We start from the raw sequence: 326,185 nt of genomic DNA, 5'->3' as shown, positions 1-326,185 counted from the left end.
TCTTTCACCGCCTCAACAGCCTTTTCCGCAGCAGGCGCCACTTCTTTCACCGCCTCAACAGCCTTCTCCGCAGCAGGCGCCACTTCTTTCACCGCCTCAGAAGCCTTGTCAGATGGAGAGTATTGAGAAGCCTTTCGCGCTGCACTTTGAACAGAGGAAGTAAAACAGGCTATAAGAACCGCCATACAAAAGAGAGTTTTCCAATTTTTCTTATAACACAACCCCATATTTTTCTCCCCTCAAGAGTCAATCCAATGGTTTTGAAAAACCATCTATTCTAATTATCATTCATGTTATTTAAGAGTTGTAACAGCACGCCGATTTTGGTTCCAACAAGAAATATCATCACATACTGCAACAGGTCTTTCTTTTCCATAAGAAATCGTTTGAATTCGTTGCGCAGATACGCCAAGAGAAACCAAATAATTACGCACAGCAACAGCACGACGCTGTCCAAGTGCCAAATTATATTCACGCGTCCCCCGCTCATCAGCATGGCCTTCAATCATAATAGAATGATAAGGATAACGAAGCAACCATTCTGCTTGGCGCATTAAAATACGTTCAGCATCAGGCTCGATTGAAGAAGAATCAAGACTAAAGAAAACGCGATCTCCAACGTTAACAGTAAATTCCTGCCCCGAACCTGAAGCGGATTGATGAAAACCATCCTTCAAATAAGAACTGTTCATACCGTTTGGCCCCCCCACATGGCTTTTGCCACAACCAACCAAGGACAATGAGGAAAAAAAGATAACAGCTAAGGGATGAAAGAGTACATTTTTAATAGAGCGCATATATTGGATTCTCCTTAATTACTAAATATTGACAGGATAACTTCTTTCAAGAGCGCTTTAAGAATAGTTATTAATTCCTAATGAAACAGAAATTTTCTCTCATTCTTTACCATTCATCATTTTTAAATTTCGTTGTTTTTCTTCATCTCAGCCTTTCAGCACCAACGACAATCGCGCTTATACTGTCTCTGTATCACCCTGTTATATGTCATCCTGCTGATTTTTTTGCAAAGCATTCAGTTTTGCAAAAACCTTATCAGCATCAAAAGTCTTGTGAGGATCATCTTCACGCTGTTCTTCATCGAAAACAGGATTTTCTGTCACTGATGCTGGAAGCAAAGACGGATCTCCCTCTGGAGAAACAGGGCGATTTTTTGCAGCACGGTGAAGTTCGAGATCCAAATCAATTTGTGAACAAAGTCCCAACCCTACAGGATCCAGCGGAACCAAATTAGCGCTATTCCAATGGGTTCTATGACGAATTTGTTCAATAGTTGCTTTTGTTGTTCCAATCAACCGTGCAATCTGTGCATCTTTCAACTCGGGATGGTTTGTTACCAACCACAAGATACCATTCGGACGATCTTGACGTCGAGAAAGAGGAATATACCGTGCACCTTTCCGTTTTTTTTCCGGAATGTGAACTCTGGATTCGGAAATTTTTAAGCGTGCATTTTTATCAGCCTCCACGCGTGCAATTTCACTGCGCGTCAATTGGCCAGAATTAATGGGATTGAGACCTTTAATACCATGCGCTGCTTCGCCATCGGCAATAGCTTTTACTTCCAACACGTGCAATTTACAAAATTCTGCAATCTGATCAAAAGAAAGAGCAGTGTTATCAACCAGCCAAACAGCTGTCGCTTTGGGCATCAAAAGTTGCGTTGCCATCTTTATAATATCCTCTCACTTTGCCTCTTTATAGCATTCTTGAGGCAGGTTATTGCTCCCTGTAGAGCATTAGAACTTTTTCTTACACGTCAGGCTTTTTCACCCACTCTTCAATTAAAGCGAGACATGGAGTAAACCATTTTTGCCATGAAATTATATTCTTTATAGCCTGATTTTTAATGAACGACAAGACATCTGTCTTGTAATGATCCTCAACAGAGTGTCTTTACCTTTAAGGTGAATTTTCTTATAAAGGGTTTATTTGATCATTTTACCCTCTGTTGCGGCACATTTATTCTGAGAAAATGGGTTTTTAATTGCCTTAAATCAGGAGAAACCCAACGGGAAGACAAGCCTTTAAACTGGAAAGAAAACTATGGCAGGCCATTCACAATTTAAAAACATTATGCACCGTAAGGGGCGTCAAGACGCGATGCGCTCGAAAATTTTTTCTAAGCTTGCACGCGAAATTACAGTTGCAGCCAAACAAGGGGCACCTGATCCAGCCATGAATCCACGCTTAAGGCTCGCCGTCCAGAATGCCAAAGCACAATCGATGCCGAAAGACAATATTGAGCGCGCTATTAAAAAAGCTTCCGGCAACGATGTCGAACATTATGATGAAGTGCGCTACGAAGGATATGGTCCAGGTGGTGTTGCAGTCATTGTCGAAGCTTTAACTGATAACCGCAATCGCACTGCTTCAAATGTGCGGGCGGCCTTCACGAAATCAGGCGGAGCTTTGGGCGAAACAGGTTCCGTGAGCTTCATGTTTCAGCGCATTGGTGAAATTATCTATAAGCCCGAAGCAGGAACAGCAGACAGCATCATGGATGCCGCGATAGAAGCTGGTGCAGAAGATGTGCAAACAGAAGAAACGGGACACCATATTACTTGTGCCTTTGAAGATATTGGTGAAGTTTCTAAAATGCTTGAAGCAAAACTTGGTGAAGCAGAATCGATCAAAACCGTTTGGAAAGCCTCCACCCTTGCACCAATAGATGAAGAAAAAGCTTTATCCGTTTTGCGGCTTATTTCGACATTAGAAGAAGATGATGACGTACAAAATGTTTATGCCAATTTTGATGTCAGCGAAGAGATTTTAGCAAAACTCTCTGGTTAATCTCTATATAACCCTATGCAATTATCCCACATGCAACAATGATGGCGTGTGTTTTCTTGAGCAGAAAACCTTCTGCGCTGCTTACAAAACTGTTACTGTCTTTCATTGTTGCTGCACAAAAAATAAATCCCCGCTCTTGAAGCGGGGCATCTCATACAGGTTCAAAAAATACAAAAACTTCTGTCAATTTTTTCAACAGCCCCTTTTCTGAAAGGATTTTCCCCAAGAAATTCCAATACCACCAAACCACAGCAGATGGTGTGTAGAGCTTACAATACATTCAGATCAACCACTTATAAATTGCAACAAATCAGCCTTCTTTATCTGTAAAGATGATTATACTTGCATAGATTTTCGCATTGTTTTTTTCTTCAACGGTTCCTTTTATTGCATATTAAGCAATGGTGACCATGCTGGATCAGAAGCATCATTGGGCGTATCTACTTGGCGTTCATTGCGTCCAGTAATATCAATGGTATAAAGTTTGGGACCCATGCCCGGATTTTTGCGAAAAAACATCAACACGCGCCCATTAGGAGCCCAAGTTGGACCTTCATTGTGAAACCCTGTCGTTAAAATCCGTTCTCCTTGTCCATCAGGACGCATAACACCAATGGAAAATTGTCCCTCTGATTGTTTTGTAAAGGCGATATAATCACCCCGCGGGGACCAAATGGGTGTAGAATAGCTCCCTTCATTTGAGGAAATACGCTGAAGGTTGCTCCCATCCGCATTCATTGTATAGATTTGCGGCTTTCCGCTACGATCAGATGAAAAGACGATTTGTGTCCCATCGGGTGAATAAGAAGCTGATGTATCAATGGCCGAAGTTGTTGTAAGCCGCGTCATCGTACGAGTACGTAAATCCATAGTGTAAAGATTTGCACTCCCATCATTTTGTAACAAACTCATAATTACTTTTTGTCCATCAGAAGAAAAACGGGGAGCAATTGTCATATTGTCAAAGGTTCCTATCAACTCTCTTTGCCCCCTTTCAATTTGTTGAAGATAAACGTGAGGCACTTGATTATGCGGATAAGCCATATAGGTAATTTCTTGTCGTTTTGGTGAAAACCGCGGTGTTAAAACCAACTCACGACCATCAGAAATATAAACAAAATTTGCTCCATCTTGATCCATAATTGCTAAGCGTTTAATACGCGCATTTTGGGGCCCTGTTTCATCTATAAAAACAATTCGCGTATCAAAATAACCACTTTCCCCCGTCATCTCACTATAGATCTCATCGGCGATCATATGTGCAACACGCCGCCAATGTTCTGTAGCAGTATAAAAACGCCGTCCTTTGAGCTGTCGCTGTCCAAAAACATCCCATAAACGAAACTCGACTCTTAACCGGCCATCAACTTCCCTTATAACTTGTCCGGTGACCAACCCTTGCGCTTTTATTTTTTTCCAATGCGTAAAACGCGGTTGCTTGTTGGGATTGATAATTTTTTCAAAAAAAGACGCCTTATCAAGCGGTAAAAAAAGTCCTGACCGTTCAAGATCATCTTTAACTACAGCTGCTATTTTCAACCCTATTGAATCATTAGAAATAAGATCCGTAATAGCAATAGGAATAGGATTAAAGTCAGCACTAGAAATAGTCCCTTTCAGCTGTGCCTGAACCGATGAAAAACTCGAAAGCCACAAACAACCAGTGACAATAAACCAAGAAAAAAAATGATGTCTCGTTATAGTCATCATGGAATGTATCCTTTCATTAAGAACAAAACATATCTGTATTTCATCGCGCTATTTCTTGAAGGGGATCAACATTGAAATCGAAACCCTGCCCCCACAAATCATATTGATCACGTGGAAGATCAGCATAAGGTTGGCATGAAAAAACAGCCGCATACACCTGTCTTACCATAATGGCTTGCTGGCTCTCTGCACCGCTTAAAGGATCAATAATGGGATCTCCCATCACCATTCCCTGACGATCTAGGTAAAACCGCAAACGCACAACCGGACGGTTTTTTAAATCACCACCAAGCGCTACAAGTTTAAGCTTCTGTTGAATACACCCCCCAGCAATACTGACCAATGTTTGTGCCATTTTTGTGGTATCACCAATATTTTTTCTTGCCCCCAAAGCTTCTGGTGATCTAGAGCGTTTTGCCCCCCCTCCTTGTGTGCGTGCACGATTCAGCAGATTATTTTCCTCACTTACCAAAATATCTTCAATTGTTTGGTCTTTTATTTGCTGGTTTTGTTTTTTTACTGCTTGCGCATTTTGGGGTGTGGATTGTTTAGGTGATTTTGGTTTGGATTGTGGAAGAGGAAACTTATCTGGCAGCGTTATTTTGGGAGTTTGTTGGGGTGCTGGTGTTTGTTCTACAGATGTTTGGGAAAGCGTTGAAGCCGGCTCTTGCAGCAATGTTTCCTCTTTATTTTGAAGCGTCTCCAAAGGCACCTCTGGCATCACCTTTGGGACATCCTCTTGGGGCGTCTCCAAAGGCACCTCTGGCATAACCTTTGAGTCATTCTCTTGGGGCGTCTCCAAAGGCACCTCTGGCATCACCTTTGGGGCATCCTCTTGGGGCGTCTCCAAAGGCACCTCTGGCGTTACCTTTGGGGCATCCTCTTGGGGCATCTCCAAAGGCACCTCTGGCATAATCTTTGGAGCATCCTCTGGAGAGGTTTCTATTTTTGGAGGCATTTGTGTATTTTCTTGTGATGCTTCTTTCTCTGTAAATTCTAGTGAAGGCTTTTCCGACGGGTTCTCTTCTCCTGATGGCGTAGGTGTTGCTTCAATGAGTCGTGGTTTTTCATTTTGTCTAAAGGGTGAGACACTATCGAGCAGCCCTTCTCCAAAATGACGCGCGACTTCTTTTTCTTGTGGTTTTGTGGTTGGTTTCACTGCTGGAATTTCACGCACAGGGGCATTCACTGCTCCTTGTTGAGAAGACAGCTCTTGCGTTAAAGGAGCAAGAGTGATTGGAATTGCTTCCAATTGTTGTGGAAGGGAAACAGGACTGATGAAATGAATCCCCGCCCAACCAAGCAAAACCACATGTCCTGCAAGAGATAAAGTCAAGCCTCGTTTCATACTATGATAAGAGCCTTTGTTCATCTCCATACCTTACGTATTTTTAAAACTGCCTGTTTTTTTGCAGACAAAGTGTATTTTACATACAACATGTGACAGTTCACCATCATCATCTTATTGTACCAAACTGGCTAAAGCCACTTGCGAAAAACCTGCTTTTTGAATATCGGCGAGCAATTTTAACACTTGTTGATATTCAACAGTTTTAGCGGCCCGCACAAAAAGACGCCTGTTCTTTTGTTCAGGCTCAGACTCCAATTTGGCTTTGAGTTGGGCAATGAGAGCTTCAGCTGTCTCGTAATAGTCTTGATTAATAGCGAAGCGCCCTTGTGCATCAAGTGAAACCGTGAGAGGGGTGTCTTTCGTTTGCACGGGTCCAGCTTGACTATGCGGCAAATCAAGAGGAACTCCGTTAACCAAAAGGGGAGCAGAAACCATAAAAATAATCAACAACACCAGCATGACATCAACAAATGGTGTCACATTGATCTCACTCATCAATTGGCGATGTGAATAATGCCGCCTGCGTGTGTTTTTTGAAGAAGAAGCAACAGAAATTCCCATGGAGTATTCCTCTTATAATGGTGAATGCGCTGTGAGGGTTTCATCAATACGCCGTGAGACAATGGTTGAAAATTCATCAGCAAAATTTTCTATTTGTGCAATAATCCGCGCACTTTCATGAACTAATTTGTTATAAGCGATAACCGCTGGAATTGCTGCAAATAAGCCAATGGCAGTGGCTAAAAGTGCTTCAGCAATACCTGGAGCAACAATTGCCAATGACGTATTTTGAGAGGCTGAAATAGAAAGAAAGGAGCTCATAATCCCAATGACCGTTCCAAAAAGACCGATAAAAGGCCCCGCCGATCCCAATGTTGCTAAAAAACCTAATTTTGATTCTATTTTTGCACTTTCACGCCCCAGCGTGAGATTCATAGCCTTATCAATCCTACTCTGTAGACTTATCGATGTATGAATTCCTTTTTCAAGGGATTTTTTCCATTCCACCATTGCTGCCATAAAAACTGCAGAGATGCTATTGGTGCGCTGACTTTTACATTCAGCGTAAAGATCTTCTAGTGCCTTACCTGACCAAAATAGACGTTCAAATTGTTTTATTTCACGCCGTATTCTCCGATAGGTGAAGACTTTATCAAAAATAATTGCCCAGCTCCATACAGAAGCGAGCAGCAACGCAATCATAACAGCTTTAACGATCCAACTTGCTTGCATAAACAAATGCAGCATTCCCATCATTTCTGGATTCGCTAGTTCTATATGTGGCATCGTTTTTGTCCCCTTAAAGGTTCATTTGTTAAAGTTTAATAAAGCAGATTGTTTTATAGTTTCTAAATTTCGAAAAAAAAATTCAATGCCTCTTCAGACGAGAGCCCATACAATCTCACTTTTTGAACAGCGACTATTTTTAAACAGGAATTGTTGAAAAAAGCCCTTTAGGTAAACGCCGTGGTTTTCCTATCTCATTAATGAGAGCAATTTCAACCTTTGCTGTTACCAATATCATATCCCCCCGCACAATACATTGCTCCATAAAAAAACGTGCTCCCTGAATGCGATTAACCCGTGTTTTAATGGTTAAAAGATGATCGATTTGTGCTGGTCGTAAAAAATTAATTTCCATATGACGGACTACAAAAAACAGTTTTTCGCCCTCGATACCTGAAGCTAGCATCTTGTTATTAAGACCTGTATCCCGTAAAAATTCTGACCGTCCCCGTTCAAAAAATTCTAGATAGCGTGCATGGTAAACCACACCAGAAAAATCTGTATCAGCAACATAAACACGCACTTGAAAATCATGAAACGCGTTTTCATGATCTTTAAAAGAAGATGTTTCCATCATTTGCTCCATCCCATAAAGCCATTTAGAGGGGTAAATTGTCTTATATATCGGACAATTGACCGCATTTTTGTGTTAAAATCGTGGAAGTGAAAGCATAAAATCTTCAATGCCCCTGCGCTTGTTTTATAAGCATTCGCCCCCACACAGTGTATTTTTATCTGTTGAAAAACATTTGTCGCTTAAAAAGATGTTTCAGTCACCTTCTCCATCCCATAAAGTTTTTTGGAGGGATGAATTGTCTTGTATATCAGAGAGAGTACGTTTTTGTGTTGAAGTTGTGGAAGCTGGAGCACAAAGTCCCAAATGGCTCCACGCTTGTTCTGTGAGAATTCGCCCACGAGCAGTGCGCTGAATAAAACCCTGCTGAAGAAGATAGGGTTCAATAATATCTTCAATGGCATCGCGCGGTTCTGAAAGAGCAGCAGCAATCGTTTCAATCCCCACCGGCCCTCCTAAAAAAGTTTCTGCAATGAGGAACAAATAGCGACGATCAAGAGGATCAAGCCCCAGATGGTCAACTTCAAGACGAGAAAGGGCTTCATCGGCAACTTTACGATCAATTTTTTCCGCCCTTTTGACCAGAGCAAAATCACAAACCCGTCGTAATAGCCTCCCGGCAATGCGTGGTGTACCACGTGCACGGCGCGCAATTTCATGAGCGCCATCATCACTAATCTGGACCGAAAAAAGCCGCGCATTGCGTTGAACGATATATTCCAATTCCTCTATGGTGTAAAAATTGAGACGAATTGGAATGCCAAAGCGGTCTCGTAATGGGGTGGTTAACAATCCCAAACGCGTGGTTGCAGCCACCAAGGTAAATTTAGCAAGGTCAATTTTCACCGAACGGGCCGCGGGACCTTCACCAATAATAAGATCCAGCTGATAATCTTCCATAGCTGGATAAAGAATTTCTTCAATTGCCGGACTTAAACGGTGAATTTCATCAATAAAAAGGACATCCCGTTCTTCTAGATTCGTCAAAAGAGCAGCCAAATCCCCTGCTTTAGCGATGACAGGTCCTGAAGTAGAGCGAAAATTCACCCCTAATTCTTTTGCCATAATCTGTGAAAGTGTTGTTTTTCCCAATCCTGGGGGACCGACAAACAAAACATGGTCGAGTGCTTCTTGGCGTGCCTTTGCTGCTTCGATAAATATTTTCAGATTTGCCCGTGCCGCTTCTTGACCAATAAAGTCATCGAGCACTTGTGGTCTTAAAGAACGATCTGGATCGTTGGGGAGAGGAATGGCACCTAAAAGGCGTTGATCTTCATCTTTATGCATTGTTACCTTTTACTCAAGTGGAAGGAGAAAGCAGTTTGAGACTATGGCGAATAAGCAGAGCAGAGGAAACATTTTCCCCTTCAAGATCCTTCATCGCTAAAGCAAGAACACGAGCAGCTTTATCACGTTCAAAACCGAGATTGATCAAAGCAGAGAGTGCCTCGTTGGTTGATTGTTGCGCTCCATCCAAATGAGGAATGGGAGCAGAATGGAAAGCGCTGTCATTGAAGGGAAGTGCTTTGCTTTTGAGTTCCCCAACAATTCTTTCACTGACTTTTTTACCAACGCCTGGAGCACGACTAATCATGGCAATATCGTTTAATGCAATGGCTTGTGCAAGTTCATCTGGTGATAAAGTCCCCAAAATTGCCAAAGCAACCTTAGCCCCCACACCAGGCACATTTTGCAGCAAGCAAAACCACTCTTGTTCTGCTCTTGTAGCAAAACCAAAAAGGCGAATAGCGTCTTCACGAACATGTGTTTCAATAAAGAGGCTTATACTCTCACCAAGAGCTGGTAAAGAGGGACGCAGCCGATTTGACACAAAAACCACATAACCCACGCCCTGAACATTCACAAGGATATGATCATCAAAGATATGTTCAAGAATACCTTTTAATTTACCGATCATGCCATAATTCCACTCATACCATAATCTTTGAAAGATAAGAAATGCTGCTGCGATGCACACGACGGCAAAGAGCAATTGCCTCAGCCGCATCATTGCACTCAAATTCAGCACGAGGAAGCAAAACTTTTACCATCATAAGAAAAGCATCAAAGATATGTTCAAAAGCACCTTTTAATTTACCGATCATGCCATAATTCCACTCATACCATAATCCTTGAACGATGAGAAATGCTGCTGCGGTGCATGCTATGACAAAGAGCAAGAGCAAGTGCATCAGCCGCATCATTGCTGTCAAATTCAGCACGAGGGAGCAAAACTTTTACCATCATATGAATTTGTTCTTTAGCACCATGACCAACACCAATAACCGATTTTTTTACTTTATTTGGAGCATATTCAAAAACGGGAAGATTTGCTTGCGCAGGAACAAGCAGAGCAACAGCGCGCGCTTGTCCAAGTTTTAAAGTAGCCGTAGCATCTTTATTAACAAACACGTGTTCCACAGCCGCTTCATGAGGCATAAATTGATGCACAATCTCTGAAAGTCCCCTATAGAGCTGGCAAAGTCTGGAAGCAAGGTCACACTTCACATGAGAAGAAACTGTCCCTGCTGCAATGAATTGAAGACGATTTCCTAAAAGATCGATAACACCCCATCCTGTATGCCGTAGTCCGGGATCAATGCCTATAATACGAATCGTCTCTGCCATAAATTCGAACTCTATACATTTTTGCAGTGTTTGAACAGATGCGCTTACAAACAAAGAGAAAATACACCTTCTTTAGCAATGCGCATAAACCCCATAGACATGTCTCAATGGAGAAAGGAACCAGACTTCAAGAGGATCAGACCTCAAGAGGAATTGTCTGTCATAAGCTCAAAGTCTTTATACCTTCTCCACACGTGGACAGCATTCAGGAAGCAAAGTAAACAAAGGAACATACCAATAACACAGAGGGAAAAGAAGAAATGGATTGAAATACGTTCGAGAGAGCCGGCAGAGAGCTGAAGACAGAGCCTTTCATGAAAAACTACAAATTACAGAAACTTTTTGCATTTTTATTGTAAATCCCCTGAAATTCCTTTATGACTAAAAAGGTGGTTTTGGTCGTATACGCAACGATCAATAGAGTGTTGGAAGCTCTAAGACTCAAACATAAAAATTGATCCCGCTTTGCGGGTGTCCCGGGATTCCGGGAGCTTTTGTTATGTCCAAGTGTGATAAGCACTAAAAGCAAAAGGCTGATTTGAGTTCAGTGCTTCCAACCTCCCGGAATACCAACGCGAGGGCGCTCGCAACCGGTGGGGGGCATAAAATGCAAGCCAAAAATCTTTTTCACGACATTTTGATAGGCAAAAAAATTCGCTTTAAGCGAAAAATGCTGAAAATGTCTCAGAAAGAATTAGGGAACCACTTGAGAGTAAGCGCGCAACAAATTCAAAAATATGAAACAGGATTAAATCGCGTAAGCGCTGGGCGTTTGAAGGAAATTGCCAATATTCTCAACGTACCACTTTCCTTTTTTTACACTGATATCCTCACAAAACAACAACCTCCATACTCTCATGATGAAATCATCTCGAGCAGAGAAGAATATCTGCTTTTAAAAAGCTTTAGAGTTCTGAATTCTGTAAAACAAAAAGCAATTTTACAGTTAATCTCCAATCAGAAGTAAAACCTAAGCAAGATCGATGCACAAAAGTGCCCCCGCTTTTCTCATAAGTTTTAATGTGATGCGGATACAAAAAACGCGCTACAGAATTCTCTAGGAACGCCGAAATGCTGTTTTCAGGAATTCGATTTGTTTTCCTACTGGATTTTCCTCTTCTAGGATATGAGGAGATCCGTCTTCTTTATCGGTGCGCATATAGTGCATACGCGCTTCGAGACGAAGGGAACGTGCAACAAAATTGCGGAAGACTTCTGGTAATTCTTGCCAATGTGCACTTTCTAATTCCAGTGTTGGTGTATGAAGTGATACTTTTGCTATTTCTTTTTGTATTTGTTCTGGTGTCATTTCTCCTTCACGCTCGGCACGAAGGAGGAGGAGTTGAGAAGCAATTTGCATCAGCCTTGTACTGAGAAACATAGCTTCTTTTGCATAAAGTGCAGAAATTTCTGCTGAAAGAGTCCGTGCAGCCAATTTTCCTTCGGTGTCGATATAGGTTGCAGTTTCTTCAATCAATGTCATCGTCTCTTCATAGAGGCGATTAAAGGCATTTTCAAACGCACTATGTTCAATCATGATGATGGGCTCATCATCGGAATGTTTAGGTGCACTCACGCTTTATACTCCAAATATCCTCACAAAGACTACGATACTCAACGAAGTGAGAACTAAAAAGTTTCTTTATTTTCTTGTAGTGAATAATTTTTTTAATTGAGTACCTCTTTTAAAACGCTTGCGCAATGCGCTTCTTAAGCTAAGGTTAACGCGTCTAAGAACAGCATTACAAACTAACAGTTTTTTTTGCAGAAAACCACCGCAAAGACTGACGTTTTTCATAATAATAGGCAACAGCAAATTGCGCTATAATACCACTTATAATAAGGAGAGTATCGGAAAAAAACGTTCCTGTCATCACTGTTTTTAAAACTTGTCCAAACATGGCAAACACCGTTCCTGTTACAAAGACAGGTAAACTGTGTTTTCCTAAGATAGCTAAGGGATGTTGTGGTGAGACATAAAACCACTGGCTCAAGCGTGGCAAGCAAAGGATCAATGTTGATAACGCAATAACATGGAATAGACGAGGCAAGCTTAAAAAAGTTTTATTAAAATTCATCAAAGGGGAAGAAGACCATCCAAGCCACTCTACAACACCCCACCAATTCAAGCGAACCCACAACAACGAAAGCAAAAGATAGCTAGCAGCAAGAATAATCCAAAAAGGCTGAAAGGCGATTGTTTTTCCTTGTTTAAGAGACAAAGTGCTTATTAATCCTATGACAAACAAGAATTGCCAAGATAAAGGATTAAAAAACCATTTTCCCTCTAAAGGGTAAGAAGGTGGAGCAATCTCATAAAATCCGCAAATGAGGTAGAGTATGAATGAACCCAAAAGCAGCAGTCCTTTGTGCTTACAACTGCAATAAAGGAAAAAAGGTGCAAAAAACATCAGAGTCATATAAAGGGGAAGAATGTTGTTATATCCCAATTGATGCCCCAAGCTTAAGATGCTAAAAAATGCGACAAAAGGTTGGGTATAAAAGAGACCCACATTATTCATCGTTAAAAGTTGCTCTGTACGCCATAATAAGAAGGCTCCTAAAAAAAGGCTGAGCGTTACAAAAGTTGTAAAAAGATAGGCTCCATAAAGTTGCAAAGCCCTCTGCCAAAGTTTGCGAACAATAAAAACAAAAGACTCTCGAGATAAATACGCATGAAAACTTAATCCAAGCGAAACACCTGAAAGCAAAACAAAGATTTCTGCTGAATCGGAAAAACCAAAGTTTTTATGTGTGATATGTTCGTATAAGGTTCCAGGAATATGGTTGATGAAAATCGTCAATAAGGCTAAAGAACGAAAAACATCAATGCGTGTATCACGATAAGAAGGATGTGTTTTATACTTAACACCGGTTTGGGTACTCATAAACGGACCTCCATACGCAACAAAAGAGATCATTCGCTTTTAGCAAAGCGCGCTTATATGATGAAATTTTATTTTTAAAAGTCAAGTTTATTTTTAAAATCAAGGACTTTGCATGACAAAACAGAAAAATAAACCGCCCGAATCGCATCTTGAATCGCATTCTCAAACGGAATCCTATCCTCAATTGGTTTTGACATTAGATGTTCGACGGTCTTTAGAGCCTGAGCTTTTGCGCCAACTCTTGCACACCCCAACTTCGCAAACCCAAAGTACAAAAACCCAAAGTTTGCAAACAAAATCTTTTGCATGCGTCATTCTCTATGATTCCCAAGATGATGAAGCTTTTTTACAAAAACGCGCGCAAATCTATGGAGAAGATATTCAAGGAAATGATATCGCCCTTCTCATCGCGGGTGACAGCCGCATTGCAGGACGAGTAAAGGCTGATGGCTTGCATGTAGAGAGTGATCTTAACACTCTTGCAAACCTTGAAAATCAGAAAAGGGAGCAAAAAATCATAGGTTTTGGAAATTTGCGCAATCGCCATAGCGCCATGCTTGCTGGAGAAGCCGGCGTGGACTATCTGCTGTTTGGAAAACTTGGTGCTGATAAAAAACCACATGCGCACCCGCGCAATGTGCAGTTAGGACAATGGTGGGCAGAAGTGATGGAAATCCCTGCCATTGTTCAAGCGGGGAGCGATTTTGCAAGTTTTGATGAAGTACTCAAAACCACTTGTGAATTTATCGCTGTTGAAGAGATCATTTTTGCCCACGACAATCCCTTGATGATACTTGAAATGATGCAAGAAAAATGTAAAAAATCCCCCCTGTGATACGCAGAGACTATCATGGGCGATTGATGATACTGAGGGGGACAGAAATGGATGAGGATCACCCAAGACACGATGGAACGTTTGAAGAGCTTCAAGAGATAGTTCGCAAAATTGGATATAAAATTATAGACATTACATGCGAACCAACTTTCGTTGGGTCCCCACGAATGCGCACTGGGAGCGCGTATAATATTGAAATTTCTAAGGGAAAATACATTACTTTTTTTACAAACACAAAAATAGTCTACTGTCACGGTGCAAAAACCGTTAAAAAAAAGTTAGAAAAAGAGCTGGCTAAGTATAGAGTAGCTAAGTATACAGGAAAATCACGCCCCTCTTCTCTACCGAATACTTCCAATGTCTCTCCCTCTGTTTCTCCAAAAGTTTTTATCGTTCACGGTCATGATCATACTGCTCTAGAGCAACTTGAACTTATTCTTCGCAGACTTAATCTTGAACCTTACATCTTACAAAATACGAGTGGCAATGGTTCAACCATCATTGAAGCTTTAGAAAAAGAAATTAATACGCAAAAAAGTTCAATAAAATTTGGTATTGTTCTGCTTACTCCCGATGACATGGGCTATGCCAAATCTGACGGTGAAACAGCAGCAAAACCTCGTGCGCGACAAAATGTTATTCTCGAAATGGGTATGTTAATGTCCGCACTTTCTCGCAAAAATGTTGCTATTCTAAAAAAACAAGATATTGAAGTCCCTTCAGATATTAGTGGAATTAAATACATTGGTTTCAATAAGCACGTAAAAGAGGCAATTCCAGAGCTTTGTCAACATTTACAAGCCTCTGGTTTTAATATTGATCCAAAAGCAATTGCTTATGCATTCAGTTAAATTTAAACAACGCCCTATAGGACAACTGAAGGTTCTAAAGTTCGAACGCAAAAAGAGCCCTTTATAAAAGAGCCTATTCTATGCGTGTATTTGGGATTCCGGGAGATTTTGCTCTGTCCAGGTGCGATAAGCACTAAAAGCAAAAAGGCTGATTCAGACTTCAGTTCTTTCAACTCCCGGAATACCAATGCGAGGGCGCTCGCAACCGGTGGGGGGCATAAAATGCAAACTAAAAATCTTCTTAACCGACATTTATAGGCAAAAAAAATCACTTCAGAAATAAAACTTAAACAGCAAGATCAACCAAAAAAGTGCCACCACTTTTCTCACCAGTTTTGATTTGATGCGCAACACAGAGCCTCTCATTTAAAAACGCAGTGCTACTTGTAAAAACTATAAATTACAGAAACTTTTTTCATTTTCATTGTAAATTCCCTGAAATTCCTTTATGACTAAAAAGGTGTTTTGGTCGTCTACGCAACGATCAATAGGGGCCTTGAAAACCCTGAAATCCGAGCGTAAAAATGAACCCACTCTGTGGGTATCCCGGGATTCCGGGAGTTTTTGCTATGTCCAGGTGCTTATCAAGCACTAAAAGCAAAAAGGCTGACTCGGATTCAGTATTTTCAAGCTCCCGGAATACCAATGCGAGGGCGCTCGCAACCGGCGGGGGGAGTAAAATGCAAACCAAAAATCTTTTTCACGACATTTTGATAGGCAAAAAAATTCGCTTTAAGCGAAGAATGTTGAAAATGTCTCAGAAAGAATTAGGACACCACTTGAAAGTAAGCGCACAACAAATTCAAAAATATGAAACAGGATTAAATCGTATAAGCGCTGGGCGCTTAAAAGAAATTGCCGATATTCTCAACGTGCCACTTTCCTTTTTTTACGCGGAGATCCTCACAAAACAACAACTTCCATACCAACATGATGAAATCATCTCTAGCAGAGAAGAATATCTGCTTTTAAAAAGCTTTAGAGTTCTGAATTCTGTAAAACAAAAAGCAATTTTACAGTTAATCTCTGATCAGAAGTAAAAGTTTGAACAAGCATGGAAAAGCACTCCCCTCTTCATACATGACAATGGAAAAAATCATTTTTGCCCATCCTTTGATCAAGCTTGAAATGATGAAGAAAAAGTGTCAAAATCCCCACTTGTGATGGGGAGAAAGCATCCATGATAAACAAAGCCATAATAAAAAGAAGCTTTTTCATCCTGATAGGGATTTGGCTTGCAACCACTGTTGAAAGCTCTGCTAACCTCACCGAAGAAGCCTCAAATCTTGAAAATTCCCTCAACACTATTCAAGAATCTTCAGAGACAAAAGAACCATTCCAACCCTTACAAGCAGGACAATATGATCAAGCCTATGACTATTACATCCAAGGCTATTATTTAAATGCTTTTCGTGAAGCACTAAGACGTGCAGAGCAAAATGATCCTTTTGCACAAACACTTCTTGCACGCATTTACATGGAAGGATGCGCCGTTCCTGTTGATGGTGCGCGCGCCGCTTTGTGGTATGGACGTGCCGCAAAACAAGGTGAACCACAAGCACAATTGCGCTATGGACTTATGTTGTTTGATGGTCATTTTATTACACAAAATCAAGAACTTGGTGAACAGTTTATTCAAAAAGCCGTAGAGGCTGGTGTAAAAGAAGCCTATTTTTATTATGGACAAATGGTTCTCTACAAAGCCTCACGTGAAAAGCAGGCTCTTCCTGGTGTTTCCTTACAAAATCGTGAAAGTGAAGCAAAAGAACAAGCATTAAAATGGTTCTTAAAAGGTGCTGCCCTTGGTGATGCTAACGCTGCTTTTGCCGCCGCCAGAATACTTGCCACCGGCACATTAACACGGCCAAAGGATGATCGTAATGCACGAAAACTCATGGAAGCTGCTGCGCAAAATAAACATTTTGAAGCCCAAATTCTTTTGGCACAATGGCTTGTACAAGGGCGTGGAGGAGAAACCGATTTTCAACGTGCTTTTCATTTGCTTCTCGGTCATGCACACGACATGATCCCCCCAGCACAGATTTCTCTTGCAAGGCTTTATCGGGATGGAATAGGCACAAAAGGTGATATCATAACGGCTGCAGCATGGTATATACTTGCCAAACAAGCGAAAATGGAAGCGCCTGACCTTGAAATGATGCTCCAAGGGATGAACAATACACAATTGGAAAAAGCAAAAAAAGAGGCAATAAAACTCCTACCTATTTTTTAAGAATGCTTCAAGAGCAATGCTGTTTTTACCTTCAAAGAGATAAAATCCCCAAAATCCCTAAAAAAAACAGAGAAAAGCTTTGTGCAATTTTTTAAAAAGCTTGCGTCTTCGCATTTTTTATGGTCTTGCAAAGAGTTGAAAAGTAAGAACACAAAGAGGTTCTTTTTTGGAGCACTTGGTCAAAGCTTTTTTCTCTGTAAAGAGCATGAGAACGCCCAGCGCAGGGATAATGAAAAGCGCTCCATAAAAACCGTGAGAGAGCCTACCGCAAGGATAACAAAGGGGCTTACCACAAAAACAGCAAAAGAGCTCGCCGCAAGACAACGAGGGGGATTGCCGTAAGGATAGAGAGTTCGTTTTGCAAGAATGGAATTGGATAGAAACGATGAAAATTAATGGCAATGAAATTCGTCCTGGTAATGTAATTGAGCACCAAGGAAGCTTATGGGTTGCTGTGAAATGCAATGCTGTAAAACCAGGAAAAGGTGGTGCCTTTAATCAAGTTGAAATGAAGAATTTGATTGATGGTACAAAACTCAACGAACGCTTTCGTGCTGCTGAAACGGTTGAACGCGTGCGCCTTGAACAAAAGGATTTTACTTTTCTTTATGAACAAGGGGATGCTTTGGTTTTTATGGATTCGCAATCTTATGAACAACTTGAATTGCAGAAAGACTTTGTTGGTGAGCGCGCTGCTTTTCTCCAAGATGGGATGACTGTTACCGTTGAACTTTATCAAGAAAAACCTATTGGCATATCGCTTCCAGATCAAGTCACTGTAACGATTGCAGAAGCGGATCCTGCTATCAAAGGGCAAACGGTCACATCTTCTTATAAGCCTGCCATTCTTGAAAATGGTATGCGGATTCTTGTACCACCTTTTATTAATGCCGGTGAACGTATCATTGTCGACACCAACGAATTGATTTATTTGCGTCGTGCGAATGAAAAAGGATAAATAAAGGAAGAACAGATGGCCCATTCTGCAATCATGAATGTCATGGTGCAAGCCGCAATGAAAGCTGGACGCTCTCTGGTGCGTGATTACGGTGAAGTACAAAATTTGCAAGTGTCTTTGAAAGGACCAGCAGATTATGTAAGCCAAGCAGATCGCAAAGCTGAAAAAATTATCTTCAATGAATTAAGCAAAGCACGGCCTAAATTTGGTTTTCTGATGGAAGAATCTGAAGAAATTATTGGAGAGGATTCACAACATCGTTTTATTGTTGACCCATTAGATGGCACAACAAATTTTCTCCATGGTATTCCTTTTTTTGCTGTTTCCATTGCCTTGGAAAGTCAGGGGAAAATTGTTGCTGCTGTCATTTATAATCCCGTAAGTGATGAGTTATTTACTGCTGAACGCGGTGGTGGTGCTTTTTTTAATGACCGGCGCTGTCGCGTTTCCGCACGACGCCGATTAGAAGATTGTGTTATTGCAACGGGCATGCCCCATTTTGGACGCCCAAATCATGGAGCATATCTTATCGAATTGCGCAATGTAATGGCGGAAGTTTCTGGGCTTCGCCGTTTTGGCGCTGCTGCTCTTGATTTGGCGTATGTTGCAGCTGGCCGAACCGATGGATTTTGGGAAGACAATTTGCAAATTTGGGATATGGCTGCTGGAATTTTGATGGTTCGCGAAGCCGGTGGTTTTGTTACCGATAAAGACGGAGGCGACGCTATCTTTCGCAAAAAAAATATCATCGCGGGCAATGAACGCATTCGCCTCAAATTGGAAGAAGCCCTCAAAAAAGGCATTTAAACCTCAAAAGAAGAGTCTCCCTAAAGACCAAGATTTGAGAGCATCACTCTCCACTTTCTAAACCAACATGTTGTTGGTTCGCAAAGCTGGTAATTTTCACACGGATAAAGAAGGAAAAAACGCTATCTTTCGCAAAAAGAAATATCATCGCAAATAATAAACATATTCCCATGAAACGGGAAAAACACCTCAACAAGGCATTTATCTCTCAGATATTCGAGCCCCCTATCCTATACTGTCCATAATGCTATTTTCCCCATTTTAATCCAAACAGTCTGGCACACCAGATCTAAAAGAACTCATATAAAAAAGAATTTTAAAACCGAAATTACCTAATCAATATTAGCTTAAGCCTATTCTATTCTTAAAGGAAAATAAAAGAGCTTTCATAAAAAATATCAAATAAAACAATCCTCTCCTAAACTGAACATTCCATCTGATAAATATCAAACAAATCTCAAAAATTTTACGAAAAATGACTTGTGTCGTTTTTCATTTTTTGTATATTTTAAAATAATAAAGTGTAAAAAATTAAAGGGGGGAAACAGTGAGCAAAATACAAATAAGCAAAAAAGCATTGGTCCTTTTTCTTTTATGGCTTCGTGGTCCATTCAGGGTAATACTCAGTATTGTAATGATTATAGGATTTCTAGCGCTCATAGCAATTCCTATTTCATTGTCTATATTTGAAATGGATTGGACAAAATCCTTAGTACATCTTATGATCTTTTCGTTTTTTTTCAGTTTTTGTTCCTTCCTTCTAATGATATTTTATGACAAACTCTTACGGTATCTGTCTTGAATTTTTCTTGCACTCTACCACTAACAACACTAATTAAAAACTGTCTTCTACAGATGAGGGACATGCATTTTGAAACACACTACTCAACAATAAATAAATGTGAATATATAACTTACTAATTAAAGAAGCTACTATTTATTGAACCGTCGCTTCTTTAGTTTTTGTTTATTCCAAATGATGATCCAGAAATCGTATTCGCAATAATATTATTTGTCTCAACTTCATTAGATTGAGGATTATGATCATTAGAAAACTGAATATCATTATTTTTTGGTGGTACAGGTGGAGTGTTTAAGCTAAGAGTTTCTGCTCCTTCCATTCTGGGGATACAAATAGAAGCCATAGTTCCCATAGCTTTTACTCCTATATTGGCAATATCTCTCATTTTTGGAGCAATAGATTGAGAATTTGATTGATTAGTTCCAACTGAACGACTTTTCCCTCCAACTACACATAGATTTTCACTCAATTGAGAGCTACCACTACTGTCTCTAAAAGAATTCTCTGTCATTTAAGAAGCATAAATGCTTCTGTTCGCTCCTACCATACCCCTCATATTACTACCAACGCCACGACTTGCATTCATTATAAATCCCCCACCACTCATTCCGACACCCATGCTGCCACTTATTCCTTCTATAGCACTGACTGTACGTATCTTTATCATCGACATATGTGTTTTTACCAACAACAGCCCCCCATAAAAAGCCGAAAGGGGACGTGCAATTGATAGTAAAACAATAAAAATACTAATCTTTATTGAGAGAGCTTATTCATGTGCAAATTGTAGTTTGGCTAGGTGCGCATAAACCCCATTTTGGGCCACAAGTTGTGTATGTGTTCCTTCTTCAACAAGAGCTCCTTTATCCATAACAAGAATGCGATCTGCTTTCAAAATCGTTGCTAAGCGGTGTGCAATCACCAATGTTGTGCGGTTTTGCATCAACCCTTCTAAAGCTTCTTGCACCAATTTTTCACTATGTGCATCTAAGGCTGATGTTGCTTCATCAAGCAGCAACAAGGGCGCATTTTTCAAAATCGCCCGTGCAATTCCAATGCGTTGTTTTTGCCCACCAGAAAGCATAGTACCACGCTCCCCCACTTGCGTATCAAAGCCGTTTGGTAAAGCTTCAATAAACTCGAGCGCATTGGCAGTTTGAGCGGCAGCAATAATTTGCTCTTCATGAACATTTTCGCTCCCAAAAGCAATATTATCACGCAATGTGCCATCAAAAATAGCAACCTCCTGCGGAACATAAGAAATTGAGCCACGTAAATCTTGAAGAGAAAGGCGGTTAACTTCCACGCCATCAAATCGGATTTTACCGCTTATTGGATCATAAAAACGGAGAATCAAAGAAAAAAGTGTGCTTTTTCCAGCCCCCGAAGCACCAACAAAAGCAACTGTTTCTCCTGCTTTGACAGAAAAGGAAACAGAGCGCAAAATCTTTTCCTCTGGTCTAGAAGGATAACTAAAATCAACTTGATCAAAAACAATGGCTCCTTGCACAGGTTGTGCCAATGGTGCAGGAGCTTTGGGTGCTACAATTGTAGGCTGTTCTTGCAACAATTCGGCAAGCCGTTCAGCGGCCCCTGCCGCTTGCATGAGTTCTGCACCAACTTCAGACAATTGCGCAAAGGTTGTAGCTCCAAAAATGGCATAAAGGACAAATTGCCCCAATGTCCCCCCCGTCATAGTGCCATCCAAAACATCGCGCGATCCAATCCATAAAACAGCAACCACACTGCTAAAAACCAAAAAAATCGCAAAACCGGTAAAAAAGGAACGCAAAATGACCGAAGCACGCGCTGTTTGAAAAGCACGTTCAATCAACTGTGAAAAACGCGCAGAAATAAGTTTTTCAGCGGTAAAAGCTTGGACAGTGCGAATAGCCCCAACCTGTTCGCTTGCCAAAGCGTTGGCATCTGCGAGCCGATCTTGCGCAGCGCGTGTGCGTGTGCGAACTTTTCGCCCAAAAACAACCAATGGAATAGCAACAAAAGGGATAGCGAGCAAAACCAATGAGGAGAGTTTGGCATTGGTGATCACCATCATGAACACCGCTCCAATCACCACGATTATATGACGCAAAGCGATAGAAGCAGTTGAACCAACAGCCAATTTTATTTGCGTTGTATCTGTCAACAACCGCGAAACAAGTTCACCAGAATGGGAACGGTCAAAAAAATCAGGAGAAAGTTGCGTAATATGGATAAAAACATCGCGTCGTAAATCAGCAACAATGCGTTCTCCCAAGGTGATAACACAATAATAACGGCAAGCGGAAGCAAGTGCGAGAAGCAAAGCTAAGACAAACAAAATAAAAAAATAAAAATTGATATGTCCATGGCTTGAAGTAGAAAAACCATGATCAAACATTTGGCGAATAGCAACAGGCAAAGCCAGCGTAACGGCAGCGGCAACAGTCAAAGCAAGAAAAGCAAAAATAAACAACCAACGATAGCGCACAAAATAAGGAACAAAAGTTGAAAGAGAAGACAATGAAGGCTTCGTATTGGAGGGTTTTACAGTTTTTTCTGAATGATTGAAAAAATTCATAGGATTTTGCTCACTTATGAGGTTGTCTATAACCGTTGATGCAATGATGCATCTTGAACACTTGTTTTTTGATGCGTGCTCAGTTATAGGAATGGTACTTTAACCAATTTATCAAAAAGACAACAGAAACGCACTTAAAAAAGTGAAAAAGTGCTATTTCATTTTAGAGATGCAAAAGGTTTGCCACATGAAAACGAATATTCACCCCGACTATCACAGGATTACCGTTGTTATGACGGATGGCACCCAATATACAACGCGCTCCACTTGGGGAAAAGAAGGAGACATTCTGAATCTAGATATTGATCCAACAACCCATCCAGCTTGGACAGGTGGCTCCCAAACATTGGTAGATCGTGGTGGTCGTGTTTCTAAATTCAAAAATCGTTTTGGGAATCTGGGACTATAAAAACCTCCTCTGATTGTGAACGACTCAAAAACTCTTGTAGAGTGAGGAGTCGTTCGAGAGGTGAGTTTACTATAACCCTCGAAAAAAATGTACTTTGTAGAGTTAAAGCTTTTATAGAAAGCTCTCTCAAATATAATTCAGTACCCTGCTTTAAACGGGCGTTTTGTGTGCCACTACAAGATATAATGAAATTTTATTCATTGTAGAAAATCAGATATTTTTCTCTTTAGCTTAGTATAAAATGCTATTTAGGCACCATGAGAAGCGATACTCTTATATTATAATTTCGAAACCGTGTAAGAAAGATAAAACAAACCGTTTTTCTTCTTAGGTCAAGAACGCCGTTAGGCGCGCTGTAAGAATTTCCTTAATCGTCAAGAAAGCAAAGCTAGCCACTTCGTTTAACGTGGATTTGATGTCACGATTTTGGTCTGATGACAAGCAATGGTGTCATGAAAAAAAATATCATAATATCAAACTCTTCAATATGGCAATAACTTTATAATTTTCACTGAAAAAGCAAATGCCCGCCTCCGCCTCATGAACAACAACACCCCATGGTGCTACTCATTTACAAATTTCCTTTAAAGCAACATCTCCCCTTCCCAAACACACCGCTCAATGGCACCCATAAAGATTTTAAAAATGCCCAAACAAAAAAAGTCTCTGAGTAAACTTTCAAAACCAAAACGCCCCCACCATTTTTATCATGATGAGGGCATCAAAAATCAAGCAGAAACAGACAAAATTTATCCGCGTTCAAGCACAGAGCTTATCCTTCAAGCACAAGTTTTTTCGTGATCTTTTGTCCATTGTCCCAAAGCAGCAAGATGATTCATCCGTGCACGATGATAAAAAGCTTTTTGTGCAGCAGCGATATTTTCTGCTTTTCCACCCCATACCTTTAAAGCAGCTGCTTGCAATGCCCGTCCATAAGAAAAGGTCAATTTCCAAGGATTTTTTCCCAAAGCATTCATAGCAGACAAGTGTGCCGTTGCTTCCTGATCAGACTGTCCCCCAGAGAGAAAAGCAATTCCTGGAACAGCCGCAGGAACAGTTTGTTTAAGAACCTGAAGTGTTTTTTCAGCCACTTCTTCAACAGAAGCGTTTCGGGCATCTTTTCCATCAATCACCATATTGGGCTTTAAAATCATGCCTTCAAAAACAACACGTGCCTCAAACAATTCTTTAAACACGGTGTTTAAGACAGCTTGTGTCACCTCAAAGCAGCGCGCAATGGAATGCTGACGCGAAACCCCATCCATAAGCACTTCTGGTTCAACAATCGGCACAAGTCCAGCTTCTTGACACAAAGCAGCATAACGCGCGAGAGCTTGTGCATTTTGCCTTAGTGCCCCTCTTGTTGGTAAAGTATGTCCATCAATTGCAATCACCGCACGCCACTTGGCAAAACGGGCTCCTAAGGCATAATAGTCTTTTAAACGCTCACGAAGACCATCCAATCCTTCTGTAATCATTTCCTGAGAGAAAGCTGCCAAGGGTTTAGCACCGCTATCGACTTTAATACCAGGCAAAGCACCTGCATCACAAATCAGATCTGTCAACATTTTCCCAGATGATGCTTTTTGACGAATGGTTTCATCAAATAAGATGACACCAGAGATGGCACTTTCCATGGCTTCTTTTGCACTAAAAAGCATTTCACGATAAGCGCGACGATTATCCTCGTTGCATTCAACACCAATGCTTTCAAAACGCTTTCCAATCGTTGCAGTACTTTCATCTGCTGCTAAAATACCTTTACCTGCACAAACCAGCGCAAGTGCTATATCTTCAAGACGTGCATTCATAAAAAATTCCTCTTTAATTCTGTCTTAACTTCCAAAAGTGAGCAGCATGACCAGCACACTCACCAAATGAATATAAATTTTCCCTCCACATAAGCCTTTAAGCTGGCATAAGAGCGAGAATACCAGGCAGTACTTTGCCTTCCATCCATTCTAAAAAAGCACCTCCCGCTGTCGAAAGATACGTAAAATCATTGGCAACACCAGCATGGTTGAGTGCAAAAACCGTATCTCCTCCTCCAGCAATGGAAACCAATCGCCCTGTCAAACTGCGTGCTGCTGCATAGCGTGCAACAGCAATTGTTCCTTGATCAAAGGGAGACATCTCAAAAACACCAAGGGGACCATTCCAAATAAGAGTAGCAGCCTTATCAATCACGGCATTGATATGGGCAATAGAACGTGTTCCAATATCCAAAATCATACCCTCTTCGGGAATATCTCCAATATCATAGAGACGATGCGGGGTATTTTTTTCAAAGCGAAATCCAACGATTGCATCTACAGGGAGCAGAATTGTACATTGGCACTCTTGCGCTTTTTTAATCACTTTTTTTACCGTTTCCATGAGCGCATCTTCACAAAGAGACTTTCCAATATGAACACCTTGCGCTGCTAAAAAACTATTAGCCATGCCCCCACCAATGACCAAATGATCAACTTTTTCAACCAAATGGTTGAGCACAAAAAGCTTACTAGAAACCTTTGCCCCACCAACAATTGCGACCACTGGATGCGTTGGATTGCCAAGCCCCTTTTCTAATGCCTGCAATTCACATTGCAGAGAACGCCCCGCATAAGAGGGCAACAAATGTGTTATTCCCTCCACAGAAGCATGCGCACGATGAGAAACTGAAAAAGCATCATTAACATAGAGATCACCATGATGGGCTAAAGCTTCAGCAAAAGAATAATCATTCTTTTCTTCCCCTGAATGAAAACGCACATTTTCAAGTAGCAAAACACCACCATTTTGCAATGCCTCAACCGCTTTCTGCGCTTCTACACCAATACAATCTGAAGCAAAAGCCACGGGTTGATTGATTATTTTTTCCAGCACTGTCACAACGGGGCGCAGTGAGAATTCTGGCACAACCTGTCCCTTTGGACGCCCACAATGAGAAAGAAGAATAAGTTTAGCACCGCGCTTTTGCAATTCAAGCAATGTTTCTTTATGCCGTTCAAGTCGCGTCTCATCACAAACCTTACCCTGCGCCATTGGAACATTAAAATCGACCCGCACAAGAACACGTTTTCCCGTAACATCAACATCATCAAGTGTCCGAAAACCCATCATTGCTCCCTCTTCACTTTCCGTTGTTTAAAACAAAATTGCACTACCTCAACTTTTGCTCCATTCACCTCTTTGGCATAAAAGCAAAGAAACCCACATCTTCTATTTTGCACCAAGCTTTGTCTCATTCAGGTGTTACTCTTGCAAATTTTTTTCGCTCACGCATTGAGAAAAAACCATCCATACCAAAACAGAATACACCCTCATCCCTTGAGACAATCTCTTTTTCTAGCGCACAAAGAACAATCTTCAACGAGGAACAATCTCTCCTAGTTTTTTTCAAAAAGAATATGCCCTAACACTCTTACAAAATTTGTCTTTTTATCAAAAAAGAGGACCCAAAGGCCCTCTTATATTGTCTTGGCAAAAGCGACAGCTGTATCACTCATACGGTTTGAAAAACCCCACTCATTATCATACCAAACCAAAACACGACAGAGCTGACCATCAATCACTTTAGTTTGATCATTGTGAAAAATAGCGGAATGTGGATTATGATTAAAATCACAACTGACAAGCTTTTCCTCTGTCACGTCTAAAATCCCTTTAAGCGGTCCCCGAGCAGCGGTGCAGAGAGCTGTATTAATTTCTTCAACTGTTGTCGAACGCTTAGCCGTAAATGTCAGATCAACAACGGAAACATTAGGGGTTGGAACGCGAATCGACACACCGTCGAGCAAGCCCTTTAATTCTGGCAAAACCAGTCCCACAGCTTTCGCTGCTCCTGTTGATGTAGGGATCATAGAAAGAGCCGCCGCCCGTGCACGATAAAGATCCCGATGCATTGTATCCAACACAGGTTGATCACCCGTATAAGAATGAATTGTGGTCATAAAACCCTTTTCAATGCCAACGGTGTTGTGCAAAACTTGCGCAACAGGCGCCAAGCAATTGGTTGTACAAGAAGCATTTGAAACAACCCGATGTTCTTTGTTCAAAGACTGATGATTAACCCCATAAACCACGGTAAGATCAGCGCCTTCAGAAGGTGCAGAAACAAGCACACGCTTTGCCCCAGCCTCCAAGTGAACACTTGCTTTGTCACACGCAGTAAAAATGCCCGTACATTCCAAAGCAATATCGATATCCAAAGCTTTCCAAGGCAATTGTGCTGGATCGCGCTCTGCCAACACCTTTATCAAACCACACCCAACATCAAGTGCATCCCCCACAACCTTAACGGCCCCAGGAAAACGCCCATGAACTGAATCGTAGCGCAACAAATGGGCATTTGTTTCCACTGATCCCAAATCATTAAGAGCGACAACTTCAATATCTTTTCGCCCACTTTCTACAATGGCACGCAAGATATTGCGCCCAATACGACCAAACCCATTAATTGCAACGCGAACAGCCATTTTATATTTTCCTTATCGATCTTTGAGAGCGCAACAAATGGACTTTTGTTTTCACCAATCCCAAATCATGAACTCCGACAACCTTCACTATCTTGATCAATGACTTTCCACAATGGTGCGCAAATAGTATACCCAATACAATAAAACCTGTTCATTGCAATGCGAAAATTCATTTCACATTTTCCTTATTGATCTTTTCAAGCTCTTTTTCAACAGTCGCAACGACATTCTCACAAGTGATGTTAAAATGCGCATAAAGCGCATCCATTGTCCCGCTTGCCCCAAATCCCTCCATGCCAATAAACAGTCCATCACAACCAATAAAGCGATCCCATCCTTGCCGAATGGCAGCCTCAATAGCAATTTTAATGGGCGCATCCCCAATAAGAGCACGCTGATAGGAGAGAGATTGCTGTGCAAAGAGTTCAAAACAAGGAACAGAAACCACACGCGTTGGAATAGACTTTTCTTCTAAGAGAGCATGTGCTTTTACGGCAATTTGTAATTCTGAACCAGAAGCAAACAGCGTCACTTTCGCATCATCACTTGCGGTCAATAACTCATAAGCACCCAGCATACAAAGATTTTCCTCTTCATGCTCCTGACGCAAAAGAGGTAAATTTTGTCGGCTCAAAGCCAAAGTGGAAGGTGTATTGCGTGCTTTTAAAGCCAATTGCCAGCACTCGACAGTTTCAACAGCATCCGCGGGGCGGAAAACAAAATGATTGGGCATTGCACGCAAAGAAGCCAAATGCTCTACGGGCTGATGGGTTGGACCATCCTCACCAAGACCAATGGAATCATGCGTCATAACATAGATGACACGCAATCCCATGAGAGAAGACAAACGCATTGCAGGACGCATATAGTCAGAAAAGCATAAAAAGGTTCCGCCATAAGGAATAAAGCCTCCATAAAGGGCAAGACCATTCATCACAGCACCCATGGCATGTTCGCGAATTCCATAATGCAGATAGCGCCCTGAAAAATCTTCAGCAGAAATACTTTTCATCTGACTGCTTTTTGTATTATTAGATCCCGTTAAATCAGCCGAACCACCAATAGTCTCAAGAACAACCTCATTGATAACTTCAAGAGCCATTTCTGAAGCTTTACGCGTAGCAACGCAAGGGCGCTCTTCAATAAGCTGCTGTTTATAAGTATCAATAGCGCCATCAAATCCACCCAACAGATCACCCCGCATCAACCTTTCAAACTCCAGCCGTTCTGACACAGGCAGATTTTCCAATTTTGTTTCCCATTTTTGTCGTTTTTTAGCGGCATTCAAACCAGCCAAACGCCAATTATCGAGAATATCAGCTGGAATAACAAAAGGCTCCGCTTCCCACCCCAAAGCGATACGGGTTTCAGCAATTTCTCGTGCCCCCAAAGGTGCTCCATGAACTTTATTGGTTCCGGCTTTATTTGGCGCTCCAAAGCCAATGGTTGTTTTACACGCAATTAAAGTTGGTTTATCGGAATTTTGTGCTGCTTCAATGGCATGTGCAATTGCGGCTTGATCATGTCCATCGACTTTGTGTGTATTCCAACCAGAAGCTTTAAAACGCGCTATCTGATCTGTACTGTCAGCAAGAGAAATCTTTCCATCGATAGAAATATTATTATCATCCCACAGCACGATAAGCTTTTTAAGTTTTAAATGACCAGCAAGAGAAAGCGCTTCTTGGGAAATTCCTTCCATAAGGCACCCATCCCCCACCAGCGCGTAAGTGTAATGATTAATGAGATCGCCAAAACGAGCATTTTGTAAGCGCTCCCCAAGTGCCATTCCCACAGCATTTGCCAACCCCTGTCCGAGAGGCCCCGTGGTTGTTTCAATTCCGGCAGCGTGCCCATATTCTGGATGCCCAGCAAGCTTTGAGCCTAGTTGTCGGAAATTTTTGAGATCCTCAAGGGAAATATCTTCATAACCAGAGAGATACAATAAAGCATAAAGCAACATAGAGCCATGCCCAGCCGACAACACGAAACGATCACGATTGGGCCAACGAGGATTTTTAGGATCATGGGCAAGAAACTTTGTATAGAGAACGGTGGCAATATCAGCCGCCCCCATTGGCAAGCCAGGATGACCAGAATTTGCTTTTTCAATTGCATCAACAGCAAGAAAACGGATAGCATTGGCCATCTGATTTTGTTGTTCAGTATTTGTCATGAATGATAAACCATTTCGTTAAACACGTTCGTTGGTTGCTTTTTCTGTATTCTCTTCATTTTTTGAGAAATACTTTTCAATTTTTAAACCATCAGCGTGAAATTTCTTGTTATTGTGTAAACAACATTCCCCTCACACTTTCTTTATATCATAATCATTTATGCCAATACTCTTAAAAAATCTAGCCTTTAATTCACATACCTCCCCTGCTTTGCTTGCTAAAATGTCCTACATATTGAAAAATAAAATTCGCGCAAGAAAAGAAAATAAGTGATTCGTTTTTGCATAAAAAACTGATAAGGGATACAACGAGCCAAAGGATAAAGCATCATGAACCAAGAAAATACGGTTCTACCACAGGCTTTAGAGCGGTTGGAAAAAGCACTAAGAACTCTAGAGGTTACTATTATAAACCGCAATGCCGTTATTGATAAAAACAACGAATGGGAAGAAGAAATTCAAAGAATGAACGCTGATCGTAGTCATCTTGCCCAAGCACTTGACAAAGCCGAAGCCCAAGTTGAGCGGCTAGAGGCGGTAAACAAAGAAGTTTCTAAACGTTTAATTAAAGCAATGGAAACAATTCGTGTCGTAATTGATAGATAAAGGTTTGAATGTATGGAAACTGTTTCCGTCACCATCGATGGTAAAGTTTATCGCATGGCTTGCGATAAAGGACAAGAAGACCATCTTATTGCGCTTGCCGCTCAATTAGACCAATATATCACACACCTCAAAAACAATTTTGGTGAAATGGGTGATCACCGTTTATCGGTTATGGCCGGTATTATGATTCTTGATGAAATGGAAGAAATAAAAAGAGAAAATAAAAAACTACAAGAAGATTATGAAGCTCTTTTACGAATCCACAATGAAAGGGAGCGCGCCATGGGAAAGATACTGCGAGACACAACAGAACGCATTGAAAAACTTACCAATCAATTGCTTAAAGATGACCAAAACAGCCTTGGTGTTTCGGAACAGGAAAATTCATAAAGGCACATCAGTTCTTAAACCAAATAGCGACATCCCAGCGTCATCATTTTAAAAGAATTGTGTAAAGTACAACAACAATAAGCAAAAAGTATCTTTCAAGAAAAAGCCCTGCTCCTATTCCTCACAAACTGCTGTTACTCTATCGCATTTTCCCCATGAATGGATAAAAGTCCATTGGATATAGCCATCTCTTTATGCATGCAGAAACAGCACTGTCATTCTCTTATTCTGGGACACAATCTTACAACCGCTTTTGCATTGAGGCAATTATGAGAGACAAGCTAACATATTTCTCAAACTGTTTTCCTTCATACCTCAAGCCTTCTTGTGACAAAAAACTTTTAACTCTGATCAGAGATTAACTGTAAAATTGCTTTTTGTTTTACAGAATTCAGAACTCTAAAGCTTTTTAAAAGCAGATATTCTTCTCTGCTAGAGATGATTTCATCATGTTGGTATGGAGGTTGTTGTTTTGTAAAAATCTCCGCGTAAAAAAAGGAAAGTGGTACATTAAGAATATCGGCAATTTCCTTAAAACGCCCAGCGCTTACGCGATTTAATCCTGTTTCATATTTTTGAATTTGTTGTGCGCTTACTCTCAAATGGTTTCCTAATTCTTTCTGAGACATTTTCAGCATTTTTCGCTTAAAGCGATTTTTTTTACCTATAAAAATGTCGTGAAAAAGGTTTTTGGTTTGCATTTCATGCCCCCGCCGGTTGCGAGCGCCCTCGCACTGGGATTCCGAGAGCTTGAAAACACTGAACCTAACTCAGCATTTTGCTTTTAGTGCTTATCGCACTTGGACAGTGCAAAATCTCCCAGACCCCTATGATACCCGCAAAGCGGGTTCATTTAATGTTTAAGTTTTTAATGTTTAAGTTTTCGGGTTTTCAAGGTCCCTATTGATCGTTGCGTATACAACCAAAACATTTTTTAAATAATAAAGGAATTTCAGGGGTTTGCAATAAAATTAAAAAAGTTTCTGTAATTTACAGTTTTTCTGAAAAACACAGCGTTTTTTAAAAGACACAGCTTCTTCAGGATAAAGACCAGATGCGGATACAGATTTAGCAGAGAATATTACAGCATTGCTCTCTCACCACATATTGCTCTCAGTCTAAACTGTTAAAGAACACTCAACACTTTGCCCAAAAACACTCTTGCCAGAGAAGAACAGAAGAAGAGCGCTTTGTGCACAAACATTAAACCGCCTGTGTTCCATCTTGAGAGACAGTAGCAATTCGCAACAAGTTCGTAGCACCAGGCGTACCAAGAGGAACACCTGCTGTCACAAGGAAACTGTCCCCTCCTTGGCAAAAGCCTTCTTGAAAAGCAATTGCCGCCGCACGATCAACCATATCCTCTAAATCTCGTGCATCTTGCGCGACCACACAATGCAGCCCCCAAACCAAAGCCAAGCGCCGTGCTGTTTCCACAATAGGAGATAAAGCAATAATGGGTCTATTTGGACGCTCCCGTGATGCACGCACACCCGTTGTGCCTGAAGCCGTGTAAGCAACAATCACTGCTAATTGAAGTGTTTCAGCAATTTGCCGTGCAGCAAGAGAAATCGCATCTGTCCCCGTTGATTGTGGTGCCGGATGCTGTACCTCAACCATAGCAGCGTAAGTGCGATCTTGTTCGATCTGCCGCGCAATTCGGTCCATCATAAGCACTGATTCTTCAGGATAACGACCAGAAGCCGATTCAGCAGACAACATCACAGCATCGCTTCCCGCATAAACCGCTGTAGCAACATCAGACACTTCTGCGCGCGTTGGAACAGGCGATGTGATCATTGATTCGAGCATTTGTGTTGCCACTACAACAGGTTTTCCCGCTAAACGACAAGCTTTAATCAACTCCATTTGAAGAGCAGGAACTCTTTCTAAGGGCATTTCCACACCGAGATCTCCCCGTGCAATCATAATACCATCAGCAATATCAATAATTTTTTCTATGTGCTCCAAAGCTTGAGGTTTTTCGATTTTAGCCATCAAAGACACTTTGCTTTTTGTCAACCGGCGCACCGCCATAATATCTTCTGGACGTTGAATAAATGAAAGAGCAACCCAATCAACAGGTTGTTCCAAAAGAGCCTGCAGATCAGCCTTATCCTTTGGTGTCATTGAACCAAAGGGCAAAATTGTATCGGGAAAACTAACCCCCTTTCGGTCAGAAATATGGGTTCCAGAAACCACACGACACTGAATAAAATGCGTATCACACACTTCAGCAAGCAGTTCCAGCTTTCCATCATCAATCAATAACCGATCCCCTGGTTTAACAGCCGCAAACACTTCCTCATGCGGAAAAAAAACACGTTGTGCATCACCAAGGACATCACGATTATCTAATGTAAAGCTTTGCCCCACACGCAAATCCTCTTGCCCATTAGCAAAACAGCCAATACGCAATTTAGGTCCTTGGAGATCTACTAAAATACCAATGGGGCGACGAACAATTTGTTCAACTTCTCGTATACGCTTCACCAAATCAGCCATTGTTTCACGGTCAGTATGGCTCATATTAAGACGAAAAACATCTGCTCCCGCCATAAAAAGCTTTTCAATCATCGAAGATGAAAAAGAAGCAGGTCCAAGAGTAGCAATAATTTTTACTTTACGGGCACGCTTCACGGTGAAGGATCTCCTGAAAGAAGAGGAGAATTGGCAGCCGAATCATTGAACAAAGACTCTTCGGTCAACTGCACCATCCAACTGGTTTGATTGCCTGTATCAATTTCCTTAAACGCAGCCTTTTGATAGCCTCGGGGAAAGCAATCATGAACGCCTTGAATAGTAAATTGACTATCTTGTACACACATAGTGATAGAGCCCGCCCAATTGCCTTTTTTCTGCGCTCCTTCCGCATAAAAATAATAGAAGCGTGAAGCAAGAGGTCCCTCGATTAAGGTTTTACACTCTGTTACCGGAACCGTCCACCATCCTTCGCTCACCCAGCCTGAAAGCGTACGATAACCAAGCGCAACACCAACAGATTGTTGAGTCGTATTACAAACCCTAAAGTCAGCTTTTGCAAAAACAACCAATGAAAACAAGAGCAGAATGCTCAAAAGAAAAACCCTCAGTCCTTTGCAAAACATCCCTTGCTGTTTTTGAGAAACCACAAAACCATCCATATAACGTAAGCCCTTAAAACAAAACATACATTCCTTTTTTTCTCTTTTTCAAGAACCTTTCAAGTGTGTAGAGATATATTTTTATTTTTTCTGCTTCTTATAGCTTTTTTATTAATGACCCTATTTTAAACTTTTACAAAATATTTAAAGTCAATTTGTAAAAAAAGTATACAGCTTGAGTCACTTTTTGTTTTTCAAGCTTTCCCAACCAAATTTATCGTCGAAAAACAGTTTAAATAAAGTATGGAGAAAAATGCAATGAATAATACAGTGACTGATCAAACACACGCTATATCCGTCAACCAATTACGTGCTTTTATCGAACGTATTGAACGGCTAGAAGAAGAGAAAAAAACCATTTCTGATGATATTAAAGATGTCTATACCGAACTTAAAGGCTCTGGTTTTGATAGTAAAGCTGTTCGGAGCATTATAAGACTACGTAAAAAAGAAGAACATGAACGAATGGAAGAAGAAGCAGTCATCCAGCTTTATAAAAATGCGCTTGGTATGAGTTAATAGCTTTGACATTGAATATTTTCTCAAAATGTAGAGAGAATAGAAAATGCAAAAAATAAAGAATCCCCATGCATTTCTGCCAAAAATGTTAGCGGTTCATGCAACTTGTCTTGTGATGAAAATATCTGCAAGACATGAGCCAATTTGAAAACATTGCACAATTTGGGAATGCCCCCTTGAGAGAGCATAATATCTCTTACACCCAGAAGTGTTCTGATATTTCAACCAATTGTTGAGAGAAGCAATTGTCGAGAGATGAGAAGAGAACAACAGATGGGTGTAAATACATTTACCATGCGATATTTGCATAAATTCAAATGCTGATCAAGGCACCAATATATTGAACATTCTCAATTTACGTGCATAGGCAACAGTGAAATCATACCCTTAACATTGTGGTTAACGACAAAACGAGCATAAAGAAAGCCTACAGTAAAAAGAAGATCTTGACACACATAGAATGAACCTCTTCATTAAAAAATCAACAAGATATGTAGAAGGAACTACGGGAATCAAAACAAAACGAACAATTTCCACCTTGATCAGTGTCGAAGATGCTGAAGAACTGTCTTCCTATTCGCTACGCAATGCAGACTTTCTTCGTCCTTTAGAACCAGTAAAATCTGACGATTATAACACCCTAACAGCTTGGAAAACCCGCGCAAATGTATTTGCTCATGAGAACAGACAAGATCAAGCATACCGATATGCCGTACGACTGACAAATGAGAGCACAATCATCGCCATCGTTCATTTTACAAATGTCGTGCGTGGTGTTTTTCAAGCCTGTCATCTTGGTTTTTCTCTGGATGAAAAGCAACAAGGCAAAGGCTTAATGTTCGAGATTTTATCTGCTCTGATACCCCATATCTTTCATGTGACTCACCTGCATAGAGTGATGGCAAACTATATGCCCGAAAATATCAAAAGTGGCGTTTTATTGGAGCGCCTTGGTTTTGAAAAAGAAGGATATGCCAAAGATTATCTGATGATTGCCGGCAAATGGAGGGACCATATTCTCACCTCTAAAATTCACCATTCATATGAATCCGCCCAACAACCAGAATAAAGCGTCCTAAGGCATTTTTTACCGGATATTAAAATGTAATACCCTCATTTTATGGAAACTCAAAAAATTCACTGTCTTTGCACATTCAGTGTCGTTCACTGCCCTCGCGCAAAAATTCAAACTCCAAATATTCTTCTTCTTCCAATATTCTTCTTGGCCTTTACGCATAAATCTTTTTCTTCCACTATATACGCACACATCTCATAAAGAATGCTGCAAAAAACAAATATGAAAGTGAAAGAAAAACACTCACCAAAAACTATAAAAATCTTCTTGAGAGGAATTAACGCTATAGCATTTTATGACTTCACGCATTCTATATCTTCGCGTAAAATTTCAAGTTCCAACCATTCTTCTTCTTTTTGCGCGCAAGCATTTTTCTTTTCGTCCAGCGCTGTTGACAAACGCTCGAAACGCTCTTTATCGCTGCTATAGAGTTCTGGATCAGAGAGCTCTTGTTCAATTTTTTTTATTTCATTTTGCAAAACAGCGATTTGTTCCGGCAATTTTTCCAGTGCATAAACCTGCTTATAAGACAATTTACGCGGTGTTGTTTTCCCCCGCTCTCCAAAGCCATGATTTGTGGTTGAAACCTGTTTTCCCTGCCCCCGCGCACGAGGATTTGATAACGCTTTGTGCTGTAATTCTTTATCTTTTCGTTGCACCAATGCAGCTTGCTTGTTTTGTGCGATCATATCACTATAACCACCAGCATATAAAACCCAATGACCATCCCCTTGAGGCGCCAACATATGGGTTACAGTTCGATCTAAGAAATCCCTATCATGGCTCACCAACAACACCGTTCCAGCAAAATCAGCGATAAATTCTTGTAACAAATCCAATGTTTCCATATCCAAATCATTGGTCGGTTCATCAAGAATCAAAAAATTTGCTGGCCGTGAAAGAAGTCGAGCAAGCATGAGGCGGGCTCTTTCTCCACCTGAAAATTCTTTGAGAGGTGTGCGCGCTTGTTCAGGTAAAAACAAAAAGTCCTTCATATAAGAAACAACATGGCGTTCTTGCCCATTGATCAAAAGAGTATCGCCCCTTCCACCGGTGAGATACTGCGCTAATGTTTCTTCTTCATTTAAAATACGCTGTTGATCAAGCAGCGCCATGGAAAGGTTATATCCATGCTTCACCGTTCCACTATCGACCGCTTCCTTACCAATCAGAGTAGAAAGCAATGTTGTCTTTCCAATCCCATTGGGACCAACCAAACCGATTCTATCTCCACGCTGAACACGCAAAGAGAAATCTTTCACAATAACGCGATCACCATAAGATTTTGAAATACGCTTTGCGTCAATCACCAATTGACCAGAATGATGGCTTTTAGCAGCTGTGAAAAGTGCACTTCCCGGTTGCCCTCTATAGGTTTGGTGAATCTGTCTCAGTTCTTTTAACTCTCCCAAACGGCGCATATTCCGCTTACGCCGTGCACTCACCCCATAACGCAACCATTGTTCCTCACGCACAATCTGGCGTCCCAATTTATGTTGTTCTTGCGCTTCTTCTTCAAGGGCCTTATCACGCCAATTCTCAAACTGCGAAAACCGCATTTCCAATCTTTTTGTTACACCGCGATCAAGCCAGAGCGTTGAACGTGTGACATTTTCTAAAAAGCGTCTATCATGAGAAATCACCACAATAGCTGAGCGCAAAGCACCTAAAGCGCCTTCAAGCCATTCAATAGTTGGTAAATCAAGATGATTGGTTGGTTCATCTAAGAGAAGAATATCTGGTTTGGCCGCAAGAGCGCGTAACAAAGAAACGCGTCGCTTTTCCCCACCAGAAAGTGTTGCTAACTTTTCTGTTCCTGAAAAACCAAGATTTGTGCGAAGGGTATTTACCCACTGTACATCAGGTATATTGTCCAGACCAGCTTCCACAAAGGAGTGAACATTTTCAAAACCTGAACAATCAGGATTTTGCGAAACATAACGCACAGTAACCCGAGGGTGGCGAAAAATTTCGCCAACATTCGGTTCTCTTATTCCCGCGGCAATTTTTAACAGCGTTGACTTCCCACAACCATTCCGGCCCACCAGCGCGATACGCGCCCCTTGCTCAACCGATAAGCAAGCTTGGTTGAGCAAAGGAGTTGTTCCAAAGGTTAGGAAAATGCGGTCAAGCCGCAGCAGCGGCACCACCATTAACGCCCATAACGATGACGACAAGGCGCCTTATACATCACACCTCTTCCATCACGATAGGCACACAAACGCGGTGCATGTGTTTTATGTGGCGTGCGGACTCTTTGAGGACAAGGTGCTTGGTAAACTTGACCTCTATAATCACGATATGCGCACAGTGTTGACTGCTGAATAGCCATCTGTTTTTGCTGTTTTCTCTGATTTACAGCAGCACCTGTTACTGTTCCTGCAAGTGCACCAAATGCTGCACCGGTCAAAGCTGCTTCCGGTGAGCTTCCAGCAATTGCTGTTCCTGCCAAAGCGCCTATTGCTGCTCCCCCAACACCATACTGCGCAACTCTTTCATCAGTTGTAGTACATGCCACCGTACTTAAACCAATGGCAGAAACAACTGCTATTTTCAAAATTGATTTCAACATATGAAAACCTTTCCTTCTCAAGATCAATACATAAATATATTTTATGCCGGCACTTCCTCACTATGCCCCCCTCTGCCTTATTCAAATATACCGGAAGAGCTTCATGGAATAGGTACAGACGCCAACAATATAGCTTTTCCAGAACCTAAATGGCAAGAAAAGGTTCCACAAATACGATTAGAAAGTGTTAAAGATGACCCAAAAGACACATTCTCATCACAAAGTGGCCATTTCACCCCTGTGAGCGTTAATTCTTGTAAATCAGAAAAACCGATAATACTAAACAAGCATCCTTCAGGAAAATCACATGAAAAAGGCTTTGGCAAAAGCGGCCATCCTTCTTCAAGACCACTGGTTAATAACACTGAGATACCTTTTTCTGCCATCATCACAGCTTGTGTCATATGTGAAAGGCTATGATCACTTCTTTCCCCTCCCAAAGCTCCACACAAAATAAGCTTTTGAGCACCATTTTGCAGTGCTCTCTCACATGCCAAAGCACAATCGGTCATATCTTTATCAGAGGGAAAAACCTCACGGGGAACATGACAATATTTGTCTCTCAAAGCTTGGTCAGAGGAATCAAAATCCCCCAACCACAACTCAGGCATCACATTCAGCGCTACGGCATGACGCATTCCACCATCAGCAGCAATCACGCGACTGTTGCGAATTTGATTGCGCAAACGATCAGTGACACAAAGATCTCCATTTAACAATATTGTAAATGTTGTCATGCCATACTCTGCCTTTCGTACTGTTTCCCTTTATTATAAAAATAGCCGTTTTTTATAGACAATAACCGTGATATAGGCAAAAGAATCCTTTTCAAAAGCTTCTTTATTGTAAAATAACACATACAAAGACACCAATGAACGTCGCCAAAATACACGCAGAAAATAAGGGGAAAAATAGTCAAAGACACCAGATCTTTCGGTACTCCATTCTTCAACGCGATTTTTCTTTTCACAGCAAAATGTATAAAGCAACTCTCATAAGCTTTATGCTCCTCCTTTCTGCTTGTCATACGAATCTTTCCAAAAACGATACGCTTTCTTCTTTAGATTCTTCTGAAACGATCAAACGTACCAACAAAAACGATATTTATGTCACATTAAGCACGATACAACACCCGCGTATTTTGCAACTCTATGGCGGCGCATATTATGATGCAAAACTTGATCGCTTATTAGCAAAAATTGTGCGGAAACTTACTGCTGTGTCACACAATTCTCAGCAAGACTATTCTGTAACAATTTTAAACTCCGAAAGTGTCAATGCCTTTGCGCTCCCAGGAGGTTTTATTTATATCACGCGTGGTATGCTGGCATTAGCCAATGATTCTTCAGAAGTTGCAGCCATTTTAGCCCATGAAATAGCCCATATTATCGCAAAACACGGTATTTTACGTTTGCAAAAAGAAGCCGAATTGAAAAGAGCAAATCATACGTCACCGCGGCTTTTCTCTCACGCAGAAACAAAATCCCCCATTAAAAACAAGCAACAAATTGCGCAATTTTCACGCAATCAAGAATTACAAGCCGATTCACTTGCACTCGATATGCTTAAACAAGCAGGATATGATCCCTTTGCTTCCCCGCGTTTTCTCCAAACAATGGAAGCATATAGAGTTTTTCGTAATACCGCAGGCACTTCAAACGCCTCCTTAGACTTTCTAGCAACCCATCCAAGCACCCCGCAACGGATTCGCCTCGCAACAAAAAAAGCACGTAAAATCAGTACAACTCCCATGGAAACCACTGATCGTGATTCTTTTCTGAAAAGCATTGATGGTATGATTTTTGGGGGCAGTTTTCATACGGGCTTTGTGCAAGGAAATCGATTTATTCACCCGCAACTGCGCATAACTTTTTCCGTTCCAAACAATTTTACAATAGAAAATTCAGCGCACACAGCTTGGGCAAGTGGACCAGATAAAATTGCCATTCGTTTTGATGCCCTCCCGCGCCCCAATGAAATGTCTGCGCATGATTATTTGAAAAGTGGATGGATTGCAGGACTAGATGAATCGTCTGTTCAGCCAATCACCATTCAAGGACTCTCTGGAGCTCATGCCCGCGCAGCCAATGAGCAATGGCAATTTGATGTAACTGTTATTCTGCTTAACAATCACGTGTTTCGTTTTTTGACAGCTGCTCCGCATGATTCTCAAAACTTTAAAGAGGTTGCTGAAAAAACCGTACAAAGTTTTCATTTTCTTTCCTCATCACAGTTAAAAAAACTGAAACCCTTAAAGATCCGTATTGTACGCGTTAAACAGGGAGAAACTGTTGCAAACCTTGCAAATCAAATGCAAAATACACCCGATAAAGAAAAATTCTTTCGCATTCTCAATGCTCTTTCCCCCACCCAAACTTTACGGGTAGGGGCAAACGTTAAAATTGTCACAGAATAGCTTTAGCCTTCTTCATGATTTTCTGCATTCTTGTTTCCCTCCTCCCCCCCCTTATCCCTTGGCTCGGTGAGACATCTTCTACAGAAATTTGCTTAACCTTTAAAACCAGCTTTACTCGTGCACTTCTCTTCCCCTAATGTTCCATACCCAATCCAGATTTTCTTGAGAAACTCTCAAATGTTTACACATCATAAGCATCTGCTGGATTGACTGTAAGCAAGGCGGAGCGTAACTTTTGCAAAGCCCGTGCTTCAATTTGGCGCACCCGCTCTTTTGAGATTCCTAACTTTTCACCCAAAACTTCTAAGGTAGCTCCCTCTTCATTCAGGCGACGGAAACGAATAATTTCAAGTTCGCGTTCATTGAGAATTTGCAATGCATCATAAAGCCATTGTGTGCGCCGTTGACCATCAATCACTTGCTCAATTAACGCATCAGGAAGAGGACTATCATCCACAAGAGCATCCATTTTAGCAACAGGATTATCGCTGTTCTCAGAAACGGAAACACTTAAAGAATTATCAGCACTAGAAAAACGAAAATCCATAGTTTCAACATCACGCACGGAAACACCGAGTTTTTCAGCGATTGTGCGAAAGATATCTTGTTTTGAAAGAGCACTATCATCCTGCACCAATTTCGCCCGCAAACGCCGAAGATTAAAGAAAAGTGCTTTTTGTGAAGAACTGGTTCCTCCTCGAACAATAGACCAATTTCGTAAAATATAATCTTGAATAGAAGCGCGTATCCACCATGTTGCATAAGTCGAAAAACGCACCTCCCGATCAGGCTCGAAACGCGCAGCAGCTTCTAAAAGGCCCACATACCCTTCTTGCACCAGATCCCCCAATGGCATTTTGAAACGTTTAAAACGGTTAGCAATCGCAATGACCAAACGCATATGCGCTGCTGCAATTTGATGCATAGCTTCATCATCACGTTTGTCTTTCCATCGCAGAGCCAAATCATGTTCTTTTTCTCGTTCAAGATAAGGCGCTTGCATAGCGGAACGCATCATATTACGTCCCAAGCTTTTGTCTGCGTCGCTATAATTTTTGCTGCTTTTATAAACAGCATTTGAAAGATTACCCATAATAACCCCTTGCGATTAAAAATATCAAAATTGATTTGGCAACGACATCATTATTCTTTCTTAAAAAGAACGCAAAAGTTGTTTGCTTGCATTACCACTACTTTAGCGTGTAATTTTATAATCGCAATTGTTTTTTTATGGCAATTGTAAAACTTCTTGTTAAAAGACACAGATTCATTAACAAAAGACGCTTTGCTATATGCCTCCTCACCGGCAAAAAACTGGCAAAAACCGGTAAGAAATGCGCAAATATAAGAGAAATGTCGTTCCTTACATTTTGATGACAGAACAGCACAAAATAAAAGGATCCGCCAAACCAAATACTGTTTTGTTTAAATTTCGACTCATCTTGCCTTTTTCATGAAGAAGTCATTTTACGCTTCCAGCAACGCAATACAACCAATAAGTGTAGTGCGTATAAAGCATACCGAATGAATAAAACATGAATAAAAAAGGAAATAGCTCAAATTAAAGTATCAAAAAACAACAAGAATGATTGAAGCAAACGTAACAAACGTGTTAAAGGAGCAACACAATGATAGGATTGTAGAGGATAAGCTTTTTACCAGTGTGTTGCACTGAGAAAGAAATTGATCATGGATAGCAAGATTGTTCCACAGAATGATATTCTTCAAGATGATATTCTTATTGAAAAACATGGAAATGGTAAGTTTGAAGGTTTTCGTTTTTATGCCAATAAAAACAAGATAGATCAAACTACGGAGAGACAAAACTTAGCTGATAATGAAGATTTGGTTCTTGCTTTTTCCAAACGTGCAGCGCGTTTTTGTGCTTGTGCTAATGGAGATTTTACACTCAGTTCTGATGGAATTGTGCGCTGGATTGGCCAACCTGTAGGACAACTTGTTGCAACGGAAGATTTTTTAAAACCCAAACTTATTGTTTTAGCAGATACGCAATTAATGGGAGAAGCTCGAGATAATGTGATAAAACGGTTAGAGCGTTTTGTTACTTTTCATTTTGAAACAGCTTTAAAGCCACTATTTGATTTGCGCAATAGTGATAGCTTGACGGATTCAACAAGCAATCTTTCCTTAAAACTTGTCAACGCTTTAGGAATATTACCGCGTCGAGAAGTTGCCACCATTGTTAAAAATCTTGACCAAGAATCGCGTGCAGTTCTGCGGCAACTTGGTGTTCGTTTTGGCGCTTTTCACATCTATGTTGCAGCAATGCTTAAACCAGCACCGGTCCAAGCAATTACACTGTTGTGGAGCCTTCAAAATGAGGGGCATGATCAAACGGGTATGGGTGAAGTTTTTTCCGCGTTGGCTGCTGGACGAACCTCCTTGGCTGTTGTTCCTACCTATAATCGCCAATTTTATCAACTAGCCGGTTATCGAATCTTAGGGCAACGTGCTGTACGCATTGATATTTTAGAACGCCTTTCCAACCTGATCCGCCCCACGCTTCATTGGAAACAAGGGAGTGAGCCAAAGCCTGATGGCGCCTATGATGGCAAAAGTTTTTTTGTTACATCCGCAATGATGTCCATTCTTGGAGCCAATGGAACCGATATGGAAGAAATTCTTAAAGGGCTTGGCTATCAATCTCAACCCATAAGCAGTACTGTTCTTGAACAACATCTTCTTGCAGAGCAAAGCTCTTCTCATACAAATATGAGTGAACAAGATATTCCAGCGGCAGAATGTGTTGGCGATCAATGGCAAACAATGAAAGCCTCCAAAACAGCAGAAGAGGAAAAAACTTTATCTCCTTGTGTTAAAACACAGCAAGGGAACACAAATTGCTTACCGGCGGCTGAACCTGTTGGTGATTTTGCCAAACAAAAACGCACTACAGCAGAAGAGAAAGTTGTTTTACTGTGGCGTTATCAACCTCAGTTTCATCACCATGCATACAAAAATCGTGATAAATCTGGGTACAAAGGACAAAACAAACAGAAAAAGGCTTTCAAAAAAGGGGTAAACACGAATGAAAACACCCCCCAAACAACCGTATCAAACGCAAAACCTTCTTATAAGTCTCACCGATCTCATACCAAACGTACCAATAATAAATCCTTTCAAAAAGAGAAACGCCCTAATCCTGATTCCCCTTTTGCAAAATTAGCTGCGCTACGCGATCAACTCACAAAGGATAAAGACACCCATACACTTTCTTCCAAAGAGCACTAAAAAAGATGGAGTTTGATTTTGGCTTATGTAGTAACGGATAACTGCATTCATTGCAAATATACGGATTGCGTTGAAGTTTGCCCCGTTGATTGTTTTTATGAAGGTGAAAATATGCTTGTCATTCATCCCGATGAATGTATCGATTGTGGTGTCTGCGAGCCAGAATGCCCAGCGGAAGCTATTAAACCTGATACAGAACCAGGCCTAGAAAAATGGTTAGAGCTTAATCTTCATTATGCGAACAAATGGCCTAACTTAACCACCCGAAAAGATCCGCTTCCTCAAGCAAAAGAAATGGATGGCGTTGCAAACAAATTAGAACAGTATTTTTCAGAAAATCCAGGAAGTGGCGAATAACCCTATAAACCCTTTCATGTTCCTTCAAAAAGTTGAAAACATTCTTTTTTAAAAAGAAAAATTCTTAAGCGAAATGATTGATTCTTTTAAAGTTTGATGTTAATGTTATTTTAACGTGATCATCTTTCTAAGTATTGTTTTTTGCTTTATTGTTATAAAGCAATGTATTTTTGTTGGATTTAAAAGTACTCAGCTTTTATGCTCATTCAATTAGTATAATATACTTGGTTAAAGAGCGCTTAACCCTCAGGTTTATAGCCTGTTTTCCGGTACATTTATTGGTCATAAAGGGAGTAAACTAAGATATGGCATCCCAGCACGGAACGTCCTCCAATGCTAAAGGATTTGCAACCTCTGAATACATCGTCTACCCTAGCCATGGAGTAGGGCAAATTATCGCGATTGAAGATCAAGAAGTTGCAGGACATAAATTAAAACTCTTTGTCATTCATTTTGCAAAAGATAAAATGGATGTCAAAGTACCAATTGCTAAAGCCATTTCCGTTGGAATGCGTAAATTGTCCGCTGGTGATTCCGTCGAACGTGCCTTAAAAATCTTACACGGAAAAGCACGCGTTAAACGAACCATGTGGTCACGCCGTGCACAAGAATATGATGCTAAAATCAATTCGGGAGATCTTATTTGTATCGCTGAAGTGGTGCGTGATCTTTTTCGCTCGGACGTGCAGCCTGAACAATCTTATTCTGAGCGTCAACTTTATACCGCTGCACTTGAACGGATGGCGCGTGAAATTGCTGTTATTAATAATCTTTCTGAAACAGAAGCCATCAATCTTATAGAGATGCATCTCTCGAACAAGCCAAAACGTGAATTTAAAGCTGAGAGAGATGAAACAAATGCAAACGGTAATGTTTACGCTGCATAATAAAAAAGCCAAGATATTTTGAATACAAAGTAAAACCAGCACTATGCTGGTTTTATTTTGTGCTGTATACATGTGCAGTAACAAAAAAAATTTATACCGCCCCCCCTATTTTCCCATCCAACAATATATTGGTGAAATAAGTGGTATCATAATTTTCTCGTGATAAATCGGTATTGCGACTATCTTTTTGGAACTCTCAATGTATATGCGTGATTGAAAAAAATACCCGCTAAGATTATCCCCTCGAGAGAGAGGCTTCACCACTCTCTCCCAGTACATGCCATAGTGCACAAGAATCCTTCGAGTCATTTATCAGATGATAAAAACGGGCTCTCTTAACAAACTCGAAGAGAAAGCTCCCAGTATTCCCCAGCATACGGTCTAAAGAAAAACGCGTGCACAACAATTCAAATTATCACTTAAGAAAACAAAAAAGCCATAAGAAAGATCACTGTGTGACCAAACAACGCCACTCTTTAAATCCTCATCGAAGATGAATTATCAAACAGCATGCTTTATTTATGCATATAACTTATTTGTGGAATCAAACAAACCTTACCACTGCCAGAGAGAAGAATTTCAATCTTTAGCAGGTAAAACTGGGCGCCCACGATACATCCCAGTCTTCAAATCGATATGATGGGGACGACGCAATTCACCAGAATTTTTATCCTCGATATAAGTCGGCGCCTTAAGGGCATCAGCCGAACGGCGCATACCTCGCTTTGATGGAGAGGTTTTTCGTTTAGGTACAGCCATAAAGAGACACTCCAAATCCACTAAAAAAGAACAGGCAGTATCAAAAATGATACAGCCTTTATCCGTAACATCAGAAAATCTAGCCGTCTTATACACTGATAAGAAAGAAGAGGCAATGTCAAAATGACCGTACCTTCATGAAAAAAGATGCAAAAATGATAAAGTTACGAACAAAATTGACTATTTTATACATTGATGAAAAATTTTTAATAAAACTTTCACTTCATTTTTTATTTGGCTTTAACCCAACTCGGACATACAGTATGCCTTAAAGATAAAAAAGACATTGATCTTTTTAATAAAAAACCTAGGCAGATTGTTTAAAATAAGAAAAAACGACACTTTTCTTTTTTGTCTCATTTTGCAAAAATAAAGGAAGCAAGAATGCACGAATTTACCACCCTTCTTGCAACACATGGGCGCAGCGTTGAAAAGCGCCTTGATGGATTATTAAACAACAAAATAGAAAATGGTGAAATTGCCCGTCCTGAAATTCTCCTCAAAGCCATGCGCTATGGTGTCTTGAATGGTGGAAAACGCTTGCGTCCTTTTTTGGTCATTCAAAGTGGAGCACTTTTTGATATCCCTCCTGAACACTCTCTTGATGTTGCATGTGCATTAGAATGTGTACACTGTTACTCGCTCATTCATGATGATCTCCCAGCCATGGATAATGACACACTTCGACGTGGACAACCCACCGTCCACAAAGCATTTGATGAAGCAACAGCAATTCTAGCGGGCAATGCTCTTTTGACATTTGCCTTTGAAATCATTGCTCATAAAGCTTTTGCTCTCTCTTTTGAAACGAGAATAAAACTGATTACAGCTCTTGCACAATCCGCAGGACTTGGTGGTATGATAGGCGGTCAAATGCTTGACATTGAAGCAGAAAAAACACCGCAAGAGAGCACCAACATTATGACTCTCCAACGCATGAAAACAGCCGCCCTTATAAGCTTTGCATGCCAAGCAGGAGCAATCATCAGCAATGCCTCTCAAGAATTAACAGAAAAACTTGCTGCTTTTGGAACCTATCTTGGTTTAGCCTTTCAACTGACGGATGATCTTCTGGATGTGACTGCCAGCAGTGAAGACTTAGGCAAAACTGCAGGTAAAGATGAAACGGCCCAAAAAGCCACATTTGTTCGTCTTTATGGCATTAAAGAAACGCAAAAAAAACGGGACGAACTGATTGCTAAAGCAGAATCACTTCTACACTCTTTTGGTGAAAAAGCAAAACCACTCCAACAAGCAGCCCATTTTAGTGTAACACGCAAAAATTAAAAGTGCCCTGCTCCACCAATAGCAAAACACCAGCAGAAGGATTTGCAAAACAAGAGCCTTTTTCTGTGTCAATTCACATACTTTTTAAAAAACATTTCTTATTTTTAAGAGACCTTTCTTAAGGCCCCAAAGCCCATCTCACCATAGAATCTATGAAGAGTATAACCGTCATTGAGCACCACCATCTTTCCCTTTGTGAAGAAACAAACTGGTCTCCATTATTTTATTTGCTAGCTCTCAATGTTACAGCATCCCTTTCATGAGCCTTCATGAGAAACATTTTACTTCTTTTTCAGTATTTTACCCCCATGAACCCCGCTTATAACATGCAAGGAAATGATTTTCAGTGATTCCAGATAAGAGGCTTTAAGATTAAGAGAATCTTCGTCTCTTCGGCGTTATTATTGAAGTTAAAAAACGAGGAATGACCATGATAGATCAATTTGTTGCCAATGATAAGCAGCGGTTTATTTCACTCTTGCCCAAAGCGTTTATGAATATAATCACTTAAAAGAGATTCAAATTCCTCAGCAATATGATTACCACGCAAAGTCTTTACCTTTTGGCCTTCAATAAAAACAGGCGCCGCTGGACTTTCCCCCATTCCAGGCAGTGAAATTCCAATATCGGCATGTTTTGATTCTCCCGGTCCATTGACGATACATCCCATCACTGCAACCTTTAAATTTTCAACCCCAGGATATTTTTCACGCCAGAGGGGCATGTTTTTGTATAAATCCGCTTCAATCTTTTGTGCTAATTGCTGAAACACTGTAGAGGTTGTACGACCGCATCCAGGACAAGCTGCCACAACAGGCAAAAATTGTCGAAACCCCATCACTTGTAAAAGTTCTTGCCCCACCCTCACTTCTCGTGTCCGATCTCCACCGGGTTCAGGTGTTAATGAAATACGAATTGTATCCCCAATTCCTTGCTGTAACAAAATCCCCAAAGCCACAGAAGAAGCAACCACCCCCTTTGTTCCCATCCCTGCTTCTGTCAATCCTAAATGGAGCGCATAATCACAACGCTCTGCTAAAGAGCAGTAAACAGCAATGAGATCTTGAACATCACTCACTTTAGCAGAAAGAATAATGTGATCACGTCCCAAACCCAACTCCTCAGCGAAAGCAGCCGAAAGCAAAGCCGACTGAACAACTGTTTCCCGCATAACCTCAACAACAGATAAGGGATTTTCCTGCCGTGCATTTTCATCCATAAGGCGTGTCAACAGGGCATTATCAAGAGATCCCCAATTTACACCAATGCGAATAGGTTTTTGATACCGACAGGCAATTTCGATAATTTCCGCAAATTGCCGATCCTTTTTCGCACCAAAACCAACATTTCCAGGATTAATACGATATTTTGCAAGCGCCTCAGCGCAAGAAGGATGATCTGATAAGAGCTTATGACCAATATAATGAAAGTCCCCCACCAATGGTACAAAAAAGCCCAACCGCTCCAATCGTTCTCGTATTTTTGGCACAGCAGCAGCAGCTTCATCACGATCAACGGTAATCCGAACCAATTGTGAACCTGCTTGCCAAAGAGCAGCAACTTGAGCAACCGTTGCATCAACATCAGCAGTATCCGTATTGGTCATCGACTGCACAACGATTGGGCTCGAACCACCAACAACCACATCGCCAACCGCAACCGCAACAGACCGGCGACGCTCAAGAGGTTTAGAGAAAGAATAGGTTGTGCTCATCAAATCCTCAAATTTTCAAAAACAGCGCTCTTGATCATCATTATTACGGCAACGCCCGCCATAGTACAATTTTAAAAAGGAATAAAAGAAAATTGCTACATCGTGCCAAAAATTTTGCCTGCTCTCACATGCTAACAAGCAATGCAATCAATGCAACCTTTCCATCATCAAGCCGTTATACAAAAACCCCAAACATAATTTCAACTGTCGTACAACACTATAAAATATGAAGGAGTCAACAGATGTGTCTATTTTCGACCCATGCCAAAAATGCTAAAATTAAAAAACGTATTGCACAATTAAAAAATGAACTCAGCTCCACGAGCCCATGGCATTCCAACAACAACGGCTTTGAGAACATTTCTGATATGCTTGATACATGGAAACAAAAAGGCCAGCATGCACTTTACCACCTTAATGAACATGCTACACAATTGAAGAAAAAAGCCAAAGAAAATCCTAAAAAAACCATTGCATTAACCGCAGGGATAATTTTAGCAAGTTTCTTGCTAATACGCAAAAATTAACAATACACCCAACAACCAGTTCTTTAATGCCGCTAAGCCTTTTAATGCCCGCTTTGAGTCGGGCATTTTTATAGCTTTAACACAACGTGACAAAACACCATCCTCATTTTGTCTGAAATAAATCTCCTTCCCGTTCTATAAAGACGAGAATATTTTAACACCAATCTTATGACAAATTGGTTTTTCCTTGTAGATTCCACACACCACTAAGTAAATTCACTTCACAGATTTATAAGGCAAACCCAGCCCTGACATCTTCTCTACAACTGTACAGTTCTGCACAGAGTTAATATAAAACTGACATGAAATAAAAAAGGCACTGTCTCTAATATGCATGAATGTGCCTAAAGGCCCTAAAGGACAATATTTTACAGCACAGCAGATAAGAATTTAAAGAGATGAATCATGACATACCAAACAAAATCTTCTAAAGTAAATGCCCATTTACTATAATTAAAAGGGATAAAAATCAAAGTCAAAAAGCCCAAAATCTTAACCTCCAGAAGCGCGTTGTGAAGTATCCACATAGGTAACGACGGACATTCCAGGAATGAGTTTTTCAACCCCCTCTTGTCCAGGATCTAAAGCAATACGCACCGAAATACGTTGCGCAATTTTAATGAAATTTCCAATTGTTGTATCTGTTTTTAAGAGCGAAAATTCTGAACCTGTTGCGGGTGCGAAACGAACCACACGCCCTGTTAATTTCTTATTGTCCAATGCATCAACAGAGAAAATAACCGGTTGTCCCACACGCATCTGAGAAAGCTGTGTTTCCTTATAATTGGCAATCACCCAAACATCATTAGAAATAACCGACACCAATTGCGTACCAGGCAAAACATATTGTCCTACCCGTGCACCAACCAATCCAACAGTTCCTGTTCTAGGAGATAAAATCTTCGTATGCTCCAAACTGAGCTTAGCCAATTCAACACCAACCTTTGCTTCTGCAACCTCCGACTCCAAGTTTTTCCGTTCAAGATCCAATTGTTTTTGCAATTGACGTTTTGTTTCAAGTGCTGCCAATAATTGGGAAAGAGGACGAGAAACGGCATTGCCAGCATCACCAAAACCTAACTTCTTATTTTCAGAAAGAACATTGGAGAATGCACGTGAGCGTGCCAATTCTGCTTCTGCTGTATTAATTTCTCCCTGCAAAAGCTTATCCTGAAAGACAATGCTTTCAAGTTTTGCATTTTTTGCATCCAGAACAGCCTGTGCTCTTGCAAGCTGTTGACGAAAGAGAGAATCATCGAGTTCAAAGAGAAGCATTCCCTTTTCAACGCGTTGATAATCTTGCACATAAATGCGTGAAATCACTCCGGAAGTCCGAGAACTCACCAAGATCACATTACCCTTAATGGAAGCATTATCGGTCATTTGAATGGTACTGACAAAAGGAGGAAGTTTCCAAGCCCATAAAATCAACAAAACACCAGTAACCCCAGAGAAGAATGCAATAAGCGTCGCTTTTGACCGTAGTAATTTTATCATTTTTTGCAACCCTCTTTTTTATGGTATTACCCAACTATGGCATTACCCTATTTTTTGCATCTAGGCAAAGAGCATGACTTGACAAATATTTTGACAAGGAAAACAGCAAATACACCCATTGCAATATAAAAATAAAGTCGAAAAACATCACCATAAGCGAAAATATTTGCTGTTAACTTAAACTTTTCAATGAGTTTATTTGCTCCTTGCCCATCCGCTAAAATATTGGGAAGGGAAACACCATAAGAGGGCGAAAATAAGGTATTAACCTCCCTTGAAATAAGCGGATCCGTAATAACAATATTTTGTGTTAAAGACTCAAAGTTCTTATGAGCGAAAAAAAACTGCAGACTGCCAAAAAAAGCTGACCCCATCAACCCGCCTGTCACTTGTGTCAGCAGAAAAACAGTAATAAAACTCAAAACGTAACGCGGTCCTCGCGCACCAGCTATCACAAACCCCTTCGACAGAGCAGGAGGTAAAAAGAGCGCATAACTAAAACTCACCAACCCTTGACTAAACATCATATCTTGCGGACGCGTTAAATGATTGACAAAACTATCTAAATAAGCGCCGAGCGCCAGACACCCCAAAGATAACAGATAAAAATAATCCTCACGTCCCTCGCGTAAAAAAAAGACACAAACAGCTCCCCCTAACAGGACGCCACCTATAACCGCAAGATACATGGGTGCCATCTCACGATTTAACAAACCAAAAAGGCTAAAAAAACTTGCTGGTAAATTTGATCGCTCTAATAAGAACACGTGAAAAACAAATAAAATGAGTACAGATTGTAGCATTTCTTTACTGAATAGCCAACGTAAATCAATCAACGGTTTTTCTCTATTCAGTTCAATAATAATCGCAATCACCAAAGAGGAAATAGCAAGCGCAAATCCCCAACCAATCCATGGTGCTTCATACCACCAATATAATATACCAACAGACATAATCACTGCATTAAGCCCCAAGCCAAATGCAATCAAGCTGTAGCTTAGCCAATCTAATTTCTGAATGACCTTATTACGAACAACAGGGGTAAGTGGAAGAGAAAAAATACAGCCCAAACTGATAAGAACCAATCCCATTTCGAGTGCCGAAAGACTAGAAAACCCACCATTTTCCAGTAAATCAGGTGAAATCAAACGCGAGAGAGGAACAGCTAAAGCCGCATTCATATAATTCAAACTCAGAGCAACAGTAAACTTTTTTGCTGGTGCAAAAGCTTCCATCATATAAAGAAGTGCAAGCGAAGCCAAAGGGGCGGCAGCAATACCAGCAAAAAAGCGAATAATCAGCGCAGAACGCAAATCCGTCACAAAGAGCTGTAAAACACAAACCAAAACGAAGCCAAGGATTGATAATTCGGCAAAAGCACGAAGGCCAAATTGGTAGCGGATTTTGATCAACATGATCGCAACACTCACATTTGGTGCCATATAGGCAGCAACCAACCATGTGGTCTCAGTCAGAGTTGCGTGAAAATCGCCAGTAAGATGGACAATGTTAGACTGAACAACATTAGCCCCTAAACCATAAGCCCATTGCAGAATAAGAGAAGCAAAAATATAAACAAAACATTTTGGTAAAGGCCCCGCAAAAACACGACCTGGATGAGGGAAAGGCTTCCCTCCTTTTTTAGCAGACACAACCGTACTTTTTTTTCCGCTCATGTCGCCTTTTCCTGTATAATCCTTTACGCCTCTGTCACTCCAGCGCCAGCTGCTAGTTGATGGAAAAACTCTTCTACCTTACGATTTGCCTCATCACTTGAAATGCCTTCTAATATTGCTCGAACCTGCAAAATCTGCTGTTCCAAAGTATCAAAAGAAAGATGCTCAACCGCCACCACTTTCTCTACTAAAAGCGAGCAGCCCGAAAAGGTAATATTTGCAACGCCCCCACAAACAGCAAACAGCTTTTCCCCTGAAGAAGTGAGAACACGAACACTCCCCAAAACAATGCTTGTCACCAAGGGCGCATGATGCGCCATAACTGTTAGAGCCCCTGATGCAGAAGGAAGAACAACAGATACCACTTGTTCTGAAAACACAAGTTTTTCAGGCGCCACAAGCTCAAATAAAAAACACTCTACTCTATTGTTTTCCACAGTAACCTCCACGAAGCTCGATACAAAGACCTCTTGTCCTTTCTACAACAAGCATTCGTTACAGATTTCTTCTTAAGAAGAAGCTTCTGCAATGAGACGCTTTCCTTTTTCAATGGCTTCATCAATCCCACCAACCATATAAAAAGCAGCTTCTGGCAAATCATCATAATCACCAGCACAAAGCCCCTTAAAGCCTTTGATTGTCTCTTCTAAAGAGACGAGTTTTCCAGGTGAACCAGTAAAGGCTTCCGCCACATGGAAAGGTTGCGAAAGGAAACGTTCAATTTTACGCGCCCGCCCTACCAGCAGCTTATCATCTTCAGAAAGTTCATCCATTCCAAGAATAGCAATAATATCTTGGAGCGCTCTATAACGTTGTAAAATGGTTTGCACTTGGCAAGCAACGGTATAATGCTCTTCACCGACAATCAATGGATCTAACATACGCGAGAAAGAATCGAGTGGATCAACTGCTGGATAAATTCCCTTTTCAGCAATAGAACGTGAAAGAACTGTTGTCGCATCCAAATGGGCAAAAGAAGTTGCGGGTGCTGGATCCGTCAAGTCATCTGCTGGAACATAAATAGCCTGAACAGAGGTAATAGATCCTGTTTTAGTACTGGTAATACGCTCTTGCAAAGCGCCCATATCCGTAGCCAAAGTTGGTTGATATCCCACAGCAGAAGGAATACGTCCTAAAAGGGCTGACACTTCAGCACCAGCTTGCGTAAAACGGAAAATATTATCCACGAAGAAAAGAACATCCTGTCCCTCATCACGGAAGCTTTCTGCAATAGTCAATCCGGAAAGAGCAACACGTGCACGCGCTCCTGGTGGTTCATTCATTTGCCCATAAACCAGTGCACATTTCGATCCTTCTGTTGAACCATTATTCTCTTTGGGATTCACATTCACACGGCTTTCGATCATTTCATAATAAAGATCATTTCCTTCACGGGTACGTTCTCCCACACCAGCAAAGACAGAATAACCTCCATGCGCTTTTGCAATATTGTTGATCAGCTCCATAATGAGAACGGTTTTACCAACCCCAGCGCCTCCAAACAAACCAATCTTTCCGCCCTTAGAATAAGGTGCTAACAAATCAACCACCTTAATACCCGTGACAAGAATTTCCGACACGGTTGATTGCTCCACATATTCAGGAGCATCTTGGTGAATAGAGCGCATTTTCGTTGCTGCAATTGGTCCAACATTATCAACGGGCTCTCCAATAACATTCATAATACGACCAAGCGTTGCTTCCCCAACAGGCACACTGATCTGTGTTCCTGTATCAAAGACCTTTTGCCCACGCGTCAAGCCATCTGTGGTATCCATAGCAATTGTGCGCACCGTATTTTCACCCAAATGCTGCGCAACTTCTAAAACCAACCGATTGCCTAAATTCTCTGTTTCTAATGCATTGAGAATATTTGGCAATGCACCTTCAAACTGCACGTCAACAACAGCACCAATCACCTGTTTAATCTCACCAACGGCGCCTTTTCCACGCACCTCTTTAGAACTTGCACGCGTAGTTTTTTGAGAAGAAGCAGGTACAGAACCAGAAGCATCCTTCATGCTCGTTTGAGATTTTGAGGCGGCTTTTTTTACGCCTGAACGAGCAGCTGATTTTTTTTCTGTAACTTTTTCTGCTCCCTTGCTTGACGTCACTGCTTTTACCATCAATTCTTACCTTTTCCGTTTAAAGCGCTTCTGCGCCCGCAATAATTTCGATCAACTCTGTTGTGATTTGTGCCTGACGCTGACGATTATAAGCCACCGTCAATTTATTAATCATTTCACCCGCATTACGAGATGCATTATCCATAGCTGTCATCTTTGCACCCATCTCACCCGCGACATTTTCAAGCAAAGCCCGAAAGATTTGTACTGAAAGATTGCGCGGTACGAGTGTCTCTAAAAGAGAAGCTGCATCGGGCTCATATTCATAAACAATCGATTGTAAATCTGCGTTTTTATCATTTTTCTCAACAGTCTCTTTTGTTTCAAGAGACTCTTTGGAAGAAATCATAGGGATCAAACCAAAAGCAGTTGGACGTTGATTGATCACCGAAACAAATTCAGAATAAAAGAGCGTACAAACATCGAATGCACCCTCATTGAACAAATCAATAACCCGCTGGCTAATCATCGCTGCTTCTGTAAAACCAATGCGCTTTACAGAATGCAAATCAATGTGATCAATCATCAACGTTTTGTAATCGCGTGATAAAATATCTGCTCCCTTTTTACCCACGGTCAAAATTTTGACGATTTTACCGGCAGCAAGGAGTGCCTTAATTTTTTCGCGAGCACAACGGGCAATTTGCACATTAAAAGCACCACACAATCCGCGCTCAGCCGTACAGACCACCAAAAGATGCACATCATCACGACCAGTCCCACACATGAGAGGGGGAGCATCGATTCCATCAACATCAGCAGCAACATTGGCTAAAATAGCAGCCATCCGCGTAGCATAAGGGCGTGCAGATTCGGCTGCTTCTTGCGCACGGTGCAACCTCGCTGCTGCAACCATTTGCATAGCTTTTGTAATCTTCTGGGTTGCCTTAACCGAGGCGATACGGTCTCTCAGATCCTTCAACGACGCCATTCAAGCATTCCATCAATTCATTACGAAAAATTCTTCGCATAACTCTTAAGGACAGTGTTTAACTTCTCCTTAAGCTCATCGGTTATCTGCTTTTGATCTGCTATTGCTTTCAAAAGATCTTGGTGATCACTCCGGAAGAGAGTCAACAGCCCCTGCTCAAATCGAGAAACATCAGAAACTGCCAAGGAATCAAGATAACCATTCACACCGGCAAAAATAACAACAACCTGTTCCTCCGTTTTGAGCGGAGAAAATTGCGGCTGCTTCAACAACTCTGTCAAACGCGCCCCACGATTTAAAAGACGCTGCGTTGAGGCATCCAAATCGGAACCAAATTGCGCAAAAGCTGCCATTTCGCGATATTGTGCCAATTCCCCTTTGATTGAACCAGCAACCTGCTTCATCGCCTTAATCTGTGCAGCAGAACCAACACGCGAGACAGAAAGACCAACATTTACAGCAGGACGAATTCCCTGATAGAATAAATTGGTTTCCAGAAAAATTTGCCCATCGGTGATTGAAATCACATTGGTAGGAATATAAGCAGAAACGTCATTTGCTTGTGTTTCAATAACGGGTAACGCTGTCAAAGACCCGGAACCATTTTCAGCATTGAGCTTTGCAGCCCGTTCCAAAAGGCGCGAATGGAGATAAAAGACATCACCAGGATAAGCTTCACGACCAGGCGGACGACGGAGCAAAAGAGACATTTGGCGATAAGCAACTGCCTGTTTTGAAAGATCATCATATCCAATCAAAGCATGTTGACCATTATCACGGAAATACTCACCCATTGCACAACCAGCAAGAGGAGCGATAAACTGTAGTGGAGCAGGATCAGAAGCGGTAGCTGCTACAATAATGGAATATTCAAGAGCTCCACGTTCCTCCAAAACCTTAACGAACTGTGCCACTGTTGAACGTTTTTGCCCAATGGCAACATAGATACAATAGACTTTATCTTGGTCTTTTCCAGCACCTTTTTCGTGGAATGGCTTTTGATTTAAAAATGTATCGAGCAAAATCGCTGTTTTTCCCGTTTGTCGATCTCCGATCACCAATTCACGCTGTCCCCGTCCAATAGGAATAAGTGCATCAATAGCTTTCAATCCGGTAGACATTGGCTCATGCACTGACTGACGTGGAATAATTCCTGGTGCTTTAACATCCACACGACGACGCTCTGTTGCTTTAATGGGGCCCTTACCATCTATAGGATTTCCCAATGCATCAACAACACGGCCAAGGAGTGCAGGACCAACAGGAACATCAACAATAGTACCTAACCGTTTAACGGTATCCCCTTCACGAATATCACGATCTGATCCGAAAATAACCACACCGACATTATCGATTTCCAAATTCAGCGCCATCCCGCGCACACCATTTGAAAAGGAAACCATTTCTCCTGCTTGGACATTATCCAAACCGTAAACGCGGGCGATACCATCTCCCACAGACAAAACCCAACCAATTTCTGAAACTTCAGCCTTTTGGTCAAAGTTTCTGATTTGCTCTTTGAGAATTTTTGAAATTTCAGATGGTCTAATATCCATCAACTGACCTCTTTTTTCAATGCAAGCTTAAGTGAAGATAATTTTGTTGCAAGAGACGTATCAATCTGAGACGACCCCACACGAATGATCAATCCACCGAGAATTGTTGGATCCACAAGGGTGTGTAGCAAAACTTTTCCCCCAACGACACCTTCCAAAGCCACGCGCAATTCTTGTTCTTGTTGAGAACTCAATGGACGAGCAGAAACAATCTGCGCTGAATTCTCTTTACGAGAGAGAGCAACATGACGTTGAAAAGCATGTAAAATACCAGACAAAGCACCAAGCCGACGGTTTACTACGACAACGCGCAAAAAATCACCAAAAATCTGACCAGCACCCTTATCATCAAATTTCATGCACTCAAAAACAGAACGCATCACTTCAACCTGCTCTTTTACCGAAAAGAATGGACTTTGCACAAAGCGCTTTAAGTCTTCATTTTGATCCAAGACAAGTAAAAAAGATGCCACTGCCTTTTCAACCTTTTCAACGATTCCCGCTTCTTGAACGAAATCAAAAAGTGCTTGCGCATAGCGTTGATCTACCAATGGCAGCGGTATAAGAGAAAATGAATCCGACACGAAATACCGCCTCTTTCCCTTGAGCGACTCTCTGATAATTATCAGATGAAATAAATCAGACACTCCGAACTTTAAGAATCTTCTCCTTAAAACGCGGAACAAAAAACTTTTTGGTTTCTAGCATAGACACAATCGACTCGCAACACTCCAAATCGATGCTTTCTGAAAATTTCTTATAAAATATTCAAAATATTTTTAAAAACAGTTTCTTAGATATGCAGGTCAAAACCACAGTTTCTCTTGTATTTTCTTTTGACATTTCCTGATAGATTTTTCAAGTCTCTTTATCTTTATTTCCCAAACGGACTGATAATAAAAGCAAAACGCTCGTCACCAAAAGAGCTGTCGCCACAAAAAAATGTATTAATTCAAACATATAAGCGAGTAATAATTAACCTCTGTTCCCCTTAAAAAAGCAGGAAATTGACTTTTTCATTCTCTCTCCTTCAAGCATCTTGCAAATAAACCTCCCCATTATTTTATTGTCTTATTACATTTGCAGTGTTTTCAGAGAAAACTTTGCGGATCAATATCAATCTGAACTCGAACGGAAGAAGGCATTTTAGGGGCACTTGTAAGCATTGTACGAATATATCCTTGTACATCAAAAGAACGCTGTCCCTGTAACAAAAGCCGAAAACGATAACGTCCTCGAATCAGAGCTAACGGTGCTTCTGCTGGTCCCATGACCGAGATATTTTTCTCCCGTGGAGCCACTTGGCGCAACGCACGTGCATAATGTTCCGCGGCTTGGCGTTTTTCCGAAGACACAATCAAAGAAGCAAGCCGCCCATAAGGTGGCAAATGATAATGTTGCCGCATAGCAATTTCATGCGTGTAAAAATCCTCACATTGTTGAGAAAGCAAAGCTTGTATCACTGGATGATCAGGTTGATAGGTTTGCAATAATCCTACACTTTCTAATCCCATACGCCCTGCTCTTCCTGTAACCTGAGACAAGAGTTGAAAGGTGCGCTCCGCGGCCCGTAAATCACCATTGGCAAGACCAAGATCAGCATCAATCACTCCCACCAGAGATAACCCAGGAAAATGGTGTCCCTTAGCGACAAGCTGCGTACCAATAATAATGTCCACCTCACCATTGGCAATCGATTGCAATTCACGCCGCAACTGACCAATTCCACCTTTGAGATCGGTTGAAAGAATCAACAACCGCGCCTGTGGAAAAAGTTTTTGTGTTTCCTCAGCAATTCTTTCCACCCCTGGTCCACAAGCCACGAGATGATCTAAAGTCCCACATTCAGGACACGCCTCTGGAATTGGCTGATGATACCCACAATGATGACACTTAAGCTGCCCTTGTAAACGATGTTCAACCAACCAACTAGAACAATCTGTACACTGAAAACGATGTCCACAAATCCGACACAAAGTTAAAGGTGCATAACCACGTCGATTGAGAAAAAGCAGCGCCTGTTCACCCTTCTCGAGCGTTTTTGTCAGAGCTCCTTCAAGAGCAGAGGAAATAAAACGTCCCTTTTGCACTCCTCCTTTACGCATATCAACCACCCGCAACTGCGGAAGTGCCGCCGCGTTAAAACGCGACGGTAAATGGACCCGTTGATAACGTCCCCACAAAACATTTGCTTGGCTTTCAATCGATGGTGTTGCTGAAGATAAAATAACAGGAAAATTCTCGAAAGAGCCCCGTGCAACCGCCATATCACGTGCATGATAAAAAACGCGCTCTTCTTGTTTATAAGCACTATCATGTTCTTCATCCACAACAATTAAGCCAAGCTCTGGAAAGGGGAGGAAAAGCGCCGAACGCGCTCCAGCCACAACCCGCACCCGTCCTTCTGCAACTTGCCGCCACACACGTTCCCGACGCCGTGGTGCCAAATCTGAATGCCACTCTGCTGCGGATGCCCCAAAACGTGCATGAAACCGATCTAAAAATTGTTGTGTTAAAGCAATTTCTGGCAACAAAATCAAAACCTGCTTGCCACTTGTGAGTGCCTGAGCAACCGCCTCAAAATAAACTTCTGTCTTTCCTGACCCAGTAACACCCTCAAGCAAAAAAACTTGAAACTGAGAAGACAAAACCCCCTCCCGCAAAAGTCGTGCTGCTTCACTCTGCTCTCCTTCCAACTGAGGGGGACAAAAATCAGGATTGGGCAACGCCACAAGAGCAGGAGCCGGCACCATAACATCTTCAAACACTCCAAGCGCTTTCAACCCCTCAACAACAGAAACAGAAGTTCCTGCCGCATGCGCCAAACCAGAACGGGTCCAAATTCCACCATCGCGCACCAACTCCAAAATCCGTGACCGCGCTGGTGTGAGACGCTCCACATCTCCTCCACAATACCGCAAGCCCAGCATTTGTGCTTCGGGTTCTAAAGCAGCCGGCACACATAAAACCAATCGGGCAACAAGACCAAAAGGCGTCATCGTATAGCGGCTTACAAAACGCAAAAATGTCATCATCTCTGCCTTTAAGGGCGGACAATCAAAAACATGAAGAACAGAGCGTAGTTTTTTACACGCCACAGCTGTAGCTTTTCCCCCATCTTGTGTGATCTGCTCTTCAACATCCACCACAAAACCACAAACTTGGCGCCCCATCACTGGAACACGAACAAAACTGCCAATTTCACACTCCAATGAAGAGGGAACTTTATAACTATAAGCCTGAGAAACGGGGAGAGGTACCAAAACGGAAACAATCTTTTTCTCTGTCACGTCCTCTGTCACCTTTGATCCCATCTTTATCTTTTCTACCAACTAGTTTTGTATCAACGATAGCCCCTATATCCAAACCACGCCTCTACAATTTATTTTAACAGCGTTATGAAAAAGCCTTTGCATGCCTTATCATTGCATGCCCTTCAACAACAGCTAGCAAATAAGAAGTCCTTCATCATACCCCTCAAACACAAAAAAGAGTGCCTTCTCCTCCATAACAAATGGAACTCTATCATTATAAGCTTCATACATTATAAGCATTTCATAAGAACACCATAAGTACTAACATTGAAACAAAATGCTTCACACATTGTGTGCTTTCCTGATCCCCCATTTTTGCCCTCTTTATAATCCAACTTATCATAGGATAACATACATCCTCCCTCTTGCTTTTGCGATAAACAAAAGCGCATAACAGACGCAGGAAAAACATCAGAGGCTTTGAAGTACAAAGCTTAAAAACAAGGAGGCTGAATATGAAATTTTTTGTGGATAGTGCTGATATTGAAGAGATTCGAGAATTACAAAATTTAAGCCTTGTTGATGGTGTTACCACCAATCCCTCTCTTATACTCAAATCGGGACGCAATATTCTTGAAGTTACAAAAGAAATTTGTACTCTCGTTGATGGGCCCGTTTCGGCCGAAGTTGCAGCAACTCAATTTGAAAGCATGATGGAAGAAGCAGCTGTTTTAGCAAAAATTGCTGATAATATTTGCATCAAACTTCCCTTAACGCTCGATGGATTAAAAGCCTGTAAAGCCCTTACAGCACAGGGATTAAAAACAAATCTCACACTTTGTTTTTCCGCCAATCAAGCTCTCTTAGCCGCAAAAGCAGGCGCAACATTTGTCTCACCTTTTATCGGCAGAATCGACGATTGCGGAATGGATGGCATTAAACTGCTTCATGAAATTCGTACAATTTATAATAACTACGGTTTTGCAACACAAATTTTAGCAGCCTCAATCCGCACCGTGAATCATGTCAAAGAAGCAGCCTTGAGTGGTGCGGATGTTGCAACCGTCCCACCCAAAATCTTAAAAGCACTAGTCAAACACCCCTTAACCGACAAAGGTTTGCAAATCTTTCTAGAAGATTGGCAAAAAACCGGACAAAATATCGCTTAATGATGTGAAAGATCTTTTGAAAGCAGCAGGAGAATCTCTTCAGCTAATTCTTCAGCCACACGTTTTTGCGCATCTTCCTCTGCTTGCAAGGTTGCATATTCTTGGCGAAGCCGTTCAAAAGATGCACTCATGCTTACCGTACTTTCGGCAATCACAACATTTTTCATATCTTGCAAGATATAGGAAACTTTTCCCATCACGGTTCCAACAGAAGGGCGTCCCTCTCTTTTCCTAGCGCGATCCATCTCTATTTGTACAGAATTTCGTGTAAATGTGGATGTTTGCAACGCTAATTGATAAGCCGGAGCAGAAGGTTTCCGCCCATTTCCATAAAGAAGGAACAACAAATGATTGCGCACCATTTGACCAAAACGATCTGACGGTTCTGCAACAACAATGGAAGCAAGTTTTTGGGAAAGACTCAAAGCTTTTGGTTTTACATACGAATCCTCAAAAACGGAATCCACAGAACGTATTGTCGTCGAAATCTGTGTTTCCTCATGATAAAGCGGCTCCACTATGCACCCGCACAAAAGCGTAAGCAAACCAGCTAAACCCACAAAAACAAATTTTCTAAACAACGACATTTACAATCCTTTTGGGAACAATAATCATTTTTTTGACTGATTTTTCCACCAAATGCGCTTGGACAAAATCAAGAGCTAACACAGCTTCTTTAATCATCTCTTCACTTGCTGTTGCTGCTACAGTCACCTCACCACGTTTTTTACCATTAATCTGTACCGGCAAACTATAGCATTCTTCAACAGTTAATGCGGGGTCATAAACAGGCCACGGAAGCTCAGAAATCAAAGCTTTCCCTCCTAAAACAGCATGACACTCCTCTGCTAAATGAGGCATGATAGGTGCAATCAATGCAAGAAAAAAATCCATCGCTTGACGCAAAGCTGCCTTCATCTCATCTTCAACACTTTCCACTTTATTTAATAACGGAGCCATAATATTCAAGAATTCATAAAGGCGTGCAATGGCGCGATTAAAGGCAAATTTTTCCAAATCATCCTCCACAGCACAAAGGGTGCGATGTGCAATTTTTGAGAGCTCCAAAGCTGCTCCCTGATGCCCTGCACATGGTGCAATTTCTCTTAACACTGGAGCACTTAAAGCCACACAGCGCCAAACACGTTGCACAAAGCGATGCGCCCCTTCAACACCAGATTCTGTCCAGATAACATCCCGTTCAGGAGGAGAATCCGACAACACAAACCAGCGTACAGTATCAGCGCCATAGGAAGCGATAATATCATCAGGATCAACGACATTCTTTTTTGATTTTGACATTTTTTCAATCAAACCAATTGTCACTTCACTTTGATCAGACAATTTGTAAGCTTGACGTTTTCCATCTTTTTCAACAATGGAAATTTCTTCTGGTGAAACCCAACCCTGATCATCCCGATAGGTTTCATGAACCACCATCCCTTGAGTAAAAAGCCCCTTAAATGGCTCATCCACCGTCACATACCCCACCATTTTCATAGCACGCATAAAAAAGCGTGCATAAAGAAGGTGTAAAATTGCATGTTCAATTCCGCCAATATATTGCTGCACAGGCAACCATTCAGTTGTCGCATTTTTGTCGACTGGTTCTTGCGCAAAAGGCGCGGTAAAACGTGCATAATACCAAGAAGAATCGACAAATGTATCCATAGTATCGGTTTCACGTCTAGCCTGTTGCCCACAGACAGGACAGGCAACGGCTTGCCATGTTTTATGGCGATCAAGAGGATTACCTGGCTGATCAAAAGTCACATCCTCAGGCAACACAACAGGCAAATCAGCGCGAGGCACTGGAACAACCCCACAAGCGTCACAATGAATTATCGGAATCGGACATCCCCAATAACGCTGCCGCGAAATTCCCCAATCACGCAATCGAAATTGCACCGTTTTTTGCCCTTGCGGTTGACCATGAAGCATTTGCCCCTCAAGCCTTTTCGCTGCGGCTTCAAAAGCTTGCTGTGGTGTCAAACCATTCAAAAAGTCTGAATTGATCATCACACCATCGCCCGTATAAGCCGTTTCTTCAACCACAAAATCTTCTGGACTTATCCCCTTTGGCAAAACCACCGGCTGCACAGGGAGATGATATTTACGAGCAAAATCCAAATCTCTCTGATCATGAGCAGGACACCCAAAAACAGCTCCTGTCCCATAATCCATAAGCACAAAATTGGCGATATAAACAGGAATATGCACCGTTGAGTCAAAGGGATGAACAGCCAAAAGAGGTGTCAGGAAACCTTGTTTTTCCGCTGTTTCAAGTGCTGCAGTTGTCGTCCCACCACACCGACACTCTTCAATAAAAGCGCTAAGCGCTTTATCCTTTTGCGCTAAAGCTTGCGCAATGGGATGATCAACAGAGAGCGCCAAAAAAGAAGCACCAAAAAGCGTATCAGGGCGTGTTGAATAACAGACAACTTCCTTCAAAGTCTCACAAGCCTCATGGGCAGGCTCTGTTGATTTCAAAGCCCAACGAATGAGTAAACCTTGTGACTTCCCAATCCAATTTTTTTGCATAGTGCGGACTTTTTCCGGCCATTGATCAAGCTTTTCAAGTCCAGCCAAAAGGTCTTCACTAAAATCACTAATTTTAAAAAACCACTGCGTCAATTCACGCTGTTCAACCAACGCGCCAGAACGCCATCCCCGCCCATCAACAACCTGTTCATTTGCCAACACAGTCTGATCAACGGGATCCCAATTGATCTTGGCCACTTTACGCGTCACCAATCCCTTTTGATAGAAATCAAGAAACAACATTTGCTGGCGGTGGTAATAATCCACATCACAAGTAGCAAACTCGCGCGACCAATCCAATGAAAGCCCTAATTTTTGTAATTGCCCACGCATTACCGCAATATTTTGATAAGTCCAAGCTTTGGGATGAATTTTATTTTGCAGTGCGGCATTTTCCGCCGGCATACCAAAAGCATCCCATCCCATAGGATGAAGCACATTAAACCCCTTTGCACGTTTATAGCGCGCAACAACATCTCCCATGGCATAATTACGCACATGCCCCATGTGAATGCGCCCAGAAGGATAAGGGAACATCTCTAAAACATAATATTTTTCACGGCAGTCTTCTTGAGCGGTTTGAAAAATCTTTTTTTCATCCCAAATCGCTTGCCATTTTTGTTCGCGGGCACGTGGATTATAGCGTTCGCTTAAATGAGAACGTTCAATTGTCATTGTCATTATACTCTTTATAAAATTGAACTAAAAAACTTGTTTTTATGCTTCACCATGGATTAACTCCATCGTCAATATTTTCAACCAATATTTTATTAAGTATCTTACAAAACTTTGATAAGCAATTACTATAAACAACTATCTCGTTTCTCAATAAGAACAGAAAGAAAGAAATTTATGAACACAGAACAGCACCCCTCCATTGAAGCGTGGAAAAGTCTTCAAAAAGACATTGCGCAAACATGTGAAGACTATAACCGCTCCATAGAAGACGTCCAACTTATCGCTGTTTCAAAAACTGTCCCAGCAGACAACATATCCCCCCTTTTGCAAGCAGGACAGCGTCTTTTCGCAGAAAACCGCGTGCAAGAAGCTGCCGAAAAATGGCCCCACCTGCGTCAACAATTTGAAAAAATTGAACTCCACCTTATCGGCCCTTTACAGTCAAACAAAACAGCAGAAGCTGTTAAAATTTTTGATGTCATTCAAACGATTGACCGTGAAAAAATAGCCAAGAGCTTAGCTGAAGAAATGCAAAAACAAAATAAACACCTCCCCTGCTATGTTCAGGTCAATATTGGCTTAGAACCGCAAAAAAGTGGACTTGCACCGCAAGAAGTGGTTCCTTTTGTTGCTCATTGCAAAAATCACTACGGACTTGATATTATCGGTCTTATGGCCATTCCACCAGTACAAGAAAACCCCGGTCCCTATTTTGTACTATTAGCAAAACTAGCAAAAAAAGCCGGTCTTCCAAAGCTTTCAATGGGCATGTCCAATGACTTTAAAACAGCGCTTCAATTTGGCTCTAATATCCTTCGTATTGGCTCTGCTTTGTTTGGAAACCGCCCAACCTAACTGCCTTACTAATAACAATGCTGCAAAAAAGAATCCTTTTGTCATAAGAAGATGATAACAGTGCATTGCACACGTAGGGAAAAAAGAACTGCGAAATCAAATGATCGCAAAAAACCGTGCGCACAGTCATTGCGAAGATTCTTGTAAACCACAGATTGCATCAACCTCTCCAATCCGCACAAACGGATCACCCCATTGCTAATGGCGTAAGATGGACAAAAAGAGGATGTTTTGAGTGTGCTCATAATCTGATAGCTCACTTGCTTGTCTTCCTTTTTCTAAAAAACAAGCAAAAAATTCATTTTAGCTTTTCAATTCATTCCTAGCTTATGTATTTTTTAAGAAACATTTCTCCTTGCTCCCATTTCTCTCTCCTAGCATCATCCCCTCGTATTATTCCTTAAAAAGTATAATGCAACGCACTGCGTACCACACTTTTTACCTTTTACGGAAGCAACAAACCTATACCATCGCAATCTTCGCGCTTCATTCGCACTTGGTAGATAACTTTACGAATGATGCCGATAATCTATAAATCGCCCTCTTCCCCTCTATCTTTTTATACGAAGTTTTTTAAACTTTAATTTCTTGATGAGCTTATAAAAAATGATCCCCAACAAGAAGTTCTTATGTTTTTATATAATTTACATCATTTTATTATGAGTAACTTTTCTGCTTTTAGATATCAAAAGACTGCACGAGACCCCTTTTAAAACAATTGCGCCAGATTTTAAAAATTGACAATGCAAATCTTTGTCATTTAGTCTAATCTCAAAATGAAAATTTTCGTATAAGAAAAAACTTTTGGGAAAATTCTGCTAAAAAGCAAAAAGACAATAGCTTATTTTTCCAAACAAAAAATGATTAAAGAGGGGACTTATGACTGAAAAAATTTATCCAATACAAGAGAATATTAAAAAAAATGCTCTGATTGATGAAGAAACCTATCAACAATGGTATCGAGAGAGTATCAATGATCCAGAAAGCTTCTGGGCAAAACATGGTCAACGTATTGAATGGTTTAAACCTTATACAAAAGTAAAAAACACTTCTTTTAATGATGATGTCTCCATTCGCTGGTACGAGGATGGAATAACAAATGTTGCCTATAATTGCATTGACCGCCATTTAAAAAGCCATGGTGAGAAAATCGCGCTGATTTGGGAAGGGGATAACCCTTATCATGATAAAAAAATAACCTATAACGCACTCTATGAACATGTCTGTCGCTTTGCGAATATTTTGAAGGATCATGGTGTTAAAAAAGGCGACAAGGTGACCATTTACTTACCGATGATTCCTGAAGCAGCCTATGCCATGCTTGCTTGCGCCCGCATTGGTGCTATTCATTCGGTTATTTTTGCTGGTTTTTCTGCTGAGGCAATAGCAGGACGCCTTGTTGACTGTGAATCAACTTTCATCATTACCGCTGATCAAGGCTTGCGTGGAGGAAAACAGATTAACTTAAAAGACAATGTTGATCATGCTATTGAGATTGCAGCACGCCAACATGTGCATGTGGATCAAGTCATGGTCATACGGCGCACCAGTAAACCCATTCATTGGGTAGAGGGGCGTGATTTCTGGTACCATGAAGAAGTCTCCCATGCCAAAACAAGCTGTCCAGCCGAACACATGAACGCTGAAGACCCACTTTTTATTCTGTACACCTCTGGCTCAACAGGCAAACCAAAAGGTGTTTTGCATACAACAGCAGGCTATCTTGTTTATGTATCGATGACACATCAATATGTTTTTGATTATCATCCTGGAGAAATTTACTGGAGTACTGCCGATATTGGCTGGATTACTGGACATTCTTATTTGATTTATGGTCCTTTGTGCAACGGTGCTACGACTTTAATGTTTGAAGGAACACCCACCTTTCCAGACAAAGGCAGATTTTGGGAAATTGTCGATAAACATAAAGTAAACACACTCTACACAGCACCAACAGCTATTCGTGCGTTAATGGGGGCAGGAAATTCCTTTGTTGAACACTCGAAAAGAACATCTTTGCGTCTTTTAGGCACGGTAGGTGAACCGATCAATCCAGAAGCATGGGAATGGTTTTACCATACGGTTGGAGATGACCGCTGTCCCATTCTCGATACATGGTGGCAGACGGAAACGGGAGGACATATGATCACCCCCTTACCCGGTGCAACACAACTTAAAGCGGGTTCTGCTACACGTCCATTTTTCGGTGTTCAACCTAAAATCGTAGATGCACAAGGCGATATCTTGGAAGGTGAAGCAGAAGGAAACCTCTGTATTATTGACTCATGGCCAGGTCAAATGCGTACCCTCTACAATGACCATGAACGCTTTATTGAAACCTATTTTTCGACATATAAAGGAAAATATTTCACAGGAGATGGCTGTAAACGCGATAGCGATGGTTACTATTGGATTACAGGACGTGTTGATGACATTCTCAATGTCTCTGGACACAGGCTAGGTACAGCCGAAATTGAATCAGCACTTGTTTCTCACCCTGCTGTTTCAGAAGCTGCGATTGTTGGCTATCCTCATTCCATTAAAGGACAAGGCATTTATAGTTTTATCACCTTAATGGAAGGCAAAACCCCAAGTGAAGAGTTGCAAAAAGACCTTATTCAACATGTCAGAAAGGAAATAGGCTCCATTGCTATTTTGGATAAAGTTCAATTTGCCCCTCAATTGCCCAAAACACGGTCGGGGAAAATTATGAGACGTATTTTGCGAAAAATCGCCGAAAATAATCTTGATAATTTGGGAGATATTTCAACTCTAGCCGAACCACAAGTCGTTGAAGATCTCATTGCTAACCGCCAAAATATAGAGCCCACAACGTAATATAAAACAAAAACGGTGACTTGGACTTCCCTGCTAAAATGAACACTCTTTGTTCAAGTCACCGGTGAAGGAAAATGGCTATGGAGTTACTTAATCTTTCTAAAAACAGATATTCTTTCTCAATGCCAACAAGGAAAGATTAAAAAAAACACTCCAAGAAGTATGACCTTTAACAAAAAATAGGAGAAGTAAAGGCAAAATAACCTTTTTCAACCGCAAAATACGAAAATCTCTTGTCAAAAAACAGGCGTATTGGCTTTTATGTTTCTGCTAGAAACACTTTGGAATTCCTGCTAAAATCACAAATAAAGGTAAAATAAGGAAAAGCAATCATTGGTTATATTATCACAGATATCCTTTCTCAAGCACAAGCTGAAAACAGTGAAAAAAGAGAGAACTGTAGAATGTGAATTCAACCAAAAGCTTAAAGCAATGAGAGCAAAAGTCCTTAGAATGATGCACTATAAAAGCAGAAGTGGTAACAAAAAGTGATTCATTTTGAAAACGTTGGTCTGCGCTACGGAATGGGCCCTGAGGTCCTTCGTGATATTAGCTTTCATATTCCTGCCGGATCATTTCAATTTCTCACTGGCGCCTCTGGAGCGGGGAAGACGTCGTTGATGCGTCTAATGTTTTTGGCACTCAAACCAACCCGCGGTCATATTGATCTCTTTGGAAACGATACCGCATTGCTCAAACGACAAGAGCTTCCTGCACTACGACAGCGTATAGGTGTCGTTTTTCAAGACTTTCGTCTGCTTGATCACATGACCACTTATGAAAATGTCTCTTTACCTTTACGCATTAAGGGACAAGAAGAAGCAACTTATCGCAGTGAAGTGGAAGATCTTCTCTGTTGGGTAGGCCTTGGAGATCATATTCATGTTTTACCTCCCGTTCTTTCCGGAGGAGAAAAACAAAGAGTAGCAATTGCCCGTGCACTGATTGACCAACCTGAAATTCTACTTGCTGATGAACCTACAGGAAATGTTGATCCACCTTTGGCAAAACGCTTGCTCCGTTTGTTTATTGAATTAAACCGTTTTGGAACAGCTGTCATCATTGCCACCCATGATGTCGCACTGATGGAACAGGTCGCAGCACGGCGTATGCTTCTCCATAATGGACGGATGACAATTCATGAATAAGTCTTTCCCAATTTTTACAAGCAATCAAAAATATACAACTCCGATTATTCCAAGCGGCAATATTTCTGGCCGAGCACTGGTTGCAGTGATTGCTATTATGACTTTTCTCTCAAGCCTTACTTTGATCGGGGTTGATCTTGTACAGCGTGCCGCTAAAGGTTGGAGTAATCAAATTAGCTATGAAGCAACGATTCAAATACGCCCTATAGAAAACGTTGATATCGAAAAAGCTCTTTATGACGCCGTGAAATTGGTTAAAACATTTCATGGTGTACAAGATGCCAAAATTGTTGACCAAACAGCAACTGAAAAATTACTCGAACCGTGGCTAGGTACGGGTTTAAGTCTTAATGAATTGCCCCTTCCCCGCCTTATCATCGTCACACTAAACGAGAAAGAAGCCATCAACTTTCAGGCCATTAATAACGCCATCAAAACACAAATTCCAGGAGGCCAGTTTGATGATCATCGCGTTTGGATAGACCGTTTTACAACAATGGCACATACAACTGTTTTCATTGGTTTTTCAATTTTAATGTTGGTTCTCAGTTCACTGATACTCACGGTTATTTTTTCCACACGCAATGCATTGGCAGAGAATGCGCATATTATCAATGTCTTATACTTTCTTGGAACTGAAACACTTTTTATTGCACGACAATTCGACTGGCATTTTTTTAAAACTGCACTGCGTGGTGCATTATACGGTGGTATCACAAGCATACTTCTATTTGCTGCTTTTATCCTTTGGACAAACTATAACCTAGGGAGAATAGCAACCAGCCAAATCACCGCTATGTTTGGACATCTTTCCATAAGTTCCATTCCTTATGGAAAAATCATTGGTCTTATTTTTTTTGTTTCTCTTCTTACCATGCTTACAAACCGTATGACTATTTTAGCACAACTTAAAAAAATTGATCAATGTGAAAACGGCTTATTTTAATTTATGACCAAAAACCTATACGATTCCAAATCACTCATAGAATGCAATCCAGAGCATTCTGATCAAAAGCATATCAGAGGCAATCTATGGACTCTACGCTGCTTGTTTCGCTATTTTCCACCCACAGCACTTTCTCTTTTAATAATCACTCTCCTCTTTTGTATTGGTTTCATTCTTTTTGCTGAAAAAACCGAACGGCTTCAACCCCCAACTCCTTTGCCAAAAGCAGATGCAATTATCGTTCTGACAGGGGGAGAAAACCGAATAGAGACAGGGCTGAGCCTCCTCCAAAAAGGACTTGGTTCACGACTTTTGATCAGTGGCGTACACACAACAACCAATCTGAAGAGTTTGATGCACAACACGCATATTACTCCACAGCTCTTTACCTGTTGCGTTGACCTCGGACATAAAGCGACAAACACAAAAGGAAATGCCAAAGAAAGCGCAGCTTGGATTAAAAAACACCACTATCAAACACTTTATATCGTTACCCATGATTACCACATGTGGCGCTCTTTACGTGAGCTTAAATACTTAATGCCTGAGGTCAATTTTATTGCTTATCCTGTTAAAAAGAACAGCAATGAAAGCACGATACAACAGATCAATCAAATACGCATTCTTTTATTCCAATACATCAAAACAATCCAAGTATACATAAGAACCGTATTCTAAGCTTTTCACGTTGATTTTCTTAAAATCTTTCAAGGCTCCTTACACCGTAAGACATATTTATCCAGTATAAACACACGAAAGAAAACATGTTCACTGCAATGGTTGATGCCTAATCGCGTGAGAGAGCAACAACAGGATCAAGCCGTGAAGCTTGTCTAGCTGGTGAAAAACCAAAACATATCCCAATGAGAGTCGAAAAAGTAAGAGAGAGGATGATGGAATCAACCGTATAAATCAGGTGAATAGGCGCCTTAAAGAGCAAAAACAAACCACCGATGGAGAATCCAAACAGGATTCCTAAACCACCACCAATGACACAAACCAAAATCGCTTCAATGAGAAATTGCTGCAAAATATCACTCTGACGTGCCCCAACCGCCATACGCACACCAATTTCATTAATCCGCTCAGAAACTGTGACCAGCATAATATTCATCACCCCAATTCCCCCCACAATCAGTGAAATAGCTGCAATGGAAGAGACTAACAAAGTTAAAATATGTGTACTCTCCATGATGCGTTCACGAAAGAATTCTGAATTTCTAATGAAAAAATCTTCTTCACCATGCCGCATTGTAAGAAAGCGCTTTACCATGGTTTCAGCCAAATGTGCATCTACATTATCATCAATCTTAACTGTAATGGCACGGACCTGCGTTGTTCCAAGAAAACGCGTTTGTACAGTTGTATAGGGCAAATAAACCTGTATCGTATTTGATACACCACCATTTGTTTGATTTTGCGGATCTACAACACCAATAATACGCGCTGGAACTTTACCCACATGCACCACTTTCCCAAGTGGATTCTCATGGCTATGAGGAAAAAGAACAGAGAGTGCTTCTTTTTCAATCACGAGATCCACCGCTCTCTCATGCACACTGTTCTGATCAAACAACTGCCCTTTGACAGCCTTGAGCCCCTGTGTCTGAAAGAATTGTTCTCCCACCCCCATAATGACAGCATTGACTTCAACAGAACCAAAACGCACCTTTGCGCTTGTTGAAACCTGAGGTGTTACACCAGAAACATAGGGCAAATCAGAAAGCGCTTCTGCATCCGCTTCCACAAGGCTTGTTATTTTGTCTGCTTGTGGATCAGAAAAGCTTTTTCCAGGCAAAATTGTTAATGTATTAGACCCTAAACTTTTAAAATTTTCTAGGATTTTCTCTCGTGTCCCATTTCCTAAAGCCACCATTGCAATAATGGCACCAATACCAATAATCACCCCAAGCATTGTTAAAAAAGTCCGCATCCTATGGGAATTCATAGCTAACAAAGCCATGACAAATGCCTCACGGAAACGCTCGAAAAAAGAACGAAAAAAACCTAGCTGTTGTTTATCTTTGAGATTTGTTTCTCCATATTGCTCATCGATTTTTGTTTTTGCATCTACTGCTTTTGTTTTTGCATCCTTTGTCATATGATCAGCAATAATTTCCCCATCACTGATTTCGATGATACGATCTGCTCTTTCAGCCACCTGCATATCATGGGTTACAATAATAATGGTGCGTCCTTCTTGATGAAGCTCATCCAAAATACGCAACACTTCTTGGCCACTTTGTTTATCTAATGCACCCGTTGGTTCATCGGCAAGAATAACCTCTGCATTATTCATGAGAGCACGCGCAATAGAAACCCGTTGTTGCTGACCGCCCGAAAGCTGATTTGGACGATGATTTATCCGATCACCCATATTTAAGCGTGTTAAAAGGTCTTGTGCACGTTTTTTTCTTGTTGCCACAGGGCAACCTGCATAAATAGCTGGAATTTCAACATTGCCCAAAGCTGTCAATTCATTCAACAAATGATAACGCTGGAAAATAAATCCAAAATGATTGCGCCGCAAAGCCGATAATTCATCGGGAGAAAGGGAGGCTGTTTCTTTCCCAGAAATCCAGTAACGCCCAGAACTTGGTCGATCAAGGCAGCCTAGAATATTCATCAATGTGGATTTTCCTGAACCGGAAGCTCCCACAATCGCTACCATTTCACCGCGTTTAATCGTGAGATTAATGCCCTTCAAAACAGTGACGAATGTTTCCCCTGCGGGAAATTTGCGCACAATATTTTCCAAAACGAGGACAGCATCTGCTTTGTCTGCTTTCATGCTTTAGCTTTCATCTTTGCTGTGTACATCAGGAACATCTGGCATCACACCATCACGCACACCCGTGATAACCACATCACCCTCTTTTAGCCCTGCAACAACCTCTGCTACAACTTTATTATTAAGTCCAATCGTCACCTGTTTGGTAACTACTTTGTTTCGCCCTTCCAAAACAGAAACCCATGCTTTACGGTCTTGTGTTTCGTCCCGTAAAGCATCACTTGGAACCAACAAAACATTTTGAGCACGACCTAAGATAATATGAATTTGCGCAGTCATATAAGTCCGCAGAAAATTGTCTTTATTATCAACATGAACAATCCCATTATAATAAATAGCCGATGATGATAGAGCACTAGAATCCATGACGCCAGGATTAATACTCACATCCGCACGAATGGATTCAGGAGCTGGCTCCACCCTCTCTAAAGTTCCCTCATAACGACGCTGCGAATTACCGAAAACTGTAAAATACAGAGGTTGTCCAGCTTGAACTTTAAGAATATCAGCTTCTGAAATTTGCGCTTTAACAGTCATCTTTGATAAATCACCTAAAATCACAATTGTCGGTGCCGACTGAACCGCATTGACATTCTGCCCTTCTTCTACAATCGTTGCTAAAACTGTTCCCGCTGAAGGAGCAGTTACCCGCGTATAACCCAAATTAACCTCTGCACTATCCACATCAATTTGTGCTTGTACAATTTGCTGACGAAGTTGTGCAATTTGCGCTTCGCGTATTTTCACTTGTGTTGCAGCATCATCGAGATTAGCGCGTGAAATCGCGTGTGATTCAATCATTTTTTTCTGACGTTCTAAATTTTTCTGTGCAAGAGAAAGATAAGCTTCTTGTTCTATCAAACTCGCCTCATAATGCGATAATGCTGCTTTCTTTCTCTTTAGATCATTTTCTTGATCTATAGGATCAATTTCTGCCAAGAGATCCCCTTCCTTCACAACACTACCAGGGGAAACACGCATTGACACCACCCGCCCTGTCGCACGTGCACCAACAGCAACCAACCGGTAAGGGCGGACAAGACCAGAGGCCAAAACACTTTCCTCGATATCACCACGTTTTATCACCGCGGTTATATAAGCTGGTGTTGATGTTCCAAAAAAAACAGAACGCAGCCATAACAAAACAATAAGAAATATAACGGTTAAAAATAAGGAAAGCTTTTTGCGTTTTATAATAAAATTTTTGAATAAACTTTTTTTCATTGCCCTACCTTTGCACGCGAACGCGGTGCACCATCAACAACTTCTGGACGATATACATCCACAACGCCATCCCAACCACCACCCAATGCTTTCATAAGCGCAACATATTGAGTAACCAAAGAAACACGGCTATCTTTAAGAGCCATTTGTGCAGAATAATAGGAGCGATTAGCATTTAACAATTCAAGGAAGCTGGTATTTCCATTTTCAAAAAGGCTCCGAGAAAGTTTTAAAGAATGCAAAGAAGCTTTATTTGCAACAATAAGCTTCTCTAGACGTTGATGTTCTTTCGTTAATCTCACAAGCGCATTTTCCACATCTTCTAACGCTTCCAACACAGCAGCCCGATAAGTAATAAAAGCTTGATCACGTTGTGCCCGCGCTATCGCAATAGAATCCTCAATCTGTCCCCCATTAAAAAAAGGAAAACGAAGACCGGATGCCAACAACCAAGAAATTGTTGACGTCTTCCATAATTCATGAATTGTCTCCGGTGTTGTTGAAATCTTACCCGTTAAAGTGAGTGACGGATAGCGTTCTGCCTCACGTTGACCAATCCGCGCTGTTGCTTGTGCATATTGACGCTCTGCCCGCCGTAAGTCTGGACGTGTTAACAAAATATCGGCCGGAATTCCTGCTGGTATTGGCCATTTTGGTTGCGGAATTTTTGCTTGTTTTGCATTTTTTTGCAGAAGATCCTTCAAAGCCATAGGAAAATGACCCGTCAAGACAGAAAGACGATGAATACTCATTGCCACATTTGCTTCCATCTGTGCTATATCGGCTTCTGTATTAGCCATTTGCGCTTGCGCATTGGAAACATCGAGTTCTGAAACATCACCAGCCTTCAATTTGGCACACATCAATTCATATGTTTTACGTTGTGATACAGCAATTTGCCGCACAATGAGCAACTTTTGCTGCCAACCACGCATTTGAACATAATTTGTTGCGACATCTCCCAGTAATGTCACCATGGTAGCACGCATATCTTCTATAGCGGCTTCAAAGCCATAACGCGCGGCCTCCATCGCTCTTTTATGTCCACCAAAAAAATCAAGCTCCCAACTCGCATCAAAAACACTACTAGAGTGATTTATATATTTGTTCATAATACTAGGTGATACCAGATAACCAGAACGATCTGTTGTAACTGAACCTGTTATATTCGGCAAAAGAGCTCCCCTAGCTTGCCCTAAACTCGCACGCGCCTCGCGAATTCGTGCTTTAGCAATAGCCACATTATTATTTCCAGAAATTGCAATATCCACTAACGTATTCAAAACAGGATCATTCAAACGCCGCCACCATCCAGCAAGCACAACCGGACGTCCTGCAGTCTGTGCAGTTTGCTCTCCCCAACTTGTTGGAACACGAAAAAATGTTTTCTTGTAATTAGGACCAACCATACATCCTGATAAGATAAAAAAACACAACAAAACACTACAAAGCAATCTGTTAGAAGTAACCCACTCTAGACTTTTGATCTGCATCCATTCTCCCATATGTTTTCAGAATCAATCCATTAATACTTCATTTACTATGTTCTTATTTCAAACTTATTGTGAAAAATCAAATATAGTTTGTACAGGAACGTGATCTGAGGGTTGATCCCACCCCCGTGAGCTACGAAAAATTGCAAGATCCATAACAAAAGGCGCAAGATCTAGAGAAGACCAAATATGATCAAGCCGCCGCCCACGATCAGCAAGCGCCCAATCGCGTGCACGATAACTCCACCATGTGTAAAGCTTTGTAGGAACGGGAATATGCAACCGCATTAGATCAACCCACCCTCCTTGGCAACATAAAGCTTGTAAACGCTCAGTCTCAATGGGTGTATGGCTTACAACCTTCAATAATTGCTTATGAGACCAAACATCTTCTGGCAAAGGAGCAATATTCAAATCCCCCACCAAAAGAGAAGAAAAACCATTTCCCTGATCCGCCCGAATGGAAGACATTTCTTCTAAAAAATCAAGTTTATGACGGAATTTTTCATTCACCTGTGCGTCAGGCACATCCCCCCCAGCAGGAACATAAAAATTGTGAATTTGTATGTCTCTTCCATAAACTTCAACAATCACCGAAATGTAACGACAATCTTGTTTTTGACAAAAGAAACGTTTTTCAACGCTCTTAAAAGGCAATCGTGAAACAATTGCCACACCGTTATAAGACTTTTGTCCACTCAATGCGATGTGCTGATAACCAGCTGCTTCAAAAGCCTCCCGTGGAAAGAGAGTATCTGGACATTTTGTTTCTTGAAGACATAAAATATCTGCGGGAAATAGATCTAAATAGTGAAAAATCTGTGCAAGACGTAAACGAATAGAATTAATATTCCAAGTAGCAAGACGAAAGAACATCTGTTTCAATTCCAATGTTGTAGGTAGCGCATTATTTCTTAGCGGGAAGTGTGAACATCCCATCAGCAAACCGAACACCTGTCCTTACATTCATGATTTGAACAGTGGTTTCCAAATTCTGTTGATCAACAATTGTCCATTGGCGTAAATCATAGTTTTTAGAATCAAAAACCATTCTTATTTGCCCAGCCCCAATAGTTTTATCACGCAGAACAATTGTCACGGCCCCTGGATCTTCACGAAATGCTAATAAACGCCCTGAGGATATATCAATTTTATTATCTAATAAAAATTTCATCGGTGTTTGAAAAAGTTGTGAAAAATTCCAAGTATTCAGAGCCCGATTGTTAACTCCTACGAATTGGCCATCTGCAATGATCTGTAAGGGTATTTTTTTGTAAATAAAACGAATTTTCCCTGGACGCTCTAAATAAAATGTTCCCTGAGACATTTTCCCCTTTGGACTAAACTGAATAAAATCACCTGTCATTGTTTTAATTGCGGCAAAGTGATTAGCTATATTTTGTGCCCTTGCTATTTTACTGGATGCCATTTTATTAAATGATTGCGAAAAAGCAGGAAAAGTTAAGCACCAAAAGACAAGAATTCCCACAAACCCAATGACTCTTTTTTGTGGTGAAAAAGACGTTTTCATAGAAAATGCTCCCAAAGAATATTCATTTATCTCATAATAATGATAAAAAGAATATCCTTCTTTAAAAGGTAAAGATATTGTTTTCAAAGACTATCAAAAGATTTTTATTTCAAAAGCGTTCTTCTTCAGAAGGGATCAAAACTTCTCGTTTCCCCGCATGATTTGCAGCACTAATGATGCCTTCTTCTTCCATCCGCTCAATTAATGTAGCAGCACGGTTATAACCGATACCCAAACGGCGTTGAATATAAGAAGTTGAAGCCTTACGATCACGAAGAACAATAGCAACAGCTTGGCTATAGGGATCATCTGCTGCTGGAGAAGTCAAAGAAGCATCCGCGCCATTTTCTGCAATCTCTTCTGTAATGGTTTCCAAATAATCAGGCCGCGCTTGTGCTTTGAGATGGGCTACCACCTGCTCCACTTCATCATCGGCCACAAAAGGCCCATGAACCCGCTGGATACGCCCTCCTCCCATCATGAAGAGCATATCTCCTTGCCCTAACAATTGCTCAGCCCCCTGTTCGCCAAGAATTGTCCGGCTATCAATTTTTGAACTGACAGAAAAAGAGATGCGTGTAGGGAAATTGGCTTTAATGGTTCCAGTAATGACATCCACTGAAGGGCGCTGGGTTGCCATAATCACATGGATACCAGCAGCACGTGCCATTTGTGCAAGGCGTTGCACGGCACCTTCAATGTCTTTACCAGCAACCATCATCAAATCGGCCATTTCATCAATAATGACAACGATATAAGGCATAGGGCTAAAATCAAGTGTTTCGGTCTCATAAAGGGGCTCACCGGTTTCATGATCAAACCCCACTTGAATTGTGCGCGTCATTGTCTCACCCTGCCCTTCTGCTTCCCTAAGACGCGCATTAAAGCCATCAATATTGCGGACACCCACTTTTGACATTTTGCTGTAGCGCTCTTCCATTTCACGCACAGCCCATTTCAGTGCAATGACAGCTTTTTTAGGATCCGTTACCACGGGTGTTAACAAATGGGGAATGCCATCATAAACGGAAAGTTCAAGCATTTTTGGATCTACCATAATGAGACGACATTGTTCAGGTGTCATCCGATAAAGCAAGGACAAAATCATGGTATTAATGGCAACAGATTTCCCCGAGCCTGTCGTACCTGCCACCAAAAGATGCGGCATTTTTGCTAAATCCGCAATCACCGTTTCCCCACCAATTGTCTTACCCAAAGCAAGCCCTAATTTTGCTTTGCTTTCCACAAATTCTCGCGCTTGCAACATATCCCGCAAATAAACCATCTCACGTTTTGCATTGGGCAATTCTATTCCAATCACATTGCGCCCTGGAACCACAGCCACACGTGCTGAAATCGCACGCATAGATCGTGCAATATCATCTGATAGCCCAATAATACGAGAAGATTTAATACCAGCAGCGGGTTCAAATTCATACAAGGTCACCACCGGTCCAGGGCGTGCATCAATAATTTTTCCCTTAACCCCAAAATCTAATAAAACACCTTCAAGTTCATGAGAATTAGCTTTTAAAGCAGCAGGTGAAAGTTTTGCATCCCTTGCAGCTGGCGGAGAAACTGAAAGATACTCCAAAAGTGGAAGAAGAAAACTACCGTTTGAAGAAGCCGTTATAGACTTAGAAACACGGTTTTTAACGGGAGGACCCTTCTCTTGATTTCCCTGACGTTTTGGTTTTTCATCCACGAAAATTGGTTCAATCCGATCAAACGACTTTCCTTGTTTCTGAGAGCGCTTAATAGAGAAGAAACAAAAAAAACGCGCTTGTAAAAAATAAAAAAGATGTAAAATGGCTCCCAAAGTTGTAGCAAAAAAACTGTATCGTCCCCTCTCTTCAACATGTTCCGTATCTTCTGCATCTTCTGTCATATCGAAGAGAGGATCAACGGCTTCCTTCTTTTGGACCTTTTTTATTTTCCTTTTATCTATACGCCGTCTCCATACTACATTTCCCGCAAAAGCAGCTATTAAAAAACCTAAAAGGATAAGAGCCATTCCCAAGAGTACATTCTGAAATGGAGAAAAAAAGACAGGAAAAAGTGAATAAACAGCACTTAAAATTTTATCCCCCAAAACGCCTCCCAACCCCATCGGCAACGGCCAATACGTAAAAGAAGCAACAGGTGTCATAAGGGCAAAAGAAATTAAAAAACAAATTGTTGATATCACCCACAAAAAAAGGCGAAAAATCAAATGATGGATATCCTTTTGTGCCAACAAAAGAAACGACCAAAATAATGGTGGTAACAAAACGCCAAGACTTGCTAAACCAAAAAATTGCATAACAAAGTCTGAAAAAATTGCACCTGGCCACCCCATAAAATTTGTAACTTTATTTGTACTTGCATGGGTTAATGATGGATCTGCAGCATTCCAAGTTGCCAAAGCAAAAACACAAAAAATAAGGAAGCCCAAAAGCCCAAGCCCAATAAAAACACCAATCTGGCGCAAAAACATTTCAATGAGCCGTGAACTGTAAGATTTTTGTGCTTTTAATGAATCATAAGGAGAAGAACTTTGGTGCATCCATCAATTCCAAATTAAAATCTTCGCATGAAAGAATTATGACCGAAAAATATTAACACAGTTTTAACCATCGTAATCATAACAATTTCTCTACCATGCTTATAAAACATGATCCTTTAAGACCGTAACATAAAAGACTTTCATTACATCTTTAAAAGACCACATCGTTTCTGTTGTATTTCAGTTTTCTTTTGCATTGATAAAGTGTAAAGTCGATATTGAATATTAAGGGCAAAGTTTTCCCAGAGAAACTAAATGAAACACACAAATGGTTAAAAAAAAGGAAAATCAAGTACCTACCCACTATAGATCAGCGTGAGAAGAAAACCTCGTCCTTTAAAAAAAAGAGGAATCGAAATAGTGTAGAAAAGGTGATATTAAAAAAGATATTCTGTTTAAAAGCGAACAAACTGCCAACAATGGAACGAAGTGTTGTGTATCCTCATCCCAATAAAAATGTAAAACCTAATAAAAAAACAAAATCCAATAAAAATATCAGGCAATGCGATCTTCTTATTGCAGGGGGAGCAGCTGTTGGTCTCACCTTAGCAATAGCGCTCAAGCAAGCAGCCCCTAATCTAAATATCAATATTGTTGATGCTGCTTCTCAAGAAGAACTTCCCCCTTCTCATATACGAACCATCGCCCTTTCTGCTGCTTCTATTCGTATGTTAAAACAACTACAATGTTGGGAGCATATGAACCCCTCTGCACAACCCATTCATTCAATGATCATCACAGATGCATGCGCCTATGATCCTGTCAAGCCAACGCTTTTAACCTTTGAAGGTGATGTTACTCCTAACGAACCCTTTGCTGCTATGGTGGAACATAGAGACCTTATCAAGGCTTTAAAAAAGCGTGTCGAAGATCTAGAGATCACTTTTATTGCAAACATGCAGGTCATTGATTTTCATCAAGAAGATCAACATACAACTGTCACTTTAAGCAATGAAGAAATTTGGCAAACGAAGTTGCTTATTGCTGCCAACGGAGCACATTCGAAATTACGCGAAAAAGCAGGTCTTAAAAACTTTTCTCATTCCTATAAACAAACAGCAATCATTTGCACGATTGAGCATGAAAAACCCCATCATGGTCAAGCAATTCAACATTTCTTACCTGCTGGACCTTTTGCTCTTCTCCCTCTTAAAGGCAATCGCTCTGCCATTGTATGGAATGAACACCATAAAACTGCACAATATTATTTTAAAGCTGATGCTCTTATTTTTGAAACAGAGCTTAAAAAACGCATTGGCCATAGACTTGGAAAACTCTCTTGGAATGGAGAGCGACAAATTTTTCCCTTGAGCCTTTCTTTAACACGCCAATGCATTAAACCTCGTTTTGCTCTCGTTGGTGATGCAGCCCACACAATTCACCCGATTGCAGGACAAGGACTCAACTTAGGATTACGCGATAGCGCCGCACTTTCCGAAGTTATTATTGAAACAGCGCGATTAGGTCTTGATATTGGATCCCTCATTGCTTTAGAGCGCTATCAAAGCTGGAGACGTTTTGAAATTGTCCGTATGGCTTTGAGTAATGATTGGCTTAATCATCTTTTTTCTAATGATAATCTCCTCTTACGCATACTCCGAGATGCCGGTCTTGGAATTATCAATCAGGCACCCAAAATAAAGGAATATTTCATTCAAGAAGCTTCCGGCCTCACTCCCAATGCGCCACGCCTTCTTCATGGCCTCCCGCTTTGAACGAAAGTCATACCATTTCACTTTTTATAATTTATGAATTAAGATTCTTTCTTAAAAAGAGAATTCCTTTATTTATTTTAAAATACCAATGTCCTGGAAAAATCCATGTATGATATATTCTAAAGTGATCCACACTCTACCATCATGGTGTTTATGAATACTGCATGCCCCTCTTCTTGCGCAATACAAAAAAAACAGAAAAAGGCTAAAGAATAGCCTCACTTTTTCGTCCTTCAACGTGCTCTTTTTAATGATACACATCATGAACGCTGACAATAAACATTCCAAAATATCCTTTCATCTAGACCATACAAACGGTAACAAAGAAAAAAGCAATACCTGATATCTATAATCTTACAAGAATGAAACCAAAACCCATAAAAGCACCAAGTCACTGTTCTACAGATCAACATGGCAAAAATACAAAGCTCTGCGAAAAATGGCGTATTTTCATACCTGAATAAACGCATTCGTATTCGCTATAGTTTTATTAATAACGCAATATTCTCACACATCAGCTTAGCATTTTTACGCATCAAACTAAAAAATATATGCCTCAAGTTCATATTTCTTGGTATGCTCGTAGCTTGCAAATATTGCCTATGCACTATGTTACTTCTAATTCTTCAAGCGCATAACCATTCTCCAACCATTCTTTAATCCACTTAGGTCTACGCCCCCGTCCATTCCACAATTCCCATTGGTTGTTCGGATTTCTATAATGACGTTCTTTGCTTACAAGATCAGCGATATTAATTCCATGTGCGCTAGCAATTTCAAGAATTTTTCTTCGCGCATTCTGCTTCTCTTTTTCTTGTCGTTTTTTCAATTCCATATCAATTTGGGCACGCATCTCTTGTAACTCATCAAAGTTCATATTTTTGAGATCATTCACCTTAATTACTCCCCTTGCAAAAAAGAATTGTGCTTTGCCATATTTTAAACACAATTATAGACAATTTCTGTCTATTTATTATCGAAATTACAATTACGATGAATATATCACTTTGACGGAGATATGCTTTGAACAACGAAGAGTTATTAATTTGTATCTCAGCTGTCACAATTGTATCCTTTTTCAGTTTAATCCCTGAGATTGCTAAATGGGGTGCACAAACTCCATCATATCTCTCTGACTCTTGTGAATCAGTAGTAAAAAGTGAACATAAATCGCCATTCTATAAATTATGGCAATATGCAATAAAGAACAAGCCCTCCACAAATAATGAGAGTGCAGTCTATTTTAACAATGAAAAATACGTTCGCATACAGGGGACTGTGCCTTCATATCAATGTTCTCCAGAAAGATTTGAACAATCAGAAGATTATATTACACTATCAACTTCGATAAACTTCCAAAAACAGTTATCAGTTTATAGCAAACTCTCTTTTTATAAACGTAATAATTATAATATTGGTTGGTTTAATATATTCGGTTTTTTTTCGTACATTTACATAATTGTCCAAGTATTGTCATGCATTAAACATGTTCTTGAAAGAAATCAAATCTATGTTAGTGGCAGACATTTTAAATTAAATAATCTCATTTCACAGATCTATAGAAATGTAGTGTGGCAGCAATCAAAAGAGCCATGCAGGATTTATGCTTACCTCAATAGAGTTTTTCATCATCAGGTGTGTTGCTTATGACTATTTCAAACTTCATAACGCTTGCTACTGTATGCGCGTCTTCTGTACATCCTGCAGCATTTTCAACTGTTGCTATGCAAGAGCCGTTGGGTGATATCTGTGCAATAAATGCGCGTGATGAATTATTACATCAGTCATTTAGGTTTAGAGAAACCATCGCAGCAAATGAACAACTTAAGAAAAATGGACATGATTTTGACATATCTTTAGAACAAATTGATGTTCAGAATCTAAAATGGTTCCATGTTTCTCGTTCGAGTACGTATAATTCATGCAAAGATCTTAAAATTGTACAAACTACTTTAACGGGTCTCTATAAAAAAACAATATTGCGAGCTGTGCTAAGTTTTTACAAGCCCAAAAGTTTCGAAAATGATTTTATTGATACTTCTGTAAGGAAAGTTGGCTCCCATATCACAATGGAAACTTCTGCATTATCAAGTGACAAATCACAAGAACCTGTACAACTTCATACAGAAGAGTCAGATCAAACAGTAGAAACAGAAGCTCTTCCTTCCTCTTCAGAAGAACTAGTGGACGCATTTGCACATAAGGTAAGTAGTGCTCGTGATGTTTTTACAGCAGAAGATGCCTCTTTTAGAAAACAACAAGAATGAAAGGTAGATAAAGAAATGTTAAAGCTCTAAATTAGTAAGATTAGATAAAATCTCTTCTAATTGAGGGCATAATAATGAAAATGATAGAACAAAACAGTGTTGATATGGCATTCACTCAGAAAGCAGCACGTGAAATTACGGTTGTGATGCGCTCCGAGAGGGAATGGTATTTTACATTTGTTGCAGATGATCCATTAACTGGAAAAGCAAATAAATACACACTTCTTACGCAAAGAGGAAAATTAAGGACTTGGGCTGATCCAAAATATCTCTTTAAATTTCTTCATGAAAGAGGTGTTGTTTACGGCAATTTTAAACTTAATCAGGATGAAAAAACATGAAACAATCAAATATTCTCCCCACAAAGGCTCATAATAAAATTATTAAGACTGCTGCAGCTATTACTGTATTACTTATGGCTCATCCTATATGTGCCCAAGCACAAAATTTAGACAATGCAAAAAATGCTTTAACCAAATTCCAAACAGAATTGGGAAAAATTATTCCTATCGCAGCTGCTGTTATACTTTTGTGCTTAGCAATTGGTTATGCAGGCCGCTACATTGAAAAAGATACATTTGTACGATGGGCTATCGGCGTCGTCATTGCAGGATCTGCAGCCGAACTTGCCAATTTATTGTTTACAAAAGTATAGTGAGAATGAATCATAAAGTTGATAGTATGAAGTATCCTTTTTTATTCAAACAGAAGTATAAATTTCAGTGATTTTACCCAATCAATATAAGGTATTACTTATAACTAAGAAAAAAGTTTTTATGCCAAACTATACTCTGAATAAAGGTAAATAATATGAAACAATTCAATACTCTTAAAGCAACAATGAGCAATAGAATTAACGTAATTATTGCTACAACAAGTGTATTTTTTATGACTCATAATGCGTATGCTCAAGCAAAAGGCTTAGAAAATGCAAAAAAAGCTCTAGATGAATTCAAAAAACAATTAGATATAATTATCCCTCTAGCCGCTGCTGTCATACTTTTGTGCTTAGCAATTGGTTATGCAGGACGTTACATCGAAAAAGATACGTTCGTACGATGGGCAATCGGCGTTGTCATTGCGGGCTCTGCAGTCGAACTTGCGAATTTATTATTTAAAACTAATGGGTGAATTTATTGAGATATGAAATGTTTCTTTCATATAAAAAAAGTTCGGGATCCAGTAATTTCATCCATATCAAGAGACGTTTGTTCTATCTTGCAAACAAAAACTATTTTGATATCAATTACAATCTAATAGGCTAAACAATATGAAGCGATTAATTAATTTCCGTTCAAAAAATAATAATACAAGCAGTTCAATTGCTGCAGCTATAACTGTATTTTTTTTAAGCAGTCCTGTATATGCTCAAAACACTCTGGGTAATGCAAAAAAAGCTTTAGACGGTTTGCAAAAAGAACTTGTCGAAAAAATTATTCCTATTGCAGCTGCCGTTATACTTTTGTGCTTAGCCATAGGTTACGCAGGACGTTATATTGAAAAGGATACATTTGTGCGGTGGGCGGTTGGTGTTATCATTGCTGGGTCAGCAACCCAAATTGCCATGATGCTATTTAAACCACAATGACGTTAATTATCATGTAATGAAATACAAGGTGTTTTTTAAAGGTAAAGGTTTTTCATGAGTTGCATCGAAACCAATGAATATCTTACCGATATCAAGAATATAAAAACGTTAGAGTAAAATATGAAACAATTTAATAATTCCCAATCAAAAATTAACAGTAGAATTATCGCAACTTCTGCAGCTGTAACTGCATTTTTTATGTCTCACCCTGCATATGCGGATCTGAAAAATGCTAAGGACGCTTTAACCAAGCTACAGAGTGAACTTACTGAAAAAATTATCCCTATAGCCGCTGCTGTCATACTTTTATGCTTAGCCATAGGTTACGCAGGGCGCTATATCGAAAAGGATACATTTGTGCGGTGGGCGGTTGGTGTTATCATTGCTGGGTCAGCAGTTCAACTTACTGCGATGTTATTTGCGCCGAAATGAAGAAAAATATGAAATTAGAAAATGCACGAAATGTTTTTAACATTATATCAATTGGTTGCAGATGTATCTGTAATAATTTTTCTTATGCATAGAAATAGGAAATATTATTTATAGTAAACTCATTCATAATGAGGACGAGAAGCATGAAACAATCAACTATTCTTCAAGCGGAAACTGGTAAAAAGATCAGTACTTTTATTATAACATTAATTATATTCTTAATGAACAAACCTGCCTATGCTCAAACAAAAACCAGAGCTATAGATATTTTTATAGGTATGCAATATGGGTTAAGTATGATTATTCCCATTGTTGGTGCTGTTATTTTTTTCTTTCTATTGCTTATTTATCTATTTCGCATCATTTCAAGAGCTACATTTATACGGTGGTCGTTCAGTGTTATCGTTGCAGGCGCAGCATTTTATATTAGCGCTTTCTTGTTTTACATTCACTAACTGAAGAGCTGCCCATGAAACCACAAAAACATGAAGCATTTCCTTTATTCAAAGGAGCAACCCGTGTTCCAACAATTTGGGGTGTGCCTATGATGCCGCTTATCGTTATGGTTGTTGGTGTTGCGACTGTTGCTATGACTATAAATATCTTTTTGTGGGTAATTGCACCACCCTTATGGTTCATTATGGTTCAAATTACCAAGAACGATGATAAAGCATTTCGTATCTGGTGGTTGTGGATTGATACAAAATTTCGCAACCGCAACAAGGGCTTTTGGGGCGCATCAAGTTACAGTCCTTCTAATTACCGCAAAAGGAGATAAATATGACGGTTGTTGAAAGCAGCAAACGACTTGTATCAGAGACACCAGTAAGCCTGTTTATACCCTATTCGCACCACATTACAGACACGATCATCTCTACAAAAAATGCGGAGTACTTGTCAGTTTGGAAGATTGACGGACGTTCACATCAAAGCGCTTCAGAAGAAGATATTTTTCAGTGGACAAAAGAGTTAAACAATACCTTACGCGGCATTGCATCAGCCAACTTATCACTATGGACTCATATCGTACGCCGGCGCGTTTATGAATATCCTGATTCAACATTTGATCAAATGTTTTGCTATCAGCTTGATGAAAAATACCAGCAAAGCTTTACTGGTTATAATCTGATGGTCAATGACCTGTATTTAACTGTTGTTTACCAACCTATAGCTGATAAAATTATGTCATTCTTTTCCCAGCATGAAAGCGAGACGCTTGATCAAAAAAAGATGCGGCAGGAATCATGTATAAAGGCTCTTAATGATATCAACAACACCTTAGGTCAATCATTAAAACGTTACGGTGCGGAGCTTCTTGGTGCTTATGAAAAAAATGGGCATGCCTATTCTTCTGCACTTGAGTTTCTTGGAACGCTTGTCAATGGCGAGTATCGTCCTATGCCGATATGCCATGACCGTTTTGCTGATTATATGTCTATCAATCGGCCTTTTTTTTCAAAATGGGGTGCTCTTGGTGAGCTGCGCACAACCAGTGGCATGCGTCGATTTGGAATGCTGGAAATTAAGGAATATGATACGACAACCAAACCAGGCCAATTAAATGTTTTGTTGGAAAGTGATTTTGAATTCATATTGACACAAAGCTTTTCGGTACTTTCACGACATGCTGCCAAGGATTATTTACAGCGGCATCAGCGTAATCTTATCGACGCTCGCGATGTGGCGACGAGTCAAATTGAACAGATTGACGAAGCACTTAACCAGCTTGTCGGTGGACATTTTGTCATGGGTGAGCATCATTGCACACTAACACTTTACGGCGATACAATTCAACAAGTTCGTGACCATATGGCAAAAGCGAGTGCAGCATTACTAGATGTTGCGGTATTACCAAAACCTGTAGATTTAGCCATAGAGGCTGGTTATTGGGCACAACTTCCTGGAAATTGGAAATGGCGGCCACGTCCTGCACCAATTACATCGCTGAACTTTTTGTCATTCTCATCCTTTCATAATTTTATGTCAGGTAAACCAACTGGAAACCCATGGGGGCCTGCGGTTACAATTCTTAAAACCACCAGTAAAACGCCACTTTATTTTAATTTTCATGCCTCGAAAATTGAAGAAGATTCAACGGACAAGCGATTACTTGGTAATACTGCACTCATCGGGCAATCTGGTTCCGGTAAAACTGTTCTTCTCGGTTTTTTATTAGCGCAAGCGCAAAAATTCAAACCAACAACCGTTGTTTTTGATAAAGATCGTGGCATGGAAATTGCTATTCGGGCGATGGGAGGTCGATATCTGTCATTTAAAGCTGGCAAACAGAGCGGCTTCAACCCATTTCAACTCCCACCCACACAAGAAAATCTGATTTTTCTGAAACAATTTGTTAAAAAATTGGCTGAAGCTGGTGGTGAAGTCACGCACCATGATGAAGAAGAAATTAACCAAGCTGTCACATCTATTATGAGCAGCAACATCGATAGATCCCTGCGTCGCTTGTCTTTTCTAGTGCAGTTCCTACCAAATCCGCATTTAAGCGATTATAACGCATCGCCATCTGTTCATGCGCGCTTAATAAAATGGTGTGAAGGTGGTGATTATGGATGGTTATTTGACAATCCCAGTGATGCTCTTGATCTTTCAACACACCAAATTTACGGCTTTGATATTACCGAGTTCTTAGATAATCCAGAGACTCGCACTCCTGTGATGATGTATTTGCTTTATCGTACAGAAGGAATGATTAGTGGACAAAGGTTTATGTATATCTTTGATGAGTTTTGGAAACCTTTACAAGATCCGTACTTTGAAGATTTAGCAAAAAACAAACAAAAAACTATCCGTAAGCAAAATGGTATTTTTGTTTATGCTACACAAGAGCCCAGTGATGCCCTAGAAAGCAATATTGCCAAAACACTCATTCAACAGTGCGCAACCTATATTTTTCTAGCTAATCCCAAAGCAAATTATGAAGATTATACACAAGGTTTTAAACTTACAGATGCTGAATTTGAACTGATCAAAGGACTTGGTGAATTTAGTCGTCAGTTCCTCATAAAACAGGGTGACCAATCCGCACTTGCGGAGCTTAATCTCGGCAAATTCCACGTAACAATCGATGGAAAAACTATTGAACGCGACTTTAGTGATGAACTTCTCGTGTTATCAGGGACACCTGACAACGCTGAGTTGGCCGAAAGCATTATTGCTGAAGTAGGCGATGATCCGGCAATATGGTTGCCAGTTTTTTTACAACATGTAAAAAATGATAGGAGGGAAACATGAAAAAAGTAATTATTTTACTAACAATAACAGCAGTTTTAGGGACAACAAATGCAGCAAAAGCTTTTAATTTTGGATTAGGAGTAGTGCCTTTAGAATGGCCAAGTTGGAGATCATCTCCTAAAAATGCAGCTCCTAAAAATGCAGCTCCTAAAAAGCCTACTCCACCGCAGCACTATGTAGACCTCATTGAATTAATAAAACAACAACTTGAGATAAATAAGCAGCAACTCAAGAAAACAGAAGAAACTCATGAGTCCGTAACACAAAATCGGAAATTAGGCACTAATCAACTTGAAGCTATAAAAACAGATCACACCAGTTTTTTTCTTAAAGATCCACAATCAATCTATAATGAAAATAATTATGATATTTTTGTATCTAAGTTCAAATCGCTCAATGACATTATAAAAGAGGAAAAAATTTCTAATTCTATTGATGAGGCACGCAAATCTATCGAAGGACGTAAACAATATGCAGCGATTATCGATAAAGTTGTCAGTTTACGAACTTTTCAAGAATCAGAAAATCGTTTTAAGCAAATCTCTGAACTCGTAGAACAAATAAATGTAACCACTGATCTAAAAGGTATTGCGGAATTACAGGCACGCATAAAAGGCATGCTTGCTATGATTCAAAATGAAACAGCAAAACTACAAATGGTCGCACATTCGCGCAATGCTGAACAAGCACTTATTAGTCAACAAAAGCAAAAACGCAATATGAGAATTCTTAACAGTAAAAATAAAGAAATGCCTACCATAAGATTTATAAGATAAGTTTTTTATATCAGACTGAATTCTACGTCGTTATTTTTTACCTTCTCTCTCGGTAAAAGCCTAGACGTCATATTGAGGACTCTCAACATTCTGAAAAAATACATGGAAACTTAATCCATCACAATCCGATGAAACTGGGAGAAATTGTATAAATATAAATAAAATATACGACATGTACCCATATTTCAAAGTAATGGAAAACTAAAATTCGCTAAAGAGGAATGCCATGGACTTCAAAATGTTTACGCAACTTTTCGCTCACATTGATCAAGCAACAAAAACACATGTCATAGATATTTCCTCAAAAGCAATTGCTACAATTACACCTTTCGTATCAATCGGTCTTACCATCGCTTTTATTGTATATGGATGGCTTATTATTCGCGGTGCAATAGATATGCCTGCCTCTGAATTCCTAAGCCGTTGCTTGCGGATAAGCATTATTACTTCAATGGCATTGTCTGTAGGACTTTATCAGCAAGAAATTGCAAATGTGATAATAGAAATGCCGCATAATTTATTAAGTACACTGATGAAAGATGCACCAAAAAACAGTGAGTTAATCCGTTTGATTGATAAAGTAGCTGAAAATGGCTTTATACGTGCAAGTGAAGCTTTCGAAGAATCTGCTTTCTTGGATACCAATGGTTTGCTGTACGGACTCTTCGGTATCCTTATTCTGCTTGCAACAAGCTTCCTAGCTGCAATTGGTGGCGCCTTTATTTTGATGGCAAAAATCGCACTTGTACTCCTCGTAGGCCTCGGCCCACTCTTTATTATTGCTTTGCTCTGGCAACCAACTTATCGCTTTTTTGAACAATGGATATCTCAAATTTTGAGCTATACAATTCTCATTGTACTCCTAGCCACTGTATTTAGTCTCATGATGAATATCTTTGCAAATTATATGATCGATCTGAAATTTGATGGAAAACAGAATGTCGGTTTTACACTTGGTGGTGTTCTCATCTTATCTATTATCTCCATCATAATGTTGCTCAAACTATCAAGCATTGCCAATGCTTTAGCAAAAGGCGTTACATTTGGATATCTCTGGAGATTAAATGCAGCAGGAAGTCTACCTTCACGTAACAATCGCACAATTAAATAATCAAAATATCTTAATCGCAAAACAGAAAACATCTATGTTGCAGTTGAGTATTTCTATAAATAAAAATGAAATTAAGAAAAGAGAAACGACAGCAAACTATGTGCTTTACTTTTTAATCAAAATTTAAATAATGACAAAAATGTTAGAATTTTATATCATGGCAAAAAGAGGAGTGTTAAAATGGAAAACATCGTTTTTGCAATTTTGATTGCAAGCCTTTTAACAGCTTGTGCATCGGCACCACAGCTAAAGAAGCCAAGTAATTGGAACCGCATACCTGTGAATAAAACAGTCCCTGCCGAAATTCAGCGAGAAACAATATGAGAAAAAAGCAAGCTAAACCAGTAAAAGCCGAACAACTTAACAGTTACTATGAAGAAAGCCGAGGATTAGAGCGTGATCTCATTAGCGAATTTATAAGATCGCGTAGAACAGCGTGGCGTGTAGCAGGTGTTGTTGGAATTTTTGGGTTGTTCGGAATGATGTGTGGAGTTGTCGGCTTTTCCCAACCAGCTCCAACACCTTTAGTGCTACGCGTTGATAATACAACAGGTGCGGTCGATGTGATTTCTGTAATGCGCGAGCATGAAACCAGCTATGGCGAAGTTGTGGACAGATATTGGCTCAATCAATATGTCCTTAACCGTGAAACTTATGACTACGACACCATTCAGCTAAACTATGACACTGCAGCACTTTTAAGCGCACCAACGGTTCAACAAGAATTTTATAAGATCTATGAAGGTGAAGATGCACGTGACAAAGTGCTTTCCAACAAAGCACGCATTACCGTGAAAGTGCGATCAATCCAACCGAATGGACGTGGACAAGCAACAGTGCGCTTTACAACGCAACAGCACGACACTACTGGTGCCGTTGGACCTAAACAACACCAGATCGCAACAATTGGCTACACCTATGTCGGTGCACCAATGAAATCATCTGATCGATTGCTTAACCCCCTTGGTTTCCAAGTAACAAGTTACCGCACTGACCCGGAAATACTGTTGAATAATTAAGGAATTGATTATTATGAAAAAACTTGCATTTGTTGTCTTACTCTCCTCATTTTCTTCTCTTTATACGCTACCCGTGCAGGCGCTCAAAACTCCATCCAATTCACAATACGATCACCGCATACGCTATGTAACATATAACGTGGCTGATGTAGTGCAAATTGAAACGGTTCTTGGTGTAGCAACACATATTATCCTTGAAGAAGGTGAACAATATATCACCCATGCTTTTGGTGATTCGGAAGCCTATGCTTTTGCCCATAAAGGGCGGCATATTTTTATTAAACCCAAAGCAGAACTCGCCAATACAAACCTTATTGTTGTTACTGACAAACGGAGCTACAAATTTCGACTACAATTTCGAAATGACCGTGCTGGAGCTACTTATGAATTAGCTTTCCATTATCCCAGCACCGATTCTCAAAAGTTAGATGAAAACAAGCAACGCCTTGCCATTGAACGTGGTTTTCACCAAGTTGTGAACGGGTATAATCTGAGCTACACCATGAGTGGCAACCAAAATATTGCCCCGATAAACGCTTGGGATAATGGACGTATTACCTATTTCAAATTTCCTACCAACATGGATATGCCATCAATCTACGTAGTGGATGCTGAAGGCAATGAAAGCCTTATACCACGTACTATTGTAGGTAGTGCTAATGATATCATCGCCGTTCATAAGGTCAACCCCAAGTGGCTCATACGGCTTGGCAAAAGTGCTTTAGCTGTTTTCAATGAAGCCTATGACCCCAATGGTATACCAAACACAACTGGAACAATATCTTCGGTGGTTCACCGCATCAATAAAGGAGGAAAGTGATGTTCAACAATAAGAAAGGAGATGAGAATAACCAAGGCAGAAAACTTGACGAAATCGAACAAAAAAATATTGAAGGTGCCTATGGTAGCTCTGAATTAGGTACAGAACGCCGTCCAACAGTTCCTGGTGCACGTGCTTTATTAATGGTAGGACTCATTGTCGTAGTGGCAGTGCCAATTGCTCTGACATGGAAGGCTTTAAAAATGCGCAATGCCGTAGACGTTGAGGAAGAAAAACCACAACAAACAGTGCAACAAATTATCCCTAGCTATACTCCTCGCGCCATAGAAGAGCCTAAAGTTGTAGAAGAGGTAGACAAACCAACACAAACAGAAGACTCAGCACTTGAAATTCCACCAACCTTAGCAAAGCTTCTTCAAACAACCATTCCGCCACATTTACTCAAAGATTCTGAAGAATTAGCACGCAAGCGTATGTTCAGTTCGGGTCTTAACAACGGTGGTGGTAGCGAAGGCTCTTCAGAAAATTCAAAAAGTAAAACATCTGAGAATGATAGAAACAGTGGTGTATTATTCGACCAACTTCAGCCTGTGCGTTTAGGCCAATCGCATGCGGTTCAACTTCATAACCGTGATCTCTTGATTACGCAGGGTACGCAAATAGACTGCACATTAGAAACAAAAATTATCACAACACAACCGGGCATGACGACATGTCATTTAACACGTGATGTTTATTCTACGAGTGGTCGCGTTGTCTTGCTAGATCGTGGTTCTAAGGTCGTTGGTTTTTATCAAAGCGGCATACAACAAGGGCAAACGCGTGTTTTTGTACAATGGTCACGTATCGAAACACCTTCTGGTGTTATCGTCAATCTTGACTCACCTGGCACAGGTCCACTTGGTGAATCGGGCATTGGTGGTTGGGTCGATACACATTTTTGGCAACGATTTGGTGGAGCGATCATGGTGAGCATAATCGGTGATTTAGGAGAATGGGCAAAAGGCAAAATTGGTCGAGGAAATAAGGAAAATTCGCAATCTCAAAATATGCAAGGTGCTGAATCTGTGGTGGCCGACCTTCTTCAACACTCCATTAATATCACGCCGACACTCTACAAAAACCAAGGTGAAAGAGTGAATATTTTTGTTGCTCGTGATTTGGATTTTAGTGATGTCTACAGTCTCGTTACACGCTAACCCAATACAGAAAGATCAAGCAGTTGCACAACTTTTGCAACCACTTGATCATTTCTTAGAAGATCCAAAAATCACGGAATTATCAATCTGCCGTCCCTGTGAAGTATGGACAAAAAGCGTGGGGGGATGGCAAGTACATAGCGTACCAGAGTTAACGCCTGCTTTTTTACAGACGCTTATAACAGCTATTATTGTTTATAATGGTATGGCTCCCAAATGCATAAATTACGTGCGGTTACCTGGAGGGCAACGAGGCACCATTATACAAACACCAGCTGTCATCGATGGTTCACTCTCTTTTATGATTCGTAAGCATTCTCTTACGGTTAAAACTCTAGATGAACTCAACAGTGAAGGAACATTTAGTAATTTTACCGATGTGAGCTTTAATAAACCTTCAGAGGAGGAAGCAAATAACTCACTCTCAAAACAGGATTTCACACGATTAGAACCGTTTGAAGTGCAACTCCTGCAATTAAAGCGTGAAGGTAAAATTCTTGAATTCTTAGAAAAATGCGTTCTGAACAAACGAAATATTATCATTTCCGGCAAAACAGGATCAGGTAAAACAACCTTTGCCCGTTCCTTAATTGAAAAGGTGCCTGTAGAAGAGCGCATTATCACGATTGAAGATGTCCATGAGCTTTTTCTTCCCAATCATCCTAATCATGTGCATATGCTGTATGGTTATGGAGTGGGACGTGTTTCAGCTGAGGAATGTCTTGATGCCTGTATGCGCCAATCACCTGATCGCATTTTTCTCGCTGAACTGCGTGGTAATGAAGCATGGGAATATCTGAATTCCTTGAATACTGGTCATCCTGGGTCAATTACAACAACGCACGCCAACAATGCATTGCAGACATTTGAACGATGCGCAACATTGATAAAAAGGTCAGAAATTGGTCGTCAACTTGATATCGAAATGATAAAGATAGTGCTTTACACGACAGTGGATGTGATATTATTTTTCAAGGATAGAAAGCTTTCTGAAGTCTTTTATGATCCAATTTTTTCTAAATCAAAGATAGTCTAAATAAGACTTTTCTCTGAGAGAGATTACATAAAACAACAAAAGCCGCAACAAATTGTTGCGGCTTTTTATTTAACCTTTTTAAAACATTCCCTACCTCTTTTGATCTGTTGAACCTTTCACTTTTACAGCAAAGGAAAAATTGATGATCATTCCTTCAATGGAAGAACAAAATCACTAAAAAATAAATATGTTAGCAAAAGGAAAAGCTTTTGATTTGCATATCAACAAAAGTTCTATGAAATATTTACATGAGTTCATTACAAATAATTGTTGTCATAAAGACAATTTAGCGTTAAAAACTCTTCATTTCATTTGCAAGCTATCAACGCATATGTTTTTAAAGCAAACAACCTTTATACAGTCTATCGATACGGATAGCTTAACGTATTAAATTGAAAATTTAACAAAAACAAATTATATTCCAATTTCGGTAATGGAAATGCATAAACAGCATAACATATGAAGCCTCATTATTGCGTAGTTATGAGGAATTGCTACTAAAACGTTCTTTGCACAAAAGTTCATTTTTTGTAAAAAGCCAAATTTTCATCTAAAAATACCTTGAAAAGCAATTTTACGATATTTTGATTGATGTAAACTCCTCCCATTTTCACTTCTTTTTTAGCAAAATTTTGTAGTGATAGACCATTCATGACCCATTGGAATAATTGTGCATATAAGTTTTTTCCATAAAATCACACACAGCTTACACTCCCCACGAAACAACATAGGAAAGTAAATGCGATAAAATAAGCAAAACATCTTCATTGCCTTGAAAAAAACAAACAACAAAAAGTGATAAACCATGCTCTCTACAGTTGCTATAGAGTTCCCTCTTTTATGTTGAAAAGGAACGAGACATTTTTTGTTACTCAAACAAGTTTCTTGCACTTGCCCGCAAGCAACAAGAAAACTCAACGATAAAGCAAAAACGAAAACTACCGTAAACATCTATTTTTATGGATAAACATGAAAGAGTGTAAAACAAGCATCCATAAAGGCCCATAAAATTAGGTATAATTTCTATGACGGTTGAATTTGTCTAAGATATCAATTTGTTACAGTTTTTATGCACATTCAAAATGTATTTTTTAACGGGATATCTCTTTTGCTTTAAGCAAATACATACCTCTTTTTAAAAAATGATAAGTGTTTTTTTAAGTTTCATACAAAGCCAATGCTTTTACAAACTGGATCTTGTGCATTAGCTAAAAAACAAGCACACCTTCTCTTTTTTCACATGTCTCTCATTAACTAGTAAGTTTTTAAAGGCGACGTTCAACCATGAGTTTTTTAATCTCAGCGATTGCCTTAGCTGGATTTAATCCCTTTGGACAAGTTTGTGTACAATTCATAATTGTATGACAGCGATAAAGCCGGAAAGGGTCCTCTAAATTATCAAGACGCTCGCCACACATTTCATCGCGTGAATCAGCAATCCAACGATAAGCTTGGAGTAAAATAGCTGGCCCTAAATAACGATCACCATTCCACCAATAACTTGGACAAGATGTTTGACAACAAGCACACAAAATACATTCATAAAGACCATCAATTTTTTGGCGATCAGAGTGACTTTGTAACCATTCCTTTGCAGGTTCTGGTGAGACGGTTTGCAACCAAGGTTCAATTACACGGTGTTGCGCATAAAAACGCTTCAAATCAGGAACCAAATCTTTAACAACGGGCATAGAAGGCAGAGGATAGACCTTTATGGGGTGCTTTACGTCATCCATCCCTTTTGTACAAGCCAAGGTATTGGTTCCATCAATATTCATGGCACATGAACCACAAATTCCTTCACGGCACGACCGACGCAGTGTCAAAGTTGGATCAATATGATTTTTGATAAACAAAAGCCCATCGAGAATCATCGGTCCACAAGCTGAACGATCTACATAATAAGTATCCAGATGAGGATTTTCTTCATCATCAGGTGACCAACGATAAACATGAAATTCTGTTAACCGCGTAGCACCTTCAGGTTTAGGCCAAACCTTTCCTGGTTTTACTTGAGAATTTTTGGGAAGCTTAATTTGTACCATAATTCATTCTCCCCTTAATAAACACGCTTTTTAGGTGCGATACGCTTTAAATCAATACCACCATCTGCCTCAGATGTTAACGGATCAACATGAACAGGCCGATAGGCTAAAGTAACTTTTCCATCTTTTGATAAATGTGAAAGTGTATGTTTACGCCAATTTTTGTCGTCACGTTCTGGATAATCTTCACGCGCATGGGCGCCTCGGCTTTCTAAACGCGCTTCTGCGGAATAGACAGTCGTAATTGCATTGGCCATCAGATTTTCAAGCTCTAATGTTTCAACCAAATCAGAATTCCATATCAATGAGCGATCTGTCACTTTGAGATCAGAAAGTTCATCCCAGATTTTGCTTATCCGCTGACATCCTTGTTGCAAAGAATCTTCTGTACGGAACACTGCAGCATCTTCTTGCATAGTCCGTTGCATTTTCTCACGCAAAACAGCGGTTGGTGTTCCCCCTTGGGCAAAACGCAAACGATCAAAACGCGCTATAATTTCGTCAACAGCTATTTCATTAAGAGGTGGAATTTCGGCATCACGATCAATGACTTCACCAGCACGAATTGCAGCAGCACGACCAAATACCACAAGATCAATCAATGAATTTGACCCCAAACGATTAGCACCATGGACTGAGGCACATCCAGCTTCCCCTACAGCCATTAAACCTGGTTGAACACGATCAGGCGAATCAGGTGTTGGATTAAGAACTTCTCCATAATAATTGGTAGGAATCCCGCCCATATTGTAATGAACCGTTGGAAGAATGGGGATAGGTTCTTTTGTGACATCAACCCCTGCGAAAATCCGTGCTGATTCAGAAATTCCTGGTAAACGCTCATGCAATATAGCCGGATCAATATGGTTGAGAACCAAATGGATATGATCTTTCTTCGGACCAACACCGCGCCCTTCGCGAATTTCAAGCGTGATACAGCGTGAAACAAGATCACGTGAAGCCAAATCCTTAAAGGACGGCGCATATCGCTCCATAAAGCGCTCACCTTCAGAATTGATCAGATAACCGCCTTCACCACGCGCTCCTTCTGTGATTAAACATCCGGAACCATAAATACCTGTAGGATGAAATTGAACAAATTCCATATCCTGAAGAGGTAATCCAGCACGCGCAATCATTCCTCCCCCATCACCGGTACAAGTATGTGCTGATGTTGCTGAAAAATAAGCCCGTCCATAACCACCAGTTGCGAGAACAACCATCTTTGCTGAAAAACGGTGTATTGTACCATCATCGAGATTCCACGCCACAACACCGGTACACACACCATCCGTCATAATCAAATCAAGCGCAAAATATTCAATAAAAAACTGCGCATTATGTTTCAAGCTCTGTCCATAAAGCGTATGCAAAATTGCATGCCCCGTGCGATCAGCTGCTGCACAAGTACGTTGAACAGGTGGACCTTCACCAAACTGTGTGGTATGTCCCCCAAAAGGACGTTGATAAATTTTACCTTCTTGTGTCCGCGAAAAAGGCACCCCATAATGTTCTAATTCATATACAGCAGCGGGTGCGTTACGGACCAAATATTCCATTGCATCGGTATCGCCCAACCAATCAGACCCTTTTACTGTATCATACAAATGCCATTGCCAATTGTCAGGTCCCATATTGGAAAGTGAAGCAGCGATGCCCCCCTGTGCTGCCACCGTGTGCGATCTGGTTGGGAAAACCTTTGTGATACAGGCTGTTTTTAATCCTTGCTCTGCCATACCAAGCGTAGCGCGCAAACCAGCACCGCCTGCCCCCACCACAACAACATCAAATTTATGATCCACAAAGTGATAAGGGGCATTACCTGCTTTAGCACCCAGAGATGATCCTGTACGCACCATATGTTTAACCCCCTAATGCAATTTTCAAAAGAGCAAAAATGATGACACCCCCACAAACAAAACAAAACAAAACATTTAATGCCAAAAAGAATATCCGGAAACCTTCACGTGGAATATAATCTTCAATAACCACCTGCATTCCAAGTTTCATATGATAAAGAACTGAGAAAGTCATTAAACCCATTAAAACAGCCACAATCGGATGTGAAAGCCGTGCACGCACAATGCTATAGTCCTTTCCAACGAGTGAGAGAATAAGAACAATAAAAAATATCAAAAGCGGTAGATTGATAAAACCTGTCAAACGCTGTAACCAAAAATGCTCTGTTCCTTCATGCGCACTTCCACGTCCACGTGCTTTTGCAAGTTCTGTTCGAAAATCTTTTTTCATAGCCCTCTCCACCCCCAGCTAAACAATGCTATATCCAATAATCCAAATGGCAAAAGTAACAATAAGAGAAATAAACACTGTAACCCACGCAGTCACCGTTGCCTTTTCTTTCGCTAAAAGACAAGGTTTCAAATCCCAAACAATGTGACGAACACCACCAACCATGTGATGAACCCCAGCAAGGGTATAAAGAAATAAAATACAAAGCCCAGGCAAAGAACTATAAATCTCATTCACTGTTCTAAACGCCTCAGCTCCACAAGCAATTGACATTAACCAAAGAGCGAGAAAAACTATACCAAAATAAAGAGCCATACCGGTGATACGATGCGCAATGGACATCGCCATTGTGATAGTCCAACGATAAATGCTCACATGGGGGGAACGAGGGCGCTCTTTTCTCCTAATTGTCTCTGTCATAAAACATCCTGACCTGGTTTTATGCAACTGCATCGTGCACGATAAGATCCGCACAAAATAACAAAGTGCATTATATTTCCAATTTATTTGGCATCTCAAGATGCCAATATTACAGGTCGGTTATCTCAAATAACGGATTAAAGGTCACGCATAAAAAAACCGATTGTTCTACAGATATAAGCTATAAAACCCGCTTTATCTAATACAATTTTATCTTCACGTCAAAGGCCTAACATCTTTTCTCAAAGAGGAAAACACATTTTTTTCAAGTATAGGCACCCTTGTTTTCAATATAAATGGTATGTCTCCTAAGATCTATAGTTTCAGATTTCAGCCGCAATTACAAGAGAAATAAGATGCCGAAACTTTAAGAGACTTAACATTTTCATAACCATGCCAAGCACCTTTCTAAGTGTAAACACGAATCACAAGAGACACGAAGGACAACAGAAAAGTGCTTTTGCATAAATCCTATAGCGGATGCAGTATTGACTGAATTACTCAGCAACTTGCGTTTCTGCATCTGAAGCAACAGCTGTTGCTTCTACACTCTTAGCAAGCTTTTCACCTTTTTTCCGATAATCTCTCTTTTCAGCAATACGCGCAGCTTTACCTCTCAAAGCACGAAGATAATAGAGTTTTGCACGGCGCACTCTACCTCGGCGCACAAGCTCAACAGCTTCAATCAAGGGAGAATAAACCGGAAAGACACGTTCAACACCTTCACCATAAGAAATTTTGCGCACAGTAAAGGTCTCATTCAATCCACCGCCTGAACGTGCAATACAAATTCCTTCATAAGCCTGAACACGGGTACGTGTACCTTCCGTCACGCGCACCATAACACGGACTGTATCCCCTGGTTGAAAGGCAGGCAATTGGCGTTTTGCTTCAATTTTTGCACATTGTTCAGCTTCAAGCTGTGCGATAATATTCATTTCTTTTATCCTTCATATTCTTTATCGAACAGTCAGAGCGCTCAACTTTTACCTAAAAAACCTTGTCTACAAAGAAAAGAGTTCTTTAGGCTATGCTTTATGCAGGAGCGAATACACCATTTCTTCATTATCTTGGAACGATAGAAAACCCTTCACAGAAAAACTCTTGTATAAAGAGAGCCATGCAATACACCACCTTACAACATGAATCAAGTTTTCTGACGATTTTTATTATAACGCGCATAAAGATCAGGGCGACGTTGACGTGTGAGCAATTCGGCTTGGCTTTGACGCCATTCGGCAATAGCTTTGTGATGACCTGATGTCAACACGGGTGGAATACTGCGTCCTTCGAAAAGAGCAGGACGCGTGTAATGCGGATGTTCTAACAAACCATTCTCAAAACTTTCGCACTTCCCAGAAAGTGCATTGCCCATAACTCCAGGGAGCAGACGGATAATAGCATCCAACAGAACCAGTGCCGCCGTTTCTCCCCCTGAAAGGATATAATCCCCTATAGAGACTTCTTCTAATTGTCGCGCTTCTATTACCCGCTCATCCACACCTTCAAAGCGCCCACAAACCAATGTCACGCCCGATTCACCTGCCAAAGAGCGCGCAGCGGTTTGGTTAAAAATCCGCCCTCGTGGGCTCATTAACAATCTTGGCGAATCATGTGGACAACTATCAAGCGCAGCCGCTAATACATCTGCACGCATCACCATACCTGCCCCACCACCAGCTGGTGTGTCATCAACGCTATGGTGTTTATCCAACGCAAAATCCCTAATTTGCACTGTCTCCAACGACCATATTCCTCGCTTTAAAGCTTGCCCCGCTAACGAATGCCCTAAAAATCCAGGAAACATTTCAGGATAAAGTGTTAAAATGCGTGCTTGAAACTTCATTCATCCTCACCTTATATCTCAAGCCATACTCAATCACCACCAACCGGTGTATCCTCAATGCTATGGTTTAAAGCAAAATCCTTCATTTGTACTGTCTCCCCATATCCTTACTTTAAAACCTGCCTAAACTTTAAGAAACTCTAAAAATCCAAAAAACATTTCAGAATAAAACACCAACACATGTGTTCAGAAGCTTATTCTTGTGTTTTCCTAATTTCAGTTTTAGCCTACACCTTTATTTTTGCTTCAAATCATCACCCTCTAGCACATTCTCCTCCTCATCGCGCAAACCAGCAGCGACTGGATCAACAACAAGAAAACCAGAAGCCATGCAAATTTCTGGCACGGCTGCCTTACTAAAAGGAATAAGCACAGTTTTGCCCGTATTCAAGCGCATTTCAAGCAAATCACCAGCACCGAAATTAAAAAAACCACTCACCTCCCCCAAGATTCGACCAACACCGTCTTGAACACAAAGTCCAATGAGATCAAACTGATAAAATTCATCCTCACCCAAATCATCCAGCAATTGATCGCGTGCAACATAAAGGCGTATCCCTTTTAAACTTTCAGCAGCATTGCGATCCTCAATCCCTTTAAAATGCACAATCGCATTCTTTTTTTGCATGCGAAGTGTTACAATTTCATAAGAGCGCCCCATATCATCATAAAGAGCACCATAAGTTTTTAAATGCTGTGGTTCAGCACTTAAAACTTTGACCAAAACGTCCCCTTTTATACCATGAGGTAAACCAATAATGGCAAGATAGACTTTATTTTTAAGCTTTTTTCCAGTATGTTTCATATAAAAATATTATCTCTTCAAAATGATTCCCTGAATCTCATAACTTTGCTATTAAATCTTGTTGCCATATCAAAATCTTCCAAAAAGACCTTTCTTGGTAACAAAAATAAATGAATAAAAGGAGAAGTCTTATGGCAAATATTATGCTGTTTTACAAAGATATCACCCCAATTAATAAAGTTACCCATAAAAACCTCAAATTTTCTCCTCCAAGTGATATGTCTTTTGCTAAAGACACCCACTGGGTTCCTTTAGCAAGTAGTGAATATTTTCAAGCTGCTTTAGATTATCCTATCTTGTTTATGTGTGCAGAAGATGAACAAAAGAAAAAACACTATACATCTGCTGCTCTTGTAGGTCTTTCTAACGACGAAAATGATTACATCACCTCCGATAAAAATTGGGAACGAAATACTTATGTCCCCGCTTTTGTTCGTCGCTATCCTTTCGTTCTTGCACAACTTCAAAATGAAAAAGAGCTTTCTGTTTGCTTTGATCAGCAATCAGGCATGTTTAATGAAGTTGCAGGAACAGAACTTTTTAATTCAGATGGGTCTATTTCACCCTTTATGGAAGAGCGGATTCATTTTCTAGAAAGCTTTAAAATTGCTATGGAAAAAACCGCTGAATTTATTGATGCCCTTGTGGAGATGGACCTTCTAAGCCAAAAATCGATCAATGTAAAAAATGACAAAGGTCTTTCAGCACAATTAGAACATTTTTGGGTTGTTGATGAAGAAAAACTGAATAAACTCTCTGCAAGCCAACTCGCAAAACTTCATAAAAATGGCTTTTTAGGATTGATTTTCGCGCATCTTATGTCAACACATAATCTTTTAAAAATACTCTCTTTAAAAGGCGAAAAGCGCGTTATGAATCATGAAGAGCCACAACAAAAGAAAAATAGTAGCTCTGAAAGTGACACCCCGAAAAAGAAAGAAACTCTCAACTAGAAATGCCCACAAAAAAAGACGGTAGAAAAGGCAAAAATGTCTTCCTGATTCCAGCAGACCATGCCATTTTGACCGCAAGGAAAAACTGGTTAGATGGTCTTGTGCAAACACGTCGCATGTCCACACAAACAGCACAAGCTTATGAGTGTGACACAAGACAATTTTTGTTTTTTCTCTGTCAACATTTAGGGGTTGAGCCAACTTTTGATGATCTTGCCAATTTGCGCGTCCTAGATTTGCGCGCTTATTTGGCCTACCGCAGAGCAAATAACATAAGCGCCCGCTCTTTAAGTCGTGGTATGGCGGGTGTGCGCTCTTTTTTCAGATATTTATCACGCGAAGGGATTGTTAATGTCCCTGCTGCTAAGCTTATTCGAACCCCAAAACAGCCAAAATCGCTTCCAAAACCTTTGGCTATAAAATCCGCTCTTCATATCGTCAAACAAGAAAATCAACAAGAAAATGAAGCATGGATTATCGCCCGCAATGCTGCTGTCTTGATGCTTCTTTATGGCTGTGGCATGCGAATATCAGAAGCTCTAGCGCTCACACCAGAGCAATTTTCTGATCCTGAAAAAAAAAGCTTGTTTATCACTGGAAAAGGTCAAAAAACGCGCCTTGTTCCCCTCATAAAAATTGTTTACGAAACAGTACAGAATTACCTCAAATGCTGTCCATATCCTTTAGTGAACAACCAACCCATGTTTCGTGGTGCGCGAGGCGGTCCTTTGCAGCCAGCAATTATTCAACGAGCCATTCGAAATTTACGTGCAAGCCTTGGTTTACCAGAGACAGCGACACCTCATACCTTGCGCCATTCTTTTGCCACCCATCTTTTATCCCGTGGAGGAGATTTACGCACCATTCAAGAGCTTCTTGGTCATGCTTGCCTCTCCACGACCCAAGCCTATACCCATGTTGATACAGACCGCTTATTAGAAATTTATCAAAAAGCACATCCTCGCTCTGAAAAAACTTAAATGAAAAAGCAAATCAAACCGAGGAAACTTCAAGCGCCAAAGCATGAACGCAAGTGGCTAGCTCTTTCTGGAGGACTTGATAAATCGCTCGATGTATCTCCACACGCGTCATGCCAATAAAAGAAGAAGAGAGAATTTTCACCCTAAAATGTGTTTCCCCTTTCCCATCAAAAGCATGCTCTTTATGAGGATGCCCCTCATGAAGGTGGCTCTCATTAATCACCTCAAGTTTTTTCGGATGAAAAGCATCTTGGAGCTTCATCTTGATTGTTGTTTCAATCGGAGTAGACATTTTTGTTCCCTAACAAAATAAACACTGAAATGAGCCTTTTGATCAGCAAAGAAAGTGTGAAAACAAATTTTTCAAAAGTCAATTCTTGTCAAATCAATTGATTTTGCATAAACCTAAGGACATGGTAACAACATCTAAATTATTCGACTCAATTCGAATCAGCTCTCAAAAAAAAGGGAAGGCTGAATCACAGGCACAACAATGTCAATGGGAAGGTTGTGAAAAAGCCGGCGCCCATAAAGCACCAGCAGGTCGAAATCACGAAGGCCAATATCTGTATTTTTGTATTGAGCATGTGCGTGCTTATAATAAAAATTTTAATTACTTTTCTGGTCTTAGCGATAAAGATATTGCAAAGTTCCAAAAGGATGCCCTCACAGGACATCGTCCGACATGGCCTACTGATTTTAGCAATGGCACATCAAAAAAGACAGCAGCACATTACGCACAAATTCGCTCTGGAACAGCGGCTTACCAAAATCGCATGCGCGATCCATTCACGCTCTTTACCCAACGTCACGCAACCAGAACTTCCTCACGGAAATTAAAACCTTTAGAAGCTAAAGCGTTTGATACATTGGGATTACCAGCAAACGCTTCGTCTGAGGATATCAAAGCAAAATATAAGGAACTGGTAAAAAAACACCATCCTGATTCCAATGGTGGCAACCGTTCTTCAGAAGAGCGCTTTCGCGATGTTTTACACGCTTATAATTTGCTCAAAAAGTCTGGTTTGTGCTAAAGAAACATATCCCCATAAAAACTTTCTCGTTTGAGCCATTATTGTTTTTGCAACATATGAGAGAATACCTCGTAAAAGATTCTTTTATATCCAAGACTCTCATTATAGAGCATTGCATAAGTGTGCTAACTCTTGTATCGTTATTTTAAAGAGTGAAAATAAAATACATCCTTTCCCTTCCAGAAAAAGTATGACAAAAACAAATCTTACAGTCGAAAATGTGCCCGATATCACACTTTGCGCGCGTGATGTATTTCATGTTGATACGGATATGAAAGTCCCTGCTTTTAGTACAAGAAGCCCTCACGTTCCCGATATAGATCCAGATTATCTTTTTGATCAACAAACAACTTTAGCAATTTTAGCAGGCTTTGCCTTTAACCGCCGTGTCATGATTTCCGGCTATCACGGTACAGGAAAATCAACACATATTGAACAAGTTGCTGCACGTCTCAACTGGCCTTGTATACGAATTAATCTCGACAGTCATGTCAGCCGCATTGATTTGGTAGGAAAAGATGCCATTGTTTTAAAAGATGGCTTACAAATTACTGAATTTAAAGAGGGCATTTTGCCATGGGCTTATCAAAACAATATTGCTCTTGTTTTCGATGAATATGATGCCGGCCGTCCCGATGTTATGTTTGTTATTCAGCGTGTCCTTGAAGCTTCTGGACGACTAAGTTTGCTTGACCAAAGTCGTGTCATTACTCCTCATCCCGCATTTCGTCTTTTTGCAACTGCAAATACCATTGGTCTTGGCGATACAACGGGACTCTATCACGGTACACAACAAATAAATCAAGCTCAAATGGACCGCTGGTCTATTGTGACGATACTCAATTATTTGCCCCATGATAAAGAGGTTGACATTGTTTGTTCAAAGGTCAAATCTTTCCAGACAACAGAGGGAAAAAAGACAATTTCACAAATGGTCCATGTTGCTGATATGGTACGTCAATCCTTTATCAATGGAGATCTTTCAACCGTCATGAGCCCACGCACAGTCATCACTTGGGCAGAAAATGCGGTCATTTTTCAAAATGTGGGCTTTGCCTTTCGTTTAACCTTTCTCAATAAATGCGATGAACTCGAACGTGCTACTGTCGCAGAGTTTTATCAACGTGCCTTTGGAGAAGAACTTCCTGAATCACTCATTCATGGTGTTTTGCCTTAAGGAATATGTCAATCATGACGACCGAAGCTGGCGACAATAGCAAAAATCTCGTAAATGATTCTCCTGACACTCCTCTTGATACTGCAGCTTTTAAAAAAGCACTTTCCACCTGTATGCGTGCTATTGCTGGTACACCCAAGCTTGAGGTTTCTTTTAGTCATAACAGACCATCTTTAAGCGAAAATGATGCACGTTTACCGGAATTACCCCAACAAGCAACAGATAAAGATATAACGATTACGCGCGGATTAGGTGATTCCATGGCTTTACGCACAGCATGGCATGATAACCGCATTCACACACAATTTGCTCCACAAGAATCAGAAGCACGTGCTGTCTTTGATGCTCTCGAGCAAACACGTGTTGAAGCAATCGGCACTTTAGCCATGGAGGGAATTGCACAAAATCTTGATGGAATGCTTGCTGATAAATATCAAAGAGCGCACTATCAAAAGATCAGTAGTCAAAGTGAAGCCCCTATCCAAGAAGCAATTGCACTTTTATTGCGCGAAAAAATAACAAAACGCCCTCCCCCAAAAGAATCTGGATCTGTCTTAGAGTTATGGCGTCAAGAAATCGAACAAAAAGCCGCAGCAGAACTGAACGAACTAACACATCATATTCACAACCAACATGCTTTTGCACGAATTGTTCGTAAAATGCTTTTTGCCTTAAAAATGGCAGTTCAACTAGAAGAAACCTCTGACAGTGAAAACAATAAAACATTAAAAAACGAGGGTGAACCTCAACATCAATCAGCAGAAGAAAGCAACAACGAAAAAAAAACGCAAAGTGACGAACAAACAACGACAGAACAAGAAAATGATACGCAGGACGAAGGAAAAACACAAGCAACACAACCAAAAGAGAGTGATAAAGCTGACGAAGGACAAGACCGAAGTCCTTGGCAAGAAAAATCAAGCCAATCCACACGCCTTTTCGCTGTTTCAGAACAAATGGAAAAGCTCAATGATTATAAGGTTTTTACTAGACAGTTTGATGAAATTTTGGAAGCAACAGATTTTTGTTCTGAAAGCGAATTAGATCACCTGCGTCATTATCTTGATAAGCAAATCAACCATCTGCAAAACATTGTTGGGCGATTAGCAAATCGCTTACAGCGCCGTCTTATGGCACAACAAAACCGCAATTGGAATTTTGACCTTGAGGAAGGATATCTTGATACAGCGCGGCTCTCACGCCTTATTATTGATCCAATGCAACCTCTTTCTTTCAAAATGGAAAGCAACACGCAATTTCGTGACACGGTTGTTTCACTCCTCATTGATAATTCGGGATCAATGCGTGGACGACCAATTACTGTTGCAGCAAGTTGCGCAGATATTTTAGCACAAACTCTTGAGCGCTGTGGTGTCAAAGTTGAAATTTTAGGCTTTACTACAAAAACTTGGAAAGGCGGAAAATCACGCGAACAGTGGCTTAGCCAAAACAAACCCCATAATCCGGGGCGTCTTAATGATTTATGTCATATCATCTATAAAAGTGCAGATACCCCATGGCGCCGAGCACGACGCAATTTAGGTCTAATGATGCAGGAAGGATTGCTAAAAGAAAATATTGATGGAGAAGCATTGATTTGGGCGCATCAACGCCTTTTATCACAACGTGAACAACGCCGCATTCTCATGGTCATTTCTGATGGAGCCCCTGTTGATGATTCAACACTATCAGTTAATTCCAGCAATTATCTGGAAAAACATCTACGCGCGGTAATTCGAGAAATCCAGACTCATTCTCCTGTAGAACTCATTGCTATTGGCATTGGCCATGATGTCACACGTTATTATCAACGCGCTGTCACAATTATGAATGCCGAAGAGCTTGGCAATGCTATCACAAAACAACTAGAAACGCTCTTTAGCAATAAAAAATCTCCTTCTCATAAAAGATTTTAAAAAAACCTTCTCAATGAAAAGCTCGAGATCATGTTTAGCCATGAAATACATCTATCAAAAATGTCTCAGAACGTAATGCTAAAACGCTGCTTTCACAAAAGACACAACATGCAATCTATTCATCTGCAAAAATAAAAAGATAAAGGTTTCTACTCGCTCTCCACAAAGGAAGGTTTATCTTTTACATGACTTTGATAAAGAGGAAGTCTCATAGTTTTAAGAATTGTTCCATAAGGGATGAGCATCAAAAAACTCATAACAACTTTTACTAAAAAATCGCCAAAAGCAAGTGAGAGCCAAACTGGAACCTCAAGCCCGAAGAAAACCACACTTCCAAAGAGCGAACTACTCGTATAACCCGTCATCTGATCGATAAAAGTAAAAAGGCCACAAAAAGCAAGAGAGAAAAATAAAACGGTATCCAGAGCTGAACCAACCAATGCTGCTGCTAAAGGTGCTTTCCACCATGCTTTACGCCGTAAAGGAGTAAAAACAACAATATCGAGAAGTTGTCCAAATAAGAATGCTAAGCTAGAGGCAATTGCAAGCCGCGGTGTTGCCAAAATCCAAGAAACACAAACACCAGAACAAAAACCAGCGTAAACCACACGCCGCGCTGCCGCTGGACCATAAAAACGATTGGTTAAATCATTGATCAGAAAAGCAATCGGATAAGTAAAAGCACCGTAGGTTAACAATTCATTTAAATCAAACCAATAGACAGGGTACTGAACCAAAATATTAGAAGCAGTAACAGTAAGACACATTGCAAAGATAGAGAAAGCAATAAAGTTTCTCTCTTGCTGTGGAAATAAAAGATCGGGCGCTGAAGACATTTTTTTTAACCTGGGATATGGAACCAATAAAATACAGCGATCAAATGAGCAAATAGCTTAAAAACAACACCCCCTCAGCATAAAGAGAGGTTGATCCAACTTTATAATAGACAAAGAGGATTAAGCTGCTTGCTCAGCCGCATGTTCAGCTTTTTTCTTAATAATTTGGCGTTTTAACAAACGCGCACGTTGCGACAATTCCTTATCATCAGCTTTGATCAAAAAGCTATCAAGGCCACCGCGATGCTCAACAGAACGCAAAGCACTTGCCGAAACGCGCAAGCGATAACTTTGCTGCAACACTTCAGAAATCAATGTCACATTACAAAGATTTGGTAAAAAACGACGACGGGTTTTATTGTTCGCATGGCTAACATTATTACCATAAAGAACAGTTTTCCCTGTCAATTCGCAGGCACGAGACATAAACTTCACCTTTAAACTCTAAGAAACTCTTAAATCTCAACAGCCGAAAAATAGAATAAACGCAAAAAGCGTACTACACTCCCTTGAACGGCATTACTGAGAAGTTGTTTTTCTAATAGGGTTTCGATAACAAAAGGTCAAGTCTTTTATAAAGCCTTTTGCATCTCATGTTCACTAATTTGCATCATTTCCCATGAAAGATGTAGAAAATATTTTTTTTAATACTTAATCATGTTAAAAGAATATGAGTATTCTAGAAGGAAGCGTTAATCATGAGCAAAACCATCTCCTCCATGACAGAGCTTCAACAAAAACACTCTCGTTTTTCTTCACTTTTGTTTGGTATTTTATGTACGTGTTTTTTTCTTCTCTTTAGTGCATTGGGTGTATGGCAAATACAACGATTAAACTGGAAAACAAATCTTATTACCAGTGCTCATCAGCGTATTCATTTGCCTCCCATAAAAGCACCCCCGCAAAATCAATGGAAGTACGTTACTTTTGAGAAAGATGAATACCGCCCTGTTATCATTACAGGAAAATTTTTGACAGATAAAAATATTTTTGTCACTGCTGTTACTCAAGATACCACGGGCTACTGGGTTTTAACCCCTCTACAAACAGCCGACAACACACTGACCTTTGTAAATCGTGGTTTTATTCCCATGGATGCACGCCATGACTTCCAAAACGCAGAGCAATCACACACTGGTGCCACTCCTCAACAATATTCTGTTCCAAACACAGAGCAAACTACGATTATAGGTTTGTTACGGATGAGCGAAAAAAATGGATTTTTTCCACGCAAAAACAATCCGGACACCAATTTATGGTATACACGTGATCTCCCTGCTATGGCACAAAGGCTTGGTTTATCTAGCGTTGCCCCTTATTTTATTGACGCCGGTAAAAAAACAGCTCCGCAAAAAAACTTACCGATTGCTGGCTTAACTGTTGTACACTTTCGAAACAATCACCTTGTCTATGCTCTTACGTGGTTTACTTTAGCTGCTGGTGTTCTAGGGGGCTCTCTTTTCCTGCTACGACAAAAAAGCTAAAAAAACACAAAGCAAAATCCCCGCCTCATGAAACATGTATAGTTAAATGGCTTTTCTTTAAGAACCACGCAGTTCACAACAAAATACAAACCTGTTGCGTTGAAAATTACACTCACCACTCCCTTTTTCAAAAAAGCGCACACGCGAACAACACTCAAGCACATAAGTGCCTTCTTACAAGTGTTGTTTTAAATATACCCAAAATGAAAAAAACGCTCGACCACAAGACACCGCTTGTGCTCACTAAAACAGTCTCTTAGATGTTATTATAAACAAATCTTAAAAAGACTTACGGGAATAATACCGCGCAATTGAATTAATATTACCACGATAAATGCCAAGATCATTCAATTCATCTGTTGAGAGATGACTTAACGCATTAACTGTCCGCCGATAACGGCGCCAATTACTATAAGAACGTAGAATACTCATACTTTTTACCCCAAACCTCAATTGGTTCTCACTGGGATATAATGTAGAGCAAATTACAAAAAAGAGTCGTGCTATAACTTCATAACAGATATGCGCTTACCACATGAGAAACTTTTCTCATTCAAAAAAGGCAAGCTACAAAACATTAATGGCGAAAATGCCGCACACCTGTAAAAACCATAGCTAAACCGTGGGCATCGGCTGCTGCAATAACTTCTTCATCACGCATTGATCCACCCGGCTGAATAACAGCTGTTGCACCAGCTTCAACCGCTGCCAAGAGACCATCTGCAAAAGGAAAAAATGCATCTGATGCAACTACAGACCCTTTTGCAGGAGATTCTGTTAGTCCTGCTCTTTCAGCGCTTTCTTCAGCTTTACGCGCAGCAATTTTTGCTGAATCAACACGGCTCATTTGGCCGGCACCAATCCCAACAGTTGCGCTATTTTTTACATAAACAATAGCATTTGACTTCACATGTTTCACCACCCGAAAAGCAAATTGCAGATCACGCATTTCCTCTTGAGTTGGTGCCCGCTTTGTCACCACTTTCAGATTGAGATCATCAACCACCATATTATCACGCGATTGTACTAAAATCCCACCCGCAAGCGTTTTAGCAATAAGCCCTCCACAACGTGGATCAGGGACACCCCCTGTTACCAACAAACGTAGGTTTTTCTTCCTCGCAATAATTTCACGTGCTGCCATTGTTGCATCAGGAGCAATAATGACCTCCGTGAAAATCTTGACAATCTCTTCTGCACATTCTTCATCAAGGATTTGATTTAACGCAACAATTCCACCAAATGCCGAGACATTATCACACATAAGAGCTTTCAGATAAGCCTCTTTCAAATTCTGTCCTTCTGCAACACCACAAGGGTTTGCATGTTTAATAAGAGCAACAGCAGCAGTTTTTTGAGGATCAAATTCTGCTACAAGTTCAAATGCCGCATCTGTATCATTCATATTGTTATAAGAGAGTTCTTTACCTTGCAAAAGTTTGGCTGTTGCAACGCCAAAACGTTTCTCACGACTGCGATAAAATGCCGCCCGTTGATGCGGATTTTCCCCATAGCGCATAACGCTTTCAAGATGACCAGAAAAACTTTGCCACGCTGGAGTTTCAACTTTTAAATCCTGTGCAAACCATGCCGCTATCGCCGTATCATAAGCAGCTGTGTGTGCATAAGCACGCATTGCTAACTGACGTCGCATAGATAAGCTTAAACATCCCTCATGCTTTTTTAATTCAGCAAGAACCACATCATAATCACTCACCGCTGTAACAACGCCCGTATAAGCATGATTTTTTGCGGCAGCGCGAATCATTGCTGGTCCACCAATATCAATATTTTCTAGGATTGTTTGTCCATCAGCTCCAGATTGAGAAGTCTCTTCAAAAGGATACAGATTGACCACCAGAAGATCGATTCCATGGATACCGTGCTTTTCCATAGCAGCGGCATGGCTAGGATCCTGCCTTACACCTAAGAGAGCTCCATGAATCAAAGGATGAAGTGTTTTAACACGCCCATCCATTATTTCCGGAAATCCTGTAATTTCAGCAACATCTTTGACAGCCAAACCAGCCGCCATTAGGGCTTTGGCTGTTCCTCCTGTTGAAATCAATTCAACACCATAAGCATGAAGCGTTTGTGCAAATGTAACCAAACCTGTTTTATCCGATACAGAAAGAAGAACACGACGAACCCGATGAAGATCAGGTACGGGAAAATTTTTTGCAACAATACCCATAAAAAGAAATCCTAAAAATAAAAACGGTAACAATTTGAGAAAACGCGCTTATGCATTTTATAGCACATGCCTTTATCAAAATACACTGAAAGAAGAGAACATCTTTTTAAGCACAAAGAATGATTTTATCTTTCTTTGTGTTATAAAAAAATCCAATCATTGTTTCATTGACGGCATGTAAAACGCCAACGAACTTTTTCTTGGAATGCAGGACGAAAATACAAAACGATCTGTTGTGTGCGTTGCGGACCATTAAGTTCAGCAAAATCAATCGAATCTTCAAGAAAAATATCAGCGTCAGGTGATATAAAATACCACTCTTGTCCACCTCTAGCAGCTAAACATACACCGTTGCCATCATAGTTAACCTCAATTTGCGGATGAAGATGAAATCGAACAGCAACATTATTCTGTTCATTTTGATCAGCCTTATGTCTTTTTGAAAGCCCTCTGGGCGGCATAAAAAAGCGATCAAAACCCTCGATCATTTTTCCATTTGTTGCTAAAATAAGACCACGCTCATGAACAAGATTAAAGGCTTGCACATAGCCATCATGGCTTGCAATAAAACCAGTTTTCTCTGAATCCTCTATACGGCGTACTTTAACATCCGTTGGTCCATCAAGCAAAAGTGAGGCGCCCCGCTTCCTTTTTTTATGAAAAATGCCCACCGAACAATCATTAACCGTTGCCGTTGAATGTGCTGCAGTGACACGTCCGAAATGTCGATATTCTTCACGCCCATAAGGATTAACACCCGTATTGATAATAAAGCGGCTCCCTCGAGAAGACATTTCAAAAGATAAACATCCAGACCCAGCATGTTGTGCAACAGAGCGTGGTGGAAATTTTCCTGTATCGGCAAGCACTGTCGTTTTATTGGCTTGTAAACGCTGAAATCCTGAATAACGTGCATAACTAAAAGGATGTCCAGCTGTTTCATCAAGATCTAAAACTGTTGATAAACGTTCACAGACAAGTGGTCCAACCCCATTAAAATGCGCCAATGTTTGGTCCTCATGAATAAAAAACCGTAAAGCTGGCAACATACGCTCAACAGAATCAATGAGGATACGTGGTGCTTTTTCATAACTATGTACAAAAAGATGACGTAAAGACAACAAATCCGATAACAAGTCGAGTAAGATAGCTGGACTCCGTGAAATATGACCACCATCAACCAAGATCTGACGCGAAAGTTCCTCCACAAGAAAGGTCTGCACTTTCTTTTTCATTGCTGCAGAAACAGGCAAAGCAAGAGAGGCAAATGTCAAAGCAACAGCAGCTTGTAAACGTTGTTCATTGTTTTCCATACTATAAATCGTTATGCGCAAATAACGAAATTGAAAACCAAGTGCGCGTAAAAAGCGTTTTTCAAACCGCTCACTTGCTCCTTGCAACAACATTTTCGAATGACAAATCCACGACATTAAACGCCGCGCCACAACCGGAGCACTCCAAGCGAGCCCCTTAACTTTTTTGCCACCATGGTCAAGCCAATCTTCTAAGAGAGAACGTGCATGTGCTACAGCTAAATCACTCTCTGCTGCCGCCATATGTCTCAACCAATGAAAATCATGAAGAGCCGCCTCCCATTCTGGCGTTGGTGAAACCAACGCAAAAGGTGAAACCGCACCAGCGTGAACAACATGACCAGCAAAAGCAAAACGACCATGATAAAATTCATGCGCCATCATCGGATTCGCGAGATGCAAATCAATGGGATGCGCTAAAATCTTATGGGGACGAAATCCTGAAAATCGCCAACGAAACAGAGGACCAACGGATAAACGCCGTATAAATTGGTGTATCATATACACAAAGTCCGACGCCTTTGTCTGAGGACCTTTTAACGCAACCGCCACAATCTCATCTCCGTACATACCGAATCGTGCACAATTTCAGCCATTTTAGTAAATGAACCGTTAATTAAGCCACTTTCCGCAAGCGCGCTGCAAAAAAACCATCCATTCCTAAAAACAGATCATTCTCAGCATCAAAGCTTTGATGACAAAAATCCGCAGGTGTTGTTCGTAAAGTTCCCTGAAGTGAGAGCAAATGCGCCAAAGCGCCCATTTCTTCCCTGCCAATAGGCTCTAAAACAATGTCATCACGTTCCGATAAAATTTTCTCAATGAGATCTTCACCTTCTTCCCTTGCTAGGGAACAATTGGAAAAAACAATACGCCCCCCTTTCTTTACCAAAGCAATTGCCGCTGAAAGCAAATCATATTGCAACGCTGCTAACTTGGCGATATCGCCCATTGATTTTGTCCATAAAATATCCGGATGACGACGTATTGTTCCTGTAGAAGAACAAGGAGCATCAAGAAGAACAGCATCAAAAAGCTGTTGGGGTTGAAAATTTCTTACATCCCCCTGCCAAATGCGGACTGTAAAATGAAGCCGCTCCATATTTGCCTTTAAACGCGCTACCCGATTAGCAGAGAGTTCAACCGCTGTCACATCAGCCCCTTGCAAAGCCAATTGTGCTGTTTTTCCCCCAGGGCTCGCACAAAGATCAGCAACCTTTTTTCCCCGTATATTGCCAAGTAAGTAAGCAGGCAACGCCGCCGCAAAATCCTGAACCCACCAAGCCCCCTCTGTATAGCCTGGTAGATCGCTAACAGAACAATCCAAACCACTCATCCGAATGGAACCATTGGGCAAAACAATACCCCCAAGCTGTTTAGCCCACTCAACACTATCGGATTTAACTGTCAAATCGAGAGGAGGTTCAAGACTTTGAATTGTCAAAATTTGATCAGCTTTTTCTTTTCCGTAAGTTGAAACCAAAAGCTGTCCAAACCATTCCGGCACCCCTTCAATGGTAGGGACTTGTTGACGTAAAAAATCTGCCTCACGTGCAACATTTCGTAAAAGAGCATTCACCACCCCTGAAAAACGGTGCATACGGGGATCAAGTTTAGCCACACGCACAGCTAAATCAATAGCAGCATGATCCGGGACATCAAGGTAAAGAATTTGTGCCACACCAACATGCAAAAGATGCTGAAGTGAAAGGGCTTGAGAGGGCAAAGGCCGCTTTAAAAAGCGTGATAAAGCAGCTATAATCTGCCCTCTATGACGCAATGCCGCTATCAAAATGGCTCGACACAATGAGCGATCTCGATGTGAAAGTCCCAAATATTGTGGATGTCCATGTTCATTATCTGTTAAACCAGAAAGAGATGCATGCTTATCAAGCACCGCCCCTAGGAGACGAACACACAACTGCCGAACAGCTAATCCAGGAACATTTTTTTCGGACACATGCCCCGCTTTCTTGTGTTTCAAAACAATACCTTTACGTCTTTGCCCTCTTAAGAGCTTTATAATCAAGATCTCTTTTTATCTTCGTAACGAAGCCAAGAAGGACGTTTTGTAACGCGCTGAAAAGCATTTTTTCCCTGACTATCTAAAATATCGGCTGGAGCACTCTGACTGAAATCTTCATAATCCAAGCCCTTGCTTTTTTCATGCAAGCTGCCTTCTTCATTCCAACCCATACTTTTGACCATTTTTCCCTTCATCTCTTCTGCTTGCTGATAAAGAGCAGCAATACGATTTGCCGTCGCCGGATGGGTAGAAAAAAGGCTATCAGCTCCTTCACCGCTCAAGGGATTGATAATAAACATATGTGCTGTTGCTGGATTATGCTCTGCCTCCTCATTATATACCCCATGTCCGCCATCAGCAATTTTACGCAACGCAGAAGCCAACCATAACGGATTACCACATATTTCAGCTCCTCGGCGATCGGCAGCATATTCACGCGTGCGACTAATAGCCATTTGCACCAGCATCGCTGCAAAAGGCGCCACAAGCAAAGCAATCACACCCCCAAGCCCTCCACCATGAGAATGTTCTGAAGAATTACGTGTTCCCCCCATAAAAAAAGCGAAATTCCCAAGCATTGAAATTGCTCCCGCAATCGTTGCAGTCAACGTCATTGTTAACGTATCACGATGCTCAATATGTGCTAACTCGTGTGCCATAACACCGGCAATTTCCTCTGCACTCAACTGCTCTAACAATCCAGTACTTGCAGCAACAGCCGCATTTTGAGGATTGCGTCCCGTGGCAAAAGCATTTGGCTGTGCACTCTCAATAACATAAACTTTTGGTTGAGGAAGAGAAGCTTTCCTAGCTAAATCTCTTACAATTTTATAATAAATCGGCGATGAATGCTGATCAACCTCACGCGCACCATACATGCGTAAAACAATTTTATCCGAATTCCAATAAGAAAAAAAATTTAAACCGCTTGCCATCAAAAGTGCAATGATCATACCCCCGCCCCCTCCAACAAGATAACCAACTCCCATAAAAAGAGCGGTCATAAAAGCCAAAAGCATGGCTGTACGCATTATGTTCATTACTCAAAAAACTCCATGATAAAATACAATTTATATTATATGATGGGGTTTTCTTTCTGCTTCTTCAATGGAATAAGGTTAAAATGACTAAAAAAGATGAGCAAACAAGTCAACAAAAAGCAATGCGTGATAAGCAGCAGCAATCCCTCTCTTCCGCAGCACAACGTGCCCTGCATGAAGCTGAAGAAAGACGTAAAAGTGAAACTCACGAAGAAAAGCCTGTAGAAAACGGTGGACGCGGCGGCAAAGATCCTTCACGCTATGGAGACTGGGAAATTAAAGGCCGCGCTATTGATTTTTAAATCAACAAGATTGACTTTAAAAAATCAAACACCCTTCAAAGAAGTTCCGTTTTTGATAAACAAAAACGGACAACAACTATTACTTTATAAAGCTTTTAAAGGCACAACTGATTATATTCTAACAACAATCACGCTTCTTCTGCTCCAGCAGCAGCTTCTTCAGCAGCTTGCTTTGCAGCAGCTATACGTTCTTGTGCTTTTTTGCCAGGCTCACCTTTGTGCGGATTATTGCGCGTTGGACGCTTTTTCAATCCAGCCGCATCCAAAAATCGTAAAACGCGATCTGTTGGCTGCGCCCCTTGGCCAAGCCAATATTGGATACGTTCTTCATCAAGTTTCACACGCGGTCCATCTTTAGGCAACATTGGGTCCCATGCACCAACACGCTCAAGAAACCGCCCATCGCGCGGACTACGAACATCCGCAACAACAATATGATAGTAAGGACGTTTTTTTGAACCTCCACGGGACAAACGAATTTTTAATGCCATATTTTATCTCCTATTGTCAGTCCTGGCTTTCGTTTAAATTGATTTACTTTTTTGTTCTTCAGCAATAATTTCATGCTGCCGCACAACCTCTTTAATGACAAACTTCAAAAATCTTTCAGCAAAATCGGGATCAAAATGACTCTCTTTTGCCAATTGTCGCAACCGTGCGACTTGGCTCTGCTCACGCAGAGGATCAACTGTAGGCAAATCATAACGGGCTTTTAAGTGCCCCACAGCCTTTGTACAACGAAACCGTTCTGCCAAAATGTGAATCAACGCTGCATCAAAATTATCAATGGACGCCCGCAAATGTGCCAATTCATCCAACATTTTTTCCTGCATTATCTTTCCTTCCCTCTCCGCATCTTATTTTTTCTTGGGATGCTGAGGAAAATTTCCCCTATCGGCACTGCTATTGGAAAGACCAGGAAATGTAAGTCCACGCCCTGGAAGACCAGGTAAGACCTTGCCCCCATTACCACTTTCAATTTTTTTTTGAAATGCTGAAAATTGCTTTGAATCAAATCCTGATAAATCAGGGAGTGCTCCGGAATCTCCGCCACCCGCTCCCATACCACCAAGTCCCATCTTAGAACCAAGTGCTCCGAACATTTTCCCCATCAAACCACTCTTGCCTTTACCTCCTATGGCTTTGACCATATCAGCCATTTGGCGATGCATTTTCAAAAGCTTATTAATATCAGCAGCACTTGTACCAGACCCTTTAGCAATCCGTTTCTTGCGGCTATGTTTCAAAACTTCAGGATGAGCGCGCTCTAGAGGTGTCATAGACGAAATAATAGCCAATTGACGATTAAACAAACGGTCATCAAGTCCCGCAGCAGCAATTTGATCTTTTACCTTCCCTAAACCCGGCAACATTCCCATAATGCCGCCCATTCCACCCAGTTTTTTCATTTTATGCAATTGTTCTGCAAGATCATTGAGATCAAATTTTCCAGCCTGCATTTTTTTTGCAAAAGCAGCTGCTTTTTCATGATCCATTGTTTCAGCAGCTTTTTCAACCAAAGAAACAATATCACCCATTCCGAGAATACGATCAGCAATACGACGAGGATGAAACTCCTCCAAAGCATCTATTTTCTCACCGATTCCAATTGCTTTAATCGGCTTTCCTGTAACAGCACGCATTGAAAGAGCGGCACCACCCCGGCCATCACTATCCATACGTGTTAAAATAATTCCTGTAATTCCCACACGCTCATCAAAAGAACGAGCAAGATGAACAGCGTCTTGCCCCGTAAGACTATCAGCAACCAACATAATTTCATGAGGAAGGGAACAAGCTTTAATTTCAGCCAATTCAAGCATCAAAGCTTCATCAATATGGTTACGTCCTGCTGTATCAAGAATCAGCACATCATAACCGCCCAATTTTGCTGCCTGTACTGCACGTGATGCAATATCGACGGGAGACTGCCCTGCAATAATAGGTAAACTTGCAAGTTTTGCCTGTTCTCCTAATTGGCGCAGTTGTTCTTGCGCCGCAGGACGGCGTGTATCTAATGACGCCATAAGAACTTTTTTATTGTGTTTGTCAGTGAAACGCTTTGCAAGCTTTGCTGTTGTCGTTGTTTTTCCGGAACCTTGCAAACCAATCATCATAATAACAACGGGAGCCGGTGCATTTAAATCACTCAAAACGCCTTCATTTCCAAGGACATTAACCAATTCGTCATGAACAATTTTAACAACCATTTGGCCCGGTTTAATTGATTTAACAATTTCGGCTCCAACAGCTTTTTCACGAACCCTATCGGTAAAAGAACGAGCGACATCAAGCGCAACATCGGCTTCTAACAAAGCACGACGAATTTCGCGCAGTGCTTCTGCTACATCCTGATCCGACAAAGCTCCACGCCCTGTCAAATGAGACAGTATGGAACCAAGCCGTTCTTGTAAGGATTCAAACATTCTCTACCTCATTGCTGCATAACAAACAGAGCTGCATAACAAACAAACAAAAATGACATCCAAGAGCGCATCGCGCCGTCGGATGTTGACCTCTGAGATCTCTTTATACCCTTAAACGGGGTCTCAGTCGGTTGCTCCAAATTAATTTGGTCACTGAAAGCTTGTTCTTTCAAACAATAAAACCATACCTTTGTCAAGATTTATCATATAATAGTTTTACTTTTAAAAGTTTATTTTAAAAGAAAGAGAACTTTACACTTTAAAAATTACCCAACCTCAACACGCACAAAACAACTTGTATCTTGTTCTATACTCCACAATTCACCGCTTGAGATATCAAACCAAACTCCGTGTAATGTCAAAACACCCTGATCTTTGCGGGTCTTTATCCATGGAAATGTTTCTAAATTTCTCAACGAATGATAAATAGAAAGCTGCTCTAATGCGATCTGCTGTTCTGGAACAGTCAATGATTTATTGCTCACAACTATTTGCGCTGCTGGTGCTAAAAGGTCAATCCATTGACCAATAAAATCTTTTGATGATAAAGACTTGCACGTCTCTTTAAGAGCAGTACTCACCCCTCCACAATGCGCATGACCAAAAACAACAATATGCTTAACTTCAAGCAATTGTACAGCATATTCAAGAGCTGCAGATGTTGCATGATATTGGTTATCAGGAGAAAAAGGCGGGACTAAATTTGCCACATTGCGCAGTGTAAAAATTTCACCAGGCTTGGCATCAAAAATCGTTTCTGGCACTGCGCGCGAATCACAACATGCAATAACCAAAACTTCAGGTTTCTGCCCTTCAAGCGCCAATTGTTGATAATGTGCCATTTTATATGAAAAATGATTTTTTATAAAGGACCGATAACCGCTTAAAAGTCTTTCTGGCAAATGCGTCATTCTTTACTTACTTTCATTTTGTCTCTTTATATAAAATAGATTCTTAACATATAAAAATACTAAAAATATCCTTTCATCCATGCACAATTACTCCCTTAAGATAACAAATTATTACTATGAAATAGAAGAAACAAGTTTACCTTTCCCCGAATAAATAACTATTCTCTTTAGGCAGAAGGTGTTACAGTGCAAAAAATGATATAATGGTCTACTTCCATGAAGAAAAGACCCCTAAGAGCAAAAAGGGAAGATTATTGTGTTACAACAAAAAGCATCAGAAACAAAAAACAATCAAGATAAAATAGAACAAATCCTTTTTGCTCATACCGATAAAGAAGATATCGCTTGTTACGAAAACAAAGAACTCCAAAAAGCCGCAACCTCTGCTGTTGAGGCTTTTAATCTCCACCAAGCAGGAAAAACAATCATTTGTTTTGAACAAAATTTGACCCGTAACAATAAACCTATAACTGTCATCACGCTCGTAAACGATAACAAGCCCTTCTTGCTCGATTCTATTTTGAATGTCTTCAATCAGAACAAAAATCATATTTATTTGATTGCGCACCCCGTTCTTGATTGTGTCTCCGGACAGCGCATCAGCCTGATGCAAATTCACATCGAGTCTTTAAACGAACAGCAAATACAAAAACTCAAAGAGGAGCTTGCCCTCGTCCTTGAACAGGTCAATGCCGCTGTACAAGACTGGAAATCTATGCTTGAAGAAGTCGAAAAGCATATTCATGCCTATCAAACAAGCCTCCCACAGCACTACAAACAAGAGGGCGAAAAAGCCATTGAATTCCTTAACTGGTTGATGGACAATAATTTCATCTTTCTTGGCATGCGCACTTATCATTTTATCAAAAACCAAGAACCCACAAAAGCCTTTATAGCAAGTGATGTTGAGCTTGGTATTCTTACAGATGCCTCTATCCGCATTATTGGTGATGCACGCGTGGAAGAACCCCCCCAAGAAATCTTATCCTTTATGGAAAGCGATAATTTGCTTATTGTAACAAAAGCGAACAGTCGCTCAAAAATTCATCGTCCTGTTTGGCTCGATTATATTGGTCTTAAAATCTTTGATAAAGAAGACAAGCTGTGTGGAGAATTACGTATTGTAGGATTATTTACCTCCTCAGCTTATACGCGTTCTATTTTGCAAATTCCTTTCTTAAAAGAAAAAGCCAAAACCATCATTCAACGCCTTGGATACAACCGCGCAGACTATTCTGGGAAAGCACTCATCAGTGTTTTAGAAACCTATCCAAGAGACGAAATGTTTCGCTCCGACGTTGAAACATTAACAGAAAATGCCAAACTGATCTTACAATTAGACGAACGTCCTCGTCTACGCGTTCTTGCACATACTGATTCTTTTGGACGTTTTGTTTCTATCCTTGTCTATGTGCCCCGTGATCAATATAGCAGCAACATTCGCGAAAAAATTGGCGAATATTTTGTTGAAACTTATAAAGGTGATTTTTTTGAATCCTATCCGCTATTTTTAGAAAGCACACTCATCCGCGTCCATTATATCATCCATCGTAAAGGAAGCGAAAGTGCCCCTATTATTGAGCGCATGACACTTGAGGAAAACGTTCGTTCCATAGCACAAAGTTGGGAAGACAGTGTTCAAACCATAGCTCAAACCCGCAAAGCGACAGACCAACAAATGCGTCTGGCTAGCCAATTTCCCAACAGCTACCGTGATTTATTTTCCGCTGAAGACGCCATTGAAGATGCAGGTCATATTTTAAGTCTTAATGATAAAAAGCCTCTTTTCGTCACTTTTTATTATGCACACAAAAAAGAAAAACGAAATATTTCTCTGCGGCTTTTTCACCGCCACGAAGCTCTTGCCCTTTCCAAACGTGTACCACTTCTTGAAAATATGGGTTTTCGGGTCATTGCTGAACAAACGCTTGAATTACCAGATAGCAACGGACACTCTGTGTACCTTCATGATATGCAACTAGAAAGCGCTTTCCAACTCTGTATCGATTTTGACAAAAACAATCAAAAGCATGCCGAAACATTCGAAGCAATTTGGTCTCAGAATGCTGATAATGACGCCTTTAATGCTTTAACCCAAACAGCAGCGCTTGATTGGCGTGAGATTGTCATTTTGCGCCATTATGGACGATATCTCCAACAAGCCGGAATTCCTTACTCACAAGATCGCGTTGCTCAAACTTTAAACGCTTACCCTGATATTACCCAAGATCTTTATTCTTTATTTCATTTGAAATTTCATCAAAGCCATACAGAAAAAGAGCGGGAAGAAAATCAACAGATCATTCAACAACGCATTGAAGAAAAATTACAAAATGTATCAGGGCTAGATGATGATCTCATTTTACGCCGTTATCGTAATCTTATTGAGGCAAGTTTACGAACCAATGCCTTTACCCCCCTTCAAGATAGCACCCCACGGCGTATTTTAGCAACCAAATTAGACCCTCGCCAAATTGAAGGTTTGCCTGAACCGCGTCCCTATCGGGAAATTTTTGTTTATGGACCAGAAGTTGAAGGGGTTCATTTGCGTTTTGGTCCTATTGCTCGTGGCGGAATTCGTTGGTCTGATCGTGCACTCGATTATCGCACTGAAGTCTTGAGCTTAGTCAAAGCTCAACAGGTTAAAAATGCTGTTATCGTTCCTGTTGGCGCAAAAGGGGGGTTTTATCCTCATCGCCTTCCTCAAACGAATGACCGTGCTGTCGTAATAGAAGCTGCACGACAAGCTTATATTGACTTTATCACGGCTTTGCTTTCCATCACCGACAATCTGGTTAATGGCAAAATAAGCAATCCACACAATATCATCTGTCATGATGGACACGATCCTTATTTTGTTGTTGCTGCAGATAAAGGCACAGCAACATTTTCTGATACAGCCAACGCTCTCAGCCAAGCGAATCATTTTTGGCTTGATGATGCTTTTGCCTCTGGAGGTTCAGCAGGCTATGACCACAAAGCCATTGGAATTACAGCGAAAGGTGCGTGGGAAGCGGTTAAAAGACATTTTCGAGAATCATTTGATCATGATATTCAAACAACTCCCTTCACCTGTATTGGTGTTGGTGATATGTCTGGTGATGTTTTTGGCAATGGAATGCTTCTTTCCAAACAAACAAAACTTATTGCTGCCTTTGATCACCGCGATATCTTTATCGACCCAAATCCAAACATAACTGAAAGCTATGCAGAGCGTATGCGTCTCTTTCAACTTCCTCGTTCAAGTTGGCAGGACTACGATCAAACAAAATTATCAAAGGGCGGTGGTATTTTCTCACGCACAATGAAAACCATTACTCTTTCACCTGAAGCCGCACAAGCTATTGGTTTTGAAAAACAAACCGGAACCCCCTTTGAAATTATCTCTGCACTTCTCAAAGCACCCGTTGATCTTTTGTGGTTTGGCGGCATTGGCACTTATATCCGTGCAACAACAGAAACGGATGCACAAGTAGGGGATCGTGCAAATGATGCAATACGCATTACTGGTGACCAAGTTCGTGCAAAAGTCATTGGTGAAGGAGCTAATCTTGGTGTTACACAACGTGGTCGGATTGAATATGTCTTAAATGGAGGGCGTTGCAATACGGACGCCATTGATAACTCCGCAGGTGTTAATTGTTCAGATGTTGAGGTCAATATCAAAATTGTTCTAGCATCAGCACTTCGAGCAAAAACGCTTACACGCGAAGCTCGTAATGAACTCTTGAAAGAAATGACTCCACAAGTTGAACAATTAGTTCTACGCAACAATTATCTACAACCCCTTGCTCTTTCTTTAGCTGAAAGCCAAAGTGTTTCGGATTTGCCTTATCAAATACGCTTTATGCATGATTTGGAACAGAAAAAACTTTTAGATCGCAGAGTTGAAATTCTCCCTGATGAACAAACTTTGCGGCAAAGAACAACACAAGGCCAAGGACTTCTGCGTCCAGAACTCGCCGTTCTTTTGGCATATGCTAAATTAACCCTCAAAGAAGAAATCGCCCACAGCCCCATTGTGGATGAGCGTTATTTTGATACAATTTTGTTGCACTATTTTCCAACGCAAACTCAAACAAACTTTGAGAAAGAAATCATTCATCATCAATTACGTCGTAATATTATTGCAACTCTCATCGCCAATGATATTGTGAATCGCGGTGGACCTACTTTTGTTAATCGCCTCCAAGATGCAACAGAACAAAAGATTGAAAATATTATTCGCGTTTTCATCACACTGTGCGATGGTTTTGAAATATCTCAATTATCTGATCAAATTGATAAGCTGGATAATAAAATACCGGGTCTTGTCCAAAACAAATTCTACGCAGCCATTACGTCAATGCTTTTTGAAACAACAAATTGGGGATTGCGTAATATGGATCTTTCGATTCCATTAGAAGAACTTGTGAAAACAATGAAGCAAGCCCGTACTGTTATTGAAAAACTGCTGTCATATTCCAATGACAAGGATATTAATCAAAAAATTAGAGAAAAAACGATACATTATAGAGAAGAAGGAGCAGCTGAAGCTTTAGCAAAACAATTGGCTCTCTTGGAAGCTGCTCCCATAATTTGTGACATTTCTTTTATTGCAAAACAAAGCAACAGTGATCTTATTAAAACCGCAGAGATTTATTTCTCACTTGCTCAAATCATCCGTATAAACCGCATTAATGAAGCAAGTCGAACAATTCCTGTACTTGATTATTATGATAGTATGGCCTTAAGCCAAGCTAAAGAAAACATTGCTGAAAGCTTACGAAAAATTGTTATGAAAATCCTGAAAGATTATGGAGCAAAGGAAGATCCGTTCGCAGCTTGGAGCCAAACAAAAGAAGACCAAATTCACAATGTAACAAATCGCATTGGTGCTCTCATTGAAAATGATCTTAATATTTCTCGATTTACTTTCGCAGCAGGGATGATTGCGCAACTTTAAAATACACCTCAGACTTAGAATAAAGCAAGACAGCTAAGTTTTTAAACCCTCATTTCTCCCATCCATGGGGGAATAACCAAGGGGAAAATCTGGTTGCCATTTACATTTTGAGGCAGAGAACTTAAAAGACTTTATTTTAGCAGGTAGATTGATGGCATAACTTTAAGATACAACTTAAACTTAAAGTGGAGTAATGCGTCCTAGTTTTAAAAACCCTAATTTTGCCCATCCATGGGTAATCACCAAGGGGAGAACGGGGTTACCATCTGCACTTTTAGGCATCACACCCAAAACAAAAAATAAAGCTTGCAGATTGTTAGCTTGCTCAGGAAACAAACGCTGCAGAGTCGTAAGAAGCTCCATATGCTTCACAAAGACAAGCTCAAAGTTTGCTGTTAAATATCCTTCATCATCAAAGGAAAAAGGTCCACTGACACGCAATACGCCACCTGTATGAAAAATCAACTCACCGTGCTCTAAAAGTCCACTTTTCCCATATAAGTGCTTTTTCCAACTGTCTTTTCCATTTTCAAATAAATGACCCATATCATTGAAAATCCATTTCAAATTGCCATCAATTTTTGGAAAATCAACAAAATAAGGTGCAAACAACAGAGAAGAATCAAAATCATCGAAAGTAATATGCCCCGATAAATGATTCTTTTCATGTTTAAGATCGAGTCGAAAAAATTCTGCTGTTATTTTTTGGGGCACATTCTCTTGATTTAATAAAGGCACAATCACATCTTGAACATCTGTTAAAGATGTTTGCTCTCCAGCCTTTTCCTGCATTGTATTTTTGTTTTTCGTTTGTGGTTCCAATTTTTCTTGAGGTTTTTGTTCCTCAAAAGAGGCGATGGTGGAAATTTCAAGCCCTTCAACCATCAGTTTAAATGTCTTCCCCGTTCTCCAATAAGGTTCTGTTTCAATCACTAGATTGCGCCAGTGTGATGCGATAGGCGTTTTTCCAGAAAAAACAATTGATGTAGGGGAATGAACATTAAACTCTACAAAATGAGGAGCATAAATTGGTGCACCAACCGTTAAACGTTCCGTTGATAGGGAAATCCCGTGCAAAGGCCAAACGAACTGAAATTGATCACAAACAACACCAATACGCAACGGATAACCATTCTTATCCAAATGCTCGCACACAAGCGTCATATCATGAGCAGAGGCCTTAGCGAATAGATTGGAAATATGATCCTCTATTTTACGTGAAAAAAAAACCAGAGTGAGCTGTAAATAAGTACCAGAACAAGACAAAATAGCCCGCAAAGCAAAGTGCTCAAAGAAAGACTTTTCCGTAGTGATGTCAATTGAGAGAACATAGACAAAATGAAAACTTTCCTTATCTCAGATGAACAAATTTCTTAATTTTCACGCCTGTGTAACAGGTACACAAAAGATTTTTTGCAATGCATTTTCAAACCATTGGCTTAAAGCCTGATCATAGATTAAACGACCTTTCAAATGTGCAGAAGCAGGCTGAGCCCCTTTTTCGGTCAATTTATGTGCTGAACGAACCACTAAACGCCGCATCATAGCACGTGTGAATTCAGCATGAAATTGCAAACCCCACGCATTTTTCCCATAACGAAACGCTTGTGTAGGATATGTATGTCCTGTTGCTAAAAGCACCGCCTCCTTAGGTAAATCATAAATCCCTTCATCATGAAAATGATAAACCATTTCTGGCCAATTCATCAATGCCTTTCCTTGTGAGGTTGCTTCTAATGGATACCAGCCAACTTCAACAGTTCCATCACTTCTTGTACCAACACGTCCCCCTAGATTTCGTGCTAACATTTGTGCACCAAGACAAATACCCAAAAATGGTTTATTTTCTTTCAGCGATAGGGAAATCCAATCAATTTCCTCACCAATATAGGCATCCTTGTCATTCACACTCATCGGCCCCCCTAAAATAACAACACCAGCATAGTGTTCTAATGTACAGGGGAGCTTTTGTCCAAAAAGAGGGCGATAAACATCAAGCACAAAACCACTTTGTTGCAAGAATTTTCCCAAACGACCAGTATATGTAGAGCGACGATGCATAACCACCGCAATTCTTGGTTTGCACTTTCTTTGCTTTTTATCAAGACACCTTTGATGTAAAAACATTTTTTAACCAATCACTTCTGCAACAAAGTAAAATTTTATTTCTCAAATACAAGAAAATAATTTTGGCGAACAATATTCCTTACAACTTTCTTTATTTAAAAGAAACGAAATTTCTTTCTCGACAAAAATGCACCTTCTTCTTCTGTTTTAACCCCCGGATCATCAACATTTAAGTGAGTTTTACTAAATATCTTGACATCATGAACTTTTGTATCTTGTTTTTTTACTTGTGCATGATGCAAAAAAGCATCATCTACAGGAGGTAATTCTTCAAGTATCTTAGCTTCAACATCAGCACTTTTTTCGACAATATTTTCTTTATCTTGTTTTTTTGACACAATATCGGTAGCCTCCAATGTAAGAGGAGGAAGGCAGGGTGGTGCTTTCCACTCAAAACAGCCCAAACGACCACTTATTGGAGAAACCACTGACCAAGAAGGGAAGACAGTCCCATCACACATCCACACCGGATCACGTTCAGCACGAAGTGCCAAAGAAAGCCATTGACGCACTGCTCCCTGATTATTTCCTTGTGCCTCTTCAATGTCTGCCAACAATAAATAAACACTTTCCCGTGGATGATATTGAAGTGCTTTTTCGGCCTGTTCCCTTGCCAATACTGTTTCACCAGCATCCAAAGCAGCTTTGGCAATAAGGAAAGCCGCTTCAAATGTATCTTTATTATAAGAAGCAAGTGTTTTAGCCCTTTTCAATCGCCCAACAGCTCCTTCCTCTCTTTCAAGATAAAGCGCCGCTAAATCAGGATGAGGTTCCTTTTTCCAAGCTGTAATAATCATTTTATCAGCTTTGCGCATTTCATTGAGTTTATAAAGAATATCAGCAGCAATGACTACAATTGGAATAAAATCAGGTGCCAATTTATGTGCTTTCAAAATAGCTGCACGCGCTGCTACGGGATGTGTTTCAAGCAGATGAAGAGCCTGCCCACTGAACAGCAAAGCCTGTATATGTTGACGCTCCACAGTTGAACGGGTTGAGCGCGGTAAAGCTTTTTGCGCGCGTTCAAAAACAGCCAGTGCTTTATCCCACTGCCCCTCAACACTCAATCGATCAAGCACAGCTTGATGCGCCCACAAAAGTGCTGGTGATAAAGCCAATGCTTCTTCTGCATATTGTTGCGCTGCTTCATAAGCTTTGCTCTTAAGAGCTTCACGAAACAATCCATAAAGCCCCGCCAATTTTGTTGGTGTTTCTTTTCTCATCTCCTCATAAAGACTGATGGCAGAAGCAGAATTATTTTGCAAAGACAAGGTTTGAGCTTGTAAGAGTTTTGCCAACGGTTCCTGTTTACCTGCAAGGTATTTAGCAACACGTGCTTCCATTTGTTGCGCTAAAATACCATCGCCCGCAAAAACAGCAAGAAGCCCCTGTGAAAGAGCTTGATAACCACGCTTTTTATGACGGTGATAAAAATAATGAGATAAGGCACTAGGTACGGAAAAAAGGACAGATAAAAGCCACCATAAAAGCGCTAAAATTCCAAGAAATAAAATAAGTGCACATAAAACTGTTAGCAATGAAACAGAAAATCGCAAGTGCAAAAATGTTATGACAAAAACACCATTATGATTAGCAACCCACCCAAAAGCCAGTCCGATTACACATACAACAAAACTATAAATAAAAACACGTATCATCTTGAGCCTATTTACCTCTTCGTTGCCTTAAGAGATCCCTGTTGCACAGAGACCAGCAGCTGTTGAAGAAGTTGATGAACAGCAATATGTCTTTCAAGTTGATGAACAAAGTCCACCGAAATATCTTTTGCATTTTGAGGCAATGTTTGCCATTCACTCAAAGCTCTTTCGTAATCACCTGCTTGAATAGCAACTTCCATTCTCGCTGCAATTGCTCCCAGCGTCATGCCCTTAACATTTCCAACAGGTCGTGAAACAATCAAACCTTTTATCCATGCCAAAATATGCTCAGAAAAACCAGCATCTGAGGCAACAGTATTTTGTACACGAACAATCTCATCCGCAACATTGGCAAACAGAGCTGAAAGTTGTGCAGAACTTGAAAGACCTATAGTGGCTGTTTCTTGTAACAAATCAAGTCCATCAAATGAAGGAGATAATTGCTGTACTGTTTTCAATTCATTGATATAAGATCCCCCACGCTCTACAGCATTTTTTAGAGAACTGATAGCAATAAACAGTGCAGTGTTGTTTTCGTTTTTCTCACTATTTTTAACAACAATATCTTTTTGCAGAGTTTCTAAACGTTGTTTTAAAATAGCAAGAGCATTTGCATTATTCTGTCCAACGGATAAAGCTGTTTCCATATCTTTTGATACTTCAACGAAAGATTGCATAGATTCTTCAAGACTTTTCACTTTTTCTTCCAAAGCAGTCAAAGCTTTTCTGCTTTCTTCTTGCGATATTTCATCAGTTTGAATTGTTTCAACCTGATGTGATGAAAAAGAAGAAAAATTTGTTTTCAATGTATCAATTTCTTGAAGCACATGTGCTAATTGCTTTATTGTTTCTTCACCTTGATTTTTTGCAATTTCAGCAATTTGCAAAGCTTTTTCTCCTCCAACGCGATTTTCCACGAAAGAAGAAGGAAGCACACGCGCCCATTGCAACCCTATGAAAAGACCTAAAGCAATGAGACCACCTAAAATTCCTGAAAGAAACAAATACAGCCAAGTCATAGGAGATATGGATTGAAACAGCATATTGTTGCTCTGTTTGTCTATAGCATCCAATTCTGCTAAATTTTTTACTTGTTCTGAATCAGGATGCACAGCTTCATGCTCAATCACAGGCTTTTTACGGCGGGTACCAACATAATGCGGTTTAGTTTTTGGTTTTGAAGAATCTACCATTTTAGTCACTTTTTGTGCACATTTTCACTTAAACGATAAAATAATAAAATGAAAAAAGTTTTAAAAATGAAGCTTTTCTCAAACATCATAGCTTGTTTTACAATCTTTTTATAAAGAATATAACTTTACAGTAATTTTCAACGCCACATTTTTATCCGCAACATTTATAAATATATACTTTAACCAACAAAGTTTTAGAAAAGTATCAACATTTTATACTAAAAAACACAGTATCCCTTTTTGGTGAACAGTGCTTTTCATATCAGGGAAGCATTACAACAGATTTGTTATAGAGGTATCAACTCCAAGAGAATTTCTTTGCATCTTTTCCTATCCATGGTACGCAGACAAGAAAGAATCTTCAACATAAGGTTTTGTCTGAAATGCGTCTGTTGGGAATAGAAACAAGTTGTGATGAAACTGCTGCTGCTGTTGTTGAATACAACAATGAAGAAAACAGCCGAATTCTTTCAAATATTGTTTGGAGTCAAACTGATCATCATGCACCCTATGGTGGTGTAGTTCCTGAAATTGCCGCCCGAGCTCATGTTGAAATTCTCGATAGTTTAATTCTAAAAGCACTCACAGAAGCAAACACACAATTACAAGATATTGATGCCATTGCCGCTACAAGTGGCCCTGGTTTGATAGGAGGACTTTTAGTAGGCGTTATGAGTGCAAAAGCACTTTCTCTTGCCACAGGAAAACCTTTTATTGCCGTAAACCATCTAGAAGGGCATGCTTTAACAGCCGTGCTAACGCATAATGTCCATTTTCCCTATTTACTGCTGTTGGTTTCAGGTGGCCACACACAAACAATTCTTGTTCACGGGATAGGCAATTACCAGCGTTTAGGAACCACTATTGATGATGCATTGGGAGAAGCTTTTGATAAAACAGCTAAACTTTTAGGACTTCCTTACCCTGGTGGCCCAGCACTTGAAAAAATGGCTCTCTTGGGTGATAAAAATCGTATTCCTCTTCCACGACCTTTAAAAGGTGAAAAACGGTTAGATTTTTCTTTTTCCGGCCTCAAAACTGCTGTCCGTCAAGCCGCAACAGCTATGGCTCCTCTTACAGAAAGCGATGTTGCTGACATTGCAGCAAGTTTTCAAGCAGCAGTTACTGATACAGTGCATGATCGTGTTCATTTGGCTCTACAACACTTTACCCACCAGTATCCGCTCTCTGGTTATCAAGGGCGCCGTCCTCCTGCTTTAGTTGTCGCAGGCGGAGTTGCTGCCAACCAAGCTCTTCGATTGACATTGCAAGAACTCGCACATCAACATGGTTTTGAATTTATAGCTCCACCTCTTTCCTTATGTACTGATAACGCTGCAATGATTGCTTTTGCTGGTGCACAAAAACTTGCACGAGGAGAAACAAGCTCCCTTGATATTGCTCCTCGTTCACGCTGGCCACTAGATGAAAAATCTCCTCCCTTGATTGGAATGGGACGCCGCGGAACAAAAGCATAAGAAAAATAAATAGCTGCTTTTGTTATTCACAAAGCACAATATGCGCTACAATTACTGAATATCTTATCGGTTGTTATAATCATTGTAAGCCTTGAACTTTTTGACACTAATTTTCTCGCATCATTTTTTCAACGCAACATAATCAATCAGCCCTTCTAGACCAAAGCCAAAAAAATAATCAAATGTTCACATGCTAAACCAATTTACTTGAAACATCTTTACTTAACTCAATTCTCCACTGAAAAAGAAACAAATTGATAATGCAATTCTTTACCCCATTTTAAAAATCACTCTTGATGGTGTGTTATACAGAGGCTTATAAAAAGATGTACATGACATGTGAAAAATATCAAAGTTCATGAAAAGGAGATCTCATGGCTTATTGGCTTTTTAAATCTGAACCCCACAAATGGTCATGGGAAATGCAAAAGCAAAAAGGTACTGTTGGTGAACAATGGGACGGTGTACGTAATTATCAAGCCCGTAATAATATGCGCGCTATGAAATACGGTGATAAAGGTTTTTTTTATCATTCAAATAAAGGATTAGAAATCGTAGGCATTGTAGAAATATGTGCTGAAGCACATCCTGATTCTACTACCTCTGATCCACGCTGGGAATGTGTAGATATCCGTGCACTCTGCGATATGCCAACACCTGTTTCATTAAAACAGATTAAAGCAAATCCAAAACTGAAAAATATGGTACTGGTTAATGCCTCTCGCTTATCAGTACAACCCGTGACAGAAGAGGAATGGAGAGAAATCTGTTTGATGGGCAATCTTAAAGAAAGATCTCTTGTTGCTCCTAATTCCATTTCACAAACGCGCTCGTAAAGAACATAGCGCAAGACATTTTCCTATTGGTGTATCATTTACTCGCGCTAAATACAGAAATACGTCTTGCCCTAAAACACAAAAAAATTTTTCTAATCAACGTACAAAATACTCCGTCTGCATTTCCCTTCCTGTCAGCGAATGACCAGAGAAACAACAAAAGTTTATTTTTAAAAAGCTTTCTTTTTTAATTTCTCTTGCATGAGATGCCATTTTTCATGAAACTGCTCTCCACCGATTGGTGCATCAACACATTTTATAAGGAAAAAAATGAACTGCTATACCCTTTTAATTGTTGAAGAAGATGATGATCTGCGCCCTATTTTGGTAGAACAATTACAAATGCATAAGGAATTTGAAGTCTTCCAAGCAAAAACAGCTGAAGCAGGAATCACAACAATCCAAGAGAAAAATATTGATCTCGCTATTTTTGGTATTGAATTTTCTGATCTTGATGGTCGTACAGCTGTTAAAAAATTACGCTCCCAAGAATTTCGTGCGCCCATTATCATGATTGGTAATCATGATACAAATTGTGATACCCTTTTAGATCTTGAAAAAGGTGCCAATGATTATGTGACAAAACCCTTTCGCTTTGCAGTATTATTGGCACGAATTCGCGCTCAATTGCGCCAATACGAGAAAAACAACGATACAGTTTTTCATATTGGTCCCTATAGCTTTAAACCAAAACAAAGACTCCTCATTGATCAACACAATAACAAAACATACCTCACAGAAAAGGAAGCTGAGATTCTTAAATATCTCTCTTCCACCCATGATAAAATCGTGAGCCGTGAAACACTGTTAGAACAAATTTGGGGCTACAATGAAAATGTTGTCACTCATACCTTAGAAACCCATATCTATCGTTTGCGACAAAAAATCGAAAAAGATCCTTCCAACGCACAAATTCTCATTACCGATCAAAATGGCTATCGCTTAAACCTTTAAAATTTCTCTCCCATGATCTGCCTTAAAAACGATTTTTATATCCTCAATTCTCACTCTGAAGCCAAAAAATAAAATGTTTGGATTTATACTATTTTCACTTTAAATGAGCATTCTGAAGAGAATAAAATCTCTCATTGTATACCCATCTTATAATGGCTTAATAAAGGCTTGCTTGCTTTGCATATCACAAGAAAGAAGCAAAATATAAAACGCGAGCTAAAGAGAATGAGAATGCCTCTTGACCATTATATAAAGAAAAGTTTTTCACAAGCAGCGTTGTGAAATAGAAGCAGAAACAAAATGAGAAGCCTTTTCATAAGCTTGTGGCGATAATGCAGGAATAAAAACACGCCGTGATTGACGACGCTGTACAAGCAAACCTTGATAAACACGTTTCTGCGCCTGACACATTAAGAGCCCACCAAAATAAGGCAAAAGATAGCGTACAAACGGCTCATAAAAAAGAGAGAATAACCGTGAAGCAGAACCTGAAGAAGGCATATAATGTATAATTTCTTGCACTGGCCCAGAAATAAAATTTGTTTTTTCAAACAAACGAGCGATTTGTTGCCGACTATAAGGCTCACCGTAACCAAAAGGTGTAGAAGCATTGCGCGCCCAAAATCCAGGACGATGAGGAACAATAACAATTAAGTTCCCATTGGGTGCTAAAACGCGCCATATTTCATTCAGTGTTTCAAATGAATTTTCTGTATATTCAAGTGCATGAACCAATAAAATACAATCAATCGAAGCATCAGGAAGCGGCAAATCTTCTTCAAAAACAAGAGCTGTAGCAACCTTCTCATCACAAGGCCAAGGCGAAGCACCCTGAGCTGCTGGCATAAAAGCGAAACATCGTTGTGCGCGTGTACGCAACGCAGAAAGATAAGGAAGTGCATACCCCAACCCCATAACCCGTTTATCAGAAAGATCGGGCCACCATAAATTTAATTGCTCACACACTGTTCCCTGAACACGCAGTCCAAGAGCAGAATCGTAAAAATCTTTCAGTGTGACTATATCCAATTTAACATACCGTGTAGAAAAAAACTTCAAACATCACAAGCTTTCATATCCCCCACTTATATGGACTTCTGCCATTTCTTCGCAATGGCAAAAATTCTCATTTTATATTCTTAAACCCAAACAACAAAAAACGGCACAGAATATTTTTCATAATCCCTTCATGAAAGCTGCTTTCCCCTCGCTCTTTATCTTTCAACCTTGCACCCTAAAAGTTTCTCATGAACTCTCTTCAACATCAGACAAAAGAAAAAAACGATTAGTGAAAATGAAGCAACCTTTCAAGATAGTTTTTTTCTTCTTCCAAAATATGCTCCTTACCAAGGCGTTTGCGAATTTCTTCTAAAATCTGCCGCGCACGCATTTGATCACTTTCTTGTGGTAGTGCCACACCTTCTTGCCCTTCTTGATCTGTTTTTGAAGAAAGTGAACGCCCTAATGGATCTTTAGGATCACGAATAGCATTTTGACTATCGCCGGATTCTTTAAGCATTTCACGCATTTTCTCTAAAACATTTTGTGCACCTTGCCGCAAAGATTCTAAAGCATCTGACTGATCCTGTATGGATTTCTGATTATTTCCGTGATCAAGAGCATCTTCTGCAGAATTCATTTTTTCTTCTGCTTTTTTGAATGCATCATTTGCTTCAATCCCTTGGGCTGATAATTCTTTTTCTAACGTTGATAATTCAGACTGCAATTCAGCTTGATGTTTTTTTAAAGATTTTCTTTGCTTTTCTGGTACATTTTCTCCCCGTCGTTGTTCCATTTCCAATTGATGTGTTTCATTGAGAATTTCTTGTTGACGACGTATTAAATCTCCAAGCTTATCCATCTTTTCTTTCATTTGCGCAGATTGGCTCTGATTTTGCTTGGCACCTTGATTACCTTTTTGAACTTGCAAATGATCAAGAGTCTGTTCAATTTCAGCCAACAGCTGTTCAGCTGCTACAGAGGAACCCATCTTGGCCATTTCTTCGATTAAATTTAGCTTTTTTTCTAATGAATCCTCAGAAAGGTTGGGACGACTAAGATTGTGATTGTTAGGATTGCTATTATTGCTTTTGTCTTGTGCTTTTTCAGCCAAAGCGTGAATATAATCATCCATAGCTTGGCGTAAATCTGCCATAAGCCGTTCAATTTCTGTAGCTGGAGCACCATAACGAAGAGCATCACGTAAAGCAGCTTGCGCTTGTTTTAAATTTTTCTGAACGGATTCAAGCTGATTATCTTCAATACCCAAAGCAATCTGCCATAAATAATCAACCACATCGCGCAAATCATCCTCTGATTCTGCCATAGAAAGTCTTGTCCACGCACTCTGTAGAGCAAGAAAATGTGTGATATTTTTCAGCCCCTCTTCTGGACGCACGAGTAAAGCAGAAAGCATATCGAGTACACGCTCTTGTGCTAAAGCATCAAGAGCCAGCAAACGACGCAATTCACTCACTGCACGAGCAACAGGATTTGAAAAAACACGTTGTGGTAAGGTCATCACAAAAGTTTTGCTGTAAGCTTTCTGTCCAGCACCATCTTCTGCCACCAAAGTAATTTTGACTTCTGAACCAGCCCATGGATGCGCCGATACATCTTTTACCGTACGCATTTTGCCCTTTCCACCACGCGGTAGAAGAAGCTCTATTTCAGGTGCCTTATAAAGAGAAGAAGCGCCTTTACGCTGATTTAAAAGAGGCTCTATTTCAATAAAAGCCTTTGTCACTCCATAATCATCATCCAGCTCATACTGAAGTTCTAATGAACCCGTCAAAATCCGCCCTGGTTTTTCTAACCAACGAATTGTCGGGATCTGATCTTTAATCATTTGTAAATGCCATTGCTGTTTTTTATGCCGCGATGACACTTCTAAATTCATTGAACGCTCTAAACGTGTTTCAAACTGAACAATGGGATCATCCAAAGCCACCTTTTCGTTTTTCTTAGAAAACAGAATTTCCCGTGCATCTTCCTCAGAATTCGCTTTCACTGTAATGCCGGCACCATTAACAACCCGTACAACCACATTACTTCCTTCAGGAACCGCAAGTTGTTTTTCTTTACCTTGTGTTAAATAAAGAGGTGCGACGCCTGTATAAGCAGGTGGCGTTACCCACGCATCAATCCGCATTGATGTTTCATCAACCATAGGGCGTAAATCAAACGCATCTGCCAAACGTCCTCCTAATGAGCCAAAAGAAAAACTAAAAGCACACACAAAAAGGAGAACACATAAAGCTCTGAGAGCCAGAGGATCACAAATTGCACTATTAGGATAGATAAATCCGGTTTTTAAAGAATGTAATTGTTTTGCCATACGGCGTTGATGTTCACGCCAAACAAGAACACTAAAATCTTCATCATTCTCAAGACACAAACGATCTGTTTGAACGCTTAAAGGTTGATTTTTAAGGCTGTTTGCTTGTTCAAGACGCTGATCAACTTCTCTTATTGTAGGAAAGCGAAAATGAATAAGAAAAAACAAACTCCCTGCAGCAAAAAAAAGCATAATCCCGAGTAAAAGCAAATGTGGCCAATAACCCAGAATTCCAAAAAGTCCCAACCAACTAAGCGAACAAAAGAGACTGAGAACTAAGAAAAACGGCAACAACCGTATCCATATCCGCTCAAATGAGAGGATAAACCACATCAAAACGCGCGCATACAAAAGTTTTATTTTTGCAAAACTTTTGATGTTTTCATTTCTCATAGACAAGCATGTGTCCCCTTTTACAACGATGAACTGAGATCTTAATCTCCTCCTCACTTTAAAGGATGAAGATTCTTAACCAGCACCCATCTGTAATCAGATTGGTTTCTCTCGAAAGAAGTCCTACCTGCTGATCACTTATGTGATTCATAGTCCCTCTGAGCAAATCTTACCCTGAATATTACGTTCAACTTTATGCTTTTACACTTGGTTGACGCAAAAGAAAACTGAAATCAAATAGATTTTTACTCTGCATCAATGCACCTTATCACTGTACTAAAGAAAAATATTTTATGACACTACGGATAAACCACACATAAAATAATTTTTAGACACGAAACTGTTTCACTAAAATTTAGTAAAAATAAGACCAAGAAGGCTTAACAATGTTCAATCCAATCTGGAATATGATCACAACCTATTAATTGAGCATAATCAAGCCGCGGACGAACAACTGCATAACGCATATCCTGAACGAGAACTTCTGGCACCAAAAGTCGACTATTGTAGGTACTTGCCATCACTGCACCATAAGCACCTGCTCCCGTAATCGCTAGGAGATCACCTGACACAACAACCGGCATAGAGCGATTTAATGCCAAATAATCACCTGTTTCACAAACAGGACCAACGATATCTGCACGGATCAATGGAGCATTCATCGATGCTTTCTCCACCGGTATCACATCCTGCCACGCATCATAAAGTGTGGGACGCATAAAATCATTCATTGCCGCATCAACAATAACAAAATTGCGTCCTTCACCTTTCTTTAAATACAAAACAGATGTCACCAACACACCGGCTTCCCCAACAATACTGCGCCCAGGCTCCAAGATAATATTAATCCCTAAGGGAGCAATATGTTTTTTTACCAGTTCCGCATAATCAAAAGGAGAGGGTATTGGATGCTGCTCATGACCATAAGGAATACCAAGCCCTCCGCCAATATCGATATGGGTTATTGCATAACCATCATTCCATAATTGGCGCACAAAATCTGCGGCAATCATAAATGCATCTTCAAAGGGCTTTAAGTCACAAATTTGGCTACCAATATGGAGATCAACACCACAAACATCAAGACTAGGCAATTGGGCTGCTTTTTTATAAGCATCCCATGCCAACGACAGCGGAATACCGAATTTATTCTCGGACTTACCCGTTGTAATTTTCTTATGGGTTTTAGCATCTACATTTGGATTAATACGCAAAGAAACACGCGCTGTTTTTGAAAGAGCAACAGCTCGCGCTGATAATTGTTCAAGTTCTGGTTCTGATTCAACGTTAAAACAACAAATATCCTGTGCAAGCGCAAAATCTATCTCTTCAACTTTTTTACCCACACCAGAATAAACAACGCGATGAGCAGGAATACCAACAGCAAGAACACGCCGTAGTTCTCCTTCTGAAACCACATCAGCTCCCGCTCCATGATTCGCCAGAAGCCTTAAAACCGCTTGATTGGAATTCGCTTTAACGGCATACGCAATCAAACTAGGCATATCTCGAAATGCATTTTGATAATCTTTAAGATGTGCAAGAAGTGCACTAGCTGAATAGCAATAAAAAGGTGTTCCAACATTCCGCGCAAGTTCCAAAAGCGAAAGACCTTCAACGTGGAGTACATCCTGATGATAAGAAAAAAAATGCATAGAAACCTCTATTGTATCAACCGATCGAGAACAAAAGGTTTATCTGCTTTGCTTTGAGAAACGGAGGCGCTTTTCAAAGAATCTCCCACTGTTGCAGGAGGCAATTCTAATGCCCCTTTGCGTCCACACCCAACGATCATAACACTCCCCAAAAGAACAATTGTTAAATTCTTCACAATGATTTTCATACGCCCCTATCCCTCCTATTGATAGTTTCTTTTTATTTTTTTGAATTGACCACTCAGGCAGTTACAAGGCGTTTTTTCCAATAAGCAATTTGATAAAGCACTTCTGAAGGTGCCGTACCTCCAAAACTTTTACGGCTTTTAACGGATTTTTCAACCGTCAAAACATCAAAAAGTGCTGCATGAATCTCTGGACAGATCATTTGAAGTTCAACCAATGATAAATCATGCAAACCGCATTGTTTTTTTTCTGCCAGTGCGACAGCCCGCCCAGTAATATGGTGTGCTTCACGAAAAGGAATTCCTAATTCACGTACAAGCCAATCGGCAAAATCAGTTGCGGTAGCATAACCAAAATCAGCTGCTTGTTTCATAGCGTCTTTATTAACTTGCAAATCACCAAGTATCCCTATCATTGCTTCCAGTGATAATTCTAAACTCAAAGCCCCATCAAACACATATTTCTTATCTTCTTGCATATCCTTTGAATAAGCAAGAGGGAGTCCTTTCATCACCGTTAACAGACCCATCAATGCACCATTTAGTCGTCCACTTTTAGCCCGCACAAGTTCCGCAGCATCGGGATTTCTCTTCTGTGGCATAATAGATGAACCGGTTGAAAAAGCATCCGACAAACGAATGAAATGAAATTGATCACTTGACCATAGGACAATTTCTTCTGCTAAGCGCGAAAGATGCGTTGCACAAAGAGCACCAACACTTAAAAATTCTAAGGCAAAATCACGATCAGAAACGCTATCAATCGAATTGCGTGTTGGTTCTCTAAATCTGAGTGCTTTTGCTGTCATAAAACGATCAATTGGAAAGCTTGTTCCTGCCAAAGCAACAGCTCCCAAGGGGGATTCATTCATTCGCTCGACCGCATCACGCATTCGCGATAAATCTCGACCAAACATTTCAACATAAGCCATCATGTAATGACCAAATGTTACAGGCTGTGCCGATTGTAAATGCGTAAAACCTGGCATAAAAGTCTCAACATGTTTTTCTGCTTGATCAAGCAATTGCTCTATCAATTTTTTCAAAGTTTGCGCGATTTTCTGTGATGTCTCACGCACCCACAAACGAAAATCAACAGCAACTTGATCATTGCGGGAACGCGCTGTATGCAAACGTCCTGCTACAGGACCAATTAATTCGCTCAATCGCGCTTCAATATTCATATGAATATCTTCAAGCTTTCGTGAAAAAACAAATGTACCTTCCTCAATTTCCTGTTGAATAAGTTTTAAACCATGAACAATTTTTTCATAATCTGATTGTGAAATGATCTTTGTTTGTGCCAACATCGCGGCATGAGCAAGTGAACCTTCAATATCCTGCCGATAAAGTTTTTGATCCAAATCAATTGAGGCGTTAATTTCTTCCATAATTGCAGCAGGTCCTGCTATAAAACGACCACCCCACATCTGGTTTTTTAATTTCTCATTCGTCATACTCTAAAAGCACCCAGTGAAAAGGATAAAATGATGTTTCCTCAAATTTTTATAAGTCCAAAAAATAACAACAAAAAAAGGCAATGCTTCCTTCTATTTTCTATTATTCTTCTCTCTTTTATTATTGCCTTAAATATATACGCAACAATAGCCCACTCTCATAAGAAAGCACAAGCAATAAACACTGATAAAGCACGAGCGGAAAAAATGTTGGCGATCCAAAAAGCAGCCAAAGGATTTTTTACCCACATGCGATTTGCAGATACGCTCTTAGATATGAAAGAACTCTCTTTCAAAGATATTCAAGGAAAAGACTACAAACTTAGCGACTTTACTGGAAAACCAATGCTGATCAATCTATGGGCTATTTGGTGTGCACCCTGTCGTACAGAAATGCCAGAATTGGCGCAGTTAAAACGTGAACTTGGTGGAGAAAACTTTGATGTTATAGCTATTAATATTGATAAAACTGCTTCCCCTGAAAAAATTCAGAAGTTTTTACAAGATGTTCATGCCAATAATTTGCTTTACTATCGTGATGAAACAATGGATATTTTCAACAATGTTAGAAAACAAGGACTTGCTTTAGGACTACCTATTACATTTCTTATTGATAAAAATGGGCATCTCATTGCTTCATTCAACGGTGCAGCTCCATGGGCTAATGACGATGCAAAAGCGCTTATAAGAGCTGTCATAAAAGAAGCACTCTAACCTAATAACCGCGCCTTTTTAAACGTTGTATAACGAGATCCAGTGCTGACAAAAACGCCGAACGATCCTTGCTACAAAAAGGACGCGGACCACCTGTTATATTACCCTGTCCTCGCAAATCTTCCATCAAATTGCGCATGGCTAAAGCTTGACCAATTGAATTTACATCAAAAATACGCCCCACTGGTGAAAGACAAAAACCTCCCGCCTTCACAACCCGCGCAGCTAAAGGAATATCACTGGTAACAACAACACTAGCCTCATGCACATGTTCTACAATCCAATCATCGGCACCATTGAATTCTCCAGAAACAACCACCCTTTCAATGAGGGCTTCATCTGGAAGAGAGAAAAACCGATTTGCCACAACAAATGTTTTAAGCTGATAACGATTCATCACACGATAAACCTCATCTTTTACAGGGCAAGCATCAGCATCAATCAACAAAGTAATGGCAGGCTTTATGGGAATATTTGTACCTTGACTTTCACGCAATCATAAATTCTTTCATTCATCTGAATGTTGCAAATGCTTGCGATAAAACATTATCGCCGCGTTTATTTCCGCTCCAAAAATAAAAATTGCGCTTAATATGTAAAGAAATATTATGGCAACCATCATAGATGCTAACCCCGCATAGGTAGAAATATAATCAAACATTGTCAAATATTGCGCAAAAGCAATGGAAGCCACAAACCACACTGACATTGTCACTACGATTCCTGGTAAAATATCTATAAATTTCCGTCGCTCTGCTGGTAGCCATTTATGAACAATCAAAAGACTTACAAAAAGAACAACTGCTGCGATTATATAACGCCATAAACGAATGATACCAATATATTCAGTCATAAAAAAAGAATGATTTTGCATAATCTTGAGGAGCAAAGGAGCTAAAATCAACAAAAAGCTGATCACAACAAGACCAATAGCTCCAAGGATCACAAAAAACAAACTTTGAAAACGACAAAACAACAAGCTACGCCGTTCAACAACACGATAAGCTTTATTTAAGGCTGTCCGTAATGCCTCTATCCCATTAGAGGCAAAATAAGCCGCTCCAATGACAGAAACTGTTAACACTCCCCCACGCTGAATGGTTAAAACATTGACAATTTCTTGAGTCAAAGGCTCTACAATGACATCTGGCAATAATTGTAGCAAAGCTTTGATTTTTTGCGGTGTGTATGTAAAAGCACCAATAAAACTTGCAAGAGATGTTCCAAAAATAAAAAAAGGGAAAAATGCTAAAAGTCCTGAAAGTGCGATATGACTAGCAAAAGCACTTCCATTATCACGCCAATAATGACTTACTGCATCAATAAAAATGCGATAACTATACCAAAAGATATTTTTTAACAAATCTCAATACTTTCTGGTAACAACCTTTCTTGATCACTCCAAGCTTTACAAAAAACATCAAAACTGAAAAAAACCATTTCCCACTATAAAAGGCAATGATCAATACAGTCAAGCTTCACTCTGTAGAGAAACTGAAAAGAACAATGCAACAAATCCTCCTTATCAAAAGCCAAAGATAATAAAGATGAGTACATGCAATTATCAATATGTCGATAAAATAGGTAACATATCTCTAAAAGAAATCAGCCAAATTCAATAAAAACTTTGTTTTACTCACCCTTTTGAGGAACATTCTGGCGTCCAAAATCAGGAGCATCAATTTCTTGCCCAGCAGCAATAATACTACGACGCACAGCACGTGTACGCGTAAAAAAATTAAACAATGTCTCACCATCTCCCAACCGGATTGCCTGTTCCAAATAAGCAAGCCCTTCACTAAAACGGCTCAACATTTCTAAAATAGCATCTTTATTATGCAAACAAATATCTCGCCACATAACAGGATCAGAAGAAGCCAAACGTGTAAAATCACGAAACCCTGAAGCAGAATAAGCAATCACTTCGGAATTCGTTACTTTTTCTAAATCACTAGCTGTCCCAACAGTATTATAAGCAATCAAATGCGGCAAATGCGAAACAATAGCCAAAACAAGATCATGATGTTTCGCATCCATTTTCTCGACACGTGCACCACAAGCTTCCCAAAACGCTGTCAATTGTGCTACAGCCGTAGCATCACTGTCAGCAAAAGGTGTTAAAATACACCAGCGATTCATAAACAAATCAGCAAAGCCAGCATCTGGTCCTGAATATTCTGTTCCAGCAATCGGATGACCAGGAATAAAATGAACAGATTTTGGTAATAAAGGTGCCATTTCTGCAATGACCAACGCCTTCGTGGAACCAACATCACTCACAATCGCTCCAGACTTTAAATGATCACGAATGTTTTTTGCCACCTCTGCACTCGCCCCAACGGGAACAGAAATAATCACTAAATCTGCTCCTTCAACAGCTTCTGCATTATCGGTTGTATAAAAATCCCCAAGTTCCAACTCACGTGCTCTCTTCAACGTCTCTTTTCGCCGCGTTGCGATAGAAATTTGAGCTGCGAGATTTTTCTTTTTAATCACTCTCGCCAAAGAAGAGCCAATAAGACCAATCCCTATGAGTGCTATTTTTTCAAATTGGATATGGAGCATCTTTCACCTTTAAAGACCTTTAATGGCAACAAAACCACAATTTGCCTCTCTGTTTATTCAAGATCTATGTATCAAACATTTAAAAAACCACAACCGGCAAAAGAACAAATAATGAAAATCACACGCTCCCAATAATCGCTTGAGCAAATCACTAACAGATTATTTTTACCTGAAAAATGCACAAAAAATGAATGATAGAAGAAAACTATGCCCCACTTACCATTTTAAGAGCACCGCTTTTATTTTTCAAAAAACAAACAAATCTTATAAAAGAACGATATTTACTTCATAAAATTTTCAGGTCTTCAAATAAGACCTCACAAATGCAACTGAAGATCTTAAGCAGCCATTTGGCGCCGTACAGCAATTGTAAGTCCCAACAAAACTTGACGAATGATAGCTTCTCCTAAAGACGAATTTTTACGGCTCTCTAAAACAGCAGTTTGAATTCTTTCCATTGCATAGGAAATATGTTCCAACTTCCAATATTTTAAAGCTTGCTCCACTGTTCTTTTGCGTTGAAAAAAAATAGGAGGGCGCGCCTGAGAGATTACTGTAGAAGGAGATTTCCCTTCAACCTCCACTTGATAACGCAAGAGTTGTAATTGCTGAAAGTGCCTTTGTGCCGTACTCAAAATAAAAAAAACTGTACCGTGCAGTGCTGCATATCGGCTAAAATGGGCCTCAAATCCCGCAATATCTCCCAAGAGAAGTGCATCAACCACTTCATCGAGAGAAAGAGCACTCACATTGCTTACAATAGCTTTCACATCTTCAAGAGTAATATGGATATCAGAAGCGTAAAGACAAAGCTTTTCCAATTCACTACGTGATACAAGACGGTCCCCTCCCAAACTTTCGTGCAACCACTTTCGTGCATCTAAAGAAAGGGTTTTCTTAAAATGTCCCAAAACCTCATCAATCAATCCATCAAGAGAACGAACATCATCTGCAAAACAGGGTAAAGCCATTGCTTTTGATGCCGTTTCAACGACATTGCGCAGTCCTGTTCCTTTTTTCAAATCCCCCGCTTCAATGAGAATAAAACACGCTTCTGGCGGTTCCTCAATTAAAAGCTTTAAGGCTGTAAGAAAACCTTTCTGGTTAGCCCCATTAGAAACCCATATCAAACGATCCCCCCCAAAGAGTGATAAAGTACGTGCTTCATTTTCCAAACGAGCAGGATCTTTATCAATCTCAGCAGCATCCAAACGAACCGTTGAAAATGGATCTTCTATTGCCACCTGCGTAAGCTTAGCAAAACGTTGTGCACGTTCACAAACAAGACCACGATCTGGTCCATAAATAAGAACAATAGGAAAGGCACGCGAAAAACGCGTTAGAAAAGGATCAACTTCATGCGCTTTTTTCTGAGCCAAAATATTAATCCATTAAAAGTTCATCATCATCAAGAGCCTCCCCACGAACCTTTTGGAACATACCTATGAGATCGCTCACACCCCACCCTTTACGTTCTTCTTGATGCACATCTAAAATCACTTTTCCACCATGCAACATCAGTGTCCGATCTCCATGATCAAGAGCCTGACGCATAGAATGCGTGACCATAATAGTGGTTAATTTCTTCTCTTCAACAATTTTTTCAGTTAACCGCATTACAAAATCAGCCATTCCTGGATCTAATGCTGAAGTATGTTCATCAAGCAATAAAACATCTGCATGTGCCAAAGTAGCCATAATAAGACAAACAGCCTGACGTTGACCTCCTGATAAACTGTCCATAGGATTATGAATACACGACTCAAGACCAATACCTAATTGGGCAATTTTATCTCGAAAAAATTGTCGTTTTTTATGATCTAAAGCTGAACGCAAACCACGACGACTACCACGAAGAGCTGCAAGAGCCAAATTTTCTTCAATTGTTAAGGAACCGCAACTTCCCACTAATGAATCTTGAAAAACACAAGCAACCTTTCCAGCGCGCTCGCTTATTGATTGCCTAGAAACATTTTGCCCATTAATGATCACTTTTCCTTCTGTCGGAAGAATTGCACCTGCTAAAACACTCAGCAAAGTTGATTTGCCAGCACCATTTGAACCAATAACCGTAACAAAGCTCCCCTGTTCAATCTTAAGGTTAAGATCAATAAGGGCCTGTTTTTCCAAAGGCGTTCGCGGTTTAAAAGTAACCCCAACATGAGAAAACTCAATCATGTTTACGCCTCCCCAAATAACGTGGCACAATAAGTGTTAAAGCAACCAAAAGCGCAGTGATCAATTGAAGATCCGTCGATGTATTAATACCAATCCCCTGTGCCTCAAAAGCAAACTGCACTGCAACGCGATAAAGAACAGATCCCACGATACAGCTGATAATAATCCAGAAAATATTTCGTGTACGAAAGAGAGTTTCACCGATAATCACTGCTGCTAAACCGAAAACAATAGTACCAGTTCCACCAGTAATATCCGTAGCAATAGCGGTTTGAATATAAAGGGATCCTCCAAGTGCAACGCATGCATTTGAAAGACCCATACCAAAATAAATTAACGCTGATGTATGAACCCCTTGCGCTGTAGCCATCCGTGGATTAGCGCCCATTGCTCTCATAGCAAGTCCTATTTCACTTTCCAAAAAGCGCCAAATGGAAAATGCTACAATCAGTAAGACTGAACCGACAAAAAGAGGACGCACAAAAATATCAGGGAGGCCAAACGCACCATAAAAAGGTGTTAAAGCAGTATCGGCAAGTGCCAAATTAACATTAGACCCTCCCATAATTCCCATAATACGGAGATTAATCGTATAAAGTGCCGACATTGTTAAAATGGAAGCCAAAAGATTTAAAATGCCAAAATGCAAATTCAGCAAAGCCGTTAATAAACCTGCCGCCATACCTGCACAAAAAGCACACGCCATAGCTGTCCATGCATTGAAGCCTAAAAGAATCAAAACACCACAAACACACGAACCAAGAAGAAATGAACCATCGACCGTTAAATCAGGAAAATCTAAAACGCGAAACGAGAGATAAACCCCAAGAGCAACGAATGCATAAATAAGACCTAATTCTACAGCACCAGAAAATGCAAATATATTCATCCAGAACCAACCTCATGAAAACCTAACGTACTTTTATTGTGACGATATCATATCAATGAAAGTTTACTGAATGATCTTCGTTGCGCGTTCCATAATTGCCTGTGGAATAATGATACCAGCTTTTTTAGTTGCTTTCATATCAATTCGGATATCATTATTAGCGGCCTGCATAACATCCATATCGCCGGGTTTTTCACCCTTTAAGATACGTACAACCATTTTTCCAGCTTCAAGGCCTACATCATAGAAATTCACGCCTTGCGTCATAAAAGGACCACGTCCAATAGAGTTAGAATCAACAGTAAATAAAGGCGTATTTGTTTCCTCTGTAACCTTTACAGCTCCTTCTAAAACAGAAAGAACGGTATTATCAGCAGGAATAAAAATGATATCCACTTTACCAATTAAAGCCCGTGTCGCAGCCTGAACATCAGAAGGTTTAGGTGCTGATGAAGGTATCACTTCAATTCCAGCTTTATCTGCCACGTCCTGTAACATTTTCAATGTTGAAACAGAATTTGCTTCAGAAGCATTATAAAGATAACCAAGTTTTTTCAAATCTGGTTTTACTTCCTGCAAAAGCTTAAGACTTTGTGCAACATCTATACGATCAGAAGTACCCGTCACATTACCACCGGGTTTAGTAAGCGAAGACACGATTTTTGCTCCGATTGGGTCAGAAATCGCAGCAAAAACAACAGGAATTGTTCTCGTAGCTGCAAGCACTGTCTGTGCTGAAGGCGTACTGATAGCGACAATGACATCAGGTTTATCACCAACAAATTTACGTGCAACTTGTGTTGCTGTAGAAATATTTCCCTGTGCGGATAAAAAAGTGAGTTCGAAATTTTCACCTTGTTTATAGCCATTTTCCGTTAGTGCATCTTCCACCCCTTTGCGCACGGCATCTGCAGCAGGATGTGCCATAATTTGAGTAATCGCAACTTTAACATGTTTAATATGATCATCTGCTTTTGCAAAACTATTCATGGCAAAAACAGCTGCAACGGCAATCCCCAATAAGCTTATTCTTTTCGACATTCGACTCCGCCCCTTTTTTGCAACAATTAAAAGTAAATAATTTATTGCTGAAGAATCTTTCAAAATCAATCTTTATTTGTTTTTTTGAGAGGTAAGCAAAATAAATCAAACTGAAATGTTATTTTTTTGTTGCAATTCGTAAAAGCCTACGCCATACAGACAACATCTGAAGCAAAATATGTTTCGAATCGGTGAGCGGGTGTAGCTCAGGGGTAGAGCACAACCTTGCCAAGGTTGGGGTCGTGGGTTCGAATCCCATCGCCCGCTCCATGAATTTCACTTCAGTATTTTCATATCTATTCGTTATATAGAGGTAGCTTGTCAGCAGATTCTGTATAATTTGTTGTGAAGTTTTATACCAATTTATTTTTTTCAAAAATCCTGCAAAGGTAGTTTTTCAGATTTTTAAAACTCTCTCTTCTTTTTGTTATCAAATTTTGATTTTTTCTATTTTCTGCCTCTAAAATCCAAGTTGTAAAAAGTGCGTGAGGTGGTAAGAATTATAATATTTTTCTTCTCATTCCACTTCTTAGACAACTCCTACCAAACAAACGACAAGAGCCACTCAGTTAGCCTTTAAAATAGAATTTTTTCATATTCAATTGCTTCATCCATTCTTCCATAATTCATAAAAATGATGAAGTGGTCCCCGTCCTTTTCCTACTTGCAAAGCGCTTGAAGCAGATAAAGCGCCATTCAAATAGTCTTTTGCCTGTTTAACAGCACAAACCAAAGGCTGCGTTGGCAACAAAGCTGCAATCGCAGCTGAAATAGTACAACCTGTACCGTGATCATGCGTGGTTATGAAACGAGAAGATTCCAACATAACAAGTTCTTTAGAATCGCAATAAAGGTCTGGACTTAAATCATCGTGATTTGCTGGATTTGTTCTAGCAAGAGCACTTAAATGACCACCCTTCAACAAAGCTGCATGACAACCTAATGCCAGAAGCTGCGGACCATATTGATACATAGCGTTTAACGACCATTGCACTTCACATCCTAATAACAGTGCTGCCTCAGGCAAATTTGGCGTGATCAAAGTTGACAATGGAACAAGAACATCACGCATCACTTCAATCGTATCAGGCTCTAAAAGGACATCGCCACTTTTTGCCACCATAACAGGATCAAAAACAATAAAACGGGGTTTATAATAAGCCAAACGCTCTGCAATAATTTGAGCAATTTGGGCATTTGCCACCATACCAATCTTAACGGCATCCACATGAATATCTTCAAAAACGGAATCAATTTGGTCAGCAACAAAAGAAGCATCCAAAGCCTTAAAAGCACGTACACCTTGTGTATTTTGTGCAACAACAGCCGTCACCACACTCATACCATAGGTTTTCATGGCTGCAAAAACCTTCAAATCAGCTTGCATTCCAGCGCCACCAGAAGGATCAGTGCCCGCAATAGATAAAATACGCGGAATCAAAAGAGTGTTTTGGCTACTCTGTAGTTTCATCAGCCTATCTCCTTATGTTTTTAAATATCAGAAAAGAGGTTATCGAAAAAAGAGATATTTGAAAAAACATAAAGAGAGATGTTTTCTCATGTAAATTACGTTATATACATGGTCTCTTTGCAGATATAAAATGGAAAATATAAGTGCTTATTCTTCGTTCTCTTCTTTTCACATTCGCTTTTTATACAACGACTTTCATACAAATGATTCTTTACGCCCCCATCTATTTTTTAATGCCACGCAAAAAAGCGTGGATTGTACCTAAAACATGGGCGCGTGTTACACTTTTTTTACAAAAATACATTGTAGGCACACACTATGAAATTGAAGGATTAGAAAATCTCCCAAAGGGATCCTATATTATCGCTCCCAAACATCAATCTGCATGGGAAACTTTTGGCCTTGTGCCCTATCTTGATGACCCTGCTCTTATCCTAAAACGTGAATTGACATGGATTCCGTTTTTTGGCTGGTACATGGCAAAAACACAAATTATACCCATCAACCGAACCACCCCCATTAAAGCTTTAAAAACCATCATACAAAAAGCAAAAGAAAAAACAAAACAAGGGCGTCAAATTCTGATATTTCCTGAAGGAACGCGTCGACAACCAGGTCAAGAACCTGATTATAAATCAGGGATTGTTGCGCTTTACAATGAATTGGGCCTTCAAGTTGTTCCCATTGCACACAATGCCGGTTTATATTGGCCACGCAACAATTTTCGCCGTTATCCTGGAACAATTCGTATTCGTATTCTTCCCCCCATAGATGCCGGTTTAAGTAAACGTGATTTTCTAGACCAACTCGTTCAAAAAACAGAAAAAGCTTGTGATGAATTGCTTCTACGAGCATCTAAAGATCCCAGCCCTCCCCCACTGCCACCTTCCGCTGTAAAAAGGCTTCAAGAGCTTCAATCATTGAGAGAAATTGAGACGTAATTAACCATCTGCTCTCATGGTTCTGGATTCGAAAGTGTTATGTGCTACATTAAAAGAGTTCTAAGTTACTGATAAGTAGAAATTGGACTTAAACTTAATGCGGCAGCTTTTTTATAATTTATTTTTATCTTTCGTTATGAGTTTGATGAGTACCTTTACTCTTGCTCAGCCCTTTATTTCTGTTGATGTTACAACTGGACGTATTTTAGAGCACAATCAAGCCTTTGATCGTTGGTATCCTGCCTCTTTAACAAAATTAATGACCGCTTATATTATTTTTCGTGGCATGAAAGCAGGGGAAATTTCACCAAAGCAACACATCACCATCAGCGAATATGCAGCAAAAGCTCCTGCACACCGTTCAGGTTATAAAGCTGGTTCCGTTCTTACACTTGATACAGCCTTAACGATTACTCTGGTTAATTCCACTAATGATTTGGCTATTGCTATGAGTGAAGCAGTTGCTGGTTCACAAGAAGCTTTTGTGCAAAAAATGAATGCTGAAGCGCAACGTCTTGGCATGTTTGGAACGCATTTTGCTAATGCAAGTGGACTACCAGATCCCCATAATTATTCTACAGCACGTGATATTGCTCTTTTAGCGGTTCAGATTCGTCGAGAATTTCCTCAATATGTCCATTATTTTTCTATTCCAGCCATTGATTTTGGAAAAAAACGAAAAATTCAACCCAACTCAAACAATCTTATTGGTCGTTTTCATGGGATTGATGGCATGAAAACGGGCTTTATTTGTGCCTCCGGTTTCAATCTTGTTGCCTCAGCAACCCGCAACAAACGCACAATTATTGCTGTCATTCTAGGATCTAACAACGTAAGTGAAAGAGAAGAAAAAGCCGCACAACTTCTTGAAACAGGTTTTTCCCACCAAGGATTGCCTCAATCAACATTAGCCACATTAAAACCCTATGGCACTAAAATGACACAAGCAAGCAATATGAAACAACAAACATGCACGCCTGAAGCGGTAAAAATGCATGCAAACTCTTATGATGAGCAAGGAAATATTATCTTCACCTCACCTTTTATTACTTCTACACCTTCTTCTGCTCTCCCTTTGCCAGTACGACTCATTAGTACACCGCAAACATATAAAGCAAAAACAAAACCACTAAAAAAATTTCATATTCCCTATAAAAAGCTAGAAAAACGCCCTATAACAAAAGCAGCAAATCATGGTTGATGATGAAATATGAAAACAACGCGCATTCCACTCACGCTTATTACCGGCTTTTTAGGCTCTGGCAAAACAACTTTTCTCAATCGTATGTTACGCGATCCTCTTTTGGCTGAGTGTGCTGTTATCATCAATGAATTTGGCGAAGTGGGAATTGACCATCTTCTGGTTGAAAAAACGACCGAAGGAATCATAGAACTCACAAATGGCTGCTTATGCTGTAATTTGCGCAGTGATCTTATTGATACATTAACTGATTTAATTGATCGCATTGATAGAGGAGAACTCAAACAACTCAACCGCATTATCATTGAAACAACAGGCCTGGCTGATCCCGCCCCTATTTTACAAGCTCTTCTAAGCCATCCACTTTTAACGCAAGCATTTTCTATCGACGCTGTTCTTGCAACATTTGATATATTAAACACGCCTTCCATACTCAAACGTTATCCTGAAATACAAAAACAATTAGCACTTGCTGATAAAATTATTCTTACAAAAACAGATCTTATTGACGAAAAAACGCTTTCAAATACGCTTATCAACACACTCAAAACGATAAATCCCACAGCACAAATCATCGATGTCCATTCTGACCATTGTTGTTCAAATGCCTTAATAGGTAAGACATTATGGGATGAAAAAGAAGAAAATGGACACTTTAAACAATGCCTCACCAGTACTCCACATGATCATGCTCATCCTTGGACCATTCGCACCTTTTTATTAGACTGTGAGGAGCCTCTTGATTACACAACTATTGAAGCTTTTTTAGATCTCCTACGAGACCTTTATGGCGCAAAATTATTACGTCTTAAAGCAATTATAGCATTGCGTGATGATCCACACCGCCCACTTGTATTGCACGGTGTGCAGACATTTTTTCATCCACCTATAAGGCTTTCAGCTTGGCCACAAGGAATCATACAAACCCGATTTGTCATCATTGCAGATGGAATTGAAAAAGAAGCGATACAAAAACTCTTCGATGCATTTTTAAACAAACCAGCAATAGATACTGCAGACAAAACTGCTATATTAGACAATCCCCTAGCCATTCCAGGAATGAAATTTTAATTTCTCCTGTAATATTCAATAAGACAATTTTTAACAGAGAGAGAGCGGATTTTTAAACACACTCCACCCCATCTCACCACAAACACTCACACACCATGAGTCAAGAACAAAGCATTCTCAAACAAGCAAAGAGATTTACGTTTACATAAGAATACCTTTATCGCATTAAAGAAGCAGAAATTTTATCGGCGTTATGATTGAAAACATAACGTTTTTCATAAACTTGAACGGTTGGAGGCTTACGATTCTCCTCAAAAAAATCATAGCCTTCTTTAAGCATTACCCAAAATTGATAATGTGGATCAGTGCGATGACGTTCCATATTAGCATCAGTCATGCGAAAAGGAAAAGCTTGCAACTGAAATTCTCTCTGTCCTCCTCTAAACGCGTCTCGTGCAAAAGCATAAATTTGTGCCATATTTTTATCACTCATGGAATAACAACCCGCAGAGAAACAAGAACCATGCACCATAAGATGTCTTCCTGTGCGACCATGTGCCTGATCGTAAAGATTTGGAAAACCTATATTAAAGGAAAGATAATATTTTGAGTAAGGATTCATTTGATTTGCAGTAATGGTATAAAAACCTTCTGGTGTCTGTAAATCCCCCTCTTTATATTTGGGTCCAAGCTGCCCTGACCATTTGCAAATACCATAGCGAGCCACCAGCATAAAAGGCCCCGAACGAGATTGCTTCCAAATTTCGGCAACATTCTCCTCTTTAAAAAACCGCATCATAATTGGTGCATAGGGATCGATATTATAGAGAGCCATTCTATTGTGGATTTCTTGTGGAAGTGGCTGCTCAACTTTAGCTCGAATAGATGCTGGCAATCTTGTTCCGCATGCCGTTAATATACCCATTGCAAACACAACACATACAGTGAGGAACCTGTTGAATGTCATAAAATAAAACTCCCATTTATCCCCTCACAACAATCAATTACGCTAGAGATCTACCAATTTGAAGATATTTTTCCCAACGCTCTCGTTTAAGAACTTCACCAGTTTTTCCAGCCATAGACTTTAAAGCAGAAGAAATCACATTGCCCGTTTCATCAATCGCTGCTTCTTTATCGCGATGCGCACCTCCTAAAGGCTCAGGAATAATGTCATCAATAATCTTTAATCGATACAAATCCTGAGCAGTAATACGCATATTCGTTGCGGCATCTTTCGCACGGGTTGGATCACGCCATAAAATAGAAGCTGCGCCTTCTGGAGAAATAACAGAATAAATTGCATGTTCCAGCATATAAACTTTGTTGGCTGCAGCAATTGCTATCGCTCCTCCTGAACCACCTTCTCCAATCACAACGGAGACGACAGGAACTTTTAAGCGCAAAGTCGCCGCTGTTGATTGAGCAATTGCTTCTGCTTGACCCCGCTCTTCAGCGCTCACACCAGGATAAGCCCCTGCCGTATCAACAAAAGTGAGGAGTGGCAAACCAAACCGATCAGCCATTTCCATAATACGCACTGCTTTGCGATATCCTTCTGGCCGTGCAGAACCAAAATTATAGCGCAAACGGGTTTGCGTATCATGACCTTTCTCCTGACCTATGTACGCAATTGCTTCTCCTTTAAAGCGTGCAAATCCGGCTTGAATAGCCTCATCTTCCGCAAATTTGCGATCTCCCGCCAAAGGAGTCACATCACTAAGCAAACGTGCAGAGTAATCCATAAAATGAGGACGATCAGGATGGCGAGCCACTTGCGTTTTTTGCCATGGCGATAATTTTTTATAGATATCACGCAATGCCGTTTGGGAACGCACTTCAAGACGCGCGATTTCATCGCTCATATCAAGGCTTCCCTCTTGTTGAGAAATCTGTTTTAATTCGAGAATTTTCCCGTCAAGATCAGCAACTGGTTTTTCAAAATCAAGATAATTATACATTGTCCTCAACTTATTTGATGTGACTTATAAACTTATAATTCGCTTTATAAAGTGTTTTTTTAAACAACACCTTTTCTTTACCCAGCCTTCTGTTTATCTGCAAGTGGATGATGCTCATTAACCAAACGATAAAGACCTTCTTCCAACACATGTGTGTAAATTTGAGTGGTAGCAATATCAGAATGGCCTAACAAATGCTGAACGGCTCGTAAATCAGCGCCATTTTGCAAAAGATGGCTAGCAAAAGCATGGCGTAACACATGGGGAGAAAAGCCACTACTTATCCCTGCTCTGCTTGCAAGACTTTTCAACTCCCGTGCCACAACTTGTCGAGCAATATATCCTGTCTCTGAGTGTGCAGGAAAAAGATAAAGACTTTCCGCATCCTTTCCTTGATCACGCAAATCTAACCATTGCGACAGAACTTGATGTGCTTTTTTTGATAAAAGCACCATTCGTTCTTTTTTGCCCTTACCACGCACTAAAATACTGTACCCCTCCCCTCGGACAGCCTGCACCGGAAGACTTACCAATTCACTAATGCGTAGCCCTGTTGCATAAAGCATTTCAATCAACAGTTGAAGACGCAATGCGCGAAAATGATTCTTTGATCCATAATCTGCTTGTTCCACTTCCAACTGCGCTAAATCAAGCAATTTTGTTACCGCATCCTCACTGACAATTTTAGGCAAAGGGCGTCCCTGACGAGGTGCATCAATATCATAAGAGGGATCATCTGCTCTCAACCCTTCTGCATAAAGAAATTGATAAAATTGACGCAATGTCGATAAACGACGCGCTTGCGAAGATGCTGTAAAACCAAGAGTGTGCATAAGTGACAAAAGACCAATTAAATCTTCCTTTTGCGCTGAAAAAAGTGAAACAGAATGCGAAGACAGCTCATCTTGTGCCCACTGTAAATCATGCTGATAAGCCGTAAGTGTATGTGGAGAAGCTCCCCTTTCAGCACTCATCATCTCAAGAAAATGATCTATCATAGCACTATTTTTCATTTTATTGATTCACTTTCGAAGAAAGATTCAATGAATCTAAAGGAACGTCGATATACATATCCACAGTTACCGGTTCTACCCAAACCACGAGAGCAACCATTATACTGAAAAGCACAATAAGTGAAATGAAAAGAATCTTTAAAAATCTGAACAATGTTGGCATAAAACAATAAATACTCTAAAAACACTCTATCCTTTATTATGCCTTACAAAGATTAACAGGAATTGACTTTAAGGCAGATAAATGCCGAAATAAAGTTATGAACAGTCATCGATCTAAGCAGCTTCCGATAGCACAAATAAAGAAGGAACTCTTATCCGTTCTTGATAAACGAGCCCTTGTCCTTGTCGGTCTTATGGGAGCAGGTAAATCTGTAATCGGACAACGCATAGCCACTATGCTTCACCTACCCTTTTATGATTCCGATCAGGAAATTGAAAAAGCCGCACAAATGACAATCACGGAACTTTTTAAAATTTATGGTGAAGCAGAATTCCGTGCTCTTGAACAGCGCGTTATTCTCAACCTCATGAAAAAAAGTCCTCTTATCTTAGCAACAGGCGGTGGTGCCTACATGAACGAAAATATTCGAAAAGCCATTCATCAAAATGGTATATCCATATGGCTCAAAGTAGATCTTGATATCCTCATGAAACGTGTTTTACGGCGCCCAACGCGACCACTCCTTCAAACAGCCAACCCTAAAGAAACCATGCAAAAACTCATGGAACAACGCAATCCGGTCTATGCAAAAGCAAATTTAACAATTAACAGTCATAAAGAAAGCCGTCATACTGTAGCACAAAATGTTATACGGTCCGTACAGCACTACTTGTACACAGAAATAAACGATAGGAACAACAAGAATGCAAGCCAAGACTGTCACCGTTAAACTGAATAAACACTGCTACGATATCATCATCGGCTCAAACCTGATTGCACAAGCTGCTTCACACATAAAGCATTCTCTGAACCAAAAAGGTTCTCAAACGCGTTTGGCTGTTGTTACAGATAAAAATGTTGCACATCTTCATTTGATTAAATTGCAGGAAGAATTAACAAAAAATGAAATCCATTTTGTTCCAATCGTTGTAGAAGCAGGAGAGCAATCAAAATCATTTTCAACTCTGCAAACTGTCATCGATAAAATTCTTGCTGCACGTCTAGAAAGAGGTGACTGCGTTATTGCTTTTGGTGGTGGTGTCATTGGAGACTTGGGAGGATTCGCCGCAAGTATAATACGCCGCGGTATGAATTTCATTCAAATGCCTACAACGCTTCTTGCACAAATTGACTCCTCTGTTGGTGGAAAAACAGGCATAAATAGCCAATATGGTAAAAATCTCATTGGTGCTTTTTATCAACCGCAATGCGTTATTGCCGACACATCTGTTCTTGATACATTACCCTCGCGCGAATTTCGCGCTGGCTACGCTGAAATGGTTAAATATGGCCTTATTAACCAACCTGATTTCTTTGAGTGGCTTGAAAAAAATGGGCAAGAAGTTTTTTCCAATGGCCCCATACGAACAGAAGCGATTGTCCGCTCATGCCAATTTAAAGCTGACATTGTCGCACGTGATGAATATGAAAGAGGAGAACGTGCACTCTTAAACCTTGGCCATACATTTGGACACATGCTTGAAACAGCAACAGCCTATGACTCAAGCCGCCTCATCCACGGTGAAGGCGTAGCAATTGGGATGGTTTTAGCCCATCAATTTTCTGCTCAACTTAATTTAACAGACCCCACAATCACACAACGTGTTGAAACACACCTCAAAGCCATAGGGCTGCCTACACAATTGAAAGATATTCCAGGGAAACTCCCAGATGCTAAAACACTGCTCACCTTTATTGCTCAAGACAAAAAAGTTTCGCAAAACAGCCTAACCTTCATCCTAACACGCGGAATTGGGCAATCATTTATTGCAAAAAATGTCCCTTCAGAGGCAATTTTAACCTTTCTAGAACAAAAAATAGCAGAAATTCGTTAATTCATATTGAATATAATTGATTCGTTTTTATACTTCTATTAAAGAAATAAAGTATGATGATGTCTGCGTAGCTCAGGAGGATAGAGCACAGGATTCCTAAAGAAATTGGGCGCCTTAAGGAGAAATCCTTAAAGTGGATCTGCTCAAATTCGGGGAAAGCTTCATAGGAGACTATATGCCAATCCCGAGCCAAGCCTTTTTTAAAACAAAAGGAAGGTGTAGAGACTGAACGGGCAGCACCTAAAGAGCACAAGCTTCAAGGTGAAGAGACAGTCCAGACCACAAACAGCCTGTAAAGCTGGCGGTGAAAATCGAAGTGGTATGAATCCTGGGGCCGCAGGTTCGAATCCTGCCGTAGACACCATTCTATCAGTCAAATCATTCTTCTGCATAACACAGGGAAGCATTATGAAAAAAACTTTACGAATTTTGGGATTTTTCGCCACTTTAATTCTATCATCTTTCAGCTCAATGAATGCCTTCGCTGGTTCTTTCGTCATTGAAGTACCAGACACTCCAGAACCCAAAACACAAACGGTTGCCTATCAATGTGATGCTGGAACAAGTAAAGAACGGGTTGAAGCAGTCTATCTCAATGCTGACAACATTTCGTTGCTTGATTTCAAGTGGAAAGGTGATCGTGTCATTGCTGCAAATGTAATCGCCGACATAGGAAAAAAATATGAAGGAGAAGAGTACATTTGGTTGGAAAACAACAACGAAGTCACACTTCATGATCGTATTCGTGATCCAGAAGGAAAAAAACTCATCCGCTGCAAAGATGAATCAACATTATTATTCTAAATAATCAGGTAAACATTATGAAAAAAACTTTTTTTAATTTACAGTTTTTATCCACTTTAACTTTCTCACTGTTTAGCGCAATGAGTGCTTTTGCTGGTTCTTTAGTCATTGAGGTACCAGACACTCCAGAACCAACAATAGAATCTGTTACCTACCAATGCAATATGGGAACAAAAAAAGAGCGCGTTGAAGCAACCTACTATAATACCGGTGATATTGCTTTAGTTGATCTCAAATGGAATGAAAAGCGTATTATCGCTGCCAATGTCATTGCCGCTTCAGGCGCAAAATATGCGGGAGGTGAATATATTTGGTGGACAAAACAAAACGAAGCCTCATTGTATGACCTCATTAATGATCCAAAGGAGGAAAAGCCCCTCCACTGTGTAGAAGAAAAAGATACAAAATAAGAAAGTTCTTATACACTCAAAACTATGCTGGCTCTTAATCTTATGATGTTTCTTCTGTTGCGGACAATTTTTCATCCGTCTGATGCGATAAAAGAGCCAGCGGCTTTTTTAATTTATTTTCTGAATAATTTCGATAAGCTGCAGCCTGTGACAGCAACATAGAGGATACTGGTGTCGTTACAAACAAAAAGATTACCAGCAAGAATTCATGAAAAACAAAATGGTGGTCTACAAATATTGAATAAAGAAATGAAGAAATGAGAATACTCCCTGCGCCCCAACTTGTACTCAATGAAGGCATATGCAGACGCTCATAAAAATTGGAAAAACGCACCAACCCTATTGCTCCAATCAATGTGAGACCAGACCCTAATATTAAAAAAACTGTAACAATAATAGCAACCACAAGTGATACATCGTCTTTCATTCAATAATCTCCCCGCGCATAAGAAATTTTGCCAAAGCAACACTCGATACAGGGCCTAAAAGACCAAGAATAAGAGCTGCTACAAAATAAATGGTTGTTCCTGAACGGATATCGAATGTGAGAAATAAAAGGATAGTATTTATATAAAGAGCATCTAAACCAACAATACGATCCTGCGCCCGCGGTCCATAAATCAACCGAAACAATGCGAGAAGCATCGCTAAACTTAAAAAAAACTGTGAGATGAAAAGCCCCCAATAAAGAATAACCATACTCATGAAAAAATCTCCAAAAGTAATTGTTCATATCGTTGTTTGATCAATCTCTGGTAATCATACCCATCCTTAAGATTTAAAACATGAAGCAATAGTTCACCATTTTTTCTATTATAGGCAATCCAAACGGTTCCTGGAGTTATTGCAAGGATGCACGCTAAAACTGCCAAAGCAGTATAACTCTCAAGCAAAAGAGGTACCACGATAAAACCAGATTGTTGTTTCTGAAGCCTTTTTGTAAAAACAAAAAAAGCTACTGAAATATTTGACGTGATAGAATCAATAAACACGCGAAAAACCAAACGAAAAATTGCACGCCAATTTTTAAGAGTGATTTTTTCCAGCTCAAGAAACTGCATCACCCAACCACTAAACAAAGCAATTATAATCCCTAAAAGCAATTGATCTAAATTAAAACCGTTTAAGGTCAACCACATAAAAACAATTGCCGCACTAAAAAAAGGGAAAGGACAAAAATAATTCATCGTTTCATCTCCCTCTTTTTGAGAGAAAAATCATCCAAAACACTTCCAATGTAATTTTGAGGCTCATATAAAGTTTTAGCTGTTTCAGCCATATAATGACCAACAGGAGCAGCAACAATTGTTATAAGAAAACACAAAGAAAGAAGAACAACAATAGGTGCAAATTCAATCACCTGCACACGCGGAATTCTCTCTTCAAGAGAGACCCAAAAAGTACGGATACCGGTTCGTGTAAGAGCAATTAGAGCGGCAAAACCAGAGAAGGTGACAAAAATCATAAAGAGCCAATCATGATAAACCGGCAGAGAAGCAGATAAATCCTCCTTAATGTGGTTTAAAACTGCCAAGAACATCATAAGTTTTGCAACGAAACCTGAAAAAGGTGGTAGACCAATAATCAAAATAGCACAAAGACCAAAACAAGCCCCAAGAATTGCCAAAGTTACTGGCAAATAAGTACCGACTTCATCGTCTTCCTCCTCTTCATCATCACCATATACTTCCATTGTAACAGTCAAAACATTCGCAGCCACATCCTGACAGCGTTCAACAAGCTCTACCAAAAGAAAAAAAGCGCCAAGTGCTAAAGTTGAAGAAACAATATAAAAAAGTGCACCTGCTATAAGCTCTGTACTGCCAATACCAATTGCAGCCAACAATGTACCGGAAGAGACAAGAACACTATAAGCTGCTAAACGTACCAAAACTTGGCTAGCCAAAACTCCAATAAAACCAAAAGCCATAGTAGCAAGCCCACCATAAAACAAAACCATATGACCAAAATGGCTAAAATATCCACTTTCAGGACTAAAAAAGAGCAGTGTTAAACGTAAAATAATATAAATACCCACCTTACTCAAAAGTGCAAAAGATGCGCCAACAGGTGCTGCCGCTGCACTGTAAGTTGGCATCACCCAAAAATTAAGTGGCCACATACCCGCTTTGAGTAAAAAGGCGATACCCAAAAGCGCAGCACCTATTTCGAATAAAACAATATCGCCAGAAGCTATATGTTTCATTTTTACAGCCAAATCAGCCATATTAAGTGTACCAACGACTCCATAAATGAGTGCTGTACCAAGTAAAAAAAAGAGCGAAGCTACAAGGTTAACCACAACATAATGCAACCCAGCACGCACACGTAACTGACCAGAACCATGCAATGCTAGCCCATAAGAAGCCGTTAACATCACTTCAAAAAATACAAATAAATTGAATAAATCACCTGTCAAAAAAGCGCCGTTTATTCCAACCATGAAAAATTGCATCAGTGACTGAAAATGAGGGCCCGCTTTGTACCAATGCGCCTGAGAAAAAACCAACGCACTTATCATCAACAAGCTAGAAAGTAAAAGCATCATAGCGCTTAAACAATCAAGGACCAAAACAATTCCGAAAGGAGAAGGCCAATTGCCAAGCCGATAAACCTCCGATGCCGGCGTAACTTCAAGAGCACGCATAATCAACAAAACAGCAACAACAACCAACAATCCCGCAGAAAAAAGACTGATGAGAGATTTAAGTTTTGAACGCCGTTCATCATAAAAGAGAAGGAGTGCTCCTGTGCTTAATGGTAAAAGAATAGGCAAAATAAGAAGATGTTGCATGGAGGATTTCATCACTGCACCTCACGTCCATCAACGTGATCTGAGCCTGTTAATCCGCGTGAAACGAGAAGAATCACCAAAAATAAAGCTGTTGTTGCAAAACCAATCACAATTGCCGTCAAAACCAACGCTTGCGGAAGAGGATCAACATAATTCTCTGGATTGATCAGAGTGGAAGGATCAACAATCGGTGCAGCATTGCTACGTGGTCTACTCATTGAAAACATAAAAAGATTAACACCATAGGAAATCAAAGATAACCCAAGAATGACCTGAAAAGTTCGTGGACGTAAAACCAGCCAAATACCTGATCCAACAAGAACACCAATACCCAAAGAAAGAATAATTTCCATTAATCCCCCTTCTCTTTTAAAAGAGGTTTCCTACCGATTCGGTAACTACGAATGGACTGGTGTGCAAGTGCAATTAAAATGAGAACAGTTGCTCCAAACACAAGAGAAAATACACCACAATCAAATAAAAAAGCAGATGCTACAGGAATCTTACCAATCAACGGAAGATCAGTATATTGAAAAAAGGAGGTTAAAAAAGGATAGCCAACCAACCAAGCTCCCCCTCCCGTGGCAACTGACAATAGTAAGCCAAACCCCATCCAACGCAAAGGTAAAACCCTCAAACGACTTTCCACCCAACGAATATCACGAGCAAGATATTGCAAAATAAAGCCTATTGCTAACGTCACGCCACCGACAAATCCACCTCCTGGAAGATCATGCCCCCGCAGAAATAAATAAATCGAAAAAGCAATAATAATCGGAAAGAGCCATCCCATCATAACAGCAGGAACAGTGAGATAATTCAATACTGTATCCCCCACATCCCGATCAGGCTGTTGCATATCAAAAGTTTTTTGAATACGTTGTTGAAAAGGTGCATCAATACTTTCAGGGGCAGGACGAAACCGCCGTAAAAGAGCAAAAACAGTGAGTGAAACAACCCCTAAAACGACAATTTCTCCCATGGTATCAAAACCACGGAAATCAACCAACAACACATTCACAACATTGTGACCACCTGCAGCAGAATAAGAATTTGTCAGAAAAAAATCAGAAATTGTTGTCCCTTGAGGACGTGTCATCATGGCAAAAGAGAGCCACGCTACCCCTGCCCCCCCGACAAGAGCTATAAAGAAATCACGCATACGACGCAAACGCACAAAAAAATGAACAGAAGTTGGAGCAGGATTATACAAACGTTTAGGCAACCACCGCAAACCAAGCAATAACAAGACGGTTGTTACCACTTCAACAACCAATTGTGTTATTGCCAAATCAGGTGCAGAGAGCCATAAAAAGGTTGCACAAGTCATCAAGCCGGCTCCCCCCAACAGCATAAGTGAAGCAAGGCGGTGAAACTTTGCTTGCCAAGCAACTAAAAGTGCGCACAATCCACCTACCAACCAAAGAGCAAGAAAAGGAATATCAAGCGGAAAAAGCGGTAAGGAACCTGCTGAAATTAAACCATCGCACCAAAGCAAAAAACCAACAAAGACAAAACACACACCAAAAATCCAGTGCAACTGCATTTGCAAACGGCGTGTTGATAAAATAGATTCCACAGTACGCGCCCATTTCCAAGAAATAATCACAAGAACGCGTTCAAAAATACGTGGTCCTTTCAAGTGACGAAAGAATGGAGGTCCATCATCACAGGATAAAAAATAACGATGCCCGACAGCATAGAGCAATCCGCCCCCCAATAAAGCCACAAAACTCATCATTAATGGTGTATTAATTCCATGCCAAACAGCTAAGCTATAAGGAACTGTCATTGGTCCTAAAACAGACACAACTGCATTATCCAAAATAGGCCCTATTGTTACATTAGGAAAAATACCAACTGCTAAACAAATAAAGACCAAAAGCTCCATTGGTAAACGCATAAAATGCGGTGGTTCATGTGGTGTTTTGGGTAAATTAAGAGGTTTTGGTCCCCAAAAGACACCATGAATAAAGCGTATAGAATAAGTCACACTAAACAAGCTCGCCAGTGTCGCTACATAAGGTGCAATCCAATCGAGCCATGAATCCATATGCATTTCAACTGCTTCAGCAAAAAACATCTCTTTCGATAAAAAACCATTTAACAAAGGAACTCCAGCCATCGCCGCACTTGCCACTAAAGCAAGAGTTGCTGTAATAGGCATAGAACGATAAAGACCTGTCAGTTTACGCATATCACGTGTTCCTGTCTCGTGATCAATAATGCCAGCAGCCATAAATAAAGAAGCTTTAAAAGTAGCATGATTGGCCATATGAAAAATTGCTGCAACACATGCAAGCGGACTACCAAGGCTTAAAAGGGTGGTAATCAATCCAAGATGACTAATCGTTGAGTAAGCAAGCAGACCTTTTAAGTCTTGCTGAAACATGGAAAAATAGGCACCAAGCAATAGTGTTGAGAGACCTGAAAAGCCAACAAGCCAAAACCAAGATTCTGTCCCAGAAAGTACAGGCCATAAACGAACAAGCAAAAACAATCCCGCTTTCACCATTGTCGCCGAATGCAAATAAGACGATACGGGTGTTGGAGCAGCCATAGCATTGGGCAACCAAAAATGAAAAGGAAACTGTGCACTTTTCGTTAATCCTCCCAATAAAATACAAATAAGAACAGGGTTATAAAAAGGACTTGACCGGATCATGTCTCCAGACTGCAAGACCTTATCCAAATCAAAACTGCCAACGATGAACCCAATCAATAAAACCCCAATAAAAAGAGCAAAACCACCAAAACCTGTGATCGTTAAAGCCATACGCGCTCCCTCACGCGCACTTGCATTGTGATACCAATAACCAATCAATAGAAAAGAAAAGATACTGGTGAGTTCCCAAAAAACAACCAAAAAGACGAGATTTCCTGACAAGACTATTCCCGTCATTGAGCCCATAAAGGCCAGAAAAAAAGAAAAAAAACGCGGTACAGAATCCGCTGGATCCATATAATAACGTGCGTAGACAACAATAAGTAGCCCAATTCCTGTAATGAGCAAGCAAAAAAGCCACGACAAACCATCCATACGGAGGATCAAATCAACGCCCCACTCTGAAAGCCATGAAATATCTAAACGCAAGACATGGTTTCCATGTACCACTGGATAAAGCATTATTGTAAAAAGAAGACTGCAAAGTGCAATGACACCAGCAAACCATGCTTCATTATTTTTTGCCGTCGAACGAAAGAAACCAATAACAGCACTTCCACCAAAGGGGAGCAAAACGAGCAATATCAACATTGCTTCCCGTATTGTCATTCTTTAAGCTCCCTACAGTCCTTAATATTTTGTCATAAACAAAATAAAAATTTATAATTTATATTGTCACCCCCTCATCCCGCACTTACGATAATAAGATTTAATAAAACTTAAAAGTACTTAAAATTTAAAAAAAACAACTGTTGCGTGAAAAAAATACGCATCATACAAATTCCTTCTTTAATTTTAAAATAGGAACGAATACGATAAGATTCGACAGACGTTTTTCATGTTTAACAACCTCTACCCTTTTAAAAAGCGCGAAAGACACTGCTTACGAGGTCCATAAAAAGGTTGATAACTGTTATCATTTTTATTATAAGAGCGATAACGCGCACGGCAAGATTCAATATGCTCTTGAGGCAGTTTTTTTGCATCTGATACACCTTTCAAGAGCATGTGTTTTACATTTAGATTTGGTAATACAACGAAGGCTGCTTCAGGATACCACCAATTATCTCTATACTTACGATAACCACGCCGATAATTATGATACCCTTTAAAACCGTTAAGTTCTCTACGTCCCGTAAAAACCAAAGGCATCGTATTTTCTTGAACAAAAGTCTGAGGAAGCACTTTGGCTTCAACATCACTCTTATTTTGCACCCAATGAACAATATTGATTGTTATAATGAAAAAACTACCAACAGATATAAGAGCTAAAGCATAATATAATTTTTTTTTCACACGCATAACGCAAATCTCATCATCACAAAACCAAAACGCAGTTACAGAAAATTTTTCTACTGCTAAAGAAAAACAGACCTCTTTTTTTTGAGACATTCTGTTGCTCTTTGTATTAAACGTTAGTCTTGGCAATAAGATCCTTCAAAAGAGAATGGATAAAAAATGATAAAAACTCCCTATTATCTTATAGATAAATCTGAACTCATAAAAAATATGGAAATTATCACTCGCTTACGCGAAATATCTGGAGCGAAAATTCTGCTTGCTTTGAAATGTTTTGCCACATGGAGTGTCTTTGATTTAATGTCTGAATTTATGGATGGAACTACATCATCATCCCTTTATGAACTGCGTTTGGGAAGAGAAAAATTCGGCAAAGAAACACATGCTTATTCGGTTGCTTGGGCAGATCATGAGATTGATGAAGCCTGTGGTTATGCAGACAAAATTATCTTTAATTCCATCCAACAGCTTCAACGTTTTGCTGATAAAACAAAAACCATTCAACGAGGGCTCAGATTAAATCCAGGAATCAGCGCATCCAATTTTGATCTTGCCAATCCTTCTCGCCCTTTTAGCCGCTTAGGAGAAACCAATAAAAGCGCCATTAAAGAAGTTTTACCCCTTATCAATGGGTTAATGATTCACAATAATTGTGAAAATGCTGATTTTAATCTTTTTAATCAAATGCTGAATCATATGGAAGAAAATTTTGCAGAACTTTTTGCTGCTGTTGACTGGATAAGCCTTGGTGGTGGAATTCATTTTACCGCTGAAAATTATCCTCTAGAAACTTTTGCAAAACGTTTAAAACATTTTTCAAAAACCTATGGTATCACCATTTTTCTAGAACCAGGAGAAGCCGCTATAACAAAAAGCACTACACTAGAGGTAAGTGTTCTTGATACGTTATATAATGGAAAAAAGCTCGCTATTGTTGATAGCTCAATTGAAGCCCATATGCTTGATCTTCTCATTTATCGTGAAAATGCCAAATTAGAACCAAATCAGGGGCCCCATGAAATTATGGTCTGCGGAAAGTCCTGTCTTGCTGGTGATATTTTTGGAACATTTCATTTTCCAGAACCCCTTAAAGTAGGTGATAGATTATCTTTTCAAGATGCAGCAGGCTATACAATGGTTAAGAAGAATTGGTTTAATGGCGTTTCAATGCCCGCCATTGTTATTAAAGAATTTGATGGTACACTAACAGTTCAACGCCAATTTAGCTATAATGACTATCTGAAAAGTCTTTCATAAAAAAATCACCGTTCAAGAAACGTCATTACAACAATATTAAAAAGGAGACGAATCTAAAATGAAGAAAAATATTCTCATTATTGGTGCTGGAGGTGTTGCACAAGTTGTTGCGCACAAATGTGCTCAAAACAACGATATTCTCGGTGACATTCATATTGCTTCACGAACACTCAAAAAATGTGAAGCCATCATTGCTTCCATAAAAGAAAAAAACGCAATGAAAGAACAAGGAGTTCTCAAGGGGCATGCGCTCAACGCAATGAATATAGAAGAGACCATAAAACTCATCCAAAAAACAAAATGTGAAATTGTCATCAATGTTGGATCGGCTTTTCTTAACATGTCTGTTCTTTCGGCTTGTATCGAAACAAAATGCGCTTATATCGACACTGCAATTCATGAAGACCCTTTGAAAGTTTGTGAAACACCTCCTTGGTATGGCAATTATGAATGGCCTCGACGTCAAGAATGTGAAAAGGCTGGTATAACAGCTATTTTAGGTGCAGGCTTTGACCCAGGCGTTGTAAATGCTTATGCAGCATTAGCGCGTGAATGTTATTTTGATAAAATCACTGATGTTGATATTATTGATATTAATGCCGGAAATCATGGACGCTGGTTTGCCACGAATTTTGATCCAGAAATTAACTTTCGAGAATTTACAGGAAAAGTATGGTCTTGGCAAAATAAAAAATGGGTTTCCAATCAAATGTTTGAAATCAGCCATGAATGGGATCTTCCCGTTGTAGGAAAACAAAAAGCTTATATGACAGGACATGATGAAATTCATTCATTATCCAAGAATCTCGATATTGAAAATATTCGATTCTGGATGGGATTCAGCGAACGTTATATCACTGTTTTTACCGTTTTAAAAAATCTCGGACTTTTATCCGAACAGCCCATCAAAACAGCAGAGGGTCAAGAGGTTGTTCCTTTAAAAGTGGTGAAAGCCGTCTTACCTGACCCAGCTTCTTTAGCACCAAACTATACAGGAAAAACTTGTATTGGAGACCTCATTAAAGGCGAAAAAGATGGAAAACCACGAGAAGTTTTTATCTATAATATAGCTGATCATAAACAAGCTTTTAATGAAACCGGTGCACAAGGCATTTCTTACACCGCTGGTGTACCAGCAGCAGTTGCTTCTCTTCTTATTGCCACCGGCGAATGGGATGTTAAAACCATGGTCAATGTAGAAGAATTACCCTCACGCCCTTTCCTCAAATACCTTGATCATATGGGGCTTTCAACTTGGATAAGAGAACAACAAGAAGAGAAGAAATTACAATTCTAAACTTATTTCCAATACTAGAAACAAATACAAAAAAACCGCCCCTTTTAAAAAGGCGGTTTTTTCAAAAATACACAACATGTAAATTCGAAAATAGCATCTTTCCCCTTTTCAGAAGGAGTTATAAAGCGCTAAAAAGCGTCAAACCAGATATTAAATATGTAGTGGTTTAGCAAATGTTGCTAAAGCTGCCTCTCGCACTGCTTCTGATAAAGTAGGATGTGCATGGCAACAACGTCCTAAATCTTCTGATGAGCCACCAAATTCCATTAAAACTGCAATTTCATGGATCATTTCACCAGCCCCAAATCCAAGAATATGTCCACCCAAAACCCGATCTGTCTTTTTATCCGCAAGGATTTTAACAAAGCCATCATTTTTCTGCATCGCACGTGCACGACCATTGGCCATAAAAGGAAATTTACCAACATTATAATCAATACCGGCAGCTTTTAGTTCTTCTTCTGTCTTTCCCACACTAGCAATTTCCGGCTGTGTATAAACAACACTAGGAATGACATCAAAATTAACATGCCCTTTTTGACCTGCCAAAATTTCTGCTACAGCAACGCCTTCTTCCTCTGCTTTATGCGCCAGCATTGGTCCTTTAACAACATCACCAATTGCATAAATTCCTGGAATATTCGTCTGCCAATGCGCATCGATATCAATAAAACCACGCTCATCCACTTTAACACCAGCTTCTACCAAACCAAGACCTTCCGTGTATGGAGAACGTCCAGTAGCAATGAGCACAACATCAGCCTCTAAAGTTTCAGATTCACCACCTTTGACCGCTTCAAAGCTCACTTGAGCTCCTGAACCAGATTGCGTAATAGCTGTCACTTTCGCGCCAATCTTATATTCAATTCCCTGTTTTTCCATTATTTTTTGGAACTGCCGTGAAATTTCACCATCCATTGATCCTAAAACTTTATTAAGATATTCAATAATAGTAACTTTAGCGCCTAAGCGGCTCCAAACTGAACCAAGCTCTGAACCAATAACACCAGCCCCAACAACAATCATGTGTGTTGGTACTTTTTCAAGGGCAAGAGCCCCTGTAGAAGAGACAACAACCTTTTCATCGATTTCAACATTCACACCCGGAATGCTCGAACTCTCTGAACCTGTAGCAATAATAATATTTTTCGTTGCAATCGTTTGTTTATTACCATCCCTAGCAACGACTTCAACTTGACCCGCGGCTAAAATCTTGGCTGTACCAAAAAAAGTATCAACTTTATTCTTTTTCATCAAAAAAGAAACGCCACTGGTATTAGCTGTAACAACAGCCTTTTTATGCGCCATCATTTGATTAAGATTAAGCTTCGATTTTGCAATAGAAATACCAAGTGTTTCAAAGCCATGCTGCGTTTCAGCAAACACTTCCGAGGCATGGAGCAACGCTTTAGAAGGAATACAACCAACATTAAGACATGTACCTCCCAACGTTGTACGCTTTTCAATAATTGCTGTTTTAAGGCCCAATTGCGCTGCTTTTATTGCCGCGACATAACCACCTGGTCCCGCTCCAATCACAACCACATCATAAGACATCCGTTTTTCCTTTCATTCTGAAAACTCTATTTTACAAGTCAAGAACAAGGCGTTCCGGATCTTCTAAACTTTCCTTAACACGCACAAGGAAAGTCACAGCTTCTTGGCCATCTACAATACGATGATCATAAGAAAGTGCTAGATACATCATAGGGCGAATAGCAATTTGGCCATCAATAACCATTGCCCGCTCTTTAATAGCATGCATTCCCAAAATACCAGATTGTGGAGCATTCAAAATCGGCGTTGACATTAATGATCCATAAACCCCACCATTGGTAATAGTGAAAGTTCCACCCTGCATATCAGAAACTGCTAATTTTCCATCACGAGCAAGACGACCCAACCGGCCGATTTCCTTTTCAATTTCTGCCAACGACATCTGATCTGCATCACGAACGACAGGAACGACAAGCCCCTTATCTGTTCCAACAGCAATTCCGGCATTAACATAATTTTTGTAAATAATATCTGTCCCATCAATTTCCGCATTAACAGCAGGCAGTTCTTTTAACGCATGACAAACAGCCTTGGTAAAAAATCCCATAAAACCAAGCTTAACACCATGTTTCTTTTCAAACAGATCCTTATAACGCTTGCGCAAATCCATCACCGCAGACATATCAACCTCATTAAATGTGGTTAACATTGCCGCTGTATTCTGTGCATCTTTAAGACGGCGTGCAATTGTTTGACGCAATTTCGTCATACGGACTCGTTCCTCACGCATTTCCTGAACAGAAGCATCGGAAGAACTAGATACAGAGGCAGGTACAGATGCAGAGCTAGATGCAGAAACAGCAGGAGGTGGCGCTTTTACCCCTTGTGTTAAAACATTAAGAACATCTTCTTTGAGAATTTGTCCCCGTTTTCCAGAACCCAAAATATCACTTTTTGCAATATTATTTTCAGCCATTAATTTTGCAGCAGAAGGAGCAGGGGGCATTGTATTGCTTGAAGAAGGCTGCTCCAATTCAGACGGAACTACAGACACAGATGTATCAGAAGACGACGGTGATTTAGCAACACCAGCAGCTCCAGCTTCAACTGCTCCCAAAAGCGCATTCACTTCAACCGTATCGCCTTCCTTTGCAATGATTTCAGATAATTTTCCCGCAACAGGCGAAGGAACCTCAACTGTTACTTTATCAGTTTCTAATTCAACCAAGGGCTCATCCATAGCAACAGCTTCGCCAAGTTTTTTAAACCATTTGCCAACTGTTGCTTCAGTAACTGATTCTCCCAAAGTAGGAACACGGATTTCAGTAGTCATAATATTTTTCCATACATCAGAGTAGTCATAAATTAAGAACCTAATGCGTCTTCAAGAAACGCAGCAAGTTGTTCAAGATGTTTCACCATCAACCCAGAGGCCGGTGATGCACTTGCAGGACGCCCTGCATAACGTGCACGTGAATATTGAGCATTAATATGCGTCAAGACCCATTCTAAATAAGGCTCAATAAATGACCAAGCCCCCATATTCTTTGGTTCTTCTTGGCACCAAACAACTTCTGCCTGTAAAAAACGCGATAATACATCTACCAAAGCTTTCGCAGGAAAAGGATAAAGCTGTTCAACACGCAGCAAATAAACATTATCAATGCCTCTTTTTTCACGTTCTTCATAAAGGTCGTAATAAACCTTACCTGTACAAAGAACAATACGGCGAATTTTACTATCTTTCTGCAATTTGACAGCAGAATCTTTGAGACATTCTGCATCATCAAGTAACAAACGCTGGAAACTCATTTCCGTCCCCATTTCACTGAGAAGAGAAACAGCCCGCTTATGACGCAAAAGTGATTTTGGTGTCATTAAAATCAAAGGTTTACGGAAATCGCGTTTAATCTGGCGACGCAAAATATGAAAATAATTTGCAGGTGTCGTACAATTAGCAACCTGCATATTATCTTCGGCACAAAGTTGAAGGAAACGTTCCAAACGTGCCGAAGAATGCTCAGGTCCTTGCCCTTCAAAACCATGAGGCAACAAACACACCAGACCAGACATACGGAGCCATTTGCGCTCTGCAGAAGAAATAAATTGGTCAAAAATAACCTGTGCTCCATTAGAAAAATCGCCAAATTGCGCTTCCCAAAGCGTTAACCCCCGTGGTTCAGCAAGGGAATATCCATATTCGAAACCAAGAACAGCTTCTTCAGAGAGCATAGAATTGACAACCTCATAAAGAGCTTGCCCCTTCTGTAAATGATTCAAAGGAATATAACGCGCTTCATTTTCTTGGTCATAAAGAACCGAATGGCGTTGTGAAAAAGTCCCACGTTCTACATCTTCACCGGAAAGACGCACCGGCGCTCCTTCTAAGCAGAGTGAACCAAAAGCTAAAGCTTCAGCGGTTGCCCAATCAACACCTTCTCCGGTTTCAAAAATTTTAGCGCGATTACTCAAAAAACGCTGTATCGTTTTATGCACATGAAAATCTGCTGGTATATCTACAAGTTTCTGACCAATTTCCTTTAAAGTCTCTATCGCAACACCAGTTGTCCCACAATGTTGCTCTTCAGCGCTACTACAAGCCTTTAAACCCGTCCAGCTTCCATCAAGCCAATCAGCCTTATTGGGTTTATAAGAAGCACTAGCTTCAAATTCACTTTCAAGCTTATCGCGCCATTGTTTCTTTTGCTGCTCAATTTCTTCTAAAGCAACCACCCCTTCGGCTACCAATTGTTCACCATAAAGCTGTAGCGTCGTTTTGTGATTACGAATTGCTTTATACATAAGCGGTTGTGTAAAGGAGGGTTCATCTCCTTCATTATGTCCATAACGGCGATAACAGAACATATCAATTACCACGGGTTTATGGAAAATTTGACGAAACTCTGTCGCCACTTTTGCAACAAAAACAACAGCTTCAGGATCATCACCATTCACATGAAAAATGGGAGCATCGATCATTTTTGCTACATCTGATGGATAAGGCGAGGAGCGCGAAAAACGTGGATCCGTTGTAAAACCAATCTGATTATTGATAATGACATGAACAGAGCCTGCAACATTATAACCTTTAAGACCTGAAAGACCAAAAGTTTCCTGAATAACACCTTGCCCAGCGAAAGCAGCATCACCATGAATAAGCAATGGCAAAACCTTTGAACGTTCAGTTAATGGGAGTGCATCAGTGTGCGTAAGCCCCATAAGTTGATCTTGTTTAGCCCGCGCCTTTCCCATAACAACTGGATCAACAATCTCAAGATGAGATGGATTAGCCACAAGCGACAAATGAACTTTTCTACCATCAAATTCAAGATCAGCTGAAGTTCCCAAATGATATTTGACATCACCTGACCCTTCTACATCATCGGGTTTATAAGATCCCCCTTTGAATTCGTGAAAAATAGCCCGATGGGGTTTTGCTAGTACTTGTGAAAGAACGTTTAAACGACCACGATGTGCCATTCCTAAAATAATTTCCTGCACACCCAAAGCACTACCACATTTAATAATCTGCTCGAGAGCAGGAATCAGCGCTTCACCACCATCAAGTCCAAAACGTTTTGTTCCTTTATATTTCGTATCTAGAAACTGTTCGAACCCTTCTGCCTCAACAAGCTTATTAAGGATAGCCTTCTTGCCTTTCTGTGTGAAAGCAATCTGCTTATCTGGTCCTTCAATACGCTCTTGAAGCCATGCTTTTTGAGCAGGATCGGAAATATGCATATATTCCACCCCAATCGTTGAACAATAAGTACGATTGAGAATTTCAAGCATTTGCGGAATAGTTGCGTATTCTAACCCTAAAACATTATCAATAAAAATTGGTCGCTCGTAATCAGCAGGTGTAAAACCGTAAGCTTCTGGAGAGAGCTCTTTGTAGTCTTCAAGTTTTTCCGCCAATTGAAGAGGATCGAGCTTTGCATGAAGATGCCCACGTGCTCGAAAAGCACGAATCATCATAAGTGCGTGGACAGAATCACGGGTTGCTCGAATAATATCTTGTTCGCTAGAGGCTTTTCCTTTTTGCACAGCACCCGCGGCTGCTTTTTCTTTTAATTTATCACCAACACGCTTTTCAAGAGCAGACCAATCGCCATCAAGAGCAGAAACTAACTCACCATTTGCCTTTAACGGCCAATGATCACGTTGCCATGTTGCCCCTTCAGCATTTCTGAGAACATCTTCTTTTTTATCATGAAGGTTTTCAAAAAAAGTACGCCACTGCGAATCTACACTGGTGGGATCTTTTTCATATTGGGCATAAAGCTGATCTATATAATCCGCATTTCCACCATACAGAAAAGACGTTTGTGCAAAAAGACTATTTATTTCGTCCTGCCTTGCCATATACCTCTCCGGAACATTTTATTCCGTCTCCTTATATCTCTTTTCGACCCCTAAATGCCTGTAAAGCAAAAAAAGATCAGAAAATTCAAAAAAGCTTCACCTTTTTATACCTAATGTTTCACCTGAATAAGAAAAAATTCTTATTCAGGTAATTTTTTTACCCCTTCAAAACCGACATCAAAGTCTTTCCTATCTGCGATGGTGAAGGAGAAACGCGAATTCCAGCTGCTTCCATAGCAGCAATTTTATCTTCTGCTCCACCTTTACCACCAGAGATAACAGCACCAGCATGACCCATTGTACGTCCTGGAGGAGCTGTACGACCAGCAATAAAACCAACCACCGGCTTTTTACGACCTTTTCTTGCTTCATCTTTGAGAAATTGTGCTGCTTCTTCTTCAGCAGAACCACCAATTTCACCGATCATAACAATAGATTGGGTTTCTTCATCAGCTAAAAACATCTCTAACACATCAATAAACTCAGTGCCCTTAACAGGATCACCACCAATACCAATAGCTGTAGTTTGCCCAAGACCTTCATGACTAGTTTGAAAGACTGCTTCATAAGTTAAAGTTCCCGACCGCGAAACAACACCGACAGAACCTTTTCTAAAAATAGAACCGGGCATAATACCTATTTTACATTCATTGGGTGTGAGAATACCAGGACAATTAGGACCAATGAGACGTGATTTTGATTTCTCCAATCTCGCCTTTACTTTAACCATGTCCATAACAGGAATGCCTTCCGTAATACAGATAATTAAACGGATTTCAGCATCAATAGCTTCCATAATAGCAGTTGCAGCCCCTGCGGGAGGAACATATATAACGGAAGCATCTGCTCCTGTTTTCGCTTTTCCTTCCTCAACACTAGAAAAAATAGGAAGAGTTTCACCTTTTGAACCTTCCCAAGTTTCACCACCCTTTTTAGGGTTAACACCACCAACCATTTGCGTGCCATGATAAGCAAGCGCCTGTTCTGTATGGAACGTCCCTGTTTTTCCCGTAAGCCCTTGAACCAGAACTTTTGTATCTTTATTCACAAGAATCGACATAACTTAAGCTCCCTTCACGGCTGCAACAATTTTTTGAGCAGCATCATCTAAATCATCAGCGGGAATAACGTTCAAACCACTGTCACTGATAATTGCTTTACCTTGCTCAACATTTGTGCCTTCAAGACGAACAACCAAGGGAACCTTTAAACCAACTTCTCTTACAGCAGCAACCACACCTTCAGCAATCACATCGCAACGCATAATACCGCCAAAAATATTAACCAAAATCCCTTTAACATTTGGATCAGCGGTAATAATTTTAAAAGCAGCCGTTACCTTTTCTTTTGAAGCTCCACCACCCACATCAAGAAAATTTGCGGGCTCTGCCCCATAAAGTTTAATGATATCCATTGTGGCCATAGCAAGACCTGCCCCATTGACCATGCAACCAATTGTGCCTTCAAGAGCAACATAAGCAAGATCATGTTTTGATGCTTCAATCTCTTTTGGATCTTCTTCTGAGATATCGCGCAATTCCAAAATATCTGGATGACGGAACAAAGAGTTGTTATCAAAAGAAACTTTTGCATCAAGAACGCGCAAATGGCCATCTTTCATCACAATAAGCGGATTGATTTCAAGAAGGCTCATATCTTTTTCACAAAACGCCTTATAGAGAATGGGAAAAAGTTTTTCACCATCTTCTCTTGCACTATCGCGCAAATCTAGTGCATCACAAAGCCTTGTACAATCGGCAGCAGTAACACCCTGTACAGCATCAATGGGTAGAGTTAATATTTTTTCTGGTGTTTCTTCAGCAACCGTTTCAATATCCATACCTCCTTCCGTTGAAACAACGAAAGCAACCCGACCAACGGTACGATCAACCAAAAGTGAAAGATAAAGCTCTCGCTCAATATCGGCACCATCCTCAATATAAAGGCGATTGACCTGCTTGCCCTCTGGTCCGGTCTGTTTTGTTACCAAAGTTTTACCGAGCATTTCTTGGACATGTGCAACAACTTCTTCAACAGACTTTGCAAGCCGAACACCACCCTTTGCATCAGGACCAAGTTCTTTAAACTTTCCTTTACCACGACCACCAGCGTGTATCTGACTTTTAACCACATAGAGTGGTCCAGGCAATTTTTTTGCCCATTTTTCAGCTTGCTCTACAGAATAAACAGCAACACCATTTGCAATTGGTGCTCCATATTCATGAAGCAGACGCTTAGCCTGATATTCATGGATATTCATGCATTTGTCCTTTTCTTTTACGGATCACTTCATTAATCCTTAAATTATTATATTCTAAATACTCTGTTTTCATAAACAGAACCTTGCTCAATATTTATTTGAGACTAGGTACAAGAGCGATACAAGCTTCACAAAGTTGTTGCACCGCATTCACTGAACGCTCAAAAGCATCTCTTTCCTCTTTATCAAGATCAATTTCAATAACCCGCTCCACACCACCTGCACCAAGTATAACGGGAACACCAACATATGTATCATTCACCCCGTATTCTCCTGAAAGATAGGCTGCAACAGGAACAACACGCTTAGTGTCCTTCAAATAGGCTTCAGCCATAGAAACAGCAGAAGCTGCTGGTGCATAAAAAGCAGATCCTGTTTTTAATAAACTTACGATCTCCGCACCACCATCACGGGTACGTTGAATGATTTGATCAATCCGCTCCTGTGTTGTCCAACCCATTTTCACAAGATCAGGCAAAGAAATGCCACCCACCGTTGAATAACGCACGAGAGGGACCATCGAATCACCGTGCCCTCCCAAAACAAATGCTGTCACATCTTTAACAGAGACCTTAAATTCTTCAGATAAGAAGTAACGAAACCGTGCTGAATCGAGAATGCCAGCCATTCCAACAACTTTGTGTGTAGGAAGACCTGAAAATTTTTGCAATGCCCATACCATCGCATCAAGAGGATTTGTAATACAAATAACAAACGCTGAAGATGCATATTTTTTAATCCCGCCCCCAACTTGCTCCATCACTTTCAGATTAATACCCAAAAGGTCATCGCGGCTCATACCAGGTTTTCGTGCAACTCCTGCTGTTACAATAACAACATCAGCCCCTTCAATTGCCTCATAAGCATTGGCACCTTTTAAACTGATATCAAAACCATCAACGGGTGAAGATTCGGCAATATCAAGAGCCTTACCCTGTGGCATACCCTCGGCAATATCAAATAAGACAACATCGGCAAGCTCTTTAAGTCCAATGATATGTGCTAAAGTACCACCGATCATACCTGAGCCAATAAGAGCTATTTTTTTTCGTGCCATTTTTTTCTTCCTAACATTAGAGAACTCAGCGCACACTTATCAGCGCCAGTATACTGAATATTTCTTTGACCTTAGCTATATTTTCAATAAATCATTAAAAAGAGAAAGAGACAAAACTGACCAAATTTTTCTTTTCATAGAAGCAACAATTCTCCACAGAAACAACTATCAGAAAATTACCATGAAGTATCGATAAAATGAATTTTAAAAAAATACAACAGAATTATCACACTTCTTTTAAGTCCAAAGAGTTATTATTTTTACAGTTTACGTAAAGGTAAAGTTATATTCCGCTTTTCCCCTTTAAAAGAAAGCGCTCTGACCAAAATTTTAAATAATCTTGACTTTGCATTTCAAAAAGACGCGATTGTGTTCTTTTAAACTCAAATGTTTCTGCCGTCTGTGCACATCCTTTATATAAATCCTCAAGTACAGCTGCTGCAGACATAAATAGTCTTATGTTGCGTTCATAGAGAATATCAATCAGTAAAATAAACCGTTTCGTTTCATTGCGACATGTATCGTCCATCACAGGTACATTATCGATAAAAATCGTATGATAACGCTCCCCTAATACTAAATACTCAACTGCTGCCAAAGGCTTTGCACATAAATCTTGATAATCAAAGCGTGCGCATCCCGCTCCAGTACGTGGAATATGAATAAAACGCCCCTTTATAGAAAGTTCATCAGATGTTTCCTTCTGTCCTTGCAGCACCAATGCCCAAGCTTGATCCATGCATTTATTGGCTTCCAATCCTAACGGCGTTATATACACATGTTGTAGATTTGATTTTTCAAGACGATAATCTGTTTTTGCATCAAGATTGAGAATGTGAACATGTGCTTTCAAAACTTGAATAAAAGGCAAAAAAAGTTCTCGATTTAAACCATTATAATAAAGATTATCTGGAGCAACGTTTGAAGTGGCAACGAAGAAAACCCCTTTATCAAACAAAGCAGAAACAAGACGCCCTAATACCATAGCATCTGCAATATCTGTTACACTAAATTCATCAAAACAAAGTACCTGAGCTTCTCGTGCAAGATCTTCAGCGACAGCTAAAATAGGATTATCTTTTCCAGCTTTTGCACATGTTGATCTTTGACGATAAATATTGATGCGCTCATGTACATCAGCCATGAAATCATTAAAATGGGCGCGTTTTTTACGCTCTTGGCGCAAACAAGAAAAGAACAAATCCATGAGCATGGTTTTGCCTCGCCCTACTTCACCATAAATATACAATCCCTGAAAGGGACTTTCATCTTGCCTTGAAGCATGAACAAAGGTTTGTTTTTTTTTCTTAAAGAAAGGCCAAAATGCCCAAGGCCGAGAAGCATTTTTTTTCACAACATCTTTTAATAAACGATCAAAATGCTTCGTTAAAGCCAATTGAGCAGGATCAAAACTTATTTCTCCTTTGTATACCAGCTCCTTATAGCGCGTCGACACTAACACCATCCAAACAACCTTTTTCAATCTGTTTCCAATGAAAAATATAAATTCGCTTCACAGACCTGTGCACAAATTTCTTATTTTTTCATAAAAAACCAAAAATGATCTAACGGCTTAAAACAACTGGACGATCATCGAGTGTACGCCCCTCAAAACGATCAACACTGGAAGAATAAAGAGTAATGATAACGCGTCCTGAATTATTATAGAAATATAATCTTTTTCCTTTAACAGTCCACGAATTTACCTGAGAAACGATTCCTGGACAGTGTAAAGGACCAGCACGATATCCTTGACCATATTTTGTTTGTGGTGTTGCAATTCGGCAAACTTTTCCACCTACAGAAAGATTCCACACCCCCGCAATACTTGCAGGAAACAAATCAATGGCATTGCTTGGCAATTCGAGATTAGCCATTCGCCCATCACTTTGGGAATCTCCTTTCTCATACATCGAAACATCTGCTGCTTCAGGTGCTGACGAATAAGAAGATGGCAAATCAGACATCACCTCTGTTTGCATTTGTTGAAGTGGATAAAAAACTTCTAATGTATTATCGTCATTGTTACTGTCAAAGCGAGATGTTGAACATCCTGCCAAAGAAATTACAATTGATGTTGCAACGAAGAACGAAATTTTTGAAAATGACATATCTATACTCTTTCCCACGACAATAAATAAGCTCACCCAAAGAAATAGATGAACATTTGTTATATGGCATTTTACAAAGATAAATTAACAAATTAAAAAAAACAGGATAAAAATTGTCTATTTTAAAGATAAATAATTTTTTACTACCAGTTTTATGATTAAACACTAGAAATTTATAAGTTTTTCAGTCATATATCTTTTGTGGGAAATCACTAAAAATAGAGAAATTTCATGAAAACACCATTCAGCAAAATGAACGGTCTTGGCAATCAAATCATTGTTGCTGATATGCGTGAAAGCACACACGCCCTCACACCACAAGCAATCCTCGCTTTATCGGTAGATCCTCAAACACATTTTGATCAAATTATGGCCATTCACACATCAACAAAAAAGAAAGCCAACTTTCGCATCGAAATATGGAATGCTGACGGCTCAATGGCTAAAGCTTGCGGTAACGGTACCCGTTGCGTAATTGCATGGCTCATAGACCACAATTATGGTGAAATTTTTCAATTGGAAACACCTGCTGGAATTATTGAAGGAAAACGCCAAGCTGGTGGACTGATCTCTGTTGACATGGGAAAACCCCATTTCAATGCAAAAGAGATGCCTGTTTCACGTGAAATATGTGACACCAATCACGTGGAACTTACGGCTGGTCCTTTAAAAGATGCTTGTCTTGTATCCATTGGCAATCTCCATGCTATTTTTTTTGTTGAGAGTGATGTTCAACATATTCCATTAGAAAAGTACGGACCAACACTTGAATATGATCCTCTTTTTCCAGAACGGTGCAATATTTCCATTGCTTATGTTACGTCAAAGAAAAGCCTCAATTTACGTACATGGGAGCGAGGAGCCGGATTAACACAAGCATGTGGGAGTGCTGCTTGTGCAAGTGCGGTGGCGGCTTATCGACGTGGACTCACAAAACGCCATATCGATGTGAATTTACCAGGGGGAACACTGAATATTTTTTATCGAGAAGATAATCACATTATAATGACGGGTCCAGTCGAATATGAATTTAGTGGTTTTTTTGACCCTTTAACAGGGAATTACAAAAAGGATCACTCGTAATGACAATAGAAATTGTAACTTTTGGTTGTCGACTAAACAGCTACGAATCAGAAATCATACGGAAAGAAAGTACTTCTTCGGGGCTAGGTCAACTCAAAGATGGTGCTATTATCTTTAACACCTGTGCTGTCACTGCCGAAGCCGTGCGACAAGCAAAACAAGCTATTCGTAAAGCAAGACGTGAAAATCCTCATGCGCGTATTATTGTAACAGGTTGTGCTGCACAAACAGAAGGGCAAAATTTTGCCTCAATGACAGAGGTTGACCTTGTTTTAGGGAATGAGGACAAACTCCATGCTCATTCTTATCGTCAACTTCCTGATTTTGGCATCAACCATTCCGAAAAATTGCGCATCAATGACATCATGGAGATACAAAAGATTGCTCCACATATGGTGAGTGCAATGGAAGAGCGCACCCGAGCCTTTGTACAGGTACAAAATGGCTGCGATCATCGCTGTACATTTTGCATTATCCCTTATGGACGTGGGCCATCACGTTCAGTCCCCATGGGTGCTGTCATTGAACAAATAAAAAAACTAACAGGCAATGGTATTCAAGAAGTTGTTCTGACAGGTGTAGATCTTACAAGTTATGGCCACGATCTCCCTGGAAAAACCACTCTAGGAAAATTAACTTCAACCATTTTGCATCATGTTCCTGATTTGCCTCGATTACGTCTTTCTTCTATAGATTCTATTGAAGCAGACGAAGAACTCATCAATCTTTTAGCCTATGAAAAGAAAATAATGCCTCATTTGCATTTATCCTTACAAGCAGGCGATAATATGATTCTAAAAAGAATGAAACGACGGCATTTACGTGAACATGCAATTCAATTTTGCCAAGACTTGCGTGCCAAACGTCCTACAATGGTTTATGGTGCTGATTTAATTGCTGGTTTTCCCACTGAAACGGAAGAGATGTTCCAAAATAGCCTCTCTTTGATCGATGAGTGTAATCTAACACATCTTCATGTCTTTCCTTTTAGTCCAAGAGAAGGGACACCTGCCGCGCGTATGCCACAAATCGACCGTAGAGTGGTAAAAGTCCGTGCAGAAAGATTGCGCAAAGCAGGTGATGAAGCTTATAAAAAGCATCTTGCTCATTTACAAAACAGTCAACAAACAATTCTCGTTGAAAAAGATGAAATTGGGCGAACAGAAGATTATACTCTTGTACACATTAAAGGTGCAAAAGCTGGAACAATCGTTCAAGCCCTTATCGTTGACCATGATAGTGATAAATTAATTGCTGTCCTTCCAAAACTGAATGCCGCTTGAGCAGGAAAGTCCTTATGAAAAAATCTTTCATCAAAAAAATATTCTCTTTTAACAAATCTAAAGAGCAGGAAATGGAAAAAACTTCTATTCCTCATGAAGCCGAGAAGAGAGAAGAGAGCGAATATAAAAGTATAAAAAATAATCAGTTCTCTGTAGATAGTGAAAAAGAAGAACAGGGTGCTAGTCAAAATACAGCATCTGTAAAGAGTGATGAAAAAAATCCATCTTTTGAACCACATTCTGGCAAAATAATTGTTACAGATACGATCCGTGAAAAAAAAATTGAAGAGTTTTCACTTGAAGCTCCTCTTGAACAGAAAAAAACAGCGTGGTTTGGACGCCTAAAAAAAGGGTTAGCTCTTTCTTCACAACGTTTAAGTGGGTCGATTAGTGATCTTTTTGTTAAGGGAAAACTTGATGAAGACACATTGCAAGAACTGGAAGATATTCTTATTCAAGCTGATCTTGGTGTAGAAACGGCAACACGAATCACCAACATTTTAGCTTCTAACCGTTATGAAAAAAAATTATCTCCAGATGACATTCAGACTATCGTAGCTGAAGAAATCAAAAAAGTATTGGAACCTGTTGCAATTCCACTAGAACTTGATCTTCATCATAAGCCTCATGTTATTTTATTGGTAGGAGTGAATGGCACTGGAAAAACGACAACTATTGGAAAACTTGCAGCAAAACTCACCGCAGGAGGATTAAAAGTTATGCTGGCTGCTGGTGACACATTTCGTGCTGCTGCTATTGAACAATTACATATTTGGGGTGAACGCACCGGATCTCCTGTTATTTCAACAAAACTAGGAGCAGATGCTGCTAGTTTGGCATTTGATGCTTATGAAAAAGCAAAAAAAGCAAACAGTGATGTATTAATTATTGATACAGCTGGACGCTTACAAAACAAAACTGAGCTGATGGATGAATTAGCCAAAATTATTCGTGTTCTAAATAAAAACTCCCCCCAAGCACCTCATACAATCCTTCAAACACTTGATGCAACCACTGGGCAAAATGCTCTAAACCAAGTGGATATTTTCCGTGATATTGCTGGTGTTACTGGTCTCATCATGACAAAGCTCGATGGCACTGCACGGGGAGGAATTCTTGTTGCCATTGCAGCAAAATATAAATTACCCGTTTATTTTATCGGTATAGGAGAGAATACAGAGGATCTTCAACCTTTTTCTGCTTCTGACTTTGCCGAAACTATTGCAGGAAAATACGCATGAAAAAAACTTCATTTAAGCCTCATTCACATAAAAATCTCGATTTGAATAATATCAATGATAATCAAAAAAATCTCTCTTCACCCACACTTAAGTTTTTCTTGGAAATGGGGCCACTGGTTATCTTCTTTCTTGCTAATTATAAGGGCGAGTGGTTGATAAATAACGTTGAAATTTTTAAAAATTTTAGCAAACCCATTTTTCCTGCAACAGCTATTTTCATGGTAGCGATCATAGTAGCACTGAGTTTATCATGGGTTCTTACACGAAAAATTCCCATAATGCCTCTTATCTCAGGAATATTCGTTCTGGTCTTTGGATTTTTAACTCTTTGGCTTCATAATGACACTTTTATAAAAATGAAACCAACAATCATTAATAGCTTATTTGCTTTTATTCTTTTTGGTGGCATGCTTTTTAAAAAACCACTTTTGCGCTATGCTCTTGATTCTACTTTAAAACTTGATGATTTAGGATGGCAAAAACTTACATATCGCTGGGCATTTTTTTTCGTTTTTCTTGCTCTTTTGAATGAAGTTGTTTGGCGTAATTTTAGCGATAATTTTTGGACGAGTTTTAAAGTATTTGGTGTCATGCCTATAACAGTTCTCTTTATGCTTACCCAAATGCCTCTTATACTTAAACATTCAAAAGGACTTTTTACAGAAGAGGACAAAGCTGATTTTTAAAATAACACCTCCATCACGACAAATTATTTTGCAGATTTACCGCTGCACACTGATCACGGAGAAAAGATGTGTTAATTGAGCAGTTTATCTGTCGAGAAGATAATTTTGGTGTACTTATTCATGATGAAAAAAGCGGTTACACAGCCGCAATTGATGCATCTGAAAGCAAACCTATTCAGAGAGCCTTAAAACGCCGTAACTGGACACTTCAAACTATTTTTGTAACGCATCATCATCATGATCATATAGAAGCATTGGAAGAATTAAAACAAGTTTATAAAGCTGTAGTTATTGGACCAGAAGCGGAAAAAGAAAAGATTCATCATCTTGACCGAACGCTTCAACCTGATGAAAGTTTTTTCTTTGGCACATGCCCGCTTTTAGCTCTTTCAACACCTGGTCATACTTTAGGTGCATTATCTTACTATTTTCCGGAAGATGGTTTACTCTTTGCTGGAGATACACTTTTTTCGCTCGGCTGTGGGCGTCTTTTTGAAGGAACACCGGCTCAAATGCTCAACTCTTTAAAAAAACTTCGTCAACTTCCCGATGAAACGCTTCTTTATTGTGGTCATGAATATACTAAAATCAATGCTCTTTTTGCTTTAACAATTGACCCACACAATCAAAAACTTCATCAAAGGGTAGAAGAAGTTTTTTTACTACGTGCAAAAAACGCTATGACTTTACCAGTCACCTTAGAGCAAGAAAAAGCTACCAATCCCTTTCTCCGCTGGGATGATTGTGCTTTACGAAAAAATCTTGCGATGGAGAAAGAGACAGACGAAGAAATTTTTGCTGAAATCCGAAGAAGAAAAGATTATTTCTAGCCATGTTTAAGTTCGTATTACGTTTATTTCCTCTTTTTCTTTTTGGGCTATACACCCAAATAACAATGGCAAAAGAAACGGACAATCAGTTTGATTTCCCATATGTCATAGCAAACTATACCTTAACTGAAGATTTCCTTTTTAAAATGGAAAAAATTGAAAAAGAATGTAAAAACACACCACCAGAGCCAGAAACATCCGAAACGAAATATTATGGCGGTAGTATTGAAAAACAGATCACTACTATTTCTAATCGGCCAAAACTAATGAAGATTTTAAGAAAAAATAATATTACACCAAAAGAGTTTGTTATTGGCTCTATGGCACTTCAAACAACATTAATAATGCTTTTTAATAAACCTTCTCCTGAAGATTTTAAAAGAGAAGGTCTTTCTTCACTTGAAAAAAATTCCATATTTTTAAGCAATTTGGAGTTTGGTAAAAAACATCTGTATAGAATGATATCTGTTTTAAAGGAAACTTGTAGATAGAATCCAAACTATTTAAAGCGATTTCTTAACGACACAACACCCCATTAATTTTGCAAACGTCGGCAAATATCATCCAATTGTTCTAATGAAGAATAATGTATTTTTAAATCACCACCTTTTTTACCATGCCTAATGATAACTTTCATTCCAATAACATCTGCAAGTAATTTTTCTAAAGATTTTGTTTCTGTATCTTTTTCTACAGCAGTTCGTTTTTTGACTTTAGGATTAGCCTGTTCATATGCAAGTATTTCGGTTTGACGCACAGAGAGTCCTTCACGAATAATCTTTTCAGCTAAATCTTGTGGATTATCAACAGTAATAAGGCAGCGTGCATGACCTGCTGAAAGTTGTCCCTCTGTTAGAAATTGCTGTACTTTTTGTGGAAGCTTTAATAAACGAAGCGTATTAGCAACATGGCTCCGACTTTTTCCAATGACTTGTGCCAAATCTGCTTGCGTATATCCATGTTCATTTAACAAAATTTCATAACCCATTGCTTCTTCAATAGGGTTAAGATCAGCACGCTGAACATTTTCAATAATTGCCAATTCTAAAGCTGTTTTATCATCGACATCGCGAACAATAACAGGCAATTTACTTAAATTGGCTCGCTGTGCAGCACGCCACCGCCGTTCGCCAGCAATCAACTCAAACCGATGAGGATGATCGCGTGAAGGTCTTACAACAACAGGTTGAACAACACCATGCTGACGAATTGATTGTGCTAAATTATCAAGTTCTGAATCGGTAAAATGGCGCCGTGGATTATGTGGATTGCACGAAATAGATTCAAGTGGAACAAATCGCTCAGAAACAGAAGAAACTGTATTGAACTCTGTCAATTTGTCGGTATTTGATGAACGTTTAAGATCGTTGTTTAAATTGATATCCCCAATCAATGCTGCCAACCCACGACCCAGTCTTTTTTTTGATTGATCATCATTCATAATCTTGCTCTTTGCTTTTTCTTATAAAAATCTTTTTTTACATTTTTAAGCAGCCGCATGTGCTTGTTTTTCACGTTGAATTACTTCCGATGCTAAACGTAAATAAGCTTGGCTACCAGCACATGTTAAATCATAAAGCAATACTGGTTTACCAAAGGAAGGAGCTTCTGATACGCGCACATTTCGTGGAATAACGGTGCGATAAACTTTATCTCCCATAAAAGAACGGACATCTTCGACAACTTGATTTGAAAGATTATTACGTCCATCATACATGGTTAAAACAATACCTTGAATTTCTAGAGAAGGGTTAAGAACGGATCGTACTTGTTTTACTGTTTCAAGCAATTGACTTAAACCTTCAAGTGCTAAAAATTCGCATTGCATAGGCACTAAAACAGAATCTGCAGCCCCCATAGCATTGAGCGTGAGAAGATTAAGAGATGGAGGACAATCAATGAGAATATAACTGTATTTATTTTCCATCTTTGGATCATCACAGAGTGCTTTACGTAATCGTTGTATGCGGTCTTGTGACGAAGCAATTTCCATTTCTACTCCTAGAAGATCAAGAGTAGAGGGTACAATATGGAGATTGGGAACAGCTGTTTTTAACGCTGCTTGTGTGACTGAAATCCCCGAAACAAGCACATCATAAGATGATAAAGGACGGCTATTACGATCAATTCCTAATCCCGTACTTGCATTTCCTTGTGGATCAACATCCATAATGAGAACATTTTCACCAATAGCTGCCAAAGCGGTTGCAAGATTAATTGCTGTGGTTGTTTTGCCGACCCCACCTTTTTGGTTTGCAATAGCGATAATCCGTGTTTCGCTCATTTTGCCTTACCCTCTACTGATCGAATATGAGAAATTTCTAAAATAACAGAACTTTCATCAATTTTACTCTTATGTTTTAGCAGATCAAACTGCCAATTGGCAGAGGCATTTTTTATTTCTGTAGCGTAATCCCGACCTTTTTGCAAAAGAGCTATTGTTTTTTTTGTTGATAAAGGAAAAATAAGCCGTAAAAGAGCATCGAGAGAAGCTAATCCTCGTGCTGTTATCACTTCTGGCAGTGTTATTTTTTTATACACATTCTCAATTCTACAGTGATAAACCGTTGCAGGAAGATTAAGTTGAGTAATAACCGTTCGTAAAAAAGCGACCTTTTTTCCATTACTCTCAACGAGATCAATATGCCCTGTTTTTTTTTCTTTCAGAAAAATGGCAAGAACAATAGCGGGAAATCCACCACCTGATCCAAGATCACACCAATGCAAAAAATCACTGTGGAGAGGGTAGATTTGCGCTGAATCTAAAATATGACGTGTCCACAAAACTGGAACTGTTGTAGGAGATATTAAATTAATATGCCTATTCCATTGCATTATCAAAGATTCAAATTGTATTAAATCTTTCATCGTTTCACGTGAAACAGAAGGAACAATATTTAAGAGTTCTTGATATTTTTTTTCTGTAGAAAGATCCATTAAGCTGATTTAGCCTTTTCACGCCGTTGACGTTGAATATACGTAATAATAAGTGATAATGCCGCTGGTGTCATTCCATCAATTTTTTGAGCATCTGCAATTGAACGCGGCGATATTTTTTGAATTTTTACCTTTAATTCATTGGAAAGACCAGATATTGACTGAATATCCAAAGAAGGAGGAATTTCTAAACGTTCATCTCGCTGAAGAGATACAATATCTTGTGTTTGTTTTTCTAAATAAACTGCATATTGTGCTTCAATTTCTAAAGATTCAACGGTTTTAGGATCAATTGACTTCAATTGTGGCCAAAAATGTGAAAGACGCTCTATAGTCATATGAGGATAAGCAAGAAGATCATATGCCGAACGCCGAATTCCATCGTGATTTACTTGTAATCCATGAGCAGATGCTTCATTAGGCGTTAGAAAAAGTTCTTGGCATATTGATCGTGCTTGATCAAGACGTTGCTGTTTTTGCTTATAACAATCCAAACGTACTTTACTCACAAGATCCCACTTCTGTGCTAAAGGTGTTAAACGTGCATCAGCATTGTCAGATCGTAGAGACAAACGATATTCAGCACGTGATGTAAACATTCTATAGGGTTCACAAACTCCACGTGAAACTAAATCATCTACCATAACACCAATATAAGCTGTTGAACGGCTTATAAGCACTTCATCTAATTTACCCACTTTACGTGCAGCATTTAACCCAGCTAAAAGACCTTGTGCTGCAGCTTCTTCATATCCCGTCGTACCATTAATTTGCCCCGCTAAAAACAATCTTGGTAAAGAACGTAATTCTAAAGTTTTAGTTAATTGTTGTGGATTAACAAAATCATATTCAATAGCATAACCAGGTTGTAAAACCTCAGCATTTTCTAATCCTTCAATTGTTCTCAAAAAAGAAATTTGTACATCTTCAGGAAGAGAGGTAGAAAGGCCATTTGGATAAATAGTATCATTATCCAACCCTTCTGGTTCTAGAAAAATTTGATGTCCATCACGTTCCCCGAATTTAACAATTTTATCTTCAACAGAAGGGCAATAACGTGGTCCTAATCCTTCAATATTTCCAGAATATAAAGCAGACCTATGAATATTTTCACGAATGATTTGATGTGTTTTTGTATTTGTACGTGTTATTGCACACTCAATTTGTGGCTGTTCGATTTTTTCTGTTAAAAAAGAAAAAGGAACGGGATCTTCATCAGCTTGCTGTTTTTGGAGATAATCCCAACGAATTGTTTTTTTGCTAAGACGTGCAGGAGTCCCTGTTTTTAATCTCCCAAGATTTACATTATAACTTTTTAAACGTTCAGCAAGTTGTACACTCGACTTATCCCCCATACGTCCAGCAGCCCATGTTTTATCACCAATATGAATAAAACCATTTAAAAATGTACCTGTTGTTAAAACAACAGCACCTGAAAAAAATGTTCCTTGATTTTTTAAAACAACACCTGAAACGCAATTATCTTTAACAATAAGATCAACAACTTCATCTTCAACAAGAATGAGGTTATCTTGCTCTTGCAAAAGTTTTTGAATAGCTTTTTTATAGAGTTGTCTATCAGCTTGTGTACGAGGTCCTCTTACTGCTGGCCCCTTACGTCTATTGAGAAGTCTAAATTGAATTCCAGCAGCATCTGCTGCTCTTCCCATAAGGCCATCCAAAGCATCAACTTCACGAACCAGATGTCCTTTTCCAAGCCCACCAATAGCAGGGTTGCACGACATTGTTCCCACTGCTGATATTTTATGTGTAACAAGGGCTGTCCGTGCTCCAACACGAGCTGAAGCTGACGCAGCTTCACACCCCGCATGACCACCTCCAACAACAATAACATCATATAATTGCATCGTGATTCATTCCATAAAGAATCATTCTAAAGTTTCACGTGAAACAGGATATAAATTACATAATCTTTAAAATGTGTCTATGAAATAATCAATGTTTCACGTGAATCATTATTTACCAACACAAAACTCTGAAAAAATAATATCAAGTAAATCTTCAACATCTATATCTCCCGTAATCTTCCCAAGAAAATCACTCGCACGACGAAGATGTTCTGCACGTAAACTTAAATCAAGAGAAGTATAATTCACAGAAGCTTCAATTTCTTTAACAGCCTCCTTCAATAACTGAAGTTGCCTTTTACGTGCTGGGACAAGATTTCCAACTTCAGAAGCACGACGTAAACAAAATAACTCAAGTTCCTTAATAAAACAGTCAAAATTTAAACCAGTTAACGCAGAAAACCGTATAAAATAATGGGTTTTATTCTCTTCATAAAGGTCAAGCTTATTGGCAATATGCCATATTTCAGCTGATGTCTCTGGTAAATCAACTTTCTTAGGATTTCCCATATCATAAACTAAAATAACCAAATCAGCATCTCTAACATGCTGCTTAGCAACTTCTATTCCCAATTGTTCTATTTTGTTTTCTGTTTCTCTAAAACCAGCAGTATCTGTTAAAAAAACAGGTAAACCGCCGAGAATCAACCTCATTTCTAAAGCATCACGCGTTGTACCTTCTTCTTCTGATACAATAGAAATAGGTCTCCCAGCCAAACGATTCATAATGCTTGATTTTCCAGAATTTGGAGCACCAGCTATAACAATTTTTAATCCATCACGTAAAATACTTGCACGTTCTCCCTCATCAATATGTTCCTGAAGAGAAGTACAAAGATCTTCCATATCTTTCCAAACTTTATCAGATATTGAATTTGGGACATCAGCTTCATCAACAAAATCAAGTTCTGCTTCAATAAAAGCACGGGCCTTCATAAGTTTATGACGCCAATCACTATAAAGCGTTGTTAAACGCCCACTTGTCCCCATAATTGCTAAACGTCGCTGACTTTCCGTCTCTGCTTCTATTAAATCAGCAAGACCTTCTGCTTGAACAAGATCTAATTTTCCTTCCATAAACGCACGACGTGAAAACTCACCTGCTTCTGCAATACGGCATCCAGAAAATGTAGACAATTCATCGAGAAAACGATTAACAACCGCTTTTCCTCCATGCAAATGAAATTCTGCACAATCTTCACCTGTAAAACTATGAGGAGCAGGAAAAAAAACAGTCAAAGCAGAATCTAAAAAGCTCCCATCACGAGCAGTAAGATTTCCATAATGCATGAACCGCGCTTTTGGTAAACGGCCACAAAGCGTCTTAACGACATTTATCACATGAGGACCAGAAAGGCGAATGACTGCGACCCCTGAAGGCAACAATCCACTCGAAACAGCAAAGATTGTATCCACGGGATATATCCTAAACGAAAAACTTAATATTTCATGTATTCATTGAGTCAAAAAATTCACTATTATTTTTCGTTTGTTTTAATTTATCAATTAAAAATTCAATTGCATCCGTTACATTCATAGGCGTCAAAATACGACGAAGTACAAAAATTTTATGCAAGTCTTGCCGCGCTACCAAAAGCTCTTCCTTACGTGTTCCAGATTTCAAAATATCCATAGCAGGGAAAATACGCTTATCAGCAACTTTACGATCAAGAACAATTTCTGAGTTACCTGTTCCTTTGAATTCTTCAAAAATAACCTCATCCATACGACTACCGGTATCGATCAAAGCCGTTGCAATAATGGTTAAAGATCCACCTTCTTCAATATTACGTGCTGCACCAAAAAAACGCTTAGGACGCTGTAGAGCATTTGCATCAACACCACCTGTTAAAACCTTACCTGATGAAGGAACAACCGTATTATACGCACGCCCAAGACGTGTAATAGAATCGAGAAGAATAACGACATCACGCCCATGCTCAACAAGGCGTTTTGCTTTTTCAATAACCATTTCAGCTACTTGCACATGACGGATTGCTGGTTCATCAAAAGTAGAAGAAACGACTTCTCCTTTCACAGAACGTTGCATATCAGTAACTTCTTCTGGTCTTTCATCAATTAAAAGAACAATAAGATAACATTCAGGATGATTAGTGGTGATAGAATGGGCAATATTTTGAAGTAAAACTGTTTTCCCTGTTCGAGGAGGTGCTACAATTAATCCTCTCTGTCCCTTTCCCAATGGAGATATTAAATCAATCACCCGCGATGACATATCCTTCTCTGTAGGATCTTGTATTTCCATTTGAAAACGTTCATTTGAGTAAAGAGGAGTGAGATTATCAAAGTGGATTTTATAACGAATTTTTTCAGGATCTTCAAAATTAATTGTATTAATTTTAAGAAGAGCAAAATAACGTTCTCCTTCTTTTGGACTACGTATAAATCCTTCAACAGTATCACCTGTTTTTAAAGAAAATGACTGGATTTGTGCAGGAGAAAGATAAATATCATCAGGTCCTGGAAGATAATTAGCATCAGCGGACCGTAAAAATCCAAATCCATCTTGTAAAACTTCAACGACTCCTTCTCCGATAATTTCGACATCTTGCAAAGCAAGTTTTTTCAAAATAGCAAACATTAATTCTTGTTTTCGCATCAAGGAAGCATTTTCAACTTCTAATGTTTCAGCGAAAGAAACAAGTTCAACGGGATTTTTACTTTTAAGTTCTTGTAGTTTCATTTCTTGCATCAAATATGCTCTTTAAATGGTGAAGGAGATTGTTCTTGAATTAATTATGGAAAATTTAAAGAACGAAACATTCTTATAAGAAAAAATTATTCTACACTCAATTTTTTCAATCTGCAAGCATCATTTGTACGAATTATTTTCTTATAAAATTAAGTAATTTTACAAAAAAAATATATAAATTGAAAAAATCAAAGAGAAATCATTTTATTAAAGAATTATATAAAACATAACTCATTGTAAAATAATATTTATTTTTGATCTATAAAGGTAAAATTATTCTACATCATTGATAAATTAATTTTAAAATTATTTTCAGTTTATACAGATTTTTTGTATTAATAAATTTTATTAAAGAGAGGTATTTTTCTTATTTATGCCTGTGTTTAATGTGAATTATAAGTTATACTTTATTTATCCTCAATTTTATCCACAAAGACAAAAGAAAAAAAGACAAGCATAACATTCTTTTAAAGGCATTATCCCTGTTATTTTATCATAAAAGGGCTTTCATTATCACAACAATTCAATTTGTGCATAATAATGGAGAAATTCTCCTAAATTTTAGTTTCATAAAAAATGATGAGGATATATACACATTTGTTAACAAGGAGTTAAAATTTTTGTGACAAGAGAAAAAAAATCCTTTCATTTACACATGCTTTCTGATGCAACAGGAGAAACACTCATTTCTGTTGGAAGAGCCGTTGCAGCACAATATACAATGAGTCAAACAACAGAGCATATCTATCCAATGATTCGTAATGAAATACAGTTGCAGAGAGCTCTTGATGAAATACAACAAGAGCCGGGTATTGTTCTTTACACAATCATTGATGAAAAAATTAAATGCCTTCTTAGGAGAAGATGTGAAAAGATAAAAATTCCTTGTATTGACATACTACAGCCTGTTCTAGATGCTTTTCAGTCTTATCTTGGAATGCCAACAAGTTTACGTGCGAGTGCACAGCATGATCTCAATGCAGATTACTTTCGCCGTATTGATGCATTGGATTTTACTATAGAACATGATGATGGGCAGTCTTCTAGTGATTTATCAGATGCTGATGTGATCCTTGTAGGAATTTCAAGAACCTCTAAAACACCTACGAGTATCTATTTAGCAAATCGTGGAATCAAGACAGCTAATATTCCTCTGATTCCAGGTATTGATTTACCAGAATCCCTTTTAGAAGCAAAAAATGCTTTGATTATCGGTTTAATCGCTTCAGCTGAAAGAATCTCACATATTCGTCAAAATCGGGATTTGGGAGAGCGTATTGAAAGTTATACTAATCGTGTGAATATAGCTGAAGAATTGACTTATGCAAAACGCATTTGCGAACGTTTTGGTTGGCCTATAATTGATGTCACAAGACGTTCTATTGAAGAAACAGCTGCAGCTATATTCGAACTTTTGTCGCGATTTCGTGAAGGGAAATGAGAAAAATATGGCAGAAAAAACGTTAATATTAGCATCCCTTAGTTTTTATCGTGCACAATTATTAAAAAAAGCAGGTTTAAAGTTTTTCATTGAAGGAGCTTCTTTTGATGAAAGAGAAATAGAAAAAATAGGAGAAACAAAGGCTCCTAAAAAACTTAGTTGTTTTCTTGCAAGTGCAAAGGCAAAAGATGTTTCTGACCGCTTTCCAGATGCCTTTGTTATTGGTTGTGATCAAGTGCTTGATTTAGAGGGACAAATTTTTCATAAAGTCACAACTGAAAAGGAAGCGCATCAACGTTTATGTGATTTATCAGGAAAAACCCATTCTCTTCATAGTGCAGTGGCTTTATTTCAGAATGGCAAAGAAATTTGGGTGGAAGCTTTTAGTGCACATATGTTAGTACGTCCTCTATCATCAGAGTTTATTGAACGTTATTTAGCACGTGTAGGACCAGATGTTTTTAACAGTGTAGGGGTATATCAAATTGAAGGGGAAGGAATCCATCTTTTTGAGAAAATTGATGGGGATTTTTTTACCATTATTGGTTTACCCTTATTACCTTTATTAGCAAAATTACGGCATTTTGGGATTATTGATGGTTGATACAATAATAAGGTGTAAAAAAACAATTCCACGTGCTTTTGTTGTTGGTACTCCTATTCATCATTCAAAATCACCAAAAATTCACAATTTTTGGCTTAAACACCATAATTTACAAGGTGAATATCTAGCTCAGGAAGTAAGCTCTGAAGAATTTAGAGATTTTTTCAGATCTATACAAAAAAGAGGTTTTTGTGGGGGAAATGTCACTCTACCTTATAAACAGGAAGCTTTTCACTTAGCGCATCTTAAAGACAATGTAGCAACAATGATTGGTGCTGTTAATACACTATGGTATGAAGGGAATAAGCTTTGTGCAACAAATAGTGATGCCTATGGTTTTAGCGCTAATCTTGATGATTTTGTCCCTGGTTGGGGGGGAGAAACAGCACTTGTTTTTGGTGCGGGTGGCGCTGCCCGTGCTGTCCTGTACGCTTTAAAAAAACGTGGATTTGAACGTATTTTTTTACTTAATCGCACAAAAAAACGTGCAGATGATTTGGCCGAATATTTTGGAAATCCTGTTGAAGTTTACGACTGGCATCGCGCTGGTGAAATACTTGACCAAGCTGATTTAATTGTCAACACAACTTCTGTAGGTATGACAACCACACATGAGAAAGAAAGTAATTCTTCTTTTTGCGATTTTGATAAAACAAAAGCAACGGCGTTAGTGACAGATATTGTTTACACGCCATTGATAACACCTTTTTTACAACAAGCAAAAGCACATGGCTTAAAAATAGTGGATGGGCTTGGTATGCTTTTACATCAAGCTGTTCCTGGTTTTGAAAGATGGTTTGGAATAAGACCGCAGGTTACAAAAACACTACGAACAGAAATTTTAAAGGATATAGGTGAAGAGACAGGATGAAAATCATAGGGTTGACCGGATCAATCGCTATGGGAAAATCAACAGTTGCTGATTTTTTCAAACAAGCTGGTATTTCTGTTTTTAGTGCTGATGATGCAGTGCATCAGCTTTATAAAAGTGAGCCAACTTTATCCTTCATAGCGCGTACATTTCCGAATGTTGTTGAAAATGGCAAAGTTAATCGCCTCAAGCTTTCGGAGATTTTGATCAACGATAATGAAAAATTACAAACATTAGAAAAAATAATTCATCCTTTGGTACAAAAAAAAGAAAAAGAGTTTATTGATACAGCACACAAACAGGGAAAAAAATTGGTTGTTCTTGATATTCCCCTTCTTTTTGAAACAAATGGTGAAAAACGTGTAGACAAGGTTGTTGTTGTTTCTGCTCCATTAGCAATACAAAAAGAGCGTGCTATGATTCGCCCAAATATGAATGAAAAAAAATTTGCCTTTATTCAAGCGAGGCAAATGTCTGATGAAAAAAAACGAAAACGTGCTGATTTTATTATTGATACAGGAAAAGATTTAGAGAATACACGTCAACAAGTTTTTTGCGTGATAAAAAAATTACTAGAGAACTGAAATAATGCGTGAAATTATTTTTGATACAGAAACAACGGGTTTAGATAAAGAGAAAGATCGCATAATCGAAATTGGTTGTGTAGAGATGGTTAATCGTTATCTTACAGGACGCCGATTTCATGTCTATTTGAACCCTCAAGGCGTTATTATTCCTGATGAAGTTGTAGCAATTCATGGATTGACCAATGAACGCTTAAAGAATGAAAAAAGCTTTAGTGATATTGCTGATGAATTTTTGGAGTTTATCAATGGTGCAACAATGATTGCGCATAATGCGAGTTTTGATATTGGCTTCCTTAATGCAGAGTTAGGACGAGCGAATAAACCACTTATCAGTGTTGACAATATTCTTGATACATTGGCTATGGCGCGACGTAAATTTCCCATGGGACCTAATTCACTTGATATTTTATGCAAGCGTTTTGGTATTGATAACAGTCATCGTGTTCTTCATGGTGCTTTGCTTGATGCGGAGATTCTCGCTGATGTTTATATTGAACTCATTGGAGGAAAACAGGGTGTATTAGGTTTCGATAAAAAGGGGAGTATTGATAAAGATACCCAGAATGACAAAGATTCTTTCTACGCAGTTAAATTTCGTCCACAGGCCTTACCTTCAAGACTAACTGCACAAGAAAGAAGGTTGCATGCTAATTTTATCAACAAAATGGGTGAAAAGGCTCTGTGGAATGATTTCAAGATTCCTGAGTAATTTACCGCTCTTTTTCTTTAAAAAATTATTTAAAAGTCTAAGAAAAATAAGATTTCTAAAAACATCATCCCAAAAAATATGGTCGTTGTGGGGAGGGGAACACCACAACGACCCTGTCGATACATCGTACCTCAGCTATCATAGGAGGAGCAAAATGAAAGCTATTATATCCTGTAACAGCAAAGAAAAGCTCTAGGTACGAACTATAAAGTGTAACGACTTCACACCTTATGGAAATAAAAAATGGCTTTTTAGAGGCAATTCGATAAATTTTAAAAAAGAATAAAAAAAATATATAAAAGTGAATTGTTTTTTGGCTGAAATGGAGAAATAAAATTGTCATGAAAGCAACAGATCATCTTTTTTTGGTTGATGGATCGGGCTATATTTTTCGTGCTTATTATGCTTTGCCACCTTTAAAGCGCAAAAAGGATGGTCTTCCTGTAGGAGCTGTGGCTGGCTTTTGTAATATGCTGTGGAAAATGCTCTGTGATGCGCGAAATACAGCGACTGGTGTTGTTCCAACACATTTTGCTGTTATTTTTGATTATTCATCTGATACATTTCGGAAAAAAATTTATCCACAATATAAAGCGAATCGAGAAACACCTCCTGAAGATCTTATTCCTCAATTTGCTCTCATACGCCAAGCAACAAAGGCTTTTAATTTACCTTGTATAGAAAAGGAAGGATTTGAGGCGGATGATCTCATTGCTACTTATGCACAACAGGCAACGAAGGTTGGAGCAAAAACAACGATTATTTCTTCTGACAAAGATCTTATGCAGTTGGTGAATACGCACGTATCTTTGTATGATGGAATGAAAGATAAGCATATCGGTATTTCTGAGGTTATAGAAAAATGGGGTGTTGCGCCTGAAAAAATGGTCGATTTGCAGGCTTTGATTGGAGATCCGACAGATAATGTACCAGGTATTCCAGGGATTGGCCCAAAAATTGCAGCCCAATTGCTAGATCAATTTGGCACGCTCGATATTTTATTGCAACGCGTATCAGAAGTTAAGCAAACAAAACGACGTGAAAATCTTCAAGCTTATAGTGAACAGGCAAAGATTTCTCGTGAATTGGTTCGGCTTAAAGTGGATGTGCCTATAGACAATAGTTTAGATGATTTTGTTTTGGAATCGCAAGATGGTCCGCGTTTAATTGCTTTTCTTAAGGCCATGGAATTTACGTCATTAACACGTCGTGTGGCAGAGGCAACAGAATGTGATGCAGCAGTTATTGATGCAGTTGATATCAATGTTGCGTGGACGGGTTGTGTACAGGAGATTGATCATGATATTAAGAAAGCTGAGAGAGTATCTTCTCACGGTTTTTCTGAAAATTCCCCCCAAGTGTTAGCACAAAAACGTAAAGATCAAGCACGAACGCAAAAAATTACAAGAGATACTTATACGACTATTCTTGATGAAGAAGTTTTGAAAGAATGGCTCTTGGAAGCGCAAGAGCAAGGTTTTTTCGCTTTTGATACTGAAACGACTTCACTTGATCCATTGCAAGCAAAGCTGGTTGGTTTTTCATTGGCATTACAGCCGGAAAAAGCAGCTTATGTGCCTCTTGAACATGTTGAAGGGGGAGATGATCTTTTAGGGGGCGGGCGTATTGCTGAACAGATTGAAACACAAAAGGCTTTAGCACTTTTAAAGCCGATATTAGAAAATCAAGCAGTATTAAAAATTGGACAGAATATAAAATATGATTGGTTAGTGATGAAACAACATGGCATTGTGATAAGCTCTTTTGATGACACTATGCTTTTATCATATGCTTTAGATGCTGGAACTTTAACACATAATATGGATGATTTATCCGAACGTTGGCTTAGGCATAAATCGATTGCTTATAAGGATTTAACGTATAATGGGAAAAAAATTACTTCTTTTGCGCAAGTAGACTTGAAACAAGCAACTCTTTATGCTGCTGAGGATGCTGATGTAACACTTCATTTGTGGAAAGTTTTAAAACCACAACTTGTAGCGCGGGGAATGACAAAAATTTATGAGCGTCTTGATCGACCTCTGATAGAAGTTCTTGCAAGAATGGAAGAGCGCGGGATTCTCATTGACAGACAGGTTTTATTACGTCTTTCAGGAGAATTAGCGCAGGCTGCTTCTATTTTGGAAGAAGAAATTTATCAGCTCGCTGGTGAAAAATTTAACCTTGCTTCACCAAAGCAATTAGGTGATATCCTTTTTGATAAAATAGGCTTGCCTGGTGGTGCTAAGACCAAAGGTGGGCAGTGGTCAACTTCTGCTCAGACCTTAGAAGAGTTGGCTGCTGAAGGTCATGTTTTGCCGCGTAAAATTATTGATTGGCGTCAACTTGCAAAACTAAAATCTACTTACACAGATGCTTTGCCTTCTTATATTTTGCCAAAAACAGGGCGTGTTCATACGAATTATTCTTTGGCAATAACATCAACGGGGCGGTTATCATCATCAGAACCTAATTTACAAAATATTCCTGTACGAACCGCTGAGGGGCGTAAAATACGAGCAGCTTTTATTGCTCCAAAAGGACATTTGCTGTTATCGGCTGATTATAGCCAGATTGAATTGCGTATTCTTGCGCATATTGCCAACATCACGGCGTTAAAAGAGGCTTTTGCACAAGGTCAGGATATTCATGCTATCACGGCATCACAAATGTTTGGAGTTCCTATAGAAGGGATGCATTCAGATGTACGACGCCGTGCAAAAGCAATTAATTTTGGTATTATTTACGGTATTTCAGCTTTTGGATTAGCCAATCAATTGGGTCTTTCACGACAAGAAGCAAGCCGTTATATTCAGCTTTATTTCGAAAGATTTCCAGGAATTAAAGACTATATGGAAACGACGAAAACATTTGCACGTGAAAATGGTTTTGTAGAGACAATTTTCGGACGTCGTATCCATTATCCAGAAATAAAAGCAGCGAGTCTACGAGTGCGTGCTTTTAATGAGCGGGCTGCTATTAATGCACCGATTCAAGGATCAGCAGCGGATATTATTCGCCGCGCCATGATTCAAATGGAAGCTGCTTTAGAAAAAGAAAAACTGTCAGCAAAAATGTTATTGCAAGTGCATGATGAGTTGATTTTTGAGGTACCGGAAAATGAAAGTGAAAAAACCATGGCTGTTGTTAAAGAGGTGATGGAAAATGCTACAATGCCAGTCCTTTCTTTATCTGTACCGCTTGAAGTGAAAGTAATGGTTGCTCAAAATTGGGATGAGGCACATTAGCCTTTTTCACTTATTTGGTTTTTAAGAATAGTTATAGCATTGGCAAGGTTAAGATAAGCTTTGATCGGCAAATGATCTGAAGCAATGCGTGCAAGCGGTGAATCATGATTTTCAATATTTATTACCAATTGTTGGGGAAAAGCAAAAATTCTATCAAGGGCAAGAAAAGGAAAACGAGAAGGAAAACTTGGCACGGTTCTAGGTGTGCTGTCAAAATAAGAAGAGAAATGGTTTAAAGATGAACCTTTTCCCACACGCCATTCGTTAAAATCCCCGATAAGGAGTGTCGGCATAAGGGGGCGTTTTTGTAAGAGTGCAAGGAGCATTTTTGTTTGCTGATTGCGAGAGTGGCGTAATAAGCCAAAATGAGCAGCAATAACACGAATAAGACCTGCGTCCATTTCCAGCTCTACAATCACAGCACCACGTGGTTCAATACCAGGAAGAGTGACTTGTAAGATATCACGTACACGTCCTTTTCGCATAAAAAGAGCGTTCCCATGCCATCCATGACCATGAGATGACATAGGATTTATGGGCACTCGAATCAGTCCCGTTTCAGTTTTTAAAAGTTGAAGATCAATTAAACCAACGCGCTCACCAAAACGTTTGTCTACTTCTTGAAGGGCAAGAATATCACTTTGCAATTCAGCAATGACATGTACAATACGCGTAGGATTGAAAACTTTATCGACACCTACACATTTATGGACATTATAGGAAGCGACACTAAGATCATAATGACTGTTCTGGTTGATAATGTTTGACTGATGATGAGAATGGTTGTGGAGAGTCTTTAAAAGAGAATTATGAAGCTTTTGCTGGATGAAGGCAGTGAGCCGAGGAAATTTCTGCTTGTAAGGCTTCTTTGTCATTTTATGAAGAGTGATGCCTAAAAGGTAGAGAATAAATGCTGGATTAAAAGCAAAAGAACCTTGTTTCCTTTGAGAAACAAGGTTCTTTAATTAAGTTATGGTTTTTGCAATCAGTCACGATTTGAGCCAAGAAACTGTAGCAAGAAGACAAACATATTAATGAAATCAAGGTAGAGATTTAATGCACCCATAATAACTTTACGACCTTGAGTATCAGCGCCGTCTCCCTCATAATACATTAATTTGATGTTCTGTGTATCGTAAGCTGTTAAACCAGCAAAGATAAACACGCCAATTACGGAGATGGCAAATTGCAAGGCACTTGATCCAAGGAAGATATTCACAATCATAGAAAGCATCAAACCAACCAAACCGATAAAAAGGAATGAACCTATCGCTGTTAGATCACGCTTTGTTGTATAACCATAAAGTGAAAGAGCACCAAAAGCTGCAGCAGTAATGACAAAAGTTTGCACAACACTTTCTGTCGTATAACGTAAAGTGATAGAGGAAAGTGAAAGACCAACCAGAGCAGCATAACCAAAAAAGAGGCTACGCGCTGCACTTGTACTCAATGTGTTGATTTTAAAACTAAGGAATAATACTGCCACAAGTGGTGCAAACATAACAATGTAGGAGAGTGGCGATGTGTAAAACGTTACTCCGAATGAAGTTAAGTAAACACTGCTATTGATTTGAGCGGCTGCTTGGCTCATATCTGTCGTTGTTGCTAATGATGCAATTGCATAAGCAGCAACAGCTGTAATAAGCAATCCAATGGTCATTGTATTATAAACGCCCAGCATATAGCTGCGCAATCCTTGATCAATTGATGCATCGGCATGGGAAACAGACGCCGAACGTAAATTTTTGAAATCAGCCATAATATAAAGTCCTTTAGCATATGTTCCACCAGATGTCGGGGTTAAAAGGTTTATCCCTTTATAACAGCAGGCTTGTGTAAACTCTCACTCGCCCTATATAACCAGTCCCAGGCGCCGCTGATGGAATTCCAGCATACCTCCTTTTATTATGGGGATTTATTTTAAAATTACAAGAGATTTTCGTTAGAAAGAAACCTTACAAATCGGTAAGGAAAAGGCTTATTTTGAGTAAAACTATAAAGTCTTTTTGTAAGAGTTTGTACATTTTTTGTAAGAATTTGTACAAAGGAAAAGCTTAGAATATGAGGTTACTTTATTGCCCATCACAATGATATTAATGTAAAATTCACGGAGCCTGACTATTTTTGCGTTTATGAAGATATAAGATGTAAGTAAATCATTATATTTTCGATCTTTCAGTATTATATCTATACAGTTCATCAAAGACAGAGTGAATTAAAAAAGTCTTTTCAAGATAGATGTAGATTCATCTGTTGATCTATTATTGAACGTTTTTTCGTGTTTCAGAATAAGATGATTTGAAAAAACAACAAACAACAATATCAAGGAATCTGAATTCTATATAAAAAATAATAAAGAATGATCTCCAAAATATAAGATGTAAAAATACGTACGCCTTGTAAACATACCCTAAAAAATGCAATGATCTTAAATAAATGAACAGGCTTTTATTGAGAAGATGTACGACTGGACTGATGTTTTGTTTTTATCCAAGTACGCAGTTCTTCAAAAAGGATAGCAATAACACCAAGTGTGATAAAACTATCGGCAAGATTGAAAATAGCAAAATAAAAAATATCATCGATATGAAAGAGTATGTAATCAGTAACATGGTGAAAGCGAATACGGTCAATAAGATTTCCCATTGCCCCACCAATAATAAGGGTAAGACCAAAACGCGTTAAAGATTTATGATACTCAATATTTTTCCAGAGCCATAAAAGAAAGACAAGGATAGCAAATGTAATGGCAATAAGTCCCCAGTGAGAAGAGGAAGAAAAAAACGAAAATGCGATACCAGAATTACGCACATGGTAGAGGGAAAGGAAAGGAAAAAGCGGGATTTCTGTTCCGAGGAGCATATTATGCATAACCCAATATTTGACTGCTTGATCAAGTCCTATAGTAAGTACCAAGCCAAGGAGAAAAAAAGGCAGTGATTTACGTATCATATTCTGTCCTCATACGTTCCAGTGTTAAATAAGGGCGGCGGATTTCATAAAGCATGAGAGCTGTTGCTATCGCTAGATTAAGCGAGTCGGCGCGTCCACTTTGTGGTATACGTGCGAGTTTATCACAACGATTTGCAAGAATATCTGGTAACCCCTGTTTTTCATTTCCCATGAGAAGTATAATAGGACCGTTTTTAAAATCAATTGTTCGATAATCCGTAGATCCTTTGAGATGTGTGCCAACAATCATGCCCTTAAAGTGAGCAGACCAGTTTAAAAAGGTGCTTTCATCCAAATGATAAAGCGGTATGGAGAAAATTGATCCCATTGTTGCACGTACTGTTTCGGGCGAAAAAGGATCTGTTGTTTCACCGATTAAAATGACACCTTTAGCTCCTACAGCATCAGCAGTGCGAATAATGGTTCCAAGATTTCCAGGATCACGCACGCGCTCAAGAGCAACATAAACATCTGTGACACGTCCTTTTATCGTTTCAAGGGATTGCCACTGTTGTTTGAAAATGCCAACAACTGTTTGCGGATTATCACGATGGGTAATGGATTCCATTACCTTTTCTGATGCTTTAATGACAAAGCCGCCATTGGCCACAGTACGTGCAGCGGTATTTTCGATAGCAGCATTACCAATTTTGCTTTTAGAAAAAATAAGTGTTTGTATAGTCCAGCCGAGATTGAGAGCATCAATCACCAATTTAAGCCCTTCTGCCATAAAGAGCCCTTCTCGATTACGGTTTTTCTTTTGGCTGAGTGCTCGAAGATTTTTGATGATAGGATTGCTAAGGGAGGTAATTTCTTTAACCTTACCAGTTTTGGGTATACACATATTCAGGCAATCCAACGGCTAAAAAGGGAAGTAGAAAGGGCACGTCCGGCGGCTTCTTCACGCAAAATCAGTTCTCCTGATTCGACTGTTCCACCAAGATTTATGAACTCATCACGCATTAAAGCATGGAGTGCATAGAAGGAAGCACGAATAGAATAAGCTGTAAGAACAAGGGCAAGAGGTTTATCAGAGAGAAGTTTACGACAGTTTGTAATCATAGCCGGTAAGTGATCAAACAATTGCCAAATTTCGCCATGAGGTCCACGCCCATATGCAGGAGGATCAAGAAGAATCATATCATAGTTCTTTTGACGACGCAGTTCACGTTCGACAAATTTTACAGCATCATCGCAGATCCAGCGAATAGAACAATCTGTCAATCCTGCTTTTTCTTGATTAGCTTTTGCCCAAGCGATGGCTTTTTTAGAAGCATCAACATGCGTGACATGTGCACCTGCACGTGCACCAATCAGAGAAGCAATACCTGTATATCCAAAAAGATTGAGCAATTTCACTGGACGGGTAGCTTTAACAATTTGTTCTTCTATAAAGCGCCAATGGGCTTCTTGTTCAGGAAAAAGCCCCACGTGACGAAAAGAAGTAAAACGGCCCAGAAAAGATAATCCATTCCACGCAAGCGGCCAAGTTTCATCAAGTGGTTTTTTTGGAAAATTCCAGCGACCAACACCTTCTTCTTCTCGATTTCCTGTGAAAATAGCATCAACATCTACCCAATATTTTTGAGGTAAAGCAGGTTTCCATAATGCCTGACCTTCAGGACGGACAATGCGGTAAGCTCCATAACGTTCTAATTTTTGTCCATTTCCAGAGTCTATGAGAGCATAATCTGTGCTTATACCTGTTTCTAAAATAAGAGGTAACTTTTCCTGCGGATATCTATCCTTGTGGTGAGGTTGAAGGTATTGTGCAGGCATGTTCGGTATCATGATACAGATATTTTAAAAATTTACATTAAAAAAGCTTTTAAATTTCTCGAGCTCAGCGGTGCTTTTTTTGAGCGCTTTTTTGCATTTATGATACGCAAACCAATAGATTAAGCTTCCTAATAAAAGACCAAGACCAAAAAAGAGAAAAAGCCATATAAAAAAAGGAGCGTGGTAAGTGAAACTTTCAGAGTTTATCCGAAAAGGAACAAGCGTCAAAGCAACCATTTGACGATTTACTAAAATAAAAGCAACTAAGAACACTGTAAAAATTATCAAAGCGGCTGCTGAAAGGACACGTTTAATTATCATAAAGTTACTCACTGATTAAGTCGATCGCGCAAATCCTTGCCAGTTTTGAAAAAAGGGATCCATTTTTCTTCAACAACAACGGCTTCACCTGTTCGTGGATTACGACCATTACGTGCTGAGCGGCTTTTAACAGAAAAAGCTCCAAATCCGCGCAATTCAACACGATTGCCATTAGCAAGCGCTGTTGAAATCTCCTCAAAAATAGCGTTCACAATATTTTCCACGTCACGTTGGAAAAGATGCGGGTTCTGACGGGCAATAATTTGCACAAGCTCTGATTTAACCAAAATAGCCTCGCTTTCACACAAAAAAGGTTTTCTATAATTGTGCATTTCATGCATGCATATTACAACATATAAATGTTTGAAAGCAAAATAAAACCAAGAAAAAACAAATTGCAAGAAACAAAATTTGAAAATACTTCTTATAGAGGTTATACAGGTTAAAAAACGCGGAATATTGAAGAGATTAGAGTAGTATGTCCGTACACAATCATTATGAAGCTTTTTCAACAAAATTATCTTGTGATGATGTTTTTAGAAAAGCATCCCGTCATTCGCGTTGTATTAGCGTATTAAAATTTTTTTTACCTCTTCTAGCATTGGCCGCTGCACTGGTTTTTTGCTGGTTTACATTTTTCTTTGTTCCCGTTTCTTCTGATTCTGTTACTTCAAATAATGAAGAGGGGGAGATAATGAATTTGACGATGCTCAATCCAAAATTAGAAGGCTATTCGCGTTCTCATGAGCCTTATTGGCTTAAAGCAGAAAAGGCATTTCAAGATCGTAATCGTTCTGGAGTGATTGGATTAGAGAACATCACAGCTGAAGTGCATGTGGGTAAACAAAGACGGGTTTTTCTCGATGCACAAGGAGGAGTTTATGATAATATGAATGGTTGTTTACAGCTAGATAAGCCATTCACTATTACAACGAATGACGGAATGACTGCACAATTTATGGCTGCAAATATTAATTTATCTGAGGGGCAATTAAACACAGATCAAAGTGTCAATATCCAGAGAACAGGTTTGCATCTTGCCGCAAATGCTTTGCAAATTAGAAGGAAAGGGCAAAACATGTACTTTCATGGCGGCGTGCATTTAGTACTTTACAAACAATGATAGAGTATCAATAAAAAATCTTTAAGTGATTGTTATGAAAAAGAAGTTTATTCGTATGGGGACAGAAGAATGAAGGGTGATGAGATGAAGCCGAAGAAACCATGCAAAAAATGGTTTAGTATGATTTTGGCTTTAGGCATGGGAATGTTAATGTTTGGAACAGTTTTTGGATATGCTGAAGTCGCTCATTTTGGAATTAATTTATCAAACGACAAAGAACCGGTAGAACTCTATGCAAATTCTTTAGAAATACGTGATAAAGAGGGGATAGCACTATTTAATGGTGATGTGTCAGTAATTCAAGGTAAACGTCTTCTGCGAACGGCAAAATTAGTTATTTACTACGATAAGGCGCATAAAGATGCTAGTCAGGATCAAGGAGATACGAAGGCATCGCCTGCTTGGTTTGGTTCGACAGGTATTAAGAAAATGGAAGCTTTGGGAAAAGTTTATATAAAAAATGCCACGCAGATTGCTACGGGTGACAAAGGCGTTTTTGATGGTAAGTCCAAAATAATGCGTTTAACAGGGAATAATGTTGTATTAACCGATGGTGATAATGTGGCAACAGGATGCAAATTAACGGCAGATATGAAAAGCGGAAAGGCTTTTTTAGAAGGTTGTGAGACATCTGATAACAAAAGCCGTGTTTCTATCATTTTTAAACAAAATCAAAAAAATGGCCATTAAGATTTCATGTTTGGAATCAAAAGAAAAAAACAGACGGACAGATATGATCTTACAAGTGAAGCTTCAAGAAAGCGTTTAAAGGGAACTTTAATTGCCAGTCATTTGATTAAGGTTTACCGTGGAAGGCAGGTTGTTAATGGTGTTTCTTTTGGTATTCGTACCGGAGAATCCGTTGGCATTTTAGGACCCAATGGAGCGGGTAAAACCACTTGTTTTTATATGGTTACGGGCCTTATTAAATCTGATGGAGGATCTATTAGAATTGATGGATTTGATGTTACCCATCTTCCAATGTATCGACGTGCACGTTTAGGTATTGGGTATCTTCCGCAGGAAGCGTCGATTTTTCGTGGTCTTTCAGTAGAAAATAATATTAAGGCTGTTTTGGAAGGTGTTGAAAAGGATAGCCTCAAACGACGTGAAGAACTTGATGCCCTTTTACATGAATTTAAAATTGACCATCTACGTAAGATGCCAGCTCTTTCTTTATCAGGAGGAGAGCGCCGACGGCTTGAAATTGCACGTGCCCTAGCCTCGCGCCCCAGTTTTATGTTACTCGATGAACCATTTGCAGGAATTGATCCTATCGCAATTTTTGATATTCAGCAGCTTATTCGCCATTTAACGCAGCGTGGAATTGGTGTTTTGATAACGGATCATAATGTACGAGAAACATTGGGTCTGGTTGACCGTGCTTATATCATTCATGCGGGACAAGTATTGGTTCACGGTTGTCCCAATGATATTATCAACAATACTGATGTGCGCAGAATTTATTTAGGAAATCAGTTTTCTCTCTGATTTCACAGTTTCAATGAGTCTTTATCTTAAAGGGGATATAATGAATACAAATGCCATTCTTGAAGATTCAGGAAATCAAATGCATTATACAGGGGAAAATAAAACTTTATTTTGATTCTTAATCATAATTATAGAGATGAATCCCATTGTATAACCAAGAACAATTATTAATAGGTTGGGGAAGTTATGATTATGTTATTAAAAGAGCTTTAAATAAAACAAAAGATACAGTAGTATAGGGAAAAAAGAGCATGGGTGTTTTTTAGTTTTGTTAATGCAACGGGGTCTCTATTTCTTGGGTTATTATTGAGAATCTCCTTATTTGTGCCAAAACTTTTTTTATGATTATCACCTTAAACTGAATTTTTGCTGAATGTTGAAAAAATCCTCAACAAGATGGGGTGATTTTACCATATTTATAGATTTAGTTCGCTTTTGATTATACCATGGAAAAGATATCACTAGATTAACCTGATAATGAATGATAAACGGGGCTATAAATAATAAATGCGCGTGTTATTGGGAAAGAGAGAGTATTAATAACACTTTTTCTGTCGAATCAAATAACATATCAATGGCGCTGTTTAGGATATTTGAGGGTGGCACCATGGATTATATATTACGGTTGTCAAAAAAGATTTGTGATATTTTGTTGGTTTGCATTGCGCATTTAAAAGCAGGTGCACGGCAGCGGGTGTTAATCTGAATATGTGAATCCCTTTAAAATAACTGTTGAACGACTTAAAGCTTTTTAGATCGTTGTAGTCGGACAGTATTCAAGCTGCACGGTGGTTATCAAAATGAAAAGCCATTTTACCTCGATATACTTCTCATTTTATGAGGAGCTAGGTTTTAAAAAGAAGAGGAAGATCTGATGAGAAATGATATACGAACTCTTGTGATCAAAAGGTTGATAAATTTACGAACAATACCTTTGCCAATATCGTAGGAAGATTAAATTTTACGAACAATTTCATTTCTTTGTTTTCTCATGCTGTTAATGAGGAGCTGAGTAACTATTTATTGTTGCACTGATAGTGAGATGAATTTAGCCATCACCCGTCATAAATTGGAAAATAAAATCACATGCGATGATGCAAGAAAGTGAAAGAAACTTCAAGGATTCATAGTGTTTACAGGTTTACTGGTGAGCATTTGAGTGTGTAAAAGGAAAATTAAAATATGAATTTGAGTGAGTTAATTGCACCGGAAGCAATTATTCCGGCTCTTAAAGCGAATTCGAAGAAACAAGTTTTGCAAATTTTGTCCGAAAAAGCTGCTGAGCTGACAGGTCTTAGTGAACGTGTGATTTTTGATATTGTTTTGCAACGTGAAAAACTGGGTTCAACGGGTTTGGGTGGTGGTATTGCGATTCCTCATGGGAAATTGCCTGATATTCATCGAATCATGGGTATATTTGCGCGCCTTGAAAGCCCTGTTGATTTTGAAGCTCTTGATGATGAGCCTATTGATCTTATTTTTCTCCTTTTAGCGCCTGAGAATGCTGGTGCAGATCACTTGAAAGCTTTATCGCAGATTGCACGTGTTTTGCGTCATGTTGATGTTGTTCAAAAATTACGCAATACGCATGATGCTCGTGCACTGTATGCTTTATTAATTCAGAATTCAGAATCACATGCAGCTTAAAAACGATGTGGTGCATTGTAGACAGTGTACCACAGAGGGCGTTTAAAATGATATAGCCTGCGCTTAAAGAGCTTAAGAACCACTGATAATATCCATATGGTTTTGAAAAAAAATCTAGAGCAGGAACTTTAGTTAAAGAAACGGCACTCCCCCTAATTTTTTTCAGTATGCAGCATTCATTATCATGCTTTTAGGTCTTTTAATTTATCTATGAAGTGGATTTTTTCATCAATCAAAATGGTTTGAAGAGTGTAAAAGGCAGTGTCTAAACGGTATTGAATACGAGGTATGGACACGCTATAATTTGTGGAAGGGTGAATATTTTGTGATTTTTATTAACGCAAATGAGTTAAGTGTGTTAAATTCATAGATGATATCCGAAAGGCTGTGAAATGAAGGATATTCTTTGTTTTACAAAAAACTACCAATGGTATAGGAGCTTAATTTATTTCTTAACAGGGGGATGCTATATTCGCACTCTATTTTGAAGTTTGGTTGCCTAAAGAGAGAATTTTTACACGACAAATAGAATTTGTAGCATAAAATCAAGATGTTCTTTTTCACAATCTGGTTATTGAATAAAAATTCTATATTTAGTAGCAACCAAAGAGTCGAAATAAAACGTAAAAATCTTTTCTGTTTGAGGTGAAAACATTTCACTTGTTGAGAGGATGAGGACGATTAAATTAGAGCATTGACGAGCTTTTGTTGAGCTTTTCTCGTGAAGGGAATCTTGTTAGAGACTAAAGAAGTGAGCTAAATGAAAATGTTTGAAAAGACTGTTATTGCTGCCTCTATAATGGTTCTGGTTACTTTCGGAACAGCTTGTGCACAAACGCCAAGCCGTTTGAATCAGTTTGAGGCGTGGGGGGCCTATTCTTATAAATCACCAAAAAATACAATTTGCTATGTGTTATCGGTTCCCTTGGAAGCACTTCCAACGACAGTTAATCATGGTGATAATTTCTTTTTGGTTACCAAGCGTTCGGATTCGCCTATCTCGTTTGAACCACAATTTATGGCTGGTTATACACTTAAAGAAGGGTCAAAAGTTACTGTGACCATTGGAAATATGGATTTTGATTTTTTTACGAAGGATTCATCAGCTTGGTTGGCATCAGCAGCGCTAGAAAAGCAACTTGTTTCTGCTATGCGTTCTGGAATGAGTATGACGGTGAAAGCACTCTCAAAACGAGGAACCCATACCACCTATACTTATTCCTTAAAAGGGATAACTGCTGCATTAAATGCGGTCCAGAAGTGCCATTGAGGTTTCTATAACTCTAAATTCGTGATATAAATTGGAAAACAATGGCCATTTCATATGACCTTAGACCAGTCGGTGCATGTCTAGCACGAAAAACAGATACTGTTATCGTAGAGGAGAGCTCTAAGCTCTCTTTAATTGGCTTATCACAAGACGAAATGATGCACGCTTTAAAGACAATTGGTGTGCCAGAGCGCCAAACGCGTATGCGTGTACGCCAGCTCTGGCATTGGCTTTATGTGCGTGGCGTTTCAAATTTTGATGAGATGCTGAATATTTCTAAATCCATGCAAGAAATGCTTAAAAGTCATTTTTCCATTGCACGTCCGGAAATTGTTGGAGAACAAATATCAAAGGATGGAACACGCAAATGGCTATTGCGTTTTCCAGCTCGTGGGGCAGGAAGGCCTGTTGAAATTGAAACGGTTTATATCCCTGAAGAAGGGCGTGGTACTTTATGTCTTTCATCGCAGGTAGGATGTACGTTAACTTGTTCTTTTTGCCATACGGGAACGCAAGTACTTGTTCGTAATTTGACAGCAGAAGAAATTTTAGCGCAATTATTGGTTGCACGTGATTGTTTAGGTGATTTTCCTGATAAGAATACTCCCGATGGGGCAATTGTTCCGGTTGAAGGGCGTAAAATCACCAATATTGTTATGATGGGGATGGGCGAACCACTATATAATTTTGAAGCAGTGAAAAAAGCTTTATTGATCGCTTCTGATGGAGAGGGGCTTTCTTTATCAAAACGTCGAATTACGCTTTCAACAAGTGGGGTTGTTCCTGGAATTATCCGAACTGGTGAAGAAATTGGAGTTATGTTAGCAATTTCACTTCACGCAGTGCATGATACACTACGGGATATGCTTGTTCCTATTAATAAGAAGTATCCTCTTGCATTATTAATGGATGCTTGTCGTAATTATCCTGGTCTTTCTAATGCAAAGCGCATTACATTTGAATATGTTATGCTGAAAGATATCAATGATAGTTTGGATGATGCGAAGCGATTGATTCAATTATTGGAAGGGATACCTGCGAAAATTAATTTGATCCCTTTTAATCCATGGCCTGGAAGTAATTATCAATGTTCTGATTGGGAACAAATTGAGCGTTTTGCTGATGTGGTTAATCGAGCAGGTTATGCTTCACCTATTCGGATACCTCGCGGGCGTGATATTTTGGCTGCGTGTGGTCAGCTTAAATCGGCTTCAGAGCGTTTACGAAAATCTGAACGTTTTCAACTTGAATGTGGAGCTGGCACTAAAGAGCTTTAATCTTGTATGATAAGAAGATGTAAAGCAAAACTGGTAAAAATACTTGCCATACACCAATCTAAAAAACGGATATAAGAGGGATTTTTTTTAAGGTTCTGGGTAAGTTTATGAGCCATAAAAACCATAGAAATCGTAATTGGTAGAGAAATAGGGATATAAGAAAGCCCTAAAATGAGTAATTTCTGTGTAGCCATGGGATCATTCGCATGAATAAATTGTGGTAAGAAAGTTACGTTGAAAAGAATAACTTTAGGATTTAAGAGATTAATTCCAATACCGGCAAAATAATGACGTCTAAGGCTTTGACGCTTTTGAGATGTTTTATTGAGAGAAAATGTTGATTTTTTACATAATGCTTGCAAGGAAAGCCATAAAAGATAAAAAGCTCCTCCAATTTTGAGGAGAAAAAAAGCGCGTGGCGAAGCAAAAATAAGCGCCGATAAACCGAGCGCTACAGCAGTCACCTGAATGGCAAAACCTGTTGCACTCCCTAAAGCGCACATGATCCCAGCTTTTTTGCTCTGTGCAATAGTACGGCCTACTGATAGCATGATATCAGGTCCTGGAATGAGTGCTAAAATCAGCGATGCTAAAGAAAATTGTACGACAACAGACCACTCTGGTAGAAATGACACGTAAATCTCCTCTTATTTGTAAGCGGTGCTTACCATTGCACCCCTGACAAAGACATATCCACTTACATTTTTTTGCGTCTTTTTAATGTTGCTTAAAGAGAAATTATTTTTATACTGCTTATATCGTTTTTATTTCTGAATACAAGAAAAGAAAGCGAACCATATAGAGCTTTAAAATGAAAAAATACAAAAATGTAAAGAAAGTTGTTTTAGCTTATTCAGGGGGATTAGATACATCTATTATTCTTAAATGGTTGCAAAGCGAACTAGGTGTTGAAGTTGTAACTTTTACAGCCGATTTGGGACAGGGGGAAGAGTTAACACTTGCCCGTCATAAAGCTGAAATACTTGGTGTTAAAGAAATCTATATTGAAGATTTACGTGAAGAATTTGTACGTAATTTTGTATTTCCGATGTTTCGCGCTAATGCAGTTTATGAAGGGACCTATCTTTTAGGGACATCAATTGCCCGTCCACTTATTGCAAAGCGTCTTATTGAAATTGCCAAAGAAACTAAAGCAGATGCAATTGCTCATGGAGCAACAGGAAAAGGTAACGATCAAGTACGCTTTGAGCTTTCTGCTTATGCACTTAATCCTGATATCAAAATTATTGCTCCATGGCGTGATTGGTCTTTTAAAAGTCGGACGGATTTGATTGATTTTGCACATGTACATCAAATACCGGTAGAAAAGGATAAGCAAGGTGAGGCACCTTTTTCTGTGGATGCAAATTTATTGCATTCATCATCAGAAGGAAAAATTTTGGAAGATCCAGCATTTCCTGCTCCTGAATATGTGCATATGCGTACGCTTTCACCGGAAGATGCTCCAGATAAAGCTACCAGAATCACTATTGGCTTTAAAAAAGGTGATGCCATTTCCATCAATGGGAAAAATTTATCTCCCGCGAATTTACTTTCTGAATTGAATAGTTATGGACGAGACAATGGTATCGGTCGGTTAGATTTGGTAGAAAATCGTTTTGTTGGTATGAAATCACGTGGCATTTATGAGACGCCAGGAGGAACTATTCTCTTGACGGCTCACCGTGCGATGGAGTCTCTCACATTGGATCGGGGAGCAGCGCATTTGAAAGATGAATTGATGCCGCGTTATGCAGAGCTTATTTATTATGGCTTTTGGTTTTCACCTGAACGCAAAATGTTGCAGGCTGCAATTGATTTATCCCAAGAAAATGTTGAAGGTGAAGTTACATTAAAACTTTATAAAGGTAATGTGATTGTTGAAGGACGTCAAAGCAAAAAGTCACTTTATTCTAGTAAATTGGTAACTTTTGAGGATGATGAAGGCGCCTATGATCAACAAGATGCTGCTGGCTTCATTAAATTAAATGCCCTGCGTTTGCGCACATTGGCAGCGCGTTCGTTGGTATGTAAATAAATAATCCTATAAAATAGCCCTTAAATATAATAAAAGAGCTCTTTTATATAAAATATTTAATTTTGTCATTTTTCTAACTTATTGGTGTTTGCAAATAGGTTAATTGTCCTATTTTTAGCTCGATGCTAGAGGATTTTTTTTCTTGCTGATACGTGTAATAGGAAAAACCTAGAATAATGGCAGTTAAAATACCAATAATCAAAATGAGTAAATTACGGTTCATAATACTTATACTTCATTAATATAAAAATAAAAGAGGACACAATGGGAAGAATAGGGCAGATACTGATCATAACAAGAGCATAATTAAGAAGATTTTAGCGCACTATTATTGACGAATAAGTTCAATCACCATACACCAAGCCATTAAAGAATTTAATTTTAGGATAAAGAAGATGATGCGTGATCCGTATGATGCCCTTAGCCTTACACCAGAATTAAGAGAGGCCGCTGTTCAATCGAAAGTTTGGCCATTTGAAGAAGCACGCAAGATTATCAAACGATATGAAAAAACAGGGTATCCAGAGAGTGTAATATTTGAAACAGGTTATGGTCCTTCCGGTTTACCGCATATTGGTACCTTTGGGGAAGTGGCGCGTACAACCATGGTGCGTCATGCTTTCCATATTCTCACTGAGAATAAAGTAAAAACAAAGCTTCTTTGTTTTTCTGATGATATGGATGGTTTGCGTAAGGTTCCTGATAATGTGCCTGACCGTGAAAAAATGGAAAATTATCTTGGTCAACCACTCAGCTGCGTACCAGATCCTTTTGGGGATACTTATCCTTCTTTTGGAGCAGCAAATAATGCGCGTTTACGCGCTTTTCTTGATCGTTTTGGTTTTGATTATGAATTTGCTAGCGCGACAGATTATTATACTTCTGGTCGTTTTGATGAAACACTTTTAAAAATACTTGCCTGTTATGACAAAGTAATGGCAATTGTTTTGCCAACATTGGGTGAGGAACGTCAGGCTACTTATTCCCTCTTTTTACCGATTTCTCCATTTTCTGGAAAAGTATTACAAGTTCCGATGATTGCTCGTAATGTTGAAAAAGGTACTGTCACCTATATTGAGCCTGAAACGGGAGAAACCATTGAAACGGAGGTCACAGGGGGCAAGGTTAAATGTCAATGGAAAGTAGATTGGGCGATGCGTTGGAAAGCACTTGGCATTGATTATGAAATGGCGGGAAAAGATCTTATCGATTCCACCACTCTTTCTTCTAAAATTTGCAAAGTGCTTGGTGGAAATCCACCAGAAGGATTTAATTATGAGCTCTTTTTGGATGATAAGGGGCAAAAAATTTCTAAATCTAAAGGAAATGGCTTAACCATTGATGAGTGGTTAACATATGCTCCAACGGAAAGTTTAGGGCTTTATATGTTTTCAAAGCCAAAAACAGCAAAAAGGCTTTATTTTGATGTTATTCCAAAAGCGGTTGATGAATATTACGCGCATCTTTCAGCCTATGGGCGTCAAGAATGGAAAGAGCGGCTTAATAATCCTGTATGGCATATCCATAGTGGTTGCCCTCCACAAGTTGATTTGCCTGTATCCTTTGCTATGCTCCTGAATTTGGTAAGTGCTTCAAATGCTGAGAATAAAGAGGTTCTTTGGGGCTTTATTTCTCGCTATGCTAAAGGAGCCAATCCACAAACTTATCCAGCACTTGATCAATTGGTGCAATTTGCCATTAAATATTTTGAACTTTTTGTTAAACCAAATAAAAAATTTCGCATTCCTGATGACTGTGAGCGTGCAACGTTAGTGCAAATAGATGAAAAATTAGCCAGTTTGCCTGAAACTGCTGATGGAAACACGCTTCAAAATGTGCTTCTTGATGTTGCACGTCTAACGGAACGCTATCAAGACCATAGCAAGAAAAGCCCTGAAGGGGGTCCGGGTGTTTCAAATGTGTTTTTTCAAATGTTGTATGAGGTTCTTTTAGGGCAAGAACGAGGACCACGATGGGGGTCATTTATTGCGTTGTACGGGATTAATGAAATGCGTGCATTGATTGCTGAAGCGCTTGCTCGAACTACGGTGGAATAATGGAAAAGAGAGTGCAAGAGGTAAAGCGGCGTCGCACATTTGCAATCATTGCCCACCCAGATGCGGGTAAAACAACACTGACAGAAAAGCTTTTATTGTTTGGGGGGGCGATTCAGCTTGCTGGTGAGGTGAAAGCAAAAAAAGACCGTATTCAAACCCGCTCTGATTGGATGAATATTGAACGTGATCGTGGTATTTCGGTTGTAACATCGGTTATGACGTTTGAATATGAAAATCATATCTTTAATCTACTAGATACTCCAGGACATGAGGATTTTGCAGACGATACATATCGTACTCTCACGGCAGTAGACAGTGCTGTAATGGTGTTGGATGGTGCACGCGGAATTGAGCCTAGAACACTGAAATTGTTTGAAGTGTGTCGGATGCGAGATATTCCTATTGTTACTTTTATCAACAAAATGGATCGTCAGGCACGTGATCCTATAGAACTTTTAGATGAAATTGAAGAAAAACTCGCACTAGATACCGCACCAATAACGTGGCCAATCGGTACGGGTAAAGATTTTGTTGGCACATTTGATCTTCATCATAATCGTTTTCGTCAAAAAGATGATGAGATAATGCAACAGTTGGTTTCTGGACCAGATGAGGTTGCAAATTTGCTTCCAGAAAACCAACGCTTATCTTTTATCGAAAGCGTAGAGCTTGCGCGAAATGCTTGCAAAAATTTTGATCTTAAAACTTTCCGTGAAGGACATATGACTCCAGTTTATTTTGGTTCAGCTTTACGCAATTTTGGTGTTCGTGATTTAATCAATGCGCTCATTGATTTTGGTCAAAGTCCTCGTGATCAGAGTGCAGATCAACGCAATGTCATGGCCATGGAATCTAAAATGACGGGATTTGTTTTTAAGATTCAGGCAAATATGGACCCCAATCACCGCGATCGTATTGCATTCTTTCGGGTATGTTCGGGAACACTTGAGCGTGGTATGAAGACAAAGTTGGTACGAACAGGAAAATCGATGACACTTTCTGCTCCACAATTTTTCTTTGCACGTTCGCGTCAAATTGCTGATCAAGCCTATGCTGGTGATATTGTAGGGATTCCTAATCATGGAACGTTGCGCATTGGCGATACCTTAACAGAAGGGGAAGATATCCTCTTTAAAGGCGTCCCAAATTTTGCGCCAGAAATTTTACGTCGTGTTTGTTTGGGCGATCCGATGAAAGCAAAAAAACTCAAAGATGCTTTACAGCAAATGGCTGAAGAAGGAGTGGTGCAACTCTTTATCCCTGATGACGGATCACCTTCTCTTATTGGTGTGATTGGTGCTTTACAAATTGATGTTTTAAAGGAACGACTGAAGATAGAATATGGTTTGCCAGTGAATTTTGAATCGGCACGCTTTAGCATATGCCGTTGGATTTCTTCAGAAGATAAAGACGAATTGCAAAAATTTCTAACCAATCACCGCTTTGCTATTGCTCATGATTTAGATGGTGATGCAGTCTTTTTAGCAGAAAATCATTTCTCACTTAATTATGAAGCAGAACGGGCACCAAAAATAAAATTTTCAGCTTTTAAAGATTATCAAGTCCGCTCTGAATAAACAGCAGCTTTTGCTATTGTAAATAGCGGCTATTTTATAAAATCCAAAAAAAAGGGAGAGGTGATACCCCTCTCCTTTATGGTAAGAATCGTTATAGGTATATTTAACCAAGTCCTTCTTTGATCCACTCAGAAACACGCCCCTTAGAAGCAGCTCCAACCATATTTGATGAAACATTTCCATTTTTAAACATCAATAAGGTAGGAATCGAGCGTACTCCATATTGGGTAGCCAATTCCGGATTTTCATCAATATTCACTTTGGCAATTTTAATTTGATTTTGCATTTCTGCTGAAATTTCATCCAAAATTGGAGCGATCATTTTGCAAGGGCCACACCACTCTGCCCAAAAATCAACGACAACAGGGATGGAAGAGGTTAGAACTTCATTTTCAAAATTGCTCTTATCAACTTTTATACATGTCATAAATTTATTCCTTTATATCTCATTCTATACATCGGTACGATAACAATTCATATCAAGTTATTGCAAAAATAAATTATAAGGGCCTTTATGGAAAAGGTTTTCTTGTGATTTATGCAGCAATTTCGTCAAGAAGCGCTTCAAGTTTTTCTGGAGGAAGTTTAAAAATTTTTATTTCTTTACTATAGACAAGAAGAGCTTGGACATCTTTGTTTGGATGAATAGTCTGTAGTAATTTTCGGTAAAGAGCCATTTGCAACAAATAGCGCGGGGCGATATCAGCTTCGCTTTCTGGTGGTGTTCCAGTTTTAAAATCAGCAAAGATAATGCTGTTTTGTTTGATGTATAGACGGTCAATTTGACCGGAAATTGATTGTTCTTTACCACGAATTTTTACAAGACCCATGAGGGAGACTTCAGCACGTGAATCAACAGAAAAGAGAGGTTTGAGGTAGATATGATCTAAAATCTGCCAAACATGATGCAGTGCTTCTTCTTTTTGGGATTCATGCCAATGAGAGGCTTTTGTATTGAGATAATGTTGGGCATAATTTCGACGTTTTTCTAAAGGACAGTTGGGCAGATATTGCAACAATCGGTGTACAACATTACCATATTCAATGGAAAAAGCTCTTTTGGTATTTATTTCACCTAAAACAGGTGAAATGCTAAACTGTTTTGTATTGGAAAAAAGCTCCGTATCAGCTTCAATGGAGAGACTAGCAACAGAGGGTCTTAATGGTTTCGGCAGGGCTGGTTCTACGGGTACTTTATGGAAGAAGAAATCCGGTAAAGGTGAAAATGCCAAGCTATCAGCATAGGATACTTCTTGGTTTATAGGGGCAGAAGAAGGTGTAATACAATAACGCCAAGCTGCAATATCTTCTGTAGGACCTTTTATTGGCACTGCGTGTGGTTCAAGAGCTTTTTTTACCAATTGTAGCCATGTATGAGAGGGAGATTTCTCACTTTTATATCCACAAATAAATAATCGATCTTCAGCGCGGGTCATGCCTACATAAAGAAGGCGTTTATATTCTTCTTCTGCACGTTCTTTTAAATATGAAAGTGCTTTTTCAGAGGGGGGAGTGCGAAATTCTGCATTGGGACGCCAGATAAAAGCGTGTTGGTCGCTTAATTGTCTCTTGTTTAAGGGAACTGTCAGAAGGTGTGGTGCATGTTGAGAATGCCAAACAGCACTCCCTGGGTCGATGAGAAAAACAACAGCAGCTTCCAATCCTTTAGCAGCATGAACAGTCATGATACGGACTTCTTCGTGGTTTTGGTCAAATTCACGTTTAATTTCTGGTTCGCTTACACTTAATGTTTCCAAGAAAGCTTGTAATCCTGGTAAGCCTGTTTTTTGAATCGTGAGTGTGTAATCCATAAAAGCATCGAGCACATCATTTGCTTCAGATCCTAAACGCGCTAGAATTTTTTGTCGTCCCTTATCATTGTTCAAAATATGGCTATAGAATTCAAAAACCGGTATTTTATCCACGAGAGTGCGATAGAAGCTTAAGGTTTCAAAAGCATATTGAAAAGATGTATGCGATGACGCATATGTACACAGGCTTTGCCAAAGGGAACCTGTACGGTATGCTGCAAGCTGATAAAGTTCTTCCTCGCTAAGCGAAAAAAGTGGACTTTTTAAAACACAAGCAAGAGAAAGATCATCTTGTGGTTGCAAGACAAACCGTGCAAGTGCCATTAAATCACGCACACTAATATGGTTAGTAAGCTGTAAACGGTCAGCACCAGCTACTGGAATATTATGTTGTTTAAGTGCACGAGAAAGCGCTAAGACGAATTCATCACGCTTACGAACCAAAACCATGATATCACTTGCACGCATTAAGCGCCCTTTTGCTGGAAGCATTTCTCCTTTATGCAACCAGCTTGCGATGGTTTCGGCAATTTTTTCTGCTAGATGTACTTCCGGTGTATCTAACTGATCAACAGATACATGCCAATCATCAGGAAGTTCGTTTTTTTCTTTGGAAAATGCATCCCATAAAATAACTTCACCCGGGCTATGAATGCGAATAGCTTCGTGCACTGTTTTGGTATTTTCTGCAGAAAGCCCTTTGTAATTTTCTGGTGTTTCAAAGACAAGATCAACGCTTTTAAGGACATCAGCTGTAGAGCGAAAAGAATAATTCAGTTGTATTTTTTCAAATTTCTGCTTCGCTTGTTCTGCTTTTTTTTGAATCATTTTACCATTTGCAGCAAAATTTTCTGGAGCAGCGCCTTGAAAAGAATAAATAGACTGTTTTTCATCTCCAACAGCAAAAAGAGTACGTATATTGTCACGTTGACTATAACCTGTAAAAAATTCTTGCGCTAAAAGTTGAATAATTTTCCATTGATCAGGGTTAGTATCTTGTGCTTCATCAAGCAAAATATGATCAAGACCAAGATCAAGTTTATAGTGTACCCATTGGCTTGCACCTTCACGTTGCAACAAATGGAGTGTACGCTCAATGAGATCATCAAAATTTAAAAAACCATTAGCTTTTTTTAAATTTGCATAAATTTTTAGATAAATGGCACAAAGCTGAAAAGCAGCCATATTGAGTGCAAGGATTTTTACGCATTTATATTTCTCTAAAAGAACAGAAAGTTTGCTTTGTTTCTCTTCAATCATTTGTTGAATAAAGGGCCAAATTTCATCTGATTTTTTAGAAGATATAAGTGAAAAATTACGGGGATCACCTGTCGTTTTAAAATAAACATTTGAAACAATGTTTATGATGGTTGTTTCATCACAAGCGGTTTCTAATTGGGAAAGTTTCTCAATCATAGCCTTAGTGTTTTTATGACCATAGGTTTGGCAATGTGTAAGAGCATAAAGAGGAAGCCGAGCAATCTGTTGAATTTTTTCCAGTAGTTGCTGGTTTGTATCATCAGGCGCTAAATTAAACAGCGCACGCAATTGTTCTTCTCCATTTTCAGACAGAAGAGAGGATAAAAAAACAGACAGTTTATGTTGCTTTTCAGTTGCTTCATACAGCAATTGGTTAAAAGTATGTTCACTAACAACCTTAAGCAGTTGTTTCAAAGCAGGTTGTGCATCATTATGCTTCAAAAGTTGGCAGCGTGCTTCTTGTAATAATTTTTTTCGGTTGACATCATCGATAAGTTCGAAGTGTCCAGCAATATTGGCTTCTAGCATAAATTGATGCAAGAGAGATTCACAAAAAGCATGAATAGTTTGGATTTTTAAGCCACCCGGTGTTTCGAGAGCACGAGCGAAGAGTTGACGTGCATAGGTTAATTTTTTCGCATTTATGGGTTTATTTTCGAGTTTCGATAAGGTTTTTTGAAGCTGTTCATCATCAAGCTCGTTCCAGCTGGAAAGTGTGCGAAAAATCCGCGATTGCATAACAGCGGCAGCGGCTCTCGTATAAGTGAGGCATAAAATACGTGCTGGAGGGGTACCATTTAAAAGTAAACGGATAACACGTTCGCTTAAAACGTGCGTTTTTCCAGAGCCTGCATTTGCAGAAACCCATACGTTTTTTTGGGGGTGTGTTGCAGTTGCTTGTGCTTCAAGAGCTGCTTCAGGAATAAAAAAAGGAGTCATGATTGACCTCCATTATGAAGACCATTAGACCATTCCCATAATCGTGCCAGATGGTCATAATCACCTTCATAGTCTTTTTTTAAAGGAACTGCGTGTGAAAGATAACCTTGCTGTGGATTTTGGTAATACTCCATTAATGCGATAAGATGTTCCCATGCTTTTGCACCAAGATGAATTGCGCTTTGGTGCTCTTTTTCTCCTTTCTTTAAAAGAATGGATTGGGGCGTGATTTCACCTTTTCCATTGAGGGGGATGTAAAATAGATTTGAGGGGGTAAGATTTTGAAAATCTGTAAAGGCTCCTTTCATTAGCAAAGCTGTTTCTAGTGCCAATTGTGGAAATAATAAATCACGAACTTGTTTTGACGAGGGGGGTGTACTGGTTTTAAAATCAAGAATTTCAACCGTGTTGTTTGCCAATACATCAATACGATCAGCTCGTCCTGAAAGAGTTACACCTGTTGTACCTATCGGTATTTTTTGTGATACGACTTCGGTATGTCGTTCTCGAGGCTCTAGACTTTGTTCCCACTGAAGAATGAAAGGAGCAAGATTTTCAAAATTTATCCACCAGATTGTTTCAACATCGGCAGGTAAATTGAACTTATCAAATTCTTGTCGTCCAAGAGTGAGAAGAACATTTAATGCGTTTGCAGCATGTGGATTTCTTATTTGTGTACCAAAAGCAGCAAGAATAGCGTGATAAAGTGTTCCACGTTCAGCAGCGCGAGGATCATGCATAAGCGCTTTAAGTGGTTTTAAGCGCAAGATTTTTTTTGCATAAATGGCATAAGGGTCATACCGCAACGTTGCTATTTCGGTGACCGAAAAATGGCGTGGACGTATATCAAGGGGCGGTACTGGGCAAGGGCGTTCTGCACAGGTTACCATATTTGTATTGTCAAGCATTTTTGCCCAATGGAGAAAATTTTCTCCTCGTGCACGGATTTGTTTCCAAACGTGTTTTCCTATAACTGTTTCTAAACGTTGTAACCAGCGTGAAGGAAGTGAAGGAGCATGATTAACCCTTATCGCTCGGCTCATCACAACTTTATTCATTCCCATAGCCCATTGAAAATCATGCGCGGAAAGACCAATACGCTGTTCTGGTGGTTCAAGAGTTAACATCATTTTCATCTGTCGTGATAAAAAAGCATCATTGCGGGTTGTTATGGGCCATGATCCTTCATTAAGACCGCCGATAACCACTGTATCAACTGTTTGCAGACGTGATTCCAACGTGCCCCAAATGAATAAACGTGGATGTCCTCCGGGAGAAGGTGTTACAGAACGGGTGGCTATAAGAGCTGAAAATATGGCGGGCCATTCGCAAAGAGGAAATGTTAATTCTGATTGATCACTGACTAATTCACGCAAAAAAGATGCTAAAGCTTGTCCTGCTTCATGTTGATAAAGATGTTCAAGAGTATTATTTTCATCACGCCCAAAATTTTCAAAAACTTCAACTGTTGCTATTGCGACTTCATTGATAGTGCATTCTTTCTTTTGTTTCACGAGAGATGCTAAAGGTTCGATAGCTTGACTCAGAAGTTGACAAAGGAGCTGTGCTTCTTCGCATTTCTTTTGGTCAAGGGTGTTGATTTCAGAAGTATTGTGAAATGTTTCTAACCACTTTTCGAGAAATTGGTTACATTCGCAAAAATTGATAGGGCTCGTGTTTCCTCGCAGAACAAAGAGTTCAAAATTTTCTGCCATTTCGCGTAAGCGGTGACGATTTTGTTTGAGTGTTGTGAGTGGATGTTTGAGAAGAGAAAGAAAAGCAATTGGGTCATGAGGTTGAAACACATTTTCTAAAAGAAGCCTTAACAGGGTGGAAGGCAATGTTTGTGCAAGTGGTATTCCTCCTGAATCATTTGCTTCAATTCCAAAACGCTGTAATTCAGCTGCGACACGGCGTGCTAAATTGCGGTCATTTGTAATAAGAGCTGCGGTTTTTAGAGGCTCTTCAATGGCATTGCGTAAAGCAACGGCGATTGCAAGAGCTTCTTCGCGCTCGTTTATAGCTTCAATGAATGACCAATCTGCACAAAGGCTTTCATAATCATCACGGACAATTTGTACCCACTTATCTGTTGTAGAAGCTGGTCGAAATGCTTCTGATAAAAGCGCTGTACGTTTTTTCTTTATGGCGCTTTGGTGACCAATTTCACAAACATGAATGCGGTGACATTTCATGAGAGAGAGAAGTTTTTTTAAATGATATTGAGGATGGCTAAAAACATTCGCTGTATAATCAAAAGAATGACAAGTTGTTTTTTCTTTATTCATTGTGCCTAATGCATCCCATTGTTCTTCATCCATGTGAAGATCAAGCCCAGGAAGAACAACAGCTCCTTTGGGTAGAGAAGCAATGACCTTTAAAAGATGAGAAACTGCGGGTATAGAACCTGACACACCAGCTGCAAGAATAGGTTTATGAGGTTGTGTGTGGTGTAAAGTTTCAGCATGCATTTTAAGAGCTTGATTGCGCCATTCAACAGGATTGCTGCGTTGTCTTTCTTGTAAGATTTGTGGCCAACTTTGTGTAACAATGGTGAGAAAATCGAGAGTTATTTGCCACCATTCGGCTACCATATCAGGAACAATTTCTTTAAGTTTTGACCAATCTGCTGCTTCTGTTTCAATTTCATCCATCAATTTTGCTAAATCTTGAGCAAGCCAAATTGCATCAGCAGTATGAGCAGGTATAAGCACTTCTTCTATACCAAACATGGCACGCAAATGAGCCGGTAAATTTTCACGCCAAGGACGAATGAGACGCGCTAAAAGCAGCAGGCGTTCAGTTTCTCCAATGGGAGGATTCAGAATATTTGTATGATTTTCCGCAAAAAGGAAGCTCTCTTCGTCCAGATCTCCCAAAGGGCGAATGGTTGGCAAAAAGGTTGATTTTATATCACTTCTTTCAACAAAGGCTGTACGTAAAGCGCGGGCAGCACGGCGTGTCGGCACATAAATGAGGGTATCGGCAAGGGCCATTTGGATATCCCCATTTGGCGCAAAATTATCAATAAGCGTACCAGAGAGCAATGCATCCACAAAATGCGGTAAAAAAGAGGTTCCCGGAGAAATAGAAAAGACACGTGGTTTATAGGTCATGTAATCTCATTTGGGATGTGTGGAAAATATTCTATTTTATAAGTTATTGGCATGATTTCCACTGTATACAATTTTCATGCAAGGAAAAACTAAAAAGCTCTATTTGTGCAGTGGATTTTTTTAACTTAAGTGAGGCAATCAGTTTAACAGATAAGCTCTGTTAATTTTTATCAAAAGGTTGTGGTGCTTTATGGTGTGCATTGCAATAAGCATAGAGAATTTTTGCTTCGAGCATTGGTGGAATAAACAGTCGTGCATCTCTGTGCTAAGGAGACAAAATCATAGGCTGTTGTACCTATTAAACCATCTTGAAAATCAAGAAGATCAATGCGGGCAATACCTTCTTTATGCATATGTCAAAGAATATTGGGTGAATGATAATTACGCATAACAAGAGTACTTTCTCTTTGGAGGAGGCTATCGAGATAGGGGGCTGCCAATACCTAAAAAAGTTTTTATGCTGTTTTTGATTTAAGATTTTTTGTGTTTGCAATGGTAAATACCAATCTAGCAATAAGGAGAGTTTTGATTATAGTACTTAGCGATTATAAGAGGGAATTTGAAGCGCAAATGTTGCAAATTGTTTTTTTAAAGGTCACGGCTTTTGGTGAAAGACAGCCAGCGATTTGCTAAAAGCTATATAGCGCTCTTCTAGAGACTTAACGGTTTGATCCGCAAGACTTTCATGTCCGAAATCTTCTAAAATCAAAAAATCTTTTTCAAGATCTTCGATAAAGATATGGGGGTGGAAAATTCATTGTCTAAAATAAGCTGGTTAATCCCTACAAATTATCGGATATCTTTTACAAGATATATAATTGTTTGCATAATTTGTATATCCATGGGGACTTCTTTGTGATTTCACCATTGAGAAGCTTTTAAGTATGTGTACAAGACTCATCAGCCAAAAATGATGATAAACATGATCGCGGTTATGGATTTTTAAAAATGCGCGAATTTGCAAAAGATCGCTGTAGACGTTCAGCCGAATGTTGTGCTGATATAAGAGTCACATGACGTCCATGATCCTTATATTGTAAAGTGAGAGCAAAAGTAGCTGGTCCTAAAAGATTTTCACCTTTTTCTGGCCATTCAACAAGTAAAATATTTTGCTTACGTGCTTCTTGAAGTCCTAATTCGTCAATTTCTTCTGCCATGGAAAGGCGATAAAGATCAGCATGGATAATTTCAAATTGTGGAAGTTGATAGTTTTGAACAAGAGTAAAGGTAGGGCTTGGAACATCTAGAGTATCATCGTTTGCAAGTGTGTGAATGATTGTACGTGCGATGGTTGATTTTCCTGTTCCAAGATCACCTTGCAGCGTCACAAGATCACCAGGTTTTAAAGCGAGGGCTAAATCTTGCGCGAAAATTTGTGTTGCTTCTTCATTTTCAAGAAAAAAATTAAAATGCATGAAGAGTTCCGTGAAATGGATGAAAAAATTTATAATATACCGATGGGATTAAAAAATTTTATCTCCTTTAGAAATTGGGAAAAAACATTTAACCGTTGTTCCTTGTCCTGTACCGGTGAGAATTTCAACATGTCCACCATGAAGCTCAACAAAGCTTTTAACAAGGGAAAGACCAAGGCCTGCTCCTGCACGCCCACCATGATGTGAATGGGAAGAAAAACGTTTGAAAACGCGATCAAGGACATCCTCTGGAATATCAGATCCCTCATTGTGGATACTGAAGACAATGTGGTCATCTTGTTCGTCTGCACAAAACTCAATCGTGCTTGCCTCTTTTGCAAAATTAATGGCATTACTAAGAACATTCACAAAGATTTGATGCAAGCGTGTTGCATCGGCAGAAATAAAATTTAAAGAAGGAGAAATTTGTTGTGAGAGCGTAATATAACGCCCATTAAGACGCTCTTCCACGCGTGTTACCGCTTGCACCATAGCATCAGCAATATTAACTGACTGTATGTCAAGTTCCATAATGCCTGCATCAAGGGTTGCAAGGTCAAGAATATCATTAACAATATTCAAAAGAGTACCTGATTCTGAGTGAATATACCCGAGATATTGCTTTTGGCGTTCATTAACAGAGCCAAAAATTTGATCACGTAAAATATCGGAAAATCCAATAATATTGGTAAGAGGTGTACGTAATTCATAGGAAACATGTTGGACAAATTCATTACGCAAACGATCAGCACTTTCTAAGGCTTCATTTTTTTCTTGAAGAGCACGCGCGACATGGACACTGTCTGTAACATTCACGAAGGTAAGCATTGTTTGTCCATTGGGAAGTGGGACCAATGTATAGTCAATGATTGTTCCATTTATGAGGTCCATACGGCCTGAATATGTATCGCGTTTTTCATCAAAACCTGTAATAAATTTGGTAAATTCGTTCCATTCTTTCCCCACGGTTAAGGTTGAACAATGGCTTTGTAATTGTGTAATATGGGTACCTTCTACCGACAAATTATAAGGAAGAGACCATAATTTTGATAGGGCTGGATTCGATAAACGAAGACGCCCATCGCTGCCAAAAACGACTACGCCTTCTGAAAGCTTATCAAGTGTTTCACCTTGTATTTTAATGAGTGTATTATAGCGTCGTTCGAGATCGATTTTTTCTGTGAGATTTTCATAAAGCCAAGTCACACCTCCTTGAGGGTGAGGGCTAGAAATAACCCGTATTGTACGCCCATCTGGAAGATTCCAAATTTGTTGATTAGATTCTGTTTGCCGATAGGCTTTAAAAAGTTCTTCTTTCCACGCACGCCAATCAGGGTGTTCAGCAATGAGTCCTTTTTCACGCAAACGTTCAAGAAACAATGTATGGCTTGGTTCACTTTCTAAAAAAGAACTCTCTAATGGCCATAAAATTTTAAAAGCATGATTGCAGAATTTTAATTTTTGATTGATATCAAAAACAGATACAGCTGTTGAGATTTGGTCAAGTGTTTCACAATGATTTTGCAGCACGCGTTTTAGTTCATTGGCAAGATTTTCATATGCGCTATCATCATGCGCAAAAGCGGCCATTCCTTCAGCTGTTGTAAGCCGTGTCAGATGAAAACGGTGCCGTTCTCCACCAATGACGGTATGAACATGCTCTTGAAAAATCGTTTCTATTTCATCTGTTTTGTTTTGTGGTGTGTCATTGAAAAGATCATCTACTTCATTGCTACCTTCTCGAAAACCGGTTATTTCTCTAAAGGCACGATTGATAAAACAAACATTCCCTTCACAATCTCGTATCCATACAGGTTCTTGAATACGATCAAGAAGGTTGCGCTGCATTCTAAGCTCGGTGAGGATTCTGGAAATATCTTTCTGTAAACGAGCATTTTCACTTTGTTGTGTTGAGATATCTTGAAAACGCGCAATGGCTGCTGTTCCAGCAATGACTCCTGTAACTTGTAACAGCATATTATTTGTGGTGGTAATAGAAAGTTCAAAAGGGTGAGATTGGTAACGCAATAGCGTTAATACGTGATCCAGTTCTTGTCTTGAATTTTCTTCAAGCCAGAGCTCAAAACATTGAAAATTTTGCTGATGAATTCCTACTTTTTGTAATGAGGGAATATTTCCAACTACACGAGGTGAGGCTGTTGGATTTTCCCAAATAAGAAGGAATTGCCCTGTTTCTTCCAGAAGCCATTCATAATATTTAAGTTTTTCAGAAAAATCTTCTTGAATGATCTGCAGAGGTTTTTGTGGAGTTTTTTTCGCACGCATAATAATTGTCATGGACGTGAGAAGTAAGGCACAGAAAAGTCCTCCACAGAGCGCTACAAGAAGCCATGGACCATCTGGTAAAGTGAAGCGGAATGGGAGATCCATTTCCAATGATTGAGCAACAACATATGTCGGAAAAAAAAGGCAAAAAAGGCAAAAAATGTACGTATAGATTCGGATCATTTTTTGAGCTTTTTCTTTGGGGTTATGATCACCAAAGTTGAGCACGGCACTTTTTCCCTTTTCTTTTAACCCAAGGAAACATTTTAGTAACGATAATGATCTGGTTTATAAGGTCCTTGTGGTGTAACTCCAATATATGCGGCTTGTTCTTCTGATAAAACGCTTAATTTTATTCCTAGACGATCAAGGTGAAGGCGCGCAACTTTTTCATCAAGGTGTTTAGGTAAAACAGCTACTTCATTTTTGTAGTGCTCGGAACGGTTAAAGAGTTCAATTTGCGCTAAAACTTGATTGGTAAATGATGCTGACATGACAAAAGAGGGGTGTCCTGTAGCATTACCGAGATTAAGCAAACGTCCTTCAGAGAGCAAAATGATACGTTTTCCATCAGGAAAGGTAACCATATCGACTTGCGGCTTAATATTTGTCCATGGCAAATTTCGAAGAGCGGAGACTTGGATTTCATTATCAAAGTGACCAATATTTCCAAGAATACACATATCTTTTACTTGTCGCATATGATCTAAGCGAACAACATCTTTATTGCCCGTTGTTGTGATGATAATATCGGCACTGGAGGCGGCATCATCTAAATCAACGACTTCATAGCCGTCCATAGCTGCTTGAAGGGCGCAGATTGGATCAATTTCTGTCACTTTAACACGGGCTCCAGCACCTGAAAGAGAGGCCGCTGAACCTTTTCCTACATCGCCATAGCCACAGACAATAGCTGTTTTTCCAGCTATCATCACGTCTGTCCCGCGTCTGATACCATCTACCAATGATTCTCTACACCCGTATTTGTTATCAAATTTTGATTTAGTGACGCTATCATTGACATTAATGGCAGGAAAAGGCAGAAGCCCTTCTTTTTGTAGTTGATAAAGACGGTGTACCCCCGTTGTGGTTTCTTCACTAACACCTTTGATTGCTGCACGCTGGCGTGTGAAAAACCCTGGTGTTGCAGTCATACGTTTTTGAATTTGTTTGAAAAAAAATCCCTCTTCTTCTGTTTTAGGATCAGAAAGAATATTTTTATTTGTTTCCGCTTGATAACCTACTAAAATATAGTTTGTAGCATCAGCTCCATCATCTAAAATGAGATTGGAAGGATTACCATCAGGCCATTGGAAAATTGCATCTATATAAGCCCAATATTCTTCAAGAGTTTCGCCTTTAACTGCGAAAACAGGGGTGCCAGTAGCTGCAATAGCTGCTGCGGCGTGGTCTTGCGTAGAAAAAATATTGCTAGAACTCCACCGTACATCGGCGCCAAGTGCTTTCAATGTTTCAATCAAAACAGCTGTTTGAATCGTCATATGCAATGAACCAGAAATACGTGCTCCACGCAAAGGTTGGCTGGAACAAAACTCTTTACGACAAGCCATTAAACCAGGCATTTCTGTTTCGGCGATATCGAGTTCTTTACGCCCATAGGCAGCAAGTGCAATATCTTTGACAACATAATCTTGAGTTGCCATTCTTTGAATTCCTTTAAAATTGTTTATCCCCAAAGGGTAGTAGAAATTAAAGAAGACGGTAGGAGAAATTAAAAAAAAATGCAAGCCAATAGAAAGACTTCTTTATGTAGAAAATTTCCTTCTCAAATCTCCATAAACTTGTCATATAAATTCACATTTACGTCTTAAATGATAATATTCCTGTAAAATAAGAGGAAAGGACTCATAGATTTTTTTAAGTAAGCAAAATTCATCAAATTTTATTGCTTTTGAATTGTAAAAAAATGACAATGTGACAAGAAAAATTGTTATGAGATTATTTTTTTGAAAAAAGAATAAAATATGTGAATTTCATCCATACAGATATTTTTTAAATAAAGGTTCATTAGCTTCCAAAAGGAATAGGCATTCACAATATGCGCGTTTTGTGATTGTTTGTTAAGATCAGCCGTATATTTGGGATAGAACTTAAGACAGACCAGAGAGAAGCTATCCTAGCGTTTGTATAGCAGATTGGAATTAGAATATTGGCTATTCTACAAGGTTTAATCTCAAATCAGAACATAGCTTCATTTGGGAAAAACATGAAGGCGTAGCGATAAGAAGGATTTCTCAGATTTCCTCTCTTTTGGAGTTTGGTTTTACAACTTTCAAAAATGTCCACCGCAATATCTTTTAAATAATGAAAATTGCGTTATGCCTAGCATTTTGCGTAACGCGTTCTTTTTAATAACATCATGTCCTTTTACGCAGAATAGTGCGTCATTGTGTTTATCGTTTACGCGCTTTTTAAAGAAATGTCTCCCCCTGTTTGTCATTCCTTTTCCTAGTGCTGGTTTGTAAATAGTATAATATAGGCGATACCATTATCCTTATATTCTTAGCGCAATAGGCTAAACCCATTTTTATCCATAGAATGCTCTTTCTTGTGATATGCGGATAGAATTTTTATAATCTTGAGTACAAAAGATTGAAATGAAAAAATATGACGTTATTCAGTTCTCTCATTTCAAGAGGAGACAAATGAAACATCATCAATCAAAAGCTTGATTCATTATTGTGAGAGTATGTGTTAAGCTGGCAAATTTTTTGAGAATTGACCTTGTGGACGAAATCTCCAGAGATAACTTGGTAAGAGAGCAGCCATTGTTTTGGGAGAAATTCCTGCTCCTTCTAAAGTATATCCATTTTCTATAGCTTCTTGAGAAACAATATTATCCACTTGCAGGAAGCGTATTTGATGAGCTGTGAGGAATGTTGGTAAGAGAGGCAGTTTACCGATAGTCCCCAAAATACCTCCAATCAATAGACCAGCAGAAAGAGGCATGGAGAGAATTGTTTTTTTACGGTGAACGATTTTTAATATATTTTCAAGAACATTTTGGAATGTGACAGTTTGGGGTCCCCCAAGATCATAGCTTTTTCCAGAGATAACCTGTCCTTCTAAAGCGCGCACGACAAATTCAGCGATATCGCCAACATATACGGGCTGCAATTTGCTCTGTCCCCCTCCAAAAAGAGGCATAATCGGTAAAAAACGTGAAAAGTTTGCTAAGGTGTTGAAAAAACAATCCTCTGGCCCAAAGATAACAGAGGGGCGCATAATAATTGCTTGAGGATGTTTGCTGTGAACAATTTTCTCACACATAGATTTAACGCGTGCATAAAGAAATGAAGCGTTTTCATTGGCTACAAGTGCTGACATATAGAGAAGTGGAATACCAGCTTCAGCGGTTAACTCAGAGACATTTTGTGTACCATCAATTTGTATTTTTTGAAAGTTCGATTGATTTGCTTGTGTTAAACTACCAGGAAGAAAGACTGCGCCCTCTGCTCCAAGCAATGCCCGCGCAACAGAGGCACGATGCTTGATATCAGTTTTAAGCATTTGGGTTTGGCCTACTTCTCCTATTTGCAGCATATAATAAGCTTTTTGTGGACAACGAACCGCAATGCGAACGCGATAACCACGTTTGGTTAGAGTTTCAACGACATGTCGTCCTACAAAACCAGATCCGCCAAAAACAGTAATAAGTTTAGGATGTTGATAAAGTGCACAATCAAGTTGCATGATTACAAGGTCTATCTTTCAAAGCTCTATGAATAATCAATTTCTAACATGGTGGTGTTTTATTGTCACGTAAAATATCACCGGCAAGGTAAAGGGAACCGCCAATAAGGACAATTGCATCTTTATGCTCTAAGTTAATTCTCTGTAAGGCATCTTGTAGATGAGCTTGAGGGATGGCGAAGAGGCCTACTTTTCGAGCAGATTCAGCTAAAATCTTTGGACAAATACCTGCTGTGTTATCGGTCAGAGGGATTGTATAGATTTTATCTACAAGGTTGGCTAAAGGACGAAAATAACCAACAGCATCTTTGGTATTGAGCATGCCAGCGATCATAATAAAAGGACGGTTTGTTTTTTTTCTCCATTGGGTAAGTTCTGCTGCAACAATTTTTCCAGCAGCAGGATTATGCCCACCATCTAACCATAAATCAATACTAGGAGAGAGTTGGTCAACCAAAAGTCCATGGGTAAGATGTTGCATTCGTGCGGGCCAATAAATATTTTGCAAAGCGTGACTTATTGCTTGTTCTGAAAGTTGAAAACCTGCTTGATGAATTGCTTCAAGAGAAGCGCCAGCATTGGCAATTTGATGAGCACCAATGAGGTTAGGAAGAGGAAGATCCATGAGACCTTGACTATTTTGAAAGACCATACGTCCATATTCTGTATAGCTTTGATAATCTTGATCAAACAAAGAATAAGGGGATTTATTTTTATCCGCAAGGGTTGTTAAAAGTGAAAGAGTTTCCTCGTGGCTTTGTTTACCAATAACCACAGGAACTGATGGTTTGATAATTCCCCCTTTTTGAAAAGCAATTTGTGCAATTGTGTTTCCAAGAAAAGCTTCATGATCATAATCGATGGGCATAATAAGCGATACAGCTGGCTTATTAATGACATTGGTGGCATCAAAACGCCCTCCTAACCCAACTTCTAAAATTACGACATCAGCTGGATGCGTACTAAACAGCATAAAAGCTGCTGCTGTGAAAATTTCAAAAATAGTGATCGATTCTTGACAATTCACTTTTATAATTTCACGAATTGTTTCAGCCAATTGGCTCTCTGTAACAAGTTCACCTCTTCCTTTTTGACCTAACCTGCAGCGTTCATTCCAGTTGACAAGATGAGGTGAGCTATAGACATGAACGCGATAACCTGCACTTTCCAAAAGAGCACGACAAATTGCACAAGCAGATCCTTTGCCATTTGTTCCAGCAATGTGAATAACAGGTGCAAGCTTTAAATGTGGATTACCAAGTCGTTCTAAAAGGCGAACAATACGCTCTAAAGAAAGATCAAATTTTTTGGGATAGTTTTTTAGTAAATCATCTATCATCCTCTGTACTTGGCTTTTTTCCATGAGCTTAAGCAGCTTTTGTATTAGAAAGTGGTACCTGAGAATCTGTTGGAGATGGATTGGAAGGATGAACAGTTGCAGGACATTTCATCATCAAGCGTAAAAGGCGTGCAATGGTGGTTTTCATTTCTAAACGCGAGACAACCATGTCAATCATGCCATGTTCGAGAAGATATTCACTACTTTGAAAACCTTCAGGTAAAGTTTCACGTATGGTTTGTTGAATCACTCGTGGTCCCGCAAAACCAATCATAGCACCGGGTTCAGCAATGTGAATATCGCCAAGCATGGCGTAAGAAGCAGTAACACCACCTGTGGTTGGATTGGTAAGAACAACAATATAAGGAAGTTTTGCTTCTTTCAGCATTTCAATTGCGACTGTTGTACGGGGCATTTGCATCAATGAAAGTGTTCCTTCTTGCATGCGTGCACCGCCAGAAGCAGCAAAAAGAACTAAAGGACATTTTTCGGCAATGGCAGTCTCAAAAGCTTTAATGATAGCTTCTCCTGAAGCCATACCAAGTGATCCACCCATAAAAGCAAAGTCTTGAACGGTGGCTATAATTGGTAAGCCTTCGATAGTACCATGTGCACTTAAAATGTTGTCATCAACTCCAAGTTTAGAACGATAATCTTTTAACCTGTCGATATAGCGTTTTTCATCGCGAAACTTTAAAGGATCTGTTACGACTTTTGGATTTTCAAGAGGCGTATAAACGCCATCATCAAAAAAATGCATAAGACGATTTTTAGCGCTAATACGCATGTGATAACCAGAATTGGGAATGACATATTGATTCATTTCCAGATCTTTATGAAAGACCATTTCACCACTGGTGGGATCTTTAATCCATAGATTATCTGGAATTTCACGGCGCCCCAATATGGAGTTAATTTTAGGACGAACATAACTTGTAATCCAGTTCATCTTTATAGCCTCTCTTTAAATATTATACATTTTTTGCACGATTTGAAAGAATACTAGGATTGAAGTGATGAGATCCACTTTACATTAAAATGAACGAATCTCTTTAATACTTTTACAAGTACACGTATAGCTCTAACTCCATTATCCTTTAATTTTTATTTTCCATATCATAGCAGTCAGCTGCATGAGAGCATTCCTTATAACAAATCTCTCAGCATTTTTAAGAACTTATGTTATTCTATTGCTTTGATATCACAATTTATTCCCTACGCTGTTCCTCATTTGCTACTGATAAAAACGAACATTCACTTTATCATTAATACCAACGGTTTTGAAGCAAAAGAAGCCTTAAAATTATAAAGACTATAACAGTTCATGATAACAATGGCCATGATAATGCTATGTTAACGAAGTACCAGTACCAGAGCAAGATTTTTTAAAGGGGTTCTTTTTATGAAAGCAATGAAGGCAGTTGTTTAAAAAGAGAGAGTCTATTTTAAACTCTCTTTTATTCATGCACTCTGTAGCTTTTAAGTGAATACGCATCGTTATTTTTGTGTGATGCATACGGTGGTCTTTTGGGAAAGCATTTTGTGTAAGTGTGTCATAAAGGCGGCTGCGAAAAGCGGTGTTGCTAAGTTAAGGATAGGAACCGAAACAAAAAGCGCGATCAATAATCCTGCCCCAAAAACAGTTAAGTAATGAACGCGTAAAAAAGCATGTGCTTCATGCTCCGTTCGAAAACGGTAAGCGGCAAACACAAAATATTCACGACCAAGTAAGTAGCCATTAATAACATAAAAGGCGATCAAATTGATACCTGGAATGAAAAACAAAAGAAAAGCGATTCCATTGCCGAGAAGGCTTAAGAGAACAAATTTAAAAGAGAGAATGAGAGAACGTCCAAACGGCATGGCATGTCCAATAGGCTCGTTTGGATAATCTTCTTTTTCAATAATTTCAGCAGCAGAATCAATGAAAAAACTACCAATCATAGCGGTGATTGGGGCGATAAAAAAAGCCATCAGCAAAGCTAAACCAAGATTAAAAATGATAAGCATGCCCAATCCCAACCATCCTGCCCAACTGGGTAATCCAGGAAAAAAATGAGCAATCCAAGGCCAAAAATAGGACACAAAAAGCTGGTGTATACATAACCATAGAATAATAAGCACAACGAAAGTAATCCCCAATGCTTTCAATAACATAATGCGATACTGTGGGGTTAGAAGGCGTTGTAAAGCGCGATAGGCGGAAGTAAAAATCATAATAATCAAGTAAATAAGAGAAAAAAAGTGAAAACAAGAGAGAGATTGATGAGCTTTATATAGGAACTTATTTCGTAAAGCTTATAATGTTGTTGTTTAAGGATAAACAGTCAAGAAAAAATATTTTTATTCTTCATACATTTTAGAAAAATCTGATAGATTTTTTTGTCATGCTCATAAAATAAGCAACAAAAGTGAATAGCAATAAAACCGCCAAAATTATCTGTGTTATAAAAGGCTCAAACATGTAAAGAGTTTCATTTCTTTCAAATATGCAGAAGATTACTCTTTGTACAAAGAAAATTATTCGATTAGGAATTATACGTATTAAGTATTTTTACGTTCTTTAATGCATACCATTTATTTTTTGTTTGGTATTGCATTTTTTAAAGCATTTGATCGGTTCATTTTTGCGGAATTTTTATTTTCATTTGAAACAAAGAGTTTTTTACTCATTAGTGAGTAGGGCTATAAGACTCGAAGAATGATACAATAACCTTTGCTAATTTTTGTGCTACTTGTTGTTTATTCATGTGCGGCCACTGTTCGACATTGTCTTTGCTAACAAGACAAACTTGATTTGTATCAGCGCCCATGACACTTGTGCCATCAGGGTGAAGAGAAATATCATTAGCAAGAATAAAGTTTGCTCCTTTTTCGGCACATTTTTTTTGCGCATTTGCAATTATGTCACAAGTTTCAGCAGCAAACCCAATTACCAGTGGCGGGCGGTTTGGAGCATGTCCAATTGTTGCTAAGATGTCTGGATTTTCTACCATATGCAAGGATGGTGGTGTTTTATGAGAACTTTTTTTGATCTTATGTACAGAGTGTGTTTGGCTGCGCCAATCGCAAACAGCAGCGACAAAAATTGCACCATCGGCAGGTAATGCAGCTTGAACGGCTTGTAACATCTGACATGCTGTTTCAACACGGATGGTTTTCACCTCTTTGGGAGCGGTAAGGTTAACCGGTCCACAAATAAGTGTCACTTTGGCACCTAAATGTGCAAGAGCTGTTGCAATAGCGTGTCCTTGTTTACCAGAAGAACGATTAGCAAGATAACGGACAGGATCGATTGGTTCATGGGTAGGACCAGAAGTGACAATGAAATGGCGACCAGAAAGCGGCTTTTCTTGTACACCTAAAAGAGCTTCTGCTGCAGCTACAATGGTTAAGGGTTCACTCATACGCCCGCAGCCACTTTCATCGCGTTCAGCCATTTTGCCAATTTCTGGTCCTACGATATGAATGCCATCTGTGCGTAATTTTGCAACATTGCGAACAGTTGCTGGATGTGTCCACATTGTTGGGTTCATAGCTGGTGCAATCAAGAGTGGACAGCGTGCTGCTAAAAGCACACAATCAGCCAAATCATCACCTATGCCATTGGCTATTTTTGCAATGCGATTGGCTGTGGCAGGAGCTAAAATAATGAGATCAGCATCACGCGCTAACCGAATATGGCCGATGTCATGTTCTTCTTCGCGTGAGAACAAATCGCTATACACAGTACGACCACTGAGAGCTTCAGCGGCTAAAGGCGTAATAAATTTTTGTGCTGCTTTTGTCATAATAATGTTTAAGTGTGCTCCCCGTTCTTGCAAGCGGCGAATCAGATCAAGCGCTTTATAGGCTGCTATACTGCCTCCGATAATGAGAAGCAGTGACTTTGATTGCAATGATTGCGTCTCAAGGGTGCTTGCTTGAGAAGGGGATATAGATGGAGTGGTGAAACTGCTTAAAAGGCGGCGGACTTCCTCTTCCATAGAAATGCCATTTTTTGCGGCACGTATGCGTAAAGCTTCTTTGATTTCAGGGGAAAGATTACGAATGGTAAGACTGGCCATAAGATATATCCAAGAAACAAAATGATTTCAATGATTTCATCATTGATATTTTTTAGCATATTGAGCAGATTAGAAAAGATTAAAAATGTAAAAGGTGAGACAAACACAACAAAGCGCAATGATGAACAGACTATAACGAGCATAACGGTTGGTACGACTTTGCTCATGAGCAAGTTTTTTAAGTGTGAGAGGTGAAAGATTAAATCCTGTTTCTCTCATTTTATTGAGATCTTCTTCTATACGCTGAAAATTTTGTATTAATTGTGGTGTTTTGCGTGCCAGAGAAAGGAGTGCTTGCGCCCCTTCACTGAAGTCTTTTGCAATTCCAACGGGTCCTAAATTTTTGCTAATCCATTCTCTGACAACGGGTTCAGAAGCTTTCCACATATTAAAATGAGGGTCCAATGTACGGGCTACGCCTTCCACGACAACCATAGTTTTTTGGAGTAGTAAAAGTTCAGGTCGTGTTTGCATGTCAAACAATTCAGTGACTTCAAACAACAATGTGAGTAGCTTAGCCATGGAAATGCTTTGCGCTGATTGTCCGTGAATTGGTTCACCAATAGCACGATTGGCTTGAGCAAAGCTTTCAATATTATGGTGTGGAGGCACATATCCTGCTTCAAAATGTGCACGTGCTACGCGATGGTAATCGCGCGTAATAAAGCCGTAAAGGATTTCAGCAAGGAAATGCTTTTCTTTTTTACCTAATCGTCCTGTAATTCCTAAATCAACAGCAACAATACATCCTTTTGGGTCTACAAATAAATTACCAGGATGCATGTCTGCGTGAAAAAAACCATCACGCAATGTATGGCGAAGAAAAGACTGAATAAGCGTAATTGCAAGCGCTTGCAAATCAAAACCAGCTTCTTTGAGGGCAGAAATTTCAGATATTCTTATACCATCTATCCATTCCATTGTGAGAACATTGCGTCCTGTTCGTTCCCAGTCGATTTTTGGAACCCGAAAGCCTGTATCATATTGAATATTTTCAGCCATTTCTGATATGGCAGCTGCTTCTAATCGTAAGTCCATTTCAATACGTGTGGTTTGTGCTAAAGTATCAACCACACAGACAGGACGTAGCCGTCGAGAAGCTGGTATATAACGCTCTTGTAAATGGGCAACCAGATAGAAACTTCTAAGATCTTTAGCAAAACGTGTTCTGATATTGGGGCGGATGACTTTAACAGCACATTTTTTTTTATGACCGGTTCCATCATCGTATTCAGCAGGATGAACTTGGGCAATAGAAGCGGCGGCAATGGGTGGATAAAAGTTTACGAACAAATCATTGATGGATCGACCAAGCGAACTTTCAATTTGTGCAATAGCAGCAGTGCAAGAAAATGTTTGAACACGATCTTGTAGCTGTGCCAAATCTTCTGCAATATCATGTCCAACAACATCTGGTCTTGTAGCAAGAAATTGCCCAAGTTTTATGTAAGAGGGCCCAAGCTTATTGATAGCATAAGTTATATTTTCACAGCGTTGCTTTTTTTTTGTTTTTCGTCGTGCTAACATATCTGCTATGCGATGACATAATGCTGGAAAACCTTGAAGATCCTCGTGAGGCAGAGCGCTTAAAACGCCTTCACGCGCTAAAACCCATCCTGCGCGCATTAATTGAAAGTAAGTAGAAATTTGCGCCATTTTAAATTTTCCAACCTGAGTGCAAGGCTGCGATCGCACCCGTAAGATTACGATACGATACGCGCGAAAAACCTGCTTGATTGATCATATGGGCAAAATCGTTTTGTTTAGGAAATTTACGAATAGATTCAACCAAATAACGATAAGCATCCCCATCATTTGCAATGACTTGGCCAATCTTAGGGATAGCATAGAAAGACCAAAAGTCATAAAGCTTGTCAAGCAAAGGCATTTCAACATCTGAAAATTCTAAACAGAGGAAACGCCCACCTGGCTTTAAAACACGAAAAGCTTCTCTAAGAGCTTTGTCAATATGGGGCACATTGCGGATTCCAAAGGCAATAGTATAGGCATCAAAGCTTTGATCTTCAAAAGGGAGATATTCTGCATTGGCTTCAACAAAATCAATCAGAGGAGCGAGACCATTTTTTTGTGCACGTTTTTTACCAACACTGAGCATTGAGCCATTAATATCAAGGATTGTAGCATGGGCTTTTTGCCGTGAAGCATTAAGAATACGGAAAGCGATATCACCAGTACCTCCAGCCACATCAAGAAATTTCCAATTTGAAATTGCTGGTGGAGAAAGCCATGCCACCATAGAATTTTTCCACACACGGTGTAATCCTAATGATAATATATCATTCATCTTATCATAGTTTTCAGCGACAGAGTGGAACACACCATCAACCATGGATTGTTTTTGTGCTTCATCGACTCTTGTAAAGCCAAAAGAGTGCTCCATACCACCTTTGGCTCCTACGCGTTCTGTTTCAGCTGCCATAATACATGACCTTCCTTAGTTTTTCTTTTATCGTAGTTGAAGTTAAAAGGAATGTTCAAATACGAAAAACAACGTATAAAACCATGATGCTTATACAGCTAGAAACAAAAGAGTACCTTTAGATATCGAGATTGGCAACGCTTAAGGCATTATCTTGAATAAAAATTCTCCGAGGCTCAACTTCATCACCCATGAGACGAGAAAAGAGTGAATCTGCATCGGTTGCATCATTAATTTTAACTTGTAAAAGAGAGCGCGCATCAGGATCAAGTGTCGTTTCCCAAAGCTGTTCAGCATTCATTTCTCCAAGACCTTTGTAACGTTGGAGAGTAATGCCTTTTTTACCATTTGCAAAAATGCTTTCTAGTAAACTCATGGGTCCAAAAATGCGCTCTGATTTGTCTTTACGATGGAGTAGTGGGGGAGGACTATATATTTCTATGAAACTTTTAGAAACACGGTCAATTTGACGCGCATCAGCTGAATTGATAAGCCCTGCATCTAAGGTAATAACATCTTTAACGCCGCGTAAAATACGTTCAAAACATAAACTTCCATCTGACTTGTACTGACCGCTCCAACCACGTTCTATATCATCGGCAATTAAATCGAGACGGGTTGCGACTTTATGTGCTGTTTCTTGAGCTTTTTCTGGTGTTGAAAGGGCTTCAGGATTAAAGATACCAGCAATTGCTGCTTGTTCAACAACCGTGCGATCATAGCGTGTATGAAGACCATTTAAAAGTTGGCGCAACATACGGGCGTCTTCAGCAAGTTGGCGTAAATCAGCACCTGCACGCATCTCACCTGTTGACAATTCTAGAGTTGTTTCTTCTAGTCCCGTATTGATTAAAAATTCTTCGAATGCTGCTTCATTTTTAATATATTGAGAAGATTTTCCCCGCGATACTTTATAAAGAGGTGGTTGAGCGATATAAAGGTGTCCACGTTCAATCAATTCAGGCATTTGTCTAAAAAAGAAGGTAAGGAGAAGGGTGCGGATATGAGCACCATCAACATCTGCATCTGTCATAATAATAATTTTATGATAACGCAATTTATCTGGTGAAAATTCATCTTTACCAATAGAAGTTCCAAGGGCGGTAATAAGTGTTCCAATCATATCCGATGAAAGCATTCGGTCAAACCGTGCCCGTTCGACATTAAGGATTTTACCGCGTAGAGGCAAAATCGCTTGATTTTGACGAGAACGTCCACTTTTTGCTGAACCACCAGCAGAATCTCCCTCAACAATAAAAATTTCTGATTTTGCTGGATCACGTTCTTGGCAATCTGCAAGTTTTCCTGGGAGAGAAGTGATATCAAGAGCGCCTTTTCGTCTTGTGAGTTCACGTGCTTTGCGTGCTGCTTCGCGTGCTGTTGCAGCTTCTACCACTTTACTAATGAGCAACTTTGCTTCATTAGGATGTTCTTCCAGCCATGCTGAAAGACCTTCATTTACCAAATTTTCAACAATAGGGCGCACTTCAGAAGAAACCAATTTGTCCTTTGTCTGTGAAGAAAATTTTGGATCAGGAACTTTGACAGAAAGAATAGCGGTTAGTCCTTCACGACAATCATCACCCGTTAAGTTAACTTTTTCTTTTTTTGCAATGCCTGAAGATTCAGCATATCCATTAATTTGACGCGTTAAAGCACTGCGGAAACCTATTAAGTGGGTTCCACCATCACGCTGCGGAATATTATTTGTAAAACACAAGACTTTTTCATGATAGGAATCATTCCACCAAAGGGCAACATCGACACTCATGCCATCCTTTTCACTTGCAATGTAAATAGGATTATCAAGGAGTGCTTTTTTCGTTTGGTCAATATATTTGACAAATTCAATTAATCCACCTTCATAATGGAGTTCAACGGATTGAATATCAGCATGACGTTCATCAACAAGAAGAATATGGATGCCAGAATTTAAAAAAGCGAGTTCCCGTAAACGACGTTCCAAAGTTTCAAAATCAAATTCAACCATCGTAAAGGTTTCAGAGCTTGGTAAAAATCTGATTTCTGTTCCACTTTCTGTATCACAATCGCCAATAACACTTAATGGAGAATCTGCGACCCCGTGGGTAAATGACATTTCATGAATTTTACCATTACGTTTGATTTGCAATTTAAGCCAAACGGATAATGCATTAACAACGGAAACACCAACACCGTGTAACCCTCCTGAAACTTTATAAGAGTTTTGATCAAATTTTCCGCCGGCATGAAGCTGTGTCATAATAACTTCAGCTGCTGAAATACCCTCTGTCGGGTGGATATCTGTTGGAATTCCACGACCATTATCACGAACAGAACAAGAGCCATCAGCATGGAGTGTGACATTCACAAGAGTAGCATGACCGGCTAAAGCTTCATCAATGGCATTGTCTACAACCTCATAGACCATATGGTGTAAGCCTGAACCATCATCTGTATCACCGATATACATGCCAGGACGTTTACGTACGGCATCAAGCCCCTTAAGAACTTTGATAGAAGCGGCATCATAATCACCATTTTGTGTAGGCGAGGTTATTTCATCACTCATAAAGTTAATCCATTTCTGTATTTAATTTGCGATATTTCATCAACTTTTTCGAAGCTTAACGTTCTGTCCAGTTATTTATGGAATAACCATATTAGATATTTACCGTATATCAGATTTATATTCAACATCTGTTGGTATATAAGAGTAGAGAATGATTTTTGCATACACAAACATTTTTGTACTGTTGTGTTGTATATCAGATGTAAAAATACGTAAAATGTGATCTGACGAAGTTTATATTCCAAAAGGTCTGCATGTTTTGATTGGGAACCGATAGTCACTTGAATTTTTCGGTTACACGAAAAGTGAGAGAAAAAGGGCAAATTTTGTGCTTTTATGTGTAATCCTTCAATGTTTATAAACGAGTGATATGCTTTTGCATTATTTGGCTGTACAAAGGATTTTGATCAAATTGTTTAGTCAGGTCAAAAGTGTACACAACTTATTGATTATAGAAGAAAATAAAACTGACGATGATCAGGTTTTTTATTTACATTTCAAGCTAAAAAAATCACTTTTTGGGAAGTGTTTTATTTTGTGATTTGTATGAAGAAATTTTCGAGAAAATTTATATGCCTCTATTCTAAAAATTATAGAGAAACTGTTATTTTTTGACAATTTGAAAGAATAGAAACAATTTTAATTCATTAAAATGGCAGATATTTCAGTGAAATGCGTTAGATAATGTAGCTGGAAGAGTTGTATTTTTGCTTTGAAAAATGGGGGGAAGATTTTGAAAATAAGGAAACTTGTAAATGGATTCAATATTCTTATTGGAGTCTTATGTTTAGTATGGGGATTTCTTTTTTCCTCTTTTGCAGAAACTAAAACAGTTGGAGGACTCCCCTCTTTTTTTGATTCGCATGAACATTTGCTAAAACCTGATATAATAGATATAATTCGTTTGCGTTTTGTGACAACTTTTGATTTTCCTCCTTTTAACTTTCTTGATAAAACAGGGCACCTTGCAGGATATAATATCGATTTATTGCGGGCTATTTGTTCAAAATTAAATCTTGAGAAACTTTGTGAGGTGGAAGTTGTTCCTTGGGAAGAGCTTGTAGAGCATGTAAAAGATGGTGGCGCAGAAGTAATTATTGCCGGTTTAAAAGAAACAACTAAAACATATCAAGATCTTGTTTTTACAAAGTCTTATCTCCGCTTTCCGGCTCGATTTGTTGCTTCTCAACCTGTGAATTTTGATGAGCTGGTAAGCGATGGGCTTACATATTTACGCAGTGGGGGGGTATTCAAGAGTGCGCACGAAAAACTCTTTCATAGCTATTTTCCTAAAGCTAAATGGCAAGGATTTAAAGACAGGGTAGAGCTCTATAAAGCGCTACAGAACCATAAAATTGATCTTATTTTTGATGATGGATTTGCTTTATCATTATGGCTTAATGACCCAAAGTCCAATGATTGCTGCTATTTTGTTGGAGGGGCGTATATAGCTCCCCAGTTATTGGGGCAAGGAATGCGTCTTGCTGTTGCAAAAAAGAACGAACAATTAATTGATATACTCAATTATGCTCTGAAATCTCTCGAAAATGATGGCAAACTTACCGAGCTTTATTTGCGTTATTTTCCAATTAGTTTTTATTGATGAATATTTTTCTTAAGAGAGAGCTGTTAATCTTTCAGTGCCTAGTCGGTAGGAAATAGCTTCTGCGAGATGATGGCGTAAAAGATAGTTTTCTTCGTCGAGATCAGCAATGGTACGTGCAACTTTGAGAATGCGATGATAGGCGCGTGCAGAAAGGTGCATTTTTTCACTCACATCCCGTAAGAGTTTAGCAGCATTTTGGTCAGGAATGGCAATTTGTTCGATGATTTTAGCAGGACAATCACCATTGGTGCGAATATGGTCAAGGCCCAAAGCTGTAAATCGTTTGGTTTGAATGGCACGACATCGTGCAACACGTTTTGCAACATCACAGCTTTTTTCTGCTTGTTCTGGTTGCATAAGATCCATAGCTGTTAATGCAGGGACATCAATCCGCAAATCAATTCGGTCAAGCAGAGGACCAGAAATACGGGATTGATAATCAATTTGACAGCGTATTCCTTTTGCACAAACAGTGTCTTTTTCTCCTGCCATACCACATCGACAAGGATTCATAGCAGCAATGAGTTGGATACGGGCAGGATAGCTGATATGGTGATTAGCACGGGCAATAACACATTCTCCACTCTCTAAAGGTTGACGAAGAGAATCAAGGACCTGTGGAGAAAATTCAGGCAATTCATCAAGAAATAAAATGCCATTATGTGCAAGTGAAACTTCTCCTGGTCTTCCTTTAAGACCACCACCGATCATTGCTGCCATGGAAGCAGAATGATGCGGGGCACGAAAGGGGCAGTGGAGTGAAATGGTATTATGCACGGTTTCTCCTGTGATAGAAGCAATCAAAGAAACATCTAAGAGCTCACGGCTATCAAGAGGCGGCAAAATAGAAGGTAAACGTTGGGCTAACATAGATTTTCCCGCACCAGGAGGACCTACAAATAGGAGATTATGCCGTCCAGCGGCGCAAACTTCTAATGCACGTTTAGCGGTTTTTTGTCCTTTAATTTCACAAAGATCTGGAAGTTCAGTTTGAATTGTGTACTGGCGTGGTTGTGGACGTTTTTGAATTTGTGTTCCTTTAAAGTGATTAACTATCGTAAGAAGGTTTTCAGGTGCAAGAATATTCATCTCTGCGTCAGCCCATGCTGCTTCAGGTCCGCATGGGTAAGGACAAATAAGTCCTTTATCGAGTGATAAAGCTGTCATTGCAGCTGGTAAAACACCATTGACAGCTGTAAGTGAACCATCCAGTGATAATTCACCTAAAATGATGTAATCTTGTGCTACTTCGGGAGGTATAAGCCCCATAACAAGCATTAAACCCACAGCAATTGGCAAATCATAATGTGATCCCTCTTTAGGTAAATTGGCTGGTGCAAGATTAATAGTAACGCGTTTGTTAGGCATAGAAAGGCCACAAGCGTGAAGGGCTGCTTGCACACGTTCGCGGCTTTCTCCGATTGCTTTATCGGCTAAACCAACAATCGCCATTCCTATTTTACCGGAAGAAATCATAACCTGTACATCAACAGGGACAGCTTCTAGACCGCGAAAAGCAACAGTTGTAACACGTGCGATCATCAGTTTCTTACTCCCCCATTTTATTGAGAAAAGACAATCATATCTACACATAAAAATCAAGAAGTGTCTCTATGGTTTTTGGGGTAGAGAGATCTATATAGCTGTGCAGGCTTTTGTAGCGCAGTGAGGGAGAGTAATTTGCACAAATTTAACCATGATTATATGCGGTTAAATAAAACATTTATAATGCGCTAAATGAATATGGTAGGGGAAAAAGAGTGAGGCTGTTTGTGTTGTATAGCAATGCCGGATTTTGTGAATATTAAAGGGAGGAGATGTTATGCATCACAAGAAAAGAACGTTATTTGATATGATCAAACATGTGAAATATACAGAGTAGGTATATTTATCTTTCTTGTTCTACGTTATTTATAGTACTAAAGTGATGTAAAGTATATTGAAGGTATCTGATTTGATGGTATACCAAACGGGAGTTTTGTTAAAATCAGGAACCATGCGCAGTTTATTTGTGGGTTTATGCTTTGTCTGTGCATTTCCGCAACCACTTGCAGCATTTGAGTTTTTCGGCATTCCTCTTTTTGGTCAAAAGAAAACAAACTCCTCCTCTTATAATGGTACAGAAAAATTTTATAAAGTTAATGTTATTGCTCCATCGGGTGCACCACCAGAAGGTGTTAAAATAGTGAAGGCTGTGTCTTCTCTTATTGCTGATCAAGGTAAAGCATTTAGTTCTTCTGGTTTATTAGCTAAAGCCCGTTCAGATTATCGGGCAATTCTTTCTGCTCTTTATGCTGATGGGCGTTACGGCGGTGTTATTAGTATTCAGATTAATGGTTTAGAAGCTGCTGATTTGAGTCCGGTGACTCAACTTCCCGCACAATCCAATATTGTCATTACGATTGATGCCGGACCACAATATATTTTTAATGTTGCAGGCATCGATAAAGTTGCTCCAGCCGTAAAATATAAAATCAATAGAATGCTTACAATGGAAGAATTGGGGTATAAGGTTGGCACTGTTGCCAAATCTGAAAGTATTTTAAAAGCAGAAAGATGGGCGGTTGAAGGATGGCGTCGACAAGGTTATGCTAAAGCTAAAGTTGTTAAGAGTGAAGTCGTTGCTGACCATGCTGCGCACCTTATTGATGCGCGAATTGCTGTTGATCCTGGAAAAGAAGCTTATTACGGTCCTTTAAACGTGCGTAATGTGAGTAAGAAGCCGCGCATAGATTCATCCTATATTGCATGGATGACAGGGTTTAAGGTAGGCCAAAAATATGATTCTGATGCGTTAGTTAAGGCAAATGAAAGACTTGCACGACTTAATGTTTTTCGTGCTGTGAATATACGTGAGGCTGATACAATTAACCCTGATGGTAGTTTACCGCTTACGCTTGTTTTGGAAGAACGTAAACCACGTCGTTTTGGCGCAGGTGGTAGCTATTCAACATTAGATGGTACTGGTTTTGAATCTTATTGGATGCATAACAATCTTTTTGGCCATGCGGAACACCTTAAAATTGAGACGAAAATAAGCGGTATTGGAAGCAATAAAGAGGAATCCTATAATCTGAAAAATTTTGATTATCTTCTAGGTGGCACATTTATAAAGCCTGGTATCTTCACTCCTGATACAGATTTTAGGTCAGAACTGAAAATACAACAAGATGTCCTAGATAATTACACGACAAAAGCTATCAAAGGAAAGCTGGGTATAACACATATCTTTAATGGTAATCTATCCGGTCAAGTTGCAATAGAAGTTTCCAACGGTTACTCACGCGATATCTATTTTGGAAGCCGTAATTTTACAACAATTGGGTTACCAAGTAGTATAATTTACGATAGTCGTAATAATAAGTTCAATGCGACAAAAGGTTTATATGGTGAAGTATTTGTTGAACCTTTTTATGAAATGCGCTCTCATAATTTTGTAGCAAAAATGACTGTAGAAGGCCGTTCTTATTGGACACTAGATGAAAAGGAGCGTTTTGTTTTTGCAGCGCGGGCAAAGCTTGGTACAATTCTTGGAAGCGATAAAGCACAAGTGCCTTCTGATACGCTCTTTTTTGCTGGTGGAGGTGGATCTGTTCGCGGTTATGCTTATCGCAATATTGGTTTCAAAACAGATAATGATGCTGTTGTTGGTGGTCGGGCGCTTGTTGAAGGTACAGCAGAATTACGTTTTTCTTTAAATGATAAGATAGGACTTGTCAGTTTTCTTGATGGAGGTATCGTAGGGGAAAGGGCGCGTTTTGATTTTTCTCAAAACATTAAATGGGGAGCTGGTATTGGAGGTCGCTATATGACAGGTCTTGGGCCTTTGCGAGTTGATTTAGCTTTTCCTCTTAAGCGGGAAAAAGGTGATCCTCGCATCGGTTTTTATGTGGGTATAGGGCAAGCGTTTTAATGAAAAAAAATGTACGTTTATTGGCTTTCTTATTTGGTTTTTTGTTTTTTTTGCTAAGCATTCTGTTTTTTATGCAAAGAGGCAATTTGCTCTCTAGAGAAGCGATAGCGGATGATCGTTCATGGCTTATTTCTTTGATTGAACGCGGACTTTCAGCGCCTAATCGTCAAGTTCGTTTACATAATGTGCAAGGGGCACTATCTTCTCAAACATCAATTGATACCATTACTGTGAGTGATAAAAAAGGTATATGGCTTAAAATTAGCAATGCTAAGATGGATTGGAATCGCTTAGCGTTGCTGAGGGGGCGCATGGATATCAACCGGCTTTCGTTGGAACAGATTACCTTTTTACGCAAACCGCAGGGCAACTCTTCTCTTATATCATCCCTTGAGTCTGGAAAATTTTCTTTACCAAAATTACCACTTTCTCTCTCTATTGAGACACTTGCGGCTAAACATGTGATGTTTGGTCAGGACCTTTTGGATTTTTCTGCTGATGTATCCTTAAAAGGAAGTTTAACTTTGGCTAATGGTGTTTTTGATGCGGAGTTAGCGGCTCATCGTCTAGATGCACCAGGATCTTTTTCTGTTCTAACGAAGATATACAATAAAGACCGTACAGCTAAAATCGATATTCTTGCTGATGAACCGCAAAATGGCATTTTGGCAAATATTTTTAACATTGAGAAGCGTCCTGCATTAAATTTCGCTCTTAAAGGTGATGGTACTTTTGATGATTTGGCTATCAAACTTTCTTTAGAAGTTGATCACCATCCTATTTTAGATGGCGATGTTGTTCTTGCAAGGATTGCAGAGGGGCACAGTCTTTCTACCAAATTTGTAGGCACACTTGGCTCTTTAATGCCTCCTCAATATCATAGCCTCTTTGAATCTGATGTCACATTGAAAGCAGAGGCAAGAATAACAGGTAAAGGTGTGACGCACCTTGATCATATGGTGATTGAGGGTAAAGCGATGAATGTTGTGGCTAATGCTGAAATAGCAGCCGATGGTTTTTTGCGTCGGCTTTTTGTTGATGGCAAAATGGCTCTGGATGATGGGGCAACACATTTACCAGCATCAGAAACACCAATGCGTGCGGATAATCTTGCTTTAAATATTGACTATGGTCGAGAAGGGCAACAATCATGGAATGGACGGCTTGTGCTCCATCATTTGCGCAATAAAAATATTCATATTCGCGATGCAATTTTTGTTATGGGAGGAGTAAGCGAAAATCTTGATGATGCAACTTCTCGTCATGTTGGTATTCAGGTTAAGGGAACGCTTAGAGGGATTGAAAAAAATAAAGGTGCGTTTGTAGAAAGTCTAGACCAAACAGTTAATGTGCATCTAGATACAGATATTGTTTCTAAAAAACCAGTTTTGGTTCATGATCTTAGTATTACAGGTCAGGGTTTTTCTGCTTGGTTAAAAGGGAAGATAGATCGTTTTATTTTTAAAGGCGATCTTGGATTAAAAGCTCAAACACTCTCTCCTTTTAATCTATTGAGTGCACAATCATTTTCTGGTAGCGCAGATATTAAAGGCAAAGGAATTGTCAGTTTAAAGGACAGCGTTTTTGATCTCGAATTATCAGGAATGGCTGACAACATGAAAATAGGCGTGGAACCTTTCAATCGTTTTTTCAAAGGAAAATTTACTCTTTCAGGTGGTGTTGCTCGCAACAGGACAGGTTTAATTTTGCGTCGTTTAGATTTGAAAAGTCAGTACGCAAGCATAAAGGCTGATGGCACTTTTTCAAGTGAGAGTGCTAAGATGGATTTATATGCTCAACTATCTGATCTTTCTAAGTTGGATCCGAGGATGAAGGGTGCACTCACAATCCGCAGTACTGCTAGAGGACGCAATAATCTTATAAAATTTAACACACGTGCCCAGGTTTCTGAAGCGTTTTTAGTGGGGAAAAAACTCCAAAATACAACACTTACTATGCAAGCACTAATGGATAATACATTGCCGGTACCTTTTTTAACGGGTTCTATAAAAGGGGAAGGAACTTTTGCTAAGAAGCCTTTGTATTTGTATGCTTCTTTTAAAGATTCTCATCGGATTCGAAAACTTGAAAATATCAATATAAAAGGGGGAAACGCAAAAATAACAGGTGGCCTTTCTCAAATGGGAGGTTTTGTGAAAGGAGCTTTACATATTGATGCTGATGATATTTCAGAGTTTTCGGCACTATTTTTGCAGGAAAGTAGCGGAAAAATAAAAGGAGACTTTGTTTTTGATGAACAAAATGGCAAGCAAAAAGCCAATTTTAAGGCGCATGTTGACCATTTAAACTTTGCAAAGAATAAAATTAAAAAGCTGGCAGTAGAAGCAGATGTTTTTGACCTTTTTGGCATGGCACAGTTTGAGGGTTTTATCAATGCGGAGCATATTCAAACGCCTTTTATGATGGTTAATCGTTTAAATGCTCATGCCAATAGGAAGAATGGGCAAACAGTTTTTACTGTTCAGGCGATGTTGCCTAATAATACCAATGCAAGGCTTTCTGGGCGTATGGTTATGGTAGGACTTCCAGTAGATATAAAACGAGAAGTGCAGATTGAAACCATAGATGTTAAACAACCCAATCTTAACGCGACATTATCTAAACCCGCTACAATTGTTTTTGATAAAGATGGAATGACAGTAAATGAATTGAGAGTAGCCATTAATGGCGGGTCGGTTCTGCTTTCAGGAAATGTTCAAGATACCTTGAATCTGCATCTTACGATGAATGCTCTTCCTGCTGCTTTAGTTAATCTATGGAAATCTGATCTTGGAGTATCTGGTATTGTAACAGGACAAGTGATGGTTCGAGGTCATTTAAAAAAACCTGATGTAACCTATGATATAAAAGGTGAAAATCTGACAACCATTGCACTTCGAGATAAAAAAATAATGCCTTTTATGCTCTCTGCTACAGGTAAAACAGTAGATCAAAACATGACTTTGAATGCAAATTTAACAGGAGAAGGATTACAAGCACAAGCGCAGGGGAATGTGTATTTAGATAAAAACAAACTTGATCTCCATATTAACTTACGGGATTTTCCTGCGCGTTTGATTAATAATTTCACTGAGGGAAAAGCGCTTGAAGGAAAAATTGTAGGCAAGGTCGATGTTGATGGAACAATGGAGGATCCATCTGCTTATTTTGAGCTTTCTAGTCAAAGCTTGACTGCTATGACGCATAAAGGGCCTCTGTCGATCAATATGAGTGCCCGTGGTTCTTATAAAAAATCGATTTTTCATATTGAGAATATAATAGCAACAGGAGATAAGGGATTAGATCTTTCCATAAATGGACCCGTTTCTATAAATGGTTCAGAAACTAAATTTAATGTTAGAGGAACAATGCCTCTTGGCCTTGTTGATTTGTTGTTAGCTAAGCGTGGAGCCCATGTAACAGGTACCGCAAGAATTGATGCAACTCTACAGGGGAAATTATCACAGCCACAACTGACAGGGAATTTTTCTATAGTCAATGGTAGTTTTTTTGATTCACAAACAAATGTAGGATTGAACGATATAACGCTTGAAGGCAAATTAAATGGTGACCATATTCTTATAGAAAAAGCTTCTGCTTCTTCGTCTGGAGGGGGCTCTCTCTCCGCTTCGGGCCGTATTTCTAACGATTGGCAAGCGGATTTGGTCTTTAATCTTAATCGTGCCAATTATAATGATGGTTCCATGATTCTTGCAACATTGTCAGGCAAGATGACAATGGCGGGTTATTTTTTTGGTGACCTTGTTATTGGTGGTGATATTACCGTTGAAAAAGCAGAAATTGTTGTTCCTGATCATTTTCGAAATGCCAAGTTTCTTGATATTAAAAATAAGAATTTAACCAAATCGATCCAAAAGACACTTGAACGTGCTGATGTTAAGAGCTCTAGTCAAGACCGTGATGTTTCTCAAAAATCTTCATCTACTGTGTTAAATATGCGGATTACTGCACGCAATCAATTTTTTGTACGAGGGCGAGGGTTAGATGCTGAATTGGGAGGACGTATTAACCTGACTGGGCCATTACATGATGTGCATCCGGTTGGTGAATTTCAGATGATTCGCGGACGTTTTGATATTCTTTCACGGCGTCTCAGTTTTGATCAAGGACAAGCGAGCTTTAGTGGTAACCTTGATCCTACTGTTTATTTTGTGACCAATAATAATATTGGTGATATTCGTGTCATTGTTACTGTAAGTGGAACAATTGATAATCTGGATGTGCATTTTTCTTCGCAACCTAATTTGCCTCAGGATGAGGTTTTAGCGCGTTTGATTTTTAACCGCTCTCTTAGTGAATTATCACCATTTCAGATTGCACAGCTTGCGGCTGCAGCAGCAGACCTTGTTGGTGCTTCTAATACATCCTTGTTAAACGCGCTACGGGCTAAAATTGGTCTTGATGATCTTGATGTTATCGTGGATGAAAAAGGTAATACGGGTTTACGCGTTGGGCGCTATATACACAATAATGTTTATTTAGGCTTTGAAGCAGGATCGGATGGAATGACAAAAGGAACAATTAATTTGGATATTTCACGACATCTCAAAGCTAAAGGTGCCATAGGGAATGAAAAGAATTCTAGTGTTGGTATATTTTACGAAAAAGACTATTAAGGATCGAAGCTGAAGTTCTAATTTTAGTTTTTTTATCATACCCTTTAATGGAAGCATGTTCTTCAAAAAAGCAGTATATCATTATATTGCTCATGAGTATCTCTAATTGTTTCAATCCCATCTCACAGCGCTATCTATAGTATGCAGTACGATCTATAATAGGCAGTATAGGGATGAGGATGGATAAAAGCAGTTTAGATCATTACGGCTTCATATCTATTGGCAAGTTTTTTAAAGCTTGATGCTTGTTTCCTTTTCATATGCCACATTTATGGATGCTGCACTCCTCATCCTGAGGGAGAGGAGGCTCTCATTATCGGGATTCTGTTTTTAAAATGAGATAAAATTCTTTAACAAAATAGCAGGTAAAGTGTATTCTTATGCAAATTCTAAAAATTTTTTTTAAGAAACTTTAAATCTTCTGCCAATTACTACTCTAAATGCAATACTGCTTCATAGGAACATTCCTATTCTTTATAAAGGAATGTGGTCACCTATCCATTTCTTATCTTAAATTTTACTTGGATACACAGGATTTAGGATATTTGTTTTTTAAATTGGATATTATGAAGTTTTTTATAAAAACCATTTTCTTTTGCTAGCAGTTCTTTTGGGGTTCCTTGTTCAATCAAGTTTCCATTTTTTATGACAACAATTTTGTGAGCGCGAGCAATTGTTGAAAGGCGATGAGCGATGATGATTGTTGTACGTCCTTTGGTAAGGCGATGAAGGGCTTCATTAATTTGTGCTTCAGTGTGCGAGTCTAAAGCGCTTGTTGCTTCATCAAAAATCAGAATTTCACTATCATGAAGCATTGCTCTGGCGATAGCGAGTCGTTGTTTTTGTCCACCTGAAAGATTACAGCCATTATCCCCTATCTGTGTATCATAACCATTTGGTAGGTCTATAATAAAGTCATGAGCATTGGCCGTTTTCGCTGCTTTGATAATATCATCATCACTGGCTCCTTCTTTTCCAAGACCGATATTATATCTAACGGTTCCCTGAAAGAGAAAAGTATCCTGACCTACATAGGCTATCAAGTTTCGAAGAGAGCGGAAAGTAGTATATTTGATGTCTTGATCATTAATCGAGATCCGTCCCTTTGTTGGGTCATAAAGGCGCATAATCAGATTAATAAGGGTTGATTTACCTGACCCTGAGGGACCTACCAATGCGGTCATTTTTCTAGGTTCTATTTCTAGATTGATGTTTTCCAAAACCATTTGGTTATCTGTGTATGCAAAAGAAACATCTTCAAAGCGTATAATTCCTTGTGTTTTATCCAGATCTTTAGCTTTCTCATGTTCTATGAGTGTAATGGGATGGTCAAGTATTTCATACATGGTACGGATATTAACCAAGCCAGATTCAATTTTGACACGTACATTTGCTAGTCTTTTTGCTGGTTCGTAAGCTAGAAGCAAAGCGACAATAAAAGCCATGAATTCACCTTGAACGCCTGCACGTTGGGTTGCAAGGTAGCCAGAAAAGCAGATAATACCTGCAATGGCAACTCCAGCGAGCGTTTCCATAATCGGATTTGTAATGGCTTGAAGTTTTGCAATAGTGTTTGCTTGTTTTTCAACATCACAAATGGCTTTATTCATCCGTTTTTTCATGAGTTCTTCTAATGAAAAAGCTTTGATGACTCGAATACCAATAGAACTTTCTTGCACAATTTTGATAATTTCACCAAGCGAAAGGAGTTCTTTTTCCACAAGGCTGCGAACACGTTTTAAAGCCATTCGTACCCCTAAAAAAGCCAGTGGTCCTACTACTAAAGTGATAGTGATTAACGTAAAATTTTGAATAAACATGACCAGCAATAGGCCACTAAAAGACAGCAAATCACGCACAAAAGTTGTGATAATTGTATCAATAATATTACGCACTGCTGTAGCGTTATGGGTTACGCGAACAAGAAGATCAGATGAAGTGTTGTTATGATAAAAAGAAACACCTTGTTCCATGAGGCGCGCATAAATTTTGCGTTGTTGTTCAGCAACAATACTGTTGCCTGCTTTGCTTAAAAAGTAAGTTTGTGCAAAAGTTGCAATACCTTTGAGAATAAAAATAAAAGCAATAATGCTAGAAATTAAAACAATCATACCAAAATTCTGCGCATCAACAATAGAGTTGACAACGTCACGCATAATCCATGCACTCGCTGCGGTTGTGCATGAGATAATGATCATTGAAAAAATGGCTGCGCTGTACCAACGCGCATGTTTATGAAAATTTTCTTGTAAAAGACGAATGATAAGATGTTTATCAAAAGTGGAAATTTGTTTTTTGACCATAAAGTGCTTCTATATTCTATCGTTGTTTTATGCAAGTTGAAGCATTATTAAAAGACATTTAGTCTTTTTGATAAAAAGAGTAGTCACTAAAAAAAGAGATCAATATGCCCGCACCATTCATTTAAAAGCACCATAGATGGTATCGTGGTGCTTTTAACCATATTCCATATCTCCAACTCTAGATGAGTTGCATCTTGTACATTATTCTAATGAAAAATTATTTAGCTGCTATGACCATCATCATTTGACGGCCTTCAAGTTTTGGCTCAGATTCGATTTTGGCAATTTCACTTGTATCTTCTTTAACACGCTGAAGAAGCTTTAATCCAAGATCTTGGTGTGCCATTTCACGACCACGAAAACGCAAAGTAATCTTTACTTTATCGCCATTACCAATAAAGCGATGAATAGCTTTAAGCTTGACACCATAATCATGAACATCAACATTTGGACGCATCTTAATCTCTTTGATTTCGATGACCTTTTGCTTTTTACGCGTTTCAGCTGCTTTTTTTTGAGTTTGATACTTTAATTTACCCAAATCGATGATTTTACACACCGGTGGTTCAGCATTTGGCACAATTTCAACCAAATCAAGCCCCACATCTGCAGCCATAGCAAGTGCTTCTTGTATTGGAACGATTCCCTGATGTTGTCCCTCATCATTGATAAGCTGAACACGAGGAACTCGGATATCCTGATTTGAACGTGGCCCATCTTTCTGGGTAGCTGTCATTTTAAACGGTTTGCGAATGGTTTATATTCCTTTAATTTGATTCATCTATAATGTAATTTAATATACAATTATATACAGAAAAACAACTAGAATTCGCGCTTTTTTCATTATTTGATTATGACTTTTAGGTTTAATTTTGAGAAAAGAAATTTTTCTTTTATGCGTAAAAGTGTTTTGTGAGGAAAAGAACAATGGATCAAAATATTCCGTGCCAATTTTTTTCGTTTGAAGATACTGCTCTCGCAGTACGTTATCGCAAAGGCAGTCATTCTCCAGGGTTAGTTTGGCTTCATGGTTATCTATCCGATATGTCAGGGGATAAGGCGATGTTGGTTGATAGTTTTGCTCAGAAGAATAATTTGTCCTGCTTACGTTTTGATTATTCTGGGCATGGAGAATCGGGAGGTGATTTTTTTCAAGGAACCATTTCACGCTGGGTTCAAGAAAGTTTAGCGGTTTTTGAAACTTATTGTGAGGGGCCACAAATTTTGATTGGCACTTCTATGGGGGGATGGATTGCTCTAAAGCTTGCTATGATATTAGCACAAAAAAATAAGAGGCTTGCTGGCATGGTCTTGATTGCGCCAGCTCCTGATTTTACACAAACATTGATAGAATCAGGGTTGGGGCGAAAGGAGTGGAAAATTTTAGAAGAAACAGGACAAATTGAACGATCTACAATTAATTATACGGAGCCGGTCCCCTTTACAAAAGTATTTATTGAAGATGGCAGAGACAACTGCGTCATGAAGGGATGCATAGATGTTGGATGTCCAATCCATATTCTACAAGGGATGGAAGATGTGGAGATACCCTATCAGCATACAATGACTTTATTGAATCATTTGCCTTTACATGATGTTACATTGACACTAGTTCGTGATGCAGATCATCGCTTTTCGCGTCCGCAAGATTTGGATTGCCTCGAAAGGGTATTGAGATCATTGATTGATCAAATTAATGCGAGATGAGAGTCAGATTCATTGATAATGAAGACATAATGTATGACCATTTATGAACAGCATTTTATTTTTTCTGATCGTGTTGTCCCTCTAAAAGTACGCACGCATAAACATGCGCGTCGCCTCACATTACGTGTTGATGCGGATGGGCAGGGAATTTGCGTAATAACGCCACCAGAGATAAGCCTTTGTTCGGTTCAAGCTTTCATTGAAAAGAACCGCTCTTGGATTGAAGCGCGTCTTACGCGTGTGTGCGTTTCTCAAAAGAGTCCTTATCTCAAAGAGGGTACCGCGATTCCTTTATTGGGTATTACACATACTATAAGGCATAAAGAAGGGCGTGGGGTGTCAGAAATTATTACAGGAGATGCGGGACGAGAATCTCAAATTATCGTTTATGGCCGATTAGAATATTTGCCAAGGCGTGTTGCTGATGTTTTAAAAAAACAGGCTGCGCTTATTATAACACCATTGGTTGCATGTTATGCAGATAAAGTAGAGCGTAAAGTGAAGTCAGTTTGTTATAAAGATACCAAAAGCCGTTGGGGATCTTGTTCGATAGATAGGCGTCTCTCTTTTTCTTGGCGCCTTATTATGGCGCCAAAAGAGATTGTGGAATATGTTGTTGCGCATGAGGTCGCTCATCTTATTGAAATGAATCATGGACCAAAATTTTGGGATCTTTGTGAAAAACTTTGCCCAGGGAGTAAAACACATCGCGCTTGGTTGAAAGAAAATGGACACACGTTGCAAGCGATCAATTTTCATTCCTATGAGTTGGATAAGTTGGAAATATGAAAAAAACCTTGAAAAAGACAAGTTTCAATGGAACTTCTTATTTCGCTTTCCATTATGTATGTGCTTCATCACATGATGAGCAACGCATTGAAGCCTCAGCAAGATTGTCTTCCCCTACTTGGCTTGCTGAGTGTCTTCAATGTTTTTGCTTTATCTTTTTTATAATTCAGCTTAATAATTTTTCATCATACTTAAATTTAGATTGGAAATGCATTTATGCCTGTCCTTACAGATCCACTTCAGCTTTTACAGGCACTTGTTCGTTGTCCTTCTATTACACCTCGTGAAGCAGGTGCTTTATCAACTTTGGAGCAATTTTTAAAGAAGATGGGGTTTCATGTTGAACGCCCTGTTTTTACGGACGAAAATACAGAAGATGTTGAAAATCTTTATGCTAAAATGGGAGAAGGAGGACCACATCTTATGTTCGCGGGTCATACTGATGTTGTGCCACCAGGTGCGTTGGAAAATTGGACGTATCCTCCTTTTGAAGCTGTCGTAAATCAAGGAAAATTATACGGGCGAGGCGCTGTTGATATGAAGGGCGGGATTGCTTGTTTTATTGCTGCGTTGGCTCGAGTCCTTAAGAAACAATCCATTAAAGGAACGGTAAGCCTTCTGATTACTGGTGATGAAGAAGGCCCTGCACTTAACGGCACGGTTAAACTTCTCAAATGGGCAGAACAAAAAGGCGAAAAATGGACTGCGGCTCTTGTGGGAGAACCAACAAGCGTAAAGGTTGTTGGGGATGTGATCAAGATTGGTCGTCGAGGATCAATTTCTGGTGTCATTACAGTTAAAGGCCGCCAAGGTCATGTTGCTTTTCCTGAACGAGCAGCCAATCCATTACCTTTAGTAAGTAAGCTTATTCAAGCGTTGACACAAACGGCTTTAGATCAAGGGACAGAAAATTTTCAACCAAGTCATTTGGAATTGACAACCATTGATACGGGTAATTGTGCAGTGAATGTTATTCCAGCACAGACAATAGTGCGTTTTAATATACGCTACAATGATCTTTGGACAAAAGAAACGCTTATGACAGAAATTGAAAAGCGTCTTGCTTTAGTGCAATCAAAAAACAACACTAATCAATACCCCTATTATCAACTTGAATGGATTCCAAGTTTGGGAGATGTTTTTTTGACTCAAAATGATAAACTCATTGCAACCCTATCAAATTCTATTGAAAGTATAACAGGGAATATACCAGAATGTTCCACTTCGGGGGGAACTTCTGATGCACGATTTATTAAAGATTATTGCCCAGTGGTTGAATGTGGTTTACCAGGACAAACGATGCATATGGTAGATGAGTGTGTAACTCTTGATGCATTGGAAACCCTCACTTCTATTTATGAACGTTTCATTGTTGATTTTTTTGCATAGAGCAAAGCCTATTTTAAAGCATCTGCTTCTTAAATTGAAAACAGTGAATGTTATGTCATAAGTGATAGGGTTGCGCGTTAAAATCATCAGATTTTAGGTTGCTAATTGGCTGATGATATAGTCAAGAAGGATACGTCCTTTGCTTGTTGCCTTTAAACGCTGATTTCCTAGCATTTCTATGAGTCCTTGTTGTTGTAAATCAATAAGCTTTTCCATTGGAAAACTTTTGGGGTTTAAGGTTTCATAACGCGGAAGATCCAAACCTTCTGAAAGACGCAATCCCATAAGAAGCATTTCATTTGCTTGTTGTAATGGGGTCAATTGTTCTGTCTCAATACAGCCATGTCCTGTCGTTTCTACCAATTCAAGCCAACGCTCAGGATATTTTTCATTTATTGTAACATAACGTTCACGATTTCCAATTTGAGAGCAAGGGGTTTTTGAAGAAGCAGAAAAATTATTTGTTGTGTGCTCCATAAAGCGTCCATGGGCTCCTGGACCAAAGCCTGCATATTCATGATAACGCCAATAGAGAAGATTGTGCGCCGATTCAGCGCCGGGGATTGCATGATTTGAGATCTCATAAGCTAGAAGTCCGTGCCGTGCAGTTATTTCTTGGGTGAGATGATACAAGTCCGCTGCGAGTTCTGAAGCGGGGAGGATAAGTCTTCCTGCGGCATGGAGTCGTTTAAAGGCGGTTCCTTCTTCGATAGTCAATTGGTAAAGAGAAAGATGATCTGCTGCCAAATCAAGAGCTTGGGAAAGTTCATATTTCCATTGTTCGCGTGTTTGTTCGGGGCGGGCATAAATAAGATCAAAAGATAAACGTGGGAAGATTTCCCGCGCGAGAGCAATAGCATGGAGAGCCTGTTTCACGTCATGGAGACGGCCAAGTTGTCGCAACGCTTTGTCATTGAGTGCTTGTACACCTAAGGACAAGCGGTTAACCCCTGCTGCACGATATCCACGAAAGCGTTCTGCTTCTACACTTGATGGGTTAGCTTCTAATGTAATTTCAACTTTATCATCAACAGTCCATTTTTTTGTAAGTGCTTGCAACAAGGCATCGACAGTCTGAGGTGTCATAAGGGAAGGTGTTCCCCCGCCAATAAAAATACTCGTAATGCGACGTGGACCTATTTTATGGTACTGCGTTTCTATTTCGCGTTCAAAGGCGGCTACAAAACGTGGTTGATCAACACCATGAACGCGCACATGTGAATTGAAATCACAATAGGGACATTTCGTTGCACAAAAGGGCCAATGAATGTAAATGCCAAAAGGTTCATTCATGAGAGAGTCAAAAGGTTTTCTGCTAAAAGTTTGAAAGCACGTGCGCGATGCGAAAGAGGTGTTGTATCATTGAGTTTCCAGCCATGTTTTTGCTCTGTTGACATTTCCCCAAAGGTATTTTCATATCCATCTGGCAAAAAAATAGGATCAAAACCAAAACCTTTATCTCCTCGTGGTGGCCAAACGAATGTGCCTTCAACACTGCCTTGGAAATAGTCCGAATAGCCATCGGGCCATGCAATGCATATGACCGATATAAATCGGCTTTTCCGCTGTTTTTTTTCATGTGCTCCAATTTTTTGGAGTTCATCTTCTATTTTTTGCATTGCTTTTGGAAAATTACGTGTACCATCGGGTTCAAGAGCGAGGTCAGCTGTATAAACACCTGGTGCACCGCCTAATGCATCTATTTCCAAGCCTGAATCATCCGAGAGAGCAGGAAGACCTGTTTTTTTTGCTGCGGCAAAGGCTTTGATGTAGGCATTTTCTTCAAATGTTGTTCCTGTTTCTTTCGGTTCCGGCAATCCAAGCTCTTTTGCAGATTGTATTGTAAAACCGAAAGGAGCAACCAAAGTGGTAATTTCATGCAATTTGCCAGCATTATGTGTTGCAATGACAAGTTTCTTGGATTCTATACTTCTCATAGACATTTCTCCAGAAATAAAGGGGATATGTTACGCTAAAAATCAGCTTAAACACTCATATATGCGAGTTTTTCCGGATTTTACGCGATATGTTCTTGTATATTCATTGATAGTTTATTCAAAGGAAATCTTTTGTATTTTGAGTGGACAATAATTGAAAAGCTATATAGTAGGTCCCTTTTTTTGATGATAGCATTTTTTTATGGTAAAATATATAATATGCTTTTGCACTACTTTGGACTATTTGACCAAAACTTAGTAAAACTTATATAAGAAAGAAGTGTTTTTAAAGTAGTGAAAAATTGTGATGAAGCACAAACCTATTGATGATGAACTAAAATATCTTGATGAGCGTTCGCGTGATATCTTTCGCCATATTGTCGAAGCCTATCTTAATGACGGTGAACCTGTAGGGTCACGAAATCTTTCACGGCTTTTGCGACAAACATTATCTCCTGCAACGATTCGCAATGTGATGAGTGATCTTGAACATCTTGGTTTGATTTATGCACCTCATATTTCTGCAGGGCGAATGCCAACACAATCAGGATTACGATTTTTTGTTGATGCGTTCATGGAAGCAGGTGATTTGCCAAACGAGGAGCGCGAGAGTATTGAAATGCAAGTTAAGGAGGCTGGTCATGCGCAATCCGTTGAACATTTTCTTGTCCAAGCGAGCCGTGTTCTTTCAGATCTCTCACGTGGGGCAGGGCTCGTTTTAGCAACAAAATATGAAGGGACATTGAAGCATATTGAATTTGTGCGTCTTGATGGAGAGCATGCTCTTGCTGTTTTAGTGACTCAACAAGGTGAAGTTGAAAATCGTATTGTTCATTTACCAGAAGGGGTTACTCATGCACAATTAACAGAAGCAACGAATTTTCTCAATGCGCATATTCAAGGGCTCACATTGAGAGAAGCTAAAGAAGAAATTGCCCGTTTATGTTCAGAAACACGAGCTGCGCTCGATCATTTGTCTCATCATCTTGTTGAAACGGGGTTAGCGTTGTGGGGAGGGGAAGATGCTGATCATAAAATACATCTCATTGTTCGTGGGCGTAGCAATCTGCTTGAAGATGTGAAGGCCGAAGAAGATTTAGAGCGGTTACGTCATCTGTTTGATGACCTTGAAACGCGTGAAAGTATGGCACAACTACTTGATTTAACGGATGAAGGTTCGGGGGTTCGTATTTTTATTGGTTCAGAAAATAAGTTGTTTTCGCTTTCTGGTTCTTCTTTGGTGGTGGCACCTTATCGTGATTCAAAACAAAGAGTCATTGGCGCTGTAGGCGTTATTGGACCTACGCGGCTTAATTATGCAAGGATCGTGCCCATGGTCGATTATACAGCTCAACTTGTCTCACAACTGTTACGTTAAACAATTAGGGGAATATTTGTATTATAAATGCTTATTCTCTTTAAGATATGTAAATACCCCTTGATTTTTGTCTGTAAAATTTCGATATCGAGAATAAGAAATCTTATGAAGGAATGGAATTTTTATGTCTGATGAAAAAAACAAATTTACTGACGCTTCATCTAAAAATTGCGATTTGAAAAATCCAGCTGATCGCGATGCACTTAAACAAGCAGCTGATGCGTTTTTAAAAACGCGTGAAGCAGAGGCTCGTGCGGAGGTTGAAGAGGAAGGAAATGAGTTTGCCGATCCATTGGCTGCTTTACAGGGCGAAAATAAAGAGCTGAAAGATCAGATTTTGCGTCTTGCTGCAGATATGGAAAACCTTCGACGTCGTACTGCACGTGATATAGCGGATGCGAAGGCTTATTCAATTGCTAGTTTTGCACGTGATATGTTATCCGTTTCTGATAACCTCAATCGTGCTTTGGAGGCTATTCCAGAAGGAGCAAAGGAGAATGACGCGGGTTTGAAGACATTAGCGGAGGGCGTAGAAATGACTGAGCGGGCAATGATGGCAGCGTTAGAACGTCATGGGGTACAGAAAATTCATCCAGAGGGGCAAAAATTTGATCCTCACTTTCACCAAGCGATGTTTGAAATTCCTAACTCTGATGTTCCAGATAACACTGTGCAGCAAGTTGTTCAGGCTGGTTATATTATTGGTGAGCGTGTTCTGCGTCCGGCTATAGTGGGTGTAGCCAAAGGAGGAGCAAAAGAAATCTCTGTGGAGCCTGATTCAGCTTAAAACACATCAGCAGTAATATCTTCGGTGCAAGAATATGCTCTTACGTGTAGTTATCCATATTCATAACATAATTTTATCAAAGAGAGCTCTAAAGGGTGTTAAAACACCCTTTTATCCTCTAAGTATCCAGCTTTTTTTACAATATAAGGATCATCGCTCGAGGGAGATGGCGATAATAATAAAACAAAATGATTAACCTCAAAAGGTGAAAACGAGAAATCACTGCGAGAAGACAAATAAGAAGGAAGAGCTTCAGGTTTAATATCGAGCAATCGTGCAAGAGTAATATGCGGTATAAATTGTTTTTCATCAGGTTTTAAACTCAAATTGCTCCGAATGCATTGCATTTTTTCGTGTAAAAGGTTGAGAGTTTCACAAGGCTCAATACGAACAACAAGAGAATGTGGAGCATTTTCTGAACCAAAAATTTCAAAACCCCTTGGTTGTAGCACAAAAGGAGGAAGCTTTATTGTATCAAAGGCACGAATAAGCGCGTTTGCTACGGAGCTCTCAACTTCGCCAAAAAAAGACAAAGTGATATGAAAGTTTTGCGGATTAATCCACTGCGCATTTGGCAAGCCATTTTGCAGTGATATGAGAGCTTCTGTCGTTTGTTGAGGAATCTGGAGAGCACTAAACAGACGTTGCATGATATCTCCTTACAGTAAAAAACGCCACCGTAAATACAATGGCAGATAACAAGAGTGAAGTATGTACTATTAAGGATAAGATAATGGTGTAAAAAAAGAATGGCTAAAAAATGTTTACAATCATAATGCCTATTTATCTTAAGAAAATGGTTATGATGATTCCAACAAAAGCCGTATTTGTATAAATCTTATCAAAAAGATATGTGTAGTAGAAGAGAGCTTATACTTTCATTATAAAACACTAAAAATAAAGCCTAAGAGTGGAAAATTGATAGATTTCTAAAGCTCATTTTCACATTTATCTAACGTAGCTTAAAAGTTAATATCCAGCACAAGATGAATATTTCCGTTTTCTGTAAATATTTAAGTATACATGTTAAGTGGAACAGCTATAAGACGCAATAAACACTCAAATGATTCAAAGAGTTCTGAGAAAGAAAGCAAACGAAAATACTGCGCTCGACAGGGGTGCTACAAGCATTTACACCTATGATAATCACAACACCGCAACGAATATAAATCTTGGTATTTTGAAAGACAACAAGAAAGTCGGCTATAATAATAACGGAAAGCCGTTTTTCCTTATTCCGAGTATGACCTACGTCTTTTGGATGAGAAACTTTAATTCTCTTCCCCAAATTTATTATTGATAAGTTTCTCAAGAGCATCAAGAGCGTCGGTTGCTTCTGGTCCTGAAACACGAATGGTAAGATTGCAACCGGATGAGGCTGCTAACATCATAAGTCCCATAATTGATGAACCACCAACAATTTTTCCATCTTTTTCAACTTCAACCGTGGCATTGAAATTGTCAACAGTTTGGACGAATTTTGCAGAAGCACGTGCATGCAACCCACGTTTATTACAAATATTAAAATGACGACTTAGTTTAGATGGGAGAGGGTCTTTGGAAAGCATCAGTGTTAATTATCCGCTATATAAAATCATACTGGTACATTAATATATTTACGCCCCGCTTCTTGCGCTATTTTTAAAGCTTCTGATAATGAAATATCAGGACATTGCCGAATAGAAATGAGTTTAATGAGCATGGGTAAATTAACACCCGCGATCATTTCGACGCGTCCTTTTTCAATAACAGAAATAGCCATATTTGAAGGTGTTCCACCGAACACATCTGTTAATATAATAACGCCATGGTTTGTATCTGTAGAGGAAACTGCGGCTATAATATCACCACGGCGCTGATCTATGTCATCATCAGGATAGACGCATATTGTTGCGAATTTCTCTTGCGTTCCAACGACATGTTCCACTGCATGTAGAAATTCGACAGCCAGCTCACCGTGCGTTACAAGCACGAGTCCAATCATTTACACAAACTCCTGTTAATTTAAAGTCCAACCATATTGGTGGAAAAGGTATTTTACAAGGCCTTATCTTGCTGCCAAGAAAAATTTGCAAAAAAAAGGCAAAAATAATATTTTTTTATATTTGTAAAAAATTAGACAGATTTATACCATATTTTTCTAAAAAAGAATGCTTCAATAGCTTGGCAAATGGCTGTACAATCGGCTTCATGAAGGCTAGGGAGTTTTAAAAGAGGAATATGGAGATCTGCAAATTGAAAAGTTTGATTTGTAGAAAAGCGTTCATATTCAGGTCCGAGGCGAATAACGCAATCGATGACCGTTTGTTTTTCAAACTCTATTGTGTAAAGACCAACACCGCGGATTTCAATACCGCCTTGCAAACCTTCTGGAGTATATCCATAAAGTTTTCCATTCTCCACATGGAGAATTGTATAATCATCACTGATAAGTTTTGCTTCACGTTTTGACCATTCAGCACGGTCGAGCAAGGAAAGGGTAAGGGTTGATTTTCCTGATCCAGACGGACCTATAATCAACAGTCCCTTGCCTCCCAATTGCAGACAATTTGCGTGCAGTAGTTCTTTTTTTGTTTTCATACTTTTTTCTTTGGATAGAAGATTATTTAGCGAAGGGAAGCATAATGATAAAACGAGCACCAGTTTTACTCTTTCCCAATTCAGGGTCAACAACATTTTCAGCCGAAATTGTCCCATTATGAGCTTCAATAATTTGCCGACTAATAGAAAGACCGAGTCCTGAATTTTGTCCAAAAGCATCTTCGTTTGGTCGATCCGTATAGAAACGTTCAAAAATACGTTCAATATTCTCTGAACGAATACCGGGGCCATTATCTTCAATGGTTAAAATGAGAGTCGAAGCATGACTTTTCATCGTTATACAAATTTTACCATTATCATGGGGAATAAAGGAACGTGCGTTTTCAATAAGATTGGAAATTACTTGTCCTAAACGAAGTTCGTGACCCAAAACAAGATAGGCTTTTCCATGAGGACGTGGGATAATATTAAGGCTTACATCAATGGTTTGTGTATTCCGGTATACTTCTTGGACAGCATGAACAAGACTTTCCAAAAGTGATGTCATATCAACTATCTGTGCGGTTTCACGAGCAAGCTCTGCATCTAGCCGCGAGGCGTCAGAAATATCCGTAATCAAACGATCAAGACGCCGCACATCATGTTGAATAATTTCTAACAATTGTTCCTGTGCTTCTTCATTTTTAGCCAGTGGAAGCGTTTCTACGGCACTTCGTAGTGAGGTAAGTGGGTTTTTTAATTCATGGCTTACGTCAGCAGCAAAACGTTCAATGGCTTCAATACGCATATAAAGAGCATTGGTCATATCACGAATAGAGGTCGAAAGGTGACCAATTTCATCTTCACGCATTGAAAAATCAGGAATTTCTACGCGCTTATTATTGCCATTGCGCACACGGTTGGCAGAGGCAGATAATTTGCTGAGTGGATGGGCAATTGTATGGGCTAAAAAGAGAGAAAGTACTAAAAGCACGCTGCTTACAACGGCAAAGACCTTAAAAATGACGAGTCTTTCGCCTTTTACAATGTTGTCAATATCTGAACCGGTCGTTGAAAGAAGAAGTGCTCCCACCACTGCACGATAACGTTGAACAGGAACGGCAACAGAAACAATTAATTGACCTTGCCGGTTGCGTCGTTTGGCAGTAGCAACAGATCCATTTAATGCTTTGTATACTTCTGGATAGACCATATTACGGTTTTTTGATTGCTCTTTATCAAGTGTAATACCACGGCCATAAAATGCATTTGAAAACCATGAAGTGAGATGTTCCCATATATTTTGTTTCGTTTTAAGTGGAGGTAAATCATAGCTAAAAACTTCACCACTAGAATAAAGAACGCGCGAATCAAGAAGTAAAGTAGCATCACGATCATAGATACGTGCTCTTGTTGTTTTAGGTTTAATGAGGCGTCGTAAAAGGGGGCAACTTGTTCGGGATTAATGGGGAAATCCCAAGAATCAGTTGATTGAGGTGCGGGTGTAACGCTTTCTCCAGCGTGTAATTCTAGAAGTTTTTGAGGATCAATCAGAATAGAATTTGGATCTACCGTTGCGGAAGCGGCAATGGCTCCAGCAATAATTTTTCCTTGGATGCTTAGACTTTTGATTGTCGCTTCAATCAAACCATCGCGAAATTGATTAAAGTATAAAATGCCTGTCACCAAAACGCCAAGAGCAGCAATATTTAAGATAACAATGCGGCGTGTAAGACTAGAAAACAGCAATTGTCCGAGAAGACGCCGTATCCGAAAATGCGAATAGGAAAATAAAGAAAATAGCGCTGAAGGGATACCACTTGATATCGTTTTTTGCAGAGTCTCCAGTTGAGTATTTTTTTTCATTGATTTGGTTGTCGTTCAAGCTATTCCAACAAAACAGTTTTACACCTCGTGGAAACGATAGCCTACACCATAAAGTGTTTCAATCATTGCAAAATCATCATCCACTTGTTTAAACTTTTTACGCAGACGTTTAATATGACTATCAATGGTACGGTCATCTACATAGACTTGATCGCTATAGGCAGCATCCATCAAAGCATCACGACTTTTCACAACGCCTGGTCTTTGTGCTAAAGTTTGTAGAATCAAAAATTCTGTAACGGTAAGTATAACAGGTTTATCTTTCCATGTACAGGTATGACGTTCTTGATCCATCACGAGATCTCCACGTTTAAGAGAAGAGGTAGGAGAAGTTCCTGTTGCAAGCGGCTGGTTACGCGCATTAGAACGACGCAGAATAGCTTTCACACGCTCAATGAGAAGACGTTGAGAGAAAGGCTTTGTAATAAAATCATCAGCTCCCATTTTGAGACCAAAGAGTTCATCAATTTCATCATCTTTAGAGGTAAGAAAAATAACTGGAATATCAGATTTTTGACGCAATCGACGCAAAAGTTCCATTCCATCCATTCGGGGCATTTTAATATCAAAAATAGCTAAATGCGGAGGATGGAGTGTGAGGCCTTTGAGTGCAGATGCTCCATCTGTATAGCTTTCAACCCGATAGCCTTCTGTCTCAAGCGCAAAAGATAAAGATGTCAAAATATTGCGGTCATCATCAACAAGTACAATCGTTTGCGTGACTGTTGGTGTATCTTTCATGGCTTCTTAGACCTTTCTATTGCTATGATAGCAAACTACCCACGCTATTTATATGGGAGTTCACATTTTTTTTGCAAAACAAATATGGTACAAATTATAACAGAGTAAAAACCCTTTCATTTTTACGGTAAAAGCTTGTTTATCTTTGCAATTTTATAATGCTTTTGTGTGCGTTAAGATCCCTTTGCTTGAGAGAAAATTTTTATGGAGGCATTTTTTATCAAAGTTTATTGTTATCTTTGCCCCATTTTATCAACGTTTATTGTGTTGATTGTCCCATAATTAGACAAATTTATTTTGATTGTTGAAGTTTAGAAAACACGCCTATCTGTTTTATTTAAGAGCAAAGATCAATGAAGTGTGGTGACATATACGAAAAAATTTGCTTCCACTGCACGAAAGGAGGCTATAATGGGATTGTTTCATTTTATTAAAACAGTTGGCGAAAAACTTGGTATTGGGGATCGTGAGCCAGAAGAGAAAGATTTTAAAACTGTATTTGATAATTTTCGACTCCATGCAGAAAAAGTGAATATTCGGGTGGAAAATGGTAAAGCTATTTTAAGTGGGGAGGTTCCAGATAGAGAAACTCTTGAAAAGGTACTTTTAGTTGTAGGAAATTCGCAGGGTATCTCTTCTGTTGATATTGACCAATTGAAGATTTCAGAGAGTGTGTTCAAAAAAGTTTCTCGATTTTATGAGGTTAAATCTGGTGATAACCTTTGGAAAATTGCCGAAGAAGTTTATGGAAAAGGGCAAGGTGATAAGAACACATTCATTTTTGAAGCCAATAAGCCAATGCTAAAATCTCCCGATAAAATTTATCCTGGACAAGTTTTGCGTATTCCTGAAGTTGATCATGTTTAATTCAGAGAGATAATTGAGTTTTTATTTATTATTGCCAAACAAATAACTAAGGAGTGCGAAGAAAATTTTTGCACTCCTTATTATATTGAATTATATATTATAAATAGCGATGGAAGAGCTTAATCTGTAGAATCTGATTTAGAAGGTAATTTATCACCCAGAGCTTTTACAGAGAAGTCAATATTCATTGTGCCTGCTTTCTCAAATGTCAATTTGGCACTAATTTTGTCACCTGGCTTGAATGGTTGTGAAAGCCCCATGAACATAATATGATTACCACCGGGTTTAAGGGAGATTTCACCATTTCCAGGAATTTCAATGCCATTGTGCATTTTTTCCATGTTCATAATATCGTTAACAACTACCATGGAGTGGATTTCTGTTGTTTGCACTCCGTTTGTTGAAATGGAAATCAAGCGGTCTGGTGTATTGCTGTGATTAATGATGTAAAGATAACCGCTGCTCACTTTTATACCTTTGGGTGTTGCGCGTGTCCAAGGATGAAGGATTTCTATGTCTCCCACTTTATATTGTTGAGCGGTTACAGGCATGGCCATGAAAGCAAAGAGAAGAGCCAACACGACATTTTTGATAACCTTTTTGAGTGGATATTGAGCGAGAGTTGGATTTTTAGATATGAAGTTTTTCATTCTTCCAACAATAAATATTATCATTGATTTACCCTCCTTCGTGAGATTCACTTCACTCTATTTTTAGCAGAATTTTTGTTCAAAATAAAAGAAAGAATTGCTAGAGTTATACGAATTTGCATGTAAGAAGGGGCTTCTTTTTTAGAAGAAGACAATGAAGTTTGCAATGATAGTGTCCTTAAAGCTAAAGGGCTAAGGGGTTATCTTATATATTTACGAATTTAATATTTAGGTAAAAAATAGATTATGTCGGGTTTATTCAAGGTTTAGCGTCCAAGAGAGCAATAAACCATTAAAGGAACTGGATCGAATCTGTTGCAGAGTAGATTGGTAGTTCATATTCTCAAAAATTGTATATTGAGCAAGATGAGATTCAACACTATAGAAAAGAAACATCACGTTTGTTGATTATATAAAAGATAGAGCGGTCATTATAGAGATTAGACTAAGGAAGACTATGAGATTTAAGGTGTAAATTACTCGCGTCTGAGTGATATTTTTAAAAAGTTTTCCTATGAGAGATCAAGAAAAAGTGTTCCATTAGTTTTTATTTTTTAATTGTTATAGGTCGGTATTATGAGCATAGTAAGAAAAATATGCTATGATGCTCGCTCATTGATCAAGGGGGGTATAAATAGAATATCTATTTCAAAAGAAAAATTTTATTTTGAGAATGTTTCTCTATTCTCTTGTAGCGATAAGAGCCTGTTCTTATATACGAAGCAGAAAGAGCTTGTTGCGGCTTGCAGTTTATTGTTTGTGTAACTTTGAAGCAAGGTGCAAGCTTTTAAGTATTATGAGGAGCTGTCTTAGAAAAATGCTTGATGAAGGTTGAGATAGCTTGCTGAATGGAGATTAAAATATGGCAAAAGTAATTGGTATTGATTTGGGGACGACTAACTCTTGTGTTGCTGTTATGGATGGCAAAAACGCAAAGGTTATAGAAAATTCAGAAGGGGCACGGACAACACCTTCTGTTGTCGCTTTTACTGATGGAGGAGAGCGGCTTGTTGGGCAACCAGCTAAACGGCAAGCGGTTACAAATCCTGAAGGAACGGTTTTTGCAGTTAAGCGCTTGATTGGTCGCCGTTTTGATGATCCCATGGTTGAAAAAGATAAAGCGCTTGTTCCTTATAAGATTGTTAAAGGTGATAATGGTGATGCGTGGGTAGAAGAAGCCGGTAAGAAATATTCTCCCTCACAAATTTCAGCTATGATTTTGCAAAAGATGAAAGAAACTGCAGAGTCTTATCTTGGTGAAAAAGTTGAGCAAGCAGTTATTACTGTTCCTGCGTATTTCAATGATGCACAGCGTCAAGCGACCAAAGATGCAGGTAAAATTGCTGGACTTGAGGTTTTGCGGATTATCAATGAGCCGACAGCTGCTGCTTTAGCGTATGGTTTGGATAAAAAAGACGGAAAAACCATAGCAGTTTACGACCTTGGTGGTGGTACATTTGATATTTCTGTTCTTGAAATTGGAGATGGTGTTTTTGAAGTTAAGTCAACCAATGGAGATACTTTTTTAGGCGGTGAAGATTTTGACATGCGCTTGGTTGGTTACTTTGCTGATGAATTCAAGAAAGAACAAGGGATTGATCTAAAAAATGATAAATTGGCATTGCAACGCTTAAAAGAAGCAGCGGAAAAAGCAAAGATTGAGCTTTCTTCTTCACAACAAACAGAAATTAATTTGCCATTTATTACGGCGGATCAATCTGGTCCCAAGCATTTGACAATGAAGTTAACGCGGGCAAAATTTGAATCTCTCGTTGATGATTTAGTTCAACGTACCATAGAGCCTTGTAAAGCCGCATTAAAAGATGCAGGATTGAAAGCTGGTGAAATTGACGAAGTTGTTTTAGTGGGCGGTATGACACGTATGCCCAAGATTCAAGAAGTTGTGCAAAGCTTTTTCGGCAAGGATCCACACAAAGGTGTTAATCCCGACGAAGTTGTAGCAATGGGTGCTGCTATCCAAGGAGGGGTGTTGCAGGGCGATGTGAAAGATGTATTGCTTTTGGATGTGACACCTTTGTCTTTGGGGATTGAAACGTTGGGTGGGGTTTTCACACGTCTCATTGAACGCAACACCACTATTCCAACGAAAAAATCACAAGTTTTTTCCACAGCTGATGATAATCAGAGTGCCGTGACTATTCGTGTTTTCCAAGGTGAACGCGAAATGGCTAGTGATAACAAGTTATTGGCTCAATTTGATCTTGTTGGTATTCCGCCAGCACCGCGTGGTATGCCTCAGATTGAAGTTACTTTTGATATTGATGCGAATGGTATTGTTAATGTGTCTGCTAAAGATAAAGGAACAGGTAAAGAACATCAAATTCGTATTCAAGCATCAGGTGGTTTAAGTGACGCTGACATCGAAAAAATGGTAAAAGATGCAGAAGAGCATGCAGCTGAAGACAAAAAGCGTCGTGAAGGTGTTGAAGCTAGAAATCAAGCGGAAGCTCTTATACATTCAACTGAGAAATCATTGGCTGAATATGGCGATAAGGTAACAGCTACAGATAAAGAACAGATTGAAACTGCAATATCTGATTTGAAATCTGCACTTGAGGGCACTGATACTGAAGAAGTAACAGCGAAAATGCAGAAATTGGCAGAAGTCAGTATGAAGCTCGGACAGGCTATGTATGAAGCTTCACAAGCAGCAACAGACAGCACTGAAACAGATACAAAAAAAGATGATGTTGTTGTCGATGCTGATTTTGAAGAAATTAACGATAAGAAAAAATAGTGTAAGCAAATGTGTTGATCACGTGATAAACCCAGTCTTTGAAAGAGAAGGCTGGGCTTTATTATTTTGGATAAGTTGCAACTTTTTTGCTAAAAATATAAATTAAAAGCAAATCTTATCCATAGAGATGGATAACAAAAGAATTATCAGGAATACATGATGAAAGTAGATTATTATGAAGTTCTTGGCGTGACTCGTGAATGTGATGATAAAAAGCTGAAGTCTGCTTTTCGTAAGTTAGCAATGCAATATCATCCTGATCGCAACGCAGGGGATAAAGAGGCAGAGCGGAAATTTAAAGAAATTGGCGAAGCTTATGAAGTTCTTAAAGACCCTCAAAAGCGCGCAGCTTATGATCGCTTTGGCCATGCGGCTTTTGAAAATAATGGCCGTGAGGGAGCAAATCCCTTTGGTGGTTTTGCTGCAGGTGGTGGATTTGCTGACATTTTTGAAGATTTTTTTGGTGAAATTATGGGAGGGATGCACCGTAAGCGCAATGATGGCCGCGAACGTGGTGCTGATCTGAGTTATAATATGGAAGTGACCTTGGAAGAGGCATTTTCAGGAAAAACCGCGCAAATTAATATTCCGAGTTCCGTTACGTGTGATGTCTGTGAAGGGTCAGGCGCAAAAAAGGGCTCCAAGCCACAAGTTTGTGGAACGTGTCATGGAGCTGGCCGTGTACGTGCTGCACAAGGTTTTTTTTCTATTGAACGAACATGTCCTGCATGTCATGGACGGGGAGAAACTATCACGGATCCATGCCCAAAATGTCAGGGGACGAGACGGGTGGAGAAAAAACGTTCATTGAGCGTGAATGTTCCAGCTGGTATTGAAGATGGTACGCGTATTCGTCTTTCTGGTGAGGGAGATGCAGGAATTCGTGGTGGTCCTAGCGGCGATCTTTATATTTTTCTTTCTATTAAATCGCATGAGTTTTTTCAACGAGAAGGAGCTGATCTTCACTGTCGTGTTCCTATTTCAATGGTGACGGCTGCTTTAGGAGGTGAATTTGAAGTTTCCGACCTTGATGGTGTCAAAACACGTGTTAAGGTTCCGGAAGGTACACAAAATGGGTGTCAGTTTCGTCTTAAAGGCAAAGGAATGCCTGTGTTGCGTCGTCAGCAAGTAAGGGGCGATCTTTATATTCATATCACTATTGAAACACCTCAGAAATTAACGCAGGAGCAACGCGAATTGTTGCAAAAATTTGAGAAGCTTTCAAATCATGAGAATTCGCCACAATCGCATGGTTTTTTTTCACGTATGAAGGAATTTTTTGAAAATATTTCAGGACAAAATTCATGAATGCTCATTCATTGAGTGGATTGTGTGTATTCCTGTAGAAATAAAAAGTGAATAATCTTTCATAGAGAGAAGAGGGGAATTCAATTTTATTCTCGCTTAATGAACAAAACGACCTTCATTTTTTGAGAAATATTTTGGTTTTTTCATAAATGCTTTTTATTGTTCTCTTTAAGGGAATTTATATGCATGATAAGAAGTACAATAGGGGCTGATGCGAAAGGTTTTCTTATGTGATGTTATCAACAAGCCGCACTTATATTTATTTGCGAGCTATCAATGTTGCGATTTCTCTTACTTGAGACAGTTCGTACGGGAAGGAGAAATGGAGAGATCCTATATTCAGTGCATTTATTAAAAGTGCAAACCGATTAATTAACTTTATAAATCAAGAGTTGTATATATTTCCATTCATTGTTAAAGATCCCAGTATAGGATAAAATTATTGCGTTAAATATACGGTGTGGCTTGAGAGTTTTTCTAAATTCTGCTTCCGAATTTTATACATAAAATTGTAGGACAATGACATTTTGTACACCTATTTTGTTCAATTTTTTGATGCCAATTCTTTTTAGGGAAGCTGTCTTAGGTTTATCATAATTCAAAGAGAAATGGACAATTTTCAGGGGGGATGGATAGAGTAAAACTTGTTTTGAATTCGTTTTCACTTTTTCTAAATGCCATTAAGAGAAGGAAAAAAGTGATGAGGAGGCTCTTTTTATGGATGATGTTGAAAACAGTGCTGCAGATGTTTTTGAAAAACAAGCAGCGTTTTTATCGTCTGCTTTACCCTATATGCAGAAATATGAAAATGAAACAGTGGTTGTAAAATATGGCGGGCATGCTATGGGCGATGCTGCTTTGGGGCAGGCATTTGCACGTGATATTGCTCTGTTAAAACAATCAGGAATAAATCCTGTTGTTGTTCATGGTGGAGGGCCTCAAATTGCTAAAATTTTAATGAAAATGGGGATTGAATCACGATTTGAAAACGGTCTACGCGTGACCGATGAGCGGATCGTTGAAGTGGTTGAAATGGTTTTGGCAGGTTCCATAAACAAAGAAATTGTTGCTCTTATTAATGCTGAGGGTGAATGGGCAATAGGATTATGCGGCAAGGATGGCAATATGGTTTTTGCCGAAAAGGCATATAAAACTGTAATTGACCCTGATTCGCACATTGAACGTGTTTTAGATTTAGGATTTGTTGGCGAACCTGTTGAAGTTGATCGTACATTGTTGGATCTTTTGGCATGTTCTGAAATGATTCCAGTTCTTGCTCCTGTGGCTCCAGGCCGTGATGGCAAAACCTATAATATTAATGCTGATATTTTTGCTGGAGCCATTGCCGGTGCATTAGAGGCAAAACGCCTTTTATTTCTTACCGATGTTCCTGGTGTCTTAGATAAACAGGGTAAACTTTTAAAAGAATTAACAATTTCTGAAGCTGAAAACTTTATCAAAGATGGCACAATTTCAGGAGGTATGATTCCAAAAGTAGAAACGTGTATAAAGGCTCTTCAAAATGGTGTAGAAGGTGTTGTTATTTTAAATGGTAAAACTCCCCATTCTGTCTTGTTAGAACTGTTTACTGAACAAGGCGTTGGAACGCTTATTGTTTCATAAGGTGTACAGAAAATTGGAGGAAGAAGCCTTTTATGGTTGATATAAAAGAATTGAAACGTCCGTTATTGAGCAAACAAGAATTGGCATTATTTGCTGCGACAATATTGTGGGGCATTACTTTTTTAGTGATTCACATAGCGGTACGCTATAGCGGTCCTTTCTTTTTTGTTGGATTCCGTTTTACCGTTGCATCACTTTTGTGTGGGGCGATTTTTTGGCGCTCTATGAAAGGCGTAACAGTTTATGAAATTTTTGCTGGTATGGCTATTGGTTCAGGGATGTTTTTTGGTTACAGTTTGCAAGCTATGGGGCTTCAAACAATTATTAGCAGTCAATCGGCTTTTATCACGGCGCTTTATGTTCCGATAGTGCCAATATTGCAATGGATTGTTTTTAAAAAGCCCCCTCGTTTAGCTTGTTGGATCGGTATTGTTTTCGCTTTTATTGGGCTTATACTTATTTCTGGACAAAAGCCGGGAAAATTTGATTTTTCACAAGGTGAAATTCTGACTTTGTTAGGTGCTTTGGCAATTGCTGGGGAAGTTATACTTATCGGAATTTTTGCCAACAAAGTTGATAGTCGACGCGTAACGATTATACAGTTATTTTTTGGTGGTCTTTTTTCATTTTGTTCTATGCCTTTTATGGGTGAAAGCATTCCTGAATTTTCATGGATATGGGTAAGTATCGGTATAGGATTGGCATTGATGAGTGCTATCATTCAATTAGCAATGAATTGGGCACAAAAGTCTATTTCGCCTACGCGTGCAACACTTATTTACGCAGGTGAACCTGTATGGGCTGGTATTGTTGGGCGTTTAGCTGGTGAACGTTTGTCCCCTTTAGCTTTATTAGGGGGAGCGCTTATCCTGATTGGGATCATTGTTGCTGAATTACAACCTTCTCAATGGCGTAAAAAAGATAAAATAATTGAGAAAATTGATTAACTTTGCTTCTCTCTTATCATGCGTTTATTTCATGATATTTTTACTTAAAGAGATTTTCTTTTTCACGTTTAGATAGAAGAAAAAGAATCTCTTAGGAAATATGTTTTTTAAAAAAGAGTTTGCGCAAGAGAGTGTAGTTTTGAAGCTTTAACAGTTAAGAAAATTAACTGTTCAGATATTAAGTTTTTTATTTTGTATAAAATGAAAAAAACGGGTTATTATGTACATATAGCAATAGTTTTTGCAAATTTTATCACAAGCCTGAGCTCTTATGCATTTCGAGCATAGGAGAGATAAGGCTAATGGATATGAAAAAATTCAGAGTATTTAAGTACTTTTAATCATTGGTATTGAGTTTAGCAAACAAAGATCTCATTCTTGAGATTATGAGAAATTGTATTTCTAGAAGCTCTTTTCCTTTATATTTTTTGAAAGGTTTTCAAAGAAACATAATTGGTCTTTGCGTTTTGTACCATTCTTTGCTAAATCGCCTCATATGACAATAGATCGTAATTATATCCGTAATTTTTCCATTGTGGCGCATATTGACCATGGAAAGTCGACTTTGGCTGATCGTTTGATTCAAATGACAGGAGGGCTTGAGACACGAGAGATGAAAGAGCAAGTGCTCGATTCCATGGATATTGAGCGTGAACGTGGAATTACTATTAAGGCACAAACGGTTCGTTTGCATTATAAAGCGAAAGACGGTAAGACCTATATTTTAAATCTTATTGATACGCCTGGCCATGTTGATTTTGCTTATGAGGTATCGCGTTCATTGGCAGCTTGTGAAGGTTCACTTTTGGTTGTAGATGCGAGCCAAGGTGTAGAAGCGCAGACATTAGCGAATGTTTATCAAGCTATCGATAATTCTCATGAATTGGTTGTTGTACTCAATAAGGTTGATCTTCCAGCAGCAGAACCTGAACGTATTAAAGAGCAAATTGAAGATGTGATTGGTATTGATACCTCTCAGTCAGTGGAAATATCAGCGAAAACAGGTTTAGGTGTTCCTGATGTTTTGGAAGCAATTGTTACACAGTTGCCATCTCCGCGTACTGGTGATGTTAACAAACCTTTAAAGGCAATGTTGGTTGATAGTTGGTACGATAGTTACCTTGGTGTCATCGTTTTGGTGCGGGTGATTGATGGTGTGTTAAAAAAAGGACAAACTATCCGTATGATGGGTACAGGAGCAAAATATCCCGTTGAACGAGTTGGAGTCTTTACCCCTAAAATGGTTCATGTTGATGAATTAGGACCAGGGGAAATAGGTTTTATAACAGCCTCTATTAAAGAAGTTGCTGATACACGCGTTGGTGATACCATTACGGAAGAACGGCGTCCTTGTGAAGAGGCACTGTCTGGTTTTAAACCTGCACAACCGGTTGTCTTTTGTGGACTTTTCCCCATTGATGCTGCTGATTTTGAAGATTTGCGTGCAGCTATGGGAAAGTTGCGTTTAAATGATGCGAGCTTTTCCTTTGAAATGGAAACGTCGGCTGCTTTGGGGTTTGGCTTTCGTTGTGGCTTTTTAGGGCTTCTTCATCTTGAAATTATTCAAGAGCGATTAGAACGTGAGTTTAATTTAGATTTAATTGCGACAGCACCTTCAGTTGTGTATCGCATGAATATGAATGATGGTTCTGTAAAAGAACTGCATAATCCAGCGGATATGCCTGATATTGTTAAAATTTCTTCCATTGAAGAACCATGGATTCAGGCGACAATAATGACTCCTGATAATTATCTTGGTGCAATTTTAGAGCTTTGCCAAGAACGGCGGGGAGTACAAGTGAGTTTGTCCTATGTAGGAACGCGCGCTATGGTTACATATAATTTGCCGCTGAATGAAGTTGTTTTTGATTTTTATGATCGTTTAAAATCAATCTCGAAGGGATATGCTTCCTTCGATTATCAAATGACAGATTATGTGGAGGGTGATCTGGTTAAAATGTCTATTTTAGTCAATGGAGAATCTATAGATGCATTGTCGATGCTTGTGCACCGTACTATTGCTGAAAAGCGCGGACGTTCAATGTGTGAAAAACTAAAAGATCTTATTCCTCAGCATATGTTTCAGATTCCGGTTCAAGCAGCGATTGGCGGTAAAATCATTGCGCGTGAGACAATTCGTGCGTTGCGTAAAGATGTAACGGCTAAATGTTACGGGGGTGATGTGACGCGTAAACGCAAACTTTTAGAAAAGCAAAAAGAAGGCAAAAAGCGAATGCGTCAGTTTGGAAAAGTAGAAATTCCCCAATCAGCTTTTATTCAAGCGCTTAAAATGAATAAATAATAATAAAAAAGGGAGCCTTCTCTCTTAATTGATTGCGCTTTTTGTTTAAGAACAAAGAATTTTGAGGCGTAATTTTTAATCACGCAAAAGATCATTAATGGACGTTTTTTCTCGTGTTTTTTGATCAACGCGTTTGACTATAACAGCACAATAAAGATTTGGACCTGCTTCACCGTTTGGTAGTGGTTTTCCGAGAAGAGAACCTGGAACAACGACACAGTAGGCTGGTACTTCACCTATAAAAATTTCACCTGTTGTACGATCAATGATCTTTGTAGATTTTCCAATAAAGACTCCCATCCCTAAAACGGCGCCTTCACGGATAATACAGCCTTCAACGATTTCAGATCGTGCTCCGATAAAACAATGATCTTCAATAATGGTTGGGTTTGCTTGTAGTGGTTCTAAGACGCCTCCAATTCCAACACCACCAGAAAGATGAACATGTTTACCAATTTGTGCGCAAGAGCCAACGGTGGTCCATGTATCAACCATTGTTCCTTCATCGATAAAGGCACCAAGATTGACAAAGGATGGCATTAAGATGACATTGGGAGCAATGTAGGCAGAATGGCGTACAATTGCTCCAGGAACGGAACGGAAGTCAGCTTTTTTAAAGTCTGCTTCTTGCCAACCAGAAAATTTCGAAGGGACTTTATCCCACCAAGATGTTCCATTTATACCACCAGAAATAATTTGCATAGGATTAAGCCGAAAAGAGAGAAGAACGGCTTTTTTCAACCATTGATGAACATGCCATTGTCCATTTTTTTGACGTTCTGCAACACGGATCTCACCTTTATCAAGAAGGTTTAGTGCATCCTCAACACTCTCGCGAATTTCACCTTTTGTAGTGGTATTGATAGAATTGCGGTCGTCAAATGCTTTTTCAATAACCATTTCAAGTTGTGCGAGATGAGTCATGATCAGAGTTCCGTTAAATAAGTTGAAAGCTTCAATATTTATCCTTTATGACCTACGCGAAGAAATGTTTTCAGTCAAATAAAACCATAAAGAAATAGGGTAAGTATATGAAAAAAGGCTATAAAGAAAAAAGAGAAAAAGAACAAAAAAATTGGGCACCACTTCTCCATGTGAAGGACGCTTTACAACAGGGATATGCTGTCTCTGATTCAGCACAAATGCATTCGCCTACTTATCGTTTGGCTTATATTGACCAAGAGTTTATGATGCGTCCCGAACTACGCTCACAGCGTCTTAGTCTTGAATTTATAAAACCAGAAATAACGCTTCAAGAATGTGATATTCAATCAACAGTTGTTTTATTTGGTGGTGCGCGTATTCCTCAACCTGGACAAGAAGCGTGGGCGGCAAAAAATGAAACACAAAAGAAGAATTTGCATGCTCTGTCGCATTATTACAATGAGGCAAGGGAGTTTGCACGTTTGTGCTCATGCTATTCTGCTACGACTGAGTATCGTGAATTTGTGGTTGTCACAGGGGGAGGACCGGGAGTTATGGAAGCAGGAAATCGTGGTGCTTCTGATGTTGGGGCACCAACGATTGGCTTAAATGTTGTTTTACCCCATGAGCAATCGCCTAATTCTTACGTATCTCCGCATTTATGTTTTAATTTTCATTATTTAGGGATACGTAAAATGCATTTTTTAATGCGCGCAAAAGCATTAGCTGTTTTCCCTGGAGGATTTGGTACTCTGGATGAGTTGTTTGAGACGTTAACTTTAATACAAACGGGACGGATGAAACGGGTTCCGATTTTATTATTTGGAAAAGAATTTTGGGATAACGCGATCAATTTTGATTATTTATCAGTGCAAGGTACGATCTCTCCTTCAGATCTCACACTAATCACATTTGTCAATACAGCAGCGGAAGCTTTTGAAGAAATTCGTGTCTTTTATAAGCTTTCTTAATCGTTGTTGAAGAAGTCATTTTGCAGGAGAGCTAATATTCTACTTTTGTCAAATAAAGTCCTGAAGGCGGTGCAACGACACCACAACGTTTGCGATCTTTAGCATGAAGAGCTGCTTCAAGATCATTTGCTGTCCAGCGTCCGATACCTACTTCCATGAGGCTTCCGGCAAAGGAACGAATTTGATGATGAAGAAAAGAGCGGGCTTTTGCGTAGAGAAAGATCTCTTCTCCTTCTCTTTGAACATCAAGACGCTCTAAGGTGCGAATAGGGTTTTTGGCTTGGCAATGTGCAGAGCGAAAAGTAGTAAAATCGTGTTGTCCTACGAGTTTTTGGGCAGCTTCATGCATCGCTTCAGCATTAAGGGGTTTGGGCAACCACCACACGCGTTTGGCATTTAGAGCGGGGGGAGAGCGACGATTGAGAATTTTAAAAAGATAATGGCGTTTGACTGCGGAAAATCGTGCATCAAAGCTATCGGGGACGTTTTCTACATTCAAAATCGAAATACTCTCCCCTTGTTTTTGTAAATGTGCATTGAGTGCATCGCGTACAGTATGCGAGCCCCAGTTTTTTTCAAAATCAACATGCGCAACTTGTCCCGTAGCGTGTACACCTGCATCAGTTCGACCTGCTGTCGTGATGGTCAATTGTTGTCCACAGAAGCAAAAAATGGCTTGTTCGAGAGCCCCTTGTACAGTGTGCAGCTCTGCTTGGCGCTGCCAGCCAGCATAATTTGAACCATCATATTCAAGAGTGAGTTTAAAACGGGGCATATTAAAAAACAGCAGAAATATGAGCGCCTCGCAAAAATGTTGCGCTATCAAGAATTTTACCACCAGATCTTTGCAGAGAGGTTATTTCAAGACGCCCTTGTCCGCAATGGATAATCAAAGAATTTGGTTCTCTCCGTCCAATTTCAAGAGAAGGACCTGTTGTTAAACGACTCTCAAGAATTTTCACGCGTTCTTCTCTATCACCAATATGCATGTTACACCAGCAACCAGGAGAGGGGGAAAGTGCGCGGATATGCCTATGAATAAGTTCAGCAGGCTTTGTCCAATCAATGCGGGTCTCTTCCTTTTTAATTTTGGAGGCGTAGGTTACATCTTTCCCTGATTGTGGAGTCAGTTTAAGCTGCCCTTTTTCAAGAGCCGATAGAGCTTCTATTATAAGTTTTGCGCCTATATGTGAGAGTTTATCTGAAAGTTCCAAGGTTGTCATGTTATCGGTGATAGAGATGGAATGGGAGAGTGCGATAGGACCCGTATCAAGTCCTTCATCCATTTTCATAATCATAATTCCCGTTTCTTTATCACCAGCCATAATCGCACGCTGAATAGGTGCAGCGCCGCGCCAGCGAGGTAAAAGTGAAGCATGAGCATTAAAACAACCAAAACGGGGTGTTTCAAGAATAGCTTTCGGTAAGAGAAGCCCATAGGCAACAACAACAGCAGCATCAACACGAAGTGCTGCAAATTGAGCTTGTTGTTCAGCTGTTTTAAGTGTTTGAGGTGTGAATACAGGAATGGATTTTTCTTGTGCTGCATTTTGCACAGGTGAGGGGATAAGTTTAAGTCCGCGACGTCCTGCTGGACGCGGTGGTTGACTGTAAACAGCAACAATATTATGACCAGCATCCAACAAAGCATGTAAAATGGGAACAGAAAAATCAGGCGTTCCCATAAAACTTAATCGTAATGCCATTACAAAAGTGCTTCCTCTGTCTTTTTCTCTTTTGCGAGTTTTTTAAATTTCCGTATCACCATATCACGTTTGAGCTTCGAAATATGGTCAATAAAAAGACAGCCATTTAAATGGTCAATTTCGTGTTGTAAACAAGTAGCTAAGAGATTGTCTGCTTCAATTTCTGTTTGTTTTCCTTCACGGTTTTGATAGCGAACACAAAGGCGTTTAGGACGTTCAACTTCTGCATAATATTCAGGAATGGAAAGGCAGCCTTCTTTGTAAATACTGCGTTCATCTGAAAGCCATAAAATTTCAGGGTTTATAATAACAAGTGGATTTTTCGCATCATCATTTCCAGAGACATCGATGACCAACATACGCAATGGTATGCCGATCTGAATAGCAGCAAGACCAACACCTTTGGCATGATACATAGTCTCCAACATGTCATCAGCAAGCTGCTGGAGAGCTGAATCAATATGCTCGACAGGTTTGGATATTTCCCGTAAAATCGGATCAGGTAAGGTAACTAAAGATTTAATTGGCATAAGCGTAGATTAGTCAATGGTTTGTTGTGGGTCAATATTAAACTAACAGATTTTGACACTGTGTTAAATAACAGATTTTTGCGCTTTTTGATAGCAAGGACGTTATATTATTGTTCATGTTTGATTCGCTTTCTTCTGTCATGATTTTTGATGGGCCTTTAGCTCAATTGGTGATTTTGCTTTTATTTGTACTGATTTGTTTAGCTTTTTTTATGCTAATATATTCTCATCGAAAAAAGGGACTTTTGGAAAATGAAATTGCTGAACGCGCTCGTGAAGCACAAATGCAGATGGAGACATTGTTAAAAACACAAGCTGAAATGCAAGGCCGAATGCAAACTATGGCAGAAATTTTTGGTCAAAGGCAAGCTGAATTAAATAAGTCTATAAGTGAGCAACTCAACGGAATGACAACCAATTTGGGTCAAACGCTTCAGGTGCAAACCAAATCTACTTATGAAAACTTGAATCGTTTGCAAGAGCGCTTAGCGGTTATTGACGCGGCACAAAATAATATCCAATCGCTTACGGGACAAGTTGTTCAGTTGCAGGCTATTTTAAGCAATAAGCAGACGCGTGGCACTTTTGGCCAAGGGAGGATGGAAGCAATTATTGCTGATGCTTTGCCAGCTAATGCCTATATTTTTCAAGCAGTTCTTTCAAATGGAAAGCGACCAGATTGTCTCATTCACATGCCTAATAAGGCCCCTTCTCTTGTTATTGATGCTAAATTCCCTCTGGAAGCTTGGAATGCTATGCGTAAAGCAGCAACGGCGCAAGAGCGTCAGGAAGCAGAACGCCAATTTCGCACTGACATGGAAGTTCATATTCGCGATATTGCGCAGAAATATTTAATTCCTGGGGAAACACATGATACCGCTTTTCTTTTTGTGCCATCAGAATCGATTTTTGCAACAATCTATGAAGATTTTGAACCATTGGTACAAAAAGCCAATCGATCACACGTGATTATTGTATCACCATCTTTGTTGATGTTATCTGTTCAAGTTGTACAGACCATTATGAAAGATGCCAGAATGCGTGAACAAGCCCATTTGATTCAGTCGGAAGTGGTAAAATTGATGGAAGATTTTGGACGAATGGATACGCGTGTTCGCGCGTTACAGAAACATTTTTCCAAAACAGGTGAAGATATAGAGGCTATTTTAATATCATCCTCCAAAATTATGAAACGGGCTAATCGTATTGAAACTTTTGAATTAAAAGAGAAAGACGCTTTGCCAACACAAATGTCTGCTTCTATTCAGCCCAAAACATTGCCTTTGGTTGATGAGGAATGAAGTTAAGCTTTTCAGTACAACGAGAGTTCTTTATTGATTAGTAATAATTTTTTAGTATCCATATCTCGTTAATTTCCTAATGAGAGGAATGAAAATATGCGACACCTTTTGTTTTTAGGAGCATTGGTGTTTTTGCTGGAGGGATGTGCAACAACACCTCCGAGATATACCAACAATGCTTGCGCCATTTTAGCGCAGAAAGATGGCTTTTTTGATAATTGGGGAAGGGCTTCTAAACGTGCCGAAATGCGTTACGGAATTCCCATGTCTATTATTCTTGCAACTATTAATATGGAATCGAATTTTCGGCACAATGCACGTCCTGCGCGCACAAAACTTCTTGGTTTTATTCCATGGAAGCGCCGATCGACAGCGTATGGCTATTCCCAAGCACTTGATAGTACATGGGCAATGTATCTCCGTTCCGCAGGAAGACCTTATGCGCGGCGTACAAATTTTGCAGATGCTGCTGATTTTGTTGCTTGGTATCATCGCCAGACTGTTCAACGCAATGGTGTAAGGTTTAATGATGCCTATAGCCTTTATTTAAATTATCATATGGGTCACGGGGCTTATGCACGCAGTGGAGGTTATGTCTCAGCGGCACTTGCACAGGCAGCACAGCGTATGGAAAACTTGTCCAGAAAGTATGAACAGCAATTGAAAACATGTGGATGGCGTTAGAAAGAAATATTCTGACTCAAAAGACTGGATTGGTTTTTAAATGGATATGAATGCAGAATTTCTTATAAGAGAGCATGATTTTTGGAAGGGCTATATTTAAGGCATCAACGCAACAAAAAAATCCCAAAAAAGTCCCGAGAAATTTTTTGTAATGCATTTGAGAAGATTAGGTATAAGATCTTTGTTAAAAAGAAGATGTGTGATCAAGAGGTAAAAAGTTTACTATAAAAGCTAGATAATTGAATATCGCAAAGAGTATTGATGAGTAGAGATCTATAGAACCGTACTTTTGTGAAGAAAAAGAAACACAAATCACTGCTTTTAAAAATGATAGTCTTGGAATAGTGTAGAGTTAAGCACACCTATATTTTCTAATTGAAAAGAGTGAGCTATTTTAAAAATTGGAATGATTTTCCTTCAATTTATTTATAAAAATAACTTCGCACCGTACCTTACCAAGTAGGAACGAGACAGTCTATAAAGATGCTTCTTACTTTTTATAAAACAGGTTAGTGTAGAGTTACAATTTGTAGTTCATGCTCATTGGCACCTGCAAGAGCAATAGAGCGTTCATCAGACAAAATGATCGGATAACCTGTTTCTCCAAAGAGAGCCCATATTGTAATGCCGGGTGTCATTGGTGGGAGATCTGGAAAGTTTTTAGCCAGATCATCTGTACAAACCTTTTTTAAATAAGCAATTTGCCCCGCATTAAAATGGGTGGCATCTTGCAACAGCAAGTTTTGTTTGTGTTCTCCCATTTTATTATTCCTTTAGCCTTATTTTTACTACTCACTCCTGCTGACTCTGATTGGAATCTGCTTTGTTTGTTTTTTTGATTGTGGTTGATGTAGATTAATTGATAAAAGACCATTTTTCAACTCAGCATTTGTAACATGCATTCCTTCTGCAAGAACAAAGGTACGTTGAAATTGACGTGCCGCTATACCATGATATAAATATTGATGATTTTGATTGTCTGTTTGCTTACCGTGAATAATTAATTGATTGTCATCGAGTAAAATATTAAGATTGTCGACTTTAAATCCAGCAACAGCCAACGTTATACGTATATGATTTACACCATCGTTTTTGTGTAAACGTTCAATATTATAGGCTGGATAAGCCTCACCAGCTTTACCAATACGTCGCAACGTTTTTTCTATGGTTTCAAATCCTAAAAGAAAGGGATTGGAGAAAGGCGTCACATGTGTCATTGTGAATGTCCTCTTCAAAGCGGCTTTACTTGACCAAACTTTATAAAAAGTGTTTTCTGCATTCCTCTCATATGGCGAGCATGGGTGATAAGTTCAAGAGAGAAGATGAGAGAGTGTAATGACTCAGAGAACAAGTAAATTGTTAAAGACGCAAAAATCTTCTGAAATATTGTATAGCGAAGACGAAATTGAAGAAATCTTTCGCCGCTTTTCTGTTCAACGCCCAGTTCCTAAGAGTGATCTTATTTACACCAATGTTTTTACTCTTTTGGTTGCGGTTATTCTTTCGGCTCAAGCGACAGATACGAGTGTTAATAAAGCGACCAAAGAATTATTTCGCCTTGCTGATCACCCTGAAAAAATGGTTGCATTAGGAGAAGAAGAAATTGCACGCCATATTCGTACAATTGGTCTTTGGCGTGCAAAAGCGCGTAATGTTTATGCGCTTTGCAATTTTTTAATTGACCAATATGGCGGTAAAGTGCCTGATAAACGTGAAGATCTTATGTCCCTCCCTGGAGTGGGGCGAAAAACGGCTAATGTTGTTTTGAATGTTGCTTTTGGTCACCCTACACTAGCGGTAGATACGCATATTCTGCGCCTTGGTAACCGTCTTGGTTTAGCACCTGGCAAAACACCAGAGATTGTTGAAGAAAAGTTGTTAAAGATTATACCGGTACATTATCTTCGTCATGCGCATCATTGGCTTATTTTACATGGGCGTTATATTTGTCAAGCGCGTAAAACACAATGTACGCGATGCATTATTGCTGATCTGTGTAAAGCAGCAATCAAAACAAATACAATCCCAGCACCTTTGGTTGAAATTCAAGGAAATGGCGCTCCAATTTTTTTTTGATACGCTCTTGCTATTTTATGTATACTAGCTTATGAAAACGCTGTTGGAGCCGCCCGGCAGGGCATGCCGTGGCTGTTTAAATGCTTGTTCAAGTGTTGGTCCGCTTGATAAATGAATTCTGGGTGAATAAATTCACTGAAATGTATAATGTATAAAATATATGGAGTAGCAAAATGCCCAAGATGAAGACCAAATCATCCGCTAAGAAGCGGTTTAAAATCACTGCGTCAGGCAAAGTTAAAGTAGCAGCTGCGGGTAAACGCCATGGCATGATTAAACGTTCGAATAAGTTTATTCGTGATGCGCGTGGAACGATGGTTTTATGCGAACAAGATGCTAAAAAAGTTGTTCAGTGTTATTTGCCGAATAGTTTATAAACCTTACGCTTTTGATTTTTAGGAGAGTATTACATGGCACGTGTAAAAAGAGGTGTGACAGCGCACGCGAAACACAAAAAAGTTCTTAAGCAGGCTGAAGGTTTTTACGGTCGTCGTAAAAATACCATTCGTGCAGCGAAGGCAGCGGTTGACCGTTCTAAGCAATACGCGTATCGCGATCGCAAAAATAGAAAGCGGACTTTCCGAGCTTTGTGGATTCAGAGAATTAATGCAGCTGTTCGCGCGGAAGGCTTAACTTATGGGCGCTTTATTGACGGTTTATCGAAAGCGGGGATAGAAATTGATCGTAAGGTTCTTTCAGATATAGCCGTTCATGAAGCAGCAGCATTTTCTGCTCTCGTTGCTTCTGCGAAGAAGGCTTTGGAATATTTAAAGGATACAACCCCTAATGCTTTTGAGGGCGCTGTCAAATAAGCCAGTCGTGTTCTCTTAAAGCATTTATTTATTCGGGATCCCGTGCTGGTTGTTACTGGTGCGGGTTTTTTTCTATTCACAAAAATAGGCAAAGATATGAGCGATATTGAGCAACTGGAACAAGAAATTTGTTTAGCTTTAGAAGCAGCTAATGATGAACAAGCACTTGAAACAGTGCGTATTGCTGCATTAGGCAAAAAAGGCAGTATCTCTGAACGATTAAAAGCATTAGGAAAGATGGATGCTAGCGAGCGCCATAAAGTTGGACCAGTTCTTAATGGATTAAAAAATCGCATTTTAGAATTATGGACGCAAAAGCGTGATCTTTTGAAACGCCAAGCAATGGATGCGCGCCTTTCTAGTGAAACGGTTGATGTTACTTTACCTGTGCGTTCTTCACCTGTAGAACGGGGACGTATTCATCCTATTTCGCAGGTGATTGAAGAAATTATAGCCATTTACACAAAGATGGGCTTTTCACTTGCAGAGGGGCCAGATATTGAAACAGATTATTATAATTTTACGGCATTGAATTTTCCGGAAGGTCATCCAGCGCGCGAAATGCATGATACCTTCTTTTTTGATGCTGATAAAACGGGACAGCGGAAATTATTACGCACCCACACATCACCTGTACAAATTCGTACGATGGAAAAGCAAAAAGCCCCAATACGTATCATTATTCCTGGAAAAACCTATCGTATGGATTCAGATGCAACGCATTCACCAATGTTTCATCAGGTAGAAGGTCTTGTGATTGATAAAACCTCGACCATTGCACATATGATGTGGCTTCATGAGGCTTTTTGCAAAGCCTTTTTTGAGGTTCCTTCTGTGAAGATGCGTTTTCGCCCCTCTTTTTTTCCTTTTACCGAGCCTTCTATGGAGGTGGATATTCAGTGTGATCGTTCTGGTTCAGAAGTGCGCTTTGGGGAAGGAGAGGACTGGTTGGAAATCTTAGGATGTGGAATGGTGCATCCTCATGTATTGAAAAATGTAGGTTTAGATCCCGATGAATATCAGGGTTTTGCATGGGGAATGGGCATTGATCGCATCGCTATGTTGAAATACGGTATGCCTGATTTACGGGCTTTCTTTGATGCTGATCTGCGTTGGTTAGATCATTATGGCTTTCGCTGTTTTGATATGCCTGCTTTTTTCCCTAATTTAAGAAATCTGTGATCTTATCATAGTTTGGATGTGAGGTTTTAAAATGAAATTTACATTGTCGTGGGTAAAAGATCACCTAGAGACAGATGCATCTTTGGAAGAAATTTGCGATAAACTAACGGCTGTAGGCCTTGAGGTGGATCACGTTGATAACCGTTCTTCTTTGAAAGGTTTTGTGATTGCAAAAGTTTTAACGGCAATAAAACATCCTGATGCAAATAAACTTCAGATTTTGACTGTAGATATAGGGTCTGGTACACCTGTGCAAATTATTTGCGGGGCACCAAATGCACGCGCTGGACTTGTTGGAGTTCTTGCATTGCCGGGTACTTATGTGCCTGGGCTTGATATGACATTATCTGTGGGAAAAATCCGCGGGATTGAAAGTTTTGGAATGATGTGTTCACAAGCAGAACTTGACTTATCGAGTGAGCATGATGGGATTATAGAGCTTCCAGAAGATGCACCTATTGGGGAGTCATTTGCGGCTTATGCAGGTTTGGATGATCCGATAATTGATATTGGTTTGACACCTAATCGTTCTGATTGCACAGGTGTTTACGGTATTGCGCGTGATCTTACTGCTGCTGGAATTGGACAGTTAAAAGAGTTATCGTTGCCACAATTCAATACTTCTTTTGAAACGTCACTCGATGTTTCTTTGGATTTTCCGGAAGATTCAGCATTATGTTTAGGTTTTGCTTGGCGTGAAGTACGCAATGTTCAAAATGGTGCATCGCCTCAATGGATGCAGCGGCGTTTGAGTGCAATTGGTTTGAGACCAATTAATGCGCTGGTTGATATGACTAATTATATAAGTTTTGATCTTGGTCGTCCGCTTCATGTTTTTGATGCGGATAAGATTAAAGGCAATTTGCGTGTGCGGCGTGGTCGTGAAGGTGAACAGCTTCAAGCACTTAATGGAAAAATCTATCATTTGGGTATTAATGATTGTGTCATTGCAGATGAAGAGGGTGTTGTTTCTATTGCCGGTATCATGGGTGGTGAAAGAACAAGCTGTGATGAGACGACACGTCGCGTTATTATTGAGTCGGCGCTTTGGGATTCAAAGAGTATTGCACAAACGGGGCGTGCATTAGGACTTATCAGTGATGCACGCTATCGGTTTGAGCGGGGTGTTGATCCGGCCTTTATGGAAAAAGGACTTGAGATTGCAACAGAATTGGTTTTACGTCTTTGTGGTGGTGAAGTTTCAAAGACAAAAATTGTTGGTTATCAGCAGCCGGAAATAAAACAGATCACCTTCCCTTTTTCTGAAATTAAGCGCTTGACACATTTGCAAATAGATCGTGCACAAGCCATCACTATTTTGACACAGCTTGGATTTGCTGTCGAAGGGGAAGGAGATGTAGTAACGGTTAAAGTGCCAACATGGCGCCCCGATATCGCTGGTAAAGCGGATTTAGTAGAAGAGGTAATGAGGATTTATGGGCTAGATAAAATTAAGCCTATTCCATTGGAAAGTTTTGCAGAGGAAAAAAATCAAATTTTGACAGATTCACAGCTTCGTTCCCGTGTTACGCGGCTGGCTTTGGCACATCGCGGTATGAAAGAGGCTGTAACTTGGTCCTTTATTTCCGAAAAACAGGCACTTGCTTTTGGAGGCGGTCAAGCACAACTTAAGTTAGTAAATCCTATTTCTTCTGATATGTCCGTAATGCGTCCTTCTCTTTTACCTGGTTTGCTGGTGGCGGCACAACGAAATGCTGATCGTGGTTTCCCTGATCTTGCTTTGTTTGAAGTTTCCAGCATCTACGAAGATGATACAGCTGATAAACAACAACGTGTTGCTAGTGGAATTCGCCGTGGAACAGAACGTTTTGAAGGAGCAGGGCGTTTTTGGAATGGTCATACGAGAGCAGTTGATGTTTTTGATGCGAAAGCAGATGCATTGGCTGTTTTAGAAGCATGCGGTATAGATATTGGCAAGATTCAAATTGAAGTTGGAGCACCCGATTGGTATCATCCTGGTCGTTCAGGGGTTATGAAACTTGGATCGAAGATTATTCTTGGCTTTTTTGGCGTTTTCCATCCTGCTACATTGGAAAATTTAGATGTCAGTGGTCCTTTATGTGGTTTTGAAGTTTTTCTTGATCGAATTCCGGAGTCAAAGAAAAAGGCAACAAAAAGCCGTTCTCCTTTGAAATTATCGCCTTTTCAAATGGTGCGGCGTGATTTTGCCTTTGTAGTTGATAAAACAGTTGCTTCCTCTCTTATTGTACGTGCTGCAAGTGGAGCGGATAAAAAACTGATTCATTCAGTGCAGGTTTTTGATCTTTTTGAAGATTCAAGCCTTGGTGAAGATAAAAAATCTATTGCAATTGAAATAGCTCTTCAACCTATTGAACGGACTTTAACGGATGAAGATATAGAAGAGCTTACTTTGAAAGTGGTGGAAAATGTCACCAAAGCGACGGGCGCAAGTCTGCGTTGTTAAGTCTATTTCTTTTTTATTGGCTTATTTTAAAAGTAGGAGCACTTTATGAGTGCTCCTTTATTTTTTGCATATTTCAGATCTTTAGAGCTCTTTGAATGACAAATTTTTCATACCAAAAGCTTCTCTTTAAATCATTAATCTTTTTAAAGGAGAGAAGGGATGTTTCAAATATCCTAAAAAGTTATTTTGGGTCAGAATCCTTGATAGCAAATGTGATTGCAAATGTAAAAAATAACTGTTATTGATAAATGATAATGCAAATCATTAGCAATAAATAAAGACTATGCACGAAAGAGAAGACCAATGAATGTAAGGACATTTTGTACAGTGATTTTGGGGAGTATTGTTTTTTTTACACCAAATTTAGCTTTGTGTGGTAGTAAATTTAAAGCTGTTACGACATTCACCATTATTGCTGATATGGCACGAAATGTTGCAGGTGATGCTGCTGATGTTGAATCAATCACAAAACCAGGTGCTGAAATTCATGAATATCAGCCTACACCTCGCGATCTTATGCGTGCGCAAGGAGCCAATCTTATATTGTGGAATGGCTTGGAGTTGGAGCTTTGGTTTGAAAAGTTTTTTCAAAATATTAAAGATGTTCCAAGTGTTGTTGTTTCGGAAGGTGTTGTGCCGATTAAAATTGGTGAAGGGCCTTTCAGTGGCAAGCCTAATCCTCATGCATGGATGTCGCCAACCTCAGCTTTGATTTACGTTGATAATATTCGTGATGCTTTCGTGAAATACGATCCTGAGCATGCTGCTCTTTATAAAGAAAATGCCGAAATTTATAAGCAGAAGATTCGTGCAACAATTGATCCAATTCGAACTGAATTGGAAGCAGTCCCGCAGGACAAGCGTTGGCTTGTAACGAGCGAAGGTGCATTTAGCTATTTAGCCCGTGATTTTGATCTGAAAGAACTTTATTTATGGCCAATTAATGCTGATCAGCAAGGAACACCACAGCAAGTTAAGCATGTTATTGATATGGTTCGCAAATACAATATCCATGCAGTTTTTTCTGAAAGCACGATTTCTCCTGCTCCTGCTAAACAGGTTGCGAGAGAGACAGGGGCAAAATACGGTGGTGTCCTTTATGTGGATTCTTTGAGTGAGAAAAATGGTGAGGTCCCAACCTATATTGATTTATTACGTGTCACAAGTGGACGGATTAGCAATGCCTTATTAGATGGAGTAAAAGGCCAATGACAGGATGTGGAATATTTGCTCAAGGGGTAACAGTAACTTATCGTAATGGACACACAGCTTTGCGCGAAGTAAATTTTGAAAGCCCAACAGGCTCCATTACGGCATTGGTTGGCGTTAATGGATCAGGTAAGTCAACATTATTTAAAGCGATTATGGGTTTTGTGCGGCCATCAAAAGGAAAAATTCGCATGTTTGGTTTGCCTGTTGATATGGCTTTGAAGAAAAATCTTATTGCTTATGTTCCCCAAAGTGAGGATGTTGATTGGAATTTTCCTGTTCTCGTTGAAGATGTTGTTTTGATGGGACGATATGGTCACATGAATTTCTTTCGTTATGCACGGGCGCGAGATTATGAAGCTGTCCGTGTTGCATTAGAGCGCGTCGATATGTTGGCATTTGCTAAGCGTCAAATTGGCGAACTTTCTGGTGGTCAGAAAAAGCGTGTTTTTCTAGCACGTGCTCTTGCACAGCAGGCAAAAGCTATTTTATTAGATGAGCCATTTACAGGTGTTGATGTCACAACAGAAGATAAAATTATTGCTTTATTACAAGACCTACGTAAAGAAGGGGCTGTGATATTAGTTTCTACCCACAATTTGGGCTCTGTTCGTGAATTTTGTGATCACACGATTTTAATAAAGGGAACAGTTTTGGCTTCAGGGCTCACTGAAACCGTCTTTACAAAAGAAAATCTTGAGAAAACTTTTGGTGGTGCTTTACACCATCATATTTTTGATCTTCAAAGCACAAAAAAAAATGATGTCTTTGCAGGAAGTAAACCTCTTTTTCCTGAGAATACGCAAAATATGGAGCATGTTGCATGATTTCTTGGTTGCTTGAACCACTGAGCTACCAATATATGGTTAATGCGATGTGGGTTTCGGGGTTAGTTGGGTGTGTTTGCGCCTTTCTGTCTGCTTTTTTGATGTTAAAAGGTTGGTCGTTAATTGGTGATGCGCTTTCCCACTCGATTGTTCCTGGTGTAGCAGGAGCTTATCTTTTAGGGTTACCTTTTTCGCTTGGAGCTTTTTTTTCTGGTGGGCTTGCGGCTGCAGCTATGCTCTTTTTTAATCACCGCACAAAGCTGAAAGAAGATACCATTATTGGTCTCATTTTTTCTTCCTTTTTTGCTTTTGGGTTATTTCTCAAATCATTAAAACCAATGGCGGTTAATATTGATACAATTGTCTTGGGAAATATTTTAGCAGTCAGTTCATCAGATATTATACAATTGGCTTTTATTGGTTTTTTTTCTTTGTTTATATTGCTTTTTAAATGGAAAGATCTCCTCGTTTCTTTATTTGATGAAACACATGCACGTGCCATTGGATTAAACGTAAAGTTTTTAAAGATTCTCTTTTTCACACTCCTTGCTGCTTGTACCGTTGCTGCTATGCAAACAGTTGGAGCTTTCTTGGTTATTTGTCTTGTTGTAACGCCAGGGGCAACAGCTTATCTCTTAAGTGATCGGTTTGTGAACATTTTGATTATTGCAGTGCTAATTGGGACAATCACAAGCATATTGGGTGTTTATGTGAGTTATTTTTTGAATGCACAAACAGGTGGCGTTGTTGTTCTGTTTCAAGCATTTCTGTTTATGATGGCTTTTATTTTTGCTCCTAAACATGGGTATGTTGCTGCGCGCTTACGTATAAAAGCGGCAAAAAAGGTGTGATGTTATCATGATTGATCAATTACTACTTCCTTTTCAGTTTTCTTTTATGCTTAAGGGCATGATTATTGTCATGATTCTTTCTGTTCCAATGGCGATGCTTTCTTGTTTTCTTATTTTAAAAGGGTGGGCCCTTTTAGGAGATGCAATTTCTCATGCTGTTTTTCCAGGTGTTGTGATTGGTTATATGACAACGCCGTGGGTGATGGCATTTTTATCTTCTTTGCCGTTTGCTTGGTTTCAGCATGTACGTCCAGAGAATGTTACAATGACTTTGATTACGTGCGGTGCTTTTGTTGCGGGGATGGTTTGCTCTATCCTGACAGGTTTTTTAGGGAGCAATAGCCGTATTAAACAGGATACGGTGATGGGTGTTGTTTTTTCATCGATGTTTGGTTTGGGGCTTGTCTTAGCAACGGCTATTTATAGTAGCTTAGATTTGAATCATATTCTATTTGGGAATCTCTTGGGTGTTAACTGGCTTGATATTACACAGACAGCGATAATTTCTACTATTGTCACCTTTATTCTAGGAGCAAAATGGCGCGATTTTATGCTATATATCTTTGATTCAGTCCAAGGTCGTGCAATGGGATTGCGGATATCGGTACTCCATTATACTCTTTTAACGATGATTTCTCTCACCATTGTTGCCGCTTTGAAAGCTGTTGGTATTGTTCTTGTTATTTCTTTATTGATAGCACCAGGAGCAATTGCTTATCTTATCACAAAGCGATTTTCTTTGATGTTGGTGATTGCTATACTTGTCGCAGCATTTTCTGGTTTTTTAGGAATTTATCTAAGCTTATTTATCGGCTCTGATTCTGCTTCTACAATTGTGTTAATTTTAACACTTATTTTTATCGCTATTTTTATGTCACTTTTCTTTCGTCGAAGTACGATTCAGGAAATTTAAGGGAGATAAAATGTGTGCATAGCAGTCATGCATTTTTATATGTTGTCTCTCATGCCTGTTTTAACTAGAAGCCGAGGTGCTAGGTCATTTTCCTCCTAATGTCTAGCAGATGAGTGCAGTATATATTCTCCCCCCCAAAGTGCTGCATTTGTAATTAAAAGGCTGCATTGATTTATTCTGCAGCCTTTTTATTTTTAGCTTTTCTGAAAATTTCTTTTGATTTCTTGAAAAATTTGAAAGGAACAATCATATTGCGTAGGCTATTTTGTGCTTTAAAAGAGGATATCACAGAAAATATGTTTATGAATAAAGGTGTATGGCGAATAAAGGCTATAGCCGTTGTGCACTAAAGCACATGAAAAACAAGAAAAGATATACAAGAGTCTTTCATAGAGGAAAATAGTGCTAAAAGATGAAAAAAGATTTTAAGATATCGCACCCTTTGCGTATTTTTACTTCTATAGTGGGATGGGTTATGATTGTACTAGGTGTTATTGGTATAGTGTTACCAATTATGCCAACAGTGCCTTTTTTATTAGTTGCTTCATGGTGTTTTGCTCGTTCATCCCCACGTTTTCATTGTTGGTTGAATAATCACCGTGTTTTTGGTCCGCCTATTAAGCAATGGGAAGAAAAGGGAGCTATTTCCAAATTTGTTAAAGTTATTGCGGTGGTAAGTATGGCGGGTGGTTTTTTATCTTTTTTAGTAATAGCACGCCCTGTTTTGTGGCTTGCTTTGTTCGTGGCTGCTATTTTAATGTTTATCGCTGTTTATATTGTGACACGTCCATCTTCATAATGAGTAAAAAGGCTTTAGGAGCTTATTTTGGACGAGTTTCTAAGAGCCCTTGATGAAGATTTTTTCCTCAAAATTTAAAAGTAACGTCTCCATATCAAGAAGAGATAAGATAATAAGCTTTTTTAGAATGTTTTATGAAAATAATTTTATGAGTGGAGAAAATAGTATATGGACACATTAATCCAAATGTTTATAAAGCCACTTTAATAAGCAAGGGTGGATGACATTCATAGGAAGATATACTTTTTTATTAATTTCAAGGAAACAACATCCTCTTAATCCGTCGGTAACTGATTTTGCAGCCGCTTGTCTTTCATTTTATATAAATGAGTTTGTGATTAAGTCTTTACGGGCCTAGCAATACGGTTTTCATTACCAAAAAAATTGAGATAACGTTGTATTTCTTGCGGATTACCGATAGTTTTTTCAGGATTATCTGAAAGTTTTACGGCTGGGTGGCCATTTGCATGCGTAACTTTACAAACAAGGGAAAGAGCATCAAAGTTGGCAATTTCTTGGGGTGCACAGCCTACAAAATCATTAGTAAGGTCTGTTCCCCATCCGAAACTCATACGAACTTTCCCATGGAAATGATGGTAGGTTTTTTCAATTGTATTGACATCAAGTGCATCAGAGAAAATTAATAATTTTTCGTGTGGATCTTTTCCTTTTTCTTTCCACCATTGGATAATGCGTTCGCCTCCCTCAATGGGGGGAGCACTGTCAGGTCTGAAACCTGTCCAATCAGCTACCCAATCTGGTGCATTGCGTAAAAACGCTTCTGTACCAAAGGTATCAGGCAAAACAATGAGAAGATTTCCACCATAATAACGGTTCCAATCTTGCAGAACTTTATAAGGTGCTTGACGCAACTCGTTATCATTATTGGCAAGAGCAGCAATAACCATGGGCAATTCATGTGCATTGGTACCAAGAGCTTCTAAATCTGTATCCATGGCCAGAAGGATATTAGAAGTTCCAGTAAAAGAATTGCCAATGCCTTCTTTTAATGCTTCAACACACCAGCGTTGCCATAAAAAAGAATGACGGCGTCTTGTTCCAAAGTCGGATATTTTAATATCAGGCAATTTTTTGAGACGTTCAACTTTACTCCACATTTTTGCTTTAGCACGTGCGTAAAGCACATCCAAAGCAAAACGATCCAAATTTTTCATAGCAGCACGTGATCGTAATTCACTGATAATAGCAAGAGCAGGGATTTCCCACATGGAGCTATGGGACCACGGACCGTGAAAATGGAGGGTATATTGACCATCTTTACGAGTTAGTTCATATTCTGGGAGTTGAAAATTCTCTAGCCAATGAAGAAAATCTGGTGCGAAAATTTGTTTGCGTCCATAAAATGTATTACCAGCAAGCCAGATCATTTCTTTTTTCGTAAAACGTAAACTAAGAGCATGATCAAGTTGGGCGCGCAATTCGCCCTCATCAATATCATCGGCAAGTCGAATTGTCTTGGTACGGTTTATGAGGGAGAACGTAACATTTACATTAGGATAAAGCCCCCAAATCATCTGTACCATAAGAAGTTTATAAAAATCCGTATCCAGAAGTGAACGAATAATGGGATCGAGTTTCCAAGTATGGTTATAAACACGTCTCGCAATATCTGGGTGATTCATAACCCTTTTTCTTTCAGTTTTGTGAATGCAAAATTACTGTGCACCAACATAATCAATATAAGGACGCCAAGAAATATAACAACTCTAATATTTTGGGCAAGAATAAAAAACTTTTATTTTCTGTTGTTAAGCTTTAACAATTTAATGGTACGTATAATTTCGTGTTTTCCAGTTTTTTGTAATTGTATTCCTGCATGAAGCTTGGCATAATTTTTACCATCAACACTAAGTTTATTTTCAGAGCCCCATTTTACTTTAATGCTATAAACAGCATCATGAAATTTCATTTTTGTTTCATATTCAGGCCAGAATGAGGGAAAATTTGGATGTAAAAACAATTGATTATCTTGACGTTTAATACCAAGTATGGCTTGTATCGCGGCATGATAAAACCAGCCTGCTGAGCCTGTATACCACGTCCAACCACCTTGTCCTTTATGTGGTTCAACGGCGTAAATATCTGCGGCCATGACATAAGGTTCAACACGATAAATTTCAGGATTTTTCCCGTGGTTAATAGGGTTTATCATAGAAAATAAACCATAAGCTTTATCGCCTTCCCCCATTTGTGCAAGTGCTAAGATGCTCCAAATGGCACCATGCGTGTATTGACCACCATTTTCTCGAATTCCTGGTGGATAACCTTTTATATAACCAGGTTCGAGAGTACTTTTATCAAAAGGTGGCCAGAAAAGGCGTATAAGACCACCTTTTTCATCACATAGATGCTCAAGCATTGATGCCATTGCTTGTTTTTGGCGCTTAAGTGACGCCATTTGAGAAATGACAGCCCAAGATTGAGCAATCGTATCAATTTTGCATTCATCATTTATTTTGGAACCAAGAGGGGTTCCATCATCAAAATAACCACGTCGATACCAAGCACCATCCCAGCCATTTTTTTCTAGGGACTTCTTTAAACGTTCAAGATATGCACTCCATGTTTGCATATGGCTGTTGTCACCACGGTTTTTGGCAATGGTGATGAATGCTTGTAATGTAGTGCCAAGAAACCAACCTAACCATATGCTTTCCCCTTTTCCTCTAATGCCTACTAAATTCATGCCATCATTCCAATCACCGCCTAGAATAAGTGGAAGCCCATGTTTCCCGCAGCGTTTGATGGCAAGATCTAAAGCTAAAGCACAATGTTCATAAAGTGTTGCGGTTTTTGAGGATTGTAAGGGTTGAAAATAAGCATCGTGTTGTCCAATCTTCAAAGAAGCGCCTTCAATGAAAGCGATGGGGGTATCAAGAAATTCGTAGTCACCAGTCGTATTGACATAAAGAGCTGTTCCATAGGCAAGCCAAACGATATCATCAGAAATGTATGTACGAACACCAGCATTGGTGTCAGGCAACCACCAATGCTGCACATCGCCTTCGGGAAATTGATGTGCTGCGGCGTTTAATAATTGTGTACGTGCGAGTTGTGGTTTTAGCAATAATAAAGATAAACTGTCTTGCAATTGATCACGGAAGCCAAATGCACCACTCGCTTGATAAAAAGCCGCCCGCGCTAACATACGGCATACATAGGTCTGGTAAGGAAGCCAATGATTGACCATAATATCAAAAGAAGGATCAGGTGTTTTTACTTGGAAAGGAGAAACAAAATCACTCCATTGTTGTTTTTGCTGTGTTAAGAGGGATGCAAAATCACTTGTACGCACTTGATCTAATAATTTTTCAGCTTCTTGCCTGTTTTCAGCACTGCCAAGATAAAAGATTATTTCTTTTGTTTGACCTGGTAATAGATCAATATCATAGGCGAATGCCGAGCAAGGGTCGCCTCCTGCTTCAATCATATTTGAAAGGGCAGCAGCTTTTCGGATAGCATGTGGATGCGTAACAGTTCCTGTTGAACCAATGAATTCACTACGATTGGTGGTGGTGCTGGTAGGCATTTGCGATGCTGATAAAAATGCCACTTGTTGATATTTTTCAATATGATAGGGATTTTGAATAAAATGTGCACCACGTTTGTGATCATAAGAAGGAAGTATAAAAGGTGCATATTTTGTGCGAACATTGCCCAAAACCCATTCAACATAATTATAAAGACGTAAACTGCGTGATTTTTTTCCTTCATTTTTAAGGATGAGGCGTGAAAAACGAACTGGTTTTTCTTGATCGAGTGTATGAGTAAGTTCTAAAGCAATTTCTGAATGTGTGGATTTAAATGTGGAGAATCCAAAACCATGGCAAGCCTCATAAACAACATTTTCATCACATTCAACGGCAGAAATGGGTGAGAAACGTTTTAAAGACAGGCGATCGACAAGATAAAGCGCTTCTCCTGGGCGGTTAGAAACAGGATCATTTGCCCAAGGAGTTAATTGATAATCGCGGCTATTACTAGCCCAAGTAAAGAGTGCACCTTCAGCAGAGACATGGAAGCCAAAGCTGTGGTTAGCAATGACGTTAATCCACGGATGTGGTGTAGTTGTCTGTCCATGAAGACGGATGACATAATGATGAGAGTGGTTAAAACCACCATAACCATTCCAATATTTTAGATCTTTACCATTCGTGAGAAGAGATGAGACTTTTCGTTTGCCGATAAGACCAATCGAAGTAGAGAGATTGGGTTCGGTTGGTGTTGCAACTTGTTTTCTTTTGTCAAATTTGCTGTGGTTGAATTTATTATGAAAGCTTTGATTGCTATTGCGTGTTGCCAGATTAGAATCAATATTCTCCATATGTTTGAGTTGTTCAGATAAAGATCCATTTTGCGCATGCAGAATAATACGGGCTGACGCAAGAAGTGTCTTGAAACTTTGTTCATTCATTTGATCGCGTCGAAGGGTAAAAATATGTTGGCGTTTATTGGTTTCAATGGAGTGGTGTCGATAAGATTCGCATACCCATTCAATAGCGTGTTGTGTATCTTGTATATAAGAAAATGCTTGTTCATTCAGAATAACAAGATCAACGATAAGTCCCCGTATATGCCAATATTCATGCGCTTTAAGGAGTTCACGCAGTACGGTTATATCCATTTCATTATCTAATCTTAAAAGGCAGATAGGAAAGTCTCCTGAAATGGACATTGGCCAGAGATCAGATTGTTTGCCAAGAGTCTTTACTAATATTTCAGGAGGCAGACGCCATGTCCGCTCTGGATAAATAAGCGGAGTTGCATATTTTTGATAAGTCATTGCCTCTCTAGGATGAATATTGTTTTGATATAGTGAGACTTGCGAGCGTGTCCACGCCATCGAAAATTCTCGTTGAAACATATTGGGTTGTCGATAATGTTTAATATGATTGTGCAGTGTTTCCTTTGAATGAGCAGCAAAAGTCCAAAAAATGAGTTCTGCTTTCTCATGAGCAGGAATTTTTACACGGCAGCGAAGTGAGATGATTGGATCAAGCACGCAGCCTTGGCTGTTACTAAAACGAGCATTTTGGTCAAATGCGGCAGGTCGATGAATAGATCGCCCCCGACCAATAAAGAGAGAACGGTTCGTTTCAGCTTCTGTTTCTTGGATACTCTCTGTTATATCGGTAACAAAATGGGTAATATGAATCTCAGAGTCACTAGGCGAGCGTTTACGCCTTTTGGCAAAAATTGTCCTTCCTTCTTCAGTAATCTCTGTTTCTATAAACATATGTGAAAAAACAGGATGAGCGCAGTCTGTGTCCATTGTGGCGAGTGCCAATTCACCATAAGAAGTCACTTCAATAAAGCGATTTTTGTTGGTGGTATTGATAAGTTTGAGGCGTCGACCTTCGCCATCATTTTCGGATGTAACGATACATTCAAGTGTTGATTTTATACCATCAACCATTTTCATGTAGTCAGCTTTTTCATCTGTAAAAATGCTAACAGCTTCCTCTTCAACAACACGTGTTGGCTCACTGGTAACAGACCACCAGCGTCCATTCTGTGTGTCACGGAGAAAGAATAAAATACCCTGTTGATCTTCTGTCGCATCAGGAATAAAGCGCGTAATCGCATAATCATGCCAACGGCTGTAACCAGTGCCATTAGCTGTTAACATGGTAGAATAAGAGCCATTGGATAAAAGCAAAGTTGCACGAGGTTTGAGAAGTGGATTCGTGATAATACGCTCAGGTGCATGATCAAATCCTCGAGAACCATTGTGCATGGGGTTGGCAATTTTTGTATGAATGATGGGAATTTGATGTGGAGCTCTTTCCTGTAATAATAAGTGTGTTGCTTCAATAACTGGATCACGATGAAAACGATTACGCATACGCCCTTCAAAAATGACATTATTGACAGCAAGAATGGACATGCCATGATGGTGTGCATAATAATTACGTACAACAGCATATTTTTCTCCTATCGGCACACGTGAGGGAGTAAAATCAACAGAGTCGTAATAGCCGTATTGTCCTAAAGCTCCAAGATCACGGAGTCGTTTTAAATTTTTTACGGCATGAGAGGGCATATATTGTGCTGCTAAAAGGCTTGCGTAAGGAGCAATAACGGCATTGCGTGATAAGCCACGTTTGAGTCCAAGGATTGGGTCACCAAAGCTGGCATATTGGTAGTTCATTAAGTGATCGCGAGCATTAAATGCGGATTCTGAAATACCCCATGGTAATCGTTGTTCATGACCATATTGTATTTGCTGACGAATAATTAATCTATTCGTTTGATCCAGTATTGATCCTAGGGGTTCGTGCATAATGAGCGATGGCATCAGATATTCGAACATGGATCCAGACCATGACAATAAAGCACCTTTCCAACCAATTGGGATGAGTAATCGACCGAGATGAAACCAATGTTTAAATTTGATATCGCCTTTTGCAATGGCGAAAAGACTTGAGAGACGAGCTTCTGAAGCCAAAAGGTCATAACAGCTTTCATCAAGCTTGTTTTCCTGAACACGATAGCCAATAGACAAAAGTTGCCGTTCGGGTTGTTCTAAAAAGTCAAATTCCATATTAAAGGCTATTTGTCGTGCATTTGCAGATAAAGTACTTAATTTTTGGCGTATTTTTTCGATATTATAATCACCGATAGCATCACAATGATGGATCTTACAGGTTTCTACGAGGCATTGAGCCCAAGAACGTGCGTGGGCAGATTCTTCCGTTGGAATTTTTTGATCGATTTCACTTATTAAGTGTGCAATCTCACGGGCTTGAAGTAAAAGGTTGGTAATATGGAAAGTGGTCGTCTCTGATTTTTCTACGAAAGCACTAAGAGAGTGATGAAAATGGGCGATACGCTCTTCGATTTTTTGACGTAGAGGACGTAAAATGGGGTGATTATCTGGAATTTCTTTGACAGTTTCTTCAAGAATATCATTGACATCAAATAAGCCTGCTCGGTCACTTTGCAAAAAAACAGGAGATGCTTTAGCCCATTCACTTAAGGCTGAAGAAAGTGTCACCAAATGGCCGGCAAGGTTTCCTGAATCAACGGTTGACACATAGGCTGGCAAAAGAGGAGTGAGTGTATCAGTTGCATACCAATTATAAAGGTGTCCACGGAATTTTTCCATTTTTGCAAGAGAGTTTAATGTACATTCAACGCGTGTAAGAGTTTCTTCAAAACTAATCCAACCAAAATCACGTGCAGCAATAGTGGAAAGAAGATAAATTCCAATATTGGTGGGGGAGGTTCGTTGGGCAATGAGAGGTTTGGGGGCTTCTTGGAAATTATCGGGCGGTAAATGGTTGTTTTCTGCGTTAACAAAAGTTGCATAATAAAGCCATGTCCGTCGTGCAATATTTCGGAGTGCTTTTTTATCCTCAGAAGATATATCAAGGGTATCTTGAAATGTTGAAGGTTGACTGACAATCCACGCAATCAAAGGTGAGAAAAACCATGCAAATCCAAAGGGCAAAGCAATAAAACTAGCAAAATTATCAGAAAAGAGAGGCAGTGCTATCGCAAGAATACCAATCATTGTTGCTGGCCACATGGTAAGAATATAGAAGCGCAAACTATTGGGAATTGACTTTGTTGCGTCGGAGGTTTTCCATTCCAGCAGGTGTTGTTTTGAAATTGTCATGCGATAGAGTGAGCGGATAATCGCATCAGTCATAAAATAAGCTGAATGAGCAAGAAATGTAATTTTAAGAAATATATTTGCACCCGTAAGGGTGATTTTGTTCAAAATTAGTTGAAGATATCCCTGTAGAGAATGATCATGCAGAAAATGGCCAATATTGGAGGGAATAAGAGTTTGTAATATGTCTAAAATAGGGGAGACGAAGAGGCTAAGGAGCAAGAATATTTGCCAGATGATTGCACTTTTTAATGGTAAGAGAGACCATCCTGTAATTGCTGCGATCAACCACATCAGTGGTGTGAGAGAACGACGCAAATTATCTTGCATTTTCCAACGTGTCGTGGAACTTATTTTATGTGGTGGGAAGAGATAAGGTAAGAGTTGCCAGTCACCACGAATCCAACGGTGATGACGCATAACATCAATATTGTAGGCTGTTGGATAATCTTCAATCACTTCTACGGTACTTATCAATGCAGTGCGGGCATATCCTCCTTCCAAGAGGTCGTGACTAAGAACGGTATTTTCCTTAATTTTACCATCAAGTGCTTGTTGAAATGCATCAATATTATAAAGACCTTTACCAATGAAAGTTCCTTCTCCCAAAAGATCTTGATAAGTGTCAGAAACAGCAAAGACATAAGGATCAATTCCACGATTGGTAGAAAAAATACGTTGCAAAATTGATGTTGCTTTTCCTGTTGTAAGAGAAGGTGTAATACGAGGTTGTAAAATGCTATAGCCTTTTATAACTTTTTTATTATGTACATCAAAAGTAGGGTGGTTGAGTGGATGATTAAGCTTTCCAACGAGTTTTGTAACACTTTCGGGGGTAAGACGTGTATCTGAATCCAAAGTCATCACAAAACGGCAATCCATGGGAAGATGTGGATTTGGAGGATAAAAGCTTGTGTTTTTATGTCCTCTTAGTAACAGATTGAGTTCATGAAGTTTACCTCGCTTTCTTTCCCATCCCATCCAGCATTTTTCGCTGGTATTATAAAGACGTCGACGGTGTAAAAGGAAAAAGAGAGGGATGTCATCACGATGATAACGGCGATTAAGTTCATCAATACTTTTTTGCGCATAATGCAGCAAATCAAGATCAGCTTGTGTTTCTTCTGATGATGCATCACTCCAGTCTGTTACAAGGGCAAAATGAATGGCACCTTTGGGATTGGAAAGATAGTGTACTTCAAGATTACGCACTTGTTCATCAATGTAATTATGTGAAGTGATGAGAGTCGGTACAACGACCATTGTGCGTGCATGTTTGGGAATTCCTGTTTTGTATTCATAACCAATAAGCTGTTTTGATGGGACAAACCATGAAACAACAGTATTAAAAAGAGCAAAAGCTGCGTCCATAGCAGGAAAAAGCGCTAATGTAGCAAAAAGAATGGACATCCATGGAGCTGTACTAGATGTCTGTAACAGAAAATAAATTGCAAGTAAAAAAGTGAACGTTAAAACAGAGACAGGAATTGCAATAGCTCTTATCTTTGAACCAAAAAAAGCACGTGTCCATTTTATGAAAAGAGGTGGAATGTATCCACAAACTTTTTCAAAAGTGTAACGCCCATCATCAACGAGATACCAGCCAACAGAGGAATGATTACGATCAGAAGACTCTTTGGAGGAAGAGTGTGCCATTTCTACAGCTTTACGTGCAACTTCCAGTTCACTAAGAGGCGAAAGACGTGCAATTTTTTCGATGACTTGTCGATAAATATTACGGGAATGAGGATCAATTTCGGAAAAATCACTATTTTCACGCAAAATAGAATCGACAGAACTGACAGTTTCAAACCATACCGTCCAATCGACATCATCAATAGCTTTAAGGGTACGGATAATATTGCCCATGGTTACACCATCCGCCGCTTGGCGAGTATGTTCATCTGCTGTCACAATTTCTAAATTACTGCCTCGGCTCTGTAATTGCTTTTCAAGCCAAGTTAATGCTGTTGTTGAATCGACAGATGTACCACGCAGACGGTAGAATAAATGCGTTGAAAAGGTTGGATCAACAGTGAACGGTTTATAGCGTGTAAAAAGAGTGTGTAATTTTGTTTCATTGTCCGCGAGAGAAATTTCATCGGCGACTTTATGAGCAAGATGGCGCATAGACCGTGTTTGTTCAATACGCAGTGAAAGACGACAAACATTTTCAATTAAAAGCATTTGGATGACAGAAGGAAGTGCCCATAATTCACCAATTTTAAGAGCACAGATTTCTTGAAATCCATTGATCATAGCTGTGAGTGTTTTTTTTGAAAATCCGCTATCTGTATGAGCAATATAAAGCCAAGCTAAAGCAAAGATACGTGGTATGCTTTCCTTTTGTTTATAAACGGGAAGTTGTTTTATGAAGGACTTGGATAAGTTACGACGGAGTTGTTGTATAGTTTTATCAATAGTATAATGATTATCAATGAGCCATTGAGCAGCTGGTGTAATGGTCTCATCATTCCAAGCAGCAATATCGCTGGTTTGAAAGGCACGGAGAATAAGTTTAGCATTTTCATTCAGCCTTCTATGAAAATTATTTTCTCCTTTATATTCAGGAAGTAAGATTTCTTTTTGAGAAGCTATATCATGGCCTAACTTATAAAGTTGATCCTGTGATTTATAAGTTGAGCGAAGAGGAAAATTGGTTTGAGTAAGAGAATGGATTTCAGTGTGTTGAGAACAAAAACACTTCATGAAAGAGTTTGTAAGTGCCATAATATGCTATTGCTATTCAATTACGTGGTTTCTTTATTTTTAAGAGGCTGTGAGCACTTTATCTTAATAATGAGCAGTTCATAGAAAAAAATAAACTTTTTATTTTTCTTGTAAGAGTCTTTGCAATTTTTGACGGGAGCATTGAAGCAACCAGCAGACAACTTCTGTAAAAAATAAAAAGGTCGCTAAAAAGATGAGCGACCTTATTTTTAATCATTACTTTAACAATTGAACATTAATCTTGTTCTTGTTTTTTCAAAGCTGCGCCGAGAATATCGCCAAGAGAAGCACCTGAGTCTGTAGAACCATACTGTGCAACAGCCTCTTTTTCTTCTGCAATTTCCAAAGCTTTGATAGATACTGAAAGTTTACGTGTTTTTTTATCAAATGCGGTGATGCGCGCATCAATCCGCTGACCAATTGAAAAACGTTCAGGGCGCTGCTCATCACGATCACGGGCTAAGTCAGCACGACGAATGGTTGTTTCAAGATTGTGGTCGATCAATTTTACACCAATATCATTTTCATTAACCGCAGTAACTTCACATGTTACGACAGCACCTTTGCGAAGTTCGCCAGAAGCAGCTGCTTCCCCAACTTTATCGTTGGAAAGTTGCTTAATTCCAAGAGAAATACGCTCTTTTTCAACGTCAACATCAAGGACCACAGCTTTAACGATATCACCTTTATTGTAAGTATCAATGACTTGCTCACCAGGGCGATTCCAATCAAGGTCAGAGAGATGAACCATGCCGTCAACATCACCTTCAAGCCCAATGAAGAGACCAAATTCTGTTTTGTTTTTGACCTCTCCTTCAATTTGTGAATTAACAGGAAACTTATTGGCAAAAGCAACCCATGGATTTTCAAATGTTTGTTTTAAGCCAAGAGAAATACGCCGTTTAGAAGGATCAATTTCCAGAACAACAACTTCTACTTCTTGTGATGTGGAGAGAAGTTTTCCTGGATGAACATTTTTCTTTGTCCAACTCATTTCGGAAACGTGGATCAATCCTTCGATTCCGGGCTCTATTTCAACAAAGCCACCGTAATCAGTGATATTGGTAACAGCACCAGTAATTTTTTTACCAACGGGATATCGAGCGCTGATGCTTTCCCAAGGATCACTTTCAAGCTGTTTCATACCAAGAGAGATACGGTGTGTATCTTGGTTGATACGAATGATTTGAACTTTAATAGTTTGACCAATTGTGAGAACCTCAGATGGGTGATTAACACGCCGCCAAGCCATATCTGTAACGTGTAAGAGTCCGTCAATTCCCCCAAGATCAACGAAGGCACCATAATCAGTGATGTTTTTAACAACACCTTCAACGATTTGGTTTTCTTCAAGATTCTGTACAATTTCTGAACGCTGTTCGGCACGGCTTTCCTCTAAGACAGTACGACGTGAAACAACAATATTACCACGACGACGATCCATTTTTAAAATCTCAAAGGATTGTGAATTGTGCATGAGAGGCGAAACATCACGAATGGGACGAATATCGACTTGGCTGCGAGGCAAGAAAGCAACAGCACCATCGAGATCGACTGTAAAACCACCTTTTACTTGGCTAAAGATAACTCCATCGACGCGTGCTCCAGCATTGAATTTTTCTTCTAAACGAATCCAGCTTTCTTCGCGCCGTGCTTTTTCACGCGATAGAACAGCTTCACCCATCGCATTTTCAATGCGCTCAATGTAAACTTCAACTTCATCGCCAACTTGTAAGGAACCATCTTTTCCTTTAGCTCCAAATTCTTTGAGTGGAATACGTCCTTCGACTTTTAGTCCAGCATCAATAATGGCCATATCTTTTTCGATTGCAATGACACGACCTTTAACAACGGATCCTTCATTAAGATCATTGGTTTGAAAAGATTCTGTTAAAAGGGCTTCGAAATCCGCTGTTGTGGGATTATATTGTGACATAAAAACTCCTGATACATACCTTAAATTATAAGGTATAAGCGCTAGGTTAGTGTTAACACTTGGTAACTTCATGCCTTTTTTCTTGGTACAGGAAGAAAAATTAGCGCTAGGCTGAAAATCACCTTGACGATTTTATCCAATTATACGCACTTTTATGATTGGATCAATAAAAGTGCATGCAACTGCAAATGTTGCTTCTATACTCAATTCTGATGTATCAAGCAAGTGGGCGTCTTTTGCGGGCTTTAGCGGGCTTTGTTTACGTGTTGTATCGCGACTATCACGTTGTTCTAGTTGAGCCAAGATTTCATAATAATCTGCTTGGGGTCCTTTTTTTAAGATCTCCTGATAGCGACGTTTTGCACGTGTTTGAACATTGGCTAGAATATAAAGCTTAACATCGGCATCAGGGCACACGACAGTGCCAATATCACGTCCATCAAGCACGCTGCCCGGCAAAATTTTAGCAAAGTCACGTTGTTTTGCGACAAGAATTTGGCGTACAGCAGGGTTGAGTGCTATTTTTGAAGCGGCTTCACCAAGTTCATGAGAAGAAAGGAGAGCCGGATTTAAAGTATGAAAATCAAGTTCTATGGCACAAGCAAGAGCACTTTGTTCATCATCAAGAGCTAAGTTTTTTTGTAAAAGTGCGTGTGCAACACCGCGATAAGTGAGTCCCGTGTCGAGATGCTGAAGATGATAATGAGCAGCAATTTTTCGTGCTAATGTCCCTTTCCCTGAGGCTGCTGGTCCATCAATTGCAATAACAAAAGGTTTCAAGAGATTTTTCCCCCTAGTTGTTGCATAAAAGGGATAAATTCTGGAAAGCTCGTAGCAATCATTCGTTTATCATCGATAGTAACAGGCTTTTCTGATACAAGCCCGAAAACAAGGAAACACATGGCAATTCGATGATCAAGATATGTGGTAACATTTCCCCCTCCTAATCCTTTTTCAGAGCCTTTTCCATGAACGATGAGAAAATCTTGACCTTCTTCACACTCTACATGATTCATTTTTAATCCTTGAGCAAGTGCAGAGAGTCGATCTGATTCTTTAACACGCAATTCTTCAATTCCGAGCATAACTGTTTTGCCTTCAGCAAAGGCTGCCGCTACGGCTAAGGCAGGGTATTCATCAATCATTGATGGAGCGCGTTCTTTTGGGATCGTTACACCTTTTAGCATTGAGGATTTGACCTGCAAATCGGCAACATCTTCTCCACCTGTTTGGCGTTGGTTTAAAAACTCAATTTGAGCCCCCATTTCCCATAATGTTTCAATAAGTCCCATTCGAGAAGGGTTGATAAGAACATTTTCAATGGTGATATCAGAATCTTCTACAAGAAGAGCAGCGATAAGCGGAAAAGCCGCAGAAGAGGGATCGCCTGGAATATTAACAGTTTGTCCGGTAAGGTGTGGTTGGCCATGGAGATGAATAAAACGCGTGCCTTGAGCATCTGTTTCTATCTCAAGTTCAGCACCAAATGCTTTTAACATTTTTTCGGTATGGTCACGTGTGGGAATGGGTTCAATAACAGTTGTGGTGCCAGCGGTATTAAGTCCAGCAAGGAGGATTGCGGATTTCACTTGGGCAGAAGCCATTGGAATACGGTAGCGAATCGGGTTAGCCGTTTTTGGTCCATAAAGCGTTAAAGGGAGATGATCGCCATGGGGGGCATCAATTTCAACACCCATTAAACGGAGGGGATCGAGAATACGTCCCATTGGGCGTTTGGAGAGAGAGGCATCACCAATAAAAGTTGTTTTCATATGATAAGGACCAACCATTCCCATAACCAAGCGAACACCTGTTCCAGCATTACCAAAATCTAAAGGGTCTTGTGCAGCTAAAAGGCAACCATTCCCAGTTCCCCGCATGATCCAGAGATCGTTTTTCTTTTGTAGACAAGCACCCATAGCTTGCATAGCAGCAGCTGTATTGAGAACGTCATCGCTTTCAAGTAATCCGTGGATATGTGTTTCACCAGTTGCTAATCCTCCCAATATAAGAGATCTGTGGGAGATCGATTTATCTCCTGGTATTTTAATTTTTCCAGAAAGACGGGTGGATTTATAGGCGGTTATGGGGATTGCTTTTTGCATAGAAGTTCTATCTAATTTTATCTGAATTTTATTGAATGAAGCACCTTTTAGCACATGCTTTGAAAAGCGTCATGAGAAAATCCATGTGGAATGATGTATTTTCTTTGACAAAGGCACTGTTTTTCGATTAAGCACCATGAAATTTATCTTTTAATGGAATTTAAGTTAATCAAAGAGGGACGGTTCATGGCAAAACAAGAACTTGGAACGAAGCGTATTGATCCAGAAACGGGAAAGAAGTTTTATGATCTTAATCGCGACCCTATCGTATCACCTTATACAGGGATTTCTTACCCACGCTCTTATTTTGAGGTTGCGGCTGCAGAAGCGAGTAGTGAAGAAGAAGTTGATGCAGAAGAGCTTGATACAGCACTTGAAAAGTCTGCCTTTATGCTTCTTGAAGAAGATGGTGACGATTCTAAAGATGATGATCTTCCTGATTTGGAAGATAGTGATGTGGATCTTGGTGATGATGATGACACGTTTTTATCTCACGATGAAGATGATGACGATGATGACGTTACTGGTATTATCGGAGGTGGTGTTTCTAACGATGACGATATTTAAGAGAAGGAAGAGGGTATTCTTTTCATTGAATGCAAATTCTTCTTGATCTTCGGTTTTTCTCGTTCTAGATCTTCCTCTAAGATTGTTTACCTTTTAGAGGATAATCCGTCTTATATGGGGCTATAGCTCAGCTGGGAGAGCGCTTGCATGGCATGCAAGAGGTCAGCGGTTCGATCCCGCTTAGCTCCACCAAAAAAGTATGAATTCTTCTAGTAAGGTATCGCCGTTTATAACGGGAATTTGTGCATTTTAAGAGATGCTATGCTGTAGTTGTTTATCACTTATGACATCATGCACAAAAAGTAACATCAGCAAAATCTATTAAAAAACTTTATGGAATTATGATAATAACTGTCGAATAGAGCTTATGCGTAAGCTTTAGATTTTGTGATTTAAATGCCTCAAGAGAGGTGTTTTTCTTTTTCTCATATGCCAGCTCTTGTTTTTAAAGTTAGCTTGCAGCACAACAGAGAAAATGGAATTATTTGAGGGGAAAAAATAATGCCTTCTTACCGTTCAAGAATATCGACTCATGGGCGTAATATGGCTGGGGCTCGTGGTCTTTGGCGTGCAACAGGGATGAAAGATATTGATTTTGGTAAGCCCATTATTGCTATTGCGAATTCTTTTACACAATTTGTACCAGGGCATGTCCATTTAAAAGATCTTGGGCAACTAGTGGCACAGGAAATAGCTGTTTCTGGTGGTGTTGCGAAAGAGTTTAATACAATCGCTGTAGATGATGGAATCGCTATGGGGCATGATGGGATGCTTTATTCTTTGCCATCACGTGAAATCATTGCTGATTCTGTTGAATACATGGTCAATGCGCATTGTGCTGATGCGCTTGTATGTATTTCTAATTGTGACAAAATTACACCTGGTATGTTGATGGCTTCTTTGCGGTTGAATATTCCAACAATTTTTGTCTCAGGCGGTCCTATGGAAGCAGGTAAGATTAAATGGAAAGGCGAAGATCGCACTGTTGACTTAGTTGATGCAATGATTGCTGCGGCTTCAGAATATAATTCAGAAGAAGAAGTTGGGGAAATGGAACGTGCTGCTTGCCCTACATGTGGTTCCTGTTCAGGAATGTTTACAGCAAATTCTATGAATTGTTTGACCGAAGCGTTAGGGCTTTCTCTTCCTGGAAATGGATCAGTGTTAGCAACACATGCAGACCGGCGGATGCTTTTTGAGAGAGCTGGACAACAAATTGTTGCGTTGGTCAAGCGTTACTATGAAGAAGGTGATGAGACAGTTTTACCGCGTTCTATTGCTTCACGCAGGGCTTTTGAAAATGCAATGACCGTGGATATTTCCATGGGAGGATCAACCAATACTGTTTTGCATCTTTTAGCTGCAGCGCAAGAAGGTGAAGTAGATTTTACCATGACGGATATTGATAATCTTTCGCGGCGTGTTCCTGTTTTGTGCAAGGTTGCACCTGCTGTTGCTAATGTGCATATGGAGGATGTTCACCGTGCTGGCGGTATTATAGGGCTTTTAGGGGAATTGGATGCAGCTGGACTTATTGATACATCTGCTTATACAGTTCATGCTAAAACGATGAAGGAAGCTCTTTGTCATTGGGATGTAAAACAAACACGTGAATCAACAGTTCATGAATTTTACCGTGCAGCTCCAGGTGGCGTTCCAACACAAACAGCTTTTAGTCAATCTTGTCGTTATGATAGCCTTGATCTTGATCGTAAAAAGGGTGTGATTCGGGATAGAGAACATGCTTATTCGCAAGATGGGGGATTAGCTGTTCTTTATGGAAATATTGCCAAAGATGGCTGTATTGTGAAAACAGCAGGTGTTGATCCATCGATTTTAACTTTTAAAGGTCCAGCAAGAATTTTTGAAAGCCAAGATTCCGCTGTTGCGGCAATCTTGAACGACAAAATTGAACCAGGCGATATTGTTTTAATCCGTTATGAAGGTCCGCGTGGTGGACCTGGAATGCAAGAAATGCTCTATCCAACAAGCTATCTCAAATCCAAAGGATTAGGAAAAGTTTGTGCACTTATAACGGATGGGCGTTTTTCAGGGGGATCTTCTGGGCTCTCGATAGGACATATTTCACCAGAGGCTGCTGAAGGAGGGGCAATAGCTTTGGTGGAAGAGGGGGATATCATAGAAATAGATATTCCTAATCGTACCATTCATCTGTTGGTTGATGATGTTGAGATGATACATCGTCGTGCAAAAATGGAGGCAAAAGGAAAAACAGCTTGGCAACCAATAGAAAAGCGTGAACGCAAAGTTTCTAAGGCTCTCAAAGCATATGCAGCAATGACAACTTCTGCTGCTAGAGGAGCGGTTCGTAGCATTTGATTGAAGTAAAGTAAAAATTCATTTTGTGAAAGACAGAATTTTTAGAGATTTTCTCGTCTCTTACATGATATTTCAAGTCATTGTAAATATGATTTTAAGATGATTGCGGATTTCATTTCGTTCGTATGAAAGCCAAAAAATATGACGTGCAGGCTTTGACTCTCTATGCATTATTCTGATCAAGAAAAATTGAGATAGAAAAGCAATGATAATAAAATAAATGGTCACTCTGCTTTAAAATGATCATGAAAAAGCACTTCATTTACTTTATCTATAGGGGATTTTTTTCAAGTTGTTTGAGGTGATAGAGTGCTTCTAAAGCTTGCTTAGGAGAGAGTTCGTCAGGATGGATATTTTCTAAAGCTTCGTGAAGTATACAATGTTTGCTTGTTTTTTCATGGATGGGAGAGTCCGTTTTAAGAGAAAAAAGTGGGAGATCATCAATTAATTTATGTTCTTTTCCAGCCATTTCGCCTTTTTCTAACTGGTGGAGAACATCTGTAGCACGTGTAATAACTGCTTCAGGAAGTCCCGCAAGTTTTGCAACTTGTACACCGTAGGATCGATCAGCAGCTCCTTTTGTAACTTCATGAAGAAATACGACATCGCCATCCCAATTTTTGACTTTCATTGTTACATTATGGAGGCGATCAAGCTTTTGGGTAAGTGCTGTCATTTCATGAAAATGCGTAGCGAGAATAGCACGACAATGATTAACTTCATGAAGATATTCGACAGCTGCCCAAGCAATAGACAGTCCATCAAAAGTTGATGTGCCCCGACCAATTTCGTCAAGAATGACAAGGGAATGGTGACTTGCATGATTAAGAATCGTTGCTGTTTCGACCATTTCCATCATAAAGGTTGAGCGCCCCCGTGCCAGATCATCAGAAGCACCAACACGACTAAACAAACGATCAACAACACCAATATGCGCAGCCGTAGCTGGAACAAAGGAACCCATTTGTGCCATAATAGCAATGAGAGCGTTTTGCCGCAAAAAAGTTGATTTTCCTCCCATATTGGGACCTGTCAAAAGCCAAATTGCTGCATATTGATGATTTTCTTGTACAGAAAGATCACAATTATTGGCAACAAATGGTTCTGCTGCTTGCTTTCGGAGTGCTTGCTCTACGACAGGATGGCGTCCTGCCGTGATGTGAAAGGTAAGTGATTGATCAATTTTAGGACGACAATATCCCTGTTCTTCAGCAAGATGTGCTAATGCAACGGTTACATCCAAAACAGCAAGTGCTTCAGCGGCTTTACGGATGAAATCAACCTGTTCGGTAATTTCATGAACAAGAGTATCAAAAATTTCCAGTTCAAGTGTCAGTGCGTGGTTGGCAGCATGAGCAATACGGCTTTCAAGATCGGCAAGCTCTGTTGTCGTAAAGCGCATAGCATTTGCCATTGTTTGTCTATGGATAAAACGCGCTTTAGCTTGTGGACTGTTTGTGAGAGCAGATGCTTGTACATTAGTGACTTCAATGAAATAACCTAAAATATTGTTATGCTTTATTTTGAGTGTTTTAATATCTGTTTCTTGAGCATACTGTGCTTGTAGTTCAGCAATAACGCGGCGGGATTCATCGCGCAGAGCGCGCATTTCATCGAGCTCTTTATGATATTGAGAGCGAATAAAACCACCATCACGTTTAAGAAGTGGAAGATCATCAGCTAATGCTTGTTCTAAATGAAAATGCAAAGCAGTAGGCAGGTGTGAGAAAGTCTGTTGTACATCACTTATTTCTTGAGGAAGCAATTCATTGTTAAGGAGCTGATGAAGTTCACGAACGATTTCAAAACCGCGCTTGATTGTAGCCATATCACGAGGTCCTCCTCGTCCAAGGGCCAACCGTGAAACGGCGCGTGGCATATCTGGTCCCCCTTTTAAAATCAATTGTATGGCTTCTGCAAGCGATGCATTGCGTAGAAAGAAATCTATTGAATCCAGACGCGTATCAATAGCTGCAGGTGAGGTAAGAGGAGCAATAAGGCGATCAACGAGAAGGCGTGATCCTCCTCCTGTTACGGTACGATCAATAGCTTTGAGTAAACTTCCATCTCGTTGACCTGATGTTGTTCGAATAAGCTCGAGACTTAGTCTGGTTGCGGCATCAATGAAAAGGGTAGCACTTTCATTTTGACGTTCAGGCCGCATGAGAGGAGGGCGATGCGTGATTTGGGTTTTTTCAATATAACGAATGGCGGCGGTAATTGCGGAAAGTTCTGGGCGTGAATAATCAGCAACACCTTCAAGAGTTGAGAGTTTGAAATAATTGCAAATATCGCGTTCAGCGGTGATTACATCAAAGAGATTTGCAGGTTGAGGTGAAATGATGCGTCCGAGAACATCAAAAAGTGATTTGTGGGATTTATCATGAAAAAAAGAGTCAGCGACAATGATTTCTTGTGGATCCACGCGCATAATATCGGTCAAAAGTTTTTCATTACGACTTTCTGTTACACGAAATATGCCTGTTGAGATATCAATCCAAGAAAGGGCAAATTCCTCTCCATCGCTGGTTTGTATGCGGGCAAGTGTCATAAGATAATTTGCACGCGTTGGATCGAGAAGCTTTTCTTCTGTTATAGTTCCAGGTGTGACAAGACGAACGACATCGCGCCGAACAACCGATTTTGATCCACGTTTTTTAGCTTCTGCAGGATCTTCTGTTTGTTCACAAACAGCAACGCGATAACCACAGGCAATAAGTTTTTGCAAATAATCATCAGCACAATGAACGGGAACACCACACATGGGAATATCTTCACCCAAATGTTTTCCGCGTGTTGTGAGTGTGATGCCTAAAGCTTGAGCGGCTTCAACTGCATCATTAAAAAAGAGTTCATAAAAATCACCCATTCTATAAAAGAGAAGGGAGTCATGATTTACTGCTTTGATTTCTATATATTGCTCCATCATAGGTGTAAGGCGCTGTTGATGAGGAGCAGATGAGGAGGATGGCTGTGGGATTAAATTATTTTTATGGGTGGCTTTATTATCCATTTTTACGCGCCTGTTTTTTTCATATGAGGCTTTAGCGCCCTTTTTTGTTTACTTCAATGTTTATCTTCATTATCTCTGAATTGAAATGTATGATCAGGTCCGTTAAAGCAAGCATAGCGATTTCTGACATATGAATCAAATTTTAAAATTGGATAATGACACGCGTTATCAAGAGGAATTTACACTGTTTTTGGAAAGCTAAGTGAGATGAAAAAAAGTGAGCAGGATCAGAAAACGCCTCAAACCATTTATAGTGCGAGTGAACGAGAAGCGCTTGATTTTCATAGTCGTGGACGGCCTGGAAAGCTTGAAATTGTTGCAACAAAGTCTATGGCAACGCAGCATGATTTAGCACTTGCGTATTCACCAGGTGTTGCTGTTCCTGTTAAAGCGATAGCTCAAAATCCGGCATTGGCTTATGATTATACAGCAAAGGGCAATCTTGTTGCTGTTATATCAAATGGAACAGCTATTTTAGGTTTAGGTAATTTAGGTGCCCTTGCATCTAAGCCAGTCATGGAAGGCAAAGCAGTACTTTTTAAGCGCTTTGCAGATATTGATTCAATCGATTTGGAAATTGATACGAATGATACGGAAAGTTTTATTAATCTGGTGCGTCATTTGGAACCTTCTTTTGGTGGTATTAATCTTGAAGACATTAAAGCACCAGAGTGTTTTATAATTGAAAGTCGCTTACGCGAGATTATGAATATTCCTGTTTTTCATGATGATCAACACGGTACAGCGATCATTGTAGCTGCTGGTGTTCTTAATGCCTTGTCTTTAACAGGGCGCGATATGCAAAATACGCGATTAGTCTGTAATGGTGCTGGTTCTGCAGGAATTGCTTGTATTGAATTAATCAAAGCGATGGGGTTTCGACCTGAGAATATCATATTATGTGATACGAAGGGTGTTGTCTATGAAGGTCGCGAGGAGGGGATGAATCAGTGGAAATCTGCGCATGCTGTGCGAACCGATAAACGCACTCTTGCTGAAGCGATGGAAGGCGCTGATATGTTTTTCGGGGTTTCTGCTAAAGGTGCAATTACCCCTGAAATGGTAAAATCGATGGCGCCTCAACCAATTATTTTTGCTATGGCCAATCCCGATCCAGAAATTACACCGGAAGAGGTTATGCAAGTGCGTGATGATGCCATTGTAGCGACAGGTCGTTCGGATTATCCAAATCAGATTAATAATGTTTTGTGCTTTCCTTATATATTTCGTGGTGCGCTTGATGTACGTGCGACGGTCATTAACGAAGATATGAAAATTGCTGCGGCGAGAGCTCTTGCAGATTTGGCTCATGAAGAAGTGCCTGACAGTGTTGCAGAAGCTTATCGTGGAAAGCGATTAAAATTTGGTCGGAATTATATCATTCCTGTTCCTTTTGATCCGCGTTTATTTACTGTTGTTTCTATGGCGGTGGCAAAAGCAGCAATGGAAAGCGGTGTTGCGCAAAAGCACATTGATGACTTAGAAGCTTATGAACGTGATTTGAATGCAAGACGTGATCCCATTTCCTCTATGATGCGTGGTATTTACAATCATGTTCGTCAAGCACCAAAACAAATTGTTTTTGCAGAAGGCGAAGAAGAACAAGTGATGCGGGCTGCTGTTTCCTACGTTCATCAAAAACTAGGACAAGCGATTTTAATTGGTCGTGAAGAACAAGTTAAGGAAACAGCTTCTGTTGCTGGCATTGATCTTGAGCGTGAAGGTATTTCTGTTATGAATGCCAAGCTCTCTTGTCGCACAGATGCTTATGCAAATTATCTTTATAAAAAAATGCAACGCCAAGGTTGGTTGTTGCGTGATTGTCATCGTCGTATCAATAATGATCGCAATTATTTTGCTGCTTGTATGGTGGCATTGGGGGATGCTGATGCAATGGTTACAGGAGTAACACGCAATTATGAAACAGCGTTGATTGATATACGTCGCGTGATTGGTGAAAAACCAAAAGAACGGTTGATTGGTATCTCAATGGCCATTTGTCGAGGGCGCACTGTATTTATTGCGGATACAGCTATTTACGAGAATCCGAACGCTGAGGAACTTGCTGATATAGCAGAACAGACAGCTTCTTTTGTTTGTGGATTGGGATATCAACCGCGGGTAGCTTTTGTAGCATTTTCTACTTTTGGCTATATGAAAGGACAGGTTGCACAGCATATTCAAGATGCTGTTCATATTTTGCATGAACGTAAGGTTAGCTTTGAATTTGATGGGGAAATGAGTGCTGATGTGGCACTCAATTCGAAATTGATGCAGCAATATCCTTTTATGGGATTAAAGGAGCCTGCTAACATTTTAGTGATGCCTGGATATCATGCGTCTTCTATTGCGAGCAAAATGTTACAAGAGCTTGGTGAAGCAACAATTATTGGCCCCATTTTGATTGGATTAGAAAAATCTGTCCAAATTGTACCATTTAGTGGAAACGATACCGATGTTGTCAATATTGCAATGCTTGCTGCTTACCATGCGAGAAAATTGTAAAAATAAAGGCCCATGATATTGCAGGGCCTTTTTGAAAATAAAAAATTTTTTTAGGACGGTTTTATCTGACTCTGACTTTCTTTTTGTTCTTCAGCAAGACGCTTTTGAAACAGAGCAGCAAAATCAATCGGATCAATCCACAAAGGCGGAAAACCACCATTTTGAGTGGCATCAGAAATGATTTGCCGAGCAAATGGGAACAAAAGACGGGGACATTCGATAAAAACGAGAGGCATCACATGTTCTTGTGGAATATTTTCAATATGGAAAACCCCGCCATAAATGAGTTCTACATGAAACAACGTTTCAGCGTCATCATTAGCTTTGACCGAGAGTGAAAGGACGACATCGTAATTATCATCACCAATTGGGTTGGCGTTAACACTAATATTAATATCGATTTGTGGTGCCTTTTCACGTGGACGCAGTGAGCGAGGAGCACTTGGATTTTCAAATGAAAAATCTTTTAAATATTGAGTTAATACAGCAAAAACTGGCTCTCCACCGTTATTGTTCATTTCACCTTCGGCCATATTAGGAACCTCTCATCATCATTGTATGTATTTCTATTTTTGATCTAAAGATCAAGCTGGTTATCACGCTTCGCAAAAGGTTGCAAGAAACCCTCTTCTTGTCTTGGATTATTTTTAAAGTAAGTTACAGATTTTTTTTGCATTTCAATGATTGTCATCATTTTTATGCCATGGAGATTCTGTCGTATTATGGATTTGATAGTCTTCTGCGTTAAGATCAATTATTTTTTCAGACTTATTTTGAGGGTTGGTCTTGTTCTCGGTGTGGATATTCATTTTGTTGCTCAAGAGTGAAAAGAAATACCAGATAGTAGAACGGGCCGGTTTAATAAGGAGTAATATTCCTAAGATATCGCTTACAAAACCTGGAAGGATAAGCAAAATTGCACCAAGTGTGATGAAAGCGTCATCCATGATATGATTTTTTAGTGTACGTCCTTGGATAAATTCACGTTGTATATTTTTAAAAAAGTTAAGCCCTTGAATTCGCAACAAAGTAATTCCCACTATTGTTGTGAGAATGATCAGACTCAAAGTTGCTAAAATTCCAATTTCTTTCCCAACAAAAATAAAACCGGCAATTTCGATCAAGAAGCCGCTGAGGAGGAGGAGGATAAAAAAGCGAGGATTGATAGAATAAAACTTTATCACATGAAAATTCCCTTCTCGATGTTTGGGATAGAAAACTGTAGAGTCATTCTTTTAAACATGAATGAATAAGGGGTACAAAAATATTTGAATAGTAAATTCCCTATTTTACTTATTTATTTATAAATGATATTGACTGCAATGTTTATTACAGATCATCTTAGATTTGGAGATTAACAGCGCCCATGGAATTTGACATTATACTTGTCGTAGCTCTTGTTATTATGGTTGTCGTTTTTGTGCAACTCCGTAATGTATTAGGAAAACGGATTGGTTTTGAAAAGCCTCCCTTTGATCCTTATTCTCGACATTCTAAAAAACAGATTGAAGAAGAAACGGCTGACAATACTGTTTCGTTCCCTCATCAGAGCAATTCCCAAAAGAGCGATTTTGATGAAATTGATGCGATTTCACCAAAAGGAAGTGTACTGAATAAAGGTTTGCGGGCACTCTATCAGAGTGATCCTTATTTTTCTCCTCAATTTTTTATAAAGGGAGCTCAAGTTGCTTATGAAATGATTGTAACAGCTTTTGCTAAAGGTGATCGCGATCAACTTAAAAAATTGCTTTCTCAGGATGTTTTTGAGGGATTTTGTGCTGCTATTGAGCAACGCGAAAAAAAGAATGAAAGAGTCCAGTTTACTTTTGTCGGAATTAATAAGATTGAGTTCGTTGCAGCAAAAATGCAAGAAAAGGAACAATTTTTGACTGTGCGGATTGTGAGTGAAATGATTTCTGTGACCTATAATGAGAAGGGAGAGCGTATAGACGGTGATCCTGATGCTATTGTAGAAATTAGGGATGTTTGGACCTTTATGCGCAATAGTCTCTCGTCTGATCCAAATTGGAAACTTTTTGCAACAGAAGATGAAAATTAAGATCTCCTTTTTCGATAAGATCGTATAAATCAGATTTATAAGAGATTGAAGATTGAAATGTCCACGGATGAATGGAGACAAAAAAGGGATTTATTGGCTTCACAGGATCGTTTTTTATGGGAGATGGTGTGTCGTACCACAATACCACTTCATAATAATAAGCCTCATTCTTTTCTTACAAAAGAGACTGAAAATATAGGTAATAAAAAACAGCAGGGAACACCACTCGTTTCATTTTCTCATGGAAATCAACAGAGACCAACAATAGTAAAAAGAGAAAAGGCGACAGTTAAACAAGCACATAAAATTCATTTTTTCGATCGTGTTGTACACCATAAAATTGCCAAAGGTCATTACCCACTTGAAGCGCGTCTTGATCTTCACGGTTGTATGCAGGAAGAAGCTTATTTTTTCTTAAAAAAATTTCTACAATCATCTCAACAGAATGGATTGCGTTATGTACTTGTAATTACAGGAAAAGGCCGATCACTTGGCAGTGATGGCGCTTTGTATAGGTTTGTCCCTCATTGGTTATCAACACCAGCTTTTCGATATTATGTTCATGCATTTGAGCATGCAGCCCGCCATCACGGTGGTGGAGGAGCGCTTTATGTTTGGTTGCGCCGCTTTGTGATGGGGAAAGAGGAATGATATTATTGAGTCTGTTCTGTTTTAAGATTAGTTCATCAGGTGTGGTATTTGGCAGGTAAGGGTATCCTCTTTACAATATAGTCATCCATAGACAATTAACACAGAAAATATAACAACAGATGGGGGGATATGAATTAGGCCTTCTTTAAGCGAGAGTATTGAACAAGTTGCAATACAAAAAAACAATAGACAGCAGATATCTGCTTTCTATTGGAGGTGTGTTATTGGATTTTGATTGTTCCCTTCATATGGGTGAAGGAACCATCTTTTTCTGCAATATTGCTATAGACTGTTGCTGTATTCCAGTCTTGAACATGAACGACATTAGAACTTAATTTAGGTTCATGCCAGTAAACCATGAATATATTTTTGCTGACTTCAAGCGCGGTATATTCCACTGTGTCTTCGACGCCTTGAAAAACGCCAGATGTCCCTTTAAATGACATGGTCCGATTATCATGGAAGTTAAGTTCAAAAATAGTTCCACCAAAGTCCACTTCTGCTACTTTGCCAATAGGAGGATAAGGATTGTTTATATGCCAAGGAATTTCACCGGTAAAAACTTTTGCTCCAAAGTCAAGAGATTGTTGACTAGGAAGATCGGGATATTTTTTCTCCATATCAGAAATAATGCTGGAAGAGTCCTTATGTGAAATGGCAGCATTTTTGTAGTCAGTAAGATATTTTTTTACAAAATCAAGCGATGTCGGAGATGTATCATCTTTAATATAGTGTCCAGGAATGACCATTTCTGGTTTCAGTGATTGCATATCCTCAATACGCTTGATCCACAAATCAAGACCCTGAATGTTTGATGTATCAGCCATCCAAATATGCCCGCCGGTCGATATTGAGACGCCGCCAAGTACGGTTTTCAGGGAAGGGATCCATAGATAACTATGTGCTGTATCATTTCCATCCTGTCGAATATCGATATCTTGACCATCAATAATCAATTGATGAGAGGTTACAGCATCAGGAATATATAATTCTTCTGGAGCATCAGTTCCCATTGTTTCTTTCCACACGTTTCTCTTCGCATCTTTGGTAGCAGAGATTAGATACGCTGTTTGTGCAGTTGATATTATTTGTGCTTGAGGGAACGCTTTTTTAATTTCATGTAGTCCAAAATAATAATCAGGGTCACTATGTGAGATAAAAATATATTTTAGATTTTTTTTCGATTTTTTAATCATATCAACAAGGTGTTGAGCGTACTTTTTTTGAAATTGTGCATCAATGAGTATAGCTTCGTGATCGCCATAAATTAGCGTGGATGTAACAGGAAAAATGGCTTCAGCACCAGGATTAAAAGTTTTCAGTTTTAATGTGGAGGCTGAAGCTATTGTAGATAGAGCCACTGAAGTGAGAAATAGTGCGTTGGCTAGTTTTTTCATTTGAAGCCCTCCTTATTTAAGGTTGCTTACTCTTTAGCCTATAGAAGTTATAAGCTAGGACCTCAAGTGAATTATTTTTATTTTTTTAGTATCTTTCTTGCTTTAGGGGATACAGTCTCCTATTAACTCTAGTCTGAAGCTAGTTTGTTTCTCTTAGTAAGCTCTTATTGCTGATTTATAGGATTGAATTTATATTTTAAAACGGTAAGTTGTTGAACAAAATTCACATGTAACTGAAATATATTCGTTTTTAACCATTTCGTTCCGTTCATCAGGAGGAAAGCCGTCTAGAATTGCTTTAATTTTTTCGCGCGAACAAGAACATTGGTCCACAAGAGAAAAGGGATGAAAAACTCTAACACCTTGTTCATGAAAAAGGCGGAACAAGAGTTGCTTACTGCCGACTTGAGGATCTGTCAATTCTGTACTTTCAATGGTTGCCATCAATGCCTTGGCTTCTTGCCATTGGTTTTCAAGTTGTGCATGGGTTTTCGTTTCTTCTGGTTTTTTATCAGATTCATCTATTTTATGATGAGAGGATGCTTTGGGTAAAAATTGAGTCAAAATGCCTCCTGCTCGCCAGCTTTTTTGTGGTTTTCCCTGTTTGTCTCGGTTGATCAATATAGCAACTGCCAAACGGATATCGGTGGGAATTTGTTCTGATTGATCAAAATAGGTATAGGAAGCTTCTTGTAAATTTGATCCATCTAATTGCACTATCCCCTGATAGGGTTGCGTGTGGGGACCTTGGTAAATGGTAAAGGCTAAAGTGCCTTTTCCAAGAAGTGTGTCTGAAGATATTTGATCATTGGCTATTGCTTGATTTAACTTTTCTTTATCAAAACGAGCATAACCACGGAGGCCAGAAGGAGGAGAAAAATCGCACACCAACATATTAACCGGCCCATTAGAATGGGTTTGTAAAATAAATTTTTCCTTAATTTTCAGGGAAGTTCCAAGCAGAACGGTCAAAATTAATGCTTCTGCTAAAAGGTAAGAAACTGGTTCAGGATATTGATGTCTTGTGAGAATAGAATTTAAAGTTTCTCCAAGTTGTACAACACGTCCACGGATATCAAGTTCTTCAACTTGAAAGGGAATAACAGTATCATCTTCACTCAAATAGATATTGGTGAGAGAGGTGTCATCTGAGGCTCGTTCGGTCATATTTTTGCCTTTTATATGATTTGATTTTCCAGGTTATTGTGGAGAGAAAAACCTATCTTGTAAACACCAAGCAAGAATTGTTTTTTGGGCATGAAGGCGATTTTCAGCCTCGTCAAAAACAACGGAATGCACTTCATTTATCACAGTATCGACAATTTCTTCACCATGATGAGCGGTAATACGCAGATGAAAGTCAAAAAGAGCAGCTTCTTCAATCAGAGAGGTTACATTATTGCCATCTTCCATCTATGCAAATCTTTTTCTAGCAACAGGTCCACGATGTTTTTCATAAGTCAAGATATAGACAAAAAGCGTTAAAATGCGTGCTGTATCAGCTATGGTTTCATTATGATCAAGCTGTTATCTTTGAACTCATTAGCATGAACACTGTCTTCATCAAAGCTGGTGCATACTTATAACGAATGAAATATGGGTTCGTGTGATAGTTTTTCAAAAATCATTTCTAGTGTTTTATCAACAAAAGGTTTTGAACCTTTCTCTATTTTGAAGGATGCTTTGAGGGTTTTTGCATAATCAATAATACGGTGTGCGTTTAAGTGAGGTTAAAACGGATAAACCGGTGAAATGGCGAAGAGTATTTGTCATGTTTATGATACTTGTCTTTTTTTGTTTGTTTGTGAAAGAGAAGCAATTGCTTTTTCGATACGATACAAGCTTTCCTCTACTTCTTCCTCTTTTATGATAAGGGGAGGCAATAAACGCACTACGTTGTTGTTGGCACCAACGCTGAGAACATATTCCTTTTCCAAGGCGTTGACGACAGCATTGGAGGGAACAACACATTGAATACCTATCATAAGGCCAACACCTTGGATTGAGCAGATAATATCAGGATAGATATTGAGAATGTCTGACAGTCCACTTTTTAGCTTATTCCCCATCTGTTGAATATGGCAGAGAAAGCTTGGTTCTAATATCATATCAAGAACACTGTTGCTTACAGCCATCCCAAGAAGATTCCCTCCAAAGGTTGATCCATGGGTCCCTAGAGTCATACTTTTCGCTGCTTTATCTGTTGCAAGACAAGCACCCAATGGAAATCCACCTCCCAGTCCTTTTGCAAGGGTAAGAATATCAGGCGTGATATCACTCCATTCATAAGCAAAAAGCTTTCCTGTTCGTCCAATACCCGTTTGGACTTCATCCAAAATTAAGAACAGATTATTCTCATCACAAATTTTGCGCAAAAATTTTAAATATTCAGGAGAAACTATTCGGATTCCTCCTTCTCCTTGAATGGGTTCAATAAGAATGGCTGCGGTATTTTTATTGATAGCGTTACGCAAAGCGCTTTCATTATAAAAAGGGATTTGAATAAATCCACCAGCTTTTGGTCCAAAGCCTTCAAGATATTTTTCTTGTCCTGTAGCAGCGAGCGTTGCAAGTGTGCGTCCATGAAATGCACCTTCAAAAGTAATAATTTCAACGCGGGTTGGATGACCAGAAGCATAGTGCGTGTGACGAGCAGTTTTGAATGCGCATTCAAGTGCTTCAGCACCAGAATTGCAGAAAAAGACCTTATCAGCGAAACTATTTGTACAAAGTCGTGCAGCAAGAGCTTCTTGTTCAGGTGATTGGAAAAGATTGGAAATATGCCAAAGTTTTTCAGCTTGTATTTTGAGGGCTTCGACCAATTTTGGATGTGCATACCCTAATGCATTGACACCAATGCCAGATGTCATATCAAGATAAAGCTCTCCTTTATCAGAGGTCAGCCATACACCATTGCCTTTTTTGAAATATAAATTACGTCGAGCAAAGCATTTGTAAAGTGGCTGTATAGCAGTAGCGCTCATCATTATTTCCTTTATCTTTTAAATTGTGCCATACAATAAACAAAACGAAGCTGCAAATAAAGCGGTGTTGCAGTTTTGGATAGAGTGCAATTAGCTTTTTATTTTGGAAAAAAACAGTAAAGGTTTTGTAAGAAGCATTTATAGAGGAAAGTCTTAGGCAAATATGAGAGTTTGGCCTATATTTGATTCGCAAGTTGGGGAAAACATTCGAAATAAACTCTTCAAGGGGGCAAAGGCTCTTGTCAGGGAGTCGATGCATATTGTAATTTAAATCTGTAAGTAAGTTTACGTTTTATTTTTAAGTTCCATAGGTTGAGTGAGTTTTTGTAATTGAGTGAGGTATCGTTTTTTCATTCAACCCATTGAACACATTATTCAAACATTTAAAGATGCAAGAAATGCATCTTGATGAGGTGATCAGAATGGAGTGCTGATATGGGTTGGACATATGAACGCGTTGAACTTCTTAAGAAGTTTTGGAGTGAGGGGTTGAGTGCAAGTCAGATTGCAGCCCAATTAGGTGGAGTCAGCAGGAATGCAGTAATCGGTAAAGTGCATCGATTAAAGTTACCGGGACGTGGTAAGACAGCACAAGGTGTACCGCGTGCACAAAA

The 326,185-nt window shown here is 39.4% G+C and carries 273 protein-coding genes, 2 tRNA genes and 5 pseudogenes (1 of these 280 running past the window's edge); 120 read left to right on the top strand and 160 right to left on the bottom strand.

Annotated elements, in window-relative coordinates; translation table 11 throughout:
* The 3 genes and pseudogenes from ME1_RS08075 to ME1_RS02595 form a co-directional block, all read right to left on the bottom strand.
* Positions 1–227, bottom strand: a pseudogene (locus tag ME1_RS08075) (hypothetical protein); the annotation flags it as partial.
* Between the two features lie 66 nt (positions 228–293).
* Positions 294–797 carry a peptidoglycan-associated lipoprotein Pal gene (gene pal / locus ME1_RS02600; RefSeq protein WP_004862871.1) on the bottom strand — a complete coding sequence of 168 codons (504 nt, stop codon included), beginning with the start codon at positions 795–797 and terminating at the stop codon, positions 294–296.
* A 201-nt stretch (positions 798–998) separates the two neighbouring features.
* Positions 999–1,688 carry a DUF1013 domain-containing protein gene (locus tag ME1_RS02595; protein ID WP_004862866.1) on the bottom strand — a complete coding sequence of 230 codons (690 nt, stop codon included), beginning with the start codon at positions 1,686–1,688 and terminating at the stop codon, positions 999–1,001.
* Positions 1,689–2,064: 376 nt separating this feature from the next.
* Here ME1_RS02595 and ME1_RS02590 point away from each other — a divergent pair, with 376 nt between their 5' ends.
* Positions 2,065–2,811 (top strand): YebC/PmpR family DNA-binding transcriptional regulator, encoded by a 747-nt coding sequence (locus ME1_RS02590; protein WP_004862863.1) that lies wholly within the window; start codon positions 2,065–2,067, stop codon positions 2,809–2,811.
* A 384-nt stretch (positions 2,812–3,195) separates the two neighbouring features.
* Here ME1_RS02590 and tolB read toward each other — a convergent pair whose 3' ends face one another.
* The 9 genes from tolB to ruvC form a co-directional block, all read right to left on the bottom strand.
* On the bottom strand, positions 3,196–4,518 hold the full coding sequence (gene tolB / locus ME1_RS02585; protein WP_196792798.1) for a Tol-Pal system beta propeller repeat protein TolB: 1,323 nt from the start codon (positions 4,516–4,518) through the stop codon (positions 3,196–3,198).
* 43 nt (positions 4,519–4,561) lie between these two features.
* Positions 4,562–5,893, bottom strand: a complete 1,332-nt coding sequence (locus ME1_RS02580) for a hypothetical protein (RefSeq protein ID WP_004862858.1) — start codon at positions 5,891–5,893, stop codon at positions 4,562–4,564.
* Positions 5,894–5,983: 90 nt separating this feature from the next.
* Complete coding sequence (tolR, locus tag ME1_RS02575) at positions 5,984–6,433, bottom strand: protein TolR (RefSeq protein ID WP_004862855.1); 450 nt, start codon at positions 6,431–6,433, stop codon at positions 5,984–5,986.
* A 12-nt stretch (positions 6,434–6,445) separates the two neighbouring features.
* Positions 6,446–7,159 (bottom strand): protein TolQ, encoded by a 714-nt coding sequence (gene tolQ, locus ME1_RS02570; RefSeq protein ID WP_004862852.1) that lies wholly within the window; start codon positions 7,157–7,159, stop codon positions 6,446–6,448.
* A gap of 139 nt (positions 7,160–7,298) precedes the next feature.
* Entirely contained in the window at positions 7,299–7,736 is a 438-nt protein-coding gene (gene ybgC / locus ME1_RS02565) for a tol-pal system-associated acyl-CoA thioesterase (RefSeq protein WP_035009065.1), read from the bottom strand.
* A gap of 192 nt (positions 7,737–7,928) precedes the next feature.
* Positions 7,929–9,020 (bottom strand): Holliday junction branch migration DNA helicase RuvB, encoded by a 1,092-nt coding sequence (gene ruvB, locus ME1_RS02560; RefSeq protein WP_004862845.1) that lies wholly within the window; start codon positions 9,018–9,020, stop codon positions 7,929–7,931.
* Positions 9,021–9,033: 13 nt separating this feature from the next.
* On the bottom strand, positions 9,034–9,651 hold the full coding sequence (ruvA, locus tag ME1_RS02555; protein ID WP_004862842.1) for a Holliday junction branch migration protein RuvA: 618 nt from the start codon (positions 9,649–9,651) through the stop codon (positions 9,034–9,036).
* A gap of 13 nt (positions 9,652–9,664) precedes the next feature.
* Entirely contained in the window at positions 9,665–9,838 is a 174-nt protein-coding gene (locus ME1_RS08070; protein WP_004862840.1) for a hypothetical protein, read from the bottom strand.
* A gap of 13 nt (positions 9,839–9,851) precedes the next feature.
* Entirely contained in the window at positions 9,852–10,361 is a 510-nt protein-coding gene (gene ruvC / locus ME1_RS02550) for a crossover junction endodeoxyribonuclease RuvC (protein ID WP_004862838.1), read from the bottom strand.
* Between the two features lie 607 nt (positions 10,362–10,968).
* On the opposite strand from ruvC, the gene ME1_RS02540 reads away from it, so the two are divergent.
* On the top strand, positions 10,969–11,328 hold the full coding sequence (locus ME1_RS02540) for a helix-turn-helix domain-containing protein (protein ID WP_035011609.1): 360 nt from the start codon (positions 10,969–10,971) through the stop codon (positions 11,326–11,328).
* A gap of 90 nt (positions 11,329–11,418) precedes the next feature.
* Here the strand turns inward: ME1_RS02540 and ME1_RS02535 are convergent, their stop codons facing one another.
* On the bottom strand, positions 11,419–11,937 hold the full coding sequence (locus tag ME1_RS02535) for a DUF1465 family protein (protein WP_004862831.1): 519 nt from the start codon (positions 11,935–11,937) through the stop codon (positions 11,419–11,421).
* A gap of 166 nt (positions 11,938–12,103) precedes the next feature.
* Positions 12,104–13,249, bottom strand: coding sequence for an OpgC family protein (locus tag ME1_RS02530; protein WP_004862830.1), 1,146 nt, complete (start codon positions 13,247–13,249; stop codon positions 12,104–12,106).
* Positions 13,250–13,361: 112 nt separating this feature from the next.
* On the opposite strand from ME1_RS02530, the gene ME1_RS02525 reads away from it, so the two are divergent.
* The 6 genes from ME1_RS02525 (at position 13,362) to ME1_RS02495 (ending at position 18,933) form a co-directional block, all read left to right on the top strand.
* Complete coding sequence (locus tag ME1_RS02525; protein ID WP_004862827.1) at positions 13,362–14,084, top strand: thiamine phosphate synthase; 723 nt, start codon at positions 13,362–13,364, stop codon at positions 14,082–14,084.
* A gap of 47 nt (positions 14,085–14,131) precedes the next feature.
* The gene (locus ME1_RS02520; protein ID WP_004862824.1) at positions 14,132–14,935 is read left to right on the top strand and encodes a TIR domain-containing protein; all 804 of its coding nucleotides are present in this window, start codon (positions 14,132–14,134) and stop codon (positions 14,933–14,935) included.
* Between the two features lie 680 nt (positions 14,936–15,615).
* The gene (locus ME1_RS02515) at positions 15,616–15,975 is read left to right on the top strand and encodes a helix-turn-helix domain-containing protein (protein ID WP_035011608.1); all 360 of its coding nucleotides are present in this window, start codon (positions 15,616–15,618) and stop codon (positions 15,973–15,975) included.
* 155 nt (positions 15,976–16,130) lie between these two features.
* The gene (locus tag ME1_RS02510; protein ID WP_425338802.1) at positions 16,131–17,168 is read left to right on the top strand and encodes a tetratricopeptide repeat protein; all 1,038 of its coding nucleotides are present in this window, start codon (positions 16,131–16,133) and stop codon (positions 17,166–17,168) included.
* 385 nt (positions 17,169–17,553) lie between these two features.
* Complete coding sequence (gene efp / locus ME1_RS02500) at positions 17,554–18,126, top strand: elongation factor P (protein WP_004862819.1); 573 nt, start codon at positions 17,554–17,556, stop codon at positions 18,124–18,126.
* A 15-nt stretch (positions 18,127–18,141) separates the two neighbouring features.
* The gene (locus ME1_RS02495) at positions 18,142–18,933 is read left to right on the top strand and encodes an inositol monophosphatase family protein (RefSeq protein ID WP_004862815.1); all 792 of its coding nucleotides are present in this window, start codon (positions 18,142–18,144) and stop codon (positions 18,931–18,933) included.
* A gap of 956 nt (positions 18,934–19,889) precedes the next feature.
* Here ME1_RS02495 and ME1_RS02485 read toward each other — a convergent pair.
* From ME1_RS02485 to ME1_RS02480, 3 genes are all read right to left on the bottom strand, one after another.
* The gene (locus tag ME1_RS02485) at positions 19,890–20,246 is read right to left on the bottom strand and encodes a hypothetical protein (protein WP_004862813.1); all 357 of its coding nucleotides are present in this window, start codon (positions 20,244–20,246) and stop codon (positions 19,890–19,892) included.
* Positions 20,247–20,423 carry a hypothetical protein gene (locus ME1_RS07910; protein ID WP_155815190.1) on the bottom strand — a complete coding sequence of 59 codons (177 nt, stop codon included), beginning with the start codon at positions 20,421–20,423 and terminating at the stop codon, positions 20,247–20,249.
* An 81-nt stretch (positions 20,424–20,504) separates the two neighbouring features.
* The gene (locus ME1_RS02480) at positions 20,505–22,295 is read right to left on the bottom strand and encodes an ABC transporter transmembrane domain-containing protein (protein ID WP_004862808.1); all 1,791 of its coding nucleotides are present in this window, start codon (positions 22,293–22,295) and stop codon (positions 20,505–20,507) included.
* A 187-nt stretch (positions 22,296–22,482) separates the two neighbouring features.
* Between ME1_RS02480 and rpmE the strand changes: the two genes are divergently transcribed.
* Positions 22,483–22,704 (top strand): 50S ribosomal protein L31, encoded by a 222-nt coding sequence (rpmE, locus tag ME1_RS02475; RefSeq protein WP_004862805.1) that lies wholly within the window; start codon positions 22,483–22,485, stop codon positions 22,702–22,704.
* 645 nt (positions 22,705–23,349) lie between these two features.
* A complete protein-coding gene (locus ME1_RS02470) occupies positions 23,350–23,505 on the top strand; it encodes a hypothetical protein (RefSeq protein WP_155815154.1) in 156 nt (51 codons plus the stop codon).
* On the opposite strand, the gene ME1_RS02465 is transcribed toward ME1_RS02470, so the two are convergent.
* The 4 genes from ME1_RS02465 to tkt form a co-directional block, all read right to left on the bottom strand.
* Positions 23,484–24,515: a class I fructose-bisphosphate aldolase gene (locus tag ME1_RS02465; protein WP_004862802.1), complete on the bottom strand. Its 1,032-nt coding sequence runs from the start codon at positions 24,513–24,515 to the stop codon at positions 23,484–23,486. The two genes, ME1_RS02470 and ME1_RS02465, sit on opposite strands and share 22 nt — an antisense overlap.
* A 97-nt stretch (positions 24,516–24,612) precedes the next feature.
* The gene (locus tag ME1_RS02460; RefSeq protein ID WP_196793135.1) at positions 24,613–25,806 is read right to left on the bottom strand and encodes a phosphoglycerate kinase; all 1,194 of its coding nucleotides are present in this window, start codon (positions 25,804–25,806) and stop codon (positions 24,613–24,615) included.
* 350 nt (positions 25,807–26,156) lie between these two features.
* Complete coding sequence (gap, locus tag ME1_RS02455; RefSeq protein WP_004862795.1) at positions 26,157–27,164, bottom strand: type I glyceraldehyde-3-phosphate dehydrogenase; 1,008 nt, start codon at positions 27,162–27,164, stop codon at positions 26,157–26,159.
* A 169-nt stretch (positions 27,165–27,333) separates the two neighbouring features.
* Entirely contained in the window at positions 27,334–29,340 is a 2,007-nt protein-coding gene (gene tkt / locus ME1_RS02450) for a transketolase (RefSeq protein WP_004862789.1), read from the bottom strand.
* Between the two features lie 330 nt (positions 29,341–29,670).
* Here tkt and ME1_RS02445 point away from each other — a divergent pair, with 330 nt between their 5' ends.
* Together ME1_RS02445 and ME1_RS02440 are read left to right on the top strand one after the other, a co-directional pair.
* On the top strand, positions 29,671–29,946 hold the full coding sequence (locus tag ME1_RS02445; protein ID WP_004862786.1) for a DUF4164 domain-containing protein: 276 nt from the start codon (positions 29,671–29,673) through the stop codon (positions 29,944–29,946).
* A 12-nt stretch (positions 29,947–29,958) separates the two neighbouring features.
* The gene (locus ME1_RS02440; RefSeq protein ID WP_004862783.1) at positions 29,959–30,336 is read left to right on the top strand and encodes a cell division protein ZapA; all 378 of its coding nucleotides are present in this window, start codon (positions 29,959–29,961) and stop codon (positions 30,334–30,336) included.
* Positions 30,337–30,677: 341 nt separating this feature from the next.
* On the opposite strand, the gene ME1_RS02435 is transcribed toward ME1_RS02440, so the two are convergent.
* The 3 genes from ME1_RS02435 to ME1_RS02425 form a co-directional block, all read right to left on the bottom strand.
* Entirely contained in the window at positions 30,678–31,037 is a 360-nt protein-coding gene (locus ME1_RS02435) for a helix-turn-helix domain-containing protein (protein WP_004862780.1), read from the bottom strand.
* A gap of 502 nt (positions 31,038–31,539) precedes the next feature.
* On the bottom strand, positions 31,540–32,976 hold the full coding sequence (gene pyk, locus ME1_RS02430; protein WP_004862776.1) for a pyruvate kinase: 1,437 nt from the start codon (positions 32,974–32,976) through the stop codon (positions 31,540–31,542).
* Positions 32,973–33,506, bottom strand: a complete 534-nt coding sequence (locus tag ME1_RS02425; protein WP_004862774.1) for a DUF1036 domain-containing protein — start codon at positions 33,504–33,506, stop codon at positions 32,973–32,975. Before ME1_RS02425 ends, pyk begins: the two co-directional genes overlap by 4 nt.
* Positions 33,507–33,737: 231 nt before the next feature.
* Between ME1_RS02425 and ME1_RS02420 the strand changes: the two genes are divergently transcribed.
* Both ME1_RS02420 and rimJ read left to right on the top strand, forming a co-directional pair.
* Entirely contained in the window at positions 33,738–33,998 is a 261-nt protein-coding gene (locus ME1_RS02420) for a DUF2312 domain-containing protein (protein WP_004862771.1), read from the top strand.
* 460 nt (positions 33,999–34,458) lie between these two features.
* The gene (gene rimJ / locus ME1_RS02415) at positions 34,459–35,067 is read left to right on the top strand and encodes a ribosomal protein S5-alanine N-acetyltransferase (RefSeq protein WP_004862764.1); all 609 of its coding nucleotides are present in this window, start codon (positions 34,459–34,461) and stop codon (positions 35,065–35,067) included.
* Between the two features lie 299 nt (positions 35,068–35,366).
* Here the strand turns inward: rimJ and ME1_RS02410 are convergent, their stop codons facing one another.
* The 3 genes from ME1_RS02410 to ME1_RS02400 all read right to left on the bottom strand — a co-directional run bounded on the left by ME1_RS02410 (position 35,367) and on the right by ME1_RS02400 (position 38,382).
* Entirely contained in the window at positions 35,367–37,226 is a 1,860-nt protein-coding gene (locus ME1_RS02410) for an ABC-F family ATP-binding cassette domain-containing protein (protein WP_004862762.1), read from the bottom strand.
* Positions 37,226–37,645 carry a hypothetical protein gene (locus ME1_RS02405; RefSeq protein ID WP_004862758.1) on the bottom strand — a complete coding sequence of 140 codons (420 nt, stop codon included), beginning with the start codon at positions 37,643–37,645 and terminating at the stop codon, positions 37,226–37,228. Before ME1_RS02405 ends, ME1_RS02410 begins: the two co-directional genes overlap by 1 nt.
* Positions 37,646–37,746: 101 nt before the next feature.
* Entirely contained in the window at positions 37,747–38,382 is a 636-nt protein-coding gene (locus tag ME1_RS02400) for a thiamine diphosphokinase (RefSeq protein ID WP_004862757.1), read from the bottom strand.
* A 134-nt stretch (positions 38,383–38,516) separates the two neighbouring features.
* On the opposite strand from ME1_RS02400, the gene ME1_RS02395 reads away from it, so the two are divergent.
* Positions 38,517–40,061: a M48 family metalloprotease gene (locus tag ME1_RS02395; RefSeq protein ID WP_004862754.1), complete on the top strand. Its 1,545-nt coding sequence runs from the start codon at positions 38,517–38,519 to the stop codon at positions 40,059–40,061.
* Positions 40,062–40,242: 181 nt separating this feature from the next.
* Here ME1_RS02395 and ME1_RS02390 read toward each other — a convergent pair whose 3' ends face one another.
* A complete protein-coding gene (locus ME1_RS02390) occupies positions 40,243–41,154 on the bottom strand; it encodes an RNA polymerase factor sigma-32 (RefSeq protein ID WP_004862751.1) in 912 nt (303 codons plus the stop codon).
* A 596-nt stretch (positions 41,155–41,750) separates the two neighbouring features.
* Here ME1_RS02390 and ME1_RS02385 point away from each other — a divergent pair.
* From ME1_RS02385 to ME1_RS02375, 3 genes are all read left to right on the top strand, one after another.
* Complete coding sequence (locus tag ME1_RS02385; RefSeq protein ID WP_004862746.1) at positions 41,751–43,313, top strand: hypothetical protein; 1,563 nt, start codon at positions 41,751–41,753, stop codon at positions 43,311–43,313.
* Between the two features lie 18 nt (positions 43,314–43,331).
* On the top strand, positions 43,332–43,670 hold the full coding sequence (gene fdxA / locus ME1_RS02380; protein ID WP_004862744.1) for a ferredoxin FdxA: 339 nt from the start codon (positions 43,332–43,334) through the stop codon (positions 43,668–43,670).
* A 305-nt stretch (positions 43,671–43,975) separates the two neighbouring features.
* A complete protein-coding gene (locus ME1_RS02375; protein WP_004862741.1) occupies positions 43,976–44,557 on the top strand; it encodes a CarD family transcriptional regulator in 582 nt (193 codons plus the stop codon).
* A 579-nt stretch (positions 44,558–45,136) separates the two neighbouring features.
* Here the strand turns inward: ME1_RS02375 and rpmF are convergent.
* Positions 45,137–45,316 (bottom strand): 50S ribosomal protein L32, encoded by a 180-nt coding sequence (rpmF, locus tag ME1_RS02370; protein WP_004862737.1) that lies wholly within the window; start codon positions 45,314–45,316, stop codon positions 45,137–45,139.
* 384 nt (positions 45,317–45,700) lie between these two features.
* Between rpmF and ME1_RS02365 the strand changes: the two genes are divergently transcribed.
* The gene (locus ME1_RS02365; RefSeq protein ID WP_004862734.1) at positions 45,701–46,603 is read left to right on the top strand and encodes a polyprenyl synthetase family protein; all 903 of its coding nucleotides are present in this window, start codon (positions 45,701–45,703) and stop codon (positions 46,601–46,603) included.
* Positions 46,604–47,075: 472 nt separating this feature from the next.
* Here ME1_RS02365 and ispG read toward each other — a convergent pair whose 3' ends face one another.
* On the bottom strand, positions 47,076–48,317 hold the full coding sequence (gene ispG, locus ME1_RS02360; protein WP_004862731.1) for a flavodoxin-dependent (E)-4-hydroxy-3-methylbut-2-enyl-diphosphate synthase: 1,242 nt from the start codon (positions 48,315–48,317) through the stop codon (positions 47,076–47,078).
* 242 nt (positions 48,318–48,559) lie between these two features.
* On the opposite strand from ispG, the gene ME1_RS02355 reads away from it, so the two are divergent.
* Entirely contained in the window at positions 48,560–48,844 is a 285-nt protein-coding gene (locus ME1_RS02355) for a hypothetical protein (protein WP_004862728.1), read from the top strand.
* 492 nt (positions 48,845–49,336) lie between these two features.
* Here the strand turns inward: ME1_RS02355 and ME1_RS02350 are convergent, their stop codons facing one another.
* The 8 genes from ME1_RS02350 to ME1_RS02315 form a co-directional block, all read right to left on the bottom strand.
* Positions 49,337–50,341: an HlyD family secretion protein gene (locus tag ME1_RS02350; RefSeq protein ID WP_004862727.1), complete on the bottom strand. Its 1,005-nt coding sequence runs from the start codon at positions 50,339–50,341 to the stop codon at positions 49,337–49,339.
* 47 nt (positions 50,342–50,388) lie between these two features.
* Positions 50,389–52,017: an MFS transporter gene (locus tag ME1_RS02345; protein WP_004862724.1), complete on the bottom strand. Its 1,629-nt coding sequence runs from the start codon at positions 52,015–52,017 to the stop codon at positions 50,389–50,391.
* 23 nt (positions 52,018–52,040) lie between these two features.
* Positions 52,041–52,454 carry a F0F1 ATP synthase subunit delta/epsilon gene (locus ME1_RS02340; protein WP_004862722.1) on the bottom strand — a complete coding sequence of 138 codons (414 nt, stop codon included), beginning with the start codon at positions 52,452–52,454 and terminating at the stop codon, positions 52,041–52,043.
* 72 nt (positions 52,455–52,526) lie between these two features.
* Entirely contained in the window at positions 52,527–54,143 is a 1,617-nt protein-coding gene (atpD, locus tag ME1_RS02335) for a F0F1 ATP synthase subunit beta (RefSeq protein WP_004862718.1), read from the bottom strand.
* A gap of 19 nt (positions 54,144–54,162) precedes the next feature.
* A complete protein-coding gene (locus ME1_RS02330; RefSeq protein ID WP_004862715.1) occupies positions 54,163–55,074 on the bottom strand; it encodes a F0F1 ATP synthase subunit gamma in 912 nt (303 codons plus the stop codon).
* Between the two features lie 20 nt (positions 55,075–55,094).
* A complete protein-coding gene (gene atpA, locus ME1_RS02325) occupies positions 55,095–56,630 on the bottom strand; it encodes a F0F1 ATP synthase subunit alpha (protein WP_004862712.1) in 1,536 nt (511 codons plus the stop codon).
* Complete coding sequence (gene atpH, locus ME1_RS02320) at positions 56,630–57,214, bottom strand: ATP synthase F1 subunit delta (RefSeq protein WP_004862708.1); 585 nt, start codon at positions 57,212–57,214, stop codon at positions 56,630–56,632. Before atpH ends, atpA begins: the two co-directional genes overlap by 1 nt.
* 507 nt (positions 57,215–57,721) lie before the next feature.
* Complete coding sequence (locus ME1_RS02315) at positions 57,722–59,944, bottom strand: primosomal protein N' (RefSeq protein ID WP_035011605.1); 2,223 nt, start codon at positions 59,942–59,944, stop codon at positions 57,722–57,724.
* 455 nt (positions 59,945–60,399) lie between these two features.
* Between ME1_RS02315 and fsa the strand changes: the two genes are divergently transcribed.
* Positions 60,400–61,053, top strand: coding sequence for a fructose-6-phosphate aldolase (gene fsa, locus ME1_RS02310; protein ID WP_004862696.1), 654 nt, complete (start codon positions 60,400–60,402; stop codon positions 61,051–61,053).
* Here the strand turns inward: fsa and lptE are convergent.
* Both lptE and leuS read right to left on the bottom strand, forming a co-directional pair.
* Entirely contained in the window at positions 61,050–61,640 is a 591-nt protein-coding gene (gene lptE, locus ME1_RS02305) for an LPS assembly lipoprotein LptE (protein WP_004862693.1), read from the bottom strand. The genes fsa and lptE overlap by 4 nt on opposite strands.
* Complete coding sequence (leuS, locus tag ME1_RS02300; protein ID WP_004862689.1) at positions 61,627–64,269, bottom strand: leucine--tRNA ligase; 2,643 nt, start codon at positions 64,267–64,269, stop codon at positions 61,627–61,629. Before leuS ends, lptE begins: the two co-directional genes overlap by 14 nt.
* Before the next feature lie 177 nt (positions 64,270–64,446).
* Between leuS and ME1_RS02295 the strand changes: the two genes are divergently transcribed.
* From ME1_RS02295 to ME1_RS02275, 5 genes are all read left to right on the top strand, one after another.
* On the top strand, positions 64,447–65,127 hold the full coding sequence (locus tag ME1_RS02295; RefSeq protein ID WP_004862686.1) for a YggS family pyridoxal phosphate-dependent enzyme: 681 nt from the start codon (positions 64,447–64,449) through the stop codon (positions 65,125–65,127).
* A gap of 879 nt (positions 65,128–66,006) precedes the next feature.
* Positions 66,007–67,965, top strand: coding sequence for an acetate--CoA ligase (gene acs, locus ME1_RS02290; protein WP_004862683.1), 1,959 nt, complete (start codon positions 66,007–66,009; stop codon positions 67,963–67,965).
* 488 nt (positions 67,966–68,453) lie between these two features.
* Positions 68,454–69,113 (top strand): cell division ATP-binding protein FtsE, encoded by a 660-nt coding sequence (gene ftsE, locus ME1_RS02285; protein ID WP_004862680.1) that lies wholly within the window; start codon positions 68,454–68,456, stop codon positions 69,111–69,113.
* A complete protein-coding gene (locus ME1_RS02280) occupies positions 69,106–70,059 on the top strand; it encodes a cell division protein FtsX (protein ID WP_004862678.1) in 954 nt (317 codons plus the stop codon). Before ftsE ends, ME1_RS02280 begins: the two co-directional genes overlap by 8 nt.
* 3 nt (positions 70,060–70,062) lie before the next feature.
* On the top strand, positions 70,063–70,737 hold the full coding sequence (locus ME1_RS02275) for a YdcF family protein (protein ID WP_004862673.1): 675 nt from the start codon (positions 70,063–70,065) through the stop codon (positions 70,735–70,737).
* Positions 70,738–70,846: 109 nt separating this feature from the next.
* On the opposite strand, the gene ME1_RS02270 is transcribed toward ME1_RS02275, so the two are convergent.
* The 6 genes from ME1_RS02270 to ME1_RS02245 form a co-directional block, all read right to left on the bottom strand.
* Positions 70,847–72,850, bottom strand: a complete 2,004-nt coding sequence (locus ME1_RS02270; RefSeq protein ID WP_004862671.1) for a MacB family efflux pump subunit — start codon at positions 72,848–72,850, stop codon at positions 70,847–70,849.
* Positions 72,851–72,853: 3 nt separating this feature from the next.
* Entirely contained in the window at positions 72,854–74,074 is a 1,221-nt protein-coding gene (locus ME1_RS02265; RefSeq protein ID WP_004862666.1) for an efflux RND transporter periplasmic adaptor subunit, read from the bottom strand.
* The gene (locus ME1_RS02260) at positions 74,071–75,567 is read right to left on the bottom strand and encodes an efflux transporter outer membrane subunit (RefSeq protein WP_004862663.1); all 1,497 of its coding nucleotides are present in this window, start codon (positions 75,565–75,567) and stop codon (positions 74,071–74,073) included. The genes ME1_RS02265 and ME1_RS02260 overlap by 4 nt, the downstream gene beginning before the upstream one ends.
* A 66-nt stretch (positions 75,568–75,633) precedes the next feature.
* Positions 75,634–76,443: an exodeoxyribonuclease III gene (locus ME1_RS02255; protein WP_004862661.1), complete on the bottom strand. Its 810-nt coding sequence runs from the start codon at positions 76,441–76,443 to the stop codon at positions 75,634–75,636.
* 31 nt (positions 76,444–76,474) lie between these two features.
* The gene (locus ME1_RS02250) at positions 76,475–77,098 is read right to left on the bottom strand and encodes a LolA family protein (RefSeq protein ID WP_004862656.1); all 624 of its coding nucleotides are present in this window, start codon (positions 77,096–77,098) and stop codon (positions 76,475–76,477) included.
* 109 nt (positions 77,099–77,207) lie between these two features.
* Complete coding sequence (locus tag ME1_RS02245; protein ID WP_004862651.1) at positions 77,208–79,643, bottom strand: DNA translocase FtsK; 2,436 nt, start codon at positions 79,641–79,643, stop codon at positions 77,208–77,210.
* A gap of 419 nt (positions 79,644–80,062) precedes the next feature.
* On the opposite strand from ME1_RS02245, the gene ME1_RS02240 reads away from it, so the two are divergent.
* Positions 80,063–81,358 (top strand): ubiquinone biosynthesis hydroxylase, encoded by a 1,296-nt coding sequence (locus tag ME1_RS02240; RefSeq protein WP_425338801.1) that lies wholly within the window; start codon positions 80,063–80,065, stop codon positions 81,356–81,358.
* A gap of 607 nt (positions 81,359–81,965) precedes the next feature.
* Here ME1_RS02240 and ME1_RS02235 read toward each other — a convergent pair.
* The gene (locus ME1_RS02235; RefSeq protein WP_004862646.1) at positions 81,966–82,253 is read right to left on the bottom strand and encodes an H-NS histone family protein; all 288 of its coding nucleotides are present in this window, start codon (positions 82,251–82,253) and stop codon (positions 81,966–81,968) included.
* A gap of 751 nt (positions 82,254–83,004) precedes the next feature.
* Here ME1_RS02235 and ME1_RS02225 point away from each other — a divergent pair.
* The 16 genes and pseudogenes from ME1_RS02225 (at position 83,005) to virB11 (ending at position 94,819) form a co-directional block, all read left to right on the top strand.
* Positions 83,005–83,625 (top strand): lysozyme family protein, encoded by a 621-nt coding sequence (locus ME1_RS02225; protein ID WP_004862639.1) that lies wholly within the window; start codon positions 83,005–83,007, stop codon positions 83,623–83,625.
* A gap of 74 nt (positions 83,626–83,699) precedes the next feature.
* A pseudogene (gene korA / locus ME1_RS02220) lies at positions 83,700–84,000 on the top strand (KorA family transcriptional regulator).
* Positions 83,963–84,280 (top strand): VirB2 family type IV secretion system major pilin TrwL, encoded by a 318-nt coding sequence (trwL, locus tag ME1_RS02215; protein WP_004862631.1) that lies wholly within the window; start codon positions 83,963–83,965, stop codon positions 84,278–84,280. Before korA ends, trwL (ME1_RS02215) begins: the two are co-directional and overlap by 38 nt.
* 155 nt (positions 84,281–84,435) lie before the next feature.
* Complete coding sequence (trwL, locus tag ME1_RS02210; RefSeq protein ID WP_004862626.1) at positions 84,436–84,756, top strand: VirB2 family type IV secretion system major pilin TrwL; 321 nt, start codon at positions 84,436–84,438, stop codon at positions 84,754–84,756.
* A gap of 139 nt (positions 84,757–84,895) precedes the next feature.
* Positions 84,896–85,213, top strand: coding sequence for a VirB2 family type IV secretion system major pilin TrwL (gene trwL / locus ME1_RS02205; protein WP_004862623.1), 318 nt, complete (start codon positions 84,896–84,898; stop codon positions 85,211–85,213).
* A gap of 120 nt (positions 85,214–85,333) precedes the next feature.
* A complete protein-coding gene (gene trwL, locus ME1_RS02200; protein WP_004862621.1) occupies positions 85,334–85,645 on the top strand; it encodes a VirB2 family type IV secretion system major pilin TrwL in 312 nt (103 codons plus the stop codon).
* A 143-nt stretch (positions 85,646–85,788) separates the two neighbouring features.
* On the top strand, positions 85,789–86,100 hold the full coding sequence (locus ME1_RS02195) for a hypothetical protein (RefSeq protein ID WP_004862618.1): 312 nt from the start codon (positions 85,789–85,791) through the stop codon (positions 86,098–86,100).
* Positions 86,101–86,114: 14 nt separating this feature from the next.
* Positions 86,115–86,423, top strand: a complete 309-nt coding sequence (locus ME1_RS02190) for a VirB3 family type IV secretion system protein (protein ID WP_004862616.1) — start codon at positions 86,115–86,117, stop codon at positions 86,421–86,423.
* 2 nt (positions 86,424–86,425) lie between these two features.
* Entirely contained in the window at positions 86,426–88,897 is a 2,472-nt protein-coding gene (gene trwK / locus ME1_RS02185; protein ID WP_004862614.1) for a VirB4 family type IV secretion/conjugal transfer ATPase TrwK, read from the top strand.
* Positions 88,894–89,673, top strand: coding sequence for a TrbJ/VirB5 family protein (locus ME1_RS02180; protein ID WP_004862612.1), 780 nt, complete (start codon positions 88,894–88,896; stop codon positions 89,671–89,673). The genes trwK and ME1_RS02180 overlap by 4 nt, the downstream gene beginning before the upstream one ends.
* A 226-nt stretch (positions 89,674–89,899) precedes the next feature.
* The gene (locus ME1_RS02175; protein ID WP_004862610.1) at positions 89,900–90,784 is read left to right on the top strand and encodes a TrbL/VirB6 family protein; all 885 of its coding nucleotides are present in this window, start codon (positions 89,900–89,902) and stop codon (positions 90,782–90,784) included.
* A 180-nt stretch (positions 90,785–90,964) separates the two neighbouring features.
* Positions 90,965–91,108 (top strand): hypothetical protein, encoded by a 144-nt coding sequence (locus tag ME1_RS02170; protein ID WP_004862607.1) that lies wholly within the window; start codon positions 90,965–90,967, stop codon positions 91,106–91,108.
* Positions 91,105–91,803, top strand: a complete 699-nt coding sequence (locus ME1_RS02165) for a VirB8 family type IV secretion system protein (RefSeq protein WP_004862605.1) — start codon at positions 91,105–91,107, stop codon at positions 91,801–91,803. Before ME1_RS02170 ends, ME1_RS02165 begins: the two co-directional genes overlap by 4 nt.
* A 13-nt stretch (positions 91,804–91,816) precedes the next feature.
* A complete protein-coding gene (virB9, locus tag ME1_RS02160) occupies positions 91,817–92,623 on the top strand; it encodes a P-type conjugative transfer protein VirB9 (RefSeq protein WP_004862602.1) in 807 nt (268 codons plus the stop codon).
* The gene (gene virB10, locus ME1_RS02155; protein WP_004862600.1) at positions 92,623–93,783 is read left to right on the top strand and encodes a type IV secretion system protein VirB10; all 1,161 of its coding nucleotides are present in this window, start codon (positions 92,623–92,625) and stop codon (positions 93,781–93,783) included. Before virB9 ends, virB10 begins: the two co-directional genes overlap by 1 nt.
* On the top strand, positions 93,755–94,819 hold the full coding sequence (gene virB11 / locus ME1_RS02150; protein WP_196793133.1) for a P-type DNA transfer ATPase VirB11: 1,065 nt from the start codon (positions 93,755–93,757) through the stop codon (positions 94,817–94,819). The genes virB10 and virB11 overlap by 29 nt, the downstream gene beginning before the upstream one ends.
* A 1,265-nt stretch (positions 94,820–96,084) precedes the next feature.
* Here virB11 and ME1_RS02145 read toward each other — a convergent pair.
* The 7 genes from ME1_RS02145 to rimM form a co-directional block, all read right to left on the bottom strand.
* Positions 96,085–96,864 (bottom strand): succinate dehydrogenase iron-sulfur subunit, encoded by a 780-nt coding sequence (locus ME1_RS02145; protein ID WP_004862596.1) that lies wholly within the window; start codon positions 96,862–96,864, stop codon positions 96,085–96,087.
* Positions 96,865–96,878: 14 nt separating this feature from the next.
* Positions 96,879–98,723 carry a succinate dehydrogenase flavoprotein subunit gene (sdhA, locus tag ME1_RS02140; RefSeq protein WP_004862595.1) on the bottom strand — a complete coding sequence of 615 codons (1,845 nt, stop codon included), beginning with the start codon at positions 98,721–98,723 and terminating at the stop codon, positions 96,879–96,881.
* A gap of 4 nt (positions 98,724–98,727) precedes the next feature.
* Positions 98,728–99,114 (bottom strand): succinate dehydrogenase, hydrophobic membrane anchor protein, encoded by a 387-nt coding sequence (sdhD, locus tag ME1_RS02135; RefSeq protein WP_004862593.1) that lies wholly within the window; start codon positions 99,112–99,114, stop codon positions 98,728–98,730.
* A gap of 18 nt (positions 99,115–99,132) precedes the next feature.
* A complete protein-coding gene (sdhC, locus tag ME1_RS02130; RefSeq protein WP_004862591.1) occupies positions 99,133–99,534 on the bottom strand; it encodes a succinate dehydrogenase, cytochrome b556 subunit in 402 nt (133 codons plus the stop codon).
* 497 nt (positions 99,535–100,031) lie between these two features.
* Positions 100,032–100,472 (bottom strand): 50S ribosomal protein L19, encoded by a 441-nt coding sequence (rplS, locus tag ME1_RS02125; protein WP_004862590.1) that lies wholly within the window; start codon positions 100,470–100,472, stop codon positions 100,032–100,034.
* Between the two features lie 209 nt (positions 100,473–100,681).
* Positions 100,682–101,380, bottom strand: coding sequence for a tRNA (guanosine(37)-N1)-methyltransferase TrmD (gene trmD, locus ME1_RS02120; protein ID WP_004862588.1), 699 nt, complete (start codon positions 101,378–101,380; stop codon positions 100,682–100,684).
* A gap of 235 nt (positions 101,381–101,615) precedes the next feature.
* Positions 101,616–102,185 (bottom strand): ribosome maturation factor RimM, encoded by a 570-nt coding sequence (rimM, locus tag ME1_RS02115; protein ID WP_004862585.1) that lies wholly within the window; start codon positions 102,183–102,185, stop codon positions 101,616–101,618.
* 131 nt (positions 102,186–102,316) lie between these two features.
* Between rimM and ME1_RS02110 the strand changes: the two genes are divergently transcribed.
* Together ME1_RS02110 and ME1_RS02105 are read left to right on the top strand one after the other, a co-directional pair.
* A complete protein-coding gene (locus ME1_RS02110) occupies positions 102,317–103,138 on the top strand; it encodes a SapC family protein (protein ID WP_004862583.1) in 822 nt (273 codons plus the stop codon).
* A 2-nt stretch (positions 103,139–103,140) separates the two neighbouring features.
* Positions 103,141–104,118 (top strand): tyrosine recombinase XerC, encoded by a 978-nt coding sequence (locus ME1_RS02105; RefSeq protein ID WP_004862581.1) that lies wholly within the window; start codon positions 103,141–103,143, stop codon positions 104,116–104,118.
* Between the two features lie 13 nt (positions 104,119–104,131).
* On the opposite strand, the gene ME1_RS02100 is transcribed toward ME1_RS02105, so the two are convergent.
* On the bottom strand, positions 104,132–104,410 hold the full coding sequence (locus ME1_RS02100; protein WP_004862579.1) for a BolA family protein: 279 nt from the start codon (positions 104,408–104,410) through the stop codon (positions 104,132–104,134).
* Between the two features lie 121 nt (positions 104,411–104,531).
* Here ME1_RS02100 and ME1_RS02095 point away from each other — a divergent pair, with 121 nt between their 5' ends.
* The 3 genes from ME1_RS02095 (at position 104,532) to cobT (ending at position 108,245) form a co-directional block, all read left to right on the top strand.
* Positions 104,532–105,152 carry a J domain-containing protein gene (locus ME1_RS02095; protein ID WP_004862577.1) on the top strand — a complete coding sequence of 207 codons (621 nt, stop codon included), beginning with the start codon at positions 104,532–104,534 and terminating at the stop codon, positions 105,150–105,152.
* A gap of 190 nt (positions 105,153–105,342) precedes the next feature.
* Positions 105,343–106,329, top strand: a complete 987-nt coding sequence (cobS, locus tag ME1_RS02090; RefSeq protein ID WP_004862576.1) for a cobaltochelatase subunit CobS — start codon at positions 105,343–105,345, stop codon at positions 106,327–106,329.
* Positions 106,330–106,343: 14 nt separating this feature from the next.
* The gene (gene cobT, locus ME1_RS02085) at positions 106,344–108,245 is read left to right on the top strand and encodes a cobaltochelatase subunit CobT (protein ID WP_004862574.1); all 1,902 of its coding nucleotides are present in this window, start codon (positions 106,344–106,346) and stop codon (positions 108,243–108,245) included.
* 149 nt (positions 108,246–108,394) lie between these two features.
* Here cobT and ME1_RS02080 read toward each other — a convergent pair whose 3' ends face one another.
* Positions 108,395–109,081: a VUT family protein gene (locus tag ME1_RS02080; RefSeq protein ID WP_004862573.1), complete on the bottom strand. Its 687-nt coding sequence runs from the start codon at positions 109,079–109,081 to the stop codon at positions 108,395–108,397.
* Positions 109,082–109,201: 120 nt separating this feature from the next.
* On the bottom strand, positions 109,202–109,507 hold the full coding sequence (rpmB, locus tag ME1_RS02075; RefSeq protein WP_004862571.1) for a 50S ribosomal protein L28: 306 nt from the start codon (positions 109,505–109,507) through the stop codon (positions 109,202–109,204).
* Between the two features lie 272 nt (positions 109,508–109,779).
* Here rpmB and ME1_RS02070 point away from each other — a divergent pair, with 272 nt between their 5' ends.
* A complete protein-coding gene (locus tag ME1_RS02070) occupies positions 109,780–110,565 on the top strand; it encodes an SURF1 family protein (RefSeq protein ID WP_004862569.1) in 786 nt (261 codons plus the stop codon).
* A gap of 279 nt (positions 110,566–110,844) precedes the next feature.
* Here the strand turns inward: ME1_RS02070 and ME1_RS07755 are convergent, their stop codons facing one another.
* The 5 genes from ME1_RS07755 to htpX all read right to left on the bottom strand — a co-directional run bounded on the left by ME1_RS07755 (position 110,845) and on the right by htpX (position 117,138).
* The gene (locus ME1_RS07755; protein WP_004862567.1) at positions 110,845–110,997 is read right to left on the bottom strand and encodes a DUF1127 domain-containing protein; all 153 of its coding nucleotides are present in this window, start codon (positions 110,995–110,997) and stop codon (positions 110,845–110,847) included.
* A gap of 145 nt (positions 110,998–111,142) precedes the next feature.
* A complete protein-coding gene (purH, locus tag ME1_RS02065; protein ID WP_004862566.1) occupies positions 111,143–112,759 on the bottom strand; it encodes a bifunctional phosphoribosylaminoimidazolecarboxamide formyltransferase/IMP cyclohydrolase in 1,617 nt (538 codons plus the stop codon).
* 164 nt (positions 112,760–112,923) lie between these two features.
* On the bottom strand, positions 112,924–114,642 hold the full coding sequence (locus ME1_RS02060; RefSeq protein ID WP_004862564.1) for a heparinase II/III family protein: 1,719 nt from the start codon (positions 114,640–114,642) through the stop codon (positions 112,924–112,926).
* A gap of 46 nt (positions 114,643–114,688) precedes the next feature.
* A complete protein-coding gene (locus ME1_RS02055; RefSeq protein WP_035011676.1) occupies positions 114,689–116,056 on the bottom strand; it encodes an RsmB/NOP family class I SAM-dependent RNA methyltransferase in 1,368 nt (455 codons plus the stop codon).
* A gap of 41 nt (positions 116,057–116,097) precedes the next feature.
* A complete protein-coding gene (gene htpX, locus ME1_RS02050) occupies positions 116,098–117,138 on the bottom strand; it encodes a zinc metalloprotease HtpX (protein WP_004862562.1) in 1,041 nt (346 codons plus the stop codon).
* Between the two features lie 83 nt (positions 117,139–117,221).
* Between htpX and ME1_RS02045 the strand changes: the two genes are divergently transcribed.
* A complete protein-coding gene (locus ME1_RS02045) occupies positions 117,222–117,440 on the top strand; it encodes a DUF1674 domain-containing protein (RefSeq protein WP_004862560.1) in 219 nt (72 codons plus the stop codon).
* Between the two features lie 128 nt (positions 117,441–117,568).
* On the opposite strand, the gene rpsP is transcribed toward ME1_RS02045, so the two are convergent.
* The 4 genes from rpsP to ME1_RS02025 form a co-directional block, all read right to left on the bottom strand.
* Positions 117,569–117,931, bottom strand: coding sequence for a 30S ribosomal protein S16 (rpsP, locus tag ME1_RS02040; protein ID WP_004862558.1), 363 nt, complete (start codon positions 117,929–117,931; stop codon positions 117,569–117,571).
* A 33-nt stretch (positions 117,932–117,964) separates the two neighbouring features.
* A complete protein-coding gene (locus tag ME1_RS02035; RefSeq protein WP_004862556.1) occupies positions 117,965–118,273 on the bottom strand; it encodes a chorismate mutase in 309 nt (102 codons plus the stop codon).
* 24 nt (positions 118,274–118,297) lie between these two features.
* Positions 118,298–119,866: a signal recognition particle protein gene (ffh, locus tag ME1_RS02030; protein WP_004862554.1), complete on the bottom strand. Its 1,569-nt coding sequence runs from the start codon at positions 119,864–119,866 to the stop codon at positions 118,298–118,300.
* A 266-nt stretch (positions 119,867–120,132) separates the two neighbouring features.
* Positions 120,133–120,777 (bottom strand): carbonic anhydrase, encoded by a 645-nt coding sequence (locus tag ME1_RS02025; RefSeq protein WP_004862552.1) that lies wholly within the window; start codon positions 120,775–120,777, stop codon positions 120,133–120,135.
* A 256-nt stretch (positions 120,778–121,033) separates the two neighbouring features.
* Here ME1_RS02025 and ME1_RS02020 point away from each other — a divergent pair, with 256 nt between their 5' ends.
* Positions 121,034–125,722, top strand: coding sequence for an NAD-glutamate dehydrogenase (locus ME1_RS02020; protein WP_004862551.1), 4,689 nt, complete (start codon positions 121,034–121,036; stop codon positions 125,720–125,722).
* A 180-nt stretch (positions 125,723–125,902) separates the two neighbouring features.
* On the opposite strand, the gene ME1_RS02015 is transcribed toward ME1_RS02020, so the two are convergent.
* The 4 genes from ME1_RS02015 to ME1_RS02000 form a co-directional block, all read right to left on the bottom strand.
* Positions 125,903–126,955, bottom strand: coding sequence for a DUF2125 domain-containing protein (locus tag ME1_RS02015; RefSeq protein WP_196792795.1), 1,053 nt, complete (start codon positions 126,953–126,955; stop codon positions 125,903–125,905).
* Between the two features lie 147 nt (positions 126,956–127,102).
* On the bottom strand, positions 127,103–127,849 hold the full coding sequence (locus tag ME1_RS02010; protein ID WP_004862547.1) for a glutamine amidotransferase: 747 nt from the start codon (positions 127,847–127,849) through the stop codon (positions 127,103–127,105).
* 95 nt (positions 127,850–127,944) lie between these two features.
* Positions 127,945–129,507, bottom strand: coding sequence for a heme biosynthesis protein HemY (locus tag ME1_RS02005; protein WP_004862545.1), 1,563 nt, complete (start codon positions 129,505–129,507; stop codon positions 127,945–127,947).
* An 11-nt stretch (positions 129,508–129,518) separates the two neighbouring features.
* Positions 129,519–130,700 carry a COG4223 family protein gene (locus ME1_RS02000; protein ID WP_004862542.1) on the bottom strand — a complete coding sequence of 394 codons (1,182 nt, stop codon included), beginning with the start codon at positions 130,698–130,700 and terminating at the stop codon, positions 129,519–129,521.
* Positions 130,701–131,083: 383 nt separating this feature from the next.
* On the opposite strand from ME1_RS02000, the gene tsaD reads away from it, so the two are divergent.
* The 3 genes from tsaD to ME1_RS01985 all read left to right on the top strand — a co-directional run bounded on the left by tsaD (position 131,084) and on the right by ME1_RS01985 (position 133,968).
* Complete coding sequence (gene tsaD / locus ME1_RS01995; RefSeq protein WP_004862541.1) at positions 131,084–132,178, top strand: tRNA (adenosine(37)-N6)-threonylcarbamoyltransferase complex transferase subunit TsaD; 1,095 nt, start codon at positions 131,084–131,086, stop codon at positions 132,176–132,178.
* Between the two features lie 374 nt (positions 132,179–132,552).
* Complete coding sequence (locus ME1_RS01990) at positions 132,553–133,014, top strand: EVE domain-containing protein (protein WP_004862538.1); 462 nt, start codon at positions 132,553–132,555, stop codon at positions 133,012–133,014.
* Positions 133,015–133,284: 270 nt separating this feature from the next.
* On the top strand, positions 133,285–133,968 hold the full coding sequence (locus ME1_RS01985; RefSeq protein ID WP_004862536.1) for a response regulator transcription factor: 684 nt from the start codon (positions 133,285–133,287) through the stop codon (positions 133,966–133,968).
* Positions 133,969–134,232: 264 nt separating this feature from the next.
* Here the strand turns inward: ME1_RS01985 and ME1_RS01980 are convergent, their stop codons facing one another.
* The 5 genes from ME1_RS01980 to argH all read right to left on the bottom strand — a co-directional run bounded on the left by ME1_RS01980 (position 134,233) and on the right by argH (position 140,995).
* A complete protein-coding gene (locus tag ME1_RS01980) occupies positions 134,233–135,027 on the bottom strand; it encodes a class I SAM-dependent methyltransferase (RefSeq protein WP_035009036.1) in 795 nt (264 codons plus the stop codon).
* Positions 135,028–135,253: 226 nt separating this feature from the next.
* Positions 135,254–137,698 carry a TIGR02302 family protein gene (locus ME1_RS01975; protein WP_004862532.1) on the bottom strand — a complete coding sequence of 815 codons (2,445 nt, stop codon included), beginning with the start codon at positions 137,696–137,698 and terminating at the stop codon, positions 135,254–135,256.
* Positions 137,699–138,078: 380 nt separating this feature from the next.
* Positions 138,079–139,353, bottom strand: coding sequence for a diaminopimelate decarboxylase (lysA, locus tag ME1_RS01970; protein ID WP_004862530.1), 1,275 nt, complete (start codon positions 139,351–139,353; stop codon positions 138,079–138,081).
* 8 nt (positions 139,354–139,361) lie between these two features.
* Positions 139,362–139,541 (bottom strand): LPS translocon maturation chaperone LptM, encoded by a 180-nt coding sequence (gene lptM, locus ME1_RS01965; RefSeq protein ID WP_004862528.1) that lies wholly within the window; start codon positions 139,539–139,541, stop codon positions 139,362–139,364.
* Positions 139,542–139,594: 53 nt separating this feature from the next.
* Entirely contained in the window at positions 139,595–140,995 is a 1,401-nt protein-coding gene (argH, locus tag ME1_RS01960) for an argininosuccinate lyase (RefSeq protein WP_035011604.1), read from the bottom strand.
* Positions 140,996–141,028: 33 nt separating this feature from the next.
* On the opposite strand from argH, the gene ME1_RS01955 reads away from it, so the two are divergent.
* Positions 141,029–141,709, top strand: a complete 681-nt coding sequence (locus tag ME1_RS01955) for a TlpA disulfide reductase family protein (protein ID WP_004862524.1) — start codon at positions 141,029–141,031, stop codon at positions 141,707–141,709.
* Between the two features lies 1 nt (position 141,710).
* Here the strand turns inward: ME1_RS01955 and ME1_RS01950 are convergent, their stop codons facing one another.
* From ME1_RS01950 to ME1_RS01920, 7 genes are all read right to left on the bottom strand, one after another.
* Complete coding sequence (locus ME1_RS01950) at positions 141,711–142,205, bottom strand: YaiI/YqxD family protein (protein ID WP_004862523.1); 495 nt, start codon at positions 142,203–142,205, stop codon at positions 141,711–141,713.
* 12 nt (positions 142,206–142,217) lie between these two features.
* The gene (locus tag ME1_RS01945; RefSeq protein WP_004862521.1) at positions 142,218–143,072 is read right to left on the bottom strand and encodes a YihY/virulence factor BrkB family protein; all 855 of its coding nucleotides are present in this window, start codon (positions 143,070–143,072) and stop codon (positions 142,218–142,220) included.
* A 269-nt stretch (positions 143,073–143,341) separates the two neighbouring features.
* Positions 143,342–144,274 (bottom strand): prephenate/arogenate dehydrogenase family protein, encoded by a 933-nt coding sequence (locus tag ME1_RS01940; RefSeq protein ID WP_004862519.1) that lies wholly within the window; start codon positions 144,272–144,274, stop codon positions 143,342–143,344.
* Between the two features lie 338 nt (positions 144,275–144,612).
* Positions 144,613–145,653, bottom strand: a complete 1,041-nt coding sequence (holA, locus tag ME1_RS01935) for a DNA polymerase III subunit delta (RefSeq protein WP_004862516.1) — start codon at positions 145,651–145,653, stop codon at positions 144,613–144,615.
* A gap of 4 nt (positions 145,654–145,657) precedes the next feature.
* Positions 145,658–146,452: an ABC transporter ATP-binding protein gene (locus ME1_RS01930; RefSeq protein WP_004862515.1), complete on the bottom strand. Its 795-nt coding sequence runs from the start codon at positions 146,450–146,452 to the stop codon at positions 145,658–145,660.
* The gene (locus ME1_RS01925) at positions 146,445–147,341 is read right to left on the bottom strand and encodes an ABC transporter permease (RefSeq protein ID WP_004862513.1); all 897 of its coding nucleotides are present in this window, start codon (positions 147,339–147,341) and stop codon (positions 146,445–146,447) included. The genes ME1_RS01930 and ME1_RS01925 overlap by 8 nt, the downstream gene beginning before the upstream one ends.
* Positions 147,342–147,404: 63 nt before the next feature.
* The gene (locus ME1_RS01920; protein ID WP_004862512.1) at positions 147,405–148,382 is read right to left on the bottom strand and encodes an ABC transporter substrate-binding protein; all 978 of its coding nucleotides are present in this window, start codon (positions 148,380–148,382) and stop codon (positions 147,405–147,407) included.
* A 195-nt stretch (positions 148,383–148,577) separates the two neighbouring features.
* On the opposite strand from ME1_RS01920, the gene ME1_RS01915 reads away from it, so the two are divergent.
* A tRNA-Gly gene (locus tag ME1_RS01915) sits at positions 148,578–148,652 on the top strand.
* A gap of 337 nt (positions 148,653–148,989) precedes the next feature.
* On the opposite strand, the gene thiD is transcribed toward ME1_RS01915, so the two are convergent.
* A complete protein-coding gene (gene thiD / locus ME1_RS01910) occupies positions 148,990–149,853 on the bottom strand; it encodes a bifunctional hydroxymethylpyrimidine kinase/phosphomethylpyrimidine kinase (RefSeq protein WP_004862510.1) in 864 nt (287 codons plus the stop codon).
* 143 nt (positions 149,854–149,996) lie between these two features.
* Between thiD and ME1_RS01905 the strand changes: the two genes are divergently transcribed.
* The 3 genes from ME1_RS01905 (at position 149,997) to ME1_RS01895 (ending at position 153,066) form a co-directional block, all read left to right on the top strand.
* Positions 149,997–150,794, top strand: coding sequence for a lysophospholipid acyltransferase family protein (locus tag ME1_RS01905; protein WP_004862508.1), 798 nt, complete (start codon positions 149,997–149,999; stop codon positions 150,792–150,794).
* 97 nt (positions 150,795–150,891) lie between these two features.
* Entirely contained in the window at positions 150,892–151,995 is a 1,104-nt protein-coding gene (locus tag ME1_RS01900; RefSeq protein ID WP_004862506.1) for a D-alanyl-D-alanine carboxypeptidase family protein, read from the top strand.
* Between the two features lie 9 nt (positions 151,996–152,004).
* The gene (locus tag ME1_RS01895; protein ID WP_004862504.1) at positions 152,005–153,066 is read left to right on the top strand and encodes a CobW family GTP-binding protein; all 1,062 of its coding nucleotides are present in this window, start codon (positions 152,005–152,007) and stop codon (positions 153,064–153,066) included.
* A 157-nt stretch (positions 153,067–153,223) separates the two neighbouring features.
* Here the strand turns inward: ME1_RS01895 and ME1_RS01890 are convergent, their stop codons facing one another.
* From ME1_RS01890 to ME1_RS01880, 3 genes are all read right to left on the bottom strand, one after another.
* On the bottom strand, positions 153,224–153,973 hold the full coding sequence (locus ME1_RS01890; protein ID WP_004862502.1) for a L,D-transpeptidase family protein: 750 nt from the start codon (positions 153,971–153,973) through the stop codon (positions 153,224–153,226).
* A gap of 37 nt (positions 153,974–154,010) precedes the next feature.
* Positions 154,011–154,967 (bottom strand): acetyl-CoA carboxylase carboxyltransferase subunit alpha, encoded by a 957-nt coding sequence (locus ME1_RS01885; RefSeq protein WP_004862500.1) that lies wholly within the window; start codon positions 154,965–154,967, stop codon positions 154,011–154,013.
* 77 nt (positions 154,968–155,044) lie between these two features.
* Positions 155,045–155,980: a site-specific tyrosine recombinase XerD gene (locus ME1_RS01880; RefSeq protein ID WP_004862498.1), complete on the bottom strand. Its 936-nt coding sequence runs from the start codon at positions 155,978–155,980 to the stop codon at positions 155,045–155,047.
* Between the two features lie 260 nt (positions 155,981–156,240).
* On the opposite strand from ME1_RS01880, the gene ME1_RS01875 reads away from it, so the two are divergent.
* The 4 genes from ME1_RS01875 to ME1_RS01860 all read left to right on the top strand — a co-directional run bounded on the left by ME1_RS01875 (position 156,241) and on the right by ME1_RS01860 (position 159,192).
* Positions 156,241–156,873 carry a shikimate kinase gene (locus tag ME1_RS01875; protein ID WP_004862495.1) on the top strand — a complete coding sequence of 211 codons (633 nt, stop codon included), beginning with the start codon at positions 156,241–156,243 and terminating at the stop codon, positions 156,871–156,873.
* Complete coding sequence (gene aroB, locus ME1_RS01870) at positions 156,848–157,978, top strand: 3-dehydroquinate synthase (RefSeq protein WP_004862494.1); 1,131 nt, start codon at positions 156,848–156,850, stop codon at positions 157,976–157,978. The genes ME1_RS01875 and aroB overlap by 26 nt, the downstream gene beginning before the upstream one ends.
* Positions 157,979–158,386: 408 nt before the next feature.
* Positions 158,387–158,782 (top strand): MliC family protein, encoded by a 396-nt coding sequence (locus tag ME1_RS01865; RefSeq protein ID WP_004862493.1) that lies wholly within the window; start codon positions 158,387–158,389, stop codon positions 158,780–158,782.
* A 17-nt stretch (positions 158,783–158,799) separates the two neighbouring features.
* Positions 158,800–159,192 carry an MliC family protein gene (locus ME1_RS01860; protein ID WP_004862491.1) on the top strand — a complete coding sequence of 131 codons (393 nt, stop codon included), beginning with the start codon at positions 158,800–158,802 and terminating at the stop codon, positions 159,190–159,192.
* Positions 159,193–159,232: 40 nt separating this feature from the next.
* On the opposite strand, the gene mnhG is transcribed toward ME1_RS01860, so the two are convergent.
* The 7 genes from mnhG to ME1_RS01825 form a co-directional block, all read right to left on the bottom strand.
* On the bottom strand, positions 159,233–159,619 hold the full coding sequence (gene mnhG, locus ME1_RS01855; RefSeq protein WP_004862488.1) for a monovalent cation/H(+) antiporter subunit G: 387 nt from the start codon (positions 159,617–159,619) through the stop codon (positions 159,233–159,235).
* Complete coding sequence (locus ME1_RS01850; RefSeq protein ID WP_004862486.1) at positions 159,616–159,897, bottom strand: K+/H+ antiporter subunit F; 282 nt, start codon at positions 159,895–159,897, stop codon at positions 159,616–159,618. The genes mnhG and ME1_RS01850 overlap by 4 nt, the downstream gene beginning before the upstream one ends.
* Entirely contained in the window at positions 159,894–160,379 is a 486-nt protein-coding gene (locus tag ME1_RS01845; RefSeq protein WP_004862484.1) for a Na+/H+ antiporter subunit E, read from the bottom strand. Before ME1_RS01845 ends, ME1_RS01850 begins: the two co-directional genes overlap by 4 nt.
* Positions 160,376–161,998 carry a monovalent cation/H+ antiporter subunit D gene (locus ME1_RS01840; RefSeq protein ID WP_004862482.1) on the bottom strand — a complete coding sequence of 541 codons (1,623 nt, stop codon included), beginning with the start codon at positions 161,996–161,998 and terminating at the stop codon, positions 160,376–160,378. The genes ME1_RS01845 and ME1_RS01840 overlap by 4 nt, the downstream gene beginning before the upstream one ends.
* Positions 161,998–162,339, bottom strand: a complete 342-nt coding sequence (locus ME1_RS01835; RefSeq protein WP_004862480.1) for a Na+/H+ antiporter subunit C — start codon at positions 162,337–162,339, stop codon at positions 161,998–162,000. Before ME1_RS01835 ends, ME1_RS01840 begins: the two co-directional genes overlap by 1 nt.
* Positions 162,339–165,260, bottom strand: a complete 2,922-nt coding sequence (locus ME1_RS01830; RefSeq protein WP_004862478.1) for a monovalent cation/H+ antiporter subunit A — start codon at positions 165,258–165,260, stop codon at positions 162,339–162,341. The genes ME1_RS01835 and ME1_RS01830 overlap by 1 nt, the downstream gene beginning before the upstream one ends.
* A gap of 243 nt (positions 165,261–165,503) precedes the next feature.
* Entirely contained in the window at positions 165,504–165,953 is a 450-nt protein-coding gene (locus ME1_RS01825; RefSeq protein WP_035009131.1) for a BA14K family protein, read from the bottom strand.
* A 156-nt stretch (positions 165,954–166,109) separates the two neighbouring features.
* On the opposite strand from ME1_RS01825, the gene ME1_RS01820 reads away from it, so the two are divergent.
* Both ME1_RS01820 and ME1_RS01815 read left to right on the top strand, forming a co-directional pair.
* Positions 166,110–167,207, top strand: a complete 1,098-nt coding sequence (locus ME1_RS01820) for a carboxynorspermidine decarboxylase (RefSeq protein ID WP_004862475.1) — start codon at positions 166,110–166,112, stop codon at positions 167,205–167,207.
* Between the two features lie 58 nt (positions 167,208–167,265).
* Positions 167,266–168,504, top strand: coding sequence for a saccharopine dehydrogenase family protein (locus ME1_RS01815; protein ID WP_004862474.1), 1,239 nt, complete (start codon positions 167,266–167,268; stop codon positions 168,502–168,504).
* A gap of 150 nt (positions 168,505–168,654) precedes the next feature.
* On the opposite strand, the gene lpdA is transcribed toward ME1_RS01815, so the two are convergent.
* From lpdA to ME1_RS01775, 8 genes are all read right to left on the bottom strand, one after another.
* A complete protein-coding gene (gene lpdA / locus ME1_RS01810) occupies positions 168,655–170,061 on the bottom strand; it encodes a dihydrolipoyl dehydrogenase (RefSeq protein WP_004862472.1) in 1,407 nt (468 codons plus the stop codon).
* A gap of 31 nt (positions 170,062–170,092) precedes the next feature.
* Entirely contained in the window at positions 170,093–171,334 is a 1,242-nt protein-coding gene (odhB, locus tag ME1_RS01805) for a 2-oxoglutarate dehydrogenase complex dihydrolipoyllysine-residue succinyltransferase (RefSeq protein WP_004862470.1), read from the bottom strand.
* 32 nt (positions 171,335–171,366) lie between these two features.
* Positions 171,367–174,366 (bottom strand): 2-oxoglutarate dehydrogenase E1 component, encoded by a 3,000-nt coding sequence (locus ME1_RS01800; protein WP_004862468.1) that lies wholly within the window; start codon positions 174,364–174,366, stop codon positions 171,367–171,369.
* A 157-nt stretch (positions 174,367–174,523) separates the two neighbouring features.
* Positions 174,524–175,426: a succinate--CoA ligase subunit alpha gene (sucD, locus tag ME1_RS01795; RefSeq protein ID WP_004862466.1), complete on the bottom strand. Its 903-nt coding sequence runs from the start codon at positions 175,424–175,426 to the stop codon at positions 174,524–174,526.
* 3 nt (positions 175,427–175,429) lie between these two features.
* The gene (sucC, locus tag ME1_RS01790) at positions 175,430–176,626 is read right to left on the bottom strand and encodes an ADP-forming succinate--CoA ligase subunit beta (protein WP_004862465.1); all 1,197 of its coding nucleotides are present in this window, start codon (positions 176,624–176,626) and stop codon (positions 175,430–175,432) included.
* A 94-nt stretch (positions 176,627–176,720) separates the two neighbouring features.
* A complete protein-coding gene (gene mdh, locus ME1_RS01785) occupies positions 176,721–177,683 on the bottom strand; it encodes a malate dehydrogenase (RefSeq protein ID WP_004862463.1) in 963 nt (320 codons plus the stop codon).
* A gap of 283 nt (positions 177,684–177,966) precedes the next feature.
* A complete protein-coding gene (gene zapE / locus ME1_RS01780; RefSeq protein ID WP_004862461.1) occupies positions 177,967–179,148 on the bottom strand; it encodes a cell division protein ZapE in 1,182 nt (393 codons plus the stop codon).
* 100 nt (positions 179,149–179,248) lie between these two features.
* Positions 179,249–179,794, bottom strand: coding sequence for an AprI/Inh family metalloprotease inhibitor (locus tag ME1_RS01775; protein WP_004862459.1), 546 nt, complete (start codon positions 179,792–179,794; stop codon positions 179,249–179,251).
* A gap of 231 nt (positions 179,795–180,025) precedes the next feature.
* Here ME1_RS01775 and dapF point away from each other — a divergent pair, with 231 nt between their 5' ends.
* The 6 genes from dapF (at position 180,026) to ME1_RS01745 (ending at position 185,408) form a co-directional block, all read left to right on the top strand.
* Entirely contained in the window at positions 180,026–180,877 is an 852-nt protein-coding gene (gene dapF / locus ME1_RS01770; protein WP_004862457.1) for a diaminopimelate epimerase, read from the top strand.
* Complete coding sequence (mtaB, locus tag ME1_RS01765; RefSeq protein WP_004862455.1) at positions 180,877–182,160, top strand: tRNA (N(6)-L-threonylcarbamoyladenosine(37)-C(2))-methylthiotransferase MtaB; 1,284 nt, start codon at positions 180,877–180,879, stop codon at positions 182,158–182,160. Before dapF ends, mtaB begins: the two co-directional genes overlap by 1 nt.
* Before the next feature lie 14 nt (positions 182,161–182,174).
* Positions 182,175–183,401, top strand: coding sequence for a signal recognition particle-docking protein FtsY (ftsY, locus tag ME1_RS01760; protein ID WP_004862453.1), 1,227 nt, complete (start codon positions 182,175–182,177; stop codon positions 183,399–183,401).
* Positions 183,398–184,087 (top strand): septation protein A, encoded by a 690-nt coding sequence (locus ME1_RS01755; protein ID WP_004862452.1) that lies wholly within the window; start codon positions 183,398–183,400, stop codon positions 184,085–184,087. The genes ftsY and ME1_RS01755 overlap by 4 nt, the downstream gene beginning before the upstream one ends.
* A gap of 68 nt (positions 184,088–184,155) precedes the next feature.
* On the top strand, positions 184,156–184,917 hold the full coding sequence (gloB, locus tag ME1_RS01750; RefSeq protein WP_004862451.1) for a hydroxyacylglutathione hydrolase: 762 nt from the start codon (positions 184,156–184,158) through the stop codon (positions 184,915–184,917).
* A 2-nt stretch (positions 184,918–184,919) separates the two neighbouring features.
* Positions 184,920–185,408 carry a hypothetical protein gene (locus ME1_RS01745; protein ID WP_004862450.1) on the top strand — a complete coding sequence of 163 codons (489 nt, stop codon included), beginning with the start codon at positions 184,920–184,922 and terminating at the stop codon, positions 185,406–185,408.
* Between the two features lie 44 nt (positions 185,409–185,452).
* On the opposite strand, the gene ME1_RS01740 is transcribed toward ME1_RS01745, so the two are convergent.
* The 6 genes from ME1_RS01740 to rho all read right to left on the bottom strand — a co-directional run bounded on the left by ME1_RS01740 (position 185,453) and on the right by rho (position 192,435).
* Complete coding sequence (locus ME1_RS01740; protein WP_004862438.1) at positions 185,453–186,358, bottom strand: ParB/RepB/Spo0J family partition protein; 906 nt, start codon at positions 186,356–186,358, stop codon at positions 185,453–185,455.
* A gap of 45 nt (positions 186,359–186,403) precedes the next feature.
* Positions 186,404–187,201 carry a ParA family protein gene (locus tag ME1_RS01735; protein WP_004862436.1) on the bottom strand — a complete coding sequence of 266 codons (798 nt, stop codon included), beginning with the start codon at positions 187,199–187,201 and terminating at the stop codon, positions 186,404–186,406.
* On the bottom strand, positions 187,198–187,854 hold the full coding sequence (gene rsmG / locus ME1_RS01730) for a 16S rRNA (guanine(527)-N(7))-methyltransferase RsmG (RefSeq protein WP_004862435.1): 657 nt from the start codon (positions 187,852–187,854) through the stop codon (positions 187,198–187,200). The genes ME1_RS01735 and rsmG overlap by 4 nt, the downstream gene beginning before the upstream one ends.
* A complete protein-coding gene (gene mnmG / locus ME1_RS01725; RefSeq protein WP_004862433.1) occupies positions 187,854–189,722 on the bottom strand; it encodes a tRNA uridine-5-carboxymethylaminomethyl(34) synthesis enzyme MnmG in 1,869 nt (622 codons plus the stop codon). Before mnmG ends, rsmG begins: the two co-directional genes overlap by 1 nt.
* A 108-nt stretch (positions 189,723–189,830) precedes the next feature.
* The gene (mnmE, locus tag ME1_RS01720; RefSeq protein WP_004862431.1) at positions 189,831–191,138 is read right to left on the bottom strand and encodes a tRNA uridine-5-carboxymethylaminomethyl(34) synthesis GTPase MnmE; all 1,308 of its coding nucleotides are present in this window, start codon (positions 191,136–191,138) and stop codon (positions 189,831–189,833) included.
* A gap of 31 nt (positions 191,139–191,169) precedes the next feature.
* Positions 191,170–192,435, bottom strand: coding sequence for a transcription termination factor Rho (gene rho, locus ME1_RS01715; RefSeq protein ID WP_004862429.1), 1,266 nt, complete (start codon positions 192,433–192,435; stop codon positions 191,170–191,172).
* 622 nt (positions 192,436–193,057) lie between these two features.
* On the opposite strand from rho, the gene ME1_RS01710 reads away from it, so the two are divergent.
* From ME1_RS01710 to polA, 6 genes are all read left to right on the top strand, one after another.
* Positions 193,058–193,876: a pyruvate, water dikinase regulatory protein gene (locus ME1_RS01710; protein WP_004862428.1), complete on the top strand. Its 819-nt coding sequence runs from the start codon at positions 193,058–193,060 to the stop codon at positions 193,874–193,876.
* Between the two features lie 7 nt (positions 193,877–193,883).
* Entirely contained in the window at positions 193,884–194,480 is a 597-nt protein-coding gene (locus tag ME1_RS01705; protein ID WP_004862426.1) for a Maf family nucleotide pyrophosphatase, read from the top strand.
* A complete protein-coding gene (locus tag ME1_RS01700) occupies positions 194,473–195,351 on the top strand; it encodes a shikimate dehydrogenase (RefSeq protein ID WP_004862424.1) in 879 nt (292 codons plus the stop codon). Before ME1_RS01705 ends, ME1_RS01700 begins: the two co-directional genes overlap by 8 nt.
* Positions 195,348–195,935, top strand: coding sequence for a dephospho-CoA kinase (coaE, locus tag ME1_RS01695; RefSeq protein ID WP_004862423.1), 588 nt, complete (start codon positions 195,348–195,350; stop codon positions 195,933–195,935). Before ME1_RS01700 ends, coaE begins: the two co-directional genes overlap by 4 nt.
* Positions 195,936–195,939: 4 nt before the next feature.
* A complete protein-coding gene (gene dnaQ / locus ME1_RS01690) occupies positions 195,940–196,647 on the top strand; it encodes a DNA polymerase III subunit epsilon (RefSeq protein ID WP_004862421.1) in 708 nt (235 codons plus the stop codon).
* 341 nt (positions 196,648–196,988) lie between these two features.
* The gene (polA, locus tag ME1_RS01685) at positions 196,989–199,895 is read left to right on the top strand and encodes a DNA polymerase I (RefSeq protein WP_004862420.1); all 2,907 of its coding nucleotides are present in this window, start codon (positions 196,989–196,991) and stop codon (positions 199,893–199,895) included.
* Here polA and ME1_RS01680 read toward each other — a convergent pair.
* From ME1_RS01680 to ihfB, 7 genes are all read right to left on the bottom strand, one after another.
* A complete protein-coding gene (locus ME1_RS01680) occupies positions 199,892–200,770 on the bottom strand; it encodes an endonuclease/exonuclease/phosphatase family protein (protein ID WP_004862417.1) in 879 nt (292 codons plus the stop codon). The genes polA and ME1_RS01680 overlap by 4 nt on opposite strands.
* Positions 200,771–200,880: 110 nt before the next feature.
* Positions 200,881–201,654: a Bax inhibitor-1/YccA family protein gene (locus ME1_RS01675; RefSeq protein ID WP_004862415.1), complete on the bottom strand. Its 774-nt coding sequence runs from the start codon at positions 201,652–201,654 to the stop codon at positions 200,881–200,883.
* 689 nt (positions 201,655–202,343) lie between these two features.
* Positions 202,344–202,847 carry a signal peptidase II gene (gene lspA / locus ME1_RS01670; RefSeq protein WP_004862413.1) on the bottom strand — a complete coding sequence of 168 codons (504 nt, stop codon included), beginning with the start codon at positions 202,845–202,847 and terminating at the stop codon, positions 202,344–202,346.
* Positions 202,837–203,691 (bottom strand): TrmH family RNA methyltransferase, encoded by an 855-nt coding sequence (locus tag ME1_RS01665; protein WP_004862411.1) that lies wholly within the window; start codon positions 203,689–203,691, stop codon positions 202,837–202,839. Before ME1_RS01665 ends, lspA begins: the two co-directional genes overlap by 11 nt.
* A 2-nt stretch (positions 203,692–203,693) precedes the next feature.
* Positions 203,694–204,626: a class I SAM-dependent methyltransferase gene (locus tag ME1_RS01660; protein ID WP_004862410.1), complete on the bottom strand. Its 933-nt coding sequence runs from the start codon at positions 204,624–204,626 to the stop codon at positions 203,694–203,696.
* 24 nt (positions 204,627–204,650) lie between these two features.
* Positions 204,651–204,947, bottom strand: a complete 297-nt coding sequence (locus ME1_RS01655; RefSeq protein ID WP_004862408.1) for a lipopolysaccharide assembly protein LapA domain-containing protein — start codon at positions 204,945–204,947, stop codon at positions 204,651–204,653.
* 8 nt (positions 204,948–204,955) lie between these two features.
* Positions 204,956–205,234 carry an integration host factor subunit beta gene (gene ihfB, locus ME1_RS01650; RefSeq protein ID WP_035009128.1) on the bottom strand — a complete coding sequence of 93 codons (279 nt, stop codon included), beginning with the start codon at positions 205,232–205,234 and terminating at the stop codon, positions 204,956–204,958.
* Positions 205,235–205,425: 191 nt separating this feature from the next.
* Between ihfB and lptC the strand changes: the two genes are divergently transcribed.
* The 6 genes and pseudogenes from lptC (at position 205,426) to rlmN (ending at position 211,755) form a co-directional block, all read left to right on the top strand.
* A complete protein-coding gene (gene lptC / locus ME1_RS01645) occupies positions 205,426–206,070 on the top strand; it encodes an LPS export ABC transporter periplasmic protein LptC (RefSeq protein ID WP_004862405.1) in 645 nt (214 codons plus the stop codon).
* Between the two features lie 69 nt (positions 206,071–206,139).
* Positions 206,140–206,760, top strand: coding sequence for an LptA/OstA family protein (locus ME1_RS01640; protein ID WP_004862404.1), 621 nt, complete (start codon positions 206,140–206,142; stop codon positions 206,758–206,760).
* 72 nt (positions 206,761–206,832) lie between these two features.
* Positions 206,833–207,561, top strand: a pseudogene (lptB, locus tag ME1_RS01635) (LPS export ABC transporter ATP-binding protein); the annotation flags it as partial.
* A gap of 1,182 nt (positions 207,562–208,743) precedes the next feature.
* A complete protein-coding gene (gene ptsN, locus ME1_RS01625; protein WP_004862402.1) occupies positions 208,744–209,208 on the top strand; it encodes a PTS IIA-like nitrogen regulatory protein PtsN in 465 nt (154 codons plus the stop codon).
* Positions 209,209–209,974: 766 nt separating this feature from the next.
* Positions 209,975–210,478, top strand: coding sequence for an invasion associated locus B family protein (locus ME1_RS01620; RefSeq protein WP_004862400.1), 504 nt, complete (start codon positions 209,975–209,977; stop codon positions 210,476–210,478).
* A gap of 41 nt (positions 210,479–210,519) precedes the next feature.
* Positions 210,520–211,755, top strand: a complete 1,236-nt coding sequence (gene rlmN, locus ME1_RS01615; RefSeq protein ID WP_004862399.1) for a dual-specificity RNA methyltransferase RlmN — start codon at positions 210,520–210,522, stop codon at positions 211,753–211,755.
* On the opposite strand, the gene ME1_RS01610 is transcribed toward rlmN, so the two are convergent.
* Positions 211,752–212,390, bottom strand: coding sequence for a LysE family translocator (locus ME1_RS01610; protein WP_004862398.1), 639 nt, complete (start codon positions 212,388–212,390; stop codon positions 211,752–211,754). The genes rlmN and ME1_RS01610 overlap by 4 nt on opposite strands.
* A 176-nt stretch (positions 212,391–212,566) precedes the next feature.
* Here ME1_RS01610 and ME1_RS01605 point away from each other — a divergent pair, with 176 nt between their 5' ends.
* On the top strand, positions 212,567–213,793 hold the full coding sequence (locus ME1_RS01605) for an argininosuccinate synthase (RefSeq protein WP_004862396.1): 1,227 nt from the start codon (positions 212,567–212,569) through the stop codon (positions 213,791–213,793).
* Positions 213,794–213,866: 73 nt separating this feature from the next.
* On the opposite strand, the gene ME1_RS08065 is transcribed toward ME1_RS01605, so the two are convergent.
* A complete protein-coding gene (locus ME1_RS08065) occupies positions 213,867–214,016 on the bottom strand; it encodes a hypothetical protein (protein ID WP_196792791.1) in 150 nt (49 codons plus the stop codon).
* A gap of 172 nt (positions 214,017–214,188) precedes the next feature.
* Between ME1_RS08065 and ME1_RS01600 the strand changes: the two genes are divergently transcribed.
* Positions 214,189–215,850, top strand: a complete 1,662-nt coding sequence (locus ME1_RS01600; RefSeq protein ID WP_004862395.1) for a lysine--tRNA ligase — start codon at positions 214,189–214,191, stop codon at positions 215,848–215,850.
* Complete coding sequence (locus tag ME1_RS01595; RefSeq protein WP_004862394.1) at positions 215,850–217,427, top strand: peptide chain release factor 3; 1,578 nt, start codon at positions 215,850–215,852, stop codon at positions 217,425–217,427. Before ME1_RS01600 ends, ME1_RS01595 begins: the two co-directional genes overlap by 1 nt.
* Positions 217,428–217,530: 103 nt before the next feature.
* Here the strand turns inward: ME1_RS01595 and trxA are convergent, their stop codons facing one another.
* From trxA to gyrB, 14 genes are all read right to left on the bottom strand, one after another.
* Positions 217,531–217,854 (bottom strand): thioredoxin, encoded by a 324-nt coding sequence (gene trxA / locus ME1_RS01590; protein ID WP_004862393.1) that lies wholly within the window; start codon positions 217,852–217,854, stop codon positions 217,531–217,533.
* 109 nt (positions 217,855–217,963) lie between these two features.
* Positions 217,964–221,437, bottom strand: coding sequence for a double-strand break repair helicase AddA (gene addA / locus ME1_RS01585; RefSeq protein ID WP_004862392.1), 3,474 nt, complete (start codon positions 221,435–221,437; stop codon positions 217,964–217,966).
* Complete coding sequence (gene addB, locus ME1_RS01580; protein WP_004862391.1) at positions 221,434–224,553, bottom strand: double-strand break repair protein AddB; 3,120 nt, start codon at positions 224,551–224,553, stop codon at positions 221,434–221,436. The genes addA and addB overlap by 4 nt, the downstream gene beginning before the upstream one ends.
* Before the next feature lie 932 nt (positions 224,554–225,485).
* On the bottom strand, positions 225,486–225,968 hold the full coding sequence (locus ME1_RS01575; RefSeq protein WP_004862389.1) for a bifunctional alanine racemase/tRNA (adenosine(37)-N6)-threonylcarbamoyltransferase complex ATPase subunit type 1 TsaE: 483 nt from the start codon (positions 225,966–225,968) through the stop codon (positions 225,486–225,488).
* 48 nt (positions 225,969–226,016) lie between these two features.
* The gene (locus tag ME1_RS01570; protein WP_004862387.1) at positions 226,017–228,482 is read right to left on the bottom strand and encodes a sensor histidine kinase; all 2,466 of its coding nucleotides are present in this window, start codon (positions 228,480–228,482) and stop codon (positions 226,017–226,019) included.
* Positions 228,483–228,520: 38 nt separating this feature from the next.
* Positions 228,521–229,918, bottom strand: a complete 1,398-nt coding sequence (gene ahcY / locus ME1_RS01565; RefSeq protein WP_004862385.1) for an adenosylhomocysteinase — start codon at positions 229,916–229,918, stop codon at positions 228,521–228,523.
* Positions 229,919–230,969: 1,051 nt separating this feature from the next.
* Entirely contained in the window at positions 230,970–231,968 is a 999-nt protein-coding gene (locus ME1_RS01560) for a complex I NDUFA9 subunit family protein (protein WP_004862384.1), read from the bottom strand.
* A 43-nt stretch (positions 231,969–232,011) separates the two neighbouring features.
* Positions 232,012–233,331 (bottom strand): bifunctional folylpolyglutamate synthase/dihydrofolate synthase, encoded by a 1,320-nt coding sequence (locus ME1_RS01555; RefSeq protein ID WP_004862382.1) that lies wholly within the window; start codon positions 233,329–233,331, stop codon positions 232,012–232,014.
* 4 nt (positions 233,332–233,335) lie between these two features.
* A complete protein-coding gene (gene accD, locus ME1_RS01550) occupies positions 233,336–234,256 on the bottom strand; it encodes an acetyl-CoA carboxylase, carboxyltransferase subunit beta (RefSeq protein WP_004862381.1) in 921 nt (306 codons plus the stop codon).
* A 548-nt stretch (positions 234,257–234,804) separates the two neighbouring features.
* Positions 234,805–235,524 (bottom strand): sulfate transporter family protein, encoded by a 720-nt coding sequence (locus tag ME1_RS01545; protein WP_004862378.1) that lies wholly within the window; start codon positions 235,522–235,524, stop codon positions 234,805–234,807.
* Between the two features lie 455 nt (positions 235,525–235,979).
* Positions 235,980–237,374 (bottom strand): bifunctional phosphopantothenoylcysteine decarboxylase/phosphopantothenate--cysteine ligase CoaBC, encoded by a 1,395-nt coding sequence (gene coaBC / locus ME1_RS01540; protein WP_004862377.1) that lies wholly within the window; start codon positions 237,372–237,374, stop codon positions 235,980–235,982.
* A 69-nt stretch (positions 237,375–237,443) separates the two neighbouring features.
* On the bottom strand, positions 237,444–239,030 hold the full coding sequence (gene ubiB, locus ME1_RS01535) for a 2-polyprenylphenol 6-hydroxylase (protein WP_004862375.1): 1,587 nt from the start codon (positions 239,028–239,030) through the stop codon (positions 237,444–237,446).
* 1 nt (position 239,031) lies between these two features.
* The gene (ubiE, locus tag ME1_RS01530; RefSeq protein ID WP_004862373.1) at positions 239,032–239,814 is read right to left on the bottom strand and encodes a bifunctional demethylmenaquinone methyltransferase/2-methoxy-6-polyprenyl-1,4-benzoquinol methylase UbiE; all 783 of its coding nucleotides are present in this window, start codon (positions 239,812–239,814) and stop codon (positions 239,032–239,034) included.
* Between the two features lie 118 nt (positions 239,815–239,932).
* Positions 239,933–242,365 (bottom strand): DNA topoisomerase (ATP-hydrolyzing) subunit B, encoded by a 2,433-nt coding sequence (gene gyrB / locus ME1_RS01525; protein WP_004862372.1) that lies wholly within the window; start codon positions 242,363–242,365, stop codon positions 239,933–239,935.
* A gap of 733 nt (positions 242,366–243,098) precedes the next feature.
* Here gyrB and ME1_RS01520 point away from each other — a divergent pair.
* Complete coding sequence (locus ME1_RS01520) at positions 243,099–243,968, top strand: transporter substrate-binding domain-containing protein (protein ID WP_004862369.1); 870 nt, start codon at positions 243,099–243,101, stop codon at positions 243,966–243,968.
* Between the two features lie 12 nt (positions 243,969–243,980).
* On the opposite strand, the gene ME1_RS01515 is transcribed toward ME1_RS01520, so the two are convergent.
* Positions 243,981–245,513: a YifB family Mg chelatase-like AAA ATPase gene (locus tag ME1_RS01515; RefSeq protein ID WP_004862367.1), complete on the bottom strand. Its 1,533-nt coding sequence runs from the start codon at positions 245,511–245,513 to the stop codon at positions 243,981–243,983.
* Between the two features lie 415 nt (positions 245,514–245,928).
* On the opposite strand from ME1_RS01515, the gene ME1_RS01510 reads away from it, so the two are divergent.
* On the top strand, positions 245,929–247,884 hold the full coding sequence (locus ME1_RS01510; RefSeq protein WP_004862366.1) for an autotransporter assembly complex protein TamA: 1,956 nt from the start codon (positions 245,929–245,931) through the stop codon (positions 247,882–247,884).
* Positions 247,884–252,521 carry a translocation/assembly module TamB domain-containing protein gene (locus ME1_RS01505; RefSeq protein ID WP_004862364.1) on the top strand — a complete coding sequence of 1,546 codons (4,638 nt, stop codon included), beginning with the start codon at positions 247,884–247,886 and terminating at the stop codon, positions 252,519–252,521. The genes ME1_RS01510 and ME1_RS01505 overlap by 1 nt, the downstream gene beginning before the upstream one ends.
* Before the next feature lie 536 nt (positions 252,522–253,057).
* Here ME1_RS01505 and ME1_RS01500 read toward each other — a convergent pair.
* Both ME1_RS01500 and infC read right to left on the bottom strand, forming a co-directional pair.
* Positions 253,058–254,824 carry an ABC transporter ATP-binding protein gene (locus tag ME1_RS01500; RefSeq protein ID WP_004862363.1) on the bottom strand — a complete coding sequence of 589 codons (1,767 nt, stop codon included), beginning with the start codon at positions 254,822–254,824 and terminating at the stop codon, positions 253,058–253,060.
* A gap of 217 nt (positions 254,825–255,041) precedes the next feature.
* Positions 255,042–255,560, bottom strand: coding sequence for a translation initiation factor IF-3 (gene infC / locus ME1_RS01495; RefSeq protein WP_004862361.1), 519 nt, complete (start codon positions 255,558–255,560; stop codon positions 255,042–255,044).
* Positions 255,561–255,751: 191 nt separating this feature from the next.
* Here infC and ME1_RS01490 point away from each other — a divergent pair, with 191 nt between their 5' ends.
* From ME1_RS01490 to dapE, 3 genes are all read left to right on the top strand, one after another.
* Positions 255,752–256,531, top strand: coding sequence for an alpha/beta hydrolase (locus tag ME1_RS01490; RefSeq protein WP_004862359.1), 780 nt, complete (start codon positions 255,752–255,754; stop codon positions 256,529–256,531).
* Positions 256,532–256,564: 33 nt separating this feature from the next.
* The gene (locus ME1_RS01485; protein ID WP_004862357.1) at positions 256,565–257,320 is read left to right on the top strand and encodes a M48 family metallopeptidase; all 756 of its coding nucleotides are present in this window, start codon (positions 256,565–256,567) and stop codon (positions 257,318–257,320) included.
* A 216-nt stretch (positions 257,321–257,536) separates the two neighbouring features.
* Positions 257,537–258,709 (top strand): succinyl-diaminopimelate desuccinylase, encoded by a 1,173-nt coding sequence (gene dapE / locus ME1_RS01480; protein ID WP_004862356.1) that lies wholly within the window; start codon positions 257,537–257,539, stop codon positions 258,707–258,709.
* Between the two features lie 93 nt (positions 258,710–258,802).
* Here the strand turns inward: dapE and hemW are convergent, their stop codons facing one another.
* Positions 258,803–260,002 carry a radical SAM family heme chaperone HemW gene (hemW, locus tag ME1_RS01475; protein WP_004862354.1) on the bottom strand — a complete coding sequence of 400 codons (1,200 nt, stop codon included), beginning with the start codon at positions 260,000–260,002 and terminating at the stop codon, positions 258,803–258,805.
* Positions 259,999–260,646: an RdgB/HAM1 family non-canonical purine NTP pyrophosphatase gene (gene rdgB, locus ME1_RS01470; protein WP_004862352.1), complete on the bottom strand. Its 648-nt coding sequence runs from the start codon at positions 260,644–260,646 to the stop codon at positions 259,999–260,001. The genes hemW and rdgB overlap by 4 nt, the downstream gene beginning before the upstream one ends.
* A 307-nt stretch (positions 260,647–260,953) precedes the next feature.
* On the opposite strand from rdgB, the gene hrcA reads away from it, so the two are divergent.
* Both hrcA and grpE read left to right on the top strand, forming a co-directional pair.
* Positions 260,954–262,024, top strand: coding sequence for a heat-inducible transcriptional repressor HrcA (gene hrcA / locus ME1_RS01465; RefSeq protein ID WP_004862351.1), 1,071 nt, complete (start codon positions 260,954–260,956; stop codon positions 262,022–262,024).
* A 124-nt stretch (positions 262,025–262,148) separates the two neighbouring features.
* Positions 262,149–262,811 carry a nucleotide exchange factor GrpE gene (gene grpE / locus ME1_RS01460; RefSeq protein ID WP_004862349.1) on the top strand — a complete coding sequence of 221 codons (663 nt, stop codon included), beginning with the start codon at positions 262,149–262,151 and terminating at the stop codon, positions 262,809–262,811.
* Between the two features lie 98 nt (positions 262,812–262,909).
* Here grpE and thpR read toward each other — a convergent pair whose 3' ends face one another.
* The 6 genes and pseudogenes from thpR to ME1_RS01425 all read right to left on the bottom strand — a co-directional run bounded on the left by thpR (position 262,910) and on the right by ME1_RS01425 (position 267,959).
* On the bottom strand, positions 262,910–263,461 hold the full coding sequence (thpR, locus tag ME1_RS01455; RefSeq protein WP_004862348.1) for an RNA 2',3'-cyclic phosphodiesterase: 552 nt from the start codon (positions 263,459–263,461) through the stop codon (positions 262,910–262,912).
* Positions 263,462–264,082: 621 nt separating this feature from the next.
* The gene (locus tag ME1_RS01445; protein WP_004862345.1) at positions 264,083–264,379 is read right to left on the bottom strand and encodes an HPr family phosphocarrier protein; all 297 of its coding nucleotides are present in this window, start codon (positions 264,377–264,379) and stop codon (positions 264,083–264,085) included.
* 26 nt (positions 264,380–264,405) lie between these two features.
* The gene (locus ME1_RS01440) at positions 264,406–264,795 is read right to left on the bottom strand and encodes a PTS sugar transporter subunit IIA (RefSeq protein WP_004862344.1); all 390 of its coding nucleotides are present in this window, start codon (positions 264,793–264,795) and stop codon (positions 264,406–264,408) included.
* A 131-nt stretch (positions 264,796–264,926) separates the two neighbouring features.
* The gene (locus tag ME1_RS01435) at positions 264,927–265,391 is read right to left on the bottom strand and encodes an HPr kinase/phosphatase C-terminal domain-containing protein (protein WP_035011602.1); all 465 of its coding nucleotides are present in this window, start codon (positions 265,389–265,391) and stop codon (positions 264,927–264,929) included.
* Between the two features lie 22 nt (positions 265,392–265,413).
* Positions 265,414–267,197 (bottom strand): annotated as a pseudogene (locus ME1_RS01430) (stimulus-sensing domain-containing protein).
* A gap of 39 nt (positions 267,198–267,236) precedes the next feature.
* Positions 267,237–267,959: a response regulator transcription factor gene (locus ME1_RS01425; RefSeq protein ID WP_004862338.1), complete on the bottom strand. Its 723-nt coding sequence runs from the start codon at positions 267,957–267,959 to the stop codon at positions 267,237–267,239.
* 411 nt (positions 267,960–268,370) lie between these two features.
* Between ME1_RS01425 and lysM the strand changes: the two genes are divergently transcribed.
* Positions 268,371–268,826 (top strand): peptidoglycan-binding protein LysM, encoded by a 456-nt coding sequence (lysM, locus tag ME1_RS01420; protein ID WP_004862337.1) that lies wholly within the window; start codon positions 268,371–268,373, stop codon positions 268,824–268,826.
* A 119-nt stretch (positions 268,827–268,945) separates the two neighbouring features.
* Here the strand turns inward: lysM and ME1_RS01415 are convergent, their stop codons facing one another.
* On the bottom strand, positions 268,946–269,500 hold the full coding sequence (locus tag ME1_RS01415) for a copper chaperone PCu(A)C (protein WP_004862335.1): 555 nt from the start codon (positions 269,498–269,500) through the stop codon (positions 268,946–268,948).
* An 838-nt stretch (positions 269,501–270,338) separates the two neighbouring features.
* On the opposite strand from ME1_RS01415, the gene dnaK reads away from it, so the two are divergent.
* The 5 genes from dnaK to lepA all read left to right on the top strand — a co-directional run bounded on the left by dnaK (position 270,339) and on the right by lepA (position 278,414).
* Positions 270,339–272,234 (top strand): molecular chaperone DnaK, encoded by a 1,896-nt coding sequence (dnaK, locus tag ME1_RS01410; protein WP_004862333.1) that lies wholly within the window; start codon positions 270,339–270,341, stop codon positions 272,232–272,234.
* 159 nt (positions 272,235–272,393) lie between these two features.
* On the top strand, positions 272,394–273,542 hold the full coding sequence (gene dnaJ, locus ME1_RS01405; RefSeq protein WP_004862331.1) for a molecular chaperone DnaJ: 1,149 nt from the start codon (positions 272,394–272,396) through the stop codon (positions 273,540–273,542).
* A gap of 717 nt (positions 273,543–274,259) precedes the next feature.
* Positions 274,260–275,165 carry an acetylglutamate kinase gene (gene argB / locus ME1_RS01400; RefSeq protein WP_004862330.1) on the top strand — a complete coding sequence of 302 codons (906 nt, stop codon included), beginning with the start codon at positions 274,260–274,262 and terminating at the stop codon, positions 275,163–275,165.
* A gap of 32 nt (positions 275,166–275,197) precedes the next feature.
* Complete coding sequence (locus ME1_RS01395; protein ID WP_004862328.1) at positions 275,198–276,112, top strand: DMT family transporter; 915 nt, start codon at positions 275,198–275,200, stop codon at positions 276,110–276,112.
* A gap of 496 nt (positions 276,113–276,608) precedes the next feature.
* Positions 276,609–278,414, top strand: a complete 1,806-nt coding sequence (gene lepA / locus ME1_RS01390) for a translation elongation factor 4 (RefSeq protein WP_004862327.1) — start codon at positions 276,609–276,611, stop codon at positions 278,412–278,414.
* 75 nt (positions 278,415–278,489) lie between these two features.
* On the opposite strand, the gene dapD is transcribed toward lepA, so the two are convergent.
* Entirely contained in the window at positions 278,490–279,338 is an 849-nt protein-coding gene (gene dapD / locus ME1_RS01385; RefSeq protein ID WP_004862325.1) for a 2,3,4,5-tetrahydropyridine-2,6-dicarboxylate N-succinyltransferase, read from the bottom strand.
* A 107-nt stretch (positions 279,339–279,445) separates the two neighbouring features.
* On the opposite strand from dapD, the gene ME1_RS01380 reads away from it, so the two are divergent.
* Positions 279,446–280,309 carry an LOG family protein gene (locus ME1_RS01380; protein ID WP_004862323.1) on the top strand — a complete coding sequence of 288 codons (864 nt, stop codon included), beginning with the start codon at positions 279,446–279,448 and terminating at the stop codon, positions 280,307–280,309.
* A 31-nt stretch (positions 280,310–280,340) separates the two neighbouring features.
* Here ME1_RS01380 and truA read toward each other — a convergent pair whose 3' ends face one another.
* From truA to def, 3 genes are read right to left on the bottom strand one after another with little or no spacing between them, the layout of a single operon-like run.
* Entirely contained in the window at positions 280,341–281,084 is a 744-nt protein-coding gene (truA, locus tag ME1_RS01375; RefSeq protein ID WP_004862321.1) for a tRNA pseudouridine(38-40) synthase TruA, read from the bottom strand.
* 1 nt (position 281,085) lies between these two features.
* On the bottom strand, positions 281,086–282,015 hold the full coding sequence (gene fmt, locus ME1_RS01370) for a methionyl-tRNA formyltransferase (RefSeq protein ID WP_004862319.1): 930 nt from the start codon (positions 282,013–282,015) through the stop codon (positions 281,086–281,088).
* On the bottom strand, positions 282,015–282,545 hold the full coding sequence (gene def, locus ME1_RS01365; RefSeq protein WP_004862318.1) for a peptide deformylase: 531 nt from the start codon (positions 282,543–282,545) through the stop codon (positions 282,015–282,017). The genes fmt and def overlap by 1 nt, the downstream gene beginning before the upstream one ends.
* 116 nt (positions 282,546–282,661) lie before the next feature.
* On the opposite strand from def, the gene ME1_RS01360 reads away from it, so the two are divergent.
* Both ME1_RS01360 and ME1_RS01355 read left to right on the top strand, forming a co-directional pair.
* Positions 282,662–283,846: a DNA recombination protein RmuC gene (locus ME1_RS01360; RefSeq protein WP_035009005.1), complete on the top strand. Its 1,185-nt coding sequence runs from the start codon at positions 282,662–282,664 to the stop codon at positions 283,844–283,846.
* Positions 283,847–283,942: 96 nt separating this feature from the next.
* Positions 283,943–284,530 carry a transglycosylase SLT domain-containing protein gene (locus ME1_RS01355; protein WP_004862314.1) on the top strand — a complete coding sequence of 196 codons (588 nt, stop codon included), beginning with the start codon at positions 283,943–283,945 and terminating at the stop codon, positions 284,528–284,530.
* 509 nt (positions 284,531–285,039) lie between these two features.
* On the opposite strand, the gene ME1_RS01350 is transcribed toward ME1_RS01355, so the two are convergent.
* Together ME1_RS01350 and ME1_RS01345 are read right to left on the bottom strand one after the other, a co-directional pair.
* On the bottom strand, positions 285,040–285,291 hold the full coding sequence (locus ME1_RS01350) for a BQ00720 family protein (RefSeq protein ID WP_004862312.1): 252 nt from the start codon (positions 285,289–285,291) through the stop codon (positions 285,040–285,042).
* A 27-nt stretch (positions 285,292–285,318) separates the two neighbouring features.
* Positions 285,319–285,747, bottom strand: coding sequence for an Hsp20 family protein (locus ME1_RS01345; protein WP_004862310.1), 429 nt, complete (start codon positions 285,745–285,747; stop codon positions 285,319–285,321).
* A gap of 118 nt (positions 285,748–285,865) precedes the next feature.
* Between ME1_RS01345 and nth the strand changes: the two genes are divergently transcribed.
* The 10 genes from nth (at position 285,866) to ME1_RS01290 (ending at position 295,645) form a co-directional block, all read left to right on the top strand.
* Positions 285,866–286,606, top strand: a complete 741-nt coding sequence (nth, locus tag ME1_RS01340; protein WP_004862309.1) for an endonuclease III — start codon at positions 285,866–285,868, stop codon at positions 286,604–286,606.
* Positions 286,607–286,779: 173 nt separating this feature from the next.
* Positions 286,780–286,983, top strand: coding sequence for a 50S ribosomal protein L35 (gene rpmI, locus ME1_RS01335; RefSeq protein ID WP_004862308.1), 204 nt, complete (start codon positions 286,780–286,782; stop codon positions 286,981–286,983).
* Positions 286,984–287,016: 33 nt separating this feature from the next.
* Positions 287,017–287,418, top strand: coding sequence for a 50S ribosomal protein L20 (gene rplT, locus ME1_RS01330; RefSeq protein ID WP_004862306.1), 402 nt, complete (start codon positions 287,017–287,019; stop codon positions 287,416–287,418).
* Between the two features lie 96 nt (positions 287,419–287,514).
* Positions 287,515–288,600: a phenylalanine--tRNA ligase subunit alpha gene (gene pheS, locus ME1_RS01325; RefSeq protein WP_004862303.1), complete on the top strand. Its 1,086-nt coding sequence runs from the start codon at positions 287,515–287,517 to the stop codon at positions 288,598–288,600.
* A gap of 31 nt (positions 288,601–288,631) precedes the next feature.
* A complete protein-coding gene (gene pheT, locus ME1_RS01320) occupies positions 288,632–291,046 on the top strand; it encodes a phenylalanine--tRNA ligase subunit beta (protein WP_004862302.1) in 2,415 nt (804 codons plus the stop codon).
* Positions 291,047–291,349: 303 nt separating this feature from the next.
* The gene (locus ME1_RS01315) at positions 291,350–292,258 is read left to right on the top strand and encodes a metal ABC transporter substrate-binding protein (protein ID WP_004862299.1); all 909 of its coding nucleotides are present in this window, start codon (positions 291,350–291,352) and stop codon (positions 292,256–292,258) included.
* Positions 292,255–293,082, top strand: a complete 828-nt coding sequence (locus ME1_RS01310; RefSeq protein ID WP_004862298.1) for a manganese/iron ABC transporter ATP-binding protein — start codon at positions 292,255–292,257, stop codon at positions 293,080–293,082. The genes ME1_RS01315 and ME1_RS01310 overlap by 4 nt, the downstream gene beginning before the upstream one ends.
* A complete protein-coding gene (locus ME1_RS01305) occupies positions 293,079–293,933 on the top strand; it encodes a metal ABC transporter permease (RefSeq protein WP_004862296.1) in 855 nt (284 codons plus the stop codon). Before ME1_RS01310 ends, ME1_RS01305 begins: the two co-directional genes overlap by 4 nt.
* Positions 293,934–293,940: 7 nt before the next feature.
* On the top strand, positions 293,941–294,846 hold the full coding sequence (locus ME1_RS01300; protein WP_004862295.1) for a metal ABC transporter permease: 906 nt from the start codon (positions 293,941–293,943) through the stop codon (positions 294,844–294,846).
* A gap of 412 nt (positions 294,847–295,258) precedes the next feature.
* Positions 295,259–295,645, top strand: a complete 387-nt coding sequence (locus tag ME1_RS01290) for a YbaN family protein (protein WP_004862294.1) — start codon at positions 295,259–295,261, stop codon at positions 295,643–295,645.
* Between the two features lie 338 nt (positions 295,646–295,983).
* Here ME1_RS01290 and pncB read toward each other — a convergent pair whose 3' ends face one another.
* The 5 genes from pncB to aroA all read right to left on the bottom strand — a co-directional run bounded on the left by pncB (position 295,984) and on the right by aroA (position 310,055).
* Positions 295,984–297,288 (bottom strand): nicotinate phosphoribosyltransferase, encoded by a 1,305-nt coding sequence (gene pncB, locus ME1_RS01285; protein WP_004862292.1) that lies wholly within the window; start codon positions 297,286–297,288, stop codon positions 295,984–295,986.
* Between the two features lie 113 nt (positions 297,289–297,401).
* On the bottom strand, positions 297,402–306,014 hold the full coding sequence (locus tag ME1_RS01280; RefSeq protein WP_004862290.1) for a glycoside hydrolase family 94 protein: 8,613 nt from the start codon (positions 306,012–306,014) through the stop codon (positions 297,402–297,404).
* 235 nt (positions 306,015–306,249) lie between these two features.
* On the bottom strand, positions 306,250–307,950 hold the full coding sequence (gene rpsA / locus ME1_RS01275) for a 30S ribosomal protein S1 (protein WP_004862286.1): 1,701 nt from the start codon (positions 307,948–307,950) through the stop codon (positions 306,250–306,252).
* Between the two features lie 132 nt (positions 307,951–308,082).
* The gene (cmk, locus tag ME1_RS01270; protein ID WP_004862284.1) at positions 308,083–308,730 is read right to left on the bottom strand and encodes a (d)CMP kinase; all 648 of its coding nucleotides are present in this window, start codon (positions 308,728–308,730) and stop codon (positions 308,083–308,085) included.
* Positions 308,727–310,055, bottom strand: a complete 1,329-nt coding sequence (gene aroA / locus ME1_RS01265) for a 3-phosphoshikimate 1-carboxyvinyltransferase (protein ID WP_004862282.1) — start codon at positions 310,053–310,055, stop codon at positions 308,727–308,729. Before aroA ends, cmk begins: the two co-directional genes overlap by 4 nt.
* 186 nt (positions 310,056–310,241) lie before the next feature.
* On the opposite strand from aroA, the gene ME1_RS01260 reads away from it, so the two are divergent.
* From ME1_RS01260 to ilvD, 3 genes are all read left to right on the top strand, one after another.
* Positions 310,242–310,622: a TIGR02300 family protein gene (locus tag ME1_RS01260; RefSeq protein ID WP_004862281.1), complete on the top strand. Its 381-nt coding sequence runs from the start codon at positions 310,242–310,244 to the stop codon at positions 310,620–310,622.
* 116 nt (positions 310,623–310,738) lie between these two features.
* A tRNA-Ala gene (locus ME1_RS01255) sits at positions 310,739–310,814 on the top strand.
* A gap of 309 nt (positions 310,815–311,123) precedes the next feature.
* Positions 311,124–312,962: a dihydroxy-acid dehydratase gene (gene ilvD, locus ME1_RS01250; RefSeq protein ID WP_004862279.1), complete on the top strand. Its 1,839-nt coding sequence runs from the start codon at positions 311,124–311,126 to the stop codon at positions 312,960–312,962.
* A gap of 271 nt (positions 312,963–313,233) precedes the next feature.
* Here the strand turns inward: ilvD and mutS are convergent, their stop codons facing one another.
* Positions 313,234–315,975 carry a DNA mismatch repair protein MutS gene (gene mutS / locus ME1_RS01245; protein ID WP_004862277.1) on the bottom strand — a complete coding sequence of 914 codons (2,742 nt, stop codon included), beginning with the start codon at positions 315,973–315,975 and terminating at the stop codon, positions 313,234–313,236.
* A gap of 207 nt (positions 315,976–316,182) precedes the next feature.
* Here mutS and ME1_RS01240 point away from each other — a divergent pair, with 207 nt between their 5' ends.
* On the top strand, positions 316,183–318,480 hold the full coding sequence (locus tag ME1_RS01240) for an NADP-dependent malic enzyme (RefSeq protein ID WP_004862275.1): 2,298 nt from the start codon (positions 316,183–316,185) through the stop codon (positions 318,478–318,480).
* Between the two features lie 50 nt (positions 318,481–318,530).
* On the opposite strand, the gene secB is transcribed toward ME1_RS01240, so the two are convergent.
* Positions 318,531–319,013 carry a protein-export chaperone SecB gene (secB, locus tag ME1_RS01235; RefSeq protein WP_004862273.1) on the bottom strand — a complete coding sequence of 161 codons (483 nt, stop codon included), beginning with the start codon at positions 319,011–319,013 and terminating at the stop codon, positions 318,531–318,533.
* A gap of 144 nt (positions 319,014–319,157) precedes the next feature.
* Positions 319,158–319,664 (bottom strand): FxsA family protein, encoded by a 507-nt coding sequence (locus tag ME1_RS01230; protein ID WP_004862271.1) that lies wholly within the window; start codon positions 319,662–319,664, stop codon positions 319,158–319,160.
* A gap of 182 nt (positions 319,665–319,846) precedes the next feature.
* Here ME1_RS01230 and ME1_RS01225 point away from each other — a divergent pair, with 182 nt between their 5' ends.
* Positions 319,847–320,539 carry a Tim44/TimA family putative adaptor protein gene (locus tag ME1_RS01225; RefSeq protein ID WP_004862269.1) on the top strand — a complete coding sequence of 231 codons (693 nt, stop codon included), beginning with the start codon at positions 319,847–319,849 and terminating at the stop codon, positions 320,537–320,539.
* Between the two features lie 57 nt (positions 320,540–320,596).
* Positions 320,597–321,190 carry a Smr/MutS family protein gene (locus ME1_RS01220; RefSeq protein WP_004862267.1) on the top strand — a complete coding sequence of 198 codons (594 nt, stop codon included), beginning with the start codon at positions 320,597–320,599 and terminating at the stop codon, positions 321,188–321,190.
* A gap of 221 nt (positions 321,191–321,411) precedes the next feature.
* Here the strand turns inward: ME1_RS01220 and ME1_RS01215 are convergent, their stop codons facing one another.
* From ME1_RS01215 to ME1_RS01200, 4 genes and pseudogenes are all read right to left on the bottom strand, one after another.
* Positions 321,412–322,587 (bottom strand): MBL fold metallo-hydrolase, encoded by a 1,176-nt coding sequence (locus ME1_RS01215; protein ID WP_004862265.1) that lies wholly within the window; start codon positions 322,585–322,587, stop codon positions 321,412–321,414.
* A 189-nt stretch (positions 322,588–322,776) separates the two neighbouring features.
* Positions 322,777–323,754, bottom strand: coding sequence for an Hsp33 family molecular chaperone (locus tag ME1_RS01210; protein ID WP_004862263.1), 978 nt, complete (start codon positions 323,752–323,754; stop codon positions 322,777–322,779).
* Positions 323,755–323,787: 33 nt separating this feature from the next.
* Positions 323,788–324,366: pseudogene (locus ME1_RS08340) on the bottom strand (Rossmann-fold NAD(P)-binding domain-containing protein).
* Positions 324,363–325,571, bottom strand: a complete 1,209-nt coding sequence (locus tag ME1_RS01200) for an aspartate aminotransferase family protein (RefSeq protein ID WP_004862259.1) — start codon at positions 325,569–325,571, stop codon at positions 324,363–324,365. Before ME1_RS01200 ends, ME1_RS08340 begins: the two are co-directional and overlap by 4 nt.
* Before the next feature lie 435 nt (positions 325,572–326,006).
* On the opposite strand from ME1_RS01200, the gene ME1_RS01195 reads away from it, so the two are divergent.
* On the top strand, positions 326,007–326,185 hold the 5' end (the start) of the coding sequence (locus tag ME1_RS01195; RefSeq protein ID WP_004862257.1) for a GcrA family cell cycle regulator. Its footprint extends 349 nt past the window's final position; the window shows 179 of its 528 coding nt (coding positions 1–179); the start codon lies at positions 326,007–326,009; the stop codon falls past the right edge of the window.

Source organism: Bartonella vinsonii subsp. arupensis OK-94-513 (genome assembly GCF_000278235.1).
In the GTDB taxonomy this organism is placed as follows: Bacteria; Pseudomonadota; Alphaproteobacteria; order Rhizobiales; family Rhizobiaceae; genus Bartonella; species Bartonella arupensis.
The sequence above is the reverse complement of the archived record's forward strand: the minus strand, read 5'-3'. Positions and strand labels throughout refer to the sequence as shown.

What these genes read in the sequence shown, in the direction of transcription:
- ahcY (WP_004862385.1), bottom strand. Translation starts at nt 229,918, where the DNA reads ATGGCAACTCAAGATTATGTTGTCAAAGATATTGCACTTGCTGCCTAT.
- ME1_RS02520 (WP_004862824.1), top strand. Translation starts at nt 14,132, where the DNA reads ATGGATGAGGATCACCCAAGACACGATGGAACGTTTGAAGAGCTTCAA.
- ptsN (WP_004862402.1), top strand. Translation starts at nt 208,744, where the DNA reads ATGAATTTGAGTGAGTTAATTGCACCGGAAGCAATTATTCCGGCTCTT.
- ME1_RS01380 (WP_004862323.1), top strand. Translation starts at nt 279,446, where the DNA reads ATGAAAAAAGGCTATAAAGAAAAAAGAGAAAAAGAACAAAAAAATTGG.
- ME1_RS01925 (WP_004862513.1), bottom strand. Translation starts at nt 147,341, where the DNA reads ATGAATATATTTGCATTTTCTGGTGCTGTAGAATTAGGTCTTATTTAT.
- ME1_RS01605 (WP_004862396.1), top strand. Translation starts at nt 212,567, where the DNA reads ATGAAAAAATACAAAAATGTAAAGAAAGTTGTTTTAGCTTATTCAGGG.
- ME1_RS01745 (WP_004862450.1), top strand. Translation starts at nt 184,920, where the DNA reads ATGTTTAAGTTCGTATTACGTTTATTTCCTCTTTTTCTTTTTGGGCTA.
- ME1_RS01825 (WP_035009131.1), bottom strand. Translation starts at nt 165,953, where the DNA reads ATGCGTGTGAAAAAAAAATTATATTATGCTTTAGCTCTTATATCTGTT.
- lspA (WP_004862413.1), bottom strand. Translation starts at nt 202,847, where the DNA reads ATGATACGTAAATCACTGCCTTTTTTTCTCCTTGGCTTGGTACTTACT.
- rlmN (WP_004862399.1), top strand. Translation starts at nt 210,520, where the DNA reads ATGGCCATTTCATATGACCTTAGACCAGTCGGTGCATGTCTAGCACGA.
- def (WP_004862318.1), bottom strand. Translation starts at nt 282,545, where the DNA reads ATGCCAATTAAATCTTTAGTTACCTTACCTGATCCGATTTTACGGGAA.
- lpdA (WP_004862472.1), bottom strand. Translation starts at nt 170,061, where the DNA reads ATGTCTTATGATGTGGTTGTGATTGGAGCGGGACCAGGTGGTTATGTC.
- dapF (WP_004862457.1), top strand. Translation starts at nt 180,026, where the DNA reads ATGAAAACACCATTCAGCAAAATGAACGGTCTTGGCAATCAAATCATT.
- ME1_RS01985 (WP_004862536.1), top strand. Translation starts at nt 133,285, where the DNA reads ATGAACTGCTATACCCTTTTAATTGTTGAAGAAGATGATGATCTGCGC.
- odhB (WP_004862470.1), bottom strand. Translation starts at nt 171,334, where the DNA reads ATGACTACTGAAATCCGTGTTCCTACTTTGGGAGAATCAGTTACTGAA.
- fmt (WP_004862319.1), bottom strand. Translation starts at nt 282,015, where the DNA reads ATGGCATTACGATTAAGTTTTATGGGAACGCCTGATTTTTCTGTTCCC.
- ME1_RS01890 (WP_004862502.1), bottom strand. Translation starts at nt 153,973, where the DNA reads ATGACATTCAACAGGTTCCTCACTGTATGTGTTGTGTTTGCAATGGGT.
- lysM (WP_004862337.1), top strand. Translation starts at nt 268,371, where the DNA reads ATGGGATTGTTTCATTTTATTAAAACAGTTGGCGAAAAACTTGGTATT.
- ffh (WP_004862554.1), bottom strand. Translation starts at nt 119,866, where the DNA reads ATGTTTGAATCCTTACAAGAACGGCTTGGTTCCATACTGTCTCATTTG.
- ME1_RS02350 (WP_004862727.1), bottom strand. Translation starts at nt 50,341, where the DNA reads ATGATAAAATTACTACGGTCAAAAGCGACGCTTATTGCATTCTTCTCT.
- ME1_RS01840 (WP_004862482.1), bottom strand. Translation starts at nt 161,998, where the DNA reads ATGAAATCCTCCATGCAACATCTTCTTATTTTGCCTATTCTTTTACCA.
- ME1_RS02400 (WP_004862757.1), bottom strand. Translation starts at nt 38,382, where the DNA reads ATGACAACATTTACAATATTGTTAAATGGAGATCTTTGTGTCACTGAT.
- thiD (WP_004862510.1), bottom strand. Translation starts at nt 149,853, where the DNA reads ATGAAACTACAGAGTAGCCAAAACACTCTTTTGATTCCGCGTATTTTA.
- rimM (WP_004862585.1), bottom strand. Translation starts at nt 102,185, where the DNA reads ATGAAACATACTGGAAAAAAGCTTAAAAATAAAGTCTATCTTGCCATT.
- polA (WP_004862420.1), top strand. Translation starts at nt 196,989, where the DNA reads ATGAAAGCAACAGATCATCTTTTTTTGGTTGATGGATCGGGCTATATT.
- ME1_RS01395 (WP_004862328.1), top strand. Translation starts at nt 275,198, where the DNA reads ATGGTTGATATAAAAGAATTGAAACGTCCGTTATTGAGCAAACAAGAA.
- ME1_RS01560 (WP_004862384.1), bottom strand. Translation starts at nt 231,968, where the DNA reads ATGCAACTTGATTGTGCACTTTATCAACATCCTAAACTTATTACTGTT.
- ME1_RS01640 (WP_004862404.1), top strand. Translation starts at nt 206,140, where the DNA reads ATGAAGGGTGATGAGATGAAGCCGAAGAAACCATGCAAAAAATGGTTT.
- efp (WP_004862819.1), top strand. Translation starts at nt 17,554, where the DNA reads ATGAAAATTAATGGCAATGAAATTCGTCCTGGTAATGTAATTGAGCAC.
- ME1_RS02265 (WP_004862666.1), bottom strand. Translation starts at nt 74,074, where the DNA reads ATGAAAAAAAGTTTATTCAAAAATTTTATTATAAAACGCAAAAAGCTT.
- ME1_RS01595 (WP_004862394.1), top strand. Translation starts at nt 215,850, where the DNA reads ATGGAAAAGAGAGTGCAAGAGGTAAAGCGGCGTCGCACATTTGCAATC.
- ME1_RS01875 (WP_004862495.1), top strand. Translation starts at nt 156,241, where the DNA reads ATGAACAGTCATCGATCTAAGCAGCTTCCGATAGCACAAATAAAGAAG.
- ME1_RS01820 (WP_004862475.1), top strand. Translation starts at nt 166,110, where the DNA reads ATGATAAAAACTCCCTATTATCTTATAGATAAATCTGAACTCATAAAA.
- ME1_RS01850 (WP_004862486.1), bottom strand. Translation starts at nt 159,897, where the DNA reads ATGAGTATGGTTATTCTTTATTGGGGGCTTTTCATCTCACAGTTTTTT.
- ME1_RS02240 (WP_425338801.1), top strand. Translation starts at nt 80,063, where the DNA reads ATGGAACGAAGTGTTGTGTATCCTCATCCCAATAAAAATGTAAAACCT.
- hrcA (WP_004862351.1), top strand. Translation starts at nt 260,954, where the DNA reads ATGAAGCACAAACCTATTGATGATGAACTAAAATATCTTGATGAGCGT.
- ME1_RS01280 (WP_004862290.1), bottom strand. Translation starts at nt 306,014, where the DNA reads ATGGCACTTACAAACTCTTTCATGAAGTGTTTTTGTTCTCAACACACT.
- ME1_RS01415 (WP_004862335.1), bottom strand. Translation starts at nt 269,500, where the DNA reads ATGATAATATTTATTGTTGGAAGAATGAAAAACTTCATATCTAAAAAT.
- ME1_RS01200 (WP_004862259.1), bottom strand. Translation starts at nt 325,571, where the DNA reads ATGAGCGCTACTGCTATACAGCCACTTTACAAATGCTTTGCTCGACGT.
- ME1_RS01930 (WP_004862515.1), bottom strand. Translation starts at nt 146,452, where the DNA reads ATGATTGAGTTTTCTCATGTTGGGGTTACTTTTAAACCGCGAACGCCT.
- addB (WP_004862391.1), bottom strand. Translation starts at nt 224,553, where the DNA reads ATGACCTATAAACCACGTGTCTTTTCTATTTCTCCGGGAACCTCTTTT.
- ME1_RS02465 (WP_004862802.1), bottom strand. Translation starts at nt 24,515, where the DNA reads ATGAATGCACGTCTTGAAGATATAGCACTTGCGCTGGTTTGTGCAGGT.
- tolB (WP_196792798.1), bottom strand. Translation starts at nt 4,518, where the DNA reads ATGACTATAACGAGACATCATTTTTTTTCTTGGTTTATTGTCACTGGT.
- gyrB (WP_004862372.1), bottom strand. Translation starts at nt 242,365, where the DNA reads ATGAGTGATGAAATAACCTCGCCTACACAAAATGGTGATTATGATGCC.
- ME1_RS02470 (WP_155815154.1), top strand. Translation starts at nt 23,350, where the DNA reads ATGCCCAAACAAAAAAAGTCTCTGAGTAAACTTTCAAAACCAAAACGC.
- ME1_RS01355 (WP_004862314.1), top strand. Translation starts at nt 283,943, where the DNA reads ATGCGACACCTTTTGTTTTTAGGAGCATTGGTGTTTTTGCTGGAGGGA.
- ME1_RS02495 (WP_004862815.1), top strand. Translation starts at nt 18,142, where the DNA reads ATGGCCCATTCTGCAATCATGAATGTCATGGTGCAAGCCGCAATGAAA.
- ME1_RS01290 (WP_004862294.1), top strand. Translation starts at nt 295,259, where the DNA reads ATGAAAAAAGATTTTAAGATATCGCACCCTTTGCGTATTTTTACTTCT.
- ME1_RS02190 (WP_004862616.1), top strand. Translation starts at nt 86,115, where the DNA reads ATGAAACCACAAAAACATGAAGCATTTCCTTTATTCAAAGGAGCAACC.
- ME1_RS01240 (WP_004862275.1), top strand. Translation starts at nt 316,183, where the DNA reads ATGAAAAAAAGTGAGCAGGATCAGAAAACGCCTCAAACCATTTATAGT.
- ME1_RS02445 (WP_004862786.1), top strand. Translation starts at nt 29,671, where the DNA reads ATGAACCAAGAAAATACGGTTCTACCACAGGCTTTAGAGCGGTTGGAA.
- ME1_RS01920 (WP_004862512.1), bottom strand. Translation starts at nt 148,382, where the DNA reads ATGTCGAAAAGAATAAGCTTATTGGGGATTGCCGTTGCAGCTGTTTTT.
- ME1_RS01705 (WP_004862426.1), top strand. Translation starts at nt 193,884, where the DNA reads ATGGCAGAAAAAACGTTAATATTAGCATCCCTTAGTTTTTATCGTGCA.
- ME1_RS02045 (WP_004862560.1), top strand. Translation starts at nt 117,222, where the DNA reads ATGACTAAAAAAGATGAGCAAACAAGTCAACAAAAAGCAATGCGTGAT.
- ME1_RS01315 (WP_004862299.1), top strand. Translation starts at nt 291,350, where the DNA reads ATGAATGTAAGGACATTTTGTACAGTGATTTTGGGGAGTATTGTTTTT.
- sdhD (WP_004862593.1), bottom strand. Translation starts at nt 99,114, where the DNA reads ATGAAAAAAGATTTTCGAACAGAACTTGCAAAAGCACGTGGACGTGGA.
- ME1_RS01425 (WP_004862338.1), bottom strand. Translation starts at nt 267,959, where the DNA reads ATGAAAGATACACCAACAGTCACGCAAACGATTGTACTTGTTGATGAT.
- ME1_RS02425 (WP_004862774.1), bottom strand. Translation starts at nt 33,506, where the DNA reads ATGTTTTGTTTTAAGGGCTTACGTTATATGGATGGTTTTGTGGTTTCT.
- aroB (WP_004862494.1), top strand. Translation starts at nt 156,848, where the DNA reads ATGCAAGCCAAGACTGTCACCGTTAAACTGAATAAACACTGCTACGAT.
- rpsA (WP_004862286.1), bottom strand. Translation starts at nt 307,950, where the DNA reads ATGTCACAATATAATCCCACAACAGCGGATTTCGAAGCCCTTTTAACA.
- ME1_RS02330 (WP_004862715.1), bottom strand. Translation starts at nt 55,074, where the DNA reads ATGGCGTCGTTGAAGGATCTGAGAGACCGTATCGCCTCGGTTAAGGCA.
- ME1_RS01835 (WP_004862480.1), bottom strand. Translation starts at nt 162,339, where the DNA reads ATGGAAATTATTCTTTCTTTGGGTATTGGTGTTCTTGTTGGATCAGGT.
- rsmG (WP_004862435.1), bottom strand. Translation starts at nt 187,854, where the DNA reads ATGGATCTTTCTACAGAAAAAAAATATCAAGAACTCTTAAATATTGTT.
- ME1_RS01210 (WP_004862263.1), bottom strand. Translation starts at nt 323,754, where the DNA reads ATGACCGAACGAGCCTCAGATGACACCTCTCTCACCAATATCTATTTG.
- ME1_RS01895 (WP_004862504.1), top strand. Translation starts at nt 152,005, where the DNA reads ATGAAAACAACGCGCATTCCACTCACGCTTATTACCGGCTTTTTAGGC.
- sucC (WP_004862465.1), bottom strand. Translation starts at nt 176,626, where the DNA reads ATGAATATCCATGAATATCAGGCTAAGCGTCTGCTTCATGAATATGGA.
- ME1_RS01815 (WP_004862474.1), top strand. Translation starts at nt 167,266, where the DNA reads ATGAAGAAAAATATTCTCATTATTGGTGCTGGAGGTGTTGCACAAGTT.
- virB9 (WP_004862602.1), top strand. Translation starts at nt 91,817, where the DNA reads ATGAAAAAACTTGCATTTGTTGTCTTACTCTCCTCATTTTCTTCTCTT.
- ME1_RS02060 (WP_004862564.1), bottom strand. Translation starts at nt 114,642, where the DNA reads ATGTACGGAGATGAGATTGTGGCGGTTGCGTTAAAAGGTCCTCAGACA.
- ME1_RS01440 (WP_004862344.1), bottom strand. Translation starts at nt 264,795, where the DNA reads ATGATTGGACTCGTGCTTGTAACGCACGGTGAGCTGGCTGTCGAATTT.
- argH (WP_035011604.1), bottom strand. Translation starts at nt 140,995, where the DNA reads ATGACGAATGAGAAATTAAAAAACCAGATGTGGGGTGGTCGTTTTATA.
- ME1_RS01620 (WP_004862400.1), top strand. Translation starts at nt 209,975, where the DNA reads ATGTTTGAAAAGACTGTTATTGCTGCCTCTATAATGGTTCTGGTTACT.
- ME1_RS02145 (WP_004862596.1), bottom strand. Translation starts at nt 96,864, where the DNA reads ATGGTACAAATTAAGCTTCCCAAAAATTCTCAAGTAAAACCAGGAAAG.
- mutS (WP_004862277.1), bottom strand. Translation starts at nt 315,975, where the DNA reads ATGGATAATAAAGCCACCCATAAAAATAATTTAATCCCACAGCCATCC.
- ME1_RS01755 (WP_004862452.1), top strand. Translation starts at nt 183,398, where the DNA reads ATGAAAAAAACTTCATTTAAGCCTCATTCACATAAAAATCTCGATTTG.
- ME1_RS01435 (WP_035011602.1), bottom strand. Translation starts at nt 265,391, where the DNA reads ATGAAAACAAAAAAAGAACTACTGCACGCAAATTGTCTGCAATTGGGA.
- ME1_RS02000 (WP_004862542.1), bottom strand. Translation starts at nt 130,700, where the DNA reads ATGGTAGATTCTTCAAAACCAAAAACTAAACCGCATTATGTTGGTACC.
- infC (WP_004862361.1), bottom strand. Translation starts at nt 255,560, where the DNA reads ATGACAGCTACCCAGAAAGATGGGCCACGTTCAAATCAGGATATCCGA.
- zapE (WP_004862461.1), bottom strand. Translation starts at nt 179,148, where the DNA reads ATGGTGTTAGTGTCGACGCGCTATAAGGAGCTGGTATACAAAGGAGAA.
- ME1_RS02035 (WP_004862556.1), bottom strand. Translation starts at nt 118,273, where the DNA reads ATGCAGGAAAAAATGTTGGATGAATTGGCACATTTGCGGGCGTCCATT.
- ME1_RS02365 (WP_004862734.1), top strand. Translation starts at nt 45,701, where the DNA reads ATGCACGAATTTACCACCCTTCTTGCAACACATGGGCGCAGCGTTGAA.
- ME1_RS02170 (WP_004862607.1), top strand. Translation starts at nt 90,965, where the DNA reads ATGGAAAACATCGTTTTTGCAATTTTGATTGCAAGCCTTTTAACAGCT.
- ME1_RS02275 (WP_004862673.1), top strand. Translation starts at nt 70,063, where the DNA reads ATGACCAAAAACCTATACGATTCCAAATCACTCATAGAATGCAATCCA.
- fsa (WP_004862696.1), top strand. Translation starts at nt 60,400, where the DNA reads ATGAAATTTTTTGTGGATAGTGCTGATATTGAAGAGATTCGAGAATTA.
- ME1_RS01260 (WP_004862281.1), top strand. Translation starts at nt 310,242, where the DNA reads ATGGCAAAACAAGAACTTGGAACGAAGCGTATTGATCCAGAAACGGGA.
- ME1_RS01975 (WP_004862532.1), bottom strand. Translation starts at nt 137,698, where the DNA reads ATGAGAAATGAAAACATCAAAAGTTTTGCAAAAATAAAACTTTTGTAT.
- ME1_RS01665 (WP_004862411.1), bottom strand. Translation starts at nt 203,691, where the DNA reads ATGTGTATACCCAAAACTGGTAAGGTTAAAGAAATTACCTCCCTTAGC.
- thpR (WP_004862348.1), bottom strand. Translation starts at nt 263,461, where the DNA reads ATGCAACGTCTGTTTAGTGCTCTCCAGATTCCTCAACAAACGACAGAA.
- ME1_RS02255 (WP_004862661.1), bottom strand. Translation starts at nt 76,443, where the DNA reads ATGTTCTTTCGTCTTGCTACTTGGAATATTAATTCTATTCGTTTACGT.
- ME1_RS02420 (WP_004862771.1), top strand. Translation starts at nt 33,738, where the DNA reads ATGAATAATACAGTGACTGATCAAACACACGCTATATCCGTCAACCAA.
- ME1_RS01940 (WP_004862519.1), bottom strand. Translation starts at nt 144,274, where the DNA reads ATGCTCCATATCCAATTTGAAAAAATAGCACTCATAGGGATTGGTCTT.
- argB (WP_004862330.1), top strand. Translation starts at nt 274,260, where the DNA reads ATGGATGATGTTGAAAACAGTGCTGCAGATGTTTTTGAAAAACAAGCA.
- rpmE (WP_004862805.1), top strand. Translation starts at nt 22,483, where the DNA reads ATGAAAACGAATATTCACCCCGACTATCACAGGATTACCGTTGTTATG.
- atpD (WP_004862718.1), bottom strand. Translation starts at nt 54,143, where the DNA reads ATGGTAAAAGCAGTGACGTCAAGCAAGGGAGCAGAAAAAGTTACAGAA.
- sdhA (WP_004862595.1), bottom strand. Translation starts at nt 98,723, where the DNA reads ATGGTGCGTACAGGATCATCTCTGGGTGCTAAAGCAGGTAATGCCCCT.
- mdh (WP_004862463.1), bottom strand. Translation starts at nt 177,683, where the DNA reads ATGGCACGAAAAAAAATAGCTCTTATTGGCTCAGGTATGATCGGTGGT.
- ME1_RS02005 (WP_004862545.1), bottom strand. Translation starts at nt 129,507, where the DNA reads ATGATACGTGTTTTTATTTATAGTTTTGTTGTATGTGTAATCGGACTG.
- ME1_RS01225 (WP_004862269.1), top strand. Translation starts at nt 319,847, where the DNA reads ATGGAATTTGACATTATACTTGTCGTAGCTCTTGTTATTATGGTTGTC.
- ME1_RS02540 (WP_035011609.1), top strand. Translation starts at nt 10,969, where the DNA reads ATGCAAGCCAAAAATCTTTTTCACGACATTTTGATAGGCAAAAAAATT.
- ME1_RS01220 (WP_004862267.1), top strand. Translation starts at nt 320,597, where the DNA reads ATGTCCACGGATGAATGGAGACAAAAAAGGGATTTATTGGCTTCACAG.
- ME1_RS01300 (WP_004862295.1), top strand. Translation starts at nt 293,941, where the DNA reads ATGATTGATCAATTACTACTTCCTTTTCAGTTTTCTTTTATGCTTAAG.
- ME1_RS02165 (WP_004862605.1), top strand. Translation starts at nt 91,105, where the DNA reads ATGAGAAAAAAGCAAGCTAAACCAGTAAAAGCCGAACAACTTAACAGT.
- ME1_RS02225 (WP_004862639.1), top strand. Translation starts at nt 83,005, where the DNA reads ATGACTATTTCAAACTTCATAACGCTTGCTACTGTATGCGCGTCTTCT.
- acs (WP_004862683.1), top strand. Translation starts at nt 66,007, where the DNA reads ATGACTGAAAAAATTTATCCAATACAAGAGAATATTAAAAAAAATGCT.
- ME1_RS02295 (WP_004862686.1), top strand. Translation starts at nt 64,447, where the DNA reads ATGAACACAGAACAGCACCCCTCCATTGAAGCGTGGAAAAGTCTTCAA.
- rplT (WP_004862306.1), top strand. Translation starts at nt 287,017, where the DNA reads ATGGCACGTGTAAAAAGAGGTGTGACAGCGCACGCGAAACACAAAAAA.
- pncB (WP_004862292.1), bottom strand. Translation starts at nt 297,288, where the DNA reads ATGAATCACCCAGATATTGCGAGACGTGTTTATAACCATACTTGGAAA.
- dnaK (WP_004862333.1), top strand. Translation starts at nt 270,339, where the DNA reads ATGGCAAAAGTAATTGGTATTGATTTGGGGACGACTAACTCTTGTGTT.
- htpX (WP_004862562.1), bottom strand. Translation starts at nt 117,138, where the DNA reads ATGAACATAATGCGTACAGCCATGCTTTTGGCTTTTATGACCGCTCTT.
- ME1_RS01515 (WP_004862367.1), bottom strand. Translation starts at nt 245,513, where the DNA reads ATGATCGCACGTGTTACAACTGTTGCTTTTCGCGGTCTAGAAGCTGTC.
- trmD (WP_004862588.1), bottom strand. Translation starts at nt 101,380, where the DNA reads ATGAAGTTTCAAGCACGCATTTTAACACTTTATCCTGAAATGTTTCCT.
- ME1_RS01735 (WP_004862436.1), bottom strand. Translation starts at nt 187,201, where the DNA reads ATGAGCGAAACACGGATTATCGCTATTGCAAACCAAAAAGGTGGGGTC.
- ruvC (WP_004862838.1), bottom strand. Translation starts at nt 10,361, where the DNA reads ATGGCAGAGACGATTCGTATTATAGGCATTGATCCCGGACTACGGCAT.
- cobS (WP_004862576.1), top strand. Translation starts at nt 105,343, where the DNA reads ATGACAAAAACAAATCTTACAGTCGAAAATGTGCCCGATATCACACTT.
- pheT (WP_004862302.1), top strand. Translation starts at nt 288,632, where the DNA reads ATGAAATTTACATTGTCGTGGGTAAAAGATCACCTAGAGACAGATGCA.
- ME1_RS02595 (WP_004862866.1), bottom strand. Translation starts at nt 1,688, where the DNA reads ATGGCAACGCAACTTTTGATGCCCAAAGCGACAGCTGTTTGGCTGGTT.
- trwL (WP_004862631.1), top strand. Translation starts at nt 83,963, where the DNA reads ATGAAACAATCAAATATTCTCCCCACAAAGGCTCATAATAAAATTATT.
- grpE (WP_004862349.1), top strand. Translation starts at nt 262,149, where the DNA reads ATGTCTGATGAAAAAAACAAATTTACTGACGCTTCATCTAAAAATTGC.
- virB10 (WP_004862600.1), top strand. Translation starts at nt 92,623, where the DNA reads ATGTTCAACAATAAGAAAGGAGATGAGAATAACCAAGGCAGAAAACTT.
- ubiE (WP_004862373.1), bottom strand. Translation starts at nt 239,814, where the DNA reads ATGGCAGCTGAAACAGAACGCGTAGGAGCCAAAGGTGGTATGGAGCAC.
- ME1_RS02405 (WP_004862758.1), bottom strand. Translation starts at nt 37,645, where the DNA reads ATGTTGAAATCAATTTTGAAAATAGCAGTTGTTTCTGCCATTGGTTTA.
- ME1_RS01830 (WP_004862478.1), bottom strand. Translation starts at nt 165,260, where the DNA reads ATGACAATACGGGAAGCAATGTTGATATTGCTCGTTTTGCTCCCCTTT.
- ispG (WP_004862731.1), bottom strand. Translation starts at nt 48,317, where the DNA reads ATGAGCACAACCTATTCTTTCTCTAAACCTCTTGAGCGTCGCCGGTCT.
- ME1_RS02070 (WP_004862569.1), top strand. Translation starts at nt 109,780, where the DNA reads ATGAGCAAAACCATCTCCTCCATGACAGAGCTTCAACAAAAACACTCT.
- ME1_RS02095 (WP_004862577.1), top strand. Translation starts at nt 104,532, where the DNA reads ATGGTAACAACATCTAAATTATTCGACTCAATTCGAATCAGCTCTCAA.
- ME1_RS02375 (WP_004862741.1), top strand. Translation starts at nt 43,976, where the DNA reads ATGGCATCCCAGCACGGAACGTCCTCCAATGCTAAAGGATTTGCAACC.
- ME1_RS02260 (WP_004862663.1), bottom strand. Translation starts at nt 75,567, where the DNA reads ATGCAGATCAAAAGTCTAGAGTGGGTTACTTCTAACAGATTGCTTTGT.
- ME1_RS01845 (WP_004862484.1), bottom strand. Translation starts at nt 160,379, where the DNA reads ATGAATTATTTTTGTCCTTTCCCTTTTTTTAGTGCGGCAATTGTTTTT.
- ME1_RS02180 (WP_004862612.1), top strand. Translation starts at nt 88,894, where the DNA reads ATGAAAAAAGTAATTATTTTACTAACAATAACAGCAGTTTTAGGGACA.
- ME1_RS01500 (WP_004862363.1), bottom strand. Translation starts at nt 254,824, where the DNA reads ATGGTCAAAAAACAAATTTCCACTTTTGATAAACATCTTATCATTCGT.
- coaE (WP_004862423.1), top strand. Translation starts at nt 195,348, where the DNA reads ATGAAAATCATAGGGTTGACCGGATCAATCGCTATGGGAAAATCAACA.
- dapE (WP_004862356.1), top strand. Translation starts at nt 257,537, where the DNA reads ATGCCTGTCCTTACAGATCCACTTCAGCTTTTACAGGCACTTGTTCGT.
- mnhG (WP_004862488.1), bottom strand. Translation starts at nt 159,619, where the DNA reads ATGAAAGACGATGTATCACTTGTGGTTGCTATTATTGTTACAGTTTTT.
- ME1_RS02390 (WP_004862751.1), bottom strand. Translation starts at nt 41,154, where the DNA reads ATGGGTAATCTTTCAAATGCTGTTTATAAAAGCAGCAAAAATTATAGC.
- ME1_RS02440 (WP_004862783.1), top strand. Translation starts at nt 29,959, where the DNA reads ATGGAAACTGTTTCCGTCACCATCGATGGTAAAGTTTATCGCATGGCT.
- ME1_RS02385 (WP_004862746.1), top strand. Translation starts at nt 41,751, where the DNA reads ATGGATAGCAAGATTGTTCCACAGAATGATATTCTTCAAGATGATATT.
- pheS (WP_004862303.1), top strand. Translation starts at nt 287,515, where the DNA reads ATGAGCGATATTGAGCAACTGGAACAAGAAATTTGTTTAGCTTTAGAA.
- dapD (WP_004862325.1), bottom strand. Translation starts at nt 279,338, where the DNA reads ATGACTCATCTCGCACAACTTGAAATGGTTATTGAAAAAGCATTTGAC.
- ME1_RS01885 (WP_004862500.1), bottom strand. Translation starts at nt 154,967, where the DNA reads ATGTATAATTATCTTGATTTTGAAAAACCAGTTGCTGATCTTGACGGG.
- ME1_RS08065 (WP_196792791.1), bottom strand. Translation starts at nt 214,016, where the DNA reads ATGAACCGTAATTTACTCATTTTGATTATTGGTATTTTAACTGCCATT.
- ubiB (WP_004862375.1), bottom strand. Translation starts at nt 239,030, where the DNA reads ATGGCGCAAATTTCTACTTACTTTCAATTAATGCGCGCAGGATGGGTT.
- ME1_RS02525 (WP_004862827.1), top strand. Translation starts at nt 13,362, where the DNA reads ATGACAAAACAGAAAAATAAACCGCCCGAATCGCATCTTGAATCGCAT.
- tsaD (WP_004862541.1), top strand. Translation starts at nt 131,084, where the DNA reads ATGCGTCTGTTGGGAATAGAAACAAGTTGTGATGAAACTGCTGCTGCT.
- atpA (WP_004862712.1), bottom strand. Translation starts at nt 56,630, where the DNA reads ATGGATATTAGACCATCTGAAATTTCAAAAATTCTCAAAGAGCAAATC.
- rpmI (WP_004862308.1), top strand. Translation starts at nt 286,780, where the DNA reads ATGCCCAAGATGAAGACCAAATCATCCGCTAAGAAGCGGTTTAAAATC.
- ME1_RS02270 (WP_004862671.1), bottom strand. Translation starts at nt 72,850, where the DNA reads ATGAAAGCAGACAAAGCAGATGCTGTCCTCGTTTTGGAAAATATTGTG.
- ME1_RS01675 (WP_004862415.1), bottom strand. Translation starts at nt 201,654, where the DNA reads ATGGCTGATTTCAAAAATTTACGTTCGGCGTCTGTTTCCCATGCCGAT.
- ME1_RS01680 (WP_004862417.1), bottom strand. Translation starts at nt 200,770, where the DNA reads ATGACAAAGAAGCCTTACAAGCAGAAATTTCCTCGGCTCACTGCCTTC.
- ME1_RS01350 (WP_004862312.1), bottom strand. Translation starts at nt 285,291, where the DNA reads ATGGGAGAACACAAACAAAACTTGCTGTTGCAAGATGCCACCCATTTT.
- leuS (WP_004862689.1), bottom strand. Translation starts at nt 64,269, where the DNA reads ATGACAATTGAACGTTCTCATTTAAGCGAACGCTATAATCCACGTGCC.
- pal (WP_004862871.1), bottom strand. Translation starts at nt 797, where the DNA reads ATGCGCTCTATTAAAAATGTACTCTTTCATCCCTTAGCTGTTATCTTT.
- secB (WP_004862273.1), bottom strand. Translation starts at nt 319,013, where the DNA reads ATGGCCGAAGGTGAAATGAACAATAACGGTGGAGAGCCAGTTTTTGCT.
- ME1_RS01860 (WP_004862491.1), top strand. Translation starts at nt 158,800, where the DNA reads ATGAAAAAAACTTTTTTTAATTTACAGTTTTTATCCACTTTAACTTTC.
- ME1_RS01865 (WP_004862493.1), top strand. Translation starts at nt 158,387, where the DNA reads ATGAAAAAAACTTTACGAATTTTGGGATTTTTCGCCACTTTAATTCTA.
- coaBC (WP_004862377.1), bottom strand. Translation starts at nt 237,374, where the DNA reads ATGGCCAGTCTTACCATTCGTAATCTTTCCCCTGAAATCAAAGAAGCT.
- ME1_RS01880 (WP_004862498.1), bottom strand. Translation starts at nt 155,980, where the DNA reads ATGAAAAATAGTGCTATGATAGATCATTTTCTTGAGATGATGAGTGCT.
- ybgC (WP_035009065.1), bottom strand. Translation starts at nt 7,736, where the DNA reads ATGATGGAAACATCTTCTTTTAAAGATCATGAAAACGCGTTTCATGAT.
- ME1_RS01900 (WP_004862506.1), top strand. Translation starts at nt 150,892, where the DNA reads ATGCGGCAGCTTTTTTATAATTTATTTTTATCTTTCGTTATGAGTTTG.
- sdhC (WP_004862591.1), bottom strand. Translation starts at nt 99,534, where the DNA reads ATGACAGAGACAATTAGGAGAAAAGAGCGCCCTCGTTCCCCCCATGTG.
- ME1_RS01215 (WP_004862265.1), bottom strand. Translation starts at nt 322,587, where the DNA reads ATGAAAAAACTAGCCAACGCACTATTTCTCACTTCAGTGGCTCTATCT.
- ME1_RS02010 (WP_004862547.1), bottom strand. Translation starts at nt 127,849, where the DNA reads ATGTTTTTACATCAAAGGTGTCTTGATAAAAAGCAAAGAAAGTGCAAA.
- ftsY (WP_004862453.1), top strand. Translation starts at nt 182,175, where the DNA reads ATGAAAAAATCTTTCATCAAAAAAATATTCTCTTTTAACAAATCTAAA.
- ME1_RS02245 (WP_004862651.1), bottom strand. Translation starts at nt 79,643, where the DNA reads ATGCACCAAAGTTCTTCTCCTTATGATTCATTAAAAGCACAAAAATCT.
- dnaQ (WP_004862421.1), top strand. Translation starts at nt 195,940, where the DNA reads ATGCGTGAAATTATTTTTGATACAGAAACAACGGGTTTAGATAAAGAG.
- ME1_RS01800 (WP_004862468.1), bottom strand. Translation starts at nt 174,366, where the DNA reads ATGGCAAGGCAGGACGAAATAAATAGTCTTTTTGCACAAACGTCTTTT.
- ME1_RS01775 (WP_004862459.1), bottom strand. Translation starts at nt 179,794, where the DNA reads ATGTCATTTTCAAAAATTTCGTTCTTCGTTGCAACATCAATTGTAATT.
- ME1_RS01345 (WP_004862310.1), bottom strand. Translation starts at nt 285,747, where the DNA reads ATGACACATGTGACGCCTTTCTCCAATCCCTTTCTTTTAGGATTTGAA.
- ME1_RS01445 (WP_004862345.1), bottom strand. Translation starts at nt 264,379, where the DNA reads ATGCTTTCCAAAGACCCTCTCCCATCTAAACTAAGTCGTCATTTTAAT.
- ME1_RS01305 (WP_004862296.1), top strand. Translation starts at nt 293,079, where the DNA reads ATGATTTCTTGGTTGCTTGAACCACTGAGCTACCAATATATGGTTAAT.
- ME1_RS02395 (WP_004862754.1), top strand. Translation starts at nt 38,517, where the DNA reads ATGAACGTCGCCAAAATACACGCAGAAAATAAGGGGAAAAATAGTCAA.
- lptM (WP_004862528.1), bottom strand. Translation starts at nt 139,541, where the DNA reads ATGAAAATCATTGTGAAGAATTTAACAATTGTTCTTTTGGGGAGTGTT.
- ruvA (WP_004862842.1), bottom strand. Translation starts at nt 9,651, where the DNA reads ATGATCGGTAAATTAAAAGGTATTCTTGAACATATCTTTGATGATCAT.
- mtaB (WP_004862455.1), top strand. Translation starts at nt 180,877, where the DNA reads ATGACAATAGAAATTGTAACTTTTGGTTGTCGACTAAACAGCTACGAA.
- rpmB (WP_004862571.1), bottom strand. Translation starts at nt 109,507, where the DNA reads ATGTCTCGTGCCTGCGAATTGACAGGGAAAACTGTTCTTTATGGTAAT.
- ME1_RS02355 (WP_004862728.1), top strand. Translation starts at nt 48,560, where the DNA reads ATGTGTCTATTTTCGACCCATGCCAAAAATGCTAAAATTAAAAAACGT.
- ME1_RS01990 (WP_004862538.1), top strand. Translation starts at nt 132,553, where the DNA reads ATGGCTTATTGGCTTTTTAAATCTGAACCCCACAAATGGTCATGGGAA.
- ME1_RS02460 (WP_196793135.1), bottom strand. Translation starts at nt 25,806, where the DNA reads ATGGGTTTTCGGACACTTGATGATGTTGATGTTACGGGAAAACGTGTT.
- ME1_RS02025 (WP_004862552.1), bottom strand. Translation starts at nt 120,777, where the DNA reads ATGACGCATTTGCCAGAAAGACTTTTAAGCGGTTATCGGTCCTTTATA.
- ME1_RS01310 (WP_004862298.1), top strand. Translation starts at nt 292,255, where the DNA reads ATGACAGGATGTGGAATATTTGCTCAAGGGGTAACAGTAACTTATCGT.
- ME1_RS02105 (WP_004862581.1), top strand. Translation starts at nt 103,141, where the DNA reads ATGCCCACAAAAAAAGACGGTAGAAAAGGCAAAAATGTCTTCCTGATT.
- tolQ (WP_004862852.1), bottom strand. Translation starts at nt 7,159, where the DNA reads ATGCCACATATAGAACTAGCGAATCCAGAAATGATGGGAATGCTGCAT.
- accD (WP_004862381.1), bottom strand. Translation starts at nt 234,256, where the DNA reads ATGAACTGGATTACAAGTTATGTTCGTCCTAAAATTAACTCCATATTG.
- lptE (WP_004862693.1), bottom strand. Translation starts at nt 61,640, where the DNA reads ATGTCGTTGTTTAGAAAATTTGTTTTTGTGGGTTTAGCTGGTTTGCTT.
- ME1_RS02515 (WP_035011608.1), top strand. Translation starts at nt 15,616, where the DNA reads ATGCAAACCAAAAATCTTTTTCACGACATTTTGATAGGCAAAAAAATT.
- rplS (WP_004862590.1), bottom strand. Translation starts at nt 100,472, where the DNA reads ATGAATATTATCGCACAGCTTGAAGCTGAACAATGTGCAAAAATTGAA.
- ME1_RS02110 (WP_004862583.1), top strand. Translation starts at nt 102,317, where the DNA reads ATGGCAAATATTATGCTGTTTTACAAAGATATCACCCCAATTAATAAA.
- ME1_RS01700 (WP_004862424.1), top strand. Translation starts at nt 194,473, where the DNA reads ATGGTTGATACAATAATAAGGTGTAAAAAAACAATTCCACGTGCTTTT.
- rpsP (WP_004862558.1), bottom strand. Translation starts at nt 117,931, where the DNA reads ATGGCATTAAAAATTCGTTTGTCCCGTGGAGGTTCAAAAAAACGTCCT.
- truA (WP_004862321.1), bottom strand. Translation starts at nt 281,084, where the DNA reads ATGCCCCGTTTTAAACTCACTCTTGAATATGATGGTTCAAATTATGCT.
- gap (WP_004862795.1), bottom strand. Translation starts at nt 27,164, where the DNA reads ATGGCTGTTCGCGTTGCAATTAATGGGTTTGGTCGTATTGGGCGCAAT.
- rimJ (WP_004862764.1), top strand. Translation starts at nt 34,459, where the DNA reads ATGAACCTCTTCATTAAAAAATCAACAAGATATGTAGAAGGAACTACG.
- ME1_RS02530 (WP_004862830.1), bottom strand. Translation starts at nt 13,249, where the DNA reads ATGAGTACCCAAACCGGTGTTAAGTATAAAACACATCCTTCTTATCGT.
- ME1_RS01740 (WP_004862438.1), bottom strand. Translation starts at nt 186,358, where the DNA reads ATGAATGATGATCAATCAAAAAAAAGACTGGGTCGTGGGTTGGCAGCA.
- ME1_RS01555 (WP_004862382.1), bottom strand. Translation starts at nt 233,331, where the DNA reads ATGGAAAAAAGCCAAGTACAGAGGATGATAGATGATTTACTAAAAAAC.
- trwL (WP_004862621.1), top strand. Translation starts at nt 85,334, where the DNA reads ATGAAACAATTTAATAATTCCCAATCAAAAATTAACAGTAGAATTATC.
- sucD (WP_004862466.1), bottom strand. Translation starts at nt 175,426, where the DNA reads ATGTCGATTCTTGTGAATAAAGATACAAAAGTTCTGGTTCAAGGGCTT.
- trwL (WP_004862623.1), top strand. Translation starts at nt 84,896, where the DNA reads ATGAAGCGATTAATTAATTTCCGTTCAAAAAATAATAATACAAGCAGT.
- ME1_RS02485 (WP_004862813.1), bottom strand. Translation starts at nt 20,246, where the DNA reads ATGACAGAGAATTCTTTTAGAGACAGTAGTGGTAGCTCTCAATTGAGT.
- ME1_RS01575 (WP_004862389.1), bottom strand. Translation starts at nt 225,968, where the DNA reads ATGCATTTTAATTTTTTTCTTGAAAATGAAGAAGCAACACAAATTTTC.
- ME1_RS01660 (WP_004862410.1), bottom strand. Translation starts at nt 204,626, where the DNA reads ATGCCTGCACAATACCTTCAACCTCACCACAAGGATAGATATCCGCAG.
- lysA (WP_004862530.1), bottom strand. Translation starts at nt 139,353, where the DNA reads ATGCATTTTTTTTCTTATCATCAGGATGTACTCCACGTTGAAGGTCTT.
- ME1_RS02250 (WP_004862656.1), bottom strand. Translation starts at nt 77,098, where the DNA reads ATGAAAACGTCTTTTTCACCACAAAAAAGAGTCATTGGGTTTGTGGGA.
- rdgB (WP_004862352.1), bottom strand. Translation starts at nt 260,646, where the DNA reads ATGAGAAGTATAGAATCCAAGAAACTTGTCATTGCAACACATAATGCT.
- cobT (WP_004862574.1), top strand. Translation starts at nt 106,344, where the DNA reads ATGACGACCGAAGCTGGCGACAATAGCAAAAATCTCGTAAATGATTCT.
- ME1_RS02195 (WP_004862618.1), top strand. Translation starts at nt 85,789, where the DNA reads ATGAAACAATCAACTATTCTTCAAGCGGAAACTGGTAAAAAGATCAGT.
- ME1_RS02435 (WP_004862780.1), bottom strand. Translation starts at nt 31,037, where the DNA reads ATGCAAACCAAAAACCTTTTTCACGACATTTTTATAGGTAAAAAAAAT.
- mnmG (WP_004862433.1), bottom strand. Translation starts at nt 189,722, where the DNA reads ATGCAATTATATGATGTTATTGTTGTTGGAGGTGGTCATGCGGGGTGT.
- lepA (WP_004862327.1), top strand. Translation starts at nt 276,609, where the DNA reads ATGACAATAGATCGTAATTATATCCGTAATTTTTCCATTGTGGCGCAT.
- ME1_RS02480 (WP_004862808.1), bottom strand. Translation starts at nt 22,295, where the DNA reads ATGAATTTTTTCAATCATTCAGAAAAAACTGTAAAACCCTCCAATACG.
- hemW (WP_004862354.1), bottom strand. Translation starts at nt 260,002, where the DNA reads ATGAATGAACCTTTTGGCATTTACATTCATTGGCCCTTTTGTGCAACG.
- trwL (WP_004862626.1), top strand. Translation starts at nt 84,436, where the DNA reads ATGAAACAATTCAATACTCTTAAAGCAACAATGAGCAATAGAATTAAC.
- ME1_RS01490 (WP_004862359.1), top strand. Translation starts at nt 255,752, where the DNA reads ATGGATCAAAATATTCCGTGCCAATTTTTTTCGTTTGAAGATACTGCT.
- purH (WP_004862566.1), bottom strand. Translation starts at nt 112,759, where the DNA reads ATGGGTATTGTTGCAAAAAATTTTCCCGTACCTGATCTTCATCGGGTT.
- ME1_RS02410 (WP_004862762.1), bottom strand. Translation starts at nt 37,226, where the DNA reads ATGGTGGTGCCGCTGCTGCGGCTTGACCGCATTTTCCTAACCTTTGGA.
- ME1_RS01510 (WP_004862366.1), top strand. Translation starts at nt 245,929, where the DNA reads ATGGTATACCAAACGGGAGTTTTGTTAAAATCAGGAACCATGCGCAGT.
- ruvB (WP_004862845.1), bottom strand. Translation starts at nt 9,020, where the DNA reads ATGCATAAAGATGAAGATCAACGCCTTTTAGGTGCCATTCCTCTCCCC.
- ME1_RS02080 (WP_004862573.1), bottom strand. Translation starts at nt 109,081, where the DNA reads ATGTCTTCAGCGCCCGATCTTTTATTTCCACAGCAAGAGAGAAACTTT.
- ME1_RS01655 (WP_004862408.1), bottom strand. Translation starts at nt 204,947, where the DNA reads ATGATAATTAAACGTGTCCTTTCAGCAGCCGCTTTGATAATTTTTACA.
- ME1_RS07755 (WP_004862567.1), bottom strand. Translation starts at nt 110,997, where the DNA reads ATGAGTATTCTACGTTCTTATAGTAATTGGCGCCGTTATCGGCGGACA.
- addA (WP_004862392.1), bottom strand. Translation starts at nt 221,437, where the DNA reads ATGACTCCTTTTTTTATTCCTGAAGCAGCTCTTGAAGCACAAGCAACT.
- nth (WP_004862309.1), top strand. Translation starts at nt 285,866, where the DNA reads ATGACTCAGAGAACAAGTAAATTGTTAAAGACGCAAAAATCTTCTGAA.
- rho (WP_004862429.1), bottom strand. Translation starts at nt 192,435, where the DNA reads ATGCAAGAAATGAAACTACAAGAACTTAAAAGTAAAAATCCCGTTGAA.
- dnaJ (WP_004862331.1), top strand. Translation starts at nt 272,394, where the DNA reads ATGAAAGTAGATTATTATGAAGTTCTTGGCGTGACTCGTGAATGTGAT.
- ME1_RS01505 (WP_004862364.1), top strand. Translation starts at nt 247,884, where the DNA reads ATGAAAAAAAATGTACGTTTATTGGCTTTCTTATTTGGTTTTTTGTTT.
- ME1_RS08070 (WP_004862840.1), bottom strand. Translation starts at nt 9,838, where the DNA reads ATGATCGGTAAATTAAAAGGTGCTTTTGAACATATCTTTGATGCTTTT.
- ME1_RS01545 (WP_004862378.1), bottom strand. Translation starts at nt 235,524, where the DNA reads ATGATTTTTACTTCCGCCTATCGCGCTTTACAACGCCTTCTAACCCCA.
- trxA (WP_004862393.1), bottom strand. Translation starts at nt 217,854, where the DNA reads ATGACATGTATAAAAGTTGATAAGAGCAATTTTGAAAATGAAGTTCTA.
- ME1_RS02175 (WP_004862610.1), top strand. Translation starts at nt 89,900, where the DNA reads ATGGACTTCAAAATGTTTACGCAACTTTTCGCTCACATTGATCAAGCA.
- ME1_RS01600 (WP_004862395.1), top strand. Translation starts at nt 214,189, where the DNA reads ATGATGCGTGATCCGTATGATGCCCTTAGCCTTACACCAGAATTAAGA.
- ME1_RS01485 (WP_004862357.1), top strand. Translation starts at nt 256,565, where the DNA reads ATGACCATTTATGAACAGCATTTTATTTTTTCTGATCGTGTTGTCCCT.
- ME1_RS02315 (WP_035011605.1), bottom strand. Translation starts at nt 59,944, where the DNA reads ATGGGATCAAAGGTGACAGAGGACGTGACAGAGAAAAAGATTGTTTCC.
- tkt (WP_004862789.1), bottom strand. Translation starts at nt 29,340, where the DNA reads ATGACAAATACTGAACAACAAAATCAGATGGCCAATGCTATCCGTTTT.
- ME1_RS02345 (WP_004862724.1), bottom strand. Translation starts at nt 52,017, where the DNA reads ATGAGCGGAAAAAAAAGTACGGTTGTGTCTGCTAAAAAAGGAGGGAAG.
- tolR (WP_004862855.1), bottom strand. Translation starts at nt 6,433, where the DNA reads ATGGGAATTTCTGTTGCTTCTTCTTCAAAAAACACACGCAGGCGGCAT.
- ME1_RS01360 (WP_035009005.1), top strand. Translation starts at nt 282,662, where the DNA reads ATGTTTGATTCGCTTTCTTCTGTCATGATTTTTGATGGGCCTTTAGCT.
- ME1_RS01955 (WP_004862524.1), top strand. Translation starts at nt 141,029, where the DNA reads ATGTTTCCTCAAATTTTTATAAGTCCAAAAAATAACAACAAAAAAAGG.
- ME1_RS02580 (WP_004862858.1), bottom strand. Translation starts at nt 5,893, where the DNA reads ATGAACAAAGGCTCTTATCATAGTATGAAACGAGGCTTGACTTTATCT.
- rpmF (WP_004862737.1), bottom strand. Translation starts at nt 45,316, where the DNA reads ATGGCTGTACCTAAACGAAAAACCTCTCCATCAAAGCGAGGTATGCGC.
- ilvD (WP_004862279.1), top strand. Translation starts at nt 311,124, where the DNA reads ATGCCTTCTTACCGTTCAAGAATATCGACTCATGGGCGTAATATGGCT.
- lptC (WP_004862405.1), top strand. Translation starts at nt 205,426, where the DNA reads ATGTCCGTACACAATCATTATGAAGCTTTTTCAACAAAATTATCTTGT.
- ME1_RS02280 (WP_004862678.1), top strand. Translation starts at nt 69,106, where the DNA reads ATGAATAAGTCTTTCCCAATTTTTACAAGCAATCAAAAATATACAACT.
- aroA (WP_004862282.1), bottom strand. Translation starts at nt 310,055, where the DNA reads ATGCAAAAAGCAATCCCCATAACCGCCTATAAATCCACCCGTCTTTCT.
- ME1_RS02590 (WP_004862863.1), top strand. Translation starts at nt 2,065, where the DNA reads ATGGCAGGCCATTCACAATTTAAAAACATTATGCACCGTAAGGGGCGT.
- ME1_RS02100 (WP_004862579.1), bottom strand. Translation starts at nt 104,410, where the DNA reads ATGTCTACTCCGATTGAAACAACAATCAAGATGAAGCTCCAAGATGCT.
- trwK (WP_004862614.1), top strand. Translation starts at nt 86,426, where the DNA reads ATGACGGTTGTTGAAAGCAGCAAACGACTTGTATCAGAGACACCAGTA.